The 461,373-nt window shown below is 43.6% G+C and carries 332 protein-coding genes, 1 tRNA gene, 4 pseudogenes, 1 CRISPR repeat array and 1 riboswitch (1 of these 339 cut by a window edge); of the genes and pseudogenes, 138 read left to right on the top strand and 199 right to left on the bottom strand.

The window, feature by feature from the left end; genetic code table 11:
* Both bglX and ACZIX4_RS03965 read right to left on the bottom strand, forming a co-directional pair.
* Window positions 1-1,053 carry the start of a beta-glucosidase BglX gene (gene bglX / locus ACZIX4_RS03970; RefSeq protein WP_463334316.1) on the bottom strand. It extends 1,236 nt beyond the left edge of the window, so 1,053 of the gene's 2,289 nt are visible here — the first part of the coding sequence; it begins with the start codon at window positions 1,051-1,053; its stop codon lies beyond the left edge, outside the window.
* A gap of 32 nt (window positions 1,054-1,085) precedes the next feature.
* The gene (locus ACZIX4_RS03965) at window positions 1,086-2,459 is read right to left on the bottom strand and encodes a sialate O-acetylesterase (RefSeq protein ID WP_463334315.1); all 1,374 of its coding nucleotides are present in this window, start codon (window positions 2,457-2,459) and stop codon (window positions 1,086-1,088) included.
* 945 nt (window positions 2,460-3,404) lie between these two features.
* Between ACZIX4_RS03965 and ACZIX4_RS03960 the strand changes: the two genes are divergently transcribed.
* Window positions 3,405-4,202 carry a hypothetical protein gene (locus ACZIX4_RS03960; protein WP_463334314.1) on the top strand — a complete coding sequence of 266 codons (798 nt, stop codon included), beginning with the start codon at window positions 3,405-3,407 and terminating at the stop codon, window positions 4,200-4,202.
* Window positions 4,203-4,329: 127 nt separating this feature from the next.
* Here ACZIX4_RS03960 and ACZIX4_RS03955 read toward each other — a convergent pair whose 3' ends face one another.
* Together ACZIX4_RS03955 and holA are read right to left on the bottom strand one after the other, a co-directional pair.
* Window positions 4,330-4,749, bottom strand: a complete 420-nt coding sequence (locus tag ACZIX4_RS03955) for an acyl-CoA thioesterase (protein ID WP_463334313.1) — start codon at window positions 4,747-4,749, stop codon at window positions 4,330-4,332.
* A 111-nt stretch (window positions 4,750-4,860) separates the two neighbouring features.
* Entirely contained in the window at window positions 4,861-5,859 is a 999-nt protein-coding gene (gene holA / locus ACZIX4_RS03950; protein ID WP_463334312.1) for a DNA polymerase III subunit delta, read from the bottom strand.
* Window positions 5,860-5,906: 47 nt separating this feature from the next.
* Here holA and ACZIX4_RS03945 point away from each other — a divergent pair, with 47 nt between their 5' ends.
* From ACZIX4_RS03945 to ACZIX4_RS03930, 4 genes are all read left to right on the top strand, one after another.
* On the top strand, window positions 5,907-6,359 hold the full coding sequence (locus ACZIX4_RS03945; protein WP_463334311.1) for a type I restriction enzyme HsdR N-terminal domain-containing protein: 453 nt from the start codon (window positions 5,907-5,909) through the stop codon (window positions 6,357-6,359).
* Window positions 6,356-7,345, top strand: coding sequence for a glycosyltransferase (locus tag ACZIX4_RS03940; protein WP_463334310.1), 990 nt, complete (start codon window positions 6,356-6,358; stop codon window positions 7,343-7,345). The genes ACZIX4_RS03945 and ACZIX4_RS03940 overlap by 4 nt, the downstream gene beginning before the upstream one ends.
* A gap of 80 nt (window positions 7,346-7,425) precedes the next feature.
* Window positions 7,426-8,283 carry an OmpA family protein gene (locus ACZIX4_RS03935; RefSeq protein ID WP_463334309.1) on the top strand — a complete coding sequence of 286 codons (858 nt, stop codon included), beginning with the start codon at window positions 7,426-7,428 and terminating at the stop codon, window positions 8,281-8,283.
* A gap of 155 nt (window positions 8,284-8,438) precedes the next feature.
* Window positions 8,439-9,632 (top strand): pyridoxal phosphate-dependent aminotransferase, encoded by a 1,194-nt coding sequence (locus ACZIX4_RS03930; RefSeq protein ID WP_463334308.1) that lies wholly within the window; start codon window positions 8,439-8,441, stop codon window positions 9,630-9,632.
* A gap of 68 nt (window positions 9,633-9,700) precedes the next feature.
* Here ACZIX4_RS03930 and ACZIX4_RS03925 read toward each other — a convergent pair whose 3' ends face one another.
* The 6 genes from ACZIX4_RS03925 to ACZIX4_RS03900 form a co-directional block, all read right to left on the bottom strand.
* Window positions 9,701-12,340: a glycoside hydrolase family 2 TIM barrel-domain containing protein gene (locus tag ACZIX4_RS03925; RefSeq protein WP_463334307.1), complete on the bottom strand. Its 2,640-nt coding sequence runs from the start codon at window positions 12,338-12,340 to the stop codon at window positions 9,701-9,703.
* A 29-nt stretch (window positions 12,341-12,369) separates the two neighbouring features.
* Window positions 12,370-13,575 (bottom strand): glycoside hydrolase family 27 protein, encoded by a 1,206-nt coding sequence (locus ACZIX4_RS03920; RefSeq protein ID WP_463334306.1) that lies wholly within the window; start codon window positions 13,573-13,575, stop codon window positions 12,370-12,372.
* Between the two features lie 2 nt (window positions 13,576-13,577).
* The gene (locus tag ACZIX4_RS03915; protein ID WP_463334305.1) at window positions 13,578-15,911 is read right to left on the bottom strand and encodes a glycoside hydrolase family 95 protein; all 2,334 of its coding nucleotides are present in this window, start codon (window positions 15,909-15,911) and stop codon (window positions 13,578-13,580) included.
* Between the two features lie 6 nt (window positions 15,912-15,917).
* Window positions 15,918-18,173 carry a GH92 family glycosyl hydrolase gene (locus ACZIX4_RS03910; protein WP_463334304.1) on the bottom strand — a complete coding sequence of 752 codons (2,256 nt, stop codon included), beginning with the start codon at window positions 18,171-18,173 and terminating at the stop codon, window positions 15,918-15,920.
* 108 nt (window positions 18,174-18,281) lie between these two features.
* A complete protein-coding gene (locus ACZIX4_RS03905) occupies window positions 18,282-21,209 on the bottom strand; it encodes a galactose-binding domain-containing protein (protein WP_463334303.1) in 2,928 nt (975 codons plus the stop codon).
* A 90-nt stretch (window positions 21,210-21,299) separates the two neighbouring features.
* Entirely contained in the window at window positions 21,300-23,978 is a 2,679-nt protein-coding gene (locus tag ACZIX4_RS03900) for a T9SS type A sorting domain-containing protein (RefSeq protein ID WP_463334302.1), read from the bottom strand.
* Between the two features lie 245 nt (window positions 23,979-24,223).
* Here ACZIX4_RS03900 and ACZIX4_RS03895 point away from each other — a divergent pair, with 245 nt between their 5' ends.
* The 4 genes from ACZIX4_RS03895 to ACZIX4_RS03880 all read left to right on the top strand — a co-directional run bounded on the left by ACZIX4_RS03895 (window position 24,224) and on the right by ACZIX4_RS03880 (window position 30,825).
* A complete protein-coding gene (locus ACZIX4_RS03895; RefSeq protein WP_463334301.1) occupies window positions 24,224-24,817 on the top strand; it encodes a TetR/AcrR family transcriptional regulator in 594 nt (197 codons plus the stop codon).
* Between the two features lie 252 nt (window positions 24,818-25,069).
* Window positions 25,070-26,209 carry an efflux RND transporter periplasmic adaptor subunit gene (locus tag ACZIX4_RS03890; protein ID WP_463334300.1) on the top strand — a complete coding sequence of 380 codons (1,140 nt, stop codon included), beginning with the start codon at window positions 25,070-25,072 and terminating at the stop codon, window positions 26,207-26,209.
* A gap of 30 nt (window positions 26,210-26,239) precedes the next feature.
* Window positions 26,240-29,416 carry an efflux RND transporter permease subunit gene (locus ACZIX4_RS03885; protein WP_463334299.1) on the top strand — a complete coding sequence of 1,059 codons (3,177 nt, stop codon included), beginning with the start codon at window positions 26,240-26,242 and terminating at the stop codon, window positions 29,414-29,416.
* Window positions 29,416-30,825: an efflux transporter outer membrane subunit gene (locus ACZIX4_RS03880; protein ID WP_463334298.1), complete on the top strand. Its 1,410-nt coding sequence runs from the start codon at window positions 29,416-29,418 to the stop codon at window positions 30,823-30,825. Before ACZIX4_RS03885 ends, ACZIX4_RS03880 begins: the two co-directional genes overlap by 1 nt.
* Before the next feature lie 511 nt (window positions 30,826-31,336).
* Here the strand turns inward: ACZIX4_RS03880 and ACZIX4_RS03875 are convergent.
* Window positions 31,337-32,914 carry a Na+/H+ antiporter gene (locus tag ACZIX4_RS03875; protein ID WP_463334297.1) on the bottom strand — a complete coding sequence of 526 codons (1,578 nt, stop codon included), beginning with the start codon at window positions 32,912-32,914 and terminating at the stop codon, window positions 31,337-31,339.
* Between the two features lie 151 nt (window positions 32,915-33,065).
* Entirely contained in the window at window positions 33,066-33,905 is an 840-nt protein-coding gene (gene dinD, locus ACZIX4_RS03870) for a DNA damage-inducible protein D (protein ID WP_463334296.1), read from the bottom strand.
* A 322-nt stretch (window positions 33,906-34,227) separates the two neighbouring features.
* Between dinD and ACZIX4_RS03865 the strand changes: the two genes are divergently transcribed.
* Entirely contained in the window at window positions 34,228-36,015 is a 1,788-nt protein-coding gene (locus ACZIX4_RS03865) for a glycosyl hydrolase family 28 protein (protein ID WP_463334295.1), read from the top strand.
* Between the two features lie 277 nt (window positions 36,016-36,292).
* Here ACZIX4_RS03865 and ACZIX4_RS03860 read toward each other — a convergent pair whose 3' ends face one another.
* The 22 genes and pseudogenes from ACZIX4_RS03860 to mnmE all read right to left on the bottom strand — a co-directional run bounded on the left by ACZIX4_RS03860 (window position 36,293) and on the right by mnmE (window position 70,866).
* A complete protein-coding gene (locus ACZIX4_RS03860; protein ID WP_463334294.1) occupies window positions 36,293-37,666 on the bottom strand; it encodes an MFS transporter in 1,374 nt (457 codons plus the stop codon).
* 50 nt (window positions 37,667-37,716) lie between these two features.
* A complete protein-coding gene (locus ACZIX4_RS03855) occupies window positions 37,717-38,382 on the bottom strand; it encodes a bifunctional 4-hydroxy-2-oxoglutarate aldolase/2-dehydro-3-deoxy-phosphogluconate aldolase (RefSeq protein WP_463334293.1) in 666 nt (221 codons plus the stop codon).
* Window positions 38,383-38,391: 9 nt separating this feature from the next.
* Entirely contained in the window at window positions 38,392-39,405 is a 1,014-nt protein-coding gene (locus ACZIX4_RS03850) for a sugar kinase (RefSeq protein ID WP_463334292.1), read from the bottom strand.
* Window positions 39,406-39,443: 38 nt separating this feature from the next.
* Window positions 39,444-40,226: a gluconate 5-dehydrogenase gene (locus ACZIX4_RS03845; protein ID WP_463334291.1), complete on the bottom strand. Its 783-nt coding sequence runs from the start codon at window positions 40,224-40,226 to the stop codon at window positions 39,444-39,446.
* 33 nt (window positions 40,227-40,259) lie between these two features.
* On the bottom strand, window positions 40,260-41,096 hold the full coding sequence (gene kduI / locus ACZIX4_RS03840; protein ID WP_463334290.1) for a 5-dehydro-4-deoxy-D-glucuronate isomerase: 837 nt from the start codon (window positions 41,094-41,096) through the stop codon (window positions 40,260-40,262).
* A gap of 6 nt (window positions 41,097-41,102) precedes the next feature.
* Window positions 41,103-42,431 (bottom strand): sugar porter family MFS transporter, encoded by a 1,329-nt coding sequence (locus ACZIX4_RS03835; RefSeq protein ID WP_463334289.1) that lies wholly within the window; start codon window positions 42,429-42,431, stop codon window positions 41,103-41,105.
* 42 nt (window positions 42,432-42,473) lie between these two features.
* Window positions 42,474-43,925: a glycoside hydrolase family protein gene (locus ACZIX4_RS03830; protein ID WP_463334288.1), complete on the bottom strand. Its 1,452-nt coding sequence runs from the start codon at window positions 43,923-43,925 to the stop codon at window positions 42,474-42,476.
* Window position 43,926: 1 nt separating this feature from the next.
* Window positions 43,927-45,156 carry a glycoside hydrolase family 88 protein gene (locus tag ACZIX4_RS03825; RefSeq protein WP_463334287.1) on the bottom strand — a complete coding sequence of 410 codons (1,230 nt, stop codon included), beginning with the start codon at window positions 45,154-45,156 and terminating at the stop codon, window positions 43,927-43,929.
* Between the two features lie 113 nt (window positions 45,157-45,269).
* Window positions 45,270-47,201 (bottom strand): glycoside hydrolase family 127 protein, encoded by a 1,932-nt coding sequence (locus tag ACZIX4_RS03820; protein WP_463334286.1) that lies wholly within the window; start codon window positions 47,199-47,201, stop codon window positions 45,270-45,272.
* Window positions 47,202-48,800: a hypothetical protein gene (locus ACZIX4_RS03815; protein ID WP_463334285.1), complete on the bottom strand. Its 1,599-nt coding sequence runs from the start codon at window positions 48,798-48,800 to the stop codon at window positions 47,202-47,204.
* Window positions 48,801-50,444, bottom strand: coding sequence for a glycoside hydrolase family 43 protein (locus ACZIX4_RS03810; protein ID WP_463334284.1), 1,644 nt, complete (start codon window positions 50,442-50,444; stop codon window positions 48,801-48,803).
* Between the two features lies 1 nt (window position 50,445).
* Entirely contained in the window at window positions 50,446-51,630 is a 1,185-nt protein-coding gene (locus ACZIX4_RS03805; RefSeq protein ID WP_463334283.1) for a DUF4861 domain-containing protein, read from the bottom strand.
* Between the two features lie 5 nt (window positions 51,631-51,635).
* Entirely contained in the window at window positions 51,636-54,416 is a 2,781-nt protein-coding gene (locus ACZIX4_RS03800) for a heparinase II/III domain-containing protein (RefSeq protein WP_463334282.1), read from the bottom strand.
* Window positions 54,417-54,599: 183 nt separating this feature from the next.
* Window positions 54,600-56,429, bottom strand: coding sequence for a glycoside hydrolase family 97 protein (locus tag ACZIX4_RS03795; protein WP_463334281.1), 1,830 nt, complete (start codon window positions 56,427-56,429; stop codon window positions 54,600-54,602).
* Window positions 56,430-56,627: 198 nt separating this feature from the next.
* A complete protein-coding gene (locus ACZIX4_RS03790; protein WP_463334280.1) occupies window positions 56,628-57,902 on the bottom strand; it encodes an alginate lyase family protein in 1,275 nt (424 codons plus the stop codon).
* Between the two features lie 4 nt (window positions 57,903-57,906).
* Window positions 57,907-59,031, bottom strand: coding sequence for an IPT/TIG domain-containing protein (locus tag ACZIX4_RS03785; RefSeq protein ID WP_463334279.1), 1,125 nt, complete (start codon window positions 59,029-59,031; stop codon window positions 57,907-57,909).
* Between the two features lie 18 nt (window positions 59,032-59,049).
* Window positions 59,050-60,825 carry a RagB/SusD family nutrient uptake outer membrane protein gene (locus tag ACZIX4_RS03780; RefSeq protein ID WP_463334278.1) on the bottom strand — a complete coding sequence of 592 codons (1,776 nt, stop codon included), beginning with the start codon at window positions 60,823-60,825 and terminating at the stop codon, window positions 59,050-59,052.
* Window positions 60,826-60,835: 10 nt separating this feature from the next.
* Window positions 60,836-63,916 carry a SusC/RagA family TonB-linked outer membrane protein gene (locus ACZIX4_RS03775; RefSeq protein WP_463334277.1) on the bottom strand — a complete coding sequence of 1,027 codons (3,081 nt, stop codon included), beginning with the start codon at window positions 63,914-63,916 and terminating at the stop codon, window positions 60,836-60,838.
* Between the two features lie 399 nt (window positions 63,917-64,315).
* Complete coding sequence (locus ACZIX4_RS03770) at window positions 64,316-68,470, bottom strand: hybrid sensor histidine kinase/response regulator transcription factor (protein WP_463334276.1); 4,155 nt, start codon at window positions 68,468-68,470, stop codon at window positions 64,316-64,318.
* Between the two features lie 470 nt (window positions 68,471-68,940).
* A pseudogene (locus tag ACZIX4_RS03765) lies at window positions 68,941-69,114 on the bottom strand (PDDEXK nuclease domain-containing protein); the annotation flags it as partial.
* 35 nt (window positions 69,115-69,149) lie between these two features.
* Window positions 69,150-69,330: pseudogene (locus ACZIX4_RS03760) on the bottom strand (tyrosine-type recombinase/integrase); the annotation flags it as partial.
* 147 nt (window positions 69,331-69,477) lie between these two features.
* Window positions 69,478-70,866: a tRNA uridine-5-carboxymethylaminomethyl(34) synthesis GTPase MnmE gene (gene mnmE, locus ACZIX4_RS03755; RefSeq protein ID WP_463334275.1), complete on the bottom strand. Its 1,389-nt coding sequence runs from the start codon at window positions 70,864-70,866 to the stop codon at window positions 69,478-69,480.
* 166 nt (window positions 70,867-71,032) lie between these two features.
* On the opposite strand from mnmE, the gene ACZIX4_RS03750 reads away from it, so the two are divergent.
* From ACZIX4_RS03750 to ACZIX4_RS03715, 8 genes are all read left to right on the top strand, one after another.
* Window positions 71,033-71,875: a universal stress protein gene (locus tag ACZIX4_RS03750; protein ID WP_463334274.1), complete on the top strand. Its 843-nt coding sequence runs from the start codon at window positions 71,033-71,035 to the stop codon at window positions 71,873-71,875.
* Window positions 71,876-72,038: 163 nt separating this feature from the next.
* On the top strand, window positions 72,039-74,198 hold the full coding sequence (locus ACZIX4_RS03745) for a TonB-dependent receptor plug domain-containing protein (protein ID WP_463334273.1): 2,160 nt from the start codon (window positions 72,039-72,041) through the stop codon (window positions 74,196-74,198).
* 8 nt (window positions 74,199-74,206) lie between these two features.
* A complete protein-coding gene (locus ACZIX4_RS03740; protein WP_463334272.1) occupies window positions 74,207-75,616 on the top strand; it encodes an HmuY family protein in 1,410 nt (469 codons plus the stop codon).
* 31 nt (window positions 75,617-75,647) lie between these two features.
* Window positions 75,648-76,553 (top strand): heme/hemin ABC transporter substrate-binding protein, encoded by a 906-nt coding sequence (locus ACZIX4_RS03735; protein ID WP_463334271.1) that lies wholly within the window; start codon window positions 75,648-75,650, stop codon window positions 76,551-76,553.
* Window positions 76,543-77,577, top strand: coding sequence for a FecCD family ABC transporter permease (locus ACZIX4_RS03730; RefSeq protein WP_463334270.1), 1,035 nt, complete (start codon window positions 76,543-76,545; stop codon window positions 77,575-77,577). Before ACZIX4_RS03735 ends, ACZIX4_RS03730 begins: the two co-directional genes overlap by 11 nt.
* A gap of 2 nt (window positions 77,578-77,579) precedes the next feature.
* On the top strand, window positions 77,580-78,356 hold the full coding sequence (locus ACZIX4_RS03725; protein WP_463334269.1) for a heme ABC transporter ATP-binding protein: 777 nt from the start codon (window positions 77,580-77,582) through the stop codon (window positions 78,354-78,356).
* A 19-nt stretch (window positions 78,357-78,375) separates the two neighbouring features.
* The gene (locus ACZIX4_RS03720) at window positions 78,376-79,413 is read left to right on the top strand and encodes a hemin-degrading factor (RefSeq protein ID WP_463334268.1); all 1,038 of its coding nucleotides are present in this window, start codon (window positions 78,376-78,378) and stop codon (window positions 79,411-79,413) included.
* A 267-nt stretch (window positions 79,414-79,680) separates the two neighbouring features.
* Window positions 79,681-81,507, top strand: a complete 1,827-nt coding sequence (locus ACZIX4_RS03715; RefSeq protein ID WP_463334267.1) for a metallophosphoesterase family protein — start codon at window positions 79,681-79,683, stop codon at window positions 81,505-81,507.
* 133 nt (window positions 81,508-81,640) lie between these two features.
* Here ACZIX4_RS03715 and ACZIX4_RS03710 read toward each other — a convergent pair whose 3' ends face one another.
* Window positions 81,641-82,714: a phosphatidylinositol-specific phospholipase C1-like protein gene (locus ACZIX4_RS03710; RefSeq protein WP_463334266.1), complete on the bottom strand. Its 1,074-nt coding sequence runs from the start codon at window positions 82,712-82,714 to the stop codon at window positions 81,641-81,643.
* 402 nt (window positions 82,715-83,116) lie between these two features.
* On the opposite strand from ACZIX4_RS03710, the gene ACZIX4_RS03705 reads away from it, so the two are divergent.
* From ACZIX4_RS03705 to ACZIX4_RS03695, 3 genes are all read left to right on the top strand, one after another.
* The gene (locus ACZIX4_RS03705) at window positions 83,117-86,209 is read left to right on the top strand and encodes a SusC/RagA family TonB-linked outer membrane protein (protein WP_463334265.1); all 3,093 of its coding nucleotides are present in this window, start codon (window positions 83,117-83,119) and stop codon (window positions 86,207-86,209) included.
* Between the two features lie 5 nt (window positions 86,210-86,214).
* On the top strand, window positions 86,215-87,987 hold the full coding sequence (locus ACZIX4_RS03700; RefSeq protein WP_463334264.1) for a RagB/SusD family nutrient uptake outer membrane protein: 1,773 nt from the start codon (window positions 86,215-86,217) through the stop codon (window positions 87,985-87,987).
* A gap of 190 nt (window positions 87,988-88,177) precedes the next feature.
* Window positions 88,178-88,996, top strand: a complete 819-nt coding sequence (locus ACZIX4_RS03695) for a sulfite exporter TauE/SafE family protein (RefSeq protein ID WP_463334263.1) — start codon at window positions 88,178-88,180, stop codon at window positions 88,994-88,996.
* Between the two features lie 2 nt (window positions 88,997-88,998).
* On the opposite strand, the gene ACZIX4_RS03690 is transcribed toward ACZIX4_RS03695, so the two are convergent.
* From ACZIX4_RS03690 to aroB, 5 genes are all read right to left on the bottom strand, one after another.
* Entirely contained in the window at window positions 88,999-89,484 is a 486-nt protein-coding gene (locus tag ACZIX4_RS03690) for a hypothetical protein (RefSeq protein WP_463334262.1), read from the bottom strand.
* 243 nt (window positions 89,485-89,727) lie between these two features.
* Window positions 89,728-90,174, bottom strand: coding sequence for a DNA primase (locus ACZIX4_RS03685; protein WP_463334261.1), 447 nt, complete (start codon window positions 90,172-90,174; stop codon window positions 89,728-89,730).
* A 7-nt stretch (window positions 90,175-90,181) separates the two neighbouring features.
* On the bottom strand, window positions 90,182-91,153 hold the full coding sequence (locus tag ACZIX4_RS03680) for a deoxyhypusine synthase family protein (RefSeq protein WP_463334260.1): 972 nt from the start codon (window positions 91,151-91,153) through the stop codon (window positions 90,182-90,184).
* Between the two features lie 33 nt (window positions 91,154-91,186).
* Window positions 91,187-92,605: a type III PLP-dependent enzyme domain-containing protein gene (locus ACZIX4_RS03675; protein ID WP_463334259.1), complete on the bottom strand. Its 1,419-nt coding sequence runs from the start codon at window positions 92,603-92,605 to the stop codon at window positions 91,187-91,189.
* A gap of 299 nt (window positions 92,606-92,904) precedes the next feature.
* Entirely contained in the window at window positions 92,905-93,972 is a 1,068-nt protein-coding gene (gene aroB / locus ACZIX4_RS03670) for a 3-dehydroquinate synthase (RefSeq protein WP_463334258.1), read from the bottom strand.
* Between the two features lie 91 nt (window positions 93,973-94,063).
* Here aroB and ACZIX4_RS03665 point away from each other — a divergent pair, with 91 nt between their 5' ends.
* A complete protein-coding gene (locus ACZIX4_RS03665; RefSeq protein WP_463334257.1) occupies window positions 94,064-95,233 on the top strand; it encodes a proline dehydrogenase family protein in 1,170 nt (389 codons plus the stop codon).
* Between the two features lie 151 nt (window positions 95,234-95,384).
* On the opposite strand, the gene ACZIX4_RS03660 is transcribed toward ACZIX4_RS03665, so the two are convergent.
* The 8 genes from ACZIX4_RS03660 to ACZIX4_RS03625 form a co-directional block, all read right to left on the bottom strand.
* Window positions 95,385-98,288 (bottom strand): glycoside hydrolase family 3 N-terminal domain-containing protein, encoded by a 2,904-nt coding sequence (locus ACZIX4_RS03660; RefSeq protein ID WP_463334256.1) that lies wholly within the window; start codon window positions 98,286-98,288, stop codon window positions 95,385-95,387.
* A gap of 95 nt (window positions 98,289-98,383) precedes the next feature.
* A complete protein-coding gene (locus ACZIX4_RS03655) occupies window positions 98,384-98,866 on the bottom strand; it encodes an ABC transporter ATPase (RefSeq protein ID WP_463334255.1) in 483 nt (160 codons plus the stop codon).
* A 17-nt stretch (window positions 98,867-98,883) separates the two neighbouring features.
* Entirely contained in the window at window positions 98,884-99,675 is a 792-nt protein-coding gene (locus ACZIX4_RS03650; protein WP_463334254.1) for a (Fe-S)-binding protein, read from the bottom strand.
* 8 nt (window positions 99,676-99,683) lie between these two features.
* Window positions 99,684-100,136, bottom strand: coding sequence for an LNS2 domain-containing protein (locus ACZIX4_RS03645; protein ID WP_463334253.1), 453 nt, complete (start codon window positions 100,134-100,136; stop codon window positions 99,684-99,686).
* 28 nt (window positions 100,137-100,164) lie between these two features.
* The gene (locus tag ACZIX4_RS03640; RefSeq protein ID WP_463334252.1) at window positions 100,165-101,496 is read right to left on the bottom strand and encodes a 4Fe-4S dicluster domain-containing protein; all 1,332 of its coding nucleotides are present in this window, start codon (window positions 101,494-101,496) and stop codon (window positions 100,165-100,167) included.
* Between the two features lie 54 nt (window positions 101,497-101,550).
* On the bottom strand, window positions 101,551-102,522 hold the full coding sequence (locus tag ACZIX4_RS03635; RefSeq protein WP_463334251.1) for an MlaD family protein: 972 nt from the start codon (window positions 102,520-102,522) through the stop codon (window positions 101,551-101,553).
* A 77-nt stretch (window positions 102,523-102,599) separates the two neighbouring features.
* A complete protein-coding gene (locus ACZIX4_RS03630) occupies window positions 102,600-103,715 on the bottom strand; it encodes an N-acetylmuramoyl-L-alanine amidase family protein (RefSeq protein WP_463334250.1) in 1,116 nt (371 codons plus the stop codon).
* A 31-nt stretch (window positions 103,716-103,746) separates the two neighbouring features.
* Window positions 103,747-104,868, bottom strand: coding sequence for an N-acetylmuramoyl-L-alanine amidase family protein (locus ACZIX4_RS03625; protein WP_463334249.1), 1,122 nt, complete (start codon window positions 104,866-104,868; stop codon window positions 103,747-103,749).
* 122 nt (window positions 104,869-104,990) lie between these two features.
* Between ACZIX4_RS03625 and ACZIX4_RS03620 the strand changes: the two genes are divergently transcribed.
* Together ACZIX4_RS03620 and ACZIX4_RS03615 are read left to right on the top strand one after the other, a co-directional pair.
* On the top strand, window positions 104,991-107,693 hold the full coding sequence (locus ACZIX4_RS03620; RefSeq protein WP_463334248.1) for a putative LPS assembly protein LptD: 2,703 nt from the start codon (window positions 104,991-104,993) through the stop codon (window positions 107,691-107,693).
* Window positions 107,694-107,761: 68 nt separating this feature from the next.
* Window positions 107,762-108,139: a RidA family protein gene (locus ACZIX4_RS03615; RefSeq protein ID WP_463334247.1), complete on the top strand. Its 378-nt coding sequence runs from the start codon at window positions 107,762-107,764 to the stop codon at window positions 108,137-108,139.
* Window positions 108,140-108,216: 77 nt separating this feature from the next.
* On the opposite strand, the gene ACZIX4_RS03610 is transcribed toward ACZIX4_RS03615, so the two are convergent.
* The 5 genes from ACZIX4_RS03610 to ACZIX4_RS03590 form a co-directional block, all read right to left on the bottom strand.
* Complete coding sequence (locus tag ACZIX4_RS03610) at window positions 108,217-108,579, bottom strand: methylglyoxal synthase (RefSeq protein WP_463334246.1); 363 nt, start codon at window positions 108,577-108,579, stop codon at window positions 108,217-108,219.
* A 16-nt stretch (window positions 108,580-108,595) separates the two neighbouring features.
* Window positions 108,596-109,444 (bottom strand): N-acetylglucosamine kinase, encoded by an 849-nt coding sequence (locus tag ACZIX4_RS03605; RefSeq protein WP_463334245.1) that lies wholly within the window; start codon window positions 109,442-109,444, stop codon window positions 108,596-108,598.
* A gap of 129 nt (window positions 109,445-109,573) precedes the next feature.
* The gene (gap, locus tag ACZIX4_RS03600) at window positions 109,574-110,575 is read right to left on the bottom strand and encodes a type I glyceraldehyde-3-phosphate dehydrogenase (protein WP_463334244.1); all 1,002 of its coding nucleotides are present in this window, start codon (window positions 110,573-110,575) and stop codon (window positions 109,574-109,576) included.
* Window positions 110,576-110,612: 37 nt separating this feature from the next.
* Window positions 110,613-111,599 carry a 6-phosphofructokinase gene (gene pfkA / locus ACZIX4_RS03595; RefSeq protein WP_463334243.1) on the bottom strand — a complete coding sequence of 329 codons (987 nt, stop codon included), beginning with the start codon at window positions 111,597-111,599 and terminating at the stop codon, window positions 110,613-110,615.
* 207 nt (window positions 111,600-111,806) lie between these two features.
* On the bottom strand, window positions 111,807-116,345 hold the full coding sequence (locus tag ACZIX4_RS03590) for a translocation/assembly module TamB domain-containing protein (RefSeq protein ID WP_463334242.1): 4,539 nt from the start codon (window positions 116,343-116,345) through the stop codon (window positions 111,807-111,809).
* A gap of 94 nt (window positions 116,346-116,439) precedes the next feature.
* Here ACZIX4_RS03590 and tsaD point away from each other — a divergent pair, with 94 nt between their 5' ends.
* Both tsaD and ACZIX4_RS03580 read left to right on the top strand, forming a co-directional pair.
* Window positions 116,440-117,462 carry a tRNA (adenosine(37)-N6)-threonylcarbamoyltransferase complex transferase subunit TsaD gene (tsaD, locus tag ACZIX4_RS03585; RefSeq protein WP_463334241.1) on the top strand — a complete coding sequence of 341 codons (1,023 nt, stop codon included), beginning with the start codon at window positions 116,440-116,442 and terminating at the stop codon, window positions 117,460-117,462.
* Window positions 117,462-118,169, top strand: coding sequence for a 16S rRNA (uracil(1498)-N(3))-methyltransferase (locus ACZIX4_RS03580; protein WP_463334240.1), 708 nt, complete (start codon window positions 117,462-117,464; stop codon window positions 118,167-118,169). Before tsaD ends, ACZIX4_RS03580 begins: the two co-directional genes overlap by 1 nt.
* A gap of 6 nt (window positions 118,170-118,175) precedes the next feature.
* On the opposite strand, the gene ACZIX4_RS03575 is transcribed toward ACZIX4_RS03580, so the two are convergent.
* On the bottom strand, window positions 118,176-118,970 hold the full coding sequence (locus ACZIX4_RS03575) for a ThuA domain-containing protein (protein WP_463334239.1): 795 nt from the start codon (window positions 118,968-118,970) through the stop codon (window positions 118,176-118,178).
* Between the two features lie 75 nt (window positions 118,971-119,045).
* Here ACZIX4_RS03575 and ACZIX4_RS03570 point away from each other — a divergent pair, with 75 nt between their 5' ends.
* From ACZIX4_RS03570 to ACZIX4_RS03560, 3 genes are all read left to right on the top strand, one after another.
* Window positions 119,046-119,684 (top strand): DUF4159 domain-containing protein, encoded by a 639-nt coding sequence (locus ACZIX4_RS03570; protein WP_463334238.1) that lies wholly within the window; start codon window positions 119,046-119,048, stop codon window positions 119,682-119,684.
* Window positions 119,685-119,875: 191 nt separating this feature from the next.
* Complete coding sequence (locus ACZIX4_RS03565) at window positions 119,876-120,958, top strand: AI-2E family transporter (protein ID WP_463334237.1); 1,083 nt, start codon at window positions 119,876-119,878, stop codon at window positions 120,956-120,958.
* A gap of 2 nt (window positions 120,959-120,960) precedes the next feature.
* On the top strand, window positions 120,961-122,136 hold the full coding sequence (locus ACZIX4_RS03560) for a THUMP-like domain-containing protein (RefSeq protein ID WP_463334236.1): 1,176 nt from the start codon (window positions 120,961-120,963) through the stop codon (window positions 122,134-122,136).
* Between the two features lie 112 nt (window positions 122,137-122,248).
* Here the strand turns inward: ACZIX4_RS03560 and ACZIX4_RS03555 are convergent, their stop codons facing one another.
* From ACZIX4_RS03555 to ACZIX4_RS03540, 4 genes are all read right to left on the bottom strand, one after another.
* Window positions 122,249-123,196 (bottom strand): phosphoribosylaminoimidazolesuccinocarboxamide synthase, encoded by a 948-nt coding sequence (locus tag ACZIX4_RS03555; RefSeq protein WP_463334235.1) that lies wholly within the window; start codon window positions 123,194-123,196, stop codon window positions 122,249-122,251.
* Window positions 123,197-123,247: 51 nt separating this feature from the next.
* Window positions 123,248-123,682, bottom strand: a complete 435-nt coding sequence (locus tag ACZIX4_RS03550) for a hypothetical protein (protein ID WP_463334234.1) — start codon at window positions 123,680-123,682, stop codon at window positions 123,248-123,250.
* 4 nt (window positions 123,683-123,686) lie between these two features.
* On the bottom strand, window positions 123,687-124,019 hold the full coding sequence (locus tag ACZIX4_RS03545) for a hypothetical protein (RefSeq protein WP_463334233.1): 333 nt from the start codon (window positions 124,017-124,019) through the stop codon (window positions 123,687-123,689).
* 103 nt (window positions 124,020-124,122) lie between these two features.
* Window positions 124,123-125,070 (bottom strand): PhoH family protein, encoded by a 948-nt coding sequence (locus ACZIX4_RS03540; protein WP_463334232.1) that lies wholly within the window; start codon window positions 125,068-125,070, stop codon window positions 124,123-124,125.
* Window positions 125,071-125,171: 101 nt separating this feature from the next.
* On the opposite strand from ACZIX4_RS03540, the gene ACZIX4_RS03535 reads away from it, so the two are divergent.
* The 9 genes from ACZIX4_RS03535 (at window position 125,172) to ACZIX4_RS03495 (ending at window position 141,759) form a co-directional block, all read left to right on the top strand.
* The gene (locus ACZIX4_RS03535; protein ID WP_463334231.1) at window positions 125,172-126,005 is read left to right on the top strand and encodes an SAM hydrolase/SAM-dependent halogenase family protein; all 834 of its coding nucleotides are present in this window, start codon (window positions 125,172-125,174) and stop codon (window positions 126,003-126,005) included.
* Window positions 126,006-126,276: 271 nt separating this feature from the next.
* Entirely contained in the window at window positions 126,277-127,002 is a 726-nt protein-coding gene (gene gldF, locus ACZIX4_RS03530; RefSeq protein WP_463334230.1) for a gliding motility-associated ABC transporter permease subunit GldF, read from the top strand.
* Window positions 127,002-128,810: a gliding motility-associated ABC transporter substrate-binding protein GldG gene (gene gldG / locus ACZIX4_RS03525; protein ID WP_463334229.1), complete on the top strand. Its 1,809-nt coding sequence runs from the start codon at window positions 127,002-127,004 to the stop codon at window positions 128,808-128,810. Before gldF ends, gldG begins: the two co-directional genes overlap by 1 nt.
* A 100-nt stretch (window positions 128,811-128,910) precedes the next feature.
* Complete coding sequence (dnaN, locus tag ACZIX4_RS03520; RefSeq protein WP_463334228.1) at window positions 128,911-130,029, top strand: DNA polymerase III subunit beta; 1,119 nt, start codon at window positions 128,911-128,913, stop codon at window positions 130,027-130,029.
* Window positions 130,030-130,243: 214 nt separating this feature from the next.
* Complete coding sequence (locus ACZIX4_RS03515; protein WP_463334227.1) at window positions 130,244-136,450, top strand: choice-of-anchor J domain-containing protein; 6,207 nt, start codon at window positions 130,244-130,246, stop codon at window positions 136,448-136,450.
* Between the two features lie 121 nt (window positions 136,451-136,571).
* Entirely contained in the window at window positions 136,572-137,846 is a 1,275-nt protein-coding gene (locus ACZIX4_RS03510; RefSeq protein ID WP_463334226.1) for an acetyl-CoA C-acetyltransferase, read from the top strand.
* Between the two features lie 3 nt (window positions 137,847-137,849).
* Window positions 137,850-138,380: a DUF4269 domain-containing protein gene (locus ACZIX4_RS03505; RefSeq protein ID WP_463334225.1), complete on the top strand. Its 531-nt coding sequence runs from the start codon at window positions 137,850-137,852 to the stop codon at window positions 138,378-138,380.
* A gap of 341 nt (window positions 138,381-138,721) precedes the next feature.
* Window positions 138,722-140,905 carry a bifunctional alpha,alpha-trehalose-phosphate synthase (UDP-forming)/trehalose-phosphatase gene (locus ACZIX4_RS03500; protein ID WP_463334224.1) on the top strand — a complete coding sequence of 728 codons (2,184 nt, stop codon included), beginning with the start codon at window positions 138,722-138,724 and terminating at the stop codon, window positions 140,903-140,905.
* A 38-nt stretch (window positions 140,906-140,943) separates the two neighbouring features.
* Entirely contained in the window at window positions 140,944-141,759 is an 816-nt protein-coding gene (locus ACZIX4_RS03495; protein ID WP_463334223.1) for an alpha/beta hydrolase, read from the top strand.
* 78 nt (window positions 141,760-141,837) lie between these two features.
* Here the strand turns inward: ACZIX4_RS03495 and ACZIX4_RS03490 are convergent, their stop codons facing one another.
* The 4 genes from ACZIX4_RS03490 to ACZIX4_RS03475 form a co-directional block, all read right to left on the bottom strand.
* Window positions 141,838-143,688: a DNA topoisomerase IV subunit B gene (locus ACZIX4_RS03490; RefSeq protein WP_463334222.1), complete on the bottom strand. Its 1,851-nt coding sequence runs from the start codon at window positions 143,686-143,688 to the stop codon at window positions 141,838-141,840.
* 104 nt (window positions 143,689-143,792) lie between these two features.
* Window positions 143,793-144,752: a transglutaminase domain-containing protein gene (locus tag ACZIX4_RS03485; protein WP_463334221.1), complete on the bottom strand. Its 960-nt coding sequence runs from the start codon at window positions 144,750-144,752 to the stop codon at window positions 143,793-143,795.
* 441 nt (window positions 144,753-145,193) lie between these two features.
* A complete protein-coding gene (locus ACZIX4_RS03480; protein ID WP_463334220.1) occupies window positions 145,194-145,877 on the bottom strand; it encodes a TIGR02117 family protein in 684 nt (227 codons plus the stop codon).
* On the bottom strand, window positions 145,870-146,400 hold the full coding sequence (locus ACZIX4_RS03475; RefSeq protein ID WP_463334219.1) for an NADPH-dependent FMN reductase: 531 nt from the start codon (window positions 146,398-146,400) through the stop codon (window positions 145,870-145,872). Before ACZIX4_RS03475 ends, ACZIX4_RS03480 begins: the two co-directional genes overlap by 8 nt.
* A gap of 211 nt (window positions 146,401-146,611) precedes the next feature.
* Here ACZIX4_RS03475 and ACZIX4_RS03470 point away from each other — a divergent pair, with 211 nt between their 5' ends.
* A complete protein-coding gene (locus tag ACZIX4_RS03470; protein WP_463334218.1) occupies window positions 146,612-148,243 on the top strand; it encodes a tetratricopeptide repeat protein in 1,632 nt (543 codons plus the stop codon).
* 295 nt (window positions 148,244-148,538) lie between these two features.
* The gene (locus ACZIX4_RS03465) at window positions 148,539-150,467 is read left to right on the top strand and encodes an SPFH domain-containing protein (protein WP_463334217.1); all 1,929 of its coding nucleotides are present in this window, start codon (window positions 148,539-148,541) and stop codon (window positions 150,465-150,467) included.
* A gap of 425 nt (window positions 150,468-150,892) precedes the next feature.
* Here the strand turns inward: ACZIX4_RS03465 and ACZIX4_RS03460 are convergent, their stop codons facing one another.
* Complete coding sequence (locus ACZIX4_RS03460; protein WP_463334216.1) at window positions 150,893-152,089, bottom strand: NAD(P)/FAD-dependent oxidoreductase; 1,197 nt, start codon at window positions 152,087-152,089, stop codon at window positions 150,893-150,895.
* A 134-nt stretch (window positions 152,090-152,223) separates the two neighbouring features.
* Between ACZIX4_RS03460 and ACZIX4_RS03455 the strand changes: the two genes are divergently transcribed.
* The 3 genes from ACZIX4_RS03455 to ACZIX4_RS03445 are packed head-to-tail and all read left to right on the top strand — an operon-like array spanning window position 152,224 to window position 154,212.
* Window positions 152,224-153,429 carry an LETM1-related biofilm-associated protein gene (locus tag ACZIX4_RS03455; protein WP_463334215.1) on the top strand — a complete coding sequence of 402 codons (1,206 nt, stop codon included), beginning with the start codon at window positions 152,224-152,226 and terminating at the stop codon, window positions 153,427-153,429.
* 36 nt (window positions 153,430-153,465) lie between these two features.
* Window positions 153,466-153,690, top strand: a complete 225-nt coding sequence (locus tag ACZIX4_RS03450; protein WP_463334214.1) for a hypothetical protein — start codon at window positions 153,466-153,468, stop codon at window positions 153,688-153,690.
* 12 nt (window positions 153,691-153,702) lie between these two features.
* The gene (locus ACZIX4_RS03445; RefSeq protein ID WP_463334213.1) at window positions 153,703-154,212 is read left to right on the top strand and encodes a hypothetical protein; all 510 of its coding nucleotides are present in this window, start codon (window positions 153,703-153,705) and stop codon (window positions 154,210-154,212) included.
* Between the two features lie 314 nt (window positions 154,213-154,526).
* Here ACZIX4_RS03445 and ACZIX4_RS03440 read toward each other — a convergent pair whose 3' ends face one another.
* A complete protein-coding gene (locus tag ACZIX4_RS03440; protein WP_463334212.1) occupies window positions 154,527-154,817 on the bottom strand; it encodes a hypothetical protein in 291 nt (96 codons plus the stop codon).
* 47 nt (window positions 154,818-154,864) lie between these two features.
* Window positions 154,865-155,359 (bottom strand): Dps family protein, encoded by a 495-nt coding sequence (locus tag ACZIX4_RS03435; protein ID WP_463334211.1) that lies wholly within the window; start codon window positions 155,357-155,359, stop codon window positions 154,865-154,867.
* A gap of 118 nt (window positions 155,360-155,477) precedes the next feature.
* On the opposite strand from ACZIX4_RS03435, the gene ACZIX4_RS03430 reads away from it, so the two are divergent.
* On the top strand, window positions 155,478-156,425 hold the full coding sequence (locus tag ACZIX4_RS03430) for a LysR substrate-binding domain-containing protein (RefSeq protein ID WP_463334210.1): 948 nt from the start codon (window positions 155,478-155,480) through the stop codon (window positions 156,423-156,425).
* Between the two features lie 174 nt (window positions 156,426-156,599).
* Here ACZIX4_RS03430 and ACZIX4_RS03425 read toward each other — a convergent pair whose 3' ends face one another.
* From ACZIX4_RS03425 to ACZIX4_RS03400, 6 genes are all read right to left on the bottom strand, one after another.
* Entirely contained in the window at window positions 156,600-156,968 is a 369-nt protein-coding gene (locus tag ACZIX4_RS03425) for a hypothetical protein (protein WP_463334209.1), read from the bottom strand.
* A gap of 11 nt (window positions 156,969-156,979) precedes the next feature.
* Entirely contained in the window at window positions 156,980-157,492 is a 513-nt protein-coding gene (locus tag ACZIX4_RS03420; protein WP_463334208.1) for a hypothetical protein, read from the bottom strand.
* 1 nt (window position 157,493) lies between these two features.
* Window positions 157,494-157,754, bottom strand: a complete 261-nt coding sequence (locus ACZIX4_RS03415; RefSeq protein WP_463334207.1) for a hypothetical protein — start codon at window positions 157,752-157,754, stop codon at window positions 157,494-157,496.
* A gap of 321 nt (window positions 157,755-158,075) precedes the next feature.
* A complete protein-coding gene (locus ACZIX4_RS03410; RefSeq protein ID WP_463334206.1) occupies window positions 158,076-158,858 on the bottom strand; it encodes an ABC transporter ATP-binding protein in 783 nt (260 codons plus the stop codon).
* On the bottom strand, window positions 158,855-159,889 hold the full coding sequence (locus tag ACZIX4_RS03405) for an iron chelate uptake ABC transporter family permease subunit (protein WP_463334205.1): 1,035 nt from the start codon (window positions 159,887-159,889) through the stop codon (window positions 158,855-158,857). Before ACZIX4_RS03405 ends, ACZIX4_RS03410 begins: the two co-directional genes overlap by 4 nt.
* Window positions 159,890-159,901: 12 nt before the next feature.
* A complete protein-coding gene (locus tag ACZIX4_RS03400; RefSeq protein ID WP_463334204.1) occupies window positions 159,902-161,038 on the bottom strand; it encodes an ABC transporter substrate-binding protein in 1,137 nt (378 codons plus the stop codon).
* 54 nt (window positions 161,039-161,092) lie between these two features.
* Window positions 161,093-161,300: riboswitch (cobalamin riboswitch) on the top strand.
* 31 nt (window positions 161,301-161,331) lie between these two features.
* Between ACZIX4_RS03400 and ACZIX4_RS03395 the strand changes: the two genes are divergently transcribed.
* The 4 genes from ACZIX4_RS03395 to ACZIX4_RS03380 all read left to right on the top strand — a co-directional run bounded on the left by ACZIX4_RS03395 (window position 161,332) and on the right by ACZIX4_RS03380 (window position 164,935).
* Entirely contained in the window at window positions 161,332-163,158 is a 1,827-nt protein-coding gene (locus ACZIX4_RS03395) for a TonB-dependent receptor plug domain-containing protein (protein ID WP_463334203.1), read from the top strand.
* Window positions 163,159-163,168: 10 nt separating this feature from the next.
* Window positions 163,169-164,230 (top strand): YncE family protein, encoded by a 1,062-nt coding sequence (locus ACZIX4_RS03390; protein WP_463334202.1) that lies wholly within the window; start codon window positions 163,169-163,171, stop codon window positions 164,228-164,230.
* A 214-nt stretch (window positions 164,231-164,444) separates the two neighbouring features.
* The gene (locus ACZIX4_RS03385) at window positions 164,445-164,645 is read left to right on the top strand and encodes a hypothetical protein (RefSeq protein ID WP_463334201.1); all 201 of its coding nucleotides are present in this window, start codon (window positions 164,445-164,447) and stop codon (window positions 164,643-164,645) included.
* Window positions 164,646-164,656: 11 nt separating this feature from the next.
* Window positions 164,657-164,935, top strand: coding sequence for a hypothetical protein (locus ACZIX4_RS03380; protein ID WP_463334200.1), 279 nt, complete (start codon window positions 164,657-164,659; stop codon window positions 164,933-164,935).
* A gap of 73 nt (window positions 164,936-165,008) precedes the next feature.
* Here the strand turns inward: ACZIX4_RS03380 and ACZIX4_RS03375 are convergent, their stop codons facing one another.
* Window positions 165,009-167,162, bottom strand: coding sequence for a TonB-dependent receptor (locus ACZIX4_RS03375; RefSeq protein WP_463334199.1), 2,154 nt, complete (start codon window positions 167,160-167,162; stop codon window positions 165,009-165,011).
* A 178-nt stretch (window positions 167,163-167,340) separates the two neighbouring features.
* Here ACZIX4_RS03375 and ACZIX4_RS03370 point away from each other — a divergent pair, with 178 nt between their 5' ends.
* The 11 genes and pseudogenes from ACZIX4_RS03370 to ACZIX4_RS03320 all read left to right on the top strand — a co-directional run bounded on the left by ACZIX4_RS03370 (window position 167,341) and on the right by ACZIX4_RS03320 (window position 176,767).
* Complete coding sequence (locus ACZIX4_RS03370) at window positions 167,341-167,742, top strand: hypothetical protein (protein ID WP_463334198.1); 402 nt, start codon at window positions 167,341-167,343, stop codon at window positions 167,740-167,742.
* 94 nt (window positions 167,743-167,836) lie between these two features.
* Window positions 167,837-168,904, top strand: coding sequence for a hypothetical protein (locus tag ACZIX4_RS03365; RefSeq protein ID WP_463334197.1), 1,068 nt, complete (start codon window positions 167,837-167,839; stop codon window positions 168,902-168,904).
* A gap of 159 nt (window positions 168,905-169,063) precedes the next feature.
* Window positions 169,064-170,284 carry a hypothetical protein gene (locus tag ACZIX4_RS03360; RefSeq protein WP_463334196.1) on the top strand — a complete coding sequence of 407 codons (1,221 nt, stop codon included), beginning with the start codon at window positions 169,064-169,066 and terminating at the stop codon, window positions 170,282-170,284.
* A 21-nt stretch (window positions 170,285-170,305) separates the two neighbouring features.
* Window positions 170,306-171,520, top strand: coding sequence for an outer membrane beta-barrel protein (locus ACZIX4_RS03355; protein ID WP_463334195.1), 1,215 nt, complete (start codon window positions 170,306-170,308; stop codon window positions 171,518-171,520).
* A 32-nt stretch (window positions 171,521-171,552) separates the two neighbouring features.
* On the top strand, window positions 171,553-172,749 hold the full coding sequence (locus ACZIX4_RS03350) for a porin family protein (protein WP_463334194.1): 1,197 nt from the start codon (window positions 171,553-171,555) through the stop codon (window positions 172,747-172,749).
* Window positions 172,750-172,807: 58 nt separating this feature from the next.
* A complete protein-coding gene (locus tag ACZIX4_RS03345; RefSeq protein ID WP_463334193.1) occupies window positions 172,808-173,179 on the top strand; it encodes a VOC family protein in 372 nt (123 codons plus the stop codon).
* A gap of 9 nt (window positions 173,180-173,188) precedes the next feature.
* Window positions 173,189-173,578, top strand: a complete 390-nt coding sequence (gene gloA2, locus ACZIX4_RS03340; RefSeq protein ID WP_463334192.1) for an SMU1112c/YaeR family gloxylase I-like metalloprotein — start codon at window positions 173,189-173,191, stop codon at window positions 173,576-173,578.
* An 86-nt stretch (window positions 173,579-173,664) separates the two neighbouring features.
* On the top strand, window positions 173,665-174,207 hold the full coding sequence (locus ACZIX4_RS03335) for an IS1096 element passenger TnpR family protein (RefSeq protein WP_463334191.1): 543 nt from the start codon (window positions 173,665-173,667) through the stop codon (window positions 174,205-174,207).
* A 58-nt stretch (window positions 174,208-174,265) separates the two neighbouring features.
* Window positions 174,266-174,536, top strand: a pseudogene (locus ACZIX4_RS03330) (four helix bundle protein).
* A 137-nt stretch (window positions 174,537-174,673) separates the two neighbouring features.
* The gene (locus ACZIX4_RS03325) at window positions 174,674-175,732 is read left to right on the top strand and encodes a nucleoid-associated protein (protein ID WP_463334190.1); all 1,059 of its coding nucleotides are present in this window, start codon (window positions 174,674-174,676) and stop codon (window positions 175,730-175,732) included.
* Between the two features lie 237 nt (window positions 175,733-175,969).
* The gene (locus ACZIX4_RS03320; RefSeq protein WP_463334189.1) at window positions 175,970-176,767 is read left to right on the top strand and encodes a T9SS sorting signal type C domain-containing protein; all 798 of its coding nucleotides are present in this window, start codon (window positions 175,970-175,972) and stop codon (window positions 176,765-176,767) included.
* 76 nt (window positions 176,768-176,843) lie between these two features.
* On the opposite strand, the gene ACZIX4_RS03315 is transcribed toward ACZIX4_RS03320, so the two are convergent.
* Both ACZIX4_RS03315 and ACZIX4_RS03310 read right to left on the bottom strand, forming a co-directional pair.
* Window positions 176,844-177,008 carry a lmo0937 family membrane protein gene (locus tag ACZIX4_RS03315; RefSeq protein ID WP_463334188.1) on the bottom strand — a complete coding sequence of 55 codons (165 nt, stop codon included), beginning with the start codon at window positions 177,006-177,008 and terminating at the stop codon, window positions 176,844-176,846.
* A gap of 19 nt (window positions 177,009-177,027) precedes the next feature.
* Window positions 177,028-177,630 carry a DUF4142 domain-containing protein gene (locus tag ACZIX4_RS03310; protein ID WP_463334187.1) on the bottom strand — a complete coding sequence of 201 codons (603 nt, stop codon included), beginning with the start codon at window positions 177,628-177,630 and terminating at the stop codon, window positions 177,028-177,030.
* Window positions 177,631-177,935: 305 nt separating this feature from the next.
* Between ACZIX4_RS03310 and ACZIX4_RS03305 the strand changes: the two genes are divergently transcribed.
* Both ACZIX4_RS03305 and ACZIX4_RS03300 read left to right on the top strand, forming a co-directional pair.
* Window positions 177,936-181,988: a T9SS sorting signal type C domain-containing protein gene (locus ACZIX4_RS03305; protein WP_463334186.1), complete on the top strand. Its 4,053-nt coding sequence runs from the start codon at window positions 177,936-177,938 to the stop codon at window positions 181,986-181,988.
* Window positions 181,989-182,084: 96 nt separating this feature from the next.
* On the top strand, window positions 182,085-182,489 hold the full coding sequence (locus ACZIX4_RS03300) for a DUF1456 family protein (protein ID WP_463334185.1): 405 nt from the start codon (window positions 182,085-182,087) through the stop codon (window positions 182,487-182,489).
* Between the two features lie 7 nt (window positions 182,490-182,496).
* Here the strand turns inward: ACZIX4_RS03300 and ACZIX4_RS03295 are convergent, their stop codons facing one another.
* On the bottom strand, window positions 182,497-182,847 hold the full coding sequence (locus ACZIX4_RS03295; RefSeq protein ID WP_463334184.1) for an iron chaperone: 351 nt from the start codon (window positions 182,845-182,847) through the stop codon (window positions 182,497-182,499).
* A 75-nt stretch (window positions 182,848-182,922) separates the two neighbouring features.
* Between ACZIX4_RS03295 and ACZIX4_RS03290 the strand changes: the two genes are divergently transcribed.
* Window positions 182,923-183,561, top strand: coding sequence for a TatD family hydrolase (locus ACZIX4_RS03290; protein WP_463334183.1), 639 nt, complete (start codon window positions 182,923-182,925; stop codon window positions 183,559-183,561).
* The gene (locus ACZIX4_RS03285) at window positions 183,561-184,277 is read left to right on the top strand and encodes a tRNA threonylcarbamoyladenosine dehydratase (protein WP_463334182.1); all 717 of its coding nucleotides are present in this window, start codon (window positions 183,561-183,563) and stop codon (window positions 184,275-184,277) included. The genes ACZIX4_RS03290 and ACZIX4_RS03285 overlap by 1 nt, the downstream gene beginning before the upstream one ends.
* Before the next feature lie 75 nt (window positions 184,278-184,352).
* On the opposite strand, the gene ACZIX4_RS03280 is transcribed toward ACZIX4_RS03285, so the two are convergent.
* Together ACZIX4_RS03280 and ACZIX4_RS03275 are read right to left on the bottom strand one after the other, a co-directional pair.
* Window positions 184,353-186,821 (bottom strand): DUF5686 and carboxypeptidase regulatory-like domain-containing protein, encoded by a 2,469-nt coding sequence (locus tag ACZIX4_RS03280; RefSeq protein ID WP_463334181.1) that lies wholly within the window; start codon window positions 186,819-186,821, stop codon window positions 184,353-184,355.
* A gap of 111 nt (window positions 186,822-186,932) precedes the next feature.
* A complete protein-coding gene (locus tag ACZIX4_RS03275; RefSeq protein ID WP_463334180.1) occupies window positions 186,933-187,496 on the bottom strand; it encodes a DUF4256 domain-containing protein in 564 nt (187 codons plus the stop codon).
* Window positions 187,497-187,723: 227 nt separating this feature from the next.
* Between ACZIX4_RS03275 and ACZIX4_RS03270 the strand changes: the two genes are divergently transcribed.
* Genes ACZIX4_RS03270 through ACZIX4_RS03260 form a run of 3 tightly spaced genes read left to right on the top strand, consistent with a single transcriptional unit; the run spans window position 187,724 to window position 189,605 of the window.
* Complete coding sequence (locus ACZIX4_RS03270; protein WP_463334179.1) at window positions 187,724-188,614, top strand: cation diffusion facilitator family transporter; 891 nt, start codon at window positions 187,724-187,726, stop codon at window positions 188,612-188,614.
* A 32-nt stretch (window positions 188,615-188,646) separates the two neighbouring features.
* Complete coding sequence (locus ACZIX4_RS03265) at window positions 188,647-189,216, top strand: cytochrome b/b6 domain-containing protein (RefSeq protein WP_463334178.1); 570 nt, start codon at window positions 188,647-188,649, stop codon at window positions 189,214-189,216.
* Between the two features lie 38 nt (window positions 189,217-189,254).
* A complete protein-coding gene (locus tag ACZIX4_RS03260) occupies window positions 189,255-189,605 on the top strand; it encodes a hypothetical protein (protein ID WP_463334177.1) in 351 nt (116 codons plus the stop codon).
* Between the two features lie 84 nt (window positions 189,606-189,689).
* Here the strand turns inward: ACZIX4_RS03260 and ACZIX4_RS03255 are convergent, their stop codons facing one another.
* The 10 genes from ACZIX4_RS03255 to ACZIX4_RS03210 form a co-directional block, all read right to left on the bottom strand.
* Window positions 189,690-190,592: an energy transducer TonB family protein gene (locus ACZIX4_RS03255; RefSeq protein ID WP_463334176.1), complete on the bottom strand. Its 903-nt coding sequence runs from the start codon at window positions 190,590-190,592 to the stop codon at window positions 189,690-189,692.
* Window positions 190,593-190,600: 8 nt separating this feature from the next.
* On the bottom strand, window positions 190,601-190,993 hold the full coding sequence (locus tag ACZIX4_RS03250) for an ExbD/TolR family protein (RefSeq protein ID WP_463334175.1): 393 nt from the start codon (window positions 190,991-190,993) through the stop codon (window positions 190,601-190,603).
* A complete protein-coding gene (locus tag ACZIX4_RS03245) occupies window positions 190,990-191,688 on the bottom strand; it encodes a MotA/TolQ/ExbB proton channel family protein (protein WP_463334174.1) in 699 nt (232 codons plus the stop codon). Before ACZIX4_RS03245 ends, ACZIX4_RS03250 begins: the two co-directional genes overlap by 4 nt.
* 149 nt (window positions 191,689-191,837) lie before the next feature.
* Entirely contained in the window at window positions 191,838-194,798 is a 2,961-nt protein-coding gene (gene secDF, locus ACZIX4_RS03240) for a protein translocase subunit SecDF (protein ID WP_463334173.1), read from the bottom strand.
* A gap of 179 nt (window positions 194,799-194,977) precedes the next feature.
* A complete protein-coding gene (locus ACZIX4_RS03235; RefSeq protein ID WP_463334172.1) occupies window positions 194,978-196,018 on the bottom strand; it encodes a DUF6588 family protein in 1,041 nt (346 codons plus the stop codon).
* On the bottom strand, window positions 195,999-197,939 hold the full coding sequence (gene gyrB / locus ACZIX4_RS03230) for a DNA topoisomerase (ATP-hydrolyzing) subunit B (RefSeq protein WP_463334171.1): 1,941 nt from the start codon (window positions 197,937-197,939) through the stop codon (window positions 195,999-196,001). Before gyrB ends, ACZIX4_RS03235 begins: the two co-directional genes overlap by 20 nt.
* A 229-nt stretch (window positions 197,940-198,168) precedes the next feature.
* The gene (gene asnB, locus ACZIX4_RS03225) at window positions 198,169-199,785 is read right to left on the bottom strand and encodes an asparagine synthase B (RefSeq protein WP_463334170.1); all 1,617 of its coding nucleotides are present in this window, start codon (window positions 199,783-199,785) and stop codon (window positions 198,169-198,171) included.
* 220 nt (window positions 199,786-200,005) lie between these two features.
* Window positions 200,006-200,455 (bottom strand): hypothetical protein, encoded by a 450-nt coding sequence (locus ACZIX4_RS03220; RefSeq protein WP_463334169.1) that lies wholly within the window; start codon window positions 200,453-200,455, stop codon window positions 200,006-200,008.
* A gap of 168 nt (window positions 200,456-200,623) precedes the next feature.
* Complete coding sequence (locus tag ACZIX4_RS03215) at window positions 200,624-202,369, bottom strand: porin family protein (protein WP_463334168.1); 1,746 nt, start codon at window positions 202,367-202,369, stop codon at window positions 200,624-200,626.
* A 15-nt stretch (window positions 202,370-202,384) separates the two neighbouring features.
* The gene (locus ACZIX4_RS03210; RefSeq protein ID WP_463334167.1) at window positions 202,385-205,399 is read right to left on the bottom strand and encodes a tetratricopeptide repeat protein; all 3,015 of its coding nucleotides are present in this window, start codon (window positions 205,397-205,399) and stop codon (window positions 202,385-202,387) included.
* Between the two features lie 272 nt (window positions 205,400-205,671).
* Here ACZIX4_RS03210 and ACZIX4_RS03205 point away from each other — a divergent pair, with 272 nt between their 5' ends.
* Genes ACZIX4_RS03205 through ACZIX4_RS03195 form a run of 3 tightly spaced genes read left to right on the top strand, consistent with a single transcriptional unit; the run spans window position 205,672 to window position 208,559 of the window.
* Window positions 205,672-206,355, top strand: a complete 684-nt coding sequence (locus tag ACZIX4_RS03205) for a cell division ATP-binding protein FtsE (RefSeq protein WP_463334166.1) — start codon at window positions 205,672-205,674, stop codon at window positions 206,353-206,355.
* A gap of 9 nt (window positions 206,356-206,364) precedes the next feature.
* Window positions 206,365-207,687 (top strand): hypothetical protein, encoded by a 1,323-nt coding sequence (locus tag ACZIX4_RS03200; protein WP_463334165.1) that lies wholly within the window; start codon window positions 206,365-206,367, stop codon window positions 207,685-207,687.
* The gene (locus ACZIX4_RS03195; protein ID WP_463334164.1) at window positions 207,684-208,559 is read left to right on the top strand and encodes a glycosyltransferase family 2 protein; all 876 of its coding nucleotides are present in this window, start codon (window positions 207,684-207,686) and stop codon (window positions 208,557-208,559) included. Before ACZIX4_RS03200 ends, ACZIX4_RS03195 begins: the two co-directional genes overlap by 4 nt.
* Here ACZIX4_RS03195 and ACZIX4_RS03190 read toward each other — a convergent pair.
* The 3 genes from ACZIX4_RS03190 to ACZIX4_RS03180 are packed head-to-tail and all read right to left on the bottom strand — an operon-like array spanning window position 208,548 to window position 210,857.
* The gene (locus ACZIX4_RS03190; RefSeq protein WP_463334163.1) at window positions 208,548-209,645 is read right to left on the bottom strand and encodes a glycosyltransferase family 4 protein; all 1,098 of its coding nucleotides are present in this window, start codon (window positions 209,643-209,645) and stop codon (window positions 208,548-208,550) included. The two genes, ACZIX4_RS03195 and ACZIX4_RS03190, sit on opposite strands and share 12 nt — an antisense overlap.
* Entirely contained in the window at window positions 209,642-210,052 is a 411-nt protein-coding gene (locus tag ACZIX4_RS03185) for a sugar 3,4-ketoisomerase (RefSeq protein ID WP_463334162.1), read from the bottom strand. Before ACZIX4_RS03185 ends, ACZIX4_RS03190 begins: the two co-directional genes overlap by 4 nt.
* Window positions 210,045-210,857, bottom strand: a complete 813-nt coding sequence (locus tag ACZIX4_RS03180; RefSeq protein ID WP_463334161.1) for a glycosyltransferase family 2 protein — start codon at window positions 210,855-210,857, stop codon at window positions 210,045-210,047. Before ACZIX4_RS03180 ends, ACZIX4_RS03185 begins: the two co-directional genes overlap by 8 nt.
* 57 nt (window positions 210,858-210,914) lie before the next feature.
* On the opposite strand from ACZIX4_RS03180, the gene ACZIX4_RS03175 reads away from it, so the two are divergent.
* Window positions 210,915-212,066 (top strand): glycosyltransferase family protein, encoded by a 1,152-nt coding sequence (locus ACZIX4_RS03175; RefSeq protein WP_463334160.1) that lies wholly within the window; start codon window positions 210,915-210,917, stop codon window positions 212,064-212,066.
* On the opposite strand, the gene ACZIX4_RS03170 is transcribed toward ACZIX4_RS03175, so the two are convergent.
* The 4 genes from ACZIX4_RS03170 to ACZIX4_RS03155 are packed head-to-tail and all read right to left on the bottom strand — an operon-like array spanning window position 212,035 to window position 216,635.
* On the bottom strand, window positions 212,035-212,970 hold the full coding sequence (locus ACZIX4_RS03170; RefSeq protein ID WP_463334159.1) for an SGNH/GDSL hydrolase family protein: 936 nt from the start codon (window positions 212,968-212,970) through the stop codon (window positions 212,035-212,037). The genes ACZIX4_RS03175 and ACZIX4_RS03170 overlap by 32 nt on opposite strands.
* A 1-nt stretch (window position 212,971) precedes the next feature.
* Window positions 212,972-214,384 (bottom strand): MBOAT family O-acyltransferase, encoded by a 1,413-nt coding sequence (locus tag ACZIX4_RS03165; protein WP_463334158.1) that lies wholly within the window; start codon window positions 214,382-214,384, stop codon window positions 212,972-212,974.
* Window positions 214,384-215,655 carry an O-antigen translocase gene (locus tag ACZIX4_RS03160; protein WP_463334157.1) on the bottom strand — a complete coding sequence of 424 codons (1,272 nt, stop codon included), beginning with the start codon at window positions 215,653-215,655 and terminating at the stop codon, window positions 214,384-214,386. The genes ACZIX4_RS03165 and ACZIX4_RS03160 overlap by 1 nt, the downstream gene beginning before the upstream one ends.
* A gap of 8 nt (window positions 215,656-215,663) precedes the next feature.
* On the bottom strand, window positions 215,664-216,635 hold the full coding sequence (locus tag ACZIX4_RS03155; RefSeq protein ID WP_463334156.1) for a GNAT family N-acetyltransferase: 972 nt from the start codon (window positions 216,633-216,635) through the stop codon (window positions 215,664-215,666).
* 121 nt (window positions 216,636-216,756) lie between these two features.
* Here ACZIX4_RS03155 and ACZIX4_RS03150 point away from each other — a divergent pair, with 121 nt between their 5' ends.
* Window positions 216,757-220,458, top strand: a complete 3,702-nt coding sequence (locus ACZIX4_RS03150) for a CARDB domain-containing protein (protein WP_463334155.1) — start codon at window positions 216,757-216,759, stop codon at window positions 220,456-220,458.
* Between the two features lie 108 nt (window positions 220,459-220,566).
* Here ACZIX4_RS03150 and trxB read toward each other — a convergent pair whose 3' ends face one another.
* Complete coding sequence (trxB, locus tag ACZIX4_RS03145) at window positions 220,567-221,517, bottom strand: thioredoxin-disulfide reductase (RefSeq protein ID WP_463334154.1); 951 nt, start codon at window positions 221,515-221,517, stop codon at window positions 220,567-220,569.
* Window positions 221,518-221,703: 186 nt separating this feature from the next.
* Here trxB and ACZIX4_RS03140 point away from each other — a divergent pair.
* A tRNA-Pro gene (locus ACZIX4_RS03140) sits at window positions 221,704-221,778 on the top strand.
* 728 nt (window positions 221,779-222,506) lie between these two features.
* On the opposite strand, the pseudogene ACZIX4_RS03135 reads toward ACZIX4_RS03140, so the two are convergent.
* From ACZIX4_RS03135 to ACZIX4_RS03040, 20 genes and pseudogenes are all read right to left on the bottom strand, one after another.
* Window positions 222,507-223,256 (bottom strand): annotated as a pseudogene (locus ACZIX4_RS03135) (recombinase family protein); the annotation flags it as partial.
* A 19-nt stretch (window positions 223,257-223,275) separates the two neighbouring features.
* Window positions 223,276-223,464 (bottom strand): hypothetical protein, encoded by a 189-nt coding sequence (locus ACZIX4_RS03130; protein ID WP_463334153.1) that lies wholly within the window; start codon window positions 223,462-223,464, stop codon window positions 223,276-223,278.
* A 340-nt stretch (window positions 223,465-223,804) separates the two neighbouring features.
* Window positions 223,805-224,941 carry a hypothetical protein gene (locus tag ACZIX4_RS03125; protein ID WP_463334152.1) on the bottom strand — a complete coding sequence of 379 codons (1,137 nt, stop codon included), beginning with the start codon at window positions 224,939-224,941 and terminating at the stop codon, window positions 223,805-223,807.
* Window positions 224,942-224,961: 20 nt separating this feature from the next.
* A complete protein-coding gene (traN, locus tag ACZIX4_RS03120) occupies window positions 224,962-225,777 on the bottom strand; it encodes a conjugative transposon protein TraN (RefSeq protein ID WP_463334151.1) in 816 nt (271 codons plus the stop codon).
* Between the two features lie 10 nt (window positions 225,778-225,787).
* Window positions 225,788-227,065 carry a conjugative transposon protein TraM gene (gene traM, locus ACZIX4_RS03115; RefSeq protein WP_463334150.1) on the bottom strand — a complete coding sequence of 426 codons (1,278 nt, stop codon included), beginning with the start codon at window positions 227,063-227,065 and terminating at the stop codon, window positions 225,788-225,790.
* An 11-nt stretch (window positions 227,066-227,076) separates the two neighbouring features.
* Window positions 227,077-227,535: a hypothetical protein gene (locus ACZIX4_RS03110; RefSeq protein WP_463334149.1), complete on the bottom strand. Its 459-nt coding sequence runs from the start codon at window positions 227,533-227,535 to the stop codon at window positions 227,077-227,079.
* A 7-nt stretch (window positions 227,536-227,542) separates the two neighbouring features.
* A complete protein-coding gene (gene traK / locus ACZIX4_RS03105; protein ID WP_463334148.1) occupies window positions 227,543-228,151 on the bottom strand; it encodes a conjugative transposon protein TraK in 609 nt (202 codons plus the stop codon).
* A 23-nt stretch (window positions 228,152-228,174) separates the two neighbouring features.
* On the bottom strand, window positions 228,175-229,368 hold the full coding sequence (gene traJ, locus ACZIX4_RS03100; protein WP_463334147.1) for a conjugative transposon protein TraJ: 1,194 nt from the start codon (window positions 229,366-229,368) through the stop codon (window positions 228,175-228,177).
* Window positions 229,369-229,378: 10 nt separating this feature from the next.
* On the bottom strand, window positions 229,379-230,008 hold the full coding sequence (locus tag ACZIX4_RS03095) for a TerB family tellurite resistance protein (protein ID WP_463334146.1): 630 nt from the start codon (window positions 230,006-230,008) through the stop codon (window positions 229,379-229,381).
* 10 nt (window positions 230,009-230,018) lie between these two features.
* The gene (locus tag ACZIX4_RS03090; protein WP_463334145.1) at window positions 230,019-230,633 is read right to left on the bottom strand and encodes a hypothetical protein; all 615 of its coding nucleotides are present in this window, start codon (window positions 230,631-230,633) and stop codon (window positions 230,019-230,021) included.
* A gap of 11 nt (window positions 230,634-230,644) precedes the next feature.
* Window positions 230,645-231,361: a conjugal transfer protein TraI gene (locus ACZIX4_RS03085; protein ID WP_463334144.1), complete on the bottom strand. Its 717-nt coding sequence runs from the start codon at window positions 231,359-231,361 to the stop codon at window positions 230,645-230,647.
* Between the two features lie 7 nt (window positions 231,362-231,368).
* The gene (locus ACZIX4_RS03080) at window positions 231,369-233,837 is read right to left on the bottom strand and encodes a TraG family conjugative transposon ATPase (RefSeq protein ID WP_463334143.1); all 2,469 of its coding nucleotides are present in this window, start codon (window positions 233,835-233,837) and stop codon (window positions 231,369-231,371) included.
* A 1-nt stretch (window position 233,838) separates the two neighbouring features.
* Window positions 233,839-234,162 (bottom strand): DUF4133 domain-containing protein, encoded by a 324-nt coding sequence (locus ACZIX4_RS03075; protein WP_463334142.1) that lies wholly within the window; start codon window positions 234,160-234,162, stop codon window positions 233,839-233,841.
* A 4-nt stretch (window positions 234,163-234,166) separates the two neighbouring features.
* Window positions 234,167-239,692, bottom strand: a complete 5,526-nt coding sequence (locus ACZIX4_RS03070) for a helicase-related protein (protein ID WP_463334141.1) — start codon at window positions 239,690-239,692, stop codon at window positions 234,167-234,169.
* A 15-nt stretch (window positions 239,693-239,707) separates the two neighbouring features.
* Window positions 239,708-240,151, bottom strand: coding sequence for a hypothetical protein (locus ACZIX4_RS03065; RefSeq protein ID WP_463334140.1), 444 nt, complete (start codon window positions 240,149-240,151; stop codon window positions 239,708-239,710).
* Between the two features lie 11 nt (window positions 240,152-240,162).
* Window positions 240,163-240,489 carry a DUF4134 domain-containing protein gene (locus ACZIX4_RS03060; RefSeq protein WP_463334139.1) on the bottom strand — a complete coding sequence of 109 codons (327 nt, stop codon included), beginning with the start codon at window positions 240,487-240,489 and terminating at the stop codon, window positions 240,163-240,165.
* A gap of 134 nt (window positions 240,490-240,623) precedes the next feature.
* Window positions 240,624-241,082 (bottom strand): hypothetical protein, encoded by a 459-nt coding sequence (locus ACZIX4_RS03055; protein ID WP_463334138.1) that lies wholly within the window; start codon window positions 241,080-241,082, stop codon window positions 240,624-240,626.
* Window positions 241,083-241,231: 149 nt separating this feature from the next.
* Window positions 241,232-242,425, bottom strand: a complete 1,194-nt coding sequence (locus tag ACZIX4_RS03050) for a hypothetical protein (protein WP_463334137.1) — start codon at window positions 242,423-242,425, stop codon at window positions 241,232-241,234.
* A 9-nt stretch (window positions 242,426-242,434) separates the two neighbouring features.
* Window positions 242,435-243,229: an AraC family transcriptional regulator gene (locus ACZIX4_RS03045; protein ID WP_463334136.1), complete on the bottom strand. Its 795-nt coding sequence runs from the start codon at window positions 243,227-243,229 to the stop codon at window positions 242,435-242,437.
* Window positions 243,230-243,294: 65 nt separating this feature from the next.
* Window positions 243,295-243,981 (bottom strand): hypothetical protein, encoded by a 687-nt coding sequence (locus tag ACZIX4_RS03040; protein WP_463334135.1) that lies wholly within the window; start codon window positions 243,979-243,981, stop codon window positions 243,295-243,297.
* Window positions 243,982-244,264: 283 nt separating this feature from the next.
* Here ACZIX4_RS03040 and ACZIX4_RS03035 point away from each other — a divergent pair, with 283 nt between their 5' ends.
* Window positions 244,265-245,857, top strand: coding sequence for a helix-turn-helix domain-containing protein (locus ACZIX4_RS03035; protein WP_463334134.1), 1,593 nt, complete (start codon window positions 244,265-244,267; stop codon window positions 245,855-245,857).
* Between the two features lie 269 nt (window positions 245,858-246,126).
* Here the strand turns inward: ACZIX4_RS03035 and ACZIX4_RS03030 are convergent, their stop codons facing one another.
* The 3 genes from ACZIX4_RS03030 to ACZIX4_RS03020 form a co-directional block, all read right to left on the bottom strand.
* Window positions 246,127-246,867 carry a zeta toxin family protein gene (locus ACZIX4_RS03030; RefSeq protein WP_463334133.1) on the bottom strand — a complete coding sequence of 247 codons (741 nt, stop codon included), beginning with the start codon at window positions 246,865-246,867 and terminating at the stop codon, window positions 246,127-246,129.
* Complete coding sequence (locus ACZIX4_RS03025) at window positions 246,857-247,102, bottom strand: hypothetical protein (protein ID WP_463334132.1); 246 nt, start codon at window positions 247,100-247,102, stop codon at window positions 246,857-246,859. The genes ACZIX4_RS03030 and ACZIX4_RS03025 overlap by 11 nt, the downstream gene beginning before the upstream one ends.
* A 90-nt stretch (window positions 247,103-247,192) precedes the next feature.
* Complete coding sequence (locus ACZIX4_RS03020; RefSeq protein WP_463334131.1) at window positions 247,193-247,957, bottom strand: XRE family transcriptional regulator; 765 nt, start codon at window positions 247,955-247,957, stop codon at window positions 247,193-247,195.
* 116 nt (window positions 247,958-248,073) lie between these two features.
* On the opposite strand from ACZIX4_RS03020, the gene ACZIX4_RS03015 reads away from it, so the two are divergent.
* From ACZIX4_RS03015 to ACZIX4_RS03000, 4 genes are read left to right on the top strand one after another with little or no spacing between them, the layout of a single operon-like run.
* Window positions 248,074-248,808 (top strand): ImuA family protein, encoded by a 735-nt coding sequence (locus ACZIX4_RS03015; RefSeq protein ID WP_463334130.1) that lies wholly within the window; start codon window positions 248,074-248,076, stop codon window positions 248,806-248,808.
* 11 nt (window positions 248,809-248,819) lie between these two features.
* The gene (locus ACZIX4_RS03010; RefSeq protein ID WP_463334129.1) at window positions 248,820-250,298 is read left to right on the top strand and encodes a Y-family DNA polymerase; all 1,479 of its coding nucleotides are present in this window, start codon (window positions 248,820-248,822) and stop codon (window positions 250,296-250,298) included.
* Window positions 250,295-253,471, top strand: coding sequence for an error-prone DNA polymerase (locus ACZIX4_RS03005; RefSeq protein WP_463334128.1), 3,177 nt, complete (start codon window positions 250,295-250,297; stop codon window positions 253,469-253,471). The genes ACZIX4_RS03010 and ACZIX4_RS03005 overlap by 4 nt, the downstream gene beginning before the upstream one ends.
* Window positions 253,472-253,524: 53 nt before the next feature.
* Window positions 253,525-254,889: an exonuclease domain-containing protein gene (locus ACZIX4_RS03000; protein WP_463334127.1), complete on the top strand. Its 1,365-nt coding sequence runs from the start codon at window positions 253,525-253,527 to the stop codon at window positions 254,887-254,889.
* A gap of 12 nt (window positions 254,890-254,901) precedes the next feature.
* Here the strand turns inward: ACZIX4_RS03000 and ACZIX4_RS02995 are convergent, their stop codons facing one another.
* From ACZIX4_RS02995 to ACZIX4_RS02960, 8 genes are all read right to left on the bottom strand, one after another.
* Window positions 254,902-255,570, bottom strand: a complete 669-nt coding sequence (locus tag ACZIX4_RS02995; RefSeq protein WP_463334126.1) for an HAD family hydrolase — start codon at window positions 255,568-255,570, stop codon at window positions 254,902-254,904.
* 95 nt (window positions 255,571-255,665) lie between these two features.
* The gene (locus tag ACZIX4_RS02990; RefSeq protein ID WP_463334125.1) at window positions 255,666-256,613 is read right to left on the bottom strand and encodes a hypothetical protein; all 948 of its coding nucleotides are present in this window, start codon (window positions 256,611-256,613) and stop codon (window positions 255,666-255,668) included.
* Window positions 256,614-256,943: 330 nt separating this feature from the next.
* Window positions 256,944-257,543: a hypothetical protein gene (locus tag ACZIX4_RS02985; RefSeq protein WP_463334124.1), complete on the bottom strand. Its 600-nt coding sequence runs from the start codon at window positions 257,541-257,543 to the stop codon at window positions 256,944-256,946.
* Window positions 257,544-257,553: 10 nt separating this feature from the next.
* A complete protein-coding gene (locus ACZIX4_RS02980; protein ID WP_463334123.1) occupies window positions 257,554-261,153 on the bottom strand; it encodes a DUF6443 domain-containing protein in 3,600 nt (1,199 codons plus the stop codon).
* Window positions 261,154-261,156: 3 nt separating this feature from the next.
* Entirely contained in the window at window positions 261,157-263,964 is a 2,808-nt protein-coding gene (locus ACZIX4_RS02975) for a hypothetical protein (RefSeq protein ID WP_463334122.1), read from the bottom strand.
* Between the two features lie 11 nt (window positions 263,965-263,975).
* Window positions 263,976-265,583 carry a T9SS type A sorting domain-containing protein gene (locus ACZIX4_RS02970; protein WP_463334121.1) on the bottom strand — a complete coding sequence of 536 codons (1,608 nt, stop codon included), beginning with the start codon at window positions 265,581-265,583 and terminating at the stop codon, window positions 263,976-263,978.
* A gap of 541 nt (window positions 265,584-266,124) precedes the next feature.
* A complete protein-coding gene (locus ACZIX4_RS02965) occupies window positions 266,125-267,660 on the bottom strand; it encodes a ComEC/Rec2 family competence protein (RefSeq protein ID WP_463334120.1) in 1,536 nt (511 codons plus the stop codon).
* 10 nt (window positions 267,661-267,670) lie between these two features.
* Entirely contained in the window at window positions 267,671-268,549 is an 879-nt protein-coding gene (locus tag ACZIX4_RS02960) for a hypothetical protein (RefSeq protein ID WP_463334119.1), read from the bottom strand.
* 432 nt (window positions 268,550-268,981) lie between these two features.
* On the opposite strand from ACZIX4_RS02960, the gene ACZIX4_RS02955 reads away from it, so the two are divergent.
* Together ACZIX4_RS02955 and ACZIX4_RS02950 are read left to right on the top strand one after the other, a co-directional pair.
* A complete protein-coding gene (locus tag ACZIX4_RS02955; RefSeq protein ID WP_463334118.1) occupies window positions 268,982-269,290 on the top strand; it encodes a hypothetical protein in 309 nt (102 codons plus the stop codon).
* Window positions 269,291-269,326: 36 nt separating this feature from the next.
* A complete protein-coding gene (locus ACZIX4_RS02950) occupies window positions 269,327-270,046 on the top strand; it encodes an HNH endonuclease domain-containing protein (RefSeq protein WP_463334117.1) in 720 nt (239 codons plus the stop codon).
* Window positions 270,047-270,073: 27 nt separating this feature from the next.
* Here the strand turns inward: ACZIX4_RS02950 and ACZIX4_RS02945 are convergent, their stop codons facing one another.
* The 23 genes from ACZIX4_RS02945 to ACZIX4_RS02835 form a co-directional block, all read right to left on the bottom strand.
* A complete protein-coding gene (locus ACZIX4_RS02945) occupies window positions 270,074-270,913 on the bottom strand; it encodes a DUF2726 domain-containing protein (RefSeq protein ID WP_463334116.1) in 840 nt (279 codons plus the stop codon).
* Between the two features lie 124 nt (window positions 270,914-271,037).
* The gene (locus tag ACZIX4_RS02940) at window positions 271,038-272,987 is read right to left on the bottom strand and encodes a UvrD-helicase domain-containing protein (protein ID WP_463334115.1); all 1,950 of its coding nucleotides are present in this window, start codon (window positions 272,985-272,987) and stop codon (window positions 271,038-271,040) included.
* Window positions 272,969-275,107 carry an ATP-dependent nuclease gene (locus tag ACZIX4_RS02935; RefSeq protein ID WP_463334114.1) on the bottom strand — a complete coding sequence of 713 codons (2,139 nt, stop codon included), beginning with the start codon at window positions 275,105-275,107 and terminating at the stop codon, window positions 272,969-272,971. Before ACZIX4_RS02935 ends, ACZIX4_RS02940 begins: the two co-directional genes overlap by 19 nt.
* 80 nt (window positions 275,108-275,187) lie before the next feature.
* Window positions 275,188-275,628, bottom strand: a complete 441-nt coding sequence (locus ACZIX4_RS02930; RefSeq protein WP_463334113.1) for a hypothetical protein — start codon at window positions 275,626-275,628, stop codon at window positions 275,188-275,190.
* 288 nt (window positions 275,629-275,916) lie between these two features.
* A complete protein-coding gene (locus ACZIX4_RS02925; RefSeq protein WP_463334112.1) occupies window positions 275,917-276,387 on the bottom strand; it encodes a hypothetical protein in 471 nt (156 codons plus the stop codon).
* A gap of 263 nt (window positions 276,388-276,650) precedes the next feature.
* A complete protein-coding gene (locus ACZIX4_RS02920) occupies window positions 276,651-277,553 on the bottom strand; it encodes a hypothetical protein (RefSeq protein WP_463334111.1) in 903 nt (300 codons plus the stop codon).
* 97 nt (window positions 277,554-277,650) lie between these two features.
* The gene (locus ACZIX4_RS02915; protein WP_463334110.1) at window positions 277,651-278,511 is read right to left on the bottom strand and encodes a restriction endonuclease; all 861 of its coding nucleotides are present in this window, start codon (window positions 278,509-278,511) and stop codon (window positions 277,651-277,653) included.
* Between the two features lie 179 nt (window positions 278,512-278,690).
* On the bottom strand, window positions 278,691-279,398 hold the full coding sequence (locus ACZIX4_RS02910; protein WP_463334109.1) for a hypothetical protein: 708 nt from the start codon (window positions 279,396-279,398) through the stop codon (window positions 278,691-278,693).
* A gap of 62 nt (window positions 279,399-279,460) precedes the next feature.
* Entirely contained in the window at window positions 279,461-280,381 is a 921-nt protein-coding gene (locus ACZIX4_RS02905; protein ID WP_463334108.1) for a bestrophin family protein, read from the bottom strand.
* Window positions 280,382-280,568: 187 nt separating this feature from the next.
* On the bottom strand, window positions 280,569-281,675 hold the full coding sequence (locus ACZIX4_RS02900; protein ID WP_463334107.1) for a DUF6236 family protein: 1,107 nt from the start codon (window positions 281,673-281,675) through the stop codon (window positions 280,569-280,571).
* A gap of 23 nt (window positions 281,676-281,698) precedes the next feature.
* The gene (locus ACZIX4_RS02895) at window positions 281,699-282,220 is read right to left on the bottom strand and encodes a hypothetical protein (RefSeq protein ID WP_463334106.1); all 522 of its coding nucleotides are present in this window, start codon (window positions 282,218-282,220) and stop codon (window positions 281,699-281,701) included.
* A gap of 10 nt (window positions 282,221-282,230) precedes the next feature.
* The gene (locus ACZIX4_RS02890) at window positions 282,231-282,881 is read right to left on the bottom strand and encodes a hypothetical protein (protein WP_463334105.1); all 651 of its coding nucleotides are present in this window, start codon (window positions 282,879-282,881) and stop codon (window positions 282,231-282,233) included.
* A 37-nt stretch (window positions 282,882-282,918) separates the two neighbouring features.
* A complete protein-coding gene (locus ACZIX4_RS02885) occupies window positions 282,919-283,197 on the bottom strand; it encodes a hypothetical protein (protein ID WP_463334104.1) in 279 nt (92 codons plus the stop codon).
* 28 nt (window positions 283,198-283,225) lie between these two features.
* Complete coding sequence (locus ACZIX4_RS02880) at window positions 283,226-283,951, bottom strand: PIN domain-containing protein (RefSeq protein WP_463334103.1); 726 nt, start codon at window positions 283,949-283,951, stop codon at window positions 283,226-283,228.
* A gap of 333 nt (window positions 283,952-284,284) precedes the next feature.
* Window positions 284,285-284,839 (bottom strand): hypothetical protein, encoded by a 555-nt coding sequence (locus ACZIX4_RS02875; RefSeq protein ID WP_463334102.1) that lies wholly within the window; start codon window positions 284,837-284,839, stop codon window positions 284,285-284,287.
* Window positions 284,839-285,864 carry a hypothetical protein gene (locus ACZIX4_RS02870; protein WP_463334101.1) on the bottom strand — a complete coding sequence of 342 codons (1,026 nt, stop codon included), beginning with the start codon at window positions 285,862-285,864 and terminating at the stop codon, window positions 284,839-284,841. Before ACZIX4_RS02870 ends, ACZIX4_RS02875 begins: the two co-directional genes overlap by 1 nt.
* A 494-nt stretch (window positions 285,865-286,358) precedes the next feature.
* Window positions 286,359-286,823 (bottom strand): DUF559 domain-containing protein, encoded by a 465-nt coding sequence (locus ACZIX4_RS02865; protein ID WP_463334100.1) that lies wholly within the window; start codon window positions 286,821-286,823, stop codon window positions 286,359-286,361.
* 28 nt (window positions 286,824-286,851) lie between these two features.
* Window positions 286,852-287,454 (bottom strand): hypothetical protein, encoded by a 603-nt coding sequence (locus ACZIX4_RS02860; RefSeq protein ID WP_463334099.1) that lies wholly within the window; start codon window positions 287,452-287,454, stop codon window positions 286,852-286,854.
* Window positions 287,455-287,665: 211 nt separating this feature from the next.
* Window positions 287,666-288,709, bottom strand: coding sequence for a hypothetical protein (locus tag ACZIX4_RS02855; RefSeq protein WP_463334098.1), 1,044 nt, complete (start codon window positions 288,707-288,709; stop codon window positions 287,666-287,668).
* Between the two features lie 77 nt (window positions 288,710-288,786).
* Window positions 288,787-289,731: a DUF4365 domain-containing protein gene (locus ACZIX4_RS02850; protein ID WP_463334097.1), complete on the bottom strand. Its 945-nt coding sequence runs from the start codon at window positions 289,729-289,731 to the stop codon at window positions 288,787-288,789.
* Window positions 289,732-289,747: 16 nt separating this feature from the next.
* Entirely contained in the window at window positions 289,748-290,611 is an 864-nt protein-coding gene (locus tag ACZIX4_RS02845) for a hypothetical protein (RefSeq protein ID WP_463334096.1), read from the bottom strand.
* Window positions 290,612-290,802: 191 nt separating this feature from the next.
* A complete protein-coding gene (locus ACZIX4_RS02840; RefSeq protein WP_463334095.1) occupies window positions 290,803-291,576 on the bottom strand; it encodes an Abi-alpha family protein in 774 nt (257 codons plus the stop codon).
* A gap of 27 nt (window positions 291,577-291,603) precedes the next feature.
* Window positions 291,604-291,852, bottom strand: coding sequence for a helix-turn-helix transcriptional regulator (locus ACZIX4_RS02835; RefSeq protein WP_463334094.1), 249 nt, complete (start codon window positions 291,850-291,852; stop codon window positions 291,604-291,606).
* Between the two features lie 515 nt (window positions 291,853-292,367).
* Between ACZIX4_RS02835 and ACZIX4_RS02830 the strand changes: the two genes are divergently transcribed.
* The 3 genes from ACZIX4_RS02830 to ACZIX4_RS02820 all read left to right on the top strand — a co-directional run bounded on the left by ACZIX4_RS02830 (window position 292,368) and on the right by ACZIX4_RS02820 (window position 299,396).
* Entirely contained in the window at window positions 292,368-295,391 is a 3,024-nt protein-coding gene (locus ACZIX4_RS02830; protein ID WP_463334093.1) for a SusC/RagA family TonB-linked outer membrane protein, read from the top strand.
* 86 nt (window positions 295,392-295,477) lie between these two features.
* The gene (locus ACZIX4_RS02825; RefSeq protein ID WP_463334092.1) at window positions 295,478-296,818 is read left to right on the top strand and encodes a RagB/SusD family nutrient uptake outer membrane protein; all 1,341 of its coding nucleotides are present in this window, start codon (window positions 295,478-295,480) and stop codon (window positions 296,816-296,818) included.
* Window positions 296,805-299,396 carry a S9 family peptidase gene (locus tag ACZIX4_RS02820; protein WP_463334091.1) on the top strand — a complete coding sequence of 864 codons (2,592 nt, stop codon included), beginning with the start codon at window positions 296,805-296,807 and terminating at the stop codon, window positions 299,394-299,396. Before ACZIX4_RS02825 ends, ACZIX4_RS02820 begins: the two co-directional genes overlap by 14 nt.
* Before the next feature lie 46 nt (window positions 299,397-299,442).
* On the opposite strand, the gene ACZIX4_RS02815 is transcribed toward ACZIX4_RS02820, so the two are convergent.
* The 3 genes from ACZIX4_RS02815 to ACZIX4_RS02805 form a co-directional block, all read right to left on the bottom strand.
* Window positions 299,443-299,730: a hypothetical protein gene (locus ACZIX4_RS02815; RefSeq protein WP_463334090.1), complete on the bottom strand. Its 288-nt coding sequence runs from the start codon at window positions 299,728-299,730 to the stop codon at window positions 299,443-299,445.
* Window positions 299,731-299,805: 75 nt separating this feature from the next.
* Window positions 299,806-301,317 carry a MauE/DoxX family redox-associated membrane protein gene (locus tag ACZIX4_RS02810; RefSeq protein ID WP_463334089.1) on the bottom strand — a complete coding sequence of 504 codons (1,512 nt, stop codon included), beginning with the start codon at window positions 301,315-301,317 and terminating at the stop codon, window positions 299,806-299,808.
* Between the two features lie 152 nt (window positions 301,318-301,469).
* Window positions 301,470-301,766 carry a hypothetical protein gene (locus tag ACZIX4_RS02805; protein ID WP_463334088.1) on the bottom strand — a complete coding sequence of 99 codons (297 nt, stop codon included), beginning with the start codon at window positions 301,764-301,766 and terminating at the stop codon, window positions 301,470-301,472.
* A 479-nt stretch (window positions 301,767-302,245) separates the two neighbouring features.
* Between ACZIX4_RS02805 and ACZIX4_RS02800 the strand changes: the two genes are divergently transcribed.
* The 7 genes from ACZIX4_RS02800 (at window position 302,246) to ligD (ending at window position 310,160) form a co-directional block, all read left to right on the top strand.
* On the top strand, window positions 302,246-302,638 hold the full coding sequence (locus ACZIX4_RS02800) for a plasmid mobilization protein (RefSeq protein ID WP_463334087.1): 393 nt from the start codon (window positions 302,246-302,248) through the stop codon (window positions 302,636-302,638).
* A complete protein-coding gene (locus ACZIX4_RS02795; protein WP_463334086.1) occupies window positions 302,626-303,858 on the top strand; it encodes a relaxase/mobilization nuclease domain-containing protein in 1,233 nt (410 codons plus the stop codon). The genes ACZIX4_RS02800 and ACZIX4_RS02795 overlap by 13 nt, the downstream gene beginning before the upstream one ends.
* A 16-nt stretch (window positions 303,859-303,874) precedes the next feature.
* Complete coding sequence (locus ACZIX4_RS02790) at window positions 303,875-305,362, top strand: YWFCY domain-containing protein (protein ID WP_463334085.1); 1,488 nt, start codon at window positions 303,875-303,877, stop codon at window positions 305,360-305,362.
* Window positions 305,269-306,030 carry a DUF932 domain-containing protein gene (locus ACZIX4_RS02785; RefSeq protein WP_463334581.1) on the top strand — a complete coding sequence of 254 codons (762 nt, stop codon included), beginning with the start codon at window positions 305,269-305,271 and terminating at the stop codon, window positions 306,028-306,030. Before ACZIX4_RS02790 ends, ACZIX4_RS02785 begins: the two co-directional genes overlap by 94 nt.
* Window positions 306,015-306,269 (top strand): hypothetical protein, encoded by a 255-nt coding sequence (locus ACZIX4_RS02780; RefSeq protein ID WP_463334084.1) that lies wholly within the window; start codon window positions 306,015-306,017, stop codon window positions 306,267-306,269. The genes ACZIX4_RS02785 and ACZIX4_RS02780 overlap by 16 nt, the downstream gene beginning before the upstream one ends.
* Before the next feature lie 531 nt (window positions 306,270-306,800).
* Window positions 306,801-307,586: a non-homologous end joining protein Ku gene (ku, locus tag ACZIX4_RS02775; protein WP_463334083.1), complete on the top strand. Its 786-nt coding sequence runs from the start codon at window positions 306,801-306,803 to the stop codon at window positions 307,584-307,586.
* Between the two features lie 6 nt (window positions 307,587-307,592).
* Entirely contained in the window at window positions 307,593-310,160 is a 2,568-nt protein-coding gene (gene ligD / locus ACZIX4_RS02770) for a DNA ligase D (protein ID WP_463334082.1), read from the top strand.
* Window positions 310,161-310,321: 161 nt separating this feature from the next.
* Here the strand turns inward: ligD and ACZIX4_RS02765 are convergent, their stop codons facing one another.
* Entirely contained in the window at window positions 310,322-310,654 is a 333-nt protein-coding gene (locus ACZIX4_RS02765) for a hypothetical protein (RefSeq protein ID WP_463334081.1), read from the bottom strand.
* Between the two features lie 745 nt (window positions 310,655-311,399).
* On the opposite strand from ACZIX4_RS02765, the gene ACZIX4_RS02760 reads away from it, so the two are divergent.
* Window positions 311,400-313,679: a PAS domain-containing sensor histidine kinase gene (locus ACZIX4_RS02760; RefSeq protein WP_463334080.1), complete on the top strand. Its 2,280-nt coding sequence runs from the start codon at window positions 311,400-311,402 to the stop codon at window positions 313,677-313,679.
* Between the two features lie 2 nt (window positions 313,680-313,681).
* A complete protein-coding gene (locus ACZIX4_RS02755; protein ID WP_463334079.1) occupies window positions 313,682-314,143 on the top strand; it encodes a response regulator in 462 nt (153 codons plus the stop codon).
* Between the two features lie 27 nt (window positions 314,144-314,170).
* Here the strand turns inward: ACZIX4_RS02755 and ACZIX4_RS02750 are convergent, their stop codons facing one another.
* The 5 genes from ACZIX4_RS02750 to ACZIX4_RS02730 all read right to left on the bottom strand — a co-directional run bounded on the left by ACZIX4_RS02750 (window position 314,171) and on the right by ACZIX4_RS02730 (window position 319,871).
* Window positions 314,171-315,118 carry a YihY/virulence factor BrkB family protein gene (locus ACZIX4_RS02750; protein ID WP_463334078.1) on the bottom strand — a complete coding sequence of 316 codons (948 nt, stop codon included), beginning with the start codon at window positions 315,116-315,118 and terminating at the stop codon, window positions 314,171-314,173.
* A gap of 265 nt (window positions 315,119-315,383) precedes the next feature.
* A complete protein-coding gene (locus ACZIX4_RS02745) occupies window positions 315,384-316,805 on the bottom strand; it encodes an SDR family oxidoreductase (protein WP_463334077.1) in 1,422 nt (473 codons plus the stop codon).
* A 173-nt stretch (window positions 316,806-316,978) separates the two neighbouring features.
* Window positions 316,979-317,458: a DUF4385 domain-containing protein gene (locus ACZIX4_RS02740; protein WP_463334076.1), complete on the bottom strand. Its 480-nt coding sequence runs from the start codon at window positions 317,456-317,458 to the stop codon at window positions 316,979-316,981.
* 2 nt (window positions 317,459-317,460) lie between these two features.
* Window positions 317,461-318,144 (bottom strand): DUF421 domain-containing protein, encoded by a 684-nt coding sequence (locus ACZIX4_RS02735; RefSeq protein ID WP_463334075.1) that lies wholly within the window; start codon window positions 318,142-318,144, stop codon window positions 317,461-317,463.
* Entirely contained in the window at window positions 318,141-319,871 is a 1,731-nt protein-coding gene (locus ACZIX4_RS02730) for an FAD/NAD(P)-binding protein (RefSeq protein WP_463334074.1), read from the bottom strand. Before ACZIX4_RS02730 ends, ACZIX4_RS02735 begins: the two co-directional genes overlap by 4 nt.
* A 192-nt stretch (window positions 319,872-320,063) precedes the next feature.
* Here ACZIX4_RS02730 and ACZIX4_RS02725 point away from each other — a divergent pair, with 192 nt between their 5' ends.
* Window positions 320,064-321,605: a DEAD/DEAH box helicase gene (locus ACZIX4_RS02725; RefSeq protein ID WP_463334073.1), complete on the top strand. Its 1,542-nt coding sequence runs from the start codon at window positions 320,064-320,066 to the stop codon at window positions 321,603-321,605.
* Window positions 321,606-321,610: 5 nt separating this feature from the next.
* The gene (locus ACZIX4_RS02720; RefSeq protein WP_463334072.1) at window positions 321,611-322,978 is read left to right on the top strand and encodes a DUF2252 domain-containing protein; all 1,368 of its coding nucleotides are present in this window, start codon (window positions 321,611-321,613) and stop codon (window positions 322,976-322,978) included.
* A 42-nt stretch (window positions 322,979-323,020) separates the two neighbouring features.
* Here ACZIX4_RS02720 and ACZIX4_RS02715 read toward each other — a convergent pair whose 3' ends face one another.
* Window positions 323,021-323,281 carry a SemiSWEET family sugar transporter gene (locus ACZIX4_RS02715; protein ID WP_463334071.1) on the bottom strand — a complete coding sequence of 87 codons (261 nt, stop codon included), beginning with the start codon at window positions 323,279-323,281 and terminating at the stop codon, window positions 323,021-323,023.
* A 207-nt stretch (window positions 323,282-323,488) separates the two neighbouring features.
* Here ACZIX4_RS02715 and ACZIX4_RS02710 point away from each other — a divergent pair, with 207 nt between their 5' ends.
* The 3 genes from ACZIX4_RS02710 to ACZIX4_RS02700 are packed head-to-tail and all read left to right on the top strand — an operon-like array spanning window position 323,489 to window position 326,665.
* A complete protein-coding gene (locus ACZIX4_RS02710) occupies window positions 323,489-325,645 on the top strand; it encodes a catalase (protein ID WP_463334070.1) in 2,157 nt (718 codons plus the stop codon).
* A 46-nt stretch (window positions 325,646-325,691) separates the two neighbouring features.
* A complete protein-coding gene (locus tag ACZIX4_RS02705; protein WP_463334069.1) occupies window positions 325,692-326,174 on the top strand; it encodes an ankyrin repeat domain-containing protein in 483 nt (160 codons plus the stop codon).
* Window positions 326,175-326,188: 14 nt separating this feature from the next.
* Window positions 326,189-326,665 carry a hypothetical protein gene (locus ACZIX4_RS02700; protein WP_463334068.1) on the top strand — a complete coding sequence of 159 codons (477 nt, stop codon included), beginning with the start codon at window positions 326,189-326,191 and terminating at the stop codon, window positions 326,663-326,665.
* A 155-nt stretch (window positions 326,666-326,820) separates the two neighbouring features.
* Here ACZIX4_RS02700 and ACZIX4_RS02695 read toward each other — a convergent pair whose 3' ends face one another.
* Both ACZIX4_RS02695 and ACZIX4_RS02690 read right to left on the bottom strand, forming a co-directional pair.
* Complete coding sequence (locus ACZIX4_RS02695; protein WP_463334067.1) at window positions 326,821-327,822, bottom strand: SDR family oxidoreductase; 1,002 nt, start codon at window positions 327,820-327,822, stop codon at window positions 326,821-326,823.
* 145 nt (window positions 327,823-327,967) lie between these two features.
* Entirely contained in the window at window positions 327,968-328,606 is a 639-nt protein-coding gene (locus ACZIX4_RS02690; RefSeq protein WP_463334066.1) for an MEDS domain-containing protein, read from the bottom strand.
* Between the two features lie 289 nt (window positions 328,607-328,895).
* Between ACZIX4_RS02690 and ACZIX4_RS02685 the strand changes: the two genes are divergently transcribed.
* Entirely contained in the window at window positions 328,896-329,141 is a 246-nt protein-coding gene (locus tag ACZIX4_RS02685; RefSeq protein ID WP_463334065.1) for a hypothetical protein, read from the top strand.
* 589 nt (window positions 329,142-329,730) lie between these two features.
* Here ACZIX4_RS02685 and ACZIX4_RS02680 read toward each other — a convergent pair.
* The 8 genes from ACZIX4_RS02680 to ACZIX4_RS02645 all read right to left on the bottom strand — a co-directional run bounded on the left by ACZIX4_RS02680 (window position 329,731) and on the right by ACZIX4_RS02645 (window position 348,392).
* Entirely contained in the window at window positions 329,731-330,732 is a 1,002-nt protein-coding gene (locus tag ACZIX4_RS02680; protein WP_463334064.1) for a family 43 glycosylhydrolase, read from the bottom strand.
* Window positions 330,733-330,874: 142 nt separating this feature from the next.
* Complete coding sequence (locus ACZIX4_RS02675; RefSeq protein ID WP_463334063.1) at window positions 330,875-334,003, bottom strand: glycoside hydrolase family 2 TIM barrel-domain containing protein; 3,129 nt, start codon at window positions 334,001-334,003, stop codon at window positions 330,875-330,877.
* Window positions 334,004-334,044: 41 nt separating this feature from the next.
* On the bottom strand, window positions 334,045-337,179 hold the full coding sequence (locus tag ACZIX4_RS02670; protein ID WP_463334062.1) for a glycoside hydrolase family 2 TIM barrel-domain containing protein: 3,135 nt from the start codon (window positions 337,177-337,179) through the stop codon (window positions 334,045-334,047).
* A gap of 73 nt (window positions 337,180-337,252) precedes the next feature.
* Window positions 337,253-340,639, bottom strand: coding sequence for a family 43 glycosylhydrolase (locus ACZIX4_RS02665; RefSeq protein WP_463334061.1), 3,387 nt, complete (start codon window positions 340,637-340,639; stop codon window positions 337,253-337,255).
* A 229-nt stretch (window positions 340,640-340,868) separates the two neighbouring features.
* Window positions 340,869-341,918, bottom strand: a complete 1,050-nt coding sequence (locus ACZIX4_RS02660) for a glycoside hydrolase family 43 protein (RefSeq protein WP_463334060.1) — start codon at window positions 341,916-341,918, stop codon at window positions 340,869-340,871.
* Window positions 341,919-342,087: 169 nt separating this feature from the next.
* The gene (locus tag ACZIX4_RS02655) at window positions 342,088-343,563 is read right to left on the bottom strand and encodes a glycosyl hydrolase family 28 protein (RefSeq protein ID WP_463334059.1); all 1,476 of its coding nucleotides are present in this window, start codon (window positions 343,561-343,563) and stop codon (window positions 342,088-342,090) included.
* A 317-nt stretch (window positions 343,564-343,880) separates the two neighbouring features.
* On the bottom strand, window positions 343,881-345,368 hold the full coding sequence (locus ACZIX4_RS02650) for a RagB/SusD family nutrient uptake outer membrane protein (RefSeq protein ID WP_463334058.1): 1,488 nt from the start codon (window positions 345,366-345,368) through the stop codon (window positions 343,881-343,883).
* 21 nt (window positions 345,369-345,389) lie between these two features.
* Window positions 345,390-348,392, bottom strand: a complete 3,003-nt coding sequence (locus ACZIX4_RS02645; protein WP_463334057.1) for a SusC/RagA family TonB-linked outer membrane protein — start codon at window positions 348,390-348,392, stop codon at window positions 345,390-345,392.
* Between the two features lie 533 nt (window positions 348,393-348,925).
* Between ACZIX4_RS02645 and ACZIX4_RS02640 the strand changes: the two genes are divergently transcribed.
* Window positions 348,926-353,041 (top strand): hybrid sensor histidine kinase/response regulator transcription factor, encoded by a 4,116-nt coding sequence (locus tag ACZIX4_RS02640; protein ID WP_463334056.1) that lies wholly within the window; start codon window positions 348,926-348,928, stop codon window positions 353,039-353,041.
* Between the two features lie 109 nt (window positions 353,042-353,150).
* On the opposite strand, the gene ACZIX4_RS02635 is transcribed toward ACZIX4_RS02640, so the two are convergent.
* On the bottom strand, window positions 353,151-362,549 hold the full coding sequence (locus ACZIX4_RS02635; RefSeq protein ID WP_463334055.1) for a LamG-like jellyroll fold domain-containing protein: 9,399 nt from the start codon (window positions 362,547-362,549) through the stop codon (window positions 353,151-353,153).
* Window positions 362,550-363,413: 864 nt separating this feature from the next.
* Window positions 363,414-364,166: an HNH endonuclease gene (locus ACZIX4_RS02630; RefSeq protein ID WP_463334054.1), complete on the bottom strand. Its 753-nt coding sequence runs from the start codon at window positions 364,164-364,166 to the stop codon at window positions 363,414-363,416.
* Between the two features lie 163 nt (window positions 364,167-364,329).
* On the opposite strand from ACZIX4_RS02630, the gene ACZIX4_RS02625 reads away from it, so the two are divergent.
* Window positions 364,330-368,046: an nSTAND3 domain-containing NTPase gene (locus ACZIX4_RS02625; protein ID WP_463334053.1), complete on the top strand. Its 3,717-nt coding sequence runs from the start codon at window positions 364,330-364,332 to the stop codon at window positions 368,044-368,046.
* 7 nt (window positions 368,047-368,053) lie between these two features.
* Here ACZIX4_RS02625 and ACZIX4_RS02620 read toward each other — a convergent pair whose 3' ends face one another.
* The gene (locus tag ACZIX4_RS02620) at window positions 368,054-370,090 is read right to left on the bottom strand and encodes a hypothetical protein (RefSeq protein WP_463334052.1); all 2,037 of its coding nucleotides are present in this window, start codon (window positions 370,088-370,090) and stop codon (window positions 368,054-368,056) included.
* Window positions 370,091-371,276: 1,186 nt separating this feature from the next.
* Between ACZIX4_RS02620 and ACZIX4_RS02615 the strand changes: the two genes are divergently transcribed.
* Window positions 371,277-371,528, top strand: a complete 252-nt coding sequence (locus tag ACZIX4_RS02615; protein WP_463334051.1) for a GIY-YIG nuclease family protein — start codon at window positions 371,277-371,279, stop codon at window positions 371,526-371,528.
* Window positions 371,529-371,720: 192 nt separating this feature from the next.
* Here the strand turns inward: ACZIX4_RS02615 and ACZIX4_RS02610 are convergent, their stop codons facing one another.
* Together ACZIX4_RS02610 and ACZIX4_RS02605 are read right to left on the bottom strand one after the other, a co-directional pair.
* Complete coding sequence (locus ACZIX4_RS02610) at window positions 371,721-373,355, bottom strand: GH32 C-terminal domain-containing protein (RefSeq protein WP_463334050.1); 1,635 nt, start codon at window positions 373,353-373,355, stop codon at window positions 371,721-371,723.
* Window positions 373,356-373,440: 85 nt separating this feature from the next.
* Window positions 373,441-374,631, bottom strand: coding sequence for a T9SS type A sorting domain-containing protein (locus tag ACZIX4_RS02605; RefSeq protein ID WP_463334049.1), 1,191 nt, complete (start codon window positions 374,629-374,631; stop codon window positions 373,441-373,443).
* 520 nt (window positions 374,632-375,151) lie between these two features.
* On the opposite strand from ACZIX4_RS02605, the gene ACZIX4_RS02600 reads away from it, so the two are divergent.
* The 8 genes from ACZIX4_RS02600 to ACZIX4_RS02565 all read left to right on the top strand — a co-directional run bounded on the left by ACZIX4_RS02600 (window position 375,152) and on the right by ACZIX4_RS02565 (window position 389,764).
* Complete coding sequence (locus ACZIX4_RS02600; protein ID WP_463334048.1) at window positions 375,152-377,920, top strand: substrate-binding domain-containing protein; 2,769 nt, start codon at window positions 375,152-375,154, stop codon at window positions 377,918-377,920.
* Window positions 377,921-378,154: 234 nt separating this feature from the next.
* On the top strand, window positions 378,155-379,522 hold the full coding sequence (locus tag ACZIX4_RS02595; protein WP_463334047.1) for a sugar porter family MFS transporter: 1,368 nt from the start codon (window positions 378,155-378,157) through the stop codon (window positions 379,520-379,522).
* A complete protein-coding gene (locus tag ACZIX4_RS02590; protein ID WP_463334046.1) occupies window positions 379,485-381,053 on the top strand; it encodes a glycoside hydrolase family 32 protein in 1,569 nt (522 codons plus the stop codon). The genes ACZIX4_RS02595 and ACZIX4_RS02590 overlap by 38 nt, the downstream gene beginning before the upstream one ends.
* Window positions 381,054-381,080: 27 nt before the next feature.
* Window positions 381,081-384,179 carry a SusC/RagA family TonB-linked outer membrane protein gene (locus ACZIX4_RS02585; RefSeq protein ID WP_463334045.1) on the top strand — a complete coding sequence of 1,033 codons (3,099 nt, stop codon included), beginning with the start codon at window positions 381,081-381,083 and terminating at the stop codon, window positions 384,177-384,179.
* Between the two features lie 10 nt (window positions 384,180-384,189).
* Window positions 384,190-385,884 (top strand): RagB/SusD family nutrient uptake outer membrane protein, encoded by a 1,695-nt coding sequence (locus ACZIX4_RS02580; protein ID WP_463334044.1) that lies wholly within the window; start codon window positions 384,190-384,192, stop codon window positions 385,882-385,884.
* Between the two features lie 18 nt (window positions 385,885-385,902).
* Window positions 385,903-387,288: a DUF4960 domain-containing protein gene (locus tag ACZIX4_RS02575; RefSeq protein WP_463334043.1), complete on the top strand. Its 1,386-nt coding sequence runs from the start codon at window positions 385,903-385,905 to the stop codon at window positions 387,286-387,288.
* A gap of 7 nt (window positions 387,289-387,295) precedes the next feature.
* Window positions 387,296-388,846, top strand: a complete 1,551-nt coding sequence (locus ACZIX4_RS02570; RefSeq protein WP_463334042.1) for a glycoside hydrolase domain-containing protein — start codon at window positions 387,296-387,298, stop codon at window positions 388,844-388,846.
* A 15-nt stretch (window positions 388,847-388,861) separates the two neighbouring features.
* Window positions 388,862-389,764 (top strand): carbohydrate kinase family protein, encoded by a 903-nt coding sequence (locus ACZIX4_RS02565; protein WP_463334041.1) that lies wholly within the window; start codon window positions 388,862-388,864, stop codon window positions 389,762-389,764.
* Between the two features lie 88 nt (window positions 389,765-389,852).
* Here ACZIX4_RS02565 and metE read toward each other — a convergent pair whose 3' ends face one another.
* Window positions 389,853-392,159, bottom strand: a complete 2,307-nt coding sequence (metE, locus tag ACZIX4_RS02560; protein WP_463334040.1) for a 5-methyltetrahydropteroyltriglutamate--homocysteine S-methyltransferase — start codon at window positions 392,157-392,159, stop codon at window positions 389,853-389,855.
* 148 nt (window positions 392,160-392,307) lie between these two features.
* Between metE and ACZIX4_RS02555 the strand changes: the two genes are divergently transcribed.
* Window positions 392,308-392,793, top strand: coding sequence for an Lrp/AsnC family transcriptional regulator (locus ACZIX4_RS02555; protein WP_463334039.1), 486 nt, complete (start codon window positions 392,308-392,310; stop codon window positions 392,791-392,793).
* Window positions 392,794-392,867: 74 nt separating this feature from the next.
* Here ACZIX4_RS02555 and ACZIX4_RS02550 read toward each other — a convergent pair whose 3' ends face one another.
* The 5 genes from ACZIX4_RS02550 to ACZIX4_RS02530 form a co-directional block, all read right to left on the bottom strand.
* Complete coding sequence (locus ACZIX4_RS02550) at window positions 392,868-393,857, bottom strand: beta-ketoacyl-ACP synthase III (RefSeq protein ID WP_463334038.1); 990 nt, start codon at window positions 393,855-393,857, stop codon at window positions 392,868-392,870.
* 7 nt (window positions 393,858-393,864) lie between these two features.
* Window positions 393,865-394,251, bottom strand: coding sequence for an acyl-CoA thioesterase (locus ACZIX4_RS02545; protein ID WP_463334037.1), 387 nt, complete (start codon window positions 394,249-394,251; stop codon window positions 393,865-393,867).
* Entirely contained in the window at window positions 394,248-394,667 is a 420-nt protein-coding gene (locus ACZIX4_RS02540; RefSeq protein ID WP_463334036.1) for a PAS domain-containing protein, read from the bottom strand. The genes ACZIX4_RS02545 and ACZIX4_RS02540 overlap by 4 nt, the downstream gene beginning before the upstream one ends.
* 429 nt (window positions 394,668-395,096) lie before the next feature.
* Window positions 395,097-395,936: an acyl-CoA thioester hydrolase/BAAT C-terminal domain-containing protein gene (locus ACZIX4_RS02535; RefSeq protein WP_463334035.1), complete on the bottom strand. Its 840-nt coding sequence runs from the start codon at window positions 395,934-395,936 to the stop codon at window positions 395,097-395,099.
* A 66-nt stretch (window positions 395,937-396,002) separates the two neighbouring features.
* A complete protein-coding gene (locus ACZIX4_RS02530; RefSeq protein WP_463334034.1) occupies window positions 396,003-396,575 on the bottom strand; it encodes a Crp/Fnr family transcriptional regulator in 573 nt (190 codons plus the stop codon).
* Between the two features lie 304 nt (window positions 396,576-396,879).
* On the opposite strand from ACZIX4_RS02530, the gene ACZIX4_RS02525 reads away from it, so the two are divergent.
* The 9 genes from ACZIX4_RS02525 to ACZIX4_RS02485 all read left to right on the top strand — a co-directional run bounded on the left by ACZIX4_RS02525 (window position 396,880) and on the right by ACZIX4_RS02485 (window position 415,231).
* Window positions 396,880-397,578, top strand: a complete 699-nt coding sequence (locus tag ACZIX4_RS02525) for a phosphoadenylyl-sulfate reductase (protein ID WP_463334033.1) — start codon at window positions 396,880-396,882, stop codon at window positions 397,576-397,578.
* 20 nt (window positions 397,579-397,598) lie between these two features.
* Window positions 397,599-398,504 (top strand): sulfate adenylyltransferase subunit CysD, encoded by a 906-nt coding sequence (gene cysD / locus ACZIX4_RS02520; protein ID WP_463334032.1) that lies wholly within the window; start codon window positions 397,599-397,601, stop codon window positions 398,502-398,504.
* A 17-nt stretch (window positions 398,505-398,521) separates the two neighbouring features.
* A complete protein-coding gene (locus tag ACZIX4_RS02515; RefSeq protein ID WP_463334031.1) occupies window positions 398,522-399,784 on the top strand; it encodes a sulfate adenylyltransferase subunit 1 in 1,263 nt (420 codons plus the stop codon).
* Between the two features lie 8 nt (window positions 399,785-399,792).
* A complete protein-coding gene (locus ACZIX4_RS02510; RefSeq protein WP_463334030.1) occupies window positions 399,793-401,043 on the top strand; it encodes a TSUP family transporter in 1,251 nt (416 codons plus the stop codon).
* A 101-nt stretch (window positions 401,044-401,144) separates the two neighbouring features.
* On the top strand, window positions 401,145-402,974 hold the full coding sequence (locus ACZIX4_RS02505) for a cytochrome-c peroxidase (protein ID WP_463334029.1): 1,830 nt from the start codon (window positions 401,145-401,147) through the stop codon (window positions 402,972-402,974).
* Between the two features lie 4 nt (window positions 402,975-402,978).
* Entirely contained in the window at window positions 402,979-404,940 is a 1,962-nt protein-coding gene (locus tag ACZIX4_RS02500) for a cytochrome-c peroxidase (RefSeq protein WP_463334028.1), read from the top strand.
* Window positions 404,941-405,340: 400 nt separating this feature from the next.
* Window positions 405,341-413,461: a LamG-like jellyroll fold domain-containing protein gene (locus tag ACZIX4_RS02495; RefSeq protein WP_463334027.1), complete on the top strand. Its 8,121-nt coding sequence runs from the start codon at window positions 405,341-405,343 to the stop codon at window positions 413,459-413,461.
* 60 nt (window positions 413,462-413,521) lie between these two features.
* Complete coding sequence (locus ACZIX4_RS02490; RefSeq protein WP_463334026.1) at window positions 413,522-414,424, top strand: leucine-rich repeat domain-containing protein; 903 nt, start codon at window positions 413,522-413,524, stop codon at window positions 414,422-414,424.
* A gap of 60 nt (window positions 414,425-414,484) precedes the next feature.
* Window positions 414,485-415,231 carry a DUF434 domain-containing protein gene (locus ACZIX4_RS02485; protein WP_463334025.1) on the top strand — a complete coding sequence of 249 codons (747 nt, stop codon included), beginning with the start codon at window positions 414,485-414,487 and terminating at the stop codon, window positions 415,229-415,231.
* On the opposite strand, the gene ACZIX4_RS02480 is transcribed toward ACZIX4_RS02485, so the two are convergent.
* From ACZIX4_RS02480 to ACZIX4_RS02450, 7 genes are all read right to left on the bottom strand, one after another.
* Window positions 415,232-415,669: a DUF6526 family protein gene (locus ACZIX4_RS02480; protein WP_463334024.1), complete on the bottom strand. Its 438-nt coding sequence runs from the start codon at window positions 415,667-415,669 to the stop codon at window positions 415,232-415,234. It lies immediately after the preceding gene.
* A gap of 5 nt (window positions 415,670-415,674) precedes the next feature.
* Complete coding sequence (locus ACZIX4_RS02475) at window positions 415,675-416,244, bottom strand: YdeI/OmpD-associated family protein (RefSeq protein WP_463334023.1); 570 nt, start codon at window positions 416,242-416,244, stop codon at window positions 415,675-415,677.
* On the bottom strand, window positions 416,237-416,932 hold the full coding sequence (locus tag ACZIX4_RS02470; RefSeq protein ID WP_463334022.1) for an HAD family hydrolase: 696 nt from the start codon (window positions 416,930-416,932) through the stop codon (window positions 416,237-416,239). The genes ACZIX4_RS02475 and ACZIX4_RS02470 overlap by 8 nt, the downstream gene beginning before the upstream one ends.
* Window positions 416,933-416,964: 32 nt before the next feature.
* Complete coding sequence (locus ACZIX4_RS02465) at window positions 416,965-417,336, bottom strand: nuclear transport factor 2 family protein (protein WP_463334021.1); 372 nt, start codon at window positions 417,334-417,336, stop codon at window positions 416,965-416,967.
* A gap of 119 nt (window positions 417,337-417,455) precedes the next feature.
* Window positions 417,456-418,469 (bottom strand): M48 family metalloprotease, encoded by a 1,014-nt coding sequence (locus ACZIX4_RS02460; protein ID WP_463334020.1) that lies wholly within the window; start codon window positions 418,467-418,469, stop codon window positions 417,456-417,458.
* Window positions 418,470-418,561: 92 nt separating this feature from the next.
* The gene (locus ACZIX4_RS02455; protein ID WP_463334019.1) at window positions 418,562-419,869 is read right to left on the bottom strand and encodes an erythromycin esterase family protein; all 1,308 of its coding nucleotides are present in this window, start codon (window positions 419,867-419,869) and stop codon (window positions 418,562-418,564) included.
* 17 nt (window positions 419,870-419,886) lie between these two features.
* The gene (locus ACZIX4_RS02450; protein WP_463334018.1) at window positions 419,887-421,179 is read right to left on the bottom strand and encodes an erythromycin esterase family protein; all 1,293 of its coding nucleotides are present in this window, start codon (window positions 421,177-421,179) and stop codon (window positions 419,887-419,889) included.
* An 89-nt stretch (window positions 421,180-421,268) separates the two neighbouring features.
* Between ACZIX4_RS02450 and ACZIX4_RS02445 the strand changes: the two genes are divergently transcribed.
* The 5 genes from ACZIX4_RS02445 (at window position 421,269) to ACZIX4_RS02425 (ending at window position 427,652) form a co-directional block, all read left to right on the top strand.
* A complete protein-coding gene (locus ACZIX4_RS02445) occupies window positions 421,269-422,669 on the top strand; it encodes a DNA recombination protein RmuC (RefSeq protein WP_463334017.1) in 1,401 nt (466 codons plus the stop codon).
* 17 nt (window positions 422,670-422,686) lie between these two features.
* The gene (locus ACZIX4_RS02440; protein ID WP_463334016.1) at window positions 422,687-423,238 is read left to right on the top strand and encodes an acyl-CoA thioesterase; all 552 of its coding nucleotides are present in this window, start codon (window positions 422,687-422,689) and stop codon (window positions 423,236-423,238) included.
* 37 nt (window positions 423,239-423,275) lie between these two features.
* Window positions 423,276-424,364, top strand: a complete 1,089-nt coding sequence (locus ACZIX4_RS02435) for a hypothetical protein (RefSeq protein WP_463334015.1) — start codon at window positions 423,276-423,278, stop codon at window positions 424,362-424,364.
* Between the two features lie 145 nt (window positions 424,365-424,509).
* On the top strand, window positions 424,510-425,598 hold the full coding sequence (locus ACZIX4_RS02430) for a hypothetical protein (protein ID WP_463334014.1): 1,089 nt from the start codon (window positions 424,510-424,512) through the stop codon (window positions 425,596-425,598).
* 41 nt (window positions 425,599-425,639) lie between these two features.
* A complete protein-coding gene (locus ACZIX4_RS02425) occupies window positions 425,640-427,652 on the top strand; it encodes an FG-GAP-like repeat-containing protein (RefSeq protein ID WP_463334013.1) in 2,013 nt (670 codons plus the stop codon).
* A gap of 68 nt (window positions 427,653-427,720) precedes the next feature.
* Here the strand turns inward: ACZIX4_RS02425 and ACZIX4_RS02420 are convergent, their stop codons facing one another.
* Window positions 427,721-428,986, bottom strand: coding sequence for an aminotransferase class I/II-fold pyridoxal phosphate-dependent enzyme (locus tag ACZIX4_RS02420; protein ID WP_463334012.1), 1,266 nt, complete (start codon window positions 428,984-428,986; stop codon window positions 427,721-427,723).
* A 243-nt stretch (window positions 428,987-429,229) separates the two neighbouring features.
* Between ACZIX4_RS02420 and ACZIX4_RS02415 the strand changes: the two genes are divergently transcribed.
* From ACZIX4_RS02415 to ACZIX4_RS02390, 6 genes are all read left to right on the top strand, one after another.
* Window positions 429,230-429,565: a TM2 domain-containing protein gene (locus ACZIX4_RS02415; RefSeq protein WP_463334011.1), complete on the top strand. Its 336-nt coding sequence runs from the start codon at window positions 429,230-429,232 to the stop codon at window positions 429,563-429,565.
* A gap of 7 nt (window positions 429,566-429,572) precedes the next feature.
* Window positions 429,573-429,980 carry a DUF2752 domain-containing protein gene (locus ACZIX4_RS02410; protein WP_463334010.1) on the top strand — a complete coding sequence of 136 codons (408 nt, stop codon included), beginning with the start codon at window positions 429,573-429,575 and terminating at the stop codon, window positions 429,978-429,980.
* A complete protein-coding gene (locus ACZIX4_RS02405) occupies window positions 429,977-430,438 on the top strand; it encodes a magnetosome magnetite crystal formation protein family (protein ID WP_463334009.1) in 462 nt (153 codons plus the stop codon). The genes ACZIX4_RS02410 and ACZIX4_RS02405 overlap by 4 nt, the downstream gene beginning before the upstream one ends.
* A 12-nt stretch (window positions 430,439-430,450) precedes the next feature.
* Window positions 430,451-431,023: a non-canonical purine NTP diphosphatase gene (locus tag ACZIX4_RS02400; protein ID WP_463334008.1), complete on the top strand. Its 573-nt coding sequence runs from the start codon at window positions 430,451-430,453 to the stop codon at window positions 431,021-431,023.
* A 99-nt stretch (window positions 431,024-431,122) separates the two neighbouring features.
* The gene (locus ACZIX4_RS02395) at window positions 431,123-432,913 is read left to right on the top strand and encodes a DEAD/DEAH box helicase (protein ID WP_463334007.1); all 1,791 of its coding nucleotides are present in this window, start codon (window positions 431,123-431,125) and stop codon (window positions 432,911-432,913) included.
* A gap of 75 nt (window positions 432,914-432,988) precedes the next feature.
* Window positions 432,989-433,747 (top strand): carboxypeptidase-like regulatory domain-containing protein, encoded by a 759-nt coding sequence (locus tag ACZIX4_RS02390; protein ID WP_463334006.1) that lies wholly within the window; start codon window positions 432,989-432,991, stop codon window positions 433,745-433,747.
* On the opposite strand, the gene ACZIX4_RS02385 is transcribed toward ACZIX4_RS02390, so the two are convergent.
* Window positions 433,744-434,415, bottom strand: a complete 672-nt coding sequence (locus ACZIX4_RS02385; protein ID WP_463334005.1) for a TrmH family RNA methyltransferase — start codon at window positions 434,413-434,415, stop codon at window positions 433,744-433,746. The genes ACZIX4_RS02390 and ACZIX4_RS02385 overlap by 4 nt on opposite strands.
* Window positions 434,416-434,472: 57 nt before the next feature.
* Between ACZIX4_RS02385 and ACZIX4_RS02380 the strand changes: the two genes are divergently transcribed.
* The 8 genes from ACZIX4_RS02380 to ACZIX4_RS02345 all read left to right on the top strand — a co-directional run bounded on the left by ACZIX4_RS02380 (window position 434,473) and on the right by ACZIX4_RS02345 (window position 441,501).
* Window positions 434,473-435,003 carry an RNA polymerase sigma factor gene (locus ACZIX4_RS02380; RefSeq protein ID WP_463334004.1) on the top strand — a complete coding sequence of 177 codons (531 nt, stop codon included), beginning with the start codon at window positions 434,473-434,475 and terminating at the stop codon, window positions 435,001-435,003.
* Window positions 435,003-435,791 carry an anti-sigma factor gene (locus ACZIX4_RS02375; RefSeq protein WP_463334003.1) on the top strand — a complete coding sequence of 263 codons (789 nt, stop codon included), beginning with the start codon at window positions 435,003-435,005 and terminating at the stop codon, window positions 435,789-435,791. Before ACZIX4_RS02380 ends, ACZIX4_RS02375 begins: the two co-directional genes overlap by 1 nt.
* A 176-nt stretch (window positions 435,792-435,967) precedes the next feature.
* Window positions 435,968-436,657, top strand: coding sequence for an SIR2 family NAD-dependent protein deacylase (locus ACZIX4_RS02370; protein WP_463334002.1), 690 nt, complete (start codon window positions 435,968-435,970; stop codon window positions 436,655-436,657).
* Between the two features lie 12 nt (window positions 436,658-436,669).
* Complete coding sequence (locus tag ACZIX4_RS02365) at window positions 436,670-436,903, top strand: hypothetical protein (protein WP_463334001.1); 234 nt, start codon at window positions 436,670-436,672, stop codon at window positions 436,901-436,903.
* A 148-nt stretch (window positions 436,904-437,051) separates the two neighbouring features.
* Window positions 437,052-437,282: a hypothetical protein gene (locus ACZIX4_RS02360; protein ID WP_463334000.1), complete on the top strand. Its 231-nt coding sequence runs from the start codon at window positions 437,052-437,054 to the stop codon at window positions 437,280-437,282.
* Window positions 437,283-437,545: 263 nt separating this feature from the next.
* Window positions 437,546-438,895: an adenylosuccinate lyase gene (gene purB, locus ACZIX4_RS02355; protein WP_463333999.1), complete on the top strand. Its 1,350-nt coding sequence runs from the start codon at window positions 437,546-437,548 to the stop codon at window positions 438,893-438,895.
* 130 nt (window positions 438,896-439,025) lie between these two features.
* Complete coding sequence (locus tag ACZIX4_RS02350) at window positions 439,026-439,628, top strand: NAD(P)H-dependent oxidoreductase (RefSeq protein ID WP_463333998.1); 603 nt, start codon at window positions 439,026-439,028, stop codon at window positions 439,626-439,628.
* Between the two features lies 1 nt (window position 439,629).
* The gene (locus ACZIX4_RS02345) at window positions 439,630-441,501 is read left to right on the top strand and encodes a monovalent cation:proton antiporter-2 (CPA2) family protein (RefSeq protein ID WP_463333997.1); all 1,872 of its coding nucleotides are present in this window, start codon (window positions 439,630-439,632) and stop codon (window positions 441,499-441,501) included.
* Between the two features lie 50 nt (window positions 441,502-441,551).
* On the opposite strand, the gene ACZIX4_RS02340 is transcribed toward ACZIX4_RS02345, so the two are convergent.
* From ACZIX4_RS02340 to ACZIX4_RS02310, 7 genes are all read right to left on the bottom strand, one after another.
* Window positions 441,552-441,767 (bottom strand): hypothetical protein, encoded by a 216-nt coding sequence (locus tag ACZIX4_RS02340; RefSeq protein WP_463333996.1) that lies wholly within the window; start codon window positions 441,765-441,767, stop codon window positions 441,552-441,554.
* A 145-nt stretch (window positions 441,768-441,912) separates the two neighbouring features.
* Window positions 441,913-444,189: a CRISPR direct-repeat array (repeat unit 47 nt; unit sequence GTTGTGAATTGCTTTCAAAATTCATACTTTAGTGGATGATTCACAGT).
* 109 nt (window positions 444,190-444,298) lie between these two features.
* The gene (gene cas2, locus ACZIX4_RS02335) at window positions 444,299-444,604 is read right to left on the bottom strand and encodes a CRISPR-associated endonuclease Cas2 (RefSeq protein WP_463333995.1); all 306 of its coding nucleotides are present in this window, start codon (window positions 444,602-444,604) and stop codon (window positions 444,299-444,301) included.
* Window positions 444,605-444,651: 47 nt separating this feature from the next.
* Window positions 444,652-445,560, bottom strand: a complete 909-nt coding sequence (gene cas1, locus ACZIX4_RS02330; RefSeq protein WP_463333994.1) for a type II CRISPR-associated endonuclease Cas1 — start codon at window positions 445,558-445,560, stop codon at window positions 444,652-444,654.
* A 12-nt stretch (window positions 445,561-445,572) separates the two neighbouring features.
* Window positions 445,573-446,040, bottom strand: coding sequence for an HIRAN domain-containing protein (locus ACZIX4_RS02325; RefSeq protein ID WP_463333993.1), 468 nt, complete (start codon window positions 446,038-446,040; stop codon window positions 445,573-445,575).
* A 5-nt stretch (window positions 446,041-446,045) separates the two neighbouring features.
* Window positions 446,046-450,248, bottom strand: a complete 4,203-nt coding sequence (cas9, locus tag ACZIX4_RS02320; protein ID WP_463333992.1) for a type II CRISPR RNA-guided endonuclease Cas9 — start codon at window positions 450,246-450,248, stop codon at window positions 446,046-446,048.
* A 326-nt stretch (window positions 450,249-450,574) separates the two neighbouring features.
* On the bottom strand, window positions 450,575-451,396 hold the full coding sequence (locus ACZIX4_RS02315) for a tyrosine-protein phosphatase (RefSeq protein ID WP_463333991.1): 822 nt from the start codon (window positions 451,394-451,396) through the stop codon (window positions 450,575-450,577).
* Window positions 451,397-451,420: 24 nt separating this feature from the next.
* On the bottom strand, window positions 451,421-454,258 hold the full coding sequence (locus tag ACZIX4_RS02310) for a TonB-dependent receptor (RefSeq protein ID WP_463333990.1): 2,838 nt from the start codon (window positions 454,256-454,258) through the stop codon (window positions 451,421-451,423).
* A gap of 286 nt (window positions 454,259-454,544) precedes the next feature.
* On the opposite strand from ACZIX4_RS02310, the gene ACZIX4_RS02305 reads away from it, so the two are divergent.
* Window positions 454,545-455,744: a helix-turn-helix domain-containing protein gene (locus ACZIX4_RS02305; RefSeq protein WP_463333989.1), complete on the top strand. Its 1,200-nt coding sequence runs from the start codon at window positions 454,545-454,547 to the stop codon at window positions 455,742-455,744.
* Between the two features lie 71 nt (window positions 455,745-455,815).
* Here the strand turns inward: ACZIX4_RS02305 and ACZIX4_RS02300 are convergent, their stop codons facing one another.
* From ACZIX4_RS02300 to ACZIX4_RS02290, 3 genes are all read right to left on the bottom strand, one after another.
* Window positions 455,816-456,520, bottom strand: coding sequence for a response regulator transcription factor (locus ACZIX4_RS02300; RefSeq protein WP_463333988.1), 705 nt, complete (start codon window positions 456,518-456,520; stop codon window positions 455,816-455,818).
* A 147-nt stretch (window positions 456,521-456,667) separates the two neighbouring features.
* A complete protein-coding gene (locus ACZIX4_RS02295) occupies window positions 456,668-458,389 on the bottom strand; it encodes a histidine kinase dimerization/phosphoacceptor domain -containing protein (protein ID WP_463333987.1) in 1,722 nt (573 codons plus the stop codon).
* Window positions 458,390-458,750: 361 nt separating this feature from the next.
* Entirely contained in the window at window positions 458,751-460,841 is a 2,091-nt protein-coding gene (locus ACZIX4_RS02290; RefSeq protein WP_463333986.1) for a galactose-binding domain-containing protein, read from the bottom strand.
* Window positions 460,842-461,373 lie beyond the last annotated feature (532 nt).

The raw sequence follows: 461,373 nt of genomic DNA, 5'->3' as shown, positions 1-461,373 counted from the left end.
TATCAGTTTAACGTCTACCTTACCCTCCTGAACCAACTTAACCAGTTCATATACATACAGGTGGCTTTCCATATCCATATCGGCACCGGCTACGACTGCCTTCTGGCTGGCATCGGCACCGTCTTTGGCATGGCCCCATTTAATCATTTCGCGTATGGATGCCCAGTCGGTTATAACAAAACCGTCAAAGCCCCACTTACCTTTCAGTATATCCCTTTGCAGGAAGCTACTGCCCGTGGCAGGCACACCGTTCAGTACATTAAACGAGTTCATAAACGTACGTACACCGGCATTTTTAGCAGCCTCAAACGGTGGTAGTACCGAATTGTATAACGTTGAATTACTTATGTCTACAGTGTTGTAGTCGCGGCCTGCTTCGGCAAAGCCATACGCAGCAAAGTGCTTGGCACAGGCGGCAATGGTATTCGGTTTAGCAAGGTCGGCACGGGTATCACCCTGAAAGCCTTTAACGCGTGCTTCAGCTACTTTAGAACCAAGAAACGGGTCTTCGCCTGCACCTTCCATAACACGTCCCCAGCGGGCATCGCGGCTGATGTCTACCATAGGCCCGAACGTCCAGTTTATACCCGATGCAGAAGCTTCAGACGCAGCCGTTTCAGCCGACTTGCGTATGGCCTGCATGTCCCAGCTTGCGGCTTCCGCCAATGGGATAGGGGACAGGGTTTTGTACCCGTGTATCACGTCAAAACCAATGATAAGTGGTATGCCCAGTCGGGTTTCCTCCACGGCTATTTTTTGTACGGCATGCACCTGGTCTACGCCGCGAACGGTAAGCATAGAGCCTACCCAGCCTTTGCGCAAATGCTCGTATTTTATGGCAGCGTTACCCTCTTTAGGGGCCGGGCCGGTTACTTCCCAAAAGCCGTTGTACTGGTTCATCTGGCCTACCTTTTCCTCAAGGGTCATTTTGGCCAAAAGCTGTTCTATACGTTGTTCTGTGTCCTGTGTTTGTTCCATTTTCTTCTTTTTTTGCGCCTGTGCCGTACCTGCAGCCAGCAGCGCCAATAGTATCAGGGTTTGTGTTTTTTTCATGGTAAGGTTTTAGTTATAGCGTTTGCAAAATGTTATTCGCTTGTAAAGGATGAGGCCGGTAATCCCGCACCGTTCAGCAGGTCGGCTTTAACGGCGTTTTTCCAGGCATAGCGCACCTTTACGGGAGTTTTAACCTCTTTGGCTGCCAGTACTACAGTACCTTTTTCTACCCGTGCCTGCGCCGGATAAAATTTACCGTCGGCTCCTGCGACCTCAAAAAGGTTAGAGGTTTTACCTACAAAACGAAGCTCTTCAGCATTGCTGAAACGCACGGTAAGCTTGCTGCCTTTTACTGTGAAATCCTTGTATAACGGGCTTTCAACCAAGCCTTTATCCAGGCCATACGTTTTGCTTAGCGCAAGGTTTGCCAGGCGGATGCCCACCGGCTTTTTATCCCTTGGGTGGATGTCTTTTACATCGCCTACATCTGTAATAACCACAATACTGGTATTTGTTACTTCACTGGTTACTTTACGTTGGGCATCACGAATTTTCACGCCCCAGTCGCCGTCACCTTCGTAGTTATACGGGGCTATCTGCACAAAATAAAACGGGAAATCATAGCCCCAGGCCTCTCGCCATGAACTGATTAGCCCGCCAAGGGTTTTGTTGTAAACGCTACTGCCTACGTTGCTTTCGCCCTGGTACCAAAGCGCTCCGGCTATGCGGTAACCTACCAACGGATTCACCATGGCATTCCAGGCGCGGCCAGGCTGTGTGGGACCCCATTCGTTAGGTTTTACATTCGCGGCGGCCTCTGCAAGTACCTTATCCTTAGCGATGTAGTCGGCAGGGAACCAAATTTCTGCCGGAGTGCCGCCCCAACTCGAATTGATGATACCCACGGGTACACCCTTTAAATCTTCGTGGATTTTCTGTGCAAAGAAATAGCCCACTGCACTGAAGTATTTCATGGTTTCAGGCGTGCAGGACTGCCAGTTTGCGGGCAGGTTAACCTGCGGATAATCAGCGGTTAACTTAGGTACGGTAAAGAAACGGATGTCAGGATAATTTGCCTTTGCAATCTCAGCCTCGCCCCCCGTAATGCCTGCCGAAGCCGACCATTCCATGTTGCTCTGGCCGCTGCAAATCCAGACTTCCCCCAACATTACATTGGTAAGGTTAATTTCGTTGTACCCCTTGAATTTCAAGGCGTAAGGCCCACCTGCTCCGGGTGTTTTTACGGTAAGGCTCCATGTGGCCTGGTTGCTGCCCTTTACCTTGTATTCCCTGTTGTCCCAACCGGTGGTTATGGTTACTTCCTCGTTGACGTTTGCCCAGCCCCAAAGCTTTACATCGGCGTTGCGCTGCAGCACCATGTTGTCGCCGAAAACGCCCGGCAGTACTATGTTAGCCACTGACAGTAAAGGCAATAGCAGCGATAGCAATAGTAATCGTATCTTCATGTGTTTGGTTATAATTCAATCCCTAAGATAATTAAACGCCTGAAAATTTTTGATGTATTATTTTATCTATTGCTTATACGCGATGTGCAAAAAACGACGTTTTTTATCGAAATGATAATTTGAGGATAGTATAGGATGAAAACTGATTTTGACACGGATTGAAAATCTGCACCATCCACAAAACTAACATTTGTTAGAAAATTTACCTGAAAAGATATTCCACTTTTTGTACAAAAAAATACAAAAACCTGTGGAAGTTTAGGCTTGTCTAAAAAAGTTAGTTAACTACAAATCAACTAACTAACAAATTCCACCTTTCCACACCGCCGCCCGAATATTCCACATTTTCCACAGCAATTTACTGAACAAATGCTTTCAGTACTACTTACGGCTTTTTTGGTTGGTGGTTGTCGGTTGTTAGTTGTTGGAAGCTTCACTCTGAAATTTTACTGAACGAATGCCTTCAGTACTTTGTATGGTAAAGGGTGGTAACTTTGCAGGGTGGTTTTTGGTTTGGTTGTTGAGACTTCTATCGGAAAAATCTATAAGAAATTTTTTAAGACGAATTAATAGGTAAAACCCTATTTTTTGTAGGAAGAGGAATTTGTAGGTTTGGATATATAAATAACAAACTAAACATGAGGGATTTAATAAGAAATCAAATAATAAAGTCTTATAAAGAAATAGTTTTTATAAGATTTATATTCTCTATCTTAAATTGCTTAAGTCTTTTTTTTATATATCAAGTTTTTATATGTATGATGGAAAATGACAAAGGTAAAACAGAAACATATATAAATTTTGTAAAAATGGTGATTGCACTTTTTACCCCATATCTTAGCATGATATCAAAAGGTTATTATTTTCCTAATTTAAGGATAATAAATGTTTTAAGGTATTTATTACTTAAAAATAATATTGATAACGACGACAAAAAAATAATCTATGAAAAGTAATTACTATAATAACTATATACATGATTTACAAAATCGTCTTTCCAATTTATCATTTAAAATTAAAGACTTTATTTACTTTAAAAGGAATTGGAGAAATGATGAAGTTGATTTTGATAAAAAAGCGAATGAGATTGAGCAAGAAATATCCCAAATATCAGATTACATTTATAATTTACGTTGGGACTTTAATAGTAATAGAAAATTTGAAATAACAAATACCCTACTATTAATTGGACCTACACTCCTTGGTGCAATTTTAATTTTTTTAGTAATATTTTCACCTTTAGAGAACAAAGAAATTTTGGCGGAAGTAAACGATGAAGTATATAATATAGGCAATATTAAAGATACAGTGAAATATTATCAAAACATCATTGATGAAAAAGAGGTAGAGATTGCAGAATTAACTAATAATAATAAATCCTTAGAAAAGATTATTGCCGATACAAGAGATTCAAATAATTTTAAAATATTCGAACTAAATAAAAATCAAGAGCGTATTGAAATAAATTTAAAAAAAGTAAATGCAAATTTCATTGTATTTAAAAACATAATGAGAGATGAATTAGAGTTTAATTTAATCCAATCCCCCGATGAAATAACACTTGAAAATTTGTTCTATTCTGCACCTCTCTCAAAACATGAGATAGGTAATCTACATGAAAATGAAGTTCTTATAATTTCTATTAAACGATTAAAAAATATTAAATCTGATATTAAAATTCAGTTCAACTCGATTGACAACGAAAACAATGAACCATTTGTAATATCTATTCTGCCCCGTTAAGATAATAAAAGTAAACCCGATAGCACTACTCATAAGATTGCTTCGTGCCTCGCAATGACAGAACCTGAAGAAAAAACCAGTGTAAATCCACTAAATCCATCCCGATAGCTATCGGGATTAGTGTTGCCTATTGCTCCTGCTGTTCCTGTTGCCTCCTCCTTTGCTCTATACGGTCGTCTACAAACTCTATCTGGGTTTTACCGTGCGCCGAGGGGCGGCCGGAACCATCGAGGTTTACCATGGTAATGTTGTCTACGGTAATAATTTTTTCCTGGGTCATTTTATTACGCACCTCGCAACGCAGTATCAGCGAAGTACGGCCAAATTTCACCACGTCTATACCTATCTCCACAATATCGCCCTGCTTGGCAGAGGCCATAAAGTTGATTTCGCTCATGTGCTTTGTCACAATCCGCTGGTTTTCCAGCTGGATGATGGAGTACAGCGCCGCTTCTTCATCTATCCATTCCAGCAGCCTGCCGCCAAAAAGCGTACCGTTAGGGTTCAGGTCTTCGGGCTTAACCCATTTACGTGTATGAAACCTCATAATCTGTGTTTTTCTATTGCAAAATTATTTTTTTGCCACGAATTTCGCGAATTATACGAATTATTGTTACTCTCAATTAGTGAAAATTCGTGCAATTCGTGGCTAAGAAAATCAATTAAAAATCTTCACCAGCATTTCCTTCAGCAGGTCACCCGCCGGTAGCGAATTGGCCCCTACCCCTTTGCTTTTCACATCCACATCGCGCAGGGCAGCCACTATGGCGCTCACCTTTTTCATGGGGTAGTTGCGCGCGGCTATTTCGTAGTCCTTAATAAAGTACGGGTTCACCTTCAGCATCTTTGCAGCCTGGCTCTTGTCCTTCAGCCCGTGATATTGCAGCAGTTGGGTAAAGAACCCAAATACCAGCCCCACCGTCATTACCAGCGGGTTGTCCTTAGGATTTTGGGCAAAATACGCTGCTATTTTGTACGCTTTCAGCTGGTCGCGGTCGCCTATAGCCTTGCGCAGCTCAAACACGTTATAGTCCTTGCTTATACCTATGTTCTCCTCTATATGGTTCGGGGTTATGGTAGTGCCTTTCGGCAGTATGATGGCCAGCTTCTCCAACTCGTTGTTTATCTTTCCCAGGTCATTCCCCAGGAATTCCACCAGCATGGCAGCGGCCTTAGGGTCTATGGCATATTCACGCCCGGCAAGCACACGCTTTATCCAGTCGGCCACCTGGTTCTCGTACAGCTTTTTGCTTTCAAAAAGCAGCCCGTTCTTATCGGCGTTCTTGGTTACCTTTTTGCGCTTGTCCAGCGTTTTATACTTATATGCCACCACCAGCACCGTTGTGGGCTGCGGGTTGTCAAAATAGCTTTCAAACTTGTCTATGGTACGGGTAAGTTCCTGCGCCTCCTTAAGTATCACCACCTGGCGGTCGGCCATCATGGGGTAGCGTTTGGCATTGGCTATAACGTCTTCTACGGTTACATCCTTGCCATACAGCACCATCTGGTTAAAGCCTTTTTCGTCTTCGGTAAGCACATTATCCTCAATAAACTCGGTAAGCTTATCAATGTAATACGGCTCCTCGCCCATCAGAAAATAAATTGGCTTAATGTTGCCCTGCTTAATCTCGTTTACGATCCTTGTAACTTCGTCCACCCTGTGTGCGTATTGATATAATGGTTGAAAATACTACCTTTGCCGTTATGCAAAAGCTGAACTTTCCGGAATATACTTTCCGTTTCAAAAATAGTGAAAATAAAGTCGCCATTTTTGATGACATCCGTAAAAAGTTTATCCTGCTTACGCCCGAAGAATGGGTGCGGCAGCATGTGGTGCATTTTTTGCTGACAGCCAAAAACTTCCCCAAATCACACATTAATGTGGAAAAAGTGGTGAAAATAAACGGCATGAACAAACGTTACGATATTGTGGTGTACCGGCCGGATGGCAGTATTTTCCTTATTGTAGAATGCAAGGCACCCTACGTACCCATAACCCAGACAACCTTTGACCAAATAGCACGCTATAATATGGTGCTGAATGCCGGCTACCTTATGGTAACCAATGGGCTGAACCACTTTTTTTGCCAGATGGACAACGAAGCCGAACGATATATTTTCCTGAAAGACATACCCCACTATACGCCAGCCTTATGAAAAAAATAGCCGTAGTAATACTCAACTGGAACGGTAAAGCACTGCTGCAACAGTTCCTGCCGTCTGTAACGCAATACTCGGATTTAGCGACAATATATGTGGCAGACAACGCCAGTACCGACGATTCGGTGGCCTTTGTGCAGCAGCACTACCCCGGTGTAAAACTGATACTAAACGCAGGGAATTACGGTTTTGCCAAAGGCTATAACGAAGCCCTGAAACAGGTAGAGGAAGAAATCTACGTACTGGTAAACAGCGATGTAGAGGTTACAGAAAACTGGCTGCAGCCTGCACTTGCGTTGTTTGAATCAGACAGCAGCATAGCCATAATACAGCCTAAGATACTGGACTATAAGGACAAAAAAATGTTTGAATACGCCGGTGCTGCAGGTGGCTTTATAGATAAGTACGGCTTTGCGTACTGCCGTGGCAGGATGTTCGAAACCATTGAGGAAGATAAAGGCCAGTATAATAATAACGTGGAAATCTTCTGGGCATCGGGTGCGTGCTTTTTCATCAGGAAAAATGTGTACCGCGAGCTGGGCGGGCTCGATGAGGATTTCTTTGCCCACCAGGAAGAAATAGACCTGTGCTGGCGTGCGTTTAACCAAAATTACAAGGCGTATTTCTGTTACCAATCTATAGTGTATCACGTGGGTGGCGCTACGCTGAAAGCAGGAAGCCCGCACAAAACATTCCTTAACTTCCGCAATTCGCTGTGGATGCTTATAAAGAATTTGCCTGCCGGTTCACTGTTCCCCGTGCTGTTCATCAGGCTGTGTTTTGACGGTGTGGCAGGCGTACGGTTTTTACTACAGGGGCAGCCAGCACATTTGTGGGCCGTGCTGAAATCGCATTTTTACTTTTATTTAAAATTTTTCCGCTTTTTAAACAAAAGGAAATCAAAACAGTACAAAAAATATTACAAGGTTCAAAGTATTGTTAATCAGTATTTTCTTAAAAACGGCAAGGTGTTTGAGAATTGATTTAACAATAGTTTATGCACTATTGCGTTCTCAATTTAGATATTAATAGTAAATTTGTTAAAAAATTTAAACAACTAATTATGAAAAAAGCCATCCTAGTACTTTCATTAGCAGCGCTTACGCTAACATCGTGCGGGTCTAAGAAGAAGATTGCCGCCCTTGAAGCTAAGAACAAGGAGATGCAGGATCTGCTAAATTCTGCAACTGTAAAACTTAATACCTGCCTTGCCGAAAAGGACCAGCTGAGCAGCCAGGTTGATTATCTTAAAAAGAATAACTCCGACCTTATTAACACCACAGCAAATATGACTACCCTTACATCTAAGGGTGCCGAAAACCTTGAAAAGTCGCTTGAAAGCCTTAGGGAGAAAGACCTTAAGATAAGCAGGCTGCAAGATGCGCTTACCCGTAAGGACAGCGTTACACTGGCACTGGTTACCAGCATTAAGCGTGCCGTAGGTGTAAACGACCCGGATATCGACGTAAGTGTAGAAAAAGGTGTGGTATACATTTCCCTTGCCGATAAACTACTGTTTAAGAGCGGCAGCTACCAGGTAACTGATAAGGCTAAGGCGATACTTGGCAAAGTAGCCAAAATTGTTCAGGACAAGCCTGATTTTGAATGTATGGTAGAAGGCCACACTGATAATGTGCCAATTAAAAACCCTGTGCTTCAGGACAACTGGGACCTTTCTGTAAAACGTGCTACATCTATTGTACGCATCCTTCAGCAGGATTTTGGTATCGATCCTAAGCGCCTTGTGGCTTCAGGCCGTGGTGAGTATGTGCCGCTTGTAGGTAACGATACCCCTGAAAACCGCGCTACTAACCGCAGGACACGTATACTGGTACTTCCTAAAATAGACCAGTTCTACGACATGATAGAAAAAGAAATGAAAAACCAACAGCAGGGTGGTGCCGCTACAGGCAACAAATAAGCTGTAGTTTTACTGAAATACCAAAGCCGCCTTCATGGGCGGCTTTTTGTTTTATAACAAATAATGGTTTACTATTTAAAATTTTAAGGGTACTGCTGCTGTGCAATCTGCAAAAAAATCGCAAATTTGCGCATTATAACAAACAACACTATATAATGCCGCAAGTATCGCAGAAAGGCATGCAAATGCCCGAATCTCCTATAAGGAAACTTGTTCCCTTCGCGGAAACAGCCAAAAAGAAAGGCCATAAAGTATACCACCTGAACATAGGCCAGCCGGACATAAAAACACCGGAAGTGGCGCTGGAAGCCATAAAAAACAACGACATAAAAATACTGGAATACAGCCACTCGGCAGGTTTTGAAAGCTACCGCAACAAGTTGTCAGCTTCATACAAAACACACGGTGTGGACGTAAACCCCGAAAACATCATCATAACCACAGGCGGCAGCGAAGCCCTGCTTTTTGCGCTGGGCAGTACCCTTGACGCCGGTGACGAAATTATTATTCCAGAGCCGTTTTATGCCAACTACAACGGCTTCTCGGTAGCATCGGGTGTAAAGGTAGTACCGGTTATTTCTACGATAGACGAAGGCTTTGCCCTTCCCCCTATCGCTGATTTTGAAAAACTGATTACCGATAAAACCAAGGCCATACTTATCTGTAACCCGGGCAACCCTACAGGTTACCTGTACACAGAGGCCGAGATAAACCAGCTTGCCGAACTGGTTAAAAAACACGACCTGTTCCTTATAGCCGACGAGGTGTACCGCGAGTTTACCTACGATGGCGACAAGCACTATTCGGTAATGAACGTGCCGGGCCTTGAAGAGTATGCCATAATGATTGACTCGGTTTCTAAGCGTTACAGCATGTGCGGTGCGCGTATTGGTTGTATCGTTTCTAAAAATAAAGCGGTTATGGCTACAGCAATGAAGTTTGCCCAGGCACGCCTTAGCCCGCCAACTTTTGAGCAGATAGCCAGCGAGGCCGCGCTTGATACCCCGCAAAGCTACTTTGACGAGGTTATTACCGAATACAAAGGGCGCCGCAATACACTGGTTAGCGAACTGGAAAAAATTGAAGGCGTTAAGGTAGCCGTGCCAAAAGGTGCATTCTACTGCATAGCCCGCCTGCCTGTAGCCAATGCAGACGATTTTGCACAATGGCTGCTGGAAAGCTACGACAACAATGGCGAAACCGTAATGGTAGCCCCTGCCGCAGGTTTCTACTCTACGCCGGGTGTGGGCCTTAACGAGATACGTATTGCCTACGTACTTAAAAAAGAAGACCTTATCCGTTCGGTAGCCATACTGAAAGATGCCATAGAAAAATACAACAACAGGTAATCCCTGAGTAGTATATATAAAAAATGCCGCAAAATGCGGCATTTTTTTATTGCAATTGGTAAACAAAATCAATACAACTTCCTGATTTGTATACCGTTTAAAATACTCTCGCCCTGCTCTGCTTTAAAGCTTACGGTAATGCCCTTGCCATCCTTCACGGTAACCGTGGTTTTGGTACTGTAAGCGGTAATCGGCACAAGGTAATTTTCCCCCGAAAGGTTGCCCAGTACGGTAACTCCGTTAACCGCCACATCAAAGCTGCGTCCTTTAAAATCGGCCGTCTTAGCGGTTTTATTATCCAGGTTATACACCAGCTTTTCCTGTTGCTCTTTGGTAAGCAGTTCGGCAAAGTGCAGCGTGATTTCATACACACCGTCCGGCACATCGGCCTTAAAGGCTTCGAGGCCTACGCGTTGGGTTTCGTACATGGCATCATACGGTGTACCCAGTATATTGCGCCACGAACCGTAACGGTCACCGTTTTCGTCTTCCTTGTACAGCCTGCCGCCCACATAACCCCAACTCCCAGGCGTATATTCCTGCTCGGGCAGCCAGGCTTCGTGGGTAAGGTCGTCCATAAACATACGGCGGTCGCCCAGGCTTACATTCAGCGTGGTAAACCTGTTTTCCTTTACATCCATTTTCTCAGGCACCACATGAAAATCCAGTGTAAGGTTATCTTCTTCATTGTTAGAAGATACTGCCTTTAAAAAGTTAGAACCGTTTCTAAACAATACATTAAATACAGCTTTACCATTTTTAACGGCTGTTGTTCCCACCTTCATGTAATTGGCATATAAGGTAACTTCGCTTTGGTTACTATATACTGTTACCGGTTGTGTAGCTGTAACGTTACTGCCCTTATCAGCATCTTGCGCACGATATAGCCAGTCGCTGCCACCTATGTGCACAAACGGTTTTTTGTATAGAAGCGCTTTGTAAATAAAGTAGGTATCTTTTGGGTTCCTGTCGCGGGTAAGCAGTCCCTTGTTGTTTACGTGGGGTACTGCTTCCTGCCTGCCTTCGTTTACAAACTCTACAAGGTTCCACATAATGCCCCCCGAAATAAACGGGTATTTCATTATGGTAGCAAGGTACGCCTCATGGAACCTGTTGGCATACTCCTGCGTTTTGTCAAAACGTGTAGGGTCAAAATTATGCAGGCGGTAATCAGAGTCGGCCCCGTATTCCGATATCACAACCGGCTTGTTAGGGTACTCTTTATGGAAACGCAGCATATAGTTTTCAAAATCCTCCAGCTGGCCTACATACCACCCCTGGTACAGGTTCCATCCGGCAACCATGGGTATGTCTATAAGCCCTACTTTTTTGTACAGGTCATAGTCGCCATGAAAGGCCACCATGGTATAGCGTGCAGGGTCTTCGGCACGGCACAGGTTTTCCAGTTTTTGTGCCAAAGCATTCAGGTTTTTCCAGTACTGTTCACGCTCGGGCGTATCAGCCTTATGCAGCGGCTGAATCAGTACCTCGTTCATATAGCTCCAGACAATCACACTGGGGTGGTTGTAGTTCTGGCGTATCATTTCGCGCTGCATGTCCAGTATGGTATCGGTATAGCCCACTGTCTCACTAATCTGGTTATTACCGGGCGTTTCCACTGCGGTAAGTATGCCCAGGCGGTCGCAGGCTTCCATAATGGCAGGGTCTTGCGGGTAATGGGACACGCGTAAAAAGTTACCGCCCATATCCTTCAGCCATTGCATATCACTTATGTGTAGCGCATCGGGCAATGCATTACCAAGTCCCTTATAATCCTGGTGGCGGCTGGCGCCCATTATCTTATACGGCTTCCCGTTTAGCGAAAAACCTTTTTCGGCATCAAAGCTGTACCAACGGAAACCCAACGGGTTGCTCACCTCATCCAGCACCTTGCCCGATTTATCTGTAATGGCCGATACAATCCTGTACAGGTAGGGCGATTCCGGCGACCATAGTTTTGGGTTGGCAACCTGTTTAATATCAGCGGTAAAACTGCCGTCACTCTTTGGCTTGCTTTCAGTTTTGGCGATAAGCTTGCCATCCGCATCAAAAACCGAAGTGACAACCGTAACCTTTCCTGCATGGGTAATTTTGCCCTTCACCTGTACCGAAGCTTTTTCTGCCGATACCTGCGGTGTGGTAACAAACACACCATTAGTGGCATAATTGTCCATGTCAAAATGCGCAGCATCGGCAGCTATGAGGTACACATCGCGGTAGATACCGCCATACACACTGAAATCACCGCCCAGCGGGGCAATATCGGCATTATGGCTGTTGTCCAGCGTTACGGTAATTTCATTTTTACCGGGTTTCAGCAGTTTGGTAATGTCGAAGCTAAAAGCGAGGTAGGCACCGGTGTGGGTACCCGCCTTTTGCCCATTAACAAAAACATCAGCCACCTGGCTGGCCCCTTCAAAATAGATATAGATGCTTTTGCCGTCCCAGTCCTTCGGGATAAAGATGTCCTTGCGGTACAGGCCTGTGCCACGGTAGTAGCCCGGTATATCGTCCATAACATCATCGGCATTCCACGTATGCGGAATGTTTACGTCCTGCCAGTAATCATCGGCAGTGGTATTAGTGCCGTTCCCTTTATGGAACTGCCACGAGGTGTTGATGCTTTGCTTTATACGCTGTGCATGGCTGTGTAAAGAAAACAGGCCACACACTGCCAGCAGCAAAGCACCGGTGTTTTTTTTATACATAAAAGATTGTTTTTGGAAACACTAAGGTATTATTTTTTCTCCAATACCAGTGCCACCACACCGTGTGCAGGCAGGGTAGCCGTATAGGCTTTGGCAGTAGTGCCTTCGCTTTTGCCCTTCCAAATGTTGTAAATGCTGTAGGTATTGTTTGTAAAATCAATATCCTTTTTAGACAGCTCATCTTTTATCACCTTATCGGCAGCCCAGTTGTGGGTGTACTTATAGTCCAGCGCATTGCGGTTAAGGAATACCACAGCCCAGCGGTTACCCGAAAGCGGTTTCAGCCAGTACTCTATACCATTTTCGTAGTAATGCATAAAACCCTGAACGCCCAGTGCATCCTGGTCTATGGCTATCATTTCCTTATGGGTAAGTATGGCCTTGGTTTCCTTAGTCATTTTGGTAAGGTCGTTACCGGCAATAAGCGGTGCCGAAATCATGCACCACAATGTAAAGTGCGCACGGTCTTCCTCTACCGTCATGCCGTTGCCCACTTCCAGCATATCGGGGTCGTTCCAGTGGCCGGGGCCGGCATATTGGCGCAGGCCTTTCTGCTTGTCAAGGTTTTGCAATACGCCGTGCTCATAACTTGCCTCACAGTCAAAACAATTGTGTATATCGCCTGTGGTACGCCATATGTGCGATACATCGGCCGCCCATTCCCACGGCTTGTTGCTGCCCCATTCGCACATGCTGAACAGCACCGGGCGGCCAGCGGCATACAGTGCATCGCGCATGGTTTTGTAAGCCTCCTTGGCATTCAGTTCGCCGGTGTTACACCAGTCGTATTTCAGGTAATCCACGCCCCATGAGGCATAGGTAAGCGCATCCTGGAACTCGTGCCCGCGGCTTGCAGCATAGCCCGCACAGGTCTTGTCACCCGCATCGCTGTATATACCAAACTTCAGCCCTTTAGAATGTACATAATCCACCAGGCTCTTCATCCCGCTTGGAAATTTAACCGGGTCGGGCTGTATAAAGCCATTGGCATCGCGCTGCCCCTGCCAGCAATCGTCAAGGTTAAGGTACACATAGCCGGCATCTCGCATGCCTGTGGCTACCATTTCGTCAGCCGTTTCCTTAATCAGTTTTTCGTTGATATCGCAGTGAAATTTGTTCCAGCTGTTCCAGCCCATGGGCGGGGTTTTGGCAAGGTTTTCAAACTTTTGGGCCGTAGCCAGTACCGGCAGCATCGTTAGTGATGCCGCTATCAGCGCCTTAAATAATGGTTTCATGGTTATAGTTTTTTAGAGGTGATTTCTTGTGTTTTCCCGTTGATTTTCACTTTTACTGTAGCCGGTTTTGCCGACAATACTTCGTAGCTGGTAACCTTACCGTCTTTCCAGGCAAAGTTTACCGTAAAGCCGCCCTCAGCCCTCAGCCCTTTTACCGAGCCTGTGGCTTTCCATGCATCAGGCAAAGCAGGGAGCAGTTCTATAAAACCGGCATGGCTTTGTATAAACATTTCGCCAAGGCCTGCTGTAGCGCCAAAGTTTCCGTCTATCTGGAACGGCGGCCCCGCAGAAAGCAGGTTAGGGTACACACCCCCACCCGAACCGTAATTGATGTCCTTAGATAACGTAGGCCTCAGTATGGTTCTAAACAGTTTATAAGCACGGTTGCCGTCCTTCAGCCTTGCCCAAAACAACTGCTTATAGGCAATGGACCAGCTTGGGCCGTCATCACCGCGCACGTCAAGGGTTTTCTTTGCGGCTTCCGCCAAATCAGGGGTTTGCTCAGTAGTAATAAGCGATGCCGGGTACAAGCCATACAGATGTGAGATGTGCCTGTGGGTTACTTCAGGTTCCTTATACGGCTTCAGCCATTCCATAATGCGTCCGTCCGGGCCTACAACACCCGCAGGTGGCAACTGACGAAGCTTATTTTTCAGCTCATTGCGAAGCTTCTCATCCAAACCCAGCTTTTCTGAAGCCGTAATAACATTGGTAAACAGCTCCCTTATAATCTGGTTGTCTATAGTAGGCCCCATGCATACGTGGGCTACCTCACCATTGGGCAAATAAAAGCTGTTTTCCGGCGATACCGAAGGGCTTGTTACCAGCCAGCCGGTTTCGGGTTCGGTTATCAGCATGCTGTTATAAAACTGCGCCGAACCTTTTATTATAGGGTAAATTTCTTTCAGGTATGCCTCGTCGTTGCTGTACAGGTAGTGTGCCCATAGGTTATTGCACATCCAGCCGCTGCCTGCCTTGGCGCTGCCCCAAGAGGCGCTTTCGCCGGGTTCGGTAAAGCCCCAAACGTTGGTTATCACGTGGGCTATCCAGCCGTCGGCGTTATAGTAGGCTTTGGCGGTTTTCTCCCCAAAGGGTACCATCCCCTTCATCAGGTCTTTCAATGGTAAATTCAGCTCCCCAAGGTTGGCTGTTTCCAATGGCCACAGGTTCATTTGTATGTTCACATCGAGATGGTAATCGCCGTTCCAAGGGGTTTGTACCTGCGGCGCCCAAAGCCCCTGTAAGTTGGGCGGCAACATCCCTACCCTGCCACTGCCTATGGCCAGGTAACGCCCGTACTGGTAAAACAGCACCGGCATTTCGGTATCGCTGTCGGGGTTTTTCATGTAGGCATCCAGGCGTGCATCGGTAGGCAGCTCCCTTTTGGTAGTGCTGCCCACGGTAAGTGCCACACGGTTAAATACCTTCTGGAAGTTGGCTATGTGCTGTTTCTTCTGGGTGGCGTAGCTTTTATTCATTGCGCCAAGCAATTGCCCTTCAAGGCCTTTTTCTACTTCCTTTTCCTTAAAGGTAGTGCCCATGGCTATGTACAGCACCACTTCGGTAGCATTGGTAATTTTCAGTTTTTTGTCTTCGGCAAGCAGTTTACCGTCTTTTAGCGTGGCCCTAACCTTTGCTTTATACTGCATGCCAAGGCCATCCTTACCATCGTTCATGTAGCCTTTCATGGCAAGGCCGCCGTTTTCGGTATAGGTTTCAAAGCGCTCAGGCCTGTCCATGTTTACGGTAAAGTTCAGTGCGCCTTTTTTACTGGCCAAAAGCCTTATTACCGCTACATCATCATCAAAGCTGGTAAAGTACTCACGCGTATAGGTAACGCCGTCCAACTCAAATGTTGCCGTGGCAACTGCGGTGCTCAGGTCAAGGCTGCGCTTGTAGTATTTAGGCTGGGCATTGGTATTCCCATAATTAAAATCAAGCGTAAGGTTACCCAACACCTGGTAGCAGCCAAACTGTACATTAGCCCCGTCACCCGAACCCGATCCGGGACCTTTGCACACAAAGTTCTTGTCTATAAGGGCTTCGGCTTCCTTGTTCTTGCCTTGCAGCAACAGCTGGCGGATTTCAGGCAGGTACTTATTGGCATCATAATTATTGGCATCCTGTGGCGAACCGCTCCACAACGTGATTTCGTTCAGCACCACTTTTTCCTTACGGATGCCGCTGTCGGGCGTCATGCCCAGGCGGCCGTTACCCAGCGGAAGGGTTTCTTCCCACTGCGTAGCCGGTTGTGTGTACCAAAGCTCCAGCGGATTCTTTTGGCTGTAGCCAATGAAAGAAACCAGGGCCGCGATTCCTAAAAATATTTTCTTCATAAATTGTTAGTTTGGCGGGCAGTCGGCTGCACCGCTACCCCATGTTTTATTTGGTTTGCTGCCCATTACAAATTCCAGCGTGCCGCCATTGGTAATATCGTAATGGGTGATATAGGTTTTTGTATACGTTTTGCCATTCAGCTTAGCGCTTTGTATATAGCGGTTTTTAGCCGAAACGTTTTTGGCAGTAACGGTAAACTGCCTGCCATTCCCGGCATTGATAACCGATTTTTCCAGTATGGGCGTACCGATAACGTATACACCATTGGCAGGGTTTACAGGGTAAAAGCCCATAGCGCTGAACACATACCAGGCCGAAAGCTCACCACAGTCGTCGTTACCGGCATAGCCCGATGAGCCTGTGTTGTACATCTGGTGCAGGATTTCCCAAACGTACTGCTGCGATTTCCACGGCTGGCCTGCGTAGTTGTAAAGATAGGCAATATGGTGGCTCGGCTCATTGCCGTGCGCATACTGGCCTATAAAGCCTGAGGCATTATCATTCACCTCCTGAGGGCGCTCATTCAGCGTAAAAAAAGTATCAAGTTTATTAGCGAATACCTTGTTGCCACCCACCAGTTGCACCAGCCCTTTTACATCGTGCGGCACGTACCAGAAGTACTGCCAGCCGTTGCCCTCCGTAAAAGGGTAGCCGCCGTTGGCACCGTACTTCAGCGGGTCAAACGGTTCCAGCCAGTTGCCTTTATCGTCTTTGGCACGGAAAAAACCCATTTTTGTATCGTACAGGTTTTTATAAAATTGTGCGCGTTTTGTAAAGCGGTTGTAATCTTCTGTTTTGCCGAGTTTTTTGGCCAATTGCGCTACGCAATAATCGTCAAACGCCATTTCCAATGTAAGGGAAACCGACTGCGATTTAAGGTTTTCCGGGATGTACCCATACTGTTCCCACATGGTAAACGGCGAACCCGGATGCTCCCGTAACGACGACTGCTTTACGGCTTCAAAAGCGGCAGCGGCATCTATACCGGGCGTGCCTTTCAGCACGGCATCTACAATTACGGGGATGCTGTGGTTGCCTATCATACAGTAGTTTTCCTCACCCCACAGCTGCCATATGGGCAGGTAGCCAAATGCCTTGTAATACGCCAGCATACTTGTTACAAAATCCCTGTTCTTCTCAGGTTGCAACATGGTATACAGTGGGTGTGCACCTCGGTAGGTATCCCACAGGGAAAACGTACTGTAATAAGGCGTTGCAGAATTTTTCACCGAATAATCAGCCGAGGCGTAATCACCGTTTACATCGCTCAGCACATTGGGTTGTAAAAAAGTATGGTACAGCGCAGTGTAAAATATCTGTTTCTGTTCGTTAGTGCCTTCAATTTTTACTTTCGAAAGTTCGGTTTCCCAATTGGCTCCGGCTTTGGCTACGATAGTATCGAAATCCCAACCTGCAATTTCAGCCGCTACATTGTTACGGGCATTTTCTATGCTTGTTGCCGAAAGCCCCACTTTTACCAATACCTGTTGGTTACTGCTCGTGTCAAAATCAAGAATCGCCTTAATTGCATTGCCGTTTACCACCGTGGCATTACTGTAGCTGTTGCCTCCGTCGGTAACAAAATTATGCATAATAGGCTGCGAAAACTCAGCATGGAAATACACCTTGCGCATGGGCGCCCACCCGGTAATGATGCGGTAGCCCTCAATGGTATGGTTGTTTACGAAGGTGATTTGCGATGCAATGATCTTTGTCCCCCAGTCCGATTTTTTCATGGAATGCTCCAGGTCGAAAACCATGTGTGCCGCTTTCCCTTTCGGGAAGGTGTAACGGTGGAAACCCGCGTGCGTAGTAGCAGTGAGTTCGGCGTTTATGCCAAAATCTTTCAGCAGCACGCTATAGTAGCCGGGGCGGGCTTTTTCATCTGCATGGCTAAAAGCCGACTGGTACGGGTTTTCCCCGTTTGCCGATGGTTTTACCTCCCCCGAAAATGGTGTAAGCATTACATCAAAAAGCTCGGCCACGCCGGTACCGCTAAGGTGCGTATGGCTGAAGCCTGCTATGGTAGTGTCGTTATAATTGTAGCCGCAGGCCACACCCCAGTCGGGTGCGTTACGGGTATCGGGGCTAAGCTGCACCATACCGAACGGCACCGTAGCGCCCGGGTAGTTGTTACCCGACAGCGGCGAACCCTTGGCAGCCCCCGTACCGATAAACGGGTTTACATAGCCGGTAAGCTTTTGCTGGGCTAAAACCCCCAAGGAACACAGAAAAAACAAGGTTAATATTTTTGTTTTCATAATTTTCAGCTCCTGCAAGGTTTTAAAAACCTTGCAGGTATAAAAAACGTATTATCGAATTAAAATTAAAACCTACAAGGTCATAGAGACCTTGCAGGTTGTCACTGGTTATTGATTATAAGCCTCCGCTTTTATCACAGGTTTTTCACCTGCCTTCAGCAGCGATTCGTCAAATTCTATCTGTACCTGCCTGCTTTCGCCTTTAAACAGCGTAAAATAATTTTCGCTCATTATGGCCGGTAGCAGCTGTTCGCCGGTTTTACTGTTAAGCGCCTGCACACGGATGCCAAATGCCACACCCTGCGGGCTGCTTACAGTCACCGCCATGTAGCATTTGCCGTTTTTACGGGTGATTCTCTCAGTAGTTTTCACCTTAACTTTTGGCAGCTCGTTAAGGGCAGTGAAGTCCTTCATGTTAACGCCACGCCAGTAGAAGTTTTCGCTAACCAACTTACCCGTGTTTTCTTTCAGCTTCAGCCTGATAAAATGGACTTTGCTCAGGTCGGCAACATCGGCATCGGCGCTGTACACTTTAAAATCAAACAGCGAATAGCCCCAGCCTGTACCCCTCTTTATACCCTGCATACGTACGTAACGCGCAGGCATTTCATTAAAAGCAAGTGCCTCGGGGCCTGTTTTCCCGGTGCGTACGGTTACGGCATCGGTCCAGTTTTTGGCGTCGGTGCTCAGTTGTATCTTATATTCTTTGGCATAGGCATTTTCCCAGTTCAGCACCACACGGTTTACCATGTGCTCTTCCTGCAGGTCTACGTAAACCCACTCGCCGTCATAATTATCGGCAGACCAGCGGCTGCTGTCGTTACCGTCGTTTATCGTTTCGGTATTGCCACCCGATGATGCCACCACAGGCTTCTGGAACGCCAGGTCTTTCTGGTTGCTGTAAAACGGTATCACAAAGCTTTCAGTAGCGGTGTCTGAGAACGAATCTACCCTGCCCGATTGCCTGAATTTTGTTATTTCCTTGCCCTGCATGTTGTACACGGCTGCTTCGGCAGTAAGGTTTTTATAATCTGAGGCTGTAGTATTTACCACTTTCACCGAATTGTTTGTAGGGTTCCATTGTATGTGCAACGGCTCGCAGGCCGATTTTACACCAAAGTACGCCCCGGTAAGGTCATAGTAATAATCATACGTTTGCCAAACCATGCTGGGGTAAGCGCTCTGGCTCATCCATATCATTATACCCGAAGCGTCTTCCCACATGTGGTCCAGCCAGCCTTCGTACATGGCCTTGTTGGTTTCAATATTTAAAAGCTGGGCTTTTTTGGTATAGTCTGCAATGCCTTTTGGTGTTCCGTAACGTTCGGTAATGCTCCGGTCGTAATCATCGGGCGCGGCATTGCCTGCATTATAGCCAAAGTAATGCTTGTTCCACATTTCATTGCGTGGCCAAAGGTCTTTCTCAGGGATAAACTTTTTAAGGCTTTCAAGGTTCGGGAAAACCGCCGTGCCTATTTCGCTGCGTAATCCCCAGCCGGGGCCATCGCCGGTACCGGTGTAGGCTTCAGGGTATTTGGTAAAATACCAGCGCGGGTCTTTATTGCCCCACAGCCCGCTGCCCGAAAGGTTGCCCGTATTAGAGCACGGCTGGTAGTAGCGGTCGTTACCGTCAAAAGTGGTTATGTCCTCGCGTATCCATCCGTTTAGCGGCGGTTGCGGCACGCCTTCGTTATCGCCGCACCACAATGCTATACTGGCATGGTTGCGGAAGCGCTTTATCTTTTCAACCACATTTTCATTGAAGTTGTAAATGTCTTTCGGCAGCGTAGGATTTGAATTCAGCCAGAAATCATCCCATACCAAAATGCCGTATTTATCGCAGGCTTCGTAGAACTCCTCATCGGTAGTACTGCCCAGCCAGTTGCGTATCACGTTATAATTCATGTCCTTGTGCAGGCGCACCTTGAGGTCGTATTCGGCACCGCGGGTACGCAGCATATACTCGCTCATACCCCAGTTGCCCCCCTTAAGGAAAACACGTTTGCCGTTTATAGACAGGTGCAGTACACCTCCCTCAGTATCATAACCGTATTCGCGTATACCAAAAGTCACCTTCTTGGTATCGGTAACTTCATTACCCATTTTCAGCTTAAACTCGCAGGTATACAGGTTGGGTTCACCGTAGCCGTTCGGCCACCAGAGTTTCGGGTTGGCAATAGCCAGCTCCGCAAACTGCTCTTTGCTAAGTTCCACCGTTGCAGTCCTGCCGGCTTCCACATTAAACTTCTTACTGAAGATAATATTACCCGGCATTATGGTACCGGTAAGTTCCCCCTGCTGGTAATCGCCCGAGGTATTCCTCACATCCACCTTTATGCTTACATCGGCACGGGCGTTGCTGGGTAGCTTTGTCCTTATCCACGGGTCTTCCATAACGATTTTCCCGGTGTTGCTCAGGTACACATCGTCTACGATACCCGAGTTAAGCCCCGGCACATACGGAATCCAGTCCCAACTGGCGCTGGCCACATACGTAGGGCTGCCGTAATTGTTTAAGGGCAATTCCGGTATGCCTACCAAAACCGCCAGCACGTTCTTGCCGTTGCGGTTGGCCAGTTTTGTAATATCGTATTTGCCACGCTGCATCATACCGCTAAGGTTACCCAGCTTTTTGCCATTCAGGTAAATATCGCCCATACGGTTAATGCCCTCAAAATTCAGCCATACTACTTCCTTGTCAAAATCGGCCGGAATGGTAAACTCAGTACGGTACCAGTAGCTGCGGTCGTATTTTTTACGGTCTACGTTATGGATGTTATCGCCATAGTTAGGGTCTTTTTCCAGCCCGGCGGTTACATATGCGTTGAAAACCGTACCGGGTACAATACCTTTTACCCAGCCGTTAGTGTTATAGCCGGGCTTCAGTATGGCAAGGCTGTCGGCTCCTACTTCGGCGTGGGGCTTTACCTGCCATGAAATGTTTGTAGAGTTAATGGATGCCTTATGCACCTGTGCAAGGCCCGCCAGTGGCAAACTGCCCATAACAAGCAGGCTTACAATGTTTTTAAATTGCATTTATTACTGGTTTTTGTGAGAGGTGATGGTATAAAAAATGCCCACACCCCGGTGGTGTACCGGAGTATGGACATATTAAAATTTCAGTAATTACTGTTTTATGAACTTGAAATTCAGGTTACCCTGTGCTGGGGTAGCCACGGTAACAATGTACACACCTTTACTAAGTGTATTTACCGGTATTGCAGGAGAGGTAGTACCCTCCATGTGCATGGTTTTGCTCCATACGGTTTTTCCTGTAATATCGGCTATGCTTACTTTTGCTTCGCCGTTTACAGCGTTTACAAAGCGGATGTTCACCCTGTCATTGGCCGGGTTCGGGAACAGGTAGCTGGCTTTGGCCTTCTGTATGTCACCTGTACCGGCAGTAGTATTGGCAAACTTATAAATACGAGCATCGGCAGCAGGCAGGTTAAAGCTCAGTGTACCCGAAGTTGTACTTGTATCTCCGCCAAACAGTTCTTTAATATCGTAGGTTGTGCTGCTGTTCAGGCCTACCCTGTCCATTGGCACTACCATATCGGCAGCGTTATTTGTGTAGTTGAATACCGCTACATACGTATCGTTACCCACAGTAGCATAAAACACACTCGAAGCCGTATTATCGGTATTGCCATCGGCAGGGATAAAGTTGGCATCGGCTTTCGCTATCGGTAACAGGTCTACATTTTCAAATAAGTCAGGCGCAGTGGTAAGCCACGGGCCGCTGGTAGCCGAATAATCATCACCCACGGTAATGGTACCTGTAACGATAGACGAAGCATAACGTGCACGGTTAGCACCTATGGCCTGTGTGCCTATCACTACGTTATCGGCATCAAGGAAATCGTACCTTTTACGCTGCCACCAGCCGTAGGTAGTACTGTTCATGGTATATTCTGTATCGCCTATGCTTGCGTAAGCATCGCACGCTATACGGCGCATGTGTGCATAAGGGCCGGTAGCCATGTTAGGGCAAATAGAAGCCTCAACAAGCATATCGTCACCTATGGCGTTTATAAGGTACTGCATGCCTATGTGGTAAGCTTCCATACCGGTGTGTACCTGCCAGTCGTAGAAGAAGTCGGCCTCTATACCGGCGTGGTCCAGGAAGTCAAGCTTTACCATTTTAAAGCCTGCGGTTTTAAAACGCTCTATAAAATAGTCTATCCTCATCTGCGTGGCAGGGTGCGTAGGGTCCATAGCATAGGCACCCGACATTTCAAACGGGTTGTCGTTTACCTTTGTCCAGGTTTGTTGGTAGTTGTAAAAGCTGCCTTCTATCGGCCTGGCATATTTACCCCAGTCCAGGAACGGCGCCCAGTAAATACCCGCTTTTAAGCCTTTGCTTTCGGCATAGGTAACAAACTCGGCAAGCTGTGCATCGGTCATGTTATCCCAGTACGAGTCAAGGTCTATATATAGTGTATTGTCTCCCGTACGGAAGGTAGGTACATCATCATGGAAAAAGTCTACCACATCCTTAGCCTTTTGCAGGTTGATGTTGGTTTGTATAGCACCCCAGCTGTTCCAGCCCATAGGTTTTGCAGCCGTCCAGTCTACAATGTATTTCGGTTGTAATAGTGCATTAATTTCAGCATAAGTTTCCAGTGCGGTACGCCAGTCGTCGTTGCCTATAATGGCTATTTTTGGCGAAGGGCAGTAATCAAGCCCTATGTTTACCCAGCCGTGGCCACGGGTATCGCGGGTAAGCTCCTGTGAAGAGATACCGTTTATAACCGATACGTATGCCGAACCTGTGCTACCACCCTGTATGTTTACGCCCGATTTCCAGCGTGAGTTGTCTATAGAGCCGAATACAAGGCCGTGCCTGCTTTCGTTGCTGTACAGCTCCGTAACTTCAGAACAGGTGAAGTTAGCTGCACCCAGCGATACGGCTGCATAACGTACCCATGCATCGTTGTCATAAGGCACATTTAGCGCCTTGGTTTCGCCACCCTGGAAATCAGGGGTTACGCTGTAGCTGGTAAGCGGTGACATGCGGTAGCAGTTAGCCCCGCTGCCGGTAAGCGCCACCTGTGTTACCAGGAAGTCGCGGTTATCGTATACAAAAAAGCTTTGCTCCATATTAGTACTGTAGCCGCCCGATAGTGTAAAGGTGTGGCGGGTACCACTGCCTATACCGTCGGTAAATGCCTCTGAAGCGTAAGCTACGTTGCTATAACCTGTACTATAGTTGTTCTGGTTACCGAAAGCCGATGCCGAAGCACCCGATACTACGGTAGCACCATTCATTACTATACTATATGTTTTGCTGTTAAGGTCGTAACGCAATTCGTTGTTTGTACCAAATGAAATTACCTGCAGCTGTGTATCGGTTATTGGCGAAAGCACAATCTTGTCCAGGTTTGGCCCCCACGACGGGCTGCCGAAGGTAATAGTAGTGTCGCCTGCGTTAAGGTACAGGGAAATATTGGTAGGCGCAGCAGTGCTCCATCCGCCCGACGGCTGTACCGGGGCAATTATGGTGTTGCCGCTGCCCGGTGTTATGCTGAAGGTACGCGGGTCGTTAGTGCAGTAAAACGTTTGCATGTTGTACCAGCCTGCGGTGGCTACGTTTACGTTTAGTGCCACGGTACCGCCCCCGCCCAGGTTGCCCACAATAGAGCCTGAGCATGAGTCGCATCCCTGGATGCTGGCGCCGCCTGCCATAATGCCGTTTTCGGCTTCGTAGGTCTGCGCAAAAGCCGGTGCGGCAAGCAGTGTTGCCAGCGCGGCAACCCTGCCCTTGTGCAGTAGCCTGTTTACAGTATTTTTCTTTACATACATAATAGTTATTTTTAGAAATGAGGTTACTTTGTACTATACTATACTATTATGCAATATTATAAAAAATATCAATCACAAAAAATTTTACAGAAAAAATTATTGGTTTAATAATCACAAGTATAATTTATGGCAAAATAGCAAGGTGAAAAATTACATAGAAATTTTTCTATAAATGTTTGGATATATAGTTTTTATTGCCGTAAATTTGCCGAACAGTGTTAAGTGATTTAAACACCATTTAAGTCATGGGGAGTAAAGAACGAATATTAAGGCAAAAAGAACAGACCAGGACTAACATCCTAAAGGCAGCCAAGCTAATTGTGAAGCACGAAGGATGGCAGGGACTGAGTATGCGTAAAATTGCCGATAAGATAGAGTACACCGCCCCTATTATCTACGAATATTTTTCAAGCAAAGAAGCCATACTACAGGAACTTACCTGCGACGGTTTCCAGCTTTTGGCAAAAGACCTTGATGCCGCCAAGAAAAAATACGATACCCCCGCCGAACAGCTTGAGGGTATGTGGCTGGCCTACTGGGAATTTGGCCTGAAAAATAAGGAGATGTACCAGCTGATGTATGGCGTGCAGATGACCTGCTGCGCCCAAAGCACCCCGGAAAGCGACGGCCCGTATGACCTGATAAGCGCCGTAATTGCCGAACTGATGGGTGTAAACGACCCCGAAGAGGAAGTAATAATGCAAAAATACTTCACCTTTTTCTCTGTTATCCACGGGCTTATATCTATAAACATGATTAGCCAGGGCCTTAGCGATGACATTAACAAACAGATACTTAAAGATGCCATTACCGGCATTATACGCTACATAAAGGAATAACTTTTTTTTAAAGCATACTTAACACTGTTAGATATTTTAATTCAATTCAATGAAAGTGCACTGTGGCACTTTTTTAAACCTCACTCACTTAACACCGTTAAATAACCTTATGCAATTAAAACACCGCTTCTATTAGATTTTTTTTAAACCATTACTTAACACCGTTAAATCTTTTATTTCTATTAAGCCGAACAAAAAAACCGGCATTTTTTTCAATCATCATTTAACACCATTAAATATTTTAATAAAGTTATGAGAACCGTTTATTATATACACTTAGTAGCTATTACAGCACTTATATATGCCTGTTCCGGTAACAAAAACGAAACCGCAGGCGCACCTCAGCCCGTACCGGTACCCGTGTACGACATAGCCCAACACGATGCCTATACCTGGCAGGAATACCCGGTAACCCTTGAAGGCCGTACCGATGTGGAAATACGCCCGCAGGTAGACGGTTACCTGCAAAAGATATTTGTAGACGAAGGCGCTTATGTAGCCAAAGGCCAGCCGATTTTTAAAATTGAAGACCACCGCTACCGCGAAGCCTACAACAACGCCACCGGTATACTGAATGCCGCTGAAGCTGCCCTTATCAATGCCCGCCTGGAGGTAGAAAGGATTACCCCACTGGTAGACGGCAAGGTAGTATCGGATTACCAGCTGAAATCGGCCAAGGCATCGCTTAAAATAGCTGAGGCAAATAAAAAACAGGCTGTGGCCGCTGTGGCATCTGCCAAAATAAACCTTGATTTTACCCTGATTACCGCACCGGTAAGCGGCTACATAACCCGCCTGCCTAAAAAACAGGGAAGCCTTGTTTCTGCTGCCGACCCGCAACCACTGACTTCACTGTCTGACAATGCCGAGGTACACGCTTATTTCTCTGTAAGCGAGGCTGATTTTATGGCATTCCGCGAAAAGAACGAAGGCAATACGCTTAATGAAAAAATAAGCAAGCTCCCTCCCCTTTCATTGGTAATGCCTGATAATACCGAATATGCACAAAAAGGCAAAATAGACATGGTAAACGGCCAGTTCGACCGTACAACGGGTGCCATTACCCTAAGGGCAAGCTTCCCTAACGAAAAAGGTTTGCTGCGCTCGGGCAATACCGGTAAGGTAAAGCTGGGCTTCCCGCATGACCATGCCGTACTGGTACCGCAATCGGCCACCGTGGAACTTCAGGACAAGGTATTTGTATACGTGGTAGACAAAGCCAACAAAGTAGCCAAAACCCCTATACACGTTTCGGGTAAATCAGGCAACGACTACCTGGTTCAGGATGGCGTTAAGGCAGGCGACCGCATTGTATACAAAGGCTTCGAAAGCCTGCAGGACGGCGCTGTTGTAGCCCCTGAAAAGATAAAACCGGAACTTGCTGCTAAATAATTAAACACCAGTAACCTAACATCAATAAACATGCTTAAGAAATTTATAGACCGGCCGGTTTTGGCTACGGTCGTGTCCATCATATTGGCTATTCTGGGCGTAATTGGCCTCAGTACATTGCCCCTCAGGCAGTTCCCGGACATAGCCCCCCCGGCAGTACAGGTTACTGCCCTGTACCCCGGCGCTAATGCCGAAACGGTGCTCCGCTCAGTAGCCCCGTCGCTTGAAGAATCGATAAACGGCGTGGAGAACATGAGCTACATGACCTCTACTGCCAGTAACGACGGTTCACTTGTTATTACCGTGTACTTTAAGCTGGGTACTGACCCTGACCAGGCTGCGGTAAACGTACAGAACCGCGTATCGCAGGCCACAAGCCAGCTTCCAGCCGAAGTTATACAGGCGGGGGTTACCACTGCCAAGCAGCAGAACAGCCTTATCATGGTAGTAGACCTTTTCAGCGAAGACGAATCGCAGTACGACCAGACGTTTTTGGCGAACTATGCCCAGATAAACATTATCCCTGAGATTAAGAGGATTCCCGGTGTGGGCCAGTCCATCATCTTCGGCGGTAATAAGGATTACTCTATGAGGGTATGGCTGAACCCAAGCCAGATGGCATCGTACAACATTACCCCACGTGAGGTAATGGCTGCAATACAGGATAAAAACCTTGAGGCTGCCCCGGGTAAATTCGGGGAAAACAGCACCCAGTCGTTTGAATACGTTATTAAATACAAAGGTAAGCTGAACAAGCCTACTGACTATGAGAACATTATAGTACGTACCAATACCGACGGCAGCATGCTGCGCCTTAAAGATGTGGCCCGTATAGAATTTGGCGCCTACACCTACGGTAACTTTACCCGTGTAAACGGCAAGCCGGGCGTTAACATCGCCGTGATGCAGCTGCCGGGTTCTAATGCCAACGAAATCCAGATAGCGATAGATAAGCTGATGGAAAAGGCATCTAAAAACTTCCCGAAAAAGGTAAAACACCTGATACTGTACAACACCAAGAACATGCTTGATGCCAGTATAGAACAGGTAGAACACACCCTAATAGAAGCCTTTATACTGGTATTCATTGTGGTATTCCTGTTCCTTCAGGATTTCAGGTCGACACTGATACCTGCCATTGCCGTTCCGGTAGCGTTGCTGGGTACGTTCTTCTTCATGTCGGTATTCGGGTTCTCTATTAACCTGCTTACACTGTTTGCACTGGTACTGGCTATCGGTATTGTAGTAGACGACGCCATTGTGGTTGTGGAAGCCGTGCACTCTAAAATGGAACACCGCCACCTGCCGCCTAAAGCAGCCACAACATCGGCCATGAGCGAAATTACCGGCGCTATCATCTCCATTACACTGGTTATGTCGGCGGTATTCCTTCCGGTTGGTTTCATGCAGGGATCTACAGGTGTATTCTACAGGCAGTTTGCTTTTACACTGGCCATAGCCATTATCATATCGGCAGTAAACGCACTTACGCTTAGCCCTGCCCTGGCTGCCCTGTTCCTTAAACAGCACGACACCAGCCACGCCGCAGAAAAAACCGGGTTCAAGGAACGTTTCTTTGCCGGGTTCAACAGCGGATTCGACAAGATTACCAACCGTTACGTAGGCAGCCTTCGCTTCCTGATCAAGAACCGTTGGGTAACCATGGCCAGCCTTGTTGTTTTAATTGCTGCCACCGTATGGATGGTACGCCGCACACCATCGGGCTTTATACCGAGTGAAGACCAAGGCTTTATAGCCATATCACTTTCCATGCCCGCAGGCACATCACTGGACCGCACTACTGAAGCCATGAAAGAAGCCGAAGACGCCCTTGCCCCTATGCAGGCAAAACGTACGCTTATGGGATTATCGGGCTTCAATATACTTACGCAATCGTCAAGCCCATCGTTCGGGGTGGCCTTCATACTCTTGAAACCATCTGACGAGCGTGGTGAAATTAAGGACATCAACGCCATTATGGATGATGCCCGCCAAAAGCTTTCGGCTATAAAAGGTGCCAACTTCTTTGTGTTCACCTTCCCTACCGTACCGGGATTCAGTAACGTAGACGGGCTTGACTTTGTACTACAGGACCGTACCGGAGGTTCACTGGGCAAATTCAGCGAAGTGGGTAACAAGTTCATTGGCGACCTGATGCAACGCCCTGAAATAGCGGTAGCATTTACCTCATTCCGTGCCGACTACCCGCAATTTGAAATGCAGGTAGACGACGTTAAGGCAGAGCAGCTTGGCGTAAGCGTAAAAGACCTTATGGCTACGGTACAGGCCTACTACGGCAGCGCCCAGGTGAGTGATTTTAACCGCTTTGGTAAATACTACCGTGTAATGGTACAGGCCGATAAAGGCACCCGTGCCACTCCGGAATCGCTGGGTGCCGTATTCGTGAAGAACCGTAACGGCGAAATGGTGCCTGTAAACACACTGGTAAAACTGGTACGTGTATACGGCCCTGAAAACGCATCGCGCTACAACCTGTTTAACTCTATGGGTATAAACGCTATACAGAAACCGGGTTACAGTTCGGGTGATGCCATTAAAGCCGTGGAGGAAGTTGCCGCACAGTCATTGCCACAGGGTTACTCATACGAGTTTTCGGGTATGACACGGGAAGAAATATCATCGGGTGGGCAGTCGGCCATTATCTTTGGCCTGAGCCTTATCTTTATATACTTCCTTCTGGCTGGCCAATACGAAAGCTATATACTGCCGCTTGCCGTAATACTGTCTATCCCTACCGGAATCTTCGGGGTGTTTGCAGCCATTGGCATAACCGGTATTTCAAACAACATTTATGTACAGGTAGCACTGGTGATGCTCATTGGCCTCCTTGCTAAAAATGCCATCCTTATTGTGGAATTTGCCGTACAAAGACGACGGGCCGGTAAGAGCCTGCTGGCAGCAGCACTTGAAGCCGCCAAGCTAAGGCTACGCCCTATCATCATGACGTCGCTGGCGTTTATTGTGGGCCTTATCCCGATGATGAGTGCCACAGGGCCATCGGCACAGGGTAACCACTCCATTAGTATCGGTGCGGCCGGGGGTATGATTTCGGGGGTAATACTGGGCTTGTTCTACATCCCTGTATTGTTCATCATCTTCCAGTATTTACAGGAAAAAGTTTCGAGCAAAACCATCGAGGAAACCGTACACGAAGGCGAATTAGAACCCGTAAAAGTAAAAGCGTAATGAAAACACAACATTTTATATATAGTGCATTGCTGGTACTGGTGCTGGCGGGCTGTAAGGTATCTAAAGATACGCCGCTGCCCCAGCCTGAGCTACCCGAAGCGTACCGCAATGCCTTCTCTAAGGACACGGCTACCATAGCCGACCTGGAATGGAAAAACTTTTTCCCCGACCCTAAGTTGCAGGAGCTGATAGGCAAAGCCATTACGGGCAACTACGACCTGCAAACGGCGGTGAAGAACATAGAAATATCAAGGCGTATGCTTACCCAGTCGAAATGGGGGCAGGTACCGCAGCTTAATGCGTATGTGAATGCCAATACCAGCATACCGTCTGAAAATAGCCTGAACGGCATCAGTATTAATAATTTCCTTAATACCAGCCATATTGAGGATTATAATACCGGGCTTTCATTTTCGTGGGAAGCCGATATTTGGGGTAAAATAAACAGCCGCAAAAAAGAAGCGCTGGCCAATTACCTGAAAACCGAAGAGGCTAAAAAAGCGGTGCAGGCCAATATTGTGGCTACCGTGGCACAGGGCTACTACAACCTGCTGATGCTGGATACACAGCTGGAAGTGGCCAAAAAGAACCTTTCCCTGAGCGAAAACACGGTGAGGGCGGTAACCTTTCAGTTCAATGCGGGACAGGTAACCCAACTTGCCGCCGAACAGGCCGAAGCACAACGCCTGCGCGCTGCACAACTGGTACCTCAGCTTGAAAAGGAAATTATACTACAGGAGAATGCACTGAGTGTGCTTACAGGTGCCCTGCCCGGTGAAATAGCCCGCAACGGCAACCTCAATACTACGGCACTACACAGCGAACTGCCTACAGGCATACCGGCAACCATGCTGAGCCACAGGCCCGATGTTAAGGCACAGGAATACGAACTGAACGCTGCAAACGCCCGTGTGGGTATAGCCAAAGCGTACCTGTACCCTGCCCTGAACATTACCGCACAGGGAGGCCTTAACTCCTTTAAGTCGGATAATTGGTTTAACATGCCTGCATCGTTGTTTGGGTTGGTAGCCGGTAGCGTTGCCCAGCCGTTAATCCAGGGTAAAAAGTTGAGGACACAATACCAGGTAGCAAAAACCGAACGTGAGAAGACGGTTATCGCCTTCAGGCAGCAGGTTCTTGTTGCCGTAAGCGAAGTTTCGGATGCATTAGCAGAAACCGAAAAGCTTAAGGAGGAAATAGCCTTTGCCCAAAACAGGGTAAACAGCCTGCAAAAAGCCGTGGGCAATGCCGATAAGCTGTTTAGCAGCGGTATGGCTACCTACCTTGAGGTGATAACTGCACAAAGCAACGTGCTGCAAAGCGAACTGGAACTTGCCGCCATAAAAAGAAACCAACTTTCAACCGAAATAAAGCTCTACAGGGCTTTAGGCGGCGGATGGAAGTAATGGTGTTTAATTGATGTTTATTGAGGGTGCTGCCCGGTGTTAAAGCCGGGCAGCTTTCCTTTTTTATACCTATCGTGTGGGCAAATATTATCTAAAAGCGATTCTCTTTTTGGGCGTTGATTTTTACCACGAAGGACACAAGGTTTTTCACAAAGGACACAATTTCTTTGAAAGCGTATAATATAATATGTACACCAGGGCTTTCCTTCGGAAAACAAAAAGTACACAAAGCAATTTGTGCTTACAGACCTCGATTTTACAAACAATATTAAAGCTTACTAAAAGAGTTTTAGCTCCAGAGGAGCGGCATGTTTATAGAAAAATCTATCAGGGGTTTTAAGGAGTTCCGGATGAACGGCACATAATCATGAAGATATGCCGTTCCTCCGGAACTCTGCTCACTCTTACGCTTCAAATTGCTATAAACATGCCACCCCTCCGGGGTTCTGTGGTTACAAATACTGAGCAGAGTATTGTATAAATAAAAACGGACAGGTAACTGCGAAAATAACTACTGCGTTATCTTAAACTTCTCTTCCTCAAGATCTATCTGCTTCAGGAATTTGCGGATAATTTCTTCGTTAATATTACGGTTGGTTTTATTGATGCTGATGAGCTGCTTACGCTGCCTTTCAAAGATTTCGCGTTGTATTTTTACGTCAATTTCGCTGTCGTGGCTGTTGTTCAGGTCATAATAATCTTTCCAGTACACCACCATATCATTAAGGCAGTCATCGCTCACGGTTTTCCCCACAGAACATTCTTCAAGGTAGGCCAGTGATGCTTTAGAAAGCTCCTGTTTCAGGTAACCTTCAGTCTCCTCTTCCGAAAGGTGGTCCTGAAAATTCGGCATCCCTACTTTTTTAATCACCCAGGGCAACGTAAGCCCCTGCAATACCAGCGTGGCAAGTATCACCACAAACGTTATGTACAGTATAAGGTTGCGGTGCGGGAATGGCATACCGTTATCGAGCGTTACGGGTATGGAAAGCGCCGCCGCAAGTGAAACCACCCCACGCATGCCTGCCCAGCCCAGTGCCAGTGGGCCTTTAAAACCGGGGTTCCTGTCGGCTACGGTAATAAAATGAGCTGCTACCCAGGTGGTAACCACAGCCCCGTATGCAGCTATCATCCTGCCTACTACAAGCACTCCCGTTATGATTAACCCGTATATTGTAGCTTCATAAAAGCTTACGCCTTCATTCCTGAGGCCTGCAGTGATTTCAGGCATGTCAAGCCCTATAAGCAGGAATACCAACCCGTTTAGCAGGAATACCATGCTTTGCCACACGTTTTCGCTACGCAAACGCGACGAACTGGTAAGGAAACTGTGCCTGTTGTACGATAAAAACAGGCTACCGGCCACTACTGCCAGCACACCCGATGCGTGCACTTCTTCCGCAGCTATGTACATGGCATAGGGTGTAACAAGGGTTAGTATGATATCCATATTGGCATCGGTAGGCAATATTTTATGTATTTTGATAAAAATGAAGCCGACTAACAGCCCCATGATTACACCGCCAATTACCATCCATACAAAGCTAAATACAGCATTGTACCATATAAACTGCCCCGTAGCCACAGCAATCATGGCAAATCGGAAGATGATAAGCGATGAAGCGTCATTCAGCAGGCTCTCCCCTTCCAGTATGGACGACATGCGTTTTGGCACCTTTACAAACTTCAGGATGGCCCCAGCGCTTACGGCATCGGGCGGCGATACTATACCGCCCAGCAGCAGGCCTATAGCCAGCGAAAAACCGGGGATTATATAGTTGGCCACCAGTGCCACAGAAACCGCTGTGAAAAATACCACCACCACGGCAAAGCTGCCTATAATGCGGCGCCAGTGCCATAGCTCTTTCCAGGAATTTGACCATGCAGCCTCATATAATATCGGCGGCAGGAAGATTACAAATATCAGTTCGGGTTTTATTTCGAGGGCGGGTATACCGGGTATAAAACTGATGAGTACCCCGGCGATGACGAGCAGTACCGGGTAGGCTACTTTTATTTTATCGGCAAGCATTATCAGCAGCAGTATTACTACCACCAGCCCTAAATAAAACGGGAAATGTTCCAGCATAGATGTGTGTGATTGAATTTGTACGCACCACAAATATAAGATAATGCTGTAACAAAATAAAAAGACCTTTTAGCAACCTCATTAAGGTACCGATATAAAAAACCTCCTGTTAAAGTTAGGCTTGAGTATAATTGCAAAATTGGTTAAACTGTTATTTACCTTTCTTTTTGCTGTTCTTCAGTATCTTTTTTTCATCACCATCCAGCTTACGCTGTAGCTTTTTTACATCTTCAGCAGCAGGCAGGTTTTCAGGTACAATACCGCGCTTGGTTAACATTTCACGAACAGCAAGGTTATTATCTATATGCTCCCGCTCTATTTTGGTTTGTCCTTTAAGGTCTTTACTTTGCACGTTAAGACCAGTCATTTCAGCAGCAAGGTCTTTTGCTTTAATACTTATTGTTGGTAAAAAATCGGCTACAGGACGACTCTCCGGTATACCCATTTTCTTTTTCATCATTTGGGTATTTAGCCTAAACAAAGCTTGGTCACCTTTACTTCTTATGACAGCAAAACCCTGCCCATCAACACCACGCTCATATAATATCCCTGATAATTGCTTTTCTGTTTGGCTTAGTTTTTCTCTGGCTTTAACACGTTCGTTTTCCAGTAGGCGTTGCTCTACAAGTTCCGCACGGCGTGTTTGTACTGCAAAGTAATTCTGTGCAAAAGCAATTTCCTGTTTTCTGCTGTCGCCATTCTGAGCCACAAGGTAACAGGCATATCGGGTAAGAGCAATATCGCTTATTGCCCTTTCGGCTTCTGAGCCAATGCCTACCATTTTCCTGACGTCAGGAAAATGGTTCTCAATTTGTTCTCCAGCATTTCTACAAGCATCTTTAGCCTTTTGTATAACTTTCTCAAAATTCTCCCATTTGCTGTAGCCTAATAGCTGCTGTAATTCTCTTGCGCTCCAGCATTCTATCCCCTCAAGTTCAGCAGCTGCCTCCTCAAATTGTTCAAAAAGCTGTTTTATTTCTTCTGATTTCATTTTTACTATTTTTTGGTGGTTAGTTTTAGTTGTTAATTAATTCCTGGCAATTGAATACAATTTTAAGGAATATCAACAGTATCTTTGTTTTTAGGGCTTTTCAAAGATAATTAATTTGACATGGTTTTGAAGCAGAAAACGAAATTTCAAAACACACACAAATCATCTCATTTTTCAACCAATCATTTCAAACTGTTTTTAAATGAAACGAAATTTTGTGCATTGGAACAATTTGAACAAAGATTGACACACCACTATAGAAACACTTCACACCATAATAGGCTACTTTAGCAAAGGAGAAGGGATTTTAAACAAAAACAGTATGAATTTTAAACTGGCGGCTTTAGTTATTTTAACAACATTTTCATTTAAAACAGTGAGTGCCCAAGGTGCTAAAACCTTTAAGACTTCTTATTACGAGGGCGAAAACTATACAGGTAAATCATCTGGTTGTACAGTTGGCACGTCAAATTTCCCATACGTTGGGTCAGGTTATCTTGATATGGGAGGAAACGGTTCATATGTGGAATGGAATAACATATATAGTGCAACAGCGGGAGACTATACCTTATTAATTAAATATGCCAATGCAGGCGGAACAAATCGCCCCTGCACATTAACCGTAAATGGTGCCGTAGTGAAAGACGTACAATTTCCGTCATATTTTGATGACTGGCACTATTACCGGGTAGACAGGGTAACCGTGCACCTTAACGCGGGGAACAATACCATTAGGCTTTCGGCCAACACTTCAAACGGAGGCCCTAATATAGACAACATTGCTGTTTCTGGTGATGACGGGCTTTGCACTCCTACGGGGACTAAATATAACGTGAAAAATTATGGAGCAAAAGGTGACGGAAAAACAAATGATACAAAAGCCATACAGGCAGCCATAGATGCCTGCGGCGATGGTGGATCTGTAGTGCTATCAGACGGAACCTATATGTCTGGGCAAATAAGGTTAAAATCAAACATGACCTTATGGATTGACCGTACGGCAATACTGAAAGGCATGCAGGATAATTCCCTATACCCGGCCATAGCACAGCATGCAGATAATGCAAATGTGTGGTTGCCCGGTGTCCTTGGCGGTGGCGGCTGGGAACTGAAGGAGGCCTTTGTATATACTGAAGGGGCAAACAATGTAACCATTGCCGGCGGTGGTGTGATTGACGGTAACGGAGATTGTACGATTTGGGATAATACCAAAGATGAAACGCTACGGCCAATGGCCTTGTACGTTGCCTATTGTAATAATGTAAGGGTTGCCAATATAGACATAGTGAACAGTGCCATGTGGGACTTTGTCATTTTAGAATGTAATACCGTAATAGTAGATGGAATCAACATAAATACTTCGGCATATGGCGTAAATAAAGACGGTATTGATATTTGTGATTCCCATGATGTAAGCATTACTAACAGCACCATCTTATGTCAGGACGACGCCATTTGCCCCAAGAGCGGTTCGGCAAAAGGGGTGCATAATATGACGATTAAAAATGTTACAATAAATGGCACCACAGGCAATAAGATAAAATTTGGTACCCTAACGTATGGCGCTTTTACCAACTGTTTGCTTCAGGATATAGCCATTAACGGATCAGGGAGGGCTGGTTTATGCGCCATTTCACTACAAGGACTGGATGGCGCCGATTTTTCTAATATTACTTTCGATAAGATAAATTTACAGACCTCAGCAAACGCCTTTTTCATATTACACGCTGCCGGAAAACGGGGCCACAGGCCAAAAGGCGCCCCGGCAAAAACCGGCAGTATCAGAAATATCAGATTTTCAAATTTAGATTTCAGGGATATTACCGACAATGTAGGCAGTTGTATCAGCGGTATAAACCTGGATGGTACTGTTTATAAAGTGAAGGATGTTACCTTTGATAATGTAAAAGTCCATCCGTTTAAAGGTGGTGCAACTTCTGTCCCCGAAAAACCCGGTGAATATACAGGGAATTACCCCGAATACAGTGTTTTCGGCATGCTTCCGGCATGGGGATATTACATAAGGTATGCAGAGCAGATTAATTTTATAAATTGCAGCCAAACCGTAGCACCGGCAGATAAAAGGCAGGCAATAGTACGGGAAGAATAAGCTCTCATAGCATTACATATTTTAGCAAGGCATTGGATAACCAAAGCTAAAATCAGGGTAAATAAAAACCGGTTACATTGTTATAAAACAGCAATGTAACCGGTTTTTATTATTGTACTGTTTATGATATTTTGCGGCTGCTATTTACCTACCAGGAAACAAAGCAGAGCGGCGCTTACCTGCAAAATAGCGCTCATAGAATTATTTTTTTCATAGGTTACAAATTATGCCTGGGTTTAAAATTATATAACTTTTGAATTGGAGTTAATATAAATTTTCAGGATGTAAGAGGCTTATACGCAGGCACAAGGAGTTTCATTAACAACCATGCTGCGACATAGGCTACCGAACAAAAGGTAAACACAATGCTGTACCCCGTTTCAATATGGCCCTGCGCACCGTAATAATCGAACAGCGCACCACTGGTTTTGGATATCATAACACCACCGATGCCGCCCAGCATCCCCCCTATACCTACCACCGAACCCAATGCAGATTTAGGAAACATATCACTTACGGTAGTAAGCAGGTTGGCGCTCCAAGCCTGATGCGCCGCAGCGCCACAGCCAATAAGTAATATGGGTATCCACACCGACAGTGCTCCTAATGGCTGCGCCCCCAGGATAAGCAATGGAAAAAGCGCGATAATGAACATCGCCCGCATGCGCCCGCTGTATGGGCTAAGGCCTCTCTTTATAAAATACATCGGGAGCCATCCCCCTGTAATGCTTCCCACCATACTAAGGGTGTAGACTGTGGCAAGAGGGAGCATGACTGCTTCCCCTACGATACCGTATTGTACTTTCAAATAGGCGGGCAACCAAAAAAGGAAAAACCAAAATACACCATCCGTCAACATTTTGCCAACGGCAAAAGCCCACGTTTGGCGGTAAGTAAGCAGGCGTGCCCAACCTAATTGTTGTTTTGGTTCATCGTCCGCTTGCCCCATTGTGCTTTCCTCACCGGTATTAATATACTCCAGTTCCGCAGCAGAGAGCCGCTTTTGGTGCTGAGGCTTTTCATAAAAAACAAGCCAAAAGGCCAACCAGGCAAAACCGATAATCCCGACAAGGATAAAAGCGGCTTCCCAGCCCCAATGGCTGTATATCCAGGGGATTGTTAATGGAGCCAATACGGCACCGATATTCGCCCCCGAATTGAAAATACCCGTGGCAAGTGAGCGTTCTTTTTTGGGAAAATACTCCGCTACCGCCTTGATTGCTGCCGGGAAATTTCCTGCTTCCCCAAAAGCCAGTAGCCCGCGGCTCAGGATAAATCCCGATACGGACACCGATAAAACTGACATTCCCAGAAAACCCAGGGTAGCCGAAATAAATTCACCTAACGGAATGGCAAGTGCATGCACCATTGCCGCCAGCGACCATATTATTATGGACCAGGCATAACCCCACTTCGTATCCAGCCAATCCACCAATCGCCCGGCAAAAAGCATGCTGAGGGCATAGGCGAATTGAAATACAGCGGTTATGTTTGCATAGTCACTGTTGCTCCATCCGAAAATATCTTCAAGATAGGGCTGTAACAGGCTTAACACCTGCCTGTCGAGGTAATTTATGGTAGTGGCTACAAAAAGTAAGGCACAAATCGTCCAGCGGTAGCTTCCACCGCTTTTAATATTTCCGTCTTGCATAATAGATGATTTAACTTTTATATGTATGGGATAAAGGCATTACCTATCCTTTACAATGATTTAGCAAAGGCGACAGCAGCCCCCACGTCACGGGTTATTGCAGTTGTATCGTAAGTGCCGTCGGGCAGGGTTTTAAATAATGAAGATCCTATACCGACACAATATGCACCGGCATCAAACCAGCTGCGCAGGCTCTCCTCATCGGGTTCTACTCCCCCTGTGGGCATAATGCTGGACCAGGGCATAGGACCTTTTACCGCCTTAATGAATCCGGGGCCTCCTACCTGCATTGCGGGGAACAGTTTTACTACTTCCGCACCCAGCTCTTCAGCCTGAGAGATTTCAGTAACTGAGCCACAACCGGGCAGCCATGCTACCTTACGGCGGTTACACACTTTCGCTATATCGGGGTTAACCAACGGCGATACGATAAAATTAGCCCCCAACTGAAGGTACAGAGCCGCTGTAGGGGCATCACAAACCGATCCGATACCAAGCATCATACCGGGCAACTCGCGTTGTGCATAACGTTGTAATACCGCGAATACCTCATGTGCGTTATCGCCCCTGTTTGTAAATTCAAAAACCCGTACACCACCCCCATAGCATGCCTTAATTATGTTTATGCATACATCGGCATCATGATGGTAAAAAACCGGGATTATGCGTGTCTCCCGCATGTATTCGAATACCTTAATCCTGCTGTATTGTGCCATATTTAATTATTATCGTTTTATGCGTCCGCCACTTCCGCCTTGTATAAGTTCCATGATTTCATCTGTGCTGCAAAGGTTTACATCGCCCTGTATGGTGTGTTTTAGCACACAGGCAGCATTGGCAAAGCGCAGGGCAGCCTCATCATTATAGTTGCGAAGCCCGTACAACAGACCTGCCGCGAAAGCATCACCCGTCCCTATCCTGTCTACCGCATGTGCTATTTCAATCTCCTCTGTTTTGTAATACGTAGTACCATCCCAGGCCTGCGAATAAATCTTCTGGTGTGTGGCACTTATACCCGTGCGTATTTTATCAAACACCTTACGGATGCCTGAGTAGCGTCCCATCAATTCCTTGGATGCAGCAATGAAACCCGCTTCGGTTTGTGGAAAACCTGCTTCCATTATCTCGTTGATTTCGTTTACACCCCCGATAAAAATGTTGCTCAAGGCTACAAGTTCAGACAATACCTCACGGCCCTCACGCCCATATTGCCAGAGGTTACTTCGATAGGCAGGGTCTGCGCTTACCAGCACCCCTTTGTGGTTAGCTGTTTTAAGCCCCTTAAGCAGCGTTTGGTAAGCACCTTCGCTGATTCCCGGTGAGATACCTGTCCAATGCAGAAAATCGGAATTGTGCAACGCAACATCCCAGTCGACCTGCTCCGGGGCTATATGGGCAAAGGCCCCAAACAACCTGTTATAGGCAATACGGCTGGCGCGGCTCCCGCTTCCCTGCTCTAGGAAATACAGTCCCTGGGGATGATTTACCCTTTGGATAAATGAAGTATCAATGCCATACCCCATCACAGCAGACAATGCTGCATCTCCCACAAAATCATTGCTCACGGCACTGATGTGGCGTACCGGAAGGCCGAACTGTGACAGCGATGCGGCCACATTCAATTCTGTACCTCCAAAGTAAAATTCAAGGGAACGGCTTTGTTGCATCTTTAAATAACCCGGCGGTGAAAGCCGGAGTATGATTTCACCGAAAGTGACAATGCTTTTGCTTTTATCCATATATTTTGTTTTGTAGAAACCGTATTATTTTGTCCGGCCTATTCGTTTGACGGTTTCCCTATTGTTGCCAGTATACCGCCATCTACATAAATAATTTGCCCTGTTACAAAATCGCTGGCTTTAGAAGAAAGGAATACCACAGTCCCGGCAAGGTCTTCCGGGTTGCCCCAGCGCCCGGCAGGTGTACGGCTGATAATAAAGTCATTGAAAGGATGTCCATCCACACGTATTGGCTCCGTCTGTGAGGTAGCAAAATAACCCGGGCCTATGCCGTTTACCTGCACATTATAACGCCCCCATTCGGTCGCAAGATTTTTGGTAAGCATCTTAAGCCCACCCTTTGCAGATGCGTAGGCACTTACATTATCGCGCCCCAGTTCGCTCATCATAGAACATATATTAATCACCTTGCCCGAACCTCTTGCCACCATACCCTTACCTATGAGCTTACTCATAATAAATACACCTACAAGGTCCACGTCAATGACCTTACGGAAGTCTTCTACTTCCATATCCAGCGCCATAACACGCTTTATAATCCCGGCATTGTTAACCAAAATATCAATGGCACCATGCTCTTTTTCCATAAGGGCTACGTTTTCAGCCGCAGCAGCCTCATCCGTTACGTCAAATACATAACCATGTGCGCTATAGCCTTTACTACGGTAATACTCCAGTGATTCATCGAGGTTACTTTGTGCATTGCTCGTAATGATCAGTGCCGCACCTGCTGCTGCCAAACCTTCGGCCATGGCCATGCCCAGGCCGTGTGTGGCTCCGGTCAGTACCGCATTTTTCCCGTGTAGGTCAAATAAACTCATACTCTTACTTTCTTATTAATTTGTGATTTATTTTTATTTAAGGCGGTCCGGCGCTACTACATCCATATCGCCATAATCAAGGTTTTCACCCGCCATGCCCCATACGAAGGAATAGTTGCTGGTTCCGCACCCGGAATGGATGCTCCACTCCGGCGAAATAACCGCCTGCAGGTTTTTTAGGAAAATATGGCGTGTTTCTTCGGGTTGCCCCATAAAGTGACATACCGCCTGCCCGTGCGGCACATCAAAATAGCAATAGGCTTCCATCCTTCTGTTATGCGTGTGCGCCGGCATGGTATTCCATACACTACCCTCGTGCAATTCGGTAAGCCCCATCTGTAGCTGGCATGTAGATAATACACTGTTTACCAGTAGTTTGTTAATGGTACGCCTGTTTGAGGTTGTAACGTCTCCCAACTCTACAATCTCGGCCTCATCGCGCCCCACTTTTCTGGTTGGATAAGAGGTATGTGCCGGAGCCGAATTGAGATAAAAATACGGTTGCCCTGCTCCCGTGGCAGTAAACGTTATATCTTTCGCACCACGGCCGATATAGAGCGCTTCTTTTTTCTGTAATTCATAGGAAATGCCATCTACAGTAACAGCTCCTGCATCCCCTAAGTTAATGATGCCCAGTTCCCGGCGCTCCAGGAAGTATGCCGATTTAAATTCCTCAGGCGGTAATAGCGTAAGGGCATCATTTAAAGGCACCGCCCCACCGATAACATAGCGGTCGTACATGGTATAAATAAGACTGATTGTATCAGGAAGGAAGATATCATCGGCAAGAAAATGTTCCCTCAGCTTTGTGGTGTCATATGATTTTACATCCTCAGGATGATGTGAATATCTAATTTGTGTGCGCGTCATAGTATATTATTTTGAAGTGAGTTCCTTTTCCAGTTCCTCCAGCGATTTTCCTTTTGTTTCCGGCATCATCTTATATACAAAAAGCAATTGTAATACCATCAGGAGCCCAAAGAGCCCAAATACCTGCCACGGTTCGAAAGCATTGATTAGTATGGCACCGAAGAGTGTTACAAGGGCTGCAAAAACCCAGTGCACGCTCGAACCGAACGATTGCCCGGCTGCACGTACCTTATTGGGGAAAATTTCGGAGATAAACACCCAGATTACAGCTCCCTGCCCTATGGCGTGTGAGGCAATGAACAAAAGGATGAAGGTTAAATTAAACAGCGCTGAAGCGCCCGAGTAAAATCCGTAAGCCACCATCAGAAGGCTGACAATGTAGCCATAGGAACCCCAATACATGAGCCGTTTGCGGCCTACCCTGTCTATTAAGTACATGCCAAAAAAGGTAAACAACAGGTTTACGACTCCGATAGCAATGGAACTGAGTAGGGACTCTGAAGAGGCAAATCCCGCCTTTTCCAATATCTCCGGAGCATAATACAATATAAAATTGATCCCAGAGAGCTGATTGAAGGTGGCAATCAGAAATGCCAGTATAAGCGGGAATGTATAACGCTTTGAGAAAAGCCCGTCTGTATTAGCCCCACTGCTATAATAGTCGGCTTTAATGTCTTCGAGTGTTGAAAGCGCTTCGGGCCCGGCAGCTGTTTTTTTAAGTACATCAAGGGCTTTTTGTTCGTCTTTTTTATGGCTGAATAACCAGCGTGGGCTTTCCGGCACACCGAACATCAGTACAATATATACCACCGAAGGTACCGCTACGGCGCCCATCATAAAACGCCAGTCGTTATCCCCTCCCACACCTTTGAGTAAAAAGTTAGAAAGGTAGGCCACCACAATACCGAAAACTATATTAAACTGGTATAACGTACCCAGTGTACCCCTGTTTTTTGGCGACGATATTTCTGATATGTACGTGGGCGCCGCTATAGAAGATATGCCTACACCAAGGCCACCTACAAACCGAAAAAAAGAAAATGTATAGGGTTCCGGCGCAAAGGCACACCCTAACGCTGAAATAAGGTACAGGAACCCGATAACAATAAGGGTATTTTTACGGCCATACTTATCGGTGGGATATCCTGCTATAAGCGCTCCGGCTACTGTGCCCCACAGGGCCATTGACATGATGAACATGCCATGAAACCATTCTGAGGTGTGCCACAATTCTTTAATGGGCAGGTTAGCCCCCGATATTACAACAGTATCAAACCCGAATAAGAATCCGGCGATAGCTACCACTATCGAATAATATAATAATTTACTTTTCATGGGTTTAAGTCCTTTCTGGAATATTTTATGCTTGCTAATTGGTTACTCCGTTTTCTTAAATGTGATGCCTTCGGTATGTTCACCTATAAAGACATTGGCTATATCGCCTGTTTTAAACCATTTTGGTTTGCCCGGCATATCATCATAAATAAGCTGCCCGTTTATTTCCAGGTTTTCAAACACAATGTTCTTTACTTTCCGGCTTTCGTCATAACCTGCGATTACAGACATATTAGCGCGGTTTCCTGTGTAGCTTATATTTTTGAAGAAAATATTTTCTACTCCCTTGCCCGGCGAGGTACAGTATTTTTGGTTGTAAAAAACCCGTATGTTAACCAGCTGGCCACGACGGAAGTCTTCAATTCTTATGTTTTCAAAAATTATGTTCCGTATCAGGTTACTGTCTCCCGCATCTATGGCCATACATCCCTGATAATCTATTTGTACCTCCTGATGGTCAAGAATATCTATATTACTGTAAGTTATGTTTTCTATTACATCATGGTTAGGGGTACTGCCGTGGGTACCTATCATTATGGGATGTGCCACATCGGCCCACAGGGTTGAGTTTTTCATAACAATGTTATTACAACCTCCTGTAAACTCCTTCCGGGTGGCATACACCGTAGTACAATCATCAGAATTGCGGTTAAAAACCCTATCATAAGTTACATTATTGGCAGCCATTACATTCATGCCGTCTCCCCAGTTAAAATAGCTTATGGTTTTTACGTTATTGATTTTCACACCATCAGATCCGCCAACCAGGCATTGCGATGCAAAAAGGCCGTCTATCTCCACATTTTTAGAAAAAGCCACGCGTATGCCCAGCCTCACATCCTGGTCTATTATGCCACTTCCGTATACTTTTACGTTTTGTGCGTTGTCAATATTTATCTGCCCTTTTATAAACGCCCCACCGGCTATATAAACCTGTTGGTTGCTCTTTACATCCAGCTTACCTTCAGGTAAAACATGTATCCCCGGGCCGAAGTAAATAAAATTACCTGCCGTCTTTTTCTTTTTAGGTACAGGCTTCAGTGGGTTTGCAAACAGGTGCAGGTTATGAAAAATATCACCATTGGTCTCTATTGATAAATTAGAAGGGGTATCAAGCCGGAAAACAAGGGTTTTGTTCCCCTCCCTGGTAAATGGTATGTTATATGAAAGCGGGCGTATACGGGCCGTTTCTATATCCCCGGCCGTGGTAACCGACACCTCGCACACCCCTGAAAAATCAAAATAGGCCATAGATGCCACCTGTGGTTTGTAGCTAAGCCCCTCTACCTGCATTACTTTTATAGCGTAAACAGGTACAACTTTCCAATCTTTCCCCTTGCTGCGTACTTTTACTATAAAATCAGTATTCAGGTTAACGCCGTCAGGAGCCGGATATACTGCAAGTTCATCTTTTAAAGGTTGTGAAAACCCTGACACGGCGCAAAACAGGACCAGAAGTGTATATGAAAGTTTTATTTTTAAATGGCGTATCATACTAATTGTTTTCTACGATTTTTTGCTGCGATTGGTTAAACTTCCTAAGCCTTAATAAAGCCTCGGCATAATAGTAATCGGCATAATTTATAGAAGTGTCTATTTCACCCCCGGCCGGTTTATGCCCGGTAGAATGCAACAGGAATGCTGTATTCTCACTTCCGCTGCGATAATTTTTTGAAAGTTCGGCCAACATTTGCTGCGCCTTTTCAAAATATTCTTTCTTTAGGGAAGCATCATCAGTAAATGCCGACAGTTCTATCAAAGCCGATGCGACAACTGCTGCTGCAGAAGCGTCACGTGGCGCTTTCGGAATGGCTGGGTCGTCAAAATCCCAGTACGGAATAAGGTCTTTCGGTAACCTGTCAAGATAAACCTTTGTAACCTTATGCGCAAAATCCAGGAATTTTGGGTCTTTGGTTTCGCGGTATACCATAGTATAGCCGTAAATGGCCCAGGCCTGGCCACGCGCCCACATACTGTTGTCATTGTATCCCTGATGGGTAACACCTTTTATCTTCTTACCCGTCTCCCTATCGTATACCACCACATGGTAAGAGGTATTATCTGCACGAAAATGATTTTTCATAGTTACATCGGCATGGCTTACTGCAATGTCATAAAGCTTTTTACTGCCGCCATTTTTTGAAGCCCAGAAGAGCAGCTCCAGGTTTATCATGTTATCCATTATGGTATTGTGCTGTGGCCACTCCATATTAGGTACCTCACGGGGCCAGCTGAGTATGGTGCCTACTTTAGGATTGTATAGTGTTGCCAACGTATCGGCTGTCCTGAGGAGTACCTCTTTATATTCAGCTTTTTTTGTAAGCCTGTAGCCGTTACCAAAACTGCACATTACCTGAAATCCAAGGTCATGGTCCGTAGCAGGGGAAAGCGACAACGGGGTAAGGTATTCGGTAAAGCGCCCTGCTTCCTTCTCAAATTCCTTTTTACCGGTAAACTCATACATATACCAAAGTGTACCCGGCCAGAAACCACTGGTCCAGTCCTTATAGTCTGTATACCGCCACTTTGATGTTCCGGGAACAATGCTGCGCGGAAGGCTGTCTTGTGCAGGCAGCAGTTTAAGTGTTTTTAGTGCTTGGGTACTACAATATTCAAGTTCCGAATCAGTGTTAAAACTTTCTGTTTGTGTCTCCTGTGCCTTAGGCCCGCAGGAAACCAACATGATTAATGCCAAAAACGAAACCACATGTTTACTTACTTTCATTTTATTGTCAATTTACTTTCTTCATAATTTCCTGTATACAGGATCTGGATTGGGGAATTCGGTTTGAACACCGGCTTATACTTTCCTGATACAATACCGGTGCTATTCTATATTTACTTTTTAAAATGCCAGTACACCGTATAGCGTTCTTTGTGGATAGCATACAATGGTGCCAGGTTTATACTGGTGTTTTTTATAGTAAAATCAAGCCCTGCCCCTGTGCGTACAATAGCTTTCAATGCCGAATTTCCGGGCAGGTCAACTTCATTTGTTAAACCATCTGGTACATTGTAACTATAGGTATAGTAGTCGTTATACAATTGCGGATTACTGTAAGGTGCCGGTGCCATCATTCCCTCAGTTCCCTGCCTGCCTGCCAGTACAAGTGGGCCATACATTATTGCTGCAGTTTGCGGGTCATCCTTGGTTACATCAAGATGTAATGATAGTGGGAGTACTACTTCAATTACATCTCCTTTCTTCCATTGCTGCTCTATTGAAATGTAACTGCCCGGCAAACTTTTTACTTTCTGCTTTTTCCCGTTAACCTTAACTTCTATCCCCGAAGTTGCCCATGAAGGATACCTTACATATATAGGAAATTTGGTTCCGTCAGCTTCGGTTATCGTCAGTTTGGTGTTTCCGTTTTCCGGAAATATCGTTTCCTGTTTAAGGGCAAAGCCTTTCTCTTTCCAGGATAGTACCGATGGTATGAACAGGTTTATATACAGCCCATTTTGCGAATGCGCGTAAATAAACTCATTGTATTTTGCCTGGTTTTCAAATCCCGTGCCCACACAACACCAAAATGAATTAAGCGGTGTACTGTATACCTTATGTGCCCCGGGCATCATAGGCAAAAAATACGCTACCATACCGTCTTCAGGGTTTTGCTGGCCCAGTATATGGTTGTACAGGGCGCGCTCATAGTAATCCGAGTATACAGCAGAGGGCTTAATACCAAAAAGATGGCGCGTAAGCTTCAGCATGTTATAAACATTGCACGACTCGCCGGTATAGCCACTCAGGTGGCCTGCTATATTATCAGGCCCGAAGAATTTTTCCTTATCACTGTTACTTCCTGTGGCAAAACTGTGGTGATTAATAACTGTATTCCAGAAAAAATCGGGTATTTCAAGATTTTTTACGTCTCCCCCAATCTCATAATCACGTGCAAGTCCTATAAGTTTTGGAATGTAAGTGTTGGCATGTTTGCCTTTAAGAATATCTTCCTTCTTTGCCAGCGGATCCAGTACCTCGGCATGGTAAAAAAACTCCGCAAGGTATTTGGCTTTTTCACTTCCGGTGATTTCATACAGGGTATAAAAGGAATCGTTCATACCGCCGAATTCATTTTTCAGCATATTTTCACGCTGTTGTGGGGTAAGGGCAGATAACTTATCATAAGCCCAGTTTACCATACCGTTTACAACCTCCAGCGCTTTAGTATTGTTACAATACAAATACTGGTCTGTAAGGCCAGAGTAAAGCTTGTGCAGCGTATACCATGGTGCCCACACACTTTTGCGTTGAATAGCCCTGTCGATAAGGTGTTGCGGAAAAGCCCCCAGGTAACCGTTTTGATTAAGTGCTATCTGCACCTCGGCAAGGCCACTTACAAGTGAATCTGCTTTGGCCTTATAACGCTCATCGCCTGTTGAGGCATACAGCAGCGCAAGCCCGGAAAGGATATGTCCGGTACTGTGGCCGCGCAGGTCACAATCCAGCGATTCCCAACCTCCAAGTTTAGGCGTAACAAAATACCCTCCTTCCTTACCGGTAAATACGCCGGCATTATTGCGGAAACTATGCAGCAGGCTCTCTGTTTTTATAGAAAGTATCCATTTACTCTCCCGAAGCATATTATCCTTAAAGGGGCTATCCAAAAGCCTTACATCCTGCAGGTCAAAACCCTGTACGGTTACCCTTTTGGTATCGTCTATTTTTAATTGCCCCCTGTGCTGCCCCGGATAGTGAGACTGGGCCACAGCCATAAAGGGAAACAGCGCAGCAAGTAACAGCTTGTGCATAGTATTTTTCTTCATCTATTTTGTGATATAAAAAGTTCGTTCTACCGGCATCGCCGACTTCCATTTCCCTGCTATGCCATACTGCCATGCCACAATGGTAACTTTAACCGGATAACTCGCCCGCAAGGGTACAGGCGTAAAGCATATCCTGTCGCTATCAACATACGCAGGACCTTCCTTTACATAATAATATACAGGTAAGCCCGAAGTGCTTACAGCCTTAAGCAATAACGGGTTGCTGCCTTCCCTAGCATCATTTATTTCAGGAAAAGTAATCTCTTGTGGACTGCCTTCTAAGTTGCTGACAGGAAAACGAAGGTTTAGCTGTTGTACAGCGCTTTTATAGTTTTCATCGCCTTCGTTATGGGCCAAAAGCCATATATCGCCGCTACGCTTGGGGTTATTAAGGCCCATCCGGTAAAAGTCTAACCTGAATACTGTATCGTTTATCTTTTTCACAGGGCCACAAATCCTGTCTATTGTAAGCCTTGTTTTTGCGTGGCTTTGTACAGGCTGCACTTTTGTTGAATCTGAAAAAAAGGCATTAACTGTAAAGCTCACACCATCGTCCATCGGCTTAAAACCCAACTGGTAATTTGCATGCGTCTTCACAGGACTCAGCACTACACCTTGCTGCTGTAGCCCAATATATTGCTGCTGCTTACCCCTTGCTGTAGCATAATAATTTTCAGTTTCTTTGGCATGTTGCTTATCAAAATACCATGTGGCAACTGTCCTGTCGCCCTTATACACATCATACCGGGCTGCAACATCCTGTGGAAGGCTATCTTTATGCCAACGGTCACCCAGCCAGCCTTGCTGCGGCACTATTTTTCTCAGTAGCGGCCAGCCGTTTCCATCTTTTTTCACGGTAAGCCTGCTGTTAGCAGCTTTTACTATATAATCGGCTATGTACTTCACCAGCATGTCTGAACTATCAAAGTGCCCGTGCCCTGCATCGGCAAAAAAAGTTATCGTGCTTTCAGGATGCTTTTTTATATAGCTAAAACCGGGCTTTAAACGGTCTTCCCACCATTCATACTCGCCCATAATAAACAGTGCCGGTATACCGTCAATATCACGCATCTGCCAGTCAGGGTTAGGTTTTCCACTGCCCGTAAGGTTTGTTTGCGGGGCATCACCATGTACGGAAATTATGGCCAGCGTACGGCTGTTGTTAAACGCAGCAAAATTCCAGGGGTAACTGGCATAGGCTGAATGCCCTATAGGTATTACCGGCGCAGATTCAAGCTCATTATACCCCGAAACCTTAGCAAATTCCTTCAATATATAATCAAACACGGTACTGTCTTTTTCAGGGTTATATACCATGGCAAAACCGGGGGTAACCCAAATTTCGGCAAGGCCGGCCTCAGCCATTTTTTCCCTGAAATAGGTGTGTTCCAGTATGCCTTCCTCGCTCATATTGTGCTGCGCCATAACCACGCCCCTTATCTGCTTACAACGTTCCGGCACCCATAAAAATGCAAGCGGCGCAGTACCGGTTTCATCAGAAACCACCGGGGTTACGGGTATACTCCATTGCCAGGCCGCATGTTGTGCGTACAACCCACATGTAATTACCAAAAAGAATATACAGGTTAATCTTTTCATTTACTTTGTTACTTTAAACCAATCAAAATCGGCATAGCCACCTAACCTAACATCAGTTTCGCTTACACAGAAAATCCCCATTTTGGCACTAATCCAAAGGTCTTTTTTAGCTTTAAAGCCCTTTCCGGCAGCTATAAAGTGCGTCCCGTCCGTACTGTAACTAAAAGCACAGGTACCCTCCGGTGATTTTACCTCCATCCGCAGGTATACCTCATTTGTGGTGAGCGTTTCCTCAAAGACTATTTTTTCAGGGTTTCCTTTCACAGCATCCGCACATTCCACCTGCCTTATCTTATATTTCCCGTCGGCATATACAATCCCCACGTAAGCGTAAGATTCTCCCATCATAATAAGGCCGGCGGTTTTACCCTGGGTATCCCATTCTGTGGTAAGCTTTACTTTGGTTGTAGTTGTAAAATCAGGCGCCGGCAATTTCTGGAGCAATAAGTTCGGTGCATCCCAAAGGTTAGGCAACCCATTTTTACTCCTGGCAAAAAGCCTCAGGTAATCGGTACCGGGTATCTGTGCGCTCCATTTTACTGATGGGTTGGCATACCATTGCCACTGCAGCCCCGGCGCTCCGTTATCAAATCCATCACTTTCCCCTGGGGTTATGATATGGTTTGCAGCCACAGGTTTTTGCCATGAGGCTACCGGCTCTCCTATCCCATTACCATCAACATCATTACCTATTACAGGCCATCCTTCCTGCCATTCCATAGGTTGGAGGTGCAGTACGCGGCCGTATATGCCCTGATCCTGAAAATGCATAAACCAGTGTTTGCCATCGGGGGCATCAACCCACGCGCCTTGGTGTGGGCCATTTACCTTTGTACTGCCTTGTTCCAATACAACTTTTGACTCATAAGGGCCATAAATACTTTTAGACCTCATGGCCAGCTGCCAACCGGTTTCTACGCCACCTGCAGGTGCAAAAATGTAGTAGTAACCGTCTCTTTTATATAATTTAGGCCCCTCAAGTGTATGGTTATCGCCATGCCCGTCAAATACATTGCGTCCGTCATCCAGTACTTTTGTGCCTTCTGCGTTCATAGCGTGCAATGTAAGCAAGCTGTTTACCCCGGCCCTGCTGCCTGCCCATGCGTGTACCAGATATGCCTTATCACCATCCCACAACGGGCATGGGTCTATAATGCCCTTACCTTCCAAGACTAATATCGGTTTAGCCCAAGGCCCTTTTATATTGTCAGCAGTCACTACATATACCCCAAAATCAGGGTCGCCCCAATAGATGTAGAAGCGCTTGTTATGGTACCTGAGCGAAGGCGCCCACACACCTTTACTGTGTTGGGGTTTGGCATATAGTTCTTCCGGTACCTGCCTTTCAAGCGCATAACTTATGATCTGCCAGTTTACCATGTCCTTCGAATGCAGTATCGGTAAACCCGGAGTGCAGTTAAAGCTACTGGCAGTCATGTAGAAATCTTCACCAACCCTTATTACATCTGGGTCGGAATAATCAGCATACAGCACCGGGTTTGTATAAGTTCCGTTGCCTTTATCTGCCACCCAAACCTCAGAAACATAGTCCTGTACCACAGGACTCTCAGGCACCTGGGTAGTCTTGCACCCCGTTAAAACCAGTAAAACCAATAGCTGTAGTTGTATACCAATGCCTTTCATACTATTTCACGGTTATTTTTAGCGGATTAGCTACTATTTTTGCCTGTTTTTCCAGTATGTTATCCCAGTCCTGCAGAGTTGATACCACGCCACTTTTTTGCCATGCAAAACCGGCATAATACACTACTTTATCGGCAGGCTGCTGTACTACCAGCAGGTTACTTTGGTCTTTAACAGGTGATTTTCGTACAAAGGCACTATCGGTCTGTGCAGGTGCCATTACCAAACCTTCGCCCACAAAAGCATCGTCAATTTGTTCCCAATGGCGGTACCAGCCTTGCTTAGCATTAAGCTTAGCATCGCCTTTGTTTTCGTGCAGCGTTATGCCCACGGTGTAATTTGGCAATGGCTTTTGAGCTTTTAGCGTTACTTCAAATTTTGAAAACTGCGAACCTAAATCAAGCGATACACGTTTTGTTTCAGTAACCCCATACGGGCTCCAGGCGCCATACTGCAATTCAAACACCGTACGCAGCGGCCCTACAGCTATCGTTTTGTATGAAACATAATTTTCAGATACATACAGGCTGTCTTTATCCCATATACCCGAACCGCCTGTACCTCGGCTGTTGCCCACATGGTATGGGTCGTACCCCTCACCATGGTCTATATGGTAATATCCCGGAGCCTTTACATGCTCGCTGTACCACTTGTTTATAACAGGCTTATCAGTACGTTTTAACCATATATCTACCCCGCTGGATAATGTACTTCCAGGTACTCCGGCAAGGGCCTCCTTTTGGCCGGTAGGCCCATATACCCTAAAAGCCACCTTATCATTCTCCCAAGTGTAATCATCGGTACGTTCGGGTACAAAACGCGAGTAAGCAGATACACTACTTTCCGGTACAGCAATACTGCCATCTGCTACAATAGCATATTCCGTATGGCTTTTGGCGGCAACATCGGCCTGAAATAACAGTTCGTCATTTTTACCGTCACCGTTGTAGTCTATCCATTGAAACGGTACGCCCACATCCCCCTTTTTTACACGGATATCCTTTTCGTTTGCTTTGGTTAAAAGCGAAGACAGCTCTTTTATATCTATCGAAACCACTTCCTTACGGTTAAAATCAAGGTTGTTTTCTACCGCAACCAAAAGTGTTTTTTTTCCGGTACCACATGATGAAAGCATGGCAAATGGCAAAACCATAAAACCATATTTCAGCATTGTTATATTTTTCATAATCATTATATTTTTATACTCACTTGTTGATACTCCATAGCAGGTAAATCAAATGTCACAGTGCTGTTTTTTTTGTCAAAACGTCCTTTGTAAACCTTACCCGTAGCATCGGTTAGTGTCGCATTTTTCACTTTTTTGTCCACTTTTATCGAAAACATTGCCGGGACATCGGCCCCATAAAACATACCCTGGGCAGACTGTTGTACAGCCATACTACCCGTTTGTGTAGCTGCTATGCTGTATGTACCGTTTGTAATCTGTGTACCGTTGCCAAGAAACAGTGTTATGTACTCACCTATCTTAGTTATGATGCCATAAGTCCCCGTTACAGAAAGCGCCTTATTGGTAAATTCACTTATTTGGGTATTTGTAAAAATGAAATCCTCACGCCCGGCAGTGGTAGTAACATGTATACCTGCCTGCTCGCCTGTACTAAAATAATCTACCGAAGCAATGTTGCTTTTTCCGTTTTCGGCAGGTTCATATACCGCCACAAACGGGCGTTTCCAGGCTTCACCATTTTGTTTTACAACCAATGTAGGGATGGGTAAATTGTTCAGTTCTTCCGGTAACGGGCCGTGCCTGAAAGCGGTAGACTTGGGCGACAGCACAGAAAAGACTTCACGTTCAGGCTGCCCCTGAAACCACAGGTTCATAGTTACGGTACGGTCTTTCATCTCCAGTGAGAAAATACCTTTAAAATCAGTATCAGTAACAACCGATTTTTTGTTCCACATATAATCATAGGCCGACTGGTCGCCGTTACCAAATGCAAGCGCATCGGTATCGGTAAGTTTTAGCGGTGTATTGTCCTTACTAAAAAGCTCCAATTTCTGCCCCAGGTTGTGGTAAAAGTATTCGTGCTTGGCATTATTTCCTGTGTTTTGTGCCGAACGGAAAATATCAACATAATAGCCACCGCCGGGCAGTTGCACAATACCCATTACACGCCTTTGGTTTGAGTTGGTTTCCGGTTCAAGGAATGTAAGGTCAGAAAACGTATAGCCAGGCATAACACCTTTGTTAACACCGCTTGAAGGGTAAGAAGCTACTTTTTCAAAAGCATGGTTGCTTTTCATTTCAGGATACTTCGACCTGCCGTTTACAGATACGGTATTGTGTGCCGGAAACTGCGTATAATATTCAGCATACTCTGTGGAAAAATAGCTGGATCCATGTCCCATTTCAGGTGCCAGCGGCAACCCTTTACCGTATAGTTCCATAGCTATGCCGTTACTGTGCATGTGGTTGCCGTAAGAACCTATCTGGCTTATCATGAGCCCGTTTTGGGCATCACCCTGTCGCTGTACCAGCCAGCTTACCCTTGGGGAATAAAATAACGGTGACGTAAAATCGTTTACAGTGCCGGGTTTAACGGTGTCCTCTAACACAAGCCCTTCATGCTCAAACAAATCCTGTAATGAGGTACCTTTTACTTCTCCCGATTGCATCTCTACGTCGTACAATGTTTTAAGCATTTTGGTAAAGTATACCTCATCTTCTTTTTTGCCGTATTTCTGTGCATTATGTATCAGGTATTTTACGGGCTCTGGGCGTAGTTTACTATAATGCCCGTCGCCAAAGGCCACCATATATTTATTAGGATACAGGTATTGCGCCGTAGCCTTGGCTGCCCGGGTAAGCACCGGAATGTCTTTAAGCAAATCAATGTCGAAGTTACGGTCATAAAACGCCGCAAACTCCATAAAGTCATTCAGTACATTTAACGAATATCCGGGGCTCTCATTCCAAATGGCATTTTCAGGGTCGTAACCATAGTCCATGAGCTTGCGCATGCTCCACTGCCTCACCGAATTTTGGTTCATTATCTGGTCAAGGTAATACTGCGCCCCTTTACCACTTTTATAAATCTTATCATTTTCAAGCACCAATGCTATTTTTGAAATATGGGCGGCTTCCAGCAGGTTCCAGTTATTAAAACTTACCCCGTTTTTTATTATGAGGTCGGCCCATTTTTGCAAAGTAACCGCATACAAATCCAGGCTGCCGGCATGGTGTTTACTGATGTAACCGTATAGAAAATCATAACATTGTGCCACATCGTTAATAATATGTTCCTGTATTACCTCAAATGACGTGTAGCCTACAATGGTTATGTTGTGTCCCCTGTTAATGTCTTGCGGTACTTCTCGGTAGTAAAGCCCTTTTAAATAAGTATCTAATACACCATAAGCCATATCGGCATATTTTTTCTCTCCGGTATACCAGTATAAAAATGCAGCATCACGTGCTATACCCATTACTTTTCGGTTAATACCCTCCACGATGCCACTGGTTTTAGAAATAGCTACCCATTCCCACTGCCCCTGGTGCCGTTTGCTTTCCAGATACAGCCCGCGAGGATCATCCATAAAAGGTTTTACATCTTCAAGCTTCGGTGTAAGGTAATCGGTTTGCCCTCCACGCGAGCCTGGAAACTTTATAGTAGGCTCGGGAGCATGACCTTCTGCATGGTCATACGTACCTCCATTTATGTACACATCCGTAGATTTTTCAGACCAATACATTTGCAGGCGTGATTTTAGCCAGGTATTATCTTTATTGTAATAAGAAATATAAATGTCTGTCCTCTCTCTGGTTTTCCTGATAATTTCTTTAGCCCATGCATTGTCGCGCTCCATTTCCTGTAATTTGATTACAGACATATCCTTACCGAAAATCCTGGGATGCTGGGTGCCAACATTCTCCGGTATAATAAAAGATTGCCCATAGCTACAAAGGCTTATTAGTAAAAACGGTATGTATAGTAAAGTTCTTAAATTCATAATCTATGTTTTCTGATTAAGGCGGCCACCTGTGAACAATTGCAGGTAACCGCCGCTTAATCAAACTAAACCCTATTTTAACATCACAAATAATTCATATTTACAGTTTGCATTACCTACGGCAGTTGCTAAACATTTTTAACAACTGCACCTGTAAGTAACTACCAAACTCTCTATTTTTAACTATTTCGGGCTAAGCCAAAATGCTGCGCCTCCCGAAGCAGTAAGCTTTACACTGCGTTTTTTCCCCTGTTTTATTTTATCACGGCTTACCCTCACCTTAGTTTTAGATACAGCCGTTTTATCATCTTCATACGCCGAAAGGCTATAGGTTTTATTTTTTGATAAAAAGTCAAAAGTAATTTCAACCTCCCGGGCATTGTTATTAGTCATTACCCCTACAAACCAGTCATCACCCTTTCTACGGGCCACAGCTATATATTCACCGGGCTTCCCTTGTAATACCCTTGTTTCATCCCAGGTGGTAGGGAGTTTGTCAAAAAATTCTATTTCAGGCTCATTCTTATAATCAGAAGCCTTGTCATACCAAAACAGTGTTTGTACGGGGCTGTACATTACCACGCCAAGCGCCAGCTGGTGGGCATGGGTTGTTTTTATGCGGTTTGTATAATAGCATATCGTATAATCACCTGCCCCTGCAAGGCCACGTGTAAAGGGTAAGGTAACGTTATGTGTGGCATCGGGCATTTCTTCATTACCGCGTATTCCTTCAACAGAGAGCATGTTAGGCCAGGTGCGTTCTTCGCCGGTTAGCCTGAACTCATCGTGTATGTTTACCATAAGCCCATTATCGGCCGCACGCTGCACCGACTCATGCAGCCACGTAGTCCATCGGTGTGAACCTACTTCTACAAAACCGTATTTTACACCTGCTATACCCCATTTTTTATAAATAGGGAATATCTCAAAATCTTGTTTTAACAGTGCCTGCTGGTTTACATACAGCCAAATGCCAACACCTTTTTCTTTCCCATAGCGTATTACTTCGGGCAGGTCCAGGTCTATGGCTACCTTGCCGGCATTGCTGTCAAATGTAAAGGCCGGGCCATACCATTTCCAGTCAAAAAGTACGTATTGTATATTGTGTACCGCAGCAAAATCAATCCATTCCTTAGCGCCTTTTTCAGTAAGGGTAAGGTCACGTACTATTTTGCCCGGTTTTATATAAGAGGTATCGGTAAGCTTAGACGGGTCATTAAGATTCTGGAAGATAAAATTGTTTTCAATAAGCCTGCCCGGTTGTTCACCCACCAGCACCACCCGCCATGGGGTACCGAAATAAGGCACTTTATCAACGCTTTCATACAAAAGGGTTTTAATAGTGTTCGGCTTTTCAGCCAATGTAAAACGTGTTTTCACAAAATCTACACGCTGTGCCTCAGCTATAGCGGCAAAAAGCCCATTTGGTAATTCCAGTGTAAGAGGGCCTTCACTTTCTGAAGGCCAGTTTTTTAGCGGCATTTTCGTAAATGCTCCCTGTGCCCATGGCTCAAACCATGCCTGGGTACCTTCAGGGAATGAAAATTCGGTATTATCGGCTGTTATACGGTAATAGATACCGGTAGGGTTATCCGGAAAATAATAGCGTAACGCCATCCCTTCATTATAAAGCCGTATTTCAATCTCCATCTTGTATTTCGAACTGGCTTGCTGTTCAAATTGCAGGGTGATATTGTTATAACGGTCTTTTATAAGGCTGCGTTCACCATAAAGCGGTACCCATGTAGTATCTTTTTCAGTACGCAATACATTTTTCAGCTGGAGCCTCTGCATCCAGTCAGCTCCCGGTCTTTCCTTAATACCCAGCGCCCATTCACTCCAGTGGTTGTCCAGTTGAATATTTAGCTCTGAAGCAGTTACAACAGTCTTGCCCTTATATGTAAGGCTATAAAAAATCCCTGTACTCCCGTTGCTGTATACAGTACATTCTATATTATTATCGGGCGATACAATACGCTCGCTAAACTGCTGTGAGAAGCTTTTAAAGCCCATTAATAACAGTAATAAAAACAGTATACCCTTATTTTTTAATATCATTACCCGTGAAAAAAATTAGTTTACGAAAAGGTTTTCAATGTTATAAAAAATAGTTGTGGCCCTATATAAATTATACCCATTTGATATAAATTATCGCCCATAAAAGGCTTAAAAGGGCCACAACCACAATTATATGCAGTAAATGCTATGCTATTAACGGCTGTACAGCAATGTACCGAAGCCAAGGTCGTCAAAGCCACCGCTGTTCGGGCCGTAGTCGCCACCGCCACCTTCTGAAGTATGCATATCTGCAGCCATTTTTGTATAGCGTGCCGTATGGCCTTCCTTTGTAATGTAATGGCTGCGTATACGCTCCCATATCGGCCTTATATTACCCCTCGAAGCATCGTTGGCCACTGTTGTATGTGTTACATTAGCACAGTTTGTATAGGTTGTAAACGGTACATCAAGGTATGCATAGTTGTATTTTGCCAAATACTCAGCCCCTTTTAATATCATGTTGTCATTATACCCCCAGATGTCCTCACCCTGGTTACCGGCAGTCTGGGCAATAGTCCCCATAAGCCCTATACACAAAAGGGCATGTCCCTGGTCGCGGCCACTTTCCTGTATTTGTCCAAGGGCGATATCATCATTAGCCGATTTAGGGTGGATATTGTTTATGGCCTTAAGTAACTGGCCATTACCATTTCCATTCATAAGGTAATTAATAGCGAACGTATACATGGGCACATCATCTGTAAGTACAGCAATGGACATTATACTGGCAATGTTACACAAATCCCAGTTGGCCCAGTAATGTGATATACAGGTATTATAATGCGTATCTAAAAAGTTTTTACTTACAGGGTACCATACATTTTTCATCCAGAGCTTAAAGGTGTTGAAATCAGCCGAAGCCCAGCCCGGATAATCCCTCATAAGCTCGGCAGCATTCGCAAACTGGTAACCGTATAAACCGGCACCAAGCGCCTTATTAGAATTGCCGATAATGGAAGTACACGTGGCAGCCCACGCATTCAAAATCTGGATGGCCTTATTGGCGTTGGCCGTATTGCCGGTTACTTTCCATACAATCGCGTTCTGGTAAGCTGCTGCGGCATCATTAAATGCGGTAGAATAGTTATCCGGTTGTGGCACCTCTGTAGAATTACCTCCCCTGATTAAGGTAACAACGGGCCCCTGCATCGTATAATTTGCCGATGCATGGCTGTTGTTAATCAGTTTTTGCCAACCCGAAAGCCATGGTTGTGCCCCTGCGTCTACTTTAGCTTTTATCCTGGTAAAATCTGCTTCGGTATGCAGCAGGCCCGGGTGCGAAAACACCTTATTTGCCGGTACGGTTACAGGTACAATCTCCGTACTACCCGTTTCTTCTGATGCTTTTGGTACACCATAATCAAAGGTACAGCCCATAGAGATACTTACTACGGCCGCTATCAGTGTAAATATTTTATTTCTTTTCATAATGTTACTGGTTCATATATTCCTCTAATTTCTCAACTGATTCAAACGTACCAATCCAGTCTATCTCATAACCCGTTTCCGCCGATGTAATGTCGGCAATCTTAAACTGCCAGGTGGCCTTAGTCACCGTAGGGTCAGAGAAATGGGTGCTTAAATTATAATAATATACATTTTGCGAAGCATACGTATTGTTCTGGCTGTTGCTCGGCAGGCCACCGCCGCTCATATCAAGGATAAAATTGCCGGTAGAAGGCTTTGTGAATTTTATGGCCAGTATGGGAAAGTTACTGGTATATGTCCATGGGTCTTTCGGCTGGCCCAGCAATGCATTATTAATTACAAACTGCAAATCTGCACGGCGCTTAGATGTACCGTTAAACTGTGCGGGGTCAAACGTTACCACCATTTTGCCATTGGTTATCTGGTACGAAGAATTTTGTACCGAAATCCATTGTATATCTGTCGGGTCGTTAAACTCAAACAGGTACTTACCCGGAGGATAGGCATCAAGGTATAAAAACTCAGGGCCGGTTACACTCTGTAAACCAATATTAACCGTCAGGGCACCCGTTACCCCGCCTTCAGGGACAACTACCGTAATTTCGGTATCGGTAACACTTACCACTTCAGCTTCAATACCGGTTTGAAAAATCACGCTTACAGCGTTGGCATCTGTGCCAAAATTTGTACCCTGTATCATTATCTCCTCTCCCGGCATAGCTTCAGCAGGTGATAATGCCGTTATGGTAGCGCCCGGCAGGTATTCAAAATTATTGGGCGTAACTATGGTATGAGTCCATACTTTTACGGTTATAGGACCGGTAGTAGCACCTTGTGGAGCCCTTACTACAATTTGTGTGTCACTATAGCTCACAATATCAGTAGCAGGTACACCATTAAAGTATATTTTGGCTGCCTCTTCGTATTCACCAAAATTGGTACCGGTAATGGTAACAGCGGCACTTGGCGGCCCCGCTTGTGGGCTGAAGCCTGTAACGGTAATTTCCGGATAGGTTACAAGTGATTCGCCCTCATAATCCTTTTCCATATCGCTGCACGAACTTTGTATAACGGCAACCAACACAAGCAGGCAAACCGCAAGGATGCTATATAATTTAGTGTTTTTCATAATAACATTTTTAAGTGGTTAGTAACCCGGATTTTGCTTTAGGTTATTGTTAAGCTGTATCTGCGATAAGGGTACAGGGAACAGGTAGTGTTGGCGTGCAAAATTCCTGTTTGATGACGGGTCCAGCAGTAATGCGCTGAGTGTACCATCGCCGGTAACTACAGGCGCCTGCCCATAAGGATAATTATTAGGTGTATATAAAGCAGTATTGTTCTGATAGATACTGCCTTCTATAACCGATCCCTGTACCGGTGTGTTAAGCTCGGTCTCTGCGATGCCCCAACGTTTAAGGTCATCAAAACGGGTATTTTCACCAAATAGCTCCACAGCACGTTCACGCCTTATTTCCTGTAGTATATTAAGGTTATTTGCAGATGCAAATGCATTGGTTAAAGCCGGAAGGCCTGCCCTGGCACGTGTCTTGTTTACAGACTCATCCAGTTGTGCATCGGTAACTGCACCGTTAAGCTCATACAACGCCTCTGCATATATAAGATATACTTCGGCAAGCCTTATCTGCGGGTAATCAGCAGATTCTGTATTGGCCGCCCTGTACGTACCATAGTTGTATGCCCTGAACTTCCTGTTGCTGTAACCTGAACCGCTATCGGCCCCGGGGCCTAATAGTGTAGCCTGTCCGTTTGCCGGTGCAAGGTCAGTAGTAGGGTTGGCAAAGTAGGACAACAACCTGTAATCGCGGTTTTGGTATTCATCCGGCGTATTGGCATACCCAAGGAACAGAGGAGACTGTGCTATGGGTAACCCATCTATAGACAGGAACATATCCATAAATTTCCTGCTTGGCGACATGCGTGTGCTTACGGTATGGCTAAGGTTAACACCACCCTGATACAAATTATAGTCATATTTGCTGGATAGAATAAACTCCTTATTGGTACTTTTATCAAGGCTTGCCGGGTTAGACCCGCTGTCTTCCAGGTTAAACAGGTAATACATACTCCTGTTGTTTAGCACGCTATTGTAGTTCCACAACTCATATCCGCCGTTATCCATAACGTCTTTGGCAAGGGTAACAGCTTCCTGAAGATAAGCCTGTACGTTACTTCCGGCTCCTGCGCTACCGGCTCCTGAAGCCAAACCATCTCCATCGGTAGTATTGCCTACATATTTTTCCCAGGTAGCTTCATAAAGCAATACACGTGCTTTAAAGGCTTCGGCAGCCCATTTGCTAATGTGGCCCTTATCAGAAGCTCCTATATTTTGGTCTACCGGTAAGTTAGGTATGGCATCGTTTAAGTCCTGTAATATTTGTGCCATAACCTCATACCTGCTGTTCCTTGGCCCGTAAAGTACCGGCGAATTTACATCTACTACAGTGGTTACTATAGGTACCCCCCCGTAGCGTTTAAGCAGGAAAAAGTGGTGCCACGCCCTGAAGAATTTTGCAGCAGCAACATATTCTGCGATTTCGGCCTGGTTACCGCTGTATTCGGTAGCTTTTTGCAGCAGGATGTTGTTTCCCCTAATGTACTTATAAGCATTAGTCCAGTAAATATCGGTACTACCTACTGTTACCACTCCCCTGCCATACGGCTGCGGGAGTGAAATAAGGTCTGAACCAAAATCCATAAAATCATAAATATTGCTGCCATTTACAGGTCTCCAGCTGATCATCTTGTTGTAAAAATCATTGGACGCAGCTTCAAAATGGGCAGGGGTCTTAAAATAAGCTGCTTCTGTGATAGAATCCTGAGGATCCAGGTCTAAGAAATCATCCTGGCACGATAGCAGCATAAATGCTGACAGGACAAGTGATATTGATATTTTTTTCATAGTCTTTTTTTTAGAAGGTAACGTTAAGTCCTAATGACCAGGTCCTGGTGTACGGATAAATTGTATTAGAGCTCTCGCCAAATTCAGGGTCGTAGCCGTCTTTAACCTTTGTAAATTCAAACAGGTCGTTGCCGGAGAAATACAGCCTGACTTTTGGTATCGTATAATCTGCAACCTTAAGGTCTGAAAGTGTATAGCCCACAACAAGTGATTTTAGCCTTATATAGCGGTTATTTTGCAGGGCAAAGTCATTATTGGCCCAGTTCCACTTGGCACGGTCTACGTTAGCTGTCATACGCGGATAAGCCGCATTAGGGTTTTCTTCCGTCCATGTTTTGCCTATGTAAGCAGCAGTCTGGTTAGTGTAAATTGTAGCAAAGGGATAGGCAAGGTAACCTGTACGCTGCACGTTTTGCTCCAATACTCCCTGAAAGAATGCCGTAATATCAAAATTACCATACTGCCCGTTAAGGTTAAGCCCATACACATAGTGCGGTGCGGCATCGCCTTTATAAACAAGATCCAACTGGTTTATAACACCATCTCCGTTAGTATCTACTTTAATTATATCTCCGGGGCGTAACCTTGTTTGGTCAGTACCTAATGCCGCCAGGTCACCCTGCCCTCCGTATTGTGCGTAGTACTCATCTACCTGCTGTTCATTCTGGAAGAAACCGGCAGTCTGGTACATGAAATAAGAGTTAATCGGGTAATGCTCTACATTGTAGCTATTGGCAGTTGAATTAAGGCCTGCGCGATACACGTTGGCATTTTTCATAGAGGTAATCTTATTACGGGTATCACTCATATTGGCAGATACACTGTATTTAAACTTACCTATCTCATCACGGTAGCCTATACTCAATTCCCAGCCCTTTACATCAAACTGCCCGGCATTGGTTTTAGGCGCCGTTCCGCCCAGTACATCCGGGTATTGTACGTTTACAAACATGTTAGTATTCCTTGTAGTAAAATAGTCATAATATCCGTAGAGCTTTCCATCAAAGAAACCAAAATCAAAACCATACGTTTTTTTCACCACACGCTCCCATACACGTTGGTTACTGGTTATTGAACTTACCCATGCTGAATTTTGGAAAGCGGGAGTACTGCCAAACAGTGCCGAACCGTTAGAAATAAGCGATACATAATCGTGGTTGCCTATACCCACCTGGTTACCGGTTTCGCCATAAGTGTAGCGTAGTTTTAAAAGGCTTAGCGGCTTTATATTTTTCATAAACTCCTCATTAGTCACCACCCAGCCCGCCTCAAGGCTGCCAAAGTTTGACCATTTGTATCCATCGTCAAATCTTGAAGAACCATCACGCCTTCCTGCTGCCTGAAACAGGTATTTGTTTTTATAATCGTAGGTAAAACGGCCTACGTAAGAGTAAAGCCCCCAGTTACCCGCGCCACCTTTAGCTTCTACAAGTTCAGAAAGCGATCCAAGGTTAAGGTCGTACACACCAAGGTCCTGAAAGCCCCTACGGTAGCCATATAGGGTTTTATCCTGGCTTTTTTCCGCCGTTAAACCGGCCATAGCCGTAATATTATGATCTCCAAACGATTTTGCATAGTTAAGGAAGCCACCATAATTCTGGTAAATAATGTATCTGCTTTGCTCGCGTATAGAAGACTGCGCATTTACCTTTTCCTGAGATAACTCACCAAACCAGGTATATTGTGGTACCGTAATTTGGTACATCTGGTAATTGTTAAAGTCTTTATTATAGGAACTGGTAATTTTAAAGCTAAGGTCTTTTGTAAAATTAAGCGTAGCCCCAAGGTATACTTTTACCTGGTCTACAGCCGTTTTTTCACGGCCGCCATCTACTGTAGCAGCTACAGCATTACGGTTTCCTGCAATATTAAAGTTAGCATACCACTGCCCATAAGGGTTACGTGACGGGAAGAATGGCGGGTCTAATACCACTGAAGATGCATCGAGGCCTGTAGAAGGACTTGACATATCATACTTAAGATACGAAATATTAGATTCAAGCTTCAGCCAATCCGTTACCTTAAAATCATAATTCAGGCGAAGATTGTGTTGTTTCTTGCCGTCGTATGCGGTTTTAAGGGCTCCTACATCTTCTGAATAGCCGTAAGAAAGCCTGTAATTAGTTTTATCTGTGCTACCCGAAAGGCTCGCGGTCTGCATATTACTATACGATGTACCGAACATCTCATCATAACGCGAAGCGTTGCCAAGATATAAATCTCCCCATGCTGCGGTACTATAAATTCCCTGATAGCCCGATTGCATAAGCTCTAAATTTTCCCTGGTTTGCCAATTCCAATAGTTAGGGTATTGCCCATCCTGGTCGGCAGCTTCCAGCCATACCGTACCGTATTGCTGCATATTGGGCATTGGTGGTTTTATCCCAAGGGTATTAATACGCAGGGTGCTGGTAAAGTCTACCGTCATTTTGCCCGAAGCGCCTTTTTTAGTAGTAACCAGGATTACACCATTTGCAGCACGGGAGCCATAGATAGCTGCCGAACCGTCTTTAAGTACCGTGACTGACTGTATATCGTCCGGGTTCATGTTATAAAACGCCTCAAAGTTAATAGCCGGTACACCGTCTATAACCAGCAAGGGGGTTCCCCCGTTTGCCGATGTGGCACCCCTTATCTGCATCGCAATGTTTTCACGCCCGGGCCTTGATGAAGTACGTGTTACCACAAGCCCCGGGGTTTGCCCCTGTAATGCCAGCGCAGGGTTTGTTACCGCCCTGTCCTGAAATGCCTTTGACGTTACGGTTTCTATAGAACCCGTAGCGGTTACTTTCTTTTGCTGGCCGTACCCCACAATAACTACCTCTTCAAGAGTAGTCTGAGAAGGCTTCATTGTAATATTTATTTGGGCTTGCCCGGCCACGGGCACCTCCTGGTCCTGGAACCCTATACCAGTAAATACTAACACGGCATCTGCCGAGCCTATATTAATAGTGTATTTACCATCAATATCAGTAACAGCAGTAGTGTTAGTACCCTTTATTAATACAGATATACCGGGTATACCATATCCGTCCTCTGCTGATAGTACCGTACCGGTAACGGACTGCTGCTGTACCGAAAAATACAGCATTGATTTATCTCTGTTTTCCGCAAACGATTTAGTGAAACAGGAAATAAAAAAAACCATAGCAAAGGTGTATCCCCTTCGTCTGTATGATTTTTTCCCAATAGTTAAGTAATGGTTTACTTTCATTTATTGTTTGGTTTATAGTTTGGGTTATAACTTAATTCATTACGTCTTGGTAGCATAAAAGTCATGTTAGCCGTCCATAATTATCTTTTTACAATATTAATTATACACTTTTTAAACATTTAAAAATAAAACACCGATAATTTTATTAATGCGCACATTATCAGTATACAATGTTAGATAATTTTAAAAAAAACAGCTATAAATTATAGCTCAATCACTATAATTTATAGCCCATTTTAACTCTATTTTTAATAATTTCTTGTTAGGTATAACTATTTATATTTTGGTCCCTCCTCCGTTTTCAATAAACTGTGTGGGAGTTTGTCCAAAAAGCTCCTTAAACGTTTTAGTGAAATACGCAGACGAATTAAAACCGCACTTATGGGTAATCTCTTTAATTGAGTATTTTTTTGTAAGCAACAGTTCGGCCGCATGCTTTAATTTTATGGTGCGAATAAAATTACTCGGATTTTGCCCCGTCATGGCGTTAATCTTACGGTAAAACTGAGACCTTCCCATCTCTAACTGATTAATAACATCCTCGAGGGAAAAATCGACATTAGTGATGTTATCAAGCACTACTTTAGTAGCTTTATCCAGAAAAACTTCGTCCACGGTATTGGTGCTTACCTTGGTGGCTGGCATAGCCCCGCCAAGGCTTACAAACCGTTCGCGCGATCTTTTGCGCGCCTCCAGCAGGTTATTTATCCTGGCTCTAAGCACATTTATATTAAACGGTTTCGGCAAATATTCATCTGCCCCGGTATCATACCCCTCTATTCTGTCTTCTTCCAGGCTCCTGGCCGTAAGAAGAATTACGGGAATATGGCTTACCTCTAGGGTATTTTTTAACTGCCTGCACATTTCAAAGCCGTCCATTTGTGGCATCATTACATCGCTGATAACGATATCAGGATAATATTTCAGTATCATCTCTAAACCTGCAGCCCCATTTGACGCTTCTTTTACCCTAAATTGCCCCGCCAGTTCATTCTTTAAATGCGTACGCAGCTCTTTATTGTCTTCTACAATAATCACTAATGGGCGGTGTGTATCGGCGGCGGGAAGATCGTTTTCATCCAGTTGTAGTTTTTCTTCATTAGAAATGGCAATTTCATATTCAACTGATTTTATGGGATTGGTATCAATAACATAATCCAGGACATCACTTACACCTGCCGCTTTTTTTGAAGGCTTGAGGTCGAGCGGCAATAAAACGGTAAATACAGTACCAGCCCCTTCGGTGCTGCTTACACTAATGGTCCCTTTATGCAGCTCTACAAGCGCTTTAGTATAATTAAGCCCAATACCTGTGCCGGCCATACCGGCATCGGCATGGAAAAACCGCCTGAATACATCCTTAAGGTGTTCTTGTTTAAAACCGATACCGGTATCCGATACCGTAATCTTTACAAAACTTCTTTCTTTTTTACCCTTAGATTGTCCATTGCTTGTGGCTTCGCCAATTATTTCCAGGCTCAGGCCTACACTTCCTCCTGACGGGGTAAACTTTATCGCATTAGACAACAGGTTGGTGAGTATTTTCTCAAGCTTATCAGGATCCAGAAGTCCTACACGGGTTTTTACAGTACTATGGAAGACCACCTGTAGCCCCTTTGCCTTGGCCAGGTCTTCAAATAGTTTAAAAATGTCTTTGGTAAACTTTTCAACATTTACCCGTTGCAGTTCTAATGTGGCCTCTCCAAGGTCTACTTTCCTGAAATCAAGCAATTGGTTAACCAGGTATAACAAACGCCTGCTGCTGCGCTGTATAAGGAGCGCGGCATTTTTTACCTGTTCTGCATCATCGTATGACGACAATATACGTTCTACCGGGTTAAGTATTAATGTAAGCGGCGTACGGAACTCATGCGATACATTGATAAAAAACCGGAGCTTCATCTGGTCTAACTCATGCTCTTTTTCTTCACGAACCTTACGGGTATAGTAGCGCATACCAAACCATGTGCTTCCAATTAATATGATAGTGTATATTGTGTAAGCCCACCAGGTTTTCCATGGCGGTGGCAGTACAGTAATCTGTAAAGTTGTTTTTCCTGCCTCTTTCCAATTACCGTCTTCCGAGGAAAATACTTCAAAGGTATAGTTTCCTGGGGGTAAATTATTATAGTTAGCCATGCGTTCACTTCCTGCTTCAATAAGATTATCATGCAGGCCCACCATCCTATAGGCGTATTTTACACGCTCCGGGTTTTTATAATTCAGTGCAACAAAACCGAGGGTGAGATATCCTTCGTTATATTTAAGCTCCATTTCGTCCAGCGTTGAAACGGATTGCTTCAAAATAATCCTCCCATTAATCGTATCACCGGCATTAATTCTTTTATTGAAAAGCCTAATTTCAGTAATATATGGCGTAAGCGTTAAATTTTCCGCCTTTATGTCCGCCGGGTTAAAAATGTTGAATCCATTTATGCCTCCCGCTATAATACGTCCATTGCGTGTTTTGTAAATAGATTTACTTTGAAATTCAGTACCCTGCAAACCATCGTGGATATTAAAATTGGTAATTTTTCCATCAGACAATACAGAGAGACCGCTTTTTGTAGTAATCCACATCCGGTGCATTTCGTCTTCCTGTATCCCTACAATAAAATTGTTTGGTAACCCGTTGGCCACGGAATATGATTTTTTAAACTTAAAACCAGATGATAATTGATAGAGCCCTACATCGGTTCCAACCCAAATGTTGTGCGCGTAATCTTCAGTGATAAAGTTTACCCTTTTTTCATTTATGCTCTTAATTTCCAATCGTACAAAATTCATTTTTGGCGGCACAGCATTACTCTTGCTTAAGGTTGCGTAGCAGATGCCCTGTGCTGTACCCACTAACAAACGGTTGCTGCTATCGGCAAACAGCGAAAAGACAAAATTGTTAGTAAGACTTTTGGCATCTTTGGGGTCATTCTTGTAGGTATAAAAACGCTTAGTTAGAGGATCAAACAGGTTTAAGCCTGCACTTGATGTTCCAAGCCAAATCCTGCCCTTTACATCTTTCTCAATACACCATACTGTATTTTGACCTAATGAATACGGATTTGTAGGTTCATGCTTGTAGGCAGTACAGGAATGTGTAACAGTATTAAATTCGTTAATCCCTCCATCCCAAGTACCTATGTAAAGCGTATTGTTATCACCTTCTTCAAGACACAGAATCTTATCTGAACTCAATGAGGCCTTATTGCCCGGTGTAGCTCGGAAATAGGTAAAGCTTTTATCTTTCTCGTTAAAAAGGTTAAGCCCGCCACCATCTGTTCCTATCCATATTTTACCATCATGTGTTTCTATCATCGACTGTGCTATCCTGGTACTCAAACCTGAAGGCTCACCATATCTATAATAGTAATGTCCAAATATAGATTTAGAAGGAGCAAGTTTAGTAACTCCTTTGTTATAACTGGCAATCCAATAAATACCATCTTTATCCTGTAATATTTTACTGGGCTGGTTGTTGGGCAGCGAAAAAATATCTTCGTTGTTGTGCTGTATATGTTGTAAAACATTGCCTTCACTATTGAGAAGATAAATACCATCACCATCTGTAGAGACCCATAAAACTCCGTCTTTATCATTCAACACATGAAAGACAGGAACTGTTTTAGAAACACAAGATACCTTTTTCGAAGTATTAGTTTTTGGGTTGAATACATACATACGGGACAAATCATTACCCACCCAAAAGTTACCTTCAGCATCTAACGACAGCTGTTTAGGCAGATGCCCTAAAAAACCAGAGTCTGCTAAATCGATTGCGACCCTTGAAAATTTTTTTTGCGATATTTCAAAGCTATTAAGGTAATTACCGTCTGTAACAAACCATATCTTACCCTTATCATCTTTTACAAAATTGGCTATATTATCATTATCAATAGATGATCCATCTTCTGATTTACGATATCGTTCGAAATCGGGATGGAGAGAGATGTCAGAAGAAGTACCATTTATGCGTAACTTTATTAAACCATTTTTTGTACCTATATATAATGAATTATCCTCTTTATTAAACAGAATGCAATTTATAACCTCCCTGTAGCCTTTATCTTCAGAAAAACTTACCTTATAAAACTTCTGCTTTTGCTTATCGTAGATATTGAGTCCGCTTCCGGTACCTATCCAAAGTCGTCCCAGGGCATCTTCCGTGATTACATTTATACGGTTATTACTGATTGCATTATGTACTGTTAGTGAAGGACGAAAAATTTCAAAATCATATCCGTCAAACTTATTGAGGCCATCTATAGTACCGAACCATAAAAAACCCTCTTTATCCTGAAAAATTTCAAGGCATGTACTACTTGATAAACCATCTTCAGTTTCGTAATTTTCAAATTTAAGATTTGGGAGCTGTGCTAAAGCCTGAACACTAATGAAAATAATAAATAACAAAAATATCTTTCTGACAAGTGGCATATTAAACGTATAATATATGGTTCTCTAAAAAAATAACTACTATTTGTAATTAAATGTTTTCTCGGCAAGGCTAAAGGTAATAAACGCAAAAATTATAACTGAATAAAAGCCTGCTTCATATACAAAAATAATAATATTTAACAGGCATTAGGCCTACTGCAATTCTATTACAACACTGAATGAATAATGTTCCTACCTATTAATATTTTCAGGTTCGCTGTCCTTAGGTAGATAGATACAATCAAAATGCCGGGAACCACCCCGGCATTTATTGTGTAAAAAATACATTCATAAACAAATTTGTCGCCAAATTTTGATGCTGTAGAATGCTAATGCAATTTTAATAAAGCATCGGTAGAATTGCTTTATTTTGATCTCTTCTTTCGATAAATTATAATTCAATAATTATAACTTATTGTTCATTTTTAGAAGTACCAGCAAAAATTATCAGTGGTGCGATTTTTACATGATTACTCTTTATTCTCATTGAACAGCTCACTTAACTTTTGCTTTAATAAGTCTTTATCAGGTAAAGACGTCCTGTATTGTGCAACTAAGGTCGGAGATAAACTTCTGCTAAGTGCATATTCAACTACTTCATTATCTTTATCCTTACATAACAATATTTTTATAATGGAGGCTACCTTCTCAAATTGTTGTTCTTTTGTAGTTTCAGATTTTAGATATTGCTATGCAGCTTTATTTTTCCCGTCGCTTCTCTCTTTCTTTCATCCACAACTTTGGTATAGATTTGCGTAGTTTTTATACTCCTGTGTCCCAGTATTTTTGAACCAATTAATATATTGGTTCCACCGGCAATCTGTAATGTGGTAGGTATGCCTGAAACAATGGAAGGTTATAGTACACGAGGTACAAACGAGGTACAAAATTGAGCAAAACATCTATAAACAAAATTAAAGTTACGGATAACAAAAAACCAGTTAAATTACTTATTTATAATAATTTAACTGGTTTTATCTATGTTACTTAATGATATTTTGCGGCTGCTATTTACCGATACAGAAATTAGCAAATATATTACCCAGCAACTCATCATTGGTCACCTGCCCTGTGATTTCCCCGAAGTAATACAGCGCCTGGCGTATGTCTATAGCCATAAGGTCGGCGGGGAGATTGCTGCGCAGACCGTATTGCACTTTTTGTATTTCCTCAAGGGCTTTAATCAGGGCGTCGTAGTGGCGGCTGTTGGTTACAATTGTTTCGTTGTTGTGCAGTGCGCCTGTATTTACAAACGACAACAGTTTTGTTTTCAGTTCCTCTACCCCATCGTTGTTTTTGGCGGACATTAACAGCACATCAGGCACAGCCGAAAGTATAGCAGCAATCTGGCCTTCAGTATACAGGTCTTTTTTATTGCCCACCACAACCAGGGCTTTTTGCGGGTACTGGTTCTTTATCTTTTCAATTTCGAGCAGCACAGCGTTTATTGATGCTCCATCAGGCATAAACGGCGCAAGGTAAATCACCACCTGTGCCTGGGTTATTTTCTCGAAGGTCTTTTTAATACCGATGCTTTCCACCACATCTACAGTTTCACGTATCCCCGCCGTATCTATAAAACGGAAACCGATACCGCCTATAACAAGTTCGTCCTCTATCGTATCGCGGGTAGTCCCTGCAATGTCTGATACTATGGCGCGTTCCTCGTTCAACAGGGCATTCAGCAGGGTGCTTTTGCCCACATTGGGTTCGCCCACAATGGCTACGGGTATGCCGTTCTTAATCACATTGCCCACAGCAAAGGAATCGATAAGCCGTTTCAGTACAAACTCTATCCTGTTCAGCAGTTCGGTAAACTGCGAACGGTCGGCAAACTCCACATCTTCTTCAGAAAAATCAAGTTCAAGCTCTATCAGCGAGGCAAAGTTGAGCAGTTCCTCCCTAAGTTTGGCTATTTCGTTACTAAAGCCACCGCGCATCTGCTGCATGGCTATCTGGTGGCTGGCTTCGTTATCGCTGGCTACAAGGTCGGCCACGGCTTCGGCCTGGCTCAGGTCGAGCTTGCCGTTTACAAAAGCACGCAGGGTAAACTCGCCTGCCTGTGCCATACGGCAGCCTTTGCGAAGCAATAACTGCAGTATTTGCTGCTGGATGTACGACGAACCGTGGCACGATATTTCCACCGTATTTTCACCGGTATACGAGTTAGGGCCTTTAAACAGTGATAGCAGTACCTGGTCGTACACTTTGGCTCCTTCTTCTATGTATCCCAAATGCAGGGTATGCGATTTCTGGCGGGTAATGTCCTTACCGGTGGTACTCCTGAAAACCGAAGCCCCAAGTGAAATGGCGTCGGGGCCGCTAATGCGTATAACCGCTATGGCACCTGAGCCGGGTGGTGTGGCAAGCGCCACTATGGTATCGTGGAAAATCATTGTATCTGCTGATAATTTACCGGCAAAGATACGGCTTTTATGCGCGCGTTTACTATGGCTGAAAATGAGCACCGAACATTATTTTAGTGTTAATTATAAGGCAAAAAAGGTAAGAAAATGAGTAAAAAAACTGTATCTTTATAATGAAATCTTAAGTGTAAAAGCCATGAAAAAAATACTTTTCCCAACTGATTTTTCTGAAGCGGCCAAGACTGCATTTATCTATGCACTGAAGTTTGCCGATGCCCTGAAAGCCGAAATAACCATACTGCACGTATACGATTTGCCCATTGTAGACATACCCCCTATGCCCGAAACTACCCAGGAGGTTTTTGACGTGATAGAGCTGAACCAGTTCGAGAGCTTTAAGGAAGAACTACACGAACTGCATAACATAGCCGAAAAACGCAACTTCGGACACATAAGGCTAAAAAACGTACTGGAATACGGCGACCTTGTATACAACATAAACAAGCTGTGCGAAACCGACGATATAGAAATGGTGATAATGGGCACTAAAGGATCTTCCGGCATTAAGGAGGTATTTATAGGCAGCACTACGGGCAGTGTTATTGCCAATGCCAAAGTACCGGTGCTGGGCATACCCGAGTGTGCCGAATTCCACGGGATAGACACCATAGCATTTACTACCCAGTACAAAGACCGCGATAACGATGCCCTTACCAAAACTATAGAAATAGGCAGGCTGCTGGGCGCCCGCGTGCAATGCCTGTACATAAGCAATGACGATGACCCATCGGACATTGAGGAACTGATAAACGAATGGAAGATATACTACCGCGATGAAAACATTGACTTCTTTAATATACACGCTAACGACATAGAACAGGCCATACTTGATTTTACCGAAAACCAGCATGTGGGGCTATTGGTAATGCGTACCCATAAGCGCGGTTTTTTTGAGGGGTTATTCCATAGCAGCCTTACCAAAAAAATGGCCTACCATACCAAAACGCCGCTACTCATCTTCCGCGATGAAAAACAATAAAACTAACAAAATGCTTCATTACGGAGCATTTTTCTTTTTATAAGGTTTTACTGCAATTAACTTTAACAGTATTATTTATTTAGAATAAGTAAAAATAATTTGGTCAAAAGGGATTTGGTGTTTAGATTTGCACAATTATTTAGAATTAGTCTATCTAAACCAGATGTTGAAACCAATATACAGATCATTATACTTTCTTTTACCTGCACTTACCTGCGGTGTTTATGCGCAGGAAACACAAAAAGATTCCCTATCCACTAAGCTTGAAGAGCTGGTAATCACCGGCCAGTTTGAGCCGCAATCCTTAAAAAAATCAGTATATAACGTAAGGGTTATAACCCGCGCCGATATAGAAAACCGCGCCGCTAACAACCTTGCAGATGTACTTACACAATACCTTAATATTACCGTAAGGCCATCAGGGGCCGACGGGCGTTCGTCTGTATCCATGTTCGGGCTTGATGGGCAGTATTTTAAGATACTGATAGACAACATCCCTATTGTAAGCGAAAGCGGGCTGGGTAACAACGTAGACCTTACCCAGATAAACCTGGACAACGTAGAGCGTATCGAAATTATAGAAGGCTCTATGGGGGTAACGCACGGTGCCAATGCCGTAAGCGGTATACTGAACATTATTACCAAAAAAGGCAGTGCCAAAAAGTGGGAAACCTCGGCATCAGTACAGGAAGAAACCGTGGGTAATGAATATGATTTGTTTGATAAAGGCCGCCACATACAGGCGCTTCGTGTAGCCAATACCATTAACGACCATTGGTACGTAGCCGTGGGTGCTAACCGTAATGATTTTGCCGGATTTTTTGATAAATATAAAGGCAAGGATTATGTAGATACCAGTAACGATAACCTGCGTGGCTACAGCTGGCTGCCAAAAGAGCAGATTACTACCAATGCCCTTGTTAACTACAGCAAAGGGAATTTCAGGTTGTTCTATAAGTTTGAATATTTCCACGAAAATGTGGATTATTACAACCCAATAGTAATCCCTATTGATAACTACCCTTTTGAGAATACTTACTACAGTAAGGATAAGCGTTATATAACCAACCGCCAGCTGCACCACGTTAATGCCTTTGGTAAGCTGCTTAACCGTTATACGTATAACCTTTCGGCATCGTACCAAAACCAGAAACGCGACCAGGAAGATTTTAACTATTACATCCTTTCGCAACAGGAGCAGGACAATAACCGCTACACCTACCAGTCGAGAGACGTGCTGTATTCTACCGGTAACATAACCAACTTCTTTACCAACAAGCGTTTTGATATGCAGTTGGGTTATGAAGTAGTGCACGAAAAAGGTTTTGCATCAGCAGCTTCGGGTATGTTCCGCGATGACAACCAGCAAACCGAAGATGTAAATAAGGTACTGGCAAATTATGACGTATACGCTTCCGCAGAAATAAAATGTACCGACCGCTTCTCGCTGAGGCCTGGTGTGCGTTACTCGTTCCAGTCGGTATTCGATAACCAGTATGCATTGTCTCTGGGTAGCCGTTACCTGCTGAACCACGGTTTTGAACTAAGGGCATCGGTAGGCAAATCGTACCGTACCCCTAATTTTGACGAGCTGTATACCTACTTCGTAGACTCTAACCACAACGTGCAGGGTAACCCTACCCTTACGCCTGAACAGAGCCTTTCTTACGAAGCCAGTATTAAAAAGGACACCCGTACTGATAACTTCAGGCTGCAAAACAACCTTACTGCGGCTTTTATAAACGTAGACGACCGTATCAGCCTGGTACTGGCCTCTATAGACCCGCTGTGGCAGTACCGTTACCTGAACATCGACAAATACAAAATTGTAAACATATCGGCTACCAACCAGCTTACGTATAAAAACTTCGACCTGTCGGCAGGTGCATCGCTTATCGGTATTTCGCAGCAGATAAACACGGCTGCCCTGGGTTCATCGTCACCCGATGATTACCTGTACTCGCTAAACGTAAATTCAAGTGCTGCCTACCGTGTACCAAGCTGGAACACCCAGTTTGCCGTATACTACAAATACACCGGCAAGTACCAGCAGTTTATGGAAAGCACCGATGCCAATAATAACGTAACATTCAATAAAGGCACTATATCGGCCTACAGCCTGCTTGATGCTTCGATAATAAAATCATTCATGTCCCGCAAGCTGGAACTTACATTGGGTGCAAGGAACCTGCTTGATGTAAAGAACGTACAATCTACCGGCAGCAGCGGTACAGGCGTACACACCGCATCGGGTGGCAGCCTGCTCCTTGCTTACGGAACTTCATACTTTATAAAGCTTACCTACAATTTTAATTTCAATTAAATAAAACCATGAAAAAATGTTTCCTTTTTCTGTGCACCACCCTGTTACTGGCACTAACTGCCTGTAATGAGGACGACAATAAAACAAGCGCGCCTATAGGTGTTTCGTTTGCAAACCCATCACAAAACCTTAGCACCGATGCTACACAGGTACAAGTACTCTTCTCTTCCGAGGCTAAAGCCGCAGGTACGGTTACCGTAACGTTTACTACTACCGGTGTTACTTACGGTACAGATTTTACCACTACCCCGGCTGCTACAAACAACGTACTTAGCGTACCGTTTGCAGCAGGTGCTACTTCGGCTACGTTTACCTTTAACAAGCTGATAAACGCTATAGAAGGCGAAACTAAAAATGTAGTGTTTACCATTACTGAAGTTTCGGTTAACGCTACCATAAGTGGTAACACTACTACCCAGCTTAACTTCAACGAAACTGCATCATTAGGCTCTGCACTGGAACCCGGAACAGGTGGCGCTACACAGCCAAACCAGGTGTATGTAGACCTTAGCAGCGGAGGCCTTGCCACCGTGCCGCGTGTATCGTGGGATCTTGGTTTCTACGGTGGCGATGATTTCAGGATTGTACTGAACAGCTCACTTAAAATGTCGGCTAAGCAACTGTCTACAGCTAACATTGATGAAGCAGCTACAATAGATAACAACATGCTTATAGGCCAGGGCCAGGGTACACTTGCCTATATAGATAACGTTGTGGGTAACATAAGCGGTACTACTATTGCTGCGGTAAGCGACAACGAAGCCGATAACAAAGTATACCTTGTAAACCTGGGTAACGGCCCTTCGGCTACGCAGCCTGCCGCAGGTTCTGAAGGTTCTGCCGGTGGCCCGCACCGCGGCTGGAAAAAAATACGCATCCTGAAAAGCGGCAGCGACTACAAACTGCAATATGCCGATATAGATGCTACTACCCACCAGGAAGTTACCATTACAAAAAACAGCGCGTATAACTTTACATTCTTTAGTTTCACTACAAATGCTGTTACCAATGTAGAGCCTCAGAAAAACCTGTGGGATATTAACTTTACTACCTTCACTAACGTGGCACCCGGCACTACTACACCATACTACTATGCCGACTTTATTGTTACCAATACCAAAGGCGGTGCACGTTCTTACGAGGTGCTTACAACTGCTTTCAGCTATGACAGCTTTACGCTGGCTAATGTAGACAATACTAAGTTTACCGATGACCAGCGCAATATAGGCTCTAACTGGAGGAGTACCAGTGTTGTGGGGCCTGATGGTATACCGGTAGCACAGTTTGTACTGAAAACCGACCGTTTCTATATAATAAAAGACCCTAACGGCCTTATCTATAAACTGAAAATAACAGGCGGTGCCAGCGAAGCAGGCGAAAGGGGATTCCCTAAATTCCAGTACGCTTTACTGCAATAATTTTAAACCAAAACCTTAATCATCATTACGTATGAAATCAATAAAAGTATTACTGTTAACCCTGCTTACAGGTGCGTTAATCAGCTCATGTAACAAAGCAGCCGATAAGCCTGCCGAAGGTGCTGCTGCCGAACCTGCAAAAACAGAGACTACCGCCCTTAAAATCATTTCTTTAAACGGTGCCGTTACTGAGGTTATCAGTGCATTGGGCCACCAAAAAGAAATCATCGCGGTAGATGTAACCAGCACCTTCCCTGAAGATATTAAAACTACGGCCAAAGACCTTGGCCATACCAGCCGCATTACGCCGGAGAGCATTATAGCACTGAAGCCTACGCATGTACTGGGTACTGCCAAAGACATAAGCCCTGAGCTACAGGAAAAACTTAAAGCTGCCGGTATAAAAGTAGAAGCCTTTAACCAGGAGTTTACCATAGACGGTGCCAAAAAGCTGATTGCTGAAGTAGGTACTGCTATAGGCGTAACTGATGTTGCTGCACTTCAGGCAGCTATAGATACCGACCTGAAACAGGTAAAACCGGTAAGCCCTGCGCCTAAAGTACTGTTCATCTATGCCCGTGGCGCTAACATGATGATGGTATCGGGTACAGGCACTGCCGAAGACCAGGTGATAACCCTTGCAGGCGGTACTAACGCAGCTAAGGACTTTGCCGACTTTAAGCCGCTTACACCTGAAGCCCTTATAAAAAACAACCCCGATGTAATACTGCTGTACGATACCGGCCTTGAAAGCCTTGGTGGTAAAGCAGGTGTACTTAAAATACCGGGGGTTGATAAAACCACTGCCGGTAAAAAAGGTAACATCGTTACCCTTGACGGTGGTTTGGTACACAGCTTCGGCCCACGCGTAGGCCAGGCCGTTACAGCGCTGAATGCGTTATTGATAAATCCGCAAACGGCTACGAGTGCAAAATAAACGCATCATATTGCTTGCAGGCGGCGTTGTGGTATTGTTGGCACTGGCCATAGTATCGCTATACAGCGGGGTGTTTGTTTTTGAAAAACATTCGCTTACCGAAGTTATAGCGGCACTGATTAGTAATGACAATACCATAGATGCCTCCGAACGCTTTGTACTGCTTCAACTGAGGTTGCCCCGCATTGTTATGGGCATCCTTATAGGCAGCGCACTGTCGGTATCGGGTACCTGTTTGCAGGGTATGTTCCGTAATGCACTTGCCACGCCCGATTTGCTTGGCATTACTGCGGGGGCATCGCTCTTTGCAGCCATAGCCATAGTATTGGGCAAATATATAAAACCGTATGTCCCTGAGGCCATGCATTTTTCGTTCCTCAGCCTTATGGCCTTTGCAGGTGCGCTCCTTACCATGATGGCTGTGTACCGCATAGCCACCCAAAACGGGCGTACCAATATTATGATGATGCTCCTTACAGGGGTAGCCATCACAGCAATTGGGTTTGCCTGTATGGGATTACTTATTTACTTTAGCAGCGAAGAAGAGCTGCGCGACCTTGCCTTCTGGAACCTGGGCAGCCTTGCGGGCGCATCGTGGATAAAAAATGCTATACTGGCAGTTATCGTTATTATAAGCTACCTGATGCTGCTGAACAAAGGCAAAGCGCTTAACGCCCTTATGCTGGGCGAAAAAGATGCCATGCACCTGGGCATTTCTATAGAAAAGGTAAAAAAGCAGATAATAGTACTTACCGCTTTAATGGTGGGTACCTCCGTTGCTTTTGCAGGTACCATAAGCTTTATAGGGCTTATAATACCGTATATACTAAGGCTGGTTTTTAAATCAGACTACAACTACATACTACCGCTTTCGGCAGTATGGGGAGGAATACTGTTACTGGGTGCCGATACTATAAGCCGTACCATAGCCCCGCCTACAGAGCTGCCTATAGGCGTGCTCACGGCGTTTATGGGTGCACCCATATTCATGATTATTTTGATAAGGACCCGTAACCAGATGTAATTATGTTACAGGCAAACGAACTTACATACCGCCACAAAACGCATACCCTGTTACAGGACGTGGACGTAGCCCTGCATAGTGGCGAACTGCTGGTAATAGCAGGCCCTAACGGCGCCGGAAAAAGTACCCTGCTGAGCCTGCTGGCCCACGAAAGCGGCAAGCACAGCGAAGCCATAGTTTTTAAACAGAAAGCGTTTAAAAACTGGGACAACGAAGAACTGCCGCGCCATAAGGCCAAGTTTTCGCAGAGCTATAACACAGACATACCCCTTAGGGTGCACGATGTGGTGCTTATGGGGCGTTACCCTTATTTTAATACCAAACCTTCACAGGCAGATGAAGACGCCGTACTGAGGGCAATGGAAGAAACTGATGTGCTTCCGTTAAAGGAGCGCGATTACAACTCGCTTTCGGGGGGAGAAAAGCAGCGGGTACACCTGGCGCGTGTTTTGGCACAGCTGGATAATGACATCCAGAACAGGCTGCTGTTTTTAGACGAACCCCTTAACAACCTCGATGTGCTGCACCAGCACAGGATACTCCACCGCGTAAAGGATTTTACCGAGAAAGGGAATGCCGCCGTAATGGTACTGCACGACCTGAACCTTGCTGCCTGCTTTGCCGACCGCGTTATGCTGCTGCAAAGGGGTAAGGTAGTGGCACACGATGCACCGGCCAAAGTATTTACCCGCGAAATCATCAGCAGGGTGTATAACTTTCCGTGCACGGTATGTGCTAACCCTGTAAACAACAATCCGTTAATTATTTTTGGAACTTAAAAAAATTAAACACCATATTATGAATGCTGCGACCCACACGTTAAAAGAACAATGGCAGGCCCTTAAAGCCGAAAACCCACACCTGCGCATACGCAATGCCGCTGAAAAGCTTGGCGTTAGCGAAGCCGAACTACTGGCTACACAGGTTGGAGAAAATGTAGTACGCCTTCGCCCTGAATTTGCCGCTATCCTTAGCGAAGCAGAGGCACTGGGCAAAGTAATGGCGCTAACACGTAATGATGAATGCGTGCACGAGCGTAAAGGTACTTACCTTAACCCTGACTTCAGCAACCCGCATGCCGGCCTGTTTGTAGGTGAGGATATCGACCTGAGGATATTCCTGGGCCACTGGGCTAAAGCATACGCTGTAACAGAGCAAAGCGAGCACGGAGAGCGCAAAAGCCTTCAGTTCTTTGGGAAAGACGGCCTTGCCATCCACAAAATATACCTTACGGCAGACAGTAACGCTGAGGCTTTTGATGCCCTTGTTGCTAAATATATAGCTGAAGACCAGTCTGCTAACGAAGAGGTTACAGAAGTGCCTCTTGTTATCAATGAGAAGCCGGATGCCGAAATTGATGTTGAAGCATTCAAACAAGCATGGTCTGGCCTTAAAGACACACACGAGTTCTTCGGTATGCTGAGGAAATTTGGTGTAACCCGTACCCAGGCGCTTCGCCTTGCTCCTAATGAGCACTTTGCCAAGAAAGTAGATAAAGATGCCGTAGTAAAAATGCTTGAAGGCGCTGCTGCAACAAAGCTGCCTATTATGTGCTTCGTGGGTAACAGGGGTAACATACAGATACACACAGGTATAGTACGTAAAACTATGTGGCATGGCCAGTGGTTCAACGTTATGGATCCTGATTTTAACCTGCACCTGGACATGGATAAAATAGCCCAGACCTGGATAGTACGCAAGCCTACCGAAGACGGTGAGGTTACTGCTATTGAGGTGTTTAACGAAATGGGTGAAATCATTGTCCAGTTCTTCGGGAAGCGCAAGCCGGGCATCCCTGAATTGCAGGAATGGAAAGAACTTATCGTTTCGTTATAGATAGTTAAGTTATTTAGTTTTGTCCAAATGCCGCTCCGGGAAAAATCCCGGAGCGGTTTTTTTATGGATTTATAGTTGTTGGTTGTCAGTTGCTGGTTGTTGGAAGCTTCCTGTCGCTGGTGCGAGTGTTCCATTTCGAGCGGAGGTACGGAGCCGAGAAATCTCATTAATCACAGCTTCTGGTACCATGGGCGATAAAAAAACAAATAATAACAATGGCTTAAACGCATTAAACAACAGTTTTACTATTATAGCCGTTTTTTTAAGATGAAGAAAATTACTACCATAATAGTGGCATTGCTGCTATCGTCAATGCTATATTCCCAGCAGAAAGGTACACAGATAGCCTTCCTGGCCGATGTGCATTTGCAGGATCTCTACGGGCAGCTTGCCGATACCGATTATAAAGGCATAACCAACCCTGCCAACGGTAAACCCGTACTGATGCGTACCATGGATGCGCAGCTGCACAGCACGCGTATTTTTAATGAGAACTATTTTGCCTTTTTGGCAGCGCTGGATGATATTGCCAAAAGGGGCGTGAAACTCGTGGCTCTGCCCGGCGATTATACCGATGACGGCCAGCCCATACACCTGCGCGGGTTGCAACGCATACTTAACGAGTACAGCAATACATACGGCATACAATTTTTCATAACCACCGGAAACCACGACCCGGTAGCCCCGTGGGACGCTCCCGCAGGTAAGGACGATTTCTTGGGTGAAGGAGGTAAAAACCAACCCATTTTCAGTAAAGAGGGATTGTATAAAAATACGGATGCGAATACCCTCCCGGCGGTGATTACTAAGGATATTGCCACCATGGGGTACGACGGCATCAGCAGTACGCTGAAGGATTTCGGGTTTTACCCGCAGCCGGGTTACCGATTTTGGGCAACGCCGTTCAGCACTTACAATTATGATGATTATACTTTTGGCAAAGCATCAAATGAAGCGGCCTATACTACCCGTAAATATGAGGTAAGCCCCGGCTATGTTGTGCCCGATGCCAGCTATGTTGCCGAACCTGTAGCCGGACTTTGGCTGCTGGCCCTGGACGGCAATGTATACATCCCGAAAAAGAATGCCGACGGCAATGCGGCTAACCCGGCAAACTATTCAGGGGCGTCCATTGGTTATAATAATGTGATGCGCCATAAAAAGCATTTGATAGAATGGGTAAAAAACATTGCCGCAGAAGCCGAAAAACGCGGCAAAACCCTAATAGCCTTCAGCCACTACCCTATGGTGGAATATAACGACGGGGCATCGGGTCAGATAGAACAACTTCTGGGCGAGGGCAAATGGCAGATGGAGCGCGTACCGCATGAGGATGTGGCGCAGGCTTTTGCCGATGCGGGCATAAAAATACACTTTGCGGGTCACATGCATATTAACGATACGGGCATCCGCAAAACGGCTAATGGCAACACGCTGTTCAACATACAGTCGCCCTCACTGGCGGCATACATACCTGCGTATAAGTTGCTTACCCTGCACGATAAAAATCGCATGGAAGTAGAAACCGTAGTGATAAAAGACGTACCAAGGTTTAATGAGTTGTTTGGGTTGTACAAAATGGAATATACCCATCTGCAAAGCATAGGTGCCAAAGACATCTGGAACAAGGCCATACTTGAAACCACAAGCTATAAGGAGTTTACGCAATTCCACCTGAGGGAGCTGGTACGCCTGAGGTTTATCCCGAAGGAATGGCCTGAGGAGTTTGTACAAAACTTTACTGCCAAAACAGGTTATGAACTGCTTGTAACTGCCGTGGGTAATGGCAATATCAATGCAGTGCTGAAAAAGGAAAAGCTTAGTAAAAAGGAATTGGAAAGCTGGACGGGTGCCGACTGGGTGTACGACCTGTACCGCCTGCAAAGCGCCGATTGCCTTGCCCTGGAAGACATCGGGAAACAGCGCCTGAAACAGTATAACCTCATCATTAAACATCAAAATAAGCTTAAACAAACAGATAAAGTAATAGCTTCTTATACTTTGTTTTATAATATTTTTGATATGCTTCAAAAAGGTGACCCCGCCGGGAATTTCTCTATTGATTTACTGAAAGGTACTATCACTAAAAAATAAAACGGGACAACTCTTCCATTTCGAGCGAAGCTTTAGCGAAGCCGAGAAATCTCAAAATATTCATTTTTAAAGAGATTTCTCCCGATGGTCGAAATGGAAGAGCAGACCCGCTTCCGTTACAGGAAACTCCTGTTTATTTTACTTTACCTGAAACCGGGTTAACCCTGAAATAGGTATTCTTATCAAATGAAATATGATACGTTGAATTGAAAAACGTACTCGGCAAATAATAATCGGTAGTGATTATCTGCGCCCCTGATTTTTTAGCAGCTTCAAAACGGCTGTAATCGTTTTTACGGGCCTCTTTAGTATCGGCATCGGCACGCGTACGGATGATGTAGCCCTTCTCTACCATTTCTTTAATATTATCTTTCTGCGGTTCGTTTAAGAACATGGCAGCCGCTTCGGGCGTACCCGGCTTTACGTTTACAAAAGCCACACGGCCTTTAAGCGAAGGATGCCCTTTCATGTACAGGTCGCGCTTTTCGCCATTATTATCCAGTATAAACATAAACCTGCCACGTGCTTGTTTCAGCGTAGGCCAGTTACCTTTCAGTACGGCTTCTTCAAGAGTTTTGTAGTTGCCGCGTACCATATCAGGCGTTATCAGCTTGTCCTTGCCCAGGTTTTTAATAATGGTAGCATCTACAGCATCATACACCTGTGGCGAATACTTTTCGGCAGTACCGCCCAGCTTGCTGTCTTCATCCTTTGGTTCCAGGGTAATGAATATAGGTTCGTGGCCGGGATGTGTATCACTCCATTTTTTAAGGGCAATAAGCAATTCATCAAACGTAGTATACCACGTACGGAAATCCACATCCGTCATATGGAACACCTTAAAGCCTGGCTTATCCATAGCGCCGTTATTATTATAAGGAGTTGTAGGCTTGGCCAGCTCCAGCCCTTTCGGGTGGGCATACCTGCCGCCCTGTGTATCGGCATAAATGTCTATCTCCAGGTTACGCAGGCCCATATCCAGCTGCTTGGTGGTTTCTATATGGTCGTATTGCAGGCCGCTAAGGTCGCGCGCGGTATCAAGCTTATGTATGGCTTCATACAGTTGCGGCTCTATAGCCTTGCGGTAGCTGTTGTGCGAACCGATAACCTGTACCTGGTTCAGTTTAAGGTTGTCGTTTTGCGCCGTGGCAGAAAATGAAAAGCCTATGCCGAGAGCCAGCACAAGCGGTAATTGAAAAAATTTCATATCGGGAATTTAGTGTATTGTTCAGGATTTCAAAGCTACTCCCCCATTATTACAGCCATGTTACCAAAACAGGAACAAAACTGCAACCTACCGTCAATTTTATGTTAACAAAAACCAACCAATGCTTGCTTTTAAAACGTTATAGGAGCTAACATAGGTTAGGTTTGTAAACATCTTCTTAATTTAAAAATAACCTTTAAAAAAAACGTTTCCGCCCGTTGTTGAGTTATTTCGCAGCTAACTTTTTTATCCTGTAAAAGACCTGAATTTTACAATAAAACAAAACTACTTTGCCTATGATATAACCCTTTTTGGCACGCCCAAAACAAAAAAGGGCCGCAACTGCTGCAACAGTTACGGCCGGAGTATTAAGCCATGTATAAACAAACAACTTAAAACCCAATGTATTTTAAAACTACACATTTCAACCTTAAAAAGTATTGCTTTATAGCACCTGCCCTACTGGCTTTACAGGCCGGGTACAGTGCTGAGGCAAACGCAACGGTAAATATAAGCACAAATATGCTTACCGTAGCAGCAAAAGCCACTAAGGCCGCTGCATTTCAACAAACTGTAAAAGGACGCGTACTGGATGAAGCCGGTATGCCGCTGCCGGGAGCTACCATTATAAATAAAGCCACCGGAAAAAATACCGTTACCGATATGGACGGTAACTTTGAAATTGAAGCCGCACAGGGCGCTGCCCTTGAAGTGGTTTTTATGGGTTTTGCTACCCAAACCGTTACTGTAAACGGCGGTGAAATCACCGTAAACATGAAATCTGATGCTAACGAGCTTCAGGAAGTGGTACTTATAGGTTACGGTAACCAGACTAAAAAAGACCTTACAGGATCTGTAACACAGCTTAGTACCGAGCAGTTCCGCCAGGGTGTAAACATCTCTGCCGATAACCTGCTTCAGGGTAAGGTAGCCGGTGTACGCGTAGTACCTACCAGCGGTGAGCCCGGTGCAGGTATTAATGTAAGTATACGTGGTATAGGCTCTATACGTAGCGGTAGTACTCCGCTATTTGTGGTAGACGGCGTGCCGCTTACTAATGACGACGCAAGCCCGTCGGGCCCTAACATGGGTTTTGGTTCATCATCTGCCAAAAACCCGCTTAACTTTTTGAACACAAGCGATATCGAATCGATGACCGTGCTTAAAGACGCTTCTGCCGCTGCCATATATGGTGCTCGTGGTAGTAACGGTGTGGTAATCATCACCACTAAAAAAGGCGCAAAAGGCGAAGCCAACTTTACTGTGGATTCGTACCTTGGTTATTCATCGGTAGGGCACAAAATAGATGTACTTAGCGCAAGCCAGTACCGCAATGCACTTACAGAAACCGGCGGCGACCCTGCATTTGACCACGGCGGAAATACTGACTGGCAGGATGTAATATACCGCACTGCCGTAACCAAAAACAACTCTTTCTCGTTCTCTAAACAAACGAATACCGGTAACTACTATGTATCGCTTTCGCAAATGGACCAGGAAGGTATTGTACACAACAGCGGCTTTAAGCGTACTACCGGAAGGGTAAACGTAGCCGAATCATTCCTGGATAACAAACGCCTGCGCGTTAAGGCTAACCTTACCGCCAGCGAAACCAAAGACAGCGGCGTACCTACAGGTGACGACGGCGGTAGCGACGGACAGCTTATCATCCACGCGCTGATGGCTAACCCTACCCGTTCAGTATTCGACGAAAACGGAGAGTACACTAACTTTAACATGAACGCCCACTACAACCCTGCTTACCTGCTAAGCGTATACAGCGATGAAACCCGCACTACACGTATACTGGGTAATGTAGAAACATCGTTCCGTATTATAGACGGGCTTGAGTATAAGCTGAACGTAGGTATAGACCGTTCTATGTCTGAAAGGAATACTACCATGTACCCTAACCTTACCGACCGTTTCCCTAACGGACGTTATGTACAGGGTAATATGGAGTCTAAAAGTTCACTTTTAGAACACTACCTTACCTACAACCAAACGTTTGGTGTACATAAGTTTGAAGCCCTTGCCGGTTTCTCTTACCAAAAATTTGAGCGTAGCGGTACCAGCTTCATCATGGACGGTATTGCCGACCAGGACACAGGCGTAAACCCTGCAGATAACCCTGCATTCCAGGGTACACAGGCCGGTGTATCGGGTTATGCACAGATAAACGAGCTGCAATCGTACTTCGGAAGGATAAACTATACCTTTAACGATAAGTACCTTGTAACGGCTTCATTAAGGGCAGATGGTTCTACACGTTTCGGTAGCAACAACAAGTACGGTTACTTCCCGTCGGCTGCACTTGGCTGGAACATTTCGCAGGAAGACTTCCTTAAAGATTCTAAAACCCTGAACAACCTGAAGCTTCGCCTAAGCTGGGGACAAACCGGTAACCAGGACGTACAGAACAAGCAGACAAAGGCTGCTTATGCACTTAGCCCGTCAGAAGGTTATTACCTGTATGACGACCTGGACCTTGTAAACGGTATATCGGTAGTACGTACGCCAAACCCTGACCTTAAGTGGGAAGTGGTTACCCAGTACAACGTAGGTACAGATTTCAGCTTCCTGAACGATAAGCTATACGGTACTGTTGATTACTTTAACAAGACCACTACAGATGCTATCCTTTACATCCCTGCCCCGGTACTTAGCCCTACAACTTATGTATGGACTAACATAAACAACGGTAAAATAATAAACAAAGGTGTAGAGGTAATGCTGGGTTCTAAAATCATAGACACACAGGATTTCTCTTGGTCTGTAGACGTTAACGGTGCTACCCTTAAAAACGAAATTAAAGACCTTCCTGTATCTGAAATACTTTCGGGTACAGTATCTGGCCCGGGCCAGAGCGGTGTATTGGCTAACATATACAAAAGCGGATATGCAGCCGGTTCATTCTACCTGCTTAAGTTTAAAGGATTTGACGAAAACGGCGCTGCCACTTACGTAGACAAAGACGACAATGGTGTTATAGACAACAACGACCGTTTTATAAAAGAAGGTGCACTGCCTAAGTTTACCTACGGCCTTAACACTAACCTGCGTTATAAGAGCTTTGACTTCTCTATGTCTATCATAGGCCAAACCGGCGGTTACCTGCTAAACAATACCGGCCTTAACGCGCTTAACATTAACAACCTTGCATCAGACAGGAACGTAGCTACAGATTATTACAACAGCGGCGCTAACCCGTCTAACTCTCCGCAGGTATCTACACTATACCTTGAAAAATCAGACTTCCTGCGCCTTAACAGTGCACGCCTTGGTTACACCTTTAAGCACCCACGCGTTAACTGGCTGCAAAGCCTCAACCTGTACGTAACCGGTACTAACCTGTTTACCATTACAGATTACACAGGCTACGACCCACTTATTAACTCGCCAAAATCGAGCGGTGGTAACCAGAGTATCGGTATAGACTACGGTGCATACCCTACCTCAAGGACAATCATATTAGGTGCAACCCTGAAAATATAATTACTATGAAACTGAATAAACATAAAGGAAAACTTTTACTTACAGCCTTTACAGCAATTATCCTTGCAGGCTGTACATCGCTGAACGAGCAGGTGCTGGATGAAGTGCTGGGTTCAGATGCTTCAGATCCTGCCGGTGCCCTTGCCGCAGCCTATGACCGCCTTGGCGACGGAACTTTTGTAGATAACGGTGGTATGATAGCCATGCAGGACTATGCCAGCGACATGTCGTTACTGCCTACACGAGGCAGTGACTGGGGCGACGGCGGAAAATGGCGCGCCATGCACGAGTTTACCTGGGCTCCTGATAACCCGGTAGTAACCACTAACTGGAACAACCTTACCAATGGTATCTCTCGTTCGCTTACGGCTATAAACATCATTAGTGCAAGTACTATAGACCAAAAAGAGCTTTTCCTTGCCGAAGCCCAGGGACTGCTTGCCTTTTATACCTACCATACGCTGGATCTTTTCGGGCAGGCTCCGTACCGCAACCCACTGGACCCTAATGCGCCATTGGAAATACGTAAGGCCGATACTGCTATAGACGAACTTATTGTAGAAGTAGAAGGCCTGCTGCCTAACCTTGCCGATATGAACACCCAGGGTACACACCACGGCCGTTTTACAAAACAGGCGGCTTATGCCCTGCTTAGCTCTATGTACCTTAACCGTGCCGTATTTAAAGACCGTTACAATACCAGCGCTTCTTTTAACTTTAACGAGGCGGCTGTAAACGGCAGCGGTACCGATATGGACAAGGTTATAGAATACACAAGCGCCATTATCAACTCTGGCCTGTACAGCCTGGAAAGCAACTATTTCCACAGCTTTGACATTGATAATACTAACGGTAGCGAGCTTATTTTTGCCATAGTGCAAAAAATAGACTACGTACACAATGGCGATAACGACCTTGCCTACATGAGCTGTGAGCGTAACCAAAGGTGCTCATCCGGTAACAGGGGTACAAACGGTTCTTGCCTTACACCTGAGTTCTTTGCTACATGGGACGGTTTCCATGACGACCCAAGGTTCTCAAGGCACTACCAGTACAGCGACGGTACCTGGTTTATGAATGACGGTACCGACGTAAGCGTACCGGCTACAAGCATAGTACCGGGCACACAAAACCCTTGGTTCCACTTTAACAGGGGTATACTGTCAGGTCAGCAATACGGCCCTAAACTACTATCGGGCGGTACACTTGAAATGGTAGACGGCAGGATAAAAGTATCGCAACTGGTGTGCGAAAAGAGTACCACCACTCCTATGAACTTTACCCCGGCGCTTAACTTTGATAACCCTACACAGGCTGTGTTTGCACAAAACCAGATTAACCGTGGTGCACGTTGCTTTAAATATGAATTTGACCCTGAAGAAGGTAACGGTTCCAGCAACGTAGACATATCACTGTACCGTTTGGGAGGTATCTACACCATGAGGGCTGAGGCTTACATGCGTAAAGGTAACAGCGCTGCTGCCCTTGCCGACATTAACATACTGCGCACCAGCCGTACACGTGAGGCGCTTTATGGCAATGCACCGGGTGTAGCCATACCGTCTATAACCATGGATATCCTGTACAGGGAAATAGGATTTGAAACCTACTGGGAAATGTGGAGAAGGCCGCAAATGATACGCTTTGGTAAGTATGAGCAGGCACTTCCGGGTTCTGCAAAACCGGCTACCGAGCCGTACAGGAGGATTTTCCCTATACCGCAGTCTACTATGGATATTTCTAAAGACTTTACCCAAAATCAGGGTTACCCGAACTAATATTTATACCAAATAGTTCCTTATACAAAGGGCTGCCTTACCGGGCAGCCCTTGTTGTTTTTGCATTAGTCTACTAAATCTATATTTTTACAATATTATCAATAAAATAGCTTTTAAAATGAAATAAATTCAAAACTATTAGGATAAAGCGTAAATATTACTGAAATTTGTTTCGCAATACGCCAAACAAGTGGAAAATATCCTTCTCATACTTGCCGGTTTTATTATAGGCAGCTGCGGTACCCTTATAGGTGCCGGGGGCGGGTTTATCCTTGTGCCTCTGTTGCTTATTTTTTACCCTGAGTTGGGCACCGAGCGTATTACGGCAATCTCTATGGCGGTAGTATCGCTTAATGCCATTTCGGGTACGGTAGCTTATGCCAAATCTGGCCGAATAGACTATAAGGCCGGTATAAGCTTTGGGGCATTTACCATACCTGGTTCTATACTTGGGGCTATTTTGGTAAAATACATCCCACGCGATGCCTTTAGCGTAGTTTTTGGGGTATTGCTGGTAGTACTGGCGGTATACCTTTTTTACAAAAACAGCAGGTCATTAAAAACCGACACAACAACGACAAATACCAAAGGGCTTACCACCCACTCCTTAACCGATAAAAGCGGCGCAACGTTTACCTATAGCTTCAGTAAAATGAAGGGCAACCTTATCAGTGTAGTGGTAGGTTTTATATCGCCTTTGCTGGGTATAGGTGGTGGTATTATCCACGTACCGGCCATGGTAAACTGGCTGCGTTTTCCTGTACATATAGCCACGGCTACTTCGCATTTCATTCTTTCGATAATGGCTACAGTAACCGTGATTACCCACATAACCGAAGGCACATATAACAGCCCCGGAATAGTGAAACTGATAGTGCTGCTTGCCGCCGGTGTGGTACCGGGTGCCCAACTGGGTGCACACTTTTCTAACAAGCTGAAAAGTTCAGTTATACTACAGGCGCTTTCGGTATGCCTTATTATTGTTGGGGTAAGGATATTTATCCGATAACACTACTCTACCCTGTCTAACACTTCCTGGTGGGCGGTATTCTTGTTTTTGTAGTACCAAACATTGTTTTTCCCTTTTACCATTTCGCCAAATTTTATGGCCACGGCACTGTCGGTCAGGGTAAAAAACAGCTCTTCCTTATACACCTCGCCTTCGGCAGATGAAACCGCAATAACACGCGCGGCATTCCCCGAAATAACACCTTTATACGTACTCTGCTTTTTATCTTTTTCATAAGGCTTAAGCAGCAGGTTACCGCTAATGCTGTCGCCCATACGGTTCAGGTCGAAAGCCAGGGTATCGCGTAATACCATGTTTCTGGTAGTATCGTTAAACTCCGTTACTTTTAAAAAGCGTTGGTATCCGTTTACGGTTTCGGGCTGTGGTACGGCATCACCTATTACCACATCGCCTGTCCCCTTTGCTTTATCGTTACACGAAGCAAACAGCATAGGGACCATTGCTAACAGCATAATTATCTTTCTCATAACTACAACAGTTGCAAATGCCGTACCATAAAATGAACTGATTTAAGCTTTTTTGATTGAAGCGAGAAATAGGGATTTTTGTCCCATATTTTAGCTTTTTTACAATGCATAGCAGCGCTACGGAGTAAAAAAACAAGTAAAATATGGGATAAAAAGACCATTTTACAGCCAATTGAAAAAAGCTTAAATCAGTTCAAAAAAATAGCCCCAAAATGGGGCTATTTGTAGTATCTGTTTTAAAGGCTATTTGTCGTCGTCTTCATCGTCGTCATCCTCATCATCGTCATAATCACGATCTTCATCATCGTCGTCATCGTCATCATCATCGTCGTCATCCGAATCATCATCATCATCGCCATCACTGTCACGGGAACCTGATTTTTCCTTCTTAGGGGTATCATCATCGTCATCGTCACCGCCCATTTCCAGGTCTTTTAGTGCATCCATGTCATCTGCCGGCTCGTCGATGTCGTCATCGTCAAAATTCTCTATCCTGTCGGCAAGTTTAGTGCTTACCTTAACAAGGTAAATAGTGTCTTCGGTCTTAACCTCTACGGCTTCAATAGTTTCGTTTTTGGCATTCTTAAAACGGATGATGTGCGAATCATCATAGCCATCGGGAAACCGTTCAACCAGCAGGGTCAAAATTTCGTTTGTAAGCTTGGCGTAATCAACAATAACTCTTTTCATATGTCAATTATAAATCTAATAGGTACGCAAATATAAGAGGTGCAACGATAGTAGCATCACTTTCAATAATAAATTTTGGCGTATTTATATCAAGTTTACCCCATGTTATCTTTTCATTAGGCACAGCGCCTGAGTATGAACCATAACTTGTTGTAGAATCTGATATCTGGCAGAAATAGCTCCAGAACGGCACATCGTGCATCTCCATATCCTGGTACAGCATAGGCACCACACAGATAGGGAAATCACCGGCTATACCACCACCTATCTGGAAGAAGCCAATACCGTTATCGCTGTTTTTAGTATACCATTCTGCCAGGAACGTCATGTACTCTATACCGCTTTTCATGGTGCTTGCCTTAAGCTCGCCTTTAATCACGTAAGACGCAAAGATATTACCCATGGTACTGTCTTCCCATCCCGGTACTATAATAGGCAGGTTAGCTTCGGCAGCAGCATACATCCAGCTGTCTTTAAGGTCTATTTCATAGTACTCCTCCAGCACACCGCTAAGCAGCATTTTGTACATAAACTCATGCGGGAAATAACGCTCGCCCTTATCATCTGCATCTTTCCATATCTTATAAATATGTTTTTGCAGGCGGCGGAATGCTTCATGCTCCGGAATACAGGTATCGGTAACACGGTTAAGGCCACGCTCCAGCAGGTCCCACTCCTGTTGCGGGGTAAGGTCGCGGTAGTTAGGTACCCTTTCGTAGTGGCTGTGTGCCACAAGGTTCATAATATCCTCTTCAAGGTTTGCACCCGTACATGAAATGATCTGTACTTTATCTTTACGGATCATTTCGGCAAATATTTTACCCAATTCTGCTGTACTCATGGCACCGGCAAGGGTAACCATCATCTTGGCACCGTCCTGCAGCTGCTTTTCATAAGCTTTTGCCGCATCTACAAGTGCTGCCGAGTTAAAGTGCAGGTAGTACTTTTCGATGAACTGGCTTATTGGTCCTTTGTTCATTTGTTTGTTGTATTTTAGTTTATCAATGTCTTTTTACTTGTCATTCTTACCCTCTACCTCATAGCCCAGTATCTTAAGGATATCCGGGGCCTGCTGCTGCTCAGAGAACACTTCTGTAGCCAGGAAGCCGTTTTCGTCCCTGTCTATAAGTATATGCTTCGGCTGCGGTATAAGGCAGTGGTGAAGCCCGCCAAAACCACCTATGGTTTCCTGGTAAGCCCCCGTATTAAAGAAGCCAATATACAGCGGCTTATCTTTACTGTACTTAGGCAGGTATATGGCGTTTAAGTTTTGCTCAGAGTTGTAATAATCGTCGCTGTCGCACGTAAGGCCGCCCAGCAGTACGCGCTCGTACTGGTCGTTCCAACGGTTTATGGCCAGCATAATAAAACGCTTATTTATGGCCCATGTATCCGGTAGTGTAGTAATGAAAGACGAATCTATCATGTTCCACTTTTCACGGTCGTTTTGCTGTTTCTGGTAAAGCACTTTGTATATGGCACCACCACTCTCACCTACGGTAAACGATCCGAATTCAGTAAAGATGTGCGGCACATCTACCTCGGCATCTTCACAGGCAATTTTTATCTGGTTCACAATCTCATCGATCATGTACTGGTAATCGTATTCAAATGCAAGCGAATTCTTAATAGGGAAACCGCCGCCTATGTTAAGGCTGTCCAGCGAAGGGCACTCCTTTTTAAGGCTTACGTACACTTTAAGACATTTGGCAAGCTCGTTCCAGTAGTACGACGTATCCCTGATACCGGTGTTGATGAAGAAGTGCAGCATCTTAAGCTCCAGGTTCTTGTTTTCCTGTATCTGCTTACGGTAAAAAGGTACAATATTTTTATAACCGATACCAAGGCGCGATGTATAGAACTCAAACTTCGGTTCTTCCTCGCTGGCAATACGGATACCGATTTTAAACTTGCCAGGAATTTGTTCCTGTAGCAGGTCCAGCTCCTCAAAGTTGTCTATGATAGGAATAGTCCTGCTGTGGCCGTTGTTTATAAGCCTGGCTATATTGCTTATGTACTGGTCGCGCTTAAAGCCATTACAAATAACATACGTGTTCCTGTTTATTTTACCGTTTTTAAGAAGGTTCTCTACAATATCTACGTCAAACGCAGCAGAGGTCTCTATATGGATTTTATTCTTAAAAGCTTCGTTAAGCACAAATTCAAAGTGCGAACTCTTAGTACAGTAGCAGTAGTAGTACTTGCCTTCGTACTGGTTTTTTTCCATGGCATTGCGGAACCAGTCCTTAGCCTTGCGTATGTTGTTAGAAATTTGTGGCAGGTAGGTAAACTTAAGCGGTGTACCATACTGCTCCACAAGCTTCATAAGATCTATATTGTGGAACTGCAATTGGTTTTCCTTATTAAGGGTAAACTCTTCCTGCGGGAAGTAAAATGTTTGGTTAATAAGGTCAGAATATTTAGTGTTCATTATCAGAATGTTTGTAAGTGACTATAAAATTTAAGATCTTGATCCCTAAAGTTATCTTCTGCTATTCAAACCCTGATATTGGCATAGCGTATCTGTAGCTTTTCGCGGCTGCAAAGTATGTTATACAAAATTTCTGCAAACAATACGTTGCTAACAGCAATTTTGTCCGGGGCAACTGCTCCCCGAATCGAATTTTTGCTGGCTTCCCCTAAGGGCAAAAACGACGTAAGTTTAAATTTCATCCCGGCAAATGTAAAAAAATATAATGCGTATTTAAAAACAAATGTCTTAAAAAAATGTTAGTTTTGGTAGTCCTCAAACGCCTTGATAATCAATAAATTCTCAACGTTTTTGTTGATAACTGCCTTGCCCGTTTTTTCCAGAAGTGTAAATTTCACCTCACCGGCCTCATTTTTTTTATCGTGTACCAGTAGTGACATGATTATCTCTATATCTCCGGGCGTAAACCCTACAGCCGGGTACAGGCTTTTTATTACCTCTTTTACCTCGCGGTATTCCGTTTCCGGCAGCAGCCCCATCTCCTTGGAAATATACGCCTCCAGCACCATGCCTATAGCTATGGCCTCGCCGTGCAGCAGCGTTTCTTTATCCTCGCTTTCAAGGAAGTACGATTCTATGGCATGCCCCAGCGTATGCCCGAAATTCAGTATTTTACGCAGGCCTTTTTCGGTAGGGTCCTGCAACACCACTTCATTCTTTATTTCTACCGAACGGTGTATCAGCGTAGCAAGGTCGTCTGTAGTAAGCGACTCCAGGCTGGTAAACTCGTTCCAGTAGCCCCTGTCGGCTATAAGGCCGTGCTTCAGCATTTCGGCGAGCCCCGAGCGCATTTGCTCCATGGACAGGGTTTCCAGGAAAGCGGTATCTACAAGCACCGCTTTCGGGTTGCTTATTATACCCACCTGGTTTTTCAGTGCGCCGAGGTCTATCCCCGTCTTCCCTCCTACCGATGCATCTACCATAGCCAGCAGCGTTGTAGGCACATTAATGAAATCCATACCGCGCTTAAAGGTAAGCGCCACAAAACCGCCCATATCGGTAAGCACACCGCCTCCTATGTTTATCATCAGGCTCTTGCGGTCGGCACCCAGTTCGGTAAGGGCTTCCCAAAGCTGTATACAGGTGTCTATGTTCTTGTTCTCCTCACCCGGCTCTATTTCCAGCAGCTCTATAGGCACCTCTGTGGCAAGGCTGCCCAAAAAGCGCGGAAGGCAGTGTGCTGCCGTATTTTCATCGGTAAGGATAAAAATACGGCTGTAGCTGCCCGCTACCAGCAATTGCTGCAGGTAAGCGTAACAATCTGAATCAAAATAAACCGTGTAATCTGAGCCGTTTATGTGCTGCATGGATAATATTTTATAGATATAGCAAAATAAAGTATTTTATATTATAAATTCTCATGCTGTATGTATCTTTGTAACAGATTTTTTAACCAAAATGGAGAAGATTTTTAACAACACAGCTAATGCTTTCAGCCTGAAAAGCGATACCGAACTGGAAAGGGCGTATTTTTTGTTTAAACTGATAGCCTCGCAGCCACTGGTACGCATAGGCACTGCGGTAACCAACTTTGCCCTGAAGGCGCACCTTCCGGTAGAGGGGCTTATCCGCGCCACGGTGTTCGACCACTTTTGCGGCGGTACCAATGAGGAAGACTGCCTGCCGGTGGTAGATAAAATGTACACCAAAGGGGTATCGTCTGTACTTGATTATTCGGTGGAAGCCAAAGAGGAAGAAAGCGAATTTGACAAGGCGCTGGACATCACCTTAAAAGTAATAGAATTTTCTAAGGAGCGTAAAGCCATACCGTTTGCGGTATTTAAGCCTACGGGCTTCGGGCGTTTTGACCTGTGGCAAAAGCTGGGCGAAGGAAAAACCCTGAGCATGGAGGAAGCCGCCGAATGGCAACGCGTAACCAACCGTTTTGAAAAAGTGTGCAAAGCCGCCTACGAAAGCGATGTACCTGTACTGGTAGACGCCGAGGAAAGCTGGATGCAGGATGCCGCCGATAACCTGGTAGCCGACATGATGGCGAAATACAATAAGGAGAAAGCCATAGTGTTCAATACCCTGCAAATGTACCGCTGGGACAGGCTGGATTACCTGAAAAAACTGCATGTAAGGGCTAAGGCAGAGCGTTTCCATATTGGTATGAAGGTGGTGCGTGGCGCGTATATGGAAAAGGAGAACAAGCGTGCCGAAGAGTTGGGCTACATCTCCCCTATCTGTATCAGCAAGGAAGCTACCGATATTAATTATAACGACTGTATCGCCTACATGGTGGACCACATAGACAGCATGGCGATATTTGCCGGTACGCATAACGAAGACAGTTCGTACAAGCTGATAAAACTGATGAACAAAGCCGGTATAGACAAAGGCGACAAGCGTGTATGGTTTGGTCAGCTATACGGCATGAGCGATAACATTAGTTTTAACCTTGCAGCCAACGGTTACAATGTAGCCAAGTACCTGCCCTTTGGTCCCGTGCGCGATGTAATGCCGTACCTGATACGCCGCGCCGAAGAAAACACATCGGTAGCCGGGCAAACCAGCCGCGAACTGAACCTGCTTAAAACAGAACGCGAACGCCGTAAACTGGAATAACTTAGAATTACGAATTGAAAATCATCCATAAACAAACAGCCGCATCAGATAATCCGATGCGGCTGTTTTATATTGTATTGATTCTGTAGAGTTTCTTTTATGGATAATGAGTGAAGCTCATTCTGCAATCTACATTCTAAAATCTGAAATTTTACTTGTCCAAAATCGCCTCCTCTATTACCTTCTGTATGTCCTCCCGTATGTTACCTTTAGACAGTTTATTGTCGGTAGCATCCGGGTAGGTACGGTTACTCAGGAATACGTAAACGATATCCGTTTCAGGGTCGGCCCAGGCCATGGTACCCGTAAAACCGGTATGCCCGAAACTCGCCATAGACACACAGCCACAGGTAGGCCCCTGCGTGCCGGGCAGCTGTGGCTTATCAAAACCAAGGCCGCGACGGTTGCCCTCATTGCAGGCATAGCAAGTATTAAAGGTATCAAATGTTTTGGCAGAGAAATAATGTTTGCCGCCATAGTAGCCCCTTTGCAGGTACATCTGCATAATCTTGGCCACATCCAGCCCGCTGCTAAACACACCCGCATGTCCGGCCACACCGCCCATCATGGCAGCAGCCATATCGTGCACGTAGCCCTGTATGGTCTGATGGCGGAAGTACGTATCTACCTCGGTAGGCGGGATTATACTTTTGTCAAACTTCGTAAGCGGGTTGTAGGTAGTGGTAGTAGCACCCAGCGGCTTATAGAAATTGGTATCGGCAAGTACATCCAGCGTGGTTGCCGTTTTACTTTCAAGGTACTCCTTCAGCAATATCAGGTTGAAATCACTGTACTTATATTCCTTTTTGGTAAGCAGCTTGCTGTTGGCTATTTTGTCAATCATCACCGTTGGGTAATCAGCCCTCAGGTAAAGGTTATCGGCAACCAATACCGGGAACTGGTCTGAATACGCATTGCGGTAATACAACGTATCAGGATGCCCCAGCGAATCAAGTGTTTCTTTGTAAAACGGTTGCCATGCCTGGAAACGCGACTGGTGCAGCAACATATCCTTCACGGTAATATTAGCCTTATCCGTCTTACGGAAATACGGCAGTATGTGCCCCAGCTTATCCTCAAGCTTCAGGTGGCCCTGGTCGTATTGCTGCATTACGTTTGGCAATGTACCCAGTATCTTGGATAGCGAAGCCACATCATAAATATCGGTATTCTTTACCGGCGTCACCTTATCATACGTATGGTAACCAAACGATTTCTGGTAAATCACCTTGCCGTGGCGTGCCACAAGCACCTGGCAGCCGGGCGTCATTTGCTGGCTGATGGCCTTTTGTGCAAGCGCATCTATCTGTGCCAGCTTCTTCGAGTCCATACCCACATTTTCGGGTGTGGTAAAGCCAAGCCTGCCCAGCGGCTTCGTGGAAATACCCAGGTTAGCCGGGAAACCACCCGCCGTTACCGGGATCTTACCTTTGCTACCTATTGCTCCGAAGATAATTTCGGCGGCTACGGTCTGCGCAAAGTTGTTGTTCTGGTACGCCAAAACAACACTCTTTATATTTTTAAAATTCTTGATGTTATTCAGCACATACGGCTTAGCAAACACCGTAAGTATTACCCTTTTATTTTTGGCAATGGTATCCAGCCATTGCAGTTCCTTTGCCGAAAAATCGTGTTTTTTCCAGGCACCGTCAGCTTTGTGGTAACCCACCACTACGGTGGTATACGGCTTCAGGGCATTGACAAGGTTCGGCAGGGTGTCGTTCTTTACCTCGGTAACATTCGTGTATTTCTTAAGGTTTTCAAGGTAATTGCCGCCATCGTCATCGCCCAGCTTTACGTAGGCAACACTTTCGCTTTCAAGCGCAGCCACCGGAAGTATATTTTCGTCATTCTTCAGTACGGTTACAGCATCTTCATACAACCTGAAATTAAGGTCGTCATACTGGTGTGCATTAAGGTCATTAAAAATATTGTTCAGGTTAATAACCGGGGTTTTGTGCAAACCGATACGGTACTTAAACGCCAGTATCTTCTTTACTGAATACTCCAGGCGCTCATCAGACAGTACGCTATCGGTATATGCCTGCCTGAATTTTTCTACCGCTACCGGCACATTTTCGGCAAACAGCAGTACATCATTACCCGCAAGGAATGCTTCCACATCTATATCGCCGGGCTGCATATAACCGCTTGCCCCTTTCATATTCAGGGCATCGGTAAATACAAGCCCTTCAAAGCCCATCTTACCCTGAACCAGTCGTGTTATGGTATTGTATGATAATGATGTTGGCAAACCGGGTGTCGGTTCAAGTGCAGGTACATTAAGGTGCGCTACCATGATACTTGCCAGCCCTTCGCTAAAAAGCCGCTTGTACGGGTACAGTTCGGTATCATCTATGCGTCGGTAATCAAAATTAACCTGTGGAAGGCCGTAATGCGAGTCGGTAGCCGTATCGCCATGCCCGGGAAAGTGCTTGCCCGTAGCATAGATTCCGCCCTCCTGTATACCCTTCATCAATGCCGAGCCTTTGTTGGTTACATTATATTTATCTTCACCAAACGAACGGTTGCCAATGATTGGGTTAGCCGGGTTGGTATTGATATCCACCACCGGGGCAAAGTTAAAATGTATGCCCATCCTGCGGCATTGCTGCGCCATCTGGTGCCCCATTTTATACAGCAACTCATTATCCTGCACGGCACCCAGTGTCATATTCCACGGGAAACGATAGGTAGAATCCAGCCTCATACTAAGGCCCCATTCTGCATCTATACCGATGAATAATGGCAGCTTGCTTTCCTTTTGGTAACGGTTCGTAAGCTTCGCCTGGCGATACGGCCCTCCCTGGAAAAAGATAAGCCCGCCTATCTTATAATCCTTTATAAGCTTGTCTATGCCTTTTACGTGTGCCGAATCCTTGTTAGAATACGCCGCCACCATAAACAGCTGGCCCACACGCTCCTCAAAGGTCATGCTGCTGTACACGCTGTCCGACCACTTTCGCTCGGCCTCAGACTTGTAGCTGAGCGGCTTGTGCTGCGAAAAGGCCGTTTGCAGCGCCAGTAAAGTAAATAAGATAAAAAACCTTTTCATCAATTGTTGTGTATGTCTTATATACTTAAACAGCAAATCACCATTATGTAGTATAATGATGATTTGCCTATCAGTATTTGTTTGTTTATTAAATTTTAGAAAAAGCGGCTGTGCCAGCTTTCGGCGGCGGGTACCTCCCAGTAATCCTGCCATTCGCCTACCGTATTCACTAAATTATTGAACACAATAGTATTAGCCGAAACCGACTTATCCTTAGCCAGCTTTTTAAACTCAATAAGCGGCTTGTGGGTAATAAACTCACCCTGCTTAAAGGTTACATTCATTTTGTCCAGCAGCTCTACGCCATATTTTTGCTCTAATTGCTGTATAAAATGCACCGAAGCATCTATACTGCAGCCTGTAGCATGCTGGCCTTCCTGGTTTACCGCCAGGATAATAAACCTGCTGTACCTTATGGTGTAAGAAGCCTCAAGGCCGGTGCCGTGGGCTGCCCATTGTTCTACAAAATCTTTTACGGCAGCATCAATTTCGGCAACTTCCTCGTCGCTGAATTTCCTGTTGCTCTGGTATATCCATATCCTTGCCTCTTCAGGAAGGGTCTCAAACGGAACGTACATAATCGTTTCTCCTTTATTTATAAATCTTTCGCGTTGGCTATCAGTTCAGCCACGTCCATAACACGTACATCGTGCTCGCGGTTTTTAGCCTTAACGCCATCGGTAAGCATGGTATTGCAAAACGGGCATCCGGCAGCAATAATTTCGGGCTGTGTTTCCAGCGCATCTTCCGTACGCTCTACATTTACATCCTTGTTGCCTTTTTCGGGTTCCTTAAACATCTGCGCACCACCGGCACCACAGCACAGGCCATTACGGCGGCTGCGTTTCATTTCCACCAGTTCGGCATCCAGTTTTTCTATAAGGTCGCGCGGGGCTTCGTAAATGTTATTGGCACGGCCTAAATAGCACGGGTCGTGGAAGGTAATCTTCTTACCCTTAAACTGCCCGCCTTCTATGCTCAGCCTGCCGTCATCCAGCAGTGACTTCAGGAACTCGGTATGATGCACTACTTCGTAGGTACCTCCCAGCCCCGGGTATTCGTTTTTAAGCGTATTAAAACAGTGCGGACAAGCCGTAACTATCTTTTTAATATCATAAGCATTAAGCACTTCAATGTTCATCATGGCCTGCATCTGGAACAGGAACTCATTGCCCGCCCTTTTGGCAGGGTCGCCGGTGCAACTTTCTTCCGTTCCCAGCACGGCAAACGAAACCCCGGCACTGTTAAGTAACTTAACAAATGCTTTGGTTATCTTTTTTGCCCTGTCGTCAAAACTGCCCGAGCAGCCCACCCAAAACAAAACTTCAGGTTGCTGTCCGGTGGCCATCATGTCGGCCATTGTAGGTACATTAATGCTTTCGCTCATAAGTAATATTAGTCTTGGTCGTGCTTACCATCGTCAAAAACCTGGATGGTAACCTCTTTTTCTATCAGTTCGGTAAATTTACCCCTGTAACGTGTGGCCTTTACCAGGTGGTTGTCTATCCAGTGGTAATTGCCCCCGCGCGGCTTGCCCATTACCATACCATGGTACTTAAAGCCGTGCTTGTTAAGCCACTCTTCTGTAACCTGGCGGTGCGCCTCTGTACGTGAGGTAAAAAAGAATATAATATGTCCTTCGTCATACCAGCGGTTAAGGGTTTCCAGCGCATCGGGGTATACAGCGGCTGTAACCATCCTTTCCGGCTCTTCATTCGGTATGTCGTCGCAAATGGTTCCGTCTATATCTATCAGATAGTTCTTTATGCCCTCAGGGAGTATAGGGCTCACATGCTCACCGTTTTCGGTAAGCTGCTGCAGGTTCTTGTCAATGTCTTCTGCTTTCATAATTAATCTAAATACCGTTTATACAAAATTACAACTCTTCTTTCCAGTTCAGGCGGTCCATTTGGCTGTATTGCCAAGGTGCACCGTTATTTTCCACATTGCTCATCATACCGTTAAGCTCGGTAGGGGCCGCGCTTTGCTCCATAACAAGGAAACGCCTCATGTCCATGATTATAGACAGCGGGTCTATGTTTACCGGACAGGCTTCTACACAGCCGTTACAGGTAGTACATGCCCAAAGTTCCTCGGGGGTGATATAGTCGTTAAGCAATGCTTTTCCGTCATCAACAAATGTGCCGTTGTTGGCATCCATATTCTTACCTACTTCCTCCAGCCTGTCGCGCGTTTTCATCATGATAAGCCTCGGCGAAAGCTCCTTACCGGTAAGATTAGCCGGGCAAGACGAAGTACACCTGCCGCATTCGGTACAAGTATACGCATTAAGCAATTGTACCCAGTTAAGGTCCTGCACATCGCTTGCGCCAAATTTGGCCGGGGCTTCACCTTCGGCAGCCGGGGGTGCGGCAGCAAACGGGTCGGCATTCGGGTCCATCATCAGCTTCACTTCGGCAGTAACCGAATCAAGGTTGTCAAACTTGCCTTTTGGCTCCAGTTTGGCATAGTATGTATTGGGGAATGCCAGCAGTATGTGCAAATGCTTAGAATAGTAAAGGTAGTTCATGAAAACAAGGATGCCCGATATGTGCAGCCACCAGCATACACGCTCTATGATTTCAACCGCTTCAGGGTTCATGCCGTTGAATATTGGCGAAATAAAGCCCGAAACCGGGAAAGCACCGGCAGTATGGTAATGCCCGAAATGTTGCGCTTGAAGGTAGTGGTCTGCTGCGTTCATGGTAAGGAAGAGCAGCATCAGTACGGTTTCGAAGTACAGGATATAGTTGGCATCGTTTTTAGGCCAGCCTTTAAGGTCGCCATGGGCAAAACGCCAAAGTTTTATAATGTTCCTGCGAATCCAGAATGTGGTTACAGATACAATAACGCCCAGTGCCAGTATTTCGAACGAAGCGATAAGGAAGTTATAGAAACCGCCCATAAAGCCAAACAGCCTGTGCGTACCGAAAATACCGTCGATGATAATTTCAAGGAGTTCTATGTTGATAAGCACAAAGCCTACGTATACGATAATGTGCAGGAAACCTGCCACAGGGCGGCGTACCATTTTGCTTTGGCCCAGGGCTATCATGGCCATGTTGTTCCATCGGGCAGAAGGATTATCTGACCGGTTTACACTGCGGCCAAGCTTAATATTGCGTATCAGTTTTTTTACATTCTTTGCAAAGAATCCAAAACCTGCAACAAGCAGCAGCACAAAAATTACATTATCGATATAGGCCATATACAAAGGCAATTATTTCAACAAATATAGAAAAAAGTGTGATTATTTTACCACTTATTCATTTTTTGCCTTCTCTTCTTCCTCCTTAGGTTCTTTATAAGGAGTTGCTTTTTTTCCAAACAGGGAGAAATGTACATATCGCTTAGGGTTTGCCTTCATATCGGCAAGCAGTTCTTTCAGTTCTTTAGATGCGCCGTTAAGGTTGTCATACATGCCCTCGTCCTTCATCAGCTTGCCCAGTGTGCCCTTGCCCGATTGTACATCGTTTATAATGTTGTCTACATTAGCCAACGATTTTTCAAGCTTCTTCACGGCTTCACCAATATTCGCCTGGCTTAGTGAATCTGAAACCTTAGCAAAGTTAGCACTTGTTTTATCCAGGTTTGCCATGGTAGCATCTATGTGGCCTTTATTATTTTCAAGGGTGCCGTTTAGCGTGTGGGCTGCGCGGTTAAACTCTTTCATGGTATTGCTCATTTCAGATATGGCTATACGCAGGTTTTGCTGGGTTTGCACATCCAGTATGTTATTAAGGTTGTGCAGCAGGCTGTCGGCACTGGTTACAGTAGCTTCCACTTTAGACTGTAATGGGCCAAGCTTATCGCCTACCTGTGCAAACATACCGGGTTGAAGATTTGGTGAAAGGAAATCACCATCTTCTGCCAGCTGTGTATTTTTCATATCAGGCACCAGTGCTATCTGCTTACCCGAAAGGCCTAAACCCGGCTCGTACAACGTAGCCACACTGGTTTTAGAAATAGGGAAATCGGTTTTTATAAGCAATTCTACCTGTACCAGCCCTTTTACGGCATCCTTAAACTGTATGTCGTTTACCTTACCTACAGTAACACCATTAAGCGTTACGGGTGCCGAAGGTGCAAGCCCTTCTACGTTATCATACACCACGTAAAATGTTTTGTATGAATTAAAAAGGTCTTTTCCTTTTAAATAGCTATAGCCCCATATAAATATCAATACAGAGCCTAATACTAAAATTGCAGTCTTTACTTCTCTTGTAACTTTCAAAACGTAATATTTTTTAACAAATGTAGGACAAATAAAATTATGTAAGTGTGAATATTATTTTAAAGCTTTACCGGTACCTACGATTTCTTTAAAGCTTCGCTCATACTTATAATTTCACCATTTTTAAAGGGCACTATGTAAGCCGAGTTATACCCCTTCTTTTTGGCCTTCGCCAAAAGCTCTTTCGACTCGTCATAATCAGACGTTTCACCGTAAAAGTAACGGATGAGCTTCCCTTCCTTTTCTTTAGATATATCCCTCAACCCTTTAAAGTTGGCCGGCTTGGTATCCAGGTTGCGGTTACTCGCCGAAATCTGCACCTTAAACACCACCCCTGCTTTGGCTGTAACCTCAGTTTCTTTTTCGGGTTTTACTTCGGCAGTTTTTACATCGTCTTTTTCCACACGCTGTTTTTCATACTCCCTGCTGCTTACAGTTTTCCCTTTAACGAGGTTCTTATAATCAATAATAGCTTCAGCCAGGGTTTCGGCAAGTTCATCCTGCCCGGCATCGCTGTCCAGGTAAGCCCCTTCGGTTTTATGCGATACAAAGCCAAGCTCTACCAGTACTCCCGGCATGGTGGTGGCATCAAGCACCCAAAGCGGTATTTGCTTTATGCCCCTGTCGTTCTTTTTAAGCCCACGGAAACCGTCGCGTATTTTTGTGGCAAGCACCACACTTTGGTTCAGGTTCTCATCCTGCTGCACCGAAAGGCCTATATACGTATCAGGGCTGTTCGGGTCGAAGCCCTTATATTTTTTCTGGTAATCTTTTTCCTGGTAGATAACACTGTTCTCCTTTTGGGCCACTTCAAGGTTCATACCGGCGCGGTACAATCCCATCACAAAGGTCTCTGTACCATATGCCGAAGCCGCCTTAACCCCATTACAGTGTACAGATACAAACAGGTCGGCATTCTCTTTATTGGCTATATTGGCGCGTTCACGCAGTTCTACAAACACGTCGGTTTTACGGGTGTAAATCACGTCTATACCCGGTTCCCGCTCTAATATTTTCCCAAGTTTTAAAACCGTTTTCAGCACAATTTCCTTTTCCATGTGCCCGTTGTGGTTGGTTCCGGTATCGTGGCCGCCGTGGCCTGCATCGAGTACTATTTTAAAATCCTGGGCAAAAACAGCCATGCCTGTAAACAGCAGTACAAGCATAAAGCCCCGGTTAATTAGTTTTCCCATGTTCAAGTCCTGTAATTGGTTTTAAAACTCCCTATTTATTAATTGCTTCCTGTATTGTAATCTTTTTCCCGTCCCTGAAAGCCACCACAAAAGCGCCGGTATAGCCTTTGGCCTTGGCCTCTTCCATAAGGGTTTTGGCAGCGTCATATTGAGACGTAGAACCGTAATAATATTTTATAGATGGCGATGCGCCATCTTTGGTTATCTTATCAAGCCCCTTAAAGTTGGCCGGGGTAAGTTCCAGTTCCCTGCCGCTGGCAGCTATCTGCACTTTAAAAACCACGTTGCCTGCCACAGCAGTAGCCGCAGGTGTTTCAGTACGTACCGGTTTGGCAGGTTCGGGTGCTGCTATGCCCGGCTTGGTAGTAGCTGCAGGCTGGCTGCTGCCGTTAAAATACTCCTTTTTATATTCGGTAACCGCCTTGGCTATGGCACGGGCCAGTTCGTCCTGCCCGGCATCAGAGTTTATATACACCCCTTCATCCTGGGATGACAGGAAACCTATTTCTATAAAAACGGCAGGCATGGTCACTTTATTGAGTATCCACAACGGAGCCTGCTTTACGCCCCTGTTTTTCCTTTTTATACCCGTAAAGCCTTCCTGCAATTTACTTGCCAAATCCAAACTTTTAGACAATACAGCATCCTGCTGTGCAAGCGAACCGTTTATCACCTCAGGCGCAGCGGGATTATAGCCGTCGTACTTCTCCTTAAAATCTTTTTCGAGGGTAATTACGACATTCTCCTTTTTGGCCACCTCGGCACTGTTAATGTTTTTGGTGGTACCCAGCACATACGTCTCGGTGCCGAAAGCCTGCTTCTTCGCCTCGGTATTACAGTGTATGGATATAAAAATATCTGCCGACGACCTGTTGGCCGCAGCAGCCCTGTCGGCCTGGGGTACAAATTCGTCGGTGCTCCGTGTATAGGTTACATCTATAAAGGAGTCACCCTCTAAAATCTTGCCTGTCCTGAGGGCAATGTTTAGGGCGATGTTCTTTTCTACAAAGCCGTTATACACGGCCCCGAAGTCTTTACCGCCGTGCCCGGGGTCTATTACTACCCTGAATTTTGCGCCGCTTTGTGCAAATGATACTGCACATGACATAATAAAAAGCCAAAAAGCCTGTTTTAATTCCGTGTTCCTTTTCATTGCGTTTTGGTTATTTTACTGCTACTGACATAGTTACATTTAGTGGTGAGTTTGCCAAAAATATCGTATGTTTGACACTCCAAAAAATGAGCCATACTGTTACAAAATTAGTATTAAAACCATTGCGCACAAACTTATTTCATATCGTTTTATCAGCAATTTTCCTAACAGTAGGGCTTGGTAAAGTGCATGCACAGGAAGGCAGGAGGAACCAGCGTGGCATAAAGCGTACTGTAGAACAGCCTGCACCTGCTAAAAAAGAGAACAACACCGAAGCAGAAACGGCAAAGCCTCTTGACACTACCAAAGTAGCTGTTAACGACACAGTTAAAAAACAAAAAAAGGGCCTTGATGCCATAGTAAAACGCTCTGCAGACGACTATGAAAAGCTGGACCAGCGCAAAAAGGAACTCACCTTATACAACAACGCCTACATACAAATGAGTGATATGGAGCTGAAAGCCGGTATCATTGTAATGAAGTATGATACAGACGAGGTTTTTGCCGGGCGCGTAAAAGACAGCACCGGAAAGTACAGCCAATTTCCATATTTTAAACAAGGTTCTAATGTTATAGAGGCCGACTCCATCCACTTTAATACAAAAACCAAAAAAGCCCGTGTGTGGAACTCCCGCAGCGACCAGGGTGAGTTCAGGATTAAGGCGGAAATTACCAAAAAAGAAAACGACTCGGTTTATTTTATGCGTGGTGCCAAGTTTACCACGTCTACTAACATAGACAAACCCGAATATTATTTTTATACTAATAAAATAAAGTTTGTTCCCGGCGAAAAAGTAGTGGTAGGCCCTACCAACATGTGGATAGCCGATGTACCTACGCCGCTGGGGTTACCGTTTGCTTTTTTCCCGATGAGCGACAAAGCAGAATCAGGATTTATAGTGCCGTCATATGGTGACAGTAATTCACGCGGGTATTTCCTGCAAAACGGCGGATATTACTTTGCACTGGGCGATTACTACGACCTTACGGTTACCGGTGATTACTACACTAACGGCAGTTATGGCCTTCGGGGGCAAAGCAGTTATTCCAAGCGCTACAAATTCAGCGGTAACGTAAACGTGCGTTTTGAAAACCTTATAAGCAGTGAACGCGGCCTTCCTGATTATACCAAGGCACGCAACTATAACATACAGTGGTCGCACAACCAAGACAGTAAGTCGAATCCTAATTCGCGTTTTTCTGCAAGTGTGAATATGGGTTCCAGTAAATACTTCAGGCAGTCGCTTAACACGGCTAACATTGGCGCCAGCCTTAACAACACGCTGCAATCGTCTATATCGTATTCCAAGACCTTCCAGACGGTACCGCAGGTGAATATGTCGCTAAGTGCCACGCACAGCCAAAACACCAACACACAGGCCATAAACATGACCCTGCCTACCCTGCAGGCCAGCGTAGACCGTATTTTCCCGTTTGCAAAGGCAGACGAACCTAAAAAAGGCCTTATAAAAAACCTGAACCTGCAATACAACCTGCGTGGTGAAAACAGGATAGCCACTTACGATTCGTTGTTCTTTAAGCCCGAGATGTTCCGCGATGCAAAAACGGGTTTCCAGCACAGCATACCGCTAAGTACTAACTTTAAAGTGTTCAGGTATTTCAGCGTTTCGGCAAGTACAAACTACCAGGAAACCTGGGTGATGAACACCATAGACAAGCAATATAACCCTACCCTTAATGAAGTAGTTACTACCGATGTTAAAGGGTTTGATGCTTTCCGTACCTACAACTTCTCATCAAGCATAGGTACTACCGTGTACGGTACGTTTAACTTTGGCGAAGATAAAAAGATACAAGCCATACGCCACGTAATACGCCCATCGGTTTCGTACAGTTATACACCAAGCTTTGACCAGTATTATGACACCTACCAGCTCGATGCATCGGGCACTAAATATGCCGATTACACCCGCTTTGAAGGCGGCCTCTACGGTGCACCCGGCAAGAGCTATAGTAACAACATAGGCATGGCGGTAAACAACACCTTTGAAGCCAAAGTACGCGATGACGACGAAAAAGCCACAGAGCCTAAAAAAGTAATGCTGCTGAACAACCTTAACTTTAGCACCAGCTACAACATGGCTGCCGACTCGCTTGCATGGTCGCCGGTTCGTGTTACGGGTGGTACCACGGTATTTAAGAATAAAATGAACATTAACTTCGGTACCACGCTCGATCCGTATGCACTGGACAACGCCGGTAACCGCATTAACATGTACAACATAGACAACGGCGGAAGCCTTTTCAGGCTTACCAGCGCTAACATAACGCTGAACTATTCGTTCTCCAGCAAAGACGATAGCAGCGATAAAAACAAAGACAGCCAGACTGCCCGCAACGGTGGCCGTACCGACGACCTTTTTGGTACCGCAACTGACATGACCGACCAGCGGAAAAGTATGTTTGACGAAGAAGAGGAAGACCCCGAAGGCAAGGAGAAGAAAAAATCAGGCAGTAAATTTTATAACGCCGAACTCCCCTGGGATTTAAAGCTGGCCTACTCCCTCACCTATACTAATGACGACCGCGAAAGCAAGATAGCCAGCAGCTCACTGATGATGTCGGGCAACCTTGACCTGACATCACGATGGAAAATGGGCTTCTCTTCGGGTTATGACTTTGTACAGAAGGGTGTTACCTTCACCCAGCTGCGTTTTGAACGCGACCTGCTCAGCTGGCGTATGGACTTCAACTGGGTACCTATGGGTACTAACAAGTACTGGAGTTTCTTCATCGGCATTAAGTCATCTGTACTGAGCGACATCAAGTGGGATAAGCGCCAGGTACCGGACAGGAATTTGTAAAACAGACTATAATATAATGCAAGCCTTTTACATATAATGTTCAAGGCTTTTTTTAAACATCAAAGACCATGAAAAAAATTATTTTCACAGACAAGGCTCCGGCACCTATAGGCCCGTACAGCCAGGCTACACAGATAGGCAATACCATTTACACCTCTGGACAAATACCGCTTACCACATCAGGCGAGCTTGTTACTGAAACCATTGAAGCCGAAACAAAACAGGTAATGGAAAACCTTAAAGCCGTACTGGAAGCCGCAGGCGCTACGTTTGAAAACGTGGTAAAGACAACTATATTCATCAGCAATATGGATGATTTCGGGAAGATAAACACCGTATACGGGAGCTATATAAACGAAGAAACTGCACCTGCTCGTGAAACCGTACAGGTAGCAAGGCTGCCAAAAGATGTTAACGTAGAAATATCTATGATAGCAGTGGTATAGTACTTCTGTAGTATTAAAAAGAAAAAGGATAGCCATTTATTATGGACTATCCTTTTTCTTTTTACTTTATGGTAAGCTTATAAAGCTTTCATAAACAACTCTGCTGAAGCAGGGTTTGTGGCTATGGGCACGTTGTGCACGTCGCAAACCCTAATCAGCATATTAATATCGGCATCATGGGCATGGCTGCTCAGCGGGTCTTTAAAGAAAAGCACCAGTGCGGTCTTCCCTTCAGCCACACGGCCTGCAATTTGCGCATCGCCACCCAGCGGCCCCGAAAGCATCCTGCGGACAGTAAAACCGGCTTCTTCTGCCCTGCCGCCGGTAGTACCGGTTGCAATAAGTTTTACATCTTCCTTAATCAAAATATCTTTATGGGCGGTAAGGAATGTTACCATCCGGTCTTTCATACCGTCGTGGGCTATAATAGCGATTTCCATGAAATTTGTGTCGTAATTAGTTAAGCTCGTGATATTCAATCAGGCCGTCTATCGGCCTTCTTAATACGTTACCCAGCTTTAGGCCATTAGCGCTAAGCACCTCATCAAGTTCAGCTTTCAGGTAGAATGCAATAGAACCTACAAAGTGAACCGGCACCTCGCGGGCATCGTCAAACTGAAGGATGTAGTTGTCTACAAATACCTGCATAGCATCGGTAATAATTGTTTTAATAAATGCATCTTCCTTGTTCTGGATAAGGAATTTAGCAAACGTAGCAAGGTAGGCATTTGGGTTTGGCTCCTTGTACAGGTTGTGCTTTATTACATCCGGGTCCAGGTTATATTCAGCTGCAAATTTATCAGAAAGGTGTTTTGGCATTTTGTTGAAATAGTACGCACGTACCAGGTCGCGGCCAAAACGGTTTCCGCTACAGTCGTCCATAGCTATATAGCCCAGTGACTGTACTTTTTGTATAAGCTGCTCACCATCAAAATAGCTACAGTTAGAACCTGTACCTAATATACAGATGATAGCTTTTTCGTTAGATGGGTTTGTAGCATATGCCGCAGCATATGTGTCTTCTTTAACTACTACTTCAGCATTCGGGAAAAACTCTTTAAAAACGTTGCTCATGTACGTTTTCATCCTGTCTGTACCGCAGCCGGCACCGTAAAAGAACAGGTTAGATACATCCTTACGGTTATTGTAAATATCAAAACGGGCTTCCAGCCTTTCCAGGGCCTCTTCCTTATTGATAACTTCAGGGCTAAGCCCAAGGGTTTGGGTGGTAAAAAGCCTGTTTCCCTCATCATCAAGGGCTATCCAGTCTGCTTTTGTGGCACCACTGTCTACCAGTAGTTTCATAGTGTTACAAGTTTGGGTTAGGTAAGAGTAAAATTTGGGTTACTAAAAAGTTACAGTATGGGTTACTTACTGCTTAAAAAAGACAATGTCCCGCATTAACAGGTAATGCAGGACATGTTTATAATATAATTACAGAGAAGCTATGTGAGCAGCAAGGTCAATAAGTTTGCTTGAATAGCCATACTCATTGTCATACCAAGATACAAGCTTAAAGAATGTAGAGTTAAGGCCGATACCGGCTTTAGCATCGATGATGCTGGTACGCTTGTCTGAAACGAAATCCTGAGACACTACGTCGTCTTCAGTAAAGCCAAGGATGCCTTTTAGTTCGTTTTCAGAAGCTGCTTTAAGTACAGCCATGATTTCTTCGTAAGAAGTTTCTTTAGCTACTTTTACAGTAAGGTCCACTACAGAAACGTCTACGGTAGGAACGCGGAACGACATACCTGTAAGTTTACCGTTTAGTGCAGGGATTACTTTACCTACAGCTTTAGCAGCACCTGTAGATGAAGGTATGATGTTAACGCTTGCAGCGCGTCCGCCCCTCCAGTCTTTCCTTGACGGACCGTCTGCAGTCATTTGGGTAGATGTTGTAGCGTGAACAGTTGTCATAAGGCCTTCTACAATACCGAAGTTATCATTGATAACTTTAGCAAGCGGAGCAAGACAGTTTGTAGTACATGAAGCATTAGAAACCACTTTATCGTCAGCAGTAGCTGTTTCGTGGTTAACACCCATTACAAACATAGGAGCATCAGCAGACGGGGCAGAAATGATAACTTTCTTAGCACCACCTGTAATGTGTTGTGAAGCGGTTTCAATTGTAGTGAAGATACCGGTAGATTCTGCTACCACGTCTACACCTACTTCATCCCACTTAAGGTTTTTAGGGTCTTTTTCGGCAGTAACCCTTATGTGTTTACCGTTTACGTAAAGTTGGTTGTCTTTAACCTCAACTTCACCTTGGAAACGGCCGTGAACTGAATCATATTTTAATAGATAAGCCAAATGATCTACATCAAGCAGGTCGTTAATAGCTACAACCTCAACATTATCCCTGTTGAAAGTTTCACGGAAAACGATACGGCCAATCCTACCGAAACCGTTTATCCCTAATTTAACTGTTGCCATTCTTCTAAATTGTTTTTTGTTTATTTATTTACTGAAATTAAATAGATACGATATCAGATACTTTGATAAGCTCTTTATCTATTTGCGACTTGCCTTTAACAGCAAGCTCCAGCGGGGTAAGTACAACCTCATCCTTACTAAGCCCCACCATGAAGTTAGATTTGCCTTCAAGCAGTACTTCTACCGCTTTTACGCCCAGCCTGCTGGCAAGCACCCTGTCAAAACAAGATGGCGAGCCACCGCGCTGCATGTGGCCAAGGATAGACACACGCACATCGTACTCAGGCATATTTTCATCAAAGTATTCTTTCAGTTCGAAAGCGCTTTTGCCGGTCCTTTCGCCTTCGGCAATCACCACTATGCTCGATGATTTGCCCGAAGCCTTACTGCGCTTAAGCGACTCTACAAGCCTGTCCAGTCCCATATCCTCTTCAGGGATAAGTATTTCCTCAGCACCGGCACCTATACCGGCATTAAGCGCTATGTGGCCTGCATCGCGGCCCATAACCTCTACAAAGAAAAGCCTGTTGTGCGAGCTGGCAGTATCGCGTATTTTATCAATAACCTCTACAACCGTGTTTAGTGCGGTATCGTAGCCAAGCGTAAAGCTGGTACCGTAGATGTCGTTATCAATAGTTCCGGGAATCCCTATTACAGGGAAATTGTATTCGGCATTAAATATAAGCCCACCGGTAAAGCTACCGTTACCCCCTATTACCACAAAGGCATCAATACCCTGCTTTACCAGGTTATCGTAAGCTTTTTTACGGCCTTCGGGAGTCATAAATTCTTTAGAGCGGGCAGATTTAAGGATGGTTCCTCCTTTGTTAATGATGTTATTTACAGTACGCGGGCCCATTTCTTTGAAATCGCCCTCTATCATACCCTGATATCCCCTGTAAATACCCGTACATTCTATATTGTGGTAAGCACATGTACGAACTACGGCACGTATAGCGGCATTCATACCCGGTGAATCACCACCTGAAGTAAGTACGCCTATTCTTTTCAATTTACTTGACATTTTTCAGTATTTGAATGGTAAAATTAATAATATAATATAATTTATGCATTTAATTTTGGGTTATATTATCATTTTAGCAGATTTTCAATCGTTTTCGTTAATAAGTTTTTCTGAAACACATGTTAAAGAACAATTAAAAAGCAGGTAAATTCTCAAAAATCTACCTGCTTTTTTTTATAATGTAAAATTATTCCTTGGCTAAATTAGTTACATGTCGGGTTCAGGTACATTGTCAGGCTCCCGGTCTTCGTCGGTTCCGGTCTTTTTCTTGCGCGTATCGTCAAACTGCATAAAGTCCGGCGCCAGCTCACTGTCCGGCAAATCGTCTGAACTGTTGTTATCGCTATCTTTCTTAACCTCCGTCTTACTGAATATTTTGCGCATCAGCTCGCTTATGGTATTAAAGTCCACTTCATACGTAATACCCACGCCCTGCGTATATCCAATACCCTCCCCAAGGAAGTTAATATCATTTTCGCGGTTAAACACGCGGGCATTCAGCGTACCCGGCTCGTTAATGCGCAGTTTAACTTCTATGTTACCGGTAATGGCACTTTCGTTAACGCCGCCTACAGGTACACCCAGCTGCCCGTTAATACTCACACGGTCATTTATTTGCGAAGAAAGTGTAATACCTATCTGCGAGTTGGTATCTACATACGGGTTACGGGTTTGCTGCACGTAGTTTACACCTACGTTAACCTTACCGTTTCCATCGGAAAGTATGTCGTTAAACAGGCTGCTGGCTTTTTCAAACAAGCTGCCCGTTACCGCCGAACTGGCATTAGAAGGGCTTATAAAGCTACCACCCGAAAGCAGTGCCAGTGCCTGCGTTTGCCTTGTATCGGTATCGCTGAGCCTGTAGTCAAGGTCGCTTTTCAGTACCGAACTTGCCCCCGGGAAGTTTATGGTAAAATCGGGTTCGGGTTTTAACAGGCTACCCTGTAATGATATCACCACCTCAGTAGGTATGGGCCTGTTAAAGCTGTTGGTTTCCAGCAGTACTGCCGGGTTTGCATTGGTTTTGTATACCGCTTCAAGGTTCAGCCTTGCCCGCGTAGGGTCGCCCTCCCACGTTATGGCACCGCCTTTTTTCACCGTAAACTCCTTATCTATAACCCCTCCGTACCTGAAGAAGTATTTACCCTTATCTACCTGGTAATCACCATCTATAGTAAATTTACCCAGGGTATTTATACCCAACAGCATATAACCGTTACCGGTAGATGACAGGCCGTGGCCGCTGTTCTTGTCTATAATTACGTTTATCTTGGCATCGGGCGTTACCACAAGGTCAAACTGCATTTCAAGGCCCTTAAAGGTCTTGCCGCTTGCAGTAGGCTCCAGCCCTTTCTGTATATTTTCTTTTTCCTTTTCACTCAGGAAATGGATAAATGCAGCCGTAGAGGTACTTGTATTGCCCACATTACTCAGCGGTATGTTTATCTCGGTATTTGGCATGGAACGTGCATCGGCGGTAATGAGTAGCCCGGTTGTAGGCCCGCTTATATTAGCCGAACCTTTAATAAATGCCCTACCATAGTACAATGCATCATCATGGTCTTCGGTATCAAGCACCAGTATATTGTCTGAACTCATTTTCAGGTCCAGCGCCCAGTTGCGGAACAAATCATGCCGCACCTCACCCTGTAGCAATGCCTTGGTATTAAAACGCGTATCGGTAAGCTGCACATTCCCGAAGATAATCTTCTCTTCGGTGAGGTTTACCATAGAGTTTTCTTCAAAATTATAGTCGGTATTCAGGTAGCCCACCTTCACACCGCCGCCTTTTACATAGAGTACACCGTCTATCTCAGGCTTGCGCACATTGCCCACTATAGCCGCCCGGCCTGTAGCGCGGCCCCGTATTTCAGGGAAAATATTTTTAAGGAACACTGTAAGCGGGCTGATGTCAAAATTGGTAAATATTGCATCAAGCGATAATAGGGTCTGTTTATCTACGACTTCTATGTTACCTGCGGTGCTAAACGTTTCATTGTCATCGCGGGTTATCGTGCTTTTCAGGTTAAATTTACGGAACGACCTGTCGCCGGTAACCTGCGTATTCATGTCGCCCAAAACAAATTTATTTATCCGCAGTGTATCTATGGTGAGTGAAGCCGCCGGTTCAAAAACGTCGCGGTTCTGTTTCAGGCTTACTTCGCCGTTCAGCCTTCCGCCAAAACTGATGCTGTCCAGTGACGGCGTTACCTTATTAAGGTCTACCTCGTTAAAGGACAGGTGCAGGTCTTTATAGGTATTCCCTTTTACAGCTCCGCTAAGTTCTACATGCTGGTCGTTGTGCGAAAGTGAAATATTATCAAGTTCAAAATCGTCTATTTTCCGTTTAAAGACGATTTTATTATCGTGCTCATCGTGCTCGTTTATAAACCAGGTGAAGTCCTTAAAGTTGACCTCTGATTTTTTAAAGCCCACTACCGAATTACGGTCTTTATCTATAGTATGGTAAAGGTTCAGCTTGTAGGCGTCATTATCGCGGTTACCACCTTTAAACTCGGTACGTACATACAGCGTATCGTGCTGGGTAACATTAATAAGGTTAAAGTCTGATATTTTATAGTTCTTCACCCGCATGCTGTCTACCGTTACATAGGTATTGTACAGCGGGTTCTTATTATTAACGTCGAGCTTTACATTATTAAAGGTGTTGTCATACGCCACTATACCCGGCGAGTTAAATGCCACCACAAATTCGTTCTTATCGGCATTTACACGCCCTTTAAGGTGGGTATCCTTACTTACCGATATTTCAGGCAACACGATGCCTACTATCTTATTATATATGGTAAAGTCATAGTCCATGTACTGCCCCTTCTTCACCTTATGGGGCGAATAGTTGGCATACAGGCTACCAAGCCCATTCTCAAATATCTTAGGCACCTGGTACACGTCAAACTTACCTGTAACACGCCCTTCAATAATATCCTGGGAGTTCATGGTAAGCGTACGCTCGTTATTATCATCAAAAGAGGATGCTATGAAAAAGTCTTCAAAATAGTAGCTGTCGCGGCTGTTTTGGTACGAAAGCCTTGATATTTGCAGTGTACCGGCTATATCGTTAAGGTTGTTACCCGATGCCTCAAACAACAGGTCGCCTTTAAATATAGACAGCGTATCTTTCTTCATGATTTTCAGCAGGGCAAGGTCGGCATAGTCTACCTGCGCATGGAAATCGTAGTTTTTACGGTATTGGCTCATGTCTACAAGGCCGTCAAAACTCATCAGCAGGTTAGGGTCGTTACTGTTAAGGCGCCCATTAAAATACGGCCATTTAAACAAACCGTCTACGGTAATGTTCTTGTAGTTATAACCATTATAGGCAAAACCGGTAACATTTCCCTTAACGCTGGTATTTAGCGATTCTTTACGGAAGCCCTTACCGTCTACATCAAGGTGCAGGGTAGCAAGTCCCACTTTATTAATATCGGCAAATGCACCGATATTAAATTTCTGCAAATCTATAGTACCCTTATACTTCGCTTCATTAGGATTGTTGAAGCCTTTAATTTCCAAGTCGGCAGTAGCCTCACCCAGCCCGCTCAGTACATACATATCTGTAGTCAGGTCGGTTTTGGTAAGCACTATATGCCCGGTAATATCTACTTCACCCAGCCTTCCCAGTTGTGCCGGAAGCTTTTGCCCCAGTATACGCGGCAGTATACCGCACAGGTTGCTATACTGCGCCGTAATGCGCCTGAAGTCCCCATTCATGTAAAAGCCGGGGCCGGTACGGGTAAACAGGTTACGGAAATTTACCCTGCCGCTTATTTCGGTGCCTTTATCATCCAGCAGGTTCAGGTTGTGCAGTATAAAGTTATTCAGCGTGCCTTTAAGGTGTGCCGAAAGATAGTATTTCTGGTCTTTACCAAATTCAGGGAAAAACAGGTTCAGCTCGTTACTGCTTACCACAGCACGGGTAACATCAAAGTCGGTATGTACTTTATCTACAAAATACGGCAAGTCTTTTCGCTCGAAGGTAAACTTCAGGTTGCCCTTAAGTTCACTCTCGGCAGTTTTTATCTCCGCATTCCTTAGTGAAATATTTTTCTTGGTATAGGCAAATCCGCCCATAAGGTTTTGCACAAAAAGCCCGTGGTGGTCGTTAAGCGACAGCTTTCGTATATCACCATAAATATTCGGACCTTTTACAAGGAAGTTCTTTACATGCCCGCTAAGTTTTGTAAAATCAAGCACCCTGGTGGTGGCACTGTTTTCATTACTCAGCCTGAAACGCCCGCCTGCCACATACAGGTTAGCCACATTAAGCCTGAACTTTCCGTTGCCTGGCTTGCCGTTATCAAATGCTTTAATAAAAATATCAAGGCTGTTTACCGTTTCGCCCTTATACGTCTTCATATGCACGTTAAGGCTTTGGGCGGTAAGCTTACCAAACTGAAGGTTAGTCTTGGCGAGTTGCTTAAAGCTGAGCAGGTTTGTTTTCAGGTAATCGGCGCTGGCCAGGGTATCGTTATGGTGGTCGCGTATAAGCACGCCATCCATACGCACGCCGCCAAAAACGTTGATGGCCATTTTATCTATGTAAATGCGGGTACCGAAGTCTTTGTTAATCCGTTCGGTAACATAATGTGCTATGCGGGTTTGCACATAAGGGATTTGAAGGGCAATAGCTGTCAATAACAAAAACACCACCAGTCCCAGCAGGGTACGCAGCAGTATTTTTTTAAATTTTTTGAAACGGCTATTTGTCTTAACTTTGTTCTCCAAAATGCATAATGTCCCGTTAACGGCAAAAGTAGGAAATTTTACAAAGCCTTAACTTGCTTTAACCCTTTTTTATAACTCAAAATCTGTGCCTTTTATGGCTGAAAAGCCCAAATATATCTTATCAATAGAAAGTTCGTGCGATGACACGGCCGCAGCTGTACTTATAAACGACAAAGTACTGAGCAATGTTGTGGCACGCCAGCAGATACACGAAGAGTACGGCGGCGTAGTGCCAGAGCTGGCCAGCCGTGCCCACCAGCAGAATATAGTACCCGTTGTAGACGTGGCGCTGAGCCGTGCCGGTATACAAAAAGAACAGCTTTGTGCCGTAGCCTTTACACAGGGACCGGGACTTATGGGCAGCCTGCTTGTAGGCAGTTCGTTTGCCAAATCACTGGCGTTGGCACTACAGGTACCGCTTATAGCCGTAAACCACATGCAGGCGCACATACTTGCCCATTTTATAGCCGAAGAAGGTTTTGATAAGCCTACCTTCCCGTTCCTGGCCATGACCATAAGCGGCGGGCATACACAGATAGTGCGTGTAGACAGCTATTTCAGTATGGAGGTTATAGGCGAAACTACAGACGACGCCGTGGGTGAAGCCTTTGACAAAAGTGCTAAAATACTTGGCCTGCCTTATCCGGGTGGTCCTTTAATTGATAAATATGCCCAAACAGGCAACCCAAAAGCCTACCCGTTCACCAAGCCGCAGGTGCCTGGGCTTAACTTCAGTTTTAGCGGGCTGAAGACGCAGATACTGTACTTCATCCAGAAAAACCTGAAGGAAGACCCCGATTTTGTAAAGGACCAAATGGAAGATATTTGCGCTTCCATTCAGCATACCATCATCAACATACTGATGGACAAGCTGAAAATGGCCGTGAAGGAAACCGGCATTAAGCAGGTGGCTATAGGTGGCGGGGTTTCAGCTAACAGCGGTATTCGTACTACGCTGAAGGAAGCCGAAAAAAAATACGGCTGGAAAACCTATATCCCTAAATTTGAATACACTACCGATAATGCCGCCATGATAGGCATTGTAGGCTACCATAAATACCTTGAGCAGCAGTTTAACGATGCTGCCGTAACCAGTAAAGCCAGGATAGAATTGTAATGCAGCTATTTTTTGACCCAAATATTACGCAGGGCGATACCGTTTTTGTCTTTGACAAAGAGGAAAGCCGCCATATAGTAAAGGTACTCCGCAAAAAAGAGGGCGATATTATACATATTACCAATGGTAAAGGCTGGCTGTTTATATCGGCAATAAACTTTGCTACCGAAAAACGTTGTGAAGTAAGCATTACCGCTGCCGAATATTTTGAGCCACTGCCCTACCGCCTGCACCTGGCCGTGGCTCCTACCAAAATGAACGAGCGCTACGAATGGTTCCTGGAAAAGGCTGTGGAAATAGGCATTACCGAAATTACCCCCATAATCTGCGAGCACAGCGAACGCACTGTTTTTAAAGCCGACCGTTTCGAAAAGATACTGCAAAGCGCCATGAAACAGTCACTGCAATACCATGTGCCGGTGCTACATGAGCCTGTACCCTACAACACCTTTGTAAAGCAGCAGCACGAAGGCAAACTGTTTATAGCCCACTGTGAGGAAACCGATAAAAAGCTCCTGAAAAACGAGCTTACGCCAAAAGAAACCCAAACCATACTGATAGGCCCCGAGGGCGACTTTTCTACAAAGGAAATTGAGTTGGCATTAAGCCTCGGCTACGTACCGGTTTCGCTGGGCAATACCCGCCTGCGCACCGAAACAGCTGCCATAGTAGCAGCGCATAGTGTAGCATTTGTAAATGAGGAATAGCTTTTATTACAATCCTTTACCGGTAGCTGCGTAGTAGATACCTCCGTAAATATGGTCTAAAAACCATTGGTTACTGTAGGCAGAATCGTTGTGCCCAAGGGCGGTATAAAAGGCCCTGCCCCCGTCAAACTCATGGTACCATGCTATCGGGTGGTTTTTGCCCATGCCGTGGGCTACTTTATCAACAACTTTTCCGTTTGCATCCTTATCTGCATTTTTCCATACGGCATCAGGGTTGTAGGTTGCCTCATCCACTAAAACCAGCGTATGCAGGTTACCTGATTTATCTTTACTGAACTGATACCATTCATCCGTCCATCGCATTTGCTCCGGGAAATGCTCCAGCCCCGGGAATTTCCGGTCGGCAAACTTCAGCATCGCCGTCTGCTGCTCGGGGTGGATGTAAAACATCCTGCCCAAAAGCTGTGTGTACCACTCCCAGTTGTACTCGGTACAAGCCGCCGCGTGTATGCCCACAAAACCTTTACCCGAGCGTATAAACTTTTGTATGGCAGCTTTTTCGTCATCGGTAAAAATATCGCCGGTAGTGCTTAAAAATATAATTACGTCATACTGTTTCAGCTTGTCATACGTTATCTTTTCAGATTCCTGCTGAAGGTCGGCCACAAAATAATTACGCTCGGCCAACTGGCGTATCGCTTTTATACCCGCAGCTATAGATTCATGATGGTAGTCTTTCGTTTCGGTAAATACCAATGCCTTAAATTGCTGGGCATTCATAAGCGTTGTACTTAGCAGCCCGAAAAGCAGCAAGCATTTTAAAATGTATATTTTTCGCATTTATAATAAGGTGATGGTTACTGTTTCCGTTTAAGGTTTATTATATTTACAACATAAAACCTATTGGTAAAATTAATGAAAAAACTGCTCTATATACTCCTTGCCCTGCCCCTGCTTACATCGGCACAGGAAATCGCCGTACTGAAATACTCAGGCGGTGGCGACTGGTACGGTAACCCTACCTCGCTGCCTAACCTGGCCAAATTCTGTAACCAGAACATCGGCACTAAAATAAACGCCAAAACATCGGTAGTAGAAGCCGGTAGCCCTGATTTGTTTTCGTATGCCTTTGTACACATGACAGGCCACGGCAATGTAGTTTTTAGTGATAATGATATTACCAACCTGCGCAACTACCTTACATCGGGCGGGTTCCTGCATATAGACGATAACTACGGTATGGATGAGTACATCCGCCGCGAAATAAAACGTATTTTCCCCGATAAGGAGCTGGTGCGCGTGCCCGTAAGCCATGAGATTTTTAAAGGCCCGTTTGCCTTTCCGCAGGGCATGCCGAAAATCCACGAACACGACGGTAAGGCTCCTGATACCTGGGGCATTTTCGCAGAAGGCAGGCTGGTACTGCTCTATACCCACGAAACCGACCTTGGCGACGGCTGGGAAGACAAAGAAGTACACAACGACCCTGTTGAAGTACGGACCAAAGCACTGAGGATGGGTGCCAACATACTGAATTATGCGTTTAATTTTTAGGTGATTCGGTGATAGGGTCATTTGGTTATTCGTATTCAACAAGACGTAATACAGACTTCGAAACACCTTTCGAATAACCGTATAACCAAATAACCGCATTACCGTAACTCATAATCTTATATTAAAGCCCTCGCAGTTTTAGTAAAATTTTTCATACTTTCGGAGTGCCTAAAATCAAAATTTTAACACCCATGGTAACCAGTAAAACTATAGCAAACGGCTTACTCCGCGCCGTTTTTATACTTGCGGGCGTATACGTACTGCTCATGTTTTTGTACAGCATACAAACGGTATTAATATATCTTTTTGTATCGCTTATACTTACCCTTATAGCAGGCCCTATTGTAAGGTTCCTGAAAACCAAGCTGAAATTCCCACACATACTGGCGGTTATAAGCACGTTGGTGTTTTTTATACTGATACTCGCAGGCTTCATCATGATGTTTGTACCGCTTATTGTAAGCCAAAGCGAAAACCTTTCGCTACTGGATACTAAACAACTCGAAGGCGATTTCAACCATGTAATTGCCCAGATAGACAGCTACTTCGGTATTGACACCCAAAAAATGATAAAGGACTCTAAGCTGACATCTAAAATAGATTTCAATATTATACCGGCTTTCCTCAACTCTGTTTTAGGGGTGCTTAGCGGTTTCGGTATGGGGCTGGCTTCGGTAATGTTCATTACGTTCTTTTTCCTGAAAGACCGACTGTTATTCACCAAAAGTGCCAAAAAGCTATTGCCCGATGCACACGAGGAAAAAATCCTGCACTCTATAGATAAGGTAAACGAAATGCTGAGCCGTTATTTCATAGGGCTTATCATACAGATGTCGATACTATTTGTACTGTACCTTATAGTACTGCTTATCTTCGGGGTGCAAAATGCCTTTGTAATTGCGCTTATCACAGCATTCCTAAACATCATACCGTACATTGGCCCTATCATTTCTACCGCACTGGTAGTAATACTTACCCTGCTGGGACACATAGGCCCCGAAACCCAGGGCGATATGTTCAGCACTACGCTGTATGTATTCATCGGTTACTGTGCCGCACAGTTTATAGACAACAACATTACATCGCCGCTTATCTTCAGTAACAGTACCAATTCGCACCCGCTGGAAATATTTATAGTGGTGCTTATCAGCGGTTTTACCTTCGGGATACTGGGCATGATTATAGCCATACCGATGTACACTACACTAAAAATCATAGCCAAGGAGTTTTTCCCGGAAAACCCTGTGGTAAAAATACTTACTAAAGACCTGTAACCTTGCTGAGCGCCCTACTGCAACCCGAAATACAAGCCTACATACGCGAGCACACGAATGATGATGTAAAGAAACTCGCGCTGCAAAAAAATCCGTTCCCTGCCCTGCCCTGGACAGAGGTACTGAACCAGATAGCCGCACGGCAAAAGGCAAAGGACAAACTGCCTACGTGGTTTGGCACAGAGGATATTATTTACCCGTCTAAAATCTCGGTAGAGCAAACATCGTCTGAAACTGCGGCGCAATACAAAGCCAACCTGGTTTCCGGCGGAAGCCTTATTGACCTGACCGGTGGTTTCGGGATTGACGATTATTACTTTTCGAAAGCGGTAAACCATGTTACCCACTGCGAACTGAATCTTGAACTTTCGGCTATTGCTAAACATAACTTTATTGTACTGGGTGCCGATAACATCCAGTGCCTGCCCGGTGACAGCCTGGAAACACTGGAGCTTTCAGATAAGCATTGGGACTGGATTTACATAGACCCCTCACGGCGCAATGAAGCCAAAGGCAAAGTCTTTATGCTGGCCGACTGCCTTCCGAACGTGCCGGAACTACTGGACCGTTATTTTACGTATTCTAAAAATGTAATGATAAAAACAGCGCCCCTGCTGGATATTTCGGCCGGACTTGGTGAACTGCATTCCGTTAAGGCCATACACATCGTAGCCGTAAACAATGAAGTAAAGGAACTACTGTGGCTGCTGGAAAAAGGTTACAATGATGCTCCCATGCTTATTGCTGCCGACCTTAATAAAGACGGCGAGAATATATTTGAAGCCCAATACGGCAATGAGGAGTTAGCCCCGCTGAGCCTGCCCCTTACTTACCTGTACGAACCGAACAGCGCCATTATGAAATCGGGGGCTTTTGGTGCAGTGGCTACGCATTATAAACTGGCTAAGCTGCATGCACATTCGCAACTGTATACTTCAGATAAGCTGGTGGATTTTGCAGGCCGCAGGTTTGAGGTACAGCAAATACTGCCGTATGGTAAAGCAGAAATGAAGCTGTATATTGAGGGTAAAAAGATGAATGTTACCGTTCGTAATTTTCCGTTAAAGACAGAAGAATTGCTCAAAAAGTGGAAAATTAAAGATGGCGGCGATGTGTATACGTTTTTCACCACGAATAAAGACGGGGAAAAAACGGTACTGGTTTGCCGGAAAGTGTAACCGGCGCTGTCATTGCGAGGAGGTACGACGAAGCAATCTTATAAAGTTAGTTTTTCACTTTACAATGATGAGATTGCTTCGTTCCTCGCAATGACGGACCGGATGGTAATCTTTATTTACTCAAAAACGCAACTACGTTTTTCTCAATACGGGCATTAATATCAGTAATATCAGCTTTCGCGAATTTCTCACCAATGATGTTTTCGTAAAGTTCTATATAACGGTCAGATACCGTTTCAATGTATGCATCGGTCATGTCAGGGATTTGCTGCCCTTCCTTACCCTGGAAACCATTTTCTATAAGCCAGCGGCGTACAAACTCCTTGCTCAGCTGCTTTTGCTCCTCGCCTGTGTTTTGGCGCTCCTGGTAACCTTCAGCATAAAAATAACGCGATGAATCCGGCGTGTGGATTTCGTCGATAAGAACAATCTTGCCGTCTTTGGTTTTACCAAATTCGTACTTGGTATCCACCAAAATCAGCCCGCGTGAAGCTGCAATCTCAGTACCACGCTGAAACAATGCACGGGTATATTTTTCAAGCACCAGGTAATCTTCCTCGCTTACAATACCTTTGGTAAGGATGTCCTCGCGGCTGATGTCCATATCGTGCTCGCCGTTATCAGCTTTAGTCGTAGGGGTAATTATCGGCGCAGGGAATTTATCGTTCTCCTTAAGGCCTTCTACAAGCTCTACGCCACACAGCACACGCTTACCGGCAGCATACTCGCGTACAGCGTGCCCGCTAAGGTAACCGCGTATCACCATCTCTACCTTAAATGGTTCGCACAGGTGGCCTACAGCAACGTTAGGGTCCGGGGTATCTATAAGCCAGTTAGGCACGATATCCTCAGTAAGGCGCATAAATTTAGTAGCAATCTGGTTTAGTATCTGTCCTTTGTACGGAATGCCTTTTGGCATAACTACATCAAAAGCACTAAGCCTGTCTGTAGCCACCATAACCAGCAGCTCATCGTTAATATTATAAACTTCGCGCACCTTACCACGGTAAACCGATTTCTGGCCCGGGAAGTTAAAGTTTGTTGTAGTGATGGTATTCATCGTGTTGTTTGCTGTTTAGTATTGAGGTGCAAAAATAAGAAAGTTATTTTATCATGCTGCATTTCTTTTAACCGCCTTACTATTACCTATTGCAAAACCAATATTGACAAATAAAACCAATACAGACAATATAGGAACTAAAAGATTTAGCATATACATAGAATCATAACCTAGAAAAAAACTAAGGAATAACGACAAAAGAACAAGACTGAGATTTATTACAGAAAGTTTCTTGCTGATTGTAGCCTTACAAAGCAATAAAATTAAATAACCTAAAATGTAAAGCAACAAACTAACTATGGCGAAAACCGGCAACCAGTTTAGTATATCCCAAGCCCAACCAACAGTCTTATTTACTCCGTATGTTGAGATGCTACCGGTAATTTTTGCGATGAAGGCAATCATTATTAAAAGCAATATTGCCAAAACAAAAAAATACAACAGGCCCAAAAGCGGGCCTGAAGGTTTTGTAAAATCAGGTTTCATCTTGCTAATGTTCAACATACAATGTATTGTCGCCTATTTTGTATTTAACCTGTTTTTTATCGTTATTCTTTGAAATATTTACCGCACCGTAAAAAGTATACTGACAGCCACCCGTTATAGTAAGTTCTTTTTTTTCAGTATCAAATACTATACTGTCGGCGTGTTCTACAGTCAGCTTGTCGTCTGTATATGAAACATCCGTATCAAACACCATTTGCTTTTTGTCGTCGCTAACCGTTAAAGATTTCGACTCAAATTGCGGTCCGTCATTTTTAGCATCCTGCGCAAAAGCCGCTGCAGAAAAGACCAAGGCAGTGGCTAAAAGTATTTTTCTCATAGGTTTATGATTTATTATCAAACATATAACGTTTTAAAATCCCGAAATATTTTAATCTCACCAAGGCTTTATGACTTTTGGCTTTACAACTTTCGACTAAAGTTTATCCTTGGTGTTCAATCCTCTTGTACGCCTCAATAACCTTTTTCACAAGACGGTGGCGCACCACATCCTTATCGTCAAGGTAAATGATACTGATACCATCCACGTCTTTCAGTACCAATAGCGCTTCTTTAAGTCCACTGGTAGTACTGCGTGGCAGGTCTATCTGGCCGGGGTCGCCGGTTATCATAAACTTGGCGTTCTTCCCCATACGCGTCAGGAACATCTTCATCTGGCTGTGGGTAGTGTTCTGCGCCTCGTCGAGGATTACAAAAGCGTTATCCAGCGTACGCCCACGCATAAAGGCAAGCGGGGCTATCTGTATAATACCTTTCAGCAGGTAGTCTTCCAGCGTTAGCGGTGGCAGCATATCGCGCAGGGCATCATATAGCGGCTGCATGTACGGATCCAGCTTTTCCTTCATATCCCCCGGAAGGAAGCCCAGGTTCTCCCCTGCTTCTACTGCGGGACGGGTAAGGATAATGCGTTTCACCTGCTTTTCTTTCAATGCCTTTACCGCCAGTGCCACGCCCGTATAGGTTTTACCCGTACCGGCAGGCCCCACGGCAAACACCATATCATTTTTGCCCATATGGTCTACAAGCAGCTGTTGGTTCGGGGTCATTGCCTTAATAAGCTTTCCGCCCAAACCGTGCACCAGTATCTTATCATTAGTACTCATGTGCTCAGTTTGCACACCGGTGCTTATTACACGTTCTATTACATTATCGTCGATGCTGTTAAAACGGGTAAAATGCAGCATCAACCGCTTGAAACGGGTCTCAAACTCATCAAGCAGCTCTTTCTCGCCAAATGCTTTAAGCGTAGAGCCCCTTGCCACTATTTTCAGTTTGGGGTAATATTTCTTTATGGTTTCAAGGTGGGCGTCCTGAGCGCCCCAGAAATCCTTAGGGGCGATGTCAGTCAGTTCAATAATTCTTTCGTTCAAGCAAGTATGTTTTTGATTAATTTTATGGCTAATTATTGTAGCTTTGCATTCAAATTTAGTGAAATTTTTATTCGCGGTTTTATAAAGTTTTACACAAAATTATGTCAATAATTACGCTAACTACCGATTTCGGCCTGTGCGACCATTTTGTGGGCGCGCTAAAGGGTAAACTGATTTCGGGGTGCAGCGACGCCACGGTTATAGACATATCGCATAATGTAGACCTTTTCAACATACCGCAGGCGGGCTACATAATAAGCGCGGCATGGCGCAGTTTCCCTGCAGGTACGGTGCACCTTATAGGTGTGGATGCCGAACTGAGCCCCGAAAACCGCCACATAGCCATACAATGGAACGGCCATTATTTTATATGTGCCGATAACGGCATACTGAGCCTGCTTACCCAGTCGGTTTTACCCGAAAAGATTGTTGAGATAAACATACACGACCGCCTGCCCGAAGGCAGCAGCGCTATGGACGTATTTGCCACCGTGGCCTGCCACCTGGCCAAAGGCGGCACCCTGAGTGTTATAGGCCGTGAAACTACTACCGAACTGAAGCCGATGCACGAAATGAATCCTGTGGTGGCTACCGATAAAAACAGTATCCGCGGCAATGTGGTGTATATAGACCACTTTGGCAACTGTGTAACAAACATCAGCAGGAAACTGGTTAAGGAAGTAGCCAAAGGCCGTAACCTTGAAATCAATTTCGGGACCAAAGGCGAAATAAGGGGCATAAAAAGCGGGTATTCCGACTTTAACCTGAACGAACGTTTTTCATTGAAAGACTACGAAGGCGAAAAGCTGGCGGTGTTTAATGAGGCGGGCTTTTTGGAAATCGCCATCTTCCGGAGCAACCCGCATACGGTAGGTTCGGCAAAAACATTGCTGGGGCTGAAATATAGGGATGTGGTTAGCGTTAAGTTTGAATGATTGAAAATGTAAAGATTGAAAGATTGGTGAATGTACCCGGTATGTATTTGCCATGAATAAGATAAAACTGTATGTTTGCAGGCAAGGAAAGACAATATTTTCCGGATAAATAATATGACGTCCCCCAATTCCCCTCCTTTGGAGGGGTGGCTGAAAGCCGGGGTGGTTATAATAATAAATCTGGAAATATTTAAGAACCACCCCGTCCTGCGGGCACCCCTTTAAAGGAGGGGAATCTGGAACTTTAAACAAAAGAAACTAAATAAATTAGATGAAAGCATTATTGCTACGTGAAATCAAAGCCTTTTTCGGTTCGCCTATAGGGTATTTGGTTATCGCTATTTTCCTTTTGCTCAACGGGCTTTTCCTTTGGGTATTCGAAAACGACTTTAATATACTGAACAGCGGTTTTGCCGATATGGGTCCATTTTTTACCCTGTCGCCGTGGATACTTATTTTCCTGATACCGGCCGTAACCATGCGCAGCTTTTCCGACGAAAAAAAGCAGGGTACACTGGAACTGCTGTTTACCAAGCCGCTAAGCACCTGGGAAATTGTGAATGGCAAGTTCTTCGGGGCTTTTGTGCTTATAGTACTGGCACTGCTGCCTACGCTTATTTACGTAGCTGTACTGTCTGATTTCGGGAACCCGCAGGGTAATATTGATATGGGCAGTACCATGGGTTCGTACTTCGGGCTGCTGTTCCTTGTAGCAGGCTATACTGCCATAGGCATCTTTACCTCTACCCTTTCAGACAACCAGATTGTAGCATTCATCAGCGCAGTATTCCTGTGCTTTGTATTCTATTTCGGGTTTGAAGGCGTTTCCGGTTTCTTCGGCGGTTTTGGCAATATCGTTTCAAAAGTGGGTATGGACTACCACTTCCGAAGCATGAGCCGTGGCGTTATAGATACACGAGATGTAGTATACTTTACCAGCATAGCCGTGCTGTTTTTGTCGCTTACCGTATATAAACTTAAATCGCTTAAATGGTAATGGAAACAGCTAAACAACAAAACAGGAAACAGCTGCTTATTACCCTTGCGGTACTTGTAGTGCTAAACATAGCCGGTGCATTTTTCTTTAAGCGATTAGACCTTACTGCCGATAACCGTTATACCCTTTCGCCTGCATCATTAAAGCTGGTGAAATCGGTACACGAGCCGTTGTATATAGACGTATTCCTTGAAGGGGAATTCCCGGGCGAATTTAAACGCCTGCAAGACGAAACACGCCAGTTATTACAGGAGTTTTCGGCGTATAACCCCGATGTGAAGTTCAACTTCTTTAACCCGCTTGATAAATCTGAAAACAGTTCCGAAACAAAGCGTGAACTGATTTTCAAGGTTTTTAAAATGGACAATCCGAAGCTTTCTGCCAAGGATGAAACCGACGTTAAAAACAGTATTGCAGGTATTACTGATTTGGATAAAGCTGTATTTGAAACCTTTAACGGCAGCGGCATGAAGCCTGCACAGGTTACCGTAAATGACAAAGGCAAACAAAGCGAAACGCTGATTTTCCCGTGGGCTATTGTTACCTATAAAGGCAAGACGGTAAAAATCCCGTTGCTTAAAAACATACGTGGCGCCAATGCCGCACAAAAAGTAGAAGGCTCTGTACAGCACCTGGAATATGCCTTTGCCGATGCGCTGAACAAAGTAACCAGTGAAAGGCAAAAGAAAATTGTTGTTTTACAGGGTAATGGTGAAATGAGGGACCGATATATGGCCAACTTCATCAGGGCATTGGGAGAAAGCTACCATACAGCTCCGTTTACGCTGGACTCGGTTGCCAAAAATCCGGTTAAGACCCTAAAAGACCTGCAACAGTATGACCTGGCCATTATAGCCAAGCCTACCGAAAAGTTTACCGAAGAGGAGAAAGAGGTACTTGACCAGTATATACTAAACGGCGGTAAAACCCTATGGATGCTGGATGCCGTGCAGGTGGAAATGGACAGCCTGTACAACCCTACCGGTATGACACCTGCCCTGCCGCGCGACCTGAACATTAACGACATGCTGTTTAAGTATGGCGTCCGTATAAACCCTGATATTATTAAGGATGAGCAGGCTACACCTATAAAGCTGGCATCGGGAACCCAGGGCAGCGCTACAGAATACGAGCAATTCCCATGGAAATTCTCGCCATTTGCCTACCCTGATTCGGTGAATACCAACCCTATCGTAAAAAACGTAGGCGGTATAAAACTTGAGTTTGCCAACCCCATAGATACGCTGCAAAATGGTATTAAAAAGAATATACTGCTGGCATCATCCCGTTTTTCTAAGAAAGTGGGCACACCTACTGCCATAAGGCTGGATATGGTAAATGAAAAAACCACCCCGAAAGACTACGAAAAAAGCGGTTTTATGCCGGTTGCAGTATTACTGGAGGGCAGTTTCCGTTCGATGTACGAAAACAGGCTGCTGCCATTTAAACTAAACGGTTACAAGACTGTAGGCGTACCCGGCAAAATGATTGTGATAGCCGACGGCGATATAGCCAAAAACCAGTTTGACCAAAACGGCGCCCCACTGGAACTGGGCTACGATAAGTGGACCGAGGAGTTCTACGAAAACAAGGACTTTATGCTGAACTGTGTAAACTACCTGCTGGACGATAACGGGCTTATTAACGTACGCACCAAGGATGTGAAGCTGCCAATGCTAAATACCCAGAAAGTATACGACAATTACAGCACGGCAGGTTTTATTACCATTGGCCTGCCTTTAGCATTACTTGCAGCCTTTGGTGGGCTGTTTACCTGGCTGAGGAAAAGGAAATACAGCAGGCCGTAACACACAACCGGGTGTTGAAAAAAAAGTTTCAGTATTAAATTGCTTTGCGATATATTTGCTATCCATTCCCGAAAGGGAATTAAACCAAAATTAATCAGGAATGAAATTCATAGTATCGAGTACATATTTGCTAAAACAGCTGCAGGTGCTTAGCGGTGTTATAAACAGCAACAACACCCTGCCTATTTTAGATAACTTTTTGTTTGAACTGAATGCCACTGAGCTAAAGGTTTCGGCATCAGACCTTGAAACCACCATGACCGCTACACTGGAAATAGATTCAGACAGCGTGGGCAGCGTGGCAGTCCCTGCAAAACTGTTGCTTGAAACCCTGAAAACATTCCCTGAGCAGCCGCTTACCTTTACCGTAGAAGACAACAACACGGTAGAAATAAGCTCTAATTCGGGTAAGTATGCGCTGGCTTATGCCGCCGGTGATGAGTTCCCGAAAGCCGTTTCGCTTGAAGACCCATCGTCTACCATAGTGCCTGCCGAAGTACTTTCTACAGCGGTAAGCAAAACAATATTTGCCGCCGGTAATGATGACCTTCGCCCGGTAATGTCGGGTGTGTTCTTCCAGTTCTCACCACAGGGCCTTACGTTTGTAGCTACTGATGCGCACAAACTTGTGAAGTATGCCCGTACCGATGTAAAGGCATCGCAAGTGGCAGATTTCATCATGCCAAAAAAACCCCTAAACATACTAAAAGGCATCCTTGCAACTTCTAATGCAGAGGTGACTATAGAATATAACGACAGTAACGCTACGTTTTCTTTTGACAACTATGTGCTTACCTGCCGCCTTATAGATGGTAAATACCCTAACTACGAAGCGGTAATACCTAAAGAAAACCCGAACAAACTGCTTATAAGCCGCAGCCAGTTCTTTAGTTCGGTGCGCCGTGTGGCGATTTTCAGTAACAAGACCACACACCAGATACGCCTTAAAATAGCCGGTACCGAGCTGAATATTTCTGCCGAGGATATTGACTACTCTAACAAAGCGGAAGAAAGGCTGACCTGCGATTACCAGGGCGATGATATGCAGATAGGCTTTAACTCGCGTTTCCTTACCGAGATGCTTACCAACCTGCAAAGCGACGAAATACAGCTGGAAATGTCGCTGCCAAACCGTGCCGGTATCCTTACCCCGGTAGACGGCCTTGATGAAGGCGAAACCGTAACAATGCTGGTAATGCCTGTAATGCTGAATAATTAAGAAAAAACTTCCAAATATCCAAAAAGCCTCTGTACAAAACGGAGGCTTTTTTTTATGGTATTGCTACTCATTTCATACTTTTTAACACAAAAATCTAACCCCTGTGTGGAAATTTGTTTTTTTTGTTAAAACGCTGCATTTTTCCGACAAAAAGCACGCAACCTTTTTGCCTTTTTTGATACTTTTAGATGCTAAAATTTATTTCGACTTTCTTATGAGAAAAATTACATTATTATTCATGTTGCTTGTGTCCGTAAGCGGCTTTGCGCAGCTCGCTTTAGAGGACTTTGAGGGCACATGGACGGGATTATCCGGCACGGAGGGCAGCGCAGGGCCTCCGGGATGGTACATTAAAAACGTATCGGGGCCGGTTCAATACTGGGTACAAGGTAACGGGTCTTCAGCCCAGCCGGCCCACTCGGGTACACATGCAGCTTTTATTAATAAAGAAAACGTACTGGCAGGCACCCAGAGTGAAGACTGGCTGATAACCCCGCAATTTACAGTACCTGCTAATGCCCAGCTGAAATTCTGGTCAAGGCTTACCCAAAACAACGACCAGGGTACAAGCTATAAAGTGATGATAGGTACAGACGTAACGCAGCCGTTTACCGACCTGCAAACCTGGACCGAACTTACACTAAACGCTGTTCAGCAGGAATATGAACAAAAAATAATAGACATACCTGCTACTTATACCGGACAGCAGATTTACATAGCCTTTGTAATGATGGGCGATGACGGCGACCGCTGGCTGGTAGACGACGTTCAGGTTACGGCACAGTGTTTTGCACCGGCAGACTTAGCAGCAAACCCATCGGGCCAATATGCTACACTAAGCTGGACCAGCACTGCAACCGATTTTGAGGTGGCGGTACTTCCACAAGGCGGCACACCGGGTGAAAGCGGTGTTGCAGTAAGCGGCACCAGCTACACTACACCGGCTACACTTACACCTTCTACTACATACCAGTACTTTGTAAGGGCAGTATGTGGCGAAAACAATACCAGTGCGTGGGCAGGTCCGTTTACGTTTACCACTTCGCAAATACCGGATACGCTAAACTATACTGAAGGTTTTGAAACTGCCGGATTGGGATGGACAATAGTTAACGGCAGCCAGACCAATAAATGGGCCATAGGTACTGCTACAAGCAACGGTGGCACACAATCATTATACGTATCTAACGATAATGGTGTAAACAACAGTTATACTATAACAACTACATCTACCGTAATGGCATACCGCGACATACAAATGCCGGATGCTGTAGACCAGCTTTCACTTTCATTTGACTGGAAAAATCAGGGTGAAAACAGTTGGGATTACCTAAGGGTATGGCTTGTACCTGTATCTTACACTCCTGTAGCAGGTACACAAACTACTGCGGCTAACAGCGGTGGTATACAAATAGGCGGTAACTTTGGCCTTAACGGCAACTGGTCTACCAATACTACTACCATAAACGCAGCAGCCTATGCAGGCACTGTAAGGAGACTTATATTTGAATGGAGGAACGATGGCAGCGCAGGTACACAACCACCGGCAGCTGTAGACAACATTAACCTGTCTGTAATAACATGCCCGGCGCCTACTAACTTTGCATTAGGCACAGTAACCGAAAGTACGGCTAACTTTACCTGGACAGGCCCTACATCGGTAACCCCTACATACGATATTTATTTTTCTACAAACAATACCGCACCGGTGGCAGGCACTTCGCCTACCACAAACGTAACACCGGCTTCGTTTGCACTAAACTCGCTTACTCCTAACACTACTTATTACATTTGGGTAAGGAGTAACTGTGGCGCAGACAAAAGTACATGGGTAGGCCCGATAAGCTTTACTACTACACAAATTCCTGCTATACTAAACTATACTCAGAATTTTGAAGGTACGCACGGCTTCGGGTTTGATAACGGTACACAGCCTAACCAATGGGTTGTGGGTACTGCTACAAGTAACGGCGGTACAAAATCGCTTTATATAACTAACGACAACGGTACAAGCAACGCTTTCTCTATTACTACCCAGTCTACGGTACATGCCTACAGGGATATAATGATACCTGCCGGTACCAGCGAAATAGACCTTTCATTTGACTGGAAAGCATACGGAGAATCATGCTGTGACTACCTGCGTGTATGGTTAGTTCCGGTAACCTATACCCCGGTTGCAGGTACGCTTATGACTACCGGAAACAGCGGTGGTATACAGGTAGGCGGTAACTTTAACGTAAACGGTAACTGGACTACGTACCTTAATACCATAAACGTATCAGACTACGATGGCCAGGTACGCAGGCTGGTATTTGAGTGGAGGAATGACGGCAGTATAGGTACACAGCCACCTGCTGCTGTAGACAACATCAACATCAACATAGTTACCTGCCCTAAGCCTATAAACCTTGCGGCTACTGCAACCAGTACTTCGGCTACACTAAGCTGGACACCACAAGGTACAGAAACTTCATGGCAAATATATGTAGTGCCTACCGGCTCTGCTGCACCTACAGCTACCACAACAGGTACTACGGTAACTACCAGCACCGGCTATACCTATAGCCCGCTAAACCCTGCCACTACATACCAATATTATGTAAGGGCAGTATGTAGCGGCAGCGATATGAGTATATGGTCTGGTCCATTCTCATTTACTACTGCAATTATAAACGATACCTTTGATGGCGCTGTAGCACTTACTGTAAACAGCGGTACAGATTGTACTGTAACTACAGCAGCTGCATTTACAGGCGCTACAGCCTCTGCGCTATTGCTGCCTACATGTAGCCCATATACCACTAACGGTCCCGATGTTTGGTACCAGTTTACTGCTACAAGCAGCTTACAAACCCTAACCCTTTCAGGATTTACCGGAACCGCACAACAAGTAGTAATAAGCGTGTACCAGGGTACACCTGCAGATGGAGGCGAACTATTCTGTAGTGCTAACAATGCTGTTAACATGGTAGGCCTTACACCGGGTACTACCTACTATGTAAGGTTAACACTAAACCCTACAACTACAACAGTAAGCCTTACTACGGCTTTCAACGTTTGTATAACCACACCGTCATCGGCAACGACAAGTGACTGTGAGATTACAACCATAAACCCAAGCTTCGAGCTTCCGGATATGGCACACACCAATTCAGGACAGGGCCCAAGCTTCTATCTTGATTATGTTGTTCCGGGATGGAAAACAGGTGCGAATGACCACACAATGGAGTATTGGATAGAACCAAACTACGAGCATCAGCCTGCTTACCATACCAATACCGGTACCGACCTTTTTGTTACCTGGCCGGCTGCTGCACCTGCAGACAGCGACCAGTTCATAGAGCTAAATGCCAATGCTAACCAGGGTACTACCATGGGTGTATACCAGGATTATACTGCGGCTGAAGGTACTGTTTTCGTTGCAAAATTTGCACACAGGGCAAGGAATACTAACTACGCCAGCGCTACCTATGCACAATCAGGTAACGTTATCGACGTAATGCGACTTATGGCAGGTCCTGTACCGGCTCCGGGCCAAACAATGGCCGATGTAATAGGATCGTACACACAGGTGGGTAGTAACTTCAGTACATCTGCTAATGGTGTACCATCGGGCTACCCGGGTATTTCAGGTGCAAGTGCTGCCAATGGTGGTAACGGTACTGCATGGGCATACTATGGTGACGACGGTACCCTTACATACACTGTACCTGCCGGACAAACAACAACACGTTTCTTCTTCCAGGCGGTATCTACCTCTACAGGTAATACCAGTGTAGGTAACTTCCTTGATGCAATTACCTTTACAGCTAACAACGCTATTACATCTACAAACCCTGCTGTGGCAGACTGTGACCCTGCTACTACTGATATCTTCAACTATGTAGATGTTGTGGCTACAGGTGGCGGTACATGGACAGCACACGCAGACAACCCGTCAGCTACAATAATAGCTGATCCTACAGGAAACAGTACTACTATTTCGGGCTTTACCGTATCGGGTACGTACCTGTATGACTGGACTACAGCTTACTGTACTAACCTGCTTACCGTTACTTACACGGCTCCGGATATCGACATGCCGGTAGCGCAGGATGCATATACATACTGCCAGGGCGATACCGCTACAATACTTACTGCTACTGCCCTTGAAGGGTATGTACTAAACTGGTATGATGCAGAAACAGGCGGTACTGCAAGCGCTACTGCCCCTACCCCTGATACTTCGGTAGTAGGTACTGTTATTTACTATGTAAGCCAGTCATCAACTGCAGGCGCATGTGAAAGCCCAAGGCTTCCGATTACTGTTACAGTAAACGAAACCCCGGTAGCGCCAACAACTGTTGATGTTACGTATTGTGAAACTGCCACCGCTGCCGAGCTTACCGCTACAGGTGCTACAGGCAATACATTTAACTGGTATACTACCCCAACTGGTGGTACTGCCAGCACTACTGCCCCTACTCCTGATACTTCAGTTGCAGGTACTACCACTTACTATGTAAGCCAGGTAACACCTGCCGGTTGTGAAGGCCCAAGGGCTCCGCTTAACGTAGTAGTTACAGCACCAACAGCACAGGTTACTACCTTTACACTACCGGCTTCGGTATGTATATCAGGTACAAACCCGGTTGCTGTACTTGATCCTGCTGCAGTTACAACAGGTACTTTTGAATCGTCTAACCCTACAGATCTTGTTATAGATGCCACTACAGGTGAAATAGACCTTACGCAAAGTACTGCCGGTACTTATGATGTTACTTACAGCGTTACCGCAGACGTAACAACATGTGTTGCTGCCGGTTCTACAACTGTAAGCATCACCATTACACCGCTTGCTACTCCGGTTACCACATTTACGTATACTGATGTATGTGAGTCAGCTCCAAACCAGCTTCCGGATACTACGGCTGCAGGTTTTGCTACCGGTGGTACATTTACATCGTCTGACCCTGCAAACCTTGTGGTAGACCCTACAACAGGTGAAATTGATATGGCACTAAGTAGCTTTGGTGAATATACTGTAACCTACAGTGTCCCAGAAGATGCTGCTAACTGTATGGCTGCTGCAACCAGCGACACTGTTACTATTATTATTACTGAGCTTGTAGCTCCGTATATAAATATCAGTTATCCAACCGTATGTGGATTAGAAGCTACTGTTGCTCCAAGTGTAGACCCTGCTATTCCAGGTGCTACTTATGCTGATGCTAATAGTACAGGACAACTATCAATAAACGCTACAACAGGCGTTATTGACCTTGCAAACAGCACCCCTGGACAATATGATATACTATACACCTACCCACAAGATGATACTACTTGTTCAGCAGGTGGTACATATCCTATTACAGTAGTAATCACTGCGCCTTCTACTCCGGTAACAGGCTTCCAGTACACCAGCGTATGCTCTACAGCAGGTAACCAGCTTCCGGCGCTTTTCAGTGGTTTTGCTACGGGCGGTATATTTACTGCTGATGCTGCACTTTCTATAGATGCCGCAACGGGTGAAATCAACATTGCAAACAGCACACCGGGTACATATACTGTAACCTACACCCTTGCCGAAAATGTGGCAAGCTGTGTGGCTGCAGGTTCTAACACTGCCCAGATAACCATTACACAAGCATTTGCCCCTGAAGTTGGCTTTACATACGAAGAGCAATACTGCTTTGGTACAGGCACTATACTACCGGAACTTGCTACAGGTTTTGCAGCAGGTGGTACATTTACCATCAGCGGTGGCCTAACCATCAACCCTACAACAGGTGAAATTTCACTTGCAGGTGTAGCTCCGGGTACATATGCCGTAACCTACACTGTAGCTGCCGATGCCGCTACATGTAACGAAGGTAACACCCATACTGAAAGCTTCGGCCTTAACGGCGAAATTTCCTTCACGCTTGACGGTGCATGTAACGGCCCTTCATTCATCATCACCGCTACCCCTACTGATGCGTCGTATGACCCAACTTTAGTAAGCTACCAATGGAGCACTGCTTCAGGTACGCCAATTGGTGGTGATTCAGAAGAGCTGAATGTAAGCCAGTATATAGCTTCACTGTCTACGTTCCCTTCATTCCCTATGGATATTGTACTTACAGTAACCTCTGACGGATGTAGCACACCGGTAGCCTATACTGTAGACGGTATTACCTGCGAAATACAGCGTGGTATATCTCCGGGCGGTAGCGATGACCTTAACAACTACTTCGACCTTACAGGTTTTGGTGCCAAAAAACTTAGCATCTTTAACCGTTACGGTAAAGAAGTGTACACAAGGGCTAACTACAGCAACGAGTGGCACGGCCAGACAAATAACGATGAAGAGCTTCCTACAGGTACGTATTTCTATGTGATAGACCGCACAGAAGGCGCTACTAAAACAGGATGGATTTACATCAACAGGCAAAACTAAATTTTAGCCACTATACCTTAAAGGCTCCCGGACATCCGGGAGCCTTTTCTTTTTGGGCGAAAGCCATACTCATAAACAATCATTATTTTTTGTAATTTTAGTATATAAATCAAAACTACTTATGTCAGCAGCACAACCCCGCAGGGTAGCTATAGTGGGCTACAACCGCATCCCTTTTGCACGGCAGTTTACTAACTATGCACAGGCATCTAACCAGGACATGATGGTGGCCGCACTAAACGGGCTTATCACCAAACACAACCTGGCAGGCATGCAGCTGGGAGAAGTGGCAGGCGGTGCGGTAATAAAGCACAGCTGGGAAATAAACCTGATGCGCGAATGTGTGCTGCATACGTCACTCGACCCGAAGACACCTGCCTGCGACATACAGCAGGCCTGTAATACCGGGCTTGAGGCAGCAATGTACATAGCCAATAAAATTGCACTGGGGCAAATAGATTGCGGCATAGCCGGTGGGGTAGATTCTACAAGTAATGTACCGCTGGTGCTGAACGAACACATACGCAAGTTACTTTTAACCGCCCGCCGTGAAAAAACCACCTGGGGAAAAATAAAGGCTTTCGGTAAAATAAAGCTGGGCGACCTTGCTCCCATTGCCCCGCAAAACCTGGAGCCCGGCACCGGATTGTCTATGGGTGGGCATACGGAATATACGGCTAAGTACTTCAATATATCAAGAGAAGATCAGGATGCCTTTGCGTTGGGCAGCCACCGGAAAATGGCCGCTGCTACCGACAGGGGATTTTACAGCGATATGATTTCACCCTACCTCGGCCTGACCGAAGACAACAACATGCGCCGCGATACCAGCCTTGAAAAACTCGAACGGCTGAAACCTGCGTTTGACAAATTGAACGGAACGCTTACAGCAGGTAATTCTTCACCCTTAACCGACGGGGCTTCGTGCCTGTTGCTGGCAAGTGAGGAATGGGCTGCGCAAAACAACCTGCCCGTTTTGGCATACATCACCCATGCCGAAATGGCGGCCATAGAATATATTGAACAAAAGCATAACCTGCTGTTGGCTCCCGTATATGCTGCACCTAAAATGCTGCAAAAAGCACGGCTTACCCTTCAGGATTTTGACTTCTATGAAATACACGAAGCCTTTGCCGCACAGGTTTTGGCACTACTTAAAATTTGGGAAAGCGACGAGCTGTCGGCGCAGTTTGGCGTACCGGCATTGGGCGCCATTGACCGCAATAAGCTGAATGTAAACGGCAGTAGCCTGGCCACAGGACACCCATTTGCCGCTACCGGGGGACGTGTTATCGCCACACTCGCAAAACTACTGAACGAGAAAGGTTCGGGCCGCGGATTGATTTCGTTATGTGCAGCGGGCGGACAGGGAATGACCATGATACTTGAAAAATAGGATTTGGAACTGTTCGATACCATTAGCTACCTGAAAACCGGCAATCCTAAGCAGGCGCAAGCTTATACTACGCTTACGCAATACAACGTCATGGAGGTATTGTTACCCTACACCCCCATATTGGTCGGAACCATTCCGTTGGAGATAAACATAGAGAATAGTGACCTGGATGTTCTTTGCTATTGGGAAGATAAAACCCAATTTGTAAATACACTTACTGTAGCTTTTGGCAAACTCCCCCATTTCGTCCTGAAAGATTACGAGGTAAAAGGTGTACCAACCGTAAAGGCGAATTTCCTGGCGGGTGATTTTGAAGTGGAAGTTTTCGGGCAAAATGTACCCGTAAAAGAGCAATACGGCTACCGACATCTGGTTGCCGAATACCATATATTGCAACAACAGGGCGAGGCATTCCGGCAGGAAATCATCCGCCTGAAACAAAACGGCTATAAAACCGAACCCGCCTTTGCAAAACTACTTAACCTTCAGGGCGACCCTTATGAAGCATTATTGCAGTATGCCGTACCTGATTAATTTGAAGTTAAAGTAATAATAGCCTGCTTCGACACGCTCAGCATGACTATTATTACTTTAACTTCTTCTGAAAATTAATTGAAAATATACAGTCATGCTGAGCATGTCGAAGCAGGATGTATATTTTCAATTAATTTATCCTGACAGTAAAAAGTTAGTGAAAATTCGCGTAATTGGTGGCTTAAAAAACAGCTTGTAATATGGCAATAATTTTCTTTAAATATTCGGGATATGGCAAAAGGAGCTTAAATTAATGTTAACTAACAATACATAAAGGCTGTTCGCCCAAGGCTTTTGTAACTTTATGGAAATCGCCCTGAAAACGGGCAAATTGTATTACCATGAAGATCATTACCATATCGTACCGCCTGCCGCTTTCCATAAAAAAACAAAACCGCAAAACCACCATAACACAAACTTCAGGCGGGCTGGCCACTGCCATACTCTCCTACTCTGAGAAAAGCAGCAAAGACCTTACCTGGGTGGGTGTGGCCGATTTTGACAAACATATATGGGAAGCAAACCGTAACGGTTTCCCTAAGAACTTTGAAATAGAACCCGTATTCCTCGATAAAAAACTGAACCGCAACTTTTACCATGTATTCAGCAACTCGGTGTTGTGGGCGCTGTTTCATTACTTTCCGTCGTTTATGGAGTACGACCCCGAAGCTTTTGAAGCCTATAAAACGGCCAATGAAGCCATTGCGCAAAAAGTAAACGATCTCTACGAACCGGGCGACATCATCTGGGTACACGACTACCATTTTTTAGGGTTGCCAAAGCTCATCCGCGAGCAGCACCCCGATGCACGGATTGGTTTCTTCCTGCACATCCCCTTCCCTAACTTTGAAATCTTCCGCATTTTGCCAAACAAAGTAAAGCGTTACCTGCTGGAGGGTATGCTGGGCGCTAACGTAGTGGGTTTCCATACCTGGGAAAATGCTATCCATTTTACAGACTGTGTGGAAAAAATATTGGGCCTGCCACAAAACGGTTTTATGTTTTCGCAGGAACACCACCATACAAAAGTAGGCTCCTACCCTATAAGCATCGACTTTGATAAATTCCACAATACGTATGACAAGCCCGAGGTTGTGAAGCTACGCGAAGAAATACAGAAGCTGTACCAAGACAAAAAAATCATTTTTTCGGTAGACCGGCTGGATTATACCAAAGGCATCAACAACCGCTTGTACGCCTTTGAAGCCTTTCTGCAAAACCACCCCGAATGGAAAGAAAAAGTGGTTTTCCTGCTTGTAATTGTCCCATCTCGTGAGGAAATAGGCAAGTATGGCGAACGCAAGCGTATGATAGAACTTAATGTTGGCCGTATTAACGGGGCATTGGGTAACTACAAATGGAACCCTGTAGTGTACCAATACCAGGCGGTGGATTTTGACCGGCTTATTGCACTGTACACCAGTGCTGATGTCGCGCTTATATCGCCCGTACGCGACGGTATGAACCTTGTAGCCAAAGAATATGTAGCTTCGCGCAAGGACTTACAGGGCGTACTGTTGCTGAGTGTTTTGGCCGGGGCAGCCAAAGAGTTGCAACAGGCCATTACCATAAACCCGTTTGACACCGAGCTTACAGGGGAGCGTATCCACCAGGCACTGGTTATGGATAAGGAAGAACAAAAACTGCGTATGGAACGCATGCAGCGTTACATAAAAAAGCACGATGTATTCCTTTGGGCAGATAAATTCCTGAACGACACGCTGGAAATGCACAGTTTAGATAACAGCACCATTTCGCTAAAAGGTGAAGCCCTGCAAGAGCTGCTATTGAAATATGAAACTGCCGAAAAGCGCCTGCTCTTGCTGGACTTTGACGGTACACTGGTAAAGCTGCAACGCAGGCCTGAACTGGCTGTACCTGATGAAAACCTGAAAGCATTACTTTCTGCACTGGCATCTGACCCTAAAAATGAGGTATGGATTGTCAGTGGGCGCGACCGCAGGTTCCTTGAAGAACATCTGGGCAATAGCAACGTTGGCCTTATTGCCGAACACGGCGGTTGGATAAAGCGTGACGACTGGCAACCGGTAATCATCGGTATGCCCGAATGGAAAAAACGCGTGATTGATATTATGGAGGAATACACCGACCGCAATGCCGAAAGTTTTATCGAAGAGAAGGAATTTGGAGTGGCATGGCATTACCGTAATGTCGAGGAAAAACTCGGTTTCCTTACTTCGCGGGAGTTGCTTACCCTGCTGAAAAACCACCTGCAAAACGTACCTGTGCAAATTATAGACGGCAATAAGGTAATTGAGGTAAAACACTACCTGGCACATAAGGGTACTACCTGTAAAAACAACGTGCTATGTAATGCACATGATTTTGCCCTGGCCATAGGTGACGACCGCACCGATGAAGACCTGTTTGCTGAACTAACCGGTGCCAATGAATTTTCAATAAAAGTGGGCAAAGGCAATACCGCCGCCAGATACCGTGTAGCATCGGTTGATGCAGTGCTGCAACTACTGGAAAAGCTGCACAGTCTGCATACGGTAAAATAGAAAGTACTATCTTTAGGTCTCCAAAACATCACTAAACCATGAGAAAACTTTTTACCGTTGCACTGCTGTTTGTGTGTGCCCTGGGCATTGCACAAAAACAGGAATACGACACCAAAACAAACATCCGCTACTATCCCGAAGCCGGTTACAAAGGCGATGCATACGCCGCAGAGCGCTGTGTGCTGGACATCTATTACCCAAAGGATAAAAAGGGCTTTGCTACCATACTGTGGTTTCACGGTGGCGGGCTTACCGGGGGCAGCAAGGAAATACCACAAGCCCTGAAAGATAAGGGCTACGCCATAATAGGCGTGGGATATCGCCTTAGCCCAAAAGTAAAGGTAAAACAATGTATAGAAGATGCGGCGGCGGCCATAGCCTGGGCATTTAATAACGTAGATAAATACGGGGGTGATACCTCAAAGATATTCCTGTCGGGGCACTCGGCGGGTGGTTATTTGGATTTAATGGTGGGGCTTGACAAGAAATGGCTTGCCAAATATAACATTGATGCCAATAAAATTGCAGGGTTAATCCCCTTCAGCCCGCAGTGCATTACGCATTTTACCGCCCGTAAGGAAATGGGCATACCCGAAAAGCAACCTGTGATTGATGAGTGGGCACCACTGTATTATGTAAGGGGTGATGCACCTCCGCTGTTACTGATTACCGGCGACCGTGAGTTGGAACTATTAGGCCGCTATGACGAAAATGCTTATATGGCCCGCATGATGAAACTAAACGGCCATACCCAGACCAAGCACTACGAACTGGACGGCTACGGCCATAACATGGCAGACCCGGCTTATCAGTTGCTTTTAAACGAATTACAAAGGGTACTGGAAAAGAAATAATTTCAGTTTTCAGTCGCAGTTTTCAGTTTAATGTACAGTTACAAACTGCCTACTGAGACTGCGACTGAAAACTGTATACTATTCCGCTACGTCGATTTCTACCTTAAGGTTGTTGATGATAAAATCCTGCCTGTCGGGCGTGTTCTTGCCCATATAGAACTCCAGCAGGTTTTGTATGGATGTAGCATTGTCCATTAGTACAGGGTCGAGCCTTATGTCCTGGCCGATGAAGTGCTTAAACTCATCCGGCGATATTTCTCCCAAACCTTTAAATCGGGTGATTTCGGGCTTGCCTTTAAGCTTTTCTATGGCGTTACGACGCTCTTCATCGCTGTAGCAGTAAATGGTTTCCTTTTTATTACGAACACGGAACAGCGGCGTTTGCAGTATGTACAAATGGTTTTCCTTGATAAGCTCAGGGAAAAATTGCAGGAAAAACGTTATGAGCAGCAGGCGTATGTGCATACCGTCTACGTCGGCATCTGTGGCTATAACAATATTATTATAGCGCAGGTTTTCCATTTCCTCCTCTATATCCAGTGCCGCCTGGAGCAGGTTGAACTCCTCATTTTCATACACAATCTTTTTGCTCATGCCATACGAGTTCAGCGGCTTACCACGAAGGCTGAATACCGCCTGGGTATTCACATCGCGCGATTTTGTAATAGACCCTGAAGCCGAGTCACCCTCGGTAATAAACAGCGTGCTTTCCAGGCTGCGCGGGTTCTTGGCATCGGTAAGGTGTACACGGCAGTCGCGCAGCTTCTTGTTGTGCAGGCTGGCTTTTTTGGCCCTGTCGCGTGCCAGCTTACGGATACCGCTTAGTTCCTTACGCTCGCGTTCGGCCTGTAGTATTTTCTTCAGAAGTGCATCGGCCACTTCGGGGTTACGGTGCAAAAAGTTATCAAGCTTATTTTTAATGAAGTCGTTTACAAACGTACGCACACTTGGCGAGTTGGGTCCCATTTCGGTAGAACCCAGTTTGGTTTTGGTCTGCGATTCAAATACCGGCTCCTCTACCTTAACGCTTATGGCGCTCACAATAGACTTACGGATGTCTGACGCTTCGAAGTTTTTGTTGTAAAACTCCTTTATGGTACGCACAATAGCCTCGCGGAAGGCACCAAGGTGGGTACCGCCCTGGGTAGTATTCTGCCCGTTTACAAACGAATAATATTCCTCACTATACTGGGTTTTACTGTGCGTCATGGCAATTTCAATATCATCCTCCTTAAGGTGGATAATATCGTAAATACGGTCTTCCTCCTGTATGTTTTCAGCCAGGAGGTCTTTAAGGCCGTTGTCGCTGTACAGTTTTTCGCCGTTGTACATTATTGTTAGCCCGGTGTTCAGGTAACAATAATTCTTCAGCATTTTTACAATATACTCGTTACGGTACTTATAGTTTTTAAAAATGATATCGTCAGCCACAAATTGCACCTTGGTACCGCGGCGACGGGTGGTTTCTACCTGAGGTTCCTCATTGGTAAGCTCCCCTGCCGAAAATTCGGCGGCCTTAAGCTGGTTATCACGAACCGATTCTACCCTAAAAAAGTTGGAAAGAGCGTTCACCGCCTTGGTACCCACACCATTCAGTCCCACTGATTTCTTAAAGGCTTTAGAATCGTACTTACCCCCGGTGTTCATTTTGCTCACCACATCTACCACCTTACCCAACGGAATGCCACGGCCATAATCGCGTATGGTAACGGTTTTATCGCGCACAGTAACCTCAATGGTTTTACCTGTACCCATTACAAATTCGTCTATGGAGTTGTCAATCACCTCTTTTACAAGGATGTATATACCATCGTCGGGTGAAGAACCATCGCCCAGTTTCCCGATGTACATACCGGGGCGCATGCGGATGTGTTCTTTCCAGTCGAGTGATCGTATATTGTCTTCCGTGTACTGATTTTGTTCTGACATAGGGGTAATCTGCGTATTTTGTGCTAATATAAATTATCTGCACAAAAAATGAAAGCCGGACGCCCGAAAACTTTAAGATTTCATTCGCATCCGGCTATTATTTTCTAACGCTGTACCGTATAAGCCGCTACCGACATTTTATTTACAAAAATGGTAAGTGTGCCACGCGATGACGGTTCTACCTGAACATCAAATTCGGCAATACCGTCGGTAATTTTAGGCGTGACCTTTTTAGAGAACTTGCCCGAAGTAAACTGATACGCCACCTCATCGGTCGGCTTTATACCCCTTATCTTAAAAGGTACCTGTCCTACCCCTCCGCTTGTTTTCAGTATACCGAAATCAGGCGAAATAAGGTCGTAGCTTAAATCGTAATACAAGGGCTGTTCGGCAAAATCGCGTTCGTTTTTGGTAGTGAACAGCCATTTTTTATCATCGGGAAAGTGGTTGCGGAAAAACACATCGGGTTCGGTGAAGAAGTAATTATCGTCAAACAAAAACCCGAACTTATGCGAGGTGCCCATAATCCCCCCCGAACCCCATGTAACATCAATGAGTTTCCACTGGCCGTTTATTTTAACAGCATTCCAGGCATGGTTACTGTTTACAGGGCCTTTGCCAATATCTTTAGGTAATATTTTGGCCGTACCGTGTATTACCTCGGTCTGTATGCCCATTTTTTCAGCCAACAGCTTAAATAACATCGCATAACCGTGGCATACGCCGGTTTTCTTTTTCAGGGTTTCCTCTGCTAAGTCAAGCTCTATCTTGGCAATAATGGCCTGCCGTTCAGCCTCAGTGCTGTAAGAATACTTTATAGGCGCACGCCCAAGCGCTCCCGGCGATGTATCGTACTTAATGTTAAGCGCTATCCACGTAAATATGGCGCGTACCTTTTCATCCTCGCGCTTAAAATCGGTATCAATACGCGATGCCAGCCTGTCCAGGCTGTTGTAGGTTGTGGGGTATGTTTTTACTGTATTGTCTACCTGCGTAAAATCCTGTGCATATACACCCAGGGCAAGCATACCCAAAACAATAACAGCGTAAAGTTTAGTCCTCATCTTCATACACATAGAAAACCAAATACTTTGCCAAAGTTTGTTAAAGCTGCTAAGTAGCTAAGTCACTTACTCATAGAAATACCTTTTAAACTTCAAAATAGTTACACTAAAGTCTAAATAAAAAGCATTACAAAATAGATTAACGGCAGGAAAGCTACCCATCTTACATATTTATCAAACTTCTTTTTATTCCTTCTAAATTTATCACGCAGATAGTAATCATTTATAAATGGAAAAATCATTATAAAAAATAAAAGAGTATGCCAGCTTATAAAAGTGCCATACCCATAGACATCATGCCATCCGGGTATAAACCTGAAAATTTCTAACACCTTAACCAGTAATAAATAATGAAACAGCATGTATAGAATGGGTACAAAACAATTAAACAATGGATATTTCCATAACCACTTGAAAGTATACCATTCACTTATTTTCATATTACTCATAATGATAAAAAATCCCCTTATCATACGGTGTCCATAACGCGGCGCGCTGGTGGGCGGCTTTCAGGGCGCCGTTTGCCCAGGTGTTACAGGTATAGAACAGGCTGTAGCGGCCGGTTGCTTCATAAAAAGCATCGTTGCGCCCATAGCTGTGGCCTTGTATCCATTGCAGGTTATTATCGGCACCGGGCTGGAAGCTTTCATTTATATACTGTACCAAATCAGCATAGTCCTCTTTGGTTACCATTATCTTTTTACACTCGGCATCTTCCTTCATGGTGCGGTAAAACGTAGTATGCATGGCCGATGTACTCAGGTAAAAAGCAGCCTTAAAAGCTGTGCTGGTTTTTAGGTCGCTCCACTCTGGCGTATACAGGTAAAAGCCCTTATCGCCCCACCCAAATGCAGCGTATTTCGCCAGTGTATCATTAGCCTTTGTATGGGCAAATTTCAGGTCGGTTGTCCAGTCCTTAATTTCGTTTTTTATGGGTACTACAATATCGGTATGCACACCGTTAGTACGGATGTAAATAGCAATATCGCCGCCCTCTGCGGGGTGGCGGTTTACAGGGATGCGGTACAATATAAATACCGAAAGCAGGTACAGTACTACAAAGGCTATTATACCTAAAGCAAAACGTAAGGTAAAGCGAAGGAACCTCCTGATTTTTTTATTCATGGTTGAAATGGTTTATAATATCCCTTAACGCATCATCGTGTTCTTTATTGGATATTTTACCCGCTTCTGTATCAAAATTTTCATGGAAAGACGGTAGCGAAAAAGTAGCCTTAATATTACCTCCGTACCACCTGAGGCTTATCTGTGCGGCTTCAAGGGCGTTTTTACCACCATGCTTGCCCGGCGATGTAGACATAAGCAGCATGGGTTTGTTATCAAACACCAGCTTTTTTTGGCGCGAAGCCCAGTCGTATATGTTCTTAAACGCCGACGTAAGCCCGGCATTGTGTTCGGCTACAGAGAGTACCAGTATATCGGCCTGTTCTATTTTTTCGTAAAAAGCTTTGGCTGCGGGCGGCTGCCCAATAAGTTTTTCCTTGTCTACGCTAAAAAGCGGCAATTCATAATCATTAAGGTCGATTATCTCAACTTCTACATTAGTAAATAAAGATGCGGCATACGTAGCCAGTTTTTTGTTGATGGAGGTACTGCTGCTGCTTCCGGCAAAGGCAAGTAATTTCATTTTAGAACGTTTTTATATTCTGACTAAAGATAAGGAACATTAAAATATTTCCAACATTACAATTTCTCAACAATGCTTTATTTTGAAGCGGTTTTTTACAACGTTTACGTGAAAAATCATAATAAAAAGTTAAAATTTTAACACTCCTGACCATGTGGTTATTGTAACCATATACGTATATTTGGAGGCTAATATCCCGATACACACACAAATGCAAAACCAGATTAAAGACCTTACCGGCTTCATTAGCCTTATTTTGCTGTACCTTATAGCCGGTACATCTGCTGCTTTTGCACAGACACGGGAAGAATGCGATTCTATAACCGATAAGGCCGTAGAGCATGCCTATAATAAGGAATACGAGAAATCACTGGAACTACTGGAACGTAGCCGTACGATAGCCCGAAACCACCATTGGGACAAGCAGGAATATGCCGCTGTACTTAATATGGGCCTTACCTACTATTTTATGCTGGACTATGCCGAGGCTATGGACCTGTACCTGGAAAGTTATAACATAGCTGTAAGAAAACTGGAACCCAAGGATGAAATATCGGCCCTGAATAACATTGCTAATGTATATGTACGCCAAAAGATGTACCCAAAAGCGCTGGAATATTACAATAAGGCCGTAGAAACCGCACAAGAAAAGGATGTAAAAAAACGTATGGGCATACCGCTTATGAACATCGGTATGATATACAATAAAACCAATGAACCTGCCAAAGCACGCCCTTACCTGTTACAATCCTTACAATATATGGGCAAGTATACCGACAGTGTTTCGGTAGAGGTATTGCTTGCCGAAAATGACATGCTGCTGGGTAATACCGAAAAAGCACGCGCTGCGGGTTTTTCTATGCTGAAAAAATACCCCGAACTGTATAAGTATGACCTTAATAACTACCTGTGGCAGGTGATAGCCGAAAGTTACCTGAAAGACAAAGACTATACTAATGCCGAGGCTTATGCGCTTAAGGTAGTAGAAACCAGTAAGGACGAAGAGGTAAAGCGAGACAACTACGAACTGCTGTCAAAAATATATACCGCGGCACACAGCTATGATAAAGCAATAGTTGCAAAAGATTCGGTTATTGTACTGAATACCAGAGTAACTGAACTAACCAACGGCAGGCTGTTTGAAAATAATCGCGTAAAGTTTGAAATGCAGCATTACCGTAATGATGTGGCCAATAAGGAAGAAAAAATCAGGTTGGAGCGCATTATATTCATATCGTCGCTGGCCATACTCGCAGCGGTTATAATCATCCTCTTTTTGGTATACAGGCACAAAAGCCTTAAGGCCGAGCAGCTGCGTAACCAGGCGGCACTGAGCCTGCAAATGGAAAAAAACCTGAACCTGCAACTGGAACGACAGATTACCGATGCCCTACTGGAACAGGAACACCTTAAAGATGCTGTAGAAGAACGCAGCCGTAAACTGTCGGCTAAGTCGCTGTACCTTTCTGACAGGAATGAGGTCATAGAGGAAATTGTGGAATACCTGTCTAAAAAGCCGCGCTACGCTGCCGATAAAACGCTGTCGGCTTACGTACGTTCGCTTAAGGACAACCTGCGTACCGATAACGAATACAGCAGCTTCTTTACCCATTTTGAGGAAGTGAACCACGGTTTTTTAACCCGCCTTAAAAAACAATACCCTACCCTTAATGCTAACGACCTCCGTTTTGTGGCTTACCTTAAAATGAACCTTACTATTAAGGAGATTGCATCCATACTTAATATTACTATTGTAGCCTGCAAAAAGCGCAAAGAACGCCTTGCCACCAAAATGGAACTGGCTAAGGAAACCGACCTTTTTGACCACATTTCGGTGCTGTAAACCCATTTTACGCGTTTTTCTTACAAAAACACTTTAATTCTTACAATATTTTACCCTTCAACTACTATCGTTATAGCTAATTGATGTGTTAAAATTGCCCTAAAATCGTTAATTCCTGCAAAACCAATCATAGTTTGTTTCGACGAAAATAATGTCACCTGATGTCAATTTTTGGCCTCTAATGACCTTCTGTAAAGCACCCTCACAGCGCAAAAATACGGTTTAGTTAAAATTACGATTTTGCTATTCGGGCATATTCCGCCCCTCTACATTTGTCATATAAATCTTTATAAAAATGGCAACAGCTTTAAGTAATTACTGGTGGATAATGCTGGTAATTTTGTGTGTGGTGGGATACAAATTTGTACTCCGCGTATTTTTCGGGATGGTAATAGTGCCTGAAGACAGGATAGGCCTTGTCACCAAAAAGTTCGTCCTTTTCGGCGAGCACACGTCACTGCCCGATGGGCGTATTATAGCCACAAGGGGTGAGGCAGGTTTCCAGGCGCAAACGCTGGCACCGGGCCTTTACTGGATGAAATGGATATGGCAGTACAGCATCGACATGACGCCGTTTACCATAATCCCCGAAGGCAAGATAGGCCTTGTACTGAGCAAGGACGGTAAAGAAATACCTACCGGGCGCATACTGGCACGTAAGGTAGAAAGCGACAACTTTCAGGATGCGGTGGCCTTCCTTGATAACGGCGGGCAAAAAGGTAGGCAAACGGCCTTTATAACCACCGGTTCGTACAGGATAAACACCTACCTGTTTGACGTAGTGGTGGCCGAACAGACCAAGATTTTTGAAAACATGGTGGGTGTGGTTACCGCATTGGATGGCGAACCAATACCTATCGGCCAGATAGCCGGTAAGTTTGCAGAAAGCCATAATAACTTCCAGGACTTTGACGAGTTCCTTAACAATGGCGGTAACCGTGGTTTGCAGCCGCAGGTAATACTTGCAGGTTCGTACTACCTTAATACCTGGGGTGTACAGGTAGAGCAAATCCCGATGACGGAGGTGCCTATCGGTTCGGTAGGTGTGGTGATATCCTATATAGGTGAAGAGGGCGAAGACATGACCGGCGAAAACTTTAAGCACGGTAACATTGTGGCAAAAGGCCAGCGTGGTGTATGGATGGAACCGCTGGGTCCCGGTAAGTATGCCATAAACAAGTATACGACCAAGCTTGAGCCCGTGCCTACCACTAACCTGGTACTGAACTGGGCCAATGCACGCAGCGAGTCGCACAACCTGGACAAGAACCTGAGTACAATAACTGTACGTAGTAAAGACGGTTTCCCTTTTAACTTGGATGTGGCTCAGATTATCCACGTACCGGCGAATGAGGCTCCTAAAGTGATAAGGCGTTTCGGTAGCATGAACAACCTGGTATCGCAGGTGCTGGAGCCTACCATTGGTAACTACTTCCGTAACTCGGCGCAGGACAGCGATGTGATTTCATTCCTGAGCACCCGTAAGGAAAGGCAGGAATCGGCTAAGAACCATATTAGGGAAGTGCTTGACGAATATAACGTAAACGCCGTAGATACGCTGATAGGTGACATTGTGCCTCCTGAATCGCTGATGAAAACCCTTACCGACCGTAAGATAGCCGAGGAGGAACAGAAAACCTACCAAACACAGAAAATGGCGCAGGAACAACGCCAGGGTGTAGAAAAGGAAACCGCGATAGCCGATATGCAGAAAGAGATAGTACGCGCTTCGCAAAGTGTGGAAATCGCGCAGCGCACCGCCGATGCTACGGTTAAGAAAGCAGAAGGTGACGCTACCAGCCTTAAGCTGAGTGTTAACGCTGAAGCCGAGGCCACTAAAATGCGTGCCAATGCTGAAGCAGAAGCTACCAAAGCCCGTGCGGGTGCACAGGCAGAAGCTACTAAGCTGAATGCAAGTGCCGAAGCCGAGCGCATCTCTAAAACAGGTTTGGCAGAAGCCGAGAAAATTATGGCGATAGGTAAATCTACTGCCGAATCGTACGAGTTGCAGGTAAGTGCAATGGGCGGCGATAACTTTACGAAGTTTAAGATTACCGAAGAAATAGCGAAAGGCAACATCAAAATTATCCCTGATGTGCTGATTGCCGGAAACGGTGGCTCAGACGGCCCCGTGAGTGGATTGCTCGGGCTTAAACTTATGGAAATGATGGAACTTAACAAACCAAACACCAATCCTGATCCGGGCACAAAAACTACTTTGTAAACGGATGAGCTGCCGAAAGGCAGCTTTTCCTGTTTAAATATATATAGAAAGTGGTTTCGCAAAGTTGCTCAAAGCAGACGCGAAGTTTCACGAAGTAAAATAAAGTTTATGATGGCGATACTGATGGCGCGGATTTGCAATCCGTGCCTTCCTTTTGGCGGAATGTAAGCACGGATTGCAAATCCGCGCTATCGGAAAAAGAATAAGAATCCTCACTATCTGGGATTTCTCAACTCCGCTGCGCTGCGTTCGAAATGGAATAGCCCAGCTTGCGCGAGCATCTTGCTCGTGCGCAGTATACAAATAACCCGACACGAGCGGGACGCTCGCGCCAGCGAGGGGTTTACAATGGCCGATGGCGCGGATTTGCAATCCGTGCCTTTTTAATGCAACATAAGCACGGATTGCAAATCCGCGCTATCGAACTACCTGTCAAAACGGAACAAACGGGCATCCTTATTCTCCTTGCCCAGTATCATATCGCGTATCATAGCAGCGCCGATTTGGCTGAATGTAATACCGTTACCACCAAAACCCAATGAGAAATACCCATTGGGTTTTCCTTTATACTCACCTATGTATGGCAGGCCGTCTTTGGTGGAGCCAAATGTCCCTGTCCAACTGAACTCCGGTTTAAAATCCAGTTCCGGGAATAGCTTGTCTACATCACCTTTCAGTTGCCTCGTTTTCTTATTGATGAGCTTATCGCGTTTCCAGTCGGCAAAGAAATCCTCATCCCTGCCCCCTACCAGCACACGGTTATCGGCAGTGGTACGCAGGTACAGGTATGGGTCGGCAGTATTCCAAATCAGCACCTCATCTTTCCAGAAGTTTCGTTCGTTGTACTGCTCGCTTACTACTGCATAGGTACTCAGCAACTTTACAATATCCTTTTGAATAAAATTCACCACCTCATATCCTACTGCATACACCAGTTTCTTTGCCTTAAGCGTATGGCCGTTCTCAGTAGTAAGGGTTACCCCACGCGTAGAATGCTTTATATCGGTTACCGGGCTGCGGTCGTAAATGGTACCTTCCTCATACTTGTGGCGCAGCAGGCAGTGCGCCAGCATATAGGCATTGGTTTGCGCAGCGAGTTCAGATAGTATCCCTCCATAAGAATCAAAACCATACTGTTCTTTTACCGCATCGGGTTCCAGCCAGGTAACGGCAAAGTTGGCCGCCTTACGGGCATCATATTCCTTCTTCAGCCAGGCTACATCCTTTTTATAGGCAGCATAATACAGGCTCTTTTTCCGTTCGAAATACTTAATACCCACATCGTAGGTTATACGTTCCAACTCCAGTATGGCATCACCACACAGGCGGTAAGCGCGTTCGGCATCTTCCCGGCCTATCATTTCAGTTAGGCGGTACAGCGGCACGTCTATTTCATATTGTAAGAGCGACGTACTGGCACTGGTACTGCCCAGGCCTATGGTACGGGCATCTATGGTAACGCAGGGAATACCGGCCTCAGCCAGGTAATAGCGCACTAACGCCCCCGATATACCTGCGCCCAGTATTACTACTTCGGTTTCCAGGTCATGGTCCAGTTTAGGGTAGGTAAACGGCAGCCCATCACGCACCAGCCACAAAGGATATCCGGCCTTTAAGCTCATAGTATGTTTTTTACTTAAAGTTAGTATGCTTTTGCAGAACAGAATTAACAGGAAATAAATTATATGATATATTTAACTGTTGTTTTAGCCCGTACATTTTTCATAGATTTGTGCAGCAATTAGCATCAGGCAACATGATAAACCCAAGCGCCAGCGGCTGGATAGACAAGCTTTTCTCTAAACTATCGGCTCGCATGCCCCAGTATGAAAACTCGCACGCCTTTTACAGGGCCGTACGCGATACGGGCTTTATATACGGGCATGTGGCCAAATTTAAGAACCTGGATGCTAAAGAAACCCGCGACTGGACAGTAGAGGAAACTACCAAAGTAGCCCTGCTGAATGCCTTGTATGATGCCTACCGCCTGATTACCAAAACCCAGGACACAGCTGATTTTATAAAGCGCGGCATAGCTTTCTATACCGAAATGCAGCCCGAAGGCTTTGGCTTACTGAAAAAGGTACTGCCATCTGCCCAACCCAGCCATGAGCTGGAAAACATACTGGACGGACGTATAAAAACCACCGATAATATTATAAGCCGTAACTTCAGCCATATACTTACCAATGCACTGCTGTTTATGGATGTATTGGCATTCAGGCAGTTCCTTATAGAGGGCGATACGCCACAGAAATACCTGAAAAAGCTGGAGGAAACCGTGGTAACCATAGTAAACCTGGCGCTAAACAGCAAACAGGATAAAACCCAGTACGACGACCTGCTGATAAAGCTGTTTGAATCATCGGTGCGGTATACCAAATTTTCGCATATTAATGTGGAAAGCCTTGACGAAGTGGGTTTTGACTATTTTGAGTCGAAATCAGAGAAAAATTACCTGCTCGATGTAGCCGCCATGGCAATTTGGAGCGACGAGCAGGCACAGCAAAGTGAAATCGATTTCCTGCTTCGCCTCAACCAGAAACTTGGCCTTCGCGAGGAAGCCGCTGAAGAAAGCATGGAGTCTTACAACGGTTTTATTAAACACAATAAAAAGCACATACCGTTTTTTAACTACAGTAACCCGGTAAAGCATTTTTACGACCATGCTTCGCAAAGCGTGATTAACCTTATCATCCGTAACAAGAACCGTCTTGTAAAAGAACTGGGCAATAACGGCGAACTGATGCTGCTACTTACGCACTCTACCCACCGCAGCCTTAACGATAAGGAGAAGAAAAAGGTAAAGAAGCAATTGCTGGAAATATGTAAAACCGTGCCTTCGCTCACCATATTCCTGCTGCCGGGAGGTAGCCTGCTATTGCCGTTACTCATCAAATTTATACCCCAGCTGCTGCCCAGCGTGCTGAATGAAAACCTTGAGGAAGAAGAACCTGCATAAACTGTAATTGCTTATATTTGGTAGAAAATAAATACCATGGCACAGGCTAAACAAACAAATTATATCCCTTTTATACTGCTGGCATTTGCTGTTTCAATCACATTCTGGATTGTTGCAAACAATACTGATGTGTACCGTTATGCCGTTGTAGGCGCTATTTTCGAAATACTGTGGCTGCCCATGATAGCGGTTACTTTTATAGCCCCGGTACTTTCACTGGTATTGTGGATTATCCGCCTACGTAAAAAAGCAACGGTTTAAACAGGCATATACATGAAAAAACTACTGCTTGTACTCATTGCACTGCAAAGCCTCCTTGGATTGGCACAAAACGATAAGCCCGACCGTGAAGCCTTTACCCTGGAACTTCCTGTGGATAAAACACGTTTTTACACTATGGATGTGGCTAAGTCGCCTTACTTTGTACAGCCTACTTTATTGCAAATATATCCCGGCGAAAAACTGAATGTAGAAGCCGAAATGAAAGATGGCAACATAGCCTCCATGAAAGTGGTAAAGGATAACGTGAATCCTGAAAGGACAATAACCATGAGCTTTAAGTATGAAAAACAGGATGACGGCGGTATTTACATGGTTTTGAGTGTAAGGAACCCTTTCGATAAACCACTACATTATGAAGCCTTAATGTATACCCCAAAAGGTAATACCTGGGTAAATACAAGCATACTGGATGTAATGCCCAAAATAAGTGGTGAAGAAATGTGGCCCCACCCCATTATTACACTTACCCTTTTTAACTGGAAGTTAGTTGATAATAAATAATTTTCAGGATGGTGTAAAAATAGCAGACCCCCGCCATTACTGGTCAGGGGCCCGCACACACATCACCTTAAAAACTTATTTTTATAGCACTAACCCATACCTTATTAGAGTAAGGTTAGCACATGCAAAGGTATTAAAACCTTTTGGCTCTTATTTTATAGTTGATTATCCGATAAAATACAATCAGGGGTAAAATTCACACTGTAAATTTAAAGCACGCGTACTGATAATGATTGCTTTACAGTTACAGCTTGATTTTTAAAGGGAATACAGATACTACTCAAAAAAGTTTGCGCATAGTATCTAAACGTTATTTAGCAACGCTGCGGAGGAGGTATAAAAATATCTCCAAAAACATTTTCATGCCTTTGGAGATTATGTGCATTTATCGTTACAGTCTTAGTAACAACAGGTACAAAAGTGGGTTCGTAAACATACGCAACACCAATTTTTACCTCTTTTATTTCTTTTTGAAGTTCTTCTTCGTCAAGGCCATAAACAATAGATGTTTCAGTATCATCATCATCCTGCAACAGGCTCACAATAGTGGGCGCTGCCAGGAAAACGAGGAAAAAAAGCACAACTATTTTTATTAACACCTTCATACGTGCGAAAATAGTACTTTTTTAATAATAACCTATTATATATTGAATCAAATTTCCTCTTCGCTCCACGCTTTCATCATCCAAACAGTTTTTTCCTGTTCTTTAATGAAATCGCTCATCATACTGTTAGTACCTTCGTCTTCTATTTTGGCAGATTCTTCAAGGATTACCCTTTCTATTTTAAGCAGGTCGGCCAGCGAGTCGATAATAAGCCCTACCGCCTCAGTATCTTTGCTGATGTTTTTACCCACTTTAAGTTTGTTGTTGGCCACGTAATCCTCAAAGGTATGCAACGGCGTACCGCCAAGCGTAAGCACCCTTTCGGCTACAAGGTCAATTTTTAGCTGGGCGTCGTTATAAAGCTCTTCAAATTTTACGTGTAGCTGGAAGAAGCGTTTGCCGCGAATGTTCCAGTGTAGCCCGCGCAGGTTTTGGTAATACACCTGGAAGTTGGCCAGCAGTATGTTAAGTTCTGCTGCTATTACTTCTGCTTCTTTTACGGGTAACCCAAGTACGTTGTAGGCTTGTTCTTTTGTTTTCATGGTATGTATGCTAATTAGGTTTGTAAGTTTTTACAGATATAAATTTACAGTAAATTTAAGTATTAAAACTATAGGGATTATCAATGGTTTTTATAATTTTATCATAAAAATCTATATCATGACAATCACACAATTGCAATATGTACTTGCCGTTGCCGAACATAGAAACTTTACCTCAGCCGCTGAAAAGTGTTTTGTAACCCAGCCTACGCTGAGTATGCAGATACAAAAACTTGAGGAAGAACTGGATATACTGATATTCGACCGCAGTAAAAAACCCATACAGCTTACTGATGTGGGGGAAAAAATAGTACAGCAGGCGAAGAACATCGTTAACGAATCGACCCGTATAAAGGATATTGTAGACCAGCAGAAGGGTTTTATAGGCGGTGATTTTAAACTGGGGATTATCCCTACAGTGACGCCTACACTGCTGCCTATGTTTATGGCCAACTTTATAAAAAAGTACCCAAAAGTAAACCTGATTGTGGAAGAACGCCCTACTGAGGAAATCATCCGCATGCTGAAAAACGGCCAGCTCGATGCCGCTATAGCAGCCACACCGCTTAATGAAGATACCATAAAAGAAGTGGTACTGTACTACGAGCCTTTTGTGGCGTACGTACCCGAAAATAACCCGGCTTACCAGAAAAAGGAATTTGACATTGAGGACCTGGAAATGAACCTGAACAACATACTGCTGCTACAGGATGGGCATTGTTTCCGTAATAACGTGCTGGACATCTGTAAGGCATCAAACCTGCCCCAGCACCAGCATTTCTCTATAGAGTGCGGTAGTTTTGAAACCATGGTGAAGTTGGCCGACGAAGGCTTGGGTATGACGCTCCTGCCCTACCTGCACACACTGGAAATGAATGAAAAAGCCACGCAGAAGCTACGCCACTTTAAAGACCCGCAACCATCACGTGAGGTGAGCCTTATTTACAATAAAAAGGAACTTAAAGTACAGATTATAGACGCGTTGCGCACTACCATAACAGGCGTGGTACGCGGGGCCATTGCATTCCAGAACGTGCAGATTACAAGCCCTACGCACAAGAAATAAACATTTTTAATAATTTATCCCAAATACTCTCAGGTTGAGCATGTCGAAACCGGGTGTATTTGGGATAAATTATTGTATAAAATTAAAGTAATAATAGTCCTGCTTCGACATGCTCAGCAGGACTATTATTACTTTAATTTACTAAAGGCTTCAATAAAAAACAGCAAAAGGGTGCTACTTCTTCAGGTTGCGCCCTTTTGCTGTATCAGAATTAAAATCACGGTTTTCGGCAGTCTCCATATCCTCATCTTCGGTGGCCGTGCCACGGCTTTTGCTTACCGTTTTACCATTGCCACCCTTAGCCGATGACGACAGGCTGTTAACCTGCGGGGCTTTCTTTTCGTCCACATCACGGGCACGCTTTGGGGTGCTTACCGTGCCGTCTTTTTTCTTTTCAAGCTCGGCATCCAGCTTGTCTTTAGACGGATCGTAGTTTTTAGGCATGTTTTCACCACTGAAGCCTTCATTTACGGGGCTTTTCTTTTGCTGGTTGTTTATCTTTTTGCTGCCCAAATCTTTTGGGTCATCGGTGCTATGTATCATAATATTTTGGTTTAATGGTAGTTTACTAAAAAATTATAATAGTTGGCTGCTATCTTATTTACCGTTACTTCCAGCGATTCCTTCAGGCCATCGTAACCATCCTTCAGCGTACCGTTATCAGTAAAATAGTCAGGTATGCGGTATTTCAGCAGACGGCCTTCCTCACTGTATATTTCGGGGACAGACACATCAAGGTTATACGATGCATCCTTAAATTCCACTTTCATAAGCAGTTTTATGTTGTGGTAAAATGTTTCCCCACGGCTGCGGTAAAAAAACGCATTCTGCTTATACACGGTAATGGTAAGGCCATTGCCCGAAACATTACTTATCTCCACACGCTCGGTACTGCGTTGGTGTTCGGTAGCCCAGGCCTTGGTAACAGCGATAAGCTTCTTGGCTTCAGCAGGCGGAATGGTCACCGTAACCGGCGCAAAACCCTGCGGCTGCAACGTAAGCGATGGCGGCTGTGCAAAAGCCAGTACTGAAAACACCAGGCATATAAGTAAGGCTGCGCGCTTCATGTTATACATTTTTCAGCGCTTTTTCAAACTCATCCTGTATGCGGCCGTGCGATACCAAAAATGGCTTTTTATCTATGGTAACGGTAATATCGTCCCCGGCAATTACATAAGAGCCTTCAAAATCACCCACAGGGGTACTGCCTTCAAAAGTGCCTTTCTGTTCATTACCGTCCAGGTGGCCCTTGCTGCCCACAGCGTTACGTATTTTACTGATAAGCTGTGTTTTATCTCCGGGATATTTTACTGTGAATTGATTGCCCATAACATTAGGTTTTTATATATACCCTAAAGTTACACCAATAAAATACACATGCCTGTTTAAGGATTGTTAAGGCTTGGTTTAAAGTTTTATTAAAAAGCTTATAGGAGGTTTTGTAACACAGAGTTACCCGGAGTGAGCGCAGAGATTCACAAAGAAAAAAGATTACACCTTTGGTGTGAGCCCACAAAGCATTATAGCATTTACTACAATGCTCTGTTTTCTCGTGCTGAAAGCACAAACTCAATTTTACCACAAACAACTCCGCGAATCTCTGCGCTCACTCCGGGTAACTCTGTGATACTTTATTATTATAAGTCTCCACTACTTAAAAACAAACCTCCCTGCCTGTTTATCATAGACAATACCCGGGTCATCAAAAATAGTAGTAAGCGTGTTATTATCCTGTAATTCAGATAGGGTTCCCTGTACAAGGCTCTCCTTTTTCAGGATGATGATTTCGTTGCTCAGTTGCAGTGCCAAATCCAAATCGTGGGTAGAATACAGTATGCACTTACCCTCCACTTCTGCCAGTTTGCGCAGCAGTTTCAGCAGCGCCACCTTATGCGGCAGGTCCAGGTGGGTAGTAGGTTCGTCAAGCACTATTACATTGGTGTCCTGTGCCAATGCACGGGCTATAAGTACATTTTGAAGTTGGCCATCGCTCAGTTCGTGTACTTTTTTATGGGCAAGATTATATGTATCAGTCAGCAGGAGTGCCTTATCCACCTTTACCTTATCGTTAGATGTAAGCGCGCCCATCCAGTTGGTATACGGCTGCCTGCCCAGCGACACGAGTTCGTATACCGAAAGATTGCCCTGTGGCAGCGTATCGGTAAGTACCAACGAAAGGCTTTGTGCCAACATATTTGGCGAATATGAGCTTATTTCCTTACCGCCAAGTTGTACGCTGCCTTCCAGTTGCGGCTGTAAACCGCATAGTGTACGCAACAGGGTACTTTTACCAATGCCGTTGGCACCGATAAGCGTGTATAATGTGCCCTTCCTCAGGCTAAGGTTAAGGTCAGCAGCTACAACCGTATTGGCTTTATTACGGTAGCCGATACTAAGGTTTTCAGCCTGTAGTATAATGGTGTTTGTATTCATCGGAACACCCCCTTCCTGTTTTGAAGCAGTAACGCTACCACTACCGGCGCACCGACTATAGATGTTATACCGTTTATGGGCAATACCACATCTGTACCGGGAAGTTGCGTACATATATCGCAGGCCAGCATCAGTATGCCGCCGGTAAGCATCGTGGCAAAGAAAAGTACCCTGTGGGTCCCTGCACGGAATATGAGCCGTGCTATGTGCGGCACTATAAGCCCCACAAACGATATTGGCCCAGTAAATGCCGTAACGCAACCCGTAAGCAGGCTTGTAGCCAATATAATAAGCAGGCGCGAACGGTTAATGTTTATCCCCATGCTTACGGCATAACGTTCGCCCAGCATCAGGGCATCAAGCGGTTTTATGCAGGCAATGCCCATACCTATGCCTGTAAGGGTGAGTACGGCAAGCAGCAACACCGATTCCCAAGGGAGGTTACCGAGGCTGCCCAGTGACCAAAACGTGTATTTCTGTAATTGTTCTGCCTGGCTGAAATAACTGAGTACCCCAACTATAGCACCTGTAAAGCTCCCGAACATAATACCGGTAATGAGTATCGCCATAGTATCACGCAGGCGTTGCGATACCGCCAAAACCAATAGCAGTACACCAAACGTGCCCGCCACCGAAGCCAGCACCAACCCATAGCCCGAAAGGAAGTAAGACGATACCGTAAGCGGCAGTAACCCCGAACCCAGTATTACAAGCGCCACACCCAAGCTGGCGCCACTGCTAAGCCCCAGCACATCGGGACCCGCAAGCGGGTTACGGAATAATGTCTGCATCAGCAGGCCGCTAACAGAAAGCGCCATACCGGCCAGCACTGCAACTATAGCTTTAGGCAATCGGTATTCGGTAATAATATAATCCCATGAGGGGCGCGAGGCCAGCTGCCCGTAAAAAGGCTTCAGCACTTCACCGAGCGGTATGTTTATACTACCCAGGCTTACATTGGTTATAAAAAGCAGCAACAGGCATACGCTCATTAGGAGGAACAACTTATTGCTGCGGCGTTGGTAGGGCATGGTTTTATGGTTTTATTTTAGTTGTTCAAAGAAATGCAGCTTGTAGCCCGGTAGCAGTTCCGGGTGGAAGATGTACACCAGGTCTTTCAGCACCAGGTCGGGGCGGTTTGGTGCCAGCTCATAAAAGATAAGCCCACCGGTTTTCCCCGTTTTATTGCTGTACGAATATACCCTTTTCTCCTTGAATGCCTTAAACTGGGCATAATGCGGGTTGGCTTCCTGCATTTGCTGCAATGAAGTATACTGCCCCGGCCCTATCCATACATTGGCATTTTGTGCGCGTTCCAGCACCTGCTCAAACGACAGGCTTAGACTACCCGTACCTTGGGTATCTGCCCAAAAGTACGCACCTCCTGCATCTTTATAAAACTTTGAAAACCAGCTGTCTCCCTGTGGCAGCAGCCATTGGTCGTTCAGCATGGCGCCTGCCATAACGGTAGGCCGTTGTTTTACCAGCTTAGCCAGTTTTAGTGCCTGCTTATAATCTTTTTCTATACCTGTAAATATTTCACCGGCCTTATCATCAAGACCATACAGCGCCCCAAAAAGCTTTATCCATTCGGCCTTACCCAACGGAGATTGCTCTGTCCAGTCGCCATTGTACAGCACTTTCAGTCCGGCATTTTGCAGGGCATTCAGGCTTCTATTGGCACCGTCTACGGCAAAGGCCACAACGGCATCGGGTTGCAGGTCTACTACTACTTCAGTATTCAGGCTTTCATTGGCACCGGCCTCTTTCACTTTTCCGGCATCAATAAGCGCCCTTGTCTTTTCAGATGAAATATAATTCACCCCCGGGAAGCCCGCAAGGGTACTTTCTACCCCCAGCATTTCCAGCGACGGGATGTGTGTAGTACTTGTAGCCACCAGTTTTGTTACCGGTACGTTTACCACCGGGTACTGCTTCAGGCTGTCGGGCAATGCAGCGCCTTTTTGCTGCATAACGTAGGTAAACCCCGTAGTGGCATCTGGCCACGGGCGGGTTACCTTTACAATACTAAAACCTTTGTAGCGATACAGTTGCAGGCCTTTAGCATATTTAATACTGTTGCCTGCTTCGGGTTGTGCGGTGTTGTTTAGTGCAGTATCGTTTTTACACGAAACCAGCGCCATGGCCAGCACAAAAAATATAGTGGTAAGCTTTTTCATAAAAATATCTGGTGAGGGCAAAGGTATAAATTACAATGTTTCAACAAAACGTTTATCTTTGCAGCGGTTTAAGGTTGCACATGCACTAACGTGTATTTGCATTAAAAGGGAATCAGGTTAAACACCTGAGCTGTTCCCGCAACTGTAAGCTTATCCCCAAACGGGGAGGCTGTTGTAGCTCTGCTAAGCCACTGTCTTTTACGACGGGAAGGCATAACAACAGTACGCAAGCCAGGAGACCTGCCTTAAGCATAACAAAACGTATGGCCTTCGGGAAAAAAGGCTTACCGGTTATGGCAATAAGAAATTTATTTACCGCGCTTTTTATTTTGGGATGTGGCATCGCACACGCCCAGCAAGATACCATTGCCCTTAAGGAAGTGGTAATATCTGACACGCAGCTGCGTGATTTTGCCAAGACACAATCGGTACAGCGGCTTTCAGATTCGGCCATAGCCCGCAGCGGGGTTTCACTTACAGCGCTGCTACTGAACAATTCAGCCATCTATTTTAAGGAAAACGGCCCCGGCATGGTATCGTCGCCATCGTTCAGGGGTACCTCAGCACAGCAAACTGCCGTGGTGTGGAACGGCATTAACATCAATTCACAACTGAACGGGCAAACCGATTTCAATACCCTTAACGCACGTGATTTTACCGAAGTGGCCGTAAAAGCCGGCGGTGGCAGCGTAGTATACGGCAGTAGCGCCATAGGCGGCAGTGTGCACCTGGACAATAAACTACTGTTCGATAAGCATTTTGACAACGAACTTCGTGCCGATGCAGGCAGCTACGACACCTACGGGCTAAACTACAAGCTGGATGCCGGTACCGAAAATTTCAGTGCTGGGTTATCATTAAGCCATAATACAAGCGAAAACCGCTACAAATACCCGGGTTACAATACGTACAACGATAACGGGCAGTACCACAACACCAGCCTGAACTCGGCACTGGGCTTTAAGCTGAATGAAAAAAACATACTGCGCCTGTACAACTACGTTTTTGATGGCGAAAGGCATTTCAGCCGCACGCTGGCAGCACCATCTGAAAGCATGTATAACGATACCAACACCCGCCACCTGCTGGAATGGACGGGCTTGTACGGCAAATTTACATCGCGCGTTAAGGCTGCGTACCTGTACGAATATTTTAAATACCGCGAAAGCTACACTTCGCCCACATACAGCTACGGCAAGGTACAAACCATAGTAGGCCGCTACGATGGTCTGTACCAGTTCAACACAAAAATGAAGCTGAACGCCATAGCCGACCTTACGTCTAACCACGGTATAGGCAGCAGCTTTGGCAACAATACGCGCACTACATTTTCGGGTGCATTATTGTGGAGCCATGCCGTTACCGACAAGTTTCAATACGAAGGCGGCCTACGCAGGGAAACGGGTAACATATACAACAGCCCGTTGTTGTTTTCGGCAGGCGGGCGCTATACCGTTAGCCCGCTGTACAGCATCAGGGTAAACGGGTCGAGGAATTTTAGGGCGCCTACCTTTAACGACCTGTACTGGGAAAGCACGGGCAACAAAAACCTGAAGCCGGAACACTCGTACCAGGCCGAAGTGGGCAACATGTTTGAATATAAAAATGTAAAGCTTGGCATTACCGGTTATTACATCCGGCTACAGGATATGCTACGCTGGGTACCGGGTACCAATGGCGTTTGGAGGCCCGAAAACGTGGACAAAGCCAAAAGCTACGGCGCAGAAACTACCTTAGGTTACCAAAAAGCATTCGGCCCGCACCACATCACGCTTGATGCTTCGTATTCCTATACCATATCTAAAAAAGACGGCAACAACGCCCAGCTGATGTACGTGCCAAAACACCGCGCTGTGGCCACAGCAGCTTATGCATACCACAAATTTTCGGCATACTACAGGCACCTGTTTACCGGGAAGGTATACTACACTACCGATAACAGCGCGGGCATTGACCTGTATAATGTATCGGGCATTGGCGCGCAATATACCTTTAAGGTACTGAAAGGGCTTGGTATTGGCGCACAGGTAAACAACCTGTACAACGAACAGTATATGAACGTAGCCAACAGGCCAATGCCGGGGCGCAACTATAATATGTACTTAACCTTTAAATTTTAATATACCCAATATGAAACTTAACAAACTACTACTTACTGCCATTGCAGGATCACTTTTCTTTGTTTCGTGTTCTGACGATGACAACAATGCACCAAGAGGTGAGTATGATAACGGCGTACTGATACTGAACCAGGGTGGCTTTATGCTGGGCAATGCTTCGGTATCTTTTAATTCCGGTGCTGTGCATGAAAATAACATTTATGCTTCAAACAACCCGGGGTTAACACTGGGCGATACGGGGCAGGATATAGGACTGGAGGGCGACTATGCTTACATAGTAGTAAACTACTCTAACAAAATAGAGGTGGTAAACCGCTATAGCTTCCAACACGTAGCTACTATTGAAGATGGTTTACAAAACCCACGCTATATAGCATTTGAAGACGGTAAGGCGTATGTAACCAACTGGGGACTGGGTGATAATACAAGTGATGACTATGTAGCGATAATTAACCTTGCCACTAACGAGGTAACTAATACCATACCGGTAGCTGAAGGCCCGGAACGCATTATAGAAGAAGATGGTAACCTGTACGTAGCCCACAAAGGCGGCTGGAACTTTGGTAACACCATTACAGTGATTAACGGCCATACAAATACTGTTACCACAACAATAACAGTAGGCGACCTGCCAGATTCACTTGAAATAGAAAACGGTAAGCTGTATGTACTAAACAGTGGCCTTCCATACTATGCGGCCGCTGAAACCCCGGGCAGCCTTAGCATTATAAACCTTGCTACAAATACAGTAACCAGTACACTTACATTTGCAGCTGGCCAACACCCTGCTTACCTTGTAGAAGAAGACAACAAGTTCTACTATACCTTGGGCAATGAAATATACAGCATGCCGGTAAACGCTACAAGCCTGCCTACAACAGCGCTGTTTAATGTAGATAGCCAAAATGTAGAAACCCTTAATGCTTTTGAAGTAGAAGACGGTAAAATATATGTAGCCGATGCAGGTGATTATATTTCAAATGGCGATGTATATGTTTACTCGCTTACAGGCAGCTTAGCTGCAAGCTTTAGTGTAGGTATGATACCTGCCGGTTTCTACTTTAACGACTAAGAAAACCAATTTTTTTCCAGTTCTTATTTTAGGTTCCCCGCCTGCTTTAATCCCATAAGCAGGCGGGATTTTTTATGTTTTACGGCAGGATTTTATCAACTTAAACCGTTTTAACACAAGCCTGTAGGAAACCCTTTCCGAATAACGTGTTAATTGGCATGGCAAAAATGAAAACGTTTTAGAACTTTACCATATCATTAAAAATCAAAATGTTATGGGAGATAAAGATAAACTGCAAACGCCCGCCCCAAAAGTTTCGAGTGGAAAGCGCAGCAGTGAAAAAGATGACGGGGAATTGATTAAAAATTTTGATAATGCCGAAAAGGGCGCCAAAAAAATGACCGGTGCTACCAAAACACCACAAAAGATACAGCAGGGCGACCTAAGCCAAAGCAAACATGAATATGAACCTTAAAAATTTTTGCCATGAAAACCTTAGATAAAAAACAACAAAGCAAAAAACCGGTACAGGCAAGCAGCCTTGCCCGCCACGTAAACCTTATTGTAGATAAGCACAGGCATACCGAAAGGCTTACCTTTAACGAAGACGAAGAGTCCTGGCTTAACCGTCAAAATGAGGACTACACTAACGAATACCATTATGATGATGAACAACGCGACGCAGGCGACTACATTCACTGCGACCGCAGCGACTATAACCGGGACGACTGCCGCATTGGCTGGTTTGAACCCGAAGATTTTTAATAACACAGGGATTACATATTTTGTAAACGCGGAATACGGCACTAACAGTAATTGTAGTGCCGTATTCTATTTTTTAAAGGTTCTCAAGCTGGTTTGTTTTTTTGTTATCGCTTATCGTCCAGAAGAAGCCTACAAAAAAGAAACGGCTGGCGGGCTGGGTTATGGCCTGGCGGGCATACATACCGTCGGCACCCGGGTTATTAGCATAGGTATAGCCAAATATATTATCATACCCCATTACGTTAGAAACCGAAAAATATAATATCTTTTGCTGGCTGATAAGGTAAGCCCAGCTCACACTAAGGTTATTGTAGCTTTTGGTATGGCTGTCCATAAAAGCAGTTTCATTGGCATTATCATACGGCCTTCCGCTGTTGTAGCTGTACGTTACCCCCAGTTGAGAACGCATGCTGTCTATCCAGTACTTGGTTACTATAGAAAAATTATGGCGTGCTATGTATGACGGTGTTACTTCAGCTTCATAATTCCTGTAATCACGCTTGCTGTCTATGTACGAGTAGGAAACCCAGTAATCAAGGTTGCGTATGCTTTTGCTGTCACGGTAAAAAAGGTCGATACCCTGTGCGTAGCCATAACCATTGTTGTTATAGTTACTGTCGTAAGCCACCTGGTTAGTATCATACTTTACAAGGTTGTTATAGTCCTTATAATACGCCTCTGCCCTGAAGGTTTTACCATCGGTATTGTACATATAGTTAAAAATGTAGTGGGCTGTGGTTTCGTATTCCAGATTTTTAAAATACTTCAGGTAATCCTGCCTTGGCGTTTGGTGGAAGTCGCCATACGCTAATGAGAACTGTCCTCTTTTGCCCGGTTTATAGCCCAATGCTATACGCGGCTCTACAGCCCCCTGCCCTATTACACTGTTATAGGTAGCACGTACGCCTGCTTTTATAGCAAAGTCTTTAGAGAAAACAAGGTCACCCTCGGCATAGCCTGCCGTAATACCGCTGTAGTAACCACTGTTGTATGAAAAACCGGCTGGCTCATAATACTTCTCGCTATAATCAGTAATAAAATGGTCGCCACCGAAAGTAATCTTAAAACGGTTGCCAAAACCTTTAATAAGCTTCAGTTTCAGGTGGGCGCTGTTCTCAGTATTCTTTACGCCGTTTTCATCAAGGCCTATTTTATTGTGGCTGAAACCGTAGCCTATACCGGTTTGTACCGTCCATTGCCCGCCGAAGTTGCCTTTATAAGAGGTGTTCATGTACAGGTTATCGTTGTCTATACCCGTACGTATTAGTTCGGGCTGGTTGATGTCCTTTTGGTTCAGGCTGAAATCAGAGTGATCAAAGGCGGTGTAGAATTTTATGGTACCACTATCCAGCTTGTAGCGGTATACTGTTTCACCCGAAAAGGTTTGGTAAGCTTTGTTCCAAGATACATCTTGCGGTACGGCCCATTGGTACGGCTGGAGGTTGATATACGAGGTATTAACGCTCAGCGAGCTTTTCTCCCATTTAGAGGTATGCCCTACGCCCGCACCTACGGTCATCAGCGATACATCGGTACGCTCCATATCGGGCTCTTCTATAGTATTCATAAGCAGCACGCTGGAAAGCGCCTCGCCAAACTCAGCCGAATAACCTCCGGTTGAGAACGTCATCCCTTTAAAAAGGAATGGTGAAAAACGCCCGCGGGTTGGCAGGTTATTGGCAGTAGCGCTATACGGCTGTGCCACACGTATACCGTCTACAAAGGTTTGTGTTTCGTCTGACTCACCGCCACGAACGAACAGACGGCCGCTTTCGCCCACCGTCTGGGTGCCGGGCAGTGTTTGCAACGCTGCAATAATATTCCCAGCCGAACCCGCCGTGGTAACAATATCCAGCGGCTTAAGGGCGGTAACCTTAGTATTATCCCCCGCACTAAAGGTACCGGCAGATATTACTACGGCATCGAGCGTATTTACACTTTCGCGCAGCTTGATGTCCTGTGGGGTATAGTTCTGTATGTTTACGGGCAGCTTTATATCTTCAAACCCTAACGATGTTATAGAAAGCATCTGGTCGCCGGTAGCATCGGTAGTAAAGCTAAAGGTACCGTCTTCGCCTGTTATAGCACCATCATAGGTTCCGTCTACAAATACATTGGCATAAGCCAAAGGATGGCCTTTTGCATCGGTAACCTTACCGGTAAGGGTGGTTTGCGCCTGTAGTGCCAGACAAAATAAAAATGTAAATAGCGTAATTGTTGATTTCATAACTGGTCCGTTTTTGATACAGCAAAGGTGCATATTACCTGTAATGTGTACCAAAAATACTTACCGAACTGTAGCATAAGCAGGACGAAATGTAACCATAACAAGAGAAAACGAAATAGTAGCATTATTTTTTATATTTTAGCCCCTCCTAAACAAAAGAAAAACACTGTTACCGCCTATGAGGTTTTACAAACTGATACTACCTGTTATATGCAGCATTATACTTTCGTCATGCAGTAGCGATGAGGACACAAACAGCCTTAACGGCAAATGGAATCTTATAAATGCTACAGCCGCCGATGGTGCTAATGTAGATTATGAAGAAGGCAGCGTAGTATGGGATTTTAACGATACCGGCCATACCCTTACCGTTACTACTACAATAATGACGCTTACTACAGATACCTATGCAGGGTTGCCTGCCGGTACCTACCAATATTCGATTTACAGGAACAGGGGAATTGATTATCTGTATGTTAACGGTAATAATGAAGGGGCTTTTGCCATAACAGAATCTAACCTGGTGATAAGTACCAGTGTCGCAGACGAAAACGGAACCACCCGGGTATTTAAACGCTAAAAATATTTTACTGAAAAGCCACTACAACAAGTGGCTTTTTTTATGCAGGTTGTTAAAAAATTTTACATTTGCATCACTAATAACCACTCAACCAATGAAAAAATTCCTGCTGGCATTGTTACTAATGCCTTGTTTCAGCATTTTTGCACAGATTAAATTTGAGCCGGGCTATGTTATAGACAACAATGGCGTAAAAACAGATTGCCTTATCCGAAACTTAGGCTGGAAAAATAACCCGCAAAGCTTTGACTACAAACTGACTGAAGATGCTTCTTCCGTAAAGGGAGTAATGGATAATGTGGCAGAATTTAGCGTAAGCCAATACCATTTTAAACGCTTTTCTGTACAAATAGACCGCAGCAGTAACGACCTGAGTGATATAAGCCCAATAAAGGAACCTGTTTTTGAAAACGAAACCTTATACCTGCAAAAACTGGTAACCGGCGAAGCCTTTTTGTATAAATATGAGGACAACAACCTGCTGCGCTTCTTTGCTGCCAAAAATGGCCTGAACCCTGAACAATTAGTATACAAGCCTTATAAAACCGAAGAAGGCTTAGCGTACAATAACACATACAAAGGGCAACTGTACAAGCTACTCAATGACCGTATAAAAGACAACGATGCCATTAAAAAAACAGGGTATATAGAAAAAGACTTGGTAAAATTATTTTTAAGATATAACGGGCAGGAAAATACTAACGTAAGCAACCATGACAGCCCTAAACATACTTTAAATTTCAGGATTGTAGCGGGTGCAGGCTTAATGGCTACCAGTAACACAAACCGAGACGCGGGCATAAGCATAGATATGGATGCTAAAGTTGTACCGCAAATAGGCATAGAAGCCGAATGGGTGCTGCCGGTTAATAGAAATAAATGGTCGGTATTTGTACAGCCGTATTATCAGTCTTACAAACAAAGCGGTACTACCCAAAGGTATGAAGGGCTTAGTACCGAATACTATCACTGGGATATTAATTACAGCACTATAGACATTCCGCTGGGTATAAAACATTATTTCTTCCTGAATGATAATTCTAAAATATCGTTAGGCCTGGGCTACCTCTACTCTGTAAATATTGGAAAGAATACAGTAACATTTAAAAGTGAAAGTAATTTTTCTTCTTATGAAAATGAAGCCAAAACCACTAACAGTTAGGGTTTTATAGCCGGTGTATCGTACTATTATAAAAATGCAGGTATAGAGCTGCGCTATTACCCCAAAAGGGAAATAATGAATAACTACGCCTTTTGGGGCAGTAAATATTCGGGCACAGCACTTCTCATAAATTATAAGCTATTTTAAAACCTCCAACCCATGAAAAAAATCTTCTTACTATTATTACTGTTCCCATTGGGTGTTTTTGCACAGATTAAATTTGAGCCGGGCTATATCATTACTAATAAAGGTAATAAAACAGAATGCCTTGTAAAAAACGGCGACTGGCGGCATACCCCCGAAAGTTTTGAATACAAAGCTTCGGAAAATGCCGAGGTACAAAAGGCAACTACCGAAAACACAATCGAAATAAACGTAAGCGGTCAAACCTTCAGGAAATATACCGTAAACATAGACCGTTCGCACGAACAGCTGGCTTACCTGAACGAAAACAGTGAGCCCGTATTTCAGCGTGAAACGGTATTCTTAAAGGTATTGGTTGAGGCGCCCCTCTGCCTGTATAAATACTTTGACGGCGAAAACCTGCGCTACTTTTACATGGGTAGCGGTAATGCCGAACCGCAGCCGCTTGTTAACAAAATGTATAAGCAGGATAGTAAAATATTATATAACAAAACCTATAAAAGCACCCTGCAGCAACTGATGCGGGATAAGATAAACACCCCCGAAACCTTCAGGAATCTGGAGTACAACGATAAAGATATGGCTGCACTGTTCAGAAGCTACAATGGCCTGGCAGAAAATACAGACGAAACCAATAATGCCACAAAGAGCATCATACACCTTAAAGCAGGTGCCGAAGCACGGTTTGTGAGCCTTACGGCAGATTACCCTACAAGCGCAGAAGCCGAAGTAACATTTAAAAGTAAAATAGCTCCTGCTTTTGGTGCCGAATTTGAATGGGTGCTACCCTTTAACCGTAACAAATGGGCATTGTTTATAGCACCTTATTACCATAGCTATAAAAATACCGATAACAAAACGTATGGCACAGGCCCATCTGCAGTAGAAAACCGCTGGGAAGCAAAATACCAGGCTATTGATTTTAATATTGGCGGCCGCTATTATATGTACATTAACAGTGATACAAAAATTTACCTTAATGCAGGCTATACCTATTCTAAAAGTTTCAACCGAAGTGGCCTTTCTTATTCCAGGCTGGTAAATAGTAACGCATCAATTGACTTAACCGCCACAACAAACCAGCAAACCAGTATGATGGCCGGCATTGGCCTTAGTTATAAATCACTGAGTATAGAGGCACGCTACCACACACCCCGACCTATAAACGGGGCATACTCATTATGGTCTTCAGATTTGAGCAGTACGGGTATACTGTTGCAGTATATTATTTTATAACCTTTAACACTCCACCAACCCATGAAAAAAATCCTCTTACTATTATTGCTGCTTCCGCTGGGAGTTTTGGCACAGATAAAATTTGAGCCCGGTTATTTTATTGATAACAGCGGTAATAAAACCGAATGCCTTATTAAAGATATTGGCTGGCTGAACAGCCCTGTAAGCATAAGCTACAAGCTGAATGAAAATGACAATGAAAAGCAACTGGATATAAAAGACATAACCGCATTTGAAACCGGTGGTTATAAATTTGAACGCTATACGGTGCAGATAGAGCGTTCGCTTGTAAACACTGACGACCTGGACAGCAAGCCCGACCCCGACTATACTACCGAAACGCTGTTCCTAAGGCTGCTCGTTGAAGGTAATACGGCACTTTACAGCTACAGCAGTGTAAACGTAGAGAAGTTTTTCTTTAAAAGAAGTACCGACAAAGTACCACAACTGTTGCTATATAAGCGCTATAAAGACGGACGCGATTTTAAAGAAAACAAGCGCTATATAAACCAGCTTGCCTATATATTTGCCATTACTGATGGGCAGGACAGGCTTTCAAAGCTTAAATACGATGCAGATGCCCTTAAAGATTTTTTTATAAAGAATAACGGCATTAGCAACAGCGGCAAAGAGGAAGTAAAAACTGTAGATAAAACCGTAAACCAAAGCAAATCTGATTTTGCACTAAAGGTTACCGGTGCGGTATACATGGTCAATTTATTGGCAGATGTACAATTAGGGCCGTATTTTTCGGATAGCTATGAATTTGAGCAAAAACCGGTATTCGGAGTCGGGGTTGAAGCCGAATATGTATTCCCTTTTAACCATAACAAATGGGCGTTGTTTGCTAACCCTGAATTTTATCAATACAAAAAGAAAGAGGTAAAACATTTCTATCCCGGATCTGCCGATAAAGAAACCTGGGAAGCTAACTTAAATTATGTAGCAATACCCTTAGGCGTGCGCTACTATATGTACTTAAGCACAAAATCAAGATTACATATTAATGCGGCCTATGTTACCGGTTTTAAGGCTGGTAAAGGTGAAATAAGCTACGACAGCGAAACTTACGAAACCGTACTAAAAACAAATTGGATGGCAGGTGCCGGTTATAGCTATAACAAACGTATTGGCATAGAATTAAGGTACCATACCGTAAGGGAGTTTTTAACCCTACCTTACCGTCAGGCCACTTACAAGAACTATGGATTGGTATTATCATACCGCATTTTATAACATTGAAATTATCTCAGAATATATACAAACCAATGAAAAAATTACTTTTGTTCCTGTTGGCTCTGCCTTTAGGAGTTATTGCACAGATTAAATTTGAACCCGGTTATTTTATTGATAACAGCGGAAACAAAACCGAATGCCTGATTAAAAATGTAGCCTGGAAAAACAACCCTACCAGCTTTGACTATAAACTGAATGAAAATGATACTGAAAAGCAACAACAAATAACCAATGTGTCGGCTTTTGAAACCGGCGGGTATAAATTTGAGCGTTATACCGTACAAATAGAACGTTCGCTTACAAACATTGGTTACCTTGATACTAAGCCCCACCCTGATTACACTACCGAAACACTTTTCCTAAAAGTACTTGTTGAAGGAAAAACCACACTTTACGGCTATGAAGACGGTAACGTACGGAAGTATTTTTTTAAAGGAAGTACCGACAGCGTGCCTCAACTTCTGCTTTACAAGCAATATGAAGAAGACCAGCATGTAAAGGAAAACAAGCGCTACCAGTACCAGCTGGCCTACCTGTTTGCCGATGCCAAGCTGCCGCAAAGTTCTTTTGCCCGGCTGAAGTATAGCGAAGAATCGTTAAAAGACTTCTTTATAAAAAACAGCGGCACCACAGGCAGCGAGGTAGCTGTAGACAAAACCGTTAACCAAAACAAATCGAAATTTGTACTTAAAGTTACCGCCGGTGCGGCCATAGCATCGCTTAAAACAGAGTTGTACCTTACCTCTTACACCACTTACGAATTTGACACCAAGCAGGTGTATACGTTTGGCGCCGAAGCCGAAATGGTATTACCGTTTAATAACAATAAGTGGTCGGTTTTTACTAACCCTTACTTTACATCGTACAAAAATGAGGAAACTGAATACCTTTCGCAAGGAAGCCAGATAAAACGCGAATGGACCGCCGAGTTTAAATCGGTAAGCATACCGCTGGGCATACGTTACTATATGTTCCTCAACCAAAATTCAAAGCTGTTTGTAAATGCCGCTTATGCAATTAATGTGAATATAGGCGATGGTAAAATACAGAGTGGTTATACAAAACTCGACCTTTCAAACCGCATGAACTGGCTGGGCGGTGTAGGTTATGGTTACAAGCGTTTTGGCGCCGAGCTGCGCTACACCTTTAAGCGCGACCTGCTTAACTATGTAAACCGTGCAGCCTACTACAGCAGTTATGGCGTAGTGGTTTCGTACCAGATTTTGTAATGCTTAAATAATATTGTTCCGGATTTTATTGTGTAACTTACCTCAAAAACAAAACACCATGAACATCCCGGAACAATACCTTCCTATAATGCCCTACATTATTATTGATGATGCAGCGGCATTCCTGGAATTTACCAAAAAAGTATTTGGCGCTACAGAGCAGCTTATCGTACCCGGCGAGGGCGAAAGGGCCATAATGCACGGCGAAATACGCATAGGCAATGCCGTGGTTATGTTTGCCGGTGGCAGCGAGCAGTGGACGCCAAAAACCAGCGGCATGTTTATTTATATAGAAAATGCCGATACGGTATATGGTGCCGCGCTGCAAAACGGCGCTACATCGTTAATGTCGCCCACTAAGCAGGACTACGGTTACAGCGGCGGTTTTGAAGACCCTTTTGGCAACCACTGGTGGATTTGCCAGGGATAAATTACAATTATGAACATACACAAAATACACCACACTGCCATAATATGCAGTGACTACAATATTTCAAAAAAGTTTTATACCGAAGTACTTGGCCTTACCATCCTTGCCGAAATTTACCGCGAAGAACGGCAATCGTACAAGCTGGACCTGGCGCTGAACGGCGACTATGTTATAGAATTGTTCTCCTTCCCTGCCCCACCTGCAAGGCCGTCGCGCCCGGAAGCAGTGGGACTCCGCCACATAGCCTTCCAGGTGCCGGATATTGAGGAAACCCTGAAATGGCTGGATGAAAAGGGCGTAACCTACGAGCCGCTTCGCATAGACGAATTTACCGGGAGCCGCTTTACCTTCATTGCCGACCCGGACGGCCTGCCCATAGAATTTTATGAGGTGAAGTGATAATTGCATTATTATTTTTTTGCAGAAATCCAAAAACAGAAATATAGAATTAATGGCTACCTTTGGCCTAAATAATTATACAGGATATGGTTTATAAATTTAGGGTGATCCTTGATGCTGAGGAAGATGTATTCAGGGATATAGCTATATTAGAAGAAGATACGCTTGAAGACCTGCACAACGCCATTATTAACGCGTTTGGCTTTGACGGGCTGGAGCCGGGTTCGTTCTACACCAGTGACGACGAATGGAGCCAGGGCGACGAAATTCCGTTGTTTGATACCGGTGATACCCCGGGCGAACAAAAAACAATGGCTAACTACGCGCTGAATGATATCCTTGATGAGGACAATACAAAAATCATTTACGTGTACGATTTCCTTAACATGTGGACTTTCTTTGTAGAGCTTGCCGCTATAGAGGAACCGGAAGCTGCTACTGCTTACCCTGACCTGCTTTTTGCCCATGGTGAAATGCCTGCCAGCGCCCCTGAAAATGCTTTCAGTGCCGATATGGATGATGACATCTATGGCGAATTTGACGACGACTATGATGATGAAGACCTGGATATGTTTAACGACGAAGGCTTTGAAGACCATGGCGGTTATGATGACCATAATTGGAATTAAAAAAGCTTCTGAGCCGCTAAGCTTCTAAGCCACTTAGCCAACCACCAAGAATATAATTATGGGAAATTTTAGGAATTTGCTTATCTGGCAAAAGTCAATGGCGCTCGTTACCAAAATTTATGAAGTAACCAAGGCTTTCCCAAAAGAAGAGGTTTATGGCCTTAAGTCAAAAAAGGCGTTGCAGTATATCAATACCCAGCAATATTGCAGAAGGCTACGGCCGGGGTGGTGATATTGAACTGAAACGTTTTTTTGGCATTACCCTTGGGTCTCTTTTTGAGTTACAAACCCAAATTGAAATAGCGTATAACATACGATACATTGACTAGGTTACTTTTAAAAGCCTGTATGACAATACCCGTGAGCTGGAAATTATGCTCACATCATTTATTAATAAAATTAAACAAGACAGCTAATGTTGTTTGCTAAGAAGCTAAGCAACTAAGTAGCTAAGTAGCTCTAAGAGATGATTAACTTATTTAATGCACATATAGATACCCTTTCGGTGCACCGTGTAGGGAACAAAAGCCGCAGTGAGGCTATATTTTTATCAGACGCCCCATATCTTCTTAGCGATGAGCTTACGCCATTGCTTAAGGAGTATTTTTTTAAGCCGTTCCGCGAAAAGGAGGAGAACTACTACCAGTTTGCCCATGATGTGGATTTAGATTACAACGATATGTACAACTACGCATCGGAAGTATTTAACAACCCCGGTTCGGCCCATGAGGTGTCTAAGAAAATAACCAAGCACCTTTTTGAACAAAGCAACCACCCGCACATAAAAAATGGCGAGGTGTACGTACTATACCTTACGAATCTTACCATAGACAACAACCCGGTAGATGCTATAGGTATCTTTAAAAGCGAGATTAAAACCGATTTCCTATTGGTAGACGAAGAAGGCAGCAACCTGGAAATGAAACTGCAACAGGGTATCAACCTGAATAAGCTGGATAAAGGCTGCCTTATATTCAACTACAAGAAAGAAGAAGGCTACAAGATACTTACCATAGACCACAACCGCTACGATGCCCGTTACTGGCTGGAACATTTCCTTAGTGTGGACGTTTTCCAGGACGAAAACTTCATGACTAAAAAGTACATGCAGTTTGTAAAGGACTTTGCTAAAGACGTGGTACTGCCTGCCGAAGACAAAAAGGAGGAAGTAATGTTTATGAACCGTTCGGTAAACTTTTTTGCCAAGAACGATGAGTTTGAAGAAACGGCTTTCCTTAACGAGGTACTGGACAACCCTGACCTGATACCTGAGTTTAAAAACTACAAGGTAGAAAAAGCGCCTAAGTACAGTATAGAAGACGTTACCAATTTCCCTATTGCGAATGCTGCGGTAACCGATGCACGCAAAAAAATAAAGAACGTAATAAGCCTGGATACTAACATACAGATAAAACTGGACTTTGTTAATGCCGACAGCGCAGAGAAATTTGTGGAAAAAGGCTGGGACGAAGAAAAGCAGATGTACTACTACCTGGTATACTTTAATAAGGAGCAAAAGAGCTAATATTCCTTAGCAAACACAATACGAAAAGCACCCGGATAACATTCGGGTGCTTTTTATTTTACACCAAACTTACATCGCTGATTTTCAGTAAAAAATATTACGAATAGGCTTACAAACCGGCTTATTTAACAGTTCATCTACATTAAACTGCCGTTGAACTGTATTAAATTGCAGACTCACGTAAATTTAATGTTAAATATTATCATATTAATAATTTTACAGCAGTAAATTTAATATATGAAAAATATAACTACCTCCAAGATTGCTACATTCATAATTTTCATTGCAGCGTTTTGCCCGGCATATGCTGCAAAAAATGTAGCTGACACCAACTGTTTGCAGGTTCAGCCTGCTTCTGCTACCCCTGTTTCGCGCTTATACCTTGATATTACCAACACTAACGGTGCTTCTGCACAAACTGCTATTGTTTACCTGCCCCAGTGTACTGCTGGTATAGATTATGGCTATGACGCAAGCATTTTCCAGGAATCAAATGTAATTTCACTGTACAGTATTGTAGAAGAATACCACTTAATCATACAGGCATTGCCCGCATTTAGCGATGCCAATGTGGTTACTATGGGCTACACAGCTCCGGCAGCGGGGACGTACACCATAAAAATAAACCATACAGAAGGTGTATTCTCATCGGGCCAAAGTGTATATATTATGGATAAGACAGATGGTTCTGTAATTAACCTTAGTGAAGGCGGCTACAGCTTTAACACAGAAGCCGGCGAGTTTAACGACCGTTTCCAGGTACAGTATACCGAAACCGCTTTAGGTACAGATAACATTACTGCCCAAAATGCGGGTGTAACTGTGTACCAAAATTCAGGGGCAATTGGTATAAAATCGGGTAATGACCCCATTACGGGCATTACAGTTTTTGACCTTAACGGAAAAATGCTTTATACAAAAACAGGTATTAACGATACCGAAGCTATTATAAATAATCTTGAGGCTAAAAAGCAGCTTGTAATAGTACAAGTGCATACTGCCAAAGGAGCCACATCTAAAAAGATTGTATTCTAACACTGCTTAACTGATAAAAAACGAAAGCCGGTACACTATGTATCGGCTTTCGTCATTTAAAAATCCGGGTTATTTCCTAATCCAGTGGCCTGCGCCTTCCTGAAATCAGGTTATACAATATGGCTATAATAGCCAATACTAATAATAAATGTATTAATGCACTTGCGGCATGATAGGCAAAACTACCCAAAGCCCAAGCTATAATTAGTATTACGGCTATTATATATAGAAAACTCCTCATATGCTTTTAATTAAAATTGTTACTTCAATGCGTCTGTTTTTACTTTAACAGCTTTGGCATGTTCCAGGTGTGCCCGTAGTGTAGGTAACAAACCCGCTGCCCATGTACGGATGTCCGGGTCTTTAGCTTTTTCAGCAGCCTTTTCTATTTCATCAATGGTCTTTTCATGGGCTTCCACCATTTTATCTGCATAAGCCTTGTCAAAATCGGTACCCGTTTTTTCAGTAAAATCTTTAATAGTTTCCTGCCCTTTATCAGTTACCGCTGTAGCGAGCGTAATATTCTTCTTGGCTGCCAACTCTTTAAGCCCTGTAAGCGAAGTAGTATGCGCATCGGCCATCATTTTACCCAAGCCTTTAACATCTGTATTAGCGCTTTTGGTTTGTGCAAGCTTACCCAACTCGATTTCCTTTAAGTCAACAGCCGCGGCATTAACAAGATACTCAGAGTCGTCTTCCAGGCTATCCTCCTGCGTAGTGTCATCAAATTTTTCTTCGTTGGCTTCTTCAGCAGCTTCCTTTGAATCTTCAGGTTTTGGCTCCTGTTTACACGATGTAAGCGAAAGTGAAAACAATGCTGCCATAAGTATAAACTTTCCTGATAATAATGCTATCTTTTTCATGTTGAATGTTGTTTAAATTGTTGTTCAGTTACAAAATTACAACTCTGCTACAACGTATTTTCTTAGCATTTTGCCAATACTAAAACTCTCATTCTTAAATATATCCCAAAAAAACTAACATTTGTTAATTAAATGTTTTAGAACAATTTCAGCTTTAAAGATTATTTTTTAAATATTTCAAAATAAAACTTCTAAAACATAAAAAAGAATGCAATTCGTCGTTAAAATATGCATTTTAACGATTGTGTAATGCATTTTGTCGGAATTTCATACTTACTTTTGTAGCATAAATACCCCAAGATCCCATGAAAAAAATTACAAAGCTGTTTTCATTATTCATTTTTTTGCTGTGCGCAACTACATTATTCGCACAGGCGCCTACCATTACGGCAACAGCGCCTACTAATGTAACTTACCGCACAACAATGACCATTACCGGTACAGGTTTTACCTCCGGTACAACCGTTCTCTTCTACACCAGTGGAAGTAGCGGTAGCACAGTCGCTGCACTTAGCACAACATTTAACTCACCTACACAACTTACTGTAGTTGTACCTACTGTTGTAGCTTCAGGTGGCGCAGCATCTACAAAATACATCGCTGTTTCTAAAGTTGTATCTGGTTCTACACTAACCAGTAATGCTGTTTCGTATACGTACACACCGTGTGCCACTACGCCAAGCAATGCTATTGTAAACCGTATTATTACTGACTACAATGGCTACTGGAGCAGTGGTAACGGAGTTAACAACAGCGGAGTTACATATCCGGTAAACAACGTACAACCAGACCTTCAACACAGCCTTATGGCATTCAGGTACGGTAGCACACTTTACAGTACCGGTAACGAAGCCGCTATTACAAACGTACTGGGTGGCAGCAACGCCACCACTACAGGAACCTATACGGCAGGTAACTGGAGGGCTATCCCTATTAACAACATTTCGGGTAATGTACCTACAGGGGCAAGTGTATATATAGTACTTGCCAGTATGATTGATGGTAATGCGGGAGCTTCAATATACAACGCACCATCGGTTGTGGGCCTTTCAGCACGTGACGTACTTATTGACGGTACACGCGGACTTGGACTTGGTACAGGTTTAACTAACCTTCCTGCTACAAGCCCACTTTCATTTGATTCGGGTACTATTATTTTCGGTAAGGCTACAGATGCTGAACCGGATATTATGGTAACACAGGTGGCCGAACCTACAAGCAGTGCGTTTACTACTTACTGCTTTACAGACAGTGCCGGTAACATTATAGGTGTACCTGTTGAAATCAACATGGCATCTATAAACAAACTTGGTACTTATAAAACCGACTTTTTTACCCTTACATCGGGTCAATCGTTTAATACAGCTACGATAAATGCTGTGGGTACCCCGGGTAACCCTACAAGGGACATCCGTATCCTTGCATACAAACTTTCTGATTTTGGTATAAACGAAACCAACAGGGTAAACGTAGCACACTTTAAAGTACTTACAAACGGTACTGACGATATGGCGTTTATGGCTTATAACAGGGATAGTTTTACCATACCTGCGCCGGAAATCGCTTCACAGCCTGCAGACCAAAACCTTTGTCCGGGTGGTACTGCTACATTCTCTGTAACACTTACCAATACTTCAAGCGGTACAGAAACCCCTACTTACCAGTGGGAAAAGAATGGTGTTGCCATTAATAGTGGCGGTAACGTAAGCGGTGCTACTTCGGCTACACTTACCATTTCAAACGTAAGCGCTTCAGATTATGGTATCTACCGTTGTGTGGTTACAAATGCTTCGGGTGCTGCCTTCAGTAACATGGCATACCTAAACACTATATTCCTTAACACTACAGGTGCCACAGGTTTTAATACCTGCCAGGGTACACCTTCATCTCTAAGCGCTACTGCTACCGGAACTAACCCACAATACCAGTGGTATGAAACATCTAACAACGGTACAGGTACAACTACAACAGGTGGTACCGCTATAAACGGTGCTAATGCTTCAACCTATACCCCTCCTGTAACTGCTGCAGGTACTAAGTACTACTATGTAGCTACATACCCGGCTAACTTTAGCTGTGCGCCTACTTACTCTCCTGTAATGCAGGTTACTGTATATGGTACACCGGTTGCCGGCAGCGCTACAGCTACACAGTCTACAATATGTGCAGGCAACACCGCAACAGTAACACTAAGCGGCTATACCGGTACAATACAGTGGCAGCAATCTACAGACAACAACACTTGGAGTAACATAGCTAATGCTACTTCGGCATCATACACTTCAGCTGCACTTAGCGCTAACACCTACTTCAGGGCTGTTGTAAGCAGCGGTACATGTACCACTGTTACGTCTACAGTAAGCCCTGTAACAGTAACACCTACTGTAAATGCAGGTACGCTTTCGCCAAGCCAAAACGTATGTAACAGCGACCTTGCAAGCCCAATAAACCTTACAGGTTATACAGGAAGCGTAGTACGCTGGGAGCGTTCACTAACTTCTGACTTCGCTTCATACACACAAATAAACAATACTACTGCTACACTAAGCAGCGCCGAAATAGGTACCATTACTGCAACTACTTACTTCCGTGCACTTGTACAGAGTGGCGATTGTGGTTCGGTTTATTCTAACGTGATTACCCTTTTTGTAGGTTCTACAATATGGGATGGCAGCACATGGAGCAACGGTTTCCCTGTAGGCGGAATGGCCGTAATATTCAACGCAAGCTACACTGCACCGTCAAGCTTTGCCGCTTGTACACTTACAGTGCAGAACAATGCTAACGTAGTTGTACCTACAGGCTACACTGCAACAGTTCAAAACTGGGTAAACGTAGCTTCGGGCAGTAGCCTTACATTTAACAATAATGCTGCGCTTGTGCAGATTACTGATGCTGTAAACAGTGGTAACATTACTATACACAAAACCAGTAACCCACTATACAGGCTGGATTATACACTATGGTCTTCACCGGTAGACGGGCAGAGCCTTTATAACTTCTCTCCTGCTACTTCAAGCACCCGTTTCTACGAGTACAAATACGACACTACAGATGGTGGTACTACATACATGAACGCTTACTGGCCAATAAGCAGCTCTACAATATTTGCAACTGCAAAAGGCTACCTTATCCGTATGCCAAACGTACTTAGCGGTAACGTAACAGGTACTACTAATGATGGTGTTACTACTCCTGCCGAATATATAGCGGGTACAGATAACTATTACTTTAATGGTATCTTTACAGGTGCACCACACAATGGTACATTTACTTACCCACTAAACAACCTTGGTGAGCGCTTTACAGCAGTAGGTAACCCTTACCCATCGCCAATAAGCGTTATAGATTTCTTCACTGCAAACACCAACGCTATTAACCTAACGTCGGGTATCTATTTTTGGAGGAAGAAAAACGACTATACTCAAACATCATACGCTACGTTAAGCCAGGCGGGTTATGTAGTTAACTCTACTGTAGGCGGTGGTGCAGAGCAGGCAAGCTTCTATGCCGGTGGTAACGGAACCTGGTTAGTATCTCAGGGACAAGGTTTCTTTGTAAAAACAAAAGATGGTGCTGTTAACCCACAGCTTACCTTTACAAACAGCATGCGCCGTAGTGCTCCGGGAGCTTCTCAAGCGTTCTTCAAGTCAGCTGCAGCTGCCGCAAATGCAAATGCAGGTACAGGTTCTCGCCTATGGCTAAACCTTATTGGTGAAAACAATGCATCAAGCCAAACCATGATAGGTTACTTTGAGCAGGAAGGTACACTTGGCCTTGACTACGGATACGATGCAAGGAAATTTACAGAAAACAACTTGCCAGTACTATACTCTATAGTGGAAGAAACTCCGCTTGCCATACAGGCAAGGCCGGGCTTTGAAGCCACAGACGTAGTGCCGGTAGCATATTCAGCACCTACAGCTGGTACATTTACCATAACCCTTGACCACGTAGACGGTATATTTACCGAGGGCCAGAAAATCTATGTTAGGGATAACGTAGAAGGTATTGTGCGTGACCTTACTCAATTCGACTACACATTTAGTACTGAAGCCGGTACATTTGAAAACCGTTTTGATGTAATCTACACTACTCAAGCTCTTGGTACTGATAACCCTGCACTTACAAACAACACTGTAATAGTGTATACTGAAGGTACAACAATAGGTATTAACAGCGGAAATGCAATGATGAACGGTGTTACGATATTTGACATCCGCGGCCGTCAGCTTTACAGCCAAAATGGTATTAACAATACAGAACTTAAAATAAGCAACCTTGCCGCAGAGCAGCAGGTACTTATTGTAGAAGTTAATACTGTAAATGGAAAAGTAAGCAAACGTATTGTCTTCTAAGTCCCCCTTTTATATTGTTCCCCCAATAACCGCCACAATGTGGCGGTTATTTTTTTATAGCACCTGTAAAAAGGCTAACTTTGCCAAAAACACTACATGAACAACAACGATATATTTAAGAAGCTGCGCGTAGCCCTGCAACTGCGTGACGACCAGATAGTAGAAATATTACAGTTAGTAGATTTCAGGATTACCAAGGCAGAACTGGGTGCATTCTTCCGCAACGCAGACCACCCTAATTATATGGACTGTGGCGACCAGGTATTGCGCAATTTCCTTAACGGGCTTATCATTCACCTGCGTGGCACTAAAGATGCCCCAAAAAACCCTCAGGATGTTTTGGCACAAAACAAACAGGCGGTAAAACAGCAATCGGCCAAGCCCTCTGCCCCACCCGCAAAAAAGACAACAGATAAAACCTTTAAAAAGACGGCTCTTGCCAAGGCTAAAAAGCCAGAACCAATAGTAGAGAAGGTGCGTTTTAAAAACGGGAAAAAATAAGAAACCGCTAAAGGTTGTTTTTCCTGAAGGTTACAATTTCGGCAATAAGCTGCAAAGGCATCGGTTCATTTATTGGGAATTGTACAGAGCCTTTCCCCTGCTTATATTGGCTCAAAGCCTCCTTAAAAGCCTCATGCCCCGTAGGGGTTGCGTAAAAGCCTATGTGGTTTTTATAGCCGGCAAAGTATACTAATGGCTTTTTATTCAGTTTGTAAGCAGGCATACCATAGCTAATGCTTTCCACTGCATCAGGGCAGGCATTTAATATGGTTTCACGTACTTGTCCTAAAAGCAATTGTACTTCCTTCGGGAATTGCGCTATGTATTCATCTACTGTGCTTAGTGGTTGTGATTTCATCAGCAATGATTTGATTTCTGCCGGAGGCTTGTGATATAAAATTCCGTTACCTAAATTTACTGATATTTTTTAATCATGCTCTACAATCTTCACACGCATCATTATACTAACAATCCCGATGTTTTTGAGGTGGTAAACAAATATCCTTACGAAGCGATAGATATACCACTGTTTTCTACCGGCATACACCCCTGGCACATAGATATAGCCAAGCTTGATGAGCATTTGGCAATCATAGAAGAACGGCTTCAACTGCCCGGTTGCCTTGCCCTGGGCGAGTGCGGACTGGATAAGCGCATCGAAATTCCGTTTGAGGTACAGGCAGAAGTTTTTGAAAAACAATTATTGTTGGCAAAAAAACACCAAAAACCTGTAATTTTGCACCTTGTTGCTGCATTCCAGGAGTTGATTGAAATAAAAAAGCGCCTGAATGTGGAAGTGCCAATGGTTATCCACGGGTTCAGTAAAAATGCACAGGTGGCAAAACAATTACTGGATAACGGTTTTTATATATCGTTTGGCAAGTACCTGTTGCGCAACCCGGAGTTAGGTGGTGTATTTGCAACAATACCGGCCGACAGGTTTTTACTGGAAACCGACATGATAGAGGAAACGATAAACGAGGTATATGCCAAGGCAGCAACAGCAAGGGAAATGGATATTCATACGCTAACCGCACAGGTAGCGGCTAACTTTAAAAGTATATTTTTATAATGGCAGTATGGCAGGAAAGGGCCGAGCTTTTGTTTAAGGCAGAAGGGCTCGAAAAACTTAAGAATGCAAAAGTAATGGTAGTAGGCCTGGGTGGCGTAGGCTCGTTTGCAGCCGAATTTATAGCCCGTGCCGGTGTGGGCAATATGACCATTGTTGATGGTGATACCGTAGATATTACCAATATTAACCGCCAGCTCCCGGCGCTGCACAGCACTGTGGGCGAACCAAAAGTGAAGATTGTAGGCGACAGGCTTATGGACATTAACCCTGAACTTAACCTTACCCGTGTAGAGGAATTCCTGTCTCCGGAGCGTGCCTTTGAGCTGGTAACACCGGACTTTGATTATGTGCTGGACTGCATAGACAGCATTACACCTAAGTTGAACCTGATTATCGCCGCCAAGCGTAAAAAGGTTAAGATTATAAGCAATATGGGGGCAGGAGGCAAATATGAGGCTTCTAAAGTACGTGTAGCCGACATCAGTAAGACTGACGTATGCCCATTAGCTAAAACGGTACGTAAGCGTCTTAAAAAAGAAGGCATAAGCAAAGGTGTAAAAGCCGTTTTCTCTGTAGAAACACCGGACCAAAGTAGCCTTAAAATGACCAACGGGCAAAACTTTAAAAAGTCGTTCTTTGGTACTAACAGCTGGATGCCTGCATTGTTTGGCCTACATGCCGCCGAAACTGTGGTGTGTTATTTGCTGAAAAAATAGCCTTTCAGCATATATAATAAAAAGGGCTGCTTCAAAACTATGAAGCAGCCCTTTTCTATTTGGCATTAGATTATCTTAATCAATATTTACCCCAAACATTACCCCGTTTGAACCTACGTTACCTATCTGGGTATGTACAAAATCTACACGCAGCACCCTGAATGCCCCTATACCTATGTTGCCGAAGCCTACAGTAAACTCGTGGTAAGGCTTGGTATCAGGTGTCAAAAGGCCGTGGTAGCCTACAATCAGGTTCCATTGCAGCAGGTTTAGCAGCGGTATTTTGTTCATAATGTAGCCTTTAAAGTCATGCTCGGCATGTATCTCAAGGAAGCTGTTGTTAGTGCTGGCAGTATAGTACGGCAGCATGTTGAAAGCGCTTAGCCTGTCACTTTTATCTGTAAAGTGCGTTTGGTTACCGTTAAAGTGCTTATAGTCGGCAAACGAAATATCATCAGCCCCAAAGAACTTACCTGCTTTAACCGATACCCCGAAGTCGCCCTTATTATCTAAGCTGGTCCTGTAGGTAGAGAATACGCTGGCATAGTCATATTTGTACTCTTCTTTATTGGCCGCAAAAGCTTTTTCGTAGTGGAAGCCCAGGCTTGGGTAAATGTCTTCACTTACTTTCATCTTTCCACCGCCCGGTGTGCTAATGTAATCATATGGCCAGATAAAATTACCGTTCAGGCTGGCCTTGGTTACATAATGTGTGGCAAACGGTACGCTGGTATTATCAAACGGGTTAAGCGGGTTGTTAGAAAAGTAATCGTCTTTATTTTTAATCAATACATAATCGGTATTGTTAAACAATGCTTTACGGCGCGAATACTCTACCCTTCCTGTTAACGTTATCCTGTCGAACAACGTACGTGAGTATGTTACACCTGCAAAGGTTTTGTCGTACAGCTTCATGTAGTTATCCTTAAATACCAGCGAGCTTACCATATTCACCAGTGGCGATATTGGTTCGTTCGGGTTAAACTGTTCTATGCTGTTACCTCCGTTAAAGTAAAAGGTACCTATTTTTTTAATTGTCGGCGCAAAGCTACCGCGCACCCTCAGGCGGTCTTCGGCAAGTCCATAATTAAATGTCGCCCCTACTGAAAACGGAAGCTTGCCCCCGTATTTCCTGTAACCCAGGCCGTTTTCAACATTCCAGCCCTGTACTGTATTGAATGACGGAAGGTCAAAGCCGTTGTATGTAAAGCCACTGGTATATATGGTTTTAGTACTGTCTTTACGTGTGCTGTACCAGGTGTGCCCGGTAAGTATATCACCTATAGAAAAATGGTTCCTGGCCTTAGCTATAGAATCCTGCCTTACAGGGTCGTTTTTAGCAATACGAATACTGTCTTTCTGCACATAGTCCTTCACTTCCTCATCAGTAAGCGGCACAGGGCGGGTAGTTTTCCAGTAGGTTGAATCCTTTTTATTAGCCTCTTTTTCATAAGACACTATTTCGTGCCCAAAGGTTTTCTTTTCAAACTTATCGTGGAAGGTGTAGTTACTGTACACGTGGGTAAACTTACCCGAGAAATTAATCCCGAACATACCCGCCTTAAAGTCAAACGTCTGCGAGTTTTTAGACCAAAGCCCGTTCGATTCGTTAAAGCTGAAATTCTGTTGCAGGTTCAGCGTTTCAAGTGGCGGCATCTGTACACGATAGCCCTTAATATCCACATCTATGGCATAAATGGCCCAACTTCCGCTGATAATGTAAATATAGCCCTCAAACACCGGCTCTTTATCCCTCCTCGGGATTATTTTTATCTTGCTGATTTCGTGGCCCTGCTCGTCAAACGTGCTGCCTTCAAATTTATATTTGTAGTAACCCAACGCGCCTTTGGCAATAGGTGAAATCATTTTTACTTCAAAATCTATATAGTCGTCGTAAAAGTTATAAAAGGTACCCAGCGCGGTGTTGTAGCTAAAACCACTGTCGCTGCCGCTTACCTTACTGGCTATGATGCGTTCCTTAAGCTTATCAGGCTGCTCAAAAGTAATGTGCGATACGGTTTCGCTCAGGTAAATCACACCGTTACCGTTTTTGTCCAACCCTTCGGGGCCTTCAATTGTCATACCCATCATTTTCTTCGGCAGGTTTGCCACACGGAAAATACCCTTGCTGTAGAAATCGGCTTCAAAACGTCCCAGCTTTTCGCTGTTCGCTTTTTTAGCTTTTATCGCCTGGCGAATAACTTCGTAAGCCGGATCTTCGGCATTGCTTACTACAATTTCCTTAAGTTCGTAAGCATCGTCGTCCAGGGTTACATCCTGCGTATAAGGCAGTGTGGTGGCACTAACGGTGATTTTTTTGGTTTTAAAACCGATGCTCTGAAATACAAGTGTGTATTTTCCCGGTTCCTTAACAGCTATTTCGTAGCCGCCGTTTTCATTAGCAGTAGTGTTGTTGTAGGTGTTTTCAATGGTGATACTTGCAAATGGGATGCCCTGCCCCGTTTTGTCTGTAATACGCCCTTTGATTTGTGCTTGTAGCGAAAAGCCTGCCAGCACCAGCAGTAGTGTAAGTAATTGTTTCATTTAGGTTAATAATTGGTTAATGATTGTACCCGTTTTATGGATAGACGTATAACGGCACAATAGGGTTGTATGGTATGCGAAAAATTTAAGAAAAATATTAAGCGACATTCCTTAAACCCGTAGCAGCCCACGGAAACCGCGTGCCGCATAATAAGACGATGCCCCGTTATGATACACAAATACAGTACCGTAGCGGTAGTCGGCAAAGATGGCGCCCCCTAGTTTCCGTATGCTATCAGGTGTCTTAATCCAGCTCGAAGTTTTTGCATCAAAAGTGCCGAGTTGCTGTAAATTTCGGTATTGTTCTTCATCCAGTAGCTCAATACCCATAGCATCAGCAGCTGCTTCCACACTATTTTCAGGTTTGTGTTCTTTGCGTTCATCTAATGCCTTTTGGTCGTAGCAGTAACTGCGGCGTCCTTTGGGGCTTTCGGCAGCACAGTCTACAAACAAGTATTCGCCTGTAGCATCATCAAACCCTATCACATCAGGCTCACCGCCGGTATCTTCCATTTCGCTGAGTGACCACAGTTTTTGCGGATTAGCCTCCAGTTTGGCTTGTACAGTTGCCCAATCGATATCCTCATGGCGTTTCAGATGTTTCTCAAAACGGGTTTTGAGTATACTAATAAGCGCTTCTGTTTCCTGTGTAGATAATGTTTTTGAGGTTGCCATGTAATTGTTGTTTTTTGATTGTACGCTAAGATACGACAATTGAAATAAGTAGATATTATTGATAACAATGCCCGCGTTAAGATTCTCTCCCACCCTTGAAATACTTAATCGGAAAACGTACTTTTGTTCCGCCTGCCGCAGTAGTATTTACCGCTGTTGGCAAGGTATGTACCTCACTTTTTATAACGTAGGTACATATACACATTAATTTTACGCAGGTTACTGTAATGAAACAAACAACCGAAGCATACGACGCCGGGCTAAAAACCACCTTAACAGGTATAGTAGTGAGCAGTATACTTGCTGTGGCTAAGGCGCTGGGCGGTATTTTTGGCAACTCTTATGCGCTTATAGCCGATGCCATAGAAAGCCTTACCGATATTGTAACCAGCGGATTACTCTATGTAGGGCTAAAATGGAGCGGAAAACCTGCCGACAAGGAACATCCTTACGGGCACGGTAAGGCCGAGGCACTGATAGCACTTGGCATAGCCCTGGCGCTTTGTGGTGCGGCGGCGCTTATTACGGTAGATAGCCTGCACAACATCCGAACACCGCACAAAGCCCCAAAAGCATTTACGCTGATAATACTTGCCGCAGTGATTGTCACCAAAGAGGTGCTGTACCGTTACGTACTGAAAACCGGTGAGGAGATTAACAGCGGAGCAGTGAAGGCCGATGCCTTTCACCACCGTAGTGATGCAATAAGCAGCGGTGCAGCATTTATAGGGATTACTATAGGTATACTGGGCGGCCCCGGATATGAAGTAGCCGATGACTGGGCAGCATTAATAGCAGCTATTATCATCGTGATAAATGCCTGGCTTATAGCCCGCCCTGCCATAGGTGAGCTATTGGATGAAAACCTGCAGCCTGAGTTAATAGAACGCGTAAAAGAACTGGCAGGCGAAGTAGCCGGTGTGGTTTTTGTACAAAAGGTACATATCCGCAAAATGGGTATTATGAACCACGCCGATATGCACGTTTGGGTGAATAAAGACCTTACGGTAGAACAGGGGCATGACATAGCACATGCCGTTAAAGACCACATACAGGAAATATTACCGCAATTTGCCTATATTCACATACATATAGAGCCCGACGGGCATACTGACTGAGTACACCAAACCTTAAAAACAAATACATTAAAATGAACGACAAAAGATTTACCCTTGTAAACAGGATTATCCACTGGGCTATAGCATTTACATTTTTATACCTTATGCTTACGGTATTACTGCGAATTGGCTGGATGAACAAAGGCGGTATGGCGCAAACTATACAGCATGGCCTTGCCGAAAAAAGCATTACGGTAGACGAAGATACCGCCCGTGGTATAGCCGGTACCATACGCCGCCCCATGTGGGAAACCCATGACCTGGCCGGTTACGTAATATTGGGGCTGTTTATCATCCGTCTTATAATCACCTTCACCCAGGGTGCTGCATTTCCTAATCCGCTAAAAAAAGGGGTTAGCGGCAGCGATAAACTAAAATCATGGGTGTATATCATATTTTATGTATTGCTGGGTATATCGCTGGTTTCAGCGTTGCTTATGGAGTTTGGCCCACATAGTTTACACGAACCTATGGAAGAACTTCATAAAAAGGGTACTTTTTACATGATAGCCTTTATAGTGATACACACAGCCGGGGTGCTTATTGCTGAAACCGGTAAAGAACGTGGCATCATTTCTAAAATGATTAGCGGCGATAAATAAGCTGTTATTTTTAAATAAACCTTTACTAAAACCAAAGTATGGCAGTACAATGCGCCGTATCTTTGGTTTTTGCTATTTTTACCGATATGAAAAAGATTACCGAAGCCCTGATGCGCAAAGATGCTGCTGTACGCAAAGTGCAGTTTGACCGCGAATGGTTTTACGCGATAGACGATGCTGCCGAATACCTTGGTGAAGACCTTAGCGGTGTAGAAACCGTGACGTTGCCTGTAATTGTGGATGGTGAAAGTTATAACGAAAAGTGTGCTACCTGGGAAGATATAGAGCGCTACCGCAACCGCGAACCTTTAAAGGACTACAAGGGTAGTGTGTTCCGTAATGCGCCCGTAGAGGTCAAAAAAACAGCACCCAGAGGCAGGAAAAAATAACATCTTACAGTCTAGACAATGGCTTAAAAAGTAAAACCCCGAAAACCTAAGGTTTTCGGGGTTTTACTTTATGCTGTATAAATGCTATTCGGTAAGCGTAAACTTGTACACTATGGTACCCACCTGCTTTTCCGGTGCGGAATTGCTGGAATCAAACTTCGTATTCATCGCTGCAATTTTTGCCTGGTCCAAAAGGCATTTGGCGGCATTGGTAGTACCCCTTGCCCCCGGACTCGCCGAAATTACACGTCCGTCTTTATCCACAGATATTTCTACCACTACAGTACCCTGCTCGTTACAGGTATAACGTGGTGCAGGCTTGGTAAGCACCTTACGTCCGGCCAGCTTGTAATTACCATTACCCGTACCCACACCGGCACCGTTACCGCCGCCACTGCCGCTTCCGCTGCCCGGGCCAGTACCGGTTCCATTACCCGAGCCATTTCCGCCTCCGGTACCACCACCGCTACCGCCACTACCATAGTAGCCATTACTGTTACGGTCGCCGTTCAGCTGGCCCTTATTACCGCCCTGTGCATCGTCTCCGTCACCACCGCTGTTGCTGCCATTTAATAAACTCGAAAGTGCATCATTTGTAGCCTTAGACGGTTTCGGGGTCTTCACAGGCTCCGGTTTTGGCTTGGTATCTTCCTTCTTAGGCGTTTTCTTCACCGGTTTTGTATTTACTATTGCCGGGGCATCGTCAAGGTCGCTGGCTACAATTTCCTCTTCATCAGGCGTTGCTGCCGGCGTACGCTGTGTTTTCTGGCTTACGTCGAGTACTTCACTACGGAAGTCAGCCCCCGAACCCACATCACTGTCGCCGAAGTTAACAGTAACACCGCCACCCCCGCCACCACCTTCAAGGTCGGCCAGGTCTGATTTCTCGGAATATTTAAAGAGGAACAACGCCAGCATTACCAACAGGAATATGCCCGATGTAATGGCAAGCGAAATCTTCTCGTCCTGATTTAACTTTACTGACATAGCCTTTATTATTTAGTTGTGGCGATAGAAAACTTAAGCTTGTTCCTCTGCCCTATCTGCAATATATCTACCATATCCTGCACCTGCAGTTCTTTTGGCAGCCTTACTATCACTACGTTGTCTTTGGTAGTACCCAGCTTGGCCATAAGCGCGCCCTCCAGCTCTTCCAGCGCTACCTGTTCCTTGTCTATAAAATACTTTTTATCGGGCGTTACAGATATGGTAACGTGCGCCTTATCGGTAGTTTTATTAGACTCGGCCTTAGGCAGGTTCAGGTCAATAACATTGGGGTTAGCCAGGGTAGAAATGATAAGGAAGAACAGCAGCAAAAAGAACATGATATCGCTAAGCGCACTGGCTGCGATTTCTGCATGGAAGCGTTTGTTTCTCCTTACTCTCATTTACCTACAGTTATTATGTTTACAAATTTTATAACGGCCTTTTGTACACGCAGGCCAAAACTGTCTATAGTCATGTTAAAGAAATGGTAGCCAGAATAGGCTATTACACCTACGATAAGCCCCAAGCCCGAACTGATCATCTTTTCGTAAAGACCTTCGGAAATGGAACCGATACTGATGTTCTCTGTAACCGAAATGGTATAGAATATCTTGATAACCCCCGATATGGTACCGATAAAACCAAGTATGGGTGCAATACCCGATACAAGCCCCAGCCAGCCAAGTTTCTTTTCCATAAGGCCAATTTCCACATTGGTCTGCTTCTCCATCATGCCTTCAATTTCGCTTAGCGGGCGCCCTATAAGCGATATACCGCTTTCCAGTATGTTACCGGCAGCACTGCCGGCCCTTGCGGCCACCATTTGGGCATTTTCTACCTTGCCTGTTGTAAGGTGCATACGTACTTCGTCTATAAGCCTGTCGCTATCGCGGGCAGCTTTGCTTATATACAAAGCCCTTTCTATGATTACATAAATTGTAAAAAACAAAAGCAGCAGGATGGGTACCACCATTACCCCACCTTTCATCAATAGTGAAAATACTTTTATTTCCTCGGGTGCAGCAGGCGCTACAGCAGTGCTGTCTACAACGGCAGCAGGTATCGTATCCTGCAATAAAAAAATTAGGTTTGTCATGTCCAATGTTTTGGTTTTATGTAATCCTTCTAAAACTATGCCTTTTTATAACAATATAACGGCTATATTTTTTTTTACGTATGCAAATAAATAAAAAACCTGCTTATTTGCATAAGCAGGTTTCATTTATTTTAACAGAAATGTCTTAATTAAGCTACTTCTTCTGCTGACTCGTTATGCCTTTTTTCGATAGCATCCTTGTCTGCCTTAGATACTGTATCTACAAGTACCGGTGTTGCAATGAACAGCGATGAGTATGTACCTACAATAATACCTACAAGCATTGCAAATACGAAACCACGGATGGTATCGCCACCGAAGATAAACATGATACTGAGTACAAGGATCATGGTTAGCGAAGTGTTTACCGTACGTGACATGGTAGTGTTGATAGACGCGTTTACAATATGCTTAAACGAACCTTTTTCACTACCTGCAAGGTACTCACGTATCCTGTCGAATACAATTACGGTATCGTTCATAGAGTAACCGATAACTGTAAGGATAGCAGCGATAAAGTGCTGGTCCATTTCCATGTGGAACGGCATTATTTTGTATAGCGCCGAGTAAAGGCCCAGTACAAAGATAACGTCGTGCGCCACAGCAGCGATAGCACCAAGGCTGTACTGCCACTTACGGAAACTCACCATAAGGTAGATAAACACAATAGCCATTGACCCAAGAACTGCCCAGTAAGAGTTAGTCTTAATGTCGTCTGCTACGGTAGCACCCACTTTAGTTGCCTGAAGCACACCAAGTGATTTACCTCCGCTTGTGTTTACAAACTGGTCGTAAGTAATATTGTTAGAGTAATATTTCTTAAGCGACTCGTATAGTTTGTTGTTTACGTCTTTATCAGCAGCTTCAGTGTTTTCGTCTACTTTATATTTAGTAGTAATACGAAGCTGTGTATCGTTACCGAATACTTTAACGTCTACGTTATCGTCAAATACATTTTCTGCACTCAGTTCTTCTTTGATTTGCTCTGTAGGAACTGATTTCTCAAATTTCACCTGGAATGTACGTCCACCTGCAAAGTCAATACCCTGGTCAAGGCCGTTGAAGTAGAATGACACGCAGCTAAGGATAACTACCGCAGATGAGAAGATGTACGTAATTTTCTTGGCACCAAGGAAATCAAAGTGGAAGTTAGTAAACCAGTTTTTAGAAAGGCCGGTTACAAACGTTAGCTCTTTACCTTTTTTCACATAGTGGTCAAGGAACATCCTTGTAATGAATATCGATGTGAACAGCGATGTGAAGATACCTATTAATAGTGTAGTAGCGAAACCACGTACCGGGCCTGTACCGAAAATGAACAGTACCAAACCTGTAATAACGTGCGTAACGTTAGCATCAATGATTGACGACATGGCACCCCTCCAGCTGAACGAAGTTTTTACAGCTTCTTCAAGCGATTTACCATGACGGATTTCTTCTTTGGCACGCTCATAGATAATGATGTTAGCATCCACCGCAGTACCTATGGTAAGTACGATACCTGCAATACCAGGAAGTGTAAGTACAGCACCAAAGCTGGCAAGACAGCCAAACAGGAACAGTACGTTTACAACAAGTGCAGCGTTAGCGAACCAACCGGCACGGCCGTAGTATACAAGCATCCAAAGTGATACGATAAGAAGACCCGCGATAGACGAGTTGATACCGTTATCTATAGCTTCCTGGCCCAGTGACGGACCTACGATCTCAGATTGTACAATCTCGGCAGCAGCCGGTAGCTGACCTGCACGTAGAATGTTTGCTAAGTCTTTTGTTTCAGTTACATCAAAAGCACCCGAAATTTGTGAGTTACCACCCGAAATAGGGCCTGTTGTAACACCCGGTGCAGAATATACCACATCGTCCAGCGCAATAGCTATATACCCCTGCTCCCTGTATGCCTTACCGGTCATTTCTTCCCACTTCTGTGCACCACGAACGTTCATGGTCATAGATACAGCAGGCTTACCGCTTTGGTCAAAGGTATCGCTGGCGCCGGTAATTACGTTACCACCCAGCGGTGCTATGTTTTCTTTGTTGCCTTTAAGGGCATAAAGCTCAAGGATACCTTTTGCTTTTTTCACATCTTCCTTACCGAATACAAAACGTGCAAAACGTGCATCGGCAGGCAGCAGGCTGCGGATATCTGGCCTGTTAAGGTATTCCCTTACTTTAGCAGTATCTTTTACAGACACCATACCCAGTACAGGGCCACCTTGTGAAAACTGTATTTTTTCAATTAGTGGGTTTGTACCTTTTGCAGGAGCAGCAGTGTCTTTGCTGCCAAGAAGTTTAGACAGTGAGTCGTTCTTGGTTTCAGCAGTTTCTGTAGCTGCTACTTTCTCGGTCTTTTTAAGCGCTTCGTTTGCACTTACAAAAAAGCCCTGTAGGTCCTGCATGGTAAAGGTTTCCCAAAACTCAAGCTGTGCAGTACTTTGAAGTAGTTTTTTTACACGGTCTATATCTTTAGCGCCCGGTAACTCTACCATGATACGGCCGGTTTCACCAAGCCTTTGTATGTTTGGCTGTACCACACCGAATTTATCGATACGCTCGGCAAGTACGCCGAAGGCACTGTCTATTGACTTACTTACTTTTTTAGCTACAACTTTCTGAACTTCGTCATCAGTCATAGCTGTGTTTATCTCCTCACCCATTACCTTGTTGGCAAATATTTCAGGCGAGGCCAGTTTTACGGTTCCGTTAGACTCTTTCTGGAACGCTATGAAAAAAGCATCAAGATAGCTCTGGTTACCTTGCCTTTCTTTAACAGCCCTGTCCAGCGCTTTGTTGAAAACGATGTTCTGAGAGTGGTTTGAAAGGGTTTTAAGGATGTCCTTTACAGAGATTTCAAGCATTACGTTGATACCACCTTCAAGGTCCAGACCTTTGTTGATTTGTTTATCCCTTACTTCGTCGTATGTGTAACCAAGATACACTACTGAATCCTTAATTGAATTCAGGTAGGCCACTTCCTTACCTGCATCACCTTTGGCAACAGCCTTGGCTTCTGCCTGGATGTTGTTTGATACAAACGTGAAGGAAAGCTGGTAAATACATACTAACCCCAAAAGGATTGCGAAAAATTGTACGAGTCCCTTATTCTGCATTATTACTTAAATTAATTATTCCATTTTTTAAAAAACGAGCAAATATATAATTTCAAAAATATTAAACCAATTTATTTGCAAATTATATCATAAAAAAAAGGGCTGTTGTTGCAGCCCTTCTATTCTGTGCCCTATGTTACCTGCTGCATGTATATCAGCCATGCAAAAGCTGTTATTTTTTAATTGATAAGGTAGTGCAGCGACACATTTGCATTTACAAACTTGCCAAATGCCGCAATAGCCTGAAGGTCAAAATGCCCGAAATTATATTTCGCGGCTACCTCTCCTATATAATTGGTACGTGTTTTATAAATCTGGTGCAGCCTTTGGTTAAGCACTTTCTGTAACGGTATGATTTCTTCTATGCTGCCCGTAGGACCGCTAACGTTGTATTTTACGTCGCTTACATTGGTAATAAAGCTGGCCATGAACTCCAGTTTGCCAAATTCCTGCGAACCACTCAGCTGGAACTGCCACGTATCTACACTACCGTTAATAGTATTGATGCCCAGTGTACCAAAATCAGTCTTTACATCAAGGAAACCAAATGACACGTCTTCCCTGCCATAGCCGGCAAGCACCCCAAGGTTTATCTTTTGCCTGTTAAGCGATTCAAAATACTGGCTGAAATTATACTTCAACCCTACCCCATACACCTGGTATTCGCTTTTTTTCAGCTTTACCCGTGTAGAGTATTTCACCACAAGCTCAGTACCAAAGGGCAACCCTACAGAACCCTGCAAATATGGGTAGGCCACTACATTCATATCCATACCCTGCGGGGTTTCAAGGCGTACCTCGCTGTCGCCAAGCTGCCCGGTAAGGTATACCTGGTTGTCGTTACCCAACGCCGTAGGCACCTCTGCCGATGTACCTTCTTCAAGCTGGAAGAAGGTAAAATCGCTGTTCTTTATTACAAAGCTGCGATCCTTGTGCGGGGTAACAAATACATTAGCATGCAGCCCGAAGGACACATCCCATAATTCTGTTTTTTTTGGGGAAGAAATCCAGCCCGATGAAGCCTGGTATACGGCAGCATCAGTAGCCGGGGTTACGTACTTATCAGAAAACAGCATGGCATCATCTATAAGATAATTTATCTGCTCTACGATTTGTGCGGGGTCGGTTTGTGAAAATGCCGCAGGACCTGAACAAAGCATCAGGCCTGCGGCAAGTAATTTATATATTTTTAAATCAGGCTTACGCATCAATCTTTGCATAAGCGGCATTTTTCTCAATAAATTCACGCCTTGGCGGCACCTCATCTCCCATTAACATAGAGAAAATCCTGTCGGCCTCAGCCAGGCTGTCAATGCTTACCTGGCGTAGGGTACGATATTCCGGATTCATTGTTGTTTCCCAAAGCTGCTCGGCATTCATCTCACCAAGACCTTTGTATCGTTGTATGGCAGCACCACCGCCCATGCGCTCATTGGCATCGTCGCGTTGTGCTTCCGTCCATGCATACTCCTTTTTATTACCTTTCTTAACAAGGTAAAGCGGCGGTGTAGCTATATATACGTGTCCGTTTTCTATAAGCTCTTTCATAAAGCGGAAGAAGAACGTAAGTATCAGCGTACTGATGTGGCTACCGTCTACGTCGGCGTCACACATAATTACTACTTTATGGTAACGAAGTTTATCAAGATTCAGCGCTTTGCTGTCTTCGGCAGTACCTATAGTTACACCAAGTGCAGTAAATATGTTGCGTATCTCCTCGTTTTCAAAAACCTTATGGTGCATGGCTTTTTCCACGTTAAGGATTTTACCCCTTAGCGGCATAATCGCCTGGAATGCCCTGTCGCGGCCCTGTTTTGCTGTACCGCCCGCCGAGTCACCCTCTACAAGGAATACCTCACATTTTGCAGGATCCTGTTCAGAACAGTCGCTCAGCTTACCCGGAAGTCCGCCACCACCCATTACGGTTTTACGCTGTACCATTTCGCGGGCTTTTTTAGCCGCATGGCGCGCTTGTGCCGCAAGGATAACCTTTTGTACTATGGTACGTGCATCGTTAGGATTTTCTTCAAGGTAGTTTTCCAGCATTTCGCTTACTGCCTGACTCACAGGAGCTACAACCTCGCGGTTACCCAGCTTGGTTTTGGTCTGCCCCTCAAACTGAGGTTCGGCCACCTTAACAGAAATAATCGCCGTTAAGCCTTCACGGAAGTCATCACCCGAAATCTCGAATTTCAGTTTCTCAAGCAGGCCTGAGTTATCGGCATATTTTTTAAGGGTATTGGTAAGCCCCCTACGGAAACCCGAAAGGTGCGTACCTCCTTCATGCGTGTTAATGTTATTTACGTAAGAGAATATATTCTCGCTGTAGCTGGTGTTGTATATAAGCGCCACTTCTACCGGAATTTCGCCTTTATCACTCTCCATGCTTATTACATGGGCAATGATAGGCTCGCGGTTACCGTCCAGGAACTTAACAAACTCCTTAAGGCCTTCCTGAGAATGGAAAGTTTCAGAAAGGAAAGAACCGTCTTCTTTTACCTCGCGCTTATCAGTAAGTGTTATGCTGATACCTTTATTAAGGTATGAAAGCTCGCGCATACGTGCTGCAAGCGTATCATAAGAATACTCTAAGGTTTGGGTAAAGATAGTGCCGTCCGGCTTAAAGGTTTGTGTAGTACCCCTTTTATCGGTTTCGCCTATCTGCCTTACCGGATAAATGGATTTACCTTTTTCATACTCCTGCTCGTACACTTTACCATCGCGGAAAACTGTAGAATGCATGTGGTCAGACAGTGCATTTACTACCGATACACCCACACCGTGAAGACCACCCGATACTTTATACGAGTCTTTATCGAATTTACCACCGGCACCAATTTTGGTCATTACAACCTCAAGTGCAGATACGCCTTCTTTTTTATGCATATCTACCGGTATGCCACGGCCGTTATCTTCTACAGTAACGGAATTGTCTTCATTTATTGTAACGGAAATAGTATCACAATAACCGGCAAGCGCCTCATCTATAGAGTTATCTACAACCTCATACACAAGGTGGTGAAGACCGCGCGGACCAACATCTCCAATATACATTGACGGACGCATCCTTACGTGTTCCATCCCTTCAAGGGCCTGGATACTGTCTGCCGAATAATTGTTTTTCTTTGCTTCTTCGCTCATAAAAAGTATGTCCTTAACTATATTTTCAGTTTAACGAACAAATATAAGGAAACGCAAGAGATAATGCTACAAATCGCTTCTAATTAGCTTTTAAGTTATTAACAATTTATTAAAAAATACGGTTTTACTACATAAAATTCAATGTTTGCCCAATTACAAAAAAAGGGCGCCCCAGCTTCACAGCGGGGCGCCTCCACAAACAAACAAACTAAATTCCAAAAACCTGAAATTAAACTACTATCTTCTGTTGCGCTATGGCAGTATCGGCTTGTACGTGTGCGGCATTGGCACGGCCACTCGGGTCGGTGTTCGCCTGCCACTTCGGTATCCATTTCCTCACAGTTTGCGCAGCGCTCACCTGCGGGAAATGCTTGTGGAACACACTCCTGTAAAAATACGCCTCCTTGGTAGCCGGGGTGTTGTACGGGAAACGCTCAGCGGCAGTTTCCATTTCCTCATCCGTTACCTGGCTTGAGCAGTATTCTATAAGTGTGTCTATCCAGTTATACCCTACCCCATCGCTAAACTGTTCCTTCTGCCTCCACAGTACACTATCGGGCAAATAAGGCTGTTCAGGGGTATCAAATGCTTTTCTTAAAATATATTTTTCAACGCCATCGTACGTCTTTGGCTGTTTTTCTTCCGGTTTAATCTTTATGGCAAGCTCCAGGAACTTCTTGTCCAGGAACGGGACCCTTGCTTCAAGCCCGTGTGCCATAGTGCTTTTATCCGCACGCAGCAGGTCGGCTGTAAACAGCTTCTGTACCCTGTCCATGGTTTCGCGCTGGAAATCTTCTGCCGAAGGCGCATTGCGGAAATACAGGTAACCGCCAAATATCTCGTCAGCGCCCTCGCCGCTCAGCACTACCTTAATGCCCCTTTCGGTAATGGCCTTACTAAGGAAGTACATAGGCGTACTGGCACGCACCGACGTAACATCATACGTTTCCAGGTGCCAGATAAGCTTATCCAGTATCTCTATACCCTGCTCTATGGTAAAGTGCACCTCATGGTGTTCTGTACCCAGGAACTCGGCCACGGCACGTGCTGCAACAGCATCGGGTGCAGCGGCATCAAGCCCTATAGAGAACGAATGCAGCGGTTTGCCCATCTTCTTCATGGCCCTCGCCGCGATAGACGACGTAAGCGAAGAATCAAGCCCTCCCGAAAGCAGCACCCCAATAGGCACATCACTCATCAGCCTTTTCTCTACCGCTTGTGTAAGCGTTTCGCGGATGGCGGCGTATTCTACCGGCTCCACCGCTTTGGTTATATCCTCCCACTGCGGCTTGTAGTATTTTACAAAGCCAGTCTTCGGCGTATAATAATGTCCCGGAGGGAAGGTTGAAAACGTTTGGCACTGGTCGGCAATCGACTTCATTTCGCTGGAGAAATACATCCTTCCACGATCGTCTATACCGTAGTACAGCGGCTTTACACCCAGCGGGTCGCGGCCTGCAATGAAATCGTCACCGTCAATCACCACAAACCCAAAGATACCATCAAGCAGGTGGCAAAAATCATATCCAAACTCTTCATACAGGTGAACGATAACCTCAGAATCGGATGTAGTGCGGAACGTATGCCCTTTCAGCTCATTGGCACGCAGCGCCTTGTGGTTGTATATCTCGCCGTTGTGCACCATCCATGCATCTTTTGTACCCTGTATCGGCTGCTTGCCGGTATTAAGGTCGATGATAGAAAGGCGCTCATGGCTCAGGATATAGCCTTTCTCCGTTACATGCAAATCACTTTCATCCGGCCCGCGGTGCGACATCCTTTTAGATAACTGCTTTACCAGCGCTTCGTCTTTTCCTTTTCCTATAATTGCTAATATTCCGCACATACTCCTCGTCTGTTAAAGTTCCATGTTAAAAACCAATATTTGGTTTATTTCAACAAGACAAAGTTGCACTTTAGGTTTAAATTTTAAAACACTAAAACATTATCTTGTTTACATTTTAAACTTTACAGCCCAATATTACATTAATCTATAAGCAAAGTAGGCTTTTACGGCACCACCAAATTACAATCCATAAAAAAACCACCCCGAAGGATGGCTTTGTTTATTGTATATATTCTATGGTGTATCTGGTACCGTTTACCTCAAATGTATCGCCATCCCCTTTGCCCAGCATGGCAGTACCCAGCGGTGACTGTGGCGAGAGCGCTATTACCGTAACACCCTCTACCGTAATTTTTGGCAAAGCCGTGCTTACAAACAGGTGGTGCGTATTGGCCTTTACCAGGCTGCCCAGCACTACCCTATCGTTTACAACATCCGGGTTTATTTTATCGAGTACGGCTTTCTGCTCTAAGAACTCCGCTATTTTATGGTTGAGTTTTTCCTGCTCAATGTGCATCATGCTCAGGGCAGTTTCGTGTTTATCCCCTGCCGATCCTTTGGCATCATTAGCGGCGCCTTCGGTTAAGGATGCAACCATATCGCGGAAAGCATCGAGCTTGTCCTCTACCTGCTGTTTGTAGTATGAGAGTATCTTGTGTTTTAATTCCATTGAAAGATTTAATGATTGAAAAATTGAAAGATTTTGGGCGGATGTAAAAGTAAAAAAGATTCTTCATTATAAGCCTAAGCTACAAATGAAGAATCTTAATCTATTATTGAAACTGAATTTTTCAATCATTAAATCTAAAAAATCTTTAAATCATTCAATATTTCAATCTTACAAATTAAACTTATACGTTGCCCCCAGCATAAACTGGAATCCCTGTACCGGATAGTTCATCCACCTCTGGTAGTTTTGGTTCGCTATGTTGTTCAGCTTTACAAAACCGGTAAGGCGGTCGCTGTACTTATAGCTTACATGGGCATTGGCATCAAAATAGCTTTTTAGGGTAATTACTTCCTGTATCGGGTCAGACGTTTCCGACATACCGGTTACCAGTAAGTCTTTCCTGTCGCCAACAAAGAACAGGTTGGTACCCGCATTCCATTTTTCATTGATGTCAATATCAAGGGTAGCGCCTACTTTTATCGATGGCAGGTTCCATGCTTCCGCAAGGTCAGTGCTATAGCCATAGTAGGTTCCGTTAATACCCGCCGTAACCGTATTAGAAAAATCAGCCTTCAGTTCACCAAAGAAGCTGAATGTTTTCAGGTTGCTGTATACAAGCCCAAACGAATTGCCATACTGGTAGCCAAAATAATCGGCAGCCGGGGCAAGCCCAAGTTGGTTATTCGAGAGGAAAAACGCCTTGTCATCTTCACTAAGATACGATGCCCTTATGTTATAGCTAACCGGGCTGGCAAGCTTACCTTTTAAGCCCAGGTACAGGTCGTACTGCTGGTTTGTAGGCGTGATTGGCGTTAACGTAGGCGATACAAACGGGTTTTGGCCCACAAAATCGGCATACGAGTTTTGTTTCAGCCCGCCTTCAGCGCCGGCGTACACCACCATCAGGTCGCCCACCAGTTTGTGCGATGCTTTTATCTTTGGATAAATAAAGAACTTGTTATCGCTGGCACCGTTCTGTTTGCCCATGCTGTAAAACACCCCGGCACCAAACTGCACCGAAGTATCAGCACGCTGGTATAGTATACTCGGCTGTATACCCAGGTTGAATACAGAATAGCTCAAATCGGTTACACCACTGTAATCCTGTGTAAAATCACCACCCACATAGTCGGCCACGATACCCACCTTTACTTTCTCCTTACCGATATTCACATCAAAATCAGGTGTGATGAAAAAGCGGTTCTCTGCAGAATCAAAGCCATCCCAAAAGCGCTTGTACTGTATCTGCGCTTCATGAAAAAAACTGTTACGCGCCGAAAACTGTGCGCCTGCATATACCGTATTATAGGTCTGCTTCGGGTCTATCGAATTAATAAGGCTTTCGTCAAATGATGTATAGTCCAGCCCGTACCAGTTGTACACTTGCCTTTGGTAACCGATGTCGGTTTTCCATGTATATTCCTTCTGGCGGTTGCCATAGGTAAGGTCAAGTCCATTAGTACTGAAGTTATCATCAAGCTTCACATCGTTAATCCCTCCCTGCGACGACAGGTGCCTTAGCAACGCCCCTATGTACTGGGTATCGTCCAGGTTATGGGTTACAAACGCTTCGCCGTTTATGGTACCATAGTTACCGGCAGCAAGGGTAATGTAGTTGCTGAAGTATTTTTTACGCTCCTCACGGTCTACCGTAGCGGCACGGCCTTTGGCCGGTGAAAACGTAGAAGCCACCGGGTATGAAAAGATGTTGTACTTTATTTCCTCTTTTTTGGTATTCTCATCGTCTTCTATAACGGGAGTCTCTTTCACTTTAAAGGCATCAGATATGGTGGGCGTATACGGCTTTACCACGTTTACCACCTCCGTACCTATGTTTTCATCCTTCTTCTGTGCCAAAGCCGACTGTATACCGGCGAAGGCAGTAAGCATTGCTATTTTATATAGTGTCTTCATGGCGAATAGTAGAAATTAGTTTTTGATGGATGAGTTCCTTTGCGCTTCTTTTCCTTTAATGTTGTCCAGCTCGGCCTGGGCTTCCTGCACCACATCAGGGAACGAGGTGAAATTCTTCACCACGCTTTCTAATATATAGGTAGCCTGGTAGCTGTCCTTAAGCCCGTAGAAGTTCTTAGCCATAACTATAAGCCCTTTGGCACCGAAATACTTGTAACCCGAATAGTCCTTGCTTAACTTCTGCACCGCTTTGTTACTGTCTTCGTATTTGCCGTCCTTGTTTTTAAAGTAAGCATCATAGTACAATGCTTCGGCAGCAAGCTCACCTTTGGCTATGGTAAGTAGCTTGGCGTACGCTGTACGTGCCTTGGCTTCATCATTGGTTTTTATAGCCGAACGCGCTACTATAATCTGCGCATCGCTTTTTACGCGGTCTTCTGTTTTGGTATTTGCCAATACCTTATCGGCATAAATCACTGCATTGCCATAGTCTTTACTGTCATAATAGCACTTCATCAGGTTGCTTTGCGCAAAGGTGATGTTCTGCGGATAGTCGGCTTCGGTTTCCAGCCTTTTCAGTACCGGGATGGCCTTTTCACAGTTGCCTGCTTTAAGGTGTACCTGCGACAGCCTAGCCAGTGCCTGCTCTGTAAATTCGTTACGCGGGGCAGCTATCACATACTCGTAGTGCGGCACCGAGTTGCTCTCCAGCCCTTCGGCAAAATACGACTGCGCCAGGTAGAAGTTAGCCTTAAGTGCCGAAGCACCATTAGGGAACTTGCTCACATAGCTGCTAAGCGATGCTATAGCCTGCTTGGTATTGTTTTGCAGGTATTGCTTTTCGGCAGCTTCAAAGGCTGTGTTGTCCAGGTCGCTGTCGGTTACATCCACAAAGTCAAGTGTTTTTACCCAGGCAGCATACTCATCGGTACGGCCGTTGTCTACATAAATGTTACGTGCCGTTTGTACCGCCTCTACTGATTCCGGCGTATTCGGGAACTTGGCTACCACTTCCTTAAACTTATCCAGGGCTTTTTCATCCTGTTCTGAGTTGTAGTAGATAAGCGCCTCACGCATCAGTGCCTTGCTTACATAGCTGCTGTTTTTGTATTCAGCGATCAGGCGGTCGTAAGACTGTATGGCTTTTGTGTTCTGCTTTTCGGTAACGTAAGTGTTACCCAGCTCATACAAAGCATCATCTGCATATTTTGATTTCGGGAAACGCGCTATAAAACTGGTAAGATCTTCTATTTTCTTCTCATTGCGCGCTACAAAACCGTAGCTCAGCGCCTTTTGGAACAAAGCATAATCGGCATCAATGCCGTTCATTTCTATGGCTTTGTTGTAGGCTTCCATAGCCGGCCAGTACTTACCGCTTACAAACTGGCTGTCGCCAAGGCGCAGGTAAGCGTCGTTCAACCTTAGTTTATCGTCTTTCGCACCGGCCACATAATCGCCAAAGTATTTGGCTGCCTGGTCGTATTCCTTCAGCTTAAAGTAGGTATAAGCAATGTTGTAGTTGATGTTCTTATATTCCGGTGTAGCCTTGGCTTCACTACTGCCTGCAAACTGCTTAAAGCTTATCAGTGCATCGTTATATTGGTCCAGCACATACTGGGTTTCGCCCTGCCAAAAAGTAGCACGTGCCGTAATGCGCGGATCGCGTGGTTCAGCAATCGACTTTTTAAAGAGTGCCAAAGCCTGCTGGTAACCGCCATCGGTATACAGTTCCATACCACGGTAGAAGGTCACCTTCTGGTAGGCCGCCCTGTTCTCAGGCGACTTGTTCTTTTCCAAAAGCGAAAGCGCCTCAGTATAGTTTTTAGACGTTATATACGAATCTATTTGCAGCTCCTGTATTTCCTTTTTGAATGGTGAGGCAGGATATTTTTCAATGAAACCACCCAATACCTCCGGTACGCTCTGGTACGGGTTACCGATGTCGTAGCTCAGCTTGGCGTAGTTCAGTGCAGCATCTTCCTGGATTTTCGGTTCGAAGGTCATTTCGCTGGCGTTCTTAAACGCGTTCAGCGCTTCCTGCTTCTTCCCTACTTTCAGGTAGCTTTCGCCCAAATGGTAATACGCATTTTGGGCAATGGCATCGTTACCGCTTACAATCTTGTTGAATTCGGTAATCGCCTTTTCATAATCGCCCTGCTTGTAGTATGCATAACCAAGCTGGTAGAAATCGGTATTGCTCCACTTGCCTTTTTCACCTTTGTAGTCTTTAAGGTACGGTATGGCTTTATCATATTGGCCAAGGTTAAAATAACTCTCGCCTATAATCTTCGAAAGCTGGCTTTTTTCGTTAGCATCGCTCTTTGGCAATTGCGGTACGCCTACTTCAATGGCTTTTTTAAAGTTGCCTTCCTTAAAGGCCATATCCGCCTGGAAGTAGCTCATCTTTTCGCTGTACTTCTCCTTGTCGTCCACCTGCTCAAAATAAGCATTGGCTTTTTTGTAATCGTCGCCTTCATAGGCCAAAAAGCCCAGGTAGTATTTGGCCTGCGAGCCATATTTTTTAGAGTCCTTTACCTTTTGCAGGTATTTCTCGGCCTCTTTTTTATCACCGTTGGTAAAATAGCTGTACCCTTTCTGGAAGTTGTAACGCTCCCTGTCGGTTGCAGACATGTTACTTTCGTCTACCTTATCATAATATTCCATGGCAAGCTTGTAACTGCCGTGGTTAAAATGGTAGTCGGCCATATCTATAAACGCCTGGTTTTGGCGCGGGCTTACCGGGTAGCCTTCCACAAAATCCTGCATCAGTACATCAGCATTTTTCTGGTTCAGCTTTATGGCGCACTCGGCTATGTAAAAAGCACAATCGGCCTGAATGTCAGTGTCGTCGTTATCGTGCTTTGTCTTTTCAAAAAGGATTTGTGCCGCCTGGAACTGCTGGTCGTCGTAAAGGCTGACGGCCTTATCGAAGTCCTTTAGCTGGTGGGTGTAAATGGTAGACTGCTGTGCCGAAAGGCTTAACCCCGAAAGGGGTACAGAAAGCAGCAATAGCCTGTGGAGTCTGCGCATGGTTTAGTGTTTTATGTAGGTTCCAAATATACCAATTCTTACATAAACTAACGGGCAGGTTTTGGGTTTTAGTATGCGGGCTGTCAATGCAAATAAACTTATCTGCACAGCTAAAGCAACGCATTTACAATACTTAGCCTGCTGTGCACGTTAAGGTTTAAAGGGAAACTTTAACCCAAAATTAACCATATTACAAAGCCTGCCGAAAGCAAAATAAATTTTGAATACGGCAGTTTATTATTACTTTTACACATCAAAACACAAAAAACACCATGTCGCAGCCTATATTATCGCTAAAAAACGTAACCATATACCAGGAAAACAACGCGGTGCTTACCGATATTGACCTGGATGTAAACCGTGGTGAGTTTATATACATCATCGGGAAAACCGGTACAGGCAAGAGTTCGCTTATGAAAACCCTGTACGGCGACCTGAAGCTGCAAAAGGGCGAAGGCGAATTTGTGGATTACGAACTGGGCAAGCTGAAAGAGCGCGACATACCGTACCTGAGGAGGAAAATAGGTATTATTTTCCAGGACTTTAAGCTGCTGCCCGACCGTAACGTACACGAAAACATGCTGTTTGTACTGAAGGCCACCGGCTGGAAAGAAAAAGCCGAAATGGAGGTTAAAATAGCCGAAGTGCTGGACAAGGTAGGCATGAAACAGGCCCTGGGCAAAATGCCACACCAACTTTCAGGTGGTGAGCAGCAGCGTATCGCTGTAGCCCGTGCCTTGCTGAATGACCCTGAGGTTATACTTGCCGACGAGCCTACCGGTAACCTGGATCCACAAACCAGTGTAGAGGTGATGCAACTGCTGCGCCAGATAAACCAGCTGGGCAAAACCATTATTATGGCTACGCACGACTATGCCCTGATTATGAAGTTCCCGGCTAAGACCCTGAAGTGCGACGAAGGTACCCTGTTTGAAGTAGTACAGCGTACCGTATAAATCCTGCTAATGCTGCAAAGGCTCCATAAAACAATAACCAAACATCCGGTATACGCCATAGTAGCCGTATGCCTTTTGGTACGGTTAATCATTGCCTTTATATACCGCGACGTTACCCTGTTCCCCGATTCGGGAGATTACATAGCCTTGGCCGACACCCTTTCGCACGGCAGCCTTAACGGTTATACCGGAGAGCGCACCCCAGGCTACCCATTACTCATTACCCTAATGAGCAATAGCCAACCGCTTGTTGTTGTGTTTCAACTGCTCTTAGGCTTATTCACGGCCATTTATACCTACAAGATATTACAGCTTATCGGCTTTACAGAAGTCACAGCCACCTATACAGCCATAGTGCTGAACTGCCTGCTGCACCTGGTATTTAACGAATTTTGCATCCTTACCGAAAGCCTTACACTGCTGATGCTTACCCTAGCGTTTTACCACTTTTTAAAACTGTTCTTAAACGGTAGTGCAAATGTTTGGGAGATAGCGCTTATCACATTCTTTACGGCTTATCTTACGTTTATAAAACCGTTTTATGCCTTTATACCGTTTGTATTTTATGGTATGTATGTACTTAGGAATTTCTCTTTCAGGAGGGTTATAAATCCAATAGTATTACCTGCACTGGTATCACTGGCGGTATTTTTCGGGTGGAGTTATGTGAATAAAGTTAACACCGGCTACTTTGTATCTACAACTTATTACGGCCTGAACCTCGCCCAAAACTGTGTGTACTTCGCAGAAAATGTGCCTGATGAGTATAAAGAAATCGGGCTGATTTACGCAAAGCACCGTGACATTGCCATAAAAGAAAACAAGGATGTAGCCATGAGCATCTGGTATGCATACGACGAACTGCAACAACATACAGGATTAAAACCTGCCGCGTTAAACAACCTTTTAGGTCAATACGCCAAAGCCGCCATCAGCCAAAACAAAGCCGCTTACGCCAAACAGGTTTTCACCTCGTGGATACACTTCTGGGGTACTGATATGTTTTGGAACTATAGCGATTTTTACTGTTCATGGGGAAGAAAACCATTACTTGCATTATGGTACTGTACCAAATGGCTGGTAATTGCGCTTAAAGCTGTGTTTGTGCTGCTTGCACCGTACTACATTTTTCAATATTTGAAAACCCGAAAAGCTGATACACAACTGCTTATTTACGCCTTAGTATTTGCAGCTTCAGTACTGCAGGCCATTATAACTTTTGGAACTAACTCGCGTTACTCATTCCCGTTTGAGTCGCTTATATTTATATCGCTGCTCATTACTATCGGCAGATTCACAGGCAATAAACTTTTAAACCAGGCCCAGCCATGATTTCTGTACTGATACCCGCATATAATTACGATGTTTCGGAACTGATACGTCAGGTATATACACAGTTACAAGAGGCTAATGCAACCTTTGAAATTATTGTATGTGATGATGCTTCAACGACAGGCGTACTTCAGGATTCTTTTTTGGTTTCATTCCCTAAGCTGCGTTACCTGAGAAACGAAACCAACCTGGGCCGTACACTAACCCGCGAAAAGCTGGGCGAAGCCGCTCTGTACAACAACCTCCTGTTTCTTGATGCCGATGTTGTACCCGTAAATAATGATTTCATTGCTGCTTACCTGCCTTATGCAGATAAAGACATGGCCGTTTTTGGGGGGTATGCATACAAGAAAGATATTGATGTACAAGGCAAAGAGCTACGTGTAAAATTTGGCCGCAAGCGGGAAGAAATTCCGGCAGCTGTACGGAACCAAAATCCCTACAGTGTAGTATTTTCGGGTAATTTTTTGATTTCGAAAAAGCTTTTCTACGAAAACAATTATCCGGGAGACGACAACTTTTACGGTATGGACCTGTACTTTGGTTACAGCCTGTATAAAAACCACGTGAAGGTTTTACACATAGACAATCCTATATATCATCTGGGGCTTGAAAGTAACGAGTTGTTTTTCAGGAAAAGCATGGAAGCTGTGGAAAATCGTAAAACGCTTTTACAGGATTACCCCGAAATCGCAGAAACCAATGTTATGTTAGGGCATTATATACGATTGAAAAAGTGGAAGCTAAAAGGGATTACAGCATTTGGTTTCAGGGTGTTTGCACCGATGATGAAAAGAATGATTTTTGCCAAAAATCCTAATCTCTTAGTATTCGACCTGTACAGGTTGGGGCATTTATGTTTACTGGATTAACGATTTAAATAGCGCATGCCATAGCGCCATTATCGTTTCTATATCGTATCGGGAGGCAGTTTTTCTTGCAGCAGTTCCGAATTCTGTTCTTAATTCATGGTTTTGCATCAGTTGCCCAAGTCTACTTACAAAGGCATCCTCATCACCATCAGGAATTAAAAAGCCATTTTCACCATCCCTGATTATGGTCCGCGGACCAGAGGGGCAATCATATGCCACACACGGCACACCACATGCCATAGCCTCTATAAGCACCATACCAAAGGGTTCGCTGTACGATGTCATAATGCTTAATCCCGCATTCAGGTATTCCTGCTGGATATCCTTTACAGGCTCTTTAAAAACAATATTTTTAAGTTCTAAAGAAGTTGCCATTTCCTTAAGGTTATGCCCAGGGTTATCTGTACCGAAAATTTCAAGTATCCAATCAGGGTGAATTTGGGCTACACGCTTCCATAAAGTAAACATCCGGTCATACCCCTTCTGTGGCGCATGCCTTCCCATAACCACAATCCGTTTATGTGAAAGGTTGTTATTCTGGTTAGTGTCAAACCATAAAGGATTCGGCAATACCATGCCATTTGTTACCCCCCATTCTGCCACACCGTTTTCGGTAGGCGCTACAAACTTCGTGTACCTTCCTAAGCGTTTCTTAAACAGGGCCAAAATTGGTTTTTGAAATAACCTCGTTATCACACTTTTCTCAACCTCATCCTCAATAAGCGCTTTAGAAGCATGCATTTCATAGACTACCGACATCCCCGCAGGGATTGTACTTTTAATGAAAAAACTTTTAAGCCCGTTATCGCATACTACAACCGTATCGGGCTGCACCTCGCTTACATTTTTTGCTATTGCTTTGCGATACGCAAAAAAATACGACAGCGGATTGCCTGATTGCGGTGTGGTATGTTTTATAGTAATACTTCCCGATACCGGGAACAGTATCGGTTGGTTATCAGGATTAGTAACCAGTATAGTAACATCATAGCCCTTCTTTTCGGCAAGGTAACCGGCCTTGAGCAGCAAAATTCTTTGCAGCCCGCCTGCCCCGCCGAGTCTTGGTATTATGTACAGCAGTTTCATCGTTTTGTAGCGATAAATTCGTCGTAATCCCTTATATAATCGCCTTCATCATACACATCTTCGGCAATAACAAGGCACACCGCACCCGATGAAAAGTTTTGCAGCTCGCGCCACAGCCCTTCTACCGCATACAATCCTACCGAAGGTTTATTAAGTGTAAACGTTTTACGTTCGGCACCATCATCCAGCACCACGTCAAAACTGCCACTCAGTGCAATAAGGATTTGTTTTTGGCCAATGTGTGCATGCCCGCCACGCTCGGCCCCGCTGGGTACGTCAAACAGGTAATACACCCGCTTAAAGCTGTAAGGCACAATACCCTCCTGTATAAAAGCGAGGTTGCCGCGGTAATCGTGTATTACCGGGAAATCTATATATTGTATATCGTTCAGTGTAGTTTTACTCATATCGTAGCAAAGCCTTCCTGCCGTTGTAAGCTGCTTTTAGTGCAGCAGTTATCTGGCGCAGGCTTAATTTTTTATTCTTTATCTCAAAAGCTATTTTTATAAATATCCAAACCAGCCATCTTATCCCGAACAACTCGGTAAAAAGTGCCCCCTGTACATAATACTTTTCGGCAACACTTACCCTCTTGTGCGTATCTTCTGCCGGGTGGTGTACAATAAGTTGCGGTTCGGCTAATATATTCAGCCCCATTTTGTGCAATGCATTTACAAATATAGCCTCTTCACCCATAGTAAACGCACTGCCCAACCCGAAACGCTTGTCGAATACTACTCCGGCCTGTTGTACCAAAGGCAGGTTAACCACCATTTCTATTGACATAACCGAAAGGCGCTGTAACTGCGTCATGCGGTGGTGTTTTGCCTGCGGGTAATTTTTATAAAGCTGTCCGTTTGCGTCAGCCGCCCTGAATACCATCAACGCAGCATCGGGGCGTTCATTATAGGCATCCGCAATTTTTTTGGCAAAACCCTGCTCAAAAACCACATCGTCATCGGCTATAACACAAAGTTTCCCCGTAGCATACTGTAGTGCCATGTTACGGCTGTTTGATAATCCCTTTTCGACAGAATTAACAACCCGTACATTTGGACAATCAGATACCAGTTGTCTGTCTGGCTCCGTTTGGTTCACAACCAGGATATTGTAGCCTGTGAAGTTGCCTTCAGGAAACATCTTCCCCAAAAAACCGAGGCTATCCCTGTGCATGGTAGCCACCAAAATTTCGACATCCTGTAGTGTAAACACGTGGGCCAAATTATTTCTATCTTTACAGCAAATATAAAAAAATACAGGCACTGCCGGATGAAAATACTTTTAACAGGCGAATACAGCGGGTTGCACAACACCCTGGCAGAAGGCTTGGCCAAACTGGGCCACGAAGCTGTGATAGCCAGTAGCGGCGATGGCTTTAAGGGGTATGGCACTAATTATTCGTTCAGGGCAGTGTGGTTTAGCAAACCTGTATTGCGTAAAGTTAATAATGGTTTCATAAAGCTTTTCGGCACTGACCTCAGTCGGCTCGAACGTGGCTGGCGCTTTTACAGGCTGTTGCCAAAACTGAAAGGGTTTGACCATATACAGCTTATAAACAGCGATGCTCTGGAAACCACACCGTGGCTTGCAAAACTATTACTGAAAAAGCTGTTAAAACAAAATAATTGCAATATGAGCCTGCTGGTATGCGGCGACGAAACCCCGGTTGTAGAATATGCCCTATCGGGTAAGCTAAAATACTCTATACTTACCCCCTACCTGAATGACAACAGCCTGAAAAAAAGGTTCAGCTATACACTTAAATACCTTGAAAAAGGCCATAAGGGACTATTCAACTGGATTGTATCAAAATCGCAAAGTATAATTACATCCGACCTTGATTATGAGATACCCATGCAGGCCATGGGTTATACTACTCGCTTCATCCCAAACCCTATAAATACTGATAAAATTAGTCCTCTTCCATTAAATATAAACGACAAGGTTATCATTTTTTTAGGGATAAACCGGCTGAGTTACATAAAGAAAGGAATTACTTTTTTTGAACAGGCATTGGAACAAATCCGTGAAAAATACGCTGATAAAGTGGAAATAATAATCACCGAAAACGTGCCTTATAGCGAATATATAAACCTATACAATCGCGCGCATATTTTGCTGGACCAGGTATATGCCTACGACCAGGGCTACAATGCGTTGGAAGCCATGGCCAAGGGTAAGGTGGCTTTTACAGGAGCCGAGACTGAATTTTACGCCCATTATAACTTAACCGAGCTCGTAAACGTTAACGCACTACCTGATGTTGATGCTTTGGTTACAAGCCTTAGCCACCTTATAGAAAACCCCGCCGAAATCACTGCCATAGGTAAAAGGGCAAAGGAATTTATAGAACGGGAGCATAATTATGTGAAAGTAGCGGAGAAATATCTTAGTGTGTGGGCGGAGAAGCCAGAAACGTAGTAAGTGTGCTGTCTACAATCACTGAACACTTTTTAGCACCCGTTTCATTCATGTGGTCTACATCATAAAAATCTGTGTCAGAGAAGCGTTTATCATCAAACAGGTACAGGTATTTTACATTATTAAAACGCTCCATTCCATGGCAAATTTCCTGAATCTTTTTCAACCGGGCAGCATCGGCATATGCCCTGTAATGGTCTGATACCGGCATGGTAACCAGCAATACTTTGATACCTTTTTGTTTTGCCGACGTTATGAGTTGTTCCAGTAATACTATATTTTCTTTTAGTACTATATCTTTTGTGGTGTGCTTTTCTACAATTACTTCGCCCATGTGTGCTGTGTTATACTCGGCGCTTATACCATAATGCATAGCCGCGCCATTATCTGCACATTCAGCTAAGGTGCCTTTGGCGCAATACATTTTCATGTTTTCCAGTGTAAGGTTAAAGCGTACAGCGAGGGCAAAACTATATGTCTGGGGATTAAACGGGCTGACACCGGGTACATCAAGCTTATAAAAATGTTTATAGGAATAACGCCTCCATTGTAATTCGGGGTCATCATCCGGCAACGCGCCTAATGAGGAATATTCCACTAAAACAACAATTGCCTTTGCATTTTTATTGTTAACAATATATTTATCAAACACAAGCTTATCAATAATCAAAGGCTGACTGATATTACTGGCATTATATACATTATTTTTCATGTATTCAGGGTGCAGTCCATAAAAAGCATGGGAGTTGCCCAGTATATATACATTGGCATGTTTATGCTTCTCTAATCCTTTATATTTCTCAGAATAGTTATTTGGCACAAAACGGTACATCGCTTCTATTGCCCCCAATAACAGTATGAGTGGCAATAAAAAAACAGCTGATTTCCTTAAAAACTTGTTCATGCTAAAACTGGAAATAAATAAACTGCGTCTCGTATTCCATAAACGTTAAAATAACTACTATAAGCATATAGTATACCCCTACCCGTGCATATGCCGGCATAACCTTATGCAATGAGGCCAAAGGATATTCATCCCTGCGCCCCAGCCAGTCGACAACTATAAAAGCAGCTATAATAACCAACAGTTTCTTTGGCAAAAATTCGGGCATTGAAAACAACGATCCAGAAAAAATCCCCTTTATAATTGTTATCGCCTGTGTGAAGCTCACCGCCCTGAAAAATATCCTTGCTAGACACACCTGCGCAAATGTAAAGGCTATTTTATGCAGATCTTTTAATTGTGGAACATTGCCTAACGAAACCCTACTTTTACCCGACAGCATCAGAGGCAAAAAGAGACATGCATGTATAAAACCATAAATAATAAATGTAATATTAGCACCGTGCCAAAAACCTGTCAGTAAGAAAATAATAAAAACATTTCGCACCTGTAGCAGCTTGCTTACCCGCGACCCTCCAAGAGGAATATATACATAATCTCTAAACCACGACGACAATGAAATGTGCCACCTACGCCAAAAATCAGCTATGTCTACTGCAAAATGTGGATAGTTAAAATTACGCAGCAAACGTATGCCCAGTAACTTTGAGACACCCGAAGCCATATCGGTATACCCAGAAAAATCGGCATAAATCTGTATAGAAAAAAAGAATACACCCAGTGCCAGGCTGCTGCCATTATACTGATGCCCATCAACAAAAACTTTATCGGCATAGTGGGCACAGTTATTTGCTACCACTACTTTTTTAAACAATCCCCATAAAAACTGCCTTAACCCGTCGGTAGCCAGTTCATAGCTGAAAGTACGGGGCTTTAGCAGCTGTGGCAGCAAATGCGTAGCACGCTCTATAGGCCCTGCCACCAGCAATGGAAAATAGGATACAAACAAAGCATAATCGCCAAAATTACGCTCCGGCTCTATGCGGCCTTTGTAAATATCTATTACATAAGAAAGACCGTGGAAGGTATAAAACGAAATACCCACAGGCAGCACTATAGACAACGTTGCAGGAGAAATCCTGTACCCGAAAAAAGTAAAAGCCTCAGCAAATGAAGTCGTAAAGAAGTTATAGTATTTAAAGAAGAATAGAAATCCTAAATTACACACTATGCTTATGGTAAGCCAAAGTTTTTTACGGTTAGTCCCGGCTTTAAATATCAGGTGACCGCTAACATAATCAAGTGCCGTAGAGAACAGCAATAAGAACAGGAAACGCCAGTCCCAGCAGGCATAAAAGCAATAACTGGCTGCAAGCAAAAAAATGTTTTGCTGTTCCCGCTTTTTAAAAACGAACCAATAACCGATAAATACCAGTGCCATGAAAAAAGCAAAATCTACCGAGTTAAACAGCATCAGAATAGTTTTTTACGGAAATACACTACCATGTACACCAAATAGATAAAATACATAAGGCAATGTGCCATAACAGCACCTTCGGCAGCAAAATGATTTACGAGATAGATACCTGAAAGATAAAAAATACTAAAGGACATTATCTCGGTAATAAAGTACTGCTTTATAAGCCTGCGGGCCAAAAGTTCCTGAGCCAAAATCTGTGATGACACTTTAAAAAGGTCGCCCAGCAACTGCCATACAAACAGGCTTTCCATGGGCAAAAAAGCCTCGGAAAGGGTAATACGTATTACAAGGTTCCGCAACAGGTACATAAGCAGCAGCCCAACTGCAAAAACCGGTACAACTATTTTATAAAAACTGTGCCAAAGCTTTTTCACTTCGCCATCGGTTTTGGCTTTAGACAGCATAGGCAACAGGTAAATACTTTGCAAAGTAACGGCAAACATGAGATAAAAAGACGATATGCGGTTAATACCTTCCCAATACCCCGATTGCTCCATACCCGCCGTAGCCGAAATATGGTTTCGCAGGTTGATGTATACAGTTATACCCAGTATGGAGGTAAATATCCCCATAAAGCTGTAGGCCGAAAGTTTTTTAAGCATACCGTACCTGAAGTGGGAAAACCTGACCATACCAAAGCCGCCCAACTTCCTGTACAGCGGATAAACCGACAGAAAAAATACGATGACCGGGCTGAAGATGAGCCCCAAAAATGCACCTTCTACTTTAAAAAGCCATATGAGTATCGCCGACATGGTTACCCCAAGCGTATTGCCAAAAATATTAATGTAGATAACCCTGTTGTATTTGCCAAGGCCGTTTAAAATAGATGTAAGCACTATACTGCCGGTATATAACGGCAATGCTGCCGCCAGCACCCGGAACACCCAGGCGTATGCCGCAGTGCCGTTAAAAGCCCACTCACTCCAGTACACAGCCGGTATAAAAAGCACCAAGGCAAAAAAGCCTATGGCAAAAAGTACCGTAACAAAAACTGTAGACAGCACATACGAAAGTTCTTGCCGGTCTTCCTCATATTCGGCAGTGTATTTTACAATACCCGTTTGCATGCCCAGTGTAGAAAAAACATCGGTAAAGCCCAGCACATTGCGTAGGCCGCCCGTAAGCGACATACCTGCAGGACCCAGCGTAGCCAACATTTTACTTGCCAAAAAACCACCGGCTATGCGCGTAAGCACACTAACCGAATTTAGCGATGACAAGCGTACCAGCGGGTTACCCGATATTTTTTTGATTACCTTCAAACGTAAAATTATTTTATAACATTGTCCAGCAATATATGGCTTGCTGTAGCCACTTCATAAAAATCCTGTATTACCGTACGCGCACCGTAACTTTCTTTCCAAAAAACAAGTCCTCCGTTTAGTTTCCTGCCCTGTTGCTCATTAGAAGTACCAAAATCGAAGAACTTTTTGTCTTTAAAAACGTCAGTTATAAGATAATTGTATAAAAAATCCAGGCATCCCAGTGCATTACGCTCGTCATTGCCCGATATATACTGCGGCTTGGCTACTATGTCGGTTATAAATACTGTAGTACCTGCCACCAGCCTACCCTCATGATACACATTAAAATGCCTTATGTTTTCGGGAAACCTGCCCTTAAGCAGTAATATTTCTTCAATTGTATGTACAGGTGCCACGCCATGGCGTTGCTGTAGATTGGGTATGAGTATTTCTTTCCAAAAAAGCTCCAGGTTATGGTCTTCGGCTATTACCAGGCCGTTTTTGGCACTTTTCCGTATAGCATCCCTGCGTGATTTTACGACACGCGGTGCGTACCTGTTTTCAATTACACTAAGTATATCGCGCCGAACCAACTCGGCACCCGTTAAAAACAAGCAATATTCCAGCTCCTGCGAAGGCAGCTTCTGGTATATCAGCGGAATAGCCTTTATATATAATTTTTCAATGCCTTGCTCCTGGTAATAAGACAAGAGTTGCTTAACAAGGCTAACGGTTTCGGTGAGGTATATTTTATCACCAAGCACCAGCCCTCCGTGGGTAAGCCCAAGGTGCGAATAAACCGTAGTATCATTTACATGCGCCGGAAAAACTGCCACAAGTGTTTCACCTTCAAAAGCCAGTAACGAAAAATCAGTAAACCTGTTGGCATGGTAGTCCATAAAGCTACGGTAGAACAAAAATGTGCCGTTTTTAGATTTTTCTATAAACACGTCCCATTGCCGTGCATAACTTTGGTTGTAGCGTACTACCGTATACATTTATAAAAAATATGGTTTTGCCAAAGGTATTAAAATATTACATTATGCCCGTACGGTAGTTTTTTGTTAAATGTTAGCACCTTAGCATATTTTTCATACTTTTAGGAAAATTATTGCCGCTGTGAAAAAACCAATACAATGCCTTCTTTTTATCCTGTTTTCCATTACCTGCATGCGGGCGCAGATACCCGTTACCCTCTACGAGCAGTTTAATGGCCGCTACGATTTTACCTTTGTAGGGAATACGCTGAACCCATCTGAAAACAACCTGCTTGGCGTAAACCCCTGTACCATACTTACCACCTCGTCAGCAGACCTGAACCTTAATTCAGGGGATACCGTACTGAAAGCCTATTTATACTGGGCCGGTTCGGGCACGGGGGATTATGACATAAAACTAAACGGCACAGACATCACCGCCGGGCGTACCTTCCCTGTACAGGCTGTAAATACTGATGGTGCAACAAGGGACTATTTCAGCGCATGGGCCGATGTAACTTCATTAGTACAGACTACAGGAAATGGTACCTACACCGTATCTGACCTGGACCTTACAGCTGTTGTAAGCCAAAACTTGTACTGTGGGATTAAAACCAACTTTGGTGGTTGGGCCATAATCATTGTATACGAAAACGCTACCCTACCGCTTAACCAACTTAACCTGTATGACGGGCTTGAGTATGTACCACAGGAAATAAATATAAGCCTGCCGAGCCTTAACGTAATTGACAATGAAGGCGCTAAAATAGGTTTCCTTGCATGGGAGGGCGATTCTAACCTTGCCATAAACGAAACGCTTCGTATTAACGGTAACATACTATCAAATCCTCCGCTTAACCCTGCCAATAATGCATTTAACGGCACCAATTCTATAACCGGCTCGAACCAGTTGTATAACATGGATTTGGATGTATATGAAATCCAGAATTTTATACAAATAGGCGACCAGACTGCCGAGATACAGCTTACATCGGGTAATGGTTCTTCGGGAGATTTTGTAATGGTAAATGCAGTAATGACCAAGCTGAACAGCCAGCTGCCAGATGCTACTATTACCGTTGAGAATATTGACAAAACCTGTAATTCACGCAACCTTACCGTACACTACACCGTGCACAACGTAAACAGTACCGACGTGCTTCCTGCAGGTACACAAGTTGGCGTGTACGTAAACGGTGACTTGCTTACCACCTTTTCTACACTTACCGAACTGCCCATAGGCGGCAGCGAAAGTGGTGTTATTACCCTGCCCATACCGGCAGGCTACCCAGACGACCTGCAACTGCTGTTTGTAGTAGACTACAATTCCAGTGTTACCGAAACCGACGAAAGCAACAACAGCACTACCGTAAACGAAACCCTGATTTCCCAAGGCAATGTTTCGCCGGGCAACCTTACCTCTTGCGAAACGGCACCGGGCTCTAACACCGGGTTCTTCGACCTTATTGCCTATGCTGCATCTATTGGCGATGACCCTACCGATGTGGTTACATTTTACAACTCCCTTGCCGATGCACAGGTCCCCCAAAACCCTATAACGCTAAGTGATGCATACCAGTCTGGGCCGCAAACCATTTATGTACGTGTAGAAGATGCCAGCGGTTGTGTGGGCTACGGTTCGTTCCAATTGCTTATAGACGACTGCTTATTCCCCGATGCGGTAATTACAGCAGATAACCTTGCACAAACCTGTAACAGCCGTACCATAACCGTTACCTACACCGTAAGCAACCCTAACGGGCTTGACGTGATACCGGCAGGTACGCCTGTGGCCATATTCGCAAACAATACACTACTTACTACAGTAACAACTAACGGCGTCATTGGTATAAACGGCAGTGAGTCTGGCACAGTTACCCTGACGATACCTAATGGCGTACCGCTGAGTTTTAACCTGGTTTTCAGGGTAGATTACGGCAATACCGTACAGGAGTTGAACGAAACCAACAACAGCTTTACCCTGCCTGTTACCTTATGGCTACCGCCTGTACTGCCACAGTTAATACCAAACCTCACCGTGTGTGAAACCGGTAACGGTACTAACATAGGTATCTTTGATTTTTCGGCGTATGAAACTTCTCTGAAAGATAACCCCACAGATGTAGTGACTTTCTACACAACCCTTGAGGATGCCGAAGGTGGCGTAAATAACATTACCAATCCCGGTAATTATACTTCAAACGGAAACAACCCGCAAACCATATACGTCCGCCTTAAGGATGCAAACGGCTGTTATACCATTGGCACCTTTAACCTCATAGCCATAGACTGCCTGTTCCCTGATGGCGTTATTGCCATAAACAACGTTATACAGCAATGTGATAGCAGGGACATCACCATAAACTACACTGTGGGCAACCCCGATAGTTTTGATATACTTCCTGCAGGTACCACTATAGCCGTTTACGTAAACGGCGGCCTTAACACAACTGCACAAACATCTGCAGATATTGCCATAAATGGCACATTACAGCAAAGCATTACCATAAGCATACCGGCCAGCCTTGGCCTTGATGTAGAAGTCGCACTTGTGGTAGACGATAATGGCACAGGTATCGGCAGCGTACAGGAAATACATGAAAACAACAACGGCAGTGGTATTTACAACGTATCGTTATGGGTATCGCCTGTATTACAGCAACCTGCCGATATAGAAGCGTGCGAAACCTTTAACGGTTCGGGTGTGGGCAGCTTTAACTTCTCGGCGTATATAAACTCACTTAAAAATGTATCTACCGATACGGTTACCTTCTACCCTACCCAGGCAGATGCAGATGGCGAAACTAACAGTATAACAAACCCTGAAGCGTATATAGTAGCGCCAAACACTAAGGTATATGTTCGCCTTGAAGACGAACATGGCTGTTATGACACCAAGGTATTTACACTGAAAATAATCGACTGTTACTTCCCGGATGCCACCGTAACCATAGACGACATTTACAAGCAATGTAACTCGCGCATACTGCACATACACTACACTGTAGCCAACCTGAATGGTACTGATGTTTTGCCCGCAGGTACACCGGTAAGCATCTATGCCAATGGGATTTACCTTGATTACACCGAAACGATTGAAGACATCGCCATAGGCGAAAGTGAAAGTGAATACATCACCATTACTATACCTGTAGGTATACCGCTTACCTTCGACCTCACTTTTGTAGCCGATGATACCGGTGATGGTACAGGCATTGTAATAGAACTTGACGAGAACAACAATAGCTACACTACTGCTGCCGAGTTGGTACTATCGCCTGTATTGGCACAGCCCGAAGATATAGAAGTATGCGACCAGGGCTTTGGCGTAGCAACCTTCGATTTTTCATCGTACGAAGATACCTTGAAGAATTACCCGAATGAAACCGTAACATTCTACACTTCGCAGCCTACGGCAGACCAGGATCTTGACCGTATTTATAATACATCTTCATTCCTTACTACCGAAAACCCGCAACGCATTTACGTAAGGCTGGATAACGGTACCTGTTTTGAAGTGGCTTCGTTCCTGTTAAAAACCAAGAAATGTAAACCGATTACCCATAACTACATTACCCCAAACGGCGACGGCTATAACGACGGCTTTTTTGTAGAAGGGCTGCGTAATATCTTCCTGAATTTTACCATGAAGATATACAACCGCTGGGGCAACCTGGTATGGACGGGCGACCACAGCCAGGCCGACTGGGATGGCATAGCTACCGAAGAGAAAGTAGGCACAGAAACCACCACGGTGCCAAACGGCACGTACTATTTTGTACTGGAGCTGCATGACCCCGACTACCCGGAACCTATCGTAGACTGGATTTACGTAACGAGATAAAATAAGAGTAGCCACTAATTTCAAGAATATTCTCAAATTAAAGTGGCCTTACAAAACAAAAAAGCAGCACCTTGAGAGTGCTGCTTTTTTTATAGTATTTTGTGACTATTAATGTCCTAAATCGGCAAGGTAACGCTCGGCATCAAGCGCTCCCATACAGCCTGTACCCGCAGCCGTAATGGCCTGGCGGTATACATTATCCTGAACGTCTCCGGCAGCAAATACACCCGGCACATTGGTTTTTGTAGAACGCGCTTCGGTAATAAGGTAACCTGTTTCGTCCATATCAAGCTGGCCTTTAAAAATATCGGTATTCGGTTTGTGCCCAATAGCTATAAATAGTCCGGTAATGGCTATATCATGCTTCTCGTTAGTAGCGTTATTCACAATGCGAAGACCATCTACCACCTGGTCACCCAGCACCTCATCTACCTCGCTGTTGTACAGCACGGTAATGTTTGGCGTATTGTTTACACGGTGCTGCATGGCCTTACTGGCCCTCATGGCATCTTTACGTACCAGCATAGTAACACTTTTACAGATGTTAGCCAGGTAAGTAGCCTCTTCGGCAGCGGTATCACCGGCACCTACTATAGCCACGTCCTGCCCGCGGTAAAAGAAACCGTCGCACACGGCACAAGCCGAAACCCCGCCACCGCGCAGGCGCTGCTCACTTGGTAAACCAAGGTACTTGGCGGTAGCTCCGGTAGAAATGATTATGGTATGGGCAAGTATTTCCTTATTGTTATCTACGGTAACCTTATGCCAGCCACCTTCTTCTTTGCTAAATTCCACGGCAGTAACCATCCCTATACGCACCTGTGTGCCGAAACGCTCAGCCTGTTGCTGTAGCTGCACCATCATGGTAGGCCCGTCTATACCTTCAGGATAGCCCGGAAAGTTATCTACCTCGGTAGTAGTGGTTAGCTGTCCACCCGGTTCCATACCGGTATACATTACAGGATTCATATCAGCACGGGCAGCATAAATAGCAGCGGTATACCCCGCAGGACCCGAGCCTACAATAAGGCATTTTATTTTTTCTATTGAATCTGACATAATTAATTTATTGGTCAAGGTTAAAAAAAAGCATTGCAAATGTAGGTTATAAATACAATAAAATCTAACGGGCAGCATCCATTTTGGCTATGACAAAATAAAATTTCCTTATACCGTTTGATAATTAAAATAAGTTGCTATATTTGCATCCGCTTTCCGACAGCAACAATGCTTAAAGAAACGCATCGGGGTGTAGCGTAGCCCGGTCATCGCGCCTGGTTTGGGACCAGGAGGTCGCAGGTTCGAATCCTGCCACCCCGACTTGACGGGATTATCTTCGGATAATCCCGTTTTTTTTCAAAACAAAAGAAATCTAAACTATTGATTTCAAGCTTGTTTAATACCAAAAAATCAAGTATTGTAGGTGTTCGATACATTCCATTCTCATAATATAAATTGCTATCGAACACTGTAAAAATCAGTTGACGTTTTTGTAATGTTGTCGCTGCCTTATAAACACTATTAAGATTTGATAACAGGAATAAGTTTTTCTTAAGTAGTTTATCAAAATAAGTATCGTTTTTCTCTAGCCTTATAATTGAAGCCCGTAGATTTAAAATTGATTCATTATACATAGCATACCATCTCCTGTAAGTATCTTCATTAATTTCATTGCAAAGCCACTTTTCTTCTAGGCTTAAAAGCTTTACTTCTACATTTTTTAACTGACTTTTGTTTTCATTGGCTAGCGAGGTTCTTGCAGCGAGCTCCTTTTCTAGCATTTCACGGCACTCCTTTCGTATAAATTTTATCATCTCTTGAGGAATACTCAAAAGTGAAAGTATACATTCCAGTTGCTCATGCGCCTTTATGGCACTTAAATTATTATGCCCAGAGTGTCTACATTTGTAATAATAAAAATATTTACCTGATTTACCACGGGAAGGGGCACCAGTTAACAACTGACCACAGTGACATCTTAGCACTCCTCTTAGAGGCAATTCATCATCTACAACTACTTTTGGGCGTGAGGGACTTTCCAGTTTAGCTTGTACCATTTTCCAAACACTTAGATCGATAATTGGCTCATGTATTGCCGGAAATAACCCACCCGGTAAATCTTTAAAAGCTTTCACTTTTTGCAAACCAGCATAAAGCGGGTTAGCTAGCATTGCTTCTAACGTAGAGCTCCCACTCCTACTATACCCTAAAGCTCTGGCTTCTTTTTTTATAATATATAAAGGTACATTTTGAAGAAAAGACTCATAGATAAAGTTTACTATTTTGGCTTCTTCTTCAACAACAACTAACTTTTTATCTTTATTTTCTCCCTCTTTTTTATACCCGAAAGGTATATTTCTAGATATATACCGTCCTTCCTTAGCTTTAGCCGTATAAATGCCTCCGTTAACCTTAATTGACCGGTTAATATTATCCTCCTCAGCCAACAACAACTGAAGGCCAGCTCTAAAGAAGCTACCAGGGGTATTGTAATCAAATGTGATACCCTCAGTAACGCTTACTACCTGAATGCTATATTCTTTTTGTAACGACTTTACCATACTCATGGCTTCGCCTGCATCCCTACTGAAACGATCCATTTGGTCAACTAGGAGGTAGTCCACCGAGCGATAATGTTTTGTTATAAATTCCTGTAGTTTAAGAAAATCCGGTCTGTCAAAAGTTCTAGCACTTTTTCCTCTGTCAATAAACGTATCGACAAGCTCTACCCCGTTAAATTTAAGCCAGTTATCAGTATATAATTCCTGTCTTTCAATTGAACCATTACTCTGCCCCATTTGACTGTAACGTAAATATCTAATAGCCCTTTTCATAAATCTCATTTAATGTTACCGACACAATTATCTTCGCTAATAATTTTATAAAATTACTATTTTTCAACGACTTAAAATCATCGCTTTTTAAAAGTTGTCCCTTACCTAATTTAATATCTACCTTGTTTTGCATTGGTAGATCAACTTTATTTTTGCCAGTTAACTTTCTCATAATAAACCTAAAGATTAAAAAAAAGAAAAAGCCCTTATGGGCTTTTCTGTTTTTATGACACTAAATATGCTGAACTTCTCTTGTTTTTCTTTCGAGTTGGAAAATATCTTATGTAGCCATAATCATGAAGTTCTTTCAAACATTTATGATAAGTGGATGGTGAAAGTATTTTAGCCAATTTCATCACTTCATTTGAATAAAATTCAGCCCTGTATAAACCTTCCGACAGTTCACTTATATTAAAAAGCGTAACAAAAAGAGAAATATGCGAGCAGCCTATTCTCCCATCTTTCTTTATTGTCTCAAAGAAATAAATATGGCAATCTGTCAGATACATTTTTTATATATGTTGACTCCTTTTACTTTTCGTTTTTTGGGCATCATCACCTTCTTCAGCTTGTCCCTTGTTCACGTCTTTTTTAGTAGATTGCGCGTGTGATTCACCTTGCTTTTCGACCTGAGCCTGTCGGCTTTCAAGTTTCTGCATATTAGCGTCATAAAGATTAATACTTTTATATTGGGGATTAGCCTCTATATATTGCTTTACTTCCTGATCTCCTTTTATAAAAGTTGCTAACGGCATATTTCCTCTTTTTAAAGAGTCAATCAAGCCATCTCTATATTCATTTTTAAGCTCTTTAATCGGATGTTTCTCAAGCACACTTACAAGATCATAACCGTATTTTTCGCCGAATTGCCTTATTTTAAAATTCCCTCTTTCATCGGTATTTTTAAAATCAAGTTTTAGCCAAACGGTGTATTCTTCCTTATCCTTAGAAATCATTTCTTTGTTTACAGAGCGGCCGTCGAGCAGATTATACGCTTCCTTAAGCGTAATGGTATTGCGATTGTTATTGTTAAAAAAACTTTGTTGAACCGCTGGATCACCATTCCCCTTTAATAGCTTGAGGTCATAAGTATTAAAGAAGTAAAGTTCGCCTTCGTCGCCTTTTTTAAAATTCAAAGAAGCCTCTACTTTATTTTTACCATAGTCCTTTGAAAAGTCAATTACAAACTTTTGCCGATTCTGCTCCATTTTCTCCCTCAAAACATATTCAAGGTTCTCACCAAATCCTGCATGTTTTATCTGGTCACGCAGGAATTCTAAATTTTTCTCTATTATCATAACTTTATTATTTTGATTACTAATATTTTCATTTTCCATCCTTTGGTATTTAGCTTCTACCATTGCACCAATATCAATTAACCCTGCCTCTCGAATGATTAGGTTATTGCTCTTCAACGCCTCATCCATCACACGATAGGCTGTGCGTATACTCATCAGCTTATAAAAATCCACATCGGTAGACATTTCGTGGCAGTACTCTCTTGCATTGTAAGCCGTATCAAAACATTCGAGCTCATATTTACTTACAGCGGCTGAATCATCTAAAAAAGCCACAAATTCATTCCCACTCCATCGCTGCTTGACCAGATAATCCAAAATGCTTTTATAATCGCTTTCCCTAATTTTCATGTTCAACTTTTAAAGACTATTCAAGGTATTGGCTCCGCTTTTATTATCGTTCTATTTTTAAGATGAGCTTCAAGGCCACGTCCGCCATCCTTTTCCATTACCTGTACAATGAGTTCTTTTTTATCTGGAATTGTAAACTTGGGTACAGCAATCACAATGATTTGCTCCTCTTTTCCTTCAATGACAGTAACCGGATTGTGCACATACAACTGCTTTACTTCATTTTCCTGCGATGCGGTACGTTTCGCCTTTTTCTCGTCTTTGATAAACAACCGGAGCTGGCTGATATCATAGTTTATGTTGGTTTTATTGACAATCCTGATTTTGAAAAAAAATAGATTTTCATGCACATAGCTCCCCTCAATTATTAATTTTACGCCAGCATTCTTATCTTTTATGCCGTAAACATTTCGGGTCAATGATGCAGCGATTGCGCTCAGGTCCTTCGACAGCGCTTCATTGTATTCTTCTGTAGCGCTTACTTTGCCGTTTGTATAATCAAGGTTAAGCTGTTTTGTAGTTTCATCGTAACCAACGTTGTACGAATACAATTTTCCATCCGTGGTTATTACCGTAAGGTTCGTGGCTTCAAAACATTCCCTCCCTGCTTTTACCTGAAGGATATTATCAAGTCCCTTAGCCTTTTGTACCAGTACGTCCCTGCTGCCGCGGTCCACACTTTTGACGGCAAAAGGATAAATAAGGTTGGTCGTTTTGCCCACAGCGATAGTAAGCGGCTCAGGGCTTATTTGTACATAATCTGAAGCGGCACTATCTTGTGCCTGAATGGTAAATGCAGACAGCATTACCAAAACGATTGCAATAAACTTTTTCATAATATTGGTTTTATTTCTTATTAGCTTTTTCATCATATAACAGCACCTGGTATCCTGCCTTAACGACAACCTTCACCAGTTTCACTTTCTTGCTGAAGAGTGTTTTAGATGCTTCAATTCCTGCACCCACCGCCTGAGATGACCACGAATCATCAATCGTTGTGACCCCCAGCGACTGCACGGAACGGTCTGCTGAACTCTTGGCCACATCACGAGCAATGGCTCCCGGGATATAGATACCCTCCATACCATCCATATCATAAACCGTGAGATCCACCTGAAAGATTGAAGTATCGTACTGCAAACTTTCTATTTTTACACTAAGGCGTTCCCCTTTTAATGATACCGTACCAAATACGAAATGGTCTTTCGGAATAGTAACCCCATTTACCATTATATCTGAAGTCAGCCTAAGCTTGATAACGGCCCCGTTTACAAGGGTCTGCGTCTCATGGATTACAGCAGTAATAGCATTACCGTTGTGGTTATCCGTAATTTCATCATCCAAAGAATAAAACCCATGCCCTTGGTAATTGCTCACACTCCCAAAATTCTTAATCCCGTTTTCGAGTACCGACACATTTTCCGGGTTACCGGAGGCCGTTACCGGAAACACTTGGCCGCGCATTTGCTCGGACTGTTCCTGAAGGCGTTGCTGTACACGCTCGGGGTGCTGTATGTCTACAATCCTCTCAAGCATGGAACCAAGTTGCTGCAATTCCGGATCCGCTTCAGCGGGCTGGTTCATGGAGGCCATCACGGATTCAAGGCGCTTAATTTCCGGATTTGTGTTACCTTCATCTGCCGGAACCGAAGGTTTGCCCTTTGCACGCTGTTGCCCCGCCGGATTGTTCATTGCCTTTTGCAGGGCTTCAAGGCGCTTGTATACTTTTGCCTCATTTGGGCTACGGTAGGCAGTACCGTTTAGACCTTTCGTTGGAGTGTTTGTCTGCGTTGGCTCCTGCAAGCCATTTTCTTCTTCCTGAAAGGCTTTGTTTGAGCCTAAGTAGGCGGCGCTACGCTCGTTCTTAGCTTTACCTTTTAACGAATCTTCCATTGCCCTGTCATAATAACTTAACTTATCCAGTGCTTTGTCATCCTTAAAATTTGGGTTGGGCAGGTTGGCGTTAAATCCTTTTTCTATAGGCGATGTGGCGGCGATGGCTTCAGTACTGCCGCCCCCCATAGCCCAGAAAAACAGGGTAAGGAATGGCAGTGCCATAACAGGCAACATCAAAAACAATTTACGCTGCTTTAAATCTTTCGGGGTTAATGCTTTCTGTTCCATAATTTTTGACTTTATTCGGTTTTGTAATATTCTTCTAACTTTTTCAATGTGTCGAGTAAACCCGGCCGGTAGGTGGCGATGCTGTCGTACTGCCCTCTACCATGAGGGTCATTTTTGAGGCTGTCCATAACGTAAAACAGGTGTTTTATATGCCTGATTTCCTGTTTATCATATTCATCCTTAGTTGTAAAAGCTTTTGGCGATTCAGGTCTTGAAATTGAATTGAGCGGGATTGTTTTTTTGCTGTTTTTCACAGTAGTGAACCCCTGTACAATTAAGAAAGTGCAATACGAGCAGCATAAGAAACCAAGCATCACAAATCCCACCTTTTGCTGGCTTAGCGATAGTTTGGCTGTCAGGTTTACCATTAACTTTACCCACCATTCCTTTAGTTTCCCTATTCTGCCACTCAGCCAACGGGCTACCGGCCCAGGGGTAACTTCCTCTTTCTTCTTTTTCCAAAATCCCATACCTCACTTATTTTCGGTTCTCGGTAGCAATATCACGGTTCTCAATGGTCGCCCAGTGTTCTATCAGAAAGCCATGCGGGTTGTTGTCGCTACGGGACACGTTCCTGAGTGCTCCTTCTGTAATCAGGCTACGTGTAACCGTAGTAGTAGCCCTTGTAATCTGTTGGGTTGCATAGCACCTGAAATGGTATGGATATGCTTTTATATCTACCTGTACGCTATCCACCTCAATACCCTGGCTGATATTACCTGAGATAATACCTGAGTAATATCCTTTTTCCTTAAGGTCATCATATACTCTTTTGGCAGTACCATCGGCAAGATTTAAGGCCTTGTTGATATTTGTCCTGATTACATTCTCGTCCGGATCAAGGGTGAAGAAGAACTTATGAAATGCCTTAACATGGTCGCGGGCTTCAACCGGTATGTTATCTTTACGGTCGGCAGCAAATGCTTCTATTGCCTTGCCATTGGCCAGGATGTAAATTTTGCCCTGCATCTGCGATACCAAACTGAAACTCTTATACAGGCCGAAGGCGGTAACAGCGAGGCAGCAAACAATCACTACCAGGCTAAAAAGCCGCACATAGCGGAATGCGCTATCAATATTTTTCATTTTTGTGAACATAGCTTTCGTTTTTAGGAACCGTTTAACTTCTTATTCATGTAGCTGTCCTTATCCTTAAAATGTCCCGATGTAGTACCATGTGAGGCCATGCTTTGGGCGTGTTGGCTCTTACTGTCGCCAAAAGCATCTGCAGCCATACCAACGGCATTGGTAGCGGTATTCATAACCGTCGTAGTTGAAGTGCTGAAAATACTGGTAGTTTTTTGGGTTAAGGCACCTCCGCCTGCTGCATGGACAATGTAGTTAGCTACAGAGGGTACGGTAAAGTATCCGATAATACCAATTATCATAAATACCATATAGGCCATATCCGTCCGGCTAAAGAAAGTATCTCCGTAGTTACCAATCTGGTCAATGTCAATTTCGAGCATCTTCTCTTGTATCTTGCCAATAATCCCTCCGAATATATTGGCTACGGGTAACCACAAAAAAATGTTCAGGTAGCGTGCCAGCCATACGGTAAGGGTGTGCTGAAAACCGTCGAACACCGCAATACCAAATACCAAGGGGCCCAGTATTGAAAGGACAATAAGCTGGAAGGTTCGGAGGGTATTGATACAAAGCGCAGCGGCTTCAAACAATATTCTTAGCACTTCGCTCATCCATTCCTTGACTGAATTACGGAAGTTGTAGGAGGCTTTGGACATCGCAAACTTTATATCATTGCCAATGCCCTCAAAAAAACCTTCCCCATCAGGGTCGGCATCATCATGGGTATATTTATACCACCGGTCGCGGTCACCGCTGCCATCTTCGCCTACATACATCTGCCATGCATCTGTGGTCATAATGGCTTCTTCCTTTCTTTGCAGGAGCACTTCAATGGCCTGGTTGGAGTTTTCTACCATCGCAGCTGTAGCGGTAACGGTAGGTTTCATTACACCGTTAATCATCGCCAGTACCGATGGGAATATGGTTATGCAGAAGCCCAGTACAAACGGGCGGAACAACGGATAAAAATCAATTGGCTCTGCTGCTGCGAGGTGTTTCCAAACCCTTGAGGCAATGTACCACAGTGCAGCGAAGCCCGCTATGCCTTGCCCAACCCCCATAAGGTTGCTGCACAGCGGCATCATCTCATCATACAGTTCCTCAAGCACCCCGTGCAGGCTCTGCATTTCATCGGCCATACCTTGGGCTGATGCTACAATTGGGAATAGCAATCCCAGGGTTGCTGCAAAAGCAACCTTTTTGAATCGTTTCATAAGCCAATAATTATGGGGTTGCATCGTGGAGACCTTCCATCTTTTGCACATCGTTACGCTCTTTGGCACGCTGCACGGAAAGCACTGTTGTATTGTTATTAAAGTCCTTGAGGAACAAAAGTTTATCCTGCATATCTTCATAGATGCGGTCGATGGCTTCTAAGCGTTCGTTGTCACTCATACGAGCCTGACCAGCAGTAATGACAACCAAAAGCTCATCGAGGTTCCGCAGGCTTTTTTCCACCAGGTTGTCATAAACCCTTCCGATATAGGAAAGTTCATCGCTGTTAAAGTTGCCGCTGCTCTGGTACCAGCCAAAGGCATTGCCCTGTTCGTCAATGAGCTTGACTTGCATTTCCACGATTTCCACTACACGCTTGTAATTACGGACTGTCGGACTTACTTCAAGCAGTGCATCCAGAAAGGCTTCATGCAGGCTGAAGTTTCCCTGAGTGAGGTCTTTTACGGTATTGTAACCCTTGGTCAGGATTTCATAACCCTTCTTCATATCCTTCAATATCTGCCGGAACTGCGCAAGCTTTTCGATATTGAGCGCCAGTTGTTGCAGTTCCTGCGCTTGTGCGCTTACCTTACTGAAAGGCAAAAGCAGCACAAATAGTAGTATCACTAACTTTTTCATAATCTAACCTTTAAAGTCCCTGTAGCCTTCGGGCCATTTCCGTGTCAACATTTTCTCTTTTGCGGGACTGTACCAGTACTTTGGTTTCGCCGGTAAACTGTTCGCAAAAATTATAGGCATCCAGCATCTTTTCATACAAGACGTCTATGCGCTGTAGGCGTTCGCTGTCTTTCATGGTCAGTTGGTTGTCCGTGGTAACGGCCTCCAGTTCATCAAGCAATGTTTCGCAATCGTCGAGCAATCTCGCAAAGACCCGTTCAAGATATTCCAGTTCGTCGTTGCGCATATACGGGCTGCCTTGCAGTAAACCGCGGGTATCATCGCACCGTTCCAATATCCTTCCCTGTAACAACAGCACTTCTCCAACCCGGACATATCCCTTTATTTCCGGGTTAACATTCGCTAAAGAATTGAAGTAATCGGTATGCAGGTTAAATTCCCCACGTTTAAAATCTCCGATGACATCAAGCCCTTTCTTTACAACAGAATACCCTTTTTGAACATAACCGATATATACCTGAAGGGCAACAATCTGTTCCAGCATGGTCTTTATGGTTTTATTCTGAGCCCTTGCCGGGCTTGCAATGCAAAAGCAAAACAGTAACAATACAATCATCTTTTTCATAACATCATGGTTTAAGGTAAGCCGTACATTCTCTTTATCATATCCACATCTGCCTTACTACGCGCCCGTTGCAGGCTGAGCAGCATGTTCTGCTTGTTAAACAGTTTCAGGTCGTCGTAATTCGCCTCGATACGGTCTCCCGCTTCATTAATCATTTCAAGGCGTTCTGCATCACTCATGGAAGTCGTAAAGGATTCTACCACCATAAAAATCACGTCAATATTTTCTATGCTTTCTCCCAGAATGCCGTTATAGACTTTTTCCATATAGGCCAGTTCATCAGCATTCAAATGGTCGTCCTGTTGCAACAGCCCCCAGGCATTTTGGTATTCACTGACTAACCGCTCCTGCTTATCGACAATATCACGGATGCGCTGGTAATACGAAACCATTGCCTTTACCTTCATAAGCTCCTCATAGTAGCCTTTATAAAGTTCTTTTTGCTTTTCTGTCCATTCGGATATTTCATCCAGTTTCAGCTTTGACAAGGCATTTTCAATCTGCTTCTGTGCATTTTGCAGCCATATTGTTTTGTTTTGCAGCCGCTGGATACGCAGGTCAATGGCTTTAATGATTTTCTTTAGTGCCTCTTTTATGATGGTCAGCAATGGCAGCGCTGTAGCACTGCTGGTTTCAGTCATTGCAACCGGGGCAGCTGTTAACGGCATGGCTGGTGCCAACGTCAAGGCAAGGGTTAGCAGGCTTATTGTAATCTTCTTTAGTACCATAGCCAATTTATTTATTGTTCCTCATTTCATTAGCCAGGGCAGCAATGCCCTTTTTAATGTCCCCTCCAAATTTTTGGGCGTAAGCCTGAACCTTTACTTTCTCGGTTTCTTCCGTGGTATAGGCCAAATATTCCTCCAGCGACACTTCCGTGCGGTACACTTTAGAAAGCACACCACCAAGCGAGATAAACACTTCCTTGTACTTGCGGGCCGGGTCGTTCGCTTTATTAACCGATAATACCAATGCCTTTTCTTTCTCGGTAAGCCCAAGCAACTCCTGTATCTGGTCGAATTTGTTCTGGTACTTGCTTTGGTCAAGCAATATCTTGCAGTCGCTGTTGTTGATAATCGCCTGCTTTACAATCGGCGAGGAAATAATATCCTCCACTTCCTGGGTTACCACAATAGCCTCTCCAAAGAACTTGCGGACTGTTTTGAACAAATATTTAATGTATTCCGCGAAGCCCTCTTTCATTAAGGCTTTCCAGGCCTCTTCAATCAGTATCATCTTACGGATGCCTTTCATTTTACGCATCTTGTTGATGAACACCTCCATGATAATAATGGTTACTACCGGGAAAAGTATGGGATGGTCTTTGATGTTGTCCAGCTCAAAAACGATAAAGCGCTCTTGTAACAGGTTCAGGTTTTCTGTAGCGTTTAACAGATAATCAAACTCACCATGTTTGTAATACGGACGTAGTACATAAAGGAAATTATCCACATCAAAATCCTTTTCTTTTACCTTATCATTCTCTAATACCCCAACATAATGATCCCTCAAAAACTCATAAAAGGAATTGAAGCTGGGGAATATTTCCGCATTCTTGTCCAAGTAACTGTAATACCCGCCAATAGCATTGGATAAGGCCACGTATTCACTGCGCTTAAAAGCCTCATCATCCTTTTTCCAAAGTGCCAGTAGTAATGTCTTAATGCTTTCTTTCTTTTCGGTATCCAGTGTGTCGCCTTCGCCAATATAGAAAGGGTTAAAACGTATCGGATTATCTTCGGTGTAAGTAAAGTAATAGCCGTTTACCATATCACACAGCCCTTTGTAGCTGTGCCCTACATCCACCAGCACGATATGCGTCCCTTGCTCATAATAGCTGCGAACCATGTGGTTGGTAAAGAACGATTTACCACTACCTGATGGCCCCAATATGAACTTGTTACGGTTGGTACAAATACCCATCTTAACCGGTTCATCACTGATGTCTACATGGACAGGCTTGCCGTTAAGGCGCTCGCCAAGGCGGATGCCCATCGGGCTAAGCGAGGAGCGATAACCGGTTTCTAAATTGAAGAAACAGGTGGCCTGCTCCGCAAAGGTGTCAAAGGTATCGTTCATCGGGAAGTCTGCCGCATTGCCGGGCATACCCGCCCACCATATTTGCGGGGCACCTACGGTCTCCTGCCGGGCTACCGCATCCATCTGCGCCAGGGATGAGGATACCATATTTTTAATCTCTTTCAGCTTCTCCTTGGTATCGGTCCAAGCCAGTACATTGAAATGGGCTTTGACCGGAAGGCGTTGTTGGCTAATGGCTTCATTCAAAAAATCATTAGTGGCATCCCGGGCAATGCTATTTTCCCTGCTGTAACCTGAAAGTGACTGCAACCTTAGCCTTTTGGCCTCCATTTTCTGGATGGTCTTTTGCGGGTCATCTAAAAACAGGTACTGGTTATAAATGTGGTTACAGGATAAGAGCTGCCCAAGGGTTGACGCAAACCCGATGCTGAACTTGGTGCGGTCGGTCGAATACTTATCATAGTTGATACGCGAACCGCATAATCCCGGCAGGTCTGCCGCATCGGCAAGGGCATACAACTGGCAGTGCTTATCGTTTACCCTCAGGCCGTCTTCAAGCGCTATATCGCCAAATACAAACGGGTGCGGACGCTCGGCCAAAAGGCAGTACTGCTCAATAAACCCCATATTACTTTCACTGCTGGATAGTTCTTTTCCGGTAAGCCGTTTTAGTTTTACAAAGCCGCTGTCTTCCAGTATACGGGTAAACTGGCCCACGCTGTCCATAAAGTCCTGTAACAGTTGCGGGCTAAGTGTTTCTTCAGGGACAATGCTACGTTTGAGCAGGCTTGAAAATACCGAGCTAACGCTTTTACGTCCCTCCGGCTTTTTAGTCAGCATGATGTAACAACTGTGATCTAAAAATGGCCGCTCGTTAAAGAAGCGTTCACTGCTTTGCGAGAGGAAGCTGTTATCCTCACTTGAAAAATCCGCTTGGTAACGGCTTTCCAGAAACCAGTCCTGCTTGTGGAACACGGTATGCTTAGGCAAAAGCTTCAATGCTTTCAGCCAAATCTGGTGGAACGCCTCGTATTCCTGATCCGACAGGGTAAAAAGTTCCGGCAGCTCTGCTTTGAACACAATCGTCACATCGCCCTGTTTAGAGAGTATACAATCGTGCTCTACAGCCATTATGGGCAATATCTGTTCTATTTGCTTTTCCATGTTACTTACTTTTTTGGTTTAAGAAAAACACATTTCGGGTTTTCAGTTTGAGGACTTTCGGCAGCTGCTTTTTTGCCAGGGCTTTCATCAGCCCGTATTCGCCGTACTTATGGCTTAGCCGGTAAATGTGCATGACCGACAGCGTACCCGCCACGCCAATTACACCGATACAGACTAATGAAGGAAGACCGATAATGTACATGATAGCAAACACCACCATTAGCGCGACTACCGCACCACCCAGGTACCAGATGTACTGCGCCTTTAGGCCTTTGAATTCAATGCTTTGGTTAATCCCCTTGTTTACTTGGTATACGCTTGCCATGACTTTAAAATTTCATTCGGTTATTTTTTCGCTGTTGGGCATACATTAATCCCTGCATTTTATCTTTTTCAACAGTAGCTTCATTGCCGCCAACCGTGCTGTCACTTCCTTTATCCGGCACATATTTATTTTCCTGCACCCCTTGGGTTTCTTCAGTCAGCAACTGCTTTTCCTGTATCTTAAGGCCTATATCCCTTTCCAGAGCTGCAAGCTGTACTTTCATACCCTGTAATTCCTCTTCCTTTTCAAAAGGCTTTTGACAGAGCTTTTCCAGCTTCGGGATTTGATCCCTGATCTTTTCGATTTCCTCGGCGTACTTCTCACTAAGGGGTTCCGCCCGGTCAATAGCATTCAAGAAGTACCGTGCCGCCAGCTTCGGGTTGTCAATATTGGGTGCGCCCTTGTTGTAGGTGTATTTGACCCCATCGTCTTCACGTTGGGCATAAAATGAATTAGAATAATAAAAACGGTAGTTGTCCTTTTCCCGAACCATTTCGCGCTCATGTCGGATATACAGGTTAAAACCATACAATGAGCCAATCCGCTTGCCTTCCGCTTCACCGGGCTGTGGTGCCCATTCCCTGTAAAGTTGGATAATGCGCCTGCCTAAATCTTCCGGGTCCGCAATGTGGCGGCCTTCCAGCAGTATCGGATTGGCTCTCGTGCCATCCGCTTCATGGACAAGCCGGTCTTTATAAAAAACCGCGTCAGCTTCCAGTTTTTGTAAAGTGGCTGTTTTTGACTCTTTCTCATTATTCAAATATTCAAGTTGGTTTTTATTGCCTGCCAGTTCTTTGTAATGCGCCAGACGCACCCCCTCTAAAACCGCTACTTTCTTTTCCAGTTTTGACTTTTCCAACAGAGAGGTGTCCCCGGAAAGGATGGCGATGTACTCCGAGAAGTTCATACCGCTTTGCTCATCCATAGACCCTTCATCAATCGTGCGGACGTTCAGCTCGCAATTTTTCATCTGGCTGATAAAGGTCTGCTTGTTTTTAAGCAGGTTGAATTTGTAATTGTCCAGCGACTGCTCGGTAGCATAGATATAGTTTTGCACTTTATTTCCATAATGCTCTTTTGCTACCCAGTTACCCTGTCGTCCGCCACGCCCGTTGCGCTGCTCAAACTCCGAAGGCTTCCACGGGATGTCCATGTGGTGCATGGCTACCACGCGCTGTTGCACATTCAGCCCTGTCCCGGCCTTATCGGTACTCCCTACCAGTACCCGTATTTCCCCGGCATTCATCTTACGGAACAGTTCCGGCTTCTGCTTGTCGCTCCAATCATGGATAAAGGTGACTTCATTAGCCGATAGGTTTAAGTCCCTTACCAGTTTTTCCTTAAGCGCATCGTACAGGTTAAAGGCATCCGGCTTAGGGGTTCCGATATCGCAGAACACAATTTGAGTACCTTTGTAGGGGCTGCTATCTTGGTAAATTTCTGCGACCTTACGGGCACAGGTATTGACCTTGTTATCGGGGTGGTCGCTGTAACTTTCATCAATCAGGCGCATATCTGCCGCCATCTTTTTGGCATAGTTTGTCGCAATGAGCATCCTGCCCATATCTTCTTCACGGGTAAGTGGTGCCCTTCCGATAAGCCGGGCATCGCCGCTCTTGGCAAACTCCATCAGCCTGCGGATAAAGTCTTCCTGCTCGGGGCTGGGCTTAATATTGACAAGTGTTTCTGCAATCTCCGGGCGGTCAAGGCTGATGTGCCTTGCCGTCTTATAATCGGTAATCTCATTATAAAAGAGTGCCAGTTCCGGTACCTTGATAAAGTGCCTGAAGCGTTCTTTGGCCACAATCTCATTGGTCACACTGAACTCAAAGTCGGTCGTCTTACGGGCATAAACCGCTGCCCAGGCATCAAAATTCGAGATGCGCTGACGTTCCATCTCACGGGGGCGTTGGTACTTAAATATGAGATACATCTCTGTCAGGCTATTTGATATTGGAGTACCCGATAAAAATGTAGAGCATAGGTCGCTGTCGTACCTGTCCTGAAGCGTGCGTACCGCAAAGAGCATGTTCAGTGCCTTCTGGCTGCCCTGCATATTGCCCAAGCCTGCCACGCGGTTGTGGCGTGTGGTAAAAGTCAGGTTCTTGAACTTATGCGACTCATCCACAAATAGGTGGCTCACGTTCATTTGCTCAAAATCAATCCCCTTGTCCTTTTTTTCCTCCATTTCCCGCTCAAGGTTCTTCAGCTTTACATCCAGGTTATTCCGGCGTACCTCAAGCCCCTTGTGCATCTTTTTGGAAATGTCGCCACCAAGGTCCATTACCGTATCAAGGTCTTTCTCAATACTTATAAGCTCCTGGTTAAAGATGCTTTTCTGTATTTCTGGCGACTGTGGTACTTTGCCGAACTGGTCGTGGGTTAGAATGATACAGTCCCAATTGTTGTTCTTGATCTCATGGAACAGCCGTGTCCTTTTGGCTGGCGAAAAATCATTCTCCCCCGGAAATAATATCCGCGAACCGGGATAGGCTTGCCGGTAGGTCTTGGCTATCTGGCTCACATTTGACTTCAGCGCCAGTATCATCGGTTTGGGAGAGATGCCGAGCCGCTTCATCTCATGGGCGGCTACCACCATAGTAAGAGTTTTACCCAAACCCACTTCATGGTCTACCAGTGCGCCCCGGTTTTGGATGATGCGCCACACCGCATTTTTCTGTGAGCTGTACAAATCATCAATACCCAGTGCCTTACGGTCAAGGCCGGGAAAGGTCAGATGGCCACCGTCGTATTCCCTAAGCCGGTAACAGTTGAACGTATCGTTGTAGCGCTGTTCCAGTTCCTTTTTGTCGGTTTGGGGCAGATCATCCAGCCAGCCGATAAAACCGCTACGTATCGCTTCAATCTTTTGGTGCGCCAGCTGTATGGCCTCATTATCCGGCAACCTAAACGTTTTGCCATCTACGCCTTTGACCTCATAGGTAAAAAAGGGCGCTGTGTTTTCGAGTGCATGCTCCAGCATGGTGTAACCGTAAGTAGTCCTGCCGCTCTTAGGCGTTACCGCATACTCGTTATCTACCTTAGTGTTGTGCGCCATGGTGACCTTAAAGGCATCCAGCGACTCAAAGTAATTTACCTGTACATCCGTTTCAAAGAACTCAGCAGCGAAACGCTCGTAATACTGCTCCGGTATCCACCGCTCACCAAGGTTAAAGTCCAGCAATTCAAAACCAATCCGCTCGGGCTGTACTTTTTCAAGTGCCTCCATGCTTTTATGGAATTGTATGTTGTCCGGTTCCGACTCCAAAGCTGCCTTAGCCAGCATTAGTTTCTCTACCACATTACCGCTCAGGTACTCATCCTGGGTTTCAAAATTTCCTGTGGATGGATTTTGGTAAATATGATTGCCCAACTGCTGTATTGCCTCTTCCTTCGTTAGGCTGGTGGCAGCAGTAATAAAATCCAAATCCACTTTCCCGGTTTCGTTAAGGCTCCGGGCGAGTGCTTCAACTACATCATCGGTGTAATACCTTTCTTCCTTTTGTGTTAGGGAAGCCGTCAGGATATCCGCTTTTACAAAATTTCCTTCTTCTCTACGCTCCAGTGATGACAACATTGTAATCCCAAAAGCCGTATCTTCCATAATAAGCCTTGCATTGGCGGGATGGTTCAGTGGCCCATATTGGCGCGTAAAACCCTCATACATCTCATTCAGGTTTTTGCGAAGTGCCTCATCCGGATGCCCGGATTGGTCACGTACAAAGAGAACCTGGTACATATCCCTCAGCTGCACATAGTGATTTAAGACTGCCACGCTTCCCTGGCTGGCCAAAGGGTAAAAATCAGCTTCCTTGGTTTCCGGCCTGATGTTACGCAATGTACCTGCTGCGCCGTCAAGCACTACCAAAGTCCCTTCCGTATAGAAAGGTTTTAGTTCCAGTTCGAGGGCTTTCTCTTCCTTTAGCCTGAAGGCTTTCTCCAACATTGCATCGCCCTCATAGCGGTACTCATGCCCGAACTTTTGCAGTTGGTTCGACACCGAGGCAATCTCATGGGTAAGAAGACCGGCTGCCATCCAGTTAGCGGGCATCGGCTGTAGCTCTTTGACATTCGAGTACATCTTGTACACGTACTGCTTGCCTTTCAAAAGGCGCGCTGCCAGTAACACCACGCTTTCATGTTCCGGGTTGTCCTGTGTACGGACGGTACTCAGGATACGCCCCGACTTTTTATCCACCACCGTGGCATCCATTTCATTGATGTAGTCACCTGCACGCCCAAGGCTTTCAGCGGGCAATGCATCAAACAGGCCTAACTGTATCGGCGCGTCAATTTCTTTCCGCTCAGGCATTTTGGTATAGGTCAGCTTCGGTTTTTCAACTGCCGCAAACGTATAATCCTGTAGCGCCTGTTCAAATCTTTGGCGGCTAAACCTGTCCTGTATCCCTTCACGGATGGTTCCTGCCAGTTTTTCTGAAATACCATCAAGGTCTCCGTTTTGCCATACTACCTGATGGGGCTTGCCGTACTGGTCGGTACCGGCTTTGACTTCATTACCCACAATAAGTTCCGGGCGTTCCAGCAGGTAGCGGTTGACATCGTAAGTACCAAAGCTGTTTTCTGCTTTTACAGACTGCACCAGCAGCTTTTCCTCTTCGGATAAACTTTGCTTGGCCGAATTCTTCTGCACAATAAGCAGGTGGCTGGGTGCCTGGGTGTTGCCGGTATCGCTCATCAGGTTATCCGGCATTACACTTACGCTTACAAAATCAGCATGTACAAACAGGTGTTCCCGGGCCGCATGGTTAGAAGGGCTGTCCAAAAAAGCATTGGTGGTCAAATAAGCCATCACACCGCCCTCGGCCAGTTTATCCAGTCCCTTAGCAAAAAAGTAATTATGAATCCTTCCTGATAATGCCTTATCCGGAAATGCCGGATCGTATATACTAAAGTTCCCAAAAGGTATATTACTGACCACAAGGTCATATGTACCGTTGTCATCGGTAGGTGCCTCCTCCAATGGGCTGTGATACGTTGTGGTACTGGAGTTATTGGTGCTGTTCACAGCGGCCAGTATTAGGGCACTTAGCTTATCCTTTTCAACTGCTGTTACCTGTCCAAACGAACCAAAAACCTTTTCTGCTTCTTGTATAAAAACACCTGCACCGGCCGAGGGCTCGTAAAGCCTTTGGGGAGCTAAACCCGCCTTGCTGAGTGTTTCATACAATACCTTGGGCACCACTTCGGGCGTATAAAAAGCCGTCAATACACTGTTGCGCAATGAGCTTACAACTTCTTGGTAGCCCTGCTGCCCAAAAGCATTTTCAAGGATATCGTGGAGGCGCATCATCTCAGGGTAGAGTTTCAAATCGGCCTGGGTGGCACCGTTAGCAAGCCAGCTTCCTTCATCGCCTTTTGGGTATAATATGGGCTTAATGCCCCCAAATCCCGCATAGCTTCGTAAAGCCTGTTGCATGGCATCCGTTAGCTCAGCACCGTTGTCCCAGGCGATGGCCGCCTCAATTGCCGCGATGTTGCCTTGCAGCTTTTCCCTGATATTGTACGCCATAACCCCGTCCTTTCATCACATCTCATGCTCCGCATACAAAAAGCCATACAAATGGCCAATCACCGCATTCCGGATACCCGGATCCTCTTCATTATGGACTGAAAAGCCCATTTCATCCAACAGTTCCCTGCAATACTCCAGCATGTTGATGACCTCGCAGACCAATATCCCTGAATCCCCATAAAGCGCCGCCTCATCGGCAAATTCTTCTTCAAAGATGCCTTTTAGGTACAAATAGCGGGAAGGCCTTAAGTCCTCAGTAAGGGCGTCAAGGCAACGCGCTTCAATAAGATATTTGGGATAATTGTCTTGCAGTAGCTGGATAGCCATAGGCTGCACGCTGTGCACCTTGTTGTCGAGGTATTTGGTTACCTCATAGGCTTCCTGCAGGTCGTACATCAGCTCCGGGTTGTGTTCTACGATGTAGTCCCACAACGCCTCCTTTAATAGCGTTTCCATAACGCATCTCCTTATACGCCGAAGAACGACTGGATTACTGTTGCTACCACCACAAGGAAAATACAACTCCCGAACCAGGCTGCCGCCACTTTGCTGGTATCCTGGTCGCCCGCATTCCATTTTTGGTACACCTTCACAGCCCCAATAAGGCCGAGCACTGCGCCAATGGCGTACATCAGGTTACAGCCTGCATCGAAATAACTGCGTACCTGGTCGTTGGCCTCGTTAATACCAGCAAGGCCGTCCTGTGCATTCACATCCTGTACTGTCAATAGTACCGCTACGGTAAGGGCGCAAATGATGCGGCCACTTATCAAAAGTTTCCTTCTCTTTTTCATACTCCATTCCTTTTTCAGATTAGTCAATAAGATAGCAGGGGGATAATGGCAGCCGCATTCCCTCTCTTTCTGTCACGTATTGCCTATCGCACCGGGACGGGCGGGCAAAATCTCCCTGCAATATTTTTAGGTGATTACCAAAGCTGATCCGCTTCTTCCTGTGAGAAAACAAGCCCTTTGGTTTCGCATGTACTTTCAATAAATTCATTGATAGCACCCCGGTATGGCGAATCTTTCAATGAAGTAAATTCTTTTAGGATTAAGCTTAAGTAGCCGGAAAACTCTTTTTTATTAAAGGTATTTTCGCTGGCTTTACCCGCTGCTTCTTTAATACGGTGCATCAGATGGCCTACATCCTGCTGTGTGGTATCCTGCCATTCATTAAAACTTCCGGCAGAGGTAATTTCTTCTTTTGCTTCAATGAAAAAATTTGTACCTGCACTATCAGAAAAGTTATCTTCCGCGCTTTTTTTTCTACTCGTAAGTTTTTTGATTTCGGGTTGGTAGTAACGAAAGAGCACATAACCATACCATAATACTGAAAGGAGGGCAAACAATGTTAAATAACTACCCCATGAAATTCCTGTAAACATACCATTACAATTTATTGTTCGACATCATTTGGATATAGTAAGATGATATCTCAATAATTTCAGTAAGATTTACAGGACAAAGTAAAAGCATAATTAAAAGCCGAACAAGGTACAACTCCAAGTTGTACCCTAAGTTGTACCCCAAAAATCTAATAGTCCCTTATTTTATCTATAATCTTTTGAAGTGCGAGGATAGCTTTTTCCTTATCAGTTTGCTGTGGATGATAGGACTTCGATCTCATTGAGTTAAAAGAAACACGCCCTTGATTAGGAGTAATTATATATTCTGTAGCAGATTTAAATACCTCACTTAGTGATTTGGCTTTTATTAACCTCGTATCATCGGCTCCCCTTAATATCAAACCAATTTGATCAACTGAAAGATTAAATAAAATTGAATGAGCTTTTAAACTGTTATTATTTGCTTCCAAAGGAGGAGCGTTTTTTAAATGGGTAGCAAAGGAAACTTTCTTTTCACGGTACAAAATTTCATTTTTAAACCATCTGGTTATTGAGGTTGTAATGGAAGGATAATTAGAATTCAGTGCAATTCCTTTTTTACAGCGAATCTGCTTAAATTCTTTTAAATAAAAATTTAGATTGTCCAATTGTTCCAAATTATTTTTAAATGAACTGATTCTCTCTGTTATAAGATGTGTAATATAATTTATAAATCTACGGCTGTTGTAGTTCAGGTGCACCAAAAGCTCAATGAGTATATCATAAACTGCACTCTGCCTTTCATATATCTCAAATCTCTCTATTGAGTTCACAAGCTCTTTTTTATAAAATAAATCCCTAAAAGTGACTGTAACTTCTTTCTTGTCGCCCACAAACTTTTGGAGTTTTTCAAAAATAATTTCGATAAGCTGCACATCGGTATTCTGTTTATGTAATAGGTCTGAAATCAATATAAACTTTTGCTGTATCTCATTTTTAGAAACCTGTAAATATGTTAATGGTACCCGTTCATCAAGACTTAAAAAACCAGAAAATCGCAATTCTATAAAGGACAATATTTCATCAAGTGTACTGACCAAAATCCTTGTAAGTTTTGAAAATTCGGGTGGGTATGCATTGCGCTGCTGATTTTCCATAACAATGTCTAAGAGTACAATCAACACAGAATGATATTTCACAATTAATAATCTGATCTGACTTTTCTTATGAAGACTAAATATTGTACTCTTTAATTGAGCCATCACTTTAAGTCCTTCATTTGGAATGGCTTCTTCCATGTCCTGCAATTCCGTTTTGAAAATCGGGCTAAAATGAAGCCTGCGGGGATTAATTGTTATAGAAACAAAATTATCCAGCCACTCTAAAGGATAAGTATCAGCCATGATAGTATCTTAAATTTTATTCAAACGTATTCTGTAAGCAATGGGTGTCTGCTTAGTCCTTTTCTTAAAAAAAGTACTAAAAGACGACGCTGAATCAAAATTCAATTGTTCAGCAATATGGTAAATTGGCAAGGAAACATCTTCTAATAATAATTTCGCATTTGCAATTATAAAATCATCAATGATTTTTTTCGGATTTGTATGTATACGCTGCCTTATAATACGGGTAAGATTACCTGAGGACATGTGCAACTTCCCGGAATAGAAGCTAATATGATGATGTTTTGAGGCATGTTGTTCCACTAAACAATAAAATTTATAAACTATTGTAGTCGTAAAATCTGAATTTATTTCAGCCCCTTTATCAGACAACGCTATAAAGGCACTGATTGTGCATTTAAAAATATGGTAAACTATTGATATTGAAAACCTGTCAGAACCAGAAAACAAATGCATACCCCTAAAAAAATCACGGAACATTTGCTCATCCTGATTTTCAATTGCAAATATACTCAGTTGATTCACGCTCAAAAGAGGGTGAAATACAATATGTGTTGCCCGAAATACTTCATATAGAATGTCCCTGTCATATTTAAGCAGGTAAGCAGAGCCTTTTACCAGCTTAAATGTCGATGATTGCAGCGATTCCGATAAATGTATTATACTTGGGGATATAACCGTATTACATCCTGTAAAGGAATCAATCACAGCTTCACCTATTGAAAGCATTATCATACATGACAAATTACTTTCATTTAAATGCAATATCCCTGGGCGCAATTCTTCAATGGAAATAATATTCATGTGTGTTTTTATTATCAGACATATAAAATGTAACCCCAAATAGATTATTCCATTTGGGGCCATTATTAATTTATTACATCCATCATCAACGCTGTAGCGATAAGATTTGCTGGCTCTTCATTGCCCTGTTCTATAAGGCCAACTACATTGCCTACTGAAAGTTCCCAATCGCGGTCATGTTTCCTCTTTTTACGCCTTTTGTCTGCCTGGTACCGGCACACAGCAGTAACTGCATATACAATTTCCTTTTCATTCTCGGATAGTCTTGTCTGATTTTCTATACCCGACTCCCATAAAACGGAATAGTCGTATAAATCATCGTATTCAGCATTGATTTCGCTGAGTTGATGAATCCCGGAAAAGTAGAATATAAAAGCTTCTTTTAAGGTTGCAGAAACTGATGTCCCATTAATTACATCATTTAATGAAACATCAGTTTCATTATAATTCAATAATTGCTCGTACGTGACTGTAACTGAACCGTAAACATCTTCATTTATAGTTTCAATTATACTGAGGTAAGCAGTATTAAAGGCAAGTTGTTCGTCAAATCCAAGATCCAAGATATCATAATAAGAGCTATACATTGAACCTATCGAATCCCGTGGATTATCTTGATTGGCTGCTTCATTTATGTTTTTGAGAACAGAATTTAATTTGTTCTGGCTTGTAGGTATCTCACCTATCTCACAACATGTTAATATAGGGCTTAAGCATAGTACTAAAACCAAGTGTGTTTTAAAAAGTTTCATTTTGAGATAATTTAAATGTTACTGAAAATTCAGTCCATTTACCCGGGTACAGGACATCTGATTGTCTTGCGTGAATTCAATACAAAACTACTTTTGAATGCTGCACCATCAAAATGTTTAAGTGTTGGTTTCGAGAAAAAAGCACATATTTTTCTCGAAATCAAATATAAACTTTAAGATATTTTCAACATTTATGCATTTCTGTTTTATTATTTTTAAAATGTAAAAAATATATTTCTGCTGTTTCAGTGTCAATTAAAAATTAAATTTAAATACACAACTAATGAAACGGATTACAATTGCAGTAATAATACTGCTGAATAGTTATTACTCATTTTCTCAGGCAAAACCCATATCAGCGGTAGTATCACAAAAAAATTATGAAGAACTTGATGAATTAATTTATAAACATAAGAATACTCAGATAGCCCAGATGTATCTTAAAAAATACCTGGAAAAAGCGAAAAAGGAAAACAATTATCGGGAGCTTGTAAACGGATATAAAAATTACATTTATGAAGTAGCTGAAAATCGTCAAAAAATTTATGCCGATAGCATGATCTATGCGGCAAAAATAACCAAGGACGATGATATTATAGGGTCGGCTTACCTCACTACCGGAATCCTGTATTACTATCGAAAAAACTATAAAACAGCATTCTCATATTATATGAAGTCTGATAGCTGTCTCCTGAAATCTCATGACGATTATTTAAAATATAAATTAAAATACAATATTGCCCTTATAAAATATTACCTGGGATTTTATCATGAAGCAATTAGCCTACTAGAAGATGGACTTGAATATTACAAAAAGGAGAGTACAACAGCCTATCTTGCCAGCCTTCACAGTCTCAGCCTTTGCTATAATAAAACGGGGGATATTGAGCGATCCAGCTCGTTAAATTACCTAGCGCTGAGCGAAAGCAGGAAATCGGGAAATTATAGTATGCTCCCCTACATTGAAAATTCCGAAGCTATAAATGAATTTTACCGAAAAGACTATTCACGTTCAATTAAGGGCTTAAGAAATTCACTAACGTACTTTAAGACAAAGAATGATTTTGCACATCTTTCAGTTACTTATTTTTATTTAGGTAAATGCTTTTGGCAAATAAATGATAAGGATAAAGCAGTCGAATATTTCGGAAAAGTTGATAGTATATATGATTATACTATGTACCTAAGACCCGATCAAAGACAAGCGTATGAACTATTGGCAAGGTATTATAAAGTAAATAACAAACTTGAACTGCGGGTTGAGGTATTAGACAAACTACTTAAAATTGATACGTTACTGACACACAATTACAAATATCTTTCGAATCACATCCGGAAGGAGTATGATACAAAAGAATTAATACTGGAGAAGAAAAAAGACAAATTAAAAATAGCAATCGGAAAATGGGTAATAATAATAGCTTCAGCATGTGTTACTATATTATTTGCTTTGTACTGCTCGAAAACAATCAGGTATCTTAAAAAAAGGCATAATCAGGAACCTAAGGCAAATGAAAATAAACTAAGCCCGGAAGCACAGTCTCAAATTGAGAGAAGTTTAGATCAGTTTGAACAAAGTAAGAAGTTTCTTGAACGGGATGTCAGTGCAAATAATGTAGCAAAAATGCTTGGTACCAATCCAAAATACTTAGCAAAAGCGGTGCAGGCAAGAAATAACCGTAAATATGTGGACTACATAAATGATCTCAAGATTAACTACATTATTGATTTACTACAAAATGACCCCAAGACGCGAAACTATAAAAGCGGAGCGCTGGCAGATGAAGCAGGATTTAGCAGTACTGCAAAATTCTCTAAGGCTTTTCAGGATCGTATGGGAAAATCAATTGCCTCTTATATTGGAGGATTGGTTTAATAGGCAATATATTCATTCAATATATCGCTAAGTTTATTGGCCAATAGGATTTCTCCAAAAATATTGGGCGATATTTCTTTGTAGTATTTGCATTGGATATAATAAATATCAGTGTTATGAACGTTACAAGGCTCTAATAACTTGATTTTAATTTGATGTGTATCTGAATTGTGGCGTAATATAGCATCAAGTAAGTAAACCCGTTCCTTAATCTCTTTTTTGCAATCTATTAATTTCACCTTTTAATGGCTTAAATGTTCAAAAATATTTTAGTTTGTATAGTATGGAAGAACATAATCGACGAACCATTTAGGCGGCGCATCCGTTTTTAATTCCAATGCTCCATTATATACCTCGGCAATGATTACCTGTCTCTTGCCTGAATTATCAAAAAGATATGCCCGGTAGCAATGCGGCAGCATTTTATGAAGTAATCCAAGGGTTCGGAAGTAACGTTCTTGTATTTTATCCCTTGAAACCGGATGCCCTCCTTTCTCTACCCTGTTTGCAACCCTGGATATGTTTACATCGGGATCGTCAATACACACAAAATAAAGATAGGCTTTATAGCCAATGGCTACCAGATCACTAATCTCTTTTATCTTGGAATCATGGCTCATAACCGTTTCAAAACTAAACGTTTTGCCTTGCTGTACCAGTAAGTACCTTACAAAAGCAGCAGTGAAAGACGCTTCATAGCTATGGGATTCCTTAGAACGGTCAACGATACAATTTTCCGCAACCAAAACATCAATAGGATGGTTTGCATGTGCTGCTTTTTCAAGTAAGGTTGATGATGAAGGTAATTTTGAAAATTCTTCGAGGTCATACTGTGTAGCCTTTATACCCAATTCCTTAAGGTCTATGAGTCCTTTGGTAACCAGTATATTTTCGATTTCATCAGCGTTAATAAAAGGCCCTGTATTATAGCGCTTTGAAAATTCGGTAAAAAGGGAACTTTTGCCGGATCCATTTGGACCTGCAAAAATCCGTATTCTTTTATCGGGCATGAAGTATCATTCCTTTAATTAAGGTAATCGGGCTTTCAGGTTGCTCTACCTTTTTAATAATCCGTATGTGCCCGTCGGGCAACTCTTCAACAACATTTCCTTTTTCTATGTAAGTTACCGTAAGGTCTAATGCCTTAGCATGGCGCAGGGCATTTGCAGCAGCTGCCTCCCCGGCTGCCTCCAATGAACGTGTCTGTCCATTATCTTTACGGAATACCATTTTATTCTCTTTCATGCCAACTCTCTATTACATTTACAAAATTAATGAATTTTCTTCTACAGCGACGCGAATAATTTTACATCGACCGCCAAAAATCCAGGCTGATTATTTAAGCTTTTTCAAGGCTCTTATCTCCTGGCGGATACTATTAAGCTGTTCTCTTATGTTTTCCGGAGGCATTTCATAAGGATTAAATTCCTTATTGGTATAACTCCCCGCATACTGCCATATTTCAAGCACATTGAAAAGTTTTACGACATACGGTTCATAATAGGGATTATCCGACACAAGCAGAAGGCTATCTTTTCCCTGTCTCTTTAACCTCTTATAGACAATACCTTCATCTTTGGTCAAAAGCACATAAGCACTATCATCTTTTATTTCCAAAATATTTTCAATGTACCTACCAATAATCCAGTCACCATCACGATGTGGGGGCATGGAATCACCCGTTACGGGCAAAGCCCTGAATTTACCACTCCCCTGCACTGGTAAAGATATGTGTGGCAGGCTTTCTATAAATTCAGGATCGCTGTAGCCACTTAAGTAACCTGCCTGTGCCTTATGCGGGACAATCTCTATAAAGTTGTCTCCGTTCCGGTCAACCGTTATAGGTAAAAGAATACGGTTGTCATCCAATTTTATAAGCCGGTCCATATCAATTTTACGTATGTCTACAGTTAAAAGTAAATCAATACTTATATGATAATATCGCGATAGACGGATAAGGGTCTCATAGGGGGGCTGTGACTTCCCCTGCTCATATTTTGCAAGGTTGTCCCGGCTTATAGCCATTTGCTGTGCCACTGTTTCTTGGGAAAAATCTTTTTTGATCCTGAGATACCTAATATTATCAGAAAATAGAGACATAGATGTTTGGGAATATTTATCCCGACAAATATAAAAAAAATAGGGAATATATATCCTAACTTTGTAATACCGGAAATGACGTTTGGATAATAAGCAAATTATTAATTAAGGAAGAAGTGAAACCCGCAACAGAAAAAATAACACTCGCAAGGCAGCTACAGGCAAAAATCAATGCCCTGCAGGGGTTGGGGAAAGCACCCCATGAGCCTTCCTATAACCTGCTTACGCCTTTTTCAGCAGCCTTTCCGGGCAATACGTTCCCAACCGGGGCAATCCATGAATTTATAAGCTATGAGCCGACCCATGCCGCGGCCACAACAGGCTTTGTCAGTGGGATAATAAGTAAGTTAACTAAAGACGGAGGCTTTTGCCTCTGGGTAGCTGGCGGCATGAAAATGTACCCTGCAGGGTTGAAACATTTCGGGCTAGAACCCAACCAGATTGTGTTTATCCATATTACGCGACCAAAAGAAGCGCTTTGGATCATTGAGGAAGCCCTGAAGTGTGAAGCGTTTACTGCCGTAATTGGGGAAGTGCGGGAACTCAGTTTCACCGATTCCAGAAGGCTGCAATTGGTTGTGGAAAACAGCGGGGTAACCGGTTTTATACACCGCTATTGCCCAGTATCGGAAAATGCGGTGGCGTGTACCAGCAGATGGAAAATTATACCATTGCCCAGTACCATTACCGATAATTTACCTGGTGTAGGATACAGTGCCTGGGACGTCCAACTGGTAAAAGTGCGTAACGGCAGGCCACATGCCTGGCAGGTCACCTGGCAGGACAACCGTTTTAATATTATCAAACAACAGGATTTTACCCTATCCCTAAATCAAAGCCGTACCGGATAATGCCTCGCTATATGTCCATATCGTTTCCTTACCTGCTCACAGATTATGTGGCGCGGAAACAGCCTGAATTCAAAGGAAAGTCTTTCGTTATGGCCTCACGCCAGCGTGGACGTATGGTAATTGACGCCGTAAACCCTGCCGCTGCAAAAAAGGGTATCGGGGTGGGTATGGTACTGGCAGATTGCAAGGCAATATTCCCGGAACTGGATATGGTGGACACTGAACCCCGAAGGGCTGAAAAGCTCTTAAAGGCACTTGCTGAATGGTGCATTAAATATACGCCTGTTGCCGGGGTTGACCTGCCTGATGGTGTGATTCTGGATATTAGTGGCTGTGCCCACCTTTGGGGTGGTGAGGCCGCTTATCTTACACATATCCAGGAGATGCTTTCAGGTTATGGATATACCGCAAGTCTGGCCATAGCTGATACGATAAGCGCAGCTTGGGCTATGGCACATTATGGTAGCATTTCAATTGTTGCCCGTGGGCAGCAACAGCAGGCATTACAGCCTTTACCGCCTGCAGCACTGCGCCTGGAAACTAATATACTGGCGCGGCTTCAAAAGCTGGGGATGCGTACTATTGGCAGTTTTATGGATATAGCACCTTCAGCGCTCCGTAGGCGCTTCGGTGCTGAACTCCCAAAAAGGTTAGCCCAGGCACTGGGAACGGAACTAGAATGGATAACACCTGTGCAACCTGTAGAGCCCTATCAGGAACGGCTTACAAGCATGGAACCTATTTCCTCAGCGGCTGGTATTACCATTGCCCTGCAACAGCTTCTGGAGACACTTTGCCTCAGGCTGGAATCAGAAGGCCTTGGATTGCGTAATGCGCATTTAAAATGTTACCGTACAGATGGTATGCTACAGCAGATTGAAATCGGGACAAGCCATCCTTCATGCAATGTTTCCCATCTCTTTAAGCTTTTCGAGCATAAAATAGCGACACTACAGCCCGAACTTGGCTTTGAAGTCTTCATCCTGGAAGCATTAAAGGTAGAGCCGGTAACTGACGTGCAGGCCGCCATCTGGCGTGCGGCTTCCCAAAACGACCGTAAGGTGGCGGAACTGATGGACCGCGTGACCGCAAAGATAGGTTCCGGTGCCGTCAGCCGTTACCTGCCTGCTGAGCACCATTGGCCCGAGCGTGCCATTAAAAAAGCTTCACCTTTATGGGAAAAGCAAGCTACGGAATGGCGTACCGACCTGCCGCGCCCCGTGCATTTGCTCCCTGTCCCGGAAGCTATCGCTGTAACGGCATTGTTGCCCGATTATCCCCCTATGCTTTTCCGCCACAAAGGGACACGGCATACCGTGGTTAAAGCCGACGGCCCTGAACGCATTGAACAGGAATGGTGGCTCTCTGATGGCCTGTACAGGGATTATTATATCGTTGAAGATGAAAACGGCGCGCGATACTGGCTGTTCCGGTCCGGGCCTTACGATGGCGACCAGCCCCAGTGGTTTTTACACGGATATTTTGCATGAGTTATACCGAATTACATATAACTTCTAATTTCAGTTTCCTGCGTGGCGGCTCGCATCCCGAAGAACTCGTGGGGCAGGCTGCCGCATTGGGCTACACTGAAATAGCAATTACAGATTGTAATACACTTGCCGGGATAGTACGCGCACATGTAGCAGCTAAAAACGCAGGGATGCGGCTTATTGTGGGATGCAGGCTCGACCTGTTAGATGGTCCGCCATTGCTTGCTTACCCAACAAATAAGGATGCTTACGCAAGGTTGTCAGGATTACTCTCTACTGGCAACCTGCGCACTGAAAAAGGACAGTGCCGTATCTATAAAGCCGATGTGTACAAATATGCAGAAGGCATGCGGTTTATTGCCCTGCCACCACTTTCGCTCAATGAAGCTTTTGATTTTGAGGATGGTTTCAAAACAGCGCTTCAGGAATATAAGGAGCATTTGGGAAATTCATTATATCTCGGCATGAGCCGCTCCTACCAGGCTAACGATAATAAACGGTTGTACCGCCTGGCACAGTTGTCGGAACGTTTGGGAATCAAATTAGCCGCAACAAATGATGTGCACTACCACAGTCTGGAACGCAGGCAATTGCAGGATGTACTTACCTGCATCCGTGAAAAATGCACCATACATTCGGCAGGTTTCCGCCTGCATCAAAATGCCGAGCGTTACTTAAAACCTGCCGATGAGATGCAGCGCCTTTTCCGGCAGTACCCCCAAGCCCTCGAAGCTACCCGCGAAATAACCGATGCCTGCCAGTTTTCCTTGGATAGCCTTACCTATATTTACCCTGAAGAGATCACTACCGGTGGGCGCACCCCACAGCAGGAACTCGAAAGGCTTGCCTGGGAAGGTGCCCATGAAAAATTCCCCTTGGGTATCCCTGAAAAGGTAGCCGAAACCATCCGTTATGAACTGGAATTTATGGCAAGTAAAAACTACGCTTCGTATTTCCTTACCGTATATGACTTTGTACGCTTTGCCCGAAGCCGTGATATCCTCTGCCAGGGGCGTGGCTCGGCCGCTAATTCCGTGGTTTGCTACTGCCTTGGGGTTACTTCTGTTGACCCATCCAAATTCAAGGTACTGTTTGCCCGCTTTATGTCCGATGCCCGTGACGAACCGCCCGATATTGACGTGGACTTTGAGCACGAACGCCGTGAGGAAGTCATCCAGTACATTTATGAGCGTTACGGGCGTGACCGTGCTGCTATCGTGGCTACCGTTACACAGGTACACTGGCGGGGCGCCATACGCGATGTAGCTAAAGCAATGGGGTTATCCACCGATGCGGTGGACCGGCTTGCCGGTTCTATTGCAGAGTTCCGTGATGAACTGGATAGTGGGCGCATTACCTCGGAAGGCTTTAACCTTGCCGACCCACACCTGATGAAAACATTACAGCTCACAAGGGAATTCGTTGGCTTTCCCCGTCAGCTTGGCCAGCACACCGGAGGGTTTATCATTACCCGTGACCGGCTTTCGGATCTGTGTCCAATCCTCAATGCGCGTATGGAAGAGCGTACCAACATCGAATGGAACAAAGATGATATTGAGGCGCTCGGGTTTCTAAAGGTAGATGTACTGGCTTTGGGAATGCTTACCTGTATCCGTAAGGCCTTTGACCTGTGCAAGCAGCACTACGGCAAAGCCTACACACTTGCCGAAATCAATAAAACCGAAGACCCTGCCGTGTACGAGATGATCAGCCATGCCGATACGTTGGGTGTATTCCAGATTGAGAGCCGCGCACAGATGTCTATGTTGCCACGTTTAAAGCCCAGGTGTTTTTATGATTTGGTAATCGAGGTAGCCATTGTACGCCCGGGGCCAATACAAGGCGACATGGTACATCCTTATCTGCGCAGGCGTGACGGCATTGACCCTGTGGAGTATCCTTCAGAGGAACTTAAAGAAATATTAGGACGTACCCTTGGTGTACCGCTGTTCCAGGAGCAGGCTATGGAAATTGCCATCGTAGCTGCCGGATTTACTCCCGCTGAAGCCGACGGCCTGCGCCGCAGCATGGCAACCTTTAAGGCCAAGGGTAAGGTCAGCGACTGGGAGAAGAAACTGGTAGCGGGCATGATGGCCAAAGGTTACGAAGAAACCTTTGCGCGCCGGGTATTTCGGCAACTCGAAGGTTTTGGTTCCTACGGTTTTCCGGAAAGCCATGCGGCCAGCTTTGCGCTTTTGGTCTATGTGTCCTCATATATCAAATGTTACTACCCCGATGTGTTTGCAGCCGCATTGCTCAACAGTATGCCCATGGGTTTTTACCAGCCGGCACAGATTGTCATCGATGCACGCAGGCACGGTGTAAACGTGCTTCCAGTGGATATAAACTACTCATCATGGGATAATACCTTAGAAAAAAAGTCCGGGAAATATCACGCCTTACGTTTGGGTTTCAGGCAGGTTAAGGGATTACCTGCTGAAGACATGGAATTGCTGATGGCAGTACGGCAAAACGGTTTTAAGCAGTTACACTCAATCCTGGATGCTGGTGTTTCCTTGTTTGCACTCGAAAAACTGGCTGATGCCGATGCCTTCCGTTCCATCGGCCTGGACCGCAGGCAGGCACTTTGGGAAGTATCCGCCTTATCGGACAGCCCTATCGGCATGTTTGAGGGGCAGCCTTCAGCAAGCACCACGGAAGGGCAATTGGAACTTCCGCTATTAACCAATGCCGAGCATGTGGTAGAAGATTATGCCAGCACAGGGTTGTCGTTAAAGGCGCATCCCGTAAGTTTCGTACGTTCTCAACTCTATAGCATGAGGGTAATGCCAACAGCAAGCCTCCCAAAGATGGCAAACGGTGATATGGTGAGCGTTGCCGGACTGGTCACCGTACGCCAAAGGCCCGGAACCGCCAAGGGAGTTATTTTTGTGACTATTGAAGATGAGACCGGCTTTGCCAACCTGGTGGTATGGGGTAAGGTGTTTGAAACCTATCGCCGCGATATTGTACAGGCACGCCTGCTCATGGTGCAGGGTAAGGTACAAATTGAAGGTGAAGTTATTCACGTCATCGCAAATTCGTGTTATAACCTTTCTTATCTGCTAAAGAATATGACGGACAGCGATAAGGATGCTACACTATCAACACGCTCTCGTTCTGACGAAAAGGCCCCTGAAGAAGTGTTTCATAAGGGACGGAATTTCAGGTAAATGGCACATGGATTGCAACAGGACATCAGGATTAACGATCCAAATTATTTAAAATGAAGAAAATCGAATACGCCATTGTAGATATCGAAACTACCGGAGGTAGCGCACACGGAAGCCGTATCACCGAAATTGCAATCATCATCCACGACGGGCTAAATGTCATTGACCGTTTTGAAAGCCTCGTAAACCCTCAAAAAGAAATACCGTTGCCCATTTTTGCGCTTACCGGTATCAATAACGAGATGGTTAAAGATGCCCCTATCTTTGACGATATTGCCGAAAAAGTACTGGGCCTGCTCTCAGGCCGTATCTTCGTGGCACACAATGTGAATTTTGACCATTCCTTTGTACGCCATGAACTCGAAGAAGCAGGGTTTAAATGGGATACACGGAAACTTTGTACCGTACGGATCGCCCGAAAAATAAAACCCGGGTTGCCTTCCTATAGCCTTGGAAACCTTTGCCGCTCCCTGGATATCCCACTGTTGCAAGCACACCGTGCCGGGGGTGATGCAGATGCCACAGCAATCCTGTTTGGCTTGCTTATGGAATGGGATACAGAAGGCGAGATTGCAAAAATGATTAAAAAAAATGCCTGGGACCAACGCCTTCCTCCCCATCTTCCACCCGGGGATTTTGAGCAGCTTCCCGAGAAACCTGGGGTATATTATTTTTATAATGCTGTAAAAACGGTAGTATATATCGGGAAAGCCAAGAATATCAAAAAGCGGGTTGCACAACACTTTTCAGGGCATAAAATTACCCCGCAACGCCAAGATTTCATGCGGGACATCTACTCTATTTCATATGAGGTATGTGGTACTGAGTTTATCGCACTGCTGCTGGAATGCTGTGAGATAAAGAAATTATGGCCCGCCCACAACAGGGCTTTAAAAAAATTTGACTCCAGGTTCGGATTATATCAGTACGAGGCCCGTAACGGCTATAAGTACCTGGCTATAGGTAAAATTTACAAGCATCAAAGTTATATCGAAATGTTCCATTCCCTAAATGATGCCGTAAACCTGCTGTTAAAACTATCCGGACAGTTCGGAATTGACCCCAGGTTCTGCCATTATGGTACCAATGATGAAGTCCTGCACAGGCCCAAGCCTGATAATCTGCCGGAAGTATCACAACATAACAACTCCGTAGCCCCGGCCCTGGCTTTTCTTTCTGACGGGAGGCTTAGTTTTGCAATTATTGACAAAGGCAGGGATGGGGACGAACACAGCTGTCTTTGGGTTGAAAAAGGGCATTTTTACGGAATGGGATATATTCCAACCGATATCGCCCTCACAGATGCAAAAGAAGTAAAGGAGTATGTAATGCCTTATAAAAGCAATCTATATATAATGCAATTGATAGGGGCTTATGTCGAAAAATACCCGTCTAAGGTTATCCGCCATATACCTTGAAATAACAAAATATCAGCGCAAAACCAATCCCAATAGCCCAGCCACTTTATCGGGGTCAATATCATTATAATCAGTGATGTAAAAATCACAAGGCGGCAGTTCTTCTTTTGAATGGGAACTCAAGACACCAACAACTTTCATTCCTGCATTTATTGCAGCTGAAACCCCGGAATAGGAATCTTCAAATACTAGGCAGTCTGCAGGCGTTAAGCCCAAACGCGCTGCCGTTTTCAGGTACACCTCCGGAGAGGGCTTATGGGAAGCCACATCCTCGCTTGACATAAGCGATTCCATTTTACCGCTGATATTGAGCCCGTCGAGGATAAGGTCAAGGTTCGCGCGGGGTGCTGAAGTTGCCACCCCCGTTAGTATATTTTGTGCTTTAAGATTTTCTAAGAACTCTAAATAGTGCGGCAGGGGTGTTATTGCCGTTTGATAGATGGTACGGAACAAAGACTCCTTTTCTTCCTCCAACAATAACAACTCCTCCCCTTCGATTAGGCGCTTAAAAAAATGCGACATGATATAGCTGTTGTGCTTGCCGTACATATGGGCTTCAAACTCAGCCTCAGAATAAGGGATTTGATACTTATCGAAAAAAGCCTCAAACGCTTTTTTATGAAAAGGGTTGGTATGGCAAATAACGCCATCCATATCAAAAATTACGCCTATTGTTCTCATGTCTTGGATGTATTGCGCGGCAAATATAACGCTTTTACAGGTTCTTACCCTAGTTTTTGAACTGTGCCATTCCAATACATTTTATGTGGATTTCCTTACGCGTAATTCAGGTGCGAATTATAATAATTTGCTTTGATGCGCTCTTGTGCCTTTTCTATAACAGCGTTGTACTTTCCGCCCCGTTGCTGTAGTGTTTCAATAGCTATTGAAACAACCAGCTGTTCGCGCGAGACATTTTTCGGCAAGGGCAATGCCATACTAAATTTATTGTCTTTTTTTACTTTCGGGGCAACCTGCGAAGGCCCGGGGACCGGCTGTCCATATTGCTTGATCTTTTCCTCCAGTTTTGTAACCCGGTCCGAATAAATTTCATCCTTCTTTAGATATTCTTCCAAAGTCAGTGTATTATTGGCAAGGGCATCGACCAGTGCCGCCTGTAGTTTTTTAAACTGTAGTAACGCTTGGGTGTCAATGAGTATTATACTGATGGCAACCCCGGCTAAAAGATCCCTTTCGCTGCTCATAACTTTATAGAATACAATCGTGGAAGTAACCGATTCCTCACCGAAAGTTTCTTTCTCTTTCATATTTACTGAGGCAGCCGATATAAATGCAAAGAGTCCCGGCTGGAGGCGGTTTTTGGAGAACGTGAGGCTGGTAGCCGATGAAGAGGATGTCTTTGCAGCCTCGGCAATCGAGCTAACAAGCCCCGAATACGCATCAATGGAATCATCTTTCAGTAAGGCTTCCGCCAGCTGCAGCCCGTACGAGGCCGCAATGGCTTCTAAGGAATGTTTAACCACCTCGACAATTTTATCCAGGCTGAATTCAGAGGTGTACTCCGTCTTTATGTAGTCATTGTAGTCTATTTCAATTGCATCGGTTATATTGGAATTTTTCAAATGCTTTTCTACATTTTCTTCAAAGATAGTTTTATATTCATCTCTTTGTGCACTTATGTTGCTCAGGAGCCTGTCCAATTGGTCTTTGGCGGCAATCGATTTATCAACAACACGTGCTACGGAAGCGGTTCTACAGGCCATGATTTCTGGTTTTGAAGGTTAATAGTGTATAGGATATTCATATACAATACCGTATACCATGATAAATATATAACAATCAGTATTTTAAAAAAATACCCACTAATAGGTATTTTTTTAAATGCTGTAGTGATTTGAAGGTTTTGAAAGCAAAGCCAAAAGCCCTTTTGCAGGCTTATTTTGGGTGCCCGGGCGCGCACTTCGTTGTATCTTTTCCTGCGGAAAAGGATGCCACTGCGGTCGCTCGCACATAACGATACAGGACAATTTACCTGACTAACGCTGCCTTTTAAGATGACCTATCCCAATAGCAATATATCTTGACAAAAAAAGTTACTTGCAGTCGAACCCTCTCACATCAAAATCCTGCTCGGTGAGTAACGCGGTGCTCTTCTTTTTATTAAACTCTGAAATATTTGACCTGCAAATCATGTAGTTGACTGCAACCACGGACTCATCTATAATTACCTCGGGATATTCAGGATATTTTTCGCCCATTTGTTCCTTATCATAAACACCCGTTTGGTATCGTAGCCGGATAGAATCCAACATTTTATTTTTATGTAAAACTTCTAATACCTCCCTGGCAAGAGGTTTTCCGGGGTCATTCCAGATGTATAACTTATTTTGATAGTAGAGATAATTTGTTGGAAAATGCTTAGGATAAGCCCCTATAGTATCCTTGGAAGTCAAGGAATAAACATTTCTTTGCGGCTTGATTGCTATGTTGTAGAATTGCGAATTTTTAGCACTACTGTCGATGACTTCAAAAACATCAGATTTTCTAACCGTACTTTTTTGTGTTTTATTATAATCGATTATAATATTTCTTATAGCATCATTAGTACCTCCAACAGCTATCAAGGTGTCTTTAACGGGCTTACAGGAGCAGACGACTAACCCAAATAATATTAAAGCATAAATTGGTCTCATTTTTTTAGATTTAAAAAGGATGTTTACCCCTATTATTAATAATGTAATGTGGAATATCAGCTGAAGCTCGATGATTCATATCTTCGCTTGACGGTGAATTTGGTTGCCTTCCAGACAATTCTTCTTCCCTATAAAGATGTGTATGAAAATGATTTTTAGCAAAACTATTTTCATAAAGAAAGTTTGCATCACCTTGATAAGCTCCACGGTTCAAATCCACCAACGGAATTCTTTCATTCTCATCATAAGGTCTATCTCGAGCTTCTGTAGATGTATTATCATCTGTTTTCCAAATCAAAATATTTGTGATATTATTACCTCTCTCATTTCCTAAAGCGTAGCCGGACACCTCTTGTCTTAGTGCTTTGGCCCCCTCTAATATAAAATTCTCTACCTCTGCCGTGGTCGGCTGACGTGTTCCGTTTCCATTTATACCATTTACAGCTATAACATTATTCTGAGTTTTAAAATTCATTCTATCATGGAGAATCCCTTTTGCTATATTAGTCATATGAGTTTTTATATTTCCATGTCGATCGGTTTTTAGGATATATTCTCCATGTCGTTTTTTATATTTAGCAATGATGTCCAGTCCTTCCCTCTCCTCCATTAATATCAATTCGCCAGTTCGACTATCATACCTGTAAATGTCTCTTCCGTCAATGTCATGATATATCAATGGAGAATCAGCTGCATATGCATACGGATTAATACCAATATATTTCTCTGCAAGCGGATCAATGTTAATCCATCTTCCCAGTGCAGGGTCATTATTACGTGCGCCATAGTCGTATAAGTTAAGCCCCAGCTCGTCTTGCAGCTCCTTGCCGTTGTACTTATAATTATGGGATAGTTTACCTGTAGGCGTTATGGGCGGATATAACTCCAATTCCCCGTCAATATCTTGAAACTCTAAATAGTCCATATTATAGTTGGCATGCTTTAGCCCAAAGGGATAATAATGAGTTTCCTCCTTAATAACTACTGTACCTGCCGTTTTCCCCGCCGTAAAGTTCATTCTTACATTGCCCAGGTGATCCTTATATTGGAATACGTAACTATAGGCCGGATTACCATTAACCATTGTCATTTCAACATATCCTTCTTCAGTAGGAAAAAACTGAAGCACCCCTCCTTTGTATTGGTAACCATCAATATAGTCTACCTCCATAGTTACATCACTTCCGTTAATAGTCTGGACAACTTTCTTTTTTACTTTTTGTCCCGCCGCATTATAAAGGTAAGATATCAGGTTATTGCCCCCAAAAGAAATTTCAACCGGGAGGTTGAAGTGATTGTATTTAATATTACTGGTTATGCCTTTATTTTTGTCTTTCTGTAGGTTACCATTTATATCGTAATCATAATCATCGCCAGCGGTATTCAAATCATTAAATCCCTGTGGGCTCATGCTGCTATCCGATACCTTCATTAGCTTATTGCTATTTGAAGCGTAAGTATATGCAAGGTCGTCAATTTCAATAGCAGTCGCAGGATCATCAAAGCCACCGGTGCGGACCATCCGTGTAATGTTGCCATTTTTATCGTAATAAGCTGTTTCATTATAGCTGTTTGTAGGTACAGTTGACTCCTCAGGTTTTTGATAAAATGCATCACTAAGACGGTTCAGATTATCGTATCTGTAACTGTATTTACGTTGCACATCATCACTATAGCTGCGCCACCGGGTCTCTGAGATATTGCCGTTATAAAGTTGTGTTATTACCCCGTCCAGGTCATCCTCCACCAAATTATAGGAAATACCAAATGTAAATAGATCGATTGGTATTGTAGCATAGCCCGCCTCCCCAAAGAAAACACCGCCTTTGTTAATGGCCGTCAGCCACCCCCTCATATTGTAATCATAATCTATTTTCTGTAATGAATTTGAAAGAACACCATTTCCCCCAACGAATTTGGTTTTCAACTGCCCGGTCTCCGTATATACGTTAGACGTTATGAGTTGCGGGGAAAGGTTGTTGATTTTATGCATAGTACTCAACGGCCTGCGCTGCGAAGTATAGGCATAATCTTTACGGACTGTCAGCGGATTTGGTTCGTTTTGGCGCTTATGTGTCTGTATTAAATAAAGCATTGCGCCATCGAAGTCAAATTTTCTATCCGTTTGCGTAAATCCTCCGAGGTAATTGCTTTTCCGTTCACGGATAGGCCTCGCTTTGGCATCATAGAAAATATAAGAAACTTCGCTTGCCGGGATTCCCGTTTGCGGAATACGTACCCACGAGCCTGTCGCAAGTCCTTTGACATTAACCAATACGTTTTGGCTTTCAATAGTTGTTGAAGCAGTTGGTGGCGAAGGTGCACCAGACCATAGGTAATCATCATAATAATTAATCGTGAGCAGTGTCATCGAAGAGGGAAAGTTAACCGTATAGCTTATTTGTGTATTATCCAAAGATACAGGGGAGGTTGAACGCGACACTGTTGCGAAAGCCTGTTCTTGTAAAAGCTTTCGTCCAGAGGAGGTAAAAGCATAGTTTGACGATGTATACCATCCGGTATATGCAATCCTTTTGAAAGCATCATACTTTGTAACCATCCATCCCTGTTCGCCAGTATTACCCGCACTACCTCCAAATGGAGTTATTGATGGCCCCGTTGCAACAACTTGGTTAAAATTGTCGTAGATGATATATTCCCATTGCTTTCCGGGTAGTTTCTTTTCTACCATCCGGTTTCGGCTGTCGTATTTATATTGATAACCGAGTTCGTTGACATAAGTAATACTTCCTCCAGCTTTCGGAGGTAAAACGTAGGTAAGGTTTCCAAACTGGTCGTAAACATAGTATGTATCAAGTGTTTCGTAAATAACGATCTGCAGATCCGCATCAAATTCCGGAAGTTTTTTATTAAAGGTCCGTTTTAAAACAATTTGCCCTTCCTTATTCCTGAACTCTTCAACAGTATTTAATTTGCCCGAGACCACTGTACCCATAGAAATCGCAGAAGCCTTATTCTCATCTTGTGTAATTGTTTTAGTCAGTTCACCTATACTATAATTTCCATCATTTACAAATGAGGTATTGTAAATTTTATTAGCGGAATCCCATGTTGCCAAAGCGCGTAACTTTTTTACTTCTGTAGAGGTTGAATTCGTAGTATAGGCAAATTTTATCGTATGATCAACGTAGTCATTACTACTACCCGTCAGTGGTATTCCCTGCCAGTCGATATCCGGAGCTGATTTCTTAAGCACCCTGCTTAAAGGCGATGATTCATAAAAAAAAGTGCTATAGCCGTATGGATTGCCAAATGTGTTAAAGTAGTAGTTAGTTGTATTTGTTCGTCCGGAAGGCACAAAATCTAAATTTGAGCCAGTGCCAGGAAATGAAAGGTAATTAGTTGCCTGACGGCCTTGCGTGTCATATTCAAAATGGGTAACCAGGTCAGTACCTCCTGCCGCAAATTTTCCTTTCACTCGTTGACAGGGCCTGCCTAATCCGTCGTAATAAACTACGTCTACTAATGCTTTTGTAACATCACTGGTTGTTGTACCTTCTTTATATTTATAAGATTTAACATAGTTTTCCGTCGCCGTTTGAGCGTACAAAAAAAACGGAAGCACCAGTAGAATTGCCAGATGTTTCATAAATCAGGGTTTATAATTATAAAAGTATTCTGACATGAATTTATAGTCATTGTCCTTAACTACATTCAACCGGTTAAGACTGTCATAGCCGTAAAATACAGTTTGCCCCTTAGCATCAGTAGTGGAGGTAATGCCAACAAGCGGTTTAAATGTAAAAGAGGTAACCATCGCGTTAGGTAGACTGCTTCTTATTGCCTGCAGAGAATTCCGCAGGGCGAGATCGTCTGTGCCAAGTGACGCATTTTTGGCGGTAGTGATAAGGCTTGAAGATATGCCTGGATAGGTACTGTTTTCTATTTTTGCAATGGGTAACAAATTTTTATACCCCCAGACAATAGCTGTATGCGGACCTTCGAATTCAGAAAATTCTTGTAAGTTACCCTTATCACCATAATTGTAAAACTGAACAGTATTAAAAAAATCTCCATCGCCTTTTGCACTCCAAACCACTTCCGGTAGGTATAAAGAGTTTCCCCAATTCTTGAATCCGGTTACCTCCCTACTGATGGTCTGTGAACCACTTACTACTATTTTCTCAATAACGGAGGTCGTATAGTTTTGGGAAGCCAAAGTTGATATAATTCCCTGTTGGATTGCTGTTAGTTGTAAAAAATCTGGCATTGCTTCTCCAACGGGATAATAAAACTTCTCAATTATATTCCCACCGCCACTTGTTGAGGAAGTCTTGGATTTAAGATTGTAGTAATAAGAGTAACTATTTGAAGTGTCATACTCAAATACAGTTGTGTTTTGCACAGTACCTGCAGGAAATATTGTTTTATGTATTATAGTGCTAATATGTTCACTCTCGATAAACAGCGCAGTATAATCAGCTGCAAATGCCAAATACGAATAACCACTGCAAACGTGCGCGTTCAGATAGTCCCCCGCGCCGCCGCCAGCGTAGGAAAGATGCTGGGACACCACCATTTCCAATATACTGGGATTATACGTCTCATAATTATACTCTTTTTCTTCAACAGCAACGTTTGCGCTGTTCTTTACCGTTTCCTTCATTAGTCTTGGTCCATTAAAGCCCCGTATAGCAAGATATATATAATTATAAGTACTGCTGTTAAAGTTCAGTTCTGCAGGATTATACGAATAATTATATATGATTTTGCCGTTTCCTGTTCCGGTATATTCAGCAACTTCATTATACCAAACCTCCGGGACAAAACCTAAAGAAGGCCTCCGGCTTGAACTCGATACTATCCTTTCCCTATAATCTTGACAGGTACTTCCGCCACCTGGCGTAGCTTGTGTGATTTTCGCAATAAATGATATGTTATCATATGGTGTATCAGAGCTAAGGGAACCCAATCCCGATTCGTTAATGCCGTATTTATATGTCTTCGTTATAGTGTTTGCCCCGGTAGGGTCGTATGTATCAATGCGCTGTATCCTCAACCCAAAACCAATATTTTGGCTGCCATTGTACGTAAATTTATGCGGCTCATAGGTAAAACCCGTATAGCCTTTTGTGGGATAAATTATCTTTTTTAATATGCGGGCCTGCATTTTTGTAGCCACTGGTGAACGGTCGGCATTGCCAACTGTGACATTAAATGTCCCTGTTGTACCCCCATAATCTGCCTGTAGTATGACACTAGGCACCAGTGATGTATTTGGCTTACCGTTGAAGTAGCCAAAATAATCCTGGCCCAAAGGATTTCCCGTCACAGATTGCTGGTCATACTCAAACTGATAAATTCCATCAGCACCAGTATCAATCGAAATAAGCTGGTCGTTTTGCCTTTCAAATACTATATCTTTTACCTCGGTGTTTGATTGGTTGAATACCTTAATATTTTCCAATTTGTATGTTGAATTATAACTAAAGCTTATTTTTTCTCCTGAAGAAAAAGAGATATCTTTTATATTACATCTACCGTATAAATCCGCCCATGCACTTTGAACCCCGCTGATATATAAGTTTGTAAATTGCCATTGCCCGATAGTCATATAAGCATAATGATCCGTAGTAGTGTATCCTGAGTTAGGTATATCATTAATTGTTATAAATTGGTTGGAGGGGTAAAAGGCCGCATTACCCGCCCATTCATAGGTAAAAAATATCGTGTTTTCAGCACCGGGTGGATCAATTTCCCGGAGCATCCAACTTGTTGTTGCAGAACCCATCGATTCAGTATATATTCCTCCGGTTCCATTAGAGACCGCAGAGCCGAATTTATAGACGACACCTTTATCATCGATCACGTCAAACGCATAAAACTGGCTTTGAGAATATGAAGGGAAATGAGGGATTATTTTTAAAGGCTGGGAAGGTATGGTAACCGGTGTGAGTACTCCGTTTTTCCATTGTAAGACAAATGCTGTACTAATTGTCGGCAAATGGATAGTAAAAATGTCGTATTGCCCATCATATAAAGCCGATTCAACATTAAGGTTTGATCCGCGTGGGGCGAAATTGAATAAATATTCAGTACTCGCATTGGTCATATTTTGGATATTATTTGTTGGGGAAATATCATCCGGGTTACCCATGATGGTACGGGAAATCCTAAATCCTGGATATAGTGACCACCCCAATCCCACGGGGCCTATAACCTGATTCACTTTAATGCCAGAGGCATCGTACTTTAAAGATATAGGAAGTGACATCCCATATCCGTTAAATGTGTAAAGAGGCACCTCAATGTTTGGCTGGCCTGTTGCTGTGGAGACAGATTGTCCCATGAATTTCTGAAATTGGAAGGATTCGGGAGAAGGAGGGATTATTTTTTTATAATCCTGGCCATGTAGCAGAGAAAACAATAATACCGTAGTAATGGTGTAGAGGATTTTCATAATTTGTTGGTTTAGTTGTTACCCTTAATTATTTTAACAGAATCAGTTCCCTTATCCGTTTTGACTTCCACAATGTAAACACCTTCTGGGTAAGTGTTCATTTCTAACGGAATTGTTCTGCTATGTACTTCAAATGATTGCAATCGCCTTCCCGCGAGATCAAACAGGTTTAGCGTGCCGGTAGAAAAATCAAACCCGACAATGATATTTGTAAATTGCACTGCGGGATTAGGAATAGCTTCAAGCATTTTCTTTTTGTTGATTTCCTTTTTTGTACGGTCTTTTAACTTTACCGCCCAAAAATCGTTTTTACCATTCGCGGTATTACGGTCTTTTGAGACCGTGCCTTTTGCCGTACCTAATAAAAGATATCCTCCATCGCGGGTTTCTATTAGTTTTTTCAGAATGTCTTCATCGGCGCTTCCTACTGTTTTTCTCCAAAATTCCTCCCCGTCTCTGTCTAGTTTTAAAACTACATAGTCATTAATATTTCTATTGTCTTTTCTATTTTTCCCCGTCACTTCACTTCTTGCGGTACCGCCGAGTAAAATAGAACCATCTATACCTTCTTTCATAGAGCTTAGTATATCGGCCTTACCAATATCATAGCTTTGTTGCCATAAAATTTCACCTTCACCATCCAGTCGTAAAACCCAAAAATCAGTGCCATTTTTACTGTTTATCGTCTTACTGCCCGATGCGATTGAATTGGAACTTCCCCCTACGATAAATCCGCCAGCAGTGAGTTCCTGAATGGCGTACAAATGGTCATCTTTTTCACCACCATATGTTTTTTGCCATTCAATACCGCCATTCTTGTTAAGCTTTAATATCCAATAGTCTCCTGCTCCAAATCCTTCCGACATCTTATCAGTTGAGGCCTTCGAGTTAGAATATCCACCAACGATATATCCACCATCATGGGTTTGTGAAATACTTTCCAGAAAATCAAGATGTTCTCCGCCCAATGTACATTGCCAGGTTATATTCCCCTTTTCATCAAGTTTTATTATCCAGTAGTCGAGATTTCCCTTCCCATTTTCCCATTTTCCGTTGGGTGTATGTGTTTTGCCAGGATTATTTGAAGATGAAGAAGCACCTATAATAAATCCTCCATCCCGTGTTTGAAAAATACTCTTAATTTTCTCTTGCCCGCTGCCCCCAATTGTTTTTTGCCACTCCTCATTTCCTTTAGCATTTAATTTTAATATCCAGATATCGTCGTTTCCAAACGATATATCTTTTTTGTCAAGACCCACAGAAGAATTAGAGGTGCCTCCTAAAATAAATCCTCCGTCGTTAGTATTAGAAATGCTATGTAAGATATCTGTACCGTAGCCCCCAAAAGACCTTTGCCAATCAAGATCTCCTGATTCACTCATTTTCCATATCCAATAATCAAGGTCTCCATTGCTATCCTGTGTCTTGTTTCCACTTTTTCCACTTAATGAACTTCCGGCTAAAATGAATCCATAATCAGCAGTGGGTTCCGCATCAAAAAAATAATCGGATTGTCTACCCCCATATGATTTCTCCCAAATAATTTCTTGACCCGATAAGTACAGAGGAAGGGTACACATGATAACAAAATAAAAAATAGGATTTCGTATTGCAGCCATAAGTAAGAAGTTTATTTTAACAGATAAATGACTGTTATAAAAATATATAAAAACCCAATATCAAATAATTTAACACGAATTATATCTATAAACTATAAGTCATATTAAATAAACCATAGACCAAAAATATAGTAAATACGCTTCTTCAAATGTAAACTGAATCAAAAAGGTATATATAAACAACTCTCAATTTAACTTTTCCTAGATATCTATCTTAGTATAAAAGTAATATGCATATCTGTAATAAGTACAATCAGGAAGGTATCTTACAGAAGTCACTCTAGCTGTGTTCGATAGCGGTCACATGACATTCTCGAAGATACTCGGCTACCCCTGTCAGTTTAAACTATATTTATCAATAACATCTTTTTTAATTTGGTTGCCGATGCAACAGGCCATTAGAAAATACAATACATGCCTGCCATAAGATCGGATGGTGGAAGTTCAGACAAGATAAGCCATACATATTAACTCAACTAGCCACACTTGTTACTTATTTTTTTTGGAAGTCTATAGGTTACAATATCAATTCAGACATATATTAATCTTCATCACCTGATGTTGTTTCAACTCTGGTTATCTCCTGCATGTTATCGTTCCACTCAAACTGATGGATATCCCAGGTTTGGGCACCCCTTGGCCTTTCGAGTTTTTGGGCGATAATCACCTTATCACCATCGGTACGCAGGTTAATCATTCCGTACACCGTTACAATCCTTTCTTTCTTTTTTTCCGGGTCAAGGTCTTTTATCCTAATGAATTCTTTACTTGAGCGCATCAGTTCAGTACTGAAAATATAGGAGCGCTCGCCGCGGCTGAATTTACCAATCGTACCTAAAGTATCGGGGCGTGGGTGGCAGTGCGGCTCATCGTCACCGCTGGATATAATTGTAGCAAGCGGATTGACGGCCTGCAGGAACTCGCTGGTGAAATCAGCACTTCCGTGGTGACAGGATTTCGCAAAATCCACCTGAAAATACTGCCTGGCAGTTTCGATTGCGGCATCAAGCCTGTCCTGCAACAATTTCTTCTCTGCCGGATTATTGGCTTCCTTTATGTCTTTGCGCAGGGCAGCGATGTTTTCTCCTGAATACCGTTCCAATAGGTAATCTTCAGCCGGCGGATTCAGGTCACCACCCAGCAAAATGCGTACATTGCCTATAACCAGTTTAAGCACCACCGAATGGCCATTCTTGGTGCGGCCGACGTTATCAGTATTACCAGTTTTTGCCTTAAAATAGCGCAGGGCAGATTGGCCATCGACTGGCTCCGTTAATGGTGCCAATACTTCTATTTTTACCCTTGAAGACGGTACGAGTAATTTGGGTTCGCCTACCTCGTTTCTTAGGGCTGCCTGAAAGCGTACATCAGCATTTTGCTTTAAGCCTTTCAGCAACGTTCTTTCATGCAAAGACCCTTCTCCCATGGTATTAAGGTGTTCTCTCATCTGCTGATCAGTAACTACCAGTTCAGTGATGTAATTGATTTTACCCTGCGGTACTGTTTTGCCCAACTCATCTCCGGCCTCCCTTTGCACCAGTCCGTTATGAAAGATGTTTTTGAACAGGAACTGTTGCATGCTATCGGATTGCCTGGTAAACAGATGGCCAAAGCCCAGGTAATGGTCACTGTCCGGGTGTGATATAACGGCGTTCAGCTGAGGAGGGGCATATTGGCTGAATTTTGTATTGAACCGCCATTTAAGAAAACGCAACATGTTGTCACTACCACCCGCATCGATGATAAAATGCTCATCGTCCGGGGTAACCAAATGGCAGCCGTCTCCCTGGCCGACGTCAATGAAATTCACTTCCAGTATCCTGTCGGGCCTAATCTTTGACTTCAGGATGTAGCCCGTGCAATTACGGCTCCTTACCTTTATGTAGAGCTTGTTTTTAACGGACTTTTCTATAAACATACCGGAACCGTCTTTAAGCACCCTGATGTAATCGCCAAATAGTAAATTTTTCAGGTGTTTCCATTTGATGCCCTTTTCATCAGCCGTTTCTTCATATATTTTTACAGAAGGGTATTCCGCAAAACCATAGCCTTGGTTGAGTATTTGTTGTGTTCCCATTTTCTTTATTTTATTGTTTAGTTTTACTTTTTGTCGTCGTGTTTTTATTGCCGCTCTCTTTATTTTCTCCCTCGCCCCCCTGGTTGTCGGTATTGGAGAAAAGCGATATACCAATCGCCAGGCCTAACCAAAGCTTGCCCTGGTATTTCCAGTCACGGCCGAGTGCTCCGGGGATAAAGTCAGCCCCTGTGAATAAACCTATCTGGAAATTATTATGCGCATACAAAGCGCCGAGATTCGCGGAAAAGGCAGCCGAATTGGTACTGGATGGGGCTACTGCGCTTTTCATACTCAGGCTATCGGTACGCACACTGGCAATACCGAGTCCCATAAGGTAATTTACCGAATGCGTTTTCCTTCCCTCCATCTGGTGTCTCCAGCCAAAGACAAAACCCAGGTTAAGGCTCTCCTCGTAACTGAAAAAGCGGTCTTTGGAATTACCCGTTCTGAGCTTAATGGGTAGGGTCATTACACCCCAGGTAAACTCATCCTTACTTCCATAATACGGGACACAGGATGTGCTGAAAACCTCCGGCTTTATCACAAATTCTTTAAAATTGGCCCATCGCCCGATATAACCTTTAATGGTGTCAAACCTGTAGAGTTCCTTTTGCTGCTTAACACTGTCAAAATAGTTAGCCTTCTCCTTTACTTTGTAATACCGCCAAAAGGTTATCTTGATATTGTTATTATTATCGAAGCCCGTTACCGTAAATTTTGTGTTCTTGCTTGCCCTGTACTTAGCGGATTCAATGAGATTATTTTTCTCGTCAACGCCGTTGACATTGATAAAATCCGGGGTAATGGTATACATCTTACCTATAATTTCCTGGGCATGGCTTCCAACGGACATCACCGCCAGAACCATCATGAAGAGTAGTTTTCGCATGGTATAATAAGGTTATTAAAAAAATATTGCAGTAGCCTTTAAGCCGGTATATTTTATAGGTATGGTTTCAAAGCAATCCTTTTATCAACCAAATTAAAAGGATCCATGATTTTCGTTGGTCGGAGCTGATAGGGTGATCAATCAACACATCGTATATCACGATAAATATATAAAAATCAGTATTTTAAAAAAATACCCATTAATAGGTATTTTTGATGTACGGAGGTTTAAAGTTTCGTAATAGCAAAGCCAGTATTTTCCTTTTAGTGCCTTATTAGGGCTGCCCGGGCGCGCACTTCGCTATATCTTTACCTCTGGGTAAAGTATACCGCTGTAGTCCTGGGGGTAATGCTAAAACGGCTTAGGATTTTATGAAAAGTTTGTACTTTTAGTTTCTTAGATTAAATTATTACGAACAACCGACCCGGACAAATGCAGGCAACGTACTTTCCCCCCGATCATAACCTTCCTGTACATAAACTCACAGGGCTTTTTGCAAATACCTCTGCTACATATAAGTTTTATTGGTTTTTGTCCATACTGGAAGCAGTCGAAGAGGGAAAAATGGTAATCGAGAAGAAGGAACTATTTGCGCGTATGGTTTCCGGTGCGTGGTATACGGTAAATTATTTTCATGTGTCTTTCGGCAAACAGGACTTACTGCAACAGGCAGTAGAAATCATTAGGGGAACTGAATCGATTCCGATAAGCCTAATGCAGGAGGAAATTGTCACCCGCTAGGTTAATTCGGACAAGCCGGAAACCTTAAAGACACTATTGCACTTCGATAAAAACGTACTGCACCGGTTTCTAAGCCCTTGGTTTAAAAAGCCTGAAAAAGCGGAAGACAACAATTATAAGAAATATATTTACAGTGCTTCGGTATCATTTGAAGCGGATTGTATATATGCTTTGGGCGAGCACACAATTACCATGAATCCAAAATGGACCCGTTATTTAAGGGTGCACGCCTGCATTTTAAAAGACTTTTGCCTGTGGAACCTGAGCGCATTCCTTCAGGTACGGAACCCTAGCGTTCCTGATATTGCGGGTAAATTGGTAAAACCTCCGGTTCGTGGTTCCCTCCTACCCCAGCGGAAACAGTTCTGGGATGTCGTGTTTAGGGAATTAGGGACGTTGGATTGCATCTATACCAATACCAAGCTGGATATTTCCAGTTATTCAGTAGATCATTTCATCCCCCATGCATTTGTATCTCATGACCTGATATGGAATCTGGTGCCTATTGACAGACGATTCAATAGCGTCAAATCGGATAAGCTACCGTTACTTGAAAAACATCTGGAACCATTTATAAGATTACACCAGCAAGCATACGAAATAGTAACCGCCGCATCACCGAAAAATAATTTTCTAGGACAATACTGGAATGTATTTCCGCAGCTTAACAATTTAGGTATGGATGTAACTCAATACAGGAACCTAATAATACCTCTGCATACCATTGCGGGGAATAATGGGTTTATGTTATTATAGTATCCTGAAAATTCCGCGGGTAAACGGCTATTGTATTTGATATTCGGTTTTTATAGACTCCAACAAGCGAGTAAATTCGCTAGTTCCTTCTTTTCCGGTCTTTTTCGTAAGCCTGATAAGATTGTTCCCAAGCTCATTCAAAAGCATATTTTTGAGTTCATCTTTGGAAAGCTGTCCACCATTATGATATGTTTTGCTATCCAGTTCGAAGAATAGGATAGGTATAAAGGTTTCCGGGTCGACTATTACTAAATCAACTGAGGCCGTAAGTACAAAGCCAATATGCTCGCTGAATTTTTCCTTTATGATTTCTTGGTTAAGCACCGTTGTTAGTGCTACATTAGGTAATATAATGTGCTCAGGGAAGACGTTGCGGCAGGCTAAAAAAAATTCCTTTTCTTGAGGAGAATTAAAGATCGATTTTAACAAATGTGTCTTATTCTTGGCATATTGCTCTACTATATTAAAGTCAGAATGCTTTTTAGCACGTTGTTCGGCCTTTACGGCTTCTAAAGCTAAATTTCTCCGATACTCTTCGATAATTAGGATCGAAGCTGGATAATCGGGCAACCTAGTGGCATATTGGTAGGATCGCGTTGTATCAATTAAAAACTCAAGCAACCTTACCTCATCGGCTTGGCCAAGAACAAATGAATAGTCTTTAGAATCATGGCATTGCAGCAAAAAAGCAGGATAGGTTATTGCCAAGTCTTTACGGCTAAACAATTCATTTGTGAAATTTTGAAAAAATACCGTCTTGAAAATAGGGTCTTCCAACAAACTGTTAAAGACACTATTATTTCTCAAAATTGCAGTGATTCCATCAAAATTTCCATGCTGTAGATATGCTAAAACTGTTTCTCTCATTTTTCTTTACAAACAATTTTGTTTATTGTTTAGGGCGATAATTACTTTCATGAACTATATTAGGAACCGTAAATATTATCTTTTTTAACATTCAACATCATCCCAGTAATTGATCCCTATTACCTTAGTCTAAACTTTTTACATTTTCAGAACCGAACCACTCTCGTGCTTTACTTAAAACAGCAGACGACGGATTATGGAAATAAACAGCTAGTCGCTCCTTGGATCTTGTGCAGCAAACATAAAATATCTTCTGCGAATTTGTAAGCACATTCACTGAACCCTGACCCAACGTAAATAGACGTTCGAAATTGTAGCGGCTGTTCCATCCTCCATTATCTAAAATAACCAGAACGTTAGTAAATTCTGCACCTTTGGTCTTGTGCTGCGTAGAGAATGGCGTTTTACCTTCAAGATAATTATATAACTTTTGAAACTCTTTGAATTTCAAAAGTTTAACTCTATTATACAGGTATTCTTTTTCAATTTTAAACTTTTCCAAACGCTCATCAATTAGACAAATCCCTTTTTCATGGGCTTGATTAATTATTTCTTCAATAGTTTTATCCGAAACATTTACCAAGCTGTCAATATTGTTTTTGAGATCACGCTTATCCTGCACTTTTCTAAAACGGTGCCGGTAATCTGTGACACGAAGAAACTCATTGTATTGCCCATCTAAGTAAAACTGTATAGTATTTTGAATCTTAAATAGATGCCTTATCAAGTAATCCCGTTTGGAGCCTTTTTTACTCTCATCCGACTCATCTTGTTTTTTGTCGTCAATTAATGCATCCGTACTGATATATATTTTTTTAACTTCCGAAAACGGCTTATTTCTCAATAGATCATACAAAGCGGCCCAATCACGATTTTGAAGCAACACATCCTTTTTCAAGGGCCCATTTCTTGATCCGCTTCGTAGCTGGAGTTTATCCACAACAACGTCAAATGTATCTTCTTCGGCAATTTCTGTTGGCCGTCCCTGTTCCTTATTCTCCTTGATCCTTTTGACTATATCATTCTTTAAACCTATAACAGGATCTTTATCATAAATGTCCATAAGTTGTCTAAACCCAGCTTTATCGGCAATTAAGTTATGGGTTAAGTTCAATTCTTTCGTTGTTTTCGAATCGGTAAAATCCCACCCATTCTCAGATAAAAACTTCTTAATCGCAATAATATCTGCATTTGCAGAATAAAGAAATTGTATTTCCCCTGGTCTAACGCCACTTTCAGACATATTTGGCGCTTTTACATCCGTAGATGGAACCTGGGTTAAACCATCGGTCCTGAGACGATTGGCAAGAGTAATAACACTTTGTGGGTTACGCCTGTTTTGCTCTTTTTTTATTTCTTTAACCATATTATTATCCTCATCCCCTTTATAATCATCTAAATTACCTATGGAATTTTCGTAAATGGACTGCATAGCGTCACCAAAAAAACCCACAATATTTTTTTTGGCTGTCTTTTTAAAATGTTCTAAAAAAATTTTAACGACTAATGGATTGGTATCCTGATATTCATCAATAAAGATAAATTTATATTTATCTTTCACGATATCGCAAAGCCGGGGATAGTTTTCGAACAGATAATTAGCTAGTATTAAGAGTTCATCATGCGATATGATTCCCTCTCTTACACGTACGAACTCCTTATATTGTATCCCATCTTCAAAGGTATCGAAATAATTAACGGGCACAGGATCTACATCGTCAATGGATATTTTGGAGATGTTTTCATCATTTGCTAAAACTACCAACCCTGACATTAATTCCCGCTGGAAATGTTTAATGTTATCCCATAGAAAATCGTGGATTGTCGTAACATTTAGATTTTTGTGGTTAACCCGTTCCTCAATTTCCTTTACAGCAGCATTCGTATAGGTCATACAGGCAACTTTTGACGAAGGATTTTCAGCTATGGCCTGTCGGATAACCTGTACAAGTGAAAAAGTCTTTCCACTACCGGCCCCGCCACTTAGCAAAAAATTCCGCTGTTGATCGATACACTCAAATATCTGCTGGACCTCAATTTCTAAATTTGACCTGTTTAATCGTGCTTCAACCATAGTAATCCTTCTTTAATATATGAGGGTATCTCCCACGTTCCAAAATTATCTGCGGCACTGTACATTAAAATATCTATAGCAAATGTTCCTTTGCTATCGATACAGTTCTCTGCAAGGTCAAATGGTGTCTTTGAGGTATCATAAAAGTACTTAAGATTTTTCAGTCCTTTGAATTTAGACCTGTTATCTTTGATGAATTGCACATTTCGAGGAATATTAAAAAATGCGTCTTCAAAGCTTCTTGCCTGATAATTATTCTCTTTGGTTTGAAAAACTATTTGCAAAAAACCATCTGTATCTACTATCCAGTTATCTTCCTTCTTAAACCTCCTATCAGCAAAACTCAAGACGCGCAGATTTTCAAAAGTCTTTCCCTGAAAAAAGAAATTTAGTGTAGGATTCGATGATTTTTCTCCTTCAACAACGACACATGAATAATCAGCTTTCCTTTGCTTGCCGGTTTTGGATGTCTTTATTAGACCGTCCTGGGTTCTGACAAAATCTTTTTTAACCGAATCCAAATCAGTGATAATAAGTGACTTTATACCTATAAAATTAATAAAACGCTCAAATACATTAGCGTAATTTCCTACCTCAATTATAGAAATATTTTGAGACATGAGTGGATCTTCAGAAACTTCATTATCGACTTTCTTCATCATCGCAGGTAGTAAAATACGTTCTGTATCCCCCTCTATGAAAATGGCCTTGTCCGCAAAAAAAAGCTCCGCTCTGTTAAGGGTAAGATATTGTTTTAAAAATCGGAGATTTTTCTCCTGCCCTTCTTCGGTGTATTCGTTGGCGAGACTCTTTAGATTTTTTGCCTTGACACTGTTCGGATGCTCTTTTTTCAAATATTTAATATCATCAAATACGCTTTCCGATACTATACAGGAAGAATGCGTACTAATAATATATTGTAACTTTCTGTTTTCACCGTCCTTTCTCACAATTCCTTCACCCAATAACTGTCTGATATTCTTAATAAACACATATTGCATTTGTGGGTGAGTATGTGCTTCGGGTTCCTCAATAAAAAGTAAATTTATATCCGAAGGCTTTTTGTCCAACTCTCTTTTAAATTCATGTACAAGTATCTCGATCTCAAATATCATACTGATCAGATTCATGTAACCCAGGCCATTATAGTACTCCGGGAGTTGATGGTCATCATCGTGCTTGTAAATGACAGTCGTATTACCTTCTAGTAGTTCCCGTTGCTGGAGGGTGGACTTGATTTCTATGTGAGACTCATTGGCTTTTATACCTCCGAATCTTTTTACTTTTTTGATAATATCATTGAACAGAGTTTTGTAAATGTCGCTCAAGTTATCATCTGTTTCTGTAAGGCTGTCTTTAAATTTTTCGACAGCGTCAGTTTGTTCTTCGATTACCTCAGTACTCTTATATATCCTTGAAGTCTGCGTAGAGAGTGTCTTATTTTTCTCCTTATTAGTGACATCTCTTTTAGCGCTTATATACTTAAAGTTGACAATTTCCTTGATTTCTGCATCGGTTACCTCAATATATTCTTTTTGCTCAATACACTTTTCGCTAAAATTATACCTAAAAGACTTTCTACTAATTTTAAAGTATTTTGTAAGTTCCTTTTGTAGATAATCGTAAAAAATCCGTGGGGTATATGTCTTGTTACTTTGATCAGCAAGTACCATTTTACTATTTTCATTATCCAAAAACTCAGCAAAATCTTTTTTTAGAAGAAGGTAATTGTCAAATCCCATGGTATACTCAAATCCAAGAACGATAAAAGTATTGTCTGGATCTAGATCCATCATTACCTTGCTGATATTAGATAAATCATCAGACTCATTATATTCTATAACCAGATTTAAACGAATTCCCAAAGGCTTAAAATCGACAGGTGAAATATCGTCTTGAGATTCAATTGCTTTTTTTAAATCGGCCTTAAAATCATTATTAAAGTCGTTAAAATGAAATTTCGCTTTATCGGACTGCGACAGAAACTTCTCAAGAATTGTAAGTATGGAGGTCTTCCCTGTATTATTTTTACCGATAACTAAGGAAAGTTCATCTTCTAGCTCCAAATCAAAATTTTGGAGAAGCCTATAATTTTGTATTTCTATTTTAGTAATTTTCATCTAAAGAATTTTGATGCTTATTTAGGCAATGGGTTTCATATCATTCTGAAATCTGTGCTTATAAAAAGTCTGCTATAAAATTATTCATTCAGGCCCCAATTCAGCTCCCGGTTTAGTATCTCATTTATTTTCTTATTCGTACAGCTCTTTCTAAACCCTTCAAATAGCTTTGTTGATGCCTCTAAATAAAAGTTACGATTTAAATCATAATCAAATTCTGGATCATTTAAATCTGTGGTAATAAGCTCACTCAGATTATGGTTAAACTCACTCAGGAAACTCTTGGAGACAAAATCCACTGTTTTAGAGAACAAGATAAATTCATTAATGGTTAAGGCTACTTCAATATTGTTATGGATTTCCAGACATTTGTCTCTAAGTCTGATTAGACTATCTTCATTGAATTTATCTGGGTTTTCGGATTTGATTTGTTTTCCCGGCAACCGGTCATCATAGAAAAGGTATTCTATTATAGCAAATGTCAGCGTCACGAACGTAACATTATCGGCGTTAGCTGTCAATCTCAATAGAATATGTTGATTTGAATATAGACGTTTCATTACTGATGCTGGCTGTTGTTTTTTCTATTATTTAATGTAGGTATTTCAAATTATATAAGACGATAAAGCACTATTTACTTCCCCAAAACATATTAGCAATTACCTTTATACTTGGCTTGAATCTAATCAAATATATTAATCGCAATGCTTTTAATACTAGGGTAAACTAAAGTATGTGAAACACCCACTATTTCTGCTAATCTTTAATCCTTCCTTACAAGCATTTTTGATAGCTATGTTCACGCTGTTCTATTTGATTTTCTCTGCAAGTACTTTCCCTGTTGAGTTAGCCGCTGTTTGAGAAAATGTTCCTTCAATATTATCAGTTATAATCTTAGCCTGGATTATACCAGTTGTTGTTCGTAATTTACCATTTTCAGAAATTGAAAGAACAATATTTTCTCCTTTTAATGAGCCTTCGAGTTGCAAACAAGTTTTATTTTTTGATTCCAGTTCCTCACCATCAATTGTAATCTTTTCTGCCGTACCTTTAATGATATTTTGGTTTTCGTTTAGAAACATTTTCCATCCAATCTTTTTTCCAATGTAAGCTGAGTAGTTGGATTGAGTTACTTCTGTTGTTAGTTTCCATTCTCCATCTAAATTAGGTTTAGATCTTGGCCAGATTTGCCACACTGTAATTATTAAAGCAATAATACCTACGACTGTCCCAATTTTCGTATATTTTCCTTCTTCTTCGGTAAATGGTTTATCCCTCATTGAAATTGATTCAGATTTATATGCCGAATATATCAAAACTATATATCACTATTTTAAGTAAAAATACCTGTTTTAAAGAAATGTTAAAATACCCATTAATAGGTATTTTATGGCTTACTCAAAAAGCCTATTTAATATAAATCAAAATCATACTTTAGTATTCTAAGAAATATCGTAGGAAATATTTTATCGCTTTAGGATTATCTTTTAAAGATCAGAACCGCCTAATAGCAGCCATTAAAATTCAATGTTTATTAAATAATTTAGTGCCTCTTAGCTAAATGTGGATACATATTTCGAATCTTTTCTTTTTTTTCTTCAGTGTCCGCTTTGTCAAGCATTTTTTGGTAAATATCGGTTTTCAAATAATACGTTTTATCACCCTCATAAAAATAACCTGTTATAAAGTCCGCTGATAATTCCAATATAACTGTCATCTCCATCAGCGCCTCGCGTTTAAATAAGATAACGCTGTGATCCGAGGCGTTGTCATCATATTTAATGTTATGTTCCTTGAAATCGCCGGGCATATTGGCAACATGGTCAATAAATCTGTACAGCGGGTCCAATACCAGTATTTGAAAGAGCGAGTCGTCATGTTTTTTACTCTCCATTACAGTCACCGTTTTACGATAGAGCATAGATAGACTATGGGTAAGTAGTACTTCGCCGTTTGTGAGTGAAAGATAAGCTTTGCAAAACACTTCAATGTAGAAGGTCAAATTGTGGAAAATTGCAGGAGATAATTTACTTAGTAACTCAGAGCTATTGGAGTCAATATCGTATACACTTTCATCTTCAATAACTTCAATAGCCTTTTCTAAAAGAAGTGATATAACAAGGTACTGGTTCAGGCAGGCATTAACGGCTTTGTTTGTTGTAACCTTCCTTGGCGCGACCAGTCCTGAAGTGCTGATCCATATATGGCCAAAATCACTTTCTGAAATATGGATGTTAGAAATAGCGTCGAAATAGTAACGGTGTTTGGTAAAATGGTCATGGCTGACCCCTAAACAATCAAGCACACTGACAAAGAACTTGTAATCCGAAAACTTAAATGTATCCGCAAAAGGCTTTTGTTCAGAAATTCTATGACGTAATTCATCAAGGTCGCTTTCATTTGCGATTAAAATATACTTATAGCCGTTTTCAACTACTGATTTCATCTAATTACAACTTGATTTATACCCTATTTAATTTTTATCCAAGGATCCTTTCAAGGTCCTTATTCTACAAAAACATATCTGTGAAGCAATGGTAGGTTCAGAGGCTATACTTTTTATCTAAAGTCTGAACAATTATTCCACTCTCAGAAACAATAAATGTTTGCTCTTCAAAAATCCTTTCCATTAACAGCCATACCCTATCAACAATTGAAAATACTGTTTTCTGATTTGTGTCACTAACTGTTAATAAGCCTGTGTAAGTAATACTTTTTATTTGGTATGTGTTATCAGGTAAGTAGAGTAACGATTGCCTATATGAATACTCTTTACTCACTGTTAGAGAAGGATTTTGCTCACTTAGATATTTTTTAAATACCATTAATTCATCAAATAAATTGGTTATTTTCCCATTTCCATATTTTATAAAAATGTAGTACTGGTTCTTTTCTTGCAGGATAATTTGGTTATCATCGCAATCGATAGCTGTGATATTTGTTACGACCGGGCGTCTCAAGTTTACATGAACATTTGTAGTTAGATCAAAAAGCTGTAATAACCTTTGTTGTTCCGGGTATTCTTTTCCGGCTTCTCGAAGCTGAACGATTAATATATTATGATGTTTAGCAAACTGCTGTGCATCGGGTGTATAACCACTTTTTGATACAATAACTCCCCGTTTTATGTCGGTGTCGTTGATGATTGCCAGAAGCTTCATCACAATATCTTTATTGACTTTTTTATTAACATATTTACATTCTATTGCAGTACGGTATGTGCAGGTGTCGTCCGTTTCAGAAGTCAAGACATCGATTTGATGCATCACTCCCGAAGCCCCTTTTATTTTACAATCATTTCCATATCCTTCAATTCTGATATTATAACTATGCCCTAAAGTCTCATAAATATATTTTGTTATGAACTCGTACTGCTCCCAGTCTAATTTGTTTTGATTTTTCATTTATTGAGGTTTAGCTAAAGTCCTTTTTGAATTATCAAAAAGGACTTTATGCTGATGATTGTTAATTATCAATGGAAGCATTATGATGATATACAGAGTCCACATTCCAATAATCAATTAATGTATAATAAAATATTAATTTTGATTATAAATTTCTATGACAAACGACCTAATGTGCCTTATAATTCATAATTTAAAAGTTCTTCTTGGATTCCGATATCTTTCACAAGTAGAAAGATATCTTCAGCAATTTCCGTCGAAGTAAACCGAATTGAACCATCGCTATCATACCGCGACACTGGTTTGCCCAATGCTCTTAAATTTATCATTTTGTCTACCGTCAGGTCGCAAAAAAAACGAATAGGTTTAAGCTTCGGATAACCGTCAATATCAACCTCTTTCTCTCCATAGGCAGCAATAGTATACATTCGTGTGAAACATGATATCTCATAATCATTAAGCTCTCTTAATACTTCTACTATGATAATATCCTTAAAGTTGATGTAATTATTCTCAATCAGGACTTTTCCGGCATAGTGACCCAATATGAGCGAGCAATAGTTGGATTTGGAGTTAAGAGCTGCATCTATTGTATCGTTCAAAAAATTAAAATTCTTTTCTTCTTTGAGATAGCGTTTGAGCCTTTCTGTATCAATCCCAGAACCACTGTCCCGTAAGCTTTTTGAATAGCCCTTTAAAAAATTTTTAAATCTCCTTTTCTTTGCGAATGTATACAATGAGCCAATGGCTTTTAAAGGGGCAAAAATATCAGATGCAGTATCAGTGTAATCTTTAATACCTTCAAAATAAGAATCAACAAGGTCATCAATGTGTTCAATATTATCTACAATTTTCTTTGATAAGTCTATAAGTGAATTATTTGCCATATTATAAAAGTTATCTTTTCTGGTTGTGAATTTGCAGTACTAACTATCCTCCGTAAACACTATCAAGTAATGTAATAGTGATGATTAACGGGCTTATCAATGGGTGGTTTTTGCCCGTCAATTTCCAATAAGCTATGCTCAATCATAGCAGCCATCGTATCCAATGCCAAATCATTGGGCTGTGTTCCGAAAGGATCTTCGAGTTCATCGGCTATGGCTTCTAGTGCCACAAAGGTATAAGCCACAAAAGCTATTACAAAAGGCGTAAGCCATCCAAGTATATCTACAAAACCAAAAGGCAGCATAAAACAGTATATGTAAACGGTGCGGTGCAACAACACCGAATACGAATATGGTATCGGGGTATTGGCAATGCGCTCACAACCGCCGATAATATCGGACAGCTTGTTGAAATTTTCCTCAAAGGCCAATTGCGATACGGACGATATGTTCCCTTTTTGCCTATTTACCTTTACCCACTCCCCTAAATACTTCAGTATCATTACGGGTTTGAAGCTGTAATGACGTATGTCATTAGCTATCTCTTTAGGTAAAAGCCTTTCCATGTCATCATTTGGATTAGTATTGCGGAGTTGGTGCTTTAGAGCATATACTAGTGCTATAAGTTTGTTTACAAATAGTGAAATTTCCGTTTGGTTTTCAGTACTATCTGTTAGGTTATGTGCCTGTCTTGCCAAGGAACGTGTGTCGTTTAATAAGGCGCCCCAAAGTTTTCTCCCTTCCCAAAACCGATCATAGCTGACATTGTTTCGAAAACCAAGAAAAATAGCCAGGGCAATACCAAAAACAGTGAATATCGCGGGGTTAATATGTAAATGGTATTCCAACAGAATATCTTGGAAGTAAACTAAAATACTTGTATATAAGATGAGAAGTCCGAGCCTTGGTAGAAGTTGGGGTAACACCGAACCCTGCCATTCGAAGAGCATCCTGAACCAGTGTGTTTTCTTCTTGATGATCATATGGGAAAATAATATAAATCTAAAACGATTTATCAAAGCTATGGATAAATTCTATTTCATTTTTAAATTCTGTTATCTGTTTCTCCAAAATCCGAAAAGCTTAGATATCTCAAAGGGAGTAAGGCTGGCAAGGTCGGTCAAAATAATAAAAAGAAGCTATTGCTCTTATAACTGCCCGGAAATTATTTTACGAAAATTTATTAACCAGATTAGCTTTCGAAGCATAATGCAAATAAGAAAAAGGCGATTCTCTCAGTTTCGCTCTAGCCTGATTACTCTGTTCTATATAATGTCCTGTTAATTCTAATGCCCCAACTGCCGAAATTCCGATTGTCGTCCAATCTAATGGAATATCCATCAGATGATATTTTGCATTTATTGCCGCACCTGCTGATAGAAGCGTTGTAGGTGACTTTAAATTTATAAGGGATTTAAATGTTTTGAAACCTGAGTTTATTTTTGAATCTTCCAATGTCTTATTTAAGTCTTCAACGCCGTTAATGAGTGTTTCTTTGAAATTCATAACAGTCTCTTTGAGTTCACCATTTGAACCTGAATTTGACACTTTTGATTGAAAATCAGATAACATTTTTTTAAAGTGTCTCAAGTTATCCGCTCTCTTTGTCTTAAACTTTATAATATCCTCCAACGGTACGTTATCTTTAGGGGTAGGAAGAACCCTGTCAAGATTTAAACTAATAACAGGAAATCCCTCGTCAGGAGAAACTCTATTAAAGTTAAATTTTTCGTATGTATAATAATCTGTTCCGATTGTTGTTTGGTTAATGTTGATATCTGCAAGATATTTTGCCAGCAATGACATGTATAATAATGCAGTATTTCGTTCAAACCATAACCAATCATGATTGGCTTCCCGTTGAGCTAAACCTATGTCTGATAAAAAGTAAAACGTCATATCGGAAACTTTATTAGCATGAATTCGGGAAAATCCTCTTTCACGTTCATTTATATTTCTTCTCCCGGCAACATTATTATAAGTATGCCTATTTATGAAATTTTGAAATTCATTACTTGAAACTATAGAACGGAATTCTTCGTGAAAGCTGTCAACCACTTCCCATCCAGCATCAGTAAGAAGGCTATCAGGATTAATAGGGCGAAAATGTCCCTCATTCATCAAATATTGAATATCCGGAGACAATTGGATCATAGTTTCATCCTTCCAATTTTTAGGGATAATGGAACTAACCTCATCCCAATATAGTAATGCATGCCTAAGCCATGAATTGGTCGGGATGTCAATAGTTGGATAGTATAATATTGTTCTATTCATTTTAAGATAATAAATTTTAAATATTATAAGTTTTGATGTAAATATTTCTTGTATATACAAAAGATGTTTTCTACTTGTTGTGGGATTAAACCAGCATCCTGCCATTTTTGCGGTAAGTCTATCATTTCTAATGATTTCTTACCGTTTAAACTTCCCAGAAGTTTAATAGCACCTTCCCGTGAGCCGCAGTGCAGGTATATTTTAGTAGGGAGTATATCACCGCGATACGCAGCAATTCGTTCAGCAGTGTCATACAATGCTAAAGATCCTATGCGATATGTTCTGTGCCGAGTTATCACTTTCAATAAATCTTCAAAGGTTTTCGTTTCACGTATTTCATTTTCATATCGCAACAGATGTAGCGCAAAAGTTTTAGAATATTCATAACCAACCCTATTCTGGTGGGGGTGTATTTGATTGTTTTTGTCCAAGGAACAAGCGGCTACATAAATTGCCGAAGATAATGTCGTTTGGCTTTTACAATGTAGAATGTGCCCATCATCTTTTCTACTTCGATAGTCGTCTAATATATTTTGAAATGTCATTATCAGGTATTTATAATGTTTGTTCAAGTTGCCTAACCAACTCGACTAAGCTTGAAAACTCCGCAATACAATTATCCAAGAATGTTTTATTGGTGTAGACTACAGGTATCTTGAATAAGTGTAAGAATGTATGGTCTTTTATTTGCTCTATAATTACTATTTGTCGGGAAGATAAATATTCCTTATAAAAAAGTATTCCTTCTAAATTTCGAAGTAAGGCGTCTTTCCTTGAGTTAATATAGACTGCATTACTTTGGTTACCACCTGTAATCAACGAAAAGCATGAGGGTTTATTAAGATTATTCCCTTTGAATAACTGGGAAATTTGGTCTACCGTAATCGTATCAATTAAGGTATTGCTCTGTGGGAATACGCCAAAAGAATTAATGTACGCTGCAATTTGATTTTTTATTTCACCATATTTTGTGTGTATAACAGGTTTTATTTTTTGCTTCTCAATTTTTTCTGGTAGATAAGATATAAAAATGTAAAACACGAAACCCGCAAAATAACTATACGACAAGTTCAATATCACATTATTGATGTTTCCGGAATTATCCGCCTTGCCAAGTAGAGGCAATATTGAAAGTCCTATGCTGCCGATTGCATATAGGCTTAACAGTGTACTAATCAGCAAAAAAATCCTTATAGTATTAATCATTAATATTGTTACTGTTTAATTTCCATTAAATAATCACTTACTTCCTGCCGCATAATTTTTTAAATTCCTCTCTGACATCTTCAAAGGTAGGGCCGTCAATATCTTTGATTTTCTGATAGGAGTCAATGCCCCTGTCAGTCGCCATAGCGCTCCAGAAAAATTGTTCGACCTTCTCCGCGCTTACTTGTTCTTTTAAACGCATTCGGGTACCTTTTACCTTGTTTTTAATTACTTTGGTAGTCTTTGGGTTAGTTTCTAAAGGTGTGAAGACTTTTTCCTCAAGGAATTTGAGTAACTCGTCTTTGGTTGGTTTCATATAATGCTAATTGATTTTCAATGATAAATTATTTGCCCCGGCTAATTTCCCATTCTATATAGGCACGCTGTTCGATCTGATGATCTAACCATTCGTCAAAATCTTCCATTAACTCCGGAGCCAGCTTTAAAGCTTCTCCAAGCTGGGTCACATTTTTTAGACGAATTTGTCGTAAACCTACAAAAAGTTGTGGATGAATTTCTCTAGTTGACTTGTCAATGAAGTCGTCAGGATTATTTGATACATAAATCAGATCGTATTTCCAAGGTGTCTGGTTCTGAGTGTGTTCACATATACTTCTAAGAATCAACGCATCATTAAAGTTATTTTTATTATTCTGAAACGGCGGTACTTTTTCTATAGCAAGGTTTGCCACAAATAATTTCTGCTCCTCTGTAACTTTTATATAGGTGCAAGATTTCATAAAAGCTTCCACCTCCTCTACTCGTTGTGTAGCAATTGCTATTCTATCTTCTTCGCTTTTATAAGATGATATTACTTCTACATATTCATCTTTTTTACTACCAAGATAATTAGATAAGTTTACAGCTGCTGAATATTCTTGTTTTATAGCAGTGGAAAGAGAATTTATAGTAGTATATTTATTTCTTTGCCATTCCTTTATGATAATATCGTTAACTATAATTTCTATCTCACTATTCTCTTTCATCACCTGCAACCTTTGCCAAAGTTCAAAAAAAGTATCCTTGGTTAAATAGATCCAAATGTTTGTGTCTAAAGCTATTTGTGTCATTTAGAATTAAATAAATTTGAAATTAGATAAATTTAGAAAGACATCAGTAGGTAAAAATACCTGTTTTGTTTCTCTAAGTAAATTTACTACACAACCGGCACAGCAACATCCGATCAGCATGTTCCAATAATGATCAGAAATCCACTGATGAAAGTTAATATTGGCTTTATGAAAGGAGTTATAGAATATTTCTGTAGTTGGAAAAACCTTCTAACCCTGGTAGTTTCTGTAAAGAGGTATTACACCTACAAAAAAAATAAAGCTATACTTAACAATAATGCTTGGTCATTAAGCCAAAAATGAATTTAATTTATTAAAGAAAGATAGTAAAATCTAATTTCCATTACCTACACCTTTATAAAAGATTCCTAATTGAATAAATAAACTTATTAATAAATTAAAAATTACAGACACCAAAGCGACATATATAAACTCAGAGAAAACTGCCTCGGTTTTACAGCAAAAATTAATCTTCTGAATCAAAGAATCTTTGCCTAAATACTCGCCAATCTCTTCACCGTGCTTTGATGATACCTCATATAATTCACATAGAGGGGACTTACAGCCAATAGGAAGTAAAATTTTTTCTTCATTATATGTGGTAGTTATGTATTTAGAATTAAATATTAAGAGAGCTACTGCAAATAAAACAGTTGAAATAAAACAAATCGCCACAAAAGTCATGATTTGCTTTTGAGCCTTAGATTGAATTTTTTCTTTGTAAATAAATGATATTATGATTATTGCCGATGCAATTACTTCACAGGTAGCTAATAGAATTGGTTTAGAAATATTAACCGGGTAAGTGTAACTAATAAAGCAAAGAATACCCGGTACTGTATAAATTATTCCCGTGATTGTCTTGAATAATACTGAGAAATTTTTCATCAATTAGGAAAACTGAAATTTATAATATTGTCTTGATCATATTTTGGCTTTAAGAGTATCGGGGGACTCAATGATTTTCCATTACGTATAAAAAAATAATAAGTTACATCTTTTATTTTAATGATTAAATCAGTTGGCCCTTCAGCTAATAAATAATTATTATCTAATTCTTTTAATTGATCAGCTGAAATATTTTTTAAATCTAAAGATTTGAAAAAATCGCTATCATCTAAATCATATTCATCCCTTGAAATTCTATAAATTGAACATCCTTTAGGAGACGATGATATTTTGACTCTTATCCACTTTACATCTTCTATATCCTTAATTTGAAAATCTAATGGACCTTCATAATCATCTGGATCTGCATCGCCCCCCTGTATGTCAATACTAATATTGTACTTATCGTTTCTCATCTTTTCCGGAAGGAAAAAATAGTAAGTATCCATATTAAGAAGGGTATCCCTTTTTCTTTCAAATCCCGTTAATGGAGTAAATAAAGCTCTTTTTCCTTTTACTTTATCAATAGATATATCAAATCCATTCGTTAAGGTAGGCAATTGAAGTTTTTTCTGTACACCGTACAAAACCAAAGCTCTCCAAGTTACTTGCTTTTCGATATTATCATTGCTTTTCGATTTAGAAAGTGTTAAACAACTTTCACTCAAACCAGGGAAAATAAAACCTGTTTTAGGATCATTTTTATCATAAAGCTCCCATGGATAAATGATTTTTTTTTCATACATCCCACCGTATGCTGTACGAAAATAAACCTCTAAGTCAATTTTCTGATTTTTATTTTCAGGAAACATCGTGACGCTATAGTTTTCTCCTTCAAACGGGGTTACTTTTTGTTGAGAGTTTATTTGTTCTATATTTTTATAAAACCAACTTTTGATACTTAAAGAGTCCGCCAAAACTTCTTCTCGTTGTTGTGAAAAGGCTAAACAACTTTTTAAAACAAATAATAGACTAAAAATAGATTTAAGCAAAATGCTATCGGTTATAGGCATAATTTTGTGCATGTGAAATCAGTGTTTAATTATTTCAATGGCAAATCATAGTAACTAATTAAATATCACAAAAATTAAGAAACGATAAGAGAATACAAAATACCCACTAATAGGTATTTTTCTAGTAATGAGAATATAAAAATTGACATTCACTTGCCAACAAGCACTCAACCTCAAAGCGAATTAGAAAAGATTCAACGGGCTTTCTGTAAAAATTAATATCCGTTCTAAAATGGAGTTATAAACGAATTCTTATAATTAGAAAAACCTTCCAAGTCCGCTTGGTTCCTTCTGTAAGAGCGTCTCCTGTCAACAAGCAATTTCAAGGTAATGCCTAAAATAAAAGCTATCCCACCTATAAATAATGAATTGTTATTTTATTGCAACCCATATTTCTATAGTTTATAAAAGAAATTACTAAAAAATTGTGAGGCCATACTTTTCAAATACAAAACAAAATATACCGATCCAGGTCAATTTATGAAACCATAAATTTAGGCACAGTATCACCATTTCCTGTTTTTACGTACACCTCGAATACGGCTATGATTAATCTCAACCATACCTGCTATAAGGTCGGCAGTGGCCTCTAAATGATATTTAACCAATGAATTTGGTATCCTTAATGTGAGGTATCCTTTTTTAAACGAAGCGTAAGTTCTATTCAGGTCACTCATCGCCTGCCTTGGATCAAAATTATGATGCAGCCCATCAACTTCTACATTTATCTTAGAACTTGGAATAGCAATATCGATTGTCTTATAGCCATCACACTTTTCCATTTCAGCATCCACTCCCCTTCTCCGCAAAGCAAAATAAAGCGCAATAGCTTCATCGGTGGCCGTTGTATAATCAAGTACGTCCCTAAACCAATATTGGCAATCCCGGCATAGAGGATGCCCAAGATGTTGAACCGAGTATGAAAATACCCGTTCTATGATGGTAATTTCGCATTCAATACAGTGATACATTCAGTTTAAATATGAAGTTCGCTTAGCACTATAATTCTTTTCTTAGTGTATTTTCAATTTGTTTTATCAGTTTCTCAAATTCTTCGTAGTAACCATTATTTTCTTCATTGTAAACTACACAGTCCCGTAGTCTGACATACTCAGGGTCGCTAGAATCAACTCCTTGTGCTAAAAAAGACAAATAATTAGTGATATGACGCACAAAATTATTTAGAAAGCGGTCAATGGCTAAACAATCATCTCTCATTTTGTCACCGAAAACAATCTCAATTTCAGGGAGGTAGCTTAAGAAAACGTTTCTGCATTCGGCAACGTATTTTAATCGATTTTCATAAATGTATTTATAGTTATCGTATCGTTCTTTCAAATCTCTCGATCTGTAATCATAATTTGGTAAAAACTCAGAAGTTGTAAATACGGACGATCTGGAATATTTAAACTTATCCCTAAGGTCGTACAACGATTTTAGCACCGACCGGCTTAACTCATACCTGTATTTTCCTTTGTGTTCCTTCTTCCACTTATTATAGCCATAAAAAGCAAAGAACGTACTGGTAATTGAGCCGACAATCAATATTATATCCTTAGTTAGTGTGAGGTCAAAAGTGTATTGACATTGCAATGGTGCCATAGCTATTTAAATATTATACAAGATCAAACATTTAACTTAAATTCTCTTTATACTAAAAATATTTATGTGATGCTTGTTTAATTTATTTTCAGTGAAGCTTCCGATATTGATTGTTTCTATGTTAATATGAAAGATAATTATTATTTGCACCCTCATATGATAATTGATTGATTTAGTTTTCGCTACTATATTTTATCTTTTTCATTTATTTTTATTCTACAACACCAGCACCAGTTAAAGAGTGATAAATGAAGGTGTTTGGTGTTTCGGTACCATCTAATCTACCTTCATCATTTAACCAAACTTGTCTCAAATCTTTGAAAAGTCTTACATCTAGCTTATAAAGCGCGTTTGGGTTATGAAAAACGGTAACACTTTCACCCCAATGCTCTCGATAAACACCTGGCTCTACATTATAGCTAAAATCTTTACCAGCTGAATTTTCGGTGGCATCATACATAAATCCTGTACGATTCATCACTATATTTTCTTTGGATATACCACTTTGATATCCCATTCTATTGAACTTGTGTAAATCGGCATTATTTGTAAATATTACAGCGCTAATATGTTCAACTCCTTCTTGCCCAAAAAAATTAGAGGGTATTTCTTTTTTAAAAAAATCATGTTTTTCGACTTTATGAATATCTTTGATGAATAAACCTTTGTCTGTAAATTCGGTTTCATATCTAAGTCCATATAAATATTCAATGATTTTAGCATCAGGTAGGAATTTTGCAAGATAATTATGAAAGGGAGATATAGCTATTACAAAAGGTTTTTCCTTTACCCAGTCAAGTTTCCAATATTCTTTATTTAACTTCGAAAATAATACGCTACCCATTCTAATGACGTAATAATCGATTAATTCTTTTTGTACATCCAAATCTTTTGTCTCAATCGCTTTTTTCAAAAAGTCTCTATCGTACTTATCGCCATCTTTTTCATTAGAAATACTTGCTTCTACAAAAATTTCAAGACCATTCTTTTTTAGATGAAAATCTGGTCTATCGTGCTGCTTAATAAATTCAAAACCATTTTCTTCAAATAATTTATATAGATATAATTCCCAAAGTCTGGCATCAAACCCTGTAGATTGAAATTGCTGAATAAAATTGCCGTCTTTATCGTCAAAATCTTCTGCAATCTTAATCACTATCTGTTTTGCCGCATCCATAGCTTTAAATTCATTGAGAAGCTTAAACGATTCGCTCAATTTTTCCTCTGATACGATACTTTTAAAAATGTCTTTCATATAATGTGGCTTATAACTTTAAATATTAGCATTATTGAGTAGCTTCCACAATTTCTATTACATTATTGATTTAAATATTATAATCTCAATTTCTGCTGCCAGTCAAATTCTAAGTATTTATTAACCTCTAAAAAGGATTTACCCAAATTATTTACCGACATTAAAAGTCTACAAGTTTGTATTTCACCTGATCCATCGATTATATACCGTAGTTCAGGAAGATTTGCTTTGTAATCTTCAAAGTCAATGACTGATCCACAATAAGTTTTTTCTTCGTCATCCCATATTCCATGATTTTCCTTAAAGTCATCATAATCTGACTCTTCGTAATAATTTTCATCAATTTCAAAATCGGCCCATGGGTAAAGCGTTTGCAAACTTTCAATTCCGCGAAAATGAATGTAGCTACTTTCACTAAGAGTTGAATCATTTCCATCATCATCTACATCTATTAACTTTACACTTGCGCGTCCAATAGATTTATTTACCCATTCTTCTATTTCAACAGCAATTGTTTTACCTTCTACTATATTTGTAATCATTTTTCTTTGTACTGCCAAACGCTGTAAACGTTGAAAATATAGGGGATACTTGTTCAAACCTTTGATTTTGTCCTTTGAACTTTCATTAAGAACTTGATAAGCCGGAACTTCAATCTTCCACCCACTTTTGGTTCTCGAAATTTTATCTTCCGTAATCGATTGCCAAATGGTAACTCCACTGGTTGGATTATGGAGTACTAAGAGAATTGGCAAACTATGAGTCAACCAGTAATCAAGGTGTATATTTGTACCTCTATATATTATATCACCTGTCAAAGTCTCGCTGAAATAACTTTCGCCTGTTTTTATCTGAATCCCAAATAACTGACCCGAAGGTTTTCCATTCACACTAATTTCTACTTCCATATCCAAGCCTACGTCCGATTGAAATATGGTACGGGGAATCCATTTAAAATCCTTCAGGAATATACGTTCAACTTCATTAACACCTATTCTTTCTGTCGGAGAAAATCTGCTCATTGTCTTAGAATCAATTTTATAATAGCATCAACATCTTTTCTAAAAATTCTGTCCTTTTCTCTTCCCAACGTGTTGTATTAATTGGAGACAATTCGAAATATGTTTCCAATTGTTCTTTCAAAGCATTAAGCTGTGCTTGATCATTAATCTTAAATCCTAATGAATTTGGAAATACTCCTTTTACATCTTTAAACTCAAAAGGAGGAATTAATATTGGGATTTGTTTATTTGATTTAATCCAAATTGCCCCCATTTCACAAAGACATACAGGGCTTTTATAAAAATTTTCACTTAACATAAACAGTGCGAAAACATCCTTACCATTAAGTTCAGCTTTGAGAGTTTCAAATATGTCTGTTCCTAAACTGACTCCGTAGGCTGGATGTGAAGAGTAAAAAATTGCATTCGAAGCTACGCCAATATACTCAAGTAAATCAATTAATGGCCTAATTTTTTTATCATCAACGTTAGCATGAGATATAAATAATTTCTTCATCGGGTTCTTTATCGTATTATTAAATTCTTCTTCAAAAGGCAACAAGTCCGTGCTTCGGCTACTACCAGCTGTGCTGATTGCGGTACGCAGATGATTTAATTTTTGCGAGAGCTTAGATATAAGTTCATCTCGTAAAGATTGAAATGTTCCTGGAGTAACATAAACATTTCCTAAATAATTTACCCCAGAAAACATTCTATACAATTGTTTTTGAACGAACGCTTTACTTAGAATGTCAGTAGTCCTTTCATCCCAATTTTCGAATCTAGTCATTAAGAGTTGTAGTTCGCGAAGATTAGTAAGACTATCTATTTCGGACTGAATAGTACTTCCCTGATCTTGCATACTTTGTAATATAGCAATAATTCTATCTTGTAGTGGCATTAGTTAAATTCTTATATTGGAGTAATGTAAATATATATGCTAATTTGCTATGTGCAAGAAGTAAAAATACCTGTTTTAAAGAAATGTTAAAATACCCACTAATAGGTATTTTCAGCGCATAAAAAAGATGCTTGCGCATCCTCCGAACTGATAAAACTTTAAAACATTGCAATACTTAGTGTAGTTTTTACTCAACTATTACCTATCTTACATTGGCCAACAAAGTAATTTCCAAAAGCACTAATATGAAAGTTCTCTGAAGGATTAAAATTTGCACTAATTTCTAAATCCAAATTTACTGATTTGTCATCATCAGCGTCTTCATTAATATCAGCCGAGTGAGATCCTTGATCAATCTCAACATCCGGTTCTTGATATTTTACCAATCCTAAGGCAACAAAATTATCAATGTAGATTTTAGTAAAATCATCATTAAGACCGAAATGATTTTTAAGCTCATCAAAACTGATAACTATTTCAAATATATTTATATCTTTTTCTGTGTATTTGTTATCATATAATTGTAGTAACCTTGCTAGTTTCGTTTGCTTTTGTACATAGATATCTTCATAAATATAATCTAACATCTTCACTTCAAGAGATGAAAGGGAAGAAAGAGTATTTATCAAGCGTGGTTCCAGACCACTTTCGGGGCTAGTCGCCATACTTGCAATGAGATTTGCCCATTTCTCTTGTAATGTCTCATCTTCTTCAACAGAAGATTTTTCAATTAGAGGAACAATAGTTTTAAGATTAAATTCCCTGATTTCCATTCCATTGGTCTCCAAAAGTTCTCTAGTCTTGTTGAAAATTTTGATTTGGTTTCTTAATCTCCTATATCTAATATTATCTGCAAATAATTCACCAAACTCTTTCATTGACTGTCCAAAAAGTTTCGCCACGAGTCTTTCAGTTTTGTCAAGTATCTGCTTTGGTAAATTTAAACTATCAATTATATCTTTCATTAGAAAAAATGATATCAGATCTTATTTTTATTCAAAAAGCGGTGAATCAAAAAAATCAGTCAGATTCATATCAATCATTTTACAGAATTTTTTCACAGTGTGAATTGTGATTCCCCTATTACCCTCCTTATCTTCCCAACGACTTATTGCTTGTCTATCTATTGCATGCTCTTTAGCAAATTGACTCTGAGTCAATCCAGTAGCCACTCTTAGATCTTCTATTCTCTGAGCTATAGCATTTTTAAGGATTATATCTTCGGCCGTGAGTTTTGCCATACTGCAATTTTGTTATATTCCTTAAAAAATATGTCATCCACTTGGATTACAATTCTTAATTCGCTACTTTTGATTAATTATAATATATTTGCGATTCTTCATATTACTATTTGAAGCATTCGCTTTGAATCCCGACTTGAAAACTGGAAATTTTGTAGCAACGGGAAGATAAGTGTAAATGCTCACGCCATATGGCGTGGGCTCACTTATTGTTGCCAGGTATTCCAGTACCTCAAGTCGATAAGTTGAGTTTAAACCCACGCCTCCTTTTTAGGAAACTTTTTTCTCAGCTTAAATTCTTAGCGTTTTACTTCTTTTATTTCAGCATTGGTTTCGCTTTCAGTGTATATAACTTTTTTTATTCGGATAGATATTACCTGGCCTGCACTGATTTTCTTGGGGTTAGTTAGGCAGGTCAGGTTATTTTAAATAAAAAAGCCCGCTGCGTAGTTTGGCGACAGGCAGCGGGTTTAGACTAATAAAACCGTTTGTTTCATTTAATCTTAACCAATGTTATGAAATTTATTTCAATGGGCAATGGGCTGAGGGTGCTTTTCTATGCTTGTAGTTTAGCAGCCTTTCCCTGTACTGCATCAGCCCGCGCACATGCCTCACCCACTGGTGTGGCTTATTTTCAACAAACCATTTCCGGTACAGTTTCAGACAGCTCCGGTCCGTTTCCGGGGGTTACCATCACGGTAAAAGGGTTTACCCGGACGGCTATTTCCGACACAGGGGGCAGGTTCTCAATCGAAGCATCATCCGGGGAGGTATTGGTGTTCTCTTATATGGGGTACAAAAATGCAGAAGTCACCATAAGGGATCAAACCACTGTAAACATAACCCTGCAGGAAGAGGCCACACAATTAGAGGAAGTAACCGTTAACGCAGGCTACTATTCGGTAAAGCAAAAGGAAGCTACGGGAAGCATCAGTCGCATTACGGCAAAGGACATCGCAACCCAGCCGGTCACAAACATGCTCGCTACTATGCAGGGGCGCATGCCGGGTGTAAACGTTACCCAGACAACCGGGCTGCCCGGAGGGGGCTTTGACATCCAGATAAGGGGGCGCAACAGCATAAGGGCACTGGGCAACAGCCCACTCTACATTATTGACGGTGTACCCTACTCCTCTGAGCCAATCGGCAATGGCAGTACCAACGCGGTACTGCCCAACAGCGGTAGCCCCCTTAACAGCATCAACCCGGCCGACATAGAGAGTATCGAAGTCTTGAAAGATGCCGATGCCACTGCCATTTACGGCTCACGTGGTGCCAACGGTGTGGTGTTGGTATCCACCAAAAGGGGAAAAACCGGCAAAACGCGTTTTTCAGCATCGTATTCCCAGGGTGTAGGCAGGGTCACCCGTTTTATGGACATGCTAAACACCGGGCAGTACCTACAGATGCGTGAGCAGGCGTTCGCCAACGACGGTATATCCTATGGCGCAACGGACTATGATGTAAACGGCACCTGGGACCGTGGGCGTTACACCGACTGGCAGAAAAAACTGCTCGGTGGGGTATCCGATATTTACAACACCCGGCTTTCTGCCTCCGGTGGATCAGAAGCGACACAGTTCCTTTTTTCGGGTACCTACTACAAAGAAGGGACCGTATTCCTGGGTGACTTTGGATATTCCAAATACAGCGGCAGGCTACAGCTCAGCCACCAGTCCGCAGACAAGCGCTTCCGCCTCAATGTAACGGCTGGATATACCCTTCAGGATAACGACCTGCCTGCAGACGACCCCACCCTGGCCGCAACCAAACTGGCACCAAACGCCCCGGAGCTCTACGACAGCCAGGGCAACATTAACTGGGCAGGCAGTACTTGGGAAAACCCCTTGGGAAACCTCAGGGCCAGCTTTTTGGCAAAGACAAATGACTTTATCGCCAATACCTTTGTTTCCTACCAGTTGATAAAGGATTTTGAAGCGCGTTTAAGTGCGGGCTATACCGACACGCGCCACGGTGAGTCAAGGGCGACGCCTTCAACCATGTACGACCCGATATGGGAACTGGGCAGTGAATCCTCATCAATATTCCAGAATACAACCTCACGGCAATCCTACATCCTGGAGCCACAGCTCAACTGGAAACACCAATACAGCAAATTGAAGGTGGAAACCCTTACAGGTGCAAGTTTCCAACACCAGCAAACCGGACAGTTGCTCCAATACGGAAGTGGGTTCGCCAGCAACAGCCTGCTCTACAACCTCGCCTCTGCCTATACAACCGTAGTACTGGGACAGTCAGATACGGAATACCGCTACCAAGCCTTTTTCGGCAGGGTAAACCTTAATTGGGACGGTAAATACATAATGAACTTCACCGGGCGCAGGGACGGATCAAGCCGCTTCGGACCCGGCCGGCAGTTTGCCAATTTTGGCGCCGTGGGCGCAGCATGGCTATTCTCGGGCGAGAACCTTATTGCCAGCCGTCTTCCTGCAATAAGCCTTGGCAAAATAAGGGTCAGTTACGGGACTACCGGAAGCGACCAGATTGGGGATTACCAATACCTGGATACCTACACGGTATCGGGAAATAATTACGGGGGCATTAGCGGGTTACAACCATCCAGGCTCTATAATCCTTATTTTGGCTGGGAGGTCAATAAAAAGTTCGAGGCTGGCCTTGAGCTGGGATTATTTAGGGACAGGATAGTACTTAATGCGGGCTGGTACAGCAATACCTCCTCAAGCCAACTCGTAGGCATTCCCCTTGCCGCTACCGCAGGATTCTCATCGGTACAGTCAAACCTGGATGCAAAAGTCCGCAATACCGGGTTGGAATTATCGTTGCAAACCCTGAACATTCAGGGCGCAGGCTTTAGCTGGACAACGACCGTTAACTTCACTAAAGCCCGAAATCGCCTTGTGGAATTTCCTAACCTGGCAGGTTCGTCCTACCGCAATAGCTACATTATAGGGCAATCCCTGAACATCGTACGCCTATATCAGGCAAAAGGGGTCAACCCGGAAACAGGTATATACGAATTTACCGACTTCAACGGTGATGGTATCATTACAGCCGAGGGCGATAGGAAAGCCTATGCAGACCTCAGCCCTAAATTCTTCGGTGGCCTGCAAAATACCCTTACCTACAAAGGCATTGGCATTAGTTTCCTGTGGCAGTTCGTCAAACAGGATAACTACAACCAGTGGGTTACCTCCGACCTTCCCGGGACAATGGTCAACCAGCCCGCCGGTATTCTGGACCGCTGGCAGCAAGCAGGCCAACAAGCTGGTTTTCAAAAATACACAACGGGTCTGGACCAGCAGCTTACAAATGCCTTTTATCAGTTTACATCCAGTACCGCAGCGGTAACAGATGCCTCTTACATCCGTCTTAAAAATATCTCGCTTTCCTATACCCTGCCAAAACGCTGGTTGCCCAAACTGGACTGTAGCCTTACTATAGAAGGCCAAAACCTGCTTACCCTGACCTCCTACGGCGGCCGTGATCCCGAATTTACATCGCCCAACTACCTGCCGCCACTTAAAGTGCTGACAACCGGGATACAAATCAACTTTTAAATCACTGTATTATGATACGCTTTAGAAAAATAGTTACAAGACCATTCACACCTCACAGCCACGGGAACATCCTCTGGCTATACCTCTTGCTGTCCTTACTCTGTACCGCCTGCAACGACTATCTTGATGTCGGGCTGCCATCTTCCCAGCTTACCAGAACAGCTGTTTTTAACGACAGTACCACTGCCACGGCAGCCTTGCTCGATGTCTATGCACGCATGCGTGACACGGGCATGTTTGCCGGCACGGCGCAGGGTATTTCCGCAGAACTTGGTTTATACGCTGATGAACTGGATTATTATGGTTCACCTACCTACTTTGCCATACATTTTTACAACAACGCACTTGTAGCTTCAACCCCGCAGGTAAACTCATGGTGGTCGGCAGCCTATGGACAAATCTACGCCTTAAACGCCTTAATAGAAGGCCTCGCGGCCTCACCGGCTCTTTCACAGGATGAGAAGGATCAGCTTACCGGTGAAGCACTGTTCCTGAGGGCTTTTATTCATTTCCACCTTGAAAACCTGTATGGTGACGTCCCCTATATTAAGACTACGGATTACAGGCAGAATACAGCGGCAGCACGGGTGCCTGGTCCGGAAGTCTACAACTTTATTAAAACAGACTTAGAAAAAGCCATTCTGTTTTTAGGCGACGGCTATCCCGGGCAGGAGCGCATAAGGGTAAACAGGCAGGCTGCAAGGGCATTATTGGCCAGGGTTTGTTTGTACAACGCCCAGTGGGCTGAAGCGTCAAACCTTGCTTCGGCAGTAATCAACGACGGAAATACCTATCAGCTTACAGAACCGGAATTGGCCTATCTCAAAGGCAGCCCATCAGCCATATGGCAGTTTATGCCAAAGACACCGGGTAAAAATACTGATGAAGGTGCAACATTCATTTTCACCCAGGGACCTCCCGCTTTTGTTGCCCTGAACAATGGGCTGCTTAACAGTTTTGAGCAGGGAGACCTGCGCAAAGAAAATTGGGTAAAACAGGTGACCGGTAATGTAGAATTCTGGAGCCATTCATTTAAATACAGGGAAAAATTTACAACGGACAGCACACAGGAATATACTATCATTTTGGGGCTGGCTGAGCAATTTTTGATAAGGGCCGAGGCCCGTGCCCGGCAAGGCGAACTCTCCGGTGCAGTAGAAGACCTTAATACCATACGCCAAAGAGCAGGTTTACCGGACACAACGGCGGCCAGCCAACAGGAAATCGTTGCCGCCATACTACAGGAACGCCGCGCGGAACTCTTTACCGAATTCGGCCACAGGTTTTTTGACCTTAAACGCAACGATCTACTTGACAATGCGTTGGGCAGTAAACCGGGATGGCAGGCTACCGACAGCAGGCTGCCCGTGCCTGAAGCGCAATTGGTAATTAACCCTAACCTGGCACCACAAAATGCCGGTTACTAAGCCATTTATCATGATTCCACGATTATTATCCCTGATAGCATTTCTGATGGTATATCCGCTTTGGGCACAGGAACGGGAAAAAACCTTGGTTACACCCGTGGATTATGCCATGTGGGGCATTCCGGGATTGCCTAAACTTGACCTATCGGGTGATTGGGTTTCTTTTCAGCTGCGTTATCCCTCCGGGGCCGATACCTTGCGCATCACACGTGCCGATGGCAGCAAAAGCTACAATCTGCCCGGCGCCTCCGACATGCAATTCAGTAAAACCGGATGGGCGGGTTACTTCTTAGGGCAAACACTGTGCCTCATCAACCCGGAAACCGGCATGAACTACCCCATTGGGGAAGCAATAAGTTATAACTTCTCACACAATGGGAATCACTGTCTGTACGTCACACAGCACAATGACCGACAACAGCTTAGATACATTGACCTGAACACGTCAGCCGTCACTTCGATTGGCGAAGCGCGAACATATAGTTATAACGAAAAAGCAGATGCAGTGCTATATACGGCAGGCAGTGGTATCGATGCCCTTAGGATTTTCAGGTTCGGAAAAAACTCCGACGAACCGGTAATCGGCGTGGGAATGAAGCAAATTACTGGCATAACATGGAGTAGCGACGGAAAAGGTTTTGCATTCCTTCAAATCGGGGAAGATCAGGCTGCCACGGGCGCAGTGGGATACTATGATTTGGCTAAAGGCAAAGCCTTCTTTCTCAAGCTTGGGGATCATGCGGCCCTGTCAGATAAAGCCCTTACCCTTGACTACAAACCCATAAAGATATCGGAAGATAACTCCAAAATCTTTTTTGAAGTCTACACCCCGCGTGCGGCACCATTACCCGATAGCCCCCAGGTCTGGAATGCAGGGACCAAAGAAATCTTCCCTGCCGGGCAACGTAAAAAGCAGGGCATACAAAATAAACAGATGCTGGTTTGGTGGCCAAAAAAAAATAGATGGAGGCCCCTTACCGACAACACCTTCACGGCCGTTGCCCTTTCCGGGGACCAAAACTATGCGATACTTTGGAACCCGCTTCAAAATGAACCAAATCCCAACCTAAATGCTCCCAATGACTATTATCTGGCACATTTGGAAACAGGAAGCAAAGAGTTACTACTGGCAGGGCATTCCCCTTCGCAAATAACCATCCTCCCGTCGCCGGGTGGGCGTTACATCGCGTATTTTAGCAAAAAGCATTGGTGGGTCTATGACATACGTAACCGCACGCATACCTGTCTCACAGCTACTATTAAGCAGCCCTTCCACAAGGAGGATTTCGACTGGCCGGAAGAAGCACCTCCTTATGGAAATCCGGGCTGGACAGAAAATGACACACATATTTTACTGTATGATAAATACGATATATGGAGAATAACGCCCGATGGGAAACAGGCAACAAGATTGACAAACGGACGGGATGCGCAGGAAATATTTCGTCTTTGTCCTGCAACCGCCCAGGCAAGAAAAGCCAATTTTGACGGGTTGCAAATTGGCTCATTCAGCCGGTCGTTTCTTTTAATGCGTGGAAAGACGTCACATCAGACGGGATACTACCGCTTGGATTCTGGTGGGACGCTGGATACCGTACTCGTTCGAAATTCAGAGCTCAGGCACGAAGTGGTATCAGCAACAGGCACACTGGCAGTAATCGAACAGGATGTTGATATCCCCCCACAAATTATTATCAAAAAGCCCGGTAAAATTCCCTTTGTCATCCCTAATAATGATCCACATGAAAAATTTCTGTTTGGTACAATGAAGGTAATCGAGTATGAAGGCGTTGATAACATAAAACTAAAGGGATTATTGTACTTCCCTGATGGGTACGATCCCAAAATACACTACCCCATGATTGTGCATATTTACCAGAAACAGTCCTTCGAAAATCAGCTCTACACAGTTCCGAGCCTGTATAATCCCACGGGTTTCAACATCCGCCACCTCACAGCATCAGGCTATTTTGTGCTTTTGCCTGACATCAATTACAACATGGGAGAACCCGGAGAGTCAGCGCTGAAATGCGTAAGGGCAGCAGTCAGGGAATCCTTCAGCCAGGGCAGCATCGACCCCGGCAGCTTAGGTTTGATAGGTCATTCGTTTGGCGGTTACGAAACAAATTATATCATAAGCCGGACCGATATGTTTAAGGCTGCGGTAAGCGGATCGGCAATAAACGACCTTACCAGTTTTTATCATTATGTTGTACCGGTTGTGGAGCGGCCGAATTTTTGGCACCTTGAATTCGGCCAGTTTCGTATGGCAAGCTCCTATGCTGAAAATACACAGGGATATCTCGACAACTCACCGCTTTATCATGTTGTTGGGATTAATACCCCACTGCTTTGCTGGGCAGGTAAAAACGACAACCAGGTGCATTACTTTCAGATGCTTTCCCTCCACCTCGCATTACGGAGACTGGGAAAGCAGAACTATGCATTATTGTACGAGGGACAGGGCCACCTGCTTTCTGATCCCCAATACCAAAGTGACCTTACCCTAAAAATCAGCGACTGGTTTGGCTATTACCTTAAAGCAATGCCAATGCCTCGGTGGATGGACGGGCAATAAAAAGCGAAATGCAGTTCTTTTGAACTGCATTTCATGTTTATGGGCTTTATTCCTCAATAGGTATCCTATATAGGGCCTGCTCACATTTGCCTCCGACCATACCCCAAACCTGGGCACCACTGTCGTAATTAAACGTACAAAGATGGCCACTGTTTTCAGTTTGGCAATCCCTGGGGGAGTTGCAGATAGTAGCCGCCGGGTTTCCCTTTACATAGCCAAGCTGCACCGGTAGCGCTCTTTGACTGGCGTTAACCTGACGGGAAACAAACGCACCTGAAACTGCAAGGGCAAATGCGCCAACAGACAGCACCTGCTTTAAAATAATTGTTTTCATAATTTAAAAAATTTAATGGTTGTTGCCTACTCTGTCACAGGTTTTCAGCACTCCCCTGATACCGGCCGTATATTTTTACTGCAATTGCAGGGACTCCTTAAAAAGTCCCGGATAGAGTTTATAATCAACAAGTCTGGTCCCGATCAATCCATATAAATGATTGTCTTTGACAATGAAAGCCCGCATTTTTTTTCCATTAATGTGATAGACGTAAAAACTGGACAAGTACCTCGCGGAAGCTATATGGTAAATATCCACCACAGACGCTTGTTCCCATGTGGTTGGGGACTCATAACGGCTGCGCATAACAGAATTCACATAGAGATACCCCTCGTTGGCATATGCCATTTTATTTACATCTACAGGTGGTGCGGCAAGTTTCGACTCCCATCTGCTTTTGACATACGCAACCTTTAAAATAGCCTTACTTATGGTGTCTATGGTAGTGCCTGTTCTGTATGTTGAAAGCCGTTTGTCGGTTATTATATATTGGTTTCTGTAATAGTACAAATAGCTAACGACCCCGCTGTCCTCGTCATATTGTAACGTACCGTCAACATCAAAAACACCGTCAATCTGCCACTGCAACAATCCGGGTTTGAAAACCACCTTCCCTGAGCTAAAATCAAGTATTCCTAAAACACTTTTATTATCCGAACCGAACGCCCTAAAGACCAGTGACTCTGAATTTAAGACCCTGCTTTGTGAAAAATGCTGCCTTCCCTGCCAGGCGAAACGGGCCTTAAAATCATTAAGGGTTCCTTCTAATACAACAGGCACAGTACCGTCAACAACATAGAACCTGTCTCCAAGCACCTGAAGTTGTGGCGACCTGAAGTGTAGGTCATTATCAGGAAAGGCAATCTCATATGCCGATTTACTTATCAACATTGAATCTAAGACGGTCAAAAGTGCCGGCGCGGTACTGTTACCCAAATACAATTTCCCCCTGTCAAAACCTGAGAAATAAAAGGAATTGTAACCCAGGTCAATTTCCCTGACTTTCTCAGGATTGTTTGGCAGCCTCCTGATAAAATTATTACGGTTGTGGATAAGGTGGCCAGAAGAAATATGCAGGAATGTAACCACTCCAATACCGGTCATCGTAAGGAAGACAAGCAAAATAATGCGCCGTTTGTACGGGCTTCTGAGATACCCCTCACCAATTTTAGTATCACTTAAAAAAATTGCGAAAGCACCCAGGGCGATAAAAATAACATTAAAGATAAAATGGTCTTCCCAACGCATTTTCTCTAAAATACCTCCACAGCCGCATGGAACGTAACTGCTGAAATGAAGTACTGTGAAAATATAGGTACTGAAGACCACCATAAGGGTAAAAGAAGCATACAACCCATACAGCCGTAACGGGGCAAAGGCCAATAGGATAGATATGAGGATTTCCAGAGCGGGTACCCCCCAGGTGATCCAGCCTGTAAAAGCACTAAGCAGTGGCGACTGCCCTAACTGGACCTGGAAATTATCATAATCCAATAATTTACTGACAGCAGCGTAGACAAACAATACGATATGCGCATAAGAGATGATGATCGTAACTACAGGCTTTATATTGGTTGGAAGTTTCATTTACCGTGTCATTTAGTTTGGGCAAGATAACCCCATTCTTCAGGCGAAGTATTTGAAAAATCAAACATAAAAAATTGATTTTCAAGCATTTTTAAAAAATAAAAGTGGGCGATGATTTTACCATCGCCCACTTGTAATTCATGTTCTGAAACTTAATTTTTTTTATCGTCCTGCGCAAGTTTGGACAGCTTGCCATTCAGTTCTGCCAAACCTGATTTTTCCAGAAAATCCTGGGCCACCGCCTCAAGCTCTGCCCTGCCCTCCCCCGGTAAATTTTCAAGCAAAATCCGGGTCGAGACTTCCTGCTTATCACCAATGGAACCGGAAATAATCTGGTTCAAAAGCAATGCATTTTTCCTTGTTATGCGCAAATCAATCTTCACCGGATCGTTCATACCGGGGATACTTAAAATCGTATCAAATACCTTAGCCACATCATGCTCTGTCATAATCGTACGGAATTAAATTAGTAATCATTTAATGCAAAGTTACATACTGAATGCCAAACGATCATCTCCAAAATTTGTAGTTGATTGCACGGTCAAAATGCCTGGGCTAACTTCGTAATAGGATTTCAAAAAGCAATGTTTAAGCCTGCCATACACGGGCTGGTTGAGAAGACAGACGAACCGTTCCTTGCCGCATAACCTTCGCCGGGGCTTCAGGACATGCGGCGGCAGAAGGTTGCAACCAAATCCCGGACAGGCTGATAAACCAGCCCGTCCTCTAAAGAGCCTTGTATTCTTAAAGGACTTATGGTATGCAACGTAAGACGCCCTGATGTTTTAGGATTTTTACAGAGATTGCCTCCCCTGGCGCAATCGGCAAGATGAACGGTTGTATCACAACCGCCTATCTTGCCGCCCTGCACTCGGAACTCGTGGGCGGAGAGTAGCACAGGGGCCCTATGTTTTAAAAGAAAATGATGATGAAAAAGGAAGAAAAAAACATCCGCAATAAATGGCTCCACATCAGGTTAAGCCCTGTGGAATTCAGCATGATTCAAGACAAGTTTGAAAAGACCACCTGCCGGGGGAAAAGTGACTTTTTAAGGGCGCTTATTTTTGAGAAGCCCGTTGTGACAACCTACCGTAACCAATCCCTCGATGAAGCTGTTACCCTGCTTGGCTTGCTCAACAGGGAACTCAACGCCATTGGCAACAATTTCAACCAGTCGGTAAAAAAACTACATACCCTGAAACATTCTGACGACGTTGTAGGCTGCATCATAAAACAGGACATTCAAAAAAACACCCTGTTTAATAAGATTGATGAAATCAAAAACTTAATGCGGTTAATTACCGAAAAATGGTTGCGGTAATAAAATCGGGGAGCTCGCTTCTCAGGATCCTGAATTACAACGAAAATAAAGTCAGCGAAGGGATTGCGGCCTGTATCGCGGCACTAAATTTCCCCTTGGATGCTGAGCGTATGGCCTTTGATACAAAAATTAAAACGCTTGAAAAATGGACGGCACTCAATCAGAACACACGCAGGAACAGCGTCCACATTTCCCTGAATTTCGACCTATCGGAACAAAGCATGGACAACGGGCGCATGGAGGCAATCACAACAGCGTATATGGACAGGATAGGCTTCGGGGAACAGCCTTATTTGATATACCGTCATCACGATGCCCGGCATCCCCACCTGCATATTGTGACCACCAATATTCGCCGCGACGGTTCACGCATTGACCTCCACCACCTGGGCATACGCAAGTCCGAACCCGCCCGTAAGGCTATAGAAGAGGAATTCAGTTTAGTAAAGGCCCAACAGGCAGGCAGAAGGCAGGGGCTTCCGTCTGTGGCAAATGCGGCAGTAGTGGTATACGGCAAGGCGGCAACAAAGAAGGCCATTCAAAATGTATTGCACACCGTTATCAATAAATACCATTTTACCAGCATCCCGGAACTAAATGCTGTGTTAGGGCTTTACAATGTAAGGGCCGAGACAGGCTCCGATACATCAAGGCTAAACAGATATGGAGGGCTACAATACAGCGTCCTGGATCAAGCCAAAAACCCTGTCGGGGTTCCCATCAAGGCAAGCCTTTTTTACGGTAGCCCGGGAAAGAAAAAACTCGCGGAGAAGTTTATACAAAACCGTAGTAAGCGTGCCGGACATGCCAACAGGGTAAGGAATTTGATTGACATAGTACTGGTCAAAGATACGACAACCATGGCGCAACTAAGGGCACAGACAGCCCAGCAAGGGCTCAATCTGGTATTGCGGGAAAATGCACAGGGCTATATCTACGGGATTACATTTGTAGACCACCGGACCGGGGCGGTCTTTAACGGGAGCGACTTGGGGAAAAACTATAGCGCCAAGGCGATACAGGATAAGTGTGCACCCCCCTCCAAAAAGACATATTCGAAAGGCACCCAAAAAACAGAAACCCAACGGACAATCAACCAGATTATGGAAAGTGCCGACAAGATAATCAGTGCCTTCCTGGAAACGGAAAATACCTATGATCCTATTTCCAGGGAACTGAAAACCAATAAAAGAAAAAGAAAGCGCAAAGGTTCACGATAACATAAATTACAAGGTTATGAGTACAGGAGAAAATGAACAGGCACTACGCAAAATACTGGATATGACACGCCTTATCAGCATGGTACTAATGGGGTTGCATCTCTATTATTATTGCTACACGGCATTTGAACAGTGGCAACTGGTAAGTGGCTTTACCGACCGTATATTGGGTAATATTGAAAGGACCGGGTTGTATAGCAATTTTCATAAATCGAAACTTTTTACGCTGCTGTTCCTTAGCGTTTCACTACTTGGCGCTAAAGGGAAAAAAGACGAAAAGCTAAGTTACAAGGCCGCTTTTGCTTATATCATAACGGGCTGCATATTATTTTTCGCGGCGGGCCTTTTATTTTTTGCACCAATTAGTGCATCGGTATTGCTATTCACCTACGGGGTGACAATACTGTTTGGTTACCTGTTAATGATAAGTGGGGGCACGTTACTCTCTAGGATACTCAGGCTTACGCTAAACGGCAACGACATCTTCAATAAGGAAAACGAAACTTTCCCACAGGAGGAACGGCTTTTGCAAAACGAATATTCGATTAATCTCCCGGCGGTTTATAAATTAAAAAACAGGGAGCGTAAAAGCTGGATTAACATCATCAATCCGTTTAGGGGGCTCTTGGTGCTGGGCACTCCGGGAGCCGGCAAGAGCTATTTTGTCATCCGTCACGTTATTACCCAGCACATCAAAAAAGGCTTTACGATGTTCGTGTACGACTTCAAATTTGACGACCTTTCTAAAATAGCTTACAACAGCTGGCTTAAATGGAAGCACCTTTATCCCAAGCCCCCTAAGTTCTTCATCATCAATTTTGACGACCTGAGCCGCACCCATCGTTGCAACCCCTTGGATCCCGCCGCAATGACCGATATTACAGATGCCGCGGAGTCCGCCAGGACGATACTCCTTGGACTCAGCAAAGAGTGGATTAAAAAACAGGGCGACTTTTTTGTGGAATCCCCAATAAACTTCCTTACCGCCATAATCTGGTACCTTAAAAAATTCAGGGACGGGGAATTTTGTACCCTGCCACACGTAATTGAATTAATGCAGGCGGACTACGACAGCCTCTTTACCTTGTTGCGTACCGAAAAAGAAATTGAAGTACTGATCAACCCGTTCGTCAACGCTTACCTCAACGATGTAATGGAACAATTGGAAGGCCAGATTGCATCGGCAAAAATAGCCATGGCACGCTTGTCTTCACCCCAGCTTTATTACGTACTTTCGGGTAACGACTTTACCCTTGACATCAACAACCCCGACGACCCCAAGATAATATGCATGGGGAACAATCCCCAAAAAATACAGATCTACGGTGCCGTGCTGAGCCTGTATGTAACACGCCTTGTAAAACAGGTCAATAAAAAAGGAAAACAGAAAAGCAGCCTGATATTCGATGAATTCCCAACGATATACCTCAACAATATGGACAGCCTGATTGCAACTTCTTCAGTGTACAGGAAAAAGCATGGCACGGATTGGGGCAAATCGTAAGCGATTACCCCAAAAGTACGGAAGCCATAAAATTTGCAGGGCTGGATTACGAGATAGCCAAGAAACCCAATACACACAACCTGCCAAGCGGCAAAAGCATCGAATCGAAAAGCAGCTTTTTTACCTACCGCACCGATAACGAAGCCGTACTTGGTGGGGCTGTGGGTAAGGACTACCACATTATACAAAACCGCGAGGCATTCGCTTTTTTTGATGCCATTGTAGGCGGTGGGGATGGTATCTTATACGAGACCGCAGGGGCACTCGGACAGGGGGAGCGCATATTCATTACCGCAAAACTGCCGGGTTATATCCGTGTGGGTAAGGGGGACGACATCACAGAAAAATACATCTTCCTGACCACCGCGCACGATGGCTCAGGCAGTATTACCGCAGCCTTTACCCCTATCCGTGTAGTATGCCAAAACACCCTGAATGCAGCACTCAAAGGCATGACCAATGTCGTGCGCATCAAGCACACCGCAGGGGCAAAAGAACGTTTGGAGGATGCCCACAAGGTAATGGGGCTTGCCGATACACTGAGTACCCAATTGGAGGGGATATTCAACAATTGGGCTACCGTAAAAATCAGCGATACCGAGGTGCGCAAGCTCATCGAACTGGCACTATGCCCCAACAGCCGCCATCTAAAATGTATGAAGCCGTAGGTAACCTGCCGTTTGTAACGGAAGAGTTTAGCGACCTTTTACAAGCCGCAGCATCCCAAGACGATACGCCAAGCTGTTCGCTTGCTGAAGCCCTTTTGAAACAGGATTTGTATATCAACGCTGCTCTCGCACAGCTTGGGTGCAGCCTGCTTTGGAACCTGCTCAGGGAAGGCATGACCGCATACCGTGGGTTCTTCCTGAACATAGCGGATTTCAGGGCGCAGCCGTTGCCTGTATAAAATCTACGCCGCGCGGCACTCCCTACCGGGGAAAGCCGTGCGGTGCTTAAAATTGGAGTCCCCGTCGCAAGGCCATAGCCTTGCGACGGGGCTTTTTATTACTATGGCAAATCACTTACCAAAATCACCCCTACTGAAATTCAGTCCAACGTACCACATTATTATAGTTTTTTTTAAAATGGAAAGTGGAGTCGGTAAAAACACCGGATCAGGAAACGCCGCAATACCCGTTGGTAAATCTGTAAGGGTGCCTGCAGGGAACTGGCTGGAACCTGCAAGCCTTTTGCCGTGATAAATCCATGTAGCAGTAACCTGAGAAAATTATTGAGATAAATAGCAATAAAAGTAATACAAGCGACTACAATCTTAATGAGCCTTTAAAGAATGTTAACTCCAATTATAGCAATTACATACAGGAAGAATTTTATAACATTTAATTCTCTGCTTCAGTTTTTACGTCAAAAGAATATTAAACTATTTTGAACTGCTTTTTATTCGCCTTAAATTCATAAGGAATTAAAAATCAAAATCATGAAAGCATTGTGGAAAGGCAGCATCAGCTTTGGCCTGGTGCACATCCCTATAAAAATATACAGCGGTACCCAAACCCACCGCCTGGCATTAGACATGGTACGCAAAAAAGACAAATGTGCCATTCAATACGTTCGGATATGCAAAAAAGACGGCAAGGAAGTATCCTGGGAAGATATTGCCAAAGGCTATCGTAAGGAAAATGGCGATTATGTAATTCTCGATAAGGATGATTTTGCAAAAGCAGCACCCGAGAAAACACAGTCACTCGATATTTTTGAGTTCATTAAAGAAGAAGAAATCCCTTCTAAATACCTTGAGAAACCCTATATAACAGAACCCGCCAAGGATGCCAAAAAAGTATATGCCCTTTTGCGTGAGGCGCTGCGCAAATCAGGCAAAGTCGGGCTTTGCAAGTTTGTGATGCGCACCACTGAACACCTTGGGATATTAAAAGTTGAAGAAGATGCTATACTCTTAATCCAGATACGTTTTGAGGATGAGCTGCGTGACCCCGAAGAAGCAGGGCTAATACCAAAAGATGTAAAAATCGCGAAGAAAGAGCTGGATATGGCATTGAATATCATAGACCAGCTTACCGACAAATTTGACCCCACAAAGTATAAAGATACCTACAAGGCCGAACTCATTAAGATGATTAAGAAAAAGGCAGCGGCTAAGCCCAGCGCCAAAGCCCCTGCGCCGCTCAGAAAAAAGAAAACTCCTGAAGCGAAAGACGATTTATTGGAACAACTAAAGGCCAGCCTGGAAGCCATAAAAAACTAAGTTGCCATGAAACTATCTGAATACCATAAAAAGCGTGATTTCAAGAAAACGGCTGAACCAAAAGGTACAATCAAAAAATCAGGCGATGCACAGCATTTCGTGGTGCAGAAGCATGAGGCATCACACCTGCATTTTGACTGGCGGCTGGAAATTGATGGGGTTCTGGTAAGCTGGGCAGTACCCAAAGGCCCCAGTGCCGACCCATCGGTAAAAAGGCTTGCCATGCACGTGGAAGACCACCCCATGGATTATATTGATTTTGAGGGCACCATACCCAAAGGGCAATATGGTGGAGGTACGGTTATGGTGTGGGATACCGGTACCTATGTGGCTGAAGGTGCTGATACATTAGCCGAGAGCAAAAAAATGCTCACCAAAATGCACAAAGACGGCAACATCAAGGTCATCATGCAAGGCGAAAAGCTTAAAGGGGCCTACCACCTGGTGCGTATGAGCGGCAAAAAGGAAGAATGGCTGCTCATGAAAGGTAAGGATGAGTTTGCCACAAAACGGAACTTTAACCAAAACTCGGTATTAACCGGGCGCACCTTACCACAAATTGCAAAAGATAAAGATTCTGATACCTGGGAAAGTGGTAAGAAGGCCGCCAGTGCAAAAAGCGGCGATAAAGACAATATCCTGGAAAACGTCACGAAAAAGAAAGCCACAGCGTCATCTTTTACCGCTGACGACGTGGCCGGCGCCAAACGCCGGAAAACATTCCCAAAAGACTGGAAACCCCAACTTGCTACCTTAACCGATGAAGTATTTGACAATGAGGACTGGCTGTTTGAAAACAAGTATGACGGCTACAGGGCATTAATACAAATCAACAAGGGAAATGTGGAACTAACCTCCCGCAACAGGCTTTCCTTTAATAAAAAATATGCACCGCTGGTTGAAGCCTTCGGTAATATTAAAGACGATATGATACTGGATGGGGAAATTGTTGCGGAAGACACTAAAGGCAAGAGCCACTTTCAATGGTTGCAGGATTATGAAGATAATCCCGACCGTGGAAAACTGAAATGCTATGTGTTTGACATATTGTATTTCAACGGCTATGACCTTACCTCATTACCACTACTACAACGAAAACGCATACTGGAAGCACTATTGCCCAAGCAGGAAAGTATAGTGTATTCCGCGCATACCGTTGGTAGCGGTAAAAAGGCTTTAGAAAAAGTCAGGAAGCAAGGTGGTGAAGGGCTAATTGCTAAAAAGGCAGATTCGCTTTACCATGTAAACAAACGCTCAAAAGACTGGCTGAAAATAAAGGTAACCCAGGAACAGGAAATGGTTATTGGCGGTTTTACAGAACCAAAAGGTGCACGTAGTGGCTTTGGTGCGCTGTTATTGGGCTACTATCAAGATGATGAATTTATCTACTCGGGCAAGGTAGGTACAGGGTTTGATGAAACTTCATTAAAGGAGCTTCATAGTACTTTAAAAAAGCTGGAGGTAAAAACCTGTCCGTTTACCAAAAAGCCTAAAGAGCCCGGTGTGCATTGGGTAAAGCCGCAGCTGGTAGCACAGATTAAATATTCGGAGTGGACAGCGGCCGGAAGCCTGCGACATCCTGTATTTGTTGCGTTAAGAACCGATAAAAAAGCAACCGATGTGGTACGGGAAAAGTCCGTTAGCAAGAAAAAAGTTGTTAACAAAGATACTGGAACAGCAAACAGTTTTGATACTGAAAAAGTACCCATAACCAACCCTGATAAAGTATTCTGGCCGAAAGAAGGCTACACCAAAGGCGATGTGATTGCGTATTATGATGCTATGGCAGAATATGTACTGAAGTATGTAAAGGAAAGGCCACAGTCCCTACGTCGTAATCCCGATGGGATTAAAAATGATGGATTCTTTCAAAAAGACATGGGGGGCAAAGCACCGAAATGGACAACGACCCGGAAATTGAAATCTTCATCAGACGGGGAATCTATAGAATATCTGATTTGTAATGATAAGGAAACCCTGATGTATATGGCCAACTTGGGCTGTATAGAAATAAACCCGTGGAGCAGCCGTATTGGCAACATTAACAACCCGGATTACATTATTTTTGACCTCGACCCAAATGAAGCTTCACTAAAAGACCTGGTTACAACGGCAAATAAAGTAAAAGAAGTATTGGATAAGCTGAATATTAAAGGCTACCTAAAAACATCCGGTGGCAAAGGGCTGCATATTTTTATTCCGGTTAAACCGAAATACACCTACGACCAAACCCGTGATTTTTCTCACCTTATTAGCCATACGGTACACAGTGCCTTGCCGGATATTACCAGCCTGGAGCGTATGCCCAAAAACCGTGTGGGTAAAGTCTATCTGGATTTTCTGCAAAACGGTAAAGGTAAAACCATGGCGTGTGCCTATTCGCTACGTCCTCGTGAAGGAGCTACTGTTAGTACACCCTTAGACTGGAGTGAGTTAAACGGTAAATTTGATATCAAGAAGTATAACATCAAAACAGTACCCAAACGGGTGGTGGAAAAAGGTGATTTGTGGGAAGGCTTTTTTGAAGATGCGGTTGATTTAACGTTGGTGCTGAGCGAAATCAGAAAAGTATAGAGACTAATATAAGCTTCTTTAAACCTATTCCCGGAGAAAAAGTTTAAATTGAACGACGACAATCTCCGCCACAAACGCTTTCCTATCATACCAAAGGTGCTTTTTTGCTACTTTAAAAGCGATGTAACTATCAATGTTAAAGCTACATAAGACGTCAATATTTAATCAGAAAGGCGTTCATTAGACCCAAACCTATAGAAACGGTTTTCCAAGCTCTCTTTTGTCTCTGCCATATAGGTAAATTCCAGATTTTTTTCATCAAAAATTGTAAAGAATTCGTCCCATGAGACCTGTACATCATCCTCTGCAAAACCAAGGAAATTAATATGAAGCTTATCGCTTTTCCTACCGTCATTGTCTTTCAATACAGCAGGTTTGCCTCCCTTGGATTTAGTCCATGCAATTATCTTAGCATGCGAAATAGTCGTATCACATCGCATGTTTTCCATACTGGTAAATGAGGGTGTATTCATACCTTGAAGTTTAATTTTCATCTGATTACAGTAAAATTACTTCAAGCATTAAGGCCATTTTGTTAAGGACTGGTAAGCTTCTGTTAAGCAAATGCAATATATTTTTGGTTTATGATAATATATGTGAATTTTAAAAGACTTCACTTTCTTTCCTCCTGAGATTCTTTCTCAATTGCTTTTATTTCGACTTTCTCTTTTTTTATTGCCTGCCGCAACAAGGCGAAAATACTCATGTAAAAATTGGCTACATATACTAAGGCAAAACCTGCGATGACATATCCCTTCCATCCGGTAAGCAATAATTGGAAATTCGTTAGTAACAGAAAAGCAATCGTAACGTAGTGGCTGAAGCAGTATTCGCAAGTGAATAAATAGAAGAACTTCCTTCGCCATAGCGATTTGGAATTCTTACTGCAATTGACACAGTACTCCCTGGGTTCGCGAAATACTTCTTCGTGCGTAACGGTCCAGGCTACACACGCTATTGGGATTGCCAGTAGAAAAAGCCAGGTTATTTGAGTGGTGAGCGACATTTCGGTATGTTTTACGTAAAGTTACCTCTAATGTAAATGTGCTGTGTAACACCATACGTTAATAACTGACCCTAATATGTTAAATGTGGCACGATGGCATTGCCCATTTCGGTAGCTTTACATAAAATCTCTTTAGTCACCTTGCCCATATACGTTATTGCGATTGTGTATTTTGTCCATTTTCGTACTTTAGCTAAGTGTGATGCCATTACTCAAGTCATGACATAAAAAAAATGGAACTAACCGAAAACAAAGGCCTTCTTCAAGCACTGTTCGACTCTGCCTCAAACGGTATCGTGGTATTGCAGCCCGAATACAACGAAGTAGATGTTCCTGTGGATTTTACTGTGCAGCTTTGCAACGATACCGCCCTGAAATGGATTGGAGAAAAGGACTTTGCTGGCAAACGCTATTCAGAACTTTTTTCTTCACGTGACGAAAAAAGTATTTTTGAACTGCTTATCACAGTAACCAAATCTGGCAATCCGGGTAAATTAGAACATCATTATACCATTAACAACCACGAATACTGGTTGCGCATTACCGTTACCAAACAAGCGGATTTACTTATAGTAACAACCGAAGATATAACCGAACAAAAGGGGGCCCAGGCGACTCTCGAAAAAGCACTTGATACCGCAGAGCGGCAAAGAAGGCTCTACGATTCCATCACTAACAATACGCCGGATCTGGTGTATGTTTTTGACCTCGATTACCGGTTTACCTACGCAAACAAAGCGCTTTTGGCAATGTGGGGGAAGAGTGCGGAAGATGCCATTGGCGTCGGCCTGCGCGAAAACGGGTATGAAGAATGGCACGCTGCCATGCACGAACGTGAAATTGATGAGATAAAAATTAATAAAAAGTCAATCCGGGGTACTGTTTCCTTCCCTCATGCCGAATTGGGCAGCCGTATTTACGACTATATCCTTGTACCGGTATTGAATGAAGAAGGTCAGGTAGAAGCTATTGCCGGAACTACCCGGGACATTACCGACCTTAAACAAGCGGAAGAGAAACTACAGCACAGTGAAATGCGCTTGAGCGGGATGATACAGCAAACCCCGGCACCAACGTTAATACTGATGGGTGATGATTTAATCGTAGAACAGATTAATGAACCTATGCTGAAGATGATCGGCTTTGGCAAAGAAATTATTGGCACATCGCTTCTAAAAAATATGCCGGAATTAACCGAGCAGTACATTTGGGGACAGGTCATTAAAGTGTATGAAGAAGGCATACCTTTTAACCAATCAGAAGTACTGGTATCGCATAAGCGCACGGGTATCATGATAGATTATTATTACAACATTGCTTACCGCCCCCTTTGGGAAAACGGAAAGATAATCGGTATGATACAGGTAGCCATTGATGTAACCGAACAGGTTACCGCGCGCAAGAAACTGGAAGAAAGCGAAAGCCGTTTCCGTGCTTTGGTAAATGCGTCCTCCGACATGGTGTATAGTATGAATGCCGACTGGACAATCATGCGCAACCTTGAAGGACGCGGCTTCCTCACCGACACCGGGGAACCGATGCTGAATTGGATTGAAAAATACATCTATAACGAAGATCGCGATATTGTAGAAAAGGCAATAGAAACAGCAGTGTCTGCTAAAACTATATTCGAACTGGAACACCGCGTCCTTGCAGCGGATGGCTCCCTCGGATGGACGTTCTCGCGGGCAGTACCCATTTTTGACCAGTATGGCAACATTCAGGAATGGTTTGGTTCCGCTGCCGATATTACCACACAAAAAACCATGACTGAAAAGCTGGAAGGCCTTGTGGCAGAGCGCACCAGGGATTTACAGCGCTCTAACGAAGACCTGCAGCAATTTGCACACGTTGCTTCACACGACCTTAAGGAGCCGGTACGTAAGATAAAAACATACACAAGTAGGCTGGAATACCATTTAGACGGAAAGCTGGATGATACCGGCAAGCGGTTCATGGAGCGCATACATGTGGCTACAGACCGTATGTTCTCGATGATAGATGGGGTGTTGTCTTATTCCACTACTAATGCAGCCCCACAAATGGCAGCTCGGGTCGACCTAAATGAAGTATTGAAAAATATTGAAACTGACCTGGAAGTTACCCTGCAAAAAGTAAACGGCAGTATCGACTATCAAAACCTGCCTGTTATTGAAGGTGCCCCGGTACTGCTGTACCAACTATTTTATAACCTTATCAACAATTCGGTAAAGTTTGCCAGGCCCGGCATCCCGCCACAGGTTTCCATTATGGGAGAAATAGATGAGAGCATTGCAAGAATTACACTTTCTGATAACGGAATAGGATTTGAACCTCACCACGCCTCACGCATTTTCGAAACCTTTACCCGACTTAACCCTAAAGATGAGTTCGAGGGTACCGGCCTCGGATTATCATTATGCAAAAAAATCGTGGAGCGCCACGGCGGTACAATCTCAGCCACGGGAATCCCCGGCGATGGCGCGACATTTATTATAACACTTCCTTTGCAGCAAAAAGAAATCGATATTTAGACATGGGACAAAACGTAATTTTGCTGGCTGACGACGACAGGGACGATAGGGAAATGTTCCAGGAGGCATTGGAAATTATAAATGATGACCTGCTGTGCTACACTGCTGTCAATGGCGATGAATTATTGAAACAATTAAAGGGGGTGGAAGAGATACCGGATTTAATTTTCCTGGACATGAACATGCCTGTTATGAGTGGTTTGGAGTGCTTAAAAGTCCTAAAAGAAGACCTGCGACATGGTACTATACCCGTGATTATGATCTCCACGTCTTCGCACCGGAAAGAGATGGATGATTCCTTGGCACTTGGTGCCCTGTGCTATTTTGTAAAACCAAATGATTTTCGGGATCTGGTCGAAATATTGAGGGTAATTACTGCCAATCTTGGACCCGGCCTAAAAGAAGCACTTGCAGCTCTCTATTCAAAAGGTTGCAAACACATCCATCTTTCCTGGAACAAGTAATGATTATTTGAAGTATGCCAAACCCATTTACGAATTATTTTTCGTTTCCTTAGTGATATTAGCAGTAGGTTTTTCAGTCTCCTTCTCTTCTACATAAACAGCATACTCGGCTGGCAATATCTTTTCACCTTTAAACGCAGCGTAGGCTTTGGTAAACTCCGCGCTGAAATACATAATGGCTGCCGAATAATACACCCATAGTAATATCACAATGAGTGAGCCTGCCGCGCCGTACGTGGACGCGGTACCGGAAGAATTAATGTAAATGCCGATAACATAGCGCCCCAAAAGAAACAGCAAGGTGGTGAATACAGCACCGGCACGTACATCCCGCCATTTTATCTTGGCATCAGGAAGCACTTTATAGATCACCGCAAATACCACGCTAAGCACCACAAGGTTTACTACGATACTGAGAATATAAAACAATCCCACCCATACATCGGCAAACCAGCCTTTGAGAAGGGTGTTAAAGGTGTCCAACAAGCCGTTTACCACCAGCGAAATTACCAACAGGAAGCCCAAGCCAATAATGAGTGAACCGGAAAGCAGCCTGTCCTTTAACAGCTTTACCCAACCGCGTTTCGGCTTAGCCTTCACGCTCCATATCATGTTGATGGAATCCTGCAATTCGCCAAATACGGTAGTGGCACCGATTACGAGTGTTACCGCGCTGACCACAAGTGAGAACGTGGTATCGCCCGATAGTTCCATATTCTTGATAATTTCCTGTACCTGAGCTGCTGCCTGATTGCCAAGTAGTCCATTGAGTTCTGTAAACACGGTCCCCCTTACGGCATCTTCGCCAAAAAATGCCCCGGCAAGGGAGATTATAAGCAGTAGTAACGGGGCAAGGGAAAATAACGTGTAGTAAGCAAGTGAAGCACTTAACTTTAAGCCCTTGTCTTCAGAGAATCCCTTAATGGTGTCTTTAAAAATGGTAAAACTGTCTGAAAATATCTTTTTAAGCTTCATATCCGTTTCTTTTCAAAGTTTATAAGAAAGCGCCTTAGCATACTGACAAAAAAATGAAAGCTTCTATGTACTTATAGCTTTTTGTATAAAAGCGAAAGGCAGCATAAGGACTAATAAAGGAAGTACGACCAAAGTAATGACCAACAGCTCCAACAAGAGCATAACCCCTGCTATTGCAGTACTGAAAATAGTATCGTTATGTGGCTTAATCTTATACATCTTTCTTTAGAATTAACTTTTTATTGCTATAGCATCGTTTCACCACTTAATCCGATGCGATTTTGTTTATCATGCCATTGAAAATAAAATAATGAAATGGAAGGACGGCGTACCAATACAACCTTCCCCAAAGCCCGACGGGACGGAAGGTCGCCGTTTGATAAACGGTTCCATCCTTAACTTTAAACTCCAGCCAGGCCTCACCGGGCATCCGCATTTCAGCATATAGCAGCAACCGCTTTTCTTCAGTATTGGAATATATCACCCTCCAGAAATCAAGTACATCCCCGGTATTGACTTCAACGGCGTTTTTACGGCCACGTTTCAGACCGACGCCTCCGAAAAGCCTGTCCAAAAAACCCCGGAATTCCCACAGCCAGTTGCCATAATACCAACCTGAGGCACCACCAATAGCAAATATACGTTTGAGTGCTTTTACAGGGTCAGCTGCCTTCCGCTGCTTTTTATCAGTAAAGACTCCGAACTGGGGTACCTTCAGCTGTTTCTCTACCATCTTTTTTGAATACGTACCTCCTATAGCATCCTTCCAGCTGGAAAGCACCAAATTTTGTTCAATTTTATCAAAAGCAATCCGGATGGCTTCGCGATACGATAACGGTTTGATATCAAGTTGCTCGGCAAGGTTGTTCGGTTTTGCAACTACATCCACACTCATACTATTTACAAGGTTGCGTGCGAGTGTATAGGATGTTGACGTAACGAAATACAGCCAATATGAGGATAACTTAGGGGTAAAAAAGGGTACCGTTATAATACGACGCTTTAATCCTCTCTCTGCAGCAAATTCCAATAGCATTTGTTTATAGGTATGGATATCAGGACCGTAAATATCAAAGTGTTTGCCGAAAGTAAATTCTTTGAGCAGCACCCCGGATAGAAATTCAATAACGTTGCGTATTGAAATGGGCTGGCACTTTGTATTTACCCATTTCGGTGCCACCATCACCGGCAATTTCTCAACCAGGTCTCTGATGATTTCAAATGATGCGCTACCGGAGCCTACAATAATACCTGCCCTCAACGTGGTAACGGATGTGGTTCCGGAATTGAGTACTTCTTCAACTTTTTTGCGTGAGGCAAGATGTTTGGAAAGTTTAGCATCGTTAACAATACCGCTCAGGTAAATGACCTGGCGGGCATTTGTCTTATCAATAGCTTCAATGAAATTGCGAGCAGAAGTCTCCTCCTTACTGCCAAATTCCCCAGAGCCACTCATAGAATGCACTAAGTAGTATGCGGCATCAATATCATTCGGGAAATGTTCCAGGCTTTGCTTGTCTAAAAAATCAGCTTCGATTACCTCCAGCTTGCTGTCCTTACCATAGCGTTTTTTATTAAAGCGGGTACTGTCGCGCACCGAGCATACAACATGATGCCCCTGTTCCAAGAGGACAGGGAGCAATCGCTGTGCTATGTATCCGGTCGCACCGGTAAGGAGGATTTTCATGGAGACTGTTATAAATAAAGTAACTGCTTTTCAGCTATCCATAAATTTACAACGTTCCAAAATCAACAACTGTTGTGGGAATGATAATTGTGATAGTATTAGCAAAAAGAAGTGATAATGGAATATGATGTATTGTCGTATCATTATGCTGGCTTTGTGATTTACAAGTCAGCTCAACCATACCTTTCTTTCCAACCTGATTTTAACCGGCTATATACCTCATTCGCCTCAGCCTCTTTCCATGCATCATAAAAAATGGCTGCTGCCCTGGCCTTTTCAGGTTCACCGGTACCTTTTTCAAAAGGCCTGTAGTTTTTTTCACGGTCGTATTTTTTACCACCTTTGTAATTGGCATACCGCCTCGCACGCGTAAAACCCATCTGGAGGTATTTACGTGCCATATCTGCCCCAACGAAATCATCCTGATGAAGATATTGATGAAACAGTTCCAAAATTTTGGTGCTGCTTTCCTGTGCTATCTCGGCATCTTTAAAACGCCAGTACTGGCCAATCTCGCTTTTATAAGGTTCGCATATCAGCACGCCCTGTTCCCCTTTACCGACCCTATACAATTCCGGATGCCGGCGGTAATCAATATCCGGTTTCCATGGGTAGTTGTCCTTATCGAAATCAAGATAACTGGGTGTATCCATGGCTATGTTATCCTTGGATTATCAATTGTCGACACCCATTCTTTTTCGCCACAGCGGCTGCATTTGCTACTTTGCGCCAACTCTTCGCAATTCCCACAGTTAGTGCAGGCATACTCCCCATGGCGGGTAATATGCTCTGATTTTTTATTGTACTGTTTTGGCAATACAGGCAGCCCGGGCTTCACCTTATCATCGGGATAAAAAAATATGCTGAGCTTGCCATTGGTTTCAAGTATTGCCGTTTCGACCTGCCCGACGTGTGACACGCCCTCGTTCCTTAATTCTGCCAAAAACTCGTCCTTTGCGAAATTATGCGCTGTACGGCTTACCATAACAAATTGGCCATCTTCTATAATGTACATCGGGTCGCCTTCCACCAGGCTTTCAAAATTCTCATTTTTACCGGCATAATAGGTAATGATACGGTACAATATAATGATTACAGCAAAAACAAGCAATGAAGGCAGTATAGGATAATCGTTACTGAGCATGGGATCCCCGGCTGCCGAACCCAGGGCAATAATTATGGCGACCTCAAAAATGGAGAGCTGGCGTACGCCCTTCTTGCCGCTCAGGCGCAAAAAGGTAAGCACCAGCAGAAACATGATTAGCGTGCGGAGCCCAATCTCCAAAGATTGTTGCCAGTCCAGGCCGTTGAGGAAAATGCCTTCCCAATCAAATTTCATACGCTTATTTTTTTAGTTTGTTGTTCAAGGTGGCCCACGATGCGCAGTGATGCCTCCTCACAAAAGTCAAGGCCCGAGTAATCCGGGTTAAAACCACCAATGTAAGGCACTGCCATTACAAATAACCGCTCATTACCCGTGCCGTCAGGCCCCACGATTTGGAAATTATCGTTGATGCTGATTCCGGGGACTTTAAGTACGTAGTGCCCTTCTTCCGTTTTTACATTTTTTGTTTTATTCTTAAATAATTCCTCGCCTTTACTATCCGACCTGAAACGTAATGTTGCCGGGGTAATTACATTACCTGAAAGCAGGCTTTTAAAAGGGAATTCTTCAAACGAGAGGTGCGGCTGCCCCACACAATCAACAAATGTTTTAAAGGAAGCGGAGCACCTTTCATCATCCTCATTGCAGTAGTGATAAGATATACCGCCATTATCGTTAATTTCGATATCACTTTCCTGGCCAACTGATAAGATTTCCAGCTTACCGGCATTGTGCAGTGCAAGCAATTCGCGGCATGATGTCTGCGGGACAAAAGCAATCACAACCGAAATTAAAGGCATCAGCGTTTTTTGGAGCCTAAGCATATCTTCTGCCGAAAGGTATTTTGCAGGATAGTTCATCGCAAAACTCAACACGGCAAGCAGTTCTTTCCAATACACCGACTCCCGTTTTTGTATGGACTGTTCGGCTTCTAAATACTCCCTGCGCAGGAGTTCAAAAGGATCTGCTTTTTCACGGAAACCCATTACAAGGTCTACAAATTCTTCAATGCTAAGGTTTTTAATGCGCTCGTAAAAGTCCCTGTCTTTCTCCTTGAAAAGGTCTTTATAGTCTTTTTCAAATATATAATCGAGCGAGAGGAAACCGTTATTTTCCCGTTTATGCTGTTCAATTTCTTTAGGTGTCAGCAGGGAGTCGTTTTGCAGGTGCGAGTCTTCCAGGTGAAAGCGTACCGCAGGGAGTAAGCCGTTCCTGGAATGCATTATCATCTTAAAACGCTTTGTGCCTTTTAAAGGAATATACTGCAGCATGCCATCATTACCCTCCACAAAATTTCCATTGCTCCGTGCCAGGGTGCGTATAGCATCTATTGCTGTAAGGGAACATCCCCTAATTGCAACCGCATGGTTCAACTCAAGCTTTAGCTTGGCTGGCGGGTAAGGGCTGTCAAAATATCCCGGAACCTTGCCTTCATGTTTTTTCGGCCAGTTGTGCCCGGTACAGATAATGGCCGCATCAAAGGGCTCAACCCGCTCACCCTCGATTTCGATGAAAACCTGTTGTAATTCCGGCTTGTCAATGATATCGGTTACCGATGTGCCGAGATGCAACACGACCGTAAAGCCCGCTGCACGGGCTTTATCGCACAGTAACCCGAACTGGCTTTCCAGGTATTTGCCAAAAAGCAGGCGTGGCACTACCTTATATTCGTTGAAATTCCGGGGAGTAATATGATAAGGCTGGAGCACGGCGTTGTCCACAGTATCGACCCAATCCTGCATCGAGGTTACAATTGTAGGTATTTCATTAGCCGATACATTAGTAATGTGCTCCCTGTTCGCGCCCTCGCTGCTATATGGCATCCCGGCCCCAACCTGCGATTTGCGCTCAAAAATTTCAATGGTTATATTTTTATCGCCTGATTCTATGAGCCTTTTAAACATAAACATGCCGCTGGGACCCGCGCCCAGAATCGCAATCCTTCTATTTTCTGTTTCCATTATAGTGTTAGGTAATTTCCGTTGTACACTAAGTTAGCATGGAGATGGCCGAAAAATTTCTAATAAAATATTAAATAAACCGATGCTGCATAATTTTAATATATTCCTGCAAAATTTCACATCAATATTTATAAATTCTTTACCATTTCCGCGCCCTGCTATTCGCTACATTAGATTTCTTAATTGTCAATTATGGAAACCGCTACTGTAGAAGCACCTGTTGCACCTGCTAACAGAAATACCAAAAAGTTATACCACTACCAGGAATCAGATATTACTACGCTTTTCGAAAAAATCGGGGAAAGTACCACACCGCAACGGCTCCTGTACCAATTGCCCACCGGCGGGGGGAAAACCGTCATATTTTCTGAGATTGCGAAACGATATATTAAAAAGTTCCAACGAAAAGTGGTTGTGCTTACACACCGCAAAGAGCTGTGCCGTCAAACGGCAACAACCCTCAAAAATGCCGGGATAGCCAATAAAGCCATAACCAGCACCGTAAAATCGATAAGCCGTAAAGACCGCTCGCTATGCTATGTTGCCATGGTTGAAACCCTGAAGAACAGGATAAAATCAGGACAGATGAATACCGATACTGTAGGCCTTGTGATCATCGATGAAGCCCACCACAACTCTTTCCAAAAACTACTTGATAAATTTAAAAATGCGACTGTCATTGGGGTTACCGCCACGCCTTTTAGTGCAGATATCAATTTGCCCATGAAGAACAACTACAGCGAATTGATTGTCGGTGCCCCTATAGGTTCACTCATTGAACAGGGCTTTCTGGCACGCCCTAAAACCTGGAGGTATGACGTGGAACTCAACTCGCTTATAACAGGCCAGCACGGGGACTATACCGTCAGCTCTTCAGACGCCCTCTACTCCGCCCCGGCCATGCTGGAGCTGCTGTTGCATGCGTACCGCGAGCATTCCAAAAACAAAAAAACACTGATTTTCAATACCGGTATATTTACCTCTAAAGCAGTCTGCCAAATGTTTACCGATGCAGGATACGATTGCAGGCACCTGGATAACAAGACATCACCTGCAGAACGTGAAGCCATTCTAAAATGGTTTAAAAAGACCAAAGGTGCCATACTCACATCAGTCTCTATACTGACCACCGGATTTGACGAGCCTTCGGTGCAAACGGTTATCCTGAACCGTGCCACCAACTCGCTTACCCTGTACCACCAGATGATTGGCCGTGGCTCGCGCAGGCTGCCAAATAAAAAGACCTTTAACATCATTGACCTTGGTAATAATACCGACCGTTTCGGCGAATGGAACGCCCCTGTGGACTGGAAGTATGTTTTTGAAAATCCGGAGCAATACCACGAAAGCATGAGCAGCCATACGGAATATGAAAGCCATACTATATCCCCTGAAATACGTTCCAAATTCCCCAATTCCCTTGAAGTATTGTTTGATGTCCAGCAGGCGCACCACAAGGCAACGGAAAACGGGGAGAAACCCAAAACAGTAATCCGCGACTCCATCCGCCAGCATGCCGTGATGTGCGTCGATAATGCCGAAACCATTTCAGAAGCGCTACACCTTAGTGAAGAACTGGAAAAGGAAATCAACTGGAGAGTAAAGCAATATGCCAAATGCCTGGGCAAAGTCACAAAGAATTATACCGAATGGCTGGCAGGTGACTACAAAACCAAACTCAGGGTGCTGATACAAAAAATAATGCACAGGCGTGAAAGGCTGGCTGCGAAATAAGAAGTATGGAAAATCCTACAGAAAATAGTACAGCCGTTTCGTCAAAGCAAACGCGCCACAAAATCGGAAAAGCGCAAAAGAGGCTTTTACCCATAGCGTCATTAAACTCCATTGAATCGGAATGCCGTCCGAACTCCATAGATATTTTAAAGGAAAGTAGTGCGGGCAGGATGCAGAGCCTTTTGCCGCTGCGTTATGAACGTATGTCGGCCTCACCGTTTTCTTTCTTTAGGGGCAGCGCCGCCGTGATGGCTTTAGACCTGTCATTAGCACCATCGACCAACCTAAAGCTCCAGGTTTGCGGCGATTGCCACCTGCTGAATTTCGGCGGGTTTGCAACGCCGGAACGTAAACTAGTGTTTGACATTAACGACTTTGACGAGACGTCAGTTGCCCCTTGGGAATGGGATGTAAAACGTCTTGCGGCGAGCTTTGCCATTGCGGGGCGCGACAAGGGCTTCTCTGACCTTCAATGCCATGAAGCTGCATGGACGGCAGTAAACAGCTATCGCAAGCACATGGCTGAATACGCCGAAATGTCGGCCCTGCAAATATGGTACGCGCAGATAAGCCTGAAGGAACTGATACACTCAGGCAAGATAAAGGAGATGAAGCAATTCGACCCTAAAGAAATAAAAAAGGCCATCAAGCGCATACCACATCAAAAAGAATTTGCAAAGCTGACCCACAATAAACAGGGACACCCGTTGATTAAGGACAACCCGCCCCTGATTTTCCACGTCCCAAAGGAAAAGCAGGCCGGTTTCTTTGCTGAGTCGGAAAATGCTTATTGTAGATACCTGCGCTCACTGTCCCATGATAAAAAGACATTGCTGAGCCGCTATAAGATACAGGATGTCGCCATGAAGGTGGTTGGTGTGGGCAGCGTAGGTACGTTTTGCGGCGTATTATTGTTGATGTCTGCGATGGGCGAACCGCTATTCCTCCAATTTAAGGAAGCGCACCAAAGCGTGCTGGAACCCTATGCAGGGAAAAGCAAGTTCAAATACCACGGCCAGCGGGTGGTTGCAGGCCAAAAACTCATACAATCGGCCACAGATATCTTTTTGGGCTGGACGACCGACGTTGCAGGGAGGCAGTTTTACATACGCCAGTTGCGCGATGCCAAAGTAAAGCCATCGCTGGATACCATGGAACATGATATTTTCCTGCGGTATGCAAAATCCTGCGGCTGGGCACTTTCTCGCGCGCATGCACGTACCGGGGATGCTGCCATCCTAAACGGTTATATGGGACAGGATGAACTGTTTGAAGACACAATAGCAAAATACGCCATGCAGTACGCCGACCAAAACGAAAAAGATTATGGGTTGCTGCTGCATGCCCTAAAGCACGGACTGTTGCCGACATAATCAAAAGCCAAAAACCACCGTGCACAGGTAAAAAAGTCGTGGCTATTCCTTTTTATACTTGCGGGCCAAAAACAGGATGATGATATTGAGTACAAGGGATAAAATGTTTGTTGAAATTATTGCCACATCCTCTTTACTGATACCATAATAAATCCAGAGCGAGTTCCCAAAAAGCAGCACTACGAACATACCGAGGGACACATCGCCTGCTTTTTTTGTTTTTATCGTTTTAATAATCTGCGGAAATAGCGATGCGGAGGTACAAAGCCCTGCTGTAATCCCTAAAATCTCAATGAATTCCATAAGCGCAAATTTTAGAAATCAGACCGATACTATTAAAGGTAGTCATTAAATTTTCATGAAGCGCCGATAAGCGTTTATAAAATTATTCGCGGGTTTTATATTCTGATGAAGGATACTTCAACTGCATACTAAAGTTTTCTTAATCAGGTAAAACACCCCAAGCGATTGTTTTAATTTTAAGTAACACATCAACAAAAACTACTTAGAATGAAAAAACAAACTACACCTAAAAATGAAAAGCTGAAGGAACTGGAGGTAAACCGGGAATATGCCGATGGGCAATACATCACCACCGACCACGGCGTTAAAATAAACAACGACCACAATTCCCTTAAGGCCGGTGAACGAGGCCCATCGCTTTTGGAAGACTTTATCATGCGTGAAAAAATCACGCACTTTGACCATGAGCGCATCCCTGAACGTATTGTGCATGCGCGCGGCTCGGGTGCACACGGTTATTTTGAAGCCTACGGTAATGTCTCTCAATATACAAAGGCTGCTTTCCTTAACGACACATCGGTAAAGACCCCGGTGTTTGTACGTTTCTCTACTGTGGCGGGCTTTCGCGGCTCAACGGACCTGGCTCGTGATGTGCGTGGTTTTGCTATAAAATTCTATACCCAGGAGGGTAACTTTGATATGGTGGGCAATAACATACCTGTGTTCTTTATACAGGATGCCATGAAGTTCCCTGACCTCATCCATGCCGTAAAACCAGAACCGCACAATGAGATGCCACAGGCGGCTTCAGCACATGATACGTTTTGGGATTTTATTTCATTAATGCCGGAAAGCATGCACATGGTTATGTGGGCTATGAGCGACCGCGCCATACCACGCAGCTACCGTATGATGGAAGGCTTCGGCATCCATACATTCCGTTTTGTCAACAGCGAGGGTAAATCCACCTTTGTGAAATTCCACCTAAAACCCAAACTGGGCACGCATGCCGTTGTGTGGGACGAAGCCCTGAAAATATCGGGCAACGACCCCGATTTCCACCGCCGCGATTTGTGGGACAATATTGAAATGGGCAACTTCCCCGAATGGGAGTTTGGCGTACAACTGGTGCCCGAAGAAGACGAGCACAAATTCAACTTTGACCTGTTAGACCCCACTAAAATTATACCTGAAGAACTCGTACCCGTTACGCCAATTGGCAGGTTGGTACTCAATCGAAATCCGGATAATTTCTTTGCCGAAACGGAGCAGGTGGCATTCCATCCGGGCCACATTGTGCCCGGTATTGATTTCTCGAATGACCCTTTACTACAGGGAAGGCTGTTTTCCTATACTGATACACAACTTTCCAGGCTGGGTAGCCCCAACTTCCATGAAATACCGATTAACCGCCCGGTTGTTGGCGTGCACAACAACCAGCGCGACGGCCACATGAGGCAGCAAATCAACACCGGTCGCGTGAGCTACAGCCCCAACTCACTGGCCAATGGATATCCACAGCAAGCCAGGGAAACGGAAGGTGGCTTTGTAAGCCATAACGAGCGCATTGAAGCCTACAAGGTCCGTGAACGCAGCGAAAGCTTTGCCGACCATTTTAGCCAGGCAACGTTATTCTTTAACAGCCAGAGCGATATTGAAAAGCAGCACATCATCAAAGCCTTACGCTTTGAACTCAGTAAAGTGGAAACCGTAGCCATACGCGAGCGTATGGTAGGCTTGCTGGGCCAGGTCGATAAAAAACTGGCTAAACAGGTAGCTGCGGGGCTTGGCTTTGCCGTGCCACAACCTGAAAAACCAATGAATAAGGGTGTTGGCGCAGATGCTGACCCTAAAAAACACGAGCCAAAACCACTTGATAAAAGCTATGCCCCGTCTCCTGCCCTGAGCATGGTGGACAATCCAACTAATACAGGTAGTATCGAAACCCGCCAGGTGGCATTCCTGTGCGCAGAAGGCGTAAGTGAAAAATCGCTGAATGCCCTGAAAAAGGCACTGGAGGCCAAAGGGGCTGCGCCGAAGATTATCGGGCCGCATGCCGGAAATATTACCGGCGATGCCGGGTCTGAAATCATTACCGATTTTGCATTCTTCTCGTCATCCTCAGTTTTGTTTGATGCCGTATATGTGCCGTCAGCAGAAAATGTTACCTCCCTAGGTGAAAATGACAACGTCATTGAATTTATCAATGATGCGTATAAGCATTGTAAGGTAATCGGGTTTGATGCCGGATTGGACGGGCTGATTGAGAAAACCGCCATTGGCAACAAAATGAAAGCAGGGAATGATGAAAACCTCCTCGGGGTACTAATCAATAACGGGACAGCGAAAGCGTTTACCGATGATTTTAAAACCCAGATGGGCAGGCACCGCATTTGGGAACGCGAGGCTAAAATAACGGAATGACGAGGATTGGGCAGCCAATCCGAATAAATCATAAAATAAGAAAGCTATGGACCAATTGACTACTGCATTATTTGCCGCTTCCAGGCAGGGCAATGTGCCTGTATTACAGGAAATATTCAAGTTGATAAGCGATATTGATACACGCGATGAGCGCGGCTATACGCCGCTCATCATCGCCGCATACAACAACCAGTATGAGGCTGTAAAGGCGCTGCTATACGCAGGCGCAGACATTGATGCCACTGATGCCAGTGGTAACACCGCCCTAATGGGCGCGAGCTTCAAAGGGTATGAGCACGTTGCCCAGCTCCTGATTGCCAATGGTGCCGATGTAAATGCACTACACGGCAACGGTGGTAGCGCACTAATGTTCGCCGTAATGTTTGGCCGCAACAACATGATTGACCTATTGCTGGATAGTGGTGCCGACATTAACCTGAAAGACCATCGCGGGATTGGTGTATTGGAAATCGCCCACCAGCAACATAACGAAATTGCCATTGGCAAGCTCCAACGCATGGCTTCCTAAAACCTATTGCCATTATGAAAACTACCGAAAAGATTATCATTGCAGGTATTGTGGGCACGACATTCATGACGCTATACAGCTATATCAGGGCCAAAAAAGAACGGCAGCAGTACGTAGAGCCGGTACTGATTAACGAGCTGATTGACAACTCCGAAAATTTAGACTTGGACGATACAGCCAGCCATCCCGCAGGATGGGGGTTACATTACGCAACGGGTATCGCATTTATAGCCGCCTATTATTTCGTGTGGAAAAAAGCGCTGCACCGTCCCAGCACTGCAAGGATGCTATGGGTAGGGATTATTAGCGGAGGAGTGGGAATAGCGGTATGGAAGCTGCTTTTTACCCACCACGACAAACCGCCACATAATTACCGTTATGGCTATTACAGGCAGCTCCTGATTGCCCATATCGTATTTTCGCTTTCAGGCATAGGTACATATAAGGCATTAGGTAGCAGCAAACATAGTAAAACGCCCGATAAAATTTAATATGCCTATAAACAAAAACAGCCTTCAAATTGAAGGCTGTTTTTGTTTATTCAATAGTAACTGCTAAGGCTGCACTGCCATTTTCACGCAGTTAGCTCCCTTCTTATCGAAGATATTATACATTTTAGCCGCATCGACACCCTGAGTTATCCGTTTTATGGCTGCCCACCACCACCAGCGGCTCCGTAAATCTGGCCGGTACTGTAACTGGCGTCATTAGCGGCTAGTTGTACATAAATAGAGGCTAGTTCCACAGGTTGTCCCGGCCTACCCAACGGTGTATCGCCACCAAACTGTTTAAGTTTTTCCATCGTGGCACCACCACTTACCTGAAGTGGTGTCCAAATCGGTCCCGGCGCCACACCATTTACCCGAATGCCTTTCGGCCCCAACTGCTTGGCAAGGGAACGTATGTAATTCGTAGTAGCGGCTTTGGTTTGGGCGTAATCATACAATTCAGGGTTGGGATCCGTTGCCTGTACCGACGTGGTGCCAATGATTGAAGCACCCGGTTTTAGGTGCGGCAATGCGGCTTTGATAATCCAAAACGGAGCATAGATATTCGTTTTCATGGTAGCGTCAAATGCTTCAGAAGTAATATCCATAATCGATTCCTGGGTTTGCTGGCGTGCGGCATTGTTTACCAATATGTCTAAACCTCCAAGCCCTTTTACTGCTTCTTCAACCAGCTTTTTACAGAATGCCTCGTCACGCAGGTCGCCCGGTATGGCAATAGCCTTACGTCCTTCTGCTTTTATGAGTTTTATTACTTCCTGGGCATCTTCTTCCTCATTTGGATAATAGTTAATGGCTACATCAGCCCCTTCGCGGGCATAGGCAATTGCGGCAGCCCTGCCCATACCGGAGTCGCCACCTGTGATGAGCGCCTTGCGGCCTTTAAGCCTTCCGGAACCTTTATAGCTTTTTTCGCCATGGTCGGGACGCGGGTTCATCTTGCTTGTCAGTCCAGGCCACTCTTGGGTCTGTTCTTTAAAAGGCGGCTGTGGGTATTTTGTAGTTGGGTCTTCCATAGGGCTCGACATATTTCCCTCAGTATTAAATTCGTTGCCAAGCACAGGTGTTACTACAGTGGTGGCCAGCACGGCACCGATCCCCCCGAGTGCCTGACGGCGGGTCATTGTATTTTCTTTACTCATAACTTCATTTTTTGGGTTCATTAAACCTTAAAGTTACGATGCTCTGTATAGTAGGATTGGTAAAAGCCCGTTAAAGATTTTACAAAGTATCAGTGTATAAATTATTGAGAGATTTCCTATGTGTGAAATATGCTGAAATTGAGACCTACGATTTCAAGGGTTTGGATATGAAATCCGAAAAGCCGGCTCTTACTGCTGATGCTTCTAAATAATGTGGGTTTTTCCTAATTTTTCCATCCTTAATGACATAAGGATGAGTGTGCAATACATCAGTAAGCGTATCCTCACTAAAACTACTCACATCGTACATACAAATCAGTGAACAAGAATATTTGGGGGTAAGTTCATTCAGGCTGGCTTCATAGGCCAGGAGTTCGTTTGTCCCGGGAAGATTTTTAAGTGCCCACACCATATCGCCACAAGCCCTCACGCCATCATACCCTGCCCTTGACGCGGATATCAAGGTGTTTTCGAGCATGGTATACATTCTGCCCGCAGCGAACTTACCATCCTTTATGTAGCTGTTTTCAGAGGATAATATTTCCAATTGTCCACTCGCCATTTTTTTGGCAATGGATATACCATTGTCTGTGAGGCAACGGCAATGTTCACCATGGCGGTTGCTTTCGAGAATGTTGATAACCTTGTCATTCGCGGCTAAACCCTCCATAATATATGGAATAATCACCTCGTATTGCTGCTCTCTGGAATTAAAAAAACCACAGATATGCATTGGTGACATCAATTTCTCGCCGCATACCGAAAAAAGTGTTTGTTCGCTCATGCTTACAAATCTACGTATTATTTCGAAGGCGAATGTAAGAACACCTCAATTGATTTAATTTGTTTTTTTCCGTACACGAGTTTCAAGCATAGCACCTATAGCCTCAAACAATTTCATATAAATCTAGGATGTACTATCTTTGAAAAGTATAATCCGTTCTACGTTGCTATAAGTAAACTCCGGAAACAGCGTTTTGTTTGTTTTTTTGTGATTTTTAGTTAAAAACTGTACCCATGTTGCACCACAGGTTCAGGAAAAGCTTATAAATATTGGATTGCTAATTTCGGAATTGGAAATAGGCTTATACAAATCGGTAGCCCTCATCAACCGTGTAAACCGCTTTGCAAGGACGGCATGGAAAGCCGAAACCCTGACGTTTAACAAGGCAGCAGGCAACCTGCCTGAAGACCGCGATGCCCCTCTATACCTATTATGCATTGACAGTGTCGCTTATCAACGCTGCTCTCTCGCTGCCTGGGTGCTGCCTGCTATAGAACCCTTTACGCGAGGGTATGATCTTATAGTTTTTTCTTAAACCTGGAAAACTTCAATTGCAATCCCATAATGTGTGGGGCATAACTGCAATTAAAAGGTATTATGAATTTCCTGCTTGGGCAAGACCAAATCGTATACCGCTAACGTAAAATGAAAACCCATTCATAAAAATCAAAATGCCGGGAACCACCCCGGCATTTATGGTGTAAAAAATACATTCATAAACAAATTTGTATCCAAATTTTGATGCTGTCGAATGTTATACAATTTTAAGGAATCGTCAATGAAATTATCCCTTTGAGTTTCAATATCGCTATAAATTATACATCAATTTATGTAACTTATTACCCCAATTGGCAGCATTCATTTCAGGACGCCCCATAATCATTAAAAGGTAATCGTATCTGAGATAAAATGAGGGTAACAAAACTAAAAACCTGTTGTCTGCAGGCTCCGTGACTTATTTAAAAATACCTATCAGAACAGGACTCTGTCTAATAGAACAACATTGTAGGTTTTCCAAAAAAACAAACAAGAGTCGGTAAAAACACCTGATCGGGTAATCCTACAACGCCCATGCGTAAATAAATACTTGAACCATCCGAAACTGAGACAATCCTTTCAAATAACTATTTTATAGCAAGGCGGACATTTGTAGCCTGGTTTCTGTCACAGGAAAGCGTACCTTTATTATAATATAATTCCGTAACCTGAAGGCTGGTGCGTTGTTTCTTATATCGGCTGGATTCTGATTCAGAATAATCGGGGTGTAAAAAATAGTATAGGTAGGCGCGTCCATTGGCGCTAACAACAACATCGCAATGGCCACCCTTTGTTGCATCGTCGGTGCCAACACCACCTATGGCCAATAGGTTACCACCATCCTGCCGCACCCAGGTTTCAAGGTCGTCTGAAGAATATACTGCCAACCCCTTCCAGACGTCGGTAATCATCCAATATTTGTCATGCCATCGAAACACTTTTGGGCCTTCGCCCGGTTGGTCATAAACTGCCTTTTTGCCCGGCTTCCAATGATATAAATCCTCACTGTCTGCATAATAGATAGATTTTCGGTCCTTTTCATCGTTGTACCACATCCTCCAGCCTCCCTGTGGAAGTTGAATCACACAGGCGTCAATCACCCTGTCACTGACCAGGGACAAAGTCGACTCATAATGCCACTTAAAAAGGTCGCTACTGGTCAAATGAAGTATATACCTGGAGTGCTTCCAATCACTAAACACTCCGGGGACATACGTGAGATACATATGGTAGGTTCCGTTATGCGCTACAATCTCCGGCGCCCAATAGGTAGCGCCATTACCCTCCTGATACGTAATATCCGCTTCGCCACGGTATTTCCAGTGTGCCCCGTCCGTTGATTCCGCGATACCTATTTTTGTACCATGCACCCACGCAACGCCTTCACTTAACGTATCGGTCGCGCGACGGTTGGTGTAAAACATCAACCATTTTTTCTCTTTCGGATTCCATACAACGGTTGGGTCAGCGGCACCGTCGTATATCGGGTCACGGTACAGGGGCTTGGGTGCAACACTGCCTTTTCCGGAGTGCTGCGCAAACAAAGTATATACAGGAAAAAGACAAAGAAGTAATAAAATTTTTCTCATATTTCGAACTTAACTCATTAATAACCAAACACAACAACTACCTTCTGTATTGAAATAAGCCAAGCCTGAAAAGGCAATAAATTGTTGTCTCAGGTAGTACAGGCAGCTGTTATTGACGTATGCTAAAAAGCAGAATTATCGCTTAAAATTTTGGGATATCCCCTACTCTAAAGGTAAAACTTAAATGATACTCCTTTGTACCCGGATAGCAATATTCTTCTAAAGGATTTGCACCCCATGAATCCAAACCTCCGACGCCACGCTGGAATAAATCCACACAAACCACAGTTTCATCACGTGGGAGGACATCAGAAAAATGGAGTTGCTTTTTATCACGTCCGGGATCCAGGTCTTCCGGCTTGTTTTGTGTGGCGCTTACCGATAAGGGATGTGCACCTTCAACCTTTATAAACTTCCCTGTTGCATTGGCCAGGTTGAACCAACGTACATCGGTTTTATTTCCGGTTTCCTGAGGACGGTAATACGGATAGGCCTGTTCCTGTACTGTACTGTTATATACACCCATAAAGCTATCATCCTTCCGGTCTACATAGCTTTCTCCGGGGCCGCGGCCATACCAGGAAAACTGGTTGTATTCTTTCGGGAAAGTCATGATCATCCCAAAGCGCATCATTTCGGGCAACTGCTCCGAGCGGGGTTTGTAGTGTGCATCTATAGTCAGGCTTCCGTCTGCACCTACCAGGTATGCCAAAGTAATATCCGCATCAAGACCATCATAGTTACATATAAATCGCAGCCTAACACCATCCGTTGCCTGGTCAATGCCTTCATAGCTGTAACGTGGGCGAAGGTCAATACCTTCCCAGAACCGCAGTTTTAACTGCGCTTTAGCACCAAAGTCATTATCGGTAGGCGCACGCCAAAAGTTCAATTTAGGTAATTCCCTGAATACTTTATTTCCTTTATCTGTAACGCTTATGAGTCCTTTAGCTTTGTGAAATACGAATGCGGAAGTAGAGGAAGTAACACGTATTGTCTCCCCTTCCATAACTACTACGGGATTACCCTGTATTTTTTTTGCTTTGAAATAGTCTCCACCGGGCAGGGAAAACTCTTCCCGGGCAACCTCGAAACCCGAAGGGATAAAATCTGTGGCAGTTTTACGGTAGGCATATACTTGTAGGAAATATTCGCTACCCCCAGTGTTTTGAATCTTAGGTAACTTCAGGACAATATCTTTGCTGCTGTCTGCCGGTATCTCCGTCTCAAAAGTACCTGTAGCATAAGAGCTTCCGTTTTTTAACAGGACCCATTTGAAAATATACTCTTTAGACGTGAGTGGAATAAATTTAAAATCATTAATAACCGTAATAATTCCTTTACTGAGGTTTTTTGGCTTAAACAACACATTTTGGTATACTTTCTTCACAATGGCTGTGTGGGGAATGTATTTTTGGTCAGGGCTTATAATACCGTCCATGCAGAAATTACCATGGTTCAGTTTGTTATAGCCTTTGAGGTCTCCCCCATATGCCCAATAGAAACGCCCCTGTTCATCATGCGCTGGGAAACCATGGTTATACCATTCCCAAATAAATCCCCCCTGCATATTCTTGCTGCTGCGCATCAGGTCCCAATACTGCTGAAAATTCCCCATACTGTTCCCCATCGCGTGGGCATACTCACAAAGTATATAGGGCTTGCCGAGATCCCTTTTGGCATCAACCAGCATAGACTCCCAGGAAGGATACATAGGCGCAAATATGTCCGTATTGCGTGCGCTGGCAGTGGCGTCGCGATAAAGGTAGGCCGGTTCATATTGTGTAGGCCTGCTCTTATCACGCTGCTTTGCCCAATCATACATATCAAAGAAAGCTTTACCATTGCTGGCTTCGTTGCCCAAAGACCAAAATATAACAGAGGCATGGTTTTTATCACGTTCCAGAGAACGGATGATACGGTCCATGTGGGCACCATGCCATTCAGGGAAGTTCGATACGTTGTCAGCATCGAAACCCAGGCCGTGCGATTCAAGATTGGCCTCTGCAACCAGATAAATTCCGTATTGGTCGCAGAGTTTATACCAAAGCGGTGGCTGTGGGTAGTGTGAAGTACGGACGGCGTTAATATTGAGCTCCTTCATCAACTGCAGGTTACGTTCCATCTCCGCAGGTGTCACCACATTACCGGTATTGGTATTGAATTCATGGAGGTTAACGCCTTTAAAATGGACCTTCTTGCCGTTAATGAACAATTGCCCGTCCTTGATTTCAATTTTCCGGAAGCCTATTTTGTGGGAAGTAGACTCGGTAATTTTGCCTGCCCCGTCTTTAAGGGTAATCACCACAGTATACAGGGTGGGGGTTTCTGCCGTCCATTTGAGCGGAGATTGTACCATACCGGAAAAGGCAGCCTCAAAAACACCCCCGGCAGGCATTTGGACCTGTTGGCTTTTCTGCAAAACACTCCTACCCGAGGCGTCCAACACCGCGATTGCCAAAGTATATCCGGCCGATATAGCAGCGTAATTTTTAAGGGTTATCTCGGCACTAAACAAGCCATTTTTATATTTGTCATCTAAGTCGGGATGTATAAAGAAATCCTGGATACGGGCTTGTGCCGTACTATAAAGGTAAACACTCCTGTTAATTCCTCCCAGGCGCCACATATCCTGGTCTTCCAGATAGGAGCCGTCACTGAATTTGTGCACTTCGCAAGCAAGTGTATTCACTCCCTTGCGGATGTAGGGCGTAATATCAAATTCTGCAGGGCTTTTAGAGTTTTCAGTATAACCTACTTTCTGTCCGTTTATCCAAACATACATCGAATTTGTTCCCGCATCGAAATGCAGGAATACTTTCCTGCCGTCCCAGGTCTGCGGAATCTCAAAATCACGGCGGTAGGCGGCAGAAGGCGAATCTTCTTTGTTTATAAAGGGTGGGTTCTTCGGAAAACCAAATCCCATATTAATATACATCGGAACACCATAGCCGTTAAATTCCCAATTCCCGGGTACGGGAATCTCAGCCCAATCGCGAATGTCATATCCGTCTTGGTAAAAACCTTTTGGGATATCGGCAACGCGTGGCACCCAATAAAACTTCCACTTTCCATCCAGCGATCTGTAATATGGCGAGGATGGATAATCGTCTTTTATTGCCATGGCTTCCGTAGGGTACGGTAAAGCCGTTACGCGCGCCGGTTCCTTGTTTACGGCATACACTTCCGGGTTCTCCCAGTCCTCGACTCCCCCCTGTGCCCAAAGCGCCTGAGAGAGTAATATGGCAACGCCAAAAAATATTTTTTTCATGGTATTATTAACTTTGATACGCTGCCATGCAGCATAAAGGTTTATTTTACAATACTGATTGTATAGCGGTAATGGTGCGGGTCTTTACCCCAAAAACGGTATTGGTCAAGTGGATTGATACTCCAGGAGTCAGTACCGGCTACCCCACGTTGAAAAAGGTCAACATATAGCACCGTCTCGTTACGTAAGGGAACGTCAACCGGATGCAACTGCTTTTTTACCGTTCCCGTGTCCATGTCTTCAGGACGGTTATTGGTTGCGCTGACCGAAAGCGGCTGCGCCCCTTCTATTAAAATCGTATTCCCTGAAGAGTCTTTGAGTGACATCCAACGCACATCGGTTTTGTTCCCTGTTTCCTGGGGACGGAAATAGGGGAAAGATTGCTGGTCCACTGTGCCCGAATATAACCCCATAAACATGTCTGCACAACGGTCTATATAACTTTCCCCGGGACCCCGTCCATACCAGCTGATATCATTGTATTCCTTGGGCAGTGTCATAATCATCCCAAAGCGTACCATTTCAGGAATTTTATCAGATTGTGGTTTGTAATTTACATCCAGCGTAAGGCTGCCCCCGGGATTGACAATATAGGTTAGTATTACTTTTGCATCTATTCCACCAATACTGCACTCATACTGCAATTCGGCATTGCCGTCCTTTTCTTTTAATCCGAGATATTTGTAGGTAATCCTTCGCCCAGCGTCCCTCCATACTGAAAGCTTGGTTTGAATCTGCGCCCCAAGGTCATTATCTGTTGGCGCACGCCAAAAATTTAACTGCGGAAGCTCATAAAAAACGCGCTTGCCATCATTGGTCACACGGATAAGACTCGCTCCCTCGTCTTTGGTTTCAAATTCATAGGTAAGCATACCGGAGGATACCATGATCCTGGTATTACGGTCGGCAATCATATGTTTTATCTCGACGGTACCCTGGTACTTTTTCGGCGCAAAATAATCTCCTGAAAGTGCAAATTCCTCTTTTGCTATTTCAAAACCCTTTTTAAGCAAGGGCGTTTCCTGTGTGGTATAAGCAAAAAGCTGAAGATAGTATTCCGAACCACCGGCTTTGGGTAGCTTGGGTAGCTTCAGCCTGACATCTTTACTGCCATCTGCCGGGAGATCTGCGCTAAAGCTGCCCTCCGCCTCTTTTTGCCCGTTTTTAAGCAGCACCCATTTGAAGGTACAAACCGCTGGGGTCAGATCCTTGAATTTAAAATCGTTCACCACCGTTATTATTCCTTTATCCAGGTCACGCGGTTTAAAAAATATATTTTGATACACTTTCTTTACTATCGTAGCATGTGGCATATGGTGCTGGTCAGGGGTAACCATCCCCTTCATTGAAAAATTATCGTGGTATAGGTTTTTATACCCGTTAAGATCGCCACCATACGCCCAGTAAAACCGGCCTTGTGCGTCATGGGCAGGAAAACCCATATTGTACCATTCCCATATAAAGCCCCCCTGGAGGTTTTTACTACTACGGATGACATCCCAATATTCCTGGAAATTACCGTTGCTGTTGCCCATGGCATGGGCATACTCGCACATGATGTAAGGCCTGCCCGTGTCTTTTGCCGCATATTCCTTCATTGTATATACTGTTGGATACATCGGGGCAAGGATATCAGTGTTGCGCGCACTTTGGGTCGCATCCTTGTAATTATAAGCCTGTTCATATTGTGTAGGCCTGCTCTTATCGCGCTGTTTGACCCAGTCGTACATATCAAAAAAAGCCGTGCCGTTACTCGCCTCATTGCCAAGCGACCAAAACATTACAGAGGCATGGTTCTTGTCCCGTTCCACCAATCGGTATATTCGGTCCATGTGGGCTGCATGCCATTCGGGAAAGTTGGACACATTTTCCTTACCAAAACCTAAACCATGCGACTCCAGGTTGTCCTCATCTACCAGATATATACCATACTCATCGCAGAGCTTATACCAAAGCGGTTGTTGTGGGTAATGCGATGTACGCACTGCATTGATATTAAGCTCTTTCATCAGCTGCAGGTTACGCAGCATTTCATCACGTGTCCAGACATTTCCCGTTTTATTGCTGAACTCATGAATGTTTACCCCTTTTATATATATTTTTTTCCCGTTAACAAAAACCTGTCCATCCTTGATTTCTATTTTCCGAAAGCCTATCCTATGAGAAGTTGACTCTATAACCTTCCCGCGGTTATCTTTGAGTGTAATAACCATCGTGTAGAGGTTAGGTGTTTCCGCTGTCCATCTTAGCGGTGATTCAACAGTACCTGAGAAAACAACCTCTTTACTACCTGATGAGGGTATAGTTGTACGTTGTAATTGGCCGAATACCTTTTTACCTGTTCGGTCGAGCAAGGAAAGTTCGACTTCCTGAGGCTGTTCAGAAGCAGTGTAGTTTTTGAGCTGCACTTCTGCGCTGAAAAGGCCGTTTTTATATTTTTGGTCAAGGTCGGGATGAGCAAAAAAATCCTGTATACGCGTCTGTGCCGTGCTGTACAGATATACACTGCGGTTAATCCCACCCAGGCGCCACATGTCCTGGTCCTCCATATAATAACCGTCACTAAATTTATGAACTTCACAAGCCAGGGTATTCCTGCCCTTGCGGATGTAGGGGGTAATATCAAATTCTGCAGGGCTTTTTGAATTCTCGGTATATCCTACCTTTTGGCCGTTTACCCACACGTACATCGAATTTGTACCCGCTTCAAAATGGAGAAAAACCCTGCGGCCATCCCAAGTCTTAGGAATATCGAAGGTATGGCGATAGGCTGCAGAGGGCGAATCCTCTCGGTCAATCTTCGGCGGTGTCTTCGGAATACCAAAACCTACCCCAACATACATAGGGATGCCGTAGCCATTGATTTCCCAACAACCCGGTACCGGGATTTCCGACCATTTGCTGATATCGTAATCCTCTTTATAGAAATCCTTTGGAAGGTCGGCTATTCTTGGCACCCAATAAAATTTCCATTTGCCATCGAGCAAATGATAATAAGGTGATGCCGCGTACTCATCCTTGATGGCAAGTGCTTCATCAGGATAGGGCATTGCCGTGGCATGCGTGTTTTCTTTATTGATGGCAAAAACTTCGGGATTTTCCCAATCCGGGACCTGCTGCGCCATAAGGCACCCGGTAATACTGAACAGGTATATTTGTAGTAAGGCTTTTTTCATGTAATTAGATTTGCTTAATATTCTATTAATTAATGGATAAGGTAGCGCTGTAGCTTGCATCAACTTGAATGTCCTATAGGGTGGGTTCTACACGCTTCACACTACCGTCTTGATTAAACTCCAGTTTATCGATACATACCTCGCGGTTGTAACCCGCTTCCTGTCCCATCGTTATTCCCTGCGGCCTTTTAAACCTGTGATATACGATGTACCATTCATCTTTACCAGGAATTTGCAGTACGGAATGGTGGCCCGTCCCGTAAATGCCTTTATCGGGTACCTTGTTCAGCATTACTTCACTTTTTGAAACATCTATAGGACCAGTCGGGGAATCAGACCTTACATAACGTACCTGGTAATCAGGGCTGCGGGTATCATTCTGCGACCATGTGAAATAGTAACTTCCGTTCCTGTAAAAGACATGTGTTCCCTCACTGTAATTTGGATGACCTGAAACCAGTATTTTAGTGGTGTTGGGTATAATGGAGACCATGTCCTCCCCGAGTTCCGAAACCGCCATAAAGTAATTCCCCCAATACAGGTAGTTTTTGCCGGTTTTAGGGTCTGTAAAGACATCAGGATCAATGGCTATTCCACCATTTATACCCTCGGGACGCGTATCGATTAACGGTTTACCTGAATCTTGGAAAGGTCCTGTAGGTTGGTCGGACACCGCTACCCCAATTTTTGTAGCGGCCGTGAAGTAGTAGTAATATTTGTAGCTGCCGTTGGCTCCCTTTTTCTCAACGACACTTGGAGCCCAGGCATTGGATTTTGCCCAGGAAACATTTTTTTTTAGATCAAGTATAATACCTTCATCTTTCCAGCTTTTAAGATCTCCTGACGAAAAAACCTTGAAATAGTCCCCCGTCCAATTGGTAAACCCATCACTGGTCGGATAAATATAATATTTCTTTGTCTTTTCTGAATACAGCACCTCGGGATCCGCATATAGTCCTTTTAAAACCGGGTTACGTTTATTGGGTTTGTTACTTTCCAAATCCGCTACCAATGAGCGATAAGAGAGCCCCCAATGGGCGGCAAGTTTCTCGGCTTCCTCGATTGTCAGGTGGATAACCGCGCCGTGTTTTGGAGATTTAAAATTGGTTGTTTTCATCACACCTTCGTTAAACCTGCCCAAATCTATAAAACTGGTAAAATCAGATGTTTCAACAAAACCGAAATTATGTTCTTTAAGTCCGTAGCAGTCATACATGAGCACCCACTTTTTCTGACCGATTCGCTTCCATAGATTTGGTGCCTCGCACGCTCCCGGCTCGGCATCATACCACCTGGGGTCGTAAAAATAACCGCCATTCAATGATTTTGAACTGGCATGTTTTATCCCCGCCTGTCCGTCGTGCGAAACATAGAACATATGGTAGGTATCGCCTATTTTATTTATGTCTGCATCTATTGCCGAAACTTTCTTATCGGGATATTCAAACAACAGCTGCGGCATGGATTCAACCTGGTCGAAGGCCTCGTTTACATAAACATAATACAACTTATTTGCCTCGTTACCAAAACGCATCGTAAAGTACACCATGAGTTTACCCTTTTTATCATCATAAATTACCTCCGGTGCCCAGGCGCATCCAATTTCACTATAGGCGGAGGAAAGCTGGTCGAAATAAATATTGGCTCTCTTCCAATTGATCAGGTCCCATGACTTCATCAATATAAGCCCACGGTTGTTGCCCCAGCCGTATTTCTTTCCATCGCGCTCCCATTCGGTATTGCGGTAGCCTTCCTTCTGTGCAAATATGTGCAAATCGGTCATCGCCAGGTAAAAAGCCCCATCCGGTCCACGATAAATATTCGGATCCCTGATACCCTTCTGTGAGGCAATAGTATCTCCTGAAATTATCGGCTTCCCACCGTTAAGGGCTGTAAAATTATAGCCGTCGGCACTCAGGGCCATATGCAGGCTATGCGTATCATCTTTATGAAAAACCATCAGGTACGCCCCCATGTCTTTTTCTTTCGGCACAGCGTTTTTGTATCGGAAATCCTTAAAAGAAGCATACCCTTTTGCCGCCGAAACCAAACCAATCCTAAGGGCGTAAAAACCTTTGAAATTGTTATGGTGCATTTGGGATACATCTATATTTTCAGCCAGCAGACGCCACTCCTTACCATCTTTACTGGCCATAACACTGCATGTATTTCCCTGATTGCGTATCTTAAGAAAAAAATGCTTCCCGAAACGATTGGGAATAGTGACCTTATTTGCGGCATCTTTATAGAGGGTAAACACTTTTCCGTCAGACATAACACCGGCAAAGGCATTCTCATTATAATATAAGATCAGGCCAGCCTTATTTGCCCCACCTGCCGTTATTTCCACCTGTGTTTCATAGTTCTTATCTGTAACAGTAGTCAGGAGCAAACGCGCGTCAGCCGGTCCGCCCCCCTTCCCTGCCATCGAAAGTTGCCCGGCACCTGTTTTGATCTTTGCAAGTCCATTCTCTTTCCAAAAGGTCCATTGCAAGCCCAGCATCTGCTTATTGAAATCATCTGAAAGCACAAGCCCGTTCGTCACCGCTTTATCAGTAGCAGGAAGTATGGCGTGCTCCTTGGCGCGATACCAGCCGTCACTGGTCCACTCTATGGGTTCTATAAGTGTTTGCCTGCCCAGCGTATGGTACCCTTTTGCGTAAGCATGGTAAACAATCCACCAGTTCCCTTTACTATCATCTATTAGGGTGCCGTGCCCCTTGCTCCACCAATTGTCGTCAGGGCTGTAGGTATGTACGATAGGGTTATAAGGTGAGTTTTCCCATGGGCCTGACACATTTTTAGAACGTGCTGAAGCTACCATATGGCTGGTTGCCGGTCCGGCTGTACCGCCTTGGGCAGATGTGAGATAATAATAGCCATCCTTAAAGTTAATTTTCGGTGATTCCAGGCACATACATTCGGTATCCCATTTTTCCGGGTAATTCCACCCATCATATACTTTCTTCCGCTCTCCGGTTACTGAAAGACCGTCATCGGACAGCCCAACCATATAGCCGTCATCAACGTATAGGTAACGCTTGCCATCCGGTGCCACTACATGACCTGGATCTATACCTTTTACTTTCAGGTCTATCGGATTACTCCAGGGCCCCTTTATATTATCGGCATAGATCACCCAGTTGGTTTCTGCAGCCGGATAATAGATGTAAAACCGCCCTTTATATTTGAGTAGGTCCGGTGCCATCGCAGATCCGCTGTAATCTGTTATAGCCCGGCATACAGGCTCCCAGTTCAATAAATCCTTTGAATGCCAAATCAGGAATCCGGGCGCGTAATAAAAAGGTGAATGCGTCATATAATAATCTTCACCATCTCTCATGATTGAAGGGTCGGCATAATCCCCGGGTATGATTACCCGGGGATATTCCTGTGCCTTTAAAAACGGCGCAAATATTAGTAGGAGAAAACAAAACAGGGTGAGTCGGAATCGATGCATAATCGTGTTCTAAAGATTTTATTGGTATGAAATTATTCGGTAAAAAAACGGGTTACGAAAACGTTCTAAATATCATCAAAAGGAGATAATTATAATTGTCTTTATATTACATCATGTGTAAACTATAGAGCATTTAAGTACTTAAATGAGCTATTTTAAAGGAAAAGACAACAATCGTGAGAAAAAAAGCTTCATTATTTGACGAAAAAAGCCCTTAAAATATAAACGGCTATCTTACGTCAAAAACATCCATCCCCCACGTGCTCTTCCATTGGATTGCAGGCCTGTCACCATCAAAACGCAACGGCAGCCAAACGTAACCTGAATGCTCCAGATCTGTCTTATTCCAGCGGTCAAACATCGCTATATAAGCATCTTTTTTACCGTGGACTGGCAACACGTAAGTACTCTGAGCGTGAAAAGTATTACTAGCGTCTTCGCCCTCGCATAAAGGGCCAGACTTGACTTCCCAGGGACCAAAGATATTCTTGGATACCGCGACCGTCGCGGCATTGGGATCCCATCCAGTACAACCACTAGTAATGATGTAATAGGTATCCTTTCTTTTGAAAACTGCCGGTGCTTCCCTAGAAAGGTTTATAAAATTGCGTGTATAGATTCCCTCGGGCCTGAGGGAATCTTTGGTAAGTTTACTAATATATAACGTACGGTTATCCTCAGATGAATAAAATTGGTACTCCTGGCCATCGTCATCCACAAAGAGGGTCTGATCCCTACTCATAGCCCCATTTGGCCGAAAGCTTTCAATATACTTAAACGGACCTGCGGGTGAATCACTGGTCGCCACACCGACAGCGGCCATGCTGTAATCTGCATTGTCAACGTGCATCCACATAACAAATTTTCTTGTCGTTTCATTGTATATAACTTTAGGCCGCTCCAATACCTTACTTGGATGCAGGTCATGTTTTTTATCGCCTGGAACCGCTTTTAAGACAAGACCTTCAAACTTCCATTCGAACAGGTCTTTTGACGAATAACAACTCACACCCATAACATCAGTACGATAACTTTCCCAGGTGGCTCCCACCGGGAGGTAGGTAAGGCCTTTTTTATATTCGCCATACCAATAGTACATCCCTTTGTAGTAGAGAATACCACCTCCGTGAGCATTTATAAGGTTTCCCTGGGTATCCGTCCAGTCTTCTCCCGGTTTAAAAATACCTGTTGCATTTTCCTTTTTGACGGCACTGTCATCCAGACAGGAATAAAGGCACAGGAAACATAAAAAAGCACATACTTTCCAAAATAATTTCATCGGGATTATTTTAAATTAAAAATAATATCTGCCCGCAAACTCATAATGCGGGCAGACTTGTGTGTAAAAAAGGACATTTAGAAAATGTAAAGACATAAATTTTAATTATTCCCTGGAAGGAATGAAAACAGTTTTGGTTGAACTGATGCTTCATTGCCTTAAGGGAAACCTACTTTATGCTTTTAATGAATTGTACACCATCAACATGTTCGCCCAGAAAAATTTTTGCCATGTCTGAAGTTTTAAACCATTTCGGCTTGTCAGGCATGTCATCTGAAATCAGGTCCCCATTGATTATCAAATTCTCGAAAATGACATTTTTTATCGTGTGATCAGGACTATAACCCGCAATAAGCGATACCTCCGCGTTACTACCCGTATAAGTCACATTCTTAAAATACACGTCTTCGATTCCCCGACCTGGCGAAGTACAATATTTAGCATTGTAGAAAACTCTGAGGTTGAGCAGCTGCCCCTCCCTGAAATCTTCGACACGGATATCTTCAAAATGCACATTACGGACAAGGTTGCTATCGCCGGCATTAATGCTCATACACCCCTGATAATCCAATTGGGATTCCTTGTGGTCCAGTATGTCAATGTTAACATAATATAAATCTTCAAGCACCTCGGGCTTCGGGGTGCTGCCGTGTGTCCCAATCAAAATGGGGTGCGCTACATCTGCCCAAAGCGTCGCATTTTGCATACGGATGTTACGGGACCCTCCTGTAAAGCCTCCCCTAGTTCCGTACACCGTGGTGCAGTCATCGGAATTTCTGTTGAATACACCATCCATCAAAACATTCGTACTGCTTATGACGTTCATGCCATCACCCCATCCGTAATAACTGATTACCTTAACATTACGGATTGTAACGTTATCAGACCCGCCTGTAAAACATTGTGTTCCAAATATACCTTCCACCAGCACATTCTTCGACCTCGCAATATGTATCCCCATTTTTACCGATGGGTCGATTATACCGCTTCCTACCACTTTTACATTTTGAACATCATCAATTAGCAATTGCCCCTTTAATACCGCCCCACCTGCTAAAAATACAGTTTTGCCGGAAGGCACCTTAAATTTACCATCCTTAAACTCATGAATGCCCGGACCGAAATAAATAAGGTCTTTCGCGCTTTTTTTAGGCACTGATGCGGCAATCGGATTAGCAAACAGGTGTAAGTTGTGAAAGATATCGCCATTTACCTCAACAGAAAGGTTCCTTGGCTGGCTGAGCTTGAAATATAGTGTATTCTTGTCCGTCACAGGTGATATATTATACGATAGAGGCCGTATACGTGCCTTCTCTACCATTGCTTTATTACATGTAATTTCAATTTCAACCTCCCCTGAAAAATCGAAAATGGCCATAGAGGCATTTTCTTCATTATGCCGGGCATTGCGTACCTCGTCAACCTTTACCAGGTAAGTGGGAACTCGCTGCCACTTACCCCCACCTTGTTTTACCCTTACGGAAAAATCGGAATTGAGCACCGCTCCTTCAGGGGCAGGATATACAGCAAGTGTTGGTCCGTTATGCAAGGTGGAAAAAGCATAACAGTACGTTGTAAACAGAAACAGTAAGGCGATTTTATGTAGCCCTAAAAAACGACTATGAAACGGCAAATATTTTTTCATCTTTTATTAAATATTATTAATGCTGACTTTCTCACTATCAGCAGCTATGAAGTTTTTGGAAGGCAAAAGGTATCGGTGAAGTTATTGCAGACTGGCAGCAATAGCTATACAGGTACAATTATTAGAAACCAATAAATTGAAAAAGATAAGAGCAGGCAAAGCTATTGCCCAGCCCACTCTATCCAGGATGTTGTAAGCCCGATTTAGGGCATACTATAACGTTCTGTTGTACACGGATCAGTCGCGATTTTTAAAAAGAGGCGGCAACGCCGCCTCTTCTCTTTTAACTAACCCAATCGTAACTTAAACCAAACGTGCTATTGCCAATTGGAGCTCTGTGTCAAAACGCCATTGGAACTTGTAATGTGTGTAGATGGTATTGGAAAAGTCCTGTTCTTCTGGTAATTGAAGTTTGAACGACCTAGCATACTCATAATACCAGTAGTATATCCGGGCACAACCTGCTCATAACGCACCAGATCAAACCACCTGTGCCCTTCAATAGCAAGTTCAACCCTACGTTCATGCCATATGATTTCACGTAACTGTGCCATGTCTGCTACACTAACTTGTGGTAGAAACCCTGCCTCAGTAAAAGACATATTACCTCGCGCTCTGAAGCGGATCTGCTCAAGTGCGTTAAGCGCCTCACCTGTATTACCCAATTCGTTAGCCGCTTCGGCATAAATAAGCAAAATTTCAGCATATCGCATAAATGGTAAATTCAGTTGTTGCTTAAAAAAGTCGTTATCAGGCCACTGTGTTGCAGGCCAAATTACTTTCCGGTTTGCATATTGGAAGCCTGCTGTCCAATTAATTGCGTTGTTATACCCCTCTATAGTTTCACCCTGGTTGAAAATCGACGCGGCTTTTCGTGGGTCGTTTGTCTCGAAAGCGCTTACAAGGTTATCCGATGGTGTAAAGATTGCGCTACCAAGACCCGATCCTGGGATACCCTGAAACTCTACGTAAGGATTGCGCAGGCGCCCTGGTATATTTTGATAGATGTAATGTCCTGGCATCATACTCTCTACAGAATATTTACCTTCTATAGAAAACAGATTTCTGAAATTCGGATCCAGGCTGTATTCGCCACTATCCACCACTTGTTTGGCATACGTGTAAGCATTATTATAATCCTGTCTGTTCAAATAAACCTTTGCCAAAAGGCCAAGCGCAGTACCCTTAGTAATCCGCCCAAGATTATCTACTCCCCATTCCTGCCTTGTCGGAAGGTGTTCGGCGGCAAACTGCAAATCACTTATTATAAGTTGGTACACGTCTTCTGCGCTGCTTTTCGGGATATTGTATTCCGCTTGGGTAGGTACATGGTCACGCAGAACTACATCGCCAAATATCCTCACAAGGTCAAAATGCCAGTATGCCCTTAAATATCTCGCCTGTGCACTGTAAAGATCCGCCTGCTCACCTGTATAGGCACTGGTAAGTTGTAATACCTGGTTACAGTCATTTATGTGCTGGTACCAACGTTCCCAAAGGCGTTCCACATATAAATTTGAAGGTGTATTTGTAAAATCATAAGCCGAAGTAAAATTAACATCCGCAGTATTTAGCTTCACATCATCTGAAGAAAATTCATGGGTAGTAAAATACATGGTACCCAACCTGAAAAAACGCCAGTTAATGGAAGCATATGCCCTATTAAGGGCATCATCAATACTTTGCTCATTTTCAAAATAAACGTCTGTGGTCAACTGCCCCTGAGGTGTAACATCCAGGAAATCATCACAGGAAGCCAGTAACGACAGGCCCGATAAGGCTACTATATATTTAAGCTTTTTCATGCTTTATTGTTTTTATATAAATTAAAATGTAAGGTTAAGGCCAAACTGTAAGCTGGCAGATATTGGGAAAGAATTATAGTCCAAACCGTCCGGTAGCTCCGGTGTGAATCCCTTGTATTTAGTATAGTACAACAGGTTAGCTCCTGTCAGGTAGAGACGCAACCTACTGATTGCTGAGTTTTCGAACACTGCATCCGGAAGGGTATAACCAATAGTGGCATTACGCAACTTTACAAAGTCGCCATCAAAAACCATCAGATCGATGGTACGGTTCATGTTAATCGAACCTGCAGCAAGCCGTGGCATACCTGCATCGGTGTTATCAGGCGTCCATGAATCCAGCCAGTCCGTATGCATGTTGTTTGTGGGTGAGTTGAAATCGTTATAAGAACTGTTCATCACTTTCGCGCCAAAACTACCCGCAAAGTCAAGCCCGATATCAAAACCTTTGTATTCGGCATTAAGGGCAAGGCTACCGGTAAACTTAGGGAATGGGCTTCCAATATTAGTTTGGTCGGTCGCGGTAATACGTCCGTCACCATCGGTATCCACATAAATCAGGTCACCCAGACGGGCATCAGTATGGTATGTGGTTTGCCCGTGCTCTTGTGCGTATTGGTTCCAACGGTCAATATCAGCTTGGGTACGGTAAATCCCCTGAGTCTTATAACCATAAAAATAATTGAAAGGTTGCCCCTCTTCTATCCTGGTAAAAAGATTGGTAGACCAAACTTGGCTCACACTTTTTAGACCGTTCCAGTCCGTAACCTCATTTTTAAACGAGCTTCCGGTGAAGCTTACGCCGTACTTAAATTCATTTTTGTTATCCTGCCAGGCCACCGTAAAATCATAACCTTTATTTTCAACAGTGCCCGCATTACTATAGGTTGGTGTTATACCCGCAGAACCTCCTTGTATCGGCAATACAATTAAAAGATCCTTTGTTTTTCGTTTAAAGTAATCAAATTCAAAGGTAAGCCTGTTCTCCAAGGCAGCCATTTCTAAACCAAAATCTGTCTGGATATTACTTTCCCATTTTATATTTGGGTTAAATGCTGTCGTAATACCCGCCCCCGGATGCACCTGTCCATTGATAATAGCGTGGAATTCATCAAGCTGTGTCACAAGTGCGTAAGCAACATTGTCTACAATTTTATCATTACCGGTAATACCGTAACTCGCCCTCAACTTCAAGTTATTAAGCCAGTTGACATCCTTAAGGAAATCTTCTTCACTGACTCTCCATCCCAGTGCGGCCGAAGGAAAATATCCCCAACGGTTATTCGGTCCGAACTTGGATGAACCATCTGCACGTACCGTCGCAGTTAAAAGGTATTTATCCATTAAGCTATAGTTAGTCCTAAACCAAAATGATGCACGCGATGATTTTAATGGCAAGAAAGCGTTTACAGTCCTGTTATTAACACTGGCTGAATATATCGAAATATAATCAAGGTTGTCCACAGCATAATTGCGGCCGGTAGCGCCCACACTATGCCACTGTGTCTGTTCGGCACTCTGGCCTGCCAAAAGGTTCAGGTGGTGTTTATCACCAAAATATTTATCATAAGTCAGTGTATTAGTCCATAACCAGGTACTTCCCGTACTGTAATTTTCGGTATAAGAGTTTGGGTTGTTAAACTGGTGTGAAGGATTGATGCTATATTGAGGCAGGAACTGGTCAAATCGTGCGAGGTTCCAATCCTCGCCAAATGAGGTTTTGAATTGAAGGCCTTCTGCGATATCCCAACTTCCCCAAAGATCTCCTACAAAACGAAGCGTATTTGTATTTGCATCTTTTCCCAAGTCAAGTTCAGCCACCGGATTTATCAGGTCGTTGTTTTGCATTGGGTTCCATTCACCCGCTTCATTTTTTGGCTGTAAGAGTGGCGAGGCAGAAAGCACCGAGCGCACTGTCCTATAGGATAGCCCCTGCGCCGAATTTGATCCGCTAACATTGAAATTGTGGCCGATCTTTATTTTGCTGTTAAGTTTATATTCATTGTTTACACGGAGTGTCCAGCGGTTATAGTCAGTGAAATTCCATACACCTTCCTGCTCGAAATACCCCAGGCTGACATTATAATTCATATTCTCGCTTCCTCCCGATGCTGCTATTTGGTGGTCACGTGTCCATCCCTGGCGGGTAATCTCGTCCATCCAGTCCGTCCCTTTCCCATACTGGCTTGGATCAGGATAAGGTGCTGTAGTATTGCTATTTGCTGCCACTATGTTCATAAGCTCAGCATACTGGGAGCCGTTGGCAGACTTGTAATTGTTGATTACATATTGAAACCCTTCGCTTCCGTTGTAGGTAATTGTTGATTTCCCTGTCTTACCTCTTTTTGTGGTCACAAGGATTACACCATTTGCGCCCCTGGAACCGTAAATAGCAGTTGCCGAAGCATCTTTAAGTATACTCATATTTTCAATATCCTTGGGATTTAGGAAAGAAATGTCGTTGGTCATCATGCCATCCACAACATATAAGGGGGAAGCATCGCCATTGGTTCCAATACCACGGATACGTACAGTTGGGCTGGCTCCTGGCTGTCCGGCCGAATTTACCGTAAGCCCGCTTTTACCTTGTAGGGCCTCCGCCGCATTACCACCTCGTATACCGTTAATATCTTTTGATTTCAGGGTTGTTACCGAACCTGTAAGATCCGCCTTACGCGCTGTACCATATCCAATAACTACAACCCCTTCCAGCTCCTCTGCTGCAACGCCCATAGTGACATCGATGGTGGCCTGTCCGCCGACAACGATTTCCTGTTGGGCTAACCCAATAGCTGAAAACACTAGCGTATCGGTTTCTGAGGCCTCTATACTATAGTTACCGTCTGCGTCGGTAATGGCGGCTTTGGCTGTGCCTTTAATAACGATGTTAACTCCCGGTATTGGGGTACCATCTTCAGCGGAAATGACCTTTCCAGTAATTAGCTTTTGCTGCTGTTGAAATAATACCAGCCTTTCAGGGTTCCTTCCCCTCCCCGGATTAGCCTGTAAAGGACTAGCTGACAATACCGCCATAACCAATACCGCAATCGAACAACTGCGACATCCCAGGCTATGATTAAAGTATTCTTTTCTCATAAAGATTAAATTTGTTTTAGGTTAATATTCGTTAAATCTGCAGGAATTGACTGCTTATCATTTAATAGGCAGTAAAATTTCGGATAAAATAATTTTAAGGTGCTTTCATTTAATTTTTCCTACCAAACGGCTCTGCAAGTATATTTATAATGTGAAAATCAAAGTATAAATTATACTACAATCGTTATAACTTATATTACAAAACCGCCTACGAAAACGATATATTTGCAAAGTACTCTCGAAACAATCTCAGAAGTTACTACCAGTCTGATTTTTTCTACAGGCTTATACCCGAATTATTGTTTCAGAAGGGTTTTGAGTGTGGTGTGCATTTGCGGGAATTTATTACATTTGCGTATTCCTACCACTGTTGTACCGTAATGCTTTCCCGGTGTAGCAGCGGGTCTCCCGTATATTTTCCGGCACTGTGATTTTTTATAACGCACTTAACAGCTAATATAATGAGCAAAAAAATGCTTTGTTGCACACTGTTATTGGTGGCAATGCATGCTTTCGGGCAATATACTAACCTGAAATTTGAAAATTTCAGCATTAATGATGGTCTGTCCAGCAGTTCATGCAATGAAATCTATCAGGATCCAGAGGGATATCTCTGGATAGGCACCTTAGATGGACTTAACAGATATGATGGGTATGATTTTGTGACATTCAGGTTTGACCCTGACAACAAGTACTCTTTGCAGGGTAATCATATCAGCTCTATCGTCGGCGACAATGCGGGACGAATATGGGTAGGTACACAAAACGGGCTGAATGTATATGATAAAGTGTATAACAGGTTTTACCCCCTTGAATTCAAATATCCTGAGGGTAATATAGTGAATTCAGAACGGGTTATCTGCCTGCATTACCAACGAAATGGAAATATTCTCTGGATCAGCACCAAAGAAAACGGCATAATAAAGCTTTACCTCGACAGTTGTAGCGACCTGACACACCTTACCCCAAAATTTGAAACCTATCATAGCGGTTTTGCTGAAAACAATACAAAATTCATTACCAGCATCGTTGAAGACAGTAAGGGTACAATCTGGATGTGCTCACAGGATAAAATACTATATCGTTACGAACAGCGCCAAAATAGGCTAAACAAAATTTCGGTAAATATTCCGGAGCATGCGTTCCTTAGTTTAATACCGCAACAGCTCCTTATTGACAAAAAGGGCCAGTTTTGGATTGGCAATGATGCTGCTAACCTGTATGTAATAGGCCCTGACTTTAAAAATCCTAAAAAAGTACCATTACGTGCAAAAAGCACGTCAATAAATTCTATTTATGAAGATCATAATGGTATCATCTGGCTTTTAACAGACGGTGATGGGATTTACCTGATTAACGGGGACAAGAGCCAGCATATCGAAAATAATCTAGGTGATCCCTTCTCATTCCCAAATAACCAACCTTTTAAGGTAACAGAAAGCCGAGATGGAATCTTTTGGCTCAGCACCTATAATAAGGGGATATGCAAACTTGATTTGCGTAAATCGGCTATGGGACATTATTACTTAAAAAAAAATGACAGCAGGAGCATGAGCTCCGAAACAGCCCAGTCCGTATTAGAAGACTCTTACGGTCGTATATGGATCGGCACCGACGGTGGCGGTCTTAACCTCTTTGACAAAGCCAATGGAAATTTCACTCATTTTAGGCACATCCCGGATAATCCCGCAACCCTGAGTACCGATAAGCTTATTTATCTTTACCAAAACCAACGGGATATTTTATGGGTGTGCACATTTAACGGAGGATTGAACAAATTTGATATGCGAACCAAGAGTGCCGTCGCCTACCGCCATGAACCCAAGGATTTAAAATCGATTAGTGATAATACTGTCTGGTGTATTACCCAGGATCATCAGGGATACTTGTGGGTTGGCACAAACGCAGGCCTGGACCGCTTTGACCACGAGCACAACACATTTTACCACTTCAGTAACAAAATTGTTTTCTCCCTGTTTGCTGACTCTAAAGACAGGCTATTGGTCGGCTCAACAAAAGGTTTTTTTTATATTGAGGCCGAAGGACGGGAGCTTAAAAACCGCAACAATCTTAAATTAATAGAAATCGGCGACGCGGAACTTAAAAAAACACGAATTAACTATATCACGGAAGACAGCAAGGGCAATATCTGGATTGGGACCGCTATAGGGCTCTATAAGCTTTCCACTAAACTAAAAATAATACGAAAATTTACGGTACGTGATGGCTTGCCCAGTGACAATATTATCGGAATTGTAGAAGACGGAAAAAAAAACCTCTGGATTTCGACAAAAAGGGGTATCTCATGCCTGAATGGCGCTAATGGGCTTTTTAGAAATTTTGACCCACATGACGGCCTGCAGGGTATGGAATATCAGACAAAATCCATTGCTAAAACCTCTGAGGGTAAAATTTTAGTAGGAGGACTAAACGGATTTAATTTATTTGACCCCGCTTCCATCAACCTATCAACAGCAGTGGGCACACCGTTGATAAGTGAGCTAAGGCTTTACAACAACCCGATAGTGACCGGACAGTCTGTCAATGACCGCATCCTTTTAAAAAATAAACTTTCTGATACCCGGCATATTACACTGCTTCATAACGAAGGTCATATAACCCTAAAATTCCTTACACTTGACTACGCCAATTCTAACAGGATCCGCTATGCGTATCGGATGCTCGGTGTAGACCGGGAATATATAGATGCAGGAAAAACCAGGGAGGCCAATTATTCCAACCTCGCACCGGGGGATTACACTTTTGAGGTAATAGCATCTTTGGACGGCAACTGGAGAACAGCAGCAAAACGTTCTTTAGCCATCACGGTTTTGCCCCCACCCTGGAAAACTTGGTGGGCCATCAGCCTCTATGTTGTCATCTTAGGTTCGGTAGCCTATTTCGGGGTACGTTTTTACTTCAAAAAAATCGAAACCGAACGACTTCACGAACTAGACGAAATGAAGCTTAATTTCTTTATAAATATATCTCACGAGTTAAGGACTCCCCTTACACTTATCATTAACCCTATAGAAAAAATTTTAGGTAAAGTACGAGATCCGGAGATAAAAGACGATGCGCTAATTATACAGCGCAGCAGTAACAAGCTGTTGCATCTTATCAACCAGCTGCTGGACTTACGCAAAATGGAGCAAGGCGAAACGGGTATACATCTTTTAAACATCGAAATTGTATCCTACCTAAGAACCATTGTCACTTTATATGAAGAGTTCGCGCGCTACAAGGGCATTAAACTTAGTTTTGCAGCATGGGCTGATTCTTGCTACTGCCATTGTGATCCCGATAAACTCGACAAAATAGTAACTAATCTGCTTTCTAACGCCATAAAGTTCACAAATAAAAACGGGTCCGTTACCGTTTCACTGGACCTGAAAGCACAGGCGTATGAGAAAAAAACCCTTTTATCAAAAATCATAACTCCCAAAACCAGGCAATATCTTGAAATCAGCGTACAGGATTCGGGAATTGGCCTAAAAAAAGACCAACAAAGGCTGGTATTTGACCGATTCTACCAGGCAGATAGCACCAAGACCGGAACAGGGATTGGTTTGCATTACGTCAAAAGCCTGGTCGCACTACTCGGGGGTAAAATAAGTGTTGTGAGTACTTACCGCTCGGGAAGCAACTTTATTGTACAGCTTCCCTTTAAGCCCGCTAACAAAGGGGATATGGAAATTACTTCTCCCCAGCCTGTACCGGATAACACAGCCGTCACCGATTATGAATTATCGATATCAGGCGAAAAAATACGTAATACAGGTAAACGCGAAGAACTCAAAAACAAGCCCTTGCTCTTAATCGTAGAGGATAATGCCGAACTTCGCTCCATGCTGGAATCAGAACTACAACAGGATTACAACATTAAGACGGCTGCAAACGGCGTTAAAGCATTGGAAAAAATACATAAATATTATCCGGATATTATAATCAGCGATGTGATGATGCCAAAAATGGATGGGTTTGAATTGACACGGGAAATAAAAACCAACCTTACCATCTGTCATATTCCGATTATACTGCTGACTGCCCGTACTATGGAAGACGACCAGGTTCAGGGACTGGAAGTGGGTGCCGAAGAATATATTGCAAAACCTTTTAGTAACAGGATACTTAAGGCAAGGATTGAGAACCTGTTGGAAGCAAAGAAAAGGCAAAGGGAACGTTTTTCTGCGTTGGGAGCCTTACTTCCCACCAAGGAAAAAATCAAATCATCCGACGAAATTTTCCTTGATAAAGTATCACAAAGCGTAATTGACAACATAAAAAAACAGGATTTTAGCCTCGACTCGGTACTCCAACAACTGGAGATTTCACACACGCAGTTTTACAGGAAGATTAATTCTATTACAGGGGTTAGCCCAAGTGTATATATCAGAAATATCCGCCTTAAGCACGCTTCGGTACTTATTTCCAGCGGTGAGTGTACTATTAAAGCAGCGGGCCTAACCTGTGGGTTTACCTCACCAGCCTACTTCACCAAAACCTTTAAGGAGCTTTTCAACATGACCCCGAGTGAATTCCTCGCCGCAGGAAAAACAAAAAACGTTGATAGTTGAGATTATAATCTTGCTTTAACAAGCCCCAATAACAATAAAACGCCGGATGTAACATCCTCTAAAGGGTTACATCCGGCGTATAAGCTACATCAGATTTAAAAAGGCGATTCTACATCTTGATAACTTTTTGCACGTTCCTTGTTTCGCCAAGGTCGGTGATTATAAAATACATCCCATCAGGCAATGCCTCCATATCAATAAAGTAATGCAAGCCATCTTCCGTTATTTTGACACGGAGCTCCTTACCGTTTACATCGGTTAGGCGTATCGATGCGGGTATAGCAGTAAGTATCAGGGTTAGTCTGTCTTTTACAGGATTGGGATAAGCATATATTTCATCCCCCTGCCCTTCTTCCTTACCAGGAGCTGCCATCCTCGCGGCATTGGCTGTTGCAGGCTCAACCCCATAAATCAGATTACCCTGATAATAAACCGTTACCTTCGTGTTTTCAGCCATAACACCCGCAGCCACATAGGAGTGATCATTCGGTTGGTTAAAATTGCTCCAATCGGACTTAGTAATCCTGTATTGGATATTGCCCGTATCGCTTAATGGATACAACATGCCCAAGTTCTGCCCAAAGGACAACTGCAAATACGTATCTGCCCCATTACGAACAGGATTTAAGGAGCTAAACTGGCCCGCAATATTACCATTTCCTAACTTCGCATAATCCAGCCAATAATTTAGTCCCGAATTGCCATCTTTGGTAAACCAGTACCTTACGGTAATATCCCCATAATTAAGTGGCACATTGCCATTATTAATTAATTTTAAATAGGTGCTGATTGTATTTGCACCACCATTGTTGGCCAGCATGTAGGCTTTTACACTTTGCTGCGGTGCCACCGCGGAAGGCTCCGTTCCCCAAACGAGATTACCATTGCGATACAGCGTAATATTCGCGTTCGCAATGTAGGTTGCTGAAGGACTATACGAATAATCATCGCTTTCATTAAAGTTCGCCCAGTCCTGATTGGCCAACCTTGTTTGTATTTCCCCAGAATTTCCTCCGGCAGCTAATGTACCTGCGGCAGCCGTGAAACCATATTCGATATAACCGAAAGCACCGTTACGTGGCTGTGCGATGGGTACGTATACTGCATTTACCTTGGCCGCGCCCAACTGTGCGTAATCTATCCAAGTGTTGATACCTGAATAGTTCTCGGGTGTGAGCCAGTAACGTATCTTTAACTCACTGTAATTAACAGCTATATTCCCATTACTTACAACCTTTAGGTAAGGCTTAACCGAATTATTAGACACATTACCATCTGCATTTTTATGAACTACCTGTAATGACAATGGTGTTACCGTCAACGTCCTTACTACGGGCGTCGCAGCATTAAATTCAGCGTTGCCGTCTTGTATTGCGGTTATAGCAACACTTCCCGGCCCCACTATGTGTACAACATTTCCTGTTATAGTGGCAATATTTCCGTCAGCGCTCACAAATGTTACCGGGAGCCCGGAAGTCGTGGTGGCCGAAATTGTGAAATCCAAGTCTCCCTGAATTTTTGCGGGTATCGCAGAAAAAGCTATTTCTTGATCCTTTTTGATAATAGATAACGCCAATGTAATCTGGGCTTCACCCATTGCATTCACAGCTTTTAGTGTTACGTTATAATTCCCTGACAATTCAGGTGTGCCTGATATTAACCCTGTGGATGGATCTATGCCAAGTCCTGCAGGCAAACCGGAGGCAGCATAAACGTAAGGCGTATTTGTAGCCGTAATTTGATAAGCGACCATATCGCCAAAAAATTTGGTCAGTGAGGTATCGCTCGTTATCTCCGGTAAAGCATCCGCTATGTGTATATTGTCAAACACCGAAGTATTGATAACGGTGTTTTTAGCGGCACAGTTTACCATTCCGACGAAAGCACTATTCCGTATTGCTACTGATTGGCTACCCTGAAGCTGCCAATAGATACCGTCTGCGGAATAAAACGCTGAAACAGTGTTGCCCTGCCGAACCAACCTCAACCATGATTCTTCATTATCATTATCAACGATTATTGACTGTGCATTTGCACCACTTATACCACGATATATAAATTCCTTAATATTTACAGGTGTTTTAATTAAGGCTGCGTGAAGGGAGCCTGCGGTAAGGGTATCCCGTACCATCAGACCCACCCTCGCATAAGAACGTGTATTTTCCTGGCTTGCAACACGTACTACTATACCGAAATCACCACTGATCCTCCTGTAGTTAAAATGGAAAGCATCCTGTTGGAAATAAATATCCGAACCCGAGCCATAAACCGTAATGGCATCATCATCAGTTTTCGAATTTCCTGAAACCCCTACGCTTCCAACATCAGTATGTTTCCAGGTAGTTGTCGCCTGTGTTTGCAAAGGAGTTACAGCATATTCTGTACTCGTGGTGGTACCTCCATTCCCGGTTGCCTCTAACAGATAATAATATGTGGTTCCATTTTCGGCGAAAGTGTCGCTGTAAGCCGTTGCAGTTGTTGAAGCAATAATTTCATACGGCCCTCCGCTGGTTTCTGCACGTTTTACGTTATAACCCGAGGCACCAAGTGTAGGTGCCCAACTCAAGTCCGCCCTTTCGTCCCAGCCGGTACCGATAAAATAGTCAATTGCCGCTGGAGGCAAACTGATAGAGGCAGGCGCAGAAGGCATACTCTCCGAAGTCGGAGTCATATAAGAAACTACATAATAATACGTTGTATATTTTGCATTGATATCCGTATAGGCAGTCCCTGTAACATTACTGCTTATAACCCCAAATGGACCGGTTGGACTTGTACCCCGTTTCAATGTGTATACGCTAACTCCCGGAACTGCGTCCCAGGTTACTAACACATTACCTGAATCTCCTGATGCAGCAACATTTAGAGGAGCCGCTGGTGCGAACTGGCGCGTAAGCTCTATAACCTCCGCCGAACTCAATGCCCTATTATAAATCCTTAAATCGTCAAGGGCGCCATCAAGATAAGGATCATTCCATATAGAGCGCCCAAGGTAATTTAGGGTAGTATTACCAAGGCTTGATGGATTAAGTGCCATATTCTCATTACGACCTACTTCGACACCGTTGATGTACATAATTGCAGTAGTACCCTGTTGGGTCACCACAATGTGGGACCATTTGCCTGTTACCAGAGGGCTCGCGCTATTGATACCATTCTCAGCTATCGCTGCTGTACGGATTGCGTAACGTGGCACACTGCCATTGCTTACTGAGAGGAACATATAGTTATTCGTACCAGTTCCAAAATCAAAGATACGCGACCAAGTGGTCAGTGCATCCGGCTTTACCCATGTCGATATTGTAAAATCCGTCAGTCCATTTACAACACCCGGGGTGATAGAAACATAAGAATTAGGTGTGAAATTCAATGCTGAGCCTGACAAACCTGTATCCCACACAAGACCTGCACCATTTAGCGTACCTGTCCGGCCTGCCCATACATCATTAGCCTGCACGCCAGTATTCTCGTTTAACGGCCAATATGACCAGCTCCCCGTCTGCGGGGTTGCTCTGACCTCTGCTGAAAACCCTGACTGGCCCGACACATTCTTTGCAATTACGACATAGTAATAAGTAACGCCGTTTTGTGCAGCATTGTCCGTAAAGTAAAGGCCTGAGGTGGTTGTCACATCACTGTAAGGCCCGCCGCTTACCAAAGCGCGTTTGAGTATATATGAGGTTGCCTCATTTGCACGGTTCCAGTTCACTGTTATTTTGGAAGTACCGGCAACAGCTGTCACTCCTTGTGGGGCTAACGGAACACTTGGGATAGTGGTGATCAATACACTCGCCTCATTGGATACCGGCCCTACAATAGCAGCTGAAACTGCACTTACCACGTAATAATAGGTTCCCAAACCTGCGGTCTGGTCAGTATAATTTGTCCCGGTAACCCCCGTTGCAATCGTAGTATATGGGCCATCACTCGTTACAGCACGCTTTACATTGTAACTCGTGGCAGCAAAAGCCGCACTCCAGCTTAAATCAACGTTATTATACGTCCCACTAGCAACTAAGTTCGCTGGGGCCTTTAAAGCGTCCTTACTGAAAAGTTCCATTATCTCTGCGGGTGTCAATGCCCGGTTGTGAATGCGTAGCTCATCGATTGCGCCATTCAGGTTTGGATCATTGAACATCGACTTACCCAGATAATTGAGCGTTGTCGAGCCAAGGCTACCTGGGTTGAGGGTCATACTCTGGTTACGCCCAACCTCAACGCCATTCAAGTACATTATAGCAGTGTTTCCAGACTGGGTAATGGCAATGTGTGCCCATTTTCCAACCTGTAATGGCGTATTGCTATTTACAATACGTTCGGTTACAGACGGTGTACGTATCGCATAACGTAATACACTTCCCGTACTGGCGGTTAAAAACATATAATTGTTTGTCCCTGTTCCAAAATCAAATATCCTTGACCAGCTGGTAAGCGCGGTGGGCTTGAACCATATCGAAATAGTAAAGCTGGTTAACCCGTTTACCACTCCGTTTGGCAGTGTTACATAATTTGTGCTTGTGCCGTTAAGGTTAAGGGCGTATGCAGTATTTCCTTCTGTCCAGGCCCCTCCCATAACAGTCCCGTTACGCGAAGCCCACACATCGGCAGCTACGGTTCCCGAAGCCTCATCAAACGGCCAGCGGCTATAGGCATTGGCATCTGCAAGTGCCGATACTTCAGCCGAATTACCAGACTCCCCTGTAAAATTCTTCGAAGTAAGCACATAATAATACGTATTGCCGTTAGTCACCGAGTTATCGGCATAAGAACTACCGCTATAATCCTGAACAACTATGCTATAGGGACCTCCGGGGGTTAAAGCCCGCTTAATGGTATAATTTTGGGTATTAGGGGCTTGCGCCCAGGTCAGGTTGATTTTAGCATTCCCTCCCAGAGCCAGAAGCGATGATACCGGTACCGGGATTGGTGGTACAAGGGTCGTAGCACCTGCCTGCGCAGATTCAACACCCGTACCGTAAATATTTGATGCCGTAACAACGTAGTAATATGTGGTATTATAACCCAATGCGCCATCGGTATAAAAAGGCATAGCTATACCTGTAGCTACCTCCGAATAGGGACCGCCACTTACCGAACTACGTTTTACAGTATATCCGGTCACTTGCTCTGAAGCAGTAGCGGGCTCCCAGTTTAGCGTTACCGAACCCACACCAGAGGTTGCAGTCAGCCCCTGTAGAACAACAGGAGAGGTATTTGTCTGGACTGTAAGCTGAAGGACTGTTGCGGCTGTATCCTCTGCTGTTGTGACAAAAATATTAACCTGGAAAATGCCGCTCAATGACGGCGTACCGCTAATTACACCTGTGGCGGTATCTACAGCGAGACCAGCCGGTAATCCGGTAACTGAGGCCTGCAATATAACACGGCTAGCAGTGATGCTATAGCTGAACGGCTGATTCACCGTAGCAGTTGCAGTTGTAGTGCTGGTAAAGAATGTTGGTACGGTACGTTCATCCCTCAGCACGACATCATTACCTGTCCCTCCCTTGTAACTAATCAAGTAAGTATGTCCCCCAGCAATAACAGGGCTGTCCTCCGGTAAATTATCAAAAGTACCGTTTATTGGTTGGATACCCATATTTTCTATAATAATGAAATCAGTTCCCAAAGGCAAATCACCGGGGTTAATATCTGATAATGACAATATAGCGCCGGACAGTGCGACCGAAGCCGCTTTTATTTTATCCGCCAGTGCCAAAGTACTGTTAAGTTCGATACCTACAATTGAACCCGAGGCAAGGGTTAGCGAACTTGAAGTCCCAAACGTGCCAATACCCTCATCGCCAGGAGCCAGGGAACCACCATCATTTACGGTAATGGCAGCTGAATTCAACCCCACCCCACCAAGGGTACCTCCGGTAACGGTTGTAGGACTTGAAAAACTGCCATTAATAAGCAATCGCCCTTGGGTTACTGTGGTAGTGCCATAATAGGTATTGGCACCGGTGAACCACTGTGTACCTGTGCCGACCTTTATGAATGACAAACCGTCGGAAGCTACGCCACTATAGACAGCGTCCGTATTGAGCGCGCCGATACTTAGTACAGGTGATTTTCCTGTTGTATTCCACATTGAACCGTCTCCGCTAAACTCCCCAAAATCTATGGTACCGTTAAAATCCATGCGTAAACAATCGCGATTAAAGTTTGGATTAAACTCCCAACGGGCCTTTTTACTTCCGGCATTCGGGTTTGTAAAGGTCATCCTAAAAAAAGAAGTACCTTTGATGGTAGTTACTTTTCCTTCAAAATCCCTGTTATCGCCTCCGAGGTTGCACCAGGCATAGGTTACCGACGCACATTCAATATTCAGGTTACCGCTACCCAAAAGACGTCCTTCAAAATTAAAAGAATTGGGACGCTGGAATATATAATTAGTGGTGTTAGCCGGTATATAAACATCATTGTAAATTAATGGCGCAGTAGATAAAACATTAGCAAGCGATGCATTCTGCAGATGTACAGGCCCTGTACCTAACGCACCCGAAACAGGTGCTGCGGTAGCCCCGGTTCCTGTACCCGACAAAAACAAGGCCCTGGAGGTTGTACTATTACCATAAACAACAGTACCCCCAGAATAGGTGTTGTTACCTTTCATTGTAATCTGCTTGTCCACTTTGGCGTGTATGGTGGCCGAGCCGCTGATAATACCGTTAAGTATCACTTCACCTGTACCGGAAGCAATGTCAAGCGTATTGTTTAAAATCAGGCTATTGTCTATTGTCTGTACCGACCCCGACTGGTTAGTGATCTCGGTGCCCAATTCGAGCGACGCTCCATTTAAGGTATAGCCTGCGGCACTATTATCGAATACAAGACCCGAAAAATACGCATTTGGAATATCATTTGTGACCGTATAGATATCCGAAGTTCCAAAAGTAATTTTAGCAAGGTTTGCAGGAGTGCTTTCAGAGGCCCAGTTAGCTGGAACACTCCATTGGGCAGATAAAGGGTGTTCGTCCCACTGTGCCAATGATGACCCCGCTATAATGGCGACCTCCGGCGAGGAAAGGCTCTCCCCTGCTGCTCCTACAGCGGTAACCACATAGTAGTAACATTGTCCGGCCACAACATCGGAATCAGCGAAACCGGTAGGCACAATCCCTGAAGCAATTGTAGTAAAAGGTCCCTCCTTTAAACTTCCCCTTTTTACATTGTAGGTGTTGGCTCCTGCTGCTGCATCCCAGTTTACCTCTATAAGGTTACCTGTAGCAACCGCTGTAGGCTTAGACGGTACCTTAGGCAACAAAGTAATCACTATCTCTGTTGAAGCCTGTCCCTGTAAAGCCCCGGCAAATGGTTTAAGGAGATAATAATTGGCCTGGGGAAGGGCATTTGTATCCAAATAGGATGTTCCCGTTATACCTTCGGCAATCACAGTATAAGGCCCTCCGGAAACCTCTGCCCGGGACAATGTATAAGTATTGGCCTGGGACGATGCGCTCCAGGAAAGTGCGACATTGTAAGTTGCCACGGCTGAAGCGGCAAAATTAAGCGGTGCCGCTGGCGGCGTGTTACTCGTTATGTTTAACTTAACAATAGCCGAGCCGATACCATTAGCATTCTGTGCATTGATTTTAATAAAATATACTCCGAACGCTGGTGCGGTACCTGATATAATTCCAGTCGCATTATTTAAGGCCAGGCCCTGCGGTAAGCCCTCGGCACTAAAACTTATCGGAGTGCCGCTAGCTGTAATACTATAGCTAAACGGGCTAGCGCTGACACCTGATACAGTACTGGCACTGGTGATAACGGGTGACCCGGCCGGAGCGGGGTTAGTGATGGCTAAATTGCTGAATGAGGCCGTTGCTAGTGCCGAGGTATCATAAGAGGAAATAGCTAGGCCATAATATGCTGCCCCATCTAAAGGTAGCTCTACCTCCGAAACTCCAGACCAGTAAACCCCGTCGGCAGAATGCGATAGTGCCACCCTGGTGCCACGTCGCTCGATTTTAAGCCAATGGGGGATGTCGCCACTGTTCCATTGCATTCCTCTTGTGCCTGGAAAATTCCAGGAAACATTGGTTTTACTCCACGCAGACGCGCCACGCCATGTCGTACTGAGAGTTTTGTCCGGATAAACAAATATACCCGCAAAATTTGCGTTAGGATCCAACGAAGAACGTATAACAAGCCCTGCCTTTGCGGACATATTGATTGCTGACAGTGAATCAAGCCTGACTATTATAGCTGCATTTCCTTGGATTTTCTGAAAAGAAAAATTCAGGGCGTCTGTCGTTCCCTGGGCAGGCGCTTCAATCTTACCGCCCCCCTTTACAGTCCATACACCGCCGGCTTGAGAAGCGCTTCCCGCCAACCCAATATTCCCAATATCTGTGTTGGTCAGAAATGAAGTTGACGTAGTAGTTGGATATACATAAGGAGTAGGCGTCAAAGTCTGAGAATCATCCGAACTCTTCAGGTAGAAAAAGGTACCTGTATCCTGCCCTTTAAGATCTATAAAACGGTCTGTATATGGTGTGGGAATACCTAAACGCGTAGTGTATGCATTACTGATAATATTGTAGGCATTGATTTGCGACTTCGGCGAGCCATCGTCTGCCCAATTGGTAAAAAATGCGTATGGTCCTCCGAACGGGATGAAAGACATATTCGAGGTACTTAAATGATAACGGCAATAAGTTTCGCAAATCGCCAAAATACGATTGTCCATTTCCGAATATAAATCCACGCCTTGTTTCCAAGCAATCTCAGCGGACCACGCAAGAGCCTGCAACTGCCCTCGCCAATGCCCTTCATCCCTTCCAGAATCACCGACCTGTCCGTTAGGCAACGAATTCGCAAGCCCACCGCAAGTATCAAAGCGATACACATTAAGAGCCTGATTCCATTTTACAGAATCGTCTAAAAATGCAGCAATACTTAATGCTGCCTTCAACTGGATTGCTCCTTGGTTCATCGGTCTGACCGGATTGGGTACATCGACAATTGGCCATAATACATTTTCAAAATAGCTGTTGACGTGTTGCGTGTTGGCACTGGTCCAACCCGGATAGGTCGCCTTAAGTATATCGGCACCGGTAACAAATGTTTCACACAAGTCCCCCACAGCAAGGAAACTTTCTTCACCCGACCAACTGGTATTGGTAACTGCCCATGCGTCAAGGATGTCGGTAGCCTTTTGTGCGTATGATGGATTTTCAGTAAAAACCCACATCATACTGAGCTGAAAGACGGCCTTCATATCGTTTGACCATTCTGTTAAGCGTACATTAGAGGCCCTTCCTACCGATGGAAAAGGTCCCGCCATGTTGTAACTCAGGGAAGAGAAGCCGTTTGCAGCGAAAGCGTTATATTGGCTGACCCAAGGCTGGTCACCCGCCGCAATATGAGCTTTAAGCTGGTTAAGATCATCACTGGTAAACGGGATACCGGGATGGACAAACGTCTGCGCACGCGCAACGTGAATGACTCCAAGCAATAACAACAACGGAATCAATAACATTTTGTACTTTTTTTTCATGTAAAAAATTTTAAGGTTTTATGGTTATAACAAGATAACTCAAAGCGAAAATGAAGCCGGTCGGCAATATTTAGATATATTTTAATATTTAAAGTTTTTATTAAACAATAAACAAAACAAACCACACAATATTAATTATTACGCAATAAACAAACTATAATCTATATTACAATCTGTATAAATTATGGTCTAAATCTCGTGGCCATCAATGCTAAATTCAAAAAAAGCGATCAAACCTACTAAAACGTTATAGCTTATATATAATGACATAGATACTGTACTAAGGAAACAAAAGGATCCCGGTAGCCAAAAATCAAAACCTATTAGAAACAAAATAAAAAATGCCGGGATCTACCCGGCATCTGTGCATTTTAGTAAAGTATTGATTAATGTTTTTGAGGCAATTGTAAGATTATTTTAAGTTTTACCAATATTTTTATACGAGGTTAATATCCTACTTTAAACCTCCAAAATAATTTTATTAATAATAGTGAATAATATTTTTGTCATCTCCCGGAAAAAGCCATGTGGCACCTAAGATCGATGTCAACAAAACAATCATACTGGTAGAACTTTGTAAAAAATAAATAGCGATCACATCGCAAATTTTTCGACAGGTATCTTCAGATTCTCATTTTTTAATATATATTCTTATTTTTCATAAAATTCATTTTAAGGTCTAAAATCAAACATTAATAACGATTCATTGTTTTATTTTCGGTGTCAACTTTGAATCGTGTGAAAGAAAAAAATCTCAAGCGGAACTAATTTCTAAACGCCTTTATAATTATATCTAAAATCGTCCAAAGATATGCTGCCAAGGATCAATCTCACTTTTTGGAGTATGCTATATAACTTTCGCAACTATTTTTTGTAGATCTCTTTACGGGCTTTTATATAATCAGTACTAGGCCTGTGCAATGGGTTGGCCGGTAGTCGTATAGCACCGATTAAATTTGGTATTTGGCTTTTCACAGAATAGTCTTCATTGATGACGAAGAGATTATTATCATAGAGGCAATGGTGATTGCCACATAACAATATGCCATTAGTGATGTCAAAGCGTTGCTTCCTGTCAGCATACTTCCAAGGTAATATATGGGCCGCCTGCAATACAACTTTAATATTCAGACCGCAAATTACACATTTTGAACCATAAGCCCTCAACAAAGCTTTTCTGAACATCTGCTGTGCAATGCCACGAACCCTAACACGGACAAAAAGATCTTCACTATCTCCTTTAGAAGGATCCAATATTTTCGATATCAGCATATCTTCAGTTATTCCCTCTGCCGCAAAAACAAAAGGATTTTCCACTATCTCCCAATTTTGGCCATAGACTTTATGAAGTCCCTCCTCTATATTATCAATATCCCATGCTATAAATCCATGTCCCGGCATGCCCCCTTTATCGCCTACGAGTATCGTAATCGGTGCAAGGTTATTATCCATGCAATATTCCTGTATGACCTTAAGTACAAAGCGTACAGCCCTGTGGTGTATTTCCAAGCGTCCCCCAAATTCCTTATAGGTTATAAGTCCCTCATTACGGGCAAGATTGGTTAATATTATCCATCCTAAATAAGCCCGCTGCAGCTGATTTACCTTTGTCTTCATTTAATTCATTTTAATCTCTAATGATAGAGCTACAATCACATACTCTTATTTTGCAGTAGTATAAATCAATTATTAGTTCTGTTAAAAAATATGAATAAATATAGATAAAATAAGATTCCCGGAATATTTGCCAAATCGTATATTTGAATTATTTCATATATCTATGCTGACCCGAATAGAAGATGCCCTAAGACAATGTAATGCTGACAAGTTCGCAATCATCTGCAGAAAATTTCTGGCCTATACATATGATTCTCTCATGAGCCCCGGCACAGCCCTTGGAGTCGAAAAGTCAAGGCCGGGAACACCCGATATTTTCATCCCCACAGAAGGTGGATATATTATGGGTGAAGTCACTACATTACAAAAGGGTCTGCTGGCAAAATTCAGGAAAGACATCGATCATTGCCTAAACCAGCATATAATCCCGCATCATGATATATTGCATATCTTGCTGCTTTGCAATCAGAAGGTACACCCAAAAACCTACAGAGCAGCAAAGGACTATATTTCACAGAAAAGTGCAATACGCCTTGAGATCATTGATATTGAAAACCTAGCAACAAGGATACTGAGGGATTTTTCCGGAATATTACCGGATTTGAATATCCCTTTCAGCACCAACCAGATATTTGAGCCTGTCGAATTCATAGACAATTACGACAAAAGCGGTTATGCCATATCCCTGAAAAATAAATTCTTTAACCGCAAGACTGAAATTACGCAGGCGATACAAAACCTTAGTGAGAACCATATATTGGTCGTATCGGGGGAGCCTGGGACTGGCAAAACCAAATTTGCCTTACAGCTGCTGGAGGAGATCCGAACAAATCTACCCGGTTATCATTCCAAAGTTATTGCAGGAACGGGAAACCTTAATCTATGGGATGACCTTAACCTGCAGCTGCATCAAAATAAGAAATATATTCTGGTTCTTGATGACGCCAATAAACTCAGGCATAATCTGAGCCAGATCTTGCATTTTATGAAAATGCGACCCGCAGGAACTATTAAAGCTGTGCTCACAGTTAGGAATTACGCTGCCAACGAAATAAAGCCGGCATTGGATTTTTTCAGGCTCATAGAGCTGAAACGCTTCACATATGATGAGCTAAAGAATATACTCCTTTCTGAGGATTTTAATATCCCCGAGACTACAGTGGAAAGAATCTATGATATATCAAAAGGTAATCCGCGCTTAGCTATCATGTGTGCGGTTGCCTTTCTTAAAAATAACAATAACTTATTGTCAGGGGCCGAAGAAATTTATGTAGGCTACTTCTCATCGATACTGGATTCTGCCCCTGGTGTTCTTAATGATGAGGAAGCATTGAAAACGGCAGCTATTGTGGCATTGTACCGAAGCGTAAATAGTGGAAGCGGTGAACACCTTACTGAAATTAAGAAGTATTTTGGTATAAGGAAAGAAGTATTCAGGGAGAAGATGATTTTATTACAGTCAAGGGAAATACTTGATGAGCATGCCGGCATTTATAAGGTTTCGGATCAGATACTTGCAGAATACCTGATTTATAATGTATTTATAGAGCATCAGCTTCTTCCATTTTATGCAATGCTCAAACTTTCTTATAAGCTTAACCGATTCTCGATGGTACATATCCTGAATCCGTTGAATACAAATTATAATTTCGCTAAGGTCAAGAATGCCATACAGCCCGAGATAAAAAGATACTGGGAAAAATATAAGAAAGGCCAATTAGACAATTATGCACGGGAGTTGTGGTATTATATCTCAGCCGAAGTACTAATGGAGCTCCATAAAAGAATTGAAAGTATCCCACAGGAGGACTTATGTTTAGAAACCTGTGAATTCAGTGTGTATGCTGACAATAACATACAGGCCTATGATGATATCATTTTTGATATATTGCTACAATTCACTGCTTTGCCCGAACGATTTGGGATGGCCTTTGAATTATTGAATTGCTACGGATTAAAAAATAGCATAAATTTCTCCAAGTACCTTAAGGCTTTGGTCCAGAACCTTGCATATGAGGAAGGAAGCGAATATACTGATTATGAAATACAGATAAAGGTTATCGATTTTCTTTATGTGAAACTACCATCCAATCCAGTCGCTTATTCACGGATATTGCTTTTTGTAGCACCCTCCTTTCTAAAGGACAGCCACACAACCTACCGAAATGCGGGAGACAAATATTTTATTTCGGAGCGGGGCATTTACCTTACAGAGGCTCAGATAGCGTTTCGCACCAAACTCTTCTCCTTTGTTTTTAGTTGCCTTGAGATACCGGGGCTTGAAGCCCTTCATTATAAAGCTGTCCAAAACTATACCGACAATGTGAATCACTTCAGGCATGTGAGGGAAATACTCGAGCATGATAAGCAGATAATGCTCAATTTTTTCGAGTCAAGATACAGTACAGCGTCCTACACCCATTGTTTCCTGGTGCAGCACTACTTGGAAAAACTTGATGACCTGAAGATATCCTATAACAGGTCTTTAAAAAAGCGCTTCATCGAAAGAAGATACCGTGTATACCAAACCCTGAATGCGGACAAAGTCTTACGCAGGGAGTACAGAGGTAATCATGAGGGTTTTGAAAAGGCAAAATATGCTGAACTTAAGGCATTCGTTTCCGGATACGGCCTCAAGGATTACAGGCAACTCCTTGAAGATATCAACCATATTTTGGTAGAAGACAGACGTTTTATAAGGCAAACGCCAATCGTAAGCTCCATCAATGTCATACTGGAAATATTATCTAAAGAAAATAAAAACCTGTTCTATGAGTTATTTGCTCTATGCTTTACATACGAGTACAGCCGTGAACTTGAACTCTACAGGCTATTCTCTGTGTTTCCATTTGATACCGAATCGACCCAAGCATTTCGGAATATCCTCAATGCGACTACAAGAGGCAAAGGATATCTGTCAAGTTTCTGGATGCAATTGCCTGATGCGCTACTGCTTGCCGGAGATCTCGGGATATTGGTCAAATATATCGACAATGGTACCTTTACTTACCTGCCTTTGCTTGGACGTCTGCTGGAAAAACACATGAATATTGGGCATGATACATTATCGGCCTGTTCTTATATAATTGATTCGCTTCAGCAAAATATTAGGAAGGGGAACATGATGTATGTCGATACGGATTTTTTCATTTACCTGCATCATAACTATCCCGAACTTTTTAAATTCCGTTATAAGGTCCTTGAAGCAATCTACCACGCATGCAATAATAAGCACCAGTACGATTACGACCTGAAAGGATTAATGATTCTGATGCGATACGATGACAACTTCATCCAATCCTATCTTGACTTGAATTACAGCATCAATGATTTCTATACCCGGGGAGAAATTCGTTACAGTAAGCTCCACAAGCTATGGAAAGTAGATATAGATCATAAGAAAGTATTTTTTATAATTCTCGACCACTTTTCACAGCATTTTTATTTATCCGGGCATACGTCAGAGGCCGCTTACATTTTCAAGGAGAAAAGCGGAAAGGAGGTGCCCCTGCTGAAAGAATATGTAAGCCAAAAGGATGACGCCCGTCAGATTGCATTTGCAATGAACATTGTTCAGTCGTGGTATAAAGAACAGCTATTTGATTTTTTGGACATTATACTCAAAAAAGAGAAGAGCTTTGAACTATTCTCCAAAATACCTGTTTTTGTACGTGAGGGGATTGTTTCCGGTGGCGGCAGCAGCCTCCCGGGTATACGTCACCGTATTGGGGAGGCCTTAAAGTTCAAGGCATACCTCGAAGCCAAAGGCACTGTAGCACTTTTAGAACACATCATGCATATCGACCAGACTATTGCTGATTTGGAAAGCTTCATGATACGGCGGGAGAAAGATGAATTCATGCGGCAATGGGGATTTTAAAGTTACGCTACAGTAATGGCGCGTCCGTCCACAAAAAGGCAATTACCTCAGCCTTTGTGACACGATTGTGGGATTCGCTGCTATAATCTCCTTGCTGCAGCATCCCTGTCCTGAACATGGGCACAGCATACACCTCTTTATTCATTAGCAGTTCTTCAATGGCTTGTTCGTCTTCAGGGATTTTCAACTCATAACGAAGTCCTTCAGAAACTTGGCTGATATCACAAATCCAATTGGGGTCGATAACGCGCCTGTTTATAAATTGAATCCCGTCTGGGCGTATAAGTCCTACTCTTTCTGCTGTGGCGCTCTCATACTGACGGTTAAGCCATGCTTTCTGCTTGTCAATAAAATCCCGGAAACCATCTCTGTCAATAGGGATATCCGGAAACGCTCGCAACCATTCTTTTATTTCACTGTTGCGCCCGTAAACCGATAATACAACTGTCCTCTCGCCCATTGGCCATGCAATGCTCATGGAACACGAATTATTAATCATATTATTCCGCCGGAAAAGCTTTCCATAGGTTGCCAATGTGGCTTGAATCAACTCTTGGGTGCGTTCATTGCTGTGAAGTATAGTTGGGAAACCGCAATACCTGTCACAGGTATGCACGACATCTATGGGCTCAGGTAAGGTTATGCTACCCCCAGAGTCCTTGAGTATTTCCATCCAGGACAGCAACTCTGGCGGCACAAGCGCCACTTCCCGTTCCTGCCATTGCATACGATCAGTATTAATTAGCAATCGCTCACTAAAGCTTCCCGTCTCTATTCTCGGATGATAGCTTATATATAAACGGATGCCGTCACTTTGAGCAATTGAATACGGTACTAATTCCTCGAGTTTACCAACAGGTCTTTCAATAGGCTTCATGGCTTCGTATTCTTCTTTTATGCCAAAGTATTCATAGGTTAGCGGATTCCCATTAAAATAAAAAACAATCAGTTGTTTCCATTGCGCAAGACTGAGAGCACCATCTATTCTGAAGATCTTACGATAATCAGAACGTTTTCCGGCCTTTTTCAGGTCAGTCTCCCAACGCTCCATTATCATATCCTCGTCATACATCCTTATGGCACCATCAAAATGCCTGAAAGAGCTTTTATCATTATCGTATATGGAGTGAATATACCGGTTTCCATATTGGGTTGAGCTAATGCCAAGGGAAGGTGATTCCCTGATCTCCTCAACTTCCAGTACCCGCTCCTCACCGTCATCTTTCCACCAAAAATCTGTCATTGATACCCCTGAAAAATACTTCTCTTCTTCACTGCAACTATATCGGGCCACACCGCTCCTAATCTCGGAAATATCGTCATTGAATTGAGGGCCGTAACAAAAATCAAGCTCCACATGTTGTCGGAAACTGCTCGCCAGTCCAATCATATCAGTATCAAGTGCGATTCTTAAAGTCACCTCAGGCCTCTCTGCGAGCGAGAAAAAGTCATCAATAAAATACACATTAGGTTTGTTTCGTCTGGAGAGGTTTCTTCTAAAGTACTGGTGGCAAAATAATGCGAACGGTGTCTTTTTGCTCTTGAATACCCCGTAACCCGCATAATCAAACTCTTTCAGCAGTTCCGCCACATATATGAGCCCATCTTTGTCACACTTTGAAAAAAGCTCTGAAAAAATAGTTTGACCTATGCCATCTTTAAGATAGGCTACGCAATTGTCATGATAGAAATAACCTTTTTCGCAAATATGTGCGCCAAGGAGCTGCGTAAATTCTTCTATATAAGGCGCGCAATCCCTTTCATTATTTGTATTCAAATACTCGAGATGCTTATTTCTAAGCTGTTTGGTTTCCTGGATATCATCCATGAGGTACTGTTTCCCTATCATTCGGGAAAGCCACGGCTGCAAATGCAGCCCGAAAGGATAAATCCATCCAATCGGGCGATGGATATCATGTGCGACCAGGTTTGGCATGCCTGTAAAGGCATTATCATAGATTCCCTGCTCGAGTGCCCCTACGGTGAAGCAGAAGCCGTCCCTGTTCAATCCATCGGAATTAAGTACTATTAAATCTGACGTCATCGTGTAATTTCTAAATTTAAATCACTTTAGTGAAATGCAGTTTTATCATGAGCTACCAGCGCTAACCTTTAACATCTCAACCCAAAATCTATCTAATCTCGAACATCCGTCATTATATATGTATTTAGGATTAGGCATTGCTTCCTATATTGGTTAAATGCTTCTTTGTTTTGGAAAAGCTTTGAAAATAGAGGCATCAGTTTCGGCCTAGTCCTAATCGCTCTTCTCCCTATCAAGCCTCTATTTCTTGTGTAATCTGTCAAGAAGAATCACGCACGACAAATGATGACCGCGCTCATGTAATATTGTCTCGATGATACCCAATGGCTAATCGTAACGGGATTTTAATGACGTATATCTTCCTTAAAAGAAATTGGTCATCCGGATATCGTCCACTTAAAAAATGTCTAATGGGTTTGTCATTCTCTAAAGGTAGCGACTTAAATGGTCTTAACCAAAATCCTTTAGACGCAAGAAAACCTGCTACAGAAAAAAATTACCCTTAGCAAGGGTCCGTTTATCGAAATGAGGTTAAGGGTATATTGTGATGGGGTCTTCCATAAGTCTGGACGTATTAGCTTCAGGATTAAATCCCTTGGCAACGGCTGGAGTTACTATGCTAGTGGCAAGCACTGCACCACTACAATCGAGAGCTTGAAAGCGGGTCATTGTATTGTATTTACTCACAAATTAATTTTTATTGTTTCGAGAAACTAAAATTACAATGGACTGCGAAGCAAGAATTGTAAAAACAGTTAAAGGTTATACAAATTATTGAGAGACTTGCTTTGATTGAGTTTCTGCACTAAAAAAAGCAATTTCTTGTAAGTGATTCTACTATATTATTAAATCTTTAAAATAATTTTTGTAAATCATATTAGTAACATTTTTTGTCGAAAATACTAAGTGTTCTATTCGCTCCTGTCATCTTTGATAATTAAATGATGTTTAATTTATATTTCATAATATTTCCTTTTAAACAATCTTCCTAATTTAAAGAATCTCTTTTCTATCTATAACCTAAAAAAGAAATATCAACCTATAAATCAATCAATTAAATCACATCTCTATTTCATTAAACAATGTCAATAATGGAATTAATTGTTCGATTACGCTCCCGTCAAGCCGACTGAAAAAGCAGAACATTTAATGTTCTGCTTTTTTGTTTTTAACCAACCTTAAACCTATGTTCACCGTATACATTCTCTACAGCAAAACAAAATCAAAATTTTATATTGGTCAAACCAACGATTTGGAAGACAGATTCAGAAGACATAACTCGGGCGAATCTAAATCAACAAAAGGCGGTACACCATGGAAACTGATTTATTCTACAGAAACTGAAACCCGTTCTGAGGCTATGGCTTTAGAATTGAAAATTAAAAAGCGTGGGGCTACCCGGTACCTTAATGATATTAATTACACATATGATTTGTAGTATAGCCCGGACATAGCGTCCCACTGAGGCGGGAAGGTCGCAGGTTCTCCCGCCACAGCGGGACTGCCACCCCGACTAAAAAAGCAGAACACATTAAATGTTCTGCTTTTTTGTTTTTAATTATTTCTGCTGTAAAAAATGAAGCCCGCTTTAACAAACAAAACAGGCTTCCCTATCAAAAATAATACTAAATTAAGGCTTGGTTACCTTTATGTTTACAAAGGATGCTGTGCTGTTGTCCGCAAAAATGCCCCAATTGGTGTTACTTGCTTTATATACCCTGCTGCTTAAAGCTACTTCATTATTAATGTAGGCAACCAGCATGGAGTTTTCAATAACAACCTGCACGTCATAAGCTGTATTGGGTTGCAACGATATGGGAACATCATTATACGCAACGGTAGTGGTGGTAAGCGATGAGCGATTCGTTTTATCAAGGCTGAAACGGTTTTGTGAAGGCACAAAACGAAGGCTATAAAAATTTTCATAACCGTCACAGGCCCCTATCATAAAACCAAAATCTTTATTGCAACTGCTGTATGATACCGTAGCACTTATTTTGTAACGCGGAAGGTCAATAGGGTCATAAATAATATTTGTTACATCAAGTGCTGCCGGGCTCGACAATTGATATGAGAGCCCGCTGCCCAACGCAGTTATGTTGCCCCACTGGCTGCTTTGTACCGGGGTGTGGTTATTAGTTTCCATTTTGTTCTTCAGGGTGTGGGGTATGGCAACAGCCAGGTCGCCATTCGCCTTTTGGTAAATCTTATGCGCAGCGAGGTTACCACCCCAGCTCCACGAACCGGAATCTGTATGACCGGAGAGTATATTTGTCCACCCGAAAATGTAACGGTCAGTACCGTCTGAGGCTGTTTTAGCAGCATAAAGCCCCTTGCCCTCAAAACGGCTCAATCCTGTAGGCAGGCTCCAGGGACCATTAACAGAACTGCTTTTCCGGTAGTAGACATACTTACTGTTAATGTCGGAAAAAAGCAGGTAATATGTGCTGCCCAACTTAAAAATTTCCGGGGTCTCCATCATAAAGAAATTGTCGCTGCCCCCATCATATAGCACACCTGAATAATTCCAGGCAGTAAGGTTGGAAGAAGTGTATTTTGCAATTACACCTTTCCAGGTTCCGCCAACGTTTTTGCGGGCAGATACCAACATGATATAAGAAGCAGAACCAGTATCGTAAAAAACATACGGATCCCGGAAATTCTCGTTTTCATCAAATCCCTGTCCTGTAGGTGGATATATTGTAGCAAACGAAGCATTGTGTGTGAAATTGGCATTCAGGTTACCAGAAGTTGCCAGCATAATCCCCTCTTTTTTTGTAACACAGGAAGAGGGATAGTTAGGGTTATGCCCCGTATAGAAAGCATAATAGTTACTTCCGTTTTTAACAATGTTACCTGTGCCCAAAGCATAGTTTTGTTTACAGGCATCACTGCTGCAACTCAAAACCTCCCCTGCCGAAAGCTGAGAGTACGAGTAGAAATCCGTAGTCTTAAACCCGTACCAGGGATGCCGTTTGTGGGTAGCATCATTCCAAATGTCTTTAAGGTAGTAAATATAAAAATTGCCGTCGGCTGTGTTATAGTAAGGCATTACATCGCCAATCCGCGTGCCGTCCGATACCATCCGGTATACACCATAGTCGGTTTGTTCTGCCTGTGCCGTACAATTCAGTGCTGCGATTTTAAGGGCATGGCCATGAGGTGCCGCCTCTTGTATGGCAACCTCTTCGCTGCAGCCAAATAACATGGACAACGTGGTAAAACCTAAAATGTAGGCCTTACCGGGTGTATAATTATATTTCATAATAAATAAGGTTTGGTTACTAGCTTAAAAAACCTGCACCCTTTATGGTACAGGCCTGTAAAAAACTATCAAAAAAGCTGCTGCATTACTTTTTGACAAATTGAAGGTTATATAACGCAGCTGCTGTGGTTACCTTTGCAAAGTACACCCCTGGGGCGAAACCGGAAATATCCATTGCCATATCTGGATTTACTGCCTCAAAGTTCAAGATGTTTCTGCCATTCATGTCATAAAAAGCAACCGAAAACGTATGGGTTGAGTCAAAAGAAAAGTTTATAGCATCTGATGCAGGATTGGGATAAAGCGAAATAGCTAACGCCTGTGCGTTCTCGGTTCCTGCCACCACTTCTTCAAAACTGTAGGCCAATGTGGTTAGGTTGAAGGTAATGTTGTAGACACCTGCCTGGCAGGGAATGTCAACACCATTCTGGTTAAATATGCCGGTTCCCGAAGGCCAGCCTGTACCGCCCCAGTTATCAGGCCACTGGTCGTCAAGCCTGAATTTTAATCCCCCGTCAGTAAGGGTTATATTTTCTAATGTATAAACCACCCCATCAGTGGTCTGCATGTCGATGTCCGGTCCATCCCAACCGGCAGTGGTGGCGCTGCCCAGTATACCTACAGATGGGAAAATCTGTACAAAGTCATACTCAAGTGTAGTCCGGTTAAACGTTACATCATAGCTTCCCTCAACTGCCTGTATATCTACCCCATCCTGGTTAAAGATTCCCATACCCGAAGGCCAGCTATTACCTCCCCAGTTATTAGGCCAGTCATTATCCTGGCGGAATTTAAGCCCGTTTGTGGTAAGGGTAAGGTTATGGTAAGTGTAGGTAATACCATCTTGTGTATCAAATAATATATCGCCATCGGTACTGCCCCAGTCTACCGTAGTTGCAGCACCGCGCACGCCTATTACCGGAAATTTATATAGAAAATCATATGCTTTGGTTTCCAGGTTAAAACTAATGTCGTACACCCCTACCTGCACGGGCACATCCATGCCGCCCTGATCCTGTACTCCGGTACCACTGGGCCAGTCCGTACTTCCCCAGTTTAGTGGCCAGCTGTTATCCTGTCGGAATTTCAGGCCGCCGGTGTACAACGGCATGTTGCCTAAAGTATAATGAATCCCGTCGGTAGTGCTCATGGCAATATCGGGCTGGGTGCCGCTCCATCCTAATGTAGTGGCTGTGCCTAATATACCCACTGAAGGGAATTGTGCATTGGCAACAGATGCCAATAATATTGCAAAAAATAAAAGTAATTTTTTCATCATTAAAGTAGTTTGAGTTTAAAGATTAATATATATGCCCATTGAAATGGATGTTAGGTTTAGAAAAGCATTGAGTGGAGTCTCAATATTGTATAGCCATTGGTAGTACTATGTACACCAGGATTTGTTAGCATTTAGAGGAGGGAATGGCAAGAACAAAGAACAGGTACTATCTTCCTGCACCATTTAAAAACCAAATGCAATGTAGGATGAGAACCCTATTAGTGGGATTTGTTTTTTTAACAAAAACTTCGTTTTTAAAACAAAGGTGAGCCAATAATATTAAAAACTTAATTATCAGACTTTTGAACACAACACACAATTCACGAAATCGAAATAGTTAACATTATGTAACAGCAACATATAGCAATGTTACATGAAACAGAAAACGTTATAGTACAAATTCAAATAAATTCTGCTTAAATACAACATGCCAACTTTAAATTTAGAATTTGATAAAAAAATACATGTATTTTTGTATTACCACCTATTTTTTTGTTATCTAATTTTTATATTTCTTATGCCCAATTTATATCTAACATTACGGCAATGCTTTAAAGTAATAATTGTTGCGCTCTTCTTCGGGCTTTTTATAATTCCTGCTGCCTGTAGTAAAAAGGCAGACGATAAAAAAATACGGATAGGTTTTTCACAGGCAATGACCACAGACGAATGGCGCAGGCAAATGAACCAGTCGATGGTTGTGGAGGCATCGCTGCATCCTGAAACTGAACTGACCATAAAAGATGCCAAAAACAATGTAGAGCAACAAATTTCGGATATTGAAAAACTGATATCCGACAAAGTAGACATATTACTTGTATCGCCTATTGAAGCACAGCCGCTGGATGCGGTTATAAAAAAGGCGCTTAATAGTGGCATACCTGTAATAGCCATAGACCGTAAAACCGATAATGAAGATTTTACAGCCTTTATTGGAGCCGATAATATAGAAGTGGGGCGCAATGCTGCTAAATACATATTGGCCAATACTACAGGTAATGTAAATATTGTGGAGGTAACCGGTGCACATGCTTCTTCACCCGCTTATGAGCGTAGCCTTGGTTTCATGCAAATGACAGACCTGAACCGAAGGTTGAAAATAATCCAAAAGATTAGTGGCGACTGGGAGTTGCCCTCTGCAAAAAGCCAGCTAAAACAACTGTTGAAAAAACAGAAAGAGATTGACTATATTTTCTGCCACAACGATCGTATGGCCCTCGGCGCCTGGGAAGCCGCCAAAGAAATGGGGTTGGAAAAAAACATTAAAATTATTGGGGTTGATGCCCTTAATACTCCAAATGGCGGTATTGAGCTGGTAAAGAACGGAGCCTTGGCTGCTACTATACTATACCCTAACGGCGGTAACGAAGCCATAAAATTGGCCATTACCATATACAACCGCGAGCCTTTTGCAAAAAATAATATCCTCAATACCATTGTGGTAGACCGCAACAATGCGGAAATCATAGAAAACCAGATGGATAAGGTAGACCAACAGCAAAAAGTTATAGAAGGCCAGCTCCATGCAATAAAAGTACAGGAGGAAGAATTCACATCCCAAAAGCACCTGGTGCGTTTACTGTCTTTTTTCCTGATAACCATACTGGCATTGGCTTTATACAGCATTTACAGTACTATTTCGCTAAAGAAGAAAAAACAACAGCTTGAAGGTTTTAACCAGACCGTAACACGTCAGAAAAATGAACTGGAAACAATGGCAGAAGAGGCCCGTAGGAATAACGAGGCGAAATTCAGCTTTTTTACCGGACTGAGCCATGAGTTTAAAACACCTTTAACACTGATTATAAGCTATGCCGAATCGCTCATTGAAAATGAAAAGGTTAAAGGCACCAAGCTTATGGAAGAAATGAAGCTTATTTACACCAACTCTAACCGCTTGCTGCGCCTTATTAACCAGTTGCTTGACTTCAGGAAAATTGAGGAACGCAAATTTACATTGCTGGCATCACGTACAAATATTTATGATTTCACTTTAGCACTTATGGCAAATTTTAAAGTGGAAGCAGCTCGTCGTAATATAGAATTTATTGTAGCCTGCGACAACAGGGGAACCGATGTTTTCATAGACCGCGGCATGATAGATAAAGTGTACTTTAATTTACTTTCTAACGCTTTTAAGTTCACCCCTGACAACGGTAAAATTAAAATTGTAATTAAGGAAACCCCTTCTCATGTAAAAATTGTGTTTAGGGACTCCGGCATCGGGATACCCGAATCGGAATTGCCGCAGGTGTTTAACCCATTCTTTAAAGCCTCTAACAATACGAAAAACAGTTCCGGCATAGGGCTAAACATTGCCCGCGAATTTGTTACCCTGCATAAGGGAGAACTCGAAGTAAAATCCCTGCACGGCACAGAGTTTATCCTGTCATTACAAAAAGGCACTAACCATTTGCTGGCCACAGAAATTAACCGGCAGGATGAGGATATAAAAGAGGGCCTGCTTAAAATCCAGGACTTTTTTACATCTGAAACAGAACTAACAACACCCATGCAAAAGCGCGCTACTGACGAAAGATATAGCCTGCTTATTATTGAAGACCACCCTGACCTTGTTAATTTTCTTGGAAATAAACTGGGTGCCGATTACAACGTAACAACCAGCGACGGCACTGATGCTGTTTCATTTGCGCTCAGAAATATACCCGATATTATTATTTGCGATATTAACCTAAACGGTACCGATGGTTTTGAAATAAGCCGCATATTAAAAAAAGACCTGCGCACATCCCACATCCCTGTGTTAATGCTTACCGCCTTGAGCAATAAAGAATCACTGCTGAAAGGGTTACAGGCCGGTGTAGATGCCTACCTTACAAAACCATTTAGCCTTTCTGTATTACAGCGCAACCTTGAAGGCCTGTTATTCAACCGGGAAAAACTACGCTATTATTACACGAATAATATTTATAAAGTAAACCCGGAAACCCGGTTCGGGAACCAGGAACAGGATTTTATAGCGAAGATGAACACCATAATTGCAGAAAACCTGGAAGACCCGAAATTTTCAGTAGAGGAACTTGCAGAAAAAATGCTGGTGTCGCGGGTACAGCTGTATCGTAAGGTAAAAGCAATTTTAGGTATTAATATCAGCGACCATATAAATAACATCAAATTAGAGCGCGCATCCGAAATGCTTAAGGGAGGGAATATGAACGTGAGTGAGGTTGCTTATGCTTTAGGATATTCATCGCCAAACTACTTTTCTACCGCGTTCAAAAATAAATATGGCGTAACGCCTAAAGATTTTAAAGTAACAGGATAAACGGGCACGATATAAAACAAAATACAAGTAACATTTTTGATATTGATGTAACAATTTAATATCTACAACGATATAGAAGAAAAGGTTTTCGCTAAATTAAAATACTGTTTTTCAAAATTTTACACGTACGCTATAGATGTTTTCAGGCCAGTGTTACATCATTGTAACATCAACAAAAATGCACATTACAGTTTCACACTACTTTAGCCATCAGAATAATTAAATTTTCAACCAATGAACAAAATTATTATCTGGTCGGTTATTGCCGCCCTGGCAGGTTTTCTTTTCGGTTTCGATACAGTCGTGATTTCCGGCGCCGATCAGCAATTACAAAAGTTATGGCATTCATCAGATGCCTTCCATGGTTCTGTTGTTATGGGTATGGCCTTATGGGGAACCGTAGTGGGAGCCATTTTTGGCGGCATCCCCACCAATGCTATCGGGCGTAAAAACACACTGCTATGGATTGGTGTATTATATTTTATATCTGCTATAGGCTCGGCTATGGCAAACGCCCCTTATGTATTTGCACTATTCCGTTTCATTGGTGGCCTGGGTGTAGGTGCTTCTACCATTGCCGCGCCTGCTTATGTATCTGAAATTGCCCCGGCAGAAAAAAGGGGCCGCCTTGTAGCGTTGTACCAGTTCAATATAGTACTGGGTATCCTTATTGCATTTGTATCGAATTATTTCCTGAAAGATATTGGCGAGAACGCATGGCGCTGGATGCTGGGTATACAGGCTATACCGGCAGCAATCTATACAGCGCTTATGCTTACGGTTCCTAAAAGCCCGCGCTGGTTACTCTCAAAATTCAGGTATGAAGAAGCCCGTAAGGTATTAGTATTAATAGATCCTAAAGCAAACATAGAAACCCTGATGCTGGAACACAACCAGGAAAAAGATGCGGCAAATGAAACGCTGTTCTCTAAAAAATACCGTTTCCCGGTACTACTTGCATTCCTCATTGCATTCTTCAACCAGTTTTCGGGCATCAATGCATTTTTATACTATGCCCCCCGTATTTTTAAAGAAGCCGGCCTGGGCGACAGTACCGCGCTTTTAAGCAGCATAGGCATTGGTATTATTAACCTTGTATTCACTCTTATCGGTGTAGCCCTCATAGACAAATTCGGCCGCAGGCTGCTTATGTACATTGGCTCTGTAGGCTATATTATTTCACTGGGGCTGGTAGCTGCCGCCTTTTATTTTGGCTGGGGCGGCATGGCTGTACCGGGTTTCCTGTTCCTTTTTATAGCCGCACACGCTATTGGGCAGGGAGCTGTAATATGGGTATTCATTTCCGAAATTTTCCCTAACCACATACGTGCCTCCGGGCAGGCATTCGGCAGCTCGGTGCATTGGGTACTGGCGGCTATAATCCCCTCTCTGGTGCCGGTACTTTTTACTACTATAGGGCCTGCCATAGTATTCCTGATATTTACTGTAATGATGGTATTCCAGCTGCTGTTTGTAATGTTCCTTATGCCGGAAACAAAAGGAAAATCACTTGAAGAGCTTAGCGGGGAACTAACCAATGATAAAAACCGACAAATTCAAAAAAATGAATACGAAAAAAAATCTGCTCTGCGGGCTGACTAGCCTGTGCCTTATGGGCAACATAACCGCACAACAGGCCAATAATGAAGAAACCGGTTACAGGCCTAACTTTCATTTTACGCCAAAAAATAACTGGATGAACGACCCTAACGGCCTTTTTTATGCCGATGGCGTTTACCACCTGTATTTTCAGTACTGGCCGTACGGCAATACCTGGGGGCCTATGCACTGGGGGCATGCCACCAGCAAGGATCTTGTAAAATGGGAAGAACAGCCCGTAGCCCTATACCCTGACCGTTTTGGTTACATCTTTTCGGGTAGTGCCGCTTATGATACCCAAAATACCAGCGGGTTTGCAGAGGGCGGTAAAGCACCTGCCATAGCCATATTTACCTACCATGACCCGGTAAAGGAAAAAGCAGGCCAGGTTGATGTAGAATCGCAGGGGCTGGCCTACTCGCTTGACAACGGGCAAACCTGGACCAAATACGACCGTGGCAACCCCGTAATAAAAAATCCGGGCATACGTGATTTTCGCGACCCCAAGGTAAACCGCGACTGGGTAAATAACCGCTGGATACTGGTGCTGGCAGCACAGGACAGGGCACAGTTTTATGCCTCTGATAACCTTAAGGACTGGAAATACCTTTCGGATTTTGGGATAGGTATTGGTGCGCACGGCGGTGTGTGGGAATGCCCCGACTTTTTTCCGTTAAAAGTAAAAGGCAGCGAAGAAGTAAAATGGGTTTTGGTACAAAGCCTTAATCCCGGTGGTGCCAATGGTGGTAGCGGGACACAATATTTTATCGGCGATTTTGACGGCACGAACTTTACCCTCGATAAAGCTTTCAGCCAAAAACTTGAAAAAGACAAAGCAATATGGCTGGACTTTGGCCGCGACAATTATGCCGGGGTAACTTGGGGTGGTGCTCCAAACGAACAATATAAACGCTACTTTATAGGGTGGATGGCAAACTGGGATTATGCCAATGTGGTACCCACACAAACCTGGCGCGGAGCGAACACCGTAGTAAGGGAACTTGAATTAGTGAAAGATGCCAATGGCTACAGGCTGAATACGGTACCTGTAAAAAACCTACAGAGTTATATTGCCAAAACCGATGTACAGAAAAAGATTTCGGTAAAACAAAATACAGTATTAGTAGCGCAAGGTAAAACCGACCTTACACAAGCTGATATCAGCCTGAATCTGAAAAACCTGAAAAAAGAGACGTATACACTTGTGCTTTCTAATGCCGATGGCGACGAGCTACGTTTTGGTATTGACAATACCGGTGGAGAGCTTTTTATAGACCGTTCCAAATCAAGCAATGCGACAAGTTTCCACAAGTTTACAGCTGCGGTATCAAAAGCGAAATTGTCCGGTACGCAAAAGCAGGTAAAGTTCAGGTTCCTGCTTGATAAAACGTCTATAGAGCTATTTTACAATGACGGCGAAATTGCTCTTACCGAAATATTTTATACCAAAAGCCCTTTTACAACCCTCAGTGTTGAGGGCGGGCAAAAGTTTGACATTGAGAACCTCATAATCAACCAGCTTGATTTTAAATAGATTGCTAATCTTATAACCAAACTAAACATGAAATTTAAAATTATCTTTTTTTTGTGCCTCCTTTTTCCTTTGCTTGGCTTAGCGCAGGGCATAGAAGTAAAAGGGACGGTACTTTCGGGGGAAGATAACCTTCCGCTGCCGGGTGCCTCGGTACTCATAACCGGCACCACTATTTCAACAGTTACTGATATCGACGGTAACTTTACCCTTACCAATGTTCCGGCTTCAGGCCAGCTTGTTATCAGTTTTATGGGCTTTCAATCGCAAACGATTGCAGCCGCCCCGCAAATAAACATTACCCTTAAACCGGACCAAACGGAACTGGAAACCGTAGTGGTTACCGGCTATTCCAGCCAAAAGAAAGCTGACATTACCGGCGCTGTAGCTGTGGTAGATATGGATGAGGCATCAAAGCAAAAACAACCCAACGTAGTGCAATCACTACAGGGTCGTGTACCGGGTGTACGCGTAAGTACCGATGGCTCTCCAAGCGGCGGGAATACCGGTATTGTTATCCGGGGTGTGGGTACATTAAACAACACTGCCCCACTCTTAGTTATTGACGGCGTACCTACAAAATCGGGTATGCATGAACTGAACCCTAACGATATCGAATCCATACAGGTACTGAAAGATGCTGCCTCGGCCAGTATATACGGGTCGCGTGCCAGTAACGGTGTAATCATCATAACTACCAAAAAAGGTAAAAATGGCCGCATGCGTATCAATTTTGACCACTATACCTCTTTCTCTTCGTATGCACGCCGCACAAAGGTGCTAAACGCACAACAATATGGCCAGGCACTATGGCAGGCAAATGTAAACGACGGTATAGACCCCAATAACAACAACCTCAGCTACCAGTTTGACTGGAACGTGGTAAATGGGCGCCCTACGCTAAATAATGTATTGGTACCGGAATACCTTGATGCCGCACAAACCATAAAATCGGCCAATACAGATTGGTACGATGCTATTTCACGCACCGGTATTGCGCAAAGCTATGACCTTTCGGTATCTAACGGGTCGGATAAAGGAAGCTATCTTTTTTCATTGAATTATTATAATAATGAAGGTATTGTAAGGACTACGGAATTTACCAGGTTGTCGGCCCGTATGAACAGTTCGTATAAATACTTTGACGGCAGGCTTACCGTTGGCGAAAATTTTACCATGAACCGCACAAAAGAAGTTACTGACCCGGGAGTATTAGACCCTGCACTCAGGGCATTGCCCCTTATTCCGGTACATACTGTAGATGGTGAGGGCTGGGGTGGCCCGGTAGGTGGCATGAACGACCGCCAAAACCCGGTACGCCTTTTAGAATACAACAAAGACAACCCTTATAAATACCTGCGCCTGTTTGGTAATGCCTATGCAGATTTAGAAGTAATTAAAAACCTGCATGTTAAAACCAGTTTTGGTATTGATTATGGCTATTACAACAAACGGACACTACAGCGCAGCTACCGTTCGGGTTACCTGCAAAACGACCAGACTTCGGTAACCATAGACCAGACAGTAAGCGACAAGTGGACATGGAGTAACACCGCCACCTACAATTTTGAAATTGGCAAGAACCATATAAACCTCCTTGCCGGTACCGAAATGTATAGCGACACCTATGACAACACCACCTTAAGGAAAAACGATTTTATAATAGAAACGCCTGATTACATGTACCCTGATGCCGGTACAGGAGAATCATTTACCAGCGGTACCTCTACACGCTATAAGCTGCTTTCTTACTTTGGCAAAATAGACTATGATTATGATGGCCGCTACCTGGCCTCTGCTACCGTACGACGCGACGGTTCATCAAGGTTTGGGAAAAACAACCGTTTCGGTACATTCCCTGCTGTTTCTGCCGGATGGCGCATCAGTGAGGAGAGCTTCCTAAAAAATATTGAAAACACGCCCGTATCCGACCTGAAACTGCGTGCCAGCTGGGGGCAAACCGGTAACCAGGAAATAAGCAATACAGCAGTGTACTCACTGTTCCTGGCCAACTATGCCGGAGGAAGCCCTACATGGGCCACATCATACGGAACGGCTTATGATATTAACGGTAACAACAACGGGCTTTTGCCGTCAGGCTATATTGCCACACAAACCGGCAATGATAACCTGAAATGGGAAACTACTACTCAAACCGACATTGGCCTTGACTTTGGTTTTTTTGATCAAAAATTAAGCGGTTCAGTAGATTATTATGTTAAGAAAACCGAAGATATACTTGTACTGCCTCCTTATCTCGGTGTAATAGGCGAAGGCGGAAGCCGCTGGGTAAACGGGGCAAGCATGGAAAACCGTGGCTGGGAGGCCATACTTACCTACCGAAACGAAACTTCCGGAGGGTTTAAGTATGAAATTACCGGAAACTTTTCTGCCAACAAAAATAAAATTACCAAACTGCCTGCGGAAGTACGCAACAGCTATGGTGGTGATGGCGAAGACGATAATATATTAGGCAGACCGATAAATTCAATGTATGGTTACGTGGCAGACGGCCTGTTCCGCACACAGGATGAAGTGGACGCACATGCCGACCAACCGGGTAAAGGATTAGGGCGTATCCGGTATAAAGACCTTAACGAGGATGGTGTAGTAGATACTAAAGACCGCACCTGGATAGGTAACCCGAACCCCGGATTCCAGTACGGTATAAATGTAGCGCTTAGCTACAAGAACTTTGACTTTACTACCTTTTGGGATGGTATAGGCAATGTAGATGTAATCAACAGTAAAAAATACCAAACGGATTTCTGGAGTGTAGACGATGTGGGCTCTAACAAAGGAACACGCCTGCTTAACGCCTGGAGCGTAGACAACCCAAACTCCTCTATACCGGCGCTTACCACCGTTGACCGCAATGCAGAAAGCCGATTCAGCACCTATTATGTGGAAAATGGCAGCTACCTGAAACTGCGCGTACTGCAACTGGGCTATACATTGCCGAAATCGCTTTCTGAAAAATACAGCCTTGAGAATTTCAGGGTCTATATAAGCGGTCAAAACTTACTGATTATTGACAGCAAAAAGTTTACCGGTGTAGACCCTGAAAGCCCTGCCTTTGGCTACCCACTGCCAATGAGCTTTACTGTGGGCCTGAATGTTTCACTCTAAAAAAACTAAAATGAAAAAGACATTATATTTTGCGGGCCTGCTCGGCCTGATGTTTACCGCTTCGTGTACTGATTTTTTAGATAATAATCCTCGCGGCGTGCTGGATGAAAAGCAACTTGTAACCCCTGAAAATGTAGATGGCTTTATAACCGCAGCCTATTCGGCACTGGGTAATGACCACTACGATACCCCTTTCAGCCTTTGGCCTTATGGCAACGTGCGAAGCGATGATGCCTACAAAGGCGGCAGCGGTACAAACGACATACAAGATTTCCACTTTTTTGAGATATCAAATAACATCCGTCCTGATTTTGGTGAATTGGATGCGCTCTGGTATCAACACTATGTTGGGGTTTCAAGGTGTAACAAGGCTCTAAGGGCTTTGGAACAGCTTGATGAAGCCGATTATCCGTTGAAACAGCAACGCATTGGCGAAATGAAATTTGTCCGTGGGCATTTCTATTTCATGCTGAAGATACTATATCGCAACATACCTTATATCACAGAGGATATTCCGGTAGAAAATTATGGGCAGATTAGTAATACCGCATTAAACAATGAGGAACTGTGGGAAGCCATAGCACAAAACTTTGAAGATGCTGCAGATTTGCTGCCCGATAGCCAAACCCAGGTGGGCAGGGCCGATAAAGCAGCCGCATATGCCTACCTTGCCAAGGTACGCCTGTACCAGGCCTACACACAGGACGACAACTATAACGTAACCGGCGTTAACCAGGAACACATGCAGCAGGTTCTTGAAGCTACAAGCCATGTAATGGGTTCGGCAAGCCTGGAGCCTGATTTTGCGAACAACTTCCTGCCCGGCGAACATGAAAACGGCCCTGAGAGTGTTTTTTCTATACAGTTTAGCGAAGACGACGGTACACTATATGGCAGGCTAAACTATGGCGACGTACTGAGCCTGCCCCAGGGATTGGGCTGCTGCGATTTCCATAAGCCCAGCCAAAACCTTGTCAATTCTTATAAAACGGCAGCCAATGGTATCCCTATGTTCGATACCTATAACGACGCTGACCTTGACTACCATGCCCTTAACGACTATACGGTAGACCCACGCCTGTACCATACTGTTGCCCTGCCGGGATTGCCGTGGAAGTATGACCCCGAATATACGTATGTAGAGGCATGGGTACGCAGCCCGAGCACCTACGGCTATACTGCTTCATTAAAAGAAAACGTTCCTGTAGGATGCAACTGTACGGTAAATATTGACCCTTTTTATGGCAATGCCAAGAACAGGATACAAATCCGCTATGCCGATGTGCTGCTTATGAGAGCAGAAGCACTTATTGAAACCGGTCAGCAGGATGAAGCACTGTTGCTTATAAATGAAGTGCGCAACCGCGCGGCAAACAGTACGGGGCTAATATCAGGGTATGCTACAAATACCAATATAAGCCCTTATATTAACGGCCAAAACTGTACCTGGACACAGGATTTTGCCCGCCAGGCACTGCGCTGGGAACGCCGCCTGGAGTTTGCCATGGAAGGGAGCCGTTTCTTTGACCTGGTACGCTGGGGCGTGGCAGACGAAGTAATGAATGCGTATTATGCCGAAGAGAAGACCAAACGCGCTTATTACAACGATGCATTCTTTGACCGCAATAAAGAGGAATACTGCCCCATACCTTTGGCACAGATTAACTTTAGCCAGGGTGTGTACCACCAAAATCCGGGTTATTAATTCTTAACTGCTAACATTATGAAAACAATATATAAAACCAGTTTAGTAGCAGGAATCCTGCTGCTATTTGTTACACTGTTTTCCTGCGAAGACAGTTTTGATAATACGGGGTTTAACACTAACGCAGCCGTGAGTATTACCGCCTTTAGTATTGCAGGAACTGAAGGTGAAATTAACCAGGGCACAGGAGCTATAACCTTGGTAGTACCGTATGGTAGCGACATTACAAGCCAGTTAGCTACAATAGGCCTGCCTGACGGAGCCGATATCAATGTAGATTTCAGCCAGGCCATGAATTTTACACAGCCCATCAGCTTTAGGGTGGTAAACGGGAATCTCTATAAAGATTATACTGTAAACGTATCAGTTGCTTCACCTATTATCAGCTTTAAGATTAACGATATTGCGGCAAGCATAAATAATACCTCCCATACCATATTACTTACCCTGCCTTCCGGTACAGACCTCACGGCGCTACAACCCGTAGTAGAACTCAGCGAAGGCGTAACCATATCGCCGGCTTCGGGCAGCACTATTGATTTTACAAACCCTGTGGTATTTACAGTAAGTACCGCCGCAAGCTCTGTAGACTACACTGCTACAGTAAGCGTACCGGTGGAAGGCCTTACCGTTGCATTCCTGGGGACTGCAGCAACGCGCGAAGCGATAAGCAATATGGATGAGAAAACCGCATGTGATTGGCTCTTTGACAATTACCAGGGTGCACAGTACCTGTCTTTTGCCCAGATTAACTCAGGTGCTGATATCAGTGAAATTGATGTAATATGGTGGCATTATGATAGTGCCCAGACCTTACCTTCTATAGCGTTGAATCCTACCGTAACAACTGCCCTGCAAACGTATAAGGCTAATGGTGGCAACCTGCTGCTTACCACCTTTGCCAGCCAATATGTAGATGCACTTGGTGTTGTACCTCCAGGAAAGGGGCCTAACAATGTGTTTGGCGATTTTCCTCCTAACGGTGGTGTAGATACCAACTCCTGGGGTATTACCTTTGCAGGACATGAAGGCCACCCTATTTTCCAGAACCTGGAAACCTATGAAGGCAATAAGGCTTATTTACTGCAAAGTGGTACGTTCAGGCTTAACCATACCGCCTGGTGGTTTTTACCGGAATGGGGTGGCTATGGCGATGGTGCCGGCTGGAGGAGCCAAACGGGTGGTACAAACCTGGCCAGCGAACCTTGGGATACCGGCCTTAACGGACGAGTAGTAATTGCCGAATGGGGCGACACCGACAAAAATGTTGTAATAATTTCATTGGGTGCCTATGACTGGTATAACGAGCCTGATGCTAATGGTAATCCAAGCCAGGCGAATGGGTATATAAATAACATACAAACCCTTACACTAAACAGCATTAATTACCTCATTAATAATTAACACCGCTATGAAATTTAAATATATATACTTTTTACCCGCATTTGTTATAGCGCTAACCTCGTGCAATGATGACGATAAGTACATAGGGGGCTCTATAATGGGCGGGGAAACAGTCATCAGCACAATATACCCTACACCACCGTCACAATGGATGGGTGGCGAGGAACCTTATTTTAGTGCAGGCTACACGGGAGACCCAATGCCGTTTTATGAAGATGGTACGTTCCATGTGTACTTTCTGCATGATGCTATAAACAAACCTGCCGGTAAGGGTTTCCACGATATTCATGAATACAGTACCACAGACCTGGCACATTTTGAGTATAAAGGGCAAATGGTGCCCTATGGCGGACAGGACGAACCTGACTTTGGCGTGGGTACAGGATCGGTTATAAAAGTTGGCGGCACGTATTATTTTTACTACACCGGGCATAATGATATAGCAACTTTCCGTGCCAATAACCCACGAGAAAGTGTGCTGTTAGCCACCAGTACCGACAGGATACACTGGACTAAGCAAACATCTTTTAAAATAACAGCTCCGGCAGGTTATTATGATTATGACTTCCGTGACCCCCATGTATTCCAGAACCCTGATGATGGTAAGTACTGGATGCTGGTAAGTACCCAAACCGACCCGGCACGGAAGGCTGTACTGCTTAAATTTACATCAGATAATCCGGCAAGCGGTAACTGGACACCCGCGGGGTCTTTCTATACCACTGCACCGGAAGACAATTACCTGATGATGGAATGTGCCGACATATTTAAAATGGGTAGCTATTGGTACCTGACTTTCAGCGAAAACTGGAGTAATAGCAAAGGTACCCACTACCGTATGGCTACTTCTATAAACGGCCCCTGGGTAAAACCGGCAAACGATATGCTTGATGGCGAATATTTTTATGCCGCAAAAACTGCTTCAGACGGGAACAAGCGCTATGCTTTTGGATGGACGGCCCGTAAAGCTCCCGAAAATGATACGGGAGGTAAAGATTGGGCAGGCAACCTTGTAGTACACGAAATCATCCAGAATGCTGACGGTACACTTGGCCTGAAAGCACCCGATGCCGTAAGCCAGCTCTTTACGCAACCATCGGCTATAGCCCTGCAAAATACATCCGGTAACGTAACACAGGGTAATAATACATTTACTTTAAATGCTACTGCTGATATGGCTGTAGCAACGTTTGCTCCTGTAGGTAAAAAAATGAAGGCTTCGGCACAAATTACCCTGAACAATACTTCAGGTGCGGCAGGTTTTTTCTTTAACGTGAGCAGCAGTGCATATTATAAAATTGTATTCGAGCCACAGCAAAACCGTATAGCAGCGTATAACAGCAACGGAGATGAAGTTACCCGAGTACCTTTTAACATTCAGGCCGGTACGGCTTACAACATTACGGTTATAGCAGATGGCAGTATTTGCGAAGTTTATGTAGACGGAAAAACGGTATTAAGTAACCGTATTTACGGCCGTGACCAACAGGACTGGGGGCTTATAGCTACTGATGGTGCAGCTGCCACTTTTAGTGGATTGGAAATAAAAAAACCATAACCTAAATTAAGATTGATGAGCAATAATAGAAAAATAAAAGCAGTATCCTTTGGAGAAGTATTGTGGGACGTATTTGCTGACGGGAAAAAAATTGGCGGAGCTCCCCTTAACCTGGCCCTGAGGATGCAAAGCCTAGGCTGTGAAGCCGCTATGGTAAGTGCAATAGGAAAAGATACTGATGGTGAAGAAATTATCAGTTATGTGCAGGAAAAGGGCTTAGATACTACAGGCATTGTAACCGTTGGAGGTTATCCTACCGGGCTGGTACAGGTCTACGTAAACGAGCGAGGCAGTGCCAGTTATGAAATCAGCTATCCATCAGCTTGGGATAAAATAGTGCTTACGCCGAATGTCTTTAATTTGGTTCAGGAAGCTAATGTGCTGATATACGGGAGCCTTGCCTGCCGTGACAGTGTGTCGAAAGAAAGTTTATTGAAGGTACTAGAAATAGACGGCTATAAAGTTTTTGATGTAAATCTCAGGCCGCCACACTACGAAATTGATACCCTTTTGGAATTGATGAAAAAAGCTGATTTCATCAAGTTCAACGACGAAGAGCTAATTGAAATTGCAGGTAAACTTGGTTGTCACGCTACCCTTTTGGAAGATAATATGGAGTTTATAGCAAAAAAAACAGGATCTAAAGCGATTTGTGTTACAAAAGGTAAGCATGGTGCCACACTATTGTGGGATGGCCAGTTGTACAGCAATAACGGTTATGTGGTGAAGGTGGTTGACACCGTTGGTGCCGGCGACTCATTCCTGGCAACGCTGATTATGAAACTTCTTGTTAAGGAAACGCCACAGAAAGCATTGGATTATGCCTGTGCTATGGGAGCTTTGGTAGCGGCTTCACCGGGAGCAAATCCTAACATTAGTACTGAACAAATTGAGGAGTTGATTGTGAGTGTAAGTTAATTTGGGTTAGATAGGGAAAGTTTGGGTTTTCTCTAAAAGGGGGCTGTCTCAAAAAGACAGCCCCTTAAAAAGTAAACTATAAATCAAACTAAACAGCTACAGCTGTTTCCCGTAAGGCTTTTGCTGCGCTAACCATTTCTACCAGGGCTTTTTTGGTTTCATCCCAATGGCGGGTTTTAAGTCCGCAATCAGGGTTCACCCAAAGCTGGCTTTCGGGCAACACCGCTTTTGCTTTTTCAAGCAGTGCCACCATTTCTTTTTTTGAAGGCACGCGTGGCGAATGGATATCATACACACCCGGGCCAATATCGTTAGGGTAATTAAATTCGGCAAAGGCATCCAGCAGCTCCATTTGCGAACGCGAGCATTCTATGGTAATAACATCAGCATCCATAGCGGCGATGTCTTCTATAATATCATTAAACTCAGAATAGCACATGTGCGTATGTATCTGTGTGCTGTCGGCCACGCCAGAGGCAGATATACGGAACGCCCTTATAGCCCAGTCGAGATACTGCGCCCATTCGGCTTTTTTAAGCGGCAACCCTTCACGAATGGCGGGTTCATCTATCTGTATCACTTTCACGCCTGCTTTTTCAAGGTCGGTCACCTCATCACGTATGGCTAAGGCTATCTGTGTACAGGTTTCGGCACGCGGCTGGTCGTTTCGCACGAATGACCATTGCAGTATGGTAACCGGCCCTGTAAGCATACCTTTCACAGGCTTATCTGTAAGCGATTGCGCATATTGTGTCCAGTACACCGTCATAGGCTGTGGGCGGCTAACATCGCCATAAATAACCGGCGGTTTCACACAGCGGCTGCCATAGCTCTGCACCCAACCGTTTTTGGTAAAGGCAAAACCGCTGAGTTGTTCGCCAAAGTATTCCACCATATCGTTACGCTCAAACTCGCCGTGCACCAGTACATCAAGCCCGGCCTCTTCCTGGAAACGTATGGTTTCTTCAGTTTCCTTTTTCAACAGTTCGTCGTATTGTTTTTGGGTAAGGTCGCCTTTTTTAAATTTCGCCCTCCAGGTACGTACCTCAGCCGTTTGCGGAAACGAACCTATAGTCGTGGTAGGGAATAACGGCAGGTTCAATGCCGACTGTTGTAACTGCTTACGGGTAGCAAAACTGCTAACGCGTGTAGCATCGGCATCGGTTATAGCCGCTACCCTTTGCTTAACGGTATTGTTATGGATAAGCACCGATTGTTTACGGGCTTCGTTGGCTTCAATATTATTTTTTAGTTTGTTGTTTGCAATGGTAATGTTCCTGCTAACGGCAAGGTCGCACAGCGTAACCACCTCATCCAGTTTTTGCCTGGCAAAAGAAAGCCACTGTTTTATTTCGGGAGTAAGCACATCTTCGTTAGTTTCCCCATCAAGGTCACAAGGCACATGCAGCAACGAACACGATGGTGAAATAATCAGCCTATCCTTGCTTACTTTTTTTGCTGCCCTGTCTATTATTTGCAACGATTGCTGGTAGTCGTTTTTCCAGATGTTACGCCCATCAACAACACCCAGTGAAAGGCTCACATTTTCAGGTAATACTTTTAGTATTTCATCAAGTTGGCCATTACCACGCACAAGGTCGATATGCAGCGCGCAAACCGGCAGTGATGCAGCCAATATAGTGTTGTCTCCCAATCCTTCAAAGTAAGTAGCAACCAATACCTTCAGGCCCGGGAATGCCATACGGATGGTTTCGTACGTCTTACTGATGGCTTCTTTAGCGGCTTCATCAATATCAAGAGCAAGGAACGGTTCGTCAAACTGTATCCATTCGGCACCTTCATCCACAAGCTTTTCTATAATTTCAAGATATACAGGCAGCAGGTTATCCAAAAGCTCAATACGGTTAAAACCGGCTTCCTTCTCTTTACCCAAAAGTAAATATGACGCAGGTGAAATCAACACTGGCTTGGTAATAATCCCCGCTTCTTTTGCCTCTTTAAATTCATCTACAGCTTTTGTAGATGTTAAAGCAAACTGCTGGTTTTTATAAAATTCAGGTACTATGTAGTGGTAATTGGTATCAAACCACTTGGTCATTTCCATAGCAGTAACATCTTTACCGTCTTTCTGGTAACCACGCGCCATAGCAAAATACAGGTCGGTAAGGTTACCGTCTTTCAGGCTTTCATAGCGGGCCGGTATGGCGCCAACTGTCAATGACAAATCCAGCACCTGGTCGTAAAACGAAAAGTCGTTAGACGGTATCAGGTCGATACCGGCATCTTTTTGCATTTGCCAGTTGCCAAGCCTTATTTGCTTACCGGCTTCAAGCAGTTCGTTTAAGGTAATCTTGCCAGCCCAGTAATTTTCGCAAGCTTTTTTTAGTTCACGTTGGTTGCCTATCCGTGGATATCCCAGGTTATTTGTCAGCATAAGTAGTTTTGATTAGATTGCTTATTTGTTCCTGACAAATGTAGTTTTACAGTTTTTACATTTGTAAAAACACAAAAAATAAGGATATTTACCTTTTTAAAAACAGAAATACAGAACAAACAACCATTACATCACTAAATACCACTTCATGAAAGATAATTTTCCTGCCGATAGCATAGATACTATCGACCTGCAACTCCTCAATATACTGCACGAAAACTCAAATTATACAACAAAGGAGCTTGCCAAAATGGTAAACCTCTCCCCTTCCCCGGTATTTGAACGGGTGAAAAGGCTGGAGAAAAACGGCTATATAAAAAAGTACATTGCTATACTGGATGCTGAAAAACTGAACCAGGGGTTTACGGTATTCTGTAACATTAAGCTGAAACAGCACGACCGCAGCATAGGCCATAAATTTGTAACCGACATACTGGAAATAGACGAGGTTATAGAATGCTACAACATTTCGGGCGACTATGATTTCCTGTTAAAAGTAACGGTTCGTGATATGAAACATTACCAGGATTTTGTGTTTAACAAGCTAGGTTCGGTAGACAGTATAGGCAGTACCCACAGCACCTTTGTAATGGCGGAGATAAAAAATACTTACGGTGCGGCTGTGAGGGGATGACGTTATAAAAATAGAAACTGCGCACATCCCTATCATTCAGGAATATGCGCAGTTTTAGCTATTAAAATATTATTTTACTTACCCCAAACCAGGTAGCTGCTGCCGAAGGTAAACCCGGCACCAAAGGCGGTAAGCAACAATTTATCGCCCGCCTTAAAATCATTTTGGAAATCCCAAAGGCATAACGGTATGGTAGCCGCCGTGGTATTGCCATAGCGCTCTATGTTTACCTTTACCTTATCCATAGGAACATTAAGGTTACCGGCTACCGCATTTATAATACGTATGTTTGCCTGGTGCGGTATTACCCAGTCAATATCTTCGGCAGTAAGCGTGTTGCGTTCTGTAATTTCATCACATACGCCTGTCATACCGGCAATGGCGTTTTTAAATACCGTTTTACCGTCCTGCCTTACAAAATGCTGGCGGTCTTGTAATGTATCTTCATGGAATGGCTTAAGCGAACCACCTACTGAAATAGAAAGATATTCGCTGCCCGTACCATCGGTTTTAAGGATAAAATCCTGTAGCCCGTATTGTGTAGTAGGCTCAAGCAGTACTGCCCCGGCCCCATCACCAAAAAGGATACAGGTATTACGATCAGTATAATCTACGATACGGCTCATGGCATCAGCGCCGATTACGATTACCTTTTTATGCCTACCCGATTCTATAAGCGAACTACCCACAGAAAGTGCGTACAAAAATCCGCTACAGGCGGCATTAAGGTCGAAGCCCCATGCATTGGTAAGCCCTGCTTTATCGCATACTACGGGTGCAGTAGGTGCCAGTAACTTATCGGGTGTAGAGGTGGCAAGGATTACACATTCTATCTCGGCCGGGTTAACACCTGAAGAAGCCAACAGGTTTTTAACGGCTTCGGCAGCCATATCAGAGGTTGCCTTTTCGGGGTCGTTTAAAATACGCCTTTCTTTTATACCGGTGCGTGCCACAATCCATTCGTCAGATGTGTCCACCATTTTTTCAAGCTGCGCGTTATCCAGTATGTTTTCAGGCACATACCCGCCTACAGCAGTAATAGCTGCTTTATTTAGTTTTGTCATTGTTGTGTTACTTAATAATAGCTACCGGTTCTTTATTTTCGCCAATTGCCACAAAGGTAAAATTGCCGGTTATGGCTCTCTCACGGCTTTCTGAGTACATGTCTTCAACATATATTTCTACGTGGACCTTAAGGCTGGTATTTCCTACGTGTATAACCCTGCCTATAAGCTCAGCAAATGTACCGCCCGGTATAGGCTTCTTAAAATCGATACGGTCGCTGCTTACCGTTACTACACGCTGCCTGCTAAAACGTGTAGCCGTAATAAAGGCTACCTCATCCATAAGCTGCATGGCGTTGCCGCCAAAAAGCGTATCGTAGTGGTTTGTAGTATTCGGGAATATTGCCTTAAAAATATGTGTTTCAGAATTTTCTATTCTTTCTTCTATTGTCATGCTACTTCTTTTTCAAATGCTATAAAGTGTGTTAGTGTGTCTGTGTTATTGTATAGTGGATATATATCTACCTCGCAAATATATTCTTCCCCGTTTTTGCGGTAATTTATAAGCTGTGCTTTTACAGGTTGACCATTTTCAACAGCCTCCCTCACCGCTGCCTTTGAGTGGGGCGATGTATTTATACCTTGTAAAAATTTTGGTGATTTTCCTAAAGCTTCTTTTACGGTGTAGCCAGTCATGTCAACAAAACCCGGGCTGGCGTGGATAATATTTATATTTATGTCGGTTATAACAATGGACTGATAATCCACATTTTCCCAATCAATATTATCAATATCGTAAGCCCATGAGTATTTGGCTTTCAGCTGGTTCAAAACCTCCCTGTCCTTGTTCCTATCAAAAGCATTAAGCATTTTTTGGCGGGCCTGTGTGTAGATATCCCAACTGATAAGTGGTGGTTGTGTAGGTAACGGACGGATTTTTTTGGCAATAACTTCATATTTGTCATCCGGTAAAGAAGACAAATACAGGTCGAGGCCTTTCATCTTATGTAAGTTATCCCTGCTCATTGTAATTAGGCTTTACAAGCAAATTTTCAATCAGTTATAGTTGTAAAACTACTCGTGTTTTATACACGGCCTTCTTTAATTCCGGCTTTTCCCGGAAACCAATATGGTTTGAAAGAAGTTTCTTAACAACTAAGCGGCAAAGATAAGGCAGATTCAAAAACTATATTATAAAATCTTAGTTAATATAAGGGAGTAAATGTTAGTTTTCTCTTTTATAATTATTACCGGCTTACAGCTAAATCCTTAAAAGAAAAAGCTACCTCTCGGTAGCTTTTATCTGTTTTCCTTAAAATGTTTTTCTAAAAATTCAAAGATAACATCAAAATGTTTTGTTGGTTCACTATGCCTGCCCTGGTATACTATATGCCTGTAAGGGTGTTTAAAATCGTTTTCCTTTAGCCTTGCCATCATTTTCTCTGCCATAGGCACAGCAGGTATTATCTCATCTTTATCGGCAGACAGCAACAGTACGGCACCGTTAATATTCTCCACCTTAATCAGCGCGTTTAGTTCGGCAACGGTATCCTGCAGCATGGCTTCAAAAGTACCACGCAAATCCCTTTTCATCAGGAAGGGTACGGCGGCTTCATTAACCGGGATAAAAGGCAATTCTTTACCGTTAAAAACCCAGCAGGATGAATTAAAATCCAATGTATGTCCCGGAAAGACCGCGTGGCTGGACGACATGCCCACCACACACGAAATATCTTTGTAGTAACTGCCCAACAGCAAAGCCAGGTCGGCGCCGCGTGAACCACCTATTACCGCAATTTTATTACCGTTTACCCTCTTGTCTTTCTTTGCAGTGGCTATGGCATTGTATACATCTTCAATGGCAATTTTATCCAGCACTTCGGGCGTATCCTTGCACCCAAAATACCCTATTGCCAGAAAAGCATAACCTTTAGACACAAATTTGTCCCTTGTTTTTTTCCAGTAATCCCCGGCCCATGCATTTCCCCCTTCAGATCCTCCCAGCCCCACAACAAGGGGTTGGTCCAGGCCTTTGCCGGTAAACAATATGGCCTGCACATTTTTGGCTTTAAGGGTATCCTGCGCAAGTACAGAAACAGCTACAAACAACAGGAACAGGGTACAGTATACTTTTTTCATACAATGATTTGTTTTTAGCAAAATTGAAAACAATACCGTACAATACTTTTGATGTATATCAAAAAATCACTTTTCTCCCCTCACCCGGCTCAGGGTTTCCTGTGTTATGCCCAAATAAGAGGCCACCATACCCAGCGGAATCCTGTGGTAAATATCATGATAGGTAGCTATAAAATGCTGGTATTTTTCCTTAGCACTGGTAAACCGTAACGAGGCAATCCTTTCCATTAAATGCCCAAATACCGTCCCCATAGACAGCCTGGAATAGCGCTCCATTTCGGGGAAACGGTCAAACAGGTACACAAGGTCGTCCACATGCAGGCAAAACGCCTCGGTAGGCTCTATCGCATCTATGTAATAAATATCTTTCTGGCGCGTAATAAAGCTTTTGGGCGAATTGCTCCATTCGTTCTCTGCCGGAAAGAACTCGCTTATTTCTTTTCCGTCCTTTATAAAATACGCCCTGAAAAGCCCTTTTTGTATAAAATACGATTTGGTACATACCTTTTCGGCATCATGCACCATCTCGCCTTTTTTAAAGGTAACAAAGCTAACCCTTTCTTCCAGTGCATATTTAAGCGCATCGCTTAGTTTTATATAGTGTTCAAAATGCCTGAAAAACATTTCTTTTTCTCCCATCACAACAAAGCTTTGATTAAAGGTAACCAGTTCTCCTGTTAAATCCAAAACTGTACGACTGAACTTTACGCCGGGCTTTATGCTTTGTCAACCAATGACCAATGCAACTTGTCATTTATTTTCGATCTATTACCCTACTAAAACCATAGAATAAACAGTTAACTATCAATAAATTACATTCAAAACATTGATTATTAACACCATAAGCTGTTATTTTTTCCTTTTTTAAGAGCCTTATATGACTTATATTCGCTCAAAACTCCGCTTATTGGCCTGGGTTTTCGTTTAAAAAACAGTAGAATTAATGGAAGAGCAACTTAAACGGCAATTAGAAAACCTACCGCTTCATGAAGGGCTGAAACTGCTTAACGACAGTATCAGCGGTAAAATAGTGTTTTCTACCAGCTTTGGCATAGAAGACCAGGTGATAACCGATGCCATTTTTAACCAGAAGCTGGGCAACATAGAGGTTTTTACCCTTGATACCGGCAGGCTATTCCCCGAAACCTACGCCACCTGGGATAAGACCCTGCTGAACTACAACAAAAAGATAAAGCCTTACTACCCTGACAACAACCATATAGAAGCCTTTGTAGAAACCAACGGCATCAACGGGTTTTACAACAGCGTGGAACTCCGGAAAAGCTGTTGCCACATACGCAAAGTAGAACCACTTCAAAAAGCGCTTCAGGGAGTAACGGTTTGGATTACAGGGCTGCGTGCAGAACAATCGGCTAACCGCAGCGGTATGGAAATGGTAGAATGGGATGAGGCTTACGGGCTGTACAAATTCAACCCGCTGCTGCACTGGGGCTTTAATGATGTGGAAGATTATATAAAGCTAAACGCCGTACCCTACAACCCGCTGCACGATAAGGGGTTTGTAAGCATAGGCTGCGCGCCCTGTACACGGGCGGTGAAGCCCGGCGAGGATTTCAGGGCAGGAAGATGGTGGTGGGAAGATACCTCTAAAAAAGAATGTGGGCTGCATACCCATAATTAACTAAAAACCTTACTGTAAGCATGAGCAATACAGCACATTATTTAAAACAATTAGAAGAAGAAGCCATATACATACTTCGGGAAACCGCGGGCCAGTTTGAAAGGCCTGCGCTGCTGTTTTCCGGGGGTAAGGATTCTATAGTACTGGTACACCTGGCGCTTAAGGCATTCCGACCGGGCAAGTTCCCGTTCCCCCTAGTACATGTAGATACCGGGCATAACTTCCCCGAAGCAATTCAATTCAGGGATTATCTTGCCAATAAAATCGGAGAGCGCCTTGTAGTGGCATCAGTAGAAGAAAGCATTAAAAAATATAACCTGACAGAAGCGCCCGGCCGTTTCCCTTCGCGTAATGCACTGCAAACTTACGCGCTGCTCGATGTAATCCAGGAGCACGGCTTTGATGCCTGTATAGGTGGTGCACGCCGCGATGAAGAAAAAGCGCGTGCCAAAGAGCGTATCTTCTCTGTCCGTGATGACTTCGGGCAATGGGACCCGAAACTGCAACGCCCTGAGCTTTGGAACATACTGAACGGCAAAATACAAAAGGGCTTTAACGTAAGGGTGTTCCCGATAAGCAACTGGACGGAGCTGGATGTGTGGAACTACATTAAAAACGAAAATATAGAACTGCCCCCACTCTACTTTGCACACGAAAGGGAGTGTATAGTACACCAGGATAAGCTGGTGGCCATATCCGATTTTATAGTACCGCAGCCCGGTGACGAAGTGGTTACCGAAAGGGTACGCTACCGCACTGTGGGCGATATGACCTGTACCGCTGCCGTGCCGTCTGACGCAGACACTATAGACGATATTATTGCCGATATAGTGCAAACACGCATCAGCGAGCGCGGGCAAACCCGCCTGGACGACCAGGTAAGCGAAGCCGCTATGGAAGACCGTAAAAAACAGGGGTATTTTTAATTTTTGAAATTGCTAAAATGAACACACTAAAATTTATAACGGCGGGTAACGTAGACGATGGCAAAAGCACACTTATAGGCCGCCTGCTGTATGATTCAGACAGTATACATACTGACCAGCTGGGCGTACTAAAATCGCAGACCAAACAGGCCGGTACCGAAATAGACCTTGCACTGATTACCGATGGCCTCCGCGCCGAACGCGAACAGGGCATTACCATAGATGTGGCGTACAAATACTTTTCTACAGCCAAACGGAAATTCATCATTGCCGATGCGCCCGGGCATGAGCAGTACACCCGCAACATGATTACCGGGGCTTCTAACTCCGACCTGATAATCATACTGGTGGATGCGCGCAAGGGCATTACCGCACAAACCCGCAGGCACGCCAGCATAGCATCGCTTATCGGTATTAAAAAGGCGATTATTGCCATCAATAAAATAGACCTTACCGGATATTCTGAAACCGTATTTAACAGCATCAGGGACGGTTTTGAGGCCCTGAAAGGCCAGCTTGATTTTGAAGAAATCATTTACATACCAGTTAGTGCGCTGAATGGCGATAACGTGGTGGAACGCTCTGCCGAAACCTACTGGTACAAAGGTGAAAGCCTGCTGCACATACTGGAAGGCATTGAAATACCTGATAAGGACGAATTGGCCTCGCGCTTCCAGGTGCAGTGGATTATCCGTCCGGGCAGCGAGGAATACCACGACTACCGCGGCTATGCCGGTTTTGTGCAAAGCGGCGCTTTTACACAGGGCGATGCCGTAACCGTATTGCCCGCAGGCATACAAACCCGTATCAGCAAGATAGAAAAATACCCTGCCGAGATAGAAAAAGCAGTAGCCGGTGAAAACATAGTGCTGCACCTTGAAGACAACATAGACATTTCGCGTGGCGACAGTATTGTAAAAACCGGCGAGCTGCCTGTTACAGGCAATGAGTTTAACACCTGGATATGCTGGCTAGGCAATGCACCGCTGCAACCGGGCAAGCCCTACCTGCTGCAACACCACAGCCGTACGGTAAGGGCGAAGGTACAATCACTGGGCAGCCTGTGGAACGTAAACGAATGGCAGTTCGGGCAAACCGAAGGCTTAAAATTGAATGATATAGCGCAGGTGAGCATCCGTACAAACCAGCCGCTGGCTTACGATGCCTTTGCCGATAATGCCGAAACCGGCAGCGCTATACTTATAGATGAAACTACTTTTGATACAGTTGCCGCCCTTATGTTCCTGAAACAGGAGGTGCCGCAGCCGGATGATTTTTAATAGCACCTATGGATAAACACACCCTGCTGCCTGTTTTGCTTAAAACCGATGCCCCGCGCTTCCTTATTATAGGCGGGGGTGAGTCCGGTTTGGAAAAAGCCCAGGCACTATTGCGGCAAAACCGCGATGTCCGCCTGAGGGTGGTGGCGCGCAGTTTTTCGCCTGCGTTTAGTGGCTTGCTTTCGGGGTACCCGCAGGTAGCATTGCTGGAGCGTGAGTATGACAGCAACGACCTTAAAAATACCGACTTTGCCATAGTAGCCGCAAACGACCCGGCACTGGAACACGAAGTAAAACAACAGGCGGGCCACCACAATGTGTGGGTACACCTGGTACACCGCCCGGAGCTGAGCGACTTCCACCTGGATGTAAAACCTGCTAAAAAAACCGACAACGAAAAGAAATACAGCAAACTGGCATTCCGTATTGCGGCAGTGTTTCTGGCAGTTTTCTTTGGGTATTCGCTTTCAGCGCTTATTACTTTTGAACAATTAGGGCAATATGCCTCAGAGGTACCTACGCCATTTTACATCATGTTAGCGGTAGGCTTTTTTGCGCAGCTGGTAGACGGCGCCGTAGGTCTTGGCTATGGCGTTACCTGTTCTACAAGCATGATGCTTTTCGGGGTGAACCTCGCTTCCATAAGCGGCAGTATCCACACTGCAGAAATGTTTTCCAGCGCAGTAAGCGGTTATTCGCATTACCGTTTTGGCAACGTGAACAAAAAGCTGTTCCTCTGGCTGGTAATACCCGGTGTTATAGGCGCGGTAGCGGGTTCGCTGCTGCTCATCTTTTTAGGCGATAAATACGAAAACGTGGCTTATGCCATAGTATCGTCCTACACCTTTATAATAGGTATACGCCTTATCATTATTGCCTTCAGGAAAAACATTACCAAGCAGCCCGTAAAAACAACCGGAGTACTGGGTTTTGCAGGCGGCTTTTTCGATGCCTTTGGCGGAGGTGGCTGGGGCCCTATCGTTACCTCAACCCTATTGGCAAAAGGGCGCAAATCAAAATATGTGGTGGGTACCGTAAGCCTTGCCGAGTTTTTCATTACACTTACGGCATCGCTGGTGTTCTTTTCGTCGCTGGGGGTTAAGTACGTATATATCGTGGCCGGGCTCATCATAGGCGGTATGGCAGCCGCACCACTGGCTGCACGCCTGGCAGGCAAGCTTCCGCAAAAGGCCGCCATACTGGCCGTAGCTGCACTGGTTATGGTATCGAGCCTGCGGGTATTCCTGAGGTTCTTGTGATTTGGCGGGGCTGAAAATCATAATTGACGGTAAGGTAACAATAAGGTAATGGCTACATAGGATGAGGGAGATAAGTTTGCGCTTTTTTAAATACGCATACCATGTTCTCTGCATACATCAAAACCATAAGTGTACTTTTTACCGCCGCACTCGCCTTTGCCCTATATCCCATCCAAGGCAAAAAAGAATATACCGAAACCGGCACACTGAAAAAATTCAGCCTTGAGTTAAACACCTCGATAGAGCAGCTTGACGACGCTGCCCAGAAATACAAAGCCGGTACATTTACTTTAGCACAACTTCAAAATGCCGTAACCGAAACACGCCTGACCTATAAAAGGGCTGAGTTTTATTTCGCATTCTACTACCCCGAATATACTAAGGAGCACTTTAACGGGGCACCGCTGCTACATATAGAAAAGGAAGGTTCGATGCCGAAGGTAATAAGCCCCGAAGGTTTACAGACTTTGGATGAGCTTGTATTTTCAGATGAAGCAGCCGAAGAAAAAGTACAGATAGCAGCAGTGGCCAAAAAACTGCATTCGGCTTACATTGACTTTTACGGCGGCCTTGGCGCACCCGACATGAAGGGTGCAAACGGGCTTACCGCAATGCGTATGCAATTGGTACGCATCCTTAGCCTGGGAATTACAGGATTTGACACACCGGGTTCGCTGAATGCACTGCCTGAAACAAAAGCCTCACTTGAAGCTATGGCGCAGTTTTATACCGAAAACTACCCGGCATCGGCAACTGTGGAAAGCCTTTTTACCAATGCTATAAAATACCTTGATACTAATAAGGACTTCGACAGCTTTAACCGCCTGGTATTTATCCGTGATTATATCGATCCGCTGTACAAAACATTGGGCGAAGGCGCGGGCAATGCTCCTAAGTTCCTGGGCCGTACCAGTGCCTGGAACACCGATAGCCAGTCTATTTTTGCTGAAGATTTCCTCAATCCCTACTTCTTTACCTCGCTAAAAAAAGAGGAAGACACCGCCGAATTACGAAAATTAGGGCAATCACTGTTTTATGACAAAGCCTTGAGTACCGATGGCGGCATGAGTTGCGCCAGTTGCCACAAACCGGAACTTGCCTTTACCGACGGGCTGCCGAAATCGGCCAGCAGCATACAGGGCAAGACTGTACTGCGCAATGCCCCTACCCTGCTGAATGCTGCCTATGCCGACCGTTATTTTTACGACCTGCGTGCCTTTACCTTAGAACAACAGGCCGAACACGTAATATTTAACCCTGCCGAATTTAATACCGCCTACAGCGCCATCCTGAAAAAGCTGGGGCAAAAACCGGAATACGCTGAGAGCTTTAAAAAAGTGTTTGGTAAAAAAGGCATCAACCGCGAAAACTTCTCTAAAGCGCTTGCTTCGTATGTGTTGTCCTTACGTTCGTTTAACAGCCCTATGGATAAATACCTGCGTAGCGAAACCAACGACCTGGACCAGCAGGCAAAAAACGGCTTTAACCTGTTTATGGGCAAGGCTGCCTGTGCCACCTGCCACTTTGCGCCTACCTTCAGCGGGCTGGTGCCGCCGTTGTACAGCGAAAATGAAAGCGAGATTCTGGGTGTACTTCAAGACCCTGCCGCTACAAGAAAAACCCTTGATGCCGATGGGGGCCGCCTGGACAACCTTGTCCTTACCGAAGAAGCCTGGATTTACGACAAATCGTTTAAGACCACAACGGTTCGCAACATAGCCAAAACCGCGCCTTATTTCCATAACGGGGCGTACAAAACCCTTGAGGAAGTGATTGATTTTTATAACGAAGGCGGTGGCAGTGGTATAGCGCTTACCGTAAAAAACCAGACCCTGGCTGCCGACAAGCTGAACCTTACAGTAAAGGAAAAAAGGGAACTCATAGCCTTTTTAAAATCGCTTACCGATACGGCCGCGGCTGACAAAAAATAATACCATGAAGTATCTTATTGCCCTGCCCGTAACGGTTATGATAGTACTGTTTGGGATAAAAAATACGGTATCGGCTACCTACTCATCTTCTTACCAGGAGAATGATTTCAGGCCGCTGGTACTGCAAAACATTAAAGCCTTTAAAAAAGAAACTGAGTTACTAAAGGCTACTGCCCTTGGCTTTGAAAAAAAGACCGTTACCCTGAAAGCGCTGCGTCAGCAATTGACCAAAACCCGTCTTGCCTATAAACAAAACGAATGCATACTGGAATATTATTTCCCAAAACATTGTAAAGCCTACCTCAATGGCGCACCGCTAAAGCACCCCGACCCGTACCCGGTTGATGAGAAATATAACACCCAAAACTATTATGGCGTTACCCCGCAGGAGTACAGCAAGGGCATACCGCTCGACCAGATAGACACTGAGCATTACAAAGGCGCCCGCCGTGTAGTGGAACCGGAAGGATTGCAGGTACTGGATGAGTTGGTATTTTCTGATGAAGCAACTAACGAGTCACAGAAAATAAGTGCACTGGCTACCCGCCTGGACGACGCCGTGCCTGCTACTGAAATGGCCCTTGAAAAACGCAACTATTTCTATGACTTCGAAATTATAGAAGCGGCACGTTTGCAACTGGTACGCACCTTTAGCCTGGGGGTTACCGGTTTTGATACGCCCGGTTCGGTAAATGCATTGCCTGAGGCCGTTGCGACTATAGAATCGGTACGTGTTCTGGCAAGCCCTTTTATTGCCAAAGCCAACCCAACATTAAAAGCTGAAACAGACAAGCTTTTTGCAGGCGCCAAAAACTATCTTATTAAGAATAATGATTTCGACAGCTTTAACAGGCTTGATTTCCTTACCTTATATATTAATCCGTTGTATAAGAATTTGGGCAAGATACAACAGCAACTCCGCTTACCCTCAACCGCCGAGCGTTGGGGCAAAGTAGCCAGCTGGAATGCCGCAAGTGAAAACATCTTCGGTAATGATTTCCTTAACCCGTACTATTATTCGCTGTTACCGGAAGATAAAGACAGCGAGGCACTAAGGGCTTTGGGCAAAAAACTATTTTACGAGCCGTTACTCAGCAGCAGTAAAACCATGAGCTGTGCCAGTTGTCACAAACCTGAGTTGGCCTATAGCGACGGACTACCAACATCTGTGTCATCTGTTCAGGGCAAAAATGTATTGCGTAATTCCCCTACCCTTATTAATGCGGTATACTCTGACCGTTTTTTTTATGACCTGCGTGCCTATGACCTGGAAGACCAGGCCGGCCACGTAATAGAAAACCACTTGGAGTTCAACACCAGCTTTGATGCCATAGTGAAACAGCTTAACGAAAGTGCTACTTACAGGGCGGCTTTTGAGGCGGTATTTGGTAAGGGAAATAAGGTGACACGCTATTATTTTTCGCAGGCATTATCATCTTATGTTATTTCACTGAGGGGCTACAACAGCCCTTTTGACAAATATGTACAGGGAAAAACCGGGACATTGCCAAAAGAAGTTAAAGACGGCTTTAACCTGTTTACCGGCAAGGCAGCCTGTGCTACCTGCCATTATGTACCGAACTTCAGCGGGCTGGTACCACCGCTTTTTGAAGAAAACGAAAGCGAGGTATTGGGTGTGTTCAAAAATGCAATATCAAATGAACTCGATACCGATACAGGGCGTTTTAACAGCCAAATTCCTGAAGACCACGAGGAAATATACCGAGGGTCTTTTAAGACTGTTACGGTACGTAATGCCGCACTTACGGCGCCTTACTTCCACAACGGGGGGTATAAAACCCTTGAAGAGGTAATAGAATTTTATGATAAGGGCGGCGCTGCCGGTGTGGGTTACGAATATGAAGTACCCAACCAGACCCTGCCACCCGAACACCTGGAGCTTACCCCCACCGAAAAAAGGGCTTTGATAGCTTTTATACGCTCGCTTAACGACAACACCTATTAATATATATAGCCTTCAACTGAAAATCCTGCCCGGAACGGCAGGATTTTTTTATGTGTTAAAAAAGTATAATTGTTAAGAGCCATTTAACCATGCGGTAATAACTCAATCCATGTTAACTAAACATTAATCCGGTAAAGTTTAGTAGTATTTACACTGATACCGCAACACTACACGATTCATTAAGAAACATATCGTAATTATTACGATAAATAAGTGCCGATACTACATTTCATTAAGATATAGGAGTAAAAAATATATAACAAAGGTCAGTTTTTAATGATAAAAAATCACCCTGCTTCACATTTACTTAAAACAAACATAAGTTTTGGCAAAAGCCCTGCCCTGTTTACTAAAGGTACTTTTGCCCGTAATTAATAACTTTTCTAAACCATAACACAACATGAAAAAAAGCTTACTTTTCTTAGGCTTAATGGCTACGTTGGGTGGTATGTTCGGGGCTAAGGCCCAGACCAGCATACCCGGCGATTCCATTGTTCATGGCCCCATGATGAGCCCTGTTTACAACAACAAGGTTCGTGTATGGGTGCTTACCAAGAACAGTACCGGCTCTGGAGACGCACTGAGCATTGGGCTTACCGCCAGCAATGCCCCGGACACTTTCCTTACCGGTACTGTGCATAACCAGGACGACCGCCTGGGGTACAGCCTTCGCTCATTTGAGTACGAAGGGCTGCAGGAAGGTGTAACGTACACCGCAAACGTACTTGTAAACGGACAGCCAAGCGGACGCACGGCTACCGTAGCAAACGGCCAGAACACACTGAGCGACTTCTCTTTCCTTTCAGGGGGATGCGCCAGGATTTATGACCTTAGCCGTTGTATCGACATTCCGGAATCGGCATTCCACTTTAACGGTGACCCGGAAATTTTTAACGTAATGGCACAGGAAGACAGCGACATGATGGTGTGGCTGGGCGATGCTGTGTACCTTTTAGGCCTGGAGCACGCCATGGGGCAATGTCCTGACGGTGTAGACGACTGGGCGAACAAGGATATGGCTTTTGACCGCTACATGTTCTACCGCCAGTTCCACGACCAGCTAATTTCGGCAATGCCGCAGCTGGCCATTACAGACAACCACGACACCGGATCTAATGAATTCAACAAAAACATGCCTACTCTTGGGCAAATGCGCGAGATATTCATGGACTGGTGGCCAAACCCTGAGTACAAGAGTACACCTGAAGGACAGGGGCTTTACTCATCTTACGTTTACAAAGACGTAGAGTACTTTTTGCTGGACAACCGCAGCTACCGCGACAATACCCAGCAACACCTGGGTCCTGACCAGCTTGCCTGGCTTAAGGCCGGCCTATTGAACAGTACTGCGACCTTTAAGGTGCTTATAAACGGTACGCCTTCGTTTAAACTTAACTGTGGCGGGCGTAACTTCTGTAACACTGCACAGGGTGTCGAAGTAATACAGTACATACAGGACAACAACATTAACGGTGTGATTTCGCTTAGCGCAGACGTTCATGAGCAGATGTTCATGATACGTGAAGGTGATGTGAAATACCCACTGTACGATGTGCTTTCGGGTAACCTTAACTCCGATGTGGGTAACGGTGTTGTAAACGTAAACTATACATCAGACCTAATACTTAGCGGCGTAAAACAGACGTACCTTAAAGTAGGTATTTACGGCGAAGAAGGCGACCGTAGGATGAAGGTACAGTACGTAGGCCTTGATGGGCAGCCGTACTTTGAAGAAATCATCCACCAGGATATGCTTACCAGCCAGAACAGCGATGCGCTGAAACTGTCGCTTGGCATAAACAACGACCTGGCTGATGCTTCAGAATTTGCACACGAGATTACAGCTACAGGCTATACTTTTGCAAACGGCAAAAACGATGTGGCTAACGGTGCGGTACACTTTACCTCATCTACAGATGTGCACACTGCAGCAGCAGTATCACTTGATTTCCATGACAGGCCATTCAGCCTTGTAGCGTGGATAAACCCAGACAACATTCCGTCTAACGGTGCTACCATCCTTAGCAACGGTGCTGCGGGTGCAGGCGTTAGCATGGGCATAGACGGTACAGGTAAACTTACCTTTACTAACCATGCTGCTAACATTACCTACACCAGCCAGTACAGCGTACTGCCAAATGCATGGAGCCAGGTAGTATGGAAATACGACAACGTAAGGAGAAAACTGTCGCTGTACTACAACGGCTTCCTTATACAAACATGGAGCAACGTAGTTACCCCATCGGTATCTACAGCTAACGTTCAGGTGGGTAACAACTTCCAGAACAAGCGTTTCATAGGCCGTATGGACAACCTTACCCTGTACGGAAGGATTATATCTGACGAAGAAATACTTGCTGATGCCGATGTAGAATCGAGCCGTGGCGGTACACTTAAAATGAGCGGCGCATCAAACATGGCTATCCCTGGTGAAGCCGTAAACACTGCGCTTGCCAATGACTTTACCATTGAGTTCTGGGCTAAGCTTACAGGCGACCCAGGTACAAACTACAAGATATTTGCCAGCAACGGCCGTGTAAACAACCTTACTACAGGTATTTCATTTGAATATCCTGACAGCAACAAGCTGAACATAGTAATAGGCAACAACACATCGGGCTGGAGTAATATAACTGAGCAGGGCGATGCATGGAACGTAGGTGAATGGAACCACGTTGCAGTAAGCGCTACTAAAAACGGCCAGATTAAGTACTACATAAACGGTACACTTGTAACACAGGCAGCCTTTGGCCAGTACGTTCCTAACTCATGGGGACTTGGCTTCGGTAAAAGCCCGGCATATGCGGGTGGTATATATGGCGAACTTGATGAAGTACGCATCTGGACAAGGTCGCTTACCGTTGAAGAAATACTTGCAGGTATGCACGTAACCCTAAACGGTGATGAGCAGGACCTTGCACACTACTACAACTTTAACAGCGAAGAAGAAAACACTACCATAGCCGATGACCTTGGTGCTGCCAACTCAGATGTTACCCTTAGCGGTGCACTATTGGCTCCTGCCACTTCACCGGTTAGTGCACTTGACGCTGACCACCGCGATGTAGTAAGCGGTAAATGGAGCAAGAACAACACTGTAAACAACGCAGGCCTTAGCTTCCCTGATGCTATTACAAACTACAACGCTAACATAGTAGTAGGAAAAAACAATGCTACTGAAATTGCAACCGTTCCGGGCAACGACGAAATGTCTTACGTTACGGGTGGCTGGGTTATAGATGCTGTAAACGCTCCGTTTGCAACCATAAAAATAAACCTTGCACAAGCCATACCAAACTTTGACACGGTAAACAACACAGCAGGCGAATTCTTCCTTATTAAACAAGAAGAAGACGGCAGCTACACTAACGTAGCACAAGGCAGCTACGATGGCCAAAATGCTTCGTTCTACAACACTAACCTTGCTGTGGGTACATACTACATAGCATGGTCTGAAAGTGAATTTACAGCTGGCCGAGGCGGTGCATTATCACTTGCCGGTAACCACCAGGTGCAGATACCTTCTGCAGATATGAATGCTGTAATGAACGGTTCATTCACTATTGAAACATGGGTTAACCTTACGGCAGATCCGGGTAACAACACCCCGTTGCTTTCTTGCCACGGAAGGATAAACAACCTTACTACGGGCTTCTCTCTTGAAATGCCTGATAACAACTCTGTATCGGCAGTATTTGGTACAAATACCAACAACTGGAACAGCATCAACTCTGGTTCTACCCTAACTGTAGGCGAATGGAACCACGTTGCTGTAACCGCAGAGCCTGGCCAAAAGATAAAACTGTACATAAACGGTGAACTTAAAGCTTCAGCTGATTATGCTGCTTATATAGCCAATACAAGCTGGAACTTTGCGCTGGGCCGTAGCCTTAACTACAACAGCCAGACAACTTCTATGATGGATGAGTTCCGCGTATGGAACGTAGCCAAAACTCAGGCACAAATCAAAGAAGGTATGCACAATATTGTAGAGGAAGAGAACAACAACCTTATCTACAACTTTACCTTTAACCAGGAAGATAACGGTACTATAGACAACACCGGCGTTAACGGTGATATCACTTATACCAATGCTTCAATCGTAGATTCTACCAGCCCTGTGGCCGAGGTAGTAGCTGATTTCGATGACGAAACAACCGGTAACTGGAGTATTACCAATGAAAATGATAACGGCCTGTACCTTGCAGCACCGGTAAACAGCTTCATAGAAAACGTGGTGATAGGCCGTAACAACAACGGTACTATACAGCCGCTGGGCACTGTAGAAGATACTTCTTACGTAGCAGGCGGATGGCATATCAACTCGCTGGGTATAGAAACTGCTAACCTGCAGGTAGACCTTACTGAGGTATTTGAAAACCCCGCGCAGACCAATGCTACTGTAGAGCAGTACCTACTACTAAAAGGTGACCCTGCCAGCAACTACGAAATTGTAGGTACAGCTACGGCAGAAGGCCTTCTTGTAACATTTGAAAACGTAGCTCTTGACCTGGGTAACTACTACCTTGCCTTTGAAACTGACATTAACGCAGTTATCGGTGAGCAGGGCGGCGCCCTTACACTGGAAACAGGCCACCAGGTATACGTACCGAAAGAAGGTGTTAACCAGGCGCTTTCAGGTTCGTTTACCATAGAGCTTTGGGCACGCCTTAGGGAAACCGCAGGTGCTAACACCAAGCTGATAGGCTTTACTAACTTCGGTGGTGGCGAATATGGCTGGGAAATGGAGTTCCTGGGCAACCAAACGCTACAGACCATTACCGGTAAAGGCCCTTCAGGAGGCTGGAACTCACTAAACTCTTCACATGTATGGAGCCATGACGAGTGGAACCACGTAGCGGTAACTTTTGTACCGAACGGCGAATTTAAGTTCTACGTGAATGGTGAACTTGCCAGCAGCACGCCTGTAGGTTCGTTCTATCCATGTGCCAATGACCTTGCCTTCGGTAAAAACATTGCAAACAATAGTCCTACACAGAGCGACATCGATGAGTTCCGTATCTGGACAGCAGCTAAATCTCAGGCCGATATCCGCAGGGATATGTACCTTACAATGCCGGAAGGCACAGATGCACTGGCGTATAACTTTACCTTTAACCAGGACGACAGCGGTTACCTTATAAACAGTGGTTCGGTTGCCGTAGAGGTACCGTATACCGATGCTTCAATTATACCTGCTACAGACCCTGTAAGGGATATGGAAGCTGCTTACCGTACTAACGTAGGCGCTAACTGGAGTGTAATGAACGACAGCCGCAACGGCCTGTACCTTGCCGACGTAATACAGTCTAACGACCAGAACGTAGTGGTAGGTAAAGAAGCCGGAAGCGAAATCCTTGTGCTTCCTAACACAGAAAACGTAGACAGGAAATACCTGAACAGCCGTTGGAAATTTGAATCGCTTTTTGTAGAAAACGGCTCACCAAAGGCAGACCTTACCAAAATATTCAGCAACCTGAACGATGTAAACGTTCTTGCTAACGAATATTACCTGATTCAAGGTGACCCTCAGGGTACTTATACTGTAATAGCTACAGGTACTAAACTGAACAACATTGTAAGCTTCTCTCCGATTACCTTTAACGACGAGCCGGTTTACCTTGCTTGGCTTACAGATACTACCTATCCTGTAGGTACTTTCCCAATAGACCCTCAGGATCTTTGGAAATACAGCGACCTTGGTACAGACCTTGGCACCGACTGGAGGGCTAACGACTATGACGACAGCTCATGGCATTTTGGTAACGGTGAACTTGGTTATGGCGACGGCGACGAAAATACCCTGCTAAGCTACGGTACCGATGCTAACAACAAGTACCCTACTACCTACCTAAGGCATACCTTTAACGTAGAAGATGCTTCTCAGTACGGTTCACTATTGTTTGACGTACTTAGGGACGACGGTGTGGTAGTATATGTAAACGGCGTGGAAGCATTCCGTAACAACATGCCGGCAGGTGATATTACGTATAACACTTACGCTTCATCTCAAATAGCCGGTGGTGATGAAACTACATATATTGAAGTAGTAACTGCTAACCTGCTTCAGGATGGCGAGAACGTAATTGCTGTAGAGCTTCACCAAGGTGCTGCAAACAGCTCAGACCTTAGCTTTGACATGCAAGTAAGGGGCTTACCTCCTGAACTTGAAGCTACAACTTTCCCTATACCTAAGGATAACGAGTGGCATTACCTTGACAACGGTACCAGCCTTGACGAAGTAGCGTGGGGCGTACCTACGTACACTCCTGGATGGCTATCGGGCCGTGCACCACTTGGTTACGGCGACCCTGTAAACACAGTGATAAGCTATGGTGCTGATTCTTCTAACAAGTACATCACATCATACTTCTACCGTAACGTAGATGTAAACCTTGCTGACCTTACCGACCTAGTAGAGTTTGGTATCAAGCGCGATGATGGTGCTATTGTATATGTAAACGGCGTGGAAGCTTTCCGCGAAAACCTACCGGAAGGCGATGTTAACTACCTGACGCACTCTTCTACAACAGTAGACGGCGCAGCTGAAAACAGGTATTTTGTACACTATGTACCAAAAACCATGTTCCAGGACGGTATAAACAGGATTTCGGTAGAAATACACAACCGCGACGGATCGAGCTCAGACCTTAAGTACGATATGTACGTGAAGAATGCGCAAGACCTTGGCGTAATATGTGATGCTCCGCATATTGCCTGCTTTACCTCGATAAACCCTACGGGTCAGACTCCTCAGCTTATTATCTCGGCAGCGCACCGCTTCCAGCAGATATTTAAAGAAGGTGATGCGTATATGACAGGTACAGGTAACATACCGGGTAACCATGACTATACTGCTTATGTTGCCATAGACGGCAGCAGCGAAACAGGATACCTTTCGGTTAACCACGAAAACAACCCGGGTGGTGTAAGTATGCTTAACCTACACCTTGACACTGACAACAACAACCTTTGGTCTGTTGATGACAGCAGGAAAGTAGACTTCTACAACAACAACCTTGTTACTACAAACAGGAACTGTAGCGGTGGTATTACACCTTGGGGTACTGTAGTAACATCTGAAGAAGCTACCGATGCAGGTGATGTAAACGGCGACGGCTACCAGGATGTGGGCTGGCTTGTAGAAATAGATCCTGAAACTGCCCAAGTTAAAGAATATGGCAACGGCATACAGGAAAAACTATGGGCTATGGGCCGTATGAACCACGAAAACGTGGTGGTACGCCAGGACGGTGCTGCAGCATACTATGGTGAAGACGGTGGTACACACTGTGTTTACAAATTTGTACCTACTACACCGGGCAACCTATATTCAGGTACTGTATATGTACTGAAAACAGATCTTGCACTTTCTTCAGACGAGCCAAGCTCTTCTACGGCTACATGGGTACAGGTGCCAAACACCACCCAGGCAGACCGTAACAACCTTAACACAAATGCTGCCGCCCTTGGTGGTACTAACTTTAACGGTGTTGAAGACTGTGAAATAGGTCCTGACGGCAAAATTTACTTCACTTCTAAAGGTAAAAACCGTATCTACCGCTTTAAGGACGACGGCGATACCGTAAGCGAACTTGAAGTATTTGTAGGTGGTATGAGCTACCCTATAGAAACCGGTTCAGGTACTGTAACCGAAGCCTGGTCTGATGGTAACGACAACCTTACATTTGACGACAAAGGTAACCTTTGGGTATGCCAGGACGGTGGCCTTAACTACATTTGGGTTATAGCTCCGGATCACAGGCAGGATTCTCCTAACGTGAAGATATTTGCCTCTATGCCGGCAGGTTCTGAACCGACGGGACTTACCTTTACTCCAGACTATAAGTACGGTTTCTTCTCTGTACAGCACCCAAGCGGCAGCAACACTGCACAGCAGGATGCTACTTATGGCAACGTAACATTTAACGCTTCAGCTTCAGTAGTGTTCTCGCTTGCCGAGTTCCTGGGCCCTCAGGCTCCGGTAACCGACTTCGTAGCCAGCCAGGTGACTGTAACTCCGGGTCAGACGGTAAACTTTACCGACCTTTCTACAAACAACCCTACCTCTTGGTCGTGGACGTTTGAAGGTGGTGAACCGGCTACTTCTACAGAGCAGAACCCTACCGTTACCTACCCTACTGCCGGTACATACACTGTAACCCTTGCCACTACTAACGTAGCCGGTAACGATACAGAAACCAAAACCGAGTACATACTGGTAGAGGAAACTAACGGTACTGATAACCCTATTGCAGAAGGCGGTGTTAAAGTATACCCTAACCCTACTCAGGGCCGTGTAACCATAGAACTGAACAGCGCCACTACTGGTGACAATGTTACAGTTGCGGTATACGACCTACTTGGAAGGGAAATACTTAGCAAAGGAAACATCAAGACTACAGGCGCAGGCCAGAAAATAGAACTTGACCTTTCTGCTTATGCAGGCGAGCAGGTATTTATTGTCCGTGTAAACATGGGCAATGCTACAGGTGCTTACAAGTTACTTAAAGTTAAGTAATGTATTTATAACCATAAGGGGCCGGGCTTTATGTCCGGCCCTTTATTATTTTTATGCAAAATGAAATTGAAACTACTATTGCCGGTTATGGCGTTCAGCACCATAGCTTTGGCACAAAACCATAACCCTAACGATGCCGTTTACGGCAACATGGAAGATGCCCTGGCACACAAGGCTACTGCCACACAGCTCAACTTCAGGGATAAGGGTATATTTTTTATCCCGAAGGAAATAGCACAGCTGCGTGATTTACAGTTCCTGAACCTTATGGGGAACAACCTGGAAATGCTGGATGACAACCTTTTTTCGCTGAAAAAGCTTGAGGTACTGAACCTGAAACTGAATGGACTGCACTACCTGCCCGATGAAATAGGAAAACTAAGCCACCTCATCCGCCTGGATGTTTCGGATAACAACATAACGGCATTGCCCGAAAGTATTGAAAAATTGCAAAAGCTGCGTTTTATACACCTGTCTTACAACAGCCTTACCTCCCTGCCCGATGAAATTGGTGAATGCGGCAGCCTGCAGGCTATAGAGGCCGCGGGTAACCAGCTGAGCACATTGCCCGAATCATTATCAAAGCTAAAGGGATTAAAGGCGTTGCAACTGGGTTACAACCAGTTCAATGAATTTGACAGTAACTGGCTGCTGATGCAAAACCTCAGCGAACTGAACCTGGAATACAACCAGCTAAAAAAACTACCGGAAGACATTGGCAGGCTGAAAAACCTGAAATCGCTGATTGTAAACAGCAACAGGCTGGAAGCATTGCCAGAAGGCGTTACAGCCCTGCAAAACCTGGAGCTGCTATCATTGTCAAAGAATAACATTACCAAACTGCCTGCTACCCTTACGGGATTGCAAAACCTGAAAACGCTTATCCTTACGGGTAACCCAATTGCCAAAACCGAACAGGAACGTATAAAGAAAGCCCTGCCGGGATGCAGTGTGTATTTTTAAAGCAAACTATTTTTGGGACGGATTAAGCAATATTTCTCCTGATTGTTTAATTTGCGCCCAATGGAACAAGAACCTACAGCCCGCCGCAGCCGTGGCAAAAGCTCTGAAGACGATACGCTTTTTGGCAATACCCGCCAGCAGGATAAACTCTGCGAAGCCTTGCAGGATATGTATTACCTGCTAAGCCGCGATTATCCGGTAAAGGCATCATTGGCACTTACGGGCAACCGCTACCGCCTTAAAACCCGCCAGATAATGGCACTACAGGGTATGGCATGCAGCGCACAGGATATTGCCCTGAGGCAACAAAAAGCATTGCTATCCCACCAGCTTGAAGGCAAAACCCTTTACCTGGACGGCTTTAATATACTGATAGTACTGGAAACATTACTGTCGGGTGGGTATGTGTTTAAAGGGCTTGACGGCGGCTACCGTGATATTTCATCGGTACACGGCACCTACAAACGGGTGCAGCAAACCGAAGAAGTTTTAACATTGGCAGGCAATGCACTACAGCAACTTAATGCAGCCAATGTGGTTTGGGTATTTGACCAACCTGTATCTAACAGTGGCAAAATGAAAGCCCTGTGCTACGAAACCGCCGAACAGCACGGCTACAAGTGGGATGCAATCCTCGACAATTCCCCTGATAAGTTTTTGGCAGAAAGCAACCGCATCATCAGTTCCTCCGATGCATGGGTGCTAAACGAATGCAGCCAGTGGTTTAATCTCACAGGCTACATTGTACAACAGCTATTGGAACAGCAAAACAATTTCAGCATCATCTCCCCCGAAATTGTATTGTAACTACACCCTGCGGTAATCGCCTTTCCAGTTTTTAATGGCCTTTTTTATTTCGTTTGGCGAAAGCTTTTCGGCAACAGCACGTTCGGCAAGGGCTGCGAACTCCTCATCCGGCGCAAAACGCAGTGCAAAAACCTGCCCGTCGGTAAGGTTAGCTTCCAGCAATTCAAAACGTTTGCCCGTCAGTACAAAATAACGGTAACGCAGCTCGGTAAGGACAAGGCGGTTTTGCAGCGTAAGGGCATAATGCTGCCTTAGCATATACGCCAGCCACGAAATTGTAAAAAGTGTGATACCCAGCATTGCCCAAAGCATATGTTCCTGCGGGACAGTACAGGACTTATAGGCGCAAAAGCCCATAAGGGCAAGCATTACAGGATAAAATATAAAATGGTGCGGCACATACCAGCGGATGTGGTTGTGGTAGTTTTGTTGGCTCATAACTATTATCGGATTCGTTTGTGTTGTTTACTGGCTTCCAGGAGTTTCTCAAAGCGCTGGCGGCGTGTTTTCTCCTGTTTGGCATCCGTTACCCAATGCAGTACGGTTTTCTTTAACCCTGGCGGATAGGTATTGAAAAACTCCCAGGCGGCTTCATTGGCCTTAAATTCAGCTTCCATATCGGGTGGCAAAGTAGCAACCTCATCTTTTTCATAGGAGTAGACGCGGGATTTGTGTTCCTGTCGCTTTTCAAAAGCGGCAAGTCCCATAGGGTACACCAATCCGGCCTTTATCAGCTTTTCTATCTTATCAATGTTTATGGCGCTCCATATACTGCCCGGCCTGCGTGGTGTAAAGCGCCTGCGATACGAATGTTCATCTATATTCTGTACCACCCCGTCTATCCACCCGAAGCACAGCGCCTGGTCTACCGACTCGCCCCATGTCATGGATGGCCTTCCCGAAGCCACTTTATAATAACCTACTACCAGCTCTTCGGCGGTTTCGTGGTGTTTTTCCAGCCATTGCCTGAAGTCGGCTTCGGTTTCAAAGAAATGCGGTTCAACTTTACTCATTGCCCGGGAATAACGTCAGCACCTCGCGCACATCCTTAAACGCCCAGAAATTAGGGTGCCTCACTTCATGGTCTATACGCTCGTGTGCCCATGTGGTATGAAACGGGATGTGGCAGGCATAGCCACCTATTTCCAACACGGGCAGCACATCGCTCTTCAGCGAATTGCCTATCATCATAAACTCATGCGGCTCTATTTCAAGGCGCTTCAGCAACTTTTCGTAGTTCAGCGCCTCCTTATCGGCCATTACTTCAATATGGTGGAAATAAGGCCCCAAGCCACTGTCGTGCAGCTTGCGTTGCTGGTCTTTCAGGTCGCCCTTGGTAGCCACCACAAGCTTATAGTCGCCGTGTAAAACCTTCAGGGTTTCCTCTACCCCATCTATAAGTTCTATGGGTTTTTGCAGTAGTTCCTTACCCAGTTCCAGTATGCGGGTTATGTGCTTGTTGGTTACCGTACCACCCGAAATGTGTATGGCGGTTTCTATCATACTAAGGATGTATGCCTTAATACCGTAGCCGTACAACGGCAGGTTTTTTATCTGGTTAAGGTACACTTCCTGGCTGATGCTCTTATGGCTCAGGTAGTCTTCCATAAGCACGCAAAACGCCTTTTCGGTTTCTTCAAAATACGGTTCGTTTATAAATAGGGTATCGTCAGCATCAAAGGCTATAACTTTTAGTTTCATGCAGTGGTGTATAGTTGTACAATGACGTAAAGCTACGAAATAATCTGGCTTACGTGACCTGCAATTATCCTCCAGCCGTCAGTAAACTGCTTCCATACACGGGTATAACGGTAAATACCTGCGTAGGTATGCCCGTCTACCGCCCCGCCCAGGTCCTGTACCACACTTACCACAGCCACATCGCGATATACCGAAATCAGTTGGGCGCTGGTTTCAAGGCTGTAGATTTCCAGCTTGCCGCTTTCATGAATAGCAATGTCATCGGCTTTGGTAACGATATGCCCGTTTTGGTTGGTAAAAATAAGGCTGTCGTCCAGCAGGGCTATCAGCTCTGGTACGTTGCTGGTTTTCATAGCTTCGATAAGGCGGTTTTCAAGCGCTTCTATGATTGCTGTGGTATCCATATTGGTCAATTTTCCTTACTAAATTACTGAATTTATATCCATAAAAATTTCTTTTAAGAAACCTTTAAACAAAAAAATACCGCACATTGCTGTACGGTATTTTTAGCCTGTTGCCTTATTTAGCGGGCTTTCATGTAGCCTATCTTCCGACCCTGGGGGTTAACCAGGTCACCATTAGCCCCCACATAAATTTTTTCCCCTTTTTCATCTGAAAACATGGCGCTGTAACCGCCCTTATCCGACTTATACATACTGCTTACCAAATATAGCTTATCGTTTTCCAGCTGTACTAACTTGCCTTTATTGGTAAGGTAATACTTGCCGTTTGGGTCTTCAGAAAAATACACATCAGACCCCGCATTGGCTTCTATAGCCCGTTTTGCTTTGCTTTCGGGTACGGTGGCAGCTACAGGTTCGTTCCTCGTAGGTGGCGGTGTAGCCCTTACAGGTTTAGGAGCCGGCGTAGTTGCCGTAACAGGCCTTTCCGTTACCGGGGCAGCCTGCTTAACTGTTTTAGCCACCGGTACCGATGCAGCAGCTACTGTACCTCCACCGGCATTATTCCAGCCGCTGGCTATATACGCCAGCCTGTCGCGTTTAGGCGGATGTGATTTACTGCCCTGGGGCGAAGAAATCAACGCCATTACAGCCTGTGCATCGGTAAGTGAAGCACCCATTTTGTGCAATATAAACCCGCTGAACTCATCGGCATCCAGCTCCGTTTGCGGACGGCTGCCCACATTGTCCAGCGTGTGGCCGTTAAGGTGGTGGCCTATTTCGTGTGCCAGTATGCTTATGGCTGCCCAGTATGTACCCGTAGATGAGTTTATATTATCCATAAACTTAGGGTTATACAGTATAAAGCGTTTGCCCTTAAGCATTACTGCTGCGGCATTGGGTACATTGGCTTCGCGCAACTCAAAGTTGGCTTTAAGGCCAATGACCGACATAATGTTCTTAATTACTTTTTCGGCGGTAGGCCCTGCGCTGTAAGCAGTAACCTGACCCGTAATTTCTTCCCCGTAGTAGCTACACATATTAGTGTACTTTACTGCGCCAAATTGTTGTTGTGCCATGGCGGGCACTATGCAGCCGAGCGCTGCCATAACCATCAAAACCCTCATTTTGCCCATACTTCATTAACGGTTAATTAATACTCTTATAGGCTTTTAACGCAAAGCAGGTGCCAAAAAGTGTACCGGGGCAAAACTTTAAGAAAAACCGGCTACTCTACGTAGTACACAGCAGGGACAGCTTCCTTGATATACACGGGAACAGATACGTTTTCTACAAATATAAGCCCGTCGTAAGCTTCAGCATAGTTGCGTTTTTTTACAGAACGGTCTTTGGGGTGGTATCCTCCACTACCTGCCGAAAGCTGCTTTTTATTGCTTGTGAAAAATTTTGACATAACCGCATCTTTTTCAGCATTGGCTATATCTACAAAAAAGATTTCAGGTTGGGCTTCTATCAGCACATCAGCATAAGTACCGCTATACGGTTTTTCGAGGTCGTAAGTTACCGCCTGCGGTTTACGCTCCTTACCGGTATAGGTAAGGCCGTACAGCCTACCCTTACCAAAGTCGAACCCTGTACTGTAATACGCATCCTTGTAAAAGTCTTTTAACCGTTTGCCTATGGATATCACTGCCCAGGCTCCCAGTGCGTTTTTATTTATATGGTCGTTATGCGCCCAAACGAATGCCTTACTTTTTTCACCCTCGTGCTGCATAATCCATTTTACATTATCAAACATATCATGATCACGAAGTTCAATGCCAGGGCCGCTTATAAAATTGGTGTATTGTATCAGCACGTCAACGGCATGGAGTATTTGTTCGTTCCCTGCACTGTCATTCGGGGCCTTCCCGGCCAACGCGTTACGCAATTCCTTCAGCTTGTCCAGATTTTCCGCACCCCATTCTTTTCCGGGGGCAGGCACCATACGTTTGTTTGCACAGTTATCGGCCACCGCAAGCAATTCCTCCGGCACTTCTATCTGATGCTCTTTCACATAATTCCTTACCAACCGGTTAATCCCTTCCCCGGACTGGTCGTCCATACCGTAAAAGTGGATTTGCTTATCCTTCGCCTTACCTGAATTGTAGTCCTTAATCCATTGCAGCAGGTTGGCTACCTCCTGGGTACGCCATAATGAAAAGCCCAGGCTGCCCGCCATTTTACGGGCATCGCCTTCGGTATTTCCTGCAAGCCATTCGTTCACCCGGTATGAGTCTATATACGTGTCTTCCATTATAAAGATGTTCACGCCCTGCTTTTCCACAAGGTATTTAAAGAATTTGGCTTTCAAATCGAAAAACTCCCTGGTATGGTGGGTAGCCTCCCCAAACCCGAAAATACGGGCATCCTTAAACTTTTGGGGCGTATTGGCTGCAAAGGCTGTAAGTGGTGTGGTTTGGGTGGCATTTTCTATAGGGATGGCATTGGCATCAAGCCATGCCACTACGTTTTTATCCTGCGCGTTTGTAAGTGCCGCAATAAAAAGCAGCATAAATATTGTAAGTTTTTTCATTATTTAAGAAATGGTTGTTAAAACGAAAATTTATAGGTGGCCACCGAGATGTCTTTTACAAAAATGATACCATCATAGTGTTCGGCAAATTTCTCTTTCATAAAAAACGTATCCTTAGGGTCGTATCCGGGACCGCCCAAAGACAGTTGTTTTAGTTTTTTATTGAAAAATTTGGCTGCATCTTTATTGGCAATCGCGGTATCCATGTCTATAAAGAATACTTCGGGCTGCGCCTGTATCAGCACCTCGGCATGGGTACCTCTATAAGGTGTTTTAAAATCATAATATTGCCAACCACTAACCTGGTTGTCTTTCATAACAACACCCGGCAGCTTGCCCGTCCCGAAATCGAAACCAACAGCATAATAGGCATCGGCAAAATGCTCTTTAAGCCTTGCCCCCAACGACGGCATATTATAATGCCCGTACGATTTCTTATCAATATGTGCATTGTGCGCCCATACAAATGCCTTACTATCCGGCCCTTCGTGTTTTAATATTTCAAGCACATTGTTGTACATATCCTTATCGCGAGACTCAGCATAAGGTAATGCTACGTGTATAGTATAATCTTCAAGGTACATAAAGGCACGCATAAGGTCATAATACCCTTGGGCATCGGCAGCGTTAAGCCTACCCGATTCATTTTCGAGCAATTGCCGTATTTGTTTCAGTTTGGGCATCATCTTGTCCGACCACCCTTTCTTCAAGCCACCGGCTTTCAGTTCGGCGGCAGCGCAACTGTCGGCAGCCCTGAGCAGGTTTTCCTCAATATTTATATTGTGCTTCTTTACATAGTTGCGTAGTTTTGTATTCAGCCCATCGCCCATCTGGTCGTCCATACCGTAAAAACGTACCTGATTTTCGCGGGGTTTACCAGCATTGTAATCGCGCATCCATTGCAGTAGTTCCACCATTTCCTTAGTACGCCATATCCCCTGCCGGAAGTTTTCCTTAATGATATTGATATCGCCCTCACCACCCGAAATCCATCGGTTAATACCTTCCTCGGCCTGATAGCTTTCCTCCATTATAAAAAGCGTGACGCCCTGGTTTTCCACCAAATATTTAAAGAACTTGGCTTTCAGGTCGAAAAACTCCTTCCCGTGGTGGCTTGCCTCGCCAAACCCAAACACGCGGGCATCCTTAAACTTTTGGGGTACGTTGGTAGCAAAGGCCGTAGGTGGTGTGGTTGGCGTAGCATCTTCTATAACAATGGCATTGGTGTTTATCCATTGCAGCACGGGCTCGCTTTGCGCATGCAGTAACGCAGTACAAAAGACCGCTAATGAAAAGAGTAGTTTTTTCATATAAAAGGTTTTGGTTTGCGTAAAGGTAAACGGCTGGCGGCACGAATTATTTTTGCGTACTTTTACATTTTGCAAACACAATTTTTCAAATGCCCGAAACCCTTATCCTACTTATCGCTTTTATTGTTGCCTTAGCCATAGGGCTATTCATTGGCAAACAGCTTTTTGCGTCGAAATCGGCTGCTGCACAAAAAGTGCTTGAAGAGCGCAATGCCAGCCAGCTGCAACTCATAGAACAACTGAAAATACAATCGGCTAACGAGAAACAGCTGATTGAAAAGCAACTGATACAAACTGTTGCCGAGCGCGATGGCCTTCGCAGCGAAAAAGATATACTGAGCAATCAGCTTGCCCGGATAGAAACCGACTACGACAATCTTGTGGAACGCATGTGCGAACAGCGCCAGGAAACAGACGAGCTAAGGGAAAAATTCACCAAGGAATTTGAAAACCTTGCCAACAAGATACTGGAGGAAAAATCGAATAAGTTTACCGAACAGAACCGCGAAAACCTGAAGAACATCCTTTCTCCCCTACAGGAAAAAATACAGCTTTTTGAGAAAAAAGTGGAAGATACTCATAAGGAAAGTATCGACTACCATGCGGCATTGCGCCAGCAAATTGTTGGCCTGAAGGAAATGAATGAGATGATGAGCCGTGAAACGCTGAACCTTACCCGTGCCCTTAAAGGCGATACCAAAATGCAGGGCAACTGGGGCGAGCTGATACTGGAACGCGTGCTGGAAAAATCGGGGCTGGAAAAAGGCCGCGAGTATTTTGTGCAGCAAAGCCACCAGCTGGAAGACGGTAGCCGCGTGCAGCCCGATGTGGTAATAAATCTGCCCGACGGTAAAAAAATGGTAGTAGACAGCAAGGTCTCGTTAGTGGCTTATGAAAATTATGTAAATAGAGAAGACGACCCTCAAAGATTAGTGCACCTTAAAGAACACGTAAACTCCATACGCCGCCATGTGGAGCAGCTGAGCTCTAAAAGCTACCACGACCTGTACCAAATGGAAAGCCCGGATTTTGTATTGCTTTTCATCCCGATAGAACCGGCGTTTGCCATAGCGCTTAATGAAGACACCACACTGTACAACAAGGCTTTTGAGCGAAACATTGTTATTGTTACCCCAAGCACCCTGCTGGCTACCCTGCGTACCATAGACACTATGTGGACGAACCAGAAACAACAGGAAAACGCCTATGAGATAGCCCGACAGGCCGGTGCGCTGTACGATAAATTTGAAGGTTTTATAGGCGACCTTACCAAGGTGGGCAACAAAATGCGCGATGCCCAGAGCGAGTACCAAAATGCTATGGGCAAGCTGTTTGAAGGGCGTGGCAACATGATTGTTACCATCGAAAAACTGAAGAAAATGGGTGCCAAAGCCAAAAAAGCACTACCCGAAAACATCCTGAACCGCGCCATGCTTCAGGATGGTGAAGAGCTAACCGAAGAAGGGCAACAGGAATCTTTAGACCAATAACACAACACACTATAATTATGGAAGAACATTTTCGAAGGGCAAATGAGTCGAGGGTTACTATCTCGGAACTTATGCTGCCTTCGCACCAAAACTTCAGCGGGAAAATACACGGTGGCTATATACTCATGCTTATGGACCAAATAGCCTTTGCCTCGGCATCGCGCTACAGCGGCACCTATTGCGTTACAGCCAGCGTAGATACGGTAGACTTCCTTAACCCCATAGAGGTAGGCGAACTGGTAACCATGAAGGCATCTGTAAACTATGTGGGCAACAGCTCTATGGTAGTGGGCATACGTGTTACGTCTGAAAATATACAGACCGGGATTGTAAAGCACTGCAACTCGTCTTACTTTACCATGGTAGCCAAAGATGCTACCGGGAAAACCGTACCGGTACCGGCAATAGAACTGAATACCCTTACCGAAGTACGCCGTTTTTGCAATGCCCTGAAGCGCATCAGCCTGAAAAAAGAACGCAGCCAGCACGAGGAAACCTTTGACCATACTACACCCGAAGCACTGGATGGGCTTAAAGGCCACAGGGTAAAGTTGCATTTAAAACAATAATGCTATATTTGCCGCAAAACACTACTGCTGCAACTATATGAAAAACACGTACCTGTACCTCTGCCTGCTTTTATTGCTTACCGCATGGACCATTGTTTCCTGCGGGGGGAATGACGATGAAGCTTATACACCGGTACCGGTATCGCTTGTAGAAATGGACCTTACAAAGGTGCCTTATGACAGCCTTAGCAAATACAAATTCTTTGAGGGTGAACTGAAAGACCGTATACCGGCTTACGGGGTACTTCCGTACGACCTTAACAGTACGCTGTTTACCGATTATGCCCATAAAGAACGCTTTGTATGGATGCCCGCAGGTACCCACGCTACCTACACTACCGACGGACAGGTACTTGATTTCCCTGTAGGTGCAGCACTTATAAAAACCTTTTACTACGATGCTACAACGGCCAGCAATATTCCTGATATTGTGGAAACCCGTGTAATGATAAAAAAGGAAACGGGCTGGATATTTGCCGATTACGTTTGGAACGAAGACAAAACCGAAGCTACACTAAACACCCTGCAAATAGTAAGACGCGTGGCCTGGATGGAAGATGGTGTAATGCGCCAGACCAATTACCGCATACCATCGGCTAACCAATGTAAGCAGTGCCACCAGATGGACGATGTCGGCATACCCATAGGCCCCAAGCCACAAAACCTCAACAGGAATTATACGTATACAGACGGAAGCCAAAACCAGCTAAGCAAATGGATAAGTTTTGGTTACCTTGATACTGCCCCGCAAAACATAGTAAGCACCATAGACTGGAAAGATACGTCGCAGCCGCTGGATTTGCGCGTACGCTCGTATCTGGATATTAACTGTGCGCATTGTCATATAGATGGCGGTTTCTGCGAAAATTCGCAAACGCGTTATGCCTTTAACGAAACCACAAACCCTGAAAGTTTTGCTTATTGTATTTCTTCCAATGAAATTTTTATAGAAGAACAGGATAATATCATCCAGAAACAATCGGCAGATCATTCGCTGATGTATTACCTTATGGAAAGTACCGACCAAAGCCTGCTGATGCCTGTGGTAGGCCGTACCGTTAAGGATAAAGAAGCTAATGCCATGATAAAGCAATGGATAGACAGTATGGAATCGCCGTGCGAATAGTGTATTTTTTCTTCAGGAAAAAAAGTGACAATATCGGTTGAAATGTGTTAAAACCACATTTTGAGCCGTTTATAATGTTAACGATGTGTTAACGGTAATTTTTTTCACATATATTTGTCAATAGACAAGTAATTGGCAAAATTATATGAAAATAACACTACTATTTAACAAGTGGCTTCTGCTGTCTTGTAGCTTTATCTTATTTTTCTCCTGTGGTCCTGATGATTCTAAAGAGTATGTACCGGTTTCTCCCGTAAATGTAGACCTTACCACGGTACCCTACCAAAACCTTAGCGAATACAAGTTCTACGAGGGCGAAATGAAAAACCTGGAACCTGCCTATAAGGTTATCCCCTACGACCTTAACAGTACCCTATTTACCGACTACGCCCACAAAAAACGTTTTGTATGGATGCCCGACGGTACCAAAGCCACCTACAACGGCGATGGTAAGGTACTGGACTTCCCTGTTGGCTCGGTACTGATAAAAAACTTCTATTATGATAATGTATTGCCGGACAATGTTACCCGCATACTGGAAACCCGCCTGCTGATAAAAAAACAGGACGGCTGGATATTTGCCAACTACGTTTGGAACGAAGACCAGACCGAAGCTACCCTTGATATGGATGGCAGCTATGTAGACATCAGCTGGATGCAAAATGGTACTACCATGAATGCCAGCTACCGCATACCCAGCGATGCCGAATGCCTTACCTGTCACAAAAGCAACAATGTACCCATACCTATAGGCCCAAAACCGCAAAACTTAAACAAGAACTACGCATACACTGAAGGCAGCCAAAACCAGCTGAGCAAATGGATAAGCGAAGGCTACCTTGATGAAGCCGTACCACAAAACATAGTAAGCACTGTAGACTGGACCGATACCTCGCAGCCATTGGATTTGCGTGTACGTTCGTACCTGGACATTAACTGTGCACACTGCCACAGCGAAGGGGCACACTGCTCGTACCGTGTTATGCGTTTTGCCTTCAGCGAAAGTACAACCGACCACAACCTGGGGATATGTATTGCCCCACAGGAATCTATAAACCCTTCACTATCCTACATTGTAGCCAAAAAGAACGTAAACCGTTCAGCACTGCATTACAGGCTTAACACCAATGTAGTAGCAGAACGCATGCCTCTCCTGGGCCGTACCATTGTACACACCGAAGCAGTAGCCATGATAAAGGAGTGGATAAACAACATGGATGCCCCCTGCCAGTAAAAACCAAAAAATAACATAATAACCTTCAAACTACTAACACTATGAAACACCTGTTTACCCTTGCTGCCATTACAGCCTGCTGCACTGTACTGGCACAGACTACCTGCAGCAGCGCCCCGGAGGTGACACCCACCACGGTGTATGAGGTAACGCTTTCTCCCGGAAGCGAATTACCGGCCCCCTATTGCATGCCTAATGGCGATAATACCCCGTCATTGGGTGCATGGTACGTGTATAACTCTATAACACTTCACACGGTTACCATTAGCACTACCGTACCGGGATATGCTAATGAAGATACCCGGGTACATTTATATACAGGTACATGTGGCAACTTTACCTGCGCCGGTGCCGACGACGATTCGGGGCCAAACTTTTCATCTATACTGACGTTTACCGCACAGCCGAACACTACGTATTATATAGCCTTTGACAACTACTGGAGCAGTAACACCTTCCACTTTACACTTACCGAGGAAGAATATGTGCCACCATTATTTACACAACACCCCATAACCATTTCTGGTTCTGTTTATGGGGTTGTAGACATGAATGGCGATTACCTGGATGACATAGTAGCACCCGGTATGAGCAGCGTGGGCATGCTATACCAGGCAAGTAACGACAGCGGTTTTACAAGTGCAACACTGCCTACCGTAGGCGTTACCAATATGGCCAGCTGGAGTATGGCTGCAGGCGATTTTGACAAAAACGGCTACAACGACCTGCTGTACGGCGGTGGTAGCGGCGCTGATATTGTACTGGCCAATAACAATGGTAACGGCTTTGGCGCAATACTCCACAGCACACAGTATATTTTTTCGCAAAGGACAAATTTTGCCGATATAAACAACGACGGTAACCTTGACGCCTTTGTATGCCACGATATAGAGCCAAATGTGTATTTCCTGAACGATGGCGCAGGTGGGTTTACCTTCCACCAGGGTGGCCTGGGCGATGTTAGTACCGGTGGTAACTACGGCTCTATATGGATAGACTATGACAACGACGGCGACAGTGACCTGTTTATAGCCAAATGCCGTGGTGGTTCACAAAACCCTGCAGCGGTAGACGAACTGCACCGCAACAATGGCGATGGCACCTTTACCAATGTATCTGCTGAAGCAGGATTTTCTGATTACCAGCAATCATGGTCCAGTGCATGGGCAGATTTTGACAACGATGGCGATATGGACGTACTTATAGGTGCCAGTAGCGATACCGACGGCAGCCACAAACTGATGCGCAATAACGGCGACGGCACCTTTACCAATGTAACAGAAGGTTCGGGCTACGACACAAATGCACTACTGAATATAGAACACGTGGCCTTTGATTTTAATAACGACGGTTGGGTGGATGTTTTCGGCGGCGGCAGCAAACTGATGCTGAACAATGGTGATATGACTTTTACCCAACAAAGCATCACTTTTAACAACGGGCCTATAGGCGACCTTAACAACGACGGTTTCCTGGATGTGGTAAACGGCAGCAACGTATACTTTAACTACGACAACGGTAACCACTGGATAAAAATAAACATGCAAGGGGTAGCCAGTAACAGTAACGGTATAGGCGCCCGTGTAGAGCTATATACCAATGGCGAAGGTATAAGCAAACAAATACGCGATGTAAGGAGTGGCGACGGTTTCCGTTACATGAATACGCTAAACCCACATTTTGGTATTGGCACTACTGAGGCCATAGAAAAGGTGGTTATAAAATGGCCATCAGGTACTGTTGATATTTTTGAAAACCCTGAAATTGATACTGCCCTGTTAGCAGTAGAAGGCAGTACACTTGGCCTAAGCCAAAACAGTAAAGAACTGTTTACGCTATATCCTAACCCGGCTAAAGATGTGCTGAACATTAAAAACACCGGAAGCTTTGCCCCTACCGAAGCAGCTATCTATACCGTAGAAGGCAGGTTGGTAAGCACTGAAAAGATTAAAGACAGTAAAGTAAACGTACAGCACCTTGCCAAAGGCACATATGTAATACAACTGAAATCAGCTTCGGGCAAACAGCTTGGCAGCAGGTTTATTAAAGGATAAAACCAGACAAAAGCAATAAGTAAGGGCCGCATTATGCGGCCCTTATTATATTTATGAAGTAAAGTGAATTACTCAGCAGAAACGTCTACGGTAGTTTGCGCCGCAATAGTTTTGTACGTACCGTTTTCCAGTTTTTCGCGGATGGCCTCATACGCAGCAAGGGTTTCATCAATATCCTCTTTAGTATGCGTAGCGGTAGGTATCATCCTAAGCAGTATAATACCTTTCGGGATAACCGGGTACACCACTATACTAAGGAATATACTGTAGTTTTCCCTAAGGTCGTTTACCATAACCATAGCTTCGGGTATGCTGCCTTCAAGGTATACCGGCGTTACACAGGTATTGGTATCACCTATATTAAAGCCTTTTTCTTTAAGGCCGTTTTGCAGGTAATTTACGTTTTCCCAAAGTTTGTCTTTAAGCTCAGGCATGTTGCGAAGCATTTCAAGGCGTTTTAGTGCACCTTTTACAAATATCATTGGCAATGCCTTGGCAAACATTTGCGAACGCAGGTTGTATTTCAGGAAATCGATAACATCTTTATCAGCGGCTATGAATGCGCCTATGCCCGCCATAGATTTGGCAAACGTAGAGAAGTACACATCTATACCATCCTGGCATTCCTGCTCCTCACCGGCACCGGCACCTGTTTTACCAAGTGTACCAAAACCGTGTGCATCGTCTACCAAAAGACGAAAGTTGTATTTCTCTTTAAGGGCTACAATTTCTTTAAGCTTACCCTGCTGCCCGCGCATTCCGAAAACACCTTCGGTAATAAGCAGTATGCCGCCACCGGTGGTTTCGGCCATGTTTTTGGCGCGCTCAAGGTTTTTCTCAATGCTTTCTATATCATTATGCTTATAAGTAAAACGCTTACCCATGTGCAGGCGTACACCGTCTATAATACAGGCATGGCTGTCTACGTCGTATACAATAACGTCATTTTTGCTTACAAGGGCATCAATGGTACTTACCATACCCTGGTAACCGAAGTTCAGCAGGTAAGCCGACTCTTTGTGTACAAATGCGGCAAGTTCCTGCTCAAGTTGTTCGTGCCAGCTGGTGTGTCCGCTCATCATACGGGCGCCCATTGGGTAAGCGGCACCGTATTCAGCAGCAGCATCGGCATCAGCCTTCAGCACTTCAGGGTGCGTAGCCAGGCCCAGGTAGTCGTTTATACTCCAGTTTATAACATTTTTGCCATGGAACATCATGCGGTTGCCCAGTGGGCCTTCCAGCTTAGGGAACACAAAGTAACCTTCGGCCTGTGAAGCCCATTTGCCAAGAGGGCCTTTATTTTTCTGTATCCTCTCAAACAGATCTTTTGCCATAATCAGAATTTTACATTGGTGTTTAAAAAACGCATCAAAAGTAACCATAATATTACTACTATCATAATATTTTAGGTGCATATACCAGCAACAAAAAAGGCGTTTTCACAAAATGCGAAACAATTCTTGCATTTCGCGACAGCATTCACGAATGTTGAAAAAGTTTTATGTTAAAAAAATGTTTACGTAAAATATTTTTTTAGTTTTATGCTTTCAACAACCTTAACAAATAAAACACCAATTATGGATTCTCAAAAAGTAGACATGTACATTATGGCTAATGCCAAGTTTTTTCAGGCAGGCCAAATCAGCTTTATCCGCGAAAGGCTTCTTGCATTAGACGAATCAAAATGGGCTATGATAAACAGCATAGAGCTTAAAGACCCTACAACTATACTTATTGTATCTATTGTTGCAGGTTCATTAGGTATAGACCGTTTCCTTATAGGCGATACAGGCCTTGGCGTAGGTAAACTGCTTACAGGCGGTGGCTGTGGTATATGGTGGCTTGTAGACCTTTTCCTTATACAGGATGCTACTAAACAAAAAAACATAGAAAAACTACAGGTATACCTGTAAAAATTTTATGACCAGGAACAAGCTATACCTGTCGTTTACAGTGCTGCTTGCCATTTCATACACTTATGTAGGCTGGGCATTATTCCACCCCCATAAGCATGACGGCGTTACGGTATGCATTTTTAAAAACGCAACAGGTATAGCCTGCCCTTCCTGTGGCAGTACACGGGCCGTGTTGTTATTGGCAGAAGGCCACATAGCCGAAGCCGGGCTTACAAACCCCATGGGCTATATTATAGCATTGTTCATGGTTACAACACCCTTATGGCTGCTGTATGATATGATTTTCAGGAAAAACAGCCTATATACCCAATACAAGGCCGCTGAAAAGGTATTCTCTTCAAAATGGCTTATCACCACACTTATACTTCTTGTTTGCCTTAACGGGGCATGGAACATACATAAAGGATTATGACAACCAAAACACAACTTTACGAAGTACAACCTTATGAATATGAACCTGCAGCAAACGCATACCTTATGGCTATTGTGGGGGTAGCAAGCGGGCTGCCGTTACCTATAGTAAACACCATTGCATCGCTTATTTACTTTCTAGCACGAAGAAATGCCTCCTATTTTGTACGCTGGCATTCTACACAGGCACTATTGGCACAGCTTGCAGTAATGCCGTTTAACAGTATATTCCTGGCTTGGACAATACGCATATTCATATTCAAAGGGGATTTTAGTGGAAGGTCAATCCATTTAGGCAATGACGTACCACTACTCTACTGGGCGTACCTTATCTTTATTATAATACTCAACATCTTTGAGTTTATAGCTGTTATTTCTGCCTCATCAGACTTAAACAAGGGTAAAAACGTGCGTTTTTTTGGTATTGCAAATATTACTGACGTACTTTGCCGTAAGTAAACAATACCTCTTATGAAACTGGTTTTTGCATCCAATAACAAAAACAAACTACAGGAAATAAGGCACCAGCTGCCTGCCGATATAGAACTGCTGAGCCTTGAAGATATAGGCTGTACCGAAGACATTCCCGAAACTGCCGACACCATAGAAGGCAATGCCATACTGAAAGCCGACTACGTTACCCAAAAGTACGGTTACAACTGCTTTGCCGACGATACCGGCCTGGAAGTGGATGCACTTAACGGCGCACCCGGCGTATACAGCGCACGCTACGCAGGCGAAGCCAAAGACGCTAATGCTAACATGGACAAGCTATTGGCCGAACTTGACAGTAACCCAAACCGTAATGCCAACTTTAAAACCGTAATAGCACTGAACCTGGATGGTGAGCAGCATTTGTTTACCGGAATTGTAAACGGCATCATCACAACAGAGAAGGCTGGCGAGCAGGGTTTTGGCTACGACCCGGTATTTCAGCCGGAAGGTTTAGAGATTACTTTTGCGCAAATTTCTCTCACCGAAAAAGCACTGCTAAGCCATCGTGGCAGGGCCGTAAAACAGCTGATGGATTTCCTAAAAAAATAACCCCCTGATTTACAATTATTAGCCTTAAAATAAATCTGCAAAACGCATTAGCTATTATGGTTAATAAAACGTACCTTTGCGGCTTATTTAAAAGCATATATGAACAAATTTGAACTATTGGGGCTAAGCGAGCCGCTTGTAAAGGCGATTAACGACCTGGGTTTTGAAAACCCGTCGGAAGTACAGGAAAAAGCCATACCCCTACTATTGGAAAAAGATACCGACATGGTGGCCCTGGCCCAGACCGGTACCGGCAAAACTGCAGCCTTCGGATTTCCGCTTATCCAGAAAATAGATCCTGAGAACAGGAACACACAGGCGCTTATACTATCGCCTACACGTGAACTGTGTCTGCAAATTACAAATGAAATAAAGCTTTACTCTAAATACGTTAAGGGCCTGCACACTGTAGCCATATATGGTGGTGCCAGCATTAACGACCAGGCACGCGAAATACGCAGGGGCGCACAGGTTATTGTAGCTACCCCGGGCCGTATGCAGGATATGATAAACCGCGGTATGGTAGACATTAGTGCTATCGACTTCTGCGTACTGGATGAAGCAGACGAAATGCTGAACATGGGCTTTTATGATGATATCGTATCGATATTGTCTACTACGCCGGACGAAAAGAGTACATGGCTGTTTAGTGCTACCATGCCACAGGAAGTGGCACGTATAGCACGCGAGTTTATGCGTAAACCACTTGAAATTACCGTAGGCCACAAAAACTCGGGTTCAAGCACGGTATCGCATGAGTTTTACCTTGTAAACGCACGCGACCGCTATGAGGCTCTAAAGCGTATAGCCGATGCTAACCCTGATATTTTCTCAGTAATATTCTGTCGTACCAAAAGGGACACTCAGGCTGTAGCCGAAAAACTTATAGAAGACGGATACAACGCAGCTGCACTGCATGGCGACCTTAGCCAGGCACAGCGTGATGGCGTAATGAAATCGTTCCGTGGCAGGCAGATACAAATGCTTGTAGCTACCGATGTAGCTGCACGTGGTATAGACGTAGACAACGTAACACACGTTGTAAACTACCAGCTGCCGGATGATATAGAAACCTATAACCACCGTAGTGGCCGTACAGGCCGTGCAGGCCGTTCGGGTACTTCTATCGTAATCATTACCAAGACTGAGCTTCGTAAAGTATCGGCTATCGAAAAGGTTATCAAACAGAAATTTGAAGAAAAGACCATACCATCAGGTATTGAAATCTGCGAAATACAGCTGCTACACCTTGCCAATAAAATACACGATGTAGAAGTAGACCACGAAATAGACGCTTACCTTCCTGCCATTTACGAGGTAATGAAAGACCTTACTAAAGAAGAACTTATCAAGAAAATGGTATCGGTAGAGTTTAACAGGTTCCTTAACTACTACAAGAAAAACAAAGACCTTTCTGCTAATAAAGCAGGCAGGGAGCGTACTGAAGGCAGCTTTAGCGGCAGTTCAGACGGCGCAACACGTTTCTTTGTAAACATAGGATCGCGTGACGATTTCGACTGGATGAGCCTTAAGGATTTCCTTCGTGATACCCTTGGCCTTGGCCGTGACGACATCTTTAAAGTGGATGTTAAAGAAGGTTTCTCTTTCTTTAATACCGATGGCCAACATGCCGATATGGTACTTAACACACTAAACAGCATGCACCTTGAAGGCCGCAGGCTGAATGTGGAAATATCTAAAAACGACGGTGGAAGCCGCAACGGTGGCCGTCGCGACCATAACGGCCGCAGTGGTGGTTTTGGTGGCGGAAGCCCAAGAGGCGAACGCCGTGACGGTGGCTTCAGGAGTGGACCGCGTAACGACGGTGGATCTCGTCCGCCACGCCGTAGCGACAATGCCCCAAGGGACAGGAAACCACGCCGCAGCTAAAAAATATTTCTTTCCTTATATACTAACTACAAAATATCGCGTTTGTTTATTACTTTTACAACTCATAATAAGCCAATGAGGTATTTTGTAGTTTTTTTTATCACCCTGCTATCATTTAGCGCCAACTGTCAAACCAAAGTATCGGGTACCATAGTATCAGATATTACAATTCTGCCTATAGCAGATGCAAGTGTTATCAACATTAATAAGGTTAAAGGTACCACTACCGATATTAAAGGTAATTTTACCATAGAAGCATCGGTTAACGATACCCTGCATATATCATTTATTGGTTACCAGCCGCTTAAAGTACGCGTTACCAACGACTGGATAAAAAGCGCCACAACTACCCGCATCCCCCTTACTGAAAAGGCTAAGGTGCTGGATGAACTTTTCATAAACAAATACAACCTTACCGGTTATCTGCAAATTGACGCCAAACTGGCTCCTGTTCAGGACAAGAACTACCGCTATAATATAGCAGGCTTACCTTATGGATATGAAGGTGGCAATAACTCACCTTACGCTTTTAACCGCATTGTAAGCTCGGTATTTAACCCAGCCGACCTGCTACACAATGTATTTGGTAAAAAGCCTACAGAAATGCGCAGGCTTCGCGAAATGAAAAAAGATGATGCTGTACGCAACGCCCTGGCCTCTAAATTTGACCGCGAAACACTGGCTGCACTACTTGGCGTAACCAAAGAAGATATAGCCGATATACTGGAACGCTGTAACTATAGCGAGGAGTTTATAAAAACAGCAAACGACCTGCAGATAATGGACGCCATAAGCGGCTGTTATGAAGAATACAAGGCTGTACACCGCAACTAAACCGGCTGCCCGTCCAGGTAACGCTGCGTTATAAAATCAATGTCCCTTATCGATTTCTGCGCCCAGTCAATGCGTTTTTCAAGAAGTTCGTCTTCTGTAAGCTGCCATTGAATGTTGGATTTACGTAATCTCTGGCTCAGGTTCTGTATAACAATAGCCGCAGACGATGCTATATTAAGGCTTTCGGTAAAACCAATCATGGGTATTTTTATAAAGCCGTCGGCCTGGTCCAGCACTTCCTGCGTAAGCCCCAGCCTTTCAGTCCCAAAAAACAAAGCTGCGGGTTGGGTAATATCAAAATCATCAAGATAACAGGATTCCTCATGTGGCGATGTGGCTATAATGCGGTAGCCTTTGGCACGGAGGTTATGTATACATGCGCCGGTATTATCAAAACGGTTAACATCTACCCACTTTTGTGCACCCAGTGCTATTTCCTTATCTATCGTTTTACCGTACTTCTCCTCTACCACATTCAGTTCCTGCACGCCGAAAACCTCGCACGTACGCAGCACGGCGCTGGTATTATGCAATTGGAATATGTCTTCTATAGCTACCGTAAAATGTTTACTGCGTTGTGCCAGTATGCGCAAAAAGCTGTCGCGACGGTTTTCTGTAATGAAATTTTCAAGGTATTCAAGGTAGTGTATATCTGACGTATTTCTCATTTTTTATCGTATTCATAAATAAAAACTTCCTATCTTAGGGCAACCAAACCCGGAAAAATGACACAGGAAGAATTACTGTCGCGAATTTACAAAAAAGACGACAAAGCCTTTACCCTGCTTTATGACATGTACTCTAAAAACATGTATGGCGTAATTTTCAACATTATAAAAGACAAGGAAGAAAGCGAAGACCTGCTTCAGGAAGTTTTTGTAAAAATCTGGAAAAACATAGATTCCTATAATGAAGGCAAAGGCCGGCTTTTTACCTGGATGATTAAAATTGCGCGCAATGCCTGCATAGACAAACTTAGGTCTAAAGGGCATACTAACAGCAAAAAAAACCTCTCAGCCGATAACTTCGTACATATACTTGATTATAATACAAGTGTTACGAGCCGTATAGATGCCATAGGGATTAAAGAGTTTATAAATAAGCTAAAACCTAAATGCATAAAGCTTATAGACTTGTTATTCTTTAAAGGCTACACCCAGCAGGAAGCCAGTGAAGAACTGGAAATACCACTGGGCACGGTAAAAACACAAAACAGGAATTGTATAGGCGAACTACGTAATATTTTAAACGCATAATGGATACATCTGCTTACATAGCATCGGGCACACTTGAACTCTATGTTTTCGGCTTACTGAGTGAGGACGAGAACAGGGAAATACATGCCTTATCATTACAGCACCCGGAAATTGATGCCGAAATTTTGGATATAGAAAAAGCGGTAATCAATCTTTCGTATGCCATATCACCACAGCTTTCGGCTGAGAATTATGAACGCATCCGCGAAAAACTGATAGAAAAACACGCTAAAGACGTGGTGCCGTTACAACCAAAACGCAACAACATTGTGCTGTACCTTGGCTGGGCAGCAGCAGTGGTGTTCATGTTTGGCTTTGGGTACCAGTACATAAAATATGATGAAGCCAGTAAGGAAGTACAGGCGGTATCAGCTCAACGTTCTAAGTTTGAGCAGTTGTTAGCCCAGTCTGAAAAAAGCGGCAAAGCCAAAGACCAGGCGCTTGCCATACTGCGCAGTACCGACAATACCATTATAAAACTGGAAGGCCAGGAAGCATCTCCTAACGCCTACGCAGAAGTTTACATCAATAAAACCAGCGGTGATATTTATGTAGACGTAGCCAGGCTGCCGGAAGCACCTGAAGGCAAGGTGTACCAGGTTTGGGCGCTTAAGCTGGAACCCTTTACCCCTACCAGCATCGGTGTTATCAATGACAAAAATGAAGATGGCAGCATCTTTAAACTGGACAGCTACAACGGCCCACAGGCTTTTGGTATAACACTGGAACCTGCCGGAGGAAGCAAATCGCCTACACTGGAACAACTGTATACACTCGGTAAGGTATAACCTTTCATCCATCAAGAATATTCAGGACTGCCCATACGGCAGTCCTTTTCCATTTTTACTAAAACGAAGTTTTCCATTTTGAGCGCAGCGTAGCGGAGTCGAAAAATCTCTTAACCAATTGAGATTTCTCCTATCGTCGAAATGGAACAGCCTGAAAACTTTCTTACATTTGAAATATGAAAAAGAAAATCGTAGTACTGTCAGGGGCAGGCGTTAGTGCCGAAAGCGGTGTAGCCACCTTCAGGGATGCAAACGGCCTGTGGGAAGGCCACGACGTTATGGAAGTTGCCACTCCCGAGGGTTTCCGGAAAAACCCTGCACTGGTACTGGAATTTTACAACCAGCGCCGCAGGCAGCTTTTTGAGGTGCAGCCAAACGAAGCCCATAAAATCATTGCCGGGCTTGAAAAGGATTTTGACGTAACCGTAGTTACACAAAACGTTGACGACCTGCATGAACGCGGCGGCAGTACTAACATTATCCACCTGCACGGGGAACTGCTTAAGGCACGCTGTGCCGTAAACGAAGACGCTGTACTCGACTGGAAAGAGGATATAACCGTAGGCCAGTTGCATCCCAAAACCGGTAAACAGCTGCGTCCGCACATAGTGTGGTTTGGCGAGGCTGTACCGGCTATTGTAGAAGCCGCCGAAGCCGTAGACCGGGCCGACATTATCATAGTTATAGGCACCAGCATGCAGGTATACCCAGCCGCCGGGCTTGTAGACTATGCCAAACCTAATGCCGAAATTTACTACGTAGACCCGCGCCCTGCCCCTATACCAAACATGCATCACCGGGTAGAGGTATTTGCTATGGGCGGTGGCGAAGGCATGAGGATATTAAGGGATAAACTTTTACAATAAAACACACATACAATGTTCAAAAAAATCTTAGGTTATTTTCTGTTTGTTATCGCCGGGCTTATTGTTATGGGCAACATTGCCACGCTTCCGGGTATATTTAAGCCAAATGGTAAAGAAGGTGCGAATGCTATAGCGTATACTATTGGCCAGATTACAGCATTAGTGATATTGTCACTGGTTGCTTATTTATTGATTAGGGTTGGGAGGAAGTTGACACGGGTGGAGAAGACGGAAGTTGAGGTGTAAGGGATGTAGCAGGCATCTTAAATGTAACCAACAAAATATTACTACTCTATTAAAATAACTATCTCAGTTATTACAATAAATACAAATTCATTTTTCTAAAATTACATGTACTCGTTTAAATTTTCCATAACTAAACATTTATTTTACAATGATTAAAAACACAGGGAATTATAGAATTATTTCACAAGAAATCGGTATTTCAGGAAATACAGAATTATTCAACTTAAAAGATAAAGAAGAAATTATCAAAGAATTTGACAACATCGAAAAAGATTCTAAATTAAAATATTATATGCAAGAGGAAGTCTATTCAACTCAATCCTTAAAGGATGAAAACCGCAATCCTACTATTTCTGCACCTTATTGGAGGAATTTATAAATTAAAAAATTTCAATAAATTACAAAACCTACACAAAGTATCAGAATGCTTTCTTCACACACTGTCTTTGCGAGCGGAGGTACGAAGCGTGGCAATCTCATAATTAAATAAACAACTAAGATTGCTTCGTCGTGCCTCCTCGCAATGACGAAGCGTGAAGAAAATTAGAGGAATTCGTGCAATTCGTGGCTACAAAAAACACATTTTTCTTTTCCCCGTAAAAACCTTATATTTGCGCGCATAAATAATACAACACACTATTTATGCAATTATCTGAACTGAATGCCATATCGCCTATAGACGGCAGGTACAGGGGTAAAACCCAATCGCTTTCGGCATACTTCTCTGAACAGGCACTTATAAAATACCGCGTGCTTGTGGAAATAGAATATTTTATAGCACTGTGCGAACTGCCATTGCCACAACTGGCCGGGGTAGATAAAAACCTGTATGGCCCGCTGCGCGAAATATATACCAGCTTTACCGAAGAAGATGCGCTTCAGATAAAAGAGATAGAAAAGACTACTAACCACGACGTTAAGGCCGTGGAATACTTTATAAAAAGTGCGTTTGATAAACTTGGCCTGGATGCCTACAAAGAGTTTATCCACTTTGGGCTTACCAGCCAGGACATTAACAACACCGCAATCCCCCTTAGTACCAAAGAAGCGTTTGAAGACGTGTATATGCCACTGCTTATCGGTGTTATTTCCAAGCTGAAGGAACTGAGCATAGAGTGGGCCGATGTACCCATGCTGGCACGCACACACGGGCAGCCGGCTTCCCCTACCCGCCTTGGTAAGGAAATCCACGTGTTTGTAGAACGCCTTGAGGAGCAAATGAGGTTGTTGTTCAACATACCGTTTGCAGCCAAATTTGGTGGCGCTACGGGCAACTTCAATGCACATTTTGTAGCCTACCCTAAAAACGACTGGCGCAAGTTCGGGCAGGATTTTGTGGAAGGCATACTGGGACTGAAACATTCGTTCCCTACTACACAAATAGAGCATTACGACCATTTTGCAGCCTTTTTTGATGCCCTTAAGCGCATCAACACCATACTGATAGACCTTGACCGCGATATATGGACATACGTGTCTATGGATTATTTCAAACAAAAAATCAAGGCCGGTGAGGTGGGTTCGTCTGCCATGCCGCACAAGGTAAACCCTATCGACTTTGAAAACTCGGAAGGTAACCTGGGTATAGCCAATGCGTTGTTTGAGCACCTTTCTGCTAAGCTGCCAATATCACGCCTGCAACGCGACCTTACTGACAGTACCGTACTGCGTAATGTAGGTGTACCTGTTGGCCATACGCTGATTGCGTTTGAAGCCACACTTAAAGGACTGAACAAGCTGCTCCTAAATGCTGATAAGTTTGCCGAAGACCTTGAAAAGAACTGGGCTGTGGTAGCTGAGGCAATACAAACCATACTTCGCCGTGAGGCCTACCCAAACCCTTACGAGGCGCTGAAGGAACTAACCCGCACCAATACGGTAATCAACAAAGAAGCCATACACAACTTCATTGGCACGCTTAACGTAAACGAAGAAATTAAAAACGAACTGTTACAGATAACACCTTCAAACTATTTAGGTATACGTCCGTAATACACAGCATAAATTGTTAAAACCTGTTTAAATTTTACCAGAACCTACAAAAGGTTTGGGCGTTTTAGGAGTAAATCACTATATTGGGTATTCTCCTGAAACTGCTGTAAAATTTAAACAGGTTTTTTCTATGCCAAACAAGATACTCATCCTTTTTGCACACCCGTTATTCGAAAAATCGAATGCAAACGGTGCGCTTGTACGGCATATACCCGAATCTGAAAATATTACCTTTCACGACCTTTACGAAAACTATCCGAATTTTGATATAGACATCCGCCGCGAGCAGGAATTGCTTTCGCAGCATGATATTATTATATGGCACCACCCCATGTACTGGTACAGTTGCCCCCCACTGCTAAAACAGTGGATAGACCTGGTGCTGGAACACGGCTGGGCCTACGGGAATAAAGGCAAGGAACTGATAGGCAAGCGGGTTTTCCAGGTGATTACCACAGGGGGCAAAAAAGAAAACTATACCCCGCAGGGCAAAGACCATTTTACAATAACACAGCTTTTGGAACCTTTTTGCCAAACGGCAAAGGTATGTAACATGCACTACCTGCCCCCGTTTGTAGTACACGGCACCCACTTTATGGAAGCCGATGAAATAGAAGGATACGGCCGCCTGTATGCCGGGCTGCTGAACTACATAGAACAAGACGATATTGACATGAGCGAACTGCACGGCTGTCGTTACCTGAACGACTGGCTGCACAAAAAACTACTATAACATGGCAGACGGATTCTTTTTCCAGGCAATAATATACCTTTTGGCAGCGGTAATATGTGTACCGGTTGCCAAAAAATTAGGACTGAGTTCTATACTGGGTTACCTCTTTGCGGGTATCATCATAGGGCCCTATGTATTGGGGCTAATCGGGCAGGAAGGCCAGGACATTATGCACTTTGCCGAATTTGGCGTGGTAATGATGCTGTTCCTTATCGGGCTGGAACTGGAGCCGTATAAATTTTGGCGCATGCGGAAATTTATCCTCGGTATGGGCAGCCTGCAGCTGGTGCTTACCACCGTAGTGATTTTTTTAGCTTGTTCTGTGGTAATGCCGTGGCAATGGGAAACCACGCTTATTATTTCGGTAGCACTTACGTTGTCGTCTACTGCTATAGTAATGCAAACCCTTAAAGAAAAAGGACTGGGCAAAACCTCTATGGGGCGGTCATCATTTGCCGTATTGCTCTTTCAGGATATAGCTGTAATCCCTATACTTGCCATTTTACCTCTGCTTGCCGACGGCCACGTAACCGGCAACAGCGTACATGCATCGCTTATAAGCCATTATGCTAACTGGTTGCAAACCCTTATTGTATTTGGCACCGTGGGCATGGTCTACATTGGCGGGCGTTATGTGGTAATACCGTTACTGCACGTAATCGCCAAAACAAGATTACAGGAAATGTTTACCGCATCGGCCCTGTTGCTGGTTATGGGAGTTTCATTTGTAATGCAGCTTGTAGGGCTCAGCCCGGCACTCGGGGCGTTTATTGCAGGTATGGTATTAGCAAACAGCGAATTCAGGCACGAGCTTGAAGGCGATATAGCTCCGTTTAAAGGCTTGCTGTTAGGGCTTTTCTTTATAGGTGTAGGGGCATCCATAAACTTCAACATCATGATGGCAGACCCGGCTTTTATCCTGGTATTCACCACTATTTTCAATTCTATCAAATTCTTCATACTGCTGTTGGTAGGCCGTATTTACAAGAAAAGCTCCGACCAGAACCTGCTGTTTGCCTTTGCACTGAGCCAGGCAGGGGAATTTGGTTTTGTAATATTTGGCTTTGCAATGCAGCTGAACCTAATGCCTACCGAACTTTCTAACCAAATGATGGCCGTAATAGCACTGAGCATGGTAGGTACGCCATTCTTATTACTGATAAATGAAAAATGGATAGACCCCTTCTTTGGGGTGAAGGAAGCAACCAAAAATAAATACGACGAAATCGACGAGCAAAATGAGGTTATTATTGCCGGTTTTGGAAACTTCGGCAGTACAATAGGTCGCCTTTTAAAGGCTAACGGTATACCCGCTACCATTTTAGATATGGATTCAGACAGGGTAGATTCGTTGCGCAAAATGGGCTTTAAGGTGTATTATGGCGATGCCTCAAGGCTGGAGCTGTTGCAGGCGTCGGGATGTGAGAGCGCTAAATTGTTCATAGCCGCCATAGACAACCCGCAGGTAAACCTCCACGTAACCGAACTGGTAAAAAAACACTTCCCCCACCTGAAAATACTGGCGCGCGCGCGTAACCGCAATGATGCATTCGACCTGCTGAATATGGGGATAAAAGATTTTTACAGGGAAAATTTATACAGCGCCGTAAACCTTGGTATTGATGCCCTTGTAGAAATGGGCCACAGGAAATATACCGCTACAAGGCAGGGCCAACGCTTTATAAAATATGATGAGGCGGCCACACGCCGCCTTGCTACGAATAGGCATGATAAACAAACGTTGCTTGCAGGTACCCTGCGTGAAATAGAAATACAGGAACAACTGTTACGTCAGGATTTATATTCACAATTAGGTGCGCAAGACCACGGCTGGGAAAGTGCAGAAAGACGTAAGGAGGAAAACAAAATATAAAGCCCTATACTACAACAAGTATAGGGCTTATATATATTTTCAAATGAAAATTACTTAACTTTTACAGTATTTAGTTTCCTAAAATATTGAGCTGCATATATAACACCAACTATTGCCATTACTACAACAAGGGAGTTAATTGATCCATCATTTTCTTCTAACTCTTGCTCCGGTATAGCCTCATTATCCGGTGTTTGAGCAAACATTATTATATTAGTTAAAAATAAGAAAACTAAACTATACCACTTTAATACATTGCTTTTCATAACTTTGGGGTTTTAAATTATTAATAACACTTAGCAAAAATAATTTTTTTTTTTTAAATCGCAAATATTTTAAATAAAAAACACACATAAAATTTATTCTCAATAATTTACCATTGTAATTCAAGTTCAAGAAAGTACAAAGCAAGTTGTGAATTGCTTTCAAAATTCATACTTTAGTGGATGATTCACAGTTGTATGATTTCTATATCTCTATCACTGTGAGTTGTGAATTGCTTTCAAAATTCATACTTTAGTGGATGATTCACAGTATGCCGAAGTAGACCCGGACTCTTTGTGGGGTTGTGAATTGCTTTCAAAATTCATACTTTAGTGGATGATTCACAGTTTGAATTACATAAAGGCAATAGCTTTTTAAGTTGTGAATTGCTTTCAAAATTCATACTTTAGTGGATGATTCACAGTACAAGGTTTTCAAAACCTTGCAGGAATAGAGTTGTGAATTGCTTTCAAAATTCATACTTTAGTGGATGATTCACAGTATCCTGCTATTTTCCCTGAGAAGTTGGTTAGTTGTGAATTGCTTTCAAAATTCATACTTTAGTGGATGATTCACAGTCAAGTCATAAGGATTTATTTTGCAAACAGAGTTGTGAATTGCTTTCAAAATTCATACTTTAGTGGATGATTCACAGTCCGCCCGTCTTATCATGGTAGTTTTTTATGGTTGTGAATTGCTTTCAAAATTCATACTTTAGTGGATGATTCACAGTCAATTAGACAGGATTGGCTTTCAAGATTTGGTTGTGAATTGCTTTCAAAATTCATACTTTAGTGGATGATTCACAGTATGGGGAATGAAAGGAGCGAGAATGATCGAGTTGTGAATTGCTTTCAAAATTCATACTTTAGTGGATGATTCACAGTCCGTCTACAACTACTTCAAGCGCCTATAGAGTTGTGAATTGCTTTCAAAATTCATACTTTAGTGGATGATTCACAGTCAGCCTTCAGGAACCTTACTCCCTTCTTTGGTTGTGAATTGCTTTCAAAATTCATACTTTAGTGGATGATTCACAGTCGTAATGGACAGAACTACAATAACATGGGAGTTGTGAATTGCTTTCAAAATTCATACTTTAGTGGATGATTCACAGTCCGCTTGAACTATTTTGCAGCCGCTAATTGGTTGTGAATTGCTTTCAAAATTCATACTTTAGTGGATGATTCACAGTAATGAAATTGTCCAGTTACCATTTAAAATAGTTGTGAATTGCTTTCAAAATTCATACTTTAGTGGATGATTCACAGTCAGCCTCGTACATTCCAGTCATGGGCAAGGGTTGTGAATTGCTTTCAAAATTCATACTTTAGTGGATGATTCACAGTCCTATAGGGTCTATAATGCGGGTTGAAAAGTTGTGAATTGCTTTCAAAATTCATACTTTAGTGGATGATTCACAGTTGAGTAGTTAAATAATGAAGGCGGCCAAAGTTGTGAATTGCTTTCAAAATTCATACTTTAGTGGATGATTCACAGTTGCGTAAAGGGATAGCGCTTAGCAGCACTAGTTGTGAATTGCTTTCAAAATTCATACTTTAGTGGATGATTCACAGTACTACCAGCCGCAGAAGCAACGCCGGTCAAGTTGTGAATTGCTTTCAAAATTCATACTTTAGTGGATGATTCACAGTATGACCTGTGACATCAAAAGCACGTATCGGGTTGTGAATTGCTTTCAAAATTCATACTTTAGTGGATGATTCACAGTTAGCTAACTGTGTTGTTGCTTTGGAATACGGTTGTGAATTGCTTTCAAAATTCATACTTTAGTGGATGATTCACAGTTTCGGAAAATGAAAATAATATGCTTGTTCAGTTGTGAATTGCTTTCAAAATTCATACTTTAGTGGATGATTCACAGTTTCAGAAACGAATCACAACACAGCCGCTGAGTTGTGAATTGCTTTCAAAATTCATACTTTAGTGGATGATTCACAGTTAGATTACAATTACTACAAGCGCCCGTAGAGTTGTGAATTGCTTTCAAAATTCATACTTTAGTGGATGATTCACAGTAGTTTGCGAACATTTGTGATGCTGTCATTGGTTGTGAATTGCTTTCAAAATTCATACTTTAGTGGATGATTCACAGTAATATAAGCTAAAGTTCTACAATACCAAGGTTGTGAATTGCTTTCAAAATTCATACTTTAGTGGATGATTCACAGTTCTGCTGTCCAGTTACGGAATAAGCTAAAAGTTGTGAATTGCTTTCAAAATTCATACTTTAGTGGATGATTCACAGTAAAAAAATTAAAGGTTTGCTTTGTCTTAAGGTTGTGAATTGCTTTCAAAATTCATACTTTAGTGGATGATTCACAGTATATCCGTCAAAAATCGGTCGTCGTTTACTGTTGTGAATTGCTTTCAAAATTCATACTTTAGTGGATGATTCACAGTATATCAGCTATAAAAAGCTGGTATACTTGTTTTTAGACATAAGAATAGGATTAAAAAATCAAATAAATTCTAAGTTGATTATACCCAGATAAAAACTAATTTATCAATCCTAAAACAGTTCTAACTGCTGCCCCGGGGTGTTTTTAGCAACTTCTTTCTGGGCATAAAATATCTCCATCATGCCAAATTGCTTATCTGTTATCTGCATAATACCTACCTTGCCTTGCTTGGGCAATACACGTTTTATCCGTTTGGTATGCACGTCGGCATTTTCACGGCTGGGGCAAAACCTCAGGTAGATAGAAAACTGAAACATGGTAAAACCATCATCAAGCAGGTCTTTCCTGAAACGTGCTGCCGATTTACGCTCTAATTTTGTTTCGGTAGGTAAATCAAAAAATACAAGTACCCACATACTCCTATACTGGTTTAACCTTGAATAGTAATCAGGTTCCATACGGTTTAAACAGATAACTCAAAAACCGGATAGAGTATTTTCCTGCTGATACCTGCATAGCATTCGTACAGGCTATTTGTTGTACGGCTCATAGCCACCATAAGGGGGCTGCGTTTTCCTTCAATCACCACATCCATAGCAGGTATGGTTAGCAGTATTGTTTTCAGTTCCTGGGTAAGGTCTTCATAGCTATGGTGTTTATGGGTTATATCATACACTAACATATCTACATAAATCCGGTAAGGCTCCATAATATCGTCCGCCAGGCAAAATGCATTGTATTTATTACTGTGAAAAATTCCTACCGATGGTAGCAGCCCGGTACTCATAAGGGCTCGGGCAGTAACAGCCCGTAAAATGGCATACCCGTAGTTTAATAAACCATTTGGCGCTACCCCTTTTTGGTTACGGCTAAAATCTGGCACATGGCTAAACAGGCTCTGGAAATAATAAGCCGCAGCTATCGCCTCGTGGTTCTCAGTATCGCCGCTTTTTACCTCATCTGCCCATCGTTTTAGTTTTTTACCGTCCTTCTCTCTTGCCGATAAGTGATAAGCCTGGTTGGCTATTTTGGCGCTTATGGTTTGTTGCCAAAGATTTTTCTTCAGCGGCATACTGGCATTAAGTTGATGCCTGTAGCGCTCTGTCTGTTCGCTATGCCCTGTAAGCGGTTGTAAAATAGCATTGGGTAAATGCTGCTTATCACAGGTAATTACCGCTGTTTTATTTTCAACCAGTTTGCTTATAAGTCCATTTGTAAGTGTTATTTGCGGATGCTCCAGTACTATGTAACCTAAATCTTCAATAGGAATGGTTACGGGCAACTTTACATCTTCCGGAAAACTTACTACCAGCTGTTCATTCTTTGTACTCAGATAAGCCGGATTACTGAAAAACAGTGTTCGCTTTACCATATTTTTTCGGTTTTAAAATGGACCTTTTCTGTAAATGTCGGCCGCATCATCTGCCCGGTTTTCACCAAGCATAGAGGTTATCAGCTCCCTGCCCGGAGATACCAGGTCGGTATACACCTCAATCGCCATTTCTTCCTGATAATTGTTTGGTTGTAATCTGCTTACAAAGGCTTTTAGATTCACGCCGTTATCAAGCATATTTGCCAACACAATATTTTCAAATGCAGCAATATACCCTATTCTTTCACCCTTATATTTTACCTGAATGGCAAAACGGTCGTACTTGTTATCAGGTTCGCGGAGTAATTGAATTTCATCACCCTCCTTTACTGTATTTTTTAGTTTCCCAAAACTGTAATGGTTAAGCCCCCGCACATAGTTGTCATAAATCTTTATAGGCTTAGCCGTAACATAAGAGTTAGGGAGCAGTAAACCGCCTGCCCCCAAACCAAGTGCCTTTAAAAAATCGGAACGGTTCATACCCATCAGATTTTAAATGTTATGCCGCCGTCAAGCGCCATTTCAAAGTCAGGGCCTTCCACAATAAAATTCCACTGCTTTTGCGTAAGTCGAAGAAACATCTGTTTCTCGTTTGCGTCGAAATAAGGTAACTCTTTATTATCCCTCTTTAAATCTGTATCCATTCCGGCTGCCAAATGATGCTTAAACCTTATCCTGCCATCTCCTTCAAACTGATACATTTTAAACATCCGATTTGACAATTCTGTTTTAGAAAACTCAAGTAGTTCTAAAGGAGAATTACTGTAAAATAACACTTTCAATCCGGACTTCAATACCGCATGTAAAGGGATTTTTATTGTTTTTTTTCCTCTACCAATCTCTACTTGATTAAAATATGGTTCTTGGAAATATTGATGGTCATAACTGATTTTTGATTCGGCAATAGAACCAATTCCTAATATACTAATTGATTTGTCATTATTATCAGTACTTTTATAAAATAGACAGATAGGATTTTCCGCATTATCAGCCAATGTTTTTTGTTTGTAATCCTTTTTTGATGTAAAGCTATGAGTATGCAAACCGATTGCAGATTCATATTTAAGACGATCAAAACAACGTATCCTTCTAATCTTATTTACCTTTTCACCATTCTTCCCGAGCATGTATACACCTTCTGTCAAAGCCGTTTTGAAATCTGAAGCTTCTACCTGCTGCTTTATCATCCGGAATAAATCTTTATCAACTATTGAACTTTCTATATCTTCGAGCGACTTGAAACCAGGAGAGGCACTATCCTTACTATAAAGTAAAGGACGTCTTACTACAAGATATATTTTCTCCTCAAGCTTCATCTTGCCATGTTCTTCAAATTGTATCTTGCCTTCCTTATTTCGAACAGGTTGCTTAATCGCTCCAAAAATGGTCTCTTTGTGCAGCTGCCCACGTATGGTATCTCCCTTGGCTATCCTTGTAGAGCCATCTTTATTTTTTTCAATCTTACCGCGTTTCCTTACTGTTTTGTAAGTAGGCAACGTGGTTTTATTTTCGGCAATATTGTTAATCAGGATTGTTTGCTCAATGCCCAGTATTTTCCCTGCCGAAAAAGTAGCCCAGTCCTTTGGTTTCTCATGGTAACATGTTGTGTTGTCTTTATCCTTTTGCTCGTTATACTTTAGCAAAATCTTATCACGGTCATAAAACGGCGGGATCAGCGTGAGTATGGCCGCATCAATGGCATGATGGCTGTGTATCCTTCTGTCCTTTTTCTCGAACGGGGGTTTTACTTCATAAATTTCTTTAAACTTGTTTACAACCTCACCCTTTTCTACCGCCACTTTACCGAATACCGTTTTCAGGTACGGTAGGGTGTACTTGGTAATAATCTGAGTATCGCGCAACTGGCTGTTTTTCCATGCAGGGTTGTATTCCGTAAGGGTAAAGGTGCGCAATTTCCCTCTTAAATCGTCCAATTTTAGTTTCGTAATATGCTTATTTTGTATGTTTCTATCCTTATCATCCTTAGTTGAGGCAGTCTTCGAAAAATGCTTAAACTTTGCATAATCCTTTTCCAGATCCTCAATCTTTTTCCAGGATTCTATAAGCTCTTCCTTTCCCCTTTTAGTTACCGTTTTTAACGACCTTTTCCCGAAAAGACGTTCCATAGTGCTTATAATTGCAGGATAGGTTTTGCCATCAATGGTTTCTTCATGCTCATAGTTGGGTAATTGTGTAGGGAACTTTTTCCCTTTCACATGCCTGTTATAATGCGTATCGGCAAGGGTAAGGTTTTTCAGTTCACTGTCAAAGCTGATGCTTGCCGGTATGGTATGCTCTATATCAAACTTTACACCATCAAACACCTCACTGCCACTAATAGGTTTACCTGTGTACAGGCACATTTTACCCTGTTCTTCCCACAATCGTATTTTACGTAACAGGGTTCTATCATTTTCATCCAATTTAATTACCCTTTTCTCATTAATTTCCTTTATGGTATCGCAGTATTTCTGGTTTTCACGTTCGCGTTCGTTATTCCATTTTTCAAGTGCTTTACGGGTATTGGCATCGTTAAGCTCACGGGCTATTTCTATAACTATTCGGGTATCTTCCTCTATTTTATTGGTTTTAAGCAAATGGTTTATAAGCTGCTTCAACTTGTGCATGGTTTTTAGCGCCATAGGGTTTTTAAGCCCTTTGCTTATTGGCTCCGGGCTCCCCAACAGTTTTAGCGAACGCCCTTCATAATCCGCATCCGGATGTTTGTGTATAAAGGCTTCCCTTTTCTTAACCGGTACATATACATCTTTGCCTTTCAGGGTAAAATGTTCGTATTCCTCTGCCGCAGCATAGTTTTCCTGTTCAGACGGATGCCAAAGGAATTTCTTCCTGCCTTCAGGAATATTATATGCTTGCTTAAGGAAATCAAAAACCTGGTCGTGCAGGCGCATTGGCTGGGCAAAGGCACCACTTTTTTCACGAATTGATGTGGTTAAAAACGCCCTGAACTTCTCTGATACATCAGCTATAATGTCCTCTTTTTGGTCTTCGGTAAATTCCTCCCAGGCTTTGGTGGTAAATGTTTCAATAATTTTTTTATACACACGGCCCTGCTCATCCATATCAAGCGGCCTGTCATCTTCTATCATGTAACGGCCTGCGCTTAGCTCATCGGCTATCAGGCTGTTTACAACTGCGTTTACCTGCTTAAGATTACTGTTGGACTCAAATATTTTTCCGATTTCTTCAGAAAAATGTTCTATAAGCCCATCTGTAATGCTGTCTGATCCCAAAACCTTATACAGGTTAGCCATGTATACTGCCTGGCTGTAAATGTAGCTCCTTTGCAGGTACGGCAATATCTTCTTAATTGCTGAAAGGCTTAGCGTAGCATAGCCTTGCTTCAGCTTCTTACCTGCAAACTTATCTGCCTTTTCCGGGTCTAAGCCAAGCTTATTTAGTGCAAAATCTTTCAGGCTTTCGCGGTCATCAAAAGTATTGAGTACATGCCATATGTCTTCAAACGTATAACCGGCAGTGGTTTTCCTTTGCTGCTTCGCTTCACGGTTGTGTATGTCATCCCAGCCGTACTGCTCTTTCCAGTCTTCACCTAAATAATCTGCAAAAAACCTGAGCAGCCTTGCCGAAACCACTTTGGTATCTTCCTTAAACCGGGCAGTGGTTTCCGCCCCGTCTTTCTTCAGCTGGGTTAAGATGGACTTAAAGTCAAAATCATCAGATGCCTTATAAAACAACGGGTAAATTTTGTCCTTCAGGTAATCGGCTTTGGCTATGCCTGCCGGTGGTAGTATATTCAGGTTATTGATAAAAATCCAGGTACGGTACTCCTCATACAGCGGATGGCTTATGGGCGCACGCTTTTTCCCGGGTTCATAAATACAGTTGCCTATAAGCCCCTTTTGGGTACGCAACGGGCGTTGCCAAATGATAGCCTTCCATAGCTTTTGGTAATCTTCATCACTTATACCCTGCACCCTGCATATTTCTTTCAATTCGTTTTCGTAGTCCTTACGCAGGTTGTAGCGCTGCCTTATGCGGCCACTATATACCTTTTGGTAATGATATAGCGCAGCACCCAGGGTACCATAATCTTCAATATAAGCTGCAATATCATCCCTGCCCTTTACCGAGCCATCTTTACTGCCTGCAAGCATGGTTTTGGCTTCCTCATCATCGCGGCCTTTAAAGCCACGGCGCTGTACCAACTGGTAAAACACCCTGCCCAGCACCTGTGGATTGTCCTGGTACACGTTGCGGTAATGCTCATCTGCCGCAAAAGCCCTAAATGCGTAGTAGCTTTCATCTTTATCCTTGCCCAGCAGGTGGAAATCGGGCTTGCCATCGCCGTTAAAGTCAAAACGCAGCCAGTTTATAAACGTTTCCGACTGCGGGTAGCGGCGGCCATACGGCTTGGTATATTTACGCCATTCATCAAGCTCCTCAATGGTAAGCGGGCACATTTTCTTATCAATAAGGAATTTTAACAGGGCGTACTTCCTGTACTTTTCAGACTGGTAGTTGCGGCGCTTGCCACGGCTTTCGGTACGTTTTTGTACACGGGGAAATTCAATCCCTTTTTCTGAGGCCACCCCTTTTTCAAAGGTTAAAACGCCGCTGTATGTAATTTGGTCATCGCCGGCCGAAGTATCCCTTATGGCCCAGCCGATAGAGTTGGTACCAAGATCTAATCCAAGTGTCTTAGTCATCTTTATGTTTTGGTTAATGGTTGAGGTACTAAATAAATTTAAATCTAACTGAAAAATTTATTCTAAAAACATAACTGTTAAAGTTTTTTTATATCTTAGCACTATTGAAAGCAATTCACAATAAGGCTATAAGCCGAAGAAAATCTTTAGTCCTGCGTTCCGTGGGACTTTTTTATTTCCAGTCCCTAAAGTAAGAGATATCCTATTTTATTAAAATACCTACAAGTAGGTATTTTAATAAAAGTATTTACAAGCAACAAAAAACCAAAAAAAGACGGCTGAAGATAAATCCCCAGCCGTTAACCCAAAATGAAATTAAACTTAAACTAAACCGTATACTTTTTCCTTAAAATTTCTATTTCCTTAGGGCCAATGCCTATTTCTGTTTGCAGGAAGTTTTCAATGCTGCCGTAGTGTTGTTTCAGCGCGCTGAAAAATGCCCTGATGTACTCTGGCTTCAACGCCATTTTATCCTCTACCTGCTTATCGGTAAGGCCACTCATTTTTGCCAGCCCCGAAAGCATCTGCTTGTTAAACGAACGCAGGTAAATGTTAGAGGCCACATAGTCTGCCTCTATGGTTTCCATAGGTACCTGAAGTATATACAGCAACAGTGCTGTGGCCATACCGGTACGGTCGCGGCCACCGGTACAGTGGTACATTATAGCCTCTTTATTATCCAGTGTAAGCAGCTTTACAAACAGCGGACGGAAACGGTCGCCCGAGTATTTTACTGCCGCTGAACCGTAAAAATCAAGCAGGAAATCGCCTTTTTCATTTTTAAGCATAGCTATCATTTGCTGTGCATTTGGCAGGCTGTCGCTTCCTGCCGGGCACAGGGTGTAATCCGTGTTCTTAGGCAGCCTGTCAGGTGCTGCAGAAGATTCTGCCACTCCCCTGAAGTCTACTACTATGTGTATGCCTTTTTTATCAAGCAAGGCTACATCGTTATCGGTAAGCTTATTTATAGCCGCGCTACGGTATATTTTACCCCAGGCCACCTGCTTGCCGTTTGTGGTTTTATATCCGCCTATATCCCTGAAGTTTACTGCTCCTTTTACAGGAACCAACCTTTTAATACTGTCTGTAACCTGTGCCGCTGCAATCATTGGTGCCAAAACGGCCATTATTATAATTATCTTTTTCATGTTTTATATGTTGTTTAGTGTTTATTAAAATATTTCGTACCTAAGGCCTGCCTGTCCTCGGCTGCCGTACCATTCCTGCGATGTTACCCTGCGGTTATCGCGGCCCATATACATTTTTACAGGCGAATCGCTAAGGTTGTTAAGCTCTACAAATGCTTTTAACCTTTTGGTAAGGCTTACCGTAGCCGATGCATCGATTGTAAAGTTTGAATCGCTCCATATATAATAGTTCGGTCCCAATTGCTGGTTTATGGTTTCTACCGATTTGCCGCGGTAATTACCCGCAAGGCGTACCATTACACCATTACGTTCGTAGAACAATATGGTATTAAATAAGTGTTTCGACTGGTTTGGAAGCCCGGTTTTGTCCATTACCGTTTCTGTGGCACCAAGGCGTGGTACTTCCGTTTTAGAATCTATGTAGGTATAGTTAACCTCTACTCCAAACCCGCTCCAGAAACCGTTAAGGAAATCAAACCTTTTGTTGATACCGGCTTCAAATCCCGCCAGGGTGGCCTTGTTAAGGTTTTTGGCCTGTGTTACCATATAATCGGTACCGGCTATGCTTTGCATACTCACATCGGTAAACACGATATCTGAAATGTCTTTGTAAAACACACCTCCCGATACAAGGCCTACATTTTCCAGAAAGTACTCGCCCATAAGGTCGAAATTGTTACTGAATGTAGGTTTCAGGTCAGGATTACCCTGCGTAATGGTCATAGGCGATGAAGTTGTATTGGTAGAACTTCCCGGTGTCATATCGCCAAAGTTAGGGCGTACAAACGTGCGGGTATATGCAGCACGCAGGTTTGCTTTATCAGTAAGCTTGTACTTAAGGTGCAGCATAGGCAGTAGTGCGTTATAATCGTTGTTTACTACTGATGGGCTAAGGGTTACCTGCCCGTTTACTGAAGTAGCTTTAGTACCGTTCAGGGTCATATCGGTATACTCATTACGTATACCGCCTACAATTTTCAGCCTGTCGGTAGCATCCACTTCAGCCATGGCATAGCCCGCAGTTACATCTTCGGTACCTGAATATAAAGCCGTAGCATTTGATGCTGAAGTAAAATCCCTGACACCGTTTGCTTCCTGGAATTCAGGGCTGAACAGGTTGAATAATTGCCCTTTGGTTAATGGGTTTACAATAAACTGGTTGAAGTTTCCATTCATGTTGCCAAAGAAATCAGCCCCCTCGGGGAAATTTTTAGTTTGCAGCGATGAAAGCGGCACAAGTGCAGGCGAACCCGGTATGCCTACAGCGGCGCCCGGCAGGTATACAATGTTAGAACCATACGTGCTCACCCTGTCTTTGTGGCGGTATTTTGCCCCAAACTTGAACTTCACTTTAGACGTAGCATCGTATTTTAGGTTCACCTGGCCTATCTGGTCGCGCTCGCTGTTGTCCAGCTGGGCTATAACCATTTGGCTTAGTAGTAGCTTGTCGGCACTCATTACCTCATTAGGATCGGCAAGGCCGGTTTCAAAATGATCTACCGTACCACCTATACCATCGGGTGAATCAAAACCCCAGTAACGTTTACCATCGCTTGAAAGGTTGTTAAATCCGCCGGTTATCTTTTGCCTGAAGGTGGCTATAGGTAACCCTTTTTGGCCGCTTGTAGACGGCGTATCAAGATAATATTCTGATTTGTGGTTGCTGTAGCTCCAGTCCAGGTTCAGCTTTTCGCTAAGACGGTGGTTCCCCCCCACCTCGCCGCCATAAAGGCCTGTCTGGTAATGCGAATATCGGTAGTTGTACTGGTAGCGGCTGTTTGTATAGTCTATATACGACTCGTATACCGGGCGTATATCGTCAAACTTATTTACCATTCCCCTGAAGAAAATTTTGTTGGCAGGGTTAATCTCATACTCCATGCCCACATTAAGTCCTTTGGTTTCACGTTCGCCCATATAGCGTTTAAAAAGTACCGTGTTCAGTGAGTTCTTTTGTGCTTCAACAGCAGCACCGGTATTGTAGGTAGCGGCAAACTCATCTGAGCCCCACTGCCTGCTCCATACGGCACCCGAAACTATAACGCCAAACTTATTATTGAAGAAGCGGTCGCCGTATACCAATGATGCATTGTAGGTGCCGTTTTGGCTGAAGGTGTTATAACCACCTGCCGCGCTTACACTCATCGTCCTCTTGGTAGGTGCAGTACGGGTAACAAAGTTTATAGACCCACCTATAGCATCGCCCTCCATATCAGGGGTTATGGCTTTTGCCACCTGCACATACTGTATAATTTCTGAAGGCACTACATCCAATACCGATGAGCGGTTACCCATAACGTTCGAGCTGGGCAGCCTGCTGCCGTTAAACAGAGTCGACGTCCATGCAAAAGGTGTGCCTCTTACGGTGGCCTGGTCAGCTTCGCCGTGGTAACGGGCTACAGCCACCCCCTGCATACGCTGTACGGCTTCGGCGGCATTACGGTCCGGTAACTTACCTATAGCATCTGATGCCATTACGTCCATTATGGCATTTGAGTTCTTTTTAATACTGTACGCCTTAGCCTGCGAAGGTGCCAGCGTACCCGAAATCACAACCTCATTTAACGATGTAGAAGTATCAGGAGCCATTTGCACAAGGCCTATGTCATTAATACCGGCCACCAGTTGCAGCGTAATAGATTTGGTTTCAAAACCTATATAACTTACTTCTATGGTTACTTCACCTGTTTGTGGCGCTACAAGTATAAAAGCACCTTCAAGGTCAGATACGGCATTGTTATTAAAGCCAACACTTATAATGTTAGCGCCGGGTAATGTACCGGCATCACTGGTTATTATACCTTTTATGGTTTGCCCGGAAACCTTGCCGGCAAAGCATAGTGCAAATAATGCAACCAGCATTGCCTTTTTTAATACCCGGTTTTGAGTAAGCCGGGAAGTGAGCGTGAGTTGTTGTGTCATGAGTGTTAAATTTTTCTGCAAAGATTAACCACACTGCAAAGCAAAACGACCTAACCGAATTATCGCTACTCACAAGAGGTACCACTAATTTTATTTAAAAACACATTACTGATTTTCAACAAACTACATAATGTTATAAAAACGTTAAGGATATTACATTTACATTTAAGAAACATTTTGATTACACACATAAGGTATTTTTGCAATGTAATTCAGGGGATTTTTTATGAAATACATCATCGCAATAGGAATATTTCAGGCTTTGCTGGCTGCGCTGCTCCTGCTGCCCGGCCGCAAGAAAAAAAATTCTGATTACCTTCTTATTTCACTTGTTACCTGCATAGCTATCCACCTGTCTATAAAATTTATCATCTATTCGTTTGTTAAAGACCCTGAGGTGCTGAATATGATGAATACCTTTATAGGTTTCTGTTACCTGCCATTGCTGTATCTTTATACTTTAAAGACTGTAAACCCGCAATTTATCCCTGCTTCCCGATGGTATGTATTTGCACCCGTTATACTTGGTGCTATAGGCTATTTTACAACAGCGCTTACGTTACTGGCCGAATCGCCCAATGCCCACATAGTGCTGCATTGGTACAATACCCTGACCCTGTGGAGCATGATTCCGCTAAACATGCTGCTTTCTGCATACGTGCTTTGGCTTGCCAATAAGCAGCTCACAAATCAAAACGGGGCTAAAAAGCTCATAATACAGGTAGCGGCTTTATTTCTTTTTATGGGAATACTGAACATTGCAATACTGTCACTGCAATCGTTCCAACTCTTCATAAACCAATTTTCGAGGAGCATTAACTATACAATACTGATAGTAATCTGCTTAAGGATTATAGTATATAAATACCTGCAGGCTACAGAGCAAATACCTGTGGAAGGCACTGCAATTAATACTGTTGTATTAGCTGATACTGTATTTGCACCATCTGTAAATGCCATATTGGTTCATGATACGGCAAAAACCGAAAAGGAAGTAACAACGATAAGTCCTGAACCGGAAACACAAAGGAGAAAAGAACTGCTAAGCCCCAGCCAGATGTTTAAAATACTGTTGAAATTAGAAAACGCCATGAAAGCAGGGCTGTATTTTACGGATAGCGACCTAACGTTGGACAGGCTTGCCGAGCTTACCGTGCAAAGTAAATACCACATAAGCGAAACCCTAAACCATTTTATTCACAAGCCCTTTTATACTTTCGTAAACGAATACAGGATACAGTATGTAAAAGAAAAACTGAACCTGCTCACTGAAACAAAAGCTGATATAAACATACTTGAACTGGCCTATGAAGCCGGTTTTAAATCAAAATCTTCCTTTAACCGGTATTTTAAAGAAATTACCGGACAAACCCCATCTGAATATCAAAAAGCATTTTCTAAAGATTTTACCTCAACCGAAAAGTAATTGTCTGTATTATAGCTTATCCGGTCTTTTTAGTAAAACTAAAAAATAATTTAAGTCAAAAAGCAGAAGATTTATTGCTGCGGGTAGAAAAAGTCTACGTTTTCAGTATATGTTTTTGAAACCGGTACTTCTATATCATTTATTACCAGCTTCTTATTTTTCCATTTTTTCACTTTCAGTTTATTGACTACATAGGCGCGGTGTACCTGCACAAATGTAGACATAGGTAATATTTCTATTATGTTTTTAATTGTAGAACGTGCAGTGTAGGTTTTAGTATTTGTGTGGAAAATAATATAATTACCTTTTGACTCAATATAGTTTATATCATCTGTTGAAAGTTCTACATTGTAATCCCTGTCTTTTACTAAAACCTTAGGTACCTCCCTTTTGTGCATTGCCGATTGCCTAATAGCTATTTCAACAGATGTAATCAGGTCTATGTTTTTAAAAGGCTTAGTAAGATAAGAATAAGGCGATGTCATTACGGCTCTGCTAATTGTTTCCGGGTTTTCATACGCCGTAAGATAAATAAAAGGTACGCTATATTTATCCTTAATTTGCTGGCCAAGCGTTATCCCGTCTTGTTCGTCCTCGCCGAGATTAATATCAAGGATGGCCAAATCAACTTTTTCTTTGGAAAGAATTTGTAGGGTCTCTTTAAAATTCTTTGCCTCAAAAACAATATAGCTGTTTTCTACCAAAGCCTTTTTTGTCAGCCTCCTGTTCAGGAAGTCGTCTTCTACTAACAGTATTGTCTTTCCTATGGTACTCATTATTAAATTGACTTGGCGTTTAATGGTTAGTTTATATCCAAATATAAATGTTAAAAAAATATACTAATTGAAACTGTGACGAAAACACCTTTTTTGTGACAGAAAATCACTTTTATAGTTATAAGTATTTACACATCAGAAATATACTCACTGCTTAAAGTACAAATTCAGCTCGAAACCATTTTTACTTTTTGTCTCCACAGTCCCGTCTAATTGGTCTATCAACCCCCTAATTATCTCGAGGCCTAATCCCTTTTTAACCGTGTTGTTAAAATCAAAGCCACTGCCATTATCAGAATAATAAAAATGCTTTTCGTTTTTAAGCTGTTTAATCTCAATACTAATTACGCCTATATTTTGCTTCTTAAAAGCATACTTCATACTGTTGCTTATCAGTTCTACAATAATCAGCCCCAGGGGGAGTGCCTTTTCAAGCGACATCACATCAATATCGCATTGTACCAGCAAGCTTACTTTTTTATTGTTGCTATCGTATGATTCCTTAACCAACTCAGACAATTCGGTTATATACTTTTTCAGCCCTACATCATTTACGTTGTCAAAAACATTCAGTTTTTTATGAAGTAATGCCATAGAATGTATCCTGTTTTGGTTACCGCGTATCAGCTCGTCTATGTTGTTAAAATCAACCGACTCTTTTTGTATTTCCAGGATACTTATAACGTGCTGCAGGTTATTCTTTACACGGTGTTGCAGCTCGCTTAAAAGTACCTGCCTTTGTTCCAGTGTTTTAGACAGTTCTACTAATTGTGCACTGATTACTTTGTTACGTGAATTGATTTTCCTGTTTTGAAGGAACAATAGTGCCGATGCTATTACAATTACACCAAGCAGGCTGACTATTAGCAGCATTTGCCTGTCTTTACTTTGTATTGTAGCCTCGTTTTTATCGTTTTGGTATTGCTCTTGTAATTGTTTAGTTTTTATATTTTCATTTTTCTGTGCAGAAAGCACATAATCATTATGATACTGTTTGAAATAATGGTATGCAGAATCGACATTGCCCAAACCCTCATATATTTCATACTTCATCCGGTTAGCCGAAGCTTGGTTAGCCGAAAAAGCATCTGAAGAATCGCTATAAGCTAATGCTTTAGCATAATCCTTTAATTTTAAATAGGTATAAGATATATTTCCATAAGTGCTTCCCACTCTGGAAGAGTTGTCTATTTTTTTAAAGATATTTAATTGAAGTAAATGATTTTTTAATGACTCTTTATGGTTATGGGTCCTATTTGCAACAATACTAAGCAATAGGTATGAATCTAATAAATCAGACTCGTTTTTATACTTTGTAGCATACTCTTTTGCCCTGTTTGCATAATAAAAAACAGAATCAATTTTATTTAAAAACCTGCAATAAGATCCCCTCCTGATACAATATGTACTATAGAGTTCTTCTACATTACCCCTTTTTAAGATTTTATAGGCTTTATTAAGGTATTCGTTTGTTAATTGTAATTTATTATCTCCTGAATCAACTTTTTCATGTTCTAAAGCAATCAATAGATTGATACGGCAGGATAATGAATGCATACCCGCTTCATCGGCTTCATCTACAATTTCCAGCAGTATTTGAAGAGGCTTATCAGGAGAGCTATGTCTCTTGTCAAGTATAAGTGCCTGCCTGAACTTTAATTCCAGTAATTGGTGGTTATACTTCTCTCTGCCGCCTGTACTGTTTAATTCTTTGTAGAGACTGTAGGTTTTCTCCTGGGCAATATCAAATTTACTATAATGAATAAGGCTGTCAATTACCTTTATTTCCTTATTTATATCAAAATTCTGAGCCATTGCAAAATGGCTATTTAAAACAAAAAATAAAAGTAGCGGTTTAAATAAATGCATTTGGTTTGGTTGGTTTACCGTAAGTATTCAAATGTAAAAAAACTTATTACACATATTTACAAAATGTGACTTACAACACCTGATAATTAAAATTTAAATAAAAACTTTTTAATAATAGAGGCTAACATCAAGTATTATTTTATAATAACCCCACCAAATTTAAACCTGGTGGGGCATCTTATAGATTGGTATAAAAGCTTGTGGGGTACACTATTATACCATTAATTTTAATTATTTTACTTTTACTCCAAAAAAATATGCATTTATAACCTACAATAAGTATATTCCTAAAAAGATAACGTTTATTGTAAATCGTTTAACCGAATTGGCCGCTTCCGGCCAACTCAATTAAACAACACAACTACATTTTCTGGATAAGCCACGATGCATCCTGCTTAAACAACTCTGTATTGTTGTTTGGGTGTACATACATTATAAAACTCTGGTGGCGTAAGTATTCTTTAGGAAATTTAACCGACTCAAAAGAGCGATAGTTTTTCTCGTTGGCTCCCTTAGCAGCAGTTAATGGGGCAGATGATTTAAATTTGGCAGCATCAGGTATTTTACCACCAGCAGCTTTATCTACATAAACATCTTTATTATCCCTTACGGTTACATACATATCGGCACCGGCATTCAGCACTTTAAAGGCATATACATCATTGCCCAGGCTTACGCTTTCTATTTCCATCCATTTAGCGCCGCTTACAAGTTTAGCCTTGCTTAATATTACACCTTTAGTATTACCATTGTTTAGTGCTAACCAATAATCATCTTTATCACCTAAACCTTCACTTATAGAATAAGCGTGGATTTTAAATTTGTCTGGTAAAGCTATAGCTGTTTGCGGAGCAGTTGTTGCTGACGCTGGCTTGCCAAATACCTCAACTTCTGCAAGGCTTAGTATTTTAATGCCACCCGGTATCCATATCCTTATATAACGGCATTTTTTGCTACCCTCTATCGTCATTGAAGCCTGGCTGGCGCTTGAAAATGAGTATGAACTTGTACCACTGTATTGAAAACTTGCCGCAGTACTGCATGAACTTATAGACTGTTCAGAAGCCATTACATAAAAGCCCTGTAACCTGTTCCAGCAGCAGTCATCAGTACGGTTCCATATTTTTATAGATGAAACATCATATACAGCGCCAAGGTCTACTTCCCACCATGGGTCTTTTTCATCTTTACTGTGCGTACAAGAGTTTGAGGTGTAAACACCACTGGCATTGCCATCGCAGGCACGTGAAGCTTCACCGCCAAAGTTAACACTTGATGCTTTACATGTTTTCCCTTTTGCAATATTACCTGCACTTGTAGCAATTACTGATGTAGTGGTTGTAGTAGTTGTAGTGGTTACGGCAGTAGTAGTTGTAGCAATTTTACCAAATACCTCTACTTCAGCAAGGCTAAGTGTCTTAATGCCACCTTGTATCCATATTCTTATATAACGGCACCTTTTGTTACCATCAAGCACCATAGACGACTGCCCTGCCGAATTAAACAAATAGGAACTTGTGCCTTTATACTGAAAATTTGCGGCAGTACTGCATGAACTTATAGATTGCTCAGAAGCCATTACATAAAAACCCTGCAACCTGTTCCAGCAGCAATCGTCTGTACGGTTCCATATTTTTACAGACGTAACGTCGTATACTGCACCAAGGTCTATTTCCCACCATGGGTCTTTTTCATCTTTAGTATGGGTACATGAATTTGCAGTATAAAGTCCATTAGTATTACCGTCGCATGCACGCGAAGCCTCACCGCCAAAGTTTACACTAGAAGCCCTGCATACTTTCCCTTTGGCAATATTACCTGCACTTGTAGCAACCACAGCGGTGCTTGCAGCTGCCGGTGCTACAGTTGCCGGCTTAACTTCTTTTCCATTTACAGCTATCCTTATGTTATGTACCGTATTTTTATCGGCACAATCGTCAAACTGAACAATAACAACCCTGTTTTCACCAGGTGCTATTTTATCTTTCAGGTTAACAGCGGCAACTTTGTCCTTGCCTTGAGAATAAATAAGGTCTGCCTTGGGTTCAAAAGTTCCTTTAGGGAATTTAGAATTAAAAAAGTATATCCTTGCCCCGTCATCAGCTTTATCATAAGATACCTTAAATTCGCTAATGCTCATGTTTGCAGGAATGTTTACTACAGTCTCAAAATAAGTAAAGTCGAGTTGTTGCAAACATTTTAATGTAGAGGCCTTGCTTAGGAAAACATTACCGGCGGCATCCTTAGGTGCATCTCTCCAGCCTTTATCATTTGTAGCCGGAATGTCCATTTTTTCATATGCCCTCGGGTCGCCATTCATGTTGTTTTTAAAGGTTACAATACCTTCATTACCATCGTGAATACGCCACGGCGATATTGTTTGGGCCTGTACCAAACTTCCTGTAAAAGCCATCAGGCCAATAAAAAACAAAGATTTTAAAGTTTTTTTCATTGGTTGTATGTTGAATTATGCCTACTCTTTTAATTGCATTTTCGGCTGCCTGCTTAAAGAGCGACAAACCTAACAACATATAAATATTTGTTAAATTATTTGGGATAGAATGAAGTTTTTTGGGACAAATAATTTTAGTAGACCTTTTGATGATATAAAGTTACGATAACATCAAAAACAATATAACTTACAACCGCGATAGGTAAATCAAAGGAATATAGGTTTTAGCAGGAAACAGCTGTAGCAAAGGGCTTTAATATACAGAAATGCATATGCACCTAAGTTTAATACATCTCGTATATACAAGAATTTCTAAATAATAAACAATTATCAACTTACTCTTATAAATTACAGGAATAAAAAATCTAATGAGGCGTTTCATCGAAATTTATAAATGCTTAGATAACTATACCCGTTGTGCATTTTGTTTCTCTAAATCAAAATGCACAACGGATATATTAAAATTACTGACTTAAAGTAATTTCCAGTATTGGTACATTTAGTAGATGAAAATCACTATTTTTTTGAAACT

This window comes from Flavobacterium niveum (genome assembly GCF_055231775.1).
This window is presented reverse-complemented; position numbering and strand designations above follow the sequence as displayed.

Excerpts from the sequence above, each read along its gene's own strand:
- ACZIX4_RS03965 (WP_463334315.1), bottom strand. The coding sequence starts at position 2,459 with ATGAAGATACGATTACTATTGCTATCGCTGCTATTGCCTTTACTGTCA.
- ACZIX4_RS03960 (WP_463334314.1), top strand. The coding sequence starts at position 3,405 with ATGAAAAGTAATTACTATAATAACTATATACATGATTTACAAAATCGT.
- ACZIX4_RS03955 (WP_463334313.1), bottom strand. The coding sequence starts at position 4,749 with ATGAGGTTTCATACACGTAAATGGGTTAAGCCCGAAGACCTGAACCCT.
- ACZIX4_RS03945 (WP_463334311.1), top strand. The coding sequence starts at position 5,907 with ATGCAAAAGCTGAACTTTCCGGAATATACTTTCCGTTTCAAAAATAGT.
- ACZIX4_RS03940 (WP_463334310.1), top strand. The coding sequence starts at position 6,356 with ATGAAAAAAATAGCCGTAGTAATACTCAACTGGAACGGTAAAGCACTG.
- ACZIX4_RS03935 (WP_463334309.1), top strand. The coding sequence starts at position 7,426 with ATGAAAAAAGCCATCCTAGTACTTTCATTAGCAGCGCTTACGCTAACA.
- ACZIX4_RS03930 (WP_463334308.1), top strand. The coding sequence starts at position 8,439 with ATGCCGCAAGTATCGCAGAAAGGCATGCAAATGCCCGAATCTCCTATA.
- ACZIX4_RS03925 (WP_463334307.1), bottom strand. The coding sequence starts at position 12,340 with ATGTATAAAAAAAACACCGGTGCTTTGCTGCTGGCAGTGTGTGGCCTG.
- ACZIX4_RS03920 (WP_463334306.1), bottom strand. The coding sequence starts at position 13,575 with ATGAAACCATTATTTAAGGCGCTGATAGCGGCATCACTAACGATGCTG.
- ACZIX4_RS03915 (WP_463334305.1), bottom strand. The coding sequence starts at position 15,911 with ATGAAGAAAATATTTTTAGGAATCGCGGCCCTGGTTTCTTTCATTGGC.
- ACZIX4_RS03910 (WP_463334304.1), bottom strand. The coding sequence starts at position 18,173 with ATGAAAACAAAAATATTAACCTTGTTTTTTCTGTGTTCCTTGGGGGTT.
- ACZIX4_RS03905 (WP_463334303.1), bottom strand. The coding sequence starts at position 21,209 with ATGCAATTTAAAAACATTGTAAGCCTGCTTGTTATGGGCAGTTTGCCA.
- ACZIX4_RS03900 (WP_463334302.1), bottom strand. The coding sequence starts at position 23,978 with ATGTATGTAAAGAAAAATACTGTAAACAGGCTACTGCACAAGGGCAGG.
- ACZIX4_RS03895 (WP_463334301.1), top strand. The coding sequence starts at position 24,224 with ATGGGGAGTAAAGAACGAATATTAAGGCAAAAAGAACAGACCAGGACT.
- ACZIX4_RS03890 (WP_463334300.1), top strand. The coding sequence starts at position 25,070 with ATGAGAACCGTTTATTATATACACTTAGTAGCTATTACAGCACTTATA.
- ACZIX4_RS03885 (WP_463334299.1), top strand. The coding sequence starts at position 26,240 with ATGCTTAAGAAATTTATAGACCGGCCGGTTTTGGCTACGGTCGTGTCC.
- ACZIX4_RS03880 (WP_463334298.1), top strand. The coding sequence starts at position 29,416 with ATGAAAACACAACATTTTATATATAGTGCATTGCTGGTACTGGTGCTG.
- ACZIX4_RS03875 (WP_463334297.1), bottom strand. The coding sequence starts at position 32,914 with ATGCTGGAACATTTCCCGTTTTATTTAGGGCTGGTGGTAGTAATACTG.
- dinD (WP_463334296.1), bottom strand. The coding sequence starts at position 33,905 with ATGAAATCAGAAGAAATAAAACAGCTTTTTGAACAATTTGAGGAGGCA.
- ACZIX4_RS03865 (WP_463334295.1), top strand. The coding sequence starts at position 34,228 with ATGAATTTTAAACTGGCGGCTTTAGTTATTTTAACAACATTTTCATTT.
- ACZIX4_RS03860 (WP_463334294.1), bottom strand. The coding sequence starts at position 37,666 with ATGCAAGACGGAAATATTAAAAGCGGTGGAAGCTACCGCTGGACGATT.
- ACZIX4_RS03855 (WP_463334293.1), bottom strand. The coding sequence starts at position 38,382 with ATGGCACAATACAGCAGGATTAAGGTATTCGAATACATGCGGGAGACA.
- ACZIX4_RS03850 (WP_463334292.1), bottom strand. The coding sequence starts at position 39,405 with ATGGATAAAAGCAAAAGCATTGTCACTTTCGGTGAAATCATACTCCGG.
- ACZIX4_RS03845 (WP_463334291.1), bottom strand. The coding sequence starts at position 40,226 with ATGAGTTTATTTGACCTACACGGGAAAAATGCGGTACTGACCGGAGCC.
- kduI (WP_463334290.1), bottom strand. The coding sequence starts at position 41,096 with ATGACGCGCACACAAATTAGATATTCACATCATCCTGAGGATGTAAAA.
- ACZIX4_RS03835 (WP_463334289.1), bottom strand. The coding sequence starts at position 42,431 with ATGAAAAGTAAATTATTATATTATTCGATAGTGGTAGCTATCGCCGGA.
- ACZIX4_RS03830 (WP_463334288.1), bottom strand. The coding sequence starts at position 43,925 with ATGATACGCCATTTAAAAATAAAACTTTCATATACACTTCTGGTCCTG.
- ACZIX4_RS03825 (WP_463334287.1), bottom strand. The coding sequence starts at position 45,156 with ATGAAAGTAAGTAAACATGTGGTTTCGTTTTTGGCATTAATCATGTTG.
- ACZIX4_RS03820 (WP_463334286.1), bottom strand. The coding sequence starts at position 47,201 with ATGAAGAAAAATACTATGCACAAGCTGTTACTTGCTGCGCTGTTTCCC.
- ACZIX4_RS03815 (WP_463334285.1), bottom strand. The coding sequence starts at position 48,800 with ATGAAAAGATTAACCTGTATATTCTTTTTGGTAATTACATGTGGGTTG.
- ACZIX4_RS03810 (WP_463334284.1), bottom strand. The coding sequence starts at position 50,444 with ATGAAAGGCATTGGTATACAACTACAGCTATTGGTTTTACTGGTTTTA.
- ACZIX4_RS03805 (WP_463334283.1), bottom strand. The coding sequence starts at position 51,630 with ATGAAAAATATAACAATGCTGAAATATGGTTTTATGGTTTTGCCATTT.
- ACZIX4_RS03800 (WP_463334282.1), bottom strand. The coding sequence starts at position 54,416 with ATGAATTTAAGAACTTTACTATACATACCGTTTTTACTAATAAGCCTT.
- ACZIX4_RS03795 (WP_463334281.1), bottom strand. The coding sequence starts at position 56,429 with ATGGGCTTTAAAAGCTTCTCACAGCAGTTTAGCGAGCGTATTGTATCG.
- ACZIX4_RS03790 (WP_463334280.1), bottom strand. The coding sequence starts at position 57,902 with ATGAAAAGAAATAAAATATTTACACTGATAGCGGCCGTAGTAAGTATC.
- ACZIX4_RS03785 (WP_463334279.1), bottom strand. The coding sequence starts at position 59,031 with ATGAAAAACACTAAATTATATAGCATCCTTGCGGTTTGCCTGCTTGTG.
- ACZIX4_RS03780 (WP_463334278.1), bottom strand. The coding sequence starts at position 60,825 with ATGAAAAAAATATCAATATCACTTGTCCTGTCAGCATTTATGCTGCTA.
- ACZIX4_RS03775 (WP_463334277.1), bottom strand. The coding sequence starts at position 63,916 with ATGCTGTATTTTTCGGTACAGCAGCAGTCCGTTACCGGTACGGTACTA.
- ACZIX4_RS03770 (WP_463334276.1), bottom strand. The coding sequence starts at position 68,470 with ATGCCACTTGTCAGAAAGATATTTTTGTTATTTATTATTTTCATTAGT.
- mnmE (WP_463334275.1), bottom strand. The coding sequence starts at position 70,866 with ATGATTTTCCACGATACCATAGTGGCGCTTGCCACACCACCCGGCTCA.
- ACZIX4_RS03750 (WP_463334274.1), top strand. The coding sequence starts at position 71,033 with ATGAAAAAAATACTTTTCCCAACTGATTTTTCTGAAGCGGCCAAGACT.
- ACZIX4_RS03745 (WP_463334273.1), top strand. The coding sequence starts at position 72,039 with ATGTTGAAACCAATATACAGATCATTATACTTTCTTTTACCTGCACTT.
- ACZIX4_RS03740 (WP_463334272.1), top strand. The coding sequence starts at position 74,207 with ATGAAAAAATGTTTCCTTTTTCTGTGCACCACCCTGTTACTGGCACTA.
- ACZIX4_RS03735 (WP_463334271.1), top strand. The coding sequence starts at position 75,648 with ATGAAATCAATAAAAGTATTACTGTTAACCCTGCTTACAGGTGCGTTA.
- ACZIX4_RS03725 (WP_463334269.1), top strand. The coding sequence starts at position 77,580 with ATGTTACAGGCAAACGAACTTACATACCGCCACAAAACGCATACCCTG.
- ACZIX4_RS03720 (WP_463334268.1), top strand. The coding sequence starts at position 78,376 with ATGAATGCTGCGACCCACACGTTAAAAGAACAATGGCAGGCCCTTAAA.
- ACZIX4_RS03715 (WP_463334267.1), top strand. The coding sequence starts at position 79,681 with ATGAAGAAAATTACTACCATAATAGTGGCATTGCTGCTATCGTCAATG.
- ACZIX4_RS03710 (WP_463334266.1), bottom strand. The coding sequence starts at position 82,714 with ATGAAATTTTTTCAATTACCGCTTGTGCTGGCTCTCGGCATAGGCTTT.
- ACZIX4_RS03705 (WP_463334265.1), top strand. The coding sequence starts at position 83,117 with ATGTATTTTAAAACTACACATTTCAACCTTAAAAAGTATTGCTTTATA.
- ACZIX4_RS03700 (WP_463334264.1), top strand. The coding sequence starts at position 86,215 with ATGAAACTGAATAAACATAAAGGAAAACTTTTACTTACAGCCTTTACA.
- ACZIX4_RS03690 (WP_463334262.1), bottom strand. The coding sequence starts at position 89,484 with ATGAGAAAGATAATTATGCTGTTAGCAATGGTCCCTATGCTGTTTGCT.
- ACZIX4_RS03685 (WP_463334261.1), bottom strand. The coding sequence starts at position 90,174 with ATGAAAAGAGTTATTGTTGATTACGCCAAGCTTACAAACGAAATTTTG.
- ACZIX4_RS03680 (WP_463334260.1), bottom strand. The coding sequence starts at position 91,153 with ATGAACAAAGGACCAATAAGCCAGTTCATCGAAAAGTACTACCTGCAC.
- ACZIX4_RS03675 (WP_463334259.1), bottom strand. The coding sequence starts at position 92,605 with ATGAACACTAAATATTCTGACCTTATTAACCAAACATTTTACTTCCCG.
- aroB (WP_463334258.1), bottom strand. The coding sequence starts at position 93,972 with ATGCAGCACATAAACGGCTCAGATTACACGGTTTATTTTGATTCAGAT.
- ACZIX4_RS03665 (WP_463334257.1), top strand. The coding sequence starts at position 94,064 with ATGGAGAAGATTTTTAACAACACAGCTAATGCTTTCAGCCTGAAAAGC.
- ACZIX4_RS03660 (WP_463334256.1), bottom strand. The coding sequence starts at position 98,288 with ATGAAAAGGTTTTTTATCTTATTTACTTTACTGGCGCTGCAAACGGCC.
- ACZIX4_RS03655 (WP_463334255.1), bottom strand. The coding sequence starts at position 98,866 with ATGTACGTTCCGTTTGAGACCCTTCCTGAAGAGGCAAGGATATGGATA.
- ACZIX4_RS03650 (WP_463334254.1), bottom strand. The coding sequence starts at position 99,675 with ATGAGCGAAAGCATTAATGTACCTACAATGGCCGACATGATGGCCACC.
- ACZIX4_RS03645 (WP_463334253.1), bottom strand. The coding sequence starts at position 100,136 with ATGAAAGCAGAAGACATTGACAAGAACCTGCAGCAGCTTACCGAAAAC.
- ACZIX4_RS03640 (WP_463334252.1), bottom strand. The coding sequence starts at position 101,496 with ATGGCCTATATCGATAATGTAATTTTTGTGCTGCTGCTTGTTGCAGGT.
- ACZIX4_RS03630 (WP_463334250.1), bottom strand. The coding sequence starts at position 103,715 with ATGGGAAAACTAATTAACCGGGGCTTTATGCTTGTACTGCTGTTTACA.
- ACZIX4_RS03625 (WP_463334249.1), bottom strand. The coding sequence starts at position 104,868 with ATGAAAAGGAACACGGAATTAAAACAGGCTTTTTGGCTTTTTATTATG.
- ACZIX4_RS03615 (WP_463334247.1), top strand. The coding sequence starts at position 107,762 with ATGAAAAAAATTATTTTCACAGACAAGGCTCCGGCACCTATAGGCCCG.
- ACZIX4_RS03610 (WP_463334246.1), bottom strand. The coding sequence starts at position 108,579 with ATGGAAATCGCTATTATAGCCCACGACGGTATGAAAGACCGGATGGTA.
- ACZIX4_RS03605 (WP_463334245.1), bottom strand. The coding sequence starts at position 109,444 with ATGAAACTACTGGTAGACAGTGGTGCCACAAAAGCAGACTGGATAGCC.
- gap (WP_463334244.1), bottom strand. The coding sequence starts at position 110,575 with ATGGCAACAGTTAAATTAGGGATAAACGGTTTCGGTAGGATTGGCCGT.
- pfkA (WP_463334243.1), bottom strand. The coding sequence starts at position 111,599 with ATGTCAAGTAAATTGAAAAGAATAGGCGTACTTACTTCAGGTGGTGAT.
- tsaD (WP_463334241.1), top strand. The coding sequence starts at position 116,440 with ATGGCTGAAAAGCCCAAATATATCTTATCAATAGAAAGTTCGTGCGAT.
- ACZIX4_RS03580 (WP_463334240.1), top strand. The coding sequence starts at position 117,462 with ATGCAGCTATTTTTTGACCCAAATATTACGCAGGGCGATACCGTTTTT.
- ACZIX4_RS03575 (WP_463334239.1), bottom strand. The coding sequence starts at position 118,970 with ATGCGAAAAATATACATTTTAAAATGCTTGCTGCTTTTCGGGCTGCTA.
- ACZIX4_RS03570 (WP_463334238.1), top strand. The coding sequence starts at position 119,046 with ATGAAAAAACTGCTCTATATACTCCTTGCCCTGCCCCTGCTTACATCG.
- ACZIX4_RS03565 (WP_463334237.1), top strand. The coding sequence starts at position 119,876 with ATGGTAACCAGTAAAACTATAGCAAACGGCTTACTCCGCGCCGTTTTT.
- ACZIX4_RS03555 (WP_463334235.1), bottom strand. The coding sequence starts at position 123,196 with ATGAATACCATCACTACAACAAACTTTAACTTCCCGGGCCAGAAATCG.
- ACZIX4_RS03550 (WP_463334234.1), bottom strand. The coding sequence starts at position 123,682 with ATGAAACCTGATTTTACAAAACCTTCAGGCCCGCTTTTGGGCCTGTTG.
- ACZIX4_RS03545 (WP_463334233.1), bottom strand. The coding sequence starts at position 124,019 with ATGAGAAAAATACTTTTAGCCACTGCCTTGGTCTTTTCTGCAGCGGCT.
- ACZIX4_RS03535 (WP_463334231.1), top strand. The coding sequence starts at position 125,172 with ATGTCAATAATTACGCTAACTACCGATTTCGGCCTGTGCGACCATTTT.
- gldF (WP_463334230.1), top strand. The coding sequence starts at position 126,277 with ATGAAAGCATTATTGCTACGTGAAATCAAAGCCTTTTTCGGTTCGCCT.
- gldG (WP_463334229.1), top strand. The coding sequence starts at position 127,002 with ATGGAAACAGCTAAACAACAAAACAGGAAACAGCTGCTTATTACCCTT.
- dnaN (WP_463334228.1), top strand. The coding sequence starts at position 128,911 with ATGAAATTCATAGTATCGAGTACATATTTGCTAAAACAGCTGCAGGTG.
- ACZIX4_RS03515 (WP_463334227.1), top strand. The coding sequence starts at position 130,244 with ATGAGAAAAATTACATTATTATTCATGTTGCTTGTGTCCGTAAGCGGC.
- ACZIX4_RS03510 (WP_463334226.1), top strand. The coding sequence starts at position 136,572 with ATGTCAGCAGCACAACCCCGCAGGGTAGCTATAGTGGGCTACAACCGC.
- ACZIX4_RS03500 (WP_463334224.1), top strand. The coding sequence starts at position 138,722 with ATGAAGATCATTACCATATCGTACCGCCTGCCGCTTTCCATAAAAAAA.
- ACZIX4_RS03495 (WP_463334223.1), top strand. The coding sequence starts at position 140,944 with ATGAGAAAACTTTTTACCGTTGCACTGCTGTTTGTGTGTGCCCTGGGC.
- ACZIX4_RS03490 (WP_463334222.1), bottom strand. The coding sequence starts at position 143,688 with ATGTCAGAACAAAATCAGTACACGGAAGACAATATACGATCACTCGAC.
- ACZIX4_RS03485 (WP_463334221.1), bottom strand. The coding sequence starts at position 144,752 with ATGAGGACTAAACTTTACGCTGTTATTGTTTTGGGTATGCTTGCCCTG.
- ACZIX4_RS03480 (WP_463334220.1), bottom strand. The coding sequence starts at position 145,877 with ATGAATAAAAAAATCAGGAGGTTCCTTCGCTTTACCTTACGTTTTGCT.
- ACZIX4_RS03475 (WP_463334219.1), bottom strand. The coding sequence starts at position 146,400 with ATGAAATTACTTGCCTTTGCCGGAAGCAGCAGCAGTACCTCCATCAAC.
- ACZIX4_RS03470 (WP_463334218.1), top strand. The coding sequence starts at position 146,612 with ATGCAAAACCAGATTAAAGACCTTACCGGCTTCATTAGCCTTATTTTG.
- ACZIX4_RS03465 (WP_463334217.1), top strand. The coding sequence starts at position 148,539 with ATGGCAACAGCTTTAAGTAATTACTGGTGGATAATGCTGGTAATTTTG.
- ACZIX4_RS03460 (WP_463334216.1), bottom strand. The coding sequence starts at position 152,089 with ATGAGCTTAAAGGCCGGATATCCTTTGTGGCTGGTGCGTGATGGGCTG.
- ACZIX4_RS03455 (WP_463334215.1), top strand. The coding sequence starts at position 152,224 with ATGATAAACCCAAGCGCCAGCGGCTGGATAGACAAGCTTTTCTCTAAA.
- ACZIX4_RS03450 (WP_463334214.1), top strand. The coding sequence starts at position 153,466 with ATGGCACAGGCTAAACAAACAAATTATATCCCTTTTATACTGCTGGCA.
- ACZIX4_RS03445 (WP_463334213.1), top strand. The coding sequence starts at position 153,703 with ATGAAAAAACTACTGCTTGTACTCATTGCACTGCAAAGCCTCCTTGGA.
- ACZIX4_RS03440 (WP_463334212.1), bottom strand. The coding sequence starts at position 154,817 with ATGAAGGTGTTAATAAAAATAGTTGTGCTTTTTTTCCTCGTTTTCCTG.
- ACZIX4_RS03435 (WP_463334211.1), bottom strand. The coding sequence starts at position 155,359 with ATGAAAACAAAAGAACAAGCCTACAACGTACTTGGGTTACCCGTAAAA.
- ACZIX4_RS03430 (WP_463334210.1), top strand. The coding sequence starts at position 155,478 with ATGACAATCACACAATTGCAATATGTACTTGCCGTTGCCGAACATAGA.
- ACZIX4_RS03425 (WP_463334209.1), bottom strand. The coding sequence starts at position 156,968 with ATGATACATAGCACCGATGACCCAAAAGATTTGGGCAGCAAAAAGATA.
- ACZIX4_RS03420 (WP_463334208.1), bottom strand. The coding sequence starts at position 157,492 with ATGAAGCGCGCAGCCTTACTTATATGCCTGGTGTTTTCAGTACTGGCT.
- ACZIX4_RS03415 (WP_463334207.1), bottom strand. The coding sequence starts at position 157,754 with ATGGGCAATCAATTCACAGTAAAATATCCCGGAGATAAAACACAGCTT.
- ACZIX4_RS03410 (WP_463334206.1), bottom strand. The coding sequence starts at position 158,858 with ATGAATACAAACACCATTATACTACAGGCTGAAAACCTTAGTATCGGC.
- ACZIX4_RS03405 (WP_463334205.1), bottom strand. The coding sequence starts at position 159,889 with ATGCCCTACCAACGCCGCAGCAATAAGTTGTTCCTCCTAATGAGCGTA.
- ACZIX4_RS03400 (WP_463334204.1), bottom strand. The coding sequence starts at position 161,038 with ATGAAAAAGCTTACCACTATATTTTTTGTGCTGGCCATGGCGCTGGTT.
- ACZIX4_RS03395 (WP_463334203.1), top strand. The coding sequence starts at position 161,332 with ATGGCAATAAGAAATTTATTTACCGCGCTTTTTATTTTGGGATGTGGC.
- ACZIX4_RS03390 (WP_463334202.1), top strand. The coding sequence starts at position 163,169 with ATGAAACTTAACAAACTACTACTTACTGCCATTGCAGGATCACTTTTC.
- ACZIX4_RS03385 (WP_463334201.1), top strand. The coding sequence starts at position 164,445 with ATGGGAGATAAAGATAAACTGCAAACGCCCGCCCCAAAAGTTTCGAGT.
- ACZIX4_RS03380 (WP_463334200.1), top strand. The coding sequence starts at position 164,657 with ATGAAAACCTTAGATAAAAAACAACAAAGCAAAAAACCGGTACAGGCA.
- ACZIX4_RS03375 (WP_463334199.1), bottom strand. The coding sequence starts at position 167,162 with ATGAAATCAACAATTACGCTATTTACATTTTTATTTTGTCTGGCACTA.
- ACZIX4_RS03370 (WP_463334198.1), top strand. The coding sequence starts at position 167,341 with ATGAGGTTTTACAAACTGATACTACCTGTTATATGCAGCATTATACTT.
- ACZIX4_RS03365 (WP_463334197.1), top strand. The coding sequence starts at position 167,837 with ATGAAAAAATTCCTGCTGGCATTGTTACTAATGCCTTGTTTCAGCATT.
- ACZIX4_RS03360 (WP_463334196.1), top strand. The coding sequence starts at position 169,064 with ATGAAAAAAATCTTCTTACTATTATTACTGTTCCCATTGGGTGTTTTT.
- ACZIX4_RS03355 (WP_463334195.1), top strand. The coding sequence starts at position 170,306 with ATGAAAAAAATCCTCTTACTATTATTGCTGCTTCCGCTGGGAGTTTTG.
- ACZIX4_RS03350 (WP_463334194.1), top strand. The coding sequence starts at position 171,553 with ATGAAAAAATTACTTTTGTTCCTGTTGGCTCTGCCTTTAGGAGTTATT.
- ACZIX4_RS03345 (WP_463334193.1), top strand. The coding sequence starts at position 172,808 with ATGAACATCCCGGAACAATACCTTCCTATAATGCCCTACATTATTATT.
- gloA2 (WP_463334192.1), top strand. The coding sequence starts at position 173,189 with ATGAACATACACAAAATACACCACACTGCCATAATATGCAGTGACTAC.
- ACZIX4_RS03335 (WP_463334191.1), top strand. The coding sequence starts at position 173,665 with ATGGTTTATAAATTTAGGGTGATCCTTGATGCTGAGGAAGATGTATTC.
- ACZIX4_RS03325 (WP_463334190.1), top strand. The coding sequence starts at position 174,674 with ATGATTAACTTATTTAATGCACATATAGATACCCTTTCGGTGCACCGT.
- ACZIX4_RS03320 (WP_463334189.1), top strand. The coding sequence starts at position 175,970 with ATGAAAAATATAACTACCTCCAAGATTGCTACATTCATAATTTTCATT.
- ACZIX4_RS03315 (WP_463334188.1), bottom strand. The coding sequence starts at position 177,008 with ATGAGGAGTTTTCTATATATAATAGCCGTAATACTAATTATAGCTTGG.
- ACZIX4_RS03310 (WP_463334187.1), bottom strand. The coding sequence starts at position 177,630 with ATGAAAAAGATAGCATTATTATCAGGAAAGTTTATACTTATGGCAGCA.
- ACZIX4_RS03305 (WP_463334186.1), top strand. The coding sequence starts at position 177,936 with ATGAAAAAAATTACAAAGCTGTTTTCATTATTCATTTTTTTGCTGTGC.
- ACZIX4_RS03300 (WP_463334185.1), top strand. The coding sequence starts at position 182,085 with ATGAACAACAACGATATATTTAAGAAGCTGCGCGTAGCCCTGCAACTG.
- ACZIX4_RS03295 (WP_463334184.1), bottom strand. The coding sequence starts at position 182,847 with ATGAAATCACAACCACTAAGCACAGTAGATGAATACATAGCGCAATTC.
- ACZIX4_RS03290 (WP_463334183.1), top strand. The coding sequence starts at position 182,923 with ATGCTCTACAATCTTCACACGCATCATTATACTAACAATCCCGATGTT.
- ACZIX4_RS03285 (WP_463334182.1), top strand. The coding sequence starts at position 183,561 with ATGGCAGTATGGCAGGAAAGGGCCGAGCTTTTGTTTAAGGCAGAAGGG.
- ACZIX4_RS03280 (WP_463334181.1), bottom strand. The coding sequence starts at position 186,821 with ATGAAACAATTACTTACACTACTGCTGGTGCTGGCAGGCTTTTCGCTA.
- ACZIX4_RS03275 (WP_463334180.1), bottom strand. The coding sequence starts at position 187,496 with ATGGCAACCTCAAAAACATTATCTACACAGGAAACAGAAGCGCTTATT.
- ACZIX4_RS03270 (WP_463334179.1), top strand. The coding sequence starts at position 187,724 with ATGAAACAAACAACCGAAGCATACGACGCCGGGCTAAAAACCACCTTA.
- ACZIX4_RS03265 (WP_463334178.1), top strand. The coding sequence starts at position 188,647 with ATGAACGACAAAAGATTTACCCTTGTAAACAGGATTATCCACTGGGCT.
- ACZIX4_RS03260 (WP_463334177.1), top strand. The coding sequence starts at position 189,255 with ATGGCAGTACAATGCGCCGTATCTTTGGTTTTTGCTATTTTTACCGAT.
- ACZIX4_RS03255 (WP_463334176.1), bottom strand. The coding sequence starts at position 190,592 with ATGTCAGTAAAGTTAAATCAGGACGAGAAGATTTCGCTTGCCATTACA.
- ACZIX4_RS03250 (WP_463334175.1), bottom strand. The coding sequence starts at position 190,993 with ATGAGAGTAAGGAGAAACAAACGCTTCCATGCAGAAATCGCAGCCAGT.
- ACZIX4_RS03245 (WP_463334174.1), bottom strand. The coding sequence starts at position 191,688 with ATGACAAACCTAATTTTTTTATTGCAGGATACGATACCTGCTGCCGTT.
- secDF (WP_463334173.1), bottom strand. The coding sequence starts at position 194,798 with ATGCAGAATAAGGGACTCGTACAATTTTTCGCAATCCTTTTGGGGTTA.
- ACZIX4_RS03235 (WP_463334172.1), bottom strand. The coding sequence starts at position 196,018 with ATGCAAAGATTGATGCGTAAGCCTGATTTAAAAATATATAAATTACTT.
- gyrB (WP_463334171.1), bottom strand. The coding sequence starts at position 197,939 with ATGAGCGAAGAAGCAAAGAAAAACAATTATTCGGCAGACAGTATCCAG.
- asnB (WP_463334170.1), bottom strand. The coding sequence starts at position 199,785 with ATGTGCGGAATATTAGCAATTATAGGAAAAGGAAAAGACGAAGCGCTG.
- ACZIX4_RS03220 (WP_463334169.1), bottom strand. The coding sequence starts at position 200,455 with ATGGAATTAAAACACAAGATACTCTCATACTACAAACAGCAGGTAGAG.
- ACZIX4_RS03215 (WP_463334168.1), bottom strand. The coding sequence starts at position 202,369 with ATGAAGACACTATATAAAATAGCAATGCTTACTGCCTTCGCCGGTATA.
- ACZIX4_RS03210 (WP_463334167.1), bottom strand. The coding sequence starts at position 205,399 with ATGCGCAGACTCCACAGGCTATTGCTGCTTTCTGTACCCCTTTCGGGG.
- ACZIX4_RS03205 (WP_463334166.1), top strand. The coding sequence starts at position 205,672 with ATGTCGCAGCCTATATTATCGCTAAAAAACGTAACCATATACCAGGAA.
- ACZIX4_RS03200 (WP_463334165.1), top strand. The coding sequence starts at position 206,365 with ATGCTGCAAAGGCTCCATAAAACAATAACCAAACATCCGGTATACGCC.
- ACZIX4_RS03195 (WP_463334164.1), top strand. The coding sequence starts at position 207,684 with ATGATTTCTGTACTGATACCCGCATATAATTACGATGTTTCGGAACTG.
- ACZIX4_RS03190 (WP_463334163.1), bottom strand. The coding sequence starts at position 209,645 with ATGAAACTGCTGTACATAATACCAAGACTCGGCGGGGCAGGCGGGCTG.
- ACZIX4_RS03185 (WP_463334162.1), bottom strand. The coding sequence starts at position 210,052 with ATGAGTAAAACTACACTGAACGATATACAATATATAGATTTCCCGGTA.
- ACZIX4_RS03175 (WP_463334160.1), top strand. The coding sequence starts at position 210,915 with ATGAAAATACTTTTAACAGGCGAATACAGCGGGTTGCACAACACCCTG.
- ACZIX4_RS03170 (WP_463334159.1), bottom strand. The coding sequence starts at position 212,970 with ATGAACAAGTTTTTAAGGAAATCAGCTGTTTTTTTATTGCCACTCATA.
- ACZIX4_RS03165 (WP_463334158.1), bottom strand. The coding sequence starts at position 214,384 with ATGCTGTTTAACTCGGTAGATTTTGCTTTTTTCATGGCACTGGTATTT.
- ACZIX4_RS03155 (WP_463334156.1), bottom strand. The coding sequence starts at position 216,635 with ATGTATACGGTAGTACGCTACAACCAAAGTTATGCACGGCAATGGGAC.
- trxB (WP_463334154.1), bottom strand. The coding sequence starts at position 221,517 with ATGTCAGATTCAATAGAAAAAATAAAATGCCTTATTGTAGGCTCGGGT.
- ACZIX4_RS03130 (WP_463334153.1), bottom strand. The coding sequence starts at position 223,464 with ATGAGAAAGTTAACTGGCAAAAATAAAGTTGATCTACCAATGCAAAAC.
- ACZIX4_RS03125 (WP_463334152.1), bottom strand. The coding sequence starts at position 224,941 with ATGAAAATTAGGGAAAGCGATTATAAAAGCATTTTGGATTATCTGGTC.
- traN (WP_463334151.1), bottom strand. The coding sequence starts at position 225,777 with ATGAAAAAGTTTATTGCAATCGTTTTGGTAATGCTGTCTGCATTTACC.
- traM (WP_463334150.1), bottom strand. The coding sequence starts at position 227,065 with ATGGAACAGAAAGCATTAACCCCGAAAGATTTAAAGCAGCGTAAATTG.
- ACZIX4_RS03110 (WP_463334149.1), bottom strand. The coding sequence starts at position 227,535 with ATGGGATTTTGGAAAAAGAAGAAAGAGGAAGTTACCCCTGGGCCGGTA.
- traK (WP_463334148.1), bottom strand. The coding sequence starts at position 228,151 with ATGAAAAATATTGATAGCGCATTCCGCTATGTGCGGCTTTTTAGCCTG.
- traJ (WP_463334147.1), bottom strand. The coding sequence starts at position 229,368 with ATGAAACGATTCAAAAAGGTTGCTTTTGCAGCAACCCTGGGATTGCTA.
- ACZIX4_RS03095 (WP_463334146.1), bottom strand. The coding sequence starts at position 230,008 with ATGAAAAAGTTAGTGATACTACTATTTGTGCTGCTTTTGCCTTTCAGT.
- ACZIX4_RS03090 (WP_463334145.1), bottom strand. The coding sequence starts at position 230,633 with ATGAAAAAGATGATTGTATTGTTACTGTTTTGCTTTTGCATTGCAAGC.
- ACZIX4_RS03085 (WP_463334144.1), bottom strand. The coding sequence starts at position 231,361 with ATGGTACTAAAGAAGATTACAATAAGCCTGCTAACCCTTGCCTTGACG.
- ACZIX4_RS03080 (WP_463334143.1), bottom strand. The coding sequence starts at position 233,837 with ATGGAAAAGCAAATAGAACAGATATTGCCCATAATGGCTGTAGAGCAC.
- ACZIX4_RS03075 (WP_463334142.1), bottom strand. The coding sequence starts at position 234,162 with ATGGCAAGCGTATACCAAGTAAACAAGGGGATTAACCAAAGCATTGAA.
- ACZIX4_RS03070 (WP_463334141.1), bottom strand. The coding sequence starts at position 239,692 with ATGGCGTACAATATCAGGGAAAAGCTGCAAGGCAACATCGCGGCAATT.
- ACZIX4_RS03065 (WP_463334140.1), bottom strand. The coding sequence starts at position 240,151 with ATGGAAACGCTATTAAAGGAGGCGTTGTGGGACTACATCGTAGAACAC.
- ACZIX4_RS03060 (WP_463334139.1), bottom strand. The coding sequence starts at position 240,489 with ATGAAAAAGAGAAGGAAACTTTTGATAAGTGGCCGCATCATTTGCGCC.
- ACZIX4_RS03055 (WP_463334138.1), bottom strand. The coding sequence starts at position 241,082 with ATGTTTACAGGAATTTCATGGGGTAGTTATTTAACATTGTTTGCCCTC.
- ACZIX4_RS03050 (WP_463334137.1), bottom strand. The coding sequence starts at position 242,425 with ATGGCTGATACTTATCCTTTAGAGTGGCTGGATAATTTTGTTTCTATA.
- ACZIX4_RS03045 (WP_463334136.1), bottom strand. The coding sequence starts at position 243,229 with ATGAATATTATTTCCATTGAAGAATTGCGCCCAGGGATATTGCATTTA.
- ACZIX4_RS03040 (WP_463334135.1), bottom strand. The coding sequence starts at position 243,981 with ATGAAACTTTTTAAAACACACTTGGTTTTAGTACTATGCTTAAGCCCT.
- ACZIX4_RS03035 (WP_463334134.1), top strand. The coding sequence starts at position 244,265 with ATGAAACGGATTACAATTGCAGTAATAATACTGCTGAATAGTTATTAC.
- ACZIX4_RS03030 (WP_463334133.1), bottom strand. The coding sequence starts at position 246,867 with ATGCCCGATAAAAGAATACGGATTTTTGCAGGTCCAAATGGATCCGGC.
- ACZIX4_RS03025 (WP_463334132.1), bottom strand. The coding sequence starts at position 247,102 with ATGAAAGAGAATAAAATGGTATTCCGTAAAGATAATGGACAGACACGT.
- ACZIX4_RS03020 (WP_463334131.1), bottom strand. The coding sequence starts at position 247,957 with ATGTCTCTATTTTCTGATAATATTAGGTATCTCAGGATCAAAAAAGAT.
- ACZIX4_RS03010 (WP_463334129.1), top strand. The coding sequence starts at position 248,820 with ATGTCCATATCGTTTCCTTACCTGCTCACAGATTATGTGGCGCGGAAA.
- ACZIX4_RS03005 (WP_463334128.1), top strand. The coding sequence starts at position 250,295 with ATGAGTTATACCGAATTACATATAACTTCTAATTTCAGTTTCCTGCGT.
- ACZIX4_RS03000 (WP_463334127.1), top strand. The coding sequence starts at position 253,525 with ATGAAGAAAATCGAATACGCCATTGTAGATATCGAAACTACCGGAGGT.
- ACZIX4_RS02995 (WP_463334126.1), bottom strand. The coding sequence starts at position 255,570 with ATGAGAACAATAGGCGTAATTTTTGATATGGATGGCGTTATTTGCCAT.
- ACZIX4_RS02990 (WP_463334125.1), bottom strand. The coding sequence starts at position 256,613 with ATGGCCTGTAGAACCGCTTCCGTAGCACGTGTTGTTGATAAATCGATT.
- ACZIX4_RS02985 (WP_463334124.1), bottom strand. The coding sequence starts at position 257,543 with ATGAGACCAATTTATGCTTTAATATTATTTGGGTTAGTCGTCTGCTCC.
- ACZIX4_RS02980 (WP_463334123.1), bottom strand. The coding sequence starts at position 261,153 with ATGAAACATCTGGCAATTCTACTGGTGCTTCCGTTTTTTTTGTACGCT.
- ACZIX4_RS02975 (WP_463334122.1), bottom strand. The coding sequence starts at position 263,964 with ATGAAAATCCTCTACACCATTACTACGGTATTATTGTTTTCTCTGCTA.
- ACZIX4_RS02970 (WP_463334121.1), bottom strand. The coding sequence starts at position 265,583 with ATGGCTGCAATACGAAATCCTATTTTTTATTTTGTTATCATGTGTACC.
- ACZIX4_RS02965 (WP_463334120.1), bottom strand. The coding sequence starts at position 267,660 with ATGGGAACACAACAAATACTCAACCAAGGCTATGGTTTTGCGGAATAC.
- ACZIX4_RS02960 (WP_463334119.1), bottom strand. The coding sequence starts at position 268,549 with ATGCGAAAACTACTCTTCATGATGGTTCTGGCGGTGATGTCCGTTGGA.
- ACZIX4_RS02955 (WP_463334118.1), top strand. The coding sequence starts at position 268,982 with ATGCAGGCAACGTACTTTCCCCCCGATCATAACCTTCCTGTACATAAA.
- ACZIX4_RS02945 (WP_463334116.1), bottom strand. The coding sequence starts at position 270,913 with ATGAGAGAAACAGTTTTAGCATATCTACAGCATGGAAATTTTGATGGA.
- ACZIX4_RS02940 (WP_463334115.1), bottom strand. The coding sequence starts at position 272,987 with ATGGTTGAAGCACGATTAAACAGGTCAAATTTAGAAATTGAGGTCCAG.
- ACZIX4_RS02935 (WP_463334114.1), bottom strand. The coding sequence starts at position 275,107 with ATGAAAATTACTAAAATAGAAATACAAAATTATAGGCTTCTCCAAAAT.
- ACZIX4_RS02925 (WP_463334112.1), bottom strand. The coding sequence starts at position 276,387 with ATGAGGGATAAACCATTTACCGAAGAAGAAGGAAAATATACGAAAATT.
- ACZIX4_RS02920 (WP_463334111.1), bottom strand. The coding sequence starts at position 277,553 with ATGAAATCAGTAGTTGAAAACGGCTATAAGTATATTTTAATCGCAAAT.
- ACZIX4_RS02915 (WP_463334110.1), bottom strand. The coding sequence starts at position 278,511 with ATGAAAAATCAAAACAAATTAGACTGGGAGCAGTACGAGTTCATAACA.
- ACZIX4_RS02910 (WP_463334109.1), bottom strand. The coding sequence starts at position 279,398 with ATGGCAAATAATTCACTTATAGACTTATCAAAGAAAATTGTAGATAAT.
- ACZIX4_RS02905 (WP_463334108.1), bottom strand. The coding sequence starts at position 280,381 with ATGATCATCAAGAAGAAAACACACTGGTTCAGGATGCTCTTCGAATGG.
- ACZIX4_RS02900 (WP_463334107.1), bottom strand. The coding sequence starts at position 281,675 with ATGAATAGAACAATATTATACTATCCAACTATTGACATCCCGACCAAT.
- ACZIX4_RS02895 (WP_463334106.1), bottom strand. The coding sequence starts at position 282,220 with ATGACATTTCAAAATATATTAGACGACTATCGAAGTAGAAAAGATGAT.
- ACZIX4_RS02890 (WP_463334105.1), bottom strand. The coding sequence starts at position 282,881 with ATGATTAATACTATAAGGATTTTTTTGCTGATTAGTACACTGTTAAGC.
- ACZIX4_RS02885 (WP_463334104.1), bottom strand. The coding sequence starts at position 283,197 with ATGAAACCAACCAAAGACGAGTTACTCAAATTCCTTGAGGAAAAAGTC.
- ACZIX4_RS02880 (WP_463334103.1), bottom strand. The coding sequence starts at position 283,951 with ATGACACAAATAGCTTTAGACACAAACATTTGGATCTATTTAACCAAG.
- ACZIX4_RS02875 (WP_463334102.1), bottom strand. The coding sequence starts at position 284,839 with ATGAAAAATTTCTCAGTATTATTCAAGACAATCACGGGAATAATTTAT.
- ACZIX4_RS02870 (WP_463334101.1), bottom strand. The coding sequence starts at position 285,864 with ATGCACAAAATTATGCCTATAACCGATAGCATTTTGCTTAAATCTATT.
- ACZIX4_RS02865 (WP_463334100.1), bottom strand. The coding sequence starts at position 286,823 with ATGTATCACTGTATTGAATGCGAAATTACCATCATAGAACGGGTATTT.
- ACZIX4_RS02860 (WP_463334099.1), bottom strand. The coding sequence starts at position 287,454 with ATGGCACCATTGCAATGTCAATACACTTTTGACCTCACACTAACTAAG.
- ACZIX4_RS02855 (WP_463334098.1), bottom strand. The coding sequence starts at position 288,709 with ATGAAAGACATTTTTAAAAGTATCGTATCAGAGGAAAAATTGAGCGAA.
- ACZIX4_RS02850 (WP_463334097.1), bottom strand. The coding sequence starts at position 289,731 with ATGAGCAGATTTTCTCCGACAGAAAGAATAGGTGTTAATGAAGTTGAA.
- ACZIX4_RS02845 (WP_463334096.1), bottom strand. The coding sequence starts at position 290,611 with ATGCCACTACAAGATAGAATTATTGCTATATTACAAAGTATGCAAGAT.
- ACZIX4_RS02840 (WP_463334095.1), bottom strand. The coding sequence starts at position 291,576 with ATGAAAGATATAATTGATAGTTTAAATTTACCAAAGCAGATACTTGAC.
- ACZIX4_RS02835 (WP_463334094.1), bottom strand. The coding sequence starts at position 291,852 with ATGGCAAAACTCACGGCCGAAGATATAATCCTTAAAAATGCTATAGCT.
- ACZIX4_RS02830 (WP_463334093.1), top strand. The coding sequence starts at position 292,368 with ATGAAATTTATTTCAATGGGCAATGGGCTGAGGGTGCTTTTCTATGCT.
- ACZIX4_RS02820 (WP_463334091.1), top strand. The coding sequence starts at position 296,805 with ATGCCGGTTACTAAGCCATTTATCATGATTCCACGATTATTATCCCTG.
- ACZIX4_RS02815 (WP_463334090.1), bottom strand. The coding sequence starts at position 299,730 with ATGAAAACAATTATTTTAAAGCAGGTGCTGTCTGTTGGCGCATTTGCC.
- ACZIX4_RS02810 (WP_463334089.1), bottom strand. The coding sequence starts at position 301,317 with ATGAAACTTCCAACCAATATAAAGCCTGTAGTTACGATCATCATCTCT.
- ACZIX4_RS02805 (WP_463334088.1), bottom strand. The coding sequence starts at position 301,766 with ATGACAGAGCATGATGTGGCTAAGGTATTTGATACGATTTTAAGTATC.
- ACZIX4_RS02800 (WP_463334087.1), top strand. The coding sequence starts at position 302,246 with ATGAAAAAGGAAGAAAAAAACATCCGCAATAAATGGCTCCACATCAGG.
- ACZIX4_RS02795 (WP_463334086.1), top strand. The coding sequence starts at position 302,626 with ATGGTTGCGGTAATAAAATCGGGGAGCTCGCTTCTCAGGATCCTGAAT.
- ACZIX4_RS02790 (WP_463334085.1), top strand. The coding sequence starts at position 303,875 with ATGAGTACAGGAGAAAATGAACAGGCACTACGCAAAATACTGGATATG.
- ACZIX4_RS02780 (WP_463334084.1), top strand. The coding sequence starts at position 306,015 with ATGTATGAAGCCGTAGGTAACCTGCCGTTTGTAACGGAAGAGTTTAGC.
- ku (WP_463334083.1), top strand. The coding sequence starts at position 306,801 with ATGAAAGCATTGTGGAAAGGCAGCATCAGCTTTGGCCTGGTGCACATC.
- ligD (WP_463334082.1), top strand. The coding sequence starts at position 307,593 with ATGAAACTATCTGAATACCATAAAAAGCGTGATTTCAAGAAAACGGCT.
- ACZIX4_RS02765 (WP_463334081.1), bottom strand. The coding sequence starts at position 310,654 with ATGAAAATTAAACTTCAAGGTATGAATACACCCTCATTTACCAGTATG.
- ACZIX4_RS02760 (WP_463334080.1), top strand. The coding sequence starts at position 311,400 with ATGGAACTAACCGAAAACAAAGGCCTTCTTCAAGCACTGTTCGACTCT.
- ACZIX4_RS02755 (WP_463334079.1), top strand. The coding sequence starts at position 313,682 with ATGGGACAAAACGTAATTTTGCTGGCTGACGACGACAGGGACGATAGG.
- ACZIX4_RS02750 (WP_463334078.1), bottom strand. The coding sequence starts at position 315,118 with ATGAAGCTTAAAAAGATATTTTCAGACAGTTTTACCATTTTTAAAGAC.
- ACZIX4_RS02745 (WP_463334077.1), bottom strand. The coding sequence starts at position 316,805 with ATGAAAATCCTCCTTACCGGTGCGACCGGATACATAGCACAGCGATTG.
- ACZIX4_RS02740 (WP_463334076.1), bottom strand. The coding sequence starts at position 317,458 with ATGGATACACCCAGTTATCTTGATTTCGATAAGGACAACTACCCATGG.
- ACZIX4_RS02735 (WP_463334075.1), bottom strand. The coding sequence starts at position 318,144 with ATGAAATTTGATTGGGAAGGCATTTTCCTCAACGGCCTGGACTGGCAA.
- ACZIX4_RS02730 (WP_463334074.1), bottom strand. The coding sequence starts at position 319,871 with ATGGAAACAGAAAATAGAAGGATTGCGATTCTGGGCGCGGGTCCCAGC.
- ACZIX4_RS02725 (WP_463334073.1), top strand. The coding sequence starts at position 320,064 with ATGGAAACCGCTACTGTAGAAGCACCTGTTGCACCTGCTAACAGAAAT.
- ACZIX4_RS02720 (WP_463334072.1), top strand. The coding sequence starts at position 321,611 with ATGGAAAATCCTACAGAAAATAGTACAGCCGTTTCGTCAAAGCAAACG.
- ACZIX4_RS02715 (WP_463334071.1), bottom strand. The coding sequence starts at position 323,281 with ATGGAATTCATTGAGATTTTAGGGATTACAGCAGGGCTTTGTACCTCC.
- ACZIX4_RS02710 (WP_463334070.1), top strand. The coding sequence starts at position 323,489 with ATGAAAAAACAAACTACACCTAAAAATGAAAAGCTGAAGGAACTGGAG.
- ACZIX4_RS02705 (WP_463334069.1), top strand. The coding sequence starts at position 325,692 with ATGGACCAATTGACTACTGCATTATTTGCCGCTTCCAGGCAGGGCAAT.
- ACZIX4_RS02700 (WP_463334068.1), top strand. The coding sequence starts at position 326,189 with ATGAAAACTACCGAAAAGATTATCATTGCAGGTATTGTGGGCACGACA.
- ACZIX4_RS02695 (WP_463334067.1), bottom strand. The coding sequence starts at position 327,822 with ATGAGTAAAGAAAATACAATGACCCGCCGTCAGGCACTCGGGGGGATC.
- ACZIX4_RS02690 (WP_463334066.1), bottom strand. The coding sequence starts at position 328,606 with ATGAGCGAACAAACACTTTTTTCGGTATGCGGCGAGAAATTGATGTCA.
- ACZIX4_RS02680 (WP_463334064.1), bottom strand. The coding sequence starts at position 330,732 with ATGAGAAAAATTTTATTACTTCTTTGTCTTTTTCCTGTATATACTTTG.
- ACZIX4_RS02675 (WP_463334063.1), bottom strand. The coding sequence starts at position 334,003 with ATGAAAAAAATATTTTTTGGCGTTGCCATATTACTCTCTCAGGCGCTT.
- ACZIX4_RS02670 (WP_463334062.1), bottom strand. The coding sequence starts at position 337,179 with ATGAAAAAAGCCTTACTACAAATATACCTGTTCAGTATTACCGGGTGC.
- ACZIX4_RS02665 (WP_463334061.1), bottom strand. The coding sequence starts at position 340,639 with ATGCATCGATTCCGACTCACCCTGTTTTGTTTTCTCCTACTAATATTT.
- ACZIX4_RS02660 (WP_463334060.1), bottom strand. The coding sequence starts at position 341,918 with ATGAAATTATTTTGGAAAGTATGTGCTTTTTTATGTTTCCTGTGCCTT.
- ACZIX4_RS02655 (WP_463334059.1), bottom strand. The coding sequence starts at position 343,563 with ATGAAAAAATATTTGCCGTTTCATAGTCGTTTTTTAGGGCTACATAAA.
- ACZIX4_RS02650 (WP_463334058.1), bottom strand. The coding sequence starts at position 345,368 with ATGAAAAAGCTTAAATATATAGTAGCCTTATCGGGCCTGTCGTTACTG.
- ACZIX4_RS02640 (WP_463334056.1), top strand. The coding sequence starts at position 348,926 with ATGAGCAAAAAAATGCTTTGTTGCACACTGTTATTGGTGGCAATGCAT.
- ACZIX4_RS02635 (WP_463334055.1), bottom strand. The coding sequence starts at position 362,549 with ATGAAAAAAAAGTACAAAATGTTATTGATTCCGTTGTTGTTATTGCTT.
- ACZIX4_RS02630 (WP_463334054.1), bottom strand. The coding sequence starts at position 364,166 with ATGAAGACAAAGGTAAATCAGCTGCAGCGGGCTTATTTAGGATGGATA.
- ACZIX4_RS02625 (WP_463334053.1), top strand. The coding sequence starts at position 364,330 with ATGCTGACCCGAATAGAAGATGCCCTAAGACAATGTAATGCTGACAAG.
- ACZIX4_RS02620 (WP_463334052.1), bottom strand. The coding sequence starts at position 370,090 with ATGACGTCAGATTTAATAGTACTTAATTCCGATGGATTGAACAGGGAC.
- ACZIX4_RS02615 (WP_463334051.1), top strand. The coding sequence starts at position 371,277 with ATGTTCACCGTATACATTCTCTACAGCAAAACAAAATCAAAATTTTAT.
- ACZIX4_RS02610 (WP_463334050.1), bottom strand. The coding sequence starts at position 373,355 with ATGAAATATAATTATACACCCGGTAAGGCCTACATTTTAGGTTTTACC.
- ACZIX4_RS02605 (WP_463334049.1), bottom strand. The coding sequence starts at position 374,631 with ATGAAAAAATTACTTTTATTTTTTGCAATATTATTGGCATCTGTTGCC.
- ACZIX4_RS02600 (WP_463334048.1), top strand. The coding sequence starts at position 375,152 with ATGCCCAATTTATATCTAACATTACGGCAATGCTTTAAAGTAATAATT.
- ACZIX4_RS02595 (WP_463334047.1), top strand. The coding sequence starts at position 378,155 with ATGAACAAAATTATTATCTGGTCGGTTATTGCCGCCCTGGCAGGTTTT.
- ACZIX4_RS02590 (WP_463334046.1), top strand. The coding sequence starts at position 379,485 with ATGAATACGAAAAAAAATCTGCTCTGCGGGCTGACTAGCCTGTGCCTT.
- ACZIX4_RS02585 (WP_463334045.1), top strand. The coding sequence starts at position 381,081 with ATGAAATTTAAAATTATCTTTTTTTTGTGCCTCCTTTTTCCTTTGCTT.
- ACZIX4_RS02580 (WP_463334044.1), top strand. The coding sequence starts at position 384,190 with ATGAAAAAGACATTATATTTTGCGGGCCTGCTCGGCCTGATGTTTACC.
- ACZIX4_RS02575 (WP_463334043.1), top strand. The coding sequence starts at position 385,903 with ATGAAAACAATATATAAAACCAGTTTAGTAGCAGGAATCCTGCTGCTA.
- ACZIX4_RS02570 (WP_463334042.1), top strand. The coding sequence starts at position 387,296 with ATGAAATTTAAATATATATACTTTTTACCCGCATTTGTTATAGCGCTA.
- ACZIX4_RS02565 (WP_463334041.1), top strand. The coding sequence starts at position 388,862 with ATGAGCAATAATAGAAAAATAAAAGCAGTATCCTTTGGAGAAGTATTG.
- metE (WP_463334040.1), bottom strand. The coding sequence starts at position 392,159 with ATGCTGACAAATAACCTGGGATATCCACGGATAGGCAACCAACGTGAA.
- ACZIX4_RS02555 (WP_463334039.1), top strand. The coding sequence starts at position 392,308 with ATGAAAGATAATTTTCCTGCCGATAGCATAGATACTATCGACCTGCAA.
- ACZIX4_RS02550 (WP_463334038.1), bottom strand. The coding sequence starts at position 393,857 with ATGACAAAACTAAATAAAGCAGCTATTACTGCTGTAGGCGGGTATGTG.
- ACZIX4_RS02545 (WP_463334037.1), bottom strand. The coding sequence starts at position 394,251 with ATGACAATAGAAGAAAGAATAGAAAATTCTGAAACACATATTTTTAAG.
- ACZIX4_RS02540 (WP_463334036.1), bottom strand. The coding sequence starts at position 394,667 with ATGCTTAATGCTTTTGATAGGAACAAGGACAGGGAGGTTTTGAACCAG.
- ACZIX4_RS02535 (WP_463334035.1), bottom strand. The coding sequence starts at position 395,936 with ATGAAAAAAGTATACTGTACCCTGTTCCTGTTGTTTGTAGCTGTTTCT.
- ACZIX4_RS02530 (WP_463334034.1), bottom strand. The coding sequence starts at position 396,575 with ATGGGAGAAAAAGAAATGTTTTTCAGGCATTTTGAACACTATATAAAA.
- ACZIX4_RS02525 (WP_463334033.1), top strand. The coding sequence starts at position 396,880 with ATGGAAGAGCAACTTAAACGGCAATTAGAAAACCTACCGCTTCATGAA.
- cysD (WP_463334032.1), top strand. The coding sequence starts at position 397,599 with ATGAGCAATACAGCACATTATTTAAAACAATTAGAAGAAGAAGCCATA.
- ACZIX4_RS02515 (WP_463334031.1), top strand. The coding sequence starts at position 398,522 with ATGAACACACTAAAATTTATAACGGCGGGTAACGTAGACGATGGCAAA.
- ACZIX4_RS02510 (WP_463334030.1), top strand. The coding sequence starts at position 399,793 with ATGGATAAACACACCCTGCTGCCTGTTTTGCTTAAAACCGATGCCCCG.
- ACZIX4_RS02505 (WP_463334029.1), top strand. The coding sequence starts at position 401,145 with ATGTTCTCTGCATACATCAAAACCATAAGTGTACTTTTTACCGCCGCA.
- ACZIX4_RS02500 (WP_463334028.1), top strand. The coding sequence starts at position 402,979 with ATGAAGTATCTTATTGCCCTGCCCGTAACGGTTATGATAGTACTGTTT.
- ACZIX4_RS02495 (WP_463334027.1), top strand. The coding sequence starts at position 405,341 with ATGAAAAAAAGCTTACTTTTCTTAGGCTTAATGGCTACGTTGGGTGGT.
- ACZIX4_RS02490 (WP_463334026.1), top strand. The coding sequence starts at position 413,522 with ATGAAATTGAAACTACTATTGCCGGTTATGGCGTTCAGCACCATAGCT.
- ACZIX4_RS02485 (WP_463334025.1), top strand. The coding sequence starts at position 414,485 with ATGGAACAAGAACCTACAGCCCGCCGCAGCCGTGGCAAAAGCTCTGAA.
- ACZIX4_RS02480 (WP_463334024.1), bottom strand. The coding sequence starts at position 415,669 with ATGAGCCAACAAAACTACCACAACCACATCCGCTGGTATGTGCCGCAC.
- ACZIX4_RS02475 (WP_463334023.1), bottom strand. The coding sequence starts at position 416,244 with ATGAGTAAAGTTGAACCGCATTTCTTTGAAACCGAAGCCGACTTCAGG.
- ACZIX4_RS02470 (WP_463334022.1), bottom strand. The coding sequence starts at position 416,932 with ATGAAACTAAAAGTTATAGCCTTTGATGCTGACGATACCCTATTTATA.
- ACZIX4_RS02465 (WP_463334021.1), bottom strand. The coding sequence starts at position 417,336 with ATGGATACCACAGCAATCATAGAAGCGCTTGAAAACCGCCTTATCGAA.
- ACZIX4_RS02460 (WP_463334020.1), bottom strand. The coding sequence starts at position 418,469 with ATGGGCAAAATGAGGGTTTTGATGGTTATGGCAGCGCTCGGCTGCATA.
- ACZIX4_RS02455 (WP_463334019.1), bottom strand. The coding sequence starts at position 419,869 with ATGAAAAAACTTACAATATTTATGCTGCTTTTTATTGCGGCACTTACA.
- ACZIX4_RS02450 (WP_463334018.1), bottom strand. The coding sequence starts at position 421,179 with ATGAAAAAACTACTCTTTTCATTAGCGGTCTTTTGTACTGCGTTACTG.
- ACZIX4_RS02445 (WP_463334017.1), top strand. The coding sequence starts at position 421,269 with ATGCCCGAAACCCTTATCCTACTTATCGCTTTTATTGTTGCCTTAGCC.
- ACZIX4_RS02440 (WP_463334016.1), top strand. The coding sequence starts at position 422,687 with ATGGAAGAACATTTTCGAAGGGCAAATGAGTCGAGGGTTACTATCTCG.
- ACZIX4_RS02435 (WP_463334015.1), top strand. The coding sequence starts at position 423,276 with ATGAAAAACACGTACCTGTACCTCTGCCTGCTTTTATTGCTTACCGCA.
- ACZIX4_RS02430 (WP_463334014.1), top strand. The coding sequence starts at position 424,510 with ATGAAAATAACACTACTATTTAACAAGTGGCTTCTGCTGTCTTGTAGC.
- ACZIX4_RS02425 (WP_463334013.1), top strand. The coding sequence starts at position 425,640 with ATGAAACACCTGTTTACCCTTGCTGCCATTACAGCCTGCTGCACTGTA.
- ACZIX4_RS02420 (WP_463334012.1), bottom strand. The coding sequence starts at position 428,986 with ATGGCAAAAGATCTGTTTGAGAGGATACAGAAAAATAAAGGCCCTCTT.
- ACZIX4_RS02415 (WP_463334011.1), top strand. The coding sequence starts at position 429,230 with ATGGATTCTCAAAAAGTAGACATGTACATTATGGCTAATGCCAAGTTT.
- ACZIX4_RS02410 (WP_463334010.1), top strand. The coding sequence starts at position 429,573 with ATGACCAGGAACAAGCTATACCTGTCGTTTACAGTGCTGCTTGCCATT.
- ACZIX4_RS02405 (WP_463334009.1), top strand. The coding sequence starts at position 429,977 with ATGACAACCAAAACACAACTTTACGAAGTACAACCTTATGAATATGAA.
- ACZIX4_RS02400 (WP_463334008.1), top strand. The coding sequence starts at position 430,451 with ATGAAACTGGTTTTTGCATCCAATAACAAAAACAAACTACAGGAAATA.
- ACZIX4_RS02395 (WP_463334007.1), top strand. The coding sequence starts at position 431,123 with ATGAACAAATTTGAACTATTGGGGCTAAGCGAGCCGCTTGTAAAGGCG.
- ACZIX4_RS02390 (WP_463334006.1), top strand. The coding sequence starts at position 432,989 with ATGAGGTATTTTGTAGTTTTTTTTATCACCCTGCTATCATTTAGCGCC.
- ACZIX4_RS02385 (WP_463334005.1), bottom strand. The coding sequence starts at position 434,415 with ATGAGAAATACGTCAGATATACACTACCTTGAATACCTTGAAAATTTC.
- ACZIX4_RS02380 (WP_463334004.1), top strand. The coding sequence starts at position 434,473 with ATGACACAGGAAGAATTACTGTCGCGAATTTACAAAAAAGACGACAAA.
- ACZIX4_RS02375 (WP_463334003.1), top strand. The coding sequence starts at position 435,003 with ATGGATACATCTGCTTACATAGCATCGGGCACACTTGAACTCTATGTT.
- ACZIX4_RS02370 (WP_463334002.1), top strand. The coding sequence starts at position 435,968 with ATGAAAAAGAAAATCGTAGTACTGTCAGGGGCAGGCGTTAGTGCCGAA.
- ACZIX4_RS02365 (WP_463334001.1), top strand. The coding sequence starts at position 436,670 with ATGTTCAAAAAAATCTTAGGTTATTTTCTGTTTGTTATCGCCGGGCTT.
- ACZIX4_RS02360 (WP_463334000.1), top strand. The coding sequence starts at position 437,052 with ATGATTAAAAACACAGGGAATTATAGAATTATTTCACAAGAAATCGGT.
- purB (WP_463333999.1), top strand. The coding sequence starts at position 437,546 with ATGCAATTATCTGAACTGAATGCCATATCGCCTATAGACGGCAGGTAC.
- ACZIX4_RS02350 (WP_463333998.1), top strand. The coding sequence starts at position 439,026 with ATGCCAAACAAGATACTCATCCTTTTTGCACACCCGTTATTCGAAAAA.
- ACZIX4_RS02345 (WP_463333997.1), top strand. The coding sequence starts at position 439,630 with ATGGCAGACGGATTCTTTTTCCAGGCAATAATATACCTTTTGGCAGCG.
- ACZIX4_RS02340 (WP_463333996.1), bottom strand. The coding sequence starts at position 441,767 with ATGAAAAGCAATGTATTAAAGTGGTATAGTTTAGTTTTCTTATTTTTA.
- cas2 (WP_463333995.1), bottom strand. The coding sequence starts at position 444,604 with ATGTGGGTACTTGTATTTTTTGATTTACCTACCGAAACAAAATTAGAG.
- cas1 (WP_463333994.1), bottom strand. The coding sequence starts at position 445,560 with ATGGTAAAGCGAACACTGTTTTTCAGTAATCCGGCTTATCTGAGTACA.
- ACZIX4_RS02325 (WP_463333993.1), bottom strand. The coding sequence starts at position 446,040 with ATGAACCGTTCCGATTTTTTAAAGGCACTTGGTTTGGGGGCAGGCGGT.
- cas9 (WP_463333992.1), bottom strand. The coding sequence starts at position 450,248 with ATGACTAAGACACTTGGATTAGATCTTGGTACCAACTCTATCGGCTGG.
- ACZIX4_RS02315 (WP_463333991.1), bottom strand. The coding sequence starts at position 451,396 with ATGAAAAAGATAATTATAATAATGGCCGTTTTGGCACCAATGATTGCA.
- ACZIX4_RS02310 (WP_463333990.1), bottom strand. The coding sequence starts at position 454,258 with ATGCTGGTTGCATTATTTGCACTATGCTTTGCCGGCAAGGTTTCCGGG.
- ACZIX4_RS02305 (WP_463333989.1), top strand. The coding sequence starts at position 454,545 with ATGAAATACATCATCGCAATAGGAATATTTCAGGCTTTGCTGGCTGCG.
- ACZIX4_RS02300 (WP_463333988.1), bottom strand. The coding sequence starts at position 456,520 with ATGAGTACCATAGGAAAGACAATACTGTTAGTAGAAGACGACTTCCTG.
- ACZIX4_RS02295 (WP_463333987.1), bottom strand. The coding sequence starts at position 458,389 with ATGCATTTATTTAAACCGCTACTTTTATTTTTTGTTTTAAATAGCCAT.
- ACZIX4_RS02290 (WP_463333986.1), bottom strand. The coding sequence starts at position 460,841 with ATGAAAAAAACTTTAAAATCTTTGTTTTTTATTGGCCTGATGGCTTTT.